This is a genomic window from Nocardioides jiangsuensis (assembly GCF_019679455.1).
GTDB classification, from domain to species: Bacteria; Actinomycetota; Actinomycetes; order Propionibacteriales; family Nocardioidaceae; genus Nocardioides_C; species Nocardioides_C jiangsuensis.
The window spans coordinates 54,468-506,075 of the sequence record NZ_JAIEZQ010000002.1 but is presented as its reverse complement, the minus strand read 5'-3'; the positions used below and the strand labels follow the sequence as shown (position 1 = coordinate 506,075).

General features: G+C 72.1%; 444 protein-coding genes, 6 tRNA genes, 2 pseudogenes and 1 riboswitch (2 of these 453 running past the window's edge). Of the genes and pseudogenes, 195 read left to right on the top strand and 257 right to left on the bottom strand.

The annotated features are described in order from the left end of the window. Nucleotides 1-626, bottom strand: the beginning of a protein-coding gene (gene cls, locus K1X13_RS10950; RefSeq protein ID WP_221025098.1) for a cardiolipin synthase. 802 nt of this gene lie to the left of the window's left edge; 626 of the gene's 1,428 nt are visible here — the first part of the coding sequence; it begins with the start codon at nt 624-626; its stop codon lies beyond the left edge, outside the window. A 235-nt stretch (nt 627-861) separates the two neighbouring features. On the opposite strand from cls, the gene K1X13_RS10945 reads away from it, so the two are divergent. Beyond that, a complete protein-coding gene (locus K1X13_RS10945) occupies nt 862-1,977 on the top strand; it encodes an AI-2E family transporter (protein WP_221025097.1) in 1,116 nt (371 codons plus the stop codon). A 19-nt stretch (nt 1,978-1,996) separates the two neighbouring features. Here the strand turns inward: K1X13_RS10945 and K1X13_RS10940 are convergent, their stop codons facing one another. After that, entirely contained in the window at nt 1,997-2,362 is a 366-nt protein-coding gene (locus K1X13_RS10940; RefSeq protein WP_221025096.1) for a hypothetical protein, read from the bottom strand. Nucleotides 2,363-2,495: 133 nt separating this feature from the next. Here K1X13_RS10940 and K1X13_RS10935 point away from each other — a divergent pair, with 133 nt between their 5' ends. From K1X13_RS10935 to K1X13_RS10910, 6 genes are all read left to right on the top strand, one after another. Beyond that, nucleotides 2,496-3,185 carry a 4a-hydroxytetrahydrobiopterin dehydratase gene (locus tag K1X13_RS10935; RefSeq protein ID WP_225914945.1) on the top strand — a complete coding sequence of 230 codons (690 nt, stop codon included), beginning with the start codon at nt 2,496-2,498 and terminating at the stop codon, nt 3,183-3,185. A 90-nt stretch (nt 3,186-3,275) separates the two neighbouring features. After that, a complete protein-coding gene (locus K1X13_RS10930; RefSeq protein ID WP_221025095.1) occupies nt 3,276-5,066 on the top strand; it encodes a DUF429 domain-containing protein in 1,791 nt (596 codons plus the stop codon). Between the two features lie 193 nt (nt 5,067-5,259). Further along, the gene (locus K1X13_RS10925) at nt 5,260-5,517 is read left to right on the top strand and encodes a hypothetical protein (protein WP_221025094.1); all 258 of its coding nucleotides are present in this window, start codon (nt 5,260-5,262) and stop codon (nt 5,515-5,517) included. Nucleotides 5,518-5,598: 81 nt separating this feature from the next. Next, nucleotides 5,599-5,940: a DUF2200 domain-containing protein gene (locus K1X13_RS10920; RefSeq protein ID WP_221025093.1), complete on the top strand. Its 342-nt coding sequence runs from the start codon at nt 5,599-5,601 to the stop codon at nt 5,938-5,940. Between the two features lie 97 nt (nt 5,941-6,037). After that, on the top strand, nt 6,038-6,535 hold the full coding sequence (locus tag K1X13_RS10915; RefSeq protein ID WP_221025092.1) for a nitroreductase/quinone reductase family protein: 498 nt from the start codon (nt 6,038-6,040) through the stop codon (nt 6,533-6,535). Nucleotides 6,536-6,652: 117 nt separating this feature from the next. After that, entirely contained in the window at nt 6,653-7,576 is a 924-nt protein-coding gene (locus tag K1X13_RS10910; RefSeq protein ID WP_308249508.1) for an FAD-dependent oxidoreductase, read from the top strand. Nucleotides 7,577-7,700: 124 nt separating this feature from the next. Here K1X13_RS10910 and K1X13_RS10905 read toward each other — a convergent pair whose 3' ends face one another. Further along, complete coding sequence (locus tag K1X13_RS10905; RefSeq protein WP_221025091.1) at nt 7,701-8,084, bottom strand: VOC family protein; 384 nt, start codon at nt 8,082-8,084, stop codon at nt 7,701-7,703. 217 nt (nt 8,085-8,301) lie between these two features. Between K1X13_RS10905 and ctlX the strand changes: the two genes are divergently transcribed. Next, entirely contained in the window at nt 8,302-9,336 is a 1,035-nt protein-coding gene (ctlX, locus tag K1X13_RS10900) for a citrulline utilization hydrolase CtlX (protein ID WP_308249507.1), read from the top strand. Between the two features lie 233 nt (nt 9,337-9,569). On the opposite strand, the gene K1X13_RS10895 is transcribed toward ctlX, so the two are convergent. Both K1X13_RS10895 and K1X13_RS10890 read right to left on the bottom strand, forming a co-directional pair. After that, on the bottom strand, nt 9,570-10,181 hold the full coding sequence (locus tag K1X13_RS10895) for a dihydrofolate reductase family protein (RefSeq protein WP_221025090.1): 612 nt from the start codon (nt 10,179-10,181) through the stop codon (nt 9,570-9,572). Nucleotides 10,182-10,430: 249 nt separating this feature from the next. After that, nucleotides 10,431-11,336 (bottom strand): GNAT family N-acetyltransferase, encoded by a 906-nt coding sequence (locus tag K1X13_RS10890; RefSeq protein ID WP_225914944.1) that lies wholly within the window; start codon nt 11,334-11,336, stop codon nt 10,431-10,433. Nucleotides 11,337-11,551: 215 nt separating this feature from the next. Here K1X13_RS10890 and K1X13_RS10885 point away from each other — a divergent pair, with 215 nt between their 5' ends. Then, complete coding sequence (locus K1X13_RS10885) at nt 11,552-12,160, top strand: NIPSNAP family protein (RefSeq protein ID WP_221025088.1); 609 nt, start codon at nt 11,552-11,554, stop codon at nt 12,158-12,160. A 152-nt stretch (nt 12,161-12,312) separates the two neighbouring features. Here K1X13_RS10885 and K1X13_RS10880 read toward each other — a convergent pair whose 3' ends face one another. After that, nucleotides 12,313-12,654, bottom strand: a complete 342-nt coding sequence (locus tag K1X13_RS10880; RefSeq protein WP_221025087.1) for a metallopeptidase family protein — start codon at nt 12,652-12,654, stop codon at nt 12,313-12,315. A 174-nt stretch (nt 12,655-12,828) separates the two neighbouring features. On the opposite strand from K1X13_RS10880, the gene K1X13_RS10875 reads away from it, so the two are divergent. Beyond that, entirely contained in the window at nt 12,829-13,107 is a 279-nt protein-coding gene (locus K1X13_RS10875) for a hypothetical protein (protein ID WP_308249506.1), read from the top strand. 155 nt (nt 13,108-13,262) lie between these two features. Here the strand turns inward: K1X13_RS10875 and K1X13_RS10870 are convergent, their stop codons facing one another. Continuing rightward, nucleotides 13,263-13,646, bottom strand: coding sequence for a VOC family protein (locus K1X13_RS10870; RefSeq protein WP_221025085.1), 384 nt, complete (start codon nt 13,644-13,646; stop codon nt 13,263-13,265). Between the two features lie 135 nt (nt 13,647-13,781). Then, nucleotides 13,782-15,020, bottom strand: a complete 1,239-nt coding sequence (locus tag K1X13_RS10865) for an MFS transporter (protein WP_221025084.1) — start codon at nt 15,018-15,020, stop codon at nt 13,782-13,784. A gap of 70 nt (nt 15,021-15,090) precedes the next feature. Here K1X13_RS10865 and K1X13_RS19835 point away from each other — a divergent pair, with 70 nt between their 5' ends. After that, nucleotides 15,091-15,516 (top strand): class I SAM-dependent methyltransferase, encoded by a 426-nt coding sequence (locus tag K1X13_RS19835; protein ID WP_225914943.1) that lies wholly within the window; start codon nt 15,091-15,093, stop codon nt 15,514-15,516. A 200-nt stretch (nt 15,517-15,716) separates the two neighbouring features. Here K1X13_RS19835 and K1X13_RS10855 read toward each other — a convergent pair whose 3' ends face one another. Continuing rightward, nucleotides 15,717-16,328 (bottom strand): DUF1294 domain-containing protein, encoded by a 612-nt coding sequence (locus K1X13_RS10855; protein WP_221025082.1) that lies wholly within the window; start codon nt 16,326-16,328, stop codon nt 15,717-15,719. A gap of 199 nt (nt 16,329-16,527) precedes the next feature. Next, a complete protein-coding gene (locus K1X13_RS10850) occupies nt 16,528-17,613 on the bottom strand; it encodes a methyltransferase (RefSeq protein ID WP_221025081.1) in 1,086 nt (361 codons plus the stop codon). Nucleotides 17,614-17,685: 72 nt separating this feature from the next. Here K1X13_RS10850 and K1X13_RS10845 point away from each other — a divergent pair, with 72 nt between their 5' ends. Continuing rightward, nucleotides 17,686-18,105, top strand: a complete 420-nt coding sequence (locus K1X13_RS10845) for a MarR family winged helix-turn-helix transcriptional regulator (RefSeq protein WP_221025080.1) — start codon at nt 17,686-17,688, stop codon at nt 18,103-18,105. An 86-nt stretch (nt 18,106-18,191) separates the two neighbouring features. Here the strand turns inward: K1X13_RS10845 and ychF are convergent, their stop codons facing one another. Continuing rightward, nucleotides 18,192-19,268 (bottom strand): redox-regulated ATPase YchF, encoded by a 1,077-nt coding sequence (gene ychF / locus K1X13_RS10840; protein ID WP_221025079.1) that lies wholly within the window; start codon nt 19,266-19,268, stop codon nt 18,192-18,194. 70 nt (nt 19,269-19,338) lie between these two features. On the opposite strand from ychF, the gene K1X13_RS10835 reads away from it, so the two are divergent. After that, entirely contained in the window at nt 19,339-20,130 is a 792-nt protein-coding gene (locus K1X13_RS10835; RefSeq protein ID WP_221025078.1) for an exodeoxyribonuclease III, read from the top strand. Here the strand turns inward: K1X13_RS10835 and K1X13_RS10830 are convergent, their stop codons facing one another. Then, nucleotides 20,131-20,736: a hypothetical protein gene (locus tag K1X13_RS10830; protein ID WP_221025077.1), complete on the bottom strand. Its 606-nt coding sequence runs from the start codon at nt 20,734-20,736 to the stop codon at nt 20,131-20,133. A 96-nt stretch (nt 20,737-20,832) separates the two neighbouring features. Here K1X13_RS10830 and K1X13_RS10825 point away from each other — a divergent pair, with 96 nt between their 5' ends. Continuing rightward, nucleotides 20,833-22,032, top strand: a complete 1,200-nt coding sequence (locus K1X13_RS10825; protein ID WP_221025076.1) for a DNA recombination protein RmuC — start codon at nt 20,833-20,835, stop codon at nt 22,030-22,032. A gap of 21 nt (nt 22,033-22,053) precedes the next feature. Continuing rightward, nucleotides 22,054-22,476 carry a DUF6542 domain-containing protein gene (locus tag K1X13_RS10820; RefSeq protein WP_221025075.1) on the top strand — a complete coding sequence of 141 codons (423 nt, stop codon included), beginning with the start codon at nt 22,054-22,056 and terminating at the stop codon, nt 22,474-22,476. 31 nt (nt 22,477-22,507) lie between these two features. Here the strand turns inward: K1X13_RS10820 and K1X13_RS10815 are convergent, their stop codons facing one another. Beyond that, nucleotides 22,508-23,524, bottom strand: coding sequence for a 4-hydroxy-3-methylbut-2-enyl diphosphate reductase (locus K1X13_RS10815; protein WP_221025074.1), 1,017 nt, complete (start codon nt 23,522-23,524; stop codon nt 22,508-22,510). 38 nt (nt 23,525-23,562) lie between these two features. Here K1X13_RS10815 and xseA point away from each other — a divergent pair, with 38 nt between their 5' ends. After that, a complete protein-coding gene (xseA, locus tag K1X13_RS10810; RefSeq protein WP_221025073.1) occupies nt 23,563-24,852 on the top strand; it encodes an exodeoxyribonuclease VII large subunit in 1,290 nt (429 codons plus the stop codon). Then, a complete protein-coding gene (locus K1X13_RS10805) occupies nt 24,849-25,094 on the top strand; it encodes an exodeoxyribonuclease VII small subunit (RefSeq protein WP_221025072.1) in 246 nt (81 codons plus the stop codon). Before xseA ends, K1X13_RS10805 begins: the two co-directional genes overlap by 4 nt. Here K1X13_RS10805 and K1X13_RS10800 read toward each other — a convergent pair. Next, nucleotides 25,061-25,597: a DUF4245 domain-containing protein gene (locus K1X13_RS10800; RefSeq protein ID WP_221025071.1), complete on the bottom strand. Its 537-nt coding sequence runs from the start codon at nt 25,595-25,597 to the stop codon at nt 25,061-25,063. The genes K1X13_RS10805 and K1X13_RS10800 overlap by 34 nt on opposite strands. A 67-nt stretch (nt 25,598-25,664) precedes the next feature. Between K1X13_RS10800 and K1X13_RS10795 the strand changes: the two genes are divergently transcribed. Further along, nucleotides 25,665-28,046, top strand: coding sequence for a phosphoketolase family protein (locus K1X13_RS10795; RefSeq protein WP_221025070.1), 2,382 nt, complete (start codon nt 25,665-25,667; stop codon nt 28,044-28,046). Between the two features lie 9 nt (nt 28,047-28,055). Here K1X13_RS10795 and K1X13_RS10790 read toward each other — a convergent pair whose 3' ends face one another. Then, a complete protein-coding gene (locus tag K1X13_RS10790) occupies nt 28,056-29,024 on the bottom strand; it encodes an LLM class F420-dependent oxidoreductase (RefSeq protein WP_221025069.1) in 969 nt (322 codons plus the stop codon). Between the two features lie 156 nt (nt 29,025-29,180). Between K1X13_RS10790 and K1X13_RS10785 the strand changes: the two genes are divergently transcribed. Genes K1X13_RS10785 through K1X13_RS10760 form a run of 6 tightly spaced genes read left to right on the top strand, consistent with a single transcriptional unit; the run spans nt 29,181 to nt 34,217 of the window. Then, nucleotides 29,181-29,588, top strand: a complete 408-nt coding sequence (locus K1X13_RS10785; protein ID WP_221025068.1) for a TOBE domain-containing protein — start codon at nt 29,181-29,183, stop codon at nt 29,586-29,588. Beyond that, a complete protein-coding gene (gene modA, locus K1X13_RS10780) occupies nt 29,585-30,355 on the top strand; it encodes a molybdate ABC transporter substrate-binding protein (RefSeq protein ID WP_221025067.1) in 771 nt (256 codons plus the stop codon). Before K1X13_RS10785 ends, modA begins: the two co-directional genes overlap by 4 nt. After that, a complete protein-coding gene (locus K1X13_RS10775; RefSeq protein ID WP_221025066.1) occupies nt 30,352-31,149 on the top strand; it encodes an ABC transporter permease in 798 nt (265 codons plus the stop codon). The genes modA and K1X13_RS10775 overlap by 4 nt, the downstream gene beginning before the upstream one ends. After that, nucleotides 31,146-32,243: a sulfate/molybdate ABC transporter ATP-binding protein gene (locus K1X13_RS10770; protein WP_221025065.1), complete on the top strand. Its 1,098-nt coding sequence runs from the start codon at nt 31,146-31,148 to the stop codon at nt 32,241-32,243. The genes K1X13_RS10775 and K1X13_RS10770 overlap by 4 nt, the downstream gene beginning before the upstream one ends. Further along, nucleotides 32,236-33,267: a class II fructose-bisphosphatase gene (glpX, locus tag K1X13_RS10765; protein ID WP_221025064.1), complete on the top strand. Its 1,032-nt coding sequence runs from the start codon at nt 32,236-32,238 to the stop codon at nt 33,265-33,267. Before K1X13_RS10770 ends, glpX begins: the two co-directional genes overlap by 8 nt. Before the next feature lie 17 nt (nt 33,268-33,284). Continuing rightward, nucleotides 33,285-34,217 (top strand): PfkB family carbohydrate kinase, encoded by a 933-nt coding sequence (locus tag K1X13_RS10760; RefSeq protein ID WP_221025063.1) that lies wholly within the window; start codon nt 33,285-33,287, stop codon nt 34,215-34,217. Here K1X13_RS10760 and K1X13_RS10755 read toward each other — a convergent pair. Beyond that, nucleotides 34,171-35,034 carry an esterase/lipase family protein gene (locus K1X13_RS10755; protein ID WP_221025062.1) on the bottom strand — a complete coding sequence of 288 codons (864 nt, stop codon included), beginning with the start codon at nt 35,032-35,034 and terminating at the stop codon, nt 34,171-34,173. The genes K1X13_RS10760 and K1X13_RS10755 overlap by 47 nt on opposite strands. A 155-nt stretch (nt 35,035-35,189) precedes the next feature. Between K1X13_RS10755 and K1X13_RS10750 the strand changes: the two genes are divergently transcribed. Further along, entirely contained in the window at nt 35,190-36,107 is a 918-nt protein-coding gene (locus tag K1X13_RS10750) for an alpha/beta fold hydrolase (RefSeq protein WP_221025061.1), read from the top strand. 145 nt (nt 36,108-36,252) lie between these two features. On the opposite strand, the gene K1X13_RS10745 is transcribed toward K1X13_RS10750, so the two are convergent. Together K1X13_RS10745 and K1X13_RS10740 are read right to left on the bottom strand one after the other, a co-directional pair. Next, entirely contained in the window at nt 36,253-38,064 is a 1,812-nt protein-coding gene (locus tag K1X13_RS10745) for a WS/DGAT/MGAT family O-acyltransferase (protein WP_221025060.1), read from the bottom strand. Between the two features lie 68 nt (nt 38,065-38,132). Beyond that, nucleotides 38,133-38,768, bottom strand: coding sequence for a DUF1707 SHOCT-like domain-containing protein (locus K1X13_RS10740; protein WP_221025059.1), 636 nt, complete (start codon nt 38,766-38,768; stop codon nt 38,133-38,135). A 48-nt stretch (nt 38,769-38,816) separates the two neighbouring features. On the opposite strand from K1X13_RS10740, the gene K1X13_RS10735 reads away from it, so the two are divergent. The 3 genes from K1X13_RS10735 (at nt 38,817) to K1X13_RS10725 (ending at nt 42,741) form a co-directional block, all read left to right on the top strand. Next, nucleotides 38,817-40,499 (top strand): fumarate hydratase, encoded by a 1,683-nt coding sequence (locus K1X13_RS10735; protein ID WP_221025058.1) that lies wholly within the window; start codon nt 38,817-38,819, stop codon nt 40,497-40,499. 138 nt (nt 40,500-40,637) lie between these two features. Continuing rightward, entirely contained in the window at nt 40,638-41,330 is a 693-nt protein-coding gene (locus K1X13_RS10730; protein ID WP_221025057.1) for a spermine/spermidine synthase domain-containing protein, read from the top strand. A gap of 28 nt (nt 41,331-41,358) precedes the next feature. Next, entirely contained in the window at nt 41,359-42,741 is a 1,383-nt protein-coding gene (locus tag K1X13_RS10725) for a class II fumarate hydratase (protein WP_221025056.1), read from the top strand. A 62-nt stretch (nt 42,742-42,803) separates the two neighbouring features. On the opposite strand, the gene K1X13_RS10720 is transcribed toward K1X13_RS10725, so the two are convergent. From K1X13_RS10720 to K1X13_RS10690, 7 genes are all read right to left on the bottom strand, one after another. Next, the gene (locus K1X13_RS10720; RefSeq protein WP_225914940.1) at nt 42,804-43,313 is read right to left on the bottom strand and encodes an aggregation-promoting factor C-terminal-like domain-containing protein; all 510 of its coding nucleotides are present in this window, start codon (nt 43,311-43,313) and stop codon (nt 42,804-42,806) included. Between the two features lie 279 nt (nt 43,314-43,592). Beyond that, nucleotides 43,593-45,737: an alpha-galactosidase gene (locus tag K1X13_RS10715; RefSeq protein ID WP_221025054.1), complete on the bottom strand. Its 2,145-nt coding sequence runs from the start codon at nt 45,735-45,737 to the stop codon at nt 43,593-43,595. Continuing rightward, nucleotides 45,734-46,597, bottom strand: a complete 864-nt coding sequence (locus K1X13_RS10710) for a carbohydrate ABC transporter permease (protein WP_221025053.1) — start codon at nt 46,595-46,597, stop codon at nt 45,734-45,736. The genes K1X13_RS10715 and K1X13_RS10710 overlap by 4 nt, the downstream gene beginning before the upstream one ends. After that, entirely contained in the window at nt 46,594-47,808 is a 1,215-nt protein-coding gene (locus K1X13_RS10705) for a carbohydrate ABC transporter permease (protein ID WP_308249505.1), read from the bottom strand. Before K1X13_RS10705 ends, K1X13_RS10710 begins: the two co-directional genes overlap by 4 nt. 93 nt (nt 47,809-47,901) lie before the next feature. Continuing rightward, nucleotides 47,902-49,245, bottom strand: coding sequence for an ABC transporter substrate-binding protein (locus K1X13_RS10700; protein ID WP_221025052.1), 1,344 nt, complete (start codon nt 49,243-49,245; stop codon nt 47,902-47,904). A gap of 160 nt (nt 49,246-49,405) precedes the next feature. Next, nucleotides 49,406-50,758: an RNA 5'-3' helicase PhoH2 gene (phoH2, locus tag K1X13_RS10695; RefSeq protein WP_372450693.1), complete on the bottom strand. Its 1,353-nt coding sequence runs from the start codon at nt 50,756-50,758 to the stop codon at nt 49,406-49,408. A 252-nt stretch (nt 50,759-51,010) separates the two neighbouring features. Beyond that, nucleotides 51,011-51,787, bottom strand: a complete 777-nt coding sequence (locus K1X13_RS10690) for an isoprenyl transferase (RefSeq protein ID WP_221025051.1) — start codon at nt 51,785-51,787, stop codon at nt 51,011-51,013. 87 nt (nt 51,788-51,874) lie between these two features. On the opposite strand from K1X13_RS10690, the gene trhA reads away from it, so the two are divergent. After that, nucleotides 51,875-52,609 (top strand): PAQR family membrane homeostasis protein TrhA, encoded by a 735-nt coding sequence (gene trhA / locus K1X13_RS10685; protein WP_221025050.1) that lies wholly within the window; start codon nt 51,875-51,877, stop codon nt 52,607-52,609. Between the two features lie 208 nt (nt 52,610-52,817). Here trhA and K1X13_RS10680 read toward each other — a convergent pair whose 3' ends face one another. Both K1X13_RS10680 and K1X13_RS10675 read right to left on the bottom strand, forming a co-directional pair. Further along, complete coding sequence (locus tag K1X13_RS10680) at nt 52,818-54,842, bottom strand: thioredoxin domain-containing protein (protein WP_308249504.1); 2,025 nt, start codon at nt 54,840-54,842, stop codon at nt 52,818-52,820. A gap of 219 nt (nt 54,843-55,061) precedes the next feature. Continuing rightward, nucleotides 55,062-55,526: a cysteine dioxygenase family protein gene (locus K1X13_RS10675; protein WP_221025048.1), complete on the bottom strand. Its 465-nt coding sequence runs from the start codon at nt 55,524-55,526 to the stop codon at nt 55,062-55,064. A gap of 294 nt (nt 55,527-55,820) precedes the next feature. Between K1X13_RS10675 and ppk2 the strand changes: the two genes are divergently transcribed. Then, nucleotides 55,821-56,657 carry a polyphosphate kinase 2 gene (ppk2, locus tag K1X13_RS10670; RefSeq protein WP_221025047.1) on the top strand — a complete coding sequence of 279 codons (837 nt, stop codon included), beginning with the start codon at nt 55,821-55,823 and terminating at the stop codon, nt 56,655-56,657. 101 nt (nt 56,658-56,758) lie between these two features. On the opposite strand, the gene K1X13_RS19895 is transcribed toward ppk2, so the two are convergent. The 5 genes from K1X13_RS19895 to K1X13_RS10650 are packed head-to-tail and all read right to left on the bottom strand — an operon-like array spanning nt 56,759 to nt 59,802. Continuing rightward, the gene (locus tag K1X13_RS19895) at nt 56,759-56,875 is read right to left on the bottom strand and encodes a DUF8730 family Cys-rich protein (RefSeq protein ID WP_504739196.1); all 117 of its coding nucleotides are present in this window, start codon (nt 56,873-56,875) and stop codon (nt 56,759-56,761) included. 39 nt (nt 56,876-56,914) lie between these two features. Continuing rightward, nucleotides 56,915-57,727: a sulfite exporter TauE/SafE family protein gene (locus K1X13_RS10665; protein ID WP_225914939.1), complete on the bottom strand. Its 813-nt coding sequence runs from the start codon at nt 57,725-57,727 to the stop codon at nt 56,915-56,917. Beyond that, nucleotides 57,727-58,089 carry a rhodanese-like domain-containing protein gene (locus tag K1X13_RS10660; RefSeq protein WP_221025046.1) on the bottom strand — a complete coding sequence of 121 codons (363 nt, stop codon included), beginning with the start codon at nt 58,087-58,089 and terminating at the stop codon, nt 57,727-57,729. The genes K1X13_RS10665 and K1X13_RS10660 overlap by 1 nt, the downstream gene beginning before the upstream one ends. Continuing rightward, complete coding sequence (locus K1X13_RS10655) at nt 58,089-59,474, bottom strand: rhodanese-like domain-containing protein (protein ID WP_221025045.1); 1,386 nt, start codon at nt 59,472-59,474, stop codon at nt 58,089-58,091. The genes K1X13_RS10660 and K1X13_RS10655 overlap by 1 nt, the downstream gene beginning before the upstream one ends. Before the next feature lies 1 nt (nt 59,475). Next, complete coding sequence (locus K1X13_RS10650) at nt 59,476-59,802, bottom strand: rhodanese-like domain-containing protein (protein ID WP_221025044.1); 327 nt, start codon at nt 59,800-59,802, stop codon at nt 59,476-59,478. Between the two features lie 199 nt (nt 59,803-60,001). On the opposite strand from K1X13_RS10650, the gene trxA reads away from it, so the two are divergent. From trxA to K1X13_RS10630, 4 genes are read left to right on the top strand one after another with little or no spacing between them, the layout of a single operon-like run. After that, the gene (trxA, locus tag K1X13_RS10645; RefSeq protein WP_221025043.1) at nt 60,002-60,376 is read left to right on the top strand and encodes a thioredoxin; all 375 of its coding nucleotides are present in this window, start codon (nt 60,002-60,004) and stop codon (nt 60,374-60,376) included. Continuing rightward, the gene (locus K1X13_RS10640) at nt 60,373-60,789 is read left to right on the top strand and encodes a DUF302 domain-containing protein (protein ID WP_221025042.1); all 417 of its coding nucleotides are present in this window, start codon (nt 60,373-60,375) and stop codon (nt 60,787-60,789) included. Before trxA ends, K1X13_RS10640 begins: the two co-directional genes overlap by 4 nt. A gap of 19 nt (nt 60,790-60,808) precedes the next feature. Next, nucleotides 60,809-61,072, top strand: a complete 264-nt coding sequence (locus K1X13_RS10635; RefSeq protein ID WP_221025041.1) for a metal-sensitive transcriptional regulator — start codon at nt 60,809-60,811, stop codon at nt 61,070-61,072. Nucleotides 61,073-61,081: 9 nt separating this feature from the next. Further along, entirely contained in the window at nt 61,082-61,732 is a 651-nt protein-coding gene (locus K1X13_RS10630; RefSeq protein WP_221025040.1) for a class I SAM-dependent methyltransferase, read from the top strand. 23 nt (nt 61,733-61,755) lie between these two features. On the opposite strand, the gene K1X13_RS10625 is transcribed toward K1X13_RS10630, so the two are convergent. Then, a complete protein-coding gene (locus K1X13_RS10625; RefSeq protein ID WP_221025039.1) occupies nt 61,756-62,013 on the bottom strand; it encodes a hypothetical protein in 258 nt (85 codons plus the stop codon). Continuing rightward, nucleotides 62,010-62,888 carry a mycothiol conjugate amidase Mca gene (gene mca / locus K1X13_RS10620; protein ID WP_221025038.1) on the bottom strand — a complete coding sequence of 293 codons (879 nt, stop codon included), beginning with the start codon at nt 62,886-62,888 and terminating at the stop codon, nt 62,010-62,012. The genes K1X13_RS10625 and mca overlap by 4 nt, the downstream gene beginning before the upstream one ends. A 23-nt stretch (nt 62,889-62,911) precedes the next feature. On the opposite strand from mca, the gene K1X13_RS10615 reads away from it, so the two are divergent. Both K1X13_RS10615 and greA read left to right on the top strand, forming a co-directional pair. Beyond that, the gene (locus K1X13_RS10615) at nt 62,912-63,316 is read left to right on the top strand and encodes a DUF4307 domain-containing protein (RefSeq protein ID WP_221025037.1); all 405 of its coding nucleotides are present in this window, start codon (nt 62,912-62,914) and stop codon (nt 63,314-63,316) included. A 122-nt stretch (nt 63,317-63,438) separates the two neighbouring features. Next, nucleotides 63,439-63,942 carry a transcription elongation factor GreA gene (gene greA / locus K1X13_RS10610; RefSeq protein WP_221025036.1) on the top strand — a complete coding sequence of 168 codons (504 nt, stop codon included), beginning with the start codon at nt 63,439-63,441 and terminating at the stop codon, nt 63,940-63,942. Between the two features lie 130 nt (nt 63,943-64,072). Here the strand turns inward: greA and ilvA are convergent, their stop codons facing one another. Next, nucleotides 64,073-65,308, bottom strand: a complete 1,236-nt coding sequence (ilvA, locus tag K1X13_RS10605; protein WP_221025035.1) for a threonine ammonia-lyase — start codon at nt 65,306-65,308, stop codon at nt 64,073-64,075. A 116-nt stretch (nt 65,309-65,424) separates the two neighbouring features. Here ilvA and K1X13_RS10600 point away from each other — a divergent pair, with 116 nt between their 5' ends. Both K1X13_RS10600 and K1X13_RS10595 read left to right on the top strand, forming a co-directional pair. Beyond that, nucleotides 65,425-65,931 carry a MarR family winged helix-turn-helix transcriptional regulator gene (locus K1X13_RS10600; RefSeq protein ID WP_221025034.1) on the top strand — a complete coding sequence of 169 codons (507 nt, stop codon included), beginning with the start codon at nt 65,425-65,427 and terminating at the stop codon, nt 65,929-65,931. Then, nucleotides 65,928-67,499: an MDR family MFS transporter gene (locus K1X13_RS10595; RefSeq protein WP_308249503.1), complete on the top strand. Its 1,572-nt coding sequence runs from the start codon at nt 65,928-65,930 to the stop codon at nt 67,497-67,499. Before K1X13_RS10600 ends, K1X13_RS10595 begins: the two co-directional genes overlap by 4 nt. A 3-nt stretch (nt 67,500-67,502) precedes the next feature. Here the strand turns inward: K1X13_RS10595 and K1X13_RS19695 are convergent, their stop codons facing one another. The 9 genes from K1X13_RS19695 to K1X13_RS10550 form a co-directional block, all read right to left on the bottom strand. Continuing rightward, on the bottom strand, nt 67,503-68,696 hold the full coding sequence (locus tag K1X13_RS19695; protein WP_221025033.1) for a vWA domain-containing protein: 1,194 nt from the start codon (nt 68,694-68,696) through the stop codon (nt 67,503-67,505). Further along, nucleotides 68,689-69,609 (bottom strand): AAA family ATPase, encoded by a 921-nt coding sequence (locus tag K1X13_RS10585; protein ID WP_308249502.1) that lies wholly within the window; start codon nt 69,607-69,609, stop codon nt 68,689-68,691. Before K1X13_RS10585 ends, K1X13_RS19695 begins: the two co-directional genes overlap by 8 nt. Continuing rightward, entirely contained in the window at nt 69,606-70,526 is a 921-nt protein-coding gene (locus K1X13_RS10580) for an XdhC family protein (protein ID WP_221025032.1), read from the bottom strand. The genes K1X13_RS10585 and K1X13_RS10580 overlap by 4 nt, the downstream gene beginning before the upstream one ends. Continuing rightward, nucleotides 70,523-72,925 carry an aerobic carbon-monoxide dehydrogenase large subunit gene (locus K1X13_RS10575; protein WP_221025031.1) on the bottom strand — a complete coding sequence of 801 codons (2,403 nt, stop codon included), beginning with the start codon at nt 72,923-72,925 and terminating at the stop codon, nt 70,523-70,525. Before K1X13_RS10575 ends, K1X13_RS10580 begins: the two co-directional genes overlap by 4 nt. After that, the gene (locus K1X13_RS10570; protein ID WP_221026011.1) at nt 72,922-73,425 is read right to left on the bottom strand and encodes a (2Fe-2S)-binding protein; all 504 of its coding nucleotides are present in this window, start codon (nt 73,423-73,425) and stop codon (nt 72,922-72,924) included. The genes K1X13_RS10575 and K1X13_RS10570 overlap by 4 nt, the downstream gene beginning before the upstream one ends. A gap of 2 nt (nt 73,426-73,427) precedes the next feature. Further along, complete coding sequence (locus K1X13_RS19690) at nt 73,428-74,300, bottom strand: FAD binding domain-containing protein (RefSeq protein ID WP_221025030.1); 873 nt, start codon at nt 74,298-74,300, stop codon at nt 73,428-73,430. A 132-nt stretch (nt 74,301-74,432) separates the two neighbouring features. After that, entirely contained in the window at nt 74,433-75,713 is a 1,281-nt protein-coding gene (locus tag K1X13_RS10560) for an AI-2E family transporter (RefSeq protein WP_221025029.1), read from the bottom strand. A gap of 23 nt (nt 75,714-75,736) precedes the next feature. Next, nucleotides 75,737-77,107, bottom strand: a complete 1,371-nt coding sequence (locus tag K1X13_RS10555) for a glutamate mutase L (RefSeq protein ID WP_221025028.1) — start codon at nt 77,105-77,107, stop codon at nt 75,737-75,739. Between the two features lie 160 nt (nt 77,108-77,267). Further along, nucleotides 77,268-78,440, bottom strand: a complete 1,173-nt coding sequence (locus K1X13_RS10550) for a cystathionine gamma-synthase (RefSeq protein ID WP_221025027.1) — start codon at nt 78,438-78,440, stop codon at nt 77,268-77,270. A 132-nt stretch (nt 78,441-78,572) separates the two neighbouring features. On the opposite strand from K1X13_RS10550, the gene msrA reads away from it, so the two are divergent. Further along, nucleotides 78,573-79,226: a peptide-methionine (S)-S-oxide reductase MsrA gene (gene msrA / locus K1X13_RS10545; protein ID WP_221025026.1), complete on the top strand. Its 654-nt coding sequence runs from the start codon at nt 78,573-78,575 to the stop codon at nt 79,224-79,226. Nucleotides 79,227-79,333: 107 nt separating this feature from the next. Next, on the top strand, nt 79,334-79,693 hold the full coding sequence (locus tag K1X13_RS10540) for a YciI family protein (RefSeq protein WP_221025025.1): 360 nt from the start codon (nt 79,334-79,336) through the stop codon (nt 79,691-79,693). Nucleotides 79,694-79,711: 18 nt separating this feature from the next. Here K1X13_RS10540 and K1X13_RS10535 read toward each other — a convergent pair whose 3' ends face one another. From K1X13_RS10535 to K1X13_RS10515, 5 genes are all read right to left on the bottom strand, one after another. Continuing rightward, the gene (locus K1X13_RS10535) at nt 79,712-80,008 is read right to left on the bottom strand and encodes a hypothetical protein (protein WP_221025024.1); all 297 of its coding nucleotides are present in this window, start codon (nt 80,006-80,008) and stop codon (nt 79,712-79,714) included. A gap of 128 nt (nt 80,009-80,136) precedes the next feature. After that, nucleotides 80,137-80,928 carry an alpha/beta fold hydrolase gene (locus tag K1X13_RS10530; protein ID WP_221026010.1) on the bottom strand — a complete coding sequence of 264 codons (792 nt, stop codon included), beginning with the start codon at nt 80,926-80,928 and terminating at the stop codon, nt 80,137-80,139. A 209-nt stretch (nt 80,929-81,137) separates the two neighbouring features. Then, nucleotides 81,138-81,773: a YigZ family protein gene (locus K1X13_RS10525; protein WP_221025023.1), complete on the bottom strand. Its 636-nt coding sequence runs from the start codon at nt 81,771-81,773 to the stop codon at nt 81,138-81,140. Between the two features lie 4 nt (nt 81,774-81,777). Beyond that, entirely contained in the window at nt 81,778-82,563 is a 786-nt protein-coding gene (locus K1X13_RS10520) for a sulfite exporter TauE/SafE family protein (RefSeq protein WP_221025022.1), read from the bottom strand. Nucleotides 82,564-82,582: 19 nt separating this feature from the next. After that, the gene (locus K1X13_RS10515) at nt 82,583-83,527 is read right to left on the bottom strand and encodes a coiled-coil domain-containing protein (protein ID WP_221025021.1); all 945 of its coding nucleotides are present in this window, start codon (nt 83,525-83,527) and stop codon (nt 82,583-82,585) included. 189 nt (nt 83,528-83,716) lie between these two features. On the opposite strand from K1X13_RS10515, the gene K1X13_RS10510 reads away from it, so the two are divergent. The 4 genes from K1X13_RS10510 to K1X13_RS10495 are packed head-to-tail and all read left to right on the top strand — an operon-like array spanning nt 83,717 to nt 87,018. Next, nucleotides 83,717-84,727 (top strand): ABC transporter ATP-binding protein, encoded by a 1,011-nt coding sequence (locus tag K1X13_RS10510; protein WP_221025020.1) that lies wholly within the window; start codon nt 83,717-83,719, stop codon nt 84,725-84,727. Continuing rightward, complete coding sequence (locus K1X13_RS10505) at nt 84,720-85,532, top strand: ABC transporter permease (protein ID WP_221025019.1); 813 nt, start codon at nt 84,720-84,722, stop codon at nt 85,530-85,532. The genes K1X13_RS10510 and K1X13_RS10505 overlap by 8 nt, the downstream gene beginning before the upstream one ends. After that, nucleotides 85,532-86,086 carry a hypothetical protein gene (locus K1X13_RS10500; RefSeq protein WP_221025018.1) on the top strand — a complete coding sequence of 185 codons (555 nt, stop codon included), beginning with the start codon at nt 85,532-85,534 and terminating at the stop codon, nt 86,084-86,086. The genes K1X13_RS10505 and K1X13_RS10500 overlap by 1 nt, the downstream gene beginning before the upstream one ends. A gap of 23 nt (nt 86,087-86,109) precedes the next feature. After that, nucleotides 86,110-87,018 carry a hypothetical protein gene (locus K1X13_RS10495; protein ID WP_221025017.1) on the top strand — a complete coding sequence of 303 codons (909 nt, stop codon included), beginning with the start codon at nt 86,110-86,112 and terminating at the stop codon, nt 87,016-87,018. Here the strand turns inward: K1X13_RS10495 and K1X13_RS10490 are convergent, their stop codons facing one another. Genes K1X13_RS10490 through K1X13_RS10470 form a run of 5 tightly spaced genes read right to left on the bottom strand, consistent with a single transcriptional unit; the run spans nt 87,019 to nt 92,165 of the window. Continuing rightward, nucleotides 87,019-88,371 carry an ATP-binding protein gene (locus K1X13_RS10490; RefSeq protein WP_221025016.1) on the bottom strand — a complete coding sequence of 451 codons (1,353 nt, stop codon included), beginning with the start codon at nt 88,369-88,371 and terminating at the stop codon, nt 87,019-87,021. Next, nucleotides 88,368-89,060, bottom strand: a complete 693-nt coding sequence (locus tag K1X13_RS10485; RefSeq protein WP_221025015.1) for a response regulator transcription factor — start codon at nt 89,058-89,060, stop codon at nt 88,368-88,370. Before K1X13_RS10485 ends, K1X13_RS10490 begins: the two co-directional genes overlap by 4 nt. Continuing rightward, nucleotides 89,057-90,310, bottom strand: coding sequence for an ABC transporter permease (locus tag K1X13_RS10480; protein ID WP_308249501.1), 1,254 nt, complete (start codon nt 90,308-90,310; stop codon nt 89,057-89,059). Before K1X13_RS10480 ends, K1X13_RS10485 begins: the two co-directional genes overlap by 4 nt. Then, complete coding sequence (locus K1X13_RS10475; RefSeq protein WP_221025014.1) at nt 90,307-90,981, bottom strand: ABC transporter ATP-binding protein; 675 nt, start codon at nt 90,979-90,981, stop codon at nt 90,307-90,309. The genes K1X13_RS10480 and K1X13_RS10475 overlap by 4 nt, the downstream gene beginning before the upstream one ends. Before the next feature lie 5 nt (nt 90,982-90,986). Then, nucleotides 90,987-92,165, bottom strand: coding sequence for a peptidoglycan-binding protein (locus K1X13_RS10470; RefSeq protein WP_221025013.1), 1,179 nt, complete (start codon nt 92,163-92,165; stop codon nt 90,987-90,989). Nucleotides 92,166-92,341: 176 nt separating this feature from the next. On the opposite strand from K1X13_RS10470, the gene K1X13_RS10465 reads away from it, so the two are divergent. The 6 genes from K1X13_RS10465 (at nt 92,342) to K1X13_RS10440 (ending at nt 102,497) form a co-directional block, all read left to right on the top strand. Further along, nucleotides 92,342-93,250: a hypothetical protein gene (locus K1X13_RS10465; protein WP_221025012.1), complete on the top strand. Its 909-nt coding sequence runs from the start codon at nt 92,342-92,344 to the stop codon at nt 93,248-93,250. A gap of 252 nt (nt 93,251-93,502) precedes the next feature. Then, the gene (locus tag K1X13_RS10460) at nt 93,503-96,694 is read left to right on the top strand and encodes an efflux RND transporter permease subunit (RefSeq protein WP_221025011.1); all 3,192 of its coding nucleotides are present in this window, start codon (nt 93,503-93,505) and stop codon (nt 96,692-96,694) included. A gap of 9 nt (nt 96,695-96,703) precedes the next feature. Further along, a complete protein-coding gene (locus K1X13_RS10455; RefSeq protein WP_221025010.1) occupies nt 96,704-97,138 on the top strand; it encodes a hypothetical protein in 435 nt (144 codons plus the stop codon). Nucleotides 97,139-97,178: 40 nt separating this feature from the next. Continuing rightward, nucleotides 97,179-100,328, top strand: a complete 3,150-nt coding sequence (locus tag K1X13_RS10450) for an efflux RND transporter permease subunit (protein WP_221025009.1) — start codon at nt 97,179-97,181, stop codon at nt 100,326-100,328. 43 nt (nt 100,329-100,371) lie between these two features. Then, a complete protein-coding gene (locus K1X13_RS10445) occupies nt 100,372-101,046 on the top strand; it encodes a response regulator transcription factor (protein WP_221025008.1) in 675 nt (224 codons plus the stop codon). Continuing rightward, nucleotides 101,043-102,497 carry a sensor histidine kinase gene (locus K1X13_RS10440; protein ID WP_308249500.1) on the top strand — a complete coding sequence of 485 codons (1,455 nt, stop codon included), beginning with the start codon at nt 101,043-101,045 and terminating at the stop codon, nt 102,495-102,497. Before K1X13_RS10445 ends, K1X13_RS10440 begins: the two co-directional genes overlap by 4 nt. Before the next feature lie 18 nt (nt 102,498-102,515). On the opposite strand, the gene K1X13_RS10435 is transcribed toward K1X13_RS10440, so the two are convergent. The 4 genes from K1X13_RS10435 to K1X13_RS10420 are packed head-to-tail and all read right to left on the bottom strand — an operon-like array spanning nt 102,516 to nt 106,216. After that, nucleotides 102,516-103,496 carry a glycine betaine ABC transporter substrate-binding protein gene (locus K1X13_RS10435; RefSeq protein WP_308249499.1) on the bottom strand — a complete coding sequence of 327 codons (981 nt, stop codon included), beginning with the start codon at nt 103,494-103,496 and terminating at the stop codon, nt 102,516-102,518. A gap of 2 nt (nt 103,497-103,498) precedes the next feature. Then, nucleotides 103,499-104,326, bottom strand: coding sequence for an ABC transporter permease (locus tag K1X13_RS10430; protein ID WP_221025007.1), 828 nt, complete (start codon nt 104,324-104,326; stop codon nt 103,499-103,501). Then, nucleotides 104,323-105,573, bottom strand: coding sequence for an ABC transporter ATP-binding protein (locus K1X13_RS10425; RefSeq protein WP_221025006.1), 1,251 nt, complete (start codon nt 105,571-105,573; stop codon nt 104,323-104,325). The genes K1X13_RS10430 and K1X13_RS10425 overlap by 4 nt, the downstream gene beginning before the upstream one ends. A gap of 1 nt (nt 105,574) precedes the next feature. Then, entirely contained in the window at nt 105,575-106,216 is a 642-nt protein-coding gene (locus tag K1X13_RS10420; protein WP_221025005.1) for an ABC transporter permease, read from the bottom strand. A 52-nt stretch (nt 106,217-106,268) separates the two neighbouring features. On the opposite strand from K1X13_RS10420, the gene K1X13_RS10415 reads away from it, so the two are divergent. Beyond that, nucleotides 106,269-107,159, top strand: a complete 891-nt coding sequence (locus K1X13_RS10415) for a cobalamin-binding protein (RefSeq protein WP_221025004.1) — start codon at nt 106,269-106,271, stop codon at nt 107,157-107,159. A 30-nt stretch (nt 107,160-107,189) separates the two neighbouring features. On the opposite strand, the gene K1X13_RS10410 is transcribed toward K1X13_RS10415, so the two are convergent. Then, the gene (locus tag K1X13_RS10410) at nt 107,190-108,563 is read right to left on the bottom strand and encodes a cystathionine beta-synthase (protein WP_221025003.1); all 1,374 of its coding nucleotides are present in this window, start codon (nt 108,561-108,563) and stop codon (nt 107,190-107,192) included. A 36-nt stretch (nt 108,564-108,599) separates the two neighbouring features. Between K1X13_RS10410 and K1X13_RS10405 the strand changes: the two genes are divergently transcribed. Beyond that, nucleotides 108,600-109,673, top strand: coding sequence for an SGNH/GDSL hydrolase family protein (locus tag K1X13_RS10405; RefSeq protein ID WP_221025002.1), 1,074 nt, complete (start codon nt 108,600-108,602; stop codon nt 109,671-109,673). A gap of 98 nt (nt 109,674-109,771) precedes the next feature. On the opposite strand, the gene K1X13_RS10400 is transcribed toward K1X13_RS10405, so the two are convergent. The 14 genes from K1X13_RS10400 to mfd all read right to left on the bottom strand — a co-directional run bounded on the left by K1X13_RS10400 (nt 109,772) and on the right by mfd (nt 123,263). Next, nucleotides 109,772-110,590 (bottom strand): Bax inhibitor-1/YccA family protein, encoded by an 819-nt coding sequence (locus K1X13_RS10400; protein ID WP_221025001.1) that lies wholly within the window; start codon nt 110,588-110,590, stop codon nt 109,772-109,774. Nucleotides 110,591-110,733: 143 nt separating this feature from the next. Beyond that, nucleotides 110,734-111,231 carry an SHOCT domain-containing protein gene (locus tag K1X13_RS10395; RefSeq protein WP_221025000.1) on the bottom strand — a complete coding sequence of 166 codons (498 nt, stop codon included), beginning with the start codon at nt 111,229-111,231 and terminating at the stop codon, nt 110,734-110,736. Nucleotides 111,232-111,291: 60 nt separating this feature from the next. Then, nucleotides 111,292-111,364: transfer RNA gene (locus K1X13_RS10390), tRNA-Leu, on the bottom strand. A 38-nt stretch (nt 111,365-111,402) separates the two neighbouring features. Beyond that, on the bottom strand, nt 111,403-111,969 hold the full coding sequence (locus K1X13_RS10385; protein WP_308249498.1) for a peptide deformylase: 567 nt from the start codon (nt 111,967-111,969) through the stop codon (nt 111,403-111,405). Then, nucleotides 111,966-112,493, bottom strand: coding sequence for a glycine cleavage system transcriptional repressor (locus K1X13_RS10380; protein WP_225914938.1), 528 nt, complete (start codon nt 112,491-112,493; stop codon nt 111,966-111,968). The genes K1X13_RS10385 and K1X13_RS10380 overlap by 4 nt, the downstream gene beginning before the upstream one ends. Before the next feature lie 26 nt (nt 112,494-112,519). After that, complete coding sequence (locus K1X13_RS10375) at nt 112,520-113,374, bottom strand: uracil-DNA glycosylase (RefSeq protein ID WP_221024998.1); 855 nt, start codon at nt 113,372-113,374, stop codon at nt 112,520-112,522. 294 nt (nt 113,375-113,668) lie between these two features. After that, the gene (locus K1X13_RS10370; RefSeq protein WP_221024997.1) at nt 113,669-114,598 is read right to left on the bottom strand and encodes a Ppx/GppA phosphatase family protein; all 930 of its coding nucleotides are present in this window, start codon (nt 114,596-114,598) and stop codon (nt 113,669-113,671) included. Continuing rightward, on the bottom strand, nt 114,595-115,110 hold the full coding sequence (locus K1X13_RS10365; protein WP_221024996.1) for a DUF501 domain-containing protein: 516 nt from the start codon (nt 115,108-115,110) through the stop codon (nt 114,595-114,597). Before K1X13_RS10365 ends, K1X13_RS10370 begins: the two co-directional genes overlap by 4 nt. After that, complete coding sequence (locus K1X13_RS10360) at nt 115,107-115,709, bottom strand: FtsB family cell division protein (protein ID WP_221024995.1); 603 nt, start codon at nt 115,707-115,709, stop codon at nt 115,107-115,109. The genes K1X13_RS10365 and K1X13_RS10360 overlap by 4 nt, the downstream gene beginning before the upstream one ends. An 11-nt stretch (nt 115,710-115,720) precedes the next feature. Further along, nucleotides 115,721-117,001: a phosphopyruvate hydratase gene (gene eno, locus K1X13_RS10355; protein ID WP_221024994.1), complete on the bottom strand. Its 1,281-nt coding sequence runs from the start codon at nt 116,999-117,001 to the stop codon at nt 115,721-115,723. 173 nt (nt 117,002-117,174) lie between these two features. Further along, entirely contained in the window at nt 117,175-117,612 is a 438-nt protein-coding gene (locus tag K1X13_RS10350) for an SsgA family sporulation/cell division regulator (RefSeq protein WP_221024993.1), read from the bottom strand. A gap of 388 nt (nt 117,613-118,000) precedes the next feature. Further along, nucleotides 118,001-118,573 (bottom strand): nucleoside triphosphate pyrophosphohydrolase, encoded by a 573-nt coding sequence (locus K1X13_RS19685; protein WP_308249587.1) that lies wholly within the window; start codon nt 118,571-118,573, stop codon nt 118,001-118,003. Between the two features lie 368 nt (nt 118,574-118,941). Continuing rightward, nucleotides 118,942-119,631, bottom strand: coding sequence for a SurA N-terminal domain-containing protein (locus tag K1X13_RS10340; RefSeq protein WP_221024992.1), 690 nt, complete (start codon nt 119,629-119,631; stop codon nt 118,942-118,944). 20 nt (nt 119,632-119,651) lie between these two features. Next, entirely contained in the window at nt 119,652-123,263 is a 3,612-nt protein-coding gene (mfd, locus tag K1X13_RS10335) for a transcription-repair coupling factor (RefSeq protein WP_221024991.1), read from the bottom strand. Nucleotides 123,264-123,498: 235 nt separating this feature from the next. Here mfd and K1X13_RS10330 point away from each other — a divergent pair, with 235 nt between their 5' ends. Both K1X13_RS10330 and ligD read left to right on the top strand, forming a co-directional pair. Then, nucleotides 123,499-125,295 (top strand): DEAD/DEAH box helicase, encoded by a 1,797-nt coding sequence (locus K1X13_RS10330; protein WP_221024990.1) that lies wholly within the window; start codon nt 123,499-123,501, stop codon nt 125,293-125,295. Nucleotides 125,296-125,356: 61 nt separating this feature from the next. Continuing rightward, nucleotides 125,357-126,337: a non-homologous end-joining DNA ligase gene (gene ligD, locus K1X13_RS10325; protein ID WP_221024989.1), complete on the top strand. Its 981-nt coding sequence runs from the start codon at nt 125,357-125,359 to the stop codon at nt 126,335-126,337. 89 nt (nt 126,338-126,426) lie between these two features. On the opposite strand, the gene K1X13_RS10320 is transcribed toward ligD, so the two are convergent. From K1X13_RS10320 to K1X13_RS10295, 6 genes are all read right to left on the bottom strand, one after another. Further along, a complete protein-coding gene (locus K1X13_RS10320) occupies nt 126,427-127,236 on the bottom strand; it encodes a 3'(2'),5'-bisphosphate nucleotidase CysQ (protein WP_221024988.1) in 810 nt (269 codons plus the stop codon). A gap of 63 nt (nt 127,237-127,299) precedes the next feature. Next, on the bottom strand, nt 127,300-127,893 hold the full coding sequence (gene pth / locus K1X13_RS10315) for an aminoacyl-tRNA hydrolase (protein ID WP_221024987.1): 594 nt from the start codon (nt 127,891-127,893) through the stop codon (nt 127,300-127,302). A gap of 86 nt (nt 127,894-127,979) precedes the next feature. Next, nucleotides 127,980-128,657 (bottom strand): 50S ribosomal protein L25/general stress protein Ctc, encoded by a 678-nt coding sequence (locus K1X13_RS10310; protein WP_221024986.1) that lies wholly within the window; start codon nt 128,655-128,657, stop codon nt 127,980-127,982. A gap of 223 nt (nt 128,658-128,880) precedes the next feature. After that, nucleotides 128,881-129,852: a ribose-phosphate diphosphokinase gene (locus K1X13_RS10305; RefSeq protein ID WP_221026004.1), complete on the bottom strand. Its 972-nt coding sequence runs from the start codon at nt 129,850-129,852 to the stop codon at nt 128,881-128,883. A gap of 53 nt (nt 129,853-129,905) precedes the next feature. Next, entirely contained in the window at nt 129,906-131,432 is a 1,527-nt protein-coding gene (glmU, locus tag K1X13_RS10300) for a bifunctional UDP-N-acetylglucosamine diphosphorylase/glucosamine-1-phosphate N-acetyltransferase GlmU (RefSeq protein WP_308249497.1), read from the bottom strand. Nucleotides 131,433-131,496: 64 nt separating this feature from the next. Continuing rightward, a tRNA-Gln gene (locus K1X13_RS10295) sits at nt 131,497-131,579 on the bottom strand. Between the two features lie 140 nt (nt 131,580-131,719). Here K1X13_RS10295 and K1X13_RS10290 point away from each other — a divergent pair. Next, a complete protein-coding gene (locus K1X13_RS10290; protein ID WP_221024985.1) occupies nt 131,720-132,709 on the top strand; it encodes an acyl-CoA desaturase in 990 nt (329 codons plus the stop codon). Between the two features lie 121 nt (nt 132,710-132,830). Next, nucleotides 132,831-133,427, top strand: a complete 597-nt coding sequence (locus tag K1X13_RS10285; RefSeq protein WP_221026002.1) for a TetR/AcrR family transcriptional regulator — start codon at nt 132,831-132,833, stop codon at nt 133,425-133,427. 15 nt (nt 133,428-133,442) lie between these two features. Here the strand turns inward: K1X13_RS10285 and K1X13_RS10280 are convergent, their stop codons facing one another. The 4 genes from K1X13_RS10280 to K1X13_RS10265 all read right to left on the bottom strand — a co-directional run bounded on the left by K1X13_RS10280 (nt 133,443) and on the right by K1X13_RS10265 (nt 136,293). Further along, complete coding sequence (locus K1X13_RS10280; protein WP_221024984.1) at nt 133,443-134,033, bottom strand: ATP-binding protein; 591 nt, start codon at nt 134,031-134,033, stop codon at nt 133,443-133,445. A 75-nt stretch (nt 134,034-134,108) separates the two neighbouring features. Beyond that, complete coding sequence (locus K1X13_RS10275) at nt 134,109-135,074, bottom strand: acyl-ACP desaturase (protein WP_225914937.1); 966 nt, start codon at nt 135,072-135,074, stop codon at nt 134,109-134,111. A gap of 77 nt (nt 135,075-135,151) precedes the next feature. After that, nucleotides 135,152-135,517 carry a VOC family protein gene (locus K1X13_RS10270; RefSeq protein ID WP_221024983.1) on the bottom strand — a complete coding sequence of 122 codons (366 nt, stop codon included), beginning with the start codon at nt 135,515-135,517 and terminating at the stop codon, nt 135,152-135,154. Then, entirely contained in the window at nt 135,514-136,293 is a 780-nt protein-coding gene (locus tag K1X13_RS10265; RefSeq protein ID WP_221024982.1) for a trans-aconitate 2-methyltransferase, read from the bottom strand. Before K1X13_RS10265 ends, K1X13_RS10270 begins: the two co-directional genes overlap by 4 nt. Before the next feature lie 85 nt (nt 136,294-136,378). On the opposite strand from K1X13_RS10265, the gene K1X13_RS10260 reads away from it, so the two are divergent. Beyond that, nucleotides 136,379-136,876, top strand: a complete 498-nt coding sequence (locus K1X13_RS10260) for a MarR family winged helix-turn-helix transcriptional regulator (RefSeq protein WP_221024981.1) — start codon at nt 136,379-136,381, stop codon at nt 136,874-136,876. Between the two features lie 264 nt (nt 136,877-137,140). Here K1X13_RS10260 and K1X13_RS10255 read toward each other — a convergent pair whose 3' ends face one another. From K1X13_RS10255 to rsmI, 6 genes are all read right to left on the bottom strand, one after another. Continuing rightward, on the bottom strand, nt 137,141-139,066 hold the full coding sequence (locus K1X13_RS10255; protein ID WP_221024980.1) for an ABC-F family ATP-binding cassette domain-containing protein: 1,926 nt from the start codon (nt 139,064-139,066) through the stop codon (nt 137,141-137,143). 7 nt (nt 139,067-139,073) lie between these two features. Further along, nucleotides 139,074-139,976: a 4-(cytidine 5'-diphospho)-2-C-methyl-D-erythritol kinase gene (locus K1X13_RS10250; RefSeq protein WP_221024979.1), complete on the bottom strand. Its 903-nt coding sequence runs from the start codon at nt 139,974-139,976 to the stop codon at nt 139,074-139,076. After that, nucleotides 139,973-140,839 carry a 16S rRNA (adenine(1518)-N(6)/adenine(1519)-N(6))-dimethyltransferase RsmA gene (rsmA, locus tag K1X13_RS10245; protein ID WP_221026000.1) on the bottom strand — a complete coding sequence of 289 codons (867 nt, stop codon included), beginning with the start codon at nt 140,837-140,839 and terminating at the stop codon, nt 139,973-139,975. The genes K1X13_RS10250 and rsmA overlap by 4 nt, the downstream gene beginning before the upstream one ends. 48 nt (nt 140,840-140,887) lie before the next feature. Continuing rightward, complete coding sequence (locus K1X13_RS19680) at nt 140,888-142,036, bottom strand: resuscitation-promoting factor (protein ID WP_308249496.1); 1,149 nt, start codon at nt 142,034-142,036, stop codon at nt 140,888-140,890. Between the two features lie 345 nt (nt 142,037-142,381). Beyond that, nucleotides 142,382-143,281 (bottom strand): TatD family hydrolase, encoded by a 900-nt coding sequence (locus tag K1X13_RS10235; RefSeq protein ID WP_221024978.1) that lies wholly within the window; start codon nt 143,279-143,281, stop codon nt 142,382-142,384. Between the two features lie 10 nt (nt 143,282-143,291). Then, the gene (gene rsmI, locus K1X13_RS10230) at nt 143,292-144,152 is read right to left on the bottom strand and encodes a 16S rRNA (cytidine(1402)-2'-O)-methyltransferase (RefSeq protein WP_308249495.1); all 861 of its coding nucleotides are present in this window, start codon (nt 144,150-144,152) and stop codon (nt 143,292-143,294) included. A gap of 38 nt (nt 144,153-144,190) precedes the next feature. Between rsmI and K1X13_RS10225 the strand changes: the two genes are divergently transcribed. Beyond that, nucleotides 144,191-145,855, top strand: coding sequence for a dolichyl-phosphate-mannose--protein mannosyltransferase (locus tag K1X13_RS10225; protein WP_308249494.1), 1,665 nt, complete (start codon nt 144,191-144,193; stop codon nt 145,853-145,855). Between the two features lie 19 nt (nt 145,856-145,874). Here the strand turns inward: K1X13_RS10225 and K1X13_RS10220 are convergent, their stop codons facing one another. The 8 genes from K1X13_RS10220 to K1X13_RS10185 all read right to left on the bottom strand — a co-directional run bounded on the left by K1X13_RS10220 (nt 145,875) and on the right by K1X13_RS10185 (nt 152,574). Further along, nucleotides 145,875-146,993, bottom strand: coding sequence for a polysaccharide pyruvyl transferase family protein (locus K1X13_RS10220; protein WP_221024976.1), 1,119 nt, complete (start codon nt 146,991-146,993; stop codon nt 145,875-145,877). Nucleotides 146,994-147,087: 94 nt separating this feature from the next. After that, nucleotides 147,088-147,160 (bottom strand) — tRNA-Ala (locus tag K1X13_RS10215). 66 nt (nt 147,161-147,226) lie between these two features. Beyond that, nucleotides 147,227-148,237, bottom strand: a complete 1,011-nt coding sequence (gene sepX / locus K1X13_RS10210) for a divisome protein SepX/GlpR (protein ID WP_221024975.1) — start codon at nt 148,235-148,237, stop codon at nt 147,227-147,229. An 84-nt stretch (nt 148,238-148,321) separates the two neighbouring features. Continuing rightward, entirely contained in the window at nt 148,322-148,930 is a 609-nt protein-coding gene (locus tag K1X13_RS10205) for a GNAT family N-acetyltransferase (protein WP_221025997.1), read from the bottom strand. Then, nucleotides 148,927-149,418 carry a MogA/MoaB family molybdenum cofactor biosynthesis protein gene (locus K1X13_RS10200; protein WP_221024974.1) on the bottom strand — a complete coding sequence of 164 codons (492 nt, stop codon included), beginning with the start codon at nt 149,416-149,418 and terminating at the stop codon, nt 148,927-148,929. Before K1X13_RS10200 ends, K1X13_RS10205 begins: the two co-directional genes overlap by 4 nt. Then, nucleotides 149,415-149,924, bottom strand: a complete 510-nt coding sequence (moaC, locus tag K1X13_RS10195; RefSeq protein WP_308249493.1) for a cyclic pyranopterin monophosphate synthase MoaC — start codon at nt 149,922-149,924, stop codon at nt 149,415-149,417. The genes K1X13_RS10200 and moaC overlap by 4 nt, the downstream gene beginning before the upstream one ends. A 1-nt stretch (nt 149,925) precedes the next feature. After that, nucleotides 149,926-151,176, bottom strand: coding sequence for a molybdotransferase-like divisome protein Glp (glp, locus tag K1X13_RS10190; protein ID WP_225914936.1), 1,251 nt, complete (start codon nt 151,174-151,176; stop codon nt 149,926-149,928). Between the two features lie 9 nt (nt 151,177-151,185). Then, nucleotides 151,186-152,574 (bottom strand): UTP--glucose-1-phosphate uridylyltransferase, encoded by a 1,389-nt coding sequence (locus tag K1X13_RS10185; protein WP_221024973.1) that lies wholly within the window; start codon nt 152,572-152,574, stop codon nt 151,186-151,188. A 38-nt stretch (nt 152,575-152,612) separates the two neighbouring features. On the opposite strand from K1X13_RS10185, the gene K1X13_RS10180 reads away from it, so the two are divergent. Then, nucleotides 152,613-153,206, top strand: a complete 594-nt coding sequence (locus K1X13_RS10180; protein WP_221024972.1) for a 5-formyltetrahydrofolate cyclo-ligase — start codon at nt 152,613-152,615, stop codon at nt 153,204-153,206. Here the strand turns inward: K1X13_RS10180 and K1X13_RS10175 are convergent. Beyond that, a complete protein-coding gene (locus K1X13_RS10175; RefSeq protein WP_308249492.1) occupies nt 153,178-155,805 on the bottom strand; it encodes a penicillin acylase family protein in 2,628 nt (875 codons plus the stop codon). The genes K1X13_RS10180 and K1X13_RS10175 overlap by 29 nt on opposite strands. A gap of 136 nt (nt 155,806-155,941) precedes the next feature. Between K1X13_RS10175 and K1X13_RS10170 the strand changes: the two genes are divergently transcribed. The 3 genes from K1X13_RS10170 (at nt 155,942) to mscL (ending at nt 157,356) form a co-directional block, all read left to right on the top strand. Then, complete coding sequence (locus K1X13_RS10170; protein WP_221024970.1) at nt 155,942-156,244, top strand: FmdB family zinc ribbon protein; 303 nt, start codon at nt 155,942-155,944, stop codon at nt 156,242-156,244. Between the two features lie 70 nt (nt 156,245-156,314). Further along, entirely contained in the window at nt 156,315-156,941 is a 627-nt protein-coding gene (locus tag K1X13_RS10165) for an SAF domain-containing protein (RefSeq protein ID WP_221024969.1), read from the top strand. A 43-nt stretch (nt 156,942-156,984) separates the two neighbouring features. Further along, nucleotides 156,985-157,356 carry a large conductance mechanosensitive channel protein MscL gene (gene mscL, locus K1X13_RS10160; protein ID WP_221024968.1) on the top strand — a complete coding sequence of 124 codons (372 nt, stop codon included), beginning with the start codon at nt 156,985-156,987 and terminating at the stop codon, nt 157,354-157,356. 48 nt (nt 157,357-157,404) lie between these two features. Here mscL and K1X13_RS10155 read toward each other — a convergent pair whose 3' ends face one another. The 3 genes from K1X13_RS10155 to glgA all read right to left on the bottom strand — a co-directional run bounded on the left by K1X13_RS10155 (nt 157,405) and on the right by glgA (nt 159,826). After that, nucleotides 157,405-157,578 carry a hypothetical protein gene (locus K1X13_RS10155; RefSeq protein ID WP_225915315.1) on the bottom strand — a complete coding sequence of 58 codons (174 nt, stop codon included), beginning with the start codon at nt 157,576-157,578 and terminating at the stop codon, nt 157,405-157,407. Beyond that, nucleotides 157,575-158,489, bottom strand: a complete 915-nt coding sequence (locus K1X13_RS10150) for an NAD-dependent epimerase/dehydratase family protein (RefSeq protein ID WP_221024966.1) — start codon at nt 158,487-158,489, stop codon at nt 157,575-157,577. The genes K1X13_RS10155 and K1X13_RS10150 overlap by 4 nt, the downstream gene beginning before the upstream one ends. 179 nt (nt 158,490-158,668) lie before the next feature. After that, nucleotides 158,669-159,826: a glycogen synthase gene (gene glgA, locus K1X13_RS10145; RefSeq protein WP_221024965.1), complete on the bottom strand. Its 1,158-nt coding sequence runs from the start codon at nt 159,824-159,826 to the stop codon at nt 158,669-158,671. Nucleotides 159,827-159,886: 60 nt separating this feature from the next. Between glgA and glgC the strand changes: the two genes are divergently transcribed. Beyond that, the gene (gene glgC / locus K1X13_RS10140) at nt 159,887-161,104 is read left to right on the top strand and encodes a glucose-1-phosphate adenylyltransferase (RefSeq protein WP_221024964.1); all 1,218 of its coding nucleotides are present in this window, start codon (nt 159,887-159,889) and stop codon (nt 161,102-161,104) included. A 55-nt stretch (nt 161,105-161,159) separates the two neighbouring features. Here glgC and K1X13_RS10135 read toward each other — a convergent pair whose 3' ends face one another. Beyond that, nucleotides 161,160-162,281, bottom strand: a complete 1,122-nt coding sequence (locus tag K1X13_RS10135; RefSeq protein WP_221024963.1) for an FUSC family protein — start codon at nt 162,279-162,281, stop codon at nt 161,160-161,162. 134 nt (nt 162,282-162,415) lie between these two features. Here K1X13_RS10135 and K1X13_RS10130 point away from each other — a divergent pair, with 134 nt between their 5' ends. Continuing rightward, nucleotides 162,416-162,964 carry a type 1 glutamine amidotransferase domain-containing protein gene (locus K1X13_RS10130; RefSeq protein WP_221024962.1) on the top strand — a complete coding sequence of 183 codons (549 nt, stop codon included), beginning with the start codon at nt 162,416-162,418 and terminating at the stop codon, nt 162,962-162,964. A 45-nt stretch (nt 162,965-163,009) separates the two neighbouring features. On the opposite strand, the gene K1X13_RS10125 is transcribed toward K1X13_RS10130, so the two are convergent. The 3 genes from K1X13_RS10125 to K1X13_RS10115 all read right to left on the bottom strand — a co-directional run bounded on the left by K1X13_RS10125 (nt 163,010) and on the right by K1X13_RS10115 (nt 165,295). After that, nucleotides 163,010-164,212, bottom strand: coding sequence for an LCP family protein (locus K1X13_RS10125; protein ID WP_221024961.1), 1,203 nt, complete (start codon nt 164,210-164,212; stop codon nt 163,010-163,012). Between the two features lie 266 nt (nt 164,213-164,478). Next, nucleotides 164,479-164,712 (bottom strand): hypothetical protein, encoded by a 234-nt coding sequence (locus K1X13_RS10120; RefSeq protein ID WP_221024960.1) that lies wholly within the window; start codon nt 164,710-164,712, stop codon nt 164,479-164,481. 433 nt (nt 164,713-165,145) lie between these two features. Then, nucleotides 165,146-165,295, bottom strand: a complete 150-nt coding sequence (locus K1X13_RS10115; protein WP_221024959.1) for a hypothetical protein — start codon at nt 165,293-165,295, stop codon at nt 165,146-165,148. Nucleotides 165,296-165,583: 288 nt separating this feature from the next. Between K1X13_RS10115 and K1X13_RS10110 the strand changes: the two genes are divergently transcribed. The 6 genes and pseudogenes from K1X13_RS10110 to K1X13_RS10085 all read left to right on the top strand — a co-directional run bounded on the left by K1X13_RS10110 (nt 165,584) and on the right by K1X13_RS10085 (nt 169,549). Next, nucleotides 165,584-165,739, top strand: coding sequence for a hypothetical protein (locus K1X13_RS10110; protein WP_221024958.1), 156 nt, complete (start codon nt 165,584-165,586; stop codon nt 165,737-165,739). A 213-nt stretch (nt 165,740-165,952) separates the two neighbouring features. Next, a pseudogene (locus K1X13_RS10105) lies at nt 165,953-166,246 on the top strand (ester cyclase); the annotation flags it as partial. A 55-nt stretch (nt 166,247-166,301) separates the two neighbouring features. Further along, nucleotides 166,302-167,396 carry an alpha/beta fold hydrolase gene (locus K1X13_RS10100; RefSeq protein WP_308249491.1) on the top strand — a complete coding sequence of 365 codons (1,095 nt, stop codon included), beginning with the start codon at nt 166,302-166,304 and terminating at the stop codon, nt 167,394-167,396. A 40-nt stretch (nt 167,397-167,436) separates the two neighbouring features. Further along, nucleotides 167,437-167,919 carry an SRPBCC family protein gene (locus K1X13_RS10095; protein ID WP_221024956.1) on the top strand — a complete coding sequence of 161 codons (483 nt, stop codon included), beginning with the start codon at nt 167,437-167,439 and terminating at the stop codon, nt 167,917-167,919. Nucleotides 167,920-168,080: 161 nt separating this feature from the next. Beyond that, on the top strand, nt 168,081-169,022 hold the full coding sequence (locus tag K1X13_RS10090; protein ID WP_221024955.1) for a S1C family serine protease: 942 nt from the start codon (nt 168,081-168,083) through the stop codon (nt 169,020-169,022). A gap of 155 nt (nt 169,023-169,177) precedes the next feature. After that, nucleotides 169,178-169,549, top strand: a complete 372-nt coding sequence (locus K1X13_RS10085; protein WP_221024954.1) for a hypothetical protein — start codon at nt 169,178-169,180, stop codon at nt 169,547-169,549. Between the two features lie 10 nt (nt 169,550-169,559). On the opposite strand, the gene K1X13_RS10080 is transcribed toward K1X13_RS10085, so the two are convergent. Together K1X13_RS10080 and K1X13_RS10075 are read right to left on the bottom strand one after the other, a co-directional pair. Continuing rightward, entirely contained in the window at nt 169,560-170,309 is a 750-nt protein-coding gene (locus K1X13_RS10080; protein WP_221024953.1) for a class I SAM-dependent DNA methyltransferase, read from the bottom strand. Between the two features lie 79 nt (nt 170,310-170,388). Beyond that, on the bottom strand, nt 170,389-170,928 hold the full coding sequence (locus tag K1X13_RS10075) for a DinB family protein (protein WP_221024952.1): 540 nt from the start codon (nt 170,926-170,928) through the stop codon (nt 170,389-170,391). Nucleotides 170,929-171,060: 132 nt separating this feature from the next. Between K1X13_RS10075 and K1X13_RS10070 the strand changes: the two genes are divergently transcribed. The 5 genes from K1X13_RS10070 to K1X13_RS10050 all read left to right on the top strand — a co-directional run bounded on the left by K1X13_RS10070 (nt 171,061) and on the right by K1X13_RS10050 (nt 173,658). Further along, nucleotides 171,061-171,432 carry a SpoIIAA family protein gene (locus K1X13_RS10070; protein WP_221024951.1) on the top strand — a complete coding sequence of 124 codons (372 nt, stop codon included), beginning with the start codon at nt 171,061-171,063 and terminating at the stop codon, nt 171,430-171,432. A 52-nt stretch (nt 171,433-171,484) separates the two neighbouring features. Further along, on the top strand, nt 171,485-171,685 hold the full coding sequence (locus K1X13_RS10065) for a hypothetical protein (RefSeq protein WP_221024950.1): 201 nt from the start codon (nt 171,485-171,487) through the stop codon (nt 171,683-171,685). Nucleotides 171,686-171,762: 77 nt separating this feature from the next. Continuing rightward, nucleotides 171,763-172,245: a GNAT family N-acetyltransferase gene (locus K1X13_RS10060; RefSeq protein ID WP_221024949.1), complete on the top strand. Its 483-nt coding sequence runs from the start codon at nt 171,763-171,765 to the stop codon at nt 172,243-172,245. Continuing rightward, nucleotides 172,242-172,955 (top strand): VOC family protein, encoded by a 714-nt coding sequence (locus tag K1X13_RS10055; protein WP_221024948.1) that lies wholly within the window; start codon nt 172,242-172,244, stop codon nt 172,953-172,955. The genes K1X13_RS10060 and K1X13_RS10055 overlap by 4 nt, the downstream gene beginning before the upstream one ends. Before the next feature lie 73 nt (nt 172,956-173,028). After that, nucleotides 173,029-173,658, top strand: coding sequence for a class I SAM-dependent methyltransferase (locus K1X13_RS10050; protein WP_221024947.1), 630 nt, complete (start codon nt 173,029-173,031; stop codon nt 173,656-173,658). Between the two features lie 147 nt (nt 173,659-173,805). On the opposite strand, the gene K1X13_RS10045 is transcribed toward K1X13_RS10050, so the two are convergent. Both K1X13_RS10045 and K1X13_RS10040 read right to left on the bottom strand, forming a co-directional pair. After that, nucleotides 173,806-174,090: a hypothetical protein gene (locus K1X13_RS10045; RefSeq protein WP_221024946.1), complete on the bottom strand. Its 285-nt coding sequence runs from the start codon at nt 174,088-174,090 to the stop codon at nt 173,806-173,808. A 279-nt stretch (nt 174,091-174,369) separates the two neighbouring features. Then, nucleotides 174,370-174,723 (bottom strand): hypothetical protein, encoded by a 354-nt coding sequence (locus tag K1X13_RS10040; protein WP_221024945.1) that lies wholly within the window; start codon nt 174,721-174,723, stop codon nt 174,370-174,372. A 180-nt stretch (nt 174,724-174,903) separates the two neighbouring features. Here K1X13_RS10040 and K1X13_RS10035 point away from each other — a divergent pair. Next, nucleotides 174,904-174,976: transfer RNA gene (locus K1X13_RS10035), tRNA-Arg, on the top strand. 17 nt (nt 174,977-174,993) lie between these two features. Here K1X13_RS10035 and K1X13_RS10030 read toward each other — a convergent pair. From K1X13_RS10030 to K1X13_RS10020, 3 genes are all read right to left on the bottom strand, one after another. Continuing rightward, a complete protein-coding gene (locus tag K1X13_RS10030; protein ID WP_221024944.1) occupies nt 174,994-175,179 on the bottom strand; it encodes a hypothetical protein in 186 nt (61 codons plus the stop codon). An 85-nt stretch (nt 175,180-175,264) separates the two neighbouring features. After that, nucleotides 175,265-177,130 carry a calcium-binding protein gene (locus tag K1X13_RS10025; protein ID WP_221024943.1) on the bottom strand — a complete coding sequence of 622 codons (1,866 nt, stop codon included), beginning with the start codon at nt 177,128-177,130 and terminating at the stop codon, nt 175,265-175,267. A gap of 79 nt (nt 177,131-177,209) precedes the next feature. Continuing rightward, nucleotides 177,210-177,983: a methyltransferase domain-containing protein gene (locus K1X13_RS10020; protein WP_221024942.1), complete on the bottom strand. Its 774-nt coding sequence runs from the start codon at nt 177,981-177,983 to the stop codon at nt 177,210-177,212. Nucleotides 177,984-178,085: 102 nt separating this feature from the next. On the opposite strand from K1X13_RS10020, the gene K1X13_RS10015 reads away from it, so the two are divergent. The 4 genes from K1X13_RS10015 (at nt 178,086) to K1X13_RS10000 (ending at nt 181,962) form a co-directional block, all read left to right on the top strand. Further along, complete coding sequence (locus K1X13_RS10015; RefSeq protein ID WP_221024941.1) at nt 178,086-178,763, top strand: ArsR/SmtB family transcription factor; 678 nt, start codon at nt 178,086-178,088, stop codon at nt 178,761-178,763. A gap of 59 nt (nt 178,764-178,822) precedes the next feature. Further along, nucleotides 178,823-180,181 carry an MBL fold metallo-hydrolase gene (locus K1X13_RS10010; protein ID WP_221024940.1) on the top strand — a complete coding sequence of 453 codons (1,359 nt, stop codon included), beginning with the start codon at nt 178,823-178,825 and terminating at the stop codon, nt 180,179-180,181. Continuing rightward, on the top strand, nt 180,178-181,494 hold the full coding sequence (locus K1X13_RS10005; RefSeq protein WP_308249490.1) for an MFS transporter: 1,317 nt from the start codon (nt 180,178-180,180) through the stop codon (nt 181,492-181,494). The genes K1X13_RS10010 and K1X13_RS10005 overlap by 4 nt, the downstream gene beginning before the upstream one ends. 114 nt (nt 181,495-181,608) lie before the next feature. Next, the gene (locus K1X13_RS10000; RefSeq protein WP_221024939.1) at nt 181,609-181,962 is read left to right on the top strand and encodes a DsrE/DsrF/TusD sulfur relay family protein; all 354 of its coding nucleotides are present in this window, start codon (nt 181,609-181,611) and stop codon (nt 181,960-181,962) included. 46 nt (nt 181,963-182,008) lie between these two features. On the opposite strand, the gene K1X13_RS09995 is transcribed toward K1X13_RS10000, so the two are convergent. After that, the gene (locus K1X13_RS09995; RefSeq protein ID WP_221024938.1) at nt 182,009-182,845 is read right to left on the bottom strand and encodes an alpha/beta hydrolase; all 837 of its coding nucleotides are present in this window, start codon (nt 182,843-182,845) and stop codon (nt 182,009-182,011) included. Between the two features lie 103 nt (nt 182,846-182,948). Then, nucleotides 182,949-183,542, bottom strand: coding sequence for a hypothetical protein (locus tag K1X13_RS09990; protein ID WP_221024937.1), 594 nt, complete (start codon nt 183,540-183,542; stop codon nt 182,949-182,951). 279 nt (nt 183,543-183,821) lie between these two features. Between K1X13_RS09990 and K1X13_RS09985 the strand changes: the two genes are divergently transcribed. The 6 genes from K1X13_RS09985 (at nt 183,822) to K1X13_RS09960 (ending at nt 188,090) form a co-directional block, all read left to right on the top strand. Next, entirely contained in the window at nt 183,822-184,250 is a 429-nt protein-coding gene (locus tag K1X13_RS09985; protein WP_443678915.1) for a helix-turn-helix transcriptional regulator, read from the top strand. 10 nt (nt 184,251-184,260) lie between these two features. Beyond that, on the top strand, nt 184,261-184,671 hold the full coding sequence (locus tag K1X13_RS09980) for a VOC family protein (RefSeq protein ID WP_221024936.1): 411 nt from the start codon (nt 184,261-184,263) through the stop codon (nt 184,669-184,671). Nucleotides 184,672-184,734: 63 nt separating this feature from the next. Then, nucleotides 184,735-185,043 carry a hypothetical protein gene (locus K1X13_RS09975; RefSeq protein WP_221024935.1) on the top strand — a complete coding sequence of 103 codons (309 nt, stop codon included), beginning with the start codon at nt 184,735-184,737 and terminating at the stop codon, nt 185,041-185,043. Nucleotides 185,044-185,177: 134 nt separating this feature from the next. Beyond that, nucleotides 185,178-185,423, top strand: a complete 246-nt coding sequence (locus K1X13_RS09970; protein WP_221024934.1) for a DUF6458 family protein — start codon at nt 185,178-185,180, stop codon at nt 185,421-185,423. A 99-nt stretch (nt 185,424-185,522) separates the two neighbouring features. Beyond that, the gene (locus K1X13_RS09965) at nt 185,523-187,172 is read left to right on the top strand and encodes a phosphodiester glycosidase family protein (RefSeq protein WP_221024933.1); all 1,650 of its coding nucleotides are present in this window, start codon (nt 185,523-185,525) and stop codon (nt 187,170-187,172) included. A 111-nt stretch (nt 187,173-187,283) separates the two neighbouring features. Next, entirely contained in the window at nt 187,284-188,090 is an 807-nt protein-coding gene (locus tag K1X13_RS09960) for a GNAT family N-acetyltransferase (RefSeq protein WP_221024932.1), read from the top strand. A 24-nt stretch (nt 188,091-188,114) separates the two neighbouring features. Here K1X13_RS09960 and K1X13_RS09955 read toward each other — a convergent pair whose 3' ends face one another. The 7 genes from K1X13_RS09955 to K1X13_RS09925 form a co-directional block, all read right to left on the bottom strand. Further along, nucleotides 188,115-188,858 (bottom strand): lipoate--protein ligase family protein, encoded by a 744-nt coding sequence (locus tag K1X13_RS09955; protein WP_221024931.1) that lies wholly within the window; start codon nt 188,856-188,858, stop codon nt 188,115-188,117. 61 nt (nt 188,859-188,919) lie between these two features. Then, entirely contained in the window at nt 188,920-189,738 is an 819-nt protein-coding gene (locus K1X13_RS09950; RefSeq protein WP_221024930.1) for a DUF72 domain-containing protein, read from the bottom strand. Nucleotides 189,739-189,747: 9 nt separating this feature from the next. Further along, nucleotides 189,748-191,259, bottom strand: coding sequence for an LVIVD repeat-containing protein (locus K1X13_RS09945; protein ID WP_221024929.1), 1,512 nt, complete (start codon nt 191,257-191,259; stop codon nt 189,748-189,750). Between the two features lie 60 nt (nt 191,260-191,319). Next, the gene (locus K1X13_RS09940; RefSeq protein ID WP_221024928.1) at nt 191,320-193,332 is read right to left on the bottom strand and encodes an acyltransferase family protein; all 2,013 of its coding nucleotides are present in this window, start codon (nt 193,330-193,332) and stop codon (nt 191,320-191,322) included. Nucleotides 193,333-193,442: 110 nt separating this feature from the next. After that, the gene (locus K1X13_RS19110; protein WP_225914932.1) at nt 193,443-194,849 is read right to left on the bottom strand and encodes a lytic murein transglycosylase; all 1,407 of its coding nucleotides are present in this window, start codon (nt 194,847-194,849) and stop codon (nt 193,443-193,445) included. Between the two features lie 249 nt (nt 194,850-195,098). After that, nucleotides 195,099-195,791: a hypothetical protein gene (locus K1X13_RS09930; protein ID WP_221024927.1), complete on the bottom strand. Its 693-nt coding sequence runs from the start codon at nt 195,789-195,791 to the stop codon at nt 195,099-195,101. Between the two features lie 135 nt (nt 195,792-195,926). Then, on the bottom strand, nt 195,927-197,111 hold the full coding sequence (locus tag K1X13_RS09925; RefSeq protein WP_221024926.1) for a saccharopine dehydrogenase family protein: 1,185 nt from the start codon (nt 197,109-197,111) through the stop codon (nt 195,927-195,929). Nucleotides 197,112-197,252: 141 nt separating this feature from the next. Between K1X13_RS09925 and K1X13_RS09920 the strand changes: the two genes are divergently transcribed. The 3 genes and pseudogenes from K1X13_RS09920 to K1X13_RS19105 all read left to right on the top strand — a co-directional run. Further along, the gene (locus tag K1X13_RS09920) at nt 197,253-199,244 is read left to right on the top strand and encodes a beta-propeller domain-containing protein (protein WP_221024925.1); all 1,992 of its coding nucleotides are present in this window, start codon (nt 197,253-197,255) and stop codon (nt 199,242-199,244) included. 41 nt (nt 199,245-199,285) lie between these two features. Then, nucleotides 199,286-199,552, top strand: a complete 267-nt coding sequence (locus K1X13_RS09915; protein ID WP_221024924.1) for a DUF2277 domain-containing protein — start codon at nt 199,286-199,288, stop codon at nt 199,550-199,552. Further along, nucleotides 199,549-200,055 (top strand): annotated as a pseudogene (locus K1X13_RS19105) (protein-L-isoaspartate O-methyltransferase family protein); the annotation flags it as partial. The gene K1X13_RS09915 and the pseudogene K1X13_RS19105, both read left to right, overlap by 4 nt. A gap of 171 nt (nt 200,056-200,226) precedes the next feature. Here the strand turns inward: K1X13_RS19105 and K1X13_RS19100 are convergent. Together K1X13_RS19100 and K1X13_RS09905 are read right to left on the bottom strand one after the other, a co-directional pair. Further along, nucleotides 200,227-200,928 (bottom strand): hypothetical protein, encoded by a 702-nt coding sequence (locus K1X13_RS19100; protein ID WP_225915314.1) that lies wholly within the window; start codon nt 200,926-200,928, stop codon nt 200,227-200,229. A 61-nt stretch (nt 200,929-200,989) separates the two neighbouring features. Next, nucleotides 200,990-201,820 carry an HAD-IIA family hydrolase gene (locus K1X13_RS09905; RefSeq protein ID WP_221024923.1) on the bottom strand — a complete coding sequence of 277 codons (831 nt, stop codon included), beginning with the start codon at nt 201,818-201,820 and terminating at the stop codon, nt 200,990-200,992. A 9-nt stretch (nt 201,821-201,829) separates the two neighbouring features. Between K1X13_RS09905 and K1X13_RS09900 the strand changes: the two genes are divergently transcribed. Continuing rightward, the gene (locus K1X13_RS09900) at nt 201,830-202,699 is read left to right on the top strand and encodes an NAD-dependent protein deacetylase (protein ID WP_308249489.1); all 870 of its coding nucleotides are present in this window, start codon (nt 201,830-201,832) and stop codon (nt 202,697-202,699) included. Between the two features lie 125 nt (nt 202,700-202,824). Here the strand turns inward: K1X13_RS09900 and K1X13_RS09895 are convergent, their stop codons facing one another. From K1X13_RS09895 to K1X13_RS09885, 3 genes are all read right to left on the bottom strand, one after another. Then, nucleotides 202,825-203,628, bottom strand: a complete 804-nt coding sequence (locus tag K1X13_RS09895; protein ID WP_221024922.1) for an ABC transporter permease — start codon at nt 203,626-203,628, stop codon at nt 202,825-202,827. Then, entirely contained in the window at nt 203,625-204,530 is a 906-nt protein-coding gene (locus K1X13_RS09890; RefSeq protein WP_221024921.1) for an ABC transporter ATP-binding protein, read from the bottom strand. Before K1X13_RS09890 ends, K1X13_RS09895 begins: the two co-directional genes overlap by 4 nt. Nucleotides 204,531-204,662: 132 nt before the next feature. Next, a complete protein-coding gene (locus tag K1X13_RS09885) occupies nt 204,663-205,361 on the bottom strand; it encodes an iron-dependent transcriptional repressor DtxR (protein ID WP_225914931.1) in 699 nt (232 codons plus the stop codon). Nucleotides 205,362-205,401: 40 nt separating this feature from the next. Here K1X13_RS09885 and K1X13_RS09880 point away from each other — a divergent pair, with 40 nt between their 5' ends. The 3 genes from K1X13_RS09880 (at nt 205,402) to K1X13_RS09870 (ending at nt 209,332) form a co-directional block, all read left to right on the top strand. After that, nucleotides 205,402-206,778 carry a cryptochrome/photolyase family protein gene (locus tag K1X13_RS09880; protein WP_221024919.1) on the top strand — a complete coding sequence of 459 codons (1,377 nt, stop codon included), beginning with the start codon at nt 205,402-205,404 and terminating at the stop codon, nt 206,776-206,778. A gap of 2 nt (nt 206,779-206,780) precedes the next feature. After that, on the top strand, nt 206,781-207,593 hold the full coding sequence (locus K1X13_RS09875; protein WP_221024918.1) for a hypothetical protein: 813 nt from the start codon (nt 206,781-206,783) through the stop codon (nt 207,591-207,593). Between the two features lie 170 nt (nt 207,594-207,763). After that, nucleotides 207,764-209,332, top strand: a complete 1,569-nt coding sequence (locus K1X13_RS09870) for a glycoside hydrolase family 13 protein (protein WP_308249488.1) — start codon at nt 207,764-207,766, stop codon at nt 209,330-209,332. A 3-nt stretch (nt 209,333-209,335) separates the two neighbouring features. Here K1X13_RS09870 and K1X13_RS19675 read toward each other — a convergent pair whose 3' ends face one another. The 4 genes from K1X13_RS19675 to pdxH form a co-directional block, all read right to left on the bottom strand. Next, nucleotides 209,336-209,815: a MarR family winged helix-turn-helix transcriptional regulator gene (locus tag K1X13_RS19675; RefSeq protein WP_221024917.1), complete on the bottom strand. Its 480-nt coding sequence runs from the start codon at nt 209,813-209,815 to the stop codon at nt 209,336-209,338. Further along, a complete protein-coding gene (locus K1X13_RS09860) occupies nt 209,812-211,422 on the bottom strand; it encodes an MDR family MFS transporter (protein ID WP_308249487.1) in 1,611 nt (536 codons plus the stop codon). The genes K1X13_RS19675 and K1X13_RS09860 overlap by 4 nt, the downstream gene beginning before the upstream one ends. A gap of 222 nt (nt 211,423-211,644) precedes the next feature. Then, complete coding sequence (locus K1X13_RS09855; protein ID WP_221024916.1) at nt 211,645-212,868, bottom strand: MFS transporter; 1,224 nt, start codon at nt 212,866-212,868, stop codon at nt 211,645-211,647. A gap of 379 nt (nt 212,869-213,247) precedes the next feature. Continuing rightward, a complete protein-coding gene (pdxH, locus tag K1X13_RS09850) occupies nt 213,248-213,892 on the bottom strand; it encodes a pyridoxamine 5'-phosphate oxidase (protein WP_221024915.1) in 645 nt (214 codons plus the stop codon). Nucleotides 213,893-213,978: 86 nt separating this feature from the next. Between pdxH and K1X13_RS09845 the strand changes: the two genes are divergently transcribed. The 3 genes from K1X13_RS09845 to K1X13_RS09835 all read left to right on the top strand — a co-directional run bounded on the left by K1X13_RS09845 (nt 213,979) and on the right by K1X13_RS09835 (nt 216,863). Further along, the gene (locus tag K1X13_RS09845; RefSeq protein ID WP_221024914.1) at nt 213,979-215,079 is read left to right on the top strand and encodes a citrate synthase 2; all 1,101 of its coding nucleotides are present in this window, start codon (nt 213,979-213,981) and stop codon (nt 215,077-215,079) included. Between the two features lie 2 nt (nt 215,080-215,081). Beyond that, nucleotides 215,082-215,678, top strand: coding sequence for a class I SAM-dependent methyltransferase (locus tag K1X13_RS09840; RefSeq protein WP_221024913.1), 597 nt, complete (start codon nt 215,082-215,084; stop codon nt 215,676-215,678). A 165-nt stretch (nt 215,679-215,843) separates the two neighbouring features. Further along, a complete protein-coding gene (locus tag K1X13_RS09835; RefSeq protein ID WP_221024912.1) occupies nt 215,844-216,863 on the top strand; it encodes a TerC/Alx family metal homeostasis membrane protein in 1,020 nt (339 codons plus the stop codon). Nucleotides 216,864-216,876: 13 nt separating this feature from the next. On the opposite strand, the gene K1X13_RS09830 is transcribed toward K1X13_RS09835, so the two are convergent. From K1X13_RS09830 to K1X13_RS09805, 6 genes are all read right to left on the bottom strand, one after another. Then, a complete protein-coding gene (locus K1X13_RS09830; protein ID WP_221024911.1) occupies nt 216,877-217,263 on the bottom strand; it encodes a VOC family protein in 387 nt (128 codons plus the stop codon). A 131-nt stretch (nt 217,264-217,394) separates the two neighbouring features. After that, entirely contained in the window at nt 217,395-218,876 is a 1,482-nt protein-coding gene (locus K1X13_RS09825; protein WP_308249486.1) for a DEAD/DEAH box helicase, read from the bottom strand. A 307-nt stretch (nt 218,877-219,183) separates the two neighbouring features. Continuing rightward, entirely contained in the window at nt 219,184-220,986 is a 1,803-nt protein-coding gene (locus tag K1X13_RS09820; protein WP_221024909.1) for a bifunctional metallophosphatase/5'-nucleotidase, read from the bottom strand. Nucleotides 220,987-221,121: 135 nt separating this feature from the next. Then, entirely contained in the window at nt 221,122-221,781 is a 660-nt protein-coding gene (locus K1X13_RS09815; RefSeq protein ID WP_221024908.1) for a hypothetical protein, read from the bottom strand. A gap of 72 nt (nt 221,782-221,853) precedes the next feature. Next, complete coding sequence (locus tag K1X13_RS09810; RefSeq protein WP_221024907.1) at nt 221,854-222,324, bottom strand: GNAT family N-acetyltransferase; 471 nt, start codon at nt 222,322-222,324, stop codon at nt 221,854-221,856. Beyond that, nucleotides 222,325-222,765 (bottom strand): zinc ribbon domain-containing protein, encoded by a 441-nt coding sequence (locus K1X13_RS09805; protein WP_221024906.1) that lies wholly within the window; start codon nt 222,763-222,765, stop codon nt 222,325-222,327. It abuts the gene before it with no gap. A 108-nt stretch (nt 222,766-222,873) separates the two neighbouring features. Here K1X13_RS09805 and serC point away from each other — a divergent pair, with 108 nt between their 5' ends. Then, nucleotides 222,874-223,995, top strand: a complete 1,122-nt coding sequence (gene serC, locus K1X13_RS09800; protein WP_221024905.1) for a phosphoserine transaminase — start codon at nt 222,874-222,876, stop codon at nt 223,993-223,995. On the opposite strand, the gene K1X13_RS09795 is transcribed toward serC, so the two are convergent. Together K1X13_RS09795 and K1X13_RS09790 are read right to left on the bottom strand one after the other, a co-directional pair. Beyond that, nucleotides 223,958-225,028 carry a hypothetical protein gene (locus tag K1X13_RS09795; protein ID WP_221024904.1) on the bottom strand — a complete coding sequence of 357 codons (1,071 nt, stop codon included), beginning with the start codon at nt 225,026-225,028 and terminating at the stop codon, nt 223,958-223,960. The two genes, serC and K1X13_RS09795, sit on opposite strands and share 38 nt — an antisense overlap. Next, nucleotides 225,012-226,241, bottom strand: a complete 1,230-nt coding sequence (locus K1X13_RS09790) for a class I SAM-dependent methyltransferase (RefSeq protein ID WP_308249485.1) — start codon at nt 226,239-226,241, stop codon at nt 225,012-225,014. The genes K1X13_RS09795 and K1X13_RS09790 overlap by 17 nt, the downstream gene beginning before the upstream one ends. 241 nt (nt 226,242-226,482) lie before the next feature. On the opposite strand from K1X13_RS09790, the gene K1X13_RS09785 reads away from it, so the two are divergent. Then, a complete protein-coding gene (locus K1X13_RS09785) occupies nt 226,483-227,094 on the top strand; it encodes a hypothetical protein (RefSeq protein WP_221024903.1) in 612 nt (203 codons plus the stop codon). Nucleotides 227,095-227,118: 24 nt separating this feature from the next. Here the strand turns inward: K1X13_RS09785 and K1X13_RS09780 are convergent, their stop codons facing one another. From K1X13_RS09780 to K1X13_RS09760, 5 genes are all read right to left on the bottom strand, one after another. Further along, entirely contained in the window at nt 227,119-228,417 is a 1,299-nt protein-coding gene (locus K1X13_RS09780) for an MFS transporter (RefSeq protein WP_221024902.1), read from the bottom strand. Continuing rightward, the gene (locus K1X13_RS09775; protein WP_225914930.1) at nt 228,414-228,863 is read right to left on the bottom strand and encodes a MarR family winged helix-turn-helix transcriptional regulator; all 450 of its coding nucleotides are present in this window, start codon (nt 228,861-228,863) and stop codon (nt 228,414-228,416) included. Before K1X13_RS09775 ends, K1X13_RS09780 begins: the two co-directional genes overlap by 4 nt. Nucleotides 228,864-228,936: 73 nt before the next feature. Beyond that, nucleotides 228,937-230,538 (bottom strand): ABC transporter permease, encoded by a 1,602-nt coding sequence (locus K1X13_RS09770; RefSeq protein ID WP_221024900.1) that lies wholly within the window; start codon nt 230,536-230,538, stop codon nt 228,937-228,939. Next, nucleotides 230,535-231,443 (bottom strand): ABC transporter ATP-binding protein, encoded by a 909-nt coding sequence (locus K1X13_RS09765; RefSeq protein WP_221024899.1) that lies wholly within the window; start codon nt 231,441-231,443, stop codon nt 230,535-230,537. The genes K1X13_RS09770 and K1X13_RS09765 overlap by 4 nt, the downstream gene beginning before the upstream one ends. 40 nt (nt 231,444-231,483) lie before the next feature. Continuing rightward, nucleotides 231,484-233,055 (bottom strand): NCS2 family permease, encoded by a 1,572-nt coding sequence (locus K1X13_RS09760; protein ID WP_221024898.1) that lies wholly within the window; start codon nt 233,053-233,055, stop codon nt 231,484-231,486. Nucleotides 233,056-233,117: 62 nt separating this feature from the next. Between K1X13_RS09760 and K1X13_RS19670 the strand changes: the two genes are divergently transcribed. After that, the gene (locus tag K1X13_RS19670; protein WP_308249483.1) at nt 233,118-233,438 is read left to right on the top strand and encodes a DUF2530 domain-containing protein; all 321 of its coding nucleotides are present in this window, start codon (nt 233,118-233,120) and stop codon (nt 233,436-233,438) included. Between the two features lie 24 nt (nt 233,439-233,462). Here the strand turns inward: K1X13_RS19670 and K1X13_RS09750 are convergent, their stop codons facing one another. After that, a complete protein-coding gene (locus K1X13_RS09750) occupies nt 233,463-234,242 on the bottom strand; it encodes a DUF3027 domain-containing protein (RefSeq protein WP_221024897.1) in 780 nt (259 codons plus the stop codon). Nucleotides 234,243-234,326: 84 nt separating this feature from the next. Here K1X13_RS09750 and K1X13_RS09745 point away from each other — a divergent pair, with 84 nt between their 5' ends. Beyond that, nucleotides 234,327-235,703, top strand: coding sequence for an MFS transporter (locus K1X13_RS09745; RefSeq protein WP_221024896.1), 1,377 nt, complete (start codon nt 234,327-234,329; stop codon nt 235,701-235,703). A 7-nt stretch (nt 235,704-235,710) separates the two neighbouring features. Here the strand turns inward: K1X13_RS09745 and K1X13_RS09740 are convergent, their stop codons facing one another. Beyond that, nucleotides 235,711-236,094, bottom strand: a complete 384-nt coding sequence (locus K1X13_RS09740; RefSeq protein WP_221024895.1) for a cold-shock protein — start codon at nt 236,092-236,094, stop codon at nt 235,711-235,713. 76 nt (nt 236,095-236,170) lie between these two features. Beyond that, nucleotides 236,171-237,616 carry an ATP-dependent sacrificial sulfur transferase LarE gene (gene larE / locus K1X13_RS19665; protein ID WP_308249482.1) on the bottom strand — a complete coding sequence of 482 codons (1,446 nt, stop codon included), beginning with the start codon at nt 237,614-237,616 and terminating at the stop codon, nt 236,171-236,173. 111 nt (nt 237,617-237,727) lie between these two features. Here larE and K1X13_RS09730 point away from each other — a divergent pair, with 111 nt between their 5' ends. Further along, a complete protein-coding gene (locus K1X13_RS09730; protein ID WP_221024894.1) occupies nt 237,728-240,676 on the top strand; it encodes a S8 family serine peptidase in 2,949 nt (982 codons plus the stop codon). Here K1X13_RS09730 and K1X13_RS09725 read toward each other — a convergent pair. The 6 genes from K1X13_RS09725 to K1X13_RS09700 all read right to left on the bottom strand — a co-directional run bounded on the left by K1X13_RS09725 (nt 240,634) and on the right by K1X13_RS09700 (nt 248,072). Next, on the bottom strand, nt 240,634-241,323 hold the full coding sequence (locus K1X13_RS09725) for a DUF2306 domain-containing protein (RefSeq protein WP_221024893.1): 690 nt from the start codon (nt 241,321-241,323) through the stop codon (nt 240,634-240,636). The genes K1X13_RS09730 and K1X13_RS09725 overlap by 43 nt on opposite strands. 113 nt (nt 241,324-241,436) lie before the next feature. Continuing rightward, the gene (locus K1X13_RS09720; protein ID WP_221024892.1) at nt 241,437-243,059 is read right to left on the bottom strand and encodes an AMP-binding protein; all 1,623 of its coding nucleotides are present in this window, start codon (nt 243,057-243,059) and stop codon (nt 241,437-241,439) included. Between the two features lie 85 nt (nt 243,060-243,144). After that, nucleotides 243,145-243,780: a histone deacetylase gene (locus tag K1X13_RS09715; protein ID WP_221024891.1), complete on the bottom strand. Its 636-nt coding sequence runs from the start codon at nt 243,778-243,780 to the stop codon at nt 243,145-243,147. Between the two features lie 125 nt (nt 243,781-243,905). Beyond that, nucleotides 243,906-245,273 carry an MFS transporter gene (locus K1X13_RS09710; protein ID WP_225914929.1) on the bottom strand — a complete coding sequence of 456 codons (1,368 nt, stop codon included), beginning with the start codon at nt 245,271-245,273 and terminating at the stop codon, nt 243,906-243,908. Nucleotides 245,274-245,287: 14 nt separating this feature from the next. Next, on the bottom strand, nt 245,288-246,061 hold the full coding sequence (locus K1X13_RS09705) for a 3-hydroxybutyrate dehydrogenase (protein ID WP_308249481.1): 774 nt from the start codon (nt 246,059-246,061) through the stop codon (nt 245,288-245,290). Between the two features lie 103 nt (nt 246,062-246,164). Further along, on the bottom strand, nt 246,165-248,072 hold the full coding sequence (locus K1X13_RS09700) for a helix-turn-helix domain-containing protein (protein WP_225914928.1): 1,908 nt from the start codon (nt 248,070-248,072) through the stop codon (nt 246,165-246,167). 83 nt (nt 248,073-248,155) lie between these two features. Here K1X13_RS09700 and K1X13_RS09695 point away from each other — a divergent pair, with 83 nt between their 5' ends. The 4 genes from K1X13_RS09695 (at nt 248,156) to K1X13_RS09680 (ending at nt 255,129) form a co-directional block, all read left to right on the top strand. Then, nucleotides 248,156-250,579 carry a helicase C-terminal domain-containing protein gene (locus K1X13_RS09695; RefSeq protein WP_221024889.1) on the top strand — a complete coding sequence of 808 codons (2,424 nt, stop codon included), beginning with the start codon at nt 248,156-248,158 and terminating at the stop codon, nt 250,577-250,579. Nucleotides 250,580-250,692: 113 nt separating this feature from the next. Beyond that, nucleotides 250,693-251,229 (top strand): CGNR zinc finger domain-containing protein, encoded by a 537-nt coding sequence (locus K1X13_RS19660; RefSeq protein WP_221024888.1) that lies wholly within the window; start codon nt 250,693-250,695, stop codon nt 251,227-251,229. After that, a complete protein-coding gene (locus K1X13_RS09685; RefSeq protein WP_221024887.1) occupies nt 251,226-252,872 on the top strand; it encodes a DNA repair helicase XPB in 1,647 nt (548 codons plus the stop codon). Before K1X13_RS19660 ends, K1X13_RS09685 begins: the two co-directional genes overlap by 4 nt. A 118-nt stretch (nt 252,873-252,990) precedes the next feature. After that, on the top strand, nt 252,991-255,129 hold the full coding sequence (locus K1X13_RS09680; RefSeq protein WP_308249480.1) for a HelD family protein: 2,139 nt from the start codon (nt 252,991-252,993) through the stop codon (nt 255,127-255,129). Here K1X13_RS09680 and K1X13_RS09675 read toward each other — a convergent pair. Continuing rightward, complete coding sequence (locus K1X13_RS09675; RefSeq protein ID WP_179803374.1) at nt 255,126-255,536, bottom strand: VOC family protein; 411 nt, start codon at nt 255,534-255,536, stop codon at nt 255,126-255,128. The two genes, K1X13_RS09680 and K1X13_RS09675, sit on opposite strands and share 4 nt — an antisense overlap. A gap of 100 nt (nt 255,537-255,636) precedes the next feature. On the opposite strand from K1X13_RS09675, the gene K1X13_RS09670 reads away from it, so the two are divergent. Further along, a complete protein-coding gene (locus K1X13_RS09670; RefSeq protein WP_221024886.1) occupies nt 255,637-256,272 on the top strand; it encodes a GNAT family N-acetyltransferase in 636 nt (211 codons plus the stop codon). A 69-nt stretch (nt 256,273-256,341) separates the two neighbouring features. On the opposite strand, the gene K1X13_RS19370 is transcribed toward K1X13_RS09670, so the two are convergent. Together K1X13_RS19370 and K1X13_RS09660 are read right to left on the bottom strand one after the other, a co-directional pair. After that, nucleotides 256,342-258,243 (bottom strand): hypothetical protein, encoded by a 1,902-nt coding sequence (locus K1X13_RS19370; RefSeq protein WP_221024885.1) that lies wholly within the window; start codon nt 258,241-258,243, stop codon nt 256,342-256,344. 131 nt (nt 258,244-258,374) lie between these two features. Further along, the gene (locus tag K1X13_RS09660) at nt 258,375-261,080 is read right to left on the bottom strand and encodes a cation-translocating P-type ATPase (protein WP_225914927.1); all 2,706 of its coding nucleotides are present in this window, start codon (nt 261,078-261,080) and stop codon (nt 258,375-258,377) included. A gap of 104 nt (nt 261,081-261,184) precedes the next feature. Between K1X13_RS09660 and K1X13_RS09655 the strand changes: the two genes are divergently transcribed. Next, entirely contained in the window at nt 261,185-261,829 is a 645-nt protein-coding gene (locus K1X13_RS09655) for an HD domain-containing protein (RefSeq protein WP_221024883.1), read from the top strand. Nucleotides 261,830-261,835: 6 nt separating this feature from the next. On the opposite strand, the gene K1X13_RS09650 is transcribed toward K1X13_RS09655, so the two are convergent. Together K1X13_RS09650 and K1X13_RS09645 are read right to left on the bottom strand one after the other, a co-directional pair. After that, a complete protein-coding gene (locus tag K1X13_RS09650; protein ID WP_225914926.1) occupies nt 261,836-263,035 on the bottom strand; it encodes a DUF4031 domain-containing protein in 1,200 nt (399 codons plus the stop codon). Further along, nucleotides 263,035-263,775 (bottom strand): copper homeostasis protein CutC, encoded by a 741-nt coding sequence (locus K1X13_RS09645; protein WP_221024882.1) that lies wholly within the window; start codon nt 263,773-263,775, stop codon nt 263,035-263,037. The genes K1X13_RS09650 and K1X13_RS09645 overlap by 1 nt, the downstream gene beginning before the upstream one ends. A gap of 31 nt (nt 263,776-263,806) precedes the next feature. Between K1X13_RS09645 and K1X13_RS09640 the strand changes: the two genes are divergently transcribed. Further along, the gene (locus K1X13_RS09640; RefSeq protein WP_308249479.1) at nt 263,807-264,157 is read left to right on the top strand and encodes a DUF8819 family protein; all 351 of its coding nucleotides are present in this window, start codon (nt 263,807-263,809) and stop codon (nt 264,155-264,157) included. Between the two features lie 160 nt (nt 264,158-264,317). On the opposite strand, the gene K1X13_RS09635 is transcribed toward K1X13_RS09640, so the two are convergent. The 9 genes from K1X13_RS09635 to K1X13_RS09595 form a co-directional block, all read right to left on the bottom strand. Next, the gene (locus tag K1X13_RS09635) at nt 264,318-265,082 is read right to left on the bottom strand and encodes an SRPBCC family protein (protein WP_221024880.1); all 765 of its coding nucleotides are present in this window, start codon (nt 265,080-265,082) and stop codon (nt 264,318-264,320) included. 49 nt (nt 265,083-265,131) lie between these two features. Further along, nucleotides 265,132-265,986, bottom strand: coding sequence for an FAD binding domain-containing protein (locus K1X13_RS09630; protein WP_221024879.1), 855 nt, complete (start codon nt 265,984-265,986; stop codon nt 265,132-265,134). After that, nucleotides 265,983-268,451 carry a xanthine dehydrogenase family protein molybdopterin-binding subunit gene (locus K1X13_RS09625; protein WP_221024878.1) on the bottom strand — a complete coding sequence of 823 codons (2,469 nt, stop codon included), beginning with the start codon at nt 268,449-268,451 and terminating at the stop codon, nt 265,983-265,985. Before K1X13_RS09625 ends, K1X13_RS09630 begins: the two co-directional genes overlap by 4 nt. Further along, nucleotides 268,448-268,924 (bottom strand): (2Fe-2S)-binding protein, encoded by a 477-nt coding sequence (locus K1X13_RS09620; RefSeq protein WP_221024877.1) that lies wholly within the window; start codon nt 268,922-268,924, stop codon nt 268,448-268,450. Before K1X13_RS09620 ends, K1X13_RS09625 begins: the two co-directional genes overlap by 4 nt. 102 nt (nt 268,925-269,026) lie before the next feature. Further along, entirely contained in the window at nt 269,027-270,166 is a 1,140-nt protein-coding gene (locus K1X13_RS09615; RefSeq protein WP_221024876.1) for an XdhC family protein, read from the bottom strand. Next, a complete protein-coding gene (locus K1X13_RS09610) occupies nt 270,159-271,328 on the bottom strand; it encodes a vWA domain-containing protein (protein WP_221024875.1) in 1,170 nt (389 codons plus the stop codon). Before K1X13_RS09610 ends, K1X13_RS09615 begins: the two co-directional genes overlap by 8 nt. A gap of 10 nt (nt 271,329-271,338) precedes the next feature. Further along, nucleotides 271,339-272,235: an AAA family ATPase gene (locus tag K1X13_RS09605; protein WP_221024874.1), complete on the bottom strand. Its 897-nt coding sequence runs from the start codon at nt 272,233-272,235 to the stop codon at nt 271,339-271,341. Between the two features lie 76 nt (nt 272,236-272,311). Then, complete coding sequence (locus K1X13_RS09600) at nt 272,312-272,902, bottom strand: nucleotidyltransferase family protein (RefSeq protein ID WP_308249478.1); 591 nt, start codon at nt 272,900-272,902, stop codon at nt 272,312-272,314. A 22-nt stretch (nt 272,903-272,924) separates the two neighbouring features. Continuing rightward, nucleotides 272,925-273,680, bottom strand: a complete 756-nt coding sequence (locus K1X13_RS09595) for a GntR family transcriptional regulator (RefSeq protein ID WP_221024873.1) — start codon at nt 273,678-273,680, stop codon at nt 272,925-272,927. A 262-nt stretch (nt 273,681-273,942) separates the two neighbouring features. Here K1X13_RS09595 and K1X13_RS09590 point away from each other — a divergent pair, with 262 nt between their 5' ends. Next, nucleotides 273,943-274,584, top strand: a complete 642-nt coding sequence (locus K1X13_RS09590; protein ID WP_221024872.1) for an alpha-ketoglutarate-dependent dioxygenase AlkB — start codon at nt 273,943-273,945, stop codon at nt 274,582-274,584. A gap of 94 nt (nt 274,585-274,678) precedes the next feature. Here K1X13_RS09590 and groL read toward each other — a convergent pair whose 3' ends face one another. The 5 genes from groL to thrC all read right to left on the bottom strand — a co-directional run bounded on the left by groL (nt 274,679) and on the right by thrC (nt 279,754). Next, nucleotides 274,679-276,307, bottom strand: a complete 1,629-nt coding sequence (groL, locus tag K1X13_RS09585) for a chaperonin GroEL (RefSeq protein WP_221024871.1) — start codon at nt 276,305-276,307, stop codon at nt 274,679-274,681. A gap of 485 nt (nt 276,308-276,792) precedes the next feature. Next, complete coding sequence (locus tag K1X13_RS09580; protein ID WP_221024870.1) at nt 276,793-277,656, bottom strand: ATP-grasp domain-containing protein; 864 nt, start codon at nt 277,654-277,656, stop codon at nt 276,793-276,795. Nucleotides 277,657-277,666: 10 nt separating this feature from the next. Then, nucleotides 277,667-278,137 carry a PPOX class F420-dependent oxidoreductase gene (locus K1X13_RS09575; RefSeq protein WP_221024869.1) on the bottom strand — a complete coding sequence of 157 codons (471 nt, stop codon included), beginning with the start codon at nt 278,135-278,137 and terminating at the stop codon, nt 277,667-277,669. A gap of 28 nt (nt 278,138-278,165) precedes the next feature. Next, complete coding sequence (locus K1X13_RS09570) at nt 278,166-278,444, bottom strand: MoaD/ThiS family protein (RefSeq protein ID WP_221024868.1); 279 nt, start codon at nt 278,442-278,444, stop codon at nt 278,166-278,168. 38 nt (nt 278,445-278,482) lie between these two features. Then, entirely contained in the window at nt 278,483-279,754 is a 1,272-nt protein-coding gene (thrC, locus tag K1X13_RS09565; RefSeq protein WP_221024867.1) for a threonine synthase, read from the bottom strand. 10 nt (nt 279,755-279,764) lie between these two features. Further along, nucleotides 279,765-279,903: riboswitch (SAM riboswitch) on the bottom strand. 81 nt (nt 279,904-279,984) lie between these two features. On the opposite strand from thrC, the gene K1X13_RS09560 reads away from it, so the two are divergent. Then, nucleotides 279,985-280,437, top strand: a complete 453-nt coding sequence (locus K1X13_RS09560) for a hypothetical protein (protein WP_221024866.1) — start codon at nt 279,985-279,987, stop codon at nt 280,435-280,437. Here K1X13_RS09560 and otsB read toward each other — a convergent pair. From otsB to napA, 3 genes are all read right to left on the bottom strand, one after another. Then, on the bottom strand, nt 280,388-281,242 hold the full coding sequence (otsB, locus tag K1X13_RS09555; RefSeq protein ID WP_221024865.1) for a trehalose-phosphatase: 855 nt from the start codon (nt 281,240-281,242) through the stop codon (nt 280,388-280,390). The genes K1X13_RS09560 and otsB overlap by 50 nt on opposite strands. A 65-nt stretch (nt 281,243-281,307) precedes the next feature. Then, nucleotides 281,308-281,862 (bottom strand): LytR C-terminal domain-containing protein, encoded by a 555-nt coding sequence (locus K1X13_RS09550; protein WP_221024864.1) that lies wholly within the window; start codon nt 281,860-281,862, stop codon nt 281,308-281,310. A gap of 1 nt (nt 281,863) precedes the next feature. After that, a complete protein-coding gene (napA, locus tag K1X13_RS09545) occupies nt 281,864-282,235 on the bottom strand; it encodes a nucleoid-associated protein NapA (protein WP_504739195.1) in 372 nt (123 codons plus the stop codon). A gap of 84 nt (nt 282,236-282,319) precedes the next feature. Here napA and K1X13_RS09540 point away from each other — a divergent pair, with 84 nt between their 5' ends. From K1X13_RS09540 to K1X13_RS09515, 6 genes are all read left to right on the top strand, one after another. After that, nucleotides 282,320-283,387: a Gfo/Idh/MocA family protein gene (locus K1X13_RS09540; RefSeq protein WP_308249477.1), complete on the top strand. Its 1,068-nt coding sequence runs from the start codon at nt 282,320-282,322 to the stop codon at nt 283,385-283,387. 10 nt (nt 283,388-283,397) lie between these two features. Further along, complete coding sequence (locus K1X13_RS09535) at nt 283,398-284,849, top strand: alpha,alpha-trehalose-phosphate synthase (UDP-forming) (protein WP_221024861.1); 1,452 nt, start codon at nt 283,398-283,400, stop codon at nt 284,847-284,849. 90 nt (nt 284,850-284,939) lie between these two features. Then, nucleotides 284,940-286,364, top strand: coding sequence for an alpha/beta fold hydrolase (locus tag K1X13_RS09530; protein WP_221024860.1), 1,425 nt, complete (start codon nt 284,940-284,942; stop codon nt 286,362-286,364). Beyond that, nucleotides 286,361-287,140 carry an ABC transporter permease gene (locus K1X13_RS09525; protein WP_308249476.1) on the top strand — a complete coding sequence of 260 codons (780 nt, stop codon included), beginning with the start codon at nt 286,361-286,363 and terminating at the stop codon, nt 287,138-287,140. The genes K1X13_RS09530 and K1X13_RS09525 overlap by 4 nt, the downstream gene beginning before the upstream one ends. Beyond that, on the top strand, nt 287,137-288,030 hold the full coding sequence (locus tag K1X13_RS09520; RefSeq protein WP_221024859.1) for an SGNH/GDSL hydrolase family protein: 894 nt from the start codon (nt 287,137-287,139) through the stop codon (nt 288,028-288,030). Before K1X13_RS09525 ends, K1X13_RS09520 begins: the two co-directional genes overlap by 4 nt. 61 nt (nt 288,031-288,091) lie before the next feature. Further along, complete coding sequence (locus K1X13_RS09515; RefSeq protein ID WP_221024858.1) at nt 288,092-288,778, top strand: uracil-DNA glycosylase; 687 nt, start codon at nt 288,092-288,094, stop codon at nt 288,776-288,778. Nucleotides 288,779-288,829: 51 nt separating this feature from the next. Here the strand turns inward: K1X13_RS09515 and K1X13_RS09510 are convergent, their stop codons facing one another. Further along, a complete protein-coding gene (locus K1X13_RS09510; protein WP_221024857.1) occupies nt 288,830-289,300 on the bottom strand; it encodes a MarR family winged helix-turn-helix transcriptional regulator in 471 nt (156 codons plus the stop codon). Nucleotides 289,301-289,380: 80 nt separating this feature from the next. Here K1X13_RS09510 and K1X13_RS09505 point away from each other — a divergent pair, with 80 nt between their 5' ends. The 4 genes from K1X13_RS09505 (at nt 289,381) to K1X13_RS09490 (ending at nt 293,253) form a co-directional block, all read left to right on the top strand. After that, the gene (locus tag K1X13_RS09505) at nt 289,381-290,181 is read left to right on the top strand and encodes a dioxygenase family protein (RefSeq protein WP_225914925.1); all 801 of its coding nucleotides are present in this window, start codon (nt 289,381-289,383) and stop codon (nt 290,179-290,181) included. Between the two features lie 45 nt (nt 290,182-290,226). After that, on the top strand, nt 290,227-290,856 hold the full coding sequence (locus K1X13_RS09500; RefSeq protein ID WP_221024856.1) for a M23 family metallopeptidase: 630 nt from the start codon (nt 290,227-290,229) through the stop codon (nt 290,854-290,856). A gap of 20 nt (nt 290,857-290,876) precedes the next feature. Beyond that, nucleotides 290,877-291,737, top strand: a complete 861-nt coding sequence (gene pdxY, locus K1X13_RS09495; RefSeq protein ID WP_221024855.1) for a pyridoxal kinase PdxY — start codon at nt 290,877-290,879, stop codon at nt 291,735-291,737. Nucleotides 291,738-291,870: 133 nt separating this feature from the next. After that, entirely contained in the window at nt 291,871-293,253 is a 1,383-nt protein-coding gene (locus K1X13_RS09490; RefSeq protein ID WP_221024854.1) for an MBL fold metallo-hydrolase RNA specificity domain-containing protein, read from the top strand. 61 nt (nt 293,254-293,314) lie between these two features. Here the strand turns inward: K1X13_RS09490 and K1X13_RS09485 are convergent, their stop codons facing one another. From K1X13_RS09485 to K1X13_RS09470, 4 genes are all read right to left on the bottom strand, one after another. Further along, nucleotides 293,315-294,082, bottom strand: a complete 768-nt coding sequence (locus tag K1X13_RS09485) for a lysyl oxidase family protein (RefSeq protein WP_221024853.1) — start codon at nt 294,080-294,082, stop codon at nt 293,315-293,317. Between the two features lie 246 nt (nt 294,083-294,328). After that, nucleotides 294,329-295,474 (bottom strand): acyltransferase family protein, encoded by a 1,146-nt coding sequence (locus tag K1X13_RS09480; protein WP_221024852.1) that lies wholly within the window; start codon nt 295,472-295,474, stop codon nt 294,329-294,331. A gap of 91 nt (nt 295,475-295,565) precedes the next feature. Then, nucleotides 295,566-295,721: a hypothetical protein gene (locus tag K1X13_RS09475; RefSeq protein ID WP_221024851.1), complete on the bottom strand. Its 156-nt coding sequence runs from the start codon at nt 295,719-295,721 to the stop codon at nt 295,566-295,568. Between the two features lie 111 nt (nt 295,722-295,832). Then, nucleotides 295,833-295,908 (bottom strand) — tRNA-Thr (locus K1X13_RS09470). Nucleotides 295,909-296,054: 146 nt separating this feature from the next. Between K1X13_RS09470 and K1X13_RS09465 the strand changes: the two genes are divergently transcribed. From K1X13_RS09465 to K1X13_RS09455, 3 genes are all read left to right on the top strand, one after another. Beyond that, nucleotides 296,055-296,225: a CsbD family protein gene (locus tag K1X13_RS09465; protein ID WP_221024850.1), complete on the top strand. Its 171-nt coding sequence runs from the start codon at nt 296,055-296,057 to the stop codon at nt 296,223-296,225. A 173-nt stretch (nt 296,226-296,398) separates the two neighbouring features. Beyond that, nucleotides 296,399-296,860, top strand: a complete 462-nt coding sequence (soxR, locus tag K1X13_RS09460) for a redox-sensitive transcriptional activator SoxR (RefSeq protein WP_221024849.1) — start codon at nt 296,399-296,401, stop codon at nt 296,858-296,860. A gap of 110 nt (nt 296,861-296,970) precedes the next feature. After that, nucleotides 296,971-298,227, top strand: a complete 1,257-nt coding sequence (locus K1X13_RS09455) for a DUF4032 domain-containing protein (protein WP_221024848.1) — start codon at nt 296,971-296,973, stop codon at nt 298,225-298,227. 129 nt (nt 298,228-298,356) lie between these two features. On the opposite strand, the gene K1X13_RS09450 is transcribed toward K1X13_RS09455, so the two are convergent. From K1X13_RS09450 to cysS, 3 genes are all read right to left on the bottom strand, one after another. Beyond that, nucleotides 298,357-299,262 (bottom strand): type IV toxin-antitoxin system AbiEi family antitoxin domain-containing protein, encoded by a 906-nt coding sequence (locus K1X13_RS09450; RefSeq protein ID WP_221024847.1) that lies wholly within the window; start codon nt 299,260-299,262, stop codon nt 298,357-298,359. Between the two features lie 196 nt (nt 299,263-299,458). Beyond that, nucleotides 299,459-300,418: a 23S rRNA (guanosine(2251)-2'-O)-methyltransferase RlmB gene (rlmB, locus tag K1X13_RS09445; protein WP_221024846.1), complete on the bottom strand. Its 960-nt coding sequence runs from the start codon at nt 300,416-300,418 to the stop codon at nt 299,459-299,461. A 104-nt stretch (nt 300,419-300,522) separates the two neighbouring features. Then, nucleotides 300,523-301,935, bottom strand: a complete 1,413-nt coding sequence (gene cysS / locus K1X13_RS09440; RefSeq protein ID WP_221024845.1) for a cysteine--tRNA ligase — start codon at nt 301,933-301,935, stop codon at nt 300,523-300,525. A gap of 94 nt (nt 301,936-302,029) precedes the next feature. Here cysS and K1X13_RS09435 point away from each other — a divergent pair, with 94 nt between their 5' ends. After that, nucleotides 302,030-303,352, top strand: coding sequence for a C39 family peptidase (locus K1X13_RS09435; protein WP_308249475.1), 1,323 nt, complete (start codon nt 302,030-302,032; stop codon nt 303,350-303,352). Then, nucleotides 303,349-304,536: a C39 family peptidase gene (locus tag K1X13_RS19655; RefSeq protein ID WP_221024844.1), complete on the top strand. Its 1,188-nt coding sequence runs from the start codon at nt 303,349-303,351 to the stop codon at nt 304,534-304,536. The genes K1X13_RS09435 and K1X13_RS19655 overlap by 4 nt, the downstream gene beginning before the upstream one ends. A 40-nt stretch (nt 304,537-304,576) precedes the next feature. On the opposite strand, the gene K1X13_RS09425 is transcribed toward K1X13_RS19655, so the two are convergent. Next, nucleotides 304,577-305,035 carry a TspO/MBR family protein gene (locus K1X13_RS09425; RefSeq protein WP_221024843.1) on the bottom strand — a complete coding sequence of 153 codons (459 nt, stop codon included), beginning with the start codon at nt 305,033-305,035 and terminating at the stop codon, nt 304,577-304,579. A gap of 36 nt (nt 305,036-305,071) precedes the next feature. After that, nucleotides 305,072-306,652 (bottom strand): molybdopterin-dependent oxidoreductase, encoded by a 1,581-nt coding sequence (locus K1X13_RS09420; RefSeq protein ID WP_308249474.1) that lies wholly within the window; start codon nt 306,650-306,652, stop codon nt 305,072-305,074. Between the two features lie 55 nt (nt 306,653-306,707). Between K1X13_RS09420 and ispF the strand changes: the two genes are divergently transcribed. Then, nucleotides 306,708-307,202, top strand: a complete 495-nt coding sequence (gene ispF, locus K1X13_RS09415) for a 2-C-methyl-D-erythritol 2,4-cyclodiphosphate synthase (protein WP_308249473.1) — start codon at nt 306,708-306,710, stop codon at nt 307,200-307,202. Between the two features lie 83 nt (nt 307,203-307,285). Here ispF and K1X13_RS09410 read toward each other — a convergent pair whose 3' ends face one another. Beyond that, nucleotides 307,286-308,026 (bottom strand): MerR family transcriptional regulator, encoded by a 741-nt coding sequence (locus K1X13_RS09410; protein WP_221024841.1) that lies wholly within the window; start codon nt 308,024-308,026, stop codon nt 307,286-307,288. A 236-nt stretch (nt 308,027-308,262) separates the two neighbouring features. On the opposite strand from K1X13_RS09410, the gene K1X13_RS09405 reads away from it, so the two are divergent. Together K1X13_RS09405 and K1X13_RS09400 are read left to right on the top strand one after the other, a co-directional pair. Then, nucleotides 308,263-310,185, top strand: a complete 1,923-nt coding sequence (locus tag K1X13_RS09405) for a hypothetical protein (RefSeq protein ID WP_221024840.1) — start codon at nt 308,263-308,265, stop codon at nt 310,183-310,185. Next, on the top strand, nt 310,182-311,123 hold the full coding sequence (locus K1X13_RS09400; protein ID WP_221024839.1) for an alpha/beta fold hydrolase: 942 nt from the start codon (nt 310,182-310,184) through the stop codon (nt 311,121-311,123). The genes K1X13_RS09405 and K1X13_RS09400 overlap by 4 nt, the downstream gene beginning before the upstream one ends. On the opposite strand, the gene K1X13_RS09395 is transcribed toward K1X13_RS09400, so the two are convergent. From K1X13_RS09395 to K1X13_RS09365, 7 genes are all read right to left on the bottom strand, one after another. Next, nucleotides 311,060-311,791 (bottom strand): sirohydrochlorin chelatase, encoded by a 732-nt coding sequence (locus tag K1X13_RS09395; RefSeq protein WP_221024838.1) that lies wholly within the window; start codon nt 311,789-311,791, stop codon nt 311,060-311,062. The genes K1X13_RS09400 and K1X13_RS09395 overlap by 64 nt on opposite strands. 13 nt (nt 311,792-311,804) lie before the next feature. Further along, a complete protein-coding gene (locus K1X13_RS09390; protein ID WP_221024837.1) occupies nt 311,805-313,004 on the bottom strand; it encodes a uroporphyrinogen-III synthase in 1,200 nt (399 codons plus the stop codon). Beyond that, the gene (nirD, locus tag K1X13_RS09385) at nt 313,001-313,345 is read right to left on the bottom strand and encodes a nitrite reductase small subunit NirD (RefSeq protein ID WP_221024836.1); all 345 of its coding nucleotides are present in this window, start codon (nt 313,343-313,345) and stop codon (nt 313,001-313,003) included. The genes K1X13_RS09390 and nirD overlap by 4 nt, the downstream gene beginning before the upstream one ends. Then, entirely contained in the window at nt 313,342-315,921 is a 2,580-nt protein-coding gene (nirB, locus tag K1X13_RS09380; RefSeq protein WP_221024835.1) for a nitrite reductase large subunit NirB, read from the bottom strand. Before nirB ends, nirD begins: the two co-directional genes overlap by 4 nt. 89 nt (nt 315,922-316,010) lie before the next feature. Then, entirely contained in the window at nt 316,011-317,408 is a 1,398-nt protein-coding gene (locus K1X13_RS09375) for an FAD-dependent oxidoreductase (RefSeq protein ID WP_221024834.1), read from the bottom strand. Further along, the gene (locus K1X13_RS09370; protein WP_221024833.1) at nt 317,401-319,686 is read right to left on the bottom strand and encodes a molybdopterin oxidoreductase family protein; all 2,286 of its coding nucleotides are present in this window, start codon (nt 319,684-319,686) and stop codon (nt 317,401-317,403) included. The genes K1X13_RS09375 and K1X13_RS09370 overlap by 8 nt, the downstream gene beginning before the upstream one ends. A 126-nt stretch (nt 319,687-319,812) precedes the next feature. Further along, on the bottom strand, nt 319,813-321,189 hold the full coding sequence (locus tag K1X13_RS09365; protein WP_221024832.1) for an MFS transporter: 1,377 nt from the start codon (nt 321,187-321,189) through the stop codon (nt 319,813-319,815). A gap of 265 nt (nt 321,190-321,454) precedes the next feature. Here K1X13_RS09365 and K1X13_RS09360 point away from each other — a divergent pair, with 265 nt between their 5' ends. After that, nucleotides 321,455-322,177 carry an IspD/TarI family cytidylyltransferase gene (locus K1X13_RS09360; RefSeq protein WP_221024831.1) on the top strand — a complete coding sequence of 241 codons (723 nt, stop codon included), beginning with the start codon at nt 321,455-321,457 and terminating at the stop codon, nt 322,175-322,177. 19 nt (nt 322,178-322,196) lie between these two features. Here K1X13_RS09360 and K1X13_RS09355 read toward each other — a convergent pair whose 3' ends face one another. Together K1X13_RS09355 and K1X13_RS09350 are read right to left on the bottom strand one after the other, a co-directional pair. Beyond that, a complete protein-coding gene (locus K1X13_RS09355; RefSeq protein ID WP_308249472.1) occupies nt 322,197-322,826 on the bottom strand; it encodes a hypothetical protein in 630 nt (209 codons plus the stop codon). Nucleotides 322,827-322,957: 131 nt separating this feature from the next. Next, nucleotides 322,958-323,443 carry a CarD family transcriptional regulator gene (locus tag K1X13_RS09350; protein WP_221024830.1) on the bottom strand — a complete coding sequence of 162 codons (486 nt, stop codon included), beginning with the start codon at nt 323,441-323,443 and terminating at the stop codon, nt 322,958-322,960. 235 nt (nt 323,444-323,678) lie between these two features. Between K1X13_RS09350 and K1X13_RS09345 the strand changes: the two genes are divergently transcribed. The 4 genes from K1X13_RS09345 (at nt 323,679) to K1X13_RS09330 (ending at nt 326,779) form a co-directional block, all read left to right on the top strand. After that, entirely contained in the window at nt 323,679-324,395 is a 717-nt protein-coding gene (locus K1X13_RS09345) for a UbiA family prenyltransferase (RefSeq protein WP_221024829.1), read from the top strand. Between the two features lie 76 nt (nt 324,396-324,471). After that, a complete protein-coding gene (locus K1X13_RS09340) occupies nt 324,472-324,999 on the top strand; it encodes a hypothetical protein (protein WP_221024828.1) in 528 nt (175 codons plus the stop codon). A gap of 222 nt (nt 325,000-325,221) precedes the next feature. After that, nucleotides 325,222-325,875 (top strand): hypothetical protein, encoded by a 654-nt coding sequence (locus K1X13_RS09335; RefSeq protein ID WP_221024827.1) that lies wholly within the window; start codon nt 325,222-325,224, stop codon nt 325,873-325,875. Between the two features lie 145 nt (nt 325,876-326,020). Further along, nucleotides 326,021-326,779, top strand: a complete 759-nt coding sequence (locus K1X13_RS09330; protein WP_221024826.1) for a phosphoglyceromutase — start codon at nt 326,021-326,023, stop codon at nt 326,777-326,779. Between the two features lie 120 nt (nt 326,780-326,899). On the opposite strand, the gene K1X13_RS09325 is transcribed toward K1X13_RS09330, so the two are convergent. The 3 genes from K1X13_RS09325 to phoU are packed head-to-tail and all read right to left on the bottom strand — an operon-like array spanning nt 326,900 to nt 329,314. Continuing rightward, nucleotides 326,900-327,835: an L-lactate dehydrogenase gene (locus K1X13_RS09325; protein ID WP_221024825.1), complete on the bottom strand. Its 936-nt coding sequence runs from the start codon at nt 327,833-327,835 to the stop codon at nt 326,900-326,902. After that, nucleotides 327,832-328,608 carry a maleylpyruvate isomerase family mycothiol-dependent enzyme gene (locus K1X13_RS09320; protein ID WP_221024824.1) on the bottom strand — a complete coding sequence of 259 codons (777 nt, stop codon included), beginning with the start codon at nt 328,606-328,608 and terminating at the stop codon, nt 327,832-327,834. Before K1X13_RS09320 ends, K1X13_RS09325 begins: the two co-directional genes overlap by 4 nt. 49 nt (nt 328,609-328,657) lie before the next feature. Beyond that, nucleotides 328,658-329,314 carry a phosphate signaling complex protein PhoU gene (gene phoU, locus K1X13_RS09315; RefSeq protein WP_221024823.1) on the bottom strand — a complete coding sequence of 219 codons (657 nt, stop codon included), beginning with the start codon at nt 329,312-329,314 and terminating at the stop codon, nt 328,658-328,660. 133 nt (nt 329,315-329,447) lie between these two features. Between phoU and K1X13_RS09310 the strand changes: the two genes are divergently transcribed. Both K1X13_RS09310 and K1X13_RS09305 read left to right on the top strand, forming a co-directional pair. Next, nucleotides 329,448-330,605: a sensor histidine kinase gene (locus K1X13_RS09310; protein ID WP_221024822.1), complete on the top strand. Its 1,158-nt coding sequence runs from the start codon at nt 329,448-329,450 to the stop codon at nt 330,603-330,605. Next, nucleotides 330,602-331,279 carry a response regulator gene (locus tag K1X13_RS09305; protein WP_221024821.1) on the top strand — a complete coding sequence of 226 codons (678 nt, stop codon included), beginning with the start codon at nt 330,602-330,604 and terminating at the stop codon, nt 331,277-331,279. The genes K1X13_RS09310 and K1X13_RS09305 overlap by 4 nt, the downstream gene beginning before the upstream one ends. A gap of 175 nt (nt 331,280-331,454) precedes the next feature. Here the strand turns inward: K1X13_RS09305 and K1X13_RS09300 are convergent, their stop codons facing one another. The 4 genes from K1X13_RS09300 to K1X13_RS09285 form a co-directional block, all read right to left on the bottom strand. Then, nucleotides 331,455-332,024 (bottom strand): type III secretion system chaperone family protein, encoded by a 570-nt coding sequence (locus tag K1X13_RS09300; RefSeq protein ID WP_221024820.1) that lies wholly within the window; start codon nt 332,022-332,024, stop codon nt 331,455-331,457. Then, a complete protein-coding gene (gene mshA, locus K1X13_RS09295) occupies nt 332,021-333,328 on the bottom strand; it encodes a D-inositol-3-phosphate glycosyltransferase (protein WP_225914923.1) in 1,308 nt (435 codons plus the stop codon). The genes K1X13_RS09300 and mshA overlap by 4 nt, the downstream gene beginning before the upstream one ends. A gap of 45 nt (nt 333,329-333,373) precedes the next feature. Further along, nucleotides 333,374-336,097, bottom strand: coding sequence for an AMP-binding protein (locus tag K1X13_RS09290; protein WP_221024819.1), 2,724 nt, complete (start codon nt 336,095-336,097; stop codon nt 333,374-333,376). A gap of 181 nt (nt 336,098-336,278) precedes the next feature. Then, nucleotides 336,279-336,704, bottom strand: coding sequence for a hypothetical protein (locus K1X13_RS09285; protein WP_221024818.1), 426 nt, complete (start codon nt 336,702-336,704; stop codon nt 336,279-336,281). 96 nt (nt 336,705-336,800) lie between these two features. On the opposite strand from K1X13_RS09285, the gene K1X13_RS09280 reads away from it, so the two are divergent. After that, complete coding sequence (locus K1X13_RS09280) at nt 336,801-337,550, top strand: SDR family oxidoreductase (protein WP_221024817.1); 750 nt, start codon at nt 336,801-336,803, stop codon at nt 337,548-337,550. Between the two features lie 11 nt (nt 337,551-337,561). Here the strand turns inward: K1X13_RS09280 and K1X13_RS09275 are convergent, their stop codons facing one another. The 3 genes from K1X13_RS09275 to K1X13_RS09265 form a co-directional block, all read right to left on the bottom strand. Beyond that, entirely contained in the window at nt 337,562-338,944 is a 1,383-nt protein-coding gene (locus tag K1X13_RS09275; protein ID WP_221024816.1) for a protealysin inhibitor emfourin, read from the bottom strand. 139 nt (nt 338,945-339,083) lie between these two features. After that, nucleotides 339,084-339,980, bottom strand: a complete 897-nt coding sequence (locus tag K1X13_RS09270) for a mechanosensitive ion channel family protein (RefSeq protein ID WP_221024815.1) — start codon at nt 339,978-339,980, stop codon at nt 339,084-339,086. A gap of 119 nt (nt 339,981-340,099) precedes the next feature. Next, a complete protein-coding gene (locus K1X13_RS09265; protein ID WP_225914922.1) occupies nt 340,100-340,948 on the bottom strand; it encodes an enoyl-CoA hydratase in 849 nt (282 codons plus the stop codon). 108 nt (nt 340,949-341,056) lie between these two features. On the opposite strand from K1X13_RS09265, the gene K1X13_RS09260 reads away from it, so the two are divergent. Beyond that, the gene (locus K1X13_RS09260; protein WP_221024814.1) at nt 341,057-341,206 is read left to right on the top strand and encodes a hypothetical protein; all 150 of its coding nucleotides are present in this window, start codon (nt 341,057-341,059) and stop codon (nt 341,204-341,206) included. Between the two features lie 6 nt (nt 341,207-341,212). On the opposite strand, the gene K1X13_RS09255 is transcribed toward K1X13_RS09260, so the two are convergent. After that, complete coding sequence (locus K1X13_RS09255) at nt 341,213-342,001, bottom strand: SIR2 family NAD-dependent protein deacylase (RefSeq protein WP_308249471.1); 789 nt, start codon at nt 341,999-342,001, stop codon at nt 341,213-341,215. Then, on the bottom strand, nt 341,998-342,975 hold the full coding sequence (locus tag K1X13_RS09250; RefSeq protein ID WP_221024813.1) for an aldo/keto reductase: 978 nt from the start codon (nt 342,973-342,975) through the stop codon (nt 341,998-342,000). Before K1X13_RS09250 ends, K1X13_RS09255 begins: the two co-directional genes overlap by 4 nt. Before the next feature lie 221 nt (nt 342,976-343,196). Here K1X13_RS09250 and typA point away from each other — a divergent pair, with 221 nt between their 5' ends. The 4 genes from typA (at nt 343,197) to K1X13_RS09230 (ending at nt 348,285) form a co-directional block, all read left to right on the top strand. Continuing rightward, on the top strand, nt 343,197-345,071 hold the full coding sequence (gene typA / locus K1X13_RS09245) for a translational GTPase TypA (RefSeq protein WP_221024812.1): 1,875 nt from the start codon (nt 343,197-343,199) through the stop codon (nt 345,069-345,071). A 182-nt stretch (nt 345,072-345,253) separates the two neighbouring features. After that, nucleotides 345,254-345,832 (top strand): DUF6318 family protein, encoded by a 579-nt coding sequence (locus tag K1X13_RS09240; protein ID WP_221024811.1) that lies wholly within the window; start codon nt 345,254-345,256, stop codon nt 345,830-345,832. Further along, nucleotides 345,832-346,710, top strand: coding sequence for a PKD domain-containing protein (locus K1X13_RS09235; RefSeq protein ID WP_221024810.1), 879 nt, complete (start codon nt 345,832-345,834; stop codon nt 346,708-346,710). Before K1X13_RS09240 ends, K1X13_RS09235 begins: the two co-directional genes overlap by 1 nt. A 12-nt stretch (nt 346,711-346,722) precedes the next feature. Further along, complete coding sequence (locus tag K1X13_RS09230; RefSeq protein WP_221024809.1) at nt 346,723-348,285, top strand: acyl--CoA ligase family protein; 1,563 nt, start codon at nt 346,723-346,725, stop codon at nt 348,283-348,285. A 4-nt stretch (nt 348,286-348,289) separates the two neighbouring features. Here K1X13_RS09230 and K1X13_RS09225 read toward each other — a convergent pair whose 3' ends face one another. Next, nucleotides 348,290-349,189: a type IV toxin-antitoxin system AbiEi family antitoxin gene (locus K1X13_RS09225; protein WP_221024808.1), complete on the bottom strand. Its 900-nt coding sequence runs from the start codon at nt 349,187-349,189 to the stop codon at nt 348,290-348,292. A 145-nt stretch (nt 349,190-349,334) separates the two neighbouring features. Continuing rightward, nucleotides 349,335-349,919: a TetR/AcrR family transcriptional regulator gene (locus tag K1X13_RS09220; RefSeq protein WP_308249470.1), complete on the bottom strand. Its 585-nt coding sequence runs from the start codon at nt 349,917-349,919 to the stop codon at nt 349,335-349,337. 64 nt (nt 349,920-349,983) lie between these two features. Between K1X13_RS09220 and K1X13_RS09215 the strand changes: the two genes are divergently transcribed. Both K1X13_RS09215 and K1X13_RS09210 read left to right on the top strand, forming a co-directional pair. Beyond that, nucleotides 349,984-351,162 (top strand): acyl-CoA dehydrogenase family protein, encoded by a 1,179-nt coding sequence (locus tag K1X13_RS09215; RefSeq protein ID WP_221024807.1) that lies wholly within the window; start codon nt 349,984-349,986, stop codon nt 351,160-351,162. After that, the gene (locus K1X13_RS09210) at nt 351,162-351,920 is read left to right on the top strand and encodes an SDR family NAD(P)-dependent oxidoreductase (protein ID WP_221024806.1); all 759 of its coding nucleotides are present in this window, start codon (nt 351,162-351,164) and stop codon (nt 351,918-351,920) included. The genes K1X13_RS09215 and K1X13_RS09210 overlap by 1 nt, the downstream gene beginning before the upstream one ends. Nucleotides 351,921-352,008: 88 nt before the next feature. Here the strand turns inward: K1X13_RS09210 and K1X13_RS09205 are convergent, their stop codons facing one another. The 7 genes from K1X13_RS09205 to K1X13_RS09175 all read right to left on the bottom strand — a co-directional run bounded on the left by K1X13_RS09205 (nt 352,009) and on the right by K1X13_RS09175 (nt 357,649). Beyond that, nucleotides 352,009-353,004, bottom strand: coding sequence for a hypothetical protein (locus K1X13_RS09205; RefSeq protein ID WP_221024805.1), 996 nt, complete (start codon nt 353,002-353,004; stop codon nt 352,009-352,011). Between the two features lie 288 nt (nt 353,005-353,292). Then, entirely contained in the window at nt 353,293-353,790 is a 498-nt protein-coding gene (locus K1X13_RS09200; RefSeq protein ID WP_221024804.1) for an O-acetyl-ADP-ribose deacetylase, read from the bottom strand. A gap of 9 nt (nt 353,791-353,799) precedes the next feature. Beyond that, nucleotides 353,800-354,837, bottom strand: a complete 1,038-nt coding sequence (locus K1X13_RS09195; RefSeq protein ID WP_221024803.1) for a DNA topoisomerase IB — start codon at nt 354,835-354,837, stop codon at nt 353,800-353,802. Between the two features lie 55 nt (nt 354,838-354,892). Next, a complete protein-coding gene (locus K1X13_RS09190; protein ID WP_221024802.1) occupies nt 354,893-355,183 on the bottom strand; it encodes a DUF2516 family protein in 291 nt (96 codons plus the stop codon). A gap of 143 nt (nt 355,184-355,326) precedes the next feature. Continuing rightward, the gene (locus K1X13_RS09185) at nt 355,327-356,046 is read right to left on the bottom strand and encodes a hypothetical protein (RefSeq protein ID WP_221024801.1); all 720 of its coding nucleotides are present in this window, start codon (nt 356,044-356,046) and stop codon (nt 355,327-355,329) included. A gap of 26 nt (nt 356,047-356,072) precedes the next feature. Then, nucleotides 356,073-356,519: a helix-turn-helix domain-containing protein gene (locus K1X13_RS09180; RefSeq protein ID WP_221024800.1), complete on the bottom strand. Its 447-nt coding sequence runs from the start codon at nt 356,517-356,519 to the stop codon at nt 356,073-356,075. 170 nt (nt 356,520-356,689) lie between these two features. Then, a complete protein-coding gene (locus K1X13_RS09175; protein WP_221024799.1) occupies nt 356,690-357,649 on the bottom strand; it encodes an asparaginase in 960 nt (319 codons plus the stop codon). Nucleotides 357,650-357,677: 28 nt separating this feature from the next. Here K1X13_RS09175 and cysC point away from each other — a divergent pair, with 28 nt between their 5' ends. The 4 genes from cysC (at nt 357,678) to K1X13_RS09155 (ending at nt 362,291) form a co-directional block, all read left to right on the top strand. Further along, the gene (cysC, locus tag K1X13_RS19650) at nt 357,678-358,991 is read left to right on the top strand and encodes an adenylyl-sulfate kinase (RefSeq protein WP_221024798.1); all 1,314 of its coding nucleotides are present in this window, start codon (nt 357,678-357,680) and stop codon (nt 358,989-358,991) included. After that, the gene (locus K1X13_RS09165) at nt 358,988-359,995 is read left to right on the top strand and encodes a sulfite exporter TauE/SafE family protein (RefSeq protein WP_221024797.1); all 1,008 of its coding nucleotides are present in this window, start codon (nt 358,988-358,990) and stop codon (nt 359,993-359,995) included. The genes cysC and K1X13_RS09165 overlap by 4 nt, the downstream gene beginning before the upstream one ends. 131 nt (nt 359,996-360,126) lie before the next feature. Continuing rightward, nucleotides 360,127-361,041 (top strand): sulfate adenylyltransferase subunit CysD, encoded by a 915-nt coding sequence (cysD, locus tag K1X13_RS09160; RefSeq protein ID WP_221024796.1) that lies wholly within the window; start codon nt 360,127-360,129, stop codon nt 361,039-361,041. Then, entirely contained in the window at nt 361,041-362,291 is a 1,251-nt protein-coding gene (locus tag K1X13_RS09155; protein WP_221024795.1) for a sulfate adenylyltransferase subunit 1, read from the top strand. Before cysD ends, K1X13_RS09155 begins: the two co-directional genes overlap by 1 nt. Before the next feature lie 182 nt (nt 362,292-362,473). On the opposite strand, the gene K1X13_RS09150 is transcribed toward K1X13_RS09155, so the two are convergent. From K1X13_RS09150 to K1X13_RS09130, 5 genes are all read right to left on the bottom strand, one after another. Next, nucleotides 362,474-363,787, bottom strand: a complete 1,314-nt coding sequence (locus K1X13_RS09150) for a UDP-glucose dehydrogenase family protein (protein WP_221024794.1) — start codon at nt 363,785-363,787, stop codon at nt 362,474-362,476. 31 nt (nt 363,788-363,818) lie between these two features. Beyond that, nucleotides 363,819-365,396 (bottom strand): hypothetical protein, encoded by a 1,578-nt coding sequence (locus K1X13_RS09145; protein WP_221024793.1) that lies wholly within the window; start codon nt 365,394-365,396, stop codon nt 363,819-363,821. Beyond that, a complete protein-coding gene (locus K1X13_RS09140; protein WP_221024792.1) occupies nt 365,393-365,638 on the bottom strand; it encodes a hypothetical protein in 246 nt (81 codons plus the stop codon). Before K1X13_RS09140 ends, K1X13_RS09145 begins: the two co-directional genes overlap by 4 nt. Before the next feature lie 66 nt (nt 365,639-365,704). Then, nucleotides 365,705-366,685 carry a CAF17-like 4Fe-4S cluster assembly/insertion protein YgfZ gene (gene ygfZ / locus K1X13_RS09135; protein ID WP_221024791.1) on the bottom strand — a complete coding sequence of 327 codons (981 nt, stop codon included), beginning with the start codon at nt 366,683-366,685 and terminating at the stop codon, nt 365,705-365,707. Between the two features lie 52 nt (nt 366,686-366,737). Continuing rightward, complete coding sequence (locus K1X13_RS09130) at nt 366,738-367,097, bottom strand: phosphomannose isomerase type II C-terminal cupin domain (protein ID WP_221024790.1); 360 nt, start codon at nt 367,095-367,097, stop codon at nt 366,738-366,740. 147 nt (nt 367,098-367,244) lie between these two features. Here K1X13_RS09130 and K1X13_RS09125 point away from each other — a divergent pair, with 147 nt between their 5' ends. Further along, complete coding sequence (locus K1X13_RS09125) at nt 367,245-367,607, top strand: DsrE family protein (protein ID WP_221024789.1); 363 nt, start codon at nt 367,245-367,247, stop codon at nt 367,605-367,607. Nucleotides 367,608-367,666: 59 nt separating this feature from the next. On the opposite strand, the gene K1X13_RS09120 is transcribed toward K1X13_RS09125, so the two are convergent. From K1X13_RS09120 to K1X13_RS09110, 3 genes are read right to left on the bottom strand one after another with little or no spacing between them, the layout of a single operon-like run. Then, entirely contained in the window at nt 367,667-368,398 is a 732-nt protein-coding gene (locus K1X13_RS09120) for a GAF and ANTAR domain-containing protein (RefSeq protein WP_221024788.1), read from the bottom strand. A 9-nt stretch (nt 368,399-368,407) separates the two neighbouring features. Then, nucleotides 368,408-368,824 (bottom strand): Fur family transcriptional regulator, encoded by a 417-nt coding sequence (locus K1X13_RS09115; protein ID WP_221024787.1) that lies wholly within the window; start codon nt 368,822-368,824, stop codon nt 368,408-368,410. A 20-nt stretch (nt 368,825-368,844) separates the two neighbouring features. Continuing rightward, a complete protein-coding gene (locus K1X13_RS09110; RefSeq protein ID WP_221024786.1) occupies nt 368,845-370,149 on the bottom strand; it encodes a YncE family protein in 1,305 nt (434 codons plus the stop codon). A 134-nt stretch (nt 370,150-370,283) separates the two neighbouring features. On the opposite strand from K1X13_RS09110, the gene K1X13_RS09105 reads away from it, so the two are divergent. The 7 genes from K1X13_RS09105 (at nt 370,284) to K1X13_RS09075 (ending at nt 378,826) form a co-directional block, all read left to right on the top strand. Next, nucleotides 370,284-371,303, top strand: coding sequence for a LacI family DNA-binding transcriptional regulator (locus K1X13_RS09105; RefSeq protein ID WP_221024785.1), 1,020 nt, complete (start codon nt 370,284-370,286; stop codon nt 371,301-371,303). Nucleotides 371,304-371,373: 70 nt separating this feature from the next. Further along, nucleotides 371,374-372,660 (top strand): extracellular solute-binding protein, encoded by a 1,287-nt coding sequence (locus K1X13_RS09100; RefSeq protein WP_221024784.1) that lies wholly within the window; start codon nt 371,374-371,376, stop codon nt 372,658-372,660. 15 nt (nt 372,661-372,675) lie between these two features. Continuing rightward, nucleotides 372,676-373,641: a carbohydrate ABC transporter permease gene (locus tag K1X13_RS09095; protein ID WP_221024783.1), complete on the top strand. Its 966-nt coding sequence runs from the start codon at nt 372,676-372,678 to the stop codon at nt 373,639-373,641. Between the two features lies 1 nt (nt 373,642). Beyond that, entirely contained in the window at nt 373,643-374,467 is an 825-nt protein-coding gene (locus tag K1X13_RS09090) for a carbohydrate ABC transporter permease (protein WP_221024782.1), read from the top strand. Further along, nucleotides 374,464-376,509, top strand: a complete 2,046-nt coding sequence (locus K1X13_RS09085) for a hypothetical protein (RefSeq protein WP_221024781.1) — start codon at nt 374,464-374,466, stop codon at nt 376,507-376,509. The genes K1X13_RS09090 and K1X13_RS09085 overlap by 4 nt, the downstream gene beginning before the upstream one ends. Before the next feature lie 101 nt (nt 376,510-376,610). Beyond that, nucleotides 376,611-377,585, top strand: a complete 975-nt coding sequence (locus K1X13_RS09080) for a glycoside hydrolase family 130 protein (protein ID WP_221024780.1) — start codon at nt 376,611-376,613, stop codon at nt 377,583-377,585. Then, nucleotides 377,585-378,826 (top strand): AGE family epimerase/isomerase, encoded by a 1,242-nt coding sequence (locus K1X13_RS09075; RefSeq protein WP_221024779.1) that lies wholly within the window; start codon nt 377,585-377,587, stop codon nt 378,824-378,826. Before K1X13_RS09080 ends, K1X13_RS09075 begins: the two co-directional genes overlap by 1 nt. Nucleotides 378,827-378,935: 109 nt before the next feature. Here the strand turns inward: K1X13_RS09075 and K1X13_RS09070 are convergent, their stop codons facing one another. Then, on the bottom strand, nt 378,936-379,430 hold the full coding sequence (locus tag K1X13_RS09070) for a heme-binding beta-barrel domain-containing protein (protein ID WP_221024778.1): 495 nt from the start codon (nt 379,428-379,430) through the stop codon (nt 378,936-378,938). A 115-nt stretch (nt 379,431-379,545) separates the two neighbouring features. After that, nucleotides 379,546-380,427 (bottom strand): beta-keto acid cleavage family enzyme, encoded by an 882-nt coding sequence (locus tag K1X13_RS09065; RefSeq protein ID WP_221024777.1) that lies wholly within the window; start codon nt 380,425-380,427, stop codon nt 379,546-379,548. 59 nt (nt 380,428-380,486) lie between these two features. Here K1X13_RS09065 and dtd point away from each other — a divergent pair, with 59 nt between their 5' ends. The 4 genes from dtd to K1X13_RS09045 all read left to right on the top strand — a co-directional run bounded on the left by dtd (nt 380,487) and on the right by K1X13_RS09045 (nt 384,398). Further along, nucleotides 380,487-380,912, top strand: a complete 426-nt coding sequence (dtd, locus tag K1X13_RS09060) for a D-aminoacyl-tRNA deacylase (protein ID WP_221024776.1) — start codon at nt 380,487-380,489, stop codon at nt 380,910-380,912. A gap of 133 nt (nt 380,913-381,045) precedes the next feature. Next, nucleotides 381,046-382,158 (top strand): LCP family protein, encoded by a 1,113-nt coding sequence (locus K1X13_RS09055; RefSeq protein WP_221024775.1) that lies wholly within the window; start codon nt 381,046-381,048, stop codon nt 382,156-382,158. Nucleotides 382,159-382,332: 174 nt separating this feature from the next. After that, on the top strand, nt 382,333-383,799 hold the full coding sequence (locus K1X13_RS09050; protein WP_221024774.1) for a sulfatase family protein: 1,467 nt from the start codon (nt 382,333-382,335) through the stop codon (nt 383,797-383,799). Then, entirely contained in the window at nt 383,796-384,398 is a 603-nt protein-coding gene (locus K1X13_RS09045) for a hypothetical protein (protein ID WP_221024773.1), read from the top strand. The genes K1X13_RS09050 and K1X13_RS09045 overlap by 4 nt, the downstream gene beginning before the upstream one ends. On the opposite strand, the gene K1X13_RS09040 is transcribed toward K1X13_RS09045, so the two are convergent. The 7 genes from K1X13_RS09040 to K1X13_RS09010 all read right to left on the bottom strand — a co-directional run bounded on the left by K1X13_RS09040 (nt 384,364) and on the right by K1X13_RS09010 (nt 389,767). After that, nucleotides 384,364-385,467, bottom strand: a complete 1,104-nt coding sequence (locus tag K1X13_RS09040; RefSeq protein WP_221024772.1) for an NADase-type glycan-binding domain-containing protein — start codon at nt 385,465-385,467, stop codon at nt 384,364-384,366. The genes K1X13_RS09045 and K1X13_RS09040 overlap by 35 nt on opposite strands. Nucleotides 385,468-385,620: 153 nt before the next feature. Continuing rightward, nucleotides 385,621-385,917: a DUF1416 domain-containing protein gene (locus K1X13_RS09035; RefSeq protein WP_221024771.1), complete on the bottom strand. Its 297-nt coding sequence runs from the start codon at nt 385,915-385,917 to the stop codon at nt 385,621-385,623. Then, nucleotides 385,917-386,765 carry a sulfurtransferase gene (locus K1X13_RS09030; RefSeq protein ID WP_221024770.1) on the bottom strand — a complete coding sequence of 283 codons (849 nt, stop codon included), beginning with the start codon at nt 386,763-386,765 and terminating at the stop codon, nt 385,917-385,919. The genes K1X13_RS09035 and K1X13_RS09030 overlap by 1 nt, the downstream gene beginning before the upstream one ends. A 5-nt stretch (nt 386,766-386,770) precedes the next feature. Further along, nucleotides 386,771-387,301 carry a DUF4395 domain-containing protein gene (locus K1X13_RS09025; protein ID WP_308249469.1) on the bottom strand — a complete coding sequence of 177 codons (531 nt, stop codon included), beginning with the start codon at nt 387,299-387,301 and terminating at the stop codon, nt 386,771-386,773. A gap of 370 nt (nt 387,302-387,671) precedes the next feature. Further along, nucleotides 387,672-388,115 carry a TlpA family protein disulfide reductase gene (locus K1X13_RS09020; protein WP_308249468.1) on the bottom strand — a complete coding sequence of 148 codons (444 nt, stop codon included), beginning with the start codon at nt 388,113-388,115 and terminating at the stop codon, nt 387,672-387,674. A gap of 156 nt (nt 388,116-388,271) precedes the next feature. Next, nucleotides 388,272-389,180, bottom strand: a complete 909-nt coding sequence (locus K1X13_RS09015) for an LPXTG cell wall anchor domain-containing protein (protein WP_221024768.1) — start codon at nt 389,178-389,180, stop codon at nt 388,272-388,274. Nucleotides 389,181-389,458: 278 nt separating this feature from the next. Then, nucleotides 389,459-389,767: a MoaD/ThiS family protein gene (locus K1X13_RS09010; RefSeq protein ID WP_221024767.1), complete on the bottom strand. Its 309-nt coding sequence runs from the start codon at nt 389,765-389,767 to the stop codon at nt 389,459-389,461. Nucleotides 389,768-389,882: 115 nt separating this feature from the next. Here K1X13_RS09010 and K1X13_RS09005 point away from each other — a divergent pair, with 115 nt between their 5' ends. Next, complete coding sequence (locus K1X13_RS09005; protein ID WP_221024766.1) at nt 389,883-390,668, top strand: winged helix-turn-helix transcriptional regulator; 786 nt, start codon at nt 389,883-389,885, stop codon at nt 390,666-390,668. Nucleotides 390,669-390,717: 49 nt separating this feature from the next. Here K1X13_RS09005 and K1X13_RS09000 read toward each other — a convergent pair whose 3' ends face one another. Next, nucleotides 390,718-390,990 carry a hypothetical protein gene (locus tag K1X13_RS09000; protein WP_221024765.1) on the bottom strand — a complete coding sequence of 91 codons (273 nt, stop codon included), beginning with the start codon at nt 390,988-390,990 and terminating at the stop codon, nt 390,718-390,720. A gap of 97 nt (nt 390,991-391,087) precedes the next feature. Between K1X13_RS09000 and mshD the strand changes: the two genes are divergently transcribed. Further along, entirely contained in the window at nt 391,088-392,059 is a 972-nt protein-coding gene (mshD, locus tag K1X13_RS08995) for a mycothiol synthase (RefSeq protein WP_308249467.1), read from the top strand. Nucleotides 392,060-392,099: 40 nt separating this feature from the next. Here mshD and K1X13_RS08990 read toward each other — a convergent pair whose 3' ends face one another. After that, nucleotides 392,100-393,209, bottom strand: a complete 1,110-nt coding sequence (locus K1X13_RS08990; RefSeq protein WP_225914919.1) for an alpha/beta hydrolase — start codon at nt 393,207-393,209, stop codon at nt 392,100-392,102. A 94-nt stretch (nt 393,210-393,303) separates the two neighbouring features. On the opposite strand from K1X13_RS08990, the gene K1X13_RS08985 reads away from it, so the two are divergent. After that, complete coding sequence (locus K1X13_RS08985) at nt 393,304-395,490, top strand: RNA degradosome polyphosphate kinase (protein WP_221024764.1); 2,187 nt, start codon at nt 393,304-393,306, stop codon at nt 395,488-395,490. 144 nt (nt 395,491-395,634) lie between these two features. On the opposite strand, the gene K1X13_RS08980 is transcribed toward K1X13_RS08985, so the two are convergent. Then, nucleotides 395,635-396,426: a hypothetical protein gene (locus K1X13_RS08980; RefSeq protein ID WP_221024763.1), complete on the bottom strand. Its 792-nt coding sequence runs from the start codon at nt 396,424-396,426 to the stop codon at nt 395,635-395,637. Nucleotides 396,427-396,663: 237 nt separating this feature from the next. Beyond that, on the bottom strand, nt 396,664-397,746 hold the full coding sequence (locus tag K1X13_RS08975) for a hypothetical protein (RefSeq protein ID WP_221024762.1): 1,083 nt from the start codon (nt 397,744-397,746) through the stop codon (nt 396,664-396,666). Between the two features lie 46 nt (nt 397,747-397,792). Between K1X13_RS08975 and K1X13_RS08970 the strand changes: the two genes are divergently transcribed. From K1X13_RS08970 to pstB, 5 genes are all read left to right on the top strand, one after another. After that, nucleotides 397,793-398,668 (top strand): NUDIX hydrolase, encoded by an 876-nt coding sequence (locus tag K1X13_RS08970; RefSeq protein WP_221024761.1) that lies wholly within the window; start codon nt 397,793-397,795, stop codon nt 398,666-398,668. A 245-nt stretch (nt 398,669-398,913) separates the two neighbouring features. Further along, nucleotides 398,914-400,029 carry a phosphate ABC transporter substrate-binding protein PstS gene (gene pstS / locus K1X13_RS08965; RefSeq protein WP_221024760.1) on the top strand — a complete coding sequence of 372 codons (1,116 nt, stop codon included), beginning with the start codon at nt 398,914-398,916 and terminating at the stop codon, nt 400,027-400,029. A 153-nt stretch (nt 400,030-400,182) separates the two neighbouring features. Then, nucleotides 400,183-401,112, top strand: coding sequence for a phosphate ABC transporter permease subunit PstC (pstC, locus tag K1X13_RS08960; protein ID WP_308249466.1), 930 nt, complete (start codon nt 400,183-400,185; stop codon nt 401,110-401,112). After that, nucleotides 401,109-402,233: a phosphate ABC transporter permease PstA gene (gene pstA, locus K1X13_RS08955; protein WP_221024758.1), complete on the top strand. Its 1,125-nt coding sequence runs from the start codon at nt 401,109-401,111 to the stop codon at nt 402,231-402,233. The genes pstC and pstA overlap by 4 nt, the downstream gene beginning before the upstream one ends. Nucleotides 402,234-402,272: 39 nt before the next feature. Next, nucleotides 402,273-403,052: a phosphate ABC transporter ATP-binding protein PstB gene (gene pstB, locus K1X13_RS08950; RefSeq protein WP_221024757.1), complete on the top strand. Its 780-nt coding sequence runs from the start codon at nt 402,273-402,275 to the stop codon at nt 403,050-403,052. A gap of 63 nt (nt 403,053-403,115) precedes the next feature. Here pstB and K1X13_RS08945 read toward each other — a convergent pair whose 3' ends face one another. Next, nucleotides 403,116-404,120, bottom strand: coding sequence for an inorganic phosphate transporter (locus tag K1X13_RS08945; protein WP_221024756.1), 1,005 nt, complete (start codon nt 404,118-404,120; stop codon nt 403,116-403,118). Between the two features lie 2 nt (nt 404,121-404,122). After that, the gene (locus tag K1X13_RS08940; RefSeq protein WP_221024755.1) at nt 404,123-404,740 is read right to left on the bottom strand and encodes a DUF47 domain-containing protein; all 618 of its coding nucleotides are present in this window, start codon (nt 404,738-404,740) and stop codon (nt 404,123-404,125) included. 145 nt (nt 404,741-404,885) lie between these two features. On the opposite strand from K1X13_RS08940, the gene K1X13_RS08935 reads away from it, so the two are divergent. Genes K1X13_RS08935 through K1X13_RS08925 form a run of 3 tightly spaced genes read left to right on the top strand, consistent with a single transcriptional unit; the run spans nt 404,886 to nt 407,645 of the window. Next, nucleotides 404,886-405,173: a metal-sensitive transcriptional regulator gene (locus K1X13_RS08935; protein ID WP_221024754.1), complete on the top strand. Its 288-nt coding sequence runs from the start codon at nt 404,886-404,888 to the stop codon at nt 405,171-405,173. 29 nt (nt 405,174-405,202) lie between these two features. Further along, nucleotides 405,203-405,403 carry a heavy-metal-associated domain-containing protein gene (locus tag K1X13_RS08930; protein WP_221024753.1) on the top strand — a complete coding sequence of 67 codons (201 nt, stop codon included), beginning with the start codon at nt 405,203-405,205 and terminating at the stop codon, nt 405,401-405,403. Nucleotides 405,404-405,410: 7 nt separating this feature from the next. Continuing rightward, a complete protein-coding gene (locus K1X13_RS08925; RefSeq protein WP_221024752.1) occupies nt 405,411-407,645 on the top strand; it encodes a heavy metal translocating P-type ATPase in 2,235 nt (744 codons plus the stop codon). An 18-nt stretch (nt 407,646-407,663) separates the two neighbouring features. On the opposite strand, the gene K1X13_RS08920 is transcribed toward K1X13_RS08925, so the two are convergent. Beyond that, the gene (locus K1X13_RS08920; RefSeq protein ID WP_221024751.1) at nt 407,664-407,858 is read right to left on the bottom strand and encodes a hypothetical protein; all 195 of its coding nucleotides are present in this window, start codon (nt 407,856-407,858) and stop codon (nt 407,664-407,666) included. A gap of 191 nt (nt 407,859-408,049) precedes the next feature. Further along, nucleotides 408,050-408,253, bottom strand: a complete 204-nt coding sequence (locus tag K1X13_RS08915) for a cold-shock protein (protein WP_045548871.1) — start codon at nt 408,251-408,253, stop codon at nt 408,050-408,052. Between the two features lie 301 nt (nt 408,254-408,554). Here K1X13_RS08915 and pta point away from each other — a divergent pair, with 301 nt between their 5' ends. Both pta and K1X13_RS08905 read left to right on the top strand, forming a co-directional pair. After that, nucleotides 408,555-410,756 carry a phosphate acetyltransferase gene (gene pta, locus K1X13_RS08910; RefSeq protein WP_221024750.1) on the top strand — a complete coding sequence of 734 codons (2,202 nt, stop codon included), beginning with the start codon at nt 408,555-408,557 and terminating at the stop codon, nt 410,754-410,756. Then, a complete protein-coding gene (locus tag K1X13_RS08905; RefSeq protein WP_221024749.1) occupies nt 410,753-411,949 on the top strand; it encodes an acetate/propionate family kinase in 1,197 nt (398 codons plus the stop codon). Before pta ends, K1X13_RS08905 begins: the two co-directional genes overlap by 4 nt. Before the next feature lie 73 nt (nt 411,950-412,022). On the opposite strand, the gene K1X13_RS08900 is transcribed toward K1X13_RS08905, so the two are convergent. From K1X13_RS08900 to K1X13_RS08890, 3 genes are all read right to left on the bottom strand, one after another. Beyond that, nucleotides 412,023-412,490: an SRPBCC family protein gene (locus K1X13_RS08900; RefSeq protein WP_221024748.1), complete on the bottom strand. Its 468-nt coding sequence runs from the start codon at nt 412,488-412,490 to the stop codon at nt 412,023-412,025. Between the two features lie 443 nt (nt 412,491-412,933). Continuing rightward, nucleotides 412,934-414,214 (bottom strand): DUF1501 domain-containing protein, encoded by a 1,281-nt coding sequence (locus tag K1X13_RS08895; protein WP_221024747.1) that lies wholly within the window; start codon nt 414,212-414,214, stop codon nt 412,934-412,936. 10 nt (nt 414,215-414,224) lie between these two features. Then, a complete protein-coding gene (locus K1X13_RS08890; protein WP_221024746.1) occupies nt 414,225-415,724 on the bottom strand; it encodes a DUF1800 domain-containing protein in 1,500 nt (499 codons plus the stop codon). A gap of 205 nt (nt 415,725-415,929) precedes the next feature. Between K1X13_RS08890 and K1X13_RS08885 the strand changes: the two genes are divergently transcribed. The 7 genes from K1X13_RS08885 to K1X13_RS08855 all read left to right on the top strand — a co-directional run bounded on the left by K1X13_RS08885 (nt 415,930) and on the right by K1X13_RS08855 (nt 422,861). Then, nucleotides 415,930-416,154, top strand: coding sequence for a hypothetical protein (locus tag K1X13_RS08885; RefSeq protein ID WP_221024745.1), 225 nt, complete (start codon nt 415,930-415,932; stop codon nt 416,152-416,154). A gap of 184 nt (nt 416,155-416,338) precedes the next feature. Then, nucleotides 416,339-417,973, top strand: a complete 1,635-nt coding sequence (locus K1X13_RS08880) for a lytic transglycosylase domain-containing protein (RefSeq protein WP_221024744.1) — start codon at nt 416,339-416,341, stop codon at nt 417,971-417,973. 107 nt (nt 417,974-418,080) lie between these two features. Then, nucleotides 418,081-418,512, top strand: coding sequence for a GNAT family N-acetyltransferase (locus K1X13_RS08875; protein ID WP_221024743.1), 432 nt, complete (start codon nt 418,081-418,083; stop codon nt 418,510-418,512). Between the two features lie 73 nt (nt 418,513-418,585). Beyond that, a complete protein-coding gene (locus K1X13_RS08870; protein WP_221024742.1) occupies nt 418,586-418,843 on the top strand; it encodes a GlsB/YeaQ/YmgE family stress response membrane protein in 258 nt (85 codons plus the stop codon). Between the two features lie 99 nt (nt 418,844-418,942). Further along, nucleotides 418,943-420,337, top strand: a complete 1,395-nt coding sequence (locus K1X13_RS08865; protein WP_221024741.1) for a hemolysin family protein — start codon at nt 418,943-418,945, stop codon at nt 420,335-420,337. Continuing rightward, nucleotides 420,330-421,367 carry a hemolysin family protein gene (locus K1X13_RS08860; protein ID WP_221024740.1) on the top strand — a complete coding sequence of 346 codons (1,038 nt, stop codon included), beginning with the start codon at nt 420,330-420,332 and terminating at the stop codon, nt 421,365-421,367. Before K1X13_RS08865 ends, K1X13_RS08860 begins: the two co-directional genes overlap by 8 nt. A gap of 117 nt (nt 421,368-421,484) precedes the next feature. Next, nucleotides 421,485-422,861 carry a pyridoxal phosphate-dependent decarboxylase family protein gene (locus K1X13_RS08855; RefSeq protein ID WP_221024739.1) on the top strand — a complete coding sequence of 459 codons (1,377 nt, stop codon included), beginning with the start codon at nt 421,485-421,487 and terminating at the stop codon, nt 422,859-422,861. A gap of 9 nt (nt 422,862-422,870) precedes the next feature. Here the strand turns inward: K1X13_RS08855 and K1X13_RS08850 are convergent, their stop codons facing one another. The 3 genes from K1X13_RS08850 to paaZ form a co-directional block, all read right to left on the bottom strand. Next, complete coding sequence (locus K1X13_RS08850; RefSeq protein ID WP_221024738.1) at nt 422,871-423,839, bottom strand: patatin-like phospholipase family protein; 969 nt, start codon at nt 423,837-423,839, stop codon at nt 422,871-422,873. Between the two features lie 87 nt (nt 423,840-423,926). Next, a complete protein-coding gene (locus tag K1X13_RS08845) occupies nt 423,927-424,298 on the bottom strand; it encodes a hypothetical protein (protein ID WP_221024737.1) in 372 nt (123 codons plus the stop codon). Between the two features lie 140 nt (nt 424,299-424,438). Continuing rightward, nucleotides 424,439-426,478: a phenylacetic acid degradation bifunctional protein PaaZ gene (paaZ, locus tag K1X13_RS08840; RefSeq protein WP_221024736.1), complete on the bottom strand. Its 2,040-nt coding sequence runs from the start codon at nt 426,476-426,478 to the stop codon at nt 424,439-424,441. A 108-nt stretch (nt 426,479-426,586) separates the two neighbouring features. Between paaZ and paaA the strand changes: the two genes are divergently transcribed. The 5 genes from paaA to paaE are packed head-to-tail and all read left to right on the top strand — an operon-like array spanning nt 426,587 to nt 430,460. Next, entirely contained in the window at nt 426,587-427,555 is a 969-nt protein-coding gene (paaA, locus tag K1X13_RS08835) for a 1,2-phenylacetyl-CoA epoxidase subunit PaaA (RefSeq protein WP_221024735.1), read from the top strand. Beyond that, on the top strand, nt 427,545-427,850 hold the full coding sequence (gene paaB / locus K1X13_RS08830) for a 1,2-phenylacetyl-CoA epoxidase subunit PaaB (RefSeq protein ID WP_221024734.1): 306 nt from the start codon (nt 427,545-427,547) through the stop codon (nt 427,848-427,850). Before paaA ends, paaB begins: the two co-directional genes overlap by 11 nt. Before the next feature lie 12 nt (nt 427,851-427,862). After that, the gene (gene paaC / locus K1X13_RS08825; RefSeq protein ID WP_221024733.1) at nt 427,863-428,819 is read left to right on the top strand and encodes a 1,2-phenylacetyl-CoA epoxidase subunit PaaC; all 957 of its coding nucleotides are present in this window, start codon (nt 427,863-427,865) and stop codon (nt 428,817-428,819) included. Nucleotides 428,820-428,824: 5 nt separating this feature from the next. Beyond that, on the top strand, nt 428,825-429,364 hold the full coding sequence (gene paaD / locus K1X13_RS08820; RefSeq protein WP_221024732.1) for a 1,2-phenylacetyl-CoA epoxidase subunit PaaD: 540 nt from the start codon (nt 428,825-428,827) through the stop codon (nt 429,362-429,364). 1 nt (nt 429,365) lies between these two features. Continuing rightward, nucleotides 429,366-430,460 carry a 1,2-phenylacetyl-CoA epoxidase subunit PaaE gene (paaE, locus tag K1X13_RS08815; RefSeq protein WP_221024731.1) on the top strand — a complete coding sequence of 365 codons (1,095 nt, stop codon included), beginning with the start codon at nt 429,366-429,368 and terminating at the stop codon, nt 430,458-430,460. Between the two features lie 24 nt (nt 430,461-430,484). Here the strand turns inward: paaE and K1X13_RS08810 are convergent, their stop codons facing one another. Together K1X13_RS08810 and K1X13_RS08805 are read right to left on the bottom strand one after the other, a co-directional pair. Beyond that, on the bottom strand, nt 430,485-431,135 hold the full coding sequence (locus tag K1X13_RS08810; protein WP_221024730.1) for a TetR/AcrR family transcriptional regulator: 651 nt from the start codon (nt 431,133-431,135) through the stop codon (nt 430,485-430,487). Nucleotides 431,136-431,194: 59 nt separating this feature from the next. Then, the gene (locus K1X13_RS08805; RefSeq protein WP_308249465.1) at nt 431,195-431,713 is read right to left on the bottom strand and encodes an Lrp/AsnC family transcriptional regulator; all 519 of its coding nucleotides are present in this window, start codon (nt 431,711-431,713) and stop codon (nt 431,195-431,197) included. A 71-nt stretch (nt 431,714-431,784) separates the two neighbouring features. On the opposite strand from K1X13_RS08805, the gene K1X13_RS08800 reads away from it, so the two are divergent. The 4 genes from K1X13_RS08800 (at nt 431,785) to K1X13_RS08785 (ending at nt 435,984) form a co-directional block, all read left to right on the top strand. Next, nucleotides 431,785-432,876: a thiamine pyrophosphate-dependent enzyme gene (locus K1X13_RS08800; protein ID WP_221024729.1), complete on the top strand. Its 1,092-nt coding sequence runs from the start codon at nt 431,785-431,787 to the stop codon at nt 432,874-432,876. A gap of 1 nt (nt 432,877) precedes the next feature. Continuing rightward, nucleotides 432,878-433,867, top strand: coding sequence for an alpha-ketoacid dehydrogenase subunit beta (locus K1X13_RS08795; protein ID WP_221024728.1), 990 nt, complete (start codon nt 432,878-432,880; stop codon nt 433,865-433,867). Beyond that, a complete protein-coding gene (locus tag K1X13_RS08790) occupies nt 433,864-435,216 on the top strand; it encodes a dihydrolipoamide acetyltransferase family protein (RefSeq protein ID WP_221024727.1) in 1,353 nt (450 codons plus the stop codon). The genes K1X13_RS08795 and K1X13_RS08790 overlap by 4 nt, the downstream gene beginning before the upstream one ends. Nucleotides 435,217-435,360: 144 nt before the next feature. After that, complete coding sequence (locus K1X13_RS08785; protein ID WP_221024726.1) at nt 435,361-435,984, top strand: hypothetical protein; 624 nt, start codon at nt 435,361-435,363, stop codon at nt 435,982-435,984. A gap of 31 nt (nt 435,985-436,015) precedes the next feature. On the opposite strand, the gene K1X13_RS08780 is transcribed toward K1X13_RS08785, so the two are convergent. After that, nucleotides 436,016-437,047 carry a nitronate monooxygenase gene (locus tag K1X13_RS08780; RefSeq protein WP_221024725.1) on the bottom strand — a complete coding sequence of 344 codons (1,032 nt, stop codon included), beginning with the start codon at nt 437,045-437,047 and terminating at the stop codon, nt 436,016-436,018. A gap of 112 nt (nt 437,048-437,159) precedes the next feature. Next, nucleotides 437,160-437,615 carry a DUF3237 family protein gene (locus K1X13_RS08775; protein WP_221024724.1) on the bottom strand — a complete coding sequence of 152 codons (456 nt, stop codon included), beginning with the start codon at nt 437,613-437,615 and terminating at the stop codon, nt 437,160-437,162. 189 nt (nt 437,616-437,804) lie between these two features. Here K1X13_RS08775 and K1X13_RS08770 point away from each other — a divergent pair, with 189 nt between their 5' ends. Next, complete coding sequence (locus tag K1X13_RS08770) at nt 437,805-440,621, top strand: ATP-binding protein (RefSeq protein ID WP_221024723.1); 2,817 nt, start codon at nt 437,805-437,807, stop codon at nt 440,619-440,621. A gap of 59 nt (nt 440,622-440,680) precedes the next feature. Here the strand turns inward: K1X13_RS08770 and K1X13_RS08765 are convergent, their stop codons facing one another. Beyond that, nucleotides 440,681-441,262 carry a peptidoglycan-binding protein gene (locus K1X13_RS08765; RefSeq protein ID WP_225915006.1) on the bottom strand — a complete coding sequence of 194 codons (582 nt, stop codon included), beginning with the start codon at nt 441,260-441,262 and terminating at the stop codon, nt 440,681-440,683. A gap of 639 nt (nt 441,263-441,901) precedes the next feature. Between K1X13_RS08765 and K1X13_RS08760 the strand changes: the two genes are divergently transcribed. The 3 genes from K1X13_RS08760 (at nt 441,902) to K1X13_RS08750 (ending at nt 443,977) form a co-directional block, all read left to right on the top strand. Continuing rightward, nucleotides 441,902-441,974 (top strand) — tRNA-Lys (locus K1X13_RS08760). Between the two features lie 663 nt (nt 441,975-442,637). After that, nucleotides 442,638-443,300 carry a hypothetical protein gene (locus K1X13_RS08755; protein WP_221024721.1) on the top strand — a complete coding sequence of 221 codons (663 nt, stop codon included), beginning with the start codon at nt 442,638-442,640 and terminating at the stop codon, nt 443,298-443,300. A gap of 263 nt (nt 443,301-443,563) precedes the next feature. Beyond that, a complete protein-coding gene (locus K1X13_RS08750) occupies nt 443,564-443,977 on the top strand; it encodes a VOC family protein (protein WP_221024720.1) in 414 nt (137 codons plus the stop codon). A 360-nt stretch (nt 443,978-444,337) separates the two neighbouring features. Here K1X13_RS08750 and K1X13_RS08745 read toward each other — a convergent pair whose 3' ends face one another. Then, entirely contained in the window at nt 444,338-445,267 is a 930-nt protein-coding gene (locus K1X13_RS08745) for an alpha/beta hydrolase (protein ID WP_225914918.1), read from the bottom strand. Nucleotides 445,268-445,584: 317 nt separating this feature from the next. On the opposite strand from K1X13_RS08745, the gene K1X13_RS08740 reads away from it, so the two are divergent. After that, nucleotides 445,585-445,872: a hypothetical protein gene (locus tag K1X13_RS08740; protein ID WP_221024718.1), complete on the top strand. Its 288-nt coding sequence runs from the start codon at nt 445,585-445,587 to the stop codon at nt 445,870-445,872. A 62-nt stretch (nt 445,873-445,934) separates the two neighbouring features. Here K1X13_RS08740 and K1X13_RS08735 read toward each other — a convergent pair whose 3' ends face one another. Then, nucleotides 445,935-446,555 (bottom strand): dihydrofolate reductase family protein, encoded by a 621-nt coding sequence (locus K1X13_RS08735; protein WP_221024717.1) that lies wholly within the window; start codon nt 446,553-446,555, stop codon nt 445,935-445,937. Between the two features lie 108 nt (nt 446,556-446,663). After that, nucleotides 446,664-448,187 (bottom strand): serine hydrolase domain-containing protein, encoded by a 1,524-nt coding sequence (locus tag K1X13_RS08730; RefSeq protein WP_221024716.1) that lies wholly within the window; start codon nt 448,185-448,187, stop codon nt 446,664-446,666. 222 nt (nt 448,188-448,409) lie between these two features. Between K1X13_RS08730 and K1X13_RS08725 the strand changes: the two genes are divergently transcribed. Continuing rightward, nucleotides 448,410-448,964 (top strand): flavodoxin domain-containing protein, encoded by a 555-nt coding sequence (locus tag K1X13_RS08725; protein ID WP_221024715.1) that lies wholly within the window; start codon nt 448,410-448,412, stop codon nt 448,962-448,964. A gap of 44 nt (nt 448,965-449,008) precedes the next feature. Here K1X13_RS08725 and K1X13_RS08720 read toward each other — a convergent pair whose 3' ends face one another. Continuing rightward, nucleotides 449,009-449,305 (bottom strand): hypothetical protein, encoded by a 297-nt coding sequence (locus K1X13_RS08720; protein ID WP_221024714.1) that lies wholly within the window; start codon nt 449,303-449,305, stop codon nt 449,009-449,011. Nucleotides 449,306-449,502: 197 nt separating this feature from the next. Further along, nucleotides 449,503-450,513, bottom strand: coding sequence for a quinolinate synthase NadA (gene nadA, locus K1X13_RS08715; RefSeq protein WP_221024713.1), 1,011 nt, complete (start codon nt 450,511-450,513; stop codon nt 449,503-449,505). A 109-nt stretch (nt 450,514-450,622) separates the two neighbouring features. Between nadA and K1X13_RS08710 the strand changes: the two genes are divergently transcribed. Further along, nucleotides 450,623-450,886, top strand: coding sequence for a hypothetical protein (locus K1X13_RS08710; protein WP_221024712.1), 264 nt, complete (start codon nt 450,623-450,625; stop codon nt 450,884-450,886). Between the two features lies 1 nt (nt 450,887). Here the strand turns inward: K1X13_RS08710 and K1X13_RS08705 are convergent, their stop codons facing one another. Beyond that, a protein-coding gene (locus K1X13_RS08705; RefSeq protein WP_221024711.1) for an RtcB family protein crosses the window boundary here: on the bottom strand, nt 450,888-451,608 show its 3' portion. Its footprint extends 704 nt past the window's final position; only the last 721 of its 1,425 coding nucleotides appear in the window; the start codon falls outside the window, past its right edge — the gene reads right to left on this strand; its stop codon occupies nt 450,888-450,890.

Genomic DNA, 451,608 nt, shown 5'->3' with positions numbered 1-451,608 from the left:
AGCTGCGGCAACCGCCGGTAGCACGGGAGCACCACCGCGCCGGCCGAGGCCAGCCGACGCAGCTCGGCCTTCTTGTAGGGCATCGAGCTGAGCCAGTCGTAGAGGATGTGCACCGACACCCCGGCGGCCAGGCGGTCCAGCAGGATCTCGGTGACCCTGGCGGTGAGCTCGTCCTGCTCCCAGATCAGGTACATCAGGTGCACGTACTGCCGGGCGTCGGCCAGATCGGACAGCAGGTCGCGGAACTTGTCGGCGCCCGCGAAGTAGAGGCGGCAGCTGTCGGCGGGCAACAGTGCGGTGCCGCCCTCGCTGGCCGCGATGGTGGCGACCCGGCCGGCCGGCGAGTCGCCCAGCTCCTTGAGCGCGGCCTCGGAGAAGGCGTGGGTGGCGGGGGTCGCCATGGCCAGGTACCGCACGGTCGCGGCGCCGTCGTGTGCGCCGCTCCGCGCCCGGCGTCGGGTGGGACCGCGGTGGTTGCGGCCGACGAAGAAGTACGCCACCAAGCCGGCCAACGGTGCGATGACGATCAGGAAGAGCCACGCCAGCACGATGCTGGGGTCCCGGTCGTCGGTGGCGAGTGTGAACACCACTCCCGCCACCGCGACGAGGGCGACCAGGGCTGCCACTGAGAGGAGTGCACCCTCGACCATGGGACGCCTTCCCGGTTGACGGCGGTCGCGACCAGAAGCCCGGCTGGACGCGCCGGTGCTGACACTCTCGGCGCTCCTCCGACGCCGCACCTCATCCCGCCCGGGTGAGCACGAACCACACCGGCTCTGCGCAGAATGCGAGGTACCGGTCCGATCGGAAGGTGGGGACGCGAGCGTGCGGGGTGACCGCGCGAGGGAGGCGGTTGGCACAGTGACCAACGCGCAGGCGGGCCGACCGGCGGCGGGTTCGTTGCCGCGGCCGGTGCTGGCGCTCGGGGGTGTGGCGGCGGCGGCAGTGGTGGTCCTGGGGCTGCACGCCATGGCCGACCTGGTGACTCCGGTGTTCCTCGCGATGGTGCTGGTGGTGCTCGTCCACCCGCTCCGCTCCCGGCTGCGGGCTCGCGGCGTGCCTGGCTGGGCGGCGGCCGTGTCGCTCCTGTTGCTGGTGTACGGCGCTCTTGCGGCTCTGGTCGTCTCGCTCGTCGTCAGCGTCTCCCGGTTCGCCGCGCTGCTGCCGTCGTACCGCGCCGAGTGGGACAGGGTGCTGGACCGGGCCGGTGAGGGGCTGACCCGGCTCGGCATGGGAGCCGCCGAGCTCGACGACCTCCGGGCGTCCCTGGAACCGGCGCGTATCGTCTCCGGGCTCGGTGACGCCCTCGGAGGGCTCCTCGGCGTCGTGTCGATGCTCTTGCTGGTGGTGAGCGTCGTCTTCTTCATGACGCTCGACGCCGCCTGGTTCACCGACCGGCTCTCGACGCTGCCGGGACGACGGCGCCTGCTGGCCGACGCACTGGGCACGTTCGCGTCCGGCACCCGGCGGTACCTGCTCGTCTCAACGGTGTTCGGACTCGTAGTGGCGCTGCTGGACACGGCTGCCCTGTGGTGGCTCGGCGTGCCCGCCGCGGTGCTGTGGGGGCTGCTGGCGTTCGTCACGAACTACATCCCCAACATCGGCTTCTTCCTCGGTCTGATTCCGCCGGCGGTTCTCGGGCTGCTGGAGGGCGGGCCGTCGATGTTGCTGGCGGTGGTCGCTGTCTACACGGTCATCAACTTCGTCATCCAGTCGCTCATCCAGCCTCGGATCGTGGGCGGCGCGGTCGGGCTCTCCGGCACCATCACCATGCTGTCGCTGATCTTCTGGGCGGCTGCGCTCGGGCCGCTGGGGGCGCTCCTGGCGGTGCCACTGTCCCTGTTCGCCAAGGCGCTGCTGGTGGATGCCGACGCGTCGGCGGCCTGGCTGAGAGGGCTGCTGGCCCCCCATCCGACGGTTCCCGGGGACACGCGCCCGACACACGACGCGCCGCTGACGGGGCGTCGCCGCCGGTGAACGGACCTTGCACCCGGTGTCAGAGCCGGTCGAGCAACCAGGACGGACGCACGACTGTTGCGTCCACGGCCTCGACCCGACCTTGCAAACCACGGTCGGCGGTGACCACGGTGACGTCCCACCCGTCGCCGGCGCGCGTTCTGGCCGCCTCGACGATCGCATCGTCGCCGGAGCCCGGTGCGTGAATCGTGAGGACGCGACCTTCCCGGCCGGCCGGGACGCCCTTCCTCGCGGCACCCTCGAGAACCACCACGACCTCCTCGTGCGGCAGGTCCGCCGCGGCCAGCCGCACCCACAACCGGCCGGCCGCGCCCGCCCGGTCACGCCACCAACCGTCGGGGCGGCTGCCCACGACGTTCGCGCCGTCCACGATGAGCGCTCGCATCCGTTCAGCCTAGGTCCCCACCTGCCGGGTTCCGCAGGTAGACGGGACGAGCGGATCGCGGCCACGGTGGCCGGCCCCCGTCTCTGGCAGGTTCCGAACGCCCGGCCTCCGGATCGGGGTTACATTCCCGTCCATGGACATGCTGACGGGCGACCAGGTCGCCGAGGCCAACCTGACCGACTGGCGCAAGCTGGGCCAGGGGCTCCATGCTCGCTACCTGGCCGGCGACTTCGGCACCGGGGCACGGTTCGTCGCCGCGGTCGGCGAGGCCGGCGACGCGCTCGGCCACCACCCGCGCGTGACGATGGGCGACGGGTACGTCGATCTCAAGCTGCTCAGCGACGATGCCGTCTATCGCGACGACGAGGGCACCGAGCACGTCGTGGAATGGGTGACCCAGCAGGACGTCGACCTCGCACGACGGGTCACCGAGATCGCCGCCGAGCACGCGCTCGACCCCGATCCGGCCTCGATCACCACGATCGAGCTCGCCCTCGACACGGCGCACGCGGCGACGATCGCCCCGGTGTGGGCTGCCCTGCTGACCGGGAGCACCGAGGCCCAAGGCCGCGGGACCATCGGCGACGACGTCCGGGACGCTACGGGACGGGTACCGATCCTGTGGTTCCAGGACACCGACGAGCACGAGACCCCGCGTCAGCGGTTCCACGTCGACGTCTGGGTGCCGTCCGAGGTGGCCGAGCAGCGGATCGACGCCGCCGTCGCGGCAGGTGGGATCGTCGTGGACGACAGCCAGGCGCCGTCGTTCACCGTGATCGCCGACCAGGACGGCAACAAAGCCTGCGTGTGCACGACGTCGTAGGGCCGATCCCTGCGACGACCACCTGAGACATCAGCGTCAGTGTCGTCGGGTCGGTAGGACTCGGCTGCCTGAGTAGGGCAGGCTGCGTCCATGCACTTCGTCGGAGTCGACCTCGCCTGGGGTGAGCGCCGGCCCACCGGGCTGGCCGTCCTCGACGACGAGGGACACCTGCTGCACGTGTCGGCCGCGGCCACCGACGACGCGATCGTGGAGGCCCTGGCGCCGTACGTCGAGGACGACTGCCTCGTCGCGATCGACGCGCCGCTGATCGTCACCAACGCCATCGGGAACCGGCCCGCCGAGGCCGCGCTGAACAAGGACTTCGCGCGCTTCGACGCCGGTGCGCACCCGTCCAACACCGGCAAGCCGGAGTTCCGGGAACAGCCGCGCGGCGCTCGGATCGCGGCCCGGCTCGGGCTGGACATGAACCCACGGTCTGGGCGTGCCCGCCGGGCCATCGAGGTCTACCCTCATCCGGCGACGGTGGCCCTGTTCCGGCTGGGGCGGACGCTGAAGTACAAGAACAAGCCCGGCCGCGACCTCGAGCAGCTCCGCTCTGAGCTGATCGTGCTGCTGGGTCTGCTCGAGGGCCTCGCCAGCGCCGACCCCCCGCTCCTGGTGAGCGGCCACCCGGCCGACCGGCGCGCGGTGCGGACCTGGCCGGCGCTGCGGAGCACCGTCGAGAAGGCGGGACGCAAGAGCGAGCTGCGGGTCGTCGAGGACCAGGTCGACGCTGTCATCTGCGCGTACGTCGCGCTGTTCGCGACCCGCCAGCAGAAGCGGACCACGACGTACGGCGACTTCGAGACCGGCTACATCGTCACCCCGACGCTGCCCGACGACCTGGTGCCGACGCCTCGGGGGCCGCGGATCGCCCCGGAGATCCGTGACCCCGGTGGCTCCGCGGTCCGCGAGTACGCCGAGATGCAGCCCGACCTGCGCCGGGCGGCCGACCAGTTCGTGCAGCTGGTGACCTCGATCCTCGACGACGCCGGCATCAACTACCTGAGCGTGACCGGCCGCGCGAAGTCCGTCGCGTCGTTCGCCGCCAAGGCCGCCCGCACCGTCGATGGCCGGCCCTCGTTCACGGACCCGCTGAAGGAGATCACCGACCAGATCGGGGTCCGCGTGATCACCTACGTGCACAGCGACGTCCAGGCCGTGGCCGACCTCCTCGATGACCAGGTCGTCGTTCACGACGACCGCGACATGGGGCGGGAGACGGCGAGCGAGGGTCGGTTCGGCTACGCCAGTCGGCACCTGCTCGTGGGCCTCGACGCTGCGCGCGAGAACCAGCCGGCGTACGAGCTGCTGCGGGGTCGCCAGGCGCAGGTCCAGATCCGGACCGTGCTGCAGCACGCGTGGGCGGAGTTCGAGCACGACATCCGCTACAAGGGCACCATCCCCGACGAGCACGTCCCCGACTTCGACCGCCGGTTCACGCTCGCGGCCGGGCTGCTCGAGCTCGCTGACCGCGAGTTCTCCACCATTCGGGACCGGCTCCGGACCGACATGACCGGTCCCAGCCCCGAGCCTCAAGACGACGACCCGCGCATCAGCCCGCGCGAGCTGGCGGCGTTCCTCGCCGGGCAGTACGCCGATGCCGGGTGGTCGCGGACCGATCACTACGCGTGGATCTCCGGACTGCTCCTCGAGCTGGGCATCACGTCCCTGGCCGAGCTCGGCGACACGTTGCGCCAGGTGGATGCGGAGTCGCTCACGCAACGGATGGACTACCGGTACCCACCGGGCGCGGTGCGGCGGCTCGACGACGCATTGCTGTGGGTGTACGGCGACACGTACGTCGAGCTGCGCGGCAATGCCGACCGGGCGCCCGCCCTGCGGGTCAGACTCGCAAAGATGGGCGGCGGCGCCGGTTGAGCCTCCGGAAAGCCGCGGGCGCGGGACTGCTCCACGGATGCGGTTGCCAGCTCTGTGGCGCGACGTCACCCACTGGAGTAACCCACCCGCCCTGTGGGCACAAGGGGGTTGGTGACCCAAAGACCGACGACCCCGAGATCGGCTTCCGGGTCAGGGCGGGCGCCAGTGAAGGACAAGTGGGAGGGAGCAGCAGATGAACGAGATCAAGAGCCGGTGGAAGGGCGTCACGGACAAAGAGAAGTGGGCGGCACGCGGTGCCTCGTTGGCGGCGAAGGCCAAGGCCACCAAGGCGGTGTGGTTCCCGCCCAAGCCCGTGGAGACCGGCAAGAAGGCTGCCTCGGCGGCCAAGAAGGCGACCAAGAGGACGACCAAGAAGGCGACCGGTGCCGCCAAGAAGACGACCACCGGCGCCAAGAAGGTGACCAACCCAGTACGCCGGAAGAAGGCATGAAGCGCCAGGCGGCGATGACATGTCCGCCGGCAGTCGTGCTCCGCTGAACGTGCGATGGGGCGAAGCACTACGCTCACGAGAATGAGCCGAATCTTCACCACCAGTGTCGCGTCGGTGTATCCCCACTACGTGACGAAGGTGGAGAAGAAGGGGCGCACGAAGGCCGAGCTGGACCAGGTGATCGAGTGGCTGACCGGTTTCGACGAGCCAGCGTTGAGTGGTCACTTGGCCGCGGGCACGACGTTCGAGGACTTCTTCGCCGATGCACGGCTCAATCCGCATGCGTCGTTGATCACCGGCGTGGTGTGTGGGGTGCGCGTCGAACTCGTCGACGATCCGTTGATGCAGAAGATTCGCTACCTGGACAAGCTGGTCGACGAGCTTGCCAAGGGCAAGTCGATGGACAGGATCTTGAGGGCGTAACGGTCAGCGGGGACGCGAGCGGCGCGGGACCGCTGCACAGGTCGCTGGGGGCACTCTGGCCCTAGCGGGGCCCGTCCCGAAGGGTCACGCTGTGGTCATGTCCGGTGATCGTGAGGCGCGAGCCGCGGTGGCGCGTCGTCGGCGTGCACGGCTTCCGCCGCGCTGGTTCATGGTGGCCTTCTGGCATGGCCATCGCGCGCTGTTGCGTGCGACTGGTGGCCGGTTCGGTTTGTGGAGGCCGAAGCCGGGCAGGTGGGGGACGCTGCGGCTCACCACGAAGGGCCGACGCAGTGGGATGCCACGACAGGTCGTCATCGGCTACTTCGAGGACGGTCGCAACCTGGTCACGATGGCGATGAACGGATGGGGTCCGGCAGAACCCGCGTGGTGGCTGAACCTGCAGGATCATCCGGACGCCATCGCCGAGACCCGCGACGGAGCACGACAGGTCCGTGCGCGCCGCGCACAGGGCGAAGAGCGCGAGCGGCTGTGGTCCCGCTGGGCCGAGATCGACAAGAACCTCGACGAGTACGCCGCCCGGCGGCCAACCGAGACCGCCGTTGTCGTCCTCGAGCCGCGCGACGCGGCGGCATGATGCGGCGTGCGTCGCCTTGTCACCGAGGCCGGCCCTCTGGCGAGGGTGAAGGTGCTGCGATCCTGGACGACGTGCGCGTCGTAGTCGTAGGGGCCGGCATCAGCGGACTGTGTTGTTGTGCCCGACTCCTCGTCCAAGGTGGCCACGAGGTCATCGTGCTCAGTGCCGACCGGCTGCAGCGGACCACCTCGTACCTGGCCGCCGTGGTTCCCGACGGCAGTCGGCCCACCGGAGGCCGTCGCGCGCTGGGGCGCCGCCACGTATGACGTACTTGCTGCCCAGGCCGCCACCGGCGTCCCGGGGGTGGTCATGCGCGACTCGCTCGTGCTCTGTCGCGACGCGCAGTCGGTGCAGCCGCCGCTGCCGGCGTGGGCGGACGCGGTCGGCGACGTGCGCCTGGCACGTCCAGACGAGCTACCGCCCGGTTATCCCTACGGCCTGCGGTTCGTCGTTCCCCTGGTGGAGATGCCCCTCTACCTGCCCTATCTCCCCCAGGCGGTCCTGGAGGCGGGAGTGCGCCACGTCGTCCGACGCGTGGCCGCACTGGACGATGTGATGGACCTCGAGCCAGATGTCGTCGTGAACGCGGCTGGTATGGCGGCCGGCGCTCTCGTCGGCGACGAGACTGTCTTCCCGGTGCGCGGCCAGATCGTTCGGGTGACGAATCCAGGTCTGCGGCTGTCGGTCCGTGACGAGGAGCATCCGGGAGGTCGGGCGTACGTCCACCCGCGGTCGGAGGACTGCATCCTCGGTGGCACTCTCGAGGTAGGCAGCTGGGACACCGAGCCCGACCCCGGGCAGACTGCCGCGATACTCGACCGCTGCATCGACATCGCGCCACAGCTGGCAAGGTCGCGTGTCCTCCAGACCGTGGTCGGGCTACGACCGGGACGCCCCGAGGTCCGAGTGGAACTCGACCGTGAGCTGCTGCCGGTTCCAGTCATCCACGACTACGGCCACGGCGGCGCCGGCATCACCATCAGCTGGGGATGTGCCCAAGACGTCACTGCACTCGCGAAGCAACTCGAGGCAACGACCTGACTTCGGCGGCAGGTCCATGAACGCAGGACGCGGCCGACATGCGGCGGTATGACGCAGGTGACCAGGGCGCGCAGCGGCTTCCCGGTGGAGGTCCGGCGGGTGGACCTATGCGGCGATCCGGAGATCAGCCGCCGCTGCCGTACGGACGGGTGATGATCTCCAGCCAGTGCCCGTCCGGGCCCTCCCAGTAGAGGCCCCGGCCACCGTCCTCGTGGTTGATCTCGTGCGGTCGGCGCTTGAAGGGGTCGGCCCACCACTGTCGGCCGTCGTCTCGCAAGCGACCGAGGATGAGGTCGAAGTCCTCCTCTCCCACGAGGAAGGCGTAGTGCTGGCCGTGGATCTCGCCCTTGCTGTCCATGAAGTCCAGGCTCGCGGCGTTGTCTAGCTTCAGCTCGGCGAACGGACCGTAGGCCCTCGCCTCCGGCAGACCGAGTACCTGGCCGACGTCGCGAGAAGCAGCCCACCGGTCCTTCACGTGCACGATTGTGTGGTTCAGCTCGACACTCATCGGCTCTCCTGGGGGCCGCTCGTCAGCTGGTGTGTGGGCATCACTCTGCACCGCAAAGCCCGTCCCGGTGAACCCTTCCGGCCCATGAACGCAGAGGCAGACGGGGTGCCCTGCCGGGTCGGGGAGACCTTCCGGGCGCGGCGTCGGACGAGCCGCGTGGACGGAGTAGTGCACGGGTGCCTCCGGGCCAGCACGACCGATGTTCTAGATTCCTTCCGTGAGTGCGCAGGCCCCGTCAACTGTCATCCTGATCCGTGCGGAACGGTTCATCCCCAATCCCGCCACGGCGGCCGACAACGCGTTCCAGCGCGATGTCCCGGAGGGGCAGTCCGGCGACGCGACGTCGACCAAGGCCCTGGCCGAGATGGACGCCGTCGCCAAGGCCCTCCGAGACGCGGGGGTGACGGTCCACGTCTTCGAGGACGAGGACCACACCCGCCCGGACAGCGTCTTCCCGAACAACTGGCTCTCTACCCACGCGGGGGGCAACATCGCGGTCTACCCGATGTATGCCTCCAACCGTCGCCACGAGCGTCGCGCCGACGTGCTGGAGCTGCTCAAGTCTCAGTACCGGGTCCAGACCATCGTGGACTACTCCGGCCTGGAACCCGACGGCATCTTCCTCGAGGGCACCGGCGCGATGGTGCTCGATCACGTCTCGCGGGTCGCCTACACGGCACGCAGCCACCGGGCCGACACCCACGTCCTCGAGCGGTTCTGCACCGATTTCGGGTACGAGCCGATGGCCTTCGACGCGGTCGACTCCGAGGGCGTGCCCGTCTACCACACCAACGTCATCGCCTGCATCGGCACGGACGTCGCGATGATCGCCCTGGAGATGATCCCTGACGAGCAGCGTCGCGCCGAGGTCCGCGAGCGCCTCTCGGTCAACGGGAGGATCGTCGTGGAGCTGACCGAGCAGCAGATCCGGGAGTTCGCCGGCAACGCCGTGGAGCTGTGCGGTCGTACGCCGGAGGGTCGGCGCCGCTACATCATGGCCATGTCGGCCCGGGCGCGTCGCAGCCTGCGTCCGGACCAGGTCGCGACGATCGAGGAGTCCTGCGAGATCGTGGCCATCGACATCCCCACGATCGAGCTGGCCGGCGGGTCAGTGCGTTGCATGATCGCCGGTGTCCACCTCGACAGGCGGCCGGCCATCGAGCCCGAGCCCACGGCTGCCGTCGAGGCGATCGACGAGAACCCGCACACGGCCGACGGCCAGGACGTCGCGATGGGCCTCGCCGCGGATTGACCGTGCACGTGGGCTGTCTGAGACGGCCTCCTTGGAGTCGCCCGTCAGCCCGAAGTCGTGGCTCAGAAGGGGCACCACCTGCCCAAGTTGCGGCGGAATAACGCGGGTTGCGGCTGGTGGCCAGGTTTGAGTCCCGGTCTTGGTCAGGTATCGGTCCCCAATCTTCGATTCCGCGCGTAGTGCGGGGGTTTGTGAGCCCTGCGTGGCGACCGGTGGCAGTGCGAACCAGTCGGCTACGGCGCGTAGGTGCCGTACTCGGGCGCTCCTGTGTACTGGTAGACGTGGACGGCGAGTCCGCCCGAGGTCGTGTCGTTTCGAATGAGACGCAGACCCGCTGGTGCGCCGCCGTCCGGGAAGAGTCGCCTGCCGCTGCCCACGACGACGGGGGCGATCACGAGGCGGAACTCGTCGATCAGACCAGCGGCGAGCAGCGACTGAGCCAGCCTGGCGCTGCCGTGGATCTGTAACTCCCAGCCGGGCCGACGCTTCAGTTCGGCGACGCGCGCGGCGATGTCGCCGGCAAGGATCGTCGTCGGCGCCCATGTGGCGCTCGCCAGCGTTTGGGAGGCGACGAACTTCGGCAGGCCGTTCATCTTGGCGGCAAAGGGATTGTCGGAATCGGTGATCTGCGGCCAGTCGCGGGCAAAGTTCTCGTAGGTGCGACGGCCGAACAGGAACGCGTCGGCGTGGTCGACCCAGCCAGCAACCACCTCTATGAAGGTCTCGTCCATGTGCGGCACGAGCCAGCCACCCCTGGTGAACCCGTCGCTGGTGTCTTCGTCGGGGGCACCCGGCCCTTGTGACACGCCGTCGAGCGTGAGGAACTCCATGAGTACGAGCCGCACCACGCCAACCTACAAGCCGTCGTGAGTCGACCCATAACATCCACACCCGGTCGACGGGCTCGAACTCGGCGGAGATCGGTCATCGTTCGGGACACGGAGTCCTTCTCGACGCTGGTGACGGGCCATCGGCTCTCTGCTCGGTTGAAATCGCCTTCGCTGACATTGTCCATGCGGTCGACGCGCCCTCCCACCACCGCGCACCCGCGGCGGATTGACGCACCTATTGAAGTTGTGGGAGTGCCGCTCGTTTCAGACGTCGATCGCCCGGTTGACCCATGCGGAGGTGACCCGCATGCCCACTTTCTCGTAGAGGCTGAGCGCGCCGGTGCGGGAATCGGTGGACACTTCGAAGCGGGTGGCGCCGTGCTGCCTGGCTTCGGCGAAAGTGTCCACGAGCAGCGCCTGCGCCAGGCCGCGGCCGCGCTGGTCGGCTCGGGTGGCCAGCCGTGCGAGGTAGCCCTGGTCGTCGTGCAGCTGCAGCAGCGCCATCGCCACCACCTCACCACCTGGATCGGTGACGACCCGCAGGTGCCACGGCTCGAAGCCGGGACGCCGCACGACTTGGGACTGCCAGATCTCGAACGTGTCCCGCTCTCGCTGCGACCACTCGAGGAAGGCGTCCTCGTTGACGGTGAAGGCGGCCTCCCAGTCGGCCTCGGTCGCGGCCCGGACGGCGAACCCCGCGGGAAGCGGGCGATCCGGGATCACCGCGCCCTCGGGCAGCTGCAGCACCCAGCTGGTCCACCGCACGCGGTAGCCCAGCGACTCCAGCAGCCGGTCACCGGGTGAGCCCTGGGGGACGGGCATGCCGATCACCGTGCAGCCCTTCTCCCTGGCCTTTTGCTGCATCCAGCCGGCCAGCCACGTACCGAGGCCGCGGCCGCGGTAGTCCGGGTGGACGGCGGCGTCACCGCGATCGCCGTACGCCACCTCGGCGTAGGCCACCAGCCGGTCGTCGTCACACACGCCGACGGTGCCGGCCGACACGTCGTATCCCGGCCGCTGCCAGTCGGCGATGATGTCCGCCTCCTCGATGACCACCTCTCCGACGTCGGCCAGCTCCTGCGCCGCCATGACGGCCGTGACGGCGGGGGCATCCGACGGGATGAGCGGACGGGCCGTGAGGCCGGCGGGCAGATCGAGTGCGACAGTCATGCGGTTCATTGCAGCAGGAACGACATCCACGCGCCCCTCATTTTCTCCTGGACTCCCCCTCTTCGGGGACGCGCCGGGGCTGTTCGTGGTGGTCACCATGCGGCGACATGACGCAGTCGGCTCCCGCTCCAAGAGACGGGTTCCCCTGACCGGCGTGGCTGGCTAGCCTCGGTTGGAGGAGGCTCGTCTTCTAGACCTTCCAGGGGAGGCTCATCATGTTCGTCCAGGTCATCACGGGCAGGACCTCGCAGCCGCAGGCTTTCGTCGATGCGTTCGACCGGTGGAAGGCGGACCTGTCGTCTGGTGCCACCGGCTGGCTCGGTTCGACCGGCGGGGTCACCGAGGACGGCAGGTTCATTGTCGTGGCGCGGTTCGAGTCCGAGGAGGCGGCCATGGCCAACAGTGCGCGGCCGGAACAGGATCGGTGGTGGGCCGAGACCGCGCGGCTGCTCGACGGTGAGGCGGTCTTCCGCAACAGCGCCGACGTCGACGTGGACGTGAATGGCGACCCAGACCAGGCCGGCTTTGTCCAGGTGATGCAGGGCCGGGGCAGCGACCCGGAGCGGGCGAAGCAGTTGATGGCTCAGGATGCCGACAAGTGGGCGGAGCTCCGTCCCGACGTGATCGGCAGCGTCACGATCGGCCATGACGAGGGTGCCTACACGATGGTCATGTACTTCACTTCCGAGGCCGAGGCACGCGAGGGTGAGCGCAAGGAGCTTCCACCGGAGCTGCAGGCCCAGATGGAGGAGATGAACAAGCTCAGCATCGGGGAGCCAGAGTTCTTCGACCTCAAGCAGCCGATCCTCGTCTCGTCGGACTGAGCTGGCGCAGCGGCCCTCGCCTACCGCCGCGACGGTGCTGGTGAAGCGCTGGACGCGACCTCGCCGCTGCTCACGCTCGTGACGACCCTGCGCGGCTCAGGCTGCCGGCGCCGTACGCGGGATGGCGGCATGATCCGGCGTGCGTCGCCTTGTCACCATCCGAGTTCGCGCAACCGCGCGTCGTCGATGCCGAAGTGGTGGCCGACCTCGTGGACCACTGTCCGGCGAACCTGCTCCACGACATCTCGGTCGCTGTGACAGACCGCGCAGATGGCACGTCGATAGATCGTGATCCGATCGGGAAGTACACCGGCGTATGCCGTCGTGCGACGGGTCAAAGGAACGCCGCGATACAGCCCCAGTAGGCCGGCTGGTCCTTCGTTGTGCTCCACGGTGACGGCCACGTTGCTCATGAGTTCCCCTAGCTCTGCGGGTAGCCCATCGAGCGCCACCCTGACCATCGCCTCGAACCGCTCGGGATCAACCTCGACCATGGGGCCAATTGTCCAACAGCGTCGCCCGCGCTCGGAGGATTCGACACCGGCTCGCGATGTCCGCTCCGATAGCGTCGTAGGCTACTTGCCGAACACGAACAGGGGTGCGACATGACGGCGAGCCGATCTGCTCGTGAGAGGAAAGCCGCATCGGAGGCCGGTCCTCTGGCGAAGGTGAAGATCGACCTCGACGCGGACAAGCGGTTCGTCTACAAGATCAGTTGCTCCGAGTGCGTCGTCAGGGGCTCCCGTAACTGGTCCGCCTATCGCCCCGGCGGTGACAACGGATTCATGGCGGCGATGGATCGGTGGATCTTCCACCTGAACGAGAAGCACCCCGGGGCTGACGCGCCTTGCATGGCCTTCCTATCGGCCGCTCAGCAGCGCTTGCAGCAGCGGCGCGAGAAGCAGGAAGCCGAGCCGACCGCTCTCTCCCGCGAGAACGACACCTGAGGATCGCGGGTCTGTCCGGCGGCTGGTGCAGGGAACATCGCGGCGAAATGCCGCGGTCGTCGGGGCCGCTCGAACGTGGATCGCTGCTCTGTCCGTTGACTGCGTCTGCGTCCACTGGTGCCGTCAGACAAGTCGGCGGCGGCTGGGCAGAGCAGTCAGCTGGCGGGAGTGAACAGTTCGATGAGGTTGCCGGCAGGGTCGGCGAGCAAGATCTGCCGTCCGCCGGGCCCTTCGACGACGTTGCTGCGGAAGGACAGCCCGGCGGCGCGAAGGCGCTCGATCTCGGCATCGAGATCGTCGACGATGAGGTGGACTGGGTTGCGGCCGGCGGTTGCGGCGTCCGAAGGTGTGGCGCGAGCGCCGGAGCTGGTCGGTCCGGATAGCAGCAACCGCAACGGCCCACGAGTGACATCGGCGAAGGCGGGCAACCGCGCGGTGCGCACGGTGAAGCCGAGGTGGTTCGTATAGAAGTCGATGGCGGCCTGCACGTCGTCGACGATGTAGCGGACGCTGGCCACGCCGTCATCCAGGTCACTCATGGCGTGTCATCCCTTCGAGGTCGCGTGATGATGTTGCCGAGAGGAACTCGACTCTCCGAACGAGTCACCCCGCGAGTAGACCCCAGCGTGACAGAACACGAGACTCTTCAGCCAGACCCGACAGGTGGCGTGAGGTCAGATCGGTGCGCGGACGGTGCGGAACGACGTGGCCGCCAGCCCGGCTGCGACGAGTCCGAAGATGATCGCAGCGACCACCAGAGTCGGCCGCATCCCCCACCCGTCCGCCAGGATCCCGGCAACCGGTGCAACGACGACCATTACTGCCCGGTTGAGAGAGCGCAGTGTGGTGTTGGTCCTGGCCTGCAGATCGTCGGGGGTAACGAGCTGTCGGTAGCTCATCTCGTGAGAATTGCTCATGCCCATCGCAAGTCCGTACAGCAGCTGTCCCGCGCCCAGGACCGCGACCGCCGCCCATCCGGACAAGCCGTGACCGGCGGCGATCATCACCAGCACCCCGGCCGTGGTGATGACGTGGCAGACGATGATCGTGCGCCCGGTGCCCAACAGGAGTCCGACACGAGTGGTGATGGCGGCTCCAAGAATTGCTCCGATGCCACCAGCGGCACCCAGGACGCCGAACTGGAACGCGGTCATACCGAGCGTGTTCAGTGCGTAAGGAGCGAGGACGACCCCGATGATCGCGTTGCCGACGAACCACCCGTGGGTAGCGAGCGCCAGGCTGGCCAACCCGGAGCTGCGGTAGACCCATCGGAGTCCGTGGACGATCTCGCGCAGGAGGCCCTTTGTCGTCGCGCCGGCCGTGGGCGGAGGCTCGGCCGCGTCGATGCGGCTCACCGTGATGGCTGAGTAGACGTAGCTGGCCGCGTCCACGAGCACCGCGACGGGGGCACCGAGCGCACTGACGAGCAGCCCGCCGAGGGCCGGGCCGGCGGTCATTGCTGCGGCGTCGGTGCCGTCGCAGCGTGCATGAGCACGCTGGAGGTGTTGCCGCGCGACCAGTCGCGGCAGGAGTGCCACTGCGGCCGCGCCATGGATCACCGATGCCGTGCCGTAGACAAGCACGATGACCAGCAGTGCTGGAAACGACAGCAGCCCAAGCCACCACATGAGCGGGATGGTCACCAGCAGCGCGGCCTGGACCCAGTCGGTTGCCACCATGATCGGCTGACGGCGCCGGTGGTCGACTATCGCGCCCACGACAAGGCCGACCACCAGGTACGGCAACCACCGCACCGCGTTCAACCAGCCCACCTGGGCCGCCGAGCCGTGCATTGTCAAGACGACCAGCGTCTGCAGCGCGAACAACGTGACGTAGGTGCCCAACCCCGACACAGCCTCGGCACGCCAGTAGAGCAAGAACGACCGCGATGGAAACTTCGCACCGCTGGACATAACGACATGATCCCACGCCCCCCATCCACCCAGCACGCCGCACAAAGCGGGTGACGCCGGCCCGTGCGCGTTGCGACCGGTACTCGGAGGTGAAGCGCGAGCCCGCCGCCCGCGGGTTCGGCGCCGTGTGCTCGATCTGGGATGTGCGGCGGGACATCTCACGCATGAACTGGTCTTGGCTGGAGCCGACGTCATCGCCTTGGACAAGTCGGAGCGGATGGTCGCGCACGCTCGGCGCCTGATGAACGGCCGAGCACACGTTGAGGTCGCTGACCTGAGCGAACCGCTGCACATGATTGACAACGACAGCATGGATCTCGTCGCTGCCTCATTGGTTCTGCACTACCTGTCCGACTGGCAGGGAATCATCAGCGAGATCCACCGCGTACATAGAAGAGAGTTGGAACGTCGATGGCGTCGAGACGACCGCGCACCTGTGGCGCCGGCCCCTTTCGGCTGTCTTCACGCCGCTCCTGGACCAAGGGCTGATCATTGACGCGGTACACGAGCCCGAGCCGAGCTTCCACGCGCGCGCTGTTCCGGACGAACGTATGCGGCACGCATTGAACACCTCACCGGTGTTCCTCTACATCCGCGCGATCCACCCGACCTGACCGGCGCGACGCAGTCCACGCGGCGCTCTCAGCTCGGCCGAGCCGGTAAACCGACGGCAGTCGCGGGCAGGACCGCACCGTGTCAGGGCAGCGTCACAGGCGCCTCGTACACGAACCATGCAAGGGCCACGCAGTTGGCGATGACCGTGCCCCAGAAGATGGTGCGGAACGGCTGCTTGATCGTCTTGTGCCGGAAGACCCGTCGCGCGACCAGCGCACCCGGCCAGCCACCCACCAGGGCGATCGTGTGGAGGGTGGACTCCGACGTGCGCCATCTGCCCTGCGTCGCCGCGGACTTGTCAGCGCCGTACATCAAGAACGCAACTCCGCTGAACAGGCCGTAGGCGGCCACCAACACGACGGGCACCTCGTCCAGCACCAGCAGTCCCACCAAGAGGGTGAAGAACAGCGCCGCGGTGGCGAGCGCCAGGGGTATCCCGCCGGCGCCTGCCCTGCTGGCCGGTACGGCGCCCACGTACCGCACCTCCGATGCGCGCGCCCGGTTGCGCTCGTCTCGAACCTCGGCGTACGTGACCTCGCAACCGGTGACAGGCCGCTGGCCACGAGGGAACGCACTCACGTGCACGAACGCACGCGAGCCCCCAGCAGCCGGCGTGATGAAGCCGAAACCCCGGTCGTCGTTCCAGTCCGCGAGAACCCCCTGCTGGCGCCCGACGCTGTCGTCTGAAGGCACGTCGTCCCGCTCCTTGGCTCGGCTGTCGCCAGGTTGGACAGCCTGGCCGCGGTACAGGTGGTTCCGCGCCATGGGCGGAACGAGTACCCGTGGTCGGCATTATGCGACACCCCATTCCACGAAGGGTCGAACCGGGCGAAGAACGGTCCGTTGCGGCCGAAAGGCGCACGAGGGATGGCCCGAGCTGCTGCGCGCTTCGCTACCTGCCTGGAACGGCTTCGATGAGCGAGATGGTCGAGATCGTGGGAATGACCCGTGTCAGGCGGAACCCCGCCCGGTCGAGCAGCGTGGCGAACTCTTGTTCGGTGCGCTCGCGACCGCCGACGAAGATCATCATGTCCAGGTCGAGGGACTTGGCGAAGTGCGGTGTGTTGCCAGGAGGAACCACACTTTCCAGCAGCAGCAGGATGGAGCCACTGGGCATGTGGCGGCGGACGTTGGCCAGGATCGCGGCGGCCTGCTCATCGTCGAAGTCGTGGATCACTCGCCGCATGACGTAGAGGTCACCGTCGGAGGGAGCGGTCTCGAAGAACGACCCGGCTTCGAGCCGGCAGCGGGGCAGAACGCCTGCCTCACGCAGGTGCTCCTCGGCTTCCCCGATGAGGACCTCGCGCTCCAGCAGCACACCCTTCGCGGAAGGTGCCGCGTCGAGCATCAGCGCGAGGAGCTGTCCGTGTCCGCCGCCGACGTCGATGATCGTCGAGAACTTCGTGAAGTCGTACGCCGCTTCGACGGCCGGCCAGTCCAAGGCCGACAGACGGCTCATCGCGTTGTTGAACGTGGCGGCGAACTCAGGATCGTGGTCGAGGTAGTCCCACATCGGCCTGCCGAAGATCACTTCAGCGCCGGGCATGCCGCTCTCCACCGTGTGGGCCAGCTGGCCCCACGTCCCCTGATAGTGCGGGTCGCCGAGCATCAGGATGACCGGCAGCATCGAGTCAGCGGTTCCGGAGCGCAGCCCGTTCGCCAAAGGAGTCAACGCGAAGCGCCCATCGGCGCCCTCGCGGAACACCCCGAGGGCCGCGCATGCCCGCAGGAGCCGGTGTGTGGTGTCGGGATTGGACCCCACTTCGGCTGCGACGTCGTCCGCGGACAGCGGGCCGCTCGCCAGTACGTCGGCGATGCCGAGCTTCGCTGCGGCGTAGATGGCGTGCGTCGCCATGAATCCGGAGGCGAGTTCGAGAAGGCCGATCTCCGGCGGCACCATCCGCCGGGTCAGGGTCTGCAGCGTGGTCCGGACGGCGGTGGCGGCCCGGACGACGCGGGCCGGGGGAAGTCTGGTCATCGGGACCCCCTATGATGGTCAGCAGTACTGACCATCATGGTCAGCAAGCCTGACTACTGTCAAGGGGATGGGATGGACCTCGCCACGCTCATGTTGATCGCTTACCGCGCGATGGACGAACGGGTGATCGCGGCGATGCGGGAAGCCGGCTTTGACGTGACCGTTGCGCAGGCCCGGATCGCCCAGCGCATTGCCGAGGACGGCTCTCGCCTCACCGACCTCGCCGAGCAGGCGCAGGTCACCAAGCAGACCGCGAGCCTGCTGGTCGCGGCGCTGGAACGGGAAGGGCTCGTGGAGCGCATCGCGGATCCGGACGACGGCAGGGCGCGGCTCATCAGGTTCACACAGAAGGGGAAGGCCGCGTCAAGGCGGGCTCGCGAGGTAGTGATGGGCGTCGAGCAGGAATGGAACGACCACCTCGGTCCCGAACTCGCTGCGTGCCTGCGCCAAGCGCTCACCAAGCTCCGCGACATCGCCGACCCGTACCGGTGACCAGGTAGCGACCGGCACGAGAAACCGCGGGTCAAGACCGGGCCATAGCACGCCGACAGGTCGCTGACCTGCGCGGTTACACCGGTTCAGACGTTGAAGCGGAACTCCACGACGTCGCCGTCCTGCATCACGTAGTCCTTGCCCTCCATGCGCACCTTGCCGACGGCCTTGGCCGCGTTCATCGAGCCCGCCTCCACGAGGTCGTCGAAGGAGACGATCTCGGCCTTGATGAAGCCGCGCTGGAAGTCGGTGTGGATGACACCGGCCGCCTCGGGAGCCGTGGCGCCCTTGGGGATCGTCCAGGCCCGGGTCTCCTTGGGGCCGGCGGTGAGGTAGGTCTGCAGGCCGAGGGTGTCGAAACCGACTCGGGCGAGCACGTCGAGACCCGGCTCCTCGATGCCCATCTCGTGCAGCATCTCCCGGGCCTCGTCCTCGTCGTCGAGCTCGACGAGCTCGGACTCGAACTTCGCGTCGAGGAAGATCGCCTCGGACGGCGCCACGAGGTCGCGCATCTTCTGCTTGAGACCCTCGTCGCCGAGCTCGTCGCTGTCGCAGTTGAAGACGTAGATGTAGGGCTTCGCGGTGAGCAGCATCAGCTCTCGCAGGAGCGCCTTGTCGATCTTGGTGGCGATGACCGGAGTACCCGACTCGAGCGCCTCCTTCGCCTCCTTCACGGCGGCGAGGACGGCGGCGGTCTCCTTCTTCAGCCGCGCCTCCTTCTCCAGCCGCGGCAGCGCCTTGTCGACCGTCTGGAGGTCGGCCAGGATCATCTCGGTCTGGATCGTCGAGATGTCGTTGGCGGGGTTCACCTCGCCGTCGACGTGGGTCACGTCCTCGTCGCGGAACACCCGGGTCACCTGGCAGATCGCCGCGGACTCGCGGATGTGCGAGAGGAACTTGTTGCCCAGTCCTTCGCCCTCGGAGGCGCCGCGGACGATGCCGGCGATGTCGACGAACTCGACGGTCGCGGGCAGGACCTTGGCCGAGCCGAAGATCTCCGCGAGCTTCGGGAGGCGGGAGTCGGGGACGCCGACCACGCCGACGTTCGGCTCGATCGTCGCGAACGGGTAGTTCGCCGCGAGCACGTCGTTCTTGGTCAGGGCGTTGAAGAGGGTCGACTTGCCCGCGTTGGGGAGACCGACGATTCCGATGGTGAGAGCCACGGGCGGCCACTTTACGGCGCGGCAGGGTTCCGCGACGAATCGACCGACCTCGCCCTCCTAGAGTGGCGGCATGCGCATCGCCACCTGGAACGTCAACTCCATCCGCTCCCGGATCGACCGGGTCGAGGCCTTCCTCACCCGCCACGAGATCGACGTCATCGCGCTCCAGGAGACCAAGGCCCGCGACGACCAGTGGCCGCTGATGGGCCTCGAGGCGATGGGCTACGAGGTGGCCACCCTCGGGCACAGCCAGTGGAACGGCGTGGCGATCGCGAGCCGGGTCGGGCTCGGCGACGTACGGCACGGGTTCGAGGGAATGCCGCAGTGGGGCGAGCCGCTGGCTTCCGAGGCACGGGCCCTCGGCGCCACCTGCGGCGGGGTGCAGGTCTGGTCGCTGTACGTGCCCAACGGCCGCGCGCTCGGTGACCCGCACCTGACCTACAAGCTCGAGTGGCTCGACCGGCTCCGCACCGCCGCGCACGGCTGGCTCAAGGACGACCCGGCGGCGCAGATCGCCCTCACCGGCGACTGGAACATCGCCCCGCACGACGACGACGTGTGGGACATGAGCGTGTTCGCGAAGAGCACGCACGTCTCCCCGGACGAGCGGGCGGCGTTCCAGGCGTTCGTCGACAGCGGGTACGTCGACGTGGTGCGGCCGCACACGCCGGGGCCGGACGTGTACACGTACTGGGACTACTACCGGCAGCGCTTCGAGCGGAACAAGGGCATGCGGATCGACTTCATCCTGGGCTCCCCCGCCCTCGCCGGGCGCGTGACGGGGGCCGAGATCGACCGCGACGAGCGGGCCGGCAAGGGCGCCAGCGACCACGCGCCGGTGGTCGTCGACCTCGCCGACTGATCAGAAGCAGCTCCTCTTGAACCTGCCGCGGGTGTGCGTGTCCCGCACGTAGCTCGTCGACGAGGTCCGGTACTCGATGGCCAGGGCCTTGAAGCCGCCGGGTGTGCGGGGACCGGGGCGTCGCATCCGGACGATCAGGTTGTACGTCGTCCCTGGGTCCAGGAACGCGCCCTCGGCCGGTTCCCGCTCGTTCCACTCCAACCCGACCTTGCCGCCGAGGTCCTGGCGCGGCAGGGGCCACTGCGTCCAGTCGCCCGAGAGCGGGACGCCCCGCACCGGCAGCACCCAGGCGTCGACGATGCGGACCCCGCTGGCCCCGACGAGCGCGAGCGACTCGATCTCGATCGGCTCCACGGTGTCGAGGATGTCGTCGCCGTAGACGAAGTCGCGGCTCGGGTGGCTGGAGCAGAACCGGCCCGACCCGTCGAAGCCGAGCGGGCCGCCCCGGACGGGCCCGACCGTGCCGGAGGGCCCGCCGCCGGGGGTGGCGCCCGAGGGACTCGCGGAGGGGCCGGCCCCCCTCTCCCCCGCGACCTCGGACCCGCCGGTGCAGGCGGTGGTCGCGAGCAGCAGCGCCACGAGCGCGGACACGGTCCGAGAGGCCATGCCGTCCTTCCTACCCGATCGGACTCCCCGGCGGCAGGGACTCCCGGCCCGCGGGTCCTGTCGGGTTCTGTCGGTGCTCCCCGGCATCCTGACGGCATGGACATCGGTACGACGCTCTCCCTCCTCGCCACCCTGCTGGTCGGGCTGCTCCTCGGCGCGCTGGTCGGGGGCCTCTGGGTCCGTGCCCGGGCCGCCGCGCCCGACGACTCGGCCCGGCTGGCGCTCGAGGCGCGTGCCGCCGACCACGCCGTGGTCAAGGAGGGCCTCGAGCGCCTGCACGACCAGATGCGCGACCTCGAGCACCACCGGGTCTCGTGGCAGAGCCAGCTCAAGCAGCAGGTCGACGAGGTACGGCACTCCACCGACTCGCTGCGCCGCGAGACCTCCTCGCTGTCGACCGCGCTGCGCAAGCCGCAGGTGCGCGGCCGCTGGGGTGAGCTGCACCTGCGCAAGGCGGTCGAGGTGGCCGGCCTGGTCTCCCGGTGCGACTTCGCCGAGCAGGTGTCGGTGCGCAACGACGACGGCCTGTTCCGCCCCGACCTGGTGGTCAAACTCGCGGGCGGCAAGAGCGTGGTGGTCGACGCCAAGGTGCCGCTCGACGCGTTCCTCGACGCGACCGGGGCCGACTCCGACGAGGAGCGCGACGCGCACCTGTCCCGGCACGCCCGCCAGCTGCGCCAGCACGTCGACACGCTGAGCGGCAAGGCGTACTGGCGCTCGCTGCCGGCGACGCCGGAGTTCGTGGTGCTCTTCGTGCCGGGCGAGTCGTTCCTCTCGGCCGCGCTGGAGGCCGAGCCCAGCCTGCTGGAGTACGCCGCGGCGCGGCAGGTCGTGCTCTCCACGCCGACCACGCTGATCGCGCTGCTCCGCACGGTGGCCTACGCGTGGACCCAGGAGGCGCTCGCCGACAAGGCCCGCGACATCCACGAGCTCGGCCGCGAGCTCTACGACCGGATCGGTGTGATGGGCACCCACCTCGACAAGCTCGGTCGCTCCCTGACCAGCGCGGTCGGCAGCTACAACAAGGCGATCGGGTCGCTGGAGACCCGGGTGCTCGTCTCGGCGCGGAAGTTCGCGGAGATGGAGGTCAGCGACCGCGAGCTGACCACGCCCGGCCCCGTCTCGGAGGCAGCACGCCCGTTGACCGCCGCCGAGCTCATCACCGCCGAGCCGGAGATCGGGCACCCGAGGGACGAGGCCGAGCTGCTGGTGGAGGTCGCCGAGCCGCGCGAGGAGCTGCCCGGCCTCCTGTCCGAGGACGGCTCCGCTCCGGCGCGTCGCACGCGGTCGGCATGAACCGGGCAATACCGTGACGGCGTGACCCAGAAGCGCACGCTGTGGGAAGAGGGGCGGAAGCCCGGCCGTCAGGTGGTGACCCTGGCCGCCGTGGTGACCTTCGGGGTCGTGGCGCTCGACCTGCTGCTGACCGACGAGCTCTCGCTGTTCTACGACCTCGCGTTCGTCGTGGTCTGCCTGGCGGCGGCGCTCAGCGTCCGTCCCCGGGACTTCTTCGCGGTCGGCGTGCTGCCGCCGCTGCTCATGCTGGCCGTGGTGCTCGTGCTCGGCGTGGTCGCGCGGGGCGCGGTCGCCGACGAGGTCGACGGGCTGGTGCAGGCGGTGGTCTCCGGGCTCGCCCACCACGCCGGTGCTCTCGTCGCGGGCTACGCGCTGGTGCTCGGCGTCCTCGCCCTGCGTCAGCTCGCCGCCCGCAACTCCGGCCGGATCCGCACCCTCGCCTGAGCCGCGGCGCCGGCGCTCGCGGCCGGCCGGGTCAGGACAGCTGGGCCTTCTCGGCCGCGCGCATGTCGCGGCGCAGCTCCGGGGGCAGCGCGAAGATCAGCGACTCCTCCGCGGTGTGCACGGCCTTGGCGTCGGGGTAGCCGCGCTCGGCGAGGAAGGCCAGCACGCCCTCGACCAGGTCCTCGGGCACCGAGGCGCCCGACGTGACGCTGACCGTGTCCACGCCCTCGAGCCAGGCCTCGTCGATCTCGCTCGCGTCGTCGACCCGGTACGACGCCTTCGCGCCGGCCTCGAGCGCGACCTCGACGAGCCGCACCGAGTTGGAGGAGTTCCCGGAGCCGACCACGATCACGAGGTCGGCGGCGCCGGAGATCTCCTTGACCGCCATCTGCCGGTTCTGCGTGGCGTAGCAGATGTCGTCCGACGGCGGGTCCAGCAGCTGCGGGAAGCGCTCGCGGATCGCCCGCACCGTGGCCATCGTCTCGTCGACGGACAGCGTGGTCTGCGACAGCCAGGCCACCTTCGCCGGGTCGCGCACCTCGATCCTGGCGACGTCCTCGGGGCTCTCCACGAGCTGGATGTGCTCGGGAGCCTCCCCCGCGGTGCCCTCGACCTCCTCGTGCCCGGCGTGGCCGATCAGCAGGATGTCGTAGTCGTCGCCGGCGAACCGACGGGCCTCGTGGTGCACCTTGGTCACCAGCGGGCAGGTGGCGTCGATGGTCTTCAGGCTCCGCTCCTCGGCCTGGCGGTGCACCTCCGGCGAGACGCCGTGGGCGGAGAAGACGACGGTGGCGCCCTCGGGCACCTCGGCCAGCTCCTCCACGAACACCGCGCCGCGCGACTCCAGGTTCGAGACCACGTGCTTGTTGTGCACGATCTGCTTGCGCACGTAGACCGGGGCGCCGTACAGGTCCAGCGCCTTCTCGACCGTGATCACGGCTCGGTCCACACCCGCGCAGTAGCCACGGGGGGCGGCCAGGAGGACGGCGCGGCCGTCCGCCTCGGCCGGGTCGAGGACAGGGGGCATCCCCAGGTCGGAAGTGCTCATGGCCCCCATCGTAGGTGGTCTGGCTTAGGGTTCCAGGCGTGGCACTTCAGACCTCGGCCGAGCACCCGGCCCCCGTCCGGCAGATCGCGATGGCGATCTCCGGCTGGATCGACCGGCTCGGCGCGGTGTGGGTCGAGGGGCAGGTGGCCCAGCTCAACCGCCGCCAGGGCATGAACACCGTCTTCATCACCCTGCGCGACACCGTCGCCGACATCTCCGTGCCGGTGACCTGCTCGCGCCAGGTGTTCGACTCGCTCAACCCGCCGGTCGTCGAGGGCGCCAGCGTCGTGGTTTTCGCCAAGCCCTCCTACTACGCCAACCGGGGCACGCTGAGCCTCTACGCCACCGACATCCGGATGGTGGGCCTCGGCGAGCTCCTCGCCCGGCTCGAGCGACGCCGCCAGCTGCTCGCGGCCGAGGGCCTCTTCGCCCGCGAGCTCAAGCGGCCGCTGCCGTTCCTGCCGCGCACGGTCGGGCTGATCACCGGTCGTGAGTCCGCCGCCGAGCGCGACGTGCTCGAGAACGCCCGCCGCCGCTGGCCCGCGGTGTCGTTCCGCGTGGTCAACACCTCGGTGCAGGGCACCAACGCCGCTCGCGAGGTGATCGACGCGCTCGGCGCGCTCGACCGGGACCCCGAGGTGGACGTGATCATCATCGCCCGCGGCGGCGGCGCGGTGGAGGACCTGCTGCCGTTCTCCGACGAGGCCCTGATCCGCGCCGTGCACCAGGCGCGTACGCCGGTGGTGTCGGCGATCGGCCACGAGCCCGACACCCCGATCCTCGACCTGGTGGCCGACGTCCGCGCGTCCACGCCCACCGACGCCGCGAAGACCGTGGTCCCCGACGTCTCCGAGGAGATCGACCGGATCCGGCACCTGCGCGACCGCGGCCGGCACGTGATGACCACCTGGCTCGGCCAGCAGATGCACCAGCTCGAAGCGGTTCGGGCCCGGCCCAGCCTGGCGAACCCGCGCAGCACCCTCGACGACCGCGCCCGCGACATCGAGGAGCTGCGCGCCCGCACCCGCCGGACCCTGCACCACCAGGTGGACCGCGCGCACAACGACCTGATGCACCAGCTCGCCCGGGTCCGCAGCCTGTCGCCGCTGGCCACCCTCGAGCGCGGCTACGCCGTGCTCCAGGACGCCGACGGGCACGTGGTGACCAGCATCGACCAGGCGCGGCCCGACCAGGAGATGCACGTGCGGGTGCGCGATGGCCGGGTGCACGTCGTGGTCCGCGACACCGAGCCCGACCCGGCCCTGCACCCCGACGGCACCGACGAGACGACCGGCGAGACCACCAGCGAGACCCAGGAGAACGCGTGACCGAGAAGAACGACGAGCTCAGCTACGAGGCCGCCCGCGAGGAGCTGGTCGAGGTCGTGCGTCGTCTCGAGAGCGGCGGCACCAACCTCGAGGACTCTCTCGCCCTGTGGGAGCGCGGCGAGAAGCTGGCGCAGATCTGCCAGGGGTGGCTCGACGGCGCGAAGGCCCGCCTCGACGCGGCGATGGCCGAGCAGGACGGGCGCGCGGATCAGCGCGCGGGCGGGGCCAGCAGCTCGACGTAGTCCACGAGCACGTCGCGGTCGACCGGGCCGACCACGAGCGTGGTCGCATCACCCGTCTCGGCGACCAGGGCGGTGTCCCCACCCTCGTCGGTCCAGGTGGCCCAGGTCGTTCCCGCGGCCTGCACGGCGCCCCGCCGTACGGCGTTCTCGTCGACGTAGGTCTCGACCATGTCGCGCGACGAGGCCCGGGACTGCTCGAGGCCGACGTACTCGTCGTCGGCGGTGAGCTGCCCGATGTGCCAGCGCGACGGCTCCGGGGTGAACGACACGCTCGTCGCACGCCAGCCCTCGGGCAACCGGGAGGGGGCGAGCAGCTCGAAGTCCACCTGCTCCGCGGCGTAGACCGCGGTCTGCCGGTACTCCACGGTGCGCACCGGCGTGGTCACGTCGTTGCGGTTCAGCTCCCGGAAGACGACGAACGCCGCGATCACCGCCAGCAGGATCAGCATCGCGCCGACCATCCCTGCCGCCGAGCGTTGGTACCGGCCAGCCTGTCCACTCACGCGCCAATCCTTGCAAGTGGCCCAAGACCCTGGCACGTCGGCCGCCGGTTGCTGTAGGCAAGGACCCATGCGCACCGTCGACGCCCGCCCGCTGTCCGCCGACGACCTGGCCCTCGCCGACGCCCACTGGCGGGCGGCGAACTACCTGGCCGTCGGGCAGATCTACCTGCTGGACAACCCGCTGCTGCGGCAGCCGCTGGCCGCGGAGCACATCAAGCCGCGCCTGCTCGGCCACTGGGGTACGACGCCGGGGCTGAACCTGGTCTACACCCACTGCGACCGGCTGATCCGCGAGCGGGACCTGGACATGATGTACGTGATCGGCCCCGGCCACGGCGGCCCGGCGATCGTCGCGCAGACCTGGCTCGAGGGGTCGTGGACCGACACGTACCCCGGCACCACGCTCGACGAGCGCGGCATGAGGCGGCTGTTCAAGCAGTTCAGCTTCCCCGGCGGCATCCCCAGCCACGTCGCTCCGGAGGTCCCCGGGTCGATCCACGAGGGCGGCGAGCTCGGCTACTCCCTCTCGCACGCGTTCGGCGCCGCGTTCGACAACCCGGACCTGATCGTGACGACCGTGGTCGGCGACGGGGAGGCGGAGACCGGGGCGCTGGCCACGTCGTGGAGCGGATGCCGGTTCGTCAACCCGGCCACCGACGGCGCCGTGCTCCCCGTGCTGCACCTCAACGGCTACAAGATCGCCAACCCCACCGTGCTCGCCCGGATCCCCGAGGACGACCTCGACATGCTGCTGCGCGGGCACGGCTGGGACCCGGTCCTGGTCGCCGGCGACGACCCCGAGGAGGTGCACCAGCAGCTCGCCGGTGCGCTCGACGACTGCGTCGCCCGGATCCGGCAGATCCAGGACGCCGCCCGCAGCGGCTCCCCGGGCGGCGCGACCCCGCCCGGGGAGGTGCACTGGCCGATGATCGTGCTGCGCACCCCGAAGGGCTGGACCGGTCCCGAGGAGGTGGACGGGGTCCCGGTCGAGGACACCTGGCGCGCCCACCAGGTCCCGCTGGCGACGGTGCGGGAGAACGACGCGCACCGCCGGCAGCTCGAGGCCTGGCTGCGGTCCTATCGCCCCGAGGAGCTCTTCGACGAGGACGGCGCCCCGGTCGCCTCGGTCCGCGCCTGGGCCCCGACGGGCGCGCGGCGGATGGGCTCGAACCCGCACGCCAACGGCGGCCTGGTCAGCCGCCCGCTCGACCTGCCCGACCCCCGCGACTACGCCGTCAAGGTGCCCGGCCCCGGCGCGGAGCTGCACGAGGGCACCCGGCCCACCGGCGCCTACCTGCGCGACGTGATCCGGGCCAACCCGCACAACATCCGGCTGTTCGGCCCCGACGAGGTGGAGTCCAACCGGCTGGGCGCGACGCTCGAGGCCACCGGGAAGGCGTGGATGCTCGAGCAGTACGACACCGACCAGCACCTGGCGCGCGACGGCCGGGTCATGGAGGTGCTCTCCGAGCACACCTGCCAGGGCTGGCTGGAGGGCTACACCCTCACCGGCCGGCACGGGCTGTTCACCTCCTACGAGGCGTTCATCCACATCGTCGACTCGATGTTCAACCAGCACGCGAAGTGGCTGAAGACCACCCGGCAGCTGGACTGGCGCCGCCCGGTGCCGTCGCTGAACTACCTGCTCAGCTCGCACGTGTGGCGCCAGGACCACAACGGGTTCAGCCACCAGGATCCCGGCTTCATCGACCACGTGGTGAACAAGAAGGCCGAGGTGATCCGGGTCTACCTGCCGCCGGACGCCAACACGCTGCTCTGGACCATGGACCACTGCCTGCAGAGCCAGAACCTGGTGAACGTGATCGTCGCCGGCAAGCAGCCGCAGCCGACCTGGCTCGACATGGAGCAGGCCGGGCTGCACGCGCGCCGGGGCCTGGGCATCTGGGACTGGGCCAGCAACGACGCCGGCGACCCGCAGGTGGTGATGGCCTGCGCCGGGGACGTGCCGACGATGGAGACGCTGGCCGCGGTCAGCATCCTGCGCGAGGAGCTGCCCGACCTGCGGGTCCGGGTGGTCAACGTGGTCGACCTGATGCGGCTGCAACCCTCGTCGGAGCACCCGCACGGGCTCGACGAGCGGGAGTTCGACGCCATCTTCGGCACCGACGTCCCGATCATCTTCGCCTACCACGGCTACCCGTGGCTGATCCACCGGCTGACCTACCGGCACACCAGCCACGAGCACCTGCACGTGCGCGGCTACAAGGAGGAGGGCACCACCACCACCCCGTTCGACATGGTGGTCCGCAACGACATGGACCGGTTCCACCTCGTGATCGACGTGCTCGACCGGGTGCCCGGCCTGGCCCGGAAGGCCGCCGTGCTCCGGCAGCGGATGCAGGACCGGCGTACGGCGCACCGCGCCTACGTCAACGAGCACGGCGCCGACCTGCCCGAGATCACGGAGTGGACCTGGCCTCAGGCCTGAGCCCGCGGGTCAGCCGGCGGCGCGGAGTGCGGGCAGCAGCTCGCGCTCCGCGACCTCGAGGAACGCCTCCTGGTTCGCGTCGCCGATCTGCACCAGCGCCACGTCGGTGAAGCCGGCCTTCCCGAACGCGGAGACGGCCTCTACGATCGCGTCGAGGTCCGGTCCGCACGGGATCGAGTCCGCGACGTCGTCGGGGGTGACGAACTGGGTGGCGCCCGCGAAGCCGGCGGGGCCGGGCAGCTCGGCGTTGACCTTCCAGCCGCCGGCGAACCAGCGGAACTGCTCGTGGGCGGTGCGGACCGCGCGGTCCCGGTCGGTGTCCCAGCAGATCGGGATCTGCCCGATCTTGCGCGACTCCCCCGGGTGCGCGGCGTCCCACTTGGCCACCAGCTCCTCCTTGGGCTCCACCGCGACCAGGTGGTCGACCATCGGCGCGAAGGTCTCGATCGACTGGTCGCCGGAGACCGCGACCGCGATCTCCAGGCGCGACTCCGGCCGGTCCCAGAGCTTGGCGGAGTCGACCCGGTAGTGGTCGCCCTTGAAGTTCACGTAGCCGCCGTCGAGCAGCGACCGGATGATCGTCACCGCCTCCGCGAGCATCTCGTGCCGCACGTTGACCCCCGGCCAGCCCTCGCCGACGACGTGCTCGTTGAGGTTCTCCCCCGCGCCGAGGCCGAGGGTGAACCGGCCGTCGCTGAGCAATCCGACCGTGGCGGCCTTCTGTGCGACCACCGCCGGGTGGTAGCGCATGATCGGGCAGGTCACGTAGGTCATCAGCTCGACCCGCTCGGTGACCTGCGAGACCGCGCCGAGCATGCTCCAGGCGTAGCCCGCGTGGCCCTGCTCGACGAGCCAGGGGAAGTAGTGGTCGCTCATCACCTCGAAGTCGAACCCGGCCCGCTCCGCGGCGCCGGCGTACCGGACCAGGGCGCGGGGGTCGGACTGCTCGGTCATCAGCGTGTAGCCGAAACGTGTCATGGCGGTGCGTCTCCTCCGTGCGGGTACGCCGCACCGATACCCGCCGGTGTCGTGGTTGATGCGGGGCGGGTCGCGGACGGGTGACATCTCCCCCGGCGTGACGCAGATGCGGCGCGAAGCCTGTGCTTTCCGCCGCACCTGCGGCAGACTTGCCGCGTGAGCGTCTACCGAGTTGCCGAAGCAGCGGACGTCCTCGGCGTCAGCACCGACACCCTCCGCCGGTGGATCGACGCGGGCCGGCTGACCGCCTCCCCGGGGGCGGACGGGCGCGCGGTCGTGCGCGGCGAGGACCTCGCGCGACTCGCCAAGGACATCGCCGACGGCGGACCGGACGGGGTGGCCCACGCCGCGCGCGCGGCCGCGGTGAGCGCCCGCAACCGGATGCGCGGCATCGTGACCGCGGTCAAGAAGGACACCGTGATGGCACAGGTCGAGCTGGTCTGCGGGCCCTACCGGATGGTGTCGCTGATGAGCGCGGAGGCCGCCGACGAGCTCGGCCTGGTCCCCGGCGTGCTGGCGATCGCGTCGGTGAAGTCGACCAACGTGGTGGTGGAGCTGCCGTGAGACCCCTCCGCGCCGGGGCCGCCGCGCTCGCGGCGGCCCTCACCCTGACCCTCGCGGGCTGCGGCGTCGGCGCGTCCGGCGACGACCGGACCCGGCTCACCGTGCTCGCCGCGGCCTCGCTGACCGAGCCGTTCGACGAGCTCGCGCAGGAGTTCGAGGCCTCGCACGACGGGGTGGACGTGGTGCTGGGCTACGACTCGAGCTCCACGCTGGCCGCCCAGGTCGTCGAGGGCGCCCCGGCCGACGTGCTCGCCACCGCCGACGCCCGCACCATGCGGATCGCGGAGGAGGCCGGCGCCACGCGAGGCGAGCCGGCCACCTTCGCCACGAACTCGCTGGTGGTCGTCGTACCCGCCGGCAACCCCGCGGACGTCGACTCCTTCGCCGACCTCCAGCGCGACGACGTCACCTACGTGGCGTGCGCCGAGTCGGCGCCCTGCGGCACGCTCGCCCGCGACCTGCTCGACCGCAACCGGGTCACCGCCCGGCCGCGCTCCCTCGAGGTCGACGTCAAGGCCGTGCTGACCAAGGTCGAGCTGGACGAGGCCGACGCCGGGCTGGTCTACGCCAGCGACGCGGTGGCCGCCGGCGACACGGTGGAGACCCTCCCGGTGCCCCACGCGTCCGAGGCGCCGAACAGCTACCTGGTGGCCCCGGTGCAGCAGAGCGCGGAGCCCGACCTGGCCGCGGAGTGGGTGGAGCTGGTCCTCTCCGACCGCGGCCGGCAGGTGCTCGACGACGCGGGCTTCGGCGGGCCGACCCCGTGAGCCGGAACCGGCTCGGCCGGCCGCCGGCGTACCTGCTGCTGCCGGCGGGGCTCGCGGTCGCGCTGCTGCTCGTCCCGCTCGCGAGCCTGGTCGCCCGCGCGCCGTTCGGGTCGCTGCTCGAGCGGCTGGCCGCCCCCGAGGTGCTCGACGCGCTGTGGCTCTCGCTGTGGACCGCGACCGCCGCGATGCTGGCCAGCCTGGTGCTCGGCCTCCCGCTGGCGTGGCTGCTGGCCCGGGTCGAGTTCCCCGGCCGGTCGCTGGTGCGGACCCTGGTGACGGTGCCGCTGGTGCTGCCGCCGGTGGTCGCCGGCGTCGCGCTGCTCACCGCCTTCGGCCGCACCGGCGTGGTCGGGGCGCCGCTGCGCGAGCTCGGCGTCACGATCCCGTTCACCAGCACCGCCGTCGTGATCGCGCACACCTTCGTCGCGCTGCCGTTCTTCGTGATCAGCGTCGAGGGCGCGCTGCGCGCGACCAGCCAGGACTACGACGAGGTGGCGGCCGTGCTCGGCGCCCGGCGCGGGGCGATCTTCCGCCGGGTCACCGTGCCGCTCGCGGCCCCGGGGATCGCCGCGGGGCTGGTGCTCGGCTGGGCCCGTTCGCTCGGCGAGTTCGGCGCCACCATCACCTTCGCCGGCAACTACCCCGGCGTGACCCAGACGATGCCGCTCGCGGTGTACACCCTGCTCCAGGAGGACCTCGAGGCGGCGGTCGCGCTGAGCCTGGTCATGCTGCTGGTCTCCGTCGTCGTGCTCGCCCTGCTCCGCGAGCGCTGGTTCGGGCAGGCCGCGCGATGAGCCTGCTGGAGGCCCGGGTCCGGGTCCGGCGCAGCCCGCAGTCCCTCGAGGTCGACCTGGACGCCGACCCGGGCGACGTGATCGCGGTGATCGGCCCGAACGGGGCGGGCAAGAGTACCCTGCTCCGCGCTCTGGCCGGGCTGGAGCCGATGCACCAGGGCACCGTCCGGTACGACGGCCGCGCGTGGGACGGCCCGGGCGCCGCCCGCCCGCTCACCCCGCAGGAACGCGGGATCGGGATGGTCTTCCAGCAGCACCTGCTCTTCCCGCACCTGACCGCGCTCGGCAACGTCGCCTTCGGCCCGCGCAGCCGCGGCGCCCGCCGGCGCGAGTCCGAGGAGCGAGCCCGGCGCTGGCTCACCCGGCTCGGCGTCGAGGACCTCGCCGACCGGCGGCCGCGTGAGCTGTCCGGCGGCCAGGCACAGCGGGTCGCGATCGCCCGGGCACTGGCCACCGACCCCGCCCTGCTTCTGCTCGACGAGCCGCTCGCCGCGCTCGACGTGGGGGTGGCGATGGCGCTGCGCCTCGAGCTCGCGCGGCACCTGGCCGACTTCGGCGGGATCGGGGTCCTGGTCACCCATGACGCGCTCGACACCCTGACCGTGGCGAACCGCGTGGTCGTGCTCGACCAGGGGCGGGTGGCCCAGGTCGGCACCCCCGACGAGGTCGCGCAACGCCCCCAGACCGAGCACGTCGCGCGGCTGATGGGGCTCAACGTGCTGCGCGGGCAGGGCAGCGGCACCGCGGTCGCCCTCGACTCGGGAGGGACCCTCGTCACCACGACGCCGTTCGAGGGGCGGGTCAACGCCTGCTTCAGCCCGGCCGCGGTGACCCTGACCCTGGCCGAGCCGACCGGCAGCGCCCGGAACCGGTGGCCCGGGACGGTGACCTCGGTGGTGCCGCACGGGGCGGCGGTGCGGGTGCACCTCGCCGGGCCGGCCCCGCTGATCGCCGACGTCACCCCGGGCGCGGCGGCCGAGCTCGGGCTGGCTCCCGGACGCAGCGTCTGGGCGGCGGTGAAAGCGACAGAAGTGGGCGTCTACGGCATCGCAGCCCCACCGGCGCAGGCTCCGTTACGATCGCGCTATGTCTGACCGTCTGCTGCCGCCCGACCTGTCCGCCGCGCACGATGCGCCCGACCGCAACCTGGCGCTGGAGCTGGTGCGCGTCACGGAGGCAGCCGCCATGGCCGCGGGCCGCTGGGTGGGCCGCGGCGACAAGAACGGCGCGGACGGCGTCGCGGTCAACGCGATGCGCGTGCTGATCTCGACCGTCGGCATGCGCGGCACCGTCGTGATCGGCGAGGGCGAGAAGGACAACGCCCCGATGCTGTTCAACGGCGAGGAGGTCGGTGACGGTACCGGCCCCGAGTGCGACGTCGCGGTCGACCCGATCGACGGCACCACGCTGACCGCCAAGGGCATGACCAACGCGGTCTCGGTGCTCGCGGTCAGCCCGCGCGGGTCGATGTACGACCCCTCCGCGGTGTTCTACATGGAGAAGCTGGTCACCGGGCCCGAGGCCGCCGACGTGGTCGACATCCGGTACCCGGTCGCGGAGAACATCCACCAGGTCGCCAAGGCCAAGGGCAGCACCCCCGAGGACGTCACCGTGGTCCTGCTCGACCGGCCCCGGCACCAGAAGCTGGTCGACGAGATCCGCGCCACCGGCGCCCGGATCAAGTTCATCACCGACGGCGACGTGGCCGGCGCGATCATGGCGGCCCGCCCGGACACCGGCATCGACCTGCTGCTCGGCGTGGGCGGCACCCCCGAGGGCATCATCGCCGCCTGCGCGATGAAGTGCATGGACGGCGTGATCCAGGGCCGGCTCTGGCCCACCGACGACGACGAGCGGCAGCGCGCGATCGACGCCGGGCACAACCTCGACGCGGACGCCATCCTCACGACCGAGGACCTGGTGACCGGCGACGACTGCTTCTTCGTGGCCACCGGCATCACCGACGGCGAGCTGATGAAGGGTGTGCGCTACCGGGCCGGCGGCGCGACCACGCACTCCCTCGTGATGCGCTCGCGCAGCGGCACGATCCGCGCGATCACCAGCGAGCACAAGCTGCAGAAGCTGCGCTCGTACTCCGCCATCGACTTCGAGCACTGAGCGGGACGGGACCTGCCGTGAGCAAGCTGCCCTTCGTCGTCGTGGGCGAGGCCCTCGTCGACATCGTGGTGCCCCAGGAGGGCGAGACGTCGCACGCGGTCGGCGGATCGCCGATGAACGTCGCGGTGGGCCTGGCCCGCCTCGACATCCCGTCGCTGCTGATCACCCGGATCGGTGACGACGAGCACGGCCGGTGGATCGCCGACCACGTCCGGTCCAGCGGCGCGGACCTGGCGCCGACGTCGGTGGTGGCGGCGTCCACCACGAGTACGGCGACCGCCCGGCTCGACGAGCACAACGCCGCGACCTACGAGTTCGACCTGGTCTGGGACCTCGAGCACCACACCCTGCCCGAGGCACGCGGCCTCCACATCGGCTCGCTGGGCGCCAGCCTGCTGCCCGGGCGGCACGCCGTGGTCGACCTGCTCCGCCAGGCCGACCAGGACGACGTGTTCGTCAGCTACGACCCCAACATCCGGACGGCGTTCGTCGAGGACCCCGACCTGGCCTGGCGCGAGGTGCTCGAGCTCGCCGCGCTGAGCCAGCTGGTGAAGATCAGCGACGAGGACCTGAACGTGATGCGCCCCGGCGTGGACGTCGACAGCCTGGCCCGCGAGCTGCTCGCCGGTGACCAGACCGAGCTGGTGATCGTCACGCACGGCCCCGGCGGCGCCGCGGCGTACGCGGAGGGCTTCTTCACCTCCGTCCCCGCCCCGAAGGTGGACGTCGTGGACACCGTCGGCGCCGGCGACTCGTTCATGGCCGCCGCGCTCGCGATCCTGTGCGACTGGGACCTGCCCGACGACAGCCCCGGCGCGCTGACCGCCCTCGACGAGGACCACGTCCGGGTCCTGCTGCACGGGTCGATGGTGGCCGCGGCGGTCACCTGCTCGCGGCGCGGGGCTAACCCGCCGACGCGGCGGGAACTGCCGACAACCTGGCCCGGGTGACCTCCCGGGCGGCCCGCCGCTCGCGGTTCGCCTGCAGGGTCGCGGCGACCACGTCGAACACCACCGGGTCGACGGCCATGCCCAGGTGGCTGGTGCGCACCTCCACGGTCCTCGCCGCCGGGTCGAGACAGCCGCGCCAGTCGATCACGCCGTCGCGGCGCGAGAAGATCGACGTGAACGCCACCGACGAGTGGACCGGGCCGCGCGCCTGCTCCCAGCTGAGCCGGGCGCAGTCGCCGGAGGTGCAGTCCTCCCCCATCATCGTGCCGAGGCCGGCGCGGCGCAGCGCGATCACCAGCGCGAGGTCGAAGGCGAGCACGGAGTGGATCGCGCCGGGCGCCAGGATCGGGCTGCCCATGGTGACGATGGCCTCCACCAGGTCGGGGCGCCGTCCGGCGATCGTCCGGGCGAGCAGTCCGCCGAGGCTGTGCCCCACGACGGTCACCTTGCGGTCGCGCTTGATCGCGATCGCCTCGATCCGCCGTTCGAGGGCATAGGACGCCGCCTGGGTGCAGCCGACGTTCGCGTGCATCGTGGAGCGGTAGGTCCGGTAGCCGAGCCTGCGCAGGTACCGCGACATCAGCAGCAGCGAGGAGTCACCGGCCATGAACCCGGGGACGAGGACCACCGGGTCCACCGAGCGCACCGGGGTCAGGGTGGCGTACGGCGTCCGCCGGCCCGCGATCCGGTCGCCGGCGGTCCGTCGTACCAGCCGGGCCGCCTCGGCCACGGCGCTGCTCTCCCGCGCGATGGCGCGCAGCCCACGTGGTCCGGAGTACCCCGGAGGGCACAGGAACCCTCCCAGCGGTGATGCCACGGCAACCTCCCGGTCGTGGGACTGGTTGTGACTTTAACCACTCGCGAACCGCCGCAAACCTCGCGTGGCGGAACCGTTACGCAACGTCCGCCTCCTCGTGACCCCGTGCAGACTGCACGTAAACTGGTGGGTAACAACGTCGTGAGAGAGGCCTCATGTCGAACGTGCACCCCGCCCCGTCCGAGGAGCAGATGGCCGCGCTGCCCACCGGCGTCGACATCTGCTACCAGACCTTCGGCGACCCCGAGGGCGACCCGCTGCTGCTCGTGATGGGCCTGGGCGGGCCGATGACCTGGTGGAGTCCCGAGCTGTGCCAGCGCCTCGCCGACAACGGCTTCTACGTGATCCGCTACGACAACCGCGACACGGGGCACTCCTCCCGGGTCTCCGGCCGGATCAACCGCCGGATGATCGTGAAGTCCTTCGCCGGGCTCAGGGCGCGGACGCCGTACTCCATGCAGGACATGGCCGACGACGCCTTCGCCCTCCTCGACCACCTCGAGCTCGACGCCGCGCACGTCGTGGGAATCTCGATGGGCGGCATGATCGTGCAGACGATGGCGCTGAGCCAGCCCAAGCGCGTGCTGTCGATGACCTCGATCATGTCCACCACCGGACGCCGTACGGTCGGCTGGCAGGACCCCCGGCTGCTGCCCCTGCTCCTCGCCCGCCGCAGCCAGTCACGGGAGCACTACGTGGCGACCTCGGCACGGCTGTGGAAGATCATCGGCTCCCCGCTCTACCCCGACACCACCGAGGCGGTCCGCGAACGGGCCGCCGAGACGTGGGACCGCGGGGTCAGCGCGCCCGGCGTCGCCCGGCAGATGGGCGCGATCCTCACCCAGCCGGACCGCTCACGGGCGCTGCGCAGCCTGCGGATCCCGTCGCTGGTGATCCACGGCACCCACGACAAGATGGTGCACGTCTCGGGCGGCCGCGCGACGTCCCAGGCGATCCCCGGCTCCGAGCTGCTGCTGATCCCGGGCATGGGGCACGACGTCCCGGTCGCCCTGCACGAGACCTTCGTCGAGGCGATCCGCCGCAACGCCGACCGCGCCAAGAGCCGCCGCTGACCTTCGGGTCGGCACCGCGGTACGCCGGTCGGGCGCTCGAGCCGCCGTGCCGGCTCCCCGTGTCTGGCCCGAGTAGTTCGTGAGCAGATGGCTGTCCTCACGCCGGAGAACAGCCATCTGCTCACGAACTACCTGGCGCGGCCCCCTACCGCTCCCTGGGCTCCGACCTCGTGGTCGTGGTCTTCCTCGGCGCACTCTTCTTGGCCGCGGAGGTGCGCGCGCCACCCCGCCCGGCCGACGACGCGCCCGCGCTCTTCCTCGCGGCGGCCTTCTCGGCCGGGGCCTTCTTGGCCGGGGCCTTCTTGGCCGGGGCCTGCTTGGCCGGCGTCTTCCTCGCGGCGGCCTTCTTGGCAGGCGTCTTCTTCGCGGCGGCCTTCTCGGCGGCCTTCTTGGTCGGGGCCTTCCTGGCGGGCGTCTTCCCCGTGGCAGCCTGCTTGGCCGGCGCCTTCCGCGCGGCGGTCTCGCGCTCCGCGGCCTCCTCGGGCTCGGCCCGCGTCCCCTCACCGGGGACCAGCGCGACCAGCTCCGCCATCGCGTCCTGGAGGTAGCCGATCAGGTTCCACACGTCGGGCACCATCTCCCGGCACGCGATCAGGCCGAAGTCCAGGTCACCGTCGTAGGAGAACAGCGTGATGTTCAGGCCGCCGGTCATGTCGGTCACCGCCGAGACCGGGTAGACGCCCTCCACCTTCGCGCCAGCGATGTACAGCGGCAGCTGCGGCCCCGGCACGTTGCTGACGAAGAGGTTGAACAGCACGCCGGGGACCATGGCGAGCTTGAACAGCGCCCGCGCGGCGAGTCCCGAGAGCGCGGTGGGGATGACGTGGGCGAGGTCCTGGAGCAGAGTCGCGGGGACGGCGTCGAAGTGGCGCTTGGCCTCCTCCATCGACTCCTTCATGGACTGCAGCCGCTCGGCCGGGTCGGCCAGGTGCGTCGGCAGCTCGGCCATCATCACCGAGACCAGGTTGCCGGGCGCGCCGGCCTGGTCCTCGGTGCGGATCGAGACCGGCACGGCGACCACCAGCGGCGTGGTCGGCAGCGCGTCGTGGTCCAGCAGCCAGCGGCGCAGGGCTGCCGCGGTCAGGGTCATCACCACGTCGTTGACGGTCAGCCCGAAGTGGTTTTTCACCCGCTTCACGTCCGACAGCGGCACCGAGCCGTAGGAGAACCGGCGGTGCGGGGTGATGTGGCCGTTGAGCGGGGTGCGCGGCGCGTGCAGCGCCCGGTGCCCGACGTCCGGCGTGGAGTGCCCCAGCGCCCGGCCCACCAGCCCGGCGGTCTCGCTGACGAGTCGCGCGCCCGGGAAGTTCGCCGCGCCCGGCAGCTCGTCGAGGTAGCCCAGGGACTTGGGCACCGTGCGCAGCACCTCCACCGGGTTCACCGCGACGGCGGCCAGGCCCCGTCGTACGAGGTTGGCCGTGGAGGGGATCTTCCGGGGCACGAACGGCTCGGGCTCCGGCTCCACCTCGCGCGGCTCGACCGTGATGTCCATGATCGTCTCGAGGATCTCGGCGCCGGAGACACCGTCGATCGCGGCGTGGTGGATCTTCGTGTAGAACGCCGACTTCCCGCCTTCGAGGCCGGTGATGACGTAGGCCTCCCACAGCGGCCGCGTGCGGTCGAGCTGCCGGGCGTGGATCCGGGCGACCTGCTCGCCGAGCTGCTCCTTCGTGCCCGGCGCGGGCAGGGCCAGCTCGCGCAGGTGGAACTCGATGTCGAAGTGCGGGTCGTCCACCCAGTACGGGCGGCCCAGTCCGAGCGGCACCGGGACGAGGCGCTGGCGCAGCGGGGCGGCGAGGTGCAGGCGTGGCTCGAACACCGCGCGCACGGTCTCGAGGGTCCACTGACCGTCCGGCGCCGTTGACGGGTCGAGCACGACCAGGCTGCCGACGTGGCCGACCGTCGTGGGGGACTCGACGTTGAGGAACTGGGCATCGAGAGAGGTCAGCTGGCGCATTCGAACAGTCTGTCGCCGCGCCCGTACCCCTGTCACCCGTCTGTGACCGGTCGGTCACGAACGGAGGGCTATGCCTTCCAGCCGATCCGTCTGCGGGACTCCCCCGGCATCGCCTTGCGCTGCACGGACACCCCGGCCATCAGCGCGAAGCCCTTCACCCGCACCACCGGCGAGTCGGGGGTGATCTCGGCCGGCACCCTGTCACGCGTCTGGCTGAAGTCGCCCATCACCCCGATCCCCTCGACGATGACCTGGGTCCGGGCGTTCACGACGATGTCGATGCCGGCCATGATCGCGACGGCGGTGATGGTGGTCTCGCGTGCCTCGAGCTGCGCCTCCCGCAGGTCGAGCGTCACCCCGCCCATCATCGAGAAGGCGGTGTGCTCCGCGGGCACCCGCCACACCCCGCGCCGGGTGCAGTCGCCCAGGAAGGAGACCGAGGTGGTGTACGTCGCCGCCGGCACGAGCGGCTGCCCCAGGGGCACGCCCTGCGGCACCGCCGGGTGGTCCGTGGGCCGCACCGGCAGGTCCGCGGTGATCGGGACCAGGTCGGCGTACGTCTTGGCGGAGTACGCCGCCTCCAGCCGCTCGTCGAGCTCGTCGAGGTCGAGACGTCCCTCCCCGGCCGCCTGCCGCAGAAGCTCGGCGACCTGGTGGCGGTCGTGGTCCGAGACCCTCAGCTGTGCCGGGTCACGTCTCTCCATCCGTCCCTCCATGAGCTCAGCGTAGTCGGCTCGCCTATCCTCACTCCCGTGAGTAACGAGGCTGACTTCCGCTATTCCGACCTTCTCCCCACCGGCCGGGACGACACCCCGTACCGGCTCCTCGGCACCGAGGGAGTGAGCACGTTCGAGGCGAACGGCCGCACCTTCCTCCAGGTCGACCCGTCGGCGCTGCGGCTGCTCACCTCGGAGGCGATGCACGACATCGCCCACTACCTGCGTCCCGCGCACCTCGCCCAGCTGCGCAAGATCATCGACGACCCCGAGGCCAGCGGCAACGACCGCTTCGTGGCGCTCGACCTGCTGAAGAACGTCAACATCTCCGCCGGCGGCGTGCTGCCGATGTGCCAGGACACCGGCACCGCGATCGTGATGGGCAAGAAGTCCGAGGGCGTCCTCACCGGCGCCGACGACGGCGAGTGGATCAGCAAGGGCGTGTACGACGCCTACACCAAGCTGAACCTGCGCTACTCCCAGCTCGCGCCGCTGACCATGTGGGAGGAGAAGAACACCGGCACCAACCTCCCCGCACAGATCGAGCTCTACTCCACGCCCGGCACCGACGGGAAGGCACCGGAGTACAAGTTCCTGTTCATGGCCAAGGGCGGCGGCTCGGCGAACAAGTCCTTCCTGTTCCAGGAGACGAAGGCCGTGCTGAACCCCAAGCGGATGCTGGAGTTCCTCGACGAGAAGATCCGCTCGCTCGGCACCGCCGCCTGCCCGCCGTACCACCTCGCGATCGTGGTCGGCGGGACGTCGGCGGAGTTCGCGCTGAAGACCGCGAAGTACGCCTCCGCGCACTACCTCGACAACCTGCCCACCTCCGGCGACATGGCCGCCCACGGGTTCCGCGACCTCGAGCTCGAGGAGGAGGTCTTCAAGCTCACCCAGTCCTTCGGGATCGGGGCGCAGTTCGGCGGGAAGTACTTCTGCCACGACGTCCGCGTGGTCCGGCTGCCCCGCCACGGCGCCTCCTGCCCGGTCGCGATCGCGGTGTCGTGCTCCGCGGACCGCCAGGCGCTCGGCAAGATCACAGCCGAGGGGATCTTCCTCGAGGAGCTCGAGCGCGACCCGGCGAAGTACCTCCCCGACACCACCGACGAGAAGCTCAGCGACGACGTGGTGAAGGTCGACCTGAACCGGCCGATGGACGAGATCCGCGCCGAGCTGTCGAAGTACCCGGTCAAGACCCGGCTCTCGCTCAGCGGCCCGCTCGTGGTGGCCCGCGACATCGCCCACGCGAAGATCAAGGAGCGCCTCGACGCCGGCGAGGGCATGCCGCAGTACCTGAAGGACCACGCGGTCTACTACGCCGGCCCGGCCAAGACCCCCGAGGGCTACGCCTCCGGCTCGTTCGGCCCGACGACCGCGGGGCGGATGGACTCCTACGTCGACCAGTTCCAGGCCGCCGGCGGCTCGATGGTGATGCTCGCCAAGGGCAACCGCTCGGTGCAGGTCACCAACGCCTGCAAGGCCCACGGCGGCTTCTACCTCGGCTCGATCGGCGGCCCGGCCGCCCGGCTCGCACAGGACTGCATCAAGCACGTCGAGGTGCTCGAGTACGCCGAGCTCGGCATGGAGGCGGTGTGGCGCATCGAGGTGGAGGACTTCCCCGCGTTCGTCGTGGTCGACGACAAGGGCAACGACTTCTTCGCCGAGACCCAGAAGCCGATCGCGCTGACCGTGCGCACCCGCTCCGCCGAGAAGGTCTGACCGCTCCTCTGTAGGACACAACCGCACCCGTGTGCCGTTGTGGCACGCCCGCGCGCTCGGAACGTGTCACAACGGCACATGTGTGCCGGGATCACGGGCACCATGCAGGCCCGAGACCGCACACGAGAGACGAGAACGATGACCGAGTACGTCGAGCTGGCCCGGGCCGAGTCCGAGCGGGGCGAGGTCGTGCTGCGCGAGCGCCGCGACCCCGACGCCGGCGTCAACGCCCCCGCGGTCCTCGAGCTGCGGGTGAACGGGGTGTTCGTGATGGACACCCAGGAGACCAGCAGCGAGCGGGGCCTCGCCCGGGCGGCGCTCGCGAAGGTGACCGACCCGCGGCGCGTCGTGATCGGTGGGCTCGGCCTCGGGTTCACGCTGCACGAGGTGCTCGCGGACCAGCGCGTCGAGCAGGTCGTGGTGGTCGAGATCGAGGACGCCCTCGTGCAGTGGATGCGCGACGGGACCGTCCCGCACGGCCCCGCCTACCTCGCCGACCAGCGCGTCTCCGTGGTCGCCGCCGACATCCGGGTCGCGATGGCCGAGGCCACCCCGGCGGCGTACGACCTGGTCCTGCTCGACGTCGACAACGGCCCCGGGTTCCTGGTCCACGACGACAACGTCGCGCTCTACCAGCGGACCTTCCTGGAGCAGGCCCGGGCCTGCCTGAGCCCGGGCGGGGCGCTGGTGATCTGGTCGGCGGCGGAGTCGCCCACGCTGCAGAAGGAGATGCGCGAGGCGTTCGGCAACGCCGTCGCGGTGCCCTTCGAGGTCACCCTGCAGAGCCGGGACGAGCAGTACTGGATCTACCTCTCCCGCGTCGAGGCATAGCCACCGCCGCCGCGGGTAGTGTCGCGGCATGGACGGATTCCGCACCGAGCACGACAGCATGGGCGAGGTCCAGGTCCCCGCCGACGCCCTATGGCGGGCGCAGACCCAGCGAGCCGTGGAGAACTTCCCGATCAGCGGCAGCACCCTCGAGCCCGCGCACGTCCGCGCACTCGCGCAGGTCAAGGCGGCCGCCGCGAAGGTCAACGCCGAGCTGGGCGTGGTGGACGAGACGATGGCCGCGGCGATCCGTGACGCCGCCGCCGAGGTCGCCGACGGTCGGCACGACGACCACTTCCCGGTCGACGTCTTCCAGACCGGCTCCGGGACGTCGTCGAACATGAACATGAACGAGGTGCTCGCCTCGCTCGCACAGCGCGCCGGGGTCGACGTACACCCCAACGACCACGTCAACGCCAGCCAGTCCAGCAACGACACCTTCCCGACCTCGATCCATGTGGCCGCGACCGCGGCGACCACCCACGACCTGGTCCCCGCCCTGGACCACCTCGCATCGGTGCTCGAGGGCAAGGCCGAGGAGTTCAAGGACGTCGTCAAGGCCGGCCGGACCCACCTGATGGACGCCACGCCGGTGATGCTCGGCCAGGAGCTCGGCGGGTACGCCGCCGCGGTCCGGCTCGGCATCGAGCGGCTCGAGTCGGTCCTGCCACGGGTTGCGGAGCTCCCCCTCGGCGGTACGGCGGTGGGAACCGGGATCAACACCCCCGAGGGGTTCGCGGCGAAGGTGATCGCGGAGCTCGCCGCGTCGACGGGGCTGCCGTTCACCGAGGCCCGGAACCACTTCGAGGCACAGGGCGCGCGCGACGCTCTGGTGGAGCTCTCGGGCCAGCTGCGCACGGTCGCGGTGAGCCTGACCAAGATCTGCAACGACCTGCGCTGGATGTCGTCGGGTCCGCGCACCGGCTTCGCCGAGATCAACCTCCCCGACCTGCAGCCGGGCTCGAGCATCATGCCGGGCAAGGTGAACCCGGTGCTGCCCGAGGCAACGCTGATGGTCTGCGCGCAGGTGATCGGCAACGACACCGCGGTCACCGTGGCCGGCGCCTCCGGCAACTTCGAGCTCAACGTGATGATGCCGGTCCTCGCCCGGAACCTGCTCGAGTCGATCCGGTTGCTGAGCACGAGCAGCCGCCTGCTCGCGGACCGCTGCGTCGCCGGGATCACCGCCAACGTCGAGCGGATGCGGACCTACGCGGAGTCCTCCCCCTCGGTGGTGACGCCGCTCAACCGCTACATCGGCTACGAGAACGCCGCCAAGGTCGCCAAGAAGGCGCTGGCGGAGGAGAAGACGATCCGCGAGGTCGTCGTGGAGATGGGCTTCGTGGAGCAGGGCGACCTGACCGAGCAGCAGCTCGACGAGGCGCTCGACGTCGCGCGCATGACGAGGCCCTGACCGGGAGCCGGTCAGGGCCTCGTCTCACGCCGGGTCGCGCGCCGCAGGGCGCGCCCAGGGGCTCAGTACCAGTTGTTGGCCTGCTTGAACTCCCAGGCGGCGCACGGGCTGCCGTAGGAGTCCCGGATGTAGCCCAGGCCCCACTCGATCTGGCTCGCCGGGTTGGTCATGTAGTCCGCCGGCAGGTTGTCGTGGGTGCCGCCGGTCAGGGCCTGCGGGATGCCGTAGGCCGTGGACGTCGGGTTGTCGGCGTTCATGTCCCAGTCGCTCTCGCTGACCCACAGGGAGTCGAGGCAGCTGAACTCGCCCTCGGAGAACCCGAACTCGGGCAGCATCTGGCGGGCGATGTCGCGCGGGTCCTGGCTGGCCAGGTCCTCGGTGCGGGTGACCTGGCCCCCCGAGGCCTGGTCGAGGGCGCGCTCCTTCTCCACGGAGGTCCGGCGGTCGGACCGGGAGACGGTGTCGGAGCCACGGTCGGACAGCCCCGCGGGGACGGGCTGGTCGGCCTGCTCGGACTGGGCCGCGGCGATGGTGGCGGCCGCGGAGTCGGCGGGGGCCTCGTCCTTGACCACGACGCCGCCGGTGACGGCGAGTCCGGTCGCGGCGACGGCGACACCGGAGTAGAGGACTGACTTGCGAAGGCTTCTCTTCAGCGCAGGTTCAGCGGGTGCGTTCCGGTGTCTCGGAACGTACGTATCGCGTTTCGGCACAGACGATCTCTCGCAAACGGTTGACTACAAGGTCGGAGCCCGGGGGGCGCTGGGCAAGTTCTCCACCATCCCGGATGTGCTCCACAGGTGCAAATCGTCCGTCAGCGTACACGTCGTGTTCTACGACACAACACGGTCAGGTCATATCACCGAAACCCGGAGGACCCGGGCGGACTCGGGCGGCAGCACGGGCAGGCGGACGCCGGCAGCACCGAGCACCGACCCGGGGAGGACCAGCGGCTCCCCGCCGAGCCACGACTGCCCCATGTCGACGAGCGGTCCGCCCTCCTCGGGACCGATCCGCTCCACGGCGTACCGGCGGTCCGGGTCGAGTCCCGGCAGCCGCACCGGCAGGGGTGTCTGCGTTGCCGAGCTGGCGACCGTCGCGAGGACGTAGACGGCCTCGGCCCGGTCCCGGGACACCACGCCCGTGACGAGCAGGGCCGGGTCGGGGTGGTCGCCGCGCACCAGCAGCCCGGACCCGACCAGCTCGCGGACCTGCTTGTACGTCGCGATCCAGCCGGCCAGCTCCTCGCGCTCCTGCGCCGGGACCACGGAGATGTCCCACTCCACGCCGAAGTGGCCCAGCAGCGCGGTCGCCGCCCGGAAGCCGAGCCGGTGCCGGCGGCCGGTGGTGTGCGCCTCCGGCCCTCCGACGTGGGTGCCGACCAGCTCCGGCGGCACCAGCAGCGTCGTCCACCGCTGGATGTGCTGGCGCTCGAGCGCGTCGATGGTGTCGCTGGGCCACACCCGGTCGGTGCGCAGCAGGATGCCGGCGTCGACACGGCCGCCGCCGGAGGCGCAGGTCTCGATCTCCAGGTGCGGGTGCTCCCCCTTGAGGTCGTCGATCAGCGCGTAGAGCGCGCGGGTCTGCCCGTGCACGGCGGGGCGCCCGGCGTGGGAGGTGTCGACGAGGTCACGGTTGTGGTCCCACTTCAGGTAGCTGATGTCGTACTCGTGCAGGAGGGCGCCCAGCGCGTCCCGGATGTGGCTGAACGCGGCGGGGTTCTGCAGGTCGAGCACCTGCTGGTGGCGCCACTCCGGGGGCAGCGCGGAACGACCTCGCAGCACCCAGTCGGGGTGCTCGCGGACCAGGTCGGAGTCGAGGTTCACCATCTCCGGCTCCACCCAGAGCCCGAACTCCATCCCGAGCCCGCGGACGTGGTCGACCAGCGGGTGCAGCCCCTGCGGCCAGACCTCCGGGTCGACGGTCCAGTCGCCGAGGCCGGCGTAGTCGTTCCGGCGGCCCTTGAACCACGCGTCGTCGAGCACGAACCGCTCGACGCCCACGGCCGCACCGGCGTCGGCCAGCCGGCTGAGCTTCTCGAGGTCGTGGTCGAAGTACGCCGCCTCCCAGGTGTTGAGCATGACCGGACGGGTCGCCGGACGGCGCCGGGCGCTGCGGCGCACCCACGCGTGCAGCCGGTGGCTCATCGGGTCCAGGCCCTCGCCGGACCAGGAGCCGAGCAGCCACGGCGTGGTGTACGCCTCTCCCGGCGCGAGCACCAGCTCGCCGGGCCCGAGCAGCTCGTGCGCGCCGAGCAGGGACTCCCCCTCGGGGGTGCGCTCCGCGTAGTGCACGTGGTCGCCGCTCCAGGCCAGGTGCACGCCCCAGACGCTGCCGGTCCGGAAGCCGAAGGAGGGCGTGCCCGCCACCATCACCAGGGTCGCGTCGTGCCCGGTGCGCCCGTGCCGTCCCGAGCGCTGCCAGGTTCCCTGGGCGAACGGGCGCCGCTGCGGGGAGCGCTCGCGGGTCCAGCGGCCGGTCAGGTCGAGCACCTCCGTGGCCTCGGGTCCGACCGGCAGCACGCAGCGCAGCGCGCTCACCGTGTAGTCACCGGGACCGGTGTTGGTCAGCGAGGAGCGCGTCATCACCACGCCGTCCTCGTCCATCCCGACGGTGAGGGCCACGGTCAGGCCGCTCTCCTCGTCGGCCGCCCGGAGGTTGGCGGTGTGGCCGTCATGGGTCAGGCTCCAGGCGTCGAACCGCGGCGCCCAGGGCCCGGTCGCGCCGGCCCGGACCCCCTCGACGGCCGGGGTCCCGGTGAAGCCGGTGACCGTCTCGGGCAGCGCCGCGAGCCAGCGCGGCTGGTCCAGCGCGCTGTGCGGCACGGTCGGGGTGCGCGCCCGGACGATCGCGGCGACGTCGTCCTCGCCCAGGTCCCCGAGGTCCGCGCCCCAGTGCAGCAGCACCGGCACCGTGGCCCCCTGGCCGTCGTCACACACGGCGAGCAGCAGGCTGCTGCCTGCTGCTCGCCGGTAGAACGAGTCGTGCGTGAGGCTCACCCCTTGACCGCTCCTGCCGTGAGGCCGCGGACGAAGTAGCGCTGGAGGCCGAAGAACACCAGCAGCGGGACGAGCATCGAGATGAACGCGCCCGCCGTGAGCAGCTCCGCGCCCTGGCCCTGGGTGCCCAGCAGGCTGGCCAGGTTCACGATCACGGTGGACTTGTCGCCCGACCCCAGGAAGAGCAGCGCGATCAGGAGGTCGTTCCAGACCCACAGGAACTGCAGGATCGCGAACGCCGCGAGCACCGGCACCGACATCGGCACGATCAGCCGCCAGAACGTCTGGAAGTGGGTCGCCCCGTCGATCTTGGCCGACTCGATCACCGTGCGTGGCAGCGTGCTCATGTAGTTGCGGATCGTGTAGATCGCCAGCGGCATGCCGAACCCGGTGTGCAGGATCCACACCGCGAGGTACTCGCCGTTGATGTCCAGCCCGTCCGGCCCCAGCAGGGTCAGCAGCGGGACGAACGCCGCCTGGATCGGCACCACCATCAGCGCCACGATCAGGACGAACAGCACGTCCTTGCCCCGGAAGCTCATGAACGTGAAGGCGTACGCCGCGAAGGCGGCGAACATGATCGGCAGGATCGTCGCCGGCACCGCGACCACGATGCTGTTCACGAACGAGCCGGCCATGTCCTTCTGGGTCAGCACGTTGCTGTAATTGCTGGTGGTCCACGTGGTGTCGAAGAAGTTGAACAGCGCGGTCCACCAGCCGTTGCGCTCGATGTCGATCCGCGGACGGAACGAGCTGACCAGCAGCCCCAGCGTCGGCACGGTCCACAGCAGGCAGAGGAAGGTCATGGTCAGGATGGAGAACCAGCTGCGCTTGCGTCCACCCTCCGTGTTGGCGCTCATCGCTCTGTCTCCTCTCGGCGGAAGTGCCTGACCTGGTAGATGAGCACCGGCATCACGGCGATCAGCAGGATCACCACGATGGCCGACGCGATCCCGTTGTCCCCGGTGCGGAAGATCTCCTGGAAGAACAGGTTCGCGATCACGTTGGTCCCGTCGCGACCGTTGGTGGTGACGTAGACGATGTCGAAGATCTTCAGCACCATGATCAGCACGGTGATGAAGACGGTGATCATCGTGCCCCGGATCTGCGGGATCACCACCTGCCGGAAGATCTGGAACTCGTTGGCGCCGTCGATCCGCGCCGCCTCGATCGTCTCCTCGGGCACGCCCTTGATCGCCGAGGACAGCAGGATCATCGAGAAGCCCGCCTGCAGCCAGATCACGATCACCATGAGCAGGATGTCGTTGAGGCTGAACGTCGAGACGCTCAGCCAGGCCACCGGCTCCACGCTCGCGCCGACCAGGTTGCCGAGGCCGACCCAGATCGCGTTGAGCAGGCCGGTCTGGGTGTCGCCCGGCGGGTCGTACTGGTAGATCAGGCTCCAGATCGCCGCGGCACCGACGAACGAGATCGCCATCGGCACGAAGATGAAGCTCTTGGAGATCTTCTCGCCGTTGGTCGAGAGGTTGTCGGCGAGCACCGCGACCACGACCCCGATGACCACCGTGACGGCGGGGACGATGATCAGCCACAGGATGTTGTTGAAGATCGACTCCTGGAAGTCGGGATCCTGGAAGACGTCGATGTAGTTCTGGAGGCCGACGTACACCTCGCTGTCGGCGTCGGCGAAGCTGAAGTTGATCGTCTGCACCGTCGGGTAGATCAGCATGACGCCGATCAGCAGCATCGCGGGCAGGAGGAAGGCGTAGGGGATGACGCCCTCGGAGAAGCGCCGGGGGAAGCCCTCGACCACCATGTTGATGAAGTAGAACAGGAGCGCCGCCCCGCCGACACCGGCGATGACCGCGATCACTCCCTGGAGCAGACGGGGGATGTCGTCGGCGAACAGGGCCAGCGCCTGGAACACCGTGACGACCACGTACAGGGAGACCACCAGGCCGACGGTGCCCACCGCCAGCTTGACCTTGCGTTGCTTGCTGTTGACGGCCTCGATCTCCTCGTAGGTCCGCCCGCCTCGCCGAGGGGCGGGCGGGGGAGGCGGCTCCGCCACGCTCGCGCTGTCTTCAGACTTCGTGGACACCTGCTTCACGACCCTTCCTTAGCCGGTCGCCTCCTCGGCGACGGCAGTGCGGGAGCTCACTGGGGAGGGTGGCGGGGCCGCGGACGGCCCCGCCACCTCAGATCACGAGGACGGCCAGGACTGCTCGATCTCCTGAGTGACCTCTTCGGTCGTCTTGTCGCCGGTCGTCCACTCGACCATCCCGGTCCAGAAGCTTCCGCCGCCGACCTCGGTCGGCATCAGGTCGGAGGCGTCGAACCGGAACACGTCGGCGTTGGCTGCGATCTCGCCGACCTTGCGCGTCGTCTCGTCGGGGTAGAGCGAGGTGTCGAAGGTGCTGTGCGGCGACAGCCAGCCGCCGTCCCCGGCCCACGACTTCCCGAAGTCCTCACCGCTGAGGTACTCCATCACCTTGGTGGTCTCCTCGTCGTCGGCGTTGAACGACGCGGCGAGGTCACCGCCTCCGAGCACCGGGTTCCCGTCGTACCCGCCCTCGTAGGCCGGGAAGTAGAAGACGTCGACCGACTCGTCGAGGTTCGCCTGGATGTCCTCGGGGAAGAAGCCCGTGATGAAGTTGCCCTGGCGCTGCATCATGCAGCCCGGCGGGGTCTCGAAGGCGGGGGTCCCGGCCTCCGCGAAGGGCGTGTTGATCACGGCCTCGGCGCCGCCGCGCACGTTGCCCTCCGTCTTGACGATCTCGCCGTAGGCGTCGAACGCCTCCTGCACCTTCGGGTCGTCGAAGGGGATCTCGTGGGAGACCCACTGGTCGTACACCTCGGGACCGTGCAGCCGGAGCATGTACTCCTCGATCCAGTCGGTGCCCACCCAGCCGGTGGCGGCGTCGGAGCCGTAGCCGATGCACCACGGCGCGACGCCGTCCGCCTTGATCTGGTCGCCGATCTGGATGAGCTCCTGGATCGAGGCGGGCTCGGTGGAGTAGCCACCCTCGGAGTAGGCCTTCTTGGGCACGAACACGAGGCTCTTGACCGCGACCCGCATCGGCGCGCCGTAGGTCGTGCCGTCCTCCCCCGCCCCGGCGTCGAGGAGGCCCGGGATCAGGGTCTTCTCGAGCGCTGCGGTGTCGAGGTAGTCGTCGATCGGCGCGACCTCGCCGTCCTCGCCGAGCTGCGTCAGCGTGCCCGGCTGCGGGAAGATGCCGATGTCGGGGGTGTCGCCGGCGCGGACCTTGCTGGTGATGATGGTCTGGAAGTCCTGGGTGCCGGTGTACTGGATGTCGATGCCGCTCTCGTCCTCGAAGGACTTGATCTCCTTCTCGAAGGAGTCGGCCTCGACACCGCCGAAGGCGCCGATGATCTCGACGACGCCGTCACCGTCGTCGGTGCCTCCCCCGCCGCCACCGCCGCTGCTGCCGCCGTCACCGCCGCCGGACAGGCACCCTGCCGTCAGCATGGCCACGGTCGTGCACATCACTCCGAGTGAGAGCACCCGGTTGTTCCTGCGTCTCATGTCGTCTCCTCGCTGGGCCTGACCTGCTGGCTCGGACGCGGTGTGATCTGAACCACACCGCGTCACTCGTCTTTCTACCGTGTGCCGGTAGACGTGTCCATGACCGGGTAGCCAGTCCCGGACGTTTCGACCCAGCGAGGCGACAACTGTTATTGGATCGTCACAACACCACGTGTTCGAGCATCTCCGTCACAAGGGCCGCGATCGGCGAACGCTCCGACCGGGTGAGGGTGACGTGCGCGAACAGCGGGTGCCCCTTGAGCTTCTCCACGACCGCGACGACACCGTCGTGGCGCCCCACCCGCAGGTTGTCCCGCTGCGCGACGTCGTGCGTGAGGACCACCTTGGAGTTCGCGCCGATCCGGGAGAGCACGGTGAGCAGGACGTTGCGCTCGAGGGACTGCGCCTCGTCCACGATCACGTAGGCGTCGTGCAGCGAGCGGCCGCGGATGTGCGTCAGCGGCAGCACCTCGAGCATGCCCCGGTCCATGACCTCCTCGATCACGTCGGGCGAGGTGAGCGCGCCGAGCGTGTCGAAGACCGCCTGGGCCCACGGCGACATCTTCTCGGACTCGCTGCCGGGCAGGTAGCCGAGCTCCTGGCCGCCGACGGCGTACAGCGGGCGGAAGATCACGACCTTCTTGTGCTGGCGGCGCTCCATCACCGCCTCCAGGCCCGCGCACAGCGCCATCGCCGACTTGCCGGTGCCGGCGCGGCCGCCGAGGGAGACGATGCCGACCTCGGGGTCGAGCAGCATCTCGAGGGCGATCCGCTGCTCCGCGGAGCGGCCGTGGACGCCGAACGCCTCCCGGTCGCCGCGGACCAGGTGCACCCGCTTGTCGGCCTTGACCCGGCCGAGGGCGCTCCCGCGGTCGGAGAGCAGCACCAGCCCGGTGTGGCAGGGCAGGTCACGGGCCTCCGCGAGGTCGAGCACCCCGTCGTCGTACAGCTCGTCGATCTCCGCGGCGGCGACCTCGAGCTCGGCCATCCCGGTCCAGCCGGACTCGGCGGCGAGCTCGGCGCGGTACTCCTGGGCGTCCAGGCCGACCGACGACGCCTTGATCCGCATCGGCAGGTCCTTGGAGACGAGGGTGACCGAGCGGCCCTCGTTGGCGAGGTTGCGGGCGACCGCGAGGATCCGGGAGTCGTTGTCGCCGAGCCGGAAGCCCGAGGGCAGCGACGCCGGGTCGGTGTGGTTCAGCTCCACGCGGATCGTCCCGCCGGACTCCCCCACCGGCACCGGCTCGTCGAGCCGGCCGTGCAGCACCCGCAGCTCGTCGAGCATGCGCAGCGCGGCCCGGGCGAAGTAGCCGAGCTCGGGGTGGTGTCGCTTGCCCTCCAGCTCGGTGATCACGACGACGGGCAGGACCACCTCGTGCTCGTCGAACCTCCCCAGCGCACCGGGGTCGGCGAGCAGCACGCTGGTGTCGAGGACGTAGGTGCGGATCGAGGGATCCGCCACCGCCTCGGGCGCTGCGCTGTTCCGTCGAGTGGTGCTCTTGCTTGCAGCCACGGTTCGTCCCCTCGCGGACCGACGCACGCACTCAGCGCCCCGGTCCTCAGCTGTCAGATGTGGACCGGGAGCAGGCCCGAAAGTCCGAGTGCGGACCTCCGGATGGTGCTGGGTCGTGACGACTCACGAACGGGCCTCCCGAACGGCGAGCTTCCCCACTCGCCATTGATGCGAAGGTACGACGGTCTCACCGTGTTCGGAAGCGACACGCCCGAACGCGAGGGAGGCTTTGCCAACCCGCGGACGGGCCGCTCAGACCCCGAAGCGGCGCTCCCTGGCGGCGTAGGCGCGCAGCGCGCGGAGGAAGTCGACCTTGCGGAAGTCGGGCCAGTAGGCCTCACAGAAGTAGAACTCGCTGTGCGCGCTCTGCCAGAGCAGGAAGCCGCCGAGCCGCTGCTCCCCCGACGTGCGGATCACCAGGTCCGGGTCGGGCTGCCCCTTGGTGTAGAGGTGCTCGGAGATGTGCTCCACGTCGAGGATCCCGGCGAGCTCGTCGAGCGTGGTGCCCTTGGAGGCGTGCTCCTGGAGCAGGGAGCGTACGGCGTCCGCGATCTCGCGCCGGCCGCCGTACCCGACGGCGACGTTGACGATGATCCCGTCCACGTCGCGCGTGCGGTCCGCGGCCTCCTTGAGGCGGCGGGCGGTCTCCGCGGGGAGCAGGTCGAGGGCGCCGACCGGGTTGAGCCGCCAGCGTCCCTCCGAGGCGAGGTCGTCCACCGCCTCCTCGATGATCGTGAGCAGCTCGGCCAGCTCGGCCGCGGGGCGGTTCAGGTTGTCGGTGGAGAGCAGCCACAGCGTGACCACCTCGACGCCGACCTCCTCGCACCACTCGAGCAGCGGGGAGATGTTCGCCGCGCCCGCCCGGTGCCCGTGCGCCGCGTCGGCGCCGACGGCCTTGGCCCAGCGCCGGTTCCCGTCGAGCATGACGCCGACGTGCTTGGGCAGGCGGTCCGTGGGGAGGCGACGCGCGAGCCGCGCCTCGTACGCGGGGTAGAGGATCCGGCGGAGCCCGCTCTTCCAGTCAGCCACGGCACACCACACTACCGGTGCGGGGGCCCGCTCTGTACCGATTGGATCCCGTCCGGGGGCACCGTGTCCGCCGGTATTCTGGGCCGCATGACCTCTCCCGCCCAGCAGCACCAGGACGGCGAGTCGTCGCGGCACGGCTCCGAGACCGGCGAGCACCTGCGCGCCCACGTGCGCGAGGTGCTCGAGGAGGTCAAGCCGAGGATGCGCGGCTGGCTGCACGCCGCCTCCGCACCCCTGACCCTGGCCGCCGGCGTCGTGCTGATCATCCTCTCCCCCAACGCGGCCACCCGGGTCGGCTCGTCGATCTTCGCCGCCTCGGCGCTGGTGCTGTTCACCGTCTCCGCCATCTACCACCGCGGCACCTGGTCGCCGCGCACGTGGAGGTTCCTGCGCCGCTTCGACCACGCCAACATCTTCCTGCTGATCGCGGGCAGCTACACCCCCTTCACCCTGCTGCTGCTCGAGGGTCGCGACCGCACGGTGCTGCTCACCGTCGTGTGGGTCGGCGCCGGGCTCGGCGTGCTCTTCCGGATCTTCTGGAGCGACGCTCCGCGCTGGCTCTACACGCCGATCTACATCGCGCTCGGCTGGGCGGCGGTGTTCTTCTTCGGCGACTTCGTGGAGAACGCCGAGGCCACCGTGCTCACCCTGATGGTGCTCGGCGGGCTCCTCTACACGGCCGGCGCCCTGGTCTACGGCCTCAAGCGGCCGAACCCGTCGCCGACCTGGTTCGGCTTCCACGAGGTCTTCCACACCCTCACCATCGCGGCCTTCGTCAGCCACTACGTGGGCGTCTCGATCGCGACGTACTCGGTGCGCTAGATAGCCGCGGCGCATCCTCCGCGGGGTATGGACTTCCGGCCCGGGGCGGGTTTACCTTCATAGGACAAATCCACTCGATCGAGATGGAGGTGCCCACCGATGACAAGCCCCTCACGATCGCGCCACGAGCCCGAAGGGCCGTGAGCCCACAGACCGAACACCGTTCTCGAAGGGGAAGGCCGATGGCCTTCCCCTTCGCACGTCCGGGCTAGCGCGCCAGCAGCTCCCGCAGCTCCTCCACGGTCCCCACCGGCCGGTCGCAGACCATGCCCCGGCACACGTACGCCGCCGCGTGGCCGTCCAGCAGGTCGCGGTGCTCCAGCAGCGGTACGGCGTCCGCGCCGCCGGCGCCCTCCCCGGCCGCAGAGGCCGGAGGACCGACGACGACCACCGCCCCGGGCGAGACCGCCCGCCGCGCCGCCGCCTCCAGCTCGTCCCGCAACGGGTCGTCCGCGCGGCCCACGACCGCGACCTCGAGCGGCCCCGCCAGGGCGGCCTCGGCGGCGGCCAGCGACCAGCCCGCGAACCGGGGCACCCGCTCGGCGAGGGCCCTCACGGTCCGCAGCGCCCCCTCCGCCGCCTCCCGGTGCCGGCCGGACCCGGTCAGGGCCGCGTAGCCGAGCAGGGCGTGCACCAGCGCGGACTGCCCGGACGGGCTGGCGTTGTCGCTGGGGTCCCGGGGCCGCGCCACGAGGGTCTCGGCGTCCTCCGCGGTGTCGTGGAAGCCGCCGTCCCCGGCGGGGAACCTGTCCAGCGCCGCGTCGAGCAGGACACCGGCGTGCCGGAGCCAGCGCCCGTCCCCCGTGGCCGAGACGAGGGCGAGGAACCCGTGCGCGACGCAGGCGTAGTCCTCGAGCACCCCGGCGTGACGGCCGGCCACCCCGTCGCGGGAGACCCGCCGCAACCGGCCGTCGTGCAGGTGGACGTCGAGCAGGAGCTCGGCGGTCTCCACGGCGGCGTCGACGTACCGCGGCTCGTCGAGCAGCCGACCGGCCTCGGCGAGGGAGACGACGGCCAGGCCGTTCCACGCGGCGACCACCTTGTCGTCGCGGGCCGGCCGGACCCGTCCCGCCCGTGCCTGCGCGAGGCGCGAGCGCACCGACGCCCAGCGCTCCGGGTCGTCGGGGTCCTGGCGCAGCTGGAGGGTCGACGTACCGTGCTCGAACGTGCCGCGCGGGGTGACGTCGAGCAGCGCCGCGGCCCAGGCCCCGTCGTCGGGACCGAGCACCTCCACCAGCTGGTCGGGGGTCCAGGCGTAGAACCGACCCTCGACGCCCTCGCTGTCCGCGTCGAGCGCGGAGGCGAGACCGCCCTCGGGGGTGCGCAGCTCGGCGAGCAGGAAGTCCGCGGTCTCCCGGGCGACGCGGGCGCCCAGCGGGTCGCCGCCCTGGCGCCACCAGCGCGCGTAGAGGCCGAGCAGCTGCGCGTTGTCGTACAGCATCTTCTCGAAGTGCGGCACCACCCAGTCGCGGTCCACGCTGTAGCGGGCGAAGCCGCCGCCGACCTGGTCGTACATGCCGCCGCGGGCCATCGCGTGGCAGGTGGCGTCGACCATCTCCCCGGCGAGCACGGAGCCCGTCCGGGCCTGGTGGCGCAACAGGAACTCCAGCGTCATCGAGGGCGGGAACTTGGGCGCGGCCCCGAAGCCCGCGGACCTGCGGTCGAAGTCGCCGGAGAGGGTGTCCACCGCGCCGGCCAGCACCTCCTCGCCCAGGTCGCCCTCGCCGGTCAGGCCGGCCGTCCCGGCCAGGTGTGCGCGCACGTCTGCGGCCACTGTGGACACCTCGTCGCGACGGTCCCGCCACGCGTCGGCGAGCGCCTGCAGCACCTGGGTGAAGGCAGGCTGGCCGTGTCGCGGCCGGTCGGGGAAGTAGGTGCCCGCGAAGAACGGCTCCCCGTCGGGGTTCAGCACCACGGTCATCGGCCAGCCGCCCTGGCCGGTCATCGCCGTGGTCGCCTGCATGTAGACCGCGTCGACGTCGGGCCGCTCCTCGCGGTCGACCTTGACGTTGACGAAGTGGTCGTTCATGAACGCCGCCGTGGCCGCGTCCTCGAAGGACTCGTGGGCCATCACATGACACCAGTGGCAGGCGGCGTACCCGACGCTGAGGAGCACCGGGACATCGCGCCGGCGCGCCTCCTCGAACGCGTCGGGACCCCACTCCCACCAGTGCACCGGGTTGTCCTTGTGCTGGAGCAGGTACGGCGACGTCGCGTCCGCCAGCCGGTTCACCACGAGTCTCGTCTCCCATCACAGGTCTCCGGGAAGGGGCATGCCCGAACCGGGCGCCGAGCAGGCCGTACGGCTCTCCCGGCACGACCTACTACAACACAACCCCGCAGCACCCGTGCCTGCCGTCCGCGCCACCTGCGGCCCGGTGCCGACGGGTGGCGCGACTCCCTCTCGACCTCCGCACCATCAGCCGGTTCAGCGACCCGGGACGCGCCCCCTTCAGCCGGCCTCCTGATAAGTGCGGCGGATGCTGCTGCCGAGGACGCCGACGTCCGCGCCGTACACGTGCAGCGAGATCGCCGTCGACGTACCGCAGTTGAGCACCCGGTGGACGTCGCCCGGAGGCGCGAGCGCCGAGACGGTCCCCGCCGGGCTGACACCGCTGCCGGTCTCCACGGCCCGTTGACGCCCGGGCGGGCCGGTGATCCGGTACCTGACCTCCGACTCGCAGCCCTGGTACACGCCCACCGTGCACCAGGACACGTGGTCGTGGACGGCCGTGGCCTGACCGGGCAGCCAGACCAGGGCGACCACCGAGAAGGAGCCTCCCGGCTCCACGTGGAGCAGGTGCTGCGTGTAGCCGTCGGCGCTGCCTCGCCGCTGCTCGGCTCCCAGCAGGTCGGGTACGGCGAGCACCGGCCTCAGCTCGCGACCGACCGCGTCCGCGGTCTGCTGGTCGGACAACCCTCGTCCGACGACCTCGCGAATCCGGCTGACGAGGTCCACCATCGGCGGCCGCAGTGCCGCGAGCTCCGACGCTGTCGTCCCCTCAGGTCCCTCTCGACCGGCGTCCAGCACGACCGACCCCTTCCAAAGAAACCTTAGTTTATTGATTTAGTAGTGATAATACCCATCTGCCCGCCCATGTCGAGCGGCGCGCCGCCGGACAGGCCGGACGAGACGCGTCGGCGACCCTCGCCGCGCCACCCCTTCCCCCGGTTCGGTCCGCCGGTGGCCACCGGGCGCTAGCCTCGGAGAATGGGGAGCGTGGCGGAGCCGGCGAGCGGCGCGCACAAGGAGCCGCCTCTGGACGTTGCGGTCTACGAGGCCGAGCTGTTCCGGCTGCAGGCCGAGCTGGTCAAGATGCAGGAGTGGGTCAAGGCCGAGGGCCAGCGGCTGGTCGTGGTCTTCGAGGGGCGCGACGCGGCCGGCAAGGGCGGCACGATCACCCGGATCGCCCAGTACCTGAGCCCGCGCGTCGCCCGGATCGCCGCGCTGCCTGCCCCCACGGAGCGCGAGCGCACCCAGTGGTACTTCCAGCGCTACATCGAGCACCTGCCCAGCGCCGGGGAGATCGTGCTGTTCGACCGCTCCTGGTACAACCGGGCGGGGGTCGAGAAGGTGATGGGCTTCTGCACCCTCGCGGAGTACCGCCGCTTCCTGCACCAGTGCCCGCTCTTCGAGCGGCTGCTCGTGGAGGACGGCGTCCTGCTGCGCAAGTACTGGTTCTCGGTCAGCGACCAGGAGCAGCAGCGCCGGTTCAAGGCACGGCTCAAGGACCCGATGCGGCAGTGGAAGCTCTCCGAGATCGACCTCGAGTCGATCACCCGCTGGGAGGACTACTCCCGGGCCAAGGACGAGATGATGGTGCACACCGACATCCCCGAGGCGCCCTGGTACGTGGTGGAGAGCGACTCGAAGAAGCGGGCGCGGCTGAACATGATGGCCCACCTGCTCTCCACGATCCCGTACACCGAGGTGCCCCCGCCGTCGCTGACGCTGCCGCCGCGGCCGCCGTCGACCGGCTACGTGCGCACCCCGCGCGAGCACGCGACGTACGTCCCGGACCACTGCGCGACGCTGCCGTCCGCGTAGACGACGAGAGCCCGGGCCCGCAGAGCACACCGGGGGCCCGAGCAGACGTGCTGCTCGGGCCCCCGGTTCTGCGCGAGGCCCGCCGTCGGGACGGGGACGCCTCAGTGGCAGGTGCAGCGGGCGTCCGCGGGCACGGTGGCCATGACGTCGTCGACGTGCATGCCGCAGCCGTCCCACGTGGTCTTCTTGCAGCGGGGGCAGGTCACCGGGAAGCACATGGTCGTCTCCTTTCTCGTCTCGAGGTGGTCGGTCGGGGATCAGATGAGGGCCGGCAGGCTCTGCCAGGCGGTGTAGCCCGCCACGACCAGCAGCAGGATGCTGAACGCCAGGCTCAGTGCCCGCGGCTGCACGCGGGACGCGAGCCGGGCGCCGAGGAGGCTCCCGGCGACCGCCGCGACGGTGAGCGCGCCCACCACGAGCCAGTCGACGGCGACGCCGTGCGAGATCCGCACGACGAACGCGGCGGCGCTGTTGACCGAGATCACCAGAAGGGAGGTGCCGACCGCGATGGGCATCGGAAGGCTGAGCGCCAGCACCAGCGCCGGGACGACGAGGAACCCGCCGCCGACCCCGAAGAAGCCGGTGGTCACGCCCACGACGAGCGCGGTCACCACCACCTTCAGCGCCCGCGGGCAGTTGCACGCGAAGGTCGGGCTGACCGTGATGATCGGGTCGTCGACGTGGGCCACCGGTCGGTCCGGGTCGGAGCGGCCGCGCAGCTGCTTGGCCAGCATCACGCCCGCCACCACGAGCATCAGCCCGGCGAACGCCGCCAGCAGCACGTCGGGGTCGACCGCCACGGACCAGGTGGCGCCGAGCGCGGCGCCGGCGACCCCGACCAGGCCGAAGACCAGCCCGCGGGCGACGTACACGTTCTGCTGGCGCCAGGCGGCGTACGCGCCGGTCAGCGACGAGATCCCGACGATGAGCAGGGAGCCCGTCGTCGCGGCGACCGGGGTCTGTCCCAGCAGGTAGACCAGGACCGGGACGGCGATGATCGACCCACCGCCGCCGAGCGCGCCCAGGCTGAGCCCGATGAGCACACCGGCGACGACGGCGACGAACAGCATCAGGCGACGCGCCCGGGGCGGCCACCCTTGGCCACCACCGGCAGGCCAGCGGAGGCCCAGGCGTTCATGCCTCCCTTGACGTTCGCGACGTCGCCGCGTCCGCCGGCGAGCATCGCGGCGCCGCGCGCCGAACGTGCACCCGAGCGGCAGACGAGGATGACCTCGCGGTTGCGCGGCAGGTCACCGGCGCGGGCGGACAGCTCGCCGAGCGGGATGTGCCGAGCCTTGGGCGCGTGCCCGTTCTGCCACTCGTGCGGCTCGCGTACGTCGACCAGCACGGCGCCACGCTCCATGGCTGCCTGCGCCTCGGCCGGGGTCACGTCGCGGTAGGCCTTCTTGAACAGCTTGTCGAGCAGTCCCATCAGCGCTCGCCCTTCGTCTCGTGGGTGACCAGGTGCAGCCCGGCCGACTCGGCGTTGTCGAAGGAGTCGTCGATCGCGACGAGCTCCCGTCGTGCGGCGGCCAGGAAGGAGGCGGCGACCGACGCGCGGTAGCCCCCGGCACAGTGCACCCAGACCTCGCCCTCGGGGACCTCGGCCACCCGGCGGGGCAGCTCGTGGATCGGGATGTTCACCGCGCCCTCGATCCGGGCCTCCTCGAACTCCTGCTTGCGGCGGACGTCGAGGACCACCACCGGGCGGTGGTGGCGGACCTTCGACAGCTCCGCGAACGTCGCCACCGGGAAGGTGCCCAGCGGCTCGGTGCTCCAGTCCTGCGGGGAGCCGGTCGCCGACGCCTCCGGGCGGTCGATACCGATGCGGACCAGCTCGCGCTGCGCCTCGGCGACCTGCTCCTCGGTCTCCCCGAGCAGGGTCAGCGGCGTGCCCCACTCGATGAGCCAGCCGAGATAGGTGCTGAACTGCCCGTCGATCCCGAAGTTGAGGGTGCCCGGGGCGTGGCCGGCCGCGAACGCGGTCCGGTTGCGCAGGTCCACGACCCACTCCCCGGCCTCGATCCGGCGGCGCAGCTCCCCGGCGTCGGCGCGGTGGGGCGGCGACAGGTCCGGCGCGGTCGGCCCGGCGGCGTTCGCCGGCCCCATGTGCGCGTAGTAGGCCGGGAAGGCGTCGAGCCCGGCGAGCAGCTCGCGGACGTAGTCCTCCTCGCTCTCGGTCAGGACGGGGTTGCTCTTCCGTTCCTGCCCGATCGTCGACGCGGTCGCTTCCGACTGGCTCGCGGAGCAGAAGCTGCCGAAACCGTGGGTCGGGAAGACGTCGGCCGAGTCGGGGAGCTCGTCGGCGAGGCGGTGCGCCGAGGCGTACTGCAGCCGGACGAGCTCGTCGGTGCGGTCGGGCCCGAGCAGGTCGGGACGGCCGGTGGCGCCGAACAGCAGCGACCCGCCGGTGAAGACGCCGACCGGCTCGCCGTCGTGCGCGAGCGCGTAGGACAGGTGCGTGAACGTGTGCCCGGGCGTCGCGATGGCCCGGACGACCATCCCGTCGCCGACGGACAGCTCGGCGCCGGCCCTGATCGGCGTGCGGTCGAAGGAGACGTCGTCCTCGGCGTTCACGAGGTACCGGGCCCCGGTGCGCTCGGCGAGCGCGAGCCCGCCGGTGACGTAGTCGTTGTGGATGTGGGTCTCGAAGACGTGGGTGATCCGGACGCCCGCGGACTCGGCCAGGCCGAGCACCCGGTCGATGTCACGCTGGGGGTCGACCACGAAGGCGACCTCGCCGTCGTGCACGAGGTAGCTGCGGTCGCCCAGCGTCGGGGTCTCGATCGTGAGGATCTCGAGCTCGTGGTGGGTCATGTCAGCGCTCGCCTCCCGGCTGGGTTCCCTCCACGACCGGGCGTCCGGAACGTGCCCATCCGCCCGTCCCGCCGGCGACCGACCATGCGTCGTACCCAGCCTGCACCAGCAGGCTGGTCATCGCGAGACTCCGGTTTCCGGAGGCGCAGATGACGTAGACGGGCTGGTCCTTGTCGAGCTCGCCCAGACGGCTGGGCAGCTGGCCCATCGGCACCGGGCGCGCACCGGGGACGTGTCCGGCGACGTACTCGCCGGGCTCGCGCACGTCGATGACGGCGGCACCTCCGGCGTGGGCCTCTTCGAAGCTGTCGAGCGTGACCTCGCGCATGCATCCATCCTTTCGTCAGAGATACCCCAGGGGGTATTACCCGACCTAACGCTAGCATCATCCGGAAACATTCCCGAGGCGCCGAGGGCATGCCGCCACGGCGGTGGGGCACGGCTTCCACGAGCGCGGAATGATCCGGAGTGCGCTCGGGTTATACCCCTGCAGGTATACGATCAACCCCACTGGAGGGACACAGCAGATGGCCACCACCAAACTCGGCGCGACGGACTTCGAAGAGACCGTCGCCAGCAACGACATCGTGTTCGTGGACTTCTGGGCGTCCTGGTGCGGCCCGTGCCGTCAGTTCGCCCCCACCTACGAGAAGGCGTCGGAGGCCAACCCGGACATCGTCTTCGGCAAGGTCGACACCGAGGCCGAGCAGGCGCTGGCGAGCGCGGCGAACATCACCTCGATCCCGACGCTGATGGCCTTCCGCGAGGGCGTGCTCGTCTTCGCGCAGCCCGGCGCGCTGCCGCCGCAGGCCCTCGACCAGGTGATCACCGCGGTCAAGGACCTCGACATGGCCGAGGTCCACGCCGCCGTCGCCGCCCAGGAGAACGGGAGCGCCCAGTGAGCGAGGCGGTCGCGCGCACCGCGTCGTACGCCCTGGGCACCACCGTCCCCCGCCCCTACGGCGAGACCGTGGAGGCGGTGCGGGCGGCGCTCGGCGAGCAGGGCTTCGGCGTGCTCACCGAGATCGACATCGCGGCCACGCTCAAGGCGAAGCTCGACGTCGACGTGCCCGCCCAGGTGATCCTCGGCGCGTGCCGTCCCCCGCTCGCCCACGCGGCCCTGCAGGCCGAGCCGTCCATCGGGTTGCTCCTGCCCTGCAACGTCGTGGTCCGCGCCCTCGACGACGACACCACCGTCGTCGAGGCCGTCGACCCGCAGACCATGGTCGCGATGACCCACAACGACGACCTCCAGGGCGTCGCCGACGACGCGACGACCCGGCTCCGCGCGGCACTCGCCGCGCTCACCGCCTGACACGGAAGAAGGAACAGCCATGGAACTGCCCCCCGAGGAGATGGGACCGGTCGTCAACCGGCTCAAGCGCGCCCAGGGCCAGCTGACCGGGGTCATCCGGATGCTCGAGGAGGGGCGCGAGTGCGAGGACGTCGTCACGCAGCTCGCCGCCGTGAGCCGGGCGCTGGACCGGGCCGGCTTCGCGATCGTCGCCTCCGGCCTGCGGCAGTGCATGGTGCAGGAGGGTGACGCCGCCGCGCTGGACACCAAGAAGATGGAGAAGCTGTTCCTCTCCCTGGCGTGAGGTGACCCGATGGACGCACACGAGTGGGACCGCCGGTACGCCGATAGCGAGCTGGTCTGGTCCGCGACCCCGAACCAGTTCGTCGCCGAGGACCTGGCCGGCCTGAAGCCCGGCCGCGCCCTCGACGTCGCGACCGGCGAGGGCCGCAACGCGCTGTGGCTCGCCGAGCAGGGCTGGGACGTCGCCGCCGTCGACTTCTCGATGGCCGGGCTCGACAAGGCCCGCACCCTCCAGGCACGGCACGAGCGCGGCCGCGACCTGCACGTGGACTGGGTGCACGCCGACGTGCTCGAGTACGACCCGGGCGAGCGTCGTTTCGACCTGGTCGTGCTCGCCTACCTGCAGCTGCCCGCGGAGCAGCGGCGCACCGCCGTACGACGGGCGTTCTCGGCGCTCGACGACGACGGCACGTTCTTCCTCGTCGCCCACGACAGCAGCAACCTGACCGAGGGCACCGGAGGCCCGCAGGACGCCACGGTGCTGTTCACCGCCGAGGAGGTCCTCGGCGACCTCGACGGGGAGCGGTTCGAGGTCGAGCGCGCGGAGCGGGTCACCCGCAGCGTCGTACCGGCGGCCGACCCCAACCACGAGCACGAGGGCGAGCCCGCCCGGACCGCGTACGACTGCCTGGTCCGGCTGCGGAAGCCCCCCGCCCTCTGACCCTCACCGGGCGCTCGGGGCGCTCAGCGGGGGGTGTCGCCGTTCTCGGTCGGCCGGGTCTCCTCGTCGTTCTCCTCGGCGGGGCCGGCCTCCTCGGCCTCGAAGTGCTGCTTCGCCTTGCGCAGCTGCTTGCGGAAGCTGAACGCCAGCACCACGACCGCGGCGGCGAGTGCGAGGAAGACCCCGAAGCCGAGCCAGCCCGGCTTGACGTCCTCGGGGTCCGGGCCCTGCTGGACGAGGGGCAGGACGACGGCCCACAGCGTGGTGCTCAGCGTGCTCATACCCCCATCCTCTCAAGTGCCTCGCGGACGCCGGCGAAGAGATCCGTCTCCGGCGTCTCCACGTCGACCAGCGAGCGCGCGAGCTCGTAGTCCTCGGTGGGCCAGGCGTGCTGGTGGACCTCGAGCGGGCAGGCGAACCAGGCACCGTCGGGGTCGATCTGGGTGGCGTGCGCGAGCAGGGCCCGGTCACGCACCGGGAAGTACTCCGCGCACGGCACCCGGGTGGTGATCCGGGCGGCGTGCACCGGGTCGGGCTTCCAGTCCGAGAGCCGCTCCTCGTAGGGGGAGGTCAGCCCGCGCACGATCATCTCGTCGTGCAGCGCCTGCGTGCGGTCCCGGTGGAACGAGTGGTGGTAGTAGAGCTTCAGCGGCTGCCACGGCTCGCCCGCGTCGGGGTACATCGTGGGGTCGCCGGCGGCCTCGAACGCCGCCACGCTCACCGTGTGGCACATGATGTGGTCGGGGTGCGGGTAGCCGCCGTTCTCGTCGTACGTGGTCATCACGTGCGGACGGAACTCGCGGATCAGCCGCACCAGCGGCTCGGCCGCCTCCTCGACCGGGACCAGCGCGAAGCAGCCCTCCGGCAGCGGCGGCTTGGGGTCGCCCTCGGGCCAGCCGGAGTCGACGAAGCCGAGCCAGTCCTGGCGCACGCCGAGGATCTCGCGGGCCGCCTCCATCTCCTGGCGCCGGATCTCGGAGATGTTCTCGAGCACGTCGGGGCGGTCCATCTTCGGGTTCAGGATCGACCCGCGCTCCCCGCCGGTGCAGGTGACCACGTGGACGTCGACGCCCTCCGCGACGTACTTCGCGGTGCTGGCGGCACCCTTGCTTGACTCGTCGTCGGGGTGGGCGTGGACGTGCATGAGGCGCAACATGCGGTCAATCCTAGAATGGGGTGGTGACCGACCTCGCGACCCGATACGGAACCGGACGCCGGTCACGCCGACCCCTCCTCGTCGCCGCGAGCGCGGTGCTCGCCGCGGTCTTCCTGGGGTGGCTGGTCTGGGTGATCCTCTACCACGGCCGCCCGCTCGTGCAGTCCGAGCTGGTGACGTACGACGTCCGCGGGCAGCACGCGGCGGAGGCCCGGGTGACCGTGGTCCGCCGCAGCGCCGACGTGGAGGCGTCCTGCCTGCTGCGCGCGTCGGCCTCCGACCACTCGGTCGTGGGCGAGCTGAGCTTCCCCGTGGGCCCGTCCGTCCCGGAGACGGCCACGCTGACCCGGGTGGTCCGCACCGAGCGCGAGGCCACCAGCGTCGAGCTCCTCGGCTGCGTGGCCGAGGGACAGGCCCAGCGCCGCTGACCCCCGCCCGGCCCGCGGAGATTGGGCCTTCACGGGGGCGGCTTGGTAAACTGATCTACTTGCCTCAACGACCCCGGTGGCACCATCACGGGGTCTCCCAACAAGCAGTAGGAGCACGACAAGTGACGCAGTCCAGCGAGCAGAACGTGATCTGGCTGACCCAGGAGGCGTTCGACAAGCTCCAGGAGGAGCTCGAGCACCTGCGCGGCCCCGTGCGCAGCGAGGTCGTTGCGAGGATCAGCGCTGCCCGCGACGAGGGCGACCTCAAGGAGAACGGCGGCTACCACGCCGCCCGCGAGGAGCAGGGCAAGACCGAGGCCCGCATCCGCCAGCTCGAGGACATGCTCCGCCGCGCCGAGGTCGGCGAGACCCCGGCCGACGACGGCGTCGTCGAGCCCGGGATGAAGGTGACCACCCGCTTCGTCGGCGACGACGACACCGAGACCTTCCTGCTCGGTGCGCGCGAGATGGCCGACACCACCGACGACCTCGAGGTCTTCTCCCCGCAGTCGCCGCTCGGCGCGGCCATCATCGGCTTCAAGAAGGGTGACACCGTCACCTACGAGGCGCCGAACGGCAAGGAGCTCAAGGTCGAGATCGTCGAGGCGGTGCCGTACACCGGCTGACCCCTCACCTCTCCAGACACGGTCGCCCGTGTCGGCGGACGCCCAGCGTCCTGCCGGCACGGGCGACCTGTCTGTTCCGGGACGTACGGCGGCCCGGACCTCCCCGACGACTTACCCGGCCCGCGGGGCCCTACTCGGAGACGCGGTAGCCGCGCTCGCGGAGCCGGGCGAGCACCCGGTCGGCGTGCGCGGTGCTCCGGGTCTCCACCTGCATCGCCACCTCCACCTCGTCGAGGTTGAGGTTGGGTGCCGTCCGCTCGTGCACCACGTCGAGCACGTTGGCCTCGACGTCGGCGAGCTCCTGGAGCAGCTTCGCGAGGCCGCCGGGCAGGTCCGGGATCCGGACCCGGAAGAACAGGTAGCGGCCGGCGGCGGCCATGCCGTGCCGGATCACGCGCATCAGCAGCAGCGGGTCGACGTTGCCGCCGGACAGCACCGCGACCGCGGGGGTCTCGAACCTGTCCGGGTGGTCGAGCATCGCGGCCACCGCGGCGGCGCCGGCGGGCTCCACGACCAGCTTGGCGCGCTCGAGCAGCATCAGCAGCGCGCGCGAGAGGGACTCCTCGCTCACGGTGACGATCTCGTCGACGTACTCCTGGATCGCGTGGAAGGGCACCTCTCCGGGGCAGCCGACCGCGATCCCGTCCGCCATCGTCGACATCGACCTCAGCGGCACCGGGTGACCCTCCGCGAGCGAGCGGACGTAGGCCGCCGCGCCCTCCGCCTGGATCCCGACGATGCGCACGTCGGGCCGCATCGCCTTCACCGCGGTGGCGATCCCGGCGACCAGCCCGCCGCCACCGGTCGGCACCAGCACGGTCTTCACGTCCGGGCACTGCTCGAGGATCTCGAGGCCGCAGGTGCCCTGCCCCGTGACGATGTCGACGTGGTCGAAGGGGTGGATCAGCACGGCGCCGGTGTCCGCGGCGAACGCCTTCGCCTGCACGAGCGCCTCGTCGACGCTGCTGCCGTGGAAGCGGACGTCCGCGCCGTACCCGCGGGTGGCCTTCTCCTTGGGGATCGGCGCCCCCTCGGGCATGAACACGGTGGCCTTGATCCCGAGCAGCTGCGCGGCCAGTGCCACGCCCTGGGCGTGGTTGCCGGCGCTCGCCGCGACGACGCCCCCGGCGCGCTCCTCCTCCGACAGCCGGCACATCCGCAGGTACGCGCCGCGGATCTTGAACGAGCCGGTGCGCTGGAGGTTCTCGCACTTGAGGAACACCGGGCCCCCGACGATCGCCGAGAGCCAGCGGGACTCCTCCATCGGGGTCTCGATCGCCACGCCCCGGAGGACGTCGCGGGCCTCCTCGATGTCGGCGAGGGTGGGCTGCGGGACGCCCGTCTTCGCGGCGCTGTCGGTGCTCATGGCGCACACCCTAGTGCCGGGGGTCCGCGGCGCTCCCGCGGGCACGTCGGCAAGATCACACCCGCGATGGCCGAAACAACTTGCGTGACACATGCAATCTGAAGGATGCTTGGCGCATGCAACCTGACCCCGGCTCGCCGTACTCCGAGCCCGCCACCGCCGAGGAGGCGGTGATCCTCACCCTGATGAGTCTCGGCCGGCGGCTGCGGCAGCGCCAGCCCGGCGACCAGCTCGACCTGCCGGCCCTGATCCTGCTCAAGACCCTGCTCCACCAGGGTCCGCTGCGGCTCTCGACGCTGGCCTGCCACATCGAGCTCGACGCCTCCACGGTCAGCCGGCAGGTCCGCCAGCTCGAGGACCGCGGCCTCGTCGAGCGCACCGGCGACCCCGACGACGGGCGCGCCAGCCGCGTCGCCGTCTCCGACCTCGGCCGGACGCTGCTCGAGGAGGGCGCCGCACGCAGCCGCGCCACCGTGTCGGGCCTGCTGGCGAGCTGGGACGACGCGGAGCGCGAGCAGCTGCGGGTGCTCCTCGCCCGCCTCTACGCCGACCTCAGCACCTCCCCCGCGCCCGGCACAGCCCCGGCGCCCACCACCCCCGTGAACACCTTGGAGACCTCGTGACCCCCGACAAAGACGGCTACCTGAGCCACCGGCAGATCCTGGTCGTGATGGGCGGCCTGATGGTCGGCATGTTCCTGTCCGCGCTGGACCAGAGCATCGTCGGCACCGCGCTGCCCCGGATCACCAGCGAGCTCGGCGGCCTCGACAAGCTGTCCTGGGTGGTCACGGCGTACCTGCTCACCGCCACCGCCTCCACCCCGCTGTGGGGCAAGATCTCCGACCTGTACGGGCGGCGGCTGCTGTTCCAGATCGCGATCCTCACCTTCGTGGTCGGCTCGCTGCTGGCCGGGTTCTCCCAGAACATCGAGCAGCTGATCGCCTTCCGCGCCGTCCAGGGCCTCGGCGGCGGTGGCCTGATGGCGCTCGCGATGGCCACGATCGGCGACATCATCCCGCCGCGGGAGCGCGGCCGGTACCAGGGCTACTTCGCGGCCGTGTTCGGCACCTCGTCGGTGCTCGGCCCGGTCCTCGGCGGCTGGTTCGCCGACGGCCCCGGCTGGGAGTGGATCTTCTTCATCAACGTGCCGATCGGCATCGTCGCCCTGGTCGTCACCTCCGCCGCCCTGAAGATCCCGCACGTGCGACGGGACCACACCATCGACTACCTCGGCGCGGCCACCGTGGTCGCGGCGGTCTCCTCCTTCCTGCTCTACACCGCCTGGGCCGGGCCGGACCTCGGCTGGACGTCGGGGACCGCGGTCGGGCTGCTCGTCGCCGGCGCCGTGCTGACCGCGCTGTTCGTGCTGGTCGAGACCCGGGCGAGCGAGCCGATCATCCCGATGCGGCTGTTCGGCAACTCGATCTTCACCATCGCCAACGTGTTCGGCTTCCTGATCGGCGTCGCGATGTTCGGGGCGATGATCTTCATCCCGGTCTACCTGCAGGTCGTCGACGGGATGAGCCCCACCGAGTCGGGGCTCGCGATGATCCCGATGGTGGTCGGCATCTTCACCACCTCGATCACCGCCGGTCGGCTGATGAGCCGCAACGGCCGCTACAAGATCTACCCGATCCTCGGCGCGAGCGTGGTGATCGTGGCGCTGCTCCTGCTCGCGACGCTCGACAGCACGACGCCGTACTGGTTCGCCGGGCTGGCGATGTTCGTCATGGGCCTGGGCCTCGGCCTCACCATGCAGGTGCTGATCGTGGTCGTGCAGAACTCCGTGGACCGCTCCGACATGGGCGTGGCCACCTCCTCGGTGGCGTTCTTCCGCCAGATGGGCGGCTCGTTCGGCACCGCGCTGTTCGGCGCGATCCTGTCGAGCCGGCTCGCGGTGCACATGGCGGACGCGCTGGCCGGGCTGCCCGCGGGGCAGACACCGCCGGCGGGGAGCACGGACGACATCGCGAACAACGTGCAGGCGATCCAGGCCCTGCCCGAGCCGCTGCACGGGCTCGTGACGGGCGCCTTCAGCGACGCGCTGCGGGACATGTTCCTCACCGCCGTACCTCTGGTGGCCGTGGCGCTCGCCGTCGCGTTCTTCCTCAAGGAGGTCCCGCTCGGCACGCGTCAGGCGCCCGCGGACGACGGCGCGCCCGCTCCCGCGGAGCCGGCCGTCACGCACTGACGGCTACCTCGCCGCGGTCGGCCCGGTGCCGATCGCGGCGAGGACGTCCTCGAGCGCGTGCAGCGAGTGGCCGGAGACGAGTACGTCGACGTACGGCAGTGCGGCGGCCATGCCGCCGACCAGCGGCTCGTAGCGCTCGGCGGCCGAGCGCGGGTTGACCCAGACCACCCGGTGGGCGAGCCGGGACAGCCGGGCCATCTGCTCCCCGAGCAGCGCCGGGTCGGCCCGCTCCCAGCCGTCGGAGACGATCACCACCACCGCGCCGCGCGCCATGCCCCGGCGGCCGTGGACGTCGACGAAGGTCTTCAGCGCCTCGCCGATCCGGGTGCCGCCGGACCAGTCCGGGGCCGCCTCGGTGGCCCGGGCCAGGGCCACGTCGGGGTGCCCGGTGGCCAGCGCCCGGGAGAGCCGGGTCAGCCGTGTCGCCATCACGAACGCCTCGGCCCCCGCGCCGCGCACCGCCCCCTGGAGCAGCTGCAGGTAGACCCGGGAGTACGCCTCCATCGACCCCGAGACGTCGGCGATCAGCACGACCCGGCGGCGCTGCGTGCGCCGCCGGCGGTACTCACGGCGCACCGGGTCGCCGCCGGTCCGGTGCGAGTGGCGCAGGGTCCGGCGCAGGTCCAGCCGGCGGCCGCTCGCCGCGCGCACCGTCCGCCGGGCCCGCCGCCGCGGGGCCACCACGCGGAGCTCCTCGACCAGCCGGCGCAGGGTGGCGAGCTCCTCGGCGGTGTACTCGGCGAAGTCCTTGTGCCGCAGCCGCTCCTCGACGCTCGCCGTCACCAGCACCCGCGCCTCGTCGTCCTCCCCCTCCCGCGGCTCACCGGCCGCGGACGTGGGGGTCGGTACGTCGGACCCGCCCTCCGGCGCCCCCTCGCGCGGGCGGACCCGGGGCCCCGCGCGGCGGCGCTGCGGGAGCGTGGGCGCGGCGGTGTCCCCACGGTCCGCGGCGACGTCCGCCAGGCCACCGAAGACCTGCCGGAACACCACGTCGAAGGCATCGAGCTGGTCATGCTGGTCGACCAGCGTCACGCGTGCCAGCCAGTAGAGCTCGTGCACGGCGCCGGGCCGGGCGATCCCCACGGCGGCGGCGAACCGGGCCGACCGCTCCGGGCTGGCCGGCACCCCGGCCTCCCGCAGCAGGGCGCCGAACCCGGCCGCGAGGCCGGCCAGGTCCGGGGCGAGCCGCTCAGTCACCGCCGGCCACCCAGGCCACGCCGCGGTCCACCGCCACGTCGAGGTCCTCGCGGTACTTCAGGGCGGACCCGAGCGTGCCGCCCAGGACGGCGGGGTCGAGCCGGGACACCCCGAGCAGGGACAGCGCCCCCACCCAGTCGATCGCCTCGGCGACCCCGGGCGGCTTCTGCAGGTCGAGGCTGCGCAGCCGCTGCACGGCCCCGGCCACCCCGACGGTGAGCTCCTCGGCTGCGGACGGCACGTGCAGGCGGATGATCTCCGCGGCCCGCGCGACCCCGGGGTAGTCGATCCAGTGGTAGAGGCACCGACGCTTCAGCGCGTCGTGCAGGTCGCGCGTGCGGTTCGAGGTGAGCACCGCCAGCGGCGGCACCGCGGCCTTGACCGTCCCGATCTCGGGGATCGTGATCGCGCCCTCCGCGAGCAGCTCGAACAGGAACGCCTCGAACTCCTCGTCGGCCCGGTCGACCTCGTCGATCAGGAGCACCACCGGCAGCGGTCCCGGGTGCCGCACCGCCTGGAGCAGCGGCCGCTCCACCAGGTAGTCCGGCCCGAACAGGTCGGACTCGCGCAGGTGCGTCCCCTCGGCCTCCGCGAGCCGGATCGCCAGCAGCTGCCGGGGGTAGTTCCACTCGTACAGCGCCTCCGCGGCCTCGATCCCGTCGTAGCACTGGAGCCGGACCAGCGGCGTGCCCAGCATCCGGGCCAGCGACTTGGCGGCCTGGGTCTTGCCGACCCCCGCCTCCCCCTCGAGCAGGATCGGCTGGGGCAGCCGGACGGCGCAGAACAGCGCGGTCGCGAGCCCCTCGTCGGTCAGGTAGCCGGTGCTCTCCAGCCCCGCGCGGAGGGTGGCGATGTCCGGGACCAGGCGCGTGAGGTCGCTCCCCCCACCGCCCACGGGAAGGTGCCGGGTCACGAGGCGAGGTACCCGCCCGGGTCGGCCGCGAACGCCCGCAGGCAGCCGGTCCCGCAGAACCAGTACCGCACGCCGTCGTGGTCCAGGTGCAGCGACGTCTCCACGGTCGCCACCGTCATCCCGCACACCGGGTCGGTCGCCGTACCGGTCTGCTCGGCCGCCTCCGGCGTCTCGGCGGTGCGCCCCTCGACCGGGCGGCCCGAGGTACGGCGGCGCTCCGCGACGATCTCGGCCAGGATCGACAGCGCCACCTCCTCGGCGGTGCGCGCGCCGATGTCGAGCCCGGCCGGGGTGTGCACCCGTGCCCGCGCGACCTCGTCCACGTCGAGGGAACCGACCACGGCCTCACCGCGCTTGCGGCTGGCGACCAGGCCCACGTAGGCCACCCCGCTCCGCAGCGCCTTCTCGAGGGCCTCCTCCTCGTCCCGGCCGTGCGAGGCGCAGACGACGGCGGCCGCCTCGGCGGGGTCCGCGCCGGCACCCGCCCGCACCTGGTAGCCGAGCCGCTCGCCCAGGGAGGCGAGGGCGGCCGCGATCGGGCTCTCCCCGTGCACCACCAGCAGCGGTGCCGGCACGACCGGCTCCAGGAAGATCTCGAGCGTCCCGCCCGACAGGCAGGGGTTGTGCACGGTCAGCCGGTCCGCGCGGGGCGCCTCCTGCTCCGGCTCCGGCGTCGGGCTGATCCGCAGCAGCAGCGGCTCCCCGGAGTCGAGCAGCGCGATGCCCTGCGCGCGCACCGTCGACTCCGCGCAGGTCCCTCCGACGAAGCCCTCGATGGTGCCGTCGGCGAACACGATCGCCTCGTCGCCGGGCTTGGCCGACGTGGGCCGCTCCGCGAGCACCACGGTGGCGTGCACGTAGGGCACCCGCTCGGCCCGCAGGTCGGCGGCGCGACGCTCGACGTCGGGTCTGCTCACTGCACCGCCAGATCCGTGCGCATCGGCCGGCCCTGCATCGCCATCCACACGTTGGCCGGGGTCAGCGGCATGTCCGCGTGCCGCACGCCGTACGGCTCGAGCGCGTCGATCACCGCGTTCACGACCGCCGGCGGCGAGCCGACGGTGGCGGACTCGCCGATCCCCTTCAGTCCGAGGGGGTGGTGCGGCGACGGGGTCACCGTCTCCCCCGTCTCCCAGCTCGGGCACTCCATCGAGGTCGGCAGGAGGTAGTCCATGAAGGAACCGCCGACGCAGTTGCCGTCCTCGTCGAACGCGATCACCTGCATCAGCGCCATGCCCACGCCGTCGGCGAGGCCGCCGTGGACCTGCCCCTCGACGATCATCGGGTTGACCCGCGGGCCGCAGTCGTCGACCGCGATGAACCGGCGCACCGTCACCTGCCCGGTGCCCGAGTCGACGTCGACCACGCAGATGTAGGCGCCGAACGGGTAGGTCAGGTTAGGCGGGTCGTAGACCACCGACGCGTCGAGGTGGCCCTCGACGCCCTCGGGCAGCTCGAGCGTCCCGTGCGCCAGCATCGAGACCTCCGCGATCGTCTTGCCCTGGCTCGGGTCGCCCTTGACGTACCAGCGGCCCTGCTCCCACTCGAGGTCGTCGGTGCTGCACTCCAGCGCGGCCGCGGTGATCACCCGGGCCTTGTCCCGGACCCGCTGGGCGGCCACCGCCGCAGCCGCGCCGGACACCGGGGTCGAGCGCGAGCCGTAGGTGCCGAGCCCGAACGGCGTGTTGCTGGTGTCGCCGTGGATCACGTCGATGTCCTCGGGCGGGATGCCGAGCTCGTGGGAGACGATCTGCGCGAAGGTGGTCTCGTGGCCCTGGCCCTGGGTCTGCACGGAGAGCCGCAGCTGCGCCTTGCCGGTCGGGTGCAGCCGGAGCTCGCAGCCGTCGGCCATCCCGAGGCCGAGGATGTCCATGTGCTTGCGGGGTCCCGCGCCCACGCCCTCGGTGAAGAAGCTGATCCCGATCCCCATCAGCTCGCCGCGCTCCCGCTTCTCGCGCTGCTCGCGCCGCAGCTCGTCGTACCCGGCGATCTCCATCGCCTTCTTCAGGGCCCGCGGGTAGTCGCCGGAGTCGTACTCCCAGCCGGTCTTGCTGACGTAGGGGAACTGCTCGGGCCTGAGCAGGTTCTTCAGCCGGAGCTCGGCGGGGTCGGCTCCGAGCTCGTCGGCGAGCAGGTCGACCATCCGCTCGACGAGGTAGACGGCCTCGGTGATCCGGAACGAGCAGGCGTAGGCCACCCCGCCGGGCGCCTTGTTGGTGTAGACGCCGGTCACCTTGCAGTAGGCGGCCTCGAGGTCGTAGCTGCCGGTGAAGATGTGGAAGAAGCCGGCCGGGAACTTGGTGGGCTGCGCGGTGCCGTTGAAGGCCCCGTGGTCGGCGAGTACGTCGACCCGGACCCCGAGGATCCTGCCGTCCCGGGTCGCGGCGATCTCGCCCTTCATGTGGTAGTCGCGGGCGAACGAGGTGGACATCAGGTTCTCGCCCCGGTCCTCGACCCACTTGACCGGCTTCCCGGTGAGGATCGAGCCGACCACCGCGAGCACGTAGCCGGGGTAGATGCCGACCTTGTTGCCGAAGCCGCCGCCGATGTCCGGGGAGATGATCTGGATGTTGTGCTCGGGGATCCCGGCGACCAGCGCGTAGATCGTGCGGTGCGCGTGCGGCGCCTGGTTGGTCGACCAGACCGTGAGCCGGCCGGTCACCCGGTCCATGCTGGCGATGGTGCCGCAGGTCTCCATCGGCGCCGGGTGCACGCGCGGGTAGAGCATCTCCTGGGTGACCACCACGTCGGCGGCGGCGAACACCTCGTCCGCGCGCGCCTTGTCGCCGGCCTCCCAGTCGAAGATGTGGTTGTCGGTGCGCCCCTCGACGTCGTCGCGGATCACCGGCGCGTCCGGGTCGAGCGCCTTGCGGGCGTCCACGACGGGCGGCAGGTCGTCGTACTCGACGTCGATCAGCTCGAGCGCGTCCCGGGCGGAGTACTTGTCCTCGGCGACGACCATCGCCACCTCCTGGCCCTGGAAGCGCACCTTGTCGGTGGCGAGGACGGCCTGCACGTCGGCGCTCAGCGTCGGCATCCAGGCGAGGTTGAGCGACTCGAGGGTGGCCCCGGTGATGACCGCCCGCACCTTCGGGTGCGCCTCCGCCTGGCTGGTGTCGATCGACACGATCCGGGCGTGCGCGACGGGGCTGCGCAGGATCGCGGCGTGCAGCATGCCGGGGACGACGAGGTCGTCGAGGTAGTGCCCCTGGCCACGCAGGAAGCGGGCGTCCTCCTTGCGGAGCATCCGGCCGAAGCCGATCGGGTTGCCCGCCGGGCTGGTGGTGGACGGGGCGGTGTGCTGGGTGCTGGTCATGCCTGGACCTCCTGGGAGGCGTCCTGCGCCGTGGTCGGCTCCCCGGGGTGCCGGGCTGCCCACCGCACCGCGCGCACGATGTTCTCGTAGCCGGTGCACCGGCACAGCTGGCCGGAGATCGCCTCGCGGATCGTGGCCTCGTCGGGGTCCGGCTGGTGGTCGAGCAACCACCGCGCGGTCATCATCATCCCCGGCGTGCAGAAGCCGCACTGGAGGCCGTGCTCCTCCATGAACCCCTGCTGCACGGGGTCGAGCCTGCCGTCGACCTCGAGCCCCTCGACCGTGCGCACCTCGTGCCCGTCGGCCATCACCGCCAGGACCGTGCAGCTCTTCACCGGCCGGCCGTCGAGCCACAGCACGCACGTCCCGCACTGGGAGGTGTCGCAGCCCCAGTGCGTGCCGGTCAGCCCGAGGTGGTCGCGGACGAAGTGCACGAGGAGGAGCCGCGGCTCGACGTCCGCGGTCACCTCGTTGCCGTTGACGGTCATCGTCACATGCATGGTCACGCCCTTCCTTCCGCACGGGCCACGGACTGCCGCAGGACGCGCTGCGTGAGCTCGCCGGCGAGGTGGAGCTTGTACTCGACCGGGCCGCGCTGGTCGGCGCGCGGGTTGCACGCCTGCGCCGCGAGCCGGCCCGTCTCCGCGAGGTGCTCCTCGGTCGGCTCCTTCCCGACGAGGTAGGCCTCGGCCTCCTCGGCGCAGAAGTGGGGCGCGCCGAGCGCGGTCAGGCCGATGCCCACGTCGGCGACGACGCCGTCCCGGAGGACGACGTACGCCCCGGCCGCGGCGGTCGCCCAGTCCCCCGACTTGCGCTTGACCTTGGTGTAGGCGCTGGTCGCCCCGGGCCGGATCGGCACCCGCAGCTCGGTGAGCATCTCCGCGTCGCCGAGCACGGTCTCGTAGGGGCCGGCGTGGAACTCCCGGGCCGGCACGGTGCGGGTGCCCTGCGAGGAGCGGAGCACGACGCTCGCCTTGAGCGCGGAGCCGACGGCCGCGAGGTCCTCGGCCGGGTCGGCCTGGCAGAACGAGCCGCCCACCGTGCCCCGGTTGCGCACCGGCGGGTCGGCGATCAGCCGCTCGGCGTCGTGGAAGATCGTGTAGTGCTCCCCGACCACGGGAGAGTCGAGCACCCCGGCGTGACGGGTCATCGCGCCGATGCACAGCTCGCCGCCCTCGACCTTGACGTAGTCGAGGTCGGTCAGGTCGTTGATGTCGATGACGCACTCCGGCTGGGCGAGCCGGATCCGCATCATCGGCAGGAGGCTGTGTCCTCCCGCGATCAGTCGGGACTCGGGGCCGAGGCGCTCGAGCAGCTCGAGGGCGTGCTCGACGCTCGTGGCCCTGGCGTAGTCGACGGGTGCGGGTGTCTGCACGCGGTACTCCCCTCGGAGCGGCACAGTGCCGGGTCGTTCCCCCGGGACCCGAGACGAGGCCGTGTGCCTGCCAGTGTGCCCCGCGGCACCACCCCTGACAACCGTCCGGCGTCCCCTCGCCGGACCTGGCCGTCACGCCGTGTCCGGGGGTCCGCTCACCTCGGTGGGGGCGGGCTCCGCGTCGACCGCGGAGTAGCTCGCCAGGTACTGCGCGACCGCGTTCAGCGCGGCCACCAGCGGTACGGCGACCAGGGCGCCGGCGATCCCGGCGACGAGCACGCCCATGCCGATCGCGACGATGACGCCGAGCGGGTGCACGGACACGAACCGGCCGAGCAGGAACGGCTGGAGCACGTGCGCCTCGATCTGCTGCACCACGATCACGCCGGCCAGCATCAGCAGCGCGACGATCGGCCCCTGCGCGACCAGCGCGACCAGCACCGCGACGGAGCCGGACAGGGTCGCGCCGATCATCGGGATGAACGCGCCGAGGAAGACGAGCACGCCGATCGCCGTCGCGAAGGGCACCTTGAGCACGATCGCGACCAGCATGATGCCGACCGCGTCGACGAACGCGACGAGCACCGTGGCCCTCACGAACTGGGTCAGCGAGCGCCAGGCCACCCGGCCGGAGGCGTCGGTGCGGACCCGGGCCGCGCGCGGGAACAGGCGGACCACCCAGGCCCAGATCCGGGTCCCGTCCGCGAGGAAGAAGTAGGAGGCGAAGAGCACGATGAAGATGCCCGCGATGATGTGGCCGATCGTCGTACCGACCTCGGTCACGCGGGAGACGATCTCGTCGTTGGAGTTGGTGACCAGGTCCTGGGCGGCCTTGATATAGCCGTCGATCTGCGAGTCGCTGGCCTGCAGCGGGCCGTTCTTCAGCCACCAGCGGATCTCCTCGAGACCGGTGACCACCTGCTTGGCGAGGTCCTCGGCGCCCTTGGAGACCTGGGTCCCGACGAAGGTCAGGGCCAGCACCACCGCCGCCAGGCCGCCGACGACCACCAGCCCGGAGACCAGCTTGCGGTGCAGGCCGGCGCGCACCGCGAGCTCGACCAGCGGGCTCGCGAGCGCGGTGATCAGCATCGCGACCACCAGCGGCAGGAAGATCACCGAGAACCGGTCCACGAGCCACAGCAGCACCCAGCCCGCGGCCGCGATCACCAGGAAGCGCCAGGCCCAGGCCGCGGTCAGGTCGACGGCCCACGGCACCTGCGCCCGGCTGAAGTTCGAGGGGCCGGCATCGATCCGCGGCTCGGCCTGCGCCTCCTGCTGCCGCTCGGCGCGCACCTGCGACCACTGCTGCGCGAACTGGGTCGCGAACCGCTCGGCGAACCGGTCCTCGGAACGGCGCCGCCGGACCTCGCGCAGCTTGTCCATGCCACCGGACATGCGCTTCCCCACTCCCATGGGCGACAGCGTATGTGACCGCCCTAGCGGAGCAGGGCGAGAAGCCGGTACGCCGCCTCGGGGTGTCGCTCGGCGAGCAGTCCGGCCGGCGCGAGCACGTACTCCCGGTCCACCACGACCCGGGGCGCGACCGGCAGCTGCCAGCCCCCGGGCACCTCCCCGACCACCGAGCCGAGCAGCCGGTCGGTGACCTCGGCCGGGTTGTTGCGCAGCACGCCTCCGGAGCCGACGAGCAGGTCCACCTCGCGCAGGTCCTTGCCCGATCGCTCGACGACCCGGCCGTCCGGTCCGAACACGACCTGCTGCCGCCCGGCGTGCCGCCGCAGCGCGACCGCCACGGCCGCGGCGGCGAGCGCCTCGTCGACGGCGGTCTCCTCGGGGGTGTCCGGCAGGTACGACGGGTCGGCGTGGCGTACCTCGGCGGCACGCTCGAGCATGTCCGCGTGCTCGGCCGGGAGCACGTCCGCGGCCAGCCCCTCCTGGACCGTGGACACCGCGCTCCAGCGCATGCCGAGGTCGCCCTCGACGGTGCGGGTGACCGGGACGGTGGCGACCACCTGCCGCGAGAGGCCGGCGTCCTCGGGGTCCAGCTCGACCACGGAGTGCACGTCGGTCGTCGCGCCGCCGATGTCGACCACCACCACGTCACCGGCGCCGGGGTGCTCCTCGTCGAGGCCGTGCGCGAGCAGCTCGACCGCGGTGAGCACCACGTCGGGGGTGGCGCCGCGGACCATCGCGGTGAAGTCGGCCCGCTGCGACAGGTGCTTGCCGCCGATCACGTGGCGCAGGAACATCTCGCGGATCGCGGCGCGTGCGGAGTCCGGGGCGAGCACCCCGATCTGCGGCACCACGTTGGCCGCGAGCACGTACGGCGTCCCCGCCCCGTCGAGCAGCGCGGCCACCTCGGGCTGGGCCTCGACGTTCCCGGCCACCACGACCGGGCCCGGCCAGGGCGCCTCGGCCAGGGTCCGGGCACAGGACAGCAGCACCTCGGCGTTGCCGCCGTCGGTCCCGCCGACCAGCAGGACCACGTCGGGGCGGCTGCGGGTGAGCTCCTCCAGCGACGCCGGGCTGAGTCCGCCACTGGCGACGTGCACCACCCGGCCGCCGCTCGACAGCGCGACCCGGCGCCCCGCCTCCGCGGTGACCAGCTCCTCGTTGCCCACCACGCCGATCCGCAGACCCCCGCCCGCGGACGAGCAGGCGAGCACCCGCGCCCTCCGCGCCTTCGGCTCCACCGCGCACAGCTGCTCGAGACAGGCGTCCCAGCCGTCGAGCACGTCGGTGTCGATCGTCGTCCGGTGGCTCGCGGTCGCGACCAGCTCCCCGGTCCGCACCTCCACCAGCGCCGCCTTCGTGAACGTCGACCCGAAGTCGACGCAGGCGATCAGCACGGCGACGCGTCGGCCGGCGGGTCGACCGGCGGAGCGCCGGCGGGCGGCGCAGCCGTGGTCGGGCCTGGCGGGAGGCCGAGCGCAGCGAGGCCGGATGGTAGGCAAGCCGCTCGCCGGTGAGCAGCCGGTCGGCCGACCGACGCCGCCGCCACCCGCGCGGTCACGCCAGGGCCTGGTCCAGGTCGGCGATCAGGTCCTCGACCGTCTCGATGCCGACGCTGAGCCGGATCAGGTCCGCGGGCACCTCGAGGTCGGTCCCGGCCACCGAGGCGTGCGTCATCCGGCCCGGGTGCTCGATCAGCGACTCGACGCCGCCGAGGGACTCGCCCAGGGTGAACACCGTGGCCCTGGCGCAGGTGTCAAGGGCCTTCTGCTCGCCGGCGTGGAGGCGGAAGGAGACGATGCCGCCGTACCGCTTCATCTGCCGGCTCGCGACCTCGTGGCCGGGGTGCTCCTCGAGGCCGGGGTAGATCACCTGCGACACGGCCGGGTGGTCCTTCAGGAACGCGACGACCCGCTCGGCGTTGTCGCAGTGCCGGTCCATCCGGATGCCGAGGGTCTTGAGCCCGCGCAGCACGAGCCAGGCGTCGAACGGCCCGGCGACCGCGCCGATCGAGTTCTGGTGGAAGCCGACCTTCTCCGCGACCTCGAGGTCCTTGACGACGAGCGCGCCGCCGACCACGTCGGAGTGCCCGCCGCAGTACTTCGTGGTCGAGTGCACGACGACGTCGGCACCGAGGCTCAGCGGCTGCTGGAGGTACGGCGACGCGAACGTGTTGTCCACCACGAGCAGGGCACCGGCCTCGTGCGCGACGGCGGCGATCGCCTCGATGTCGGCGACGTTGAGCAGCGGGTTGGTCGGCGTCTCGACCCACACGATCCTGGTCCGGCCGGGCTGGATCGCCGCCCGCACGGCGTCGACGTCAGCGACCTGGGCGGGCGTGTACTCGAGGCCCCAGGGCTGCTCCACCTTCGCGAACAGCCGGTAGGTGCCGCCGTACGCGTCGTCGGGGATGACCACGTGGTCGCCGGGCTTGCACAGCGCCCGCAGCAGGGTGTCCTCGGCCGCGAGGCCGCTGGCGAAGGCGAAGGCGCGTTCCCCCTGCTCCAGCGCGGCGAGGCAGCCCTCGAGCGCGGTGCGGGTCGGGTTCGCGGAGCGGGAGTACTCGTAGCCCCCGCGCATGCCGCCGACGCCGTCCTGCTTGTAGGTGCTGGTCGCGTAGATCGGCGGGATCACCGCACCGGTCATCGGGTCCGGATCGTAGCCCGCGTGGATCGCGCGGGTCTCGAAGCCCGCCGCCTTCTCGGTGTCTGCCTGGGTCTGTTCGCTCACCCGGCTGAGCCTAGACCGCGACGGCGGGCCGGGCGACGTGCCCCGTGGCGGCACCGCCGGGAAGGTTCCGCGAGCCGGCGGCGTTGGAGCGGGTGACAGACTCGAGAACGTCCCGTCGCGAAGGAGCCGCAGGTGCTGTTCAACCGTCACAAGCAGGAGATCCCGACCGCTGACGAGGCCCTGCCCGGCCGTCCCGAACGTCCCTTCGCGCTGGCGCCCCGGCACCTCGTGCTGGACGCCCCGCTGGTCACCGACGAGAGCAACATCCCCGACGGCCACCAGGTCGCGCTGTTCGGGCTCGGCTGCTTCTGGGGCGCCGAGGAGGTCTTCTGGCAGATGCCGGGCGTGTGGTCCACCTCCGTCGGGTACGCCGGCGGCACCACGCCGAACCCGTCGTACGAGGAGGTCTGCAGCGGCCGCACCGGGCACACCGAGGCGGTCCGCGTGGTCTTCGACCCGGCCACGGTGTCGTACGGCGACCTCGTCAAGGCGTTCTACGAGTTCCACGACCCGACCCAGGGCATGCGCCAGGGCAACGACGTCGGCACGCAGTACCGCTCGGCGATCTACACCTTCAGCCCCGAGCAGGAGCGGGTGGCCCGCGAGCTGACCACGGCGTACGAGCCGGTGCTCGCGCAGCGCGGCTACGGCCCCATCACCACCGAGATCAAGCCGGCGCCGACGTACTACTACGCCGAGGACCACCACCAGCAGTACCTGGTGAAGGTCCCGAACGGCTACCGCTGCCACTCGGCGACCGGGGTCCCGTTCCCGGCCGGGGTCTGACCGCCGGGTCGGAGAAACCTGCTGCCCGCTGTCGGATCCGGCTGCCGCCGTTCGTGGAGTAGAAGTAGAGGCGGACACCGGGTCCGCGACTGACACGAGGAGCAGACATGACCGAGTACCTCATCTACTTCAACCAGCAGTGGGTGGGCGACCACAGCGAGGAGTGGTTTCGCGCCCGCGGGCCGCTCGGGATGGCGGTCGTGAACGAGATGAAGGCTGCTGGCGTGTACGTGTTCGCCGGGGGACTGGAGGAGGAGGACGGCCCGGTCTTCAGCGCTGACGCGACCACCGGCACGTTGACGTTCACCGACGGGCCCTACGTCGAGACCAAGGAGTTCCTGGGCGGGCTCACCGTGGTGGACGTGGCCGACGAGGAGGCCGCCAAGATGTGGGCCGGCAAGGTCGCGGAAGCGTGCGGCTGGCCACAGGAGGTTCGCCGGTTCAAGCCGCTGCCCGACACCCGGTAATGAGGCACGCGTAGCGCGCTACGTGCCCTCGGTGCGCACCACGTCGAGGTTCCGGAAGACCGGTGGCGCATCCGTCAGCTCGGCCATCTTCTCGGCGAACTCGGTGGTGCGGGGGTCCTCGGAGTTCTTCATCGCGGCGTCGAACGAGTCGAAGCTCACCATGGTGACGTAGGCACCCGGCTTGTCCCTGTCCGCGGTCATGACCAACCAGTTGTAGCCCCGCTCGGGGTAGCGCTCACGCCACTCGTCGTTGAACTTCTCCATCTCGTCGAACTTGGACGTGGTGAACTCGATGAGCTGGACGAATGCGGACATCGGTGATCCCTCCCTGGGGTCCACGGAGTCGACGGACCCGGAGTCCCGGGGCTCCCTGGGCTGCGACGCTACGCCGCCCCCGCGAGAGCGGCCATAGTCCGCCCGGGCGAGCCCGGAGGCGCGTCGAGTCAGGCGTGGGCGGTCGTCGCGGCCCGCCGTACCGGCATCACGGTGGGTGACGCGTCGCGCCGCAGGAAGTCGAGCAGGATCGTGTTCACCAGGTCCGGCTTCTCCATCGCCGCGACGTGCGAGGCGCCGGGAATGACCGCGAGCTCGGCGTCCGGGATGGCGCGGTAGACCGCGACCGTGTGCTCGAGGCTGATCACGTCGTCGTCCCCGACCATCACCAGCGTGCGCGCCCGCACCGCGCCCAGGTCGGCGAGCGGGAGCTGCGGCTCGGCCCGCCACATGCTCGTCACCTTCTCGAACACCACCGGCCAGTGCTCCGGCCCGTCCGGCGACACCGCCTCGTAGACCGCGCGGAACGGGTGGAACTCCGGACTGTCGGCCGGCAGCCGCGCGACCTCCGCGAACTGCGGGACGTACGCCGCCACGTCGACGTTCACGCCGATCAGCACGAGCTTGCGCACCAGGTCGGGCCGCGCGAGGGCGAGCATGACCCCCACGATCGCGCCGTCGCTCCACCCCACCACGTGCACCGGCGCCCCGATCGCCTTGTCGACGAACCGCGCGAGGTCGTCCGTCATCGTCCGGTACGACAGCGGTCCCTCGACGTCGGGCGTGTGCCCGTGCCCGCGGCGCTCGGGCGCGACCACCCGGAAGTGCGCGGCGAGCGGGTCGAGCTGCGCTCCCCAGGACGCGTTGGTGTCCAGGCCGCCGTGCAGCAGGACCAGCGGCTCGCCGGTCCCCCGCGTCTCGTACCACATGTGCACAGGACCGATGTCGACGTAGTCGCCCATGTGCGGCACCCGCCTCTCGTCTCAGGGGCGCCCGGAACCGAGCGCGCCCGGTCATCTCCACCGTCGCACCCGCGACGGGGGCGGCACAGGGGCAGAGGTCCCGTGCCGCACGACCGCAGCGACGTGCACTTCCGCCGCGCAGATGCGACCAATCGGGCCATACCGGACAGCTGCGGGCCCGACTGCACGTCCGAACGGCGGGGCCTGAGTCAGCCGGCGTCGACCCACGCGGTGCCGGCGGGCCGGGCCGTCGCGGTCCCGCCGGTGAGCTCGGCGAGCACCGCGGGGAGCAGGTCTGCGGCGTCGGCCGGTACGGCGGTGCGCAGGGTGGCCGCGGCGCCGTACTCCACGCCGAGCACCACGACGTCGCGGCCGCGCAGCGCGTTCTCCAGCCTCCCCGCGTCCGCGTGGTCCACCACCACGTTGTACAGCTCCAGCAGCCGGCGCTCGAGCACCCCGGCCTCGTCGAGGCCGGCCCGAACAGCGTCGGAGTACGCGCGGACCAGCCCGCCGGCCCCGAGCAGGACGCCGCCGAAGTAGCGCGTGACCACCGCGACCACGTCGCTGAGCTCCCGGCCGCGCAGCACCTCGAGCATCGGGGCGCCGGCGGTGCCGGACGGCTCCCCGTCATCGCTGGAGCGCTGCACCTGCGCATCCGGGCCGAGCACGAAGGCCGAGCAGTGGTGCCGGGCGTCCCAGTGCTCCTTGCGCGCCCGCTCGACCACGGCGCGGGCCTCGTCCTCGGTGGTCACCGGCTCGACCCGGCACAGGAACCGGGAGCGCTTCACCTCGGTCTCGGCGACCGCGGGGCGGGCCACGGTGCGGTACGACGTGACGGGCTCCACCGGATCAGCCGAGCCAGGCCCGGACGACGTCGTAGCCGATCTTGAGCGTGAACGCGCCGACCACCCCGATGAACACGACGCGGACGAAGCGGGCGCCGCGCGCCACCGCCGTGCGGGCGCCGAGGTAGCCGCCGACCAGGTTCGCGCCCCCGACGACGAGCCCGATCTTCCACAGCACCGCGCCCTGCGGGATGAATACGCACAGCGCCGCCACGTTCGTGGCCCAGTTCGCGATCCGGGCCTTCGCGGAGGCCTCGAGGAAGCTGTAGCCGAGCAGCCCGACCAGGGCGAAGACGAAGAACGAGCCTGTCCCCGGGCCGAGCGCGCCGTCGTAGAAGCCGATCACCGCCCCGGCCACCATCGCCGCGAGCGTGTGGTGGTGCCCGGCGAAGCGCAGCTCGGTGACGTGGCCGATGGACGGGCGCAGCAGCGTGTAGGCGCCGACCAGGACGAGCACCACGAGGATGATCGGGTAGAACGCCTGCTTCGGGATGCTCGAAGCGACGACGGCACCCGCGGCCGACCCGCAGAACGCCAGCACCATCAGTGGAACGAAGGTCCGCGGGTCCGGCCGGACCCTCCGGTAGTAGGTCATCGAGCTGACCGTCGTACCGCAGACCGACCCGAGCTTGTTCGTGGCCAGGATCTGCACCGGCGAGGCTCCGGGGAGCCCGATCACCAGCGCGGGCAGCTGGACGAGACCGCCGCCGCCGACGACCGCGTCGACCCACCCGGCGAGGAGGCCGGCGAGCCCGAGCAGCACCAGGGTCCACAGTGACGGGTCGTCCACCCGGTGAACCCTAACCGGCTCAGGTGAGCAGCAGCTCCTCGCGCCGTACGTCGAGGGCGGCGCGCTCGCGGGCGAGGTCGCGGATCTTTCGGTCCAGCGCACCCAGGGCCTGCTCCACCTGGCCCAGCGCCTGCCCGACCCGGGCCGCGGCGTCCTGGATCCGGGACCGGACCGCCATGTCGCTGAAGATGTTGTCGAACCAGACGTCGAAGGTGCGCATCATCTGGTCGACCTGGACGCCGCGCACCTCGGGCAGGTGTACGTCGGCCAGCTCGCGGGAGAACGCGGCCAGCGCGAGGTCCGCGCGGCGGAGCAGCTCGGTGGCGCGGTCGACCTTCTCGTACTTCATCATGTCGGTCAGCAGCCCTCCCCCGCCGAACGCGTCCCACGTGGACCACGAGCCGGCGCTGCCGAGCATCGCCGACGCCTGCGACAGGAGCTCGTGGGCGACCCGGCCGGCGTCGTGCGCCTCGCGCGCCTCCCGGTCCAGCGCCTCCAGCTCACCGCGGCGCTCGGCGATCTCGGCCAGCGGCGCGGCCCGCTCGGCGTCGTGCTCGGCGAGCCAGGCCTCCTTGGCCGCGACGGCCTGCTGGTACTGCGTCTCGACGTCGCCGAGCTCCGCCAGCCGGCTCTGCAGCGCGGCGCGGTCTCTCGTGATCGAGTCGCGGCGGGCCTCCGCCTCGGCCACCGCGTAGCGGGCGGCCTCCCGCTCCGCGCTCTCCCGGTCGAGGTCGGCGGCGTGCGAGCCCTTCAGCACCGCCCACGCCTTGGTGGGCGAGAACGACTCCAGCTTCTCGACGTCGGCGGTCTCCACCTGGAGCCGCTGCCGGAGCTCGGCCACCCGGTTCTCGAGGTCGTGCAGGTGCGGCACGGAGCCCTCGAGCCGCTGCCTGAGCTGGGCGTGCTCGAGCCGTGCGGCCGCGGCCCGCTCGAGCTGTTCCTGTACCTGGTGCGCGTCGGTCACGCGCTCACCCTAGGTGGTGGCGCCCCCTGACGAGGCCCTCTTACGGCATCCCGCGGCGGTGGCCGGCCGGCCGGTCCAGGCGCGGGGGCGTGGCCCGTGTTCAGCGAACGTTCAGCCGCGGCTGCCTACCCTCGAAGATCCGAGCACATGCGGAGCCCGACGAGGTCCGGCACCCCGAGCGGAGGGTCGATGGACGTGATCACGGGAGGGACGGGCCAGGTGGCCGGAGGGACCCGCCCGCAGACCGGCCCGGCGCTCGAGACGCACGGCCTGACCCGTTCCTACGGTGCTCGCGTGGCGGTGGACTCCGTCGAACTGCTCGTGGAGCGCGGCGTCGTCCTCGGCCTGCTCGGGCCGAACGGCGCCGGCAAGACCACGCTGATCCGGATGCTGTCGACCGTGCTGCGCTGCGACGCCGGGAGCTTCCGGGTCGCCGGCGTCGCGCACACCGACCCTGTGCGGATCCGGCGCGCCGTGGGGGTGCTGCCGGAGAGCGCGGGCTACCCGCGCGGCCAGACCTGCGAGGAGTGGCTGACGCTGCACGCCCGGCTCTTCGGCGTCCGGCGACGCGACGCCCGCGCGCTCGCCGCCCGGCTGCTCGGCGAGGTCGGTCTGGAGGACCGGCGTCGGTCCCTGATCGCCGGGCTGAGCCGCGGCATGCGGCAGCGGCTGGGCATCGCCCGGGCCCTGGTGAACGACCCCGAGGTCGTGTTCCTGGACGAGCCCACCCTGGGGCTCGACCCGTTCGGCCAGCGGCAGGTGCTGGACCTCGTCACCCGCATCGCCCGCGAGCACGGCGTCACCGTCGTGCTCAGCACACACGTCCTCGACGAGGTCGAGCAGATCTGCGACCGGGTGGTCATCTTGAACCGTGGCCGGGTCGTCGCGGACGGGACGATGGCCGAGGTGGTACGCCGGGCAGCCGCCCCCCGCGAGGGTCGGCTGGAGGTCCCCGCGGACCACCGGGCCCGGGCGCTGGACACCCTGGCCGCGCACCACGTCCCGGCCGAGCCCGGCGCCAACGGCCACCTCGGCATGGTCCGGCTGGAGCTGCCCGGCGACGTCGCCCCCGAGGACTCCTCCGCGGCCGCGCTGCGCTGCCTGCTCGACGCCGGCGTCCCGGTGCTCGGGTTCTCGGTCGAGGGCGGCCGGCTCAGCGACGCCTTCCTGCGGGTCACGCGGGGCGACGGCGATGAGTGAGGCCACGCGCACCCGCCCCGCGACGACGGCGGCGGCCGAGTCCCCCTGGCTGGTGATGGCGGAGCAGGAGCTGCGCGACCTGTGGCTCTCCGGGCGCGGCCTCGCGGTGATGCTGGCCCACACGACGTTGCTGAGCATCACGACGTACCTCATCGCGACCAACCAGGAGCTGAACTTCCTCGAGCAGCGCGAGGCGGTCGCCCTGACCGTCCAGGTGACCGTCGCGGTCGGCGGCCTCCTGGTGGTGCTGGTGGCGGCCGACGCCGTGAGCGGGGAGCGGGAACGCGGCACCCTCGAGACGCTCCTGCTCACCCCGGTCCCCCGCCGCTCGCTGCTCATCGGCAAGGGCGTCGCCGCGATGTCGCTGTGGTTCGGCGCCTTCCTGCTGGCGCTGCCCTACCTGTGGTGGATCGGCCGCGACGTCGGCACGTTCGGCAGCGCGGCCGCCGGCACCTTCCTCGCCGGCACCCTGCTGGCTCTGTTCCTGACCGGCGTCGGGCTGCTGGTCACGACCTTCTCGCAGTCCAACGGGCTCAGCCTGGCGCTCAGCTTCTTCCTGCTCCTCGGGCTCTACGCGCCCCACCAGCTGCCGGCCGAGGCCTCGCGAGGCTGGGCCGGGGAGACGCTGCTGAAGCTGGACCCGTTCACGTCCGCCCTGCTGTACCTGGAGCGGCTCGTCATCAACGCCCACACGCTGACGCAGGACCTGCCGCTGCTCGTCGTACCGGCGCTGGCCGCGGCCGGGATCCTGACCCTCGCCCTGGCCCTCGCCGGGCGACTCTCTCTCCTCCCGAGGAGTGGCTGATGCGGACCCTGCCGGCCCGCCTCGGGCTCCTCGCGGCCACCCTCGCCGCCCTGCTCCCGCTGGGGTTCGCCGGCGGCGCGGCGGCGCAGTCCGAGCCGGCGGCACCGGCGGTCGAGGTGCGGCTGGACCAGGACGCCGCCACGGCCGGCCCCGGCGAGAGGATCTCCTTCGAGTCGACGGTCACCAACGCCTCGGAGCTGGCGCGGACCGGGCTGGTCGCCCACCTGAGCATCCTCACGACCGATCCGGACGTGTACGTCGACCCCGAGGACTGGTCCGCCCAGCGCACCCAGTACGTCGACGAGCTCGCACCGGGTGCGTCCACCACCCTGACCTGGGACGTGCAGGCGGTGACCAGCGGCCCGCTCGTCCTGTTCGTGTCGGTCACCGGCGAGGCCGCCGGCCCGGTGGCCTCGAGCGGCCCCCTGGACCTCACGGTCGGCGGGCAGCGCGAGGTCGACTCGGGGCAGGTCCTCGGCCTGGTCCTGTGGACGCCGGCCGGCGTCCTCGCCCTTCTCGGCGCGACGCTCGTGCGTCGACGCCGTCACCGGTAGCGTCCTACGAAAGGGGGTAGGCGGTGCGACGATCATTCGGATGGCCGGTAGCGGCCGCCTTGTTGGTCCTCGGAGCGAGTGCCTGCGGAGGTACGTCCGCCGAGGGACAGAGGGGCACGGACGAGGAGACGCCGACGAGCGACGCCGACGCCTGGGTCTCTGCCGAGGACTACCACCCGGACCGGTTCGCCGAGTCCGCGCAGGTCGACCACCGCTGGTACCCGCTGGAGCCCGGCACGCGGGCCGACTACCGGGGGTCCTCGATCGAGGAGGGCGAGCGCCTGCACCACGGCGTGACCATCATCGTGACGGACCTGGTCAAGGTGATCGACGGCGTGCCGAACGTGGTCGTGTGGGAGCGCGACTACACCGACGGCGAGCTGGTCGAGACCGAGCTGGCGCTGTTCGCCCAGGACGAGGACGGCAACATCTGGCACATGGGCGAGTACCCCGAGGAGTGGGAGGACGGCGAGTTCGACAAGGCCCCCGCCTGGGTCCACGGGATCGCCGGCGCCACCGCTGGCATCACCATCCCCGCCGATCCCCGGACCGGGACCCCCGACTACGCGCAGGGGTTCGCGCCGAAGCCGATCAACTGGGTCGATCGCGGTCGCGTCTACAAGACGGGTGAGCGGACCTGTGTCCCCGAAGCGTGCTACTCGGACGTGGTGGTCGTCGAGGAGTTCGAGCGCACGATCCCCGACGCCTTCCAGGACAAGTACTACGCACCCGGCGTGGGCGTGGTCCGGGTGGGCTGGCGCGGCGAGAACGACGAGTCGAAGGAGGTGCTCGAGCTGGTCGACTTCCGCAGGCTCTCGCCGGAGGAGCTGGCCGAGGTGCGCGAGGACGCACGTGCGCTCGAGGACCGCGCCTACCGGATCAGCGCCGACGTGTTCGGCCAGACGCCCCGCTCCGAGGTCGCGTCCCCCTGATCACTCGACACTCGGAAGGTCCACCACGAACCGGGAACCGTGCGGCTCGACTCCGAGGATGCGCACCGTCCCGTGGTGCGCCGTGACGATGTCGTGCACGATCGCGAGGCCGAGGCCCGCTCCTCCTCCGTCGCGGGAGCGGGCCTCGTCGAGCCTGGTGAACCGCTTGAACACCACCATCCGGTCCTCGGGGGCGATCCCGGGACCGTCGTCGCTGACGACCACCTCGCACCGACCGTCGGACTCGCGCAGCCCGAAGGCCACACACCCCGTGGCGTGCCGCTCCGCGTTGCTCGCCAGGTTGCGGACCGCACGAGCCAGATCGTCCCCGCTCCCCCGCGTCCGCGCGGCGGTGACCGCGCTGGTGTCCACCCGCACGCACCCCCGCTCCCGCAGCCGACGCGCCTCCTCGAGGACGACGTCGTCGAGGTCGACGACGTCGTGGGGCCGGGCGAAGACGCCTGACTCGGCCCGAGCGAGGAACAGCAGGTCGTCGACCAGCTTCTGCAGGTCCACGGTGTCCGCCAGCAGGTCGCGACAGAGGTCGTCGGTGTTCATGACGCCGGGATGCTCGATCGCGACCTCGAGGCTCGAGCGGATGCGGGTCAGCGGTCCGCGCAGCTCGTGCGAGGCGTCGGCGACGAACCTGCGCTGCCGGTCCGTCGCCTGCTCGACCCGGTCGAGCATCGCGTTCATGGTCCGGGCCAGCCGCGAGATCTCGTCGTCGGAGCGCGACGTCGGCACCCGCCGGTCCAGCTCGTCGCCCTTGATGCTCGCGACCTCGGTCCGGATCGCCTCGACCGGGCGGAGCACCCGCCCGGTCAGCCACCACAGCAGCAGGGCCAGCAGCGCGACCACCAGCGGGACGGCGACCGCCAGCGACGTGGTCAGGGTGCCCACGCTCTCGTTCACGTCGTCGAGGTTCTTGGCGACGACCAGGGTGTCCGGCCGGCCCTCGCCGAGGGGGCGGGCGAGGACCCGGAACTCGCCGTTGCTCAGGGGGACGTCGGAGACGGTCACCGTGACCTGTCCCTGGCCCGCCCGGAGCGCGGGGACCGCGGGCGGCAGCTCGGCTGCGTTCTCGCTCGCCGCCAGCACGGTGCCGTCGGGCGCGACCACCTGCAGGAAGGTGTCCTCGGGGTCGCCCTCACTCGGCAGCCTCGCACCGAACGAGCCGGCCACCACGTCGGCCTCGATGTTGTCGGCGCGCTGGATCAGCGCCTCGTCGATGCCGTGGCTGAGCACCCGCTGCTGGGTCAGCACGATCCCGACCGCGCTGACGGAGAGCATGACCGCCACCAGCAGCGTGGCCAGGAGGGTGACCTTCGACCGGACGGTGCTCGGGCGCCTCATCTCAGGCTCTCGACGGTCCCGCTGCCGCCGAGCCGGTATCCCGCGCCCCGCACGGTCTCCAGGTCGTGGCGGCCGAACGGCTCGTCGATCTTGCGTCGCAGCCGTCTGATGTAGACCTCGACGATGTTCGGGTCGCCCTCGAAGTCGTAGTCCCAGACGCCGTCGAGGATCTCGAACTTCGGGTTGACCAGGTCGGCCCTGCGCATCAGGTACTCGAGCACCGCGAACTCGCGCGGGGTGAGCGTGATCTCGACCTCGCCGCGCCAGCAGCGGTGCCGCGACGAGTCCAGCCGGAGGTCGCCGACCTCGATCGGCACCGGCACGCCGCCCGACGTCCGACGGAGCAGGGCCCGCACGTGCGAGACGAGGACGGGGAACGAGAACGGCTTCGTCAGGTAGTCGTCGGCGCCGGTGTCGAGCGCCTCGGTCTGGTCCGATACCCCGTCCTTCGCCGTGAGCACGAGGATCGGCGTCCAGATCCCGCGGGACCGGAGCTCGCGGCAGACCTCGAACCCGCTCATCCGGGGCAGCATCAGGTCCAGGACGACGAGGTCGTAGCGGTACTCCGTGGCGTGCCACAGACCTTCCGCACCGTCGAGCGCGACCTCCACGGCGAAGCCCTCCGCGTCCAGACCGCGCTTGACCGCGGCCGCGATCCTCTTGTCGTCCTCGACGAGCAGCACCTTCATGTCCCCGCCCGCAACGCCTCGACCGGTTCGAGCCGCGCCGCCCGGAGAGCCGGGTAGAGCCCGGCGACCAGCCCGGTGAGCCCACCCACCACGGGCGCGAGGAGCGGGACCGACGGGTCCACCACCGGGGTCCAGGACTGGTACGTCGCCACCCCGACGACGACCAGCATCCCGGCGCTCGCGCCCAGCACCCCGCCCACGGCACCCATCGTGGCACTCTCCAGGAGGAACTGGGTAGCAATGTGACGCCGCGAGGCGCCCAGCGCACGGCGCAGCCCGATCTCACCGACCCGTTCCATCACGGAGACGAGCGTGACGTTGGCGATGCCGATCGCCCCCACCAGCAGCGAGACGCCCCCGAGCATGAGGAAGAGCAGGTCGAGGTCGCTGCGGATCCCCGCCCGCATCCGCTGCGGCTGCTCGGGCGAGGCCACCTGGAGACCGAGCGGGTGGTCCGGGCGGAGCGCCAGCGGGGCCTGCTCCGCGAGCAGGCTCGCCGCGCCCACTCGCGTCTCCACCACGACCGACTCCGGTGACGCGAGGTGGTATCCCCGCCGCGCCGTCCCCTCGGGGATGATCACCGAGCTCAGGAGGTCGTGCTTGCGCTCCACGCTCTCGAGCACGGCGACCACCAGGAAGACTTCGTCGCCGATGCTGATCGCGGGCAGCCCGTCCACCCGCTGGACGCCGAGCAGCCGGGCCGCGTTCGGTCCGAGCACCGCGACCTTGTCGGCCCGCTGCGAGTGCCCGACGTCGGGCAGGCGTCCCTCGCGCAGCCGGGCGCGCACCGCGGTGAACAGGTCCGGCGAAGCGGCCTCCACCGGCACCTTGAAGGCGGCCCGTCGCCCCGGCGCGTCGACCGGGGTGCCCCGGACCAGGTCACCGCCGACGTCGACGTTGCTCAGGGTGCCGGCCGCCACCACACCGTTCAGCCGTTGCATCCGGGCGGCCGCGTCCCACGGGAGGTCGTTGGCGGGCCTTCCCTCCTCGGCCGGTAGCGCCGAGACGGTGATCTCGGTCGCGGCCAGCTCGTCGAACCGGCCGATGATCTGGTTGCCCGCCGTACGCGAGAGGCCCAGCGTCGCCACCAGTGCGGCGAGCCCGATGCTCGTGCCGAGGATGGTCAGCATCATGCGCCCGGGGCGCGCGAACATTCCGGCGAACGACTCGAGGACGAGGTCGCGCGGCCACATCCGCGACGGGGCGGGCTCCGCCCCGGTCCAGGTCCGGTCGACCTCGCCGCGGGTCACCGGTCGCTCCCGATCCGGCCGTCGACCAGGCGCACTTGCCGCTGGGACCACTCGGCGACACCGGGGTCATGGGTGATCACGATGACGGTGAGGCCCGCCTCGTACAGTCCGCCCAGCAGCTCGAGGATCCCGGCCGCGGTGACCGAGTCGAGGTTCCCGGTCGGCTCGTCGCACAGGAGCATCCGCGGCTGGTTGACGATGGCTCGGGCGATCGCCACCCGCTGCCGCTGCCCGCCGGAGAGCCGGGTGGGGACGGTGTCGGCACGGTCCTCGATGCCCACCGCCGCCAAGGCGTTCCGGGCCCGCTCGGCCCGGCCCGCCCACTCCCGGCGTCCGTAGACCTCGGCGAGCATCACGTTCTCGAGGACCGTGCGGTAGCTGAGCAGGTGGAACGACTGGAACACGAAGCCGAGCAGCCGGCTGCGCAGGCCGGCCCGGCGGCTGTCGCTGAGGCTGTCGGCGTCGACGCCGTCGAGCCGGTACGACCCCGTGGTCGGTCTGTCGAGGCAGCCGATGATGTTGAGCAGGGTGGTCTTGCCGGACCCCGAGGCGCCGACGACCGAGACCAGCTCACCGGAGTCCACCTCGAGGTCCACGCCGCGGAGCGCCCTGACCGGCGCGACGCTGCCGTAGCTTCTGCTGACGTCGACGAGCTGCACCAGCGGCGGCATCCGGATCACCCTCCGGCTTTCCGGTCCGCCTTGTAACCGACGACCACGAGGTCGCCGGCCGCCAGAGAACCCTGGGACGGTGTCACGCTGACGTAGCCGTCGGCCGAGAACCCCGTCTTCACGGGCACGAAGCTCAGCTCGCCCCGCACGGACTTCTGCACGCGCGCCCCCCCGTCCGCGCCCATCGACACGGCACTCACCGGGACGGTCAGCTGGGAGGAGCGCGTGGTGCGGATCGGGATGGTGAGCCGCACGGACGCGCCGACCAGGGCCAACGGCGGTCGCTCCACCGCCACCTCGAAGAACACGTGGAACCCGTCGGCGCCCTCGGTTCCCGGCCGTGAGGCGACCCGGCGGACCCGACCGACCGTGTCGATGCCGAGCGCGGGCTCCTCGACGAGCACCTTCGCCCCGGTGCGGACACGCCCCGCCTGCTCGACCGGGACCAGCCCGTCGACGACCACGTCGGAGTCGGTCACCGTCAGCAGGGGCCCGTGCGGGGCGTCACCGAGGTCGACGCGCCGCTCCGTGATCCGCAGCGGGACCGTCGGCACGAACACGACCTCGTCCGCCGGCAGCTGAACCCCGTCGCCGGACTGGGACCCCGGGAGCAGGTCTGCCTCGGCCGGCCGGGTCCGCGCCACCTCCGCGGCGGTGGCGACCATGGGTTCGAAGCCGTGCTGCCGGTAGAGCGCGCTGACCGCACGCCCCGTGGCGGCGTCGTACACGCCGTCGACGGCGCCCGGGGAGAGGCGCGCCCGGCGCAGCGCGCGTTCGAGCTGTCCGACGTCCTGGCCCGTCATGCCGGGCCCGAGGTCGCGGTACGCGGGCTGCCGCCCCTCCAGCACGAACACCGGTCGCCCGGAGACGGTCGCCAACACGTCACCGGCGGTCACCACCGTCCCCGTGGAAGGCAGCCGGGTGACCACCTGGACGCCGACCTTCAGGTACGACGGAGTGACCCGCAGCTGCCTCGGGGAGCCGAAGTGGGCGGTGCCGCGGGTCACGACCCGCGTGGAGAGCACCTGGTCGACCACGGGGACGAGGATCGGCGACGCCACCGGCGGCGCGGTGCGCGCGGCCGCCTCCGCCGGCGACCGCACTTGGTCCGCGGCGACCCAGGTGGCAGCGGACGACACGGCGACTGCGGCGACCACCAGGACCACCAGGCTTCGACGCCTCATCCCGACCACCTCGCCTCTCCGCGACTCCGAGGACACTCCGGGAGGTCTCCCTGACCGTCAGGTTGGCACCGTGGTGCTGACGGGACCCTGAACGCTGCGCACGGCATGGTCAGGTGACGTTCAGCCGGGGCGTGCTGTCATCGACTCAGTCCGCGGACGCATCGAGGAGGCCAGTCGTGTCCAGACACTCACAACCCGGGACCCGGTGCCCCCGTCCGGCCGGTCGGCCGGCGGCGCTCGTCGCGGCCGGAGCGCTGCTGGCCGTCTCCGGCTGTGGGGGCGGCGCCTCTCCAGGGCAGGAGGCACAGGGCGGTGACCGTCTCCCGGGCGTCAAGGAGTTCGGGCTGACCGAGGTGGAGTTCGTCGACCACGTGGAGGAGACCCAGGCGCGCATCGCCGACTGCATGACCGAGGCCGGGTTCGAGTACATCCCGGTCGACGTGAAGACGATCGAGCTGGCCCAGTCCCGGGTCCGGATGGACCCCGGCTACACCCGCCGCTCCTACAAGGAGAAGTGGGGCCTCGGGGTCACCACACGCTACGACAACCCCGTCCGGGACACCGGCCTCGGACCCAACCTCGCGATCTGGAGGGCGTTGCCGCCGAGCGACCGCGAGGCCTACAGCCGGACCCTGTGGGGCGACGACCCGAACGCGGACTTCGTGTTCACCTTCGACGAGGAGGACTTCTCCTCCACCGGTGGCTGCACGCGCAAGGCCGTCGCGCAGGTCTTCACCCCTGCCCAGCTGAAGGGCACCTACGTGAACCCCAAGGACGTCCTGGTCGAGAACGACCCGCGGATCATCCAGGCCCAGGACGCCTGGACCGAGTGCATGCGCGACCGGGGCTACGAGTACGAGGACGACCAGGACGCCATCATCGAGGAGTACCAGGAGCGGCTCGACGAGCTCCTCGAGGGCGACGACCCGAGGACGTTGACCGGCCCCCGCGCGGCCGCCCTCGAGAAGCTCCAGCAGGAAGAGATCGCCGTGTCCCTCGCCGACCTCGAGTGCCAGCTCGAGCACACCGACGAGGTGTTCCGCGAGGTGGAGATCGAGGTGTTCGGCCGACCTGTGAGCGGCTGAGGTTCGTCTTGGAATCGCGGAACGTGGGCGGGTCGGTACGGATAGTCGCGTACGACGGCATATGACCGTTGCTGCGCCGTTTCGATGGCCCGAGGGCACCTGAAAGGACCACCCCAGGTTCCCCCTGTGTAGGGGTGTTGCGACGAGCAGGCTGAGCGGACGCTGAGAAAGCCGAGCCGTTCTCTCAGACTCCCACCCGGGGGAGCCTTCCGCACCGAGATCCATGGGCTCTGGCGGGGGAGGTCCAGGCCCATGATGCGTTGGCTCGTCGGTACCAGCCTCAAGCTGCGACGGCTCCTGCTGGCCCTGGCCGCAGGCATCGTCGTGCTCGGTGTCGTGCAGGTCGGGAAGACCTCCGTCGACGCGCTGCCTGAGTTCCAGCCGCCGACCGTGGAGGTCCAGACGGAGGCGCTCGGGCTGTCCGCCGCCGAGGTGGAGCAGCTGATCACGGTGCCGCTGGAGCAGGACCTCCTGGTCGGCGTCCCGTTCCTCGACGAGATCGAGTCGGTGTCCCTGCCGGGGCTCTCCTCGGTGGTGATGACCTTCGAACCCGGCACCGACCCGCTGGACGCCCGCCAGGTGGTGCAGGAGCGGCTGACCCAGGCCGTCGGCGCAGCCGGTCTTCCCGCGGTGGCGAAGCCGCCCCAGATGATCCAGCCGCTGTCGTCGAGCAGCCGGGTCTCGATGGTCAAGCTGACCTCGAACGAGCTGAACCCGATCGAGATGTCGGTCCTCGCCCGCTGGGTGGTCGTCCCCCGGCTGATGGGCGTGCCCGGTGTCGCGAACGTCGCGATCTGGGGCAACCGGGAGCGCCAGCTGCAGGTCCTCGTCGACCCCGAGCGGCTCCGCGAGAACGGGCTCACCCTGCCCGCGGTCATCCGTACCGCCGGCAACGCCCTCGAGGTCTCGCCGCTGTCCTACCTCGAGGCGTCGAAGCCGGGCACGGGCGGGTTCATCGACACCCCCAACCAGCGCCTGAACATCTTCCACGAGCAGGCCATCACCACCGCCCCCGAGCTCGCCCAGGTCCCCGTGGAGGGCCCCGACGGCGGCATGCTGCGGAGCCAGGGCGGCCCCATGGAGCTGGGTGACGTCACCGACGTCGTCGAGGACCACCAGCCGCTGATCGGCGACACCGCGTGCGCGGACGGCGCCAAGTGCCTGATCCTCGTGGTCGAGAAGTTCCCGGGCGCCAACACCACCGAGGTGTCCGAAGAGGTCGAGGGCGCCCTCACCGCTCTCCGCCCGGGTCTGGCGGACATGGAGGTCGACTCCTCGCTCTACCGCCCGGCCTCGTACCTCGAGTCCTCCTGGACCAGCCTCGGCCGGGTGCTGGCGGTCGGTGGCGTGCTGATGCTGGTCGTCCTCCTCGCCCTGCTCTGGGACTGGCGGCGGACCCTGATGGTCGCGGCCGGGGTGGCCGTGTCCCTGACCGCCGCGATCCTGGTGCTCGCGGCGACGGACACCAGCGTCAACCTGCTCGTCGTGACCGGCCTCATCGTCGGGTTGACCGTGATGGTCGACGACGCGGTCGGCGACGGCGGCGCCCTGGCCCGCGGGATCCGCGCACAGCGTGAGACCGGCACCAGCGCCCCCGTCCTGTCGGCGATCGTCGAGTCCACGGTCGGCATGCGCCGGTTCGCCATCTACGGCGCCTTCATGGTGGCGGCCGCGACGCTGCCGCTGTTCTTCCTGAGCGGCGAGGGACAGGCCTTCCTGCCGCCCATCGCACTCGCCTACCTGCTGGCCGTGGCCACGTCCATGCTGGTGACCCTGACCCTGACGCCGGTGCTCGCGATGATGCTGCTCTCCCGCGCTCCGCTCGAGCGCAGGCAGTCCCCGCTCGTGACCTGGCTGCACCGCCGGTACGACCGGTCCGGGTCCCGACTGGTCACCCGGGCGGGCGCCGCCGTGGTGGTGCTCGCGGGCACGACCGTGCTCGCGCTCGCCGCGCTGCCCTTCCTGGACACGTCGATGCGGCCCGCGTTGGCGGAGCGGCACGTGCTGGTGCACGTGGCGACGGCTCCGGGCACCTCGCTGCCGCGGATGACGGAGATCACCAGCCAGGCGGTCGACGAGCTGGGCGCGCTGCCCGGCGTCAGCGGCGTCAACGCCCAGATCGGCAGGGCCGTGATGTCGGACCGCCAGGTCGACGTCAACGAAGGAGAGATCTGGATGCAGATCGACCCCGGTGCCGACTACGACGAGACCCTGGCCGCGGTCGAGGGTGCCGTCTCCGGCGCGCCGGGCGTCACCGCCGAGGTGATGACCTACACGGACCAGCAGGTGCGCGACCTCGTGGTCGAGAACGAGCACGACGTCGCCGTCCACGTGTACGGCGAGAACGCCGACGTGCTCGCCGACAAGGCCGCGGAGCTGCGCGACGCCATCGCCGAGGTCGACGGGGTGGACCGGGTCGCGATCACGCCCACGCCCCAGGAGACCACGGTCGAGGTGCAGGTCGACCTCCAGCGGGCGCAGGCCCTGGGCGTGAAGCCTGGCGACGTCCGCCGCGCGGCCGCGATCCTGCTCGGCGGCATCACCGTCGGCAACCTCTTCGAGGAGCAGAAGGTCTTCGACGTCGTGGTCTGGGGCGCGCCGCAGATCCGGGGCGACCTCGCGGACATCGAGCGGCTGCTCATCGACACCCCGGACGGGCGCTCGATCCGGCTCAGCGACGTGGCCGACGTCAGGGAGGTGCCGAACGCCGCGGTGATCCGGCACGAGTCCGTGGCCCCGTACGTCGAGCTGACCGCCGACGTCTCCGGCCGTGACCTCGGCGACGTCAACGCCGAGGTGAAGGCGCTCGTGGCCGCGACGCAGTTCCCGCTCGACCACCACGCCGAGGTGCTCGGGGGCTACGCGGTGCAGCAGGCCGATCGCGCCCGCGTCGCCGCGCTCGCCGGCATCGCGCTGCTCGCGATCTTCCTGCTCTTCCAGGCCGCGTTCCGGAGCTGGCGGCTCGCCGCCCTGGCCGTCGCGATGCTTCCGGCCGCCTCGGCCGGAGTGCTGCTGGGCACGCTGTTCACCGGCGGCACCATCACCCTCGGCGTCGTCGCGGGGGCGCTGGCCGTGCTGGGGACGTCCTGCCGCGCGCTGCTGGTGTCGCTGGGGCAGATGCTGCGCCTCGAACGGCGCGAACGGGTCGAGTTCGGGCCCGACCTGGTGACCCGCGCGACCCGGGACCGGCTCGCCCCGGTGCTCACCGTGCTGCTCGCGACGGCCGCCCTGCTGGCACCGCTCGTCGTGGCCGGCGGGTCCACCGGGCTCGAGCTCATGCGTCCAGCCGCCGCTGCCTTCCTCGGCGGCATGGTCACCACCGCGCTGGTCACCCTGTTCGCCGCGCCGGCGCTCTTCCTCAAGCTCGGCCCGACGCCCGACCAGGACAGCTGGGCCGACGAGCTGTACGAGCCGCTCGCCGAACCCGACCCGATCAAGATCTAGGGGGATGTCATGCAGCGGAAGCGTGCAGCCGTGCCGGCGATCCTGCTGGCCACCGCCGGTCTGCTCTCGGGGTGCGCGGGAGCTGTGTCCGATGCCTACGTCATCGAGAACGAACCCGGGAGCACCCACCACATCGCCGGCACCGAGCTGAGCCGGGTGACCCTGACCGAGGACGCCGTGGAGCGGCTCGGCATCGACACGACGCCTGTGACGGCGACCGGACGGCACCTGGTGGTCCCGACATCCGCGGTCTTCGTCGACACGGAAGGCGCCTGGTGGGTGTACACGAACCCGCGCCCCGCGGTGTACGTCCGGCACGAGGTCGAGGTGGGCCGGGAGCAGAGCGGCCGGGCGATCCTGGCGCACGGCCCCGCGGAAGGCACCGAGGTCGTCACCGTCGGGGTCGCCGAGCTGTACGGCGTCGAGTTCGCCGTCGGCCACTGACCGGTAGTCCTGGCCCGAGCACACAGAGAGGTCGATCTCCATGCGATGGATCGTCGGATCGAGCCTGAAGTTCCGCTTCATCATCGTCGCGCTGGCGTCGGCCCTGGTGTTCATCGGCGTGCACCGGGTCAACGACGCGCCGGTCGACGTGTTCCCCGAGTTCGCGCCGCCGAAGGTCGAGATCCACACCGTCGCGATCGGGCTGGCCCCCACCGAGGTCGAGTCGCTGATCACCGTGCCCCTCGAGCAGTCGCTCAACGGGGTGCCCGGGGTCGCGGAGATCCGCTCGAAGTCTGTCGAGCAGCTCTCCCAGATCGTGATGCTGTTCGAGCAGGGCACCGACCTGCTGGAGGCGCGCCAGCTCGTCCAGGAGCGCATCGCCACGATCAGCCCGACCCTGCCGACCTGGGCGGCGCCGCCGGTGCTGCTGCAGCCCATGTCGGCCACCAGCCGGGTCCTCAAGATCGGCCTGTCGAGCAGCGACCCGGACCTGGACATGATGGACCTGTCCATGACCGCCTACTGGAAGATCCGGGCGCGCCTGCTCCGGGTCCCGGGCGTGGCCAACGTCCCGATCTGGGGCGAGCGGCTGGACATGGTCCAGGTGCAGGCCGACCAGAAGCGCATGGCGCGGGAGAACGTCACCCTCGAGCAGGTGATGACCGCGACCTCGGACGCCCTGGACGCCGGGCTGCTGACGTACTCCCAGGGTCACTTCATCGGCCGCGGCGGGTGGCTCGACGGCACGGAACAGCGGGCGAGCGTCCGGCACGTGCAGCCGATCGTGACCTCCGAGGACATGAAGACGATCCCGATCCGCACCCAGGACGGCCGCCAGGTCCAGCTCCAGGACGTGGCGGACCTCGTCCGGGGCCACCAGCCGCTGATCGGCGACGCGGTGATCAACCAGGGCGACGGGCTGATGCTTATCGTCGAGAAGCTGCCGTGGGCGAACACCATGGACGTCACCCGGGGCGTGGAGCAGGCGCTCGCCGAGATGCGCCCGGGTCTACCCGGGATCGAGGTCGACTCCTCCATCTTCCGGCCCGCCACCTTCATCGAGGACTCGATCGACAACCTGACGCGCGCGCTGATCATCGGCGCCCTGCTGATGATCTTCATGCTCGGGGCGTTCCTCTACTCCTGGCGCACCGCGGTGATCAGCGTGGTGGCCATCCCGCTGTCCCTGCTCACCGCCGTGCTGGTGCTCAGCGCCCAGGACACGACCATCAACACGATGATCCTCGCCGGCTTCGTGATAGCCCTCGGCGACATCGTCGACGATGCCATCATCGACATCGAGAACGTGGTGAGGCGCCTGCGGCAGCACCGTGCCGAGGGCGGGAAGCGGTCCACCGCGCGGGTGATCCTGGATGCCTCGATGGAGGTGCGGGGGGCGATCGTCTACGCCACCCTGATCGAGATCGTGGCGGTGCTGCCGATCTTCCTGCTCGCCGGTCTCTCCGGCTCCTTCTTCCGGCCGCTCGCGCTGGCCTACGCACTGGCCCTGCTGGCCTCGATGGTCGTCGCGCTCACCGTGACGCCGGCGCTGAGCCTGATCTTCTTCCGCAGCCCCAAGTCGCTCGAGCACCGGGAGTCGCCACTGGTCCCGTCGATGAAGCGGGGCTACACCTGGCTGCTGACCCGGGTCGTGCGGCGCCCCCAGCGCGCCTACGCCGTGGTCGGGCTCACCACCATCGCCGGGCTGCTGACGCTTCCGCTGCTGGGGCAGTCGCTGCTGCCGAACTTCAAGGAGCGCGACTTCCTCATGCACTGGCTGGCCAAGCCCGACACCTCCCTGCAGGAGGAGGTGCGGACCACGAAGCTGGTCAACGCGGAGCTGCTGGAGATCCCGGGCGTGCGCAACGCGGGGTCGCACATCGGCAACGCGCTCCTCGGTGACGAGCCGTACGGCGTCTACTTCGGCGAGAACTGGATCAGCGTGGACCGCCGGGTCGACTACGACAAGACCCGCGAGAGCGTCGAGGACGTCGTCAACAGCTACCCGGGCGTCTACCGGGACGTGCTGACCTACCTCAAGGAGCGGATCCGGGAGGTCCTCACCGGCACCAGCGACGCGATCACGATCCGGATCTCCGGGCAGGACCTCGACGTCCTGCAGCAGAAGGCCACCGAGGTCAACGAGCTCCTCGGCGCCATCCCGGGTGTCATCGAGAACCACGTGGAGTTCCAGGACATGATCCCGCAGCTCCAGGTCAGGGTGGACCTCGAGAAGGCCAAGCAGTACGGCGTCAAGCCCGGCGACGTACGGCGGGCGGCGTCGTGGATCATGGCCGGCGAGGAGGCCGGCGACATCTACCGCGGCGGTCGCGCCTACGACGTCCAGGTGTGGAGCCCGCCCGAGGCGCGGGAGAGCGTGACCGACCTGCACAACCTGATGATCGACACGCCGGACGGCGGGCGGGTGCGGCTGGCCGAGATCGCCGATATCACGATCCTCCCGGTGCCCAACGTGATCCACCACAACGGCCTGTCCCGCAGCATCGACGTCGGCGCGAACATCGACGACTCGCGTGACCTGGGGTCGATCGTCGACGAGGTGGAGGACACCCTGGCGACGGTCGACTGGCCGCTGGAGTTCCACGCCGAGCTCCTCGGCGAGTACACCGAGCGCGAGGCCGCCTCTCAGCGGCTGCTGTGGTCCGCTGGCGCGGCCGCGCTCGTGATCCTCCTGCTGCTGCAGACCTCCTTCGGGAGCTGGCGGCTGGCCACCCTGGAGTTCCTGACCCTGCCGATCGCGCTGGTCGGCGGCGTGCTGACCGCGTACCTGTTCGGCGGCGGCGTGATCTCGCTGGGCTCCCTGGTCGGGTTCCTCACGGTCTTCGGCATCGTGGCCCGGAACGGGATCATGCTGATCAGCCATGCCCAGCACCTGGAACGGGTGGAGGGGATGCGCTTCGGGCCCGACCTGGTGATCCGGGCGGCCCAGGAGCGGCTGGTCCCGATCATGATGACCGTGCTGACGACGGGGCTCGCCCTGATCCCGCTGGTGGCGTCCGGGTCGATCCCCGGCCAGGAGATCGAGCACCCGATGGCGCTGGTCATCCTCGGTGGTCTCGTTACCGCTACGCTGTTGAACCTCTTCGTGGTGCCGCCGCTGTACCTCCGGTTCGCGAAGAGCCGGACGGCTCCGCTGGTCCCGGCCCAGCGCGTGGAGCCGGGCCGATGACCCGCCTGCCGACCCAGAGCCTTCCGACGAGGGGGCACACACGATGCAGGTCCTGGTGGTGGAGGACGAGCAGCGGCTGGCCGCTGCGATCGCGCGCGGCTTCCGGGACCGTGGCTTCGACGTCGCCCTCGCCCCTGACGGGTACACCGGCTACCGGATGGCGAAGGACGTCTCGTTCGACGTCATCGTGCTGGACCTCATGCTCCCGCGGCTCTCCGGCCTGGAGGTGTGCCGACGGCTCCGCAACGAGGGGTTCTGGACCCCGATCCTGGTGCTCACCGCGAAGGACCGGGTGTCCGACGAGACCGACTGCCTGAACGCCGGGGCCGACGACTACCTCCGCAAGCCGTTCGCCTTCCCGGTGCTGGTGGCGCGCTGTCGGGCGCTGACCCGGCGGGGCCCGGCCGCGGTCCCCCCTGAGCTGCACGTCGGCGACCTCGCCCTCGACCCCCGTCGCAGGACCGCGCGGTGGGGCGAGCACCCGATCCCGCTCTCGCCGCGGGAATTCGCGCTGCTGGAGTTCCTGATGCGGCACGCCGACCGGGTGTGCTCGAAGGAGGAGATCTTCGAGGGTGTGTGGGGTGACACCGGCAAGCGTGACCTCAACGTGGTGGAGGTGTACGTCGGCTACCTCCGCCGCAAGATCGACCAGACCTTCGGGACCAGCCTCATCTGCACCGTCCGCGGGCGCGGGTACACCGTGGCGGGGCGTCCGTGAACGGCTCCGAGCCCACGACCGGCCGGACCGGCGGGCGGCGCGGCATCTCCCTCCGCCTCCGGGTCGTCCTCATCACCGTCGCCGCGGTCACGGTGATGGTCGCCACCGGGGGTGTGCTGATCATCCAGGCCGTCCACGAGGAGTACGTCGACGCGGCCGACTGGGTCGCCCTGTCCCGAGCGGACGAGGTCGCCGAGCGCGCTCGGCTGGGCACCCTGCCGCCCCGTCTGCCCGTCGTCGACGAGGGCGAGACCGTGGTGCAGGTCGTGCGCGACGGGACCGTGGTCACCAGCTCGAAGAACCTGCCGGTCACGACCCGCCTGCCGCTGCCCGACCAGCCGTCCGGTGACCGGACGGTGGCGGAGGTGGCAGACATCGCGGGGCTCGGCGGGGGCCCCTACCGGACCACGGTCGTCGACATCCGCACGCCGGACGGTCCGGCCACCGTCTTGGTGGCGGTCTCCACGGAGGACGGCGAGGACATCGTCGAGTCCGCGGTGCGCATCGGATCCATCGGGCTCGTGTTCCTCATGCTGCCGATGAGCCTCCTCCTGTGGGTTGCGGTCGGCCGCACGCTGGCCCCGGTGGAGGCGATCCGGGAACGGGCGGCGGTGATCAGCGCCGACCACCTCTCCGAGCGGGTGCCCGAACCGCCGGTCAACGACGAGATCGGGCGGTTGGCGCGCACCATCAACGCGATGCTGGCCCGGCTCGACGCCGCCGCCGACCAGCAGCGACGCTTCCTGGCCGACGCCGCGCACGAGCTGCGCAGCCCGGTGGCCAGTCTGCGTGCGCAGCTCGAGACCGCTCTGCCCCCGGGCCGCGGCCCGGCCGCCCTGAACCCCGACGACCTGCTGGCCGACACCCTGCGCCTGCAGGCGATCGTCGACCAGCTGCTCCAGCTGGCCCGCATCGAGGACGGAAGCGGCCGCGCCGTGCGGGTCCCGGTGGACCTCGACGACACGGTGGCGACGGTGGTGACCGCGCGCGACCTGGAGGCGCAGGGCCGCGGCGTCACCGTCGACACCACCGAGGTGGTGCCGGTGCAGGTGGTCGGTGACCCGGCGCTGCTGGAGCAGGTGGTGCGCAACCTGGTGGACAACGCGGTCCGGCATGCGGAGCGGGAGGTGCGGGTGTCACTGGACGCGCGCGAGGGGATGGCGGTGCTGACGGTCGACGACGACGGACCGGGGATCCCGGTCGAGCACCGCACCGACGTGTTCCGCCGCTTCACCCGGTTGGACGACGCCCGCGACCGCGACGGAGGTGGCGTCGGGCTGGGCCTGGCGATCGTCGCGGACATCGTGGCGGCCCACGGCGGGAGCGTCGTCGCGCTGTCGTCCCCCGCGGGAGGGGCCCGGTTGCAGGTGACCCTGCCGGCGAGCGCCGTGACCACCGGGCCGGCCCCGGACGCTCCCGGCTCGATGGACCGCGGCCAGGACGTGCGGTAAGCGGCGGCCGGGGTGGCGCTACCTGACGAAGCCCTCCTTCTTCAACCAGTCGAAGGCGACGTCGGCCGGCTCGCGGCCGTCCACGTCGATCTGCGCGTTGAGCTCGATCAGGGTCTCGTCGGTCAGCTTCTCGGTGACCGGGGCGAACAGCTTCTCGATCTGCGGGTTCTCGTCGAGCTTCTCCTCGCGCACCACGACCGAGACGTTGTACGCCGGGAAGAACCGCTTGTCGTCCTCGAGCACCGCGAGGTCGAGCGCCTTGATCCGGCCGTCGGTCGTGAAGATCTCGCCGAAGTTGCAGTCGCCGTCGGCCGTGGCCGCGTAGATCGCACCGGTGTCGAGGGTCTTGAGGTTGGCCCGCGGCACCTCCTTCTCGATCGGCATGCCGTAGGTCTCCAGCATCGGCTCGAGGCCGTCGTTGCGGTTGGCGAACTCCGACTCCACGCAGAAGGTCCGCTCCGCCACGGGCAGCTTCGCGATGTCCGAGAGCGTGCTCACCCCGAGCTTCTTCGCGGTCTCCTGGGTGGTGGCGAAGCCGTAGGTGTTGTTCATCGGCGCCGGCGGCAGCCAGACCAGGTCGTTGCGCTTGCGGTCCTCGTCGCGCACGGCCTGGTACTGCTTGTCCTCGTCGGGGATGCCCTGCGGGTGCCCGAGGTAGGAGATCCAGGCGGTGCCGGTGTATTCCCACTCCAGGTCGACCTGGCCCTCGAGCTGGGCCTGCCGGGCGCTGGCGCTGCCGGGGATGTTGGTCAGGTCGGTGACGTCGGCCCCGGCGGAGCGGAGCAGGATCACCGCGATCTTGCCGAGCAGCAGCTGCTCGGAGAAGTTCTTCGACCCCACCGCGACCTCGGCCCCGTCGAGCCGCTCGGTGTCGGCGATCGGGCCGGCGAGCTCGCCGGTCGGGACGAAGCCGCCCGCGGTGCCGAGGCCACAGCCCGCGAGCAGCAGCACCGAGCCGAGCGTCGCGAGGAGGGCGGTCAGGTGGCGCAGTCCTGTCACGTTCAGATTCCCTTCGGCCGCGCGACGCGCTCGAGCACGCGTCCGGCCCAGTCGACGAGCAGGGCGAGCAGCGCGACGAGCAGCGCACCGCTGACGAGCACGGGGTACCGGAAGAGGGTGATGCCGGTGACGATCAGCGTGCCGAGTCCGCCCGCGTTCACGAACGTCGCCAGGGTCGCCGTACCGACCAGCAGCACCAGTGCGGTGCGCACGCCGGTCATGATCACCGGTACGGCGAGCGGCAGCTCGACCCGGAACAGCACCCCGGCCCCCGACATGCCGATCCCGCGGCCGGCCTCGACCAGTGTCGGGTCGATGCCCTGCAGGCCGGTGATCGTGTTCCGCAGCACCGGCAGCACGGCGTAGAGGGTCAGCGCGAGCACCGCGGTCCCGAACGTGAACCCGAGCAGCATCGCGAGCAGCACGATCAGCCCGATCGCGGGGGCCGCCTGCCCGGCGTTGGCGATGCCGACGGCGAGCGGTGCAGCGCGCTTGAAGCGCGGCCGAGTGAGCGCGATCCCCAACGGGATCGCGACCAGCAGCACGAAGAACGTGGCGACCAGGGTCAGCTTCACGTGCTGCCAGATCAGGTCGAGGATCAGGCCCCAGGCGAGCTGGCGGGCCTCGATCGAGTCGAGGTCCGCGGTCGCGCGCCACCAGGCCCAGGCGCCGAAGACGAGCGCGACGACGACCGGGAGCACGAGCAGCAGGATCCGGGACTCCCCGGACACCGCCCACCGGCTGCGACGCGGCGCGGTCTCGGTGTCCGCGGAGCGCGGTGCGTCGCCGGCGGGTACGGCGACGGGGCGCGTCGTGTCGGTCCGGCTCATGCTCCGCCGCCCTCCCACGCGTCGTCACGCCCCGCGGTGGCGTCGGCGGCGCGGCCCTCGGCGAGCTGCTGCTCCGTGGCCTGGATGTGACCCGTGACCGCGGTGAAGTTCACGACCCCGAGGTACTCGTCGCGGCGGCCGGTGACGATCGCGGCGCCGTGCGTCGAGGTGAGCATCATGTCCAGCGCGTCGTTGAGGGTGGCCCGCCGATCGAGGGTCAGCACGTCGTCGCGGACCGGCCGGACCGTGTCGGCCGCGGCCAGCTCGCGCAGCCACATCCAGTCGACGGGACGCCTGCGCTCGTCGAGGACCACGACGGCCTGGTCGCCGTTCGCCTCGGCGCGGGCGCGGACCTCGGCGACCCGCTCCCCCACGGTCGCGGTGGTCGGGTGCACCAGCTCGACGTCGGAGACCCGGCTCAGCGACAGCTGCTTGAGCGTGGAGCCGGCGCCGACGAAGTCCTCGACGAAGGCGTTCGCGGGCGCGGCCAGGATCGCCTCGGGGGTGTCGTACTGGGCGATCTGCGCGCCCTCCTGCAGGATCAGGATCCGGTCCCCGAGCTTGACCGCCTCGTCGATGTCGTGGGTGACGCAGACGATGGTCTTGCGGAGCTCCTCCTGGATGCTCAGCAGCTCGTCCTGCAGACGCTGGCGGGTGATCGGGTCCACTGCGCCGAACGGCTCGTCCATCAGGATCACCGGCGGGTCCGCGGCCAGGCCCCGGGCCACGCCGACCCGCTGCTGCTGGCCTCCGGAGAGCTCGCGCGGGTACCGGTCGCGGTACTTCGCCGGGTCCAGGCTGACCAGCTCCAGCAGTTCGTCCACCCGCTCCGACGTCCGGCGGGAGTCCCACTTGAGCAGGCGCGGGACCACCGAGATGTTCTGCGCGACGGTCAGGTGCGGGAAGAGGCTGCCGCCCTGGATCACGTAGCCGACGTGGCGGCGCAGCTGGTCGACGTTCCTGCCGCGGACGTCCTCGCCACCGATGGAGATGGTGCCCGAGGTGGGCTCGATCAGCCGGTTGATCATCTTCAGCGAGGTGGTCTTGCCGCAGCCGGAGGGGCCGACGAACATCACGATCTCGCCGGCCGGGATGTGCAGGCTCAGGCCGTCGACCGCCGGCTTCTTCTGGCCCGGGTAGCGCTTGAGCACGTCGACGAGCTCGAGGTCGACACCGCTGACGTCGGGGTTGCCCGGGGCGTCGGTGCCACCGGCGCGGGTGTTCGAGGGCGGAGTGGTGGTGGACATGTCAGGCACGGATCCCCTTCGAGATGGTGAGTCGGCCGAGCAGGAGCAGGAGGGCGTCGATGGCGAGGGCGAGGATGACCACCCCGAGCGTCCCGACGAGGGCGGAGTTGAGGGCGTTCGCGCCACCGATCTGCGCGAGGCCGGTGTAGATCAGCTGGCCGAGCCCCGGGCCGAGCACGTAGGCGGCGATGGCCGCGATCCCCATCGACATCTGGGTGGAGACCCGGATGCCCGCGAGGATCACCGGCCACGCCAGCGGCAGCCGCACCCGGGTCAGCGTGGCGAGGGTGTTCATGCCCATGCCGTGCGCCGACTCCACCAGCCGCGCGTCGACCCCCTGGAGCCCGACGACCGCGTTCCGCAGGATCGGCAGGGTCGCGTAGAAGGTGACGGCCACGAAGGCGGAGGCCACGCCGATCCCGACCAGCGGGACCAGCAGGCCGAGCAGTGCGAACGACGGGATGGTGAGCCCCATCGCGCTGACCGCGTTGGCGACCGGCTCGAGGGGACGGAAGCGAGTCACGACCACGGCCAGCACCACCGCGATCACGGTCGCGACCAGGACGGCCTGCAGGACGAGACTCACATGCTGGTAGGCGCTGAAGGCGATCTGGGCCTTGCGCTCGTCTATGAACTCCCACACGGGCCTAGTCCTACCCACTTGCCCGAGTTGCAAAGGTGACACGATGTCACGCATGCGCATCGTCTCGCTGCTGCCGTCCACGACCGAGATCCTCTTCGACCTCGGCGCGGGCGACCACGTGGTCGGGGTCACCTTCGAGTGCGACCACCCCGCGGAGGCCCGCAGCCGGACGATCGTGTCCACCAGCGCGATGCCGGAGGGGCTCGCCCCGGCCGAGGTGGACGCCTTCGTGACGCGCGCGATGCACGCCGGCGAGGACCTCTACCACCTCGACGAGGGCGCGCTCTCGGGCCTCGACGCCGACCTGGTGGTCACCCAGGACCTGTGCGCGGTCTGCGCCGTGGACGTGTCCGTGGTCGACGACGCGCTCGCCCACCTCGGGTGCACCGCGGAGGTGCTCACCATCGACCCGCACACGCTCGACGAGGTGCTCGGCTCGGTGGAGACGCTGGGCCGGGCCACCGGCCGCGAGGCGGACGCGGCCGCCCTGGTGGCGTCGCTGCGCGGGCGCCTGGACGACGTCGTACGACGGACCTCGGGGCTCTCGCGGCCCCGGACCCTGGTCCTGGAGTGGACCGACCCGCCGTTCGCCCCGGGGCACTGGGTGCCGGAGATGGTCACGCTCGCGGGCGGCGACCCGGTCCTCGGCACGGCCGGCGAGAAGTCGTTCCGGGTGGACTGGGAGCGGGTGCGCGCCTCCGCCCCCGAGGTGGTCGTGTGCGCGCCCTGCGGCTACGGCCTCGCCGGGTCCACCGCGCTCGCCGAGCAGGTCGTCGCCGCCGGCGTGCTGGACGGCGACGTGCCGGTCTGGGCGGTGGACGCGAACGCGTCCTTCGCGCGACCGGGCCCCCGGCTGGTGGACGGGGTGCAGGCGCTCGCCGGCATCCTGCACCCGGGCGCGGTCACGGAGCCGACGGCGCCGATGGCCCGCCGCGTGCGCTGACGCCGCGGGCCGTCCGGCCGGCCGGAGGTGTCAGCCGCGGGTCAGGTGGGACAGCAGGTCCTGCCGGGTGACCACGCCGACGGGCATGCCGTCCTCCTGCACGAGCAGCGCGTCGGCCTTCTCCAGCGCGGTGACCGCGGCCGAGACGGGCTCGTTGGAGCCGATCGAGGGCAGCGGCGCGCTCATGTGGTCCTCGACCGGGTCGGCCATGTGCGCCTGCCCGGCGTAGAGCGCGTCGAGGAGCTCCCGCTCGGACACCGAACCGGCCACCTCCGCGGCCATCACCGGCGGCTCCGCGCGGACCACGGGCATCTGCGAGACGCCGTACTCCTGGAGGATGTGCACCGCCTCGGCGATGGTCTCGGTCGGGTGGGTGTGCACGAGGTCGGGCAGCTTCCCGCTCTTGCCGCGCAGCACCTCACCGACGGTCTGCTCGTCCTCGGCGGCGGGCAGGAAGCCGTACTGGCCGAGCCACTCGTCGTTGAACACCTTGGTCAGGTAGCCGCGGCCGGAGTCGGGCAGCAGGACCACGATCACGGCCTCGGGGTCGTCGAGCTCGTGCGCGAGCTGGACCGCGGCGAACGCCGCCATGCCCGAGGAGCCGCCGACCAGCAGCGCCTCCTCGCGGGCCAGCCGGCGGGTCATCGCGAACGAGTCGCGGTCGGAGACCTCGATGATCCGGTCGGCGATGTCCCGGTCGTAGGTGGTGGGCCAGAAGTCCTCGCCGACGCCCTCCACCAGGTAGGGGCGGCCGGTCCCCCCGGAGTACACGGAGCCGTGCGGGTCGGCGCCGATGACCTGCACCGCGCCGCCGCTCTTCTCCTTCAGGTAGCGGCCGATCCCGGAGATCGTGCCGCCGGTGCCGACGCCGCACACGAAGTGCGTGATCCTGCCGTCGGTCTGCTCCCAGATCTCCGGACCGGTGGTCTCGTAGTGCGAGCGCGGGTTGTTCGGGTTGGAGTACTGGTCCGGCTTCCAGGCGCCCTCGATCTCGCGCACCAGGCGGTCCGAGACGTTGTAGTAGGAGTCGGGGTGCTCCGGCGCGACGGCGGTCGGGCAGACCACCACCTCGGCGCCGTACGCCTTGAGCACGTTGCGCTTGTCCTCGCTGACCTTGTCGGGGCAGACGAAGACGCACTTGTAGCCCTTGGCCTGCGCGACCATCGCCAGGCCGACGCCGGTGTTGCCGGAGGTCGGCTCGACGATCGTGCCGCCGGGCTTGAGCGAGCCGTCGGCCTCGGCGGCCTCGACCATCCGCAACGCGATCCGGTCCTTCACCGACCCGCCGGGGTTCATGTACTCGACCTTGGCCAGCACGAGCGGCCTCGCGCCGTCGGTGGTCTTGGACAGGCGGAGCAGGGGCGTGTTGCCGACGAGGTCGAGCATCGAGTTCGCGTATCGCACGCGGTCAGTCTAGGGCCGTTCCGTAGCATGGAAAGCGTGGGGAAGGCTGCTGCTGCTCGAAGGTTGGCGGCCGCTGCCGCATACGGCGGCGGCGGCCTCTCCGTGCTGGGCGCCTCCGCCTACGGTCTGCTCGCCGCGGAGGCCAGGCTCGCCCGGAAGACCATCGGCGGGCCCAGCGACGAGCCCGGCCCCGACGCCACCGGCTGGTACGGCCAGGGCCGCCCCGGACCCGCGCTGAAGCTGGCCCTGCTCGGCGACTCGAGCGCGGTCGGCTACGGCGTGGAGACGGTCGAGGAGACCCCGGGCGCCCACCTCGCCTCGGGCCTCGTCGAGGCCGCGGGCCGCCGGGTCTACCTGCGCTCGCTGGCCGTCGTCGGCGCGCAGACCAAGGACCTCTCCGCCCAGATCGACGACGCGCTGCCGATGGAGCCGCACGTGGCGGTGATCCTGATCGGCGCCAACGACGTGACCCACACGGTGCGGCCCTCGGAGTCGGTGCGGCTGCTGGAGCAGGGCGTACGCAGGCTCCGCGAGGCCGGCGTCGAGGTCGTCGTGGGGACCTGCCCGGACCTGGGCACCATCGAGCCGATCGCCCCGCCGCTGCGCCAGGTCGCGCGCACCTGGAGCCGGCGGATCGCCGCCGGCCAGACGATCGCCGTGGTCGAGGCGGGCGGCCGGACCGTGTCGCTCGGGTCGATCCTGGGCCCGGAGTTCAGCGCCTCGCCGGGTCTGTTCTTCGGCCCCGACCAGTTCCACCCGTCCGCGGCCGGCTACGCCAGCCTCGCCTCCGTGCTGCTGCCGTCGGTGCTCGCCGCGGCGGGCCTGCTGCCCTTCGAGGACCTGCTGCCCGAGGCGTTCCGGGGCGAGGGCGTCATGCCCATCTCCTACGCCGCGGTCGAGGCCGCCAAGACACCGGGCACCGAGATCGACGGCACCGAGGTCGGCGGCTCCAAGCGCGGCGCCCGCGGCCGCTGGGTGCTGCTGCGCCACCGCCGCCGCCAGCCGCAGGCCGAGGCCGAGGCACCGGTGGAGGGCGCCGAGCCCGGGCGGGGCCTCGCCGCGGTCGGCGACGAGGACGCCGACCCCGACAGCGAGCCCGCTCCGGCCTGAGCCGGTCGGCTCCCGCGGGGTCGAGGACAGCACGAGGGCCCCTGGTCTGACCAGGGGCCCTCGTCGTCGCTCTGCGTCGCCGTCGTACGGCGGCGGAATCAGTCGTTGCCGCGGAGGATCGCAAGGATCCGCAGGATCTCGATGTAGATCCAGATGATCGTCACGGTCAGGCCGAACGCCGCGCGCCAGGACTCGATCTCCGGCAGCCGGGCGGCGATGCCGCGCTCGACGAAGTCGAAGTCGAGGATCAGCATCAGCACGCCGAGCCCGAGGCCGACGACGCTCATGACCAGGCCGAGCCCACCGAAGCCGTTGAGGCCGATGGCGTTGCCGAAGAGGCCGAGCACGAAGTCCATCAGCACCAGCGCGACGAAGCCGAACATGGCGGCCACGACGAACTTGCGGAACTTGGGGCTGACGGAGATGTTGAAGAACTTGTACGCCGCCAGCGTCCCCGCGACCGCGGCGACCGTGCCGACGACCGCGCCGACCACGACGCCGTCCCACATCGACTCGAAGGTCTTGCTCATCGCACCGATGAACAGGCCCTCCGCGACGGCGTAGGCCAGCACCAGCGCGGGGCTGACCACCCGCTTGAAGGACAGGACGAGCCCGAGGCCGAGACCTGCGAAGGCGCCGCCCATCCAGGCCATGCCGAGCATCGCCGGGGGCACGAAGACCCAGGTGAGCGCGGCGGTCAGGACGACCAGCCCCAGGGTGATGCCGGTCTTCTGCACCACCGAGTCGATCGTCATCGGGGCCGTGGGACGCACCGGCGCGTAGGTCTCGGGTGCCTGCGACGAACCGGTGCCCCACGCGGACGAGTCGGTGTATCCGGGGTAGGTCACCCCGCTCTGGCTGGTGCGGCGGCCGTTGAAGCCCTCGGACCGCGCGAATACCGGGTTGCTGCTCTGCATCTGTTGGTCTCCTCCTTGGAGGCCTCGGCGACCCCCGCCCTGGGGGCCGTCACGTCGGACCGGGTCCATCCTACGGGCCGGTTGTCTGGTTCAACGGACGTGCGACGTCTGCTGTTCCCGGCGTGTGCGCGCGGGTGGCCGGGTCAGACCGAGTCGAGAACCGCCGTACGGCGGGCGTCGTACTCCTCCGGGGTCAGCAACCCCTCGTCGCGCAGCTCCTGCAGCTCGCGCAGCCGGGCCTCCGCGGTGCGGGGCACCGGGGCGGTGGCGGCCGTCGCGCCGGGCGCCGGGGTCGGCTCGGCCGTGGGCCGGATGCGGAGGTTCCCGGCGAGGTAGGTGGCCTCGAGGCCGTTGTCGCCGAGGAGCGTGACGGCGGTGGCCTGGTTCTCGCTCATGCCCGACTGGCGTGCCACCTGGCGGGCCAGCATCACGCGCCACACGGTGAGACCCAGCCCGACCAGCAGTCCGAGCACGAGCAGGGCGACGAACCCGGACGGCGGTCCCGCCGCCGCGCCGCCGCCGAAGTCACCGAACCCGTCGTAGGAGGCCGACCAGCGCTGCCCGTCCCAGGTGCAGGTGGGCAGCTCGCCCTCGGCGTTCATGCGGAAGCACTTCCCCGGGGGCGGCGGTTCGCTCATCATGGCGGCAGCGTAGGGCCGGTCGCCGGGTCCGGGCAGCGGAATGCCGCGCTTGCCCCGGAGTGCCCCCGGTCGGACTCGAACCGACACTGAAAGGTTTTTAAGACCTCTTCCTCTGCCATTGGGATACGAGGGCGGGCGCCGCGGATCAGCACGGCGCGACGTGGCGCAGGCTCAAAGATAGGTCTTGCGCGGGTAGATCGCGTGCGCCCCGGCGACGCGGTCGAGGAACAGCAGCCCCTCGCAGTGGTCGATCTCGTGCTGCAGCGCGCGGGCCTCGAACGCCTCTGCGCTCACCTCGACCTGCTCCCCCGTGCCCGGCAGCTGGCCGTGGACGACGATCCGCGAGGCCCGCTTCACGTCGCCGGTGAGGTCGGGGACGCTCATGCAGCCCTCGCGGGCCTTCTCGTTCCGGGAGGACTCCACCACCACCGCGTTGCACAGCACGAAGGTGCCGTGGTGCCCTCGGGTCTTGGGGTGCTCGGTCACGTCGACGCAGAACACCTTCGCGCCCACGCCGACCTGCGGTGCGGCGAGACCGACGCAGCCCGGGGAGACCCGCATGGTGGCGACCAGGTCGGCCGCGAGCTGCACCGTCTCCGGCGCGGTCGGGTCCACCGCGTCCCCCACGCTCGACAGCACGGTGGCGGGGGCGCGGACCACCTCGAGGACACGCCCCTCCACCGGGAGGTCGTGCTCGGTCCAGCGGCCGACGGCATCGTCGACGTACGCAGAGGTCACAGCTCGTCGCTCTCCACCTCGCGCAGGGTCACCCCGACGCCGAGCTCGGCGCCGACGCGGGTGAGGGACTGCTCGAGCGTGCCGACGTCGGCGGTGGCGGGGAGGTCGACCTCGGCGACGAGGAGGTACAGGTCGCCCGCGAGCCGGGTGGTGAGGTCGGTGATGTTGCCGCCGACCCGGGCCACCTCGCCGACGACCCGGGAGACGATGCCGGGGCGGTCCCCGCCGTGGACGGTGAGCACGTAGGAGACGCCGACCGCACCCTGCTTGGGCTCCTCGGGGATCTCGCGGGCGGTGACGATGAGCGACCCGTCGGCGGTGAGGCCGGCGAGGGCGTCCTCGGTCTCGGCCGACCCGGCCGGACCCTCGCAGATCAGCATCATCGCGAAGTGACCGCGCAGCAGGGTCATCGTGGAGTCCTCGAGGTTCAGCCCGAGGTCGGCGAGGACGCGGGTGGTCTCGGCGATGATGCCGGGACGGTCGTGTCCGATGACGGTGATGGCTTGCAGGGTCACGCGGAGCATCCTTCCATGCGCCGCGTGGGCGTTCGTCAGGGGCGGGCGGCGGATCCGAGCGACGCGGCCCGACCGAGCACGGCGTCGAGCATCGGCTCGGTGAGCTTGCCGGTGAAGGTGTTCTGCTGCGACGGGTGGTAGCTGCCGAGCAGGGTGAGCTCCCGCCCCTCGGGGGAGGTCAGCGTCGCCTCCGCGGCGTGCCCGAAGCGGGGGCGCGGCCGCGGGACGTCGTACCCCAGGGCGCGGAAGGTGCGCAGGGCGGCGTCCCAGCCGTACGAACCGAGGCAGACGACCACGCGCACCGACGGGGCGACGAGCTCGACCTCGCGCACGAGCCAGGGTGCGCAGGCGTCGCGCTCGGTGGTGGTCGGCCGGTTGTCCGGGGGTGCGCAGCGGACCGTGGCGACCATCCGGGCGCCGACCAGCCGTTGCCCGTCCCCGGCGTGGACCGAGGTCTCCCGGGTGACGAGGCCGACCCGGTGCAGCGAGGCGAAGAGCCAGTCGCCGGAACGGTCGCCGGTGAAGATGCGGCCGGTGCGGTTGCCGCCGTTGGCTGCCGGGGCCAGACCGACGATGAGCACGCCGGGCTCGTCGTCGCCCCAGCCGGCGACCGGGCGGCCCCAGTACGGCTCGGCCGCGAAGCTCGCGCGCTTGACGGTGGCGACGTCCTCCCGCCAGGACACCAGCCGCTCGCAGGCCCGGCACACGGACACGGCCGCGTCGAGGGTGCCGAGGTCGTCACAGGAGCCGGCGACCTTGCGCACGTCGTCCGCGTCGTGCGCCACGGGGGTGGCGGCGTCGGCGGGGTCGTCGGGCCATCCGGTACCGGGCGGGACCGGGCTCGGGAACAGCGCCCCGGTCACCGGGTGCGGCAGGAGGTCCTCGGACATGCCGCCCATCCTCCCACCGGCGTCGAGAGGTCACTCGTTCGGCGTTGAGAGGTCACTCGTTCGGCGTTGAGGCGTCAGTCGTTCGGGCTTGAGGCGTCAGTCGTTCGGCGTTGAGGCGTCGGTCGTTCCGGACGGCCGCTGTACGGCGTCGTCACACCAGCTCGCAGGCGCCCGGCGCGAGCCGCGGGTCGTGCCGACGTCGAGCCCGTCCCGCGTGGCGGCGCCGACCGGTTCCCGCACGACTGACCTCTCAACGCCCCACGACTGACCTCTCAACGCCGCACGAGTGACGCCTCAACGAGTGGTGAGGGACCAGGCGATGCCGTCGAGGATGTCGGCCTCCGACACGAGCAGGGTGCGGGCCGTCGTACGGCGGAGCACCTCGTCGAGGATCAGCGCGCCCGCGCCGATCACGTCCGCGCGGCCGGGGTGCATGTACCCCTGCGCCCTGCGCTCCGCGACGGTCATCGCGAGCAGCGACGCCGTGGTCGCGTGCACGTCCTCGAGCGCGAGCACGGCCTGGTCGATCGCGGCCCGGTCGTACTCCGGCAGGCAGAGCACCCCCGCGGCGACGGTCGTGATCGTCCCCGCCACGCCGACCACGGTGCGCGCCTCGGCGAGGGGTACGACGGTGCGGTCCAGCGACGACGCGACGTCCCCGACGGCCTCGGCGATCTCCGCACGCGTCGGCGGGTCGGAGCGCAGGTGGCGCTCGGTCATCCGCACCGAGCCGATGTCGAGCGACTGCGAGGTGCGCACGTGCCCGTGACCGTCGCCGAGGATCAGCTCCGTGGACCCGCCGCCGATGTCGACCACGAGCACCGGGCCGGGCAGGCCGCGGTCCACGAGCCCCCGGGTCGCGCCGTCGTACGACAGCTGCGCCTCCTCGGCGCCGGTGACCACCTCGGGTACGACGCCGAGCCGGGACTCGACCCCGGCCGCGAACTCGGCCGCGTTCTCCGCGTCGCGGGCGGCGGAGGTCGCGCAGAACCGGAGCGCCTCCACGTCGTGGGCGGCGATGATCTCGGCGTACTCGTCGATCGCCGCGAACACCCGGGCCAGCGCCTCGTCGGCGAGCCGGCCGGTGCGGTCGACGTCCTGCCCGAGCCGGACCATCCGCATCTCGCGGACCAGCTCGTGCTCCTCGCCGGTCGCCGCGTCGAGGTCCGCGACGAGCAGCTTGATCGTGTTGGTGCCGCAGTCGACGGCGGCGACCCGCGTCATGCGGGGTCGGTCGGGGTCTCGGCCGGCGCGACGCACGGCCCGTCGGCCCAGAACTGGCCGAGCAGGTCGAGCACCTCGTCACCGAGCGGATTCACACCCCTGCCCTGCGCCAGGGACTGTCCGGCGAGCACGTGCAGGCACTTCACCCGGGTCGGCATCCCGCCCGCGGAGACCCCCGCGATCTCGGGGACCTCCCCGATCGAGGTGCGGAAGGCCAGGTAGGCCTCGTGCGCCGTCCGGTACGCCGCGGCGAGGTCGGGGTCGCTCTCGAGCCGCTCGGACATCTCCTTCATCAGCCCGGAGGCCTCGAGCGTGCCGATCATCGACGCCGCCCGCGGGCAGGTCAGGTAGAAGGTCGTGGGGAACGGGGTCCCGTCGTCGAGCCGGGGCTCGGTGGCGACCACGTCGGGGTTGCCGCACGGGCAGCGGTGGCCGATCCCGTGGATGTTGCGGGGCGGGCGCCCGAGCTGGGCCTCGATGACTGCCTCGTCCCGGGGTTCGACCGGGCTCAACGTTCCTTCTTCTTCTTGGGGGCCTCGATCTCCTCGACGGGGTCGGGCACGTCCTGCGGGTTCCCGGCGGTCTCGACGGTCTGCCAGGCGGTCTCCCACCACGCGGGAGCGTTGGAGACCTCGATCGCGGCCGGGTCGGAGAGTGTGTCCTCGTGGCCGAGCGGCTCGCCGTCCTCGCCGATCACCTGGAAGCCGATCTCACCGGGCATCACCCAGCCGAACCGCTGCGTGGCCTGCGCCTGCACGAACGCGGGGTCGTGCCAGCGACGCTTCTCACGCTCGAGCGCGGCGATGTTCTCGCGCGAGTCGGCGATGCTGCCGCGCAGCGACTCGAGGTGCGCCTTCTGCTCGAGGTACGCCCGCATGCTGGAGGCGTAGGAGACCATCAGCACCGCGAGCACGAGCACGAGGATCGCGGCACGACCGGTCAGCCGCGGGCGCGGAGGGCGCTGCGGCGCGGCCGCCGTACGAGGGCGGCCGGAACCCGCCCGCTGCCCGGGGCGCGGCGCAGGACGCGACGCACCGCGGGCGCGGGTGGGACGGCTCGTCGCGCCGCGGGGACCGGAGCCCCGCGACGACGACGGACGGCTGGAGGGCACGTGGGTCGACCTCAGCCCCGCCCGAACCGCGGGAAGGCGCCGCGACCGGCATACCGGGCCGCGTCGTCGAGCTCCTCCTCGATCCGGAGCAGCTGGTTGTACTTCGCGACCCGCTCGGAGCGGGCCGGGGCGCCGGTCTTGATCTGGCCGCAGTTCGTGGCGACCGCGAGGTCGGCGATCGTGGTGTCCTCGGTCTCGCCGGAGCGGTGGCTCATCATGCAGCGGAAGCCGTTGCGGTGCGCGAGGTCGACGGAGTCGAGGGTCTCGGTGAGCGAGCCGATCTGGTTGACCTTGACCAGCAGCGCGTTCGCGGACTGCTCGGTGATGCCGCGCTGGAGCCGCTCGACGTTGGTGACGAACAGGTCGTCGCCGACGATCTGCACCTTGTCCCCGAGGGCGGCGGTCATCGCGGCCCAGCCTGCCCAGTCCTCCTCGTTCATCGGGTCCTCGATCGAGACGATCGGGTACGACGCGACCAGGTCGCTGTAGTAGGCGAGCATCTGCTCGGCCGACTTCGCGGATCCCTCGAACTGGTAGCCGCCGTCGGAGTAGAACTCGGTGGCCGCGACGTCGAGGGCGAACACGACGTCCTCGCCGACCTTCTGGCCGGTGGACTCGACGGCGGCGACGATCAGGTCGAGCGCCTCGCGGTTCGACGGGAGGTCCGGCGCGAAGCCGCCCTCGTCACCCAGGCCGGTGGCGAGGCCGCGCTGCTTGAGCACCGACTTGAGCGCGTGGTAGACCTCCGCGCCCTGGCGCAGCGCCTCGCGGAAGGTGGGGGCGCCGACCGGGGCGATCATGAACTCCTGGACGTCCACGCCGGTGTCGGCGTGCGCGCCGCCGTTGAGGATGTTCATCATCGGCACCGGCAGCACGTGGGCGTTGGGCCCGCCGACGTACCGGAACAGCGGGAGCCCGGCGGAGTCGGCCGCGGCACGGGCCACGGCCAGCGAGACGCCGAGGATCGCGTTCGCGCCGAACTTGGCCTTGTTGTCGCTGCCGTCGAGCTCGAGCAGGCGCTGGTCGACGAGCCGCTGCTCCGACGCCTCGAAACCGACGAGCTCGGGGCCGATCTTGTCGAGCACCGCGGCGACGGCCTTCTCGACTCCCTTGCCGCCGTAGCGGGAGCCGCCGTCGCGCAGCTCGACCGCCTCGAACGCGCCCGTGGAGGCACCGGACGGCACCGCCGCGCGGCTGACGGTTCCGTCGTCGAGTGCCACCTCGACCTCAACAGTGGGGTTGCCACGCGAGTCGAGAATCTCACGTGCGCCGACAGCCTCGATGGACGCCACGGTGTGCTCCTAGCTGGGGATCGAAATGGACGGCACCAGCCTAACGGCGCGAGAGGGCCTCCCCGGGGAGGGCTCGCCCCCCGGTCCCCCGCGCTGCCGTGCCGGCCCCCGAAACACCTCGGGCCGGGCCCGCGAGAAGTCGCGGGCCCGGCCCGAGGTCGGGTCGAGCAGGCTCAGTCGGCCTGGGCACCCACCAGCACGGCGGCGATCGTGGCGTCGAGGTCCATGAAGGAGCTCTCGGTGCCCGGGCGGACCGAGATCGCCGTGCGGTCGACGAACTCGTTCACGTCACGGGCGGGAGCATGGAGAAGCGCGGCGCCGTACGGCGAGTGCAGCTCGACGACCAGGATCGCGTTGCCGTCCCGGTCGAGCTCCGGGCGGACGTGCACGTCGCCCTCGCCGACAGGCTGGAAGCGTCCGAGCCGGAGCAGGTCGCGGGCGAACGTCCAGCTCACGGGGGCGTTGCCGCCGGCGAACCGGACGGTGACGGCGTAGGGGCAGGTCGGGTCGTACTCGAGCTCGGCCTCGACGGGCGAGACGCCATAGGCGTCGACGAGGTCGAGGGTGAGGGCCTGGGTGACGGCCTCGGGAGCGTTCCCTGGGTGGGACACGGTCAGCTGCCTTTCTGCGGAGCCTTGGTCGGGCTCACCGGTAGGGGTGACCTCGTGGGTCGCTTTCGGGTGGTGGCCGATGTCCGGGGCGGTGGTGTGCGGCAGATGGTCCCCTCACCCGCAGCACGGCCCCGCGCCTCGGCGCACAGGCGGAGGCCACAGCAGACCATGACCTCCGCGAACGATGGTGACAAAGCCCGGCCCACTTTGGCTACTCACCAGTACCCAATACGTCCGTTTCGCGGCGAAAAGTCGTGTCGACTGTGACTAGTACGACGGTCGAACCGTGGGTTCGATCACGATTCCGTTGCGCAGGGTCCATCCGCCCACATGGTCCGGACGGACCCCGGACACTCCCCGGACGGACCCCGGACGGCAGAGCGACGGGTCAGCGGGTCTCGGTGGTGCGGACGGCGTCGGCGAGGCGTCGTACGGCGTCCCGCAGCTCCTGCTCGGCGTCCAGGCCCGCCGCGCGCGCCTCCACGACGAGCGCGAGCAGCCGGTCGCCGAGCGACGTCCCGGCCTGCGGGGCGACGCCGAGCTTGCCGGCCCGCCCGGCCACCTTGTCGGCGAGCGCGAGCGCGGGCAGTGCGGCCGGGATCCCGTCGAGCACCGAGCCGCGGCCCTTCTCGGCGGCCTTCAGCCGGTCCCAGTTGGCCTCCACCTCGTCGGCGTCGGCCACGTCGAGCCCGGCGAACACGTGCGGGTGCCGGTGCACGAGCTTGTCCACGATCCCGCCGGCGACGTCGTCGACGGTGAACGGGTCGTCCGGGTCCTCCTCGGCGATCCGGGCGTGGAAGACCACCTGGAGCAGCAGGTCGCCGAGCTCCTCGCGCAGGTGCGCGTAGTCCTCGGTGTCGATCGCCTCGAGCGTCTCGTAAGTCTCCTCGAGCAGGTACTTCGCCAGCGACCGGTGGGTCTGCTCACGGTCCCAGGGGCACGAGGTACGCAGCCGGTCCATCACGGCGACCAGGTCCAGCACGCGGGCGCCGGGGACGTCGTACGACGCGTGCAGCACCTCGACCTGCGGCACGGGCCGGCCGGACTCCCCCGCGGTGACGATCTCGGTGGCGAGCGCCGACGGCAGCGTGGTCGACTCCTCGTCGTCGGCGAGCCAGACCACCGCGCCGGACGCCGATGCGGCGGCGTCGAGCAGGTCGGCCGCGGACGGCTCCGGCAGCACGTCGACGCGGTGCCCGGCGGCGGTGACCGCGCGGAACAGCGGCGAGGTGTCGTCGGAGGCGAGCACCCGCTCGGCGGAGGAGACCGCCTGCCACGCGGGCCACGACATCAGCCCCGGGGCGACCCGGGGGCTGGTGACGAGGAAGGTCAGCTGCACTGCTGGGAGACGGGCAGCGTGGAGACGTAGCCGGCCGGCGGGTTGGCGCGCTCGCCCGCCCGTGCCTGGCTGGAGGCGGCGACCGAGAGGGCCGTGCCGCCGCGCTTGAAGGCGCCGTCCTCGAACGTGCCGTAGCGGGGGTCGACCTCGACGTCGAGCGAGTCCACGAAGGGTCCGCGCAGACGGGTGCCCTCGGCGATCGCCTCGTCGTCGGTGGCGTCCGCGCCGAGCGCCTCGCGGCCGACCTCGATCAGCATCAGCTGGCCCTCGGCGTAGCCGGCCAGCGCGGTGCGGAAGTCCTCCTGCTGGTCCGCGGGCAGCAGCGCGATGCCCTGCGCGTTCTGCTGGACCGCCTGCGAGACCTGCTGCTTGTTCGCCGCGACGCCCTCGGCCTCGCCGAACTGCTGGTTCAGCTCGGTCTCGAGGAGGATCTGCAGCGCGCCCTCGCGGACCCCCCGGGTCGGCAGCGCCTGGGCGGCCTGGCCCTGCGCCTTCGCGCTCTCGAGGTTGGCCGAGCACAGCGCGGCGGCGACGTCGTCGACCTCGGCGTGGGAGATGCTCTGCGAGCCCACCACGGCCGCGGAACCGGGGTGCACCGACCCGCACCCGGACACGACCATGACCGCGGCGGCCAGCGCCGACAGCCGGGCCGGCCTCCACCTGCGACGTGCAACGCTCACGATCTCTCCCTCGTCTGTTGTCAGCCGGCCTGCGGTCGGTCGATGACCGCGTCGATCACCTCGCGCGCCCACGCCAGCAGCTCTTCGTCCCGGATGGGCGGTCCGCCCACGGTGCGCGGTGTGGGCAGAGTCACGAGAATCGTACGCACGGCCGGCTTGACGATGCTGCGGGGGTAGAGCCGGTCGAGCCGCACCTTCGCCGAGTCGGCGAGCTCCACGGGGCCGAAGCGGACGTACTTGCCCTGGAGGGTGACGTCGGTCAGGCCCGCCGTGCGGGCGCGTGCACGCAGACGCGCGACCTCGAGCAGGCTCGAGACCGGGGCCGGCGGCTCGCCGTACCGGTCGAGCAGCTCCTCACGGATCGCGGCCACGTCCTCGTCGGAGCGGACCTCCGCGAGCCGCTTGTACATCTCCAGGCGGAGCCGCTCCGACGGCACGTAGTCGTGCGGCAGGTGCGCGTCGATGGGCAGCTCGATCTTGACCTCGGCCTCCTCGGCGTGGCTGTCGCCGCGGTACTCCGCGACCGCCTCGCCGACGAGCCGGACGTAGAGGTCGAAGCCGACGTCGGCGATGTGGCCGGACTGCTCGCCGCCGAGCATGTTGCCGGCGCCGCGGATCTCGAGGTCCTTCATCGCGATCGCCATGCCGCCACCGAGGTCGGAGTGCTGGGCCAGGGTGGCCAGCCGCTCGTGCGCGGTCTCGGTCAGCGGCTTGTCGGCGGGGTACAGGAAGTAGGCGTAGGCGCGCTCGCGGCCACGGCCGACCCGGCCGCGCAGCTGGTGCAGCTGGGACAGGCCGAGGGTGTCGGCGCGCTCGATGACCATGGTGTTCGCGTTGGAGACGTCGAGGCCCGACTCCACGATCGTGGTGCACACGAGCACGTCGAAGCGCTTCTCCCAGAAGTCGACCATGACCTCCTCGAGCTGGTGCTCGCCCATCTGCCCGTGCGCGGTGGCGACCCGGGCCTCGGGCACCAGCTCGCGGAGGTGTGCGGCGGCCTTCTCGATCGACTGCACCCGGTTGTGGATGTAGAAGACCTGGCCCTCGCGGAGCAGCTCGCGGCGGATCGCGGCGGTGACCTGCCGGTCCTCGTAGGCGCCGACGTAGGTCAGCACCGGGTGCCGCTCCTCCGGCGGGGTGGTGATCGTGGACATCTCCCGGATGCCCGTGATCGCCATCTCCAGGGTGCGCGGGATCGGCGTCGCGGACATCGCCAGGACGTCGACCGAGGTGCGCAGCCGCTTCATCTGCTCCTTGTGCTCGACCCCGAAGCGCTGCTCCTCGTCGACGATGATCAGGCCGAGGTTCTTCATCTTGATGTCGGGGTTGAGCAGCCGGTGGGTGCCGATCACGATGTCGACCGTGCCCTCGGCGAGGCCCTGGACCACCTCGGCCGCCTCCTTGTCGGTCTGGAAGCGGCTGAGCCCCTTGAGGATGACCGGGAAGCCCGACATCCGCTCCGCGAACGTCGAGAAGTGCTGCTGCACGAGCAGCGTGGTCGGCACGAGCACGGCGACCTGCTTGCCGTCCTGCACCGCCTTGAACGCCGCGCGCACGGCGATCTCGGTCTTGCCGTAGCCGACGTCGCCGCAGACCAGGCGGTCCATCGGGACCTGCTGCTCCATGTCGCGCTTGACCTCGTCGACCGTGGAGAGCTGGTCGGGGGTCTCGACGAACGGGAAGGCGTCCTCGAGCTCGCGCTGCCACGGGGAGTCGGGCCCGAACGCGTGCCCCTTCGTGGCCTGGCGGGCGGCGTACAGCTTGATCAGCTCGCCGGCGATCTGCCGGACCGCCTTGCGCGCGCGGTTCTTCCGCTTCGTCCAGTCGGCGCCGCCGAGCCGGTCCAGGGACGGCTGCTCGCCGCCGACGTACCGGGTCACCTGGTCGAGCTGGTCGGCGGGGACGTAGAGCCGGTCCGGCGGGTGGCCGCGCTTGGAGGAGCCGTACTCCAGGACCAGGTACTCGCGGGTCGCGCCTTGCACGGTGCGCTGGGCCATCTCCACGTAGCGGCCGACGCCGTGCTGCTCGTGCACGACGTAGTCGCCGGGCTTGAGCTCGAGCGGGTCGATCTGCCGCTTGCGCCGCGCGGGCATCCGGCGCATGTCCTTGGTGGAGGCGCGCTGGCCGGAGAGGTCGTCGCCGGTGAGCACCGCGAGGCCCTGGCGCTCGTCGACGAAGCCGTGGTCGAGGCAGGCGGTGGTGACGTGCACGAGGCCCGGCTCGGGCTCGGTCTCGAGCGACTCGACGAGGCGGACCGGGACGTCGTGCTCCTTGAGCACCTCGGCCATGCGCTGGGCGGGGCCGTGGCCCTCGTTGACCAGGACGACCCGGGAGCCGTCGCCGAGCCAGCCGCGGATGTCCTTGATCGCGTGCTCGATGTCGCCGCGGTAGGCGTCGACCGCGCGCAGCGGCACGGTGCGCGACTCGACCGCGCCGGACTCGACGAGGTCCGCCACCGACGGGTCCACGGCGACGACCTCGCCGAGCTCGTCGCGCAGCGGCTCGCGGGACTGCAGCGCGGGGGCGTCGGGGTCGAGGCCGAACGGAGAGACGCTCCACCACGGCTTGTCCTGCTCGAGGCTGATCCGGCGCACCTCCGCGAGCGACTTGTACGACGCCGCGCCGAGGTCGATCGGGGCCTGGCCTCCCCCGGCCGCGGCGGCCCAGGAGGCGTGCAGGAACTCGTCGCTCGTGGCGACGAGGTCGTGGGCGCGGCTCCGGGCGCGCTCCGGGTCGAGCACGAGGACGTGGGAGTCCTCGGGCATCAGGTCGATGAGCATCTCCATGTCGTCGACCAGCACCGGCGCCAGCGACTCCATGCCCTCGACGGCGTGGCCCTCGGACAGCTTCTCGGCCAGCTCCGCGAGCTCGGGATGCTCCTCCCCCAGCACCCGGGCGCGCTCGCGGACCTCGTCGGTCAGCAGCAGCTCGCGGCACGGCGGCGCCCACAGGCGGGTGGCGGGCTCGAGCGAGCGCTGGTCGGCGACGGAGAACGAGCGGATCTCCTCGACCTCGTCCCCCCAGAACTCCACGCGGAGCGGGTGCTCCTCGGTCGGCGGGAAAACGTCGACGATGCCGCCGCGCACGGCGAACTCGCCGCGCTTCTCCACGAGGTCCACCCGGGAGTACGCCGCGCCGGCGAGACGCCGTACGACGTCCTCGAGGTCCGCCTCGTCACCGACCTCGAGCTCGACGGGCTCGAGGTCCGCGAGGCCCTTCACCTGGGGCTGGAGGATCGAGCGGACCGGCGCGACGACGACGCGCAGCGGGCCGTTCGTGGGGTCGGTGCCGGGGTGCTTGAGTCGGCGGAGGACGGCGAGCCGCTTGCCGACCGTGTCCGAGCGTGGTGAGAGCCGCTCGTGCGGGAGGGTCTCCCAGGCCGGGTAGTAGGCGACGGTGGCCGGGTCGACGAGGTCCGCGAGGTAGGTGACGAGGTCCTCGGCCTCGCGCGCGGTGGCGGCGACGGCGAGGACCGTGCGGCCGGCGTCGACGAGCCCCTTGACCACGAAGGGCCGCAGGGCACTGGGGGCGGTGAGGTCGAGGGCCCGGACCTTGCCGTCGCGGGCGTCCTCGACGGCGGAGGCGAGGACCTGGTCGCGCAGGACGACGTCGGCGAGGCCGTGGAGGCTCAAGTCATGCTCTTTCGGGTTGCCGGACGACACGGCCCACCCCAGGCGGGCGGACGGGCGTGGTTGCGCACCGAGTCTACGGGGTGCCAGAAGGCGGCAGGAGCGCGGCAGCGGGCGCCGGAACGGCGGTCGCGGGCGGCGTCAGGGGTGCAGCGACGCCGCCTCGGCGGCGCCGTCGGAGCCTGCGCCGCCCCACGGCGACGGCGGGGAGATCGGCGTCACGCACTACCCTGGGACGATGCCCCCCACGGACGTCAGCACGACGGACACCGAGCCCGACCAGCCTGCGACCTTCGCTGACCTGGGTATCGACAAGCGGGTGCTGCGCGCCCTGAACGACGTCGGCTACGAGTCGCCGTCCCCGATCCAGGCCGCCACTATCCCCGCCCTGCTCGAGGGCCGCCACGTCGTCGGGCTCGCGCAGACCGGCACCGGCAAGACCGCGGCGTTCGCGGTCCCGATCCTGTCCCAGCTGGACCTCAAGCGGAAGAAGCCGCAGGCGCTGGTGCTCGCGCCGACCCGCGAGCTCGCGCTGCAGGTCTCCGAGGCGTTCGAGCGGTACGCCGCCCACCTGCACGGCGTCCACGTGCTCCCCGTGTACGGCGGCCAGGCGTACGGCGTGCAGCTGTCCGCCCTGCGTCGCGGCGTCCACGTCGTGGTCGGCACCCCGGGCCGGATCATGGACCACCTGGAGAAGGGCACCCTCGACCTGTCCGAGCTGCGCTTCCTCGTCCTCGACGAGGCCGACGAGATGCTCAAGATGGGCTTCCAGGAGGACGTCGAGACGATCCTGGCCGACACTCCCGAGGACAAGCACGTCGCGCTGTTCTCCGCGACGATGCCGCCGCAGATCCGCCGGATCTCCAAGAAGTACCTCACCGACGCCGCCGAGATCACGGTCAAGAACAAGACCGTCACCGCGGCGAACACCACGCAGCGCTACCTCCAGGTCGCCCACCAGCAGAAGCTGGACGCCCTGACCCGGATCCTCGAGGTGGAGAACTTCGAGGGGATGATCATCTTCGTCCGCACCAAGCAGGCCACCGAGGTGCTCGCCGAGCGGCTCCGGGCGCGGGGCTTCTCGGCCGCGGCGATCAACGGCGACGTCGCCCAGGCACAGCGCGAGCGCACCATCAACCAGCTCCGCGACGCGCGGCTCGACATCCTCGTCGCCACCGACGTCGCGGCCCGCGGCCTCGACGTCGAGCGGATCAGCCACGTCGTCAACTACGACATCCCCACCGACACCGAGTCCTACGTGCACCGCATCGGCCGCACCGGCCGCGCGGGGCGAACCGGTGACGCCCTGTCCTTCGTGACCCCGCGCGAGCGGCACCTGCTCAAGGCCATCGAGCGGGCCACCCGGCAGCCGCTGACCCAGATGCAGCTGCCCAGCATCGAGGACGTCAACGTCACCCGGGTCGCGAAGTTCACCGAGTCGATCACCGGCGCCCTGGGCTCGGACCAGATCGCGTTCTTCCGCGACATCATCGACCGCTACGAGCTCGACCACGACGTGCCGGCCGCCGACACCGCCGCGGCCCTGGCCGTGCTGGTGCAGGACGACCAGCCGCTGCTGCTCGAGCCGGAGAAGGTCGAGCCGGCCCGCGTCTTCGACGGCAAGCGCGACCGCGACAAGGGCGGTGCCTGGGACTTCGAGAAGGGCCGCCGCCGCGACCGCGACGACGAGCGTCCCCGGCGCCGTGAGCCCGGGGGCAAGCGCACCCGCTCGGACGTCCCGATGGCGACGTACACGATCGCCGTCGGCAAGCGGCACCGCGTCGAGCCGCGCCAGATCGTCGGTGCGCTCGCCAACGAGGGCGGCCTGAACCGCAACGACTTCGGGCACATCGACATCCGTGGCGACCACTCGCTCGTCGAGCTGCCGGCCGACCTGCCGCCGGAGACGTGGACGGCGCTCGAGCGCACCCGCATCTCCGGCAAGCTGATCGAGCTGAGCGAGGGCGGCGCGTCCGCCCCCGCGCGGTCGTCCGTCCCGACGAAGAAGCCGCGCGCCAAGAAGCCCCGCGACTAGCCCGACCATCGAGGCGCCGTGGTGACCTGAGCCCGTCGGCCCCGGCCGCTAGGTTGGGGCCATGGCAGCCTCGCGGAGCAAGAGCCCCGCCGTCGAGCTCGAGGTCGGCGACCGCACGGTCCGGATCTCCAACCCCGACCGGGTCTACTTCCCCGCCCGCGGGGAGACCAAGCTCGACCTCGTGCGGTACTACCTGGGCGTCGGCGACGGCATCGTCCGGGCGCTGCGGGAGCGGCCGTGCATGCTGCACCGCTTCCCCGAGGGGATCAGCGGCGAGAAGGTCCACCAGAAGCGGGTCCCGGCCGGGGCGCCGCCGTGGCTGGAGACGGTGCGGGTGGAGTTCCCGCGCTACCAGCGGCACGCGTACGAGCTGTGCGTCACCGAGCTGGCGAGCGTGATCTGGGCGGTGCAGATGTCCACCGTCGAGTTCCACCCCTGGAACTCCCGCCGCGCCGACACCGAGAAGCCCGACGAGTGGCGGATCGACCTCGACCCGATGCCCGAGTGCGACTTCGACACCGTCCGCCGGGTCGCGCACGTCGCCCACGAGGTGCTCGACGAGCTCGGCGCGACGGGCTGGCCCAAGACGTCGGGCGGCCACGGCATGCACGTCTACGTCCGGATCGAGCCGCGCTGGGGCTTCGCCGACGTACGACGGGCGGCGCTGGCGTTCGCGCGGGAGGTGGAGCGCCGTACCCCCGACCACGTCACCACGACCTGGTGGCGCAAGGACCGGGACCCCACCAAGCTCTTCGTCGACTACAACCAGAACGCCCGCGACCACACGATCGCGAGCGCCTACTCCGTGCGCGGCAACCCCGAGGGCACCGTGTCCACGCCGATCCGCTGGGACGAGGTCGACGACGTGCGGCCGCAGGACTGCACGATCGCCACCGTACCGGCCCGGTTCGCCGAGCTCGGCGACCTGCACGCGGGGATCGACGACACGGCGTTCTCGATCGAGCCGCTGCTGGAGTGGGCCGAGCGCGACGAGCGCGAGGGCGCCGCCGACCCGGGCAGCCCCGACGACGACACCGCCTGAGGGCACCGGACACCCCCGCCAGACGCACGACGGCGGCGACACCGGGTCACCCCCGGCCCCGCCGCCGTCGTCGAGAGGCGTGGCTGTGCTCAGGCGGGCGGGTGCTCCGCCCAGTAGGCCTTCACGAACTCCGTGATGGTCTCCGCGAGCTCCGGCCGGCACACGAGGAGGTCGGGCAGCAGCACGTCGTCCTGGTTGTACTCCAGCGGGGCGCCGTCGGCGCGGCTGGTGTGCAGCCCCGAGGCACGGGCGACGACCACCGGCGCGGCGGAGTCCCACTCGTACTGGCCGCCGGCGTGCACGTAGGCGTCGGTCACGTCGCGCACCACCGAGATCACCTTCGCCCCGGCCGACCCCATCGGGACCAGCTCGGCGTCGATCTGCTCCGCGAGCGCCTTCACGAACTCCGGCGGCCGGGTGCGGCTGACCGCGATCCGCGGGCGCGCGCTGGTGCGCGGGGGCACCACCGGCGGCTGGCCGGTGTCGAACGTGGTGTCCAGCCCCGGCTGCGCGACGGCGCCGGCGACCAGGTCGCCGTCCTGCCACAGGGCGACGTGCACGGCCCAGTCGTCGCGGGGCGGCTCGGAGAACTCCCGGGTGCCGTCGAGCGGGTCCACGATCCACACCCGGCGGGAGGTGAGGCGGGACTTGTCGGCGATGCTCGCCGCGCTCTCCTCGCTGAGGACGGCGTCGTCGGGTCGGTGCTCGCGGAGCAGGCGCATCAGGAGGTCGTGCGCGGCCTTGTCGCCGGCGTCCTTGAGCTCCCTGCCCTCCAGGCCCTGGCCACGCACCTCGGTGAGGAGCCGGCCGGCCACCGTCGCGGTCCAGGTCGCGAGGACGTGGTCGTCGTGGGCGGCCTCGGCCGGCGGGGTTCCGGGGTCGAAATCTGTGTCAGTCACGCGGACTACCTTCTCACGCACGCGCCGCCCGCCCGGCAGGCCCTGCAGCGCGCGGCGGACGGCTCAGCTGTTGAACCTGCTCTGGGTCTTCTCGAGGCCCTCGGTGACCAGGCACTCGACCGCGTCCGCGGCCTTGTCGACCTGGAACGGGAGCACCTTGCGCTCGGCCGAGGAGTAGTCGGAGAGCACGAAGTCGGCCGGGGACTGCCGGCCCGGGGGACGCCCGATCCCCACGCGCACCCGGTAGAACTCGCCGGAGTCCAGCGAGCGGCGCATCGAGCGCAGGCCGTTGTGGCCGTTGTCGCCGCCACCGAGCTTCACCCGCAGGGTGTCGAAGGGGATGTCGAGCTCGTCGTGGATCGCGACCACGTTCTCGACCGGCACCTTGTAGAACTTCGCGAGCGCGGACACCGGCCCGCCGGACTCGTTCATGTAGCAGCGGCCGCGGGCCAGCACCACCCGCTGGCCGCCGACGCCGCCCAGTCCGCCGAGCCGTCCCTCGACGACATCGGCCCGGCCGGTCTTGTGCGGGCGGAAGGTCGAGCCGGTCCGGCCGGCGAGCTCGTCGAGCACCATGTACCCGATGTTGTGCCGGTTCCCGGCGTACGAAGGGCCGGGGTTCCCCAGCCCGACGACCAGCCACACGGTCTCTGTCATCGAACTCTCACGGGAACGCCCGGCCCTCCTACGCAGAAGCGCGGCCCTGACCCGCCGCCACGGGGACAGCGGGTCGGGGACGGATGTCACTCGCTCTGGGTCTCGCCCTCGGCGGACTCGCCCTCGGCGGCCACACCCTCGGCGGCCTCCTCCTCGGGCTCCTCACGCTCGATGCCGACCTCGGCCTCGGCCTCGGCGAGCTCCTCCTCGACCTCTTCGGTCGTCGGGGCGTGGGTGACGTTCACGATGAGGGTGTCCTCGTCGAGCTGGACGGTCGAGCCCTGGGGGAGCTCGAGGTCCTTGGCCAGCACCTGGTGGCCGACCTCGGCACCCTCGATGGAGACCTCGATGTACTCGGGGATGTGCGTGGCCTCGGCCTCGACCAGGACGGTCGCGTGCTCGGTGACGACCAGCGAGTCGGGGCCGGGCTCGCCGACGACGTGGACGGGGATGTCCACGCTGACCTTCTCGCCCTTGGAGACCACGATCAGGTCGACGTGCTCGAGGAAGCCCTTCAGCACGTCGCGCTGCACCTGCTTGGGCAGCGCGAGCTGCGACTTGCCCTCGAGCTCGATGGAGAGCAGCGCGTTGGCGCCACCGTGCTTGAGCGCCAGCATGGTCTCGTGGCCGGGCAGGGTGATGTGGACCGGGTCGGTGCCGTGACCGTAGAGAACGGCGGGGACCTTGTCGGCGCGACGGATGCGACGGGCCGCACCCTTGCCGAACTCGGTGCGGGACTCAGCCTGGATCTTGGTCTCAGACATCGGGGGGGAACTCCTCAATCAGCGATCTACAACCGTGCAACGAAAAGGTGGCTGCTCGAGGAGGGCGTCCGCATGTGAGGCGCGGCCGCAGCCGGACAGAGCTGTCGGGCCGAACCGCCGCGTCGATCACGGAGCGAACCGTCTCCCTCGCCGAGGCAACTTGCCAATCCTAGCGATGCGTTACCGCCTTGGCGAATCGGCCGCGGACGGCGCGGAGGCGGCGTCAGGCGTGGCCGTCGAAGAGGCTCGTGACCGAGCCGTCCTCGAAGACCTCGCGGATCGCCCGGCTGATCAGCGGGGCGATCGACAGGATGGTGAGCTTGTCGAAGTGCCGCTCCTGCGGGATCGGCAGCGTGTTGGTGACCACGACCTCGGTCGCGGGGCAGTTCTTCAGCCGGTCCACCGCGGGGTCGGAGAGGATCGCGTGGGTCGCGGCGATGATCACGCCCGCGGCACCGTCGGCCATGAGCGCGTCGGCGGCCTTCACGATCGTGCCGCCGGTGTCGATCATGTCGTCGACCAGGACGCAGATCCGGTCCTTGACGTCACCGACGACGCGGTTGGCGACCGACTCGTTGGGCCGGTTGATGTCGCGGGTCTTGTGGATGAACGCCAGCGGGGCGCCGCCGAGCTGGTTCGACCACTGCTCGGCGACCTTGATCCGTCCGGCGTCCGGCGAGACGACCGCCAGCTTCTCGTGGCCGTACTTCTCCTTGACGTAGCTGGACAGGATCGGCAGCGCCATCAGGTGGTCCACCGGGCCGTCGAAGAAGCCCTGGATCTGCGCGGTGTGCAGGTCCACCGCGATCAGCCGGTCGGCGCCGGCGGTCTTGAACAGGTCGGCCATCAGCCGTGCGGAGATCGGCTCACGGCCGCGGTGCTTCTTGTCCTGGCGGGCGTAGCCGTAGAACGGCATCACCACGGTGATCCGCTTCGCCGACGCCCGCTTGAGCGCGTCGACCATGATCAGGTGCTCCATGATCCACTCGTTGATCGGAGCCGTGTGGCTCTGGATCACGAAGGCGTCGCAGCCGCGCACCGACTCCTCGAACCGCACGTAGATCTCGCTGTTCGCGAACTCGTACGCGGACGTGGGCACCAGCCCGGTGCCGAGCTGCTGGGCGACCTCCTCGGCCAGCCCGGGGTGTGCACGGCCGCTGAAGACCATCAGGTTCTTCTCGGTGGTCCGCTTCATTCCGCTCACGCCTGAGGCTCCTCGTTCGCTGTGCGCCGGCTGACGTTCGATTGTCACTCAGGGGTGGTGTCGGGCGCGACTCGGGAGCCGTCGTTGTGAGACGACGCACGCTCCTCCAGTGCCGATTGTGCCGCCTCCGCCGCGGCGGTCCCGGGCCGCCGGCGGATCACCCACTCCTCGATGTTGCGCTGCGGGCCCGCGGAGACCGCGAGCGCGCCGGGCGGGACGTCACGACGTACGACGGTGCCGCCGCCGGTCACCGCACCGTCGCCGATCTCCACCGGCGCCACGAACGTGTTGTTCGAGCCCGTTCGGGCGTCCCGGCCGACCGTCGTACGGTGCTTGGCGACCCCGTCGTAGTTGGCGAAGATCGTGCCCGCGCCGATGTTGGTGCCCCCGCCGATCTCGGCGTCGCCGACGTAGGAGAGGTGCGGCACCTTCGCGCCGTCGCCGATCAGGGCGTTCTTGGTCTCCACGAAGCCGCCGATCTTGCCCCGGTCGCCGAGCACCGTGCCCGGCCGCAGGTAGGAGAACGGGCCCACGGTCGCGCCCGCGCCGATGACCGCCTCCGAGCCGTGGGTGCGTACGACGCTCGCCCCGGCGCCGACGACCACGTCGGTCAGCGTCGTGTCGGGGCCGACCACGGCGTCCTCGCCGACCCGGGTGACCCCGTGCAGCTGCACGCCGGGCCTGAGCGTCACGTCGCGGGAGAGCTCGACCGTCGCGTCGACCCAGGTGGTCGCCGGGTCCACCACGGTCACGCCTTCGCGCATCCAGCGGGTGAGGATCCGGCGGTTGAGCTCGGCGCCCAGGCCGGCGAGCTGTGCCCGGTCGTTGGCGCCCTCGGTCTGCATGACGTCGTCGATCGAGTAGGCGCCGACGCTGCGGCCCTGGTCGCGGGCGATCGTCACCACGTCGGTGAGGTAGTACTCGCCCTTGGCGTTGTCGTTGGTGATCCGGGTGACCGCGTCGGCGAGGAAGGCCCCGTCGAAGGCGAAGATGCCGCTGTTGATCTCGGTGATCGCCGCCTGCTCGGGGGTGGCGTCCTTCTGCTCCACGATCGCCGCCACGTCGCCCGAGGCGTCACGGACGATCCGGCCGTAGCCGAACGGGCTCTCCACCTCGGCGGTGAGGATGGTCAGCGCCCGGCCGGAGCCGGCGTGGTCGGCGACCAGGCCCGCGACCGTCTCGCCCTCGAGCAGCGGGGTGTCGCCGAACATGACGACCACGGTCCCGCGCGTGGCACCCGCCTTCGCCTGCAGCGCCTCGACGGCGACCCGCACCGCGTGGCCGGTGCCGTCCTGGGTCTCCTGCACGGCGATCACCGCGTCGGGGACCTGCTCGAGGATGTGCGGCGTGACCTGCTCGCGCTGGTTGCCGACGACCGCGACGAGGTGCTCGGGGTCGAGGGCACGGGAGGCGGCGATGACGTGGCCGATCATGCTGCGCCCGCAGATCGGGTGCAGCACCTTCATCAGCTTCGACTTCATCCGGGTGCCGCTGCCGGCGGCGAGGAGGACGACGGCGGCCGGGGCCTCGCCGCGGGTCTCGTGAACGGCTGCGTTCTCCGGGTCGGTCACCGTGCAAGCTCCTGGTGGTCGCGAGGTCTTCTGCGTCTTCTGCGTCGTCTGCTGGTCGACGTACTGGCTCCCCGGGTAGGAGTCGAACCTACGTCGCTTTGTCCGCATTCAAAGTGCGGCGGGCCCTGCCGACAGACCAACCGGGGATGGCTGGGCCACACCTTACGCAATCCGGCCACCCACCCCCGAGCGCGGCCGGCCGAACACTGGCAACTTACGGTCCCGTAGGTTACGTTGGCGTAGGTCAGGCGAACGAGCCGTCACGAGCACTTTGCGAGGAACCACCCATGACCTCATCCCTCACTGCCACCGCCCCGCGCCCCGCCGACAGCGACGCGGAGCCGGGACCGGAGCGCGCGACCTGGGGCGCCGACGTGCAGTCCCGCAAGGAGCAGGTCGCCCTGGCGGTCTTCATCGTGGCGCCGTTCCTGGCGATCGCCGCGGCGGTCCCGGTCGCCTGGGGCGGCTGGCTCGGCTGGACCGACGTCCTCCTCATGGTGGTCATGTACTGGCTCACCGGCCACGGGATCACCGTCGGCTTCCACCGCCTCTTCACGCACAAGTCGTTCAAGCCCAACCGGGCGGTCAAGGTCACCCTCGCGATCGCCGGCTCGATGGCGATCCAGGGCCCGGTCATCCGATGGGTGGCCGACCACCGCAAGCACCACAAGTTCTCCGACCGCGACGGCGACCCGCACTCCCCGTGGCGGTACGGCACCGACCTCAGGGCCCTGGCCAAGGGCTTCTGGTTCGCGCACATGATGTGGCTGTTCGACCCCGAGCAGACCCCGCAGCGCAAGTACGCTCCCGACCTGATGAAGGACCGCGACCTGGTCCGGATCTCGCGGCAGTTCCCGGTGTGGGTCCTGGTCTCGCTGTTCGCCCCGGCCGTGGCCGGCGGCCTGCTCACCTGGTCCTGGCAGGGCGCGGTCACCGCGTTCTTCTGGGCCTCCCTGGTCCGGGTGGGTCTGCTCCACCACGTCACCTGGTCGATCAACTCCATCTGCCACACGATCGGCGAGCGGCCGTTCGTCTCCCGCGACAAGTCCGCGAACGTCTGGTGGCTGGCGATCCCCTCCATGGGCGAGTCCTGGCACAACCTGCACCACGCCGACCCGACCTGCGCCCGCCACGGCGTGCTCAGGGGCCAGGTCGACACCTCCGCCCGGGTGATCTGGGCGCTGGAGAAGGCCGGCTGGGTCGAGGACGTCCGCTGGCCGGTCAGGGAGCGCGTCGAGCGCAAGCTGGTCGCGAACCAGCTCGCCGAGGCGGCCTGACCGGCCCGCCGGTCGGGCTGGTCCGGACCGGGCTGACATCATGGGCGCTGTGACCACGGCACCGCGAGACCCCGACGACGCACCCGTCGTCCCCGCGCGGGCCAAGAGGTCCTCCCGGCGGATGACCGCGGCCGAGCGTCGTGAGCAGTTGATCGACATCGCGCGGGGGCTGTTCGCCGAGCGGGGCTTCGACGGTACGTCGATCGAGGAGATCGCCTCGCGCGCCGCGGTCTCCAAGCCCGTGGTCTACGAGCACTTCGGCGGCAAGGAGGGCCTCTACGCCGTCGTGGTCGACCGCGAGGTGCTCCGGCTGCTGGACATGATGCAGACCGCGCTCACCGCCGGGCACCCGCGGACCCTGCTCGAGCAGGCGGCCCTCGCGCTGCTCGACTACATCGAGCTGGCCCCGGACGGGTTCCGGATCCTGGTCCGCGACTCCCCGATCGGCTCGGCGTCCGGCTCCTTCGTGTCGATCATCGGCGACGTCGCCTCCCGGGTGGAGTACATCCTCGCCGCGGAGTTCACCGGCCGCGGCTTCGACGCCAAGTCCGCCCCGATGTACGCGCAGATGCTCGTCGGCATGGTGGGCACCACCGGCCAGTGGTGGCTCGACGCCCGCCACCCCGCAAAGGACGTTGTCGCGGCGCACCTGGTGAACCTCGCCTGGAACGGCCTCTCCGGCATGGAGCAGAAGCCGACCCTGCACACCCGCCCCTGACGGGCACCCGCCCGGTCAGGACGCGGCGGGTCGCGGGAGACCGAAGGCGGCGACGATCTTCTCGGCCACCTCGTCCGGGGCCAGCCCGGCGTTCTCGATCCGCAGGTGCGGCCGGTCGCCGACGAGCGCCGCGAGCTCGTGGTCGCCGCCGCTGTTCAGCGTGTGCGCCTCGGCCTGCACCAGCCAGCCGTTCGACGCCTCGACGTCACGCTTGGAGCGCTTGTGGTCGAGCCGCAGCGGCGTCGCGTTCCGCTCCAGGCGCACGTCGAGCGGCGCGGCGAGCTCCACCACGTACGTCGTACCGCCCCGCGCCTCGACGATCCCGAGGTACTCCTCGACCAGCGCCCGGTCACCCGGGTCGTCGAGCGCCCACACGAAGGTGAACACCAGGCCGGGCAGGTCGGAAGCGGCCGCCTCCTCGAGGATCCGCCGGCGGAACTCGTCGACCAGCCGCGTGAACGGCGGCGACCCGAACTCGAACAGGTCGAGGACCGGCTCCACGGTCATGTGGTTGTGGAAGAGCCGGAAGCCGGTGAGCCGCGCGAGCTCGCGGCCGACCGTCATCTTGCCCACGGCCGGGGGTCCGAACATCACGACGAGCTGCATGCCCGCCATGGTCGGGCGTCGCGCACGCCGTTGTCGACCGGTTTGTCGGTCGCTCCGACCGGTCCCGCCGGGGCGTCAGCCTGCCCGGGCGGCGAGCCGCGCCTGCAGCTTGTCGCGCTTCTCCTCGAACCGCTGCGCCTGCCGGTCGAGCTCGTCCATGAAGTCGGAGAGCTCGGTGCGGGCCTGCTCGCCCTCGGCGTCGAGCCCCTCGATCTCGAAGACGTTCCAGAAGCGCAGCACGGGGGCGACCACCTCGTCGCGGTGCTGGCGCAGGTCGTACACGCCGGCGATCGCCATCTCCACGGCCTTGCGCTGGAACCCGGCGATGTCGGTGCCGGGCATCTGGAACGTGGTGACCACGTCGGTGATCGCCCGCATGGTCGCGTTCGGGGACAGCTCGAGGGCGCCCTTGAGCAGGTTGCGGTAGAAGATCATGTGCAGGTTCTCGTCCGCGGCCACCCGGGCGAGGAGCTGGTCGGCGACCGGGTCGTCGGTGATCTTGCCGGTGTTGCGGTGCGAGACCCGGGTGGCGAGCTCCTGGAAGGACACGTAGGCCAGCGAGCGGACCAGGTCCTCGCTGTGCGCGGACTCGTAGCCGGTGGACATGTGCTGCATCCGCAGCTGCTCGAGCTGCACCGGGTCGACCGCACGGCTGGTCAGCAGGTAGTCGCGGATCGCGATGCCGTGCCGGCCCTCCTCCGCGGTCCAGCGGTGCACCCAGTCGCCCCACGCCGCGTCGCGGCCGAACAGGATCGCGATCTCGTGGTGGTAGCTGGGCAGGTTGTCCTCGGTGAGGAGGTTGACGATCAGCGCGGACCGCGCCACGTCGGACATCTTCGAGTCCTCGGGGGACCACGGGTCACCGTTGAGCGGCCCGTCGAAGTTCCGCCCGTCGCTCCACGGCACGTACTCGTGCGGGAACCAATCCTTGGCGACCGTGAGGTGCCGGTTCAGGTTCTCCTCGACCACCTGCTCGAGCTCGAGCAGCATCTGGGTCTGTGTCATCGGCTTGGCCGCCATGTCGACTCCCTCCGAGTCCATCAACTTCCCCCGTCAACCTAACCTACGCTCCCGTAGGTTAGCCAGCCCCGTCTCACCGGGCCGGACGGCCGGCGACCTCACGAGGACTCCCCGCGCACGGCGAGCACCTCCACCCGGTTCCCGTTCCCGTCGGCGACGTAGAAGCGCCGGTACCCGGGGAAGTCGGCGTCCCAGGTGACCGGGAAGCCGTGCCGCTCCAGGCGTACGGCGGTCGCGTCGATGTCGTCGACGAGGAACGCCGGGTGCGCCTTGCGGGCCGGCGTGAACGTGTCCTCGACCCCGACGTGGACCTCCACCTCCTCGCTGCGGAACCAGCAGCCGCCGCGGGTCGCGAGCACCGGCGGCTTCGCGACCTCCGGGATGCCGAGCCCGTCGGCGTAGAAGCGGCGGGCGGCGTCCTCCCCGCCGACCGGGCAGGAGACCTGGACGTGGTGGAGCCTCATGCGCCCACCTGCGCAACCGCGAAGACCCGGCGGAAGGGGAGCAGCGTGCCGTGCTCGCGGGGCGGGTAGGCCCGCGCGAGCAGCTGCTTGTACTCCGCGACGAACTCCTCGCGCAGCCCGTCCGGCAGCGCCTGGAGCGTCGGGCGGGCGCCGGTCCCGCTGATCCAGGTGAACACCGGGTCCTCGCCGCGGAGCAGGTGCAGGTACGTCGTCTCCCAGGCGTCCACGGTGCAGCCGAGAGCGGTCAGCGCCTCGAGGTAGGCCTCCGGCCCGTGGGCGTCGGGCCGCGCCACCCCGTCGACGTACGCCGCGAACCGCTCGTCGGCGGCGAGCTCGTGGAGCAGGACGTGGCTCGGCTCCGCGAAGTTGCCGGGCACCTGGAACGCGAACCAGCCGCCAGGCGCGACCTGCGCGACCAGGCGCGGCAGCAGCTCGAGGTGCCCGGGAACCCACTGCAGGGTGGCGTTCGAGACGAGTACGTCGACCGGCTCGTCGGCCCGCCACTCCCGGAGGTCGGCCACCTCGAAGGCGACCCCGGCGGCGGCCGCTGCCCCCTCGCGGGCCCGGGCGACCATCTCCGGTGAGGAGTCCAGGCCGCGGACGTCGGCGGCGGGCCAGCGCTCCTTCAGCAGCGCGGTGAGGTTGCCCGGCCCGCAGCCGAGGTCGACGACGCGCTGCGCGTCGGAGGCGCCGACCCGCGCGACGAGGTCGACGAACGGCCGCCCGCGCTCGTCGGCGTAGGCGAGGTAGCGCTCCGGATCCCAGCGGTGGGCCATCTTCCCTCCAAGTATCTTGATGTCAAGATAAATGCTGCTCCGCATTTCTCTCGATGTCAAGAATCTCGACGGGTACGATGGCGTCATGCGCGATGAGGTGGACCGGCTCGTCGAGGCCTGGCAGCGGGAACGCTCCGACCTCGACCTGCGTCCGATGGAGGTGCTCAGCCGGGTCAGCAGGCTGGGCCATCACCTCGACCGCGCGCGCCGCCAGTCGTTCACCGAGCACGGCATCGAGTCGTGGGAGTTCGACGTCCTGGCCGCGCTCCGCCGCGCCGGGGCGCCGTACGAGCTCTCCCCCGGCCGGCTGATCCGGGAGACCCTGGTGACCAGCGGGACGATGACCAACCGCGTCGACCGGCTCGTGGCCCGCGGGTTCGTCGAGCGGCTGCCCGACCCGCGCGACCGCCGCGGGGTCCTGGTCCGGCTCACCGACGCCGGCCGCCGCTCCGTCGACGGCGCCCTCGAGAGCCTGCTCGACCGGGAGCGCGACCTCCTCGCCGGCCTCGACCACGCCGACCAGGAGACCCTCGCCTCGCTGCTGCGCAGCCTCGTCGCCCCCTTCGAGCCGGAACAACCGTGACCTGCCCCGACCGCACGACCGTCCTGGCCTCCTGACGTCCTGCCGGCCGGGTGCGCTCCGCTCGTCGCTACCGGTACCCATGGCGCACCGGCATCATCCGGAACGGCCATGGGTGCGCTGTGCTCGTCGTCTGCGCCGCGCCGCACTGCGCGCTGGCGGCCCGACGCTGTCCTCCGGTGACAACGGCACACGTGTGCGGTTGTGACACCGTTCGGTCGCAGATCGGTGTCACAACGGCACACGTGAGCGGGAACGTCGCGGGACCTACTCCAGCAGCGAGGCGGCCTCGAGCCACTCCTCCTCGAGCGACTCCTTCTCGGCCGCGAGCTCGCGCAGCCGCGCGTCGAGCTCAGCCAGCTTCTCGTAGTCCGCGGCATGCTCCGCCAGCTGCGCGTGCAGATCCGCCTCGCGGTTCGCGAGCTTGGTCAGCTGCCGGTCGATCCGCGCCATCGCCTTCTTCGCCTCCCGCATCTCCCCCGCCGAGGCAGCCGGACCCGCGGAGGCCGGCGGGGCGGCACCGGAGCCGGACGCGGAGGCGGACGAGGCGGGCCCGTCCGTGGATACGCCGGGCTGGCTCGCGACGGAGGAGGAAGGCGGGTTGGACGGCCCCGTGGCCTCACCCGCCCCGGCAACACCTCCGCCGTTCCCAACGGCGGCCGCGACGCCGGTCCCACCGGCGCCGGAGCGAAGAGCAGCCTCCCGCCGCTCCAGGTACTCGTCGACCCCCCGCGGCAGCATCCGGATCGTTCCGTCGCCGAGCAGCGCCCAGACCGTGTCACAGACCCGCTCCAGGAAGTACCGGTCGTGCGACACCACGACCAGCGTCCCCGGCCATCCGTCGAGGAAGTCCTCGAGCACGTTCAACGTCTCGATGTCGAGGTCGTTCGTGGGCTCGTCGAGCAGCAGCACGTTGGGCTCGTCGAGCAGCAGCCGCAGCATCTGGAAGCGCCGCCGCTCCCCGCCGGACAGGTCACCGATCCGCGCGGTGAGCCGGTCGCCGGTGAAGCCGAAGCGCTCGAGCATCGACGAGGCGGTGATCTCGCCGGCGGCGGTCTTGGTGACGCGTTTGATCCGCTCCACGGCGTGCAGCACGCGCTCGTCGGGGTCGAGGTCGTCGAGCGCCTGGGTGAGGTGCTCGAGCGCCACGGTCCGCCCGGTCTTGACCCGCCCCGCCGCCGGTGCGAGCTCCCCGGAGAGCAGCCTCAGCACCGAGGTCTTGCCGGCGCCGTTCACGCCGACCAGACCGACCCGGTCGCCGGGGCCCAGCCGCCAGGTGGCGTGGTCGAGCAGCATCTTGTCGCCGCGGACCAGCGTGACGTCCTCCAGGTCGAGCACGTCCTTGCCGAGCCGCTGGCTGGCGAAGCGCTGGAGCTCGAGCCGGTCGCGCGGCGGGGGCTCGTCCTCGATCAGGGCGTTCGCGGCGTCGATGCGGAACTTCGGCTTCGAGGTGCGCGCGGGGGCGCCGCGCCGGAGCCAGGCGAGCTCCTTGCGCATGAGGTTCTGTCGTCGCGCCTCGGAGGCCGCGGCCTGACGCTGCCGCTCGGCCTTGGCCAGGACGAACGCCGCGTAGCCGCCGTCGTACACGTCGACGACGCCGTCGTGGACCTCCCAGGTGGTGTCGCAGACCGCGTCGAGGAACCAGCGGTCGTGGGTGACCACGACGAGGGCGGAGGTACGACGGGCGAGGTGCTCGGCGAGCCAGGAGACCGCCTCGACGTCGAGGTGGTTGGTCGGCTCGTCGAGCACGATCAGGTCGTGGTCCTCGAGCAGGAGCCGGGCCAACGAGCAGCGCCGCCGCTCACCGCCGGAGAGCCCCGAGACGACCCGGTCGAGCGACAGCCCGACCAGCAGCACCTCGACCACCTCACGGGTGGAGGAGTCCGCGGCCCACTCGTGGTCGGCCTTGCCACGGAGCACGGCCTCGCGGACGGTGGCCGACGGGTCGAGGTCGTCGCCCTGCGTGAGGTAGCCCAGGTGCAGGCCGCGGGAGCGGGAGACCCGGCCCTGGTCGGGCTCCTCGAGATCGCCGATGATCTTCAGCAGGGTGGTCTTGCCGTCCCCGTTGCGGCCCACGACGCCCACGCGCTGCCCGGCGGCGACCCCGAGGCTGACGCCGTCGAGGAGGGGGCGGACGCCGTAGGACTTGTGGACCCGTTCGAGGTTGACCACGTTCGGTCGGGGAGCGCTCATCAGGGTGCTATCGGATCACACGCGCGCCGGGCACCGGACCCGGGGCGAGCAGCAGCGTGGGCGCGGACCCGACGAGCAGCTCGCGGAGCGTGGCGGCGTGGGTCTCGTCCTCGGCGAGGAACAGGCAGGTCGGCCCCGACCCGGAGACCAGCGCGCCGTGCGCCGAGCCCTGGAGGCCGAGCGCGACGAGGTCCTCGAGCTCGGGCCGCAGGCTGAACGCGGCCGGCTGGAGGTCGTTGGACAGGGCGGTGCCGAGCTGCTCCACGTCGCCGGTGCGCAGCGCGGCCATCAGGCCATCGGGGATCTCGGGCTCCGGCACGGACGAGCCGGCGTGCAGCCGGTCGAACTCGGCGAACACGTCCGGGGTGGAGAGCCCCTCGGCGGCCAGCGCGAGCACCCACCAGTAGGAGCCGCGCGACATCGCCGGCATCACCACCTCGCCGCGGCCGGTGCCGACGGCGGTGCCGCCGACCAGGCAGAACGGGACGTCGCTGCCGAGCTCGGCGGCGAGCGCCATCAGCTCGTGCTGGGGCGTCCCGGTCTCCCACAGCGCGTCGCAGGCCACGAGCGCGCCGGCCGCGTCGCTGCTGCCCCCGGCCATGCCGCCCGCGACGGGGATCCGCTTGAGCACGGTCATGTCGACCGCCTCGTCGACGCCGTGGTGGGCGGCGAGCCGCGCGGCGGCACGGAGCGCGAGGTTGGTGGCGTCGGTGGGTACGTCGCACACGTCGACGCCGTCGCCGTGGACGGTGAGGCTGTTCTCGCGGGCGGGCCGGACCGTGACCTCGTCGTACAGCCCGACCGCCTGGTAGACGGTGGCCAGCGGGTGGAAGCCGTCGTCGCGGGCGGGCCCGACGCCGAGGGACAGGTTGATCTTCGCCGGGGCGGCGACGGTGACCCTGCCCCTCACGAGCGGGTCCCCGCGAGACCCTCGGCGATCCGGGCGAACTCCTCGATGCCGAGCGACTCACCGCGCGCCATCGGGCTGATCCCGGCGTGCGCGAGGGCCACCTCCGCGGCCTCGGCGGAGCCGGCGTACCCCTTGAGCGTGGAGCGCAGGGTCTTGCGGCGCTGGGCGAACGCGGCGTCGACCACCGCGAACACCTCCTCGCGGCTGACGTCGACCGGCGGCGGGTCCCGGTGCTCCCAGGCGACGAGGCCGGAGTCGACGTTGGGCGCGGGCCAGAAGACGTTGCGTCCGATGGATCCGGCGCGGCGGACCGAGGCGTACCAGGCCGCCTTGACCGACGGGACGCCGTAGGTGCGCGAGCCGGGCCGGGCAGCGAGCCGGTCGGCGACCTCGGCCTGCACCATCACCAGGCCGTGGCGCAGCGACGGGAGGATCTCCATGAGGTGCAGCAGCACCGGCACCGAGACGTTGTAGGGCAGGTTCGCCACCAGTGCGGTCGGCGGCGGGCCGGGCAGCGAGGTCACCCGCAGGGCATCGGCCTCGACCACCTCGAACCGGTCCACGTGGTCGGGGGCGTACGTCGCCACGGTCGACGGCAGCGCGCCGGCGAGCAGCGGGTCGATCTCGACCGCGACCACCCGCTCGGCCGCGCCCAGGAGGGCCAGGGTCAGCGAGCCGAGCCCGGGCCCGACCTCGACCACGACGTCCGAGGGGGTCAGCCCCGCGGCGCGGACGATGCGGCGCACGGTGTTGGCGTCGATGACGAAGTTCTGGCCACGCTGCTTGGTGGGCCGGATGCCCAGCGACGCGGCCAGGGAACGCACATCCGCCGGACCGAGAAGCCTCGGTCCGGCGGATGTCATGTCGTCGCTCACCACGCGGGTGAGCCTAGACGGTACGTGTCGATGCGGTTACTGCGGCAGACCGAGCTCGGCGGAGCAGGCCGGCCAGGAGCCGTAGCCACCGGTCGCGTCGCGCACCTTCTCGGCGATCGCGATCTGGGTCTCACGGCTGTTCTCGTGCGGGTAGCCCGAGCCGCCGTACGACTGCCAGGTCTCCAGGTTGAACTGGAGGCCGCCGTAGTAGCCGTTGCCGGTGTTGATCGCCCAGTTGCCGCCGGACTCGCACGCGGCGAGCTGGTCCCAGACGGTGCTGCCGCTGGAGTAGTCGGCCGTGGGCTCGGGCGGCGCGACCGGCTCCGGCTCCTTGGTGCCGACCCGGACGATCGTGTCGGTGGGCTTGTCGACCACCGTGGACTTCAGGACCTTGCTCGAGACGACCTCGCCGTTCTCGAAGACGAGCCGGTACAGCACGCTGCGGCTGCCGGGCTCACCCGAGCGGACGGTGGCGGTCTTGCCCTCGAGCATGCCCGCGTCGGTCTTCTCGATCGTGCCGAAGTCGATGGACTCGGTGACCCGCTTGTTCACGGTGCGGACCTTGGTGACGACCAAGCGGTCGCCGTCATCGAGCGTGGCGCCGCGGCCGGGGGCCACGCGGTCGTCCTCGTCGACCTTCAGGTCGAGCTCGTTGAGCGCCTCGTTGACCGTCAGCACCGGGACGGCGACCTTGCGGGCGTCCTCGGCGGCGTACTTGAGGGTGATGGTCTTGGGGGTGACGACCTCGAGGTCGAGCCCTTCACGGCTGATGTCCGCGCCACGGCTGGCGGAGAGCTCCGCACCGGCGAAACGGAGGCCGAGCTGGTCGAGGGCGCCGTCCACGTCGGTCGCGGTGACCCAGTAGGTCTTGTCCTTGCCGTCGACGCTGACGTCCAGCGGACGGGCGTAGCGGACCGCGATCCGGGTGCCGTCGTTGACCTTGGCGTCCAGCCCGGGGGCGACGACGTCGCGCTCGCCCACCGTGATGCCTTCGTCCGCCAGGATCTCCTCGACGGTCCCGCCGAGGGTGCTGACCTGGGTTGCCTGGCCGTCGACCGACAGGGTCACTGTCTTGCTCATGGCCGCGTAGCCGACGGTGGTGGCGACCAGCGCCATCACGACTGCACTGACCAGGACGGCAAGGGCGGCCTTGCTCTTGGTAAGTAGTGCGATAGTGCTCCGCACGATGCTCCAATGGTGGTGCTCCCCGGGCCGCAGGATCCGGCGGCGTCGGCGGCACGTGACCCCCGAGGGCCGCGAGCAGCACGGCGGCCCGCACGTGCGTCACCGCCGGAGATCGTCCGGCCGCATGCTGTGGGGCCCCCATGACGCCGCCCGAAAGCTTCCCCACTCCCGGCCGACAGTCACAAGACGATAACGGCGATCACTGCAGGGGCCAAAGATTGGCGGGTGATTTGTCCGGTTCGTCCCGCTTTATGGTGGCAAAACTCACGTCATATAGTCCGAACGGACTAGTCATTTTCGGCCCCCTGCGCCTCGGGCGAGGCGCAGCCGGGCCAGGGCGTGTGGTTACCAGGCGCCACCGAACGCCGCCTCCGTGTTGGCGTCCACCGCCACGCACAGCCGCTCCAGGTCCTCGCCCAGCGTCTCGGCCATCGCGCGCATCGTCACCGGCACCAGGTACGACGCGTTCGGCCGCCCCCGGTACGGCGTCGGGGTGAGGTACGGCGCGTCGGTCTCGACGAGCACCCGGTCGCGCGGGGTGACCCGGAGCGCCTCGCGCAGCGGCTCGGCGTTCTTGAAGGTGACGGTGCCGGCGAAGGACAGCCACGCCCCGCGGTCGAGGCAGGCGCGCGCGAACCCCGCGTCGCCGGAGAAGCAGTGCATGACCAGCCGGTCGGGCACTCCTTCCTCGTCGAGGATCGCCAGCACGTCGTCGTGCGCGTCGCGGTCGTGGATGACCAGGGTCTTGCCGAGCCGCTTGGCGAGGTCGATGTGCCGTCGGAACGACGCGTGCTGCGCGGCGCGGCCCTCCTCCCCGGTGCGGAAGTAGTCGAGGCCGGTCTCCCCCACGGCGCGGACCCGGTCGCTCGAGGCGGCCAGCCGCTCGATCTGGTCCAGCGCGTCGTCGAGCACGCCGTCCGCGGCGAGCCGGGGCGCCTCGTTGGGGTGCAGCGCGACCCCGGCGACCACGGCGTCGTACCGGCCGGCTGCCTCCACCGCCCACCGCGCACCCGGCAGGTCGCAGCCGATCTGCACGATCCTGGGGACGCCGACCGCGGCGGCCGCGGCCAGCGCCTCGTCGGTGGAGAGCCAGGACCCGTCGGGGCCGTCGGCGATGTCGAGGTGGCAGTGGTTGTCCACGACCGGGTGCGGCAGCGGTTCGGGGGCCGGTGGGCGGCGGGTGTCCCGGCTGCCGCTCCCTCCGGTCTCGGCGGAGCGGCGACGGGTGGGTACGTCGGGTGCCATGCGGCGCAGTCTATTTCTTGTGCACGGCGTCGTAGACGACCCGCTTCGGGAGCCCGGCACGCCGGGCCACCTCGAGGATCGCGTCCTTGCGGGTCGTGCCGTCCTCCTCCACCTCCGCGACCAGGGCCGCCAGCGACGCCGGGTCGGTGGGTACGTCGGAGGTGGCCGAGGCGCCCTCCACGACGATCGTGACCTCGCCGCGCACGCCCTCCTCCGCCCAGGTGACGAGGGAGCCGAGCCCGCCGCGGCGGACCTCCTCGTGGGTCTTGGTCAGCTCCCGGCAGACCGCGGCACGGCGGTCGGCGTCGAACGCCTCCGCCATCGCGCCCAGGGCGGCGGCGGTCCGGTGCGGCGCCTCGAAGAACACCATGGTCCGCTGCTCGTCCGCGAGACCGGCCAGCCGTCGCGCCCGCTCGCCGGCCTTGCGCGGCAGGAAGCCCTCGAAGCAGAACCGGTCGACGGGCAGGCCGGAGACGGCGAGGGCCGTGAGGACCGCGGAGGGGCCGGGTACTGCGGTGATCGCGATGTCGCGCTCCACGGCGGCGGCGACCAACCGGTAGCCGGGGTCCGACACACTCGGCATGCCCGCGTCGGTGACCACGAGCACGCGGTCCCCCGCCTCGAGCGCCTCGACCAGCGCCGGGGTCCGGGCGGACTCGTTGCCCTCGAAGTAGGACACCACCCGGCCGGTCACCTCGACGCCGAGGTCGGAGGTGAGCCGCCTGAGCCGGCGGGTGTCCTCGGCGGCCACGACGTCGGCGGTGGCGAGCTCGGCCGCCAGCCGCGGAGGCGCGTCCTCGACCCGGCCGATCGGGGTCGCCGCGAGGACGAGGACCCCGGTCCCTGCAGTGCTGCGCGCCGTGTTCGTCACGGGGCGAATCATCCTCGGCGTCCGTACCATTGCCAAACGTGACCACCACCCAGCAGCGTCCGCGACGCACCGCGGGCCTGTCCTGGACGGCCGACGGCCGGGTGGTGCCGAGCGCGCGGCGCCGGATGGTCCCGGCGATCCGGCACCGGGACCCGTTCGCGGGCTGGGCGGCGACCCTGGCGGTGACGCTGCTCGCCGGGTTCCTGCGGCTGTGGCGGCTGCGCACGCCGGAGGAGTTCCTCTTCGACGAGACCTACTACGCCAAGGACGCGTGGTCGCTGCTCCGGCACGGCTACACGACCGGGTACGTCGAGGCGGCGAACGAGAAGATCCTGTCCGGGCGGCTGAGCGGGATCTTCACCGACGGCCCGAGCATGGTGGTGCACCCCGAGGCTGGGAAGTGGCTGATCGCCCTGGGCGAGGCCCTGTTCGGGATGGACCCGTTCGGCTGGCGGATCGCGAGCGTGGTCGTCGGGACGCTGATGGTCATGGTGATGGTCCGGCTCGTGCGCCGCCTCACCGGCTCGACGCTGCTGGGCTGCACCGCGGGCCTGCTGCTGTGCTTCGAAGGCCTGCACTTCGTGATGTCGCGGCTGGCGCTGCTCGACGTCTTCCTGGCCTTCTTCCTGCTCGCCGCCGTGTCCTGCCTGGTCGCCGACCGCGACTGGGGCCGGCTCAGGATGGCGCGGCTCGTGCCGCCGGACCACCGCATGGCGGCCTCGGACTGGGGGCCGGTGCGCGGGCTGCGCTTCCGCCCGTGGCGGCTCGCGGCCGGGGTGCTGCTCGGCCTCGCGGTGGCCACCAAGTGGAACGCGCTGGTGCCGATCGCGGCGTTCGGGCTGCTGGTGTGGGCCTGGGACGCCGGCGCGCGGCGCTCCCTGGGCGTGCGCCGGCCGTGGCTGCGCTCGGCGGTGGTCGACGCGGTCCCGGCGTTCTTCTACCTCGTGGTCGTCGCGCTCGTGGTCTACGTGCTCACCTGGACCGGCTGGCTGCTGCACGCCGCGGAGTACGAGCGGGCGCTCTCGGACACGCAGTACGGCCCCTACTGGGGGTCCTACCTCGAGCGGGACGCCACCGGCTTCGTCCCCGAGCTGCTCCAGTCGCTGCGCTCGCTGTGGAACTACCACCAGGACGTCTACACGTTCCACACCCGGGGCCTGAACGACGCCACCCACGTCTACCAGTCGAACCCGGCCGGGTGGCTGCTGCTGAACCGACCGGTGGGCGTGGACGCCGACCTCGACATCGCGCCGGGCACCGGGGGCTGCGACGCCCCGCGGGACAGCACGTGCCTGCGGCAGGTGCTGCTGCTCGGCACCCCGGTGCTGTGGTGGGGCGGGGTGCTCGCGCTCGTCTACGCGGTCTTCGCGTGGGTCGCCCGCCGGGACTGGCGCTTCGCGATCCCGGTGGTGGGCGTCGCGGCCACGTGGCTGCCGTGGCTGCGGTACGACGACCGGCCGATCTTCTCGTACTACGCGGTGGCGACCGTGCCCTTCACGGTCATCGCGGTCACGCTGCTGCTCGGCCACCTGGTCGGCGGGGAGCGGGCGTCGTACCGCCGGCGGTTCTGGGGCACGCTCGCTGCCGGCACCTTCGTGGTCCTGGTGCTGGTGAACTTCGCGTGGTTCTGGCCGATCTACACCGACGAGCTGATCACCACCCCGGAGTGGCTCGAGCGGGTGTGGTTCCGGGCCTGGATCTGACCCGGACCTCCGGAGCCGGTCAGCCGTAGACGCGCGTGGCCAGCTCCTGCTTGCCCGCGAGCAGCGGGGGCAGGGCGCTGCCGAACCCGGCCTCCCCGTGCGTCGCGGGCGCGACCTCACCGGGGGTGCCGAGCGCCCAGCGGGAGCCTGCCGTCACCAGCGACTCGTGCTTGACGTCGTAGTAACCGGCCCTGACCGGGAACGCGACACCCCACGCGCCCGCCGCCGCGGCGACGAGGTGCACGTGGAAGCGGGTGGTGAGCCAGCGCTGGCCGCGGCGAGCGGGGAACCCCTCGCGCCAGATCTCGGTGAACGGGTAGAAGCGCATGCCGGGAAGCTCGCCGGAGATCAGGTCGAACACGACCCGGTCCTGGCCGGGGATGGCCTCGACGTAGCCGATCTTGTCGCCACGCAGGTCCCAGGCCCTGGCGGTCTCGAGGGCGCTGGTGGCGAGCGCCTCGACGCCGGCGTCCACGAGGTCGGACTGGAAGCACATCATCACCGAGGGCGACTCGCGCTTGTCGTAGACCGCGTCGTCGCCGAGGCCGAGGAACGCGTCGGCGCCGGTGTCGGTGACGTTGCCGCCGGACAGGAGCGCACGCGACCCCTCGTCGCGGACGTCCATGACCGCGTAGTCGGCGGTGAGCCGGTCGAGCAGCTCGGGCGACGCGGCGGAGGGCAGCAGGCCCAGCCCGGTCGCGGCGACCCGGACCCCGTGGTCGGCGGCGAGCACGGCACCGGCCGCGAGCACCGCGACGTGGCGGGGCCACAGCGCGTTGATGTAGCCGCCGCCGAGGACGTGGAACACGTCGACGGAGCGCAGCAGATCGATGCCCGCGGCACGGTGCGGGATCCCGTGGCCGGGGCGGCGGACCGCCTCGGCGGCGAACTCGGCCACCTCGTCGGTGTCGTCGGAGGGTGCCGCCCAGGCGAGGCGGAAGAGGGTGTCGGTGACCCGCAGGTGGGGGTGCAGGTGGCCGAGCAGCAGCTCGACACCGCCGGGGTTGGGGCTGTCCAGCCAGACCTCGGCGTCGGGCTCGGTGGCCGCGAGGTGCCGCAGCCACGAGGCGGCGGTCAGCTCGTCGCCGTAGTTGGGGTATCCCGAGGACGCGACGAGGTAGATACGCCGACCTGACATGTGCTCTCCCTGAGGGGTGAGGATGAGGAGGCCCGTCGAGACGGCAGAGGTGCCCCGGGCGAGAGCCGGGTGTCGACGGTGGAGATGGAACCGGTGGAGCTGAGGGGATTCGAACCCCTGACCTTCTCATTGCGAACGAGACGCGCTACCAACTGCGCCACAGCCCCGGTGCGCCGTGAACTTCCCGGCGCGAGCAGAAAACATATCACCTTCGTTTGGTGCTCACGAATCGGTCAGGAACCGACCGCGCGTCGCCCGTCCTGCTCGACCTGCGCGTCCTCCTGCGCGGCGACGCCGGCCTCCTCCACGAGCCGGGAGTCGGCCTCGTTGCGGCCCGAGCTCCAGGTGCCCGGCTCGCTCAGGTCGATGGTGCGCACGGTGCGGGAGGCACGCGGCTTGGTGACGTACGTCGGCAGGGTGACCGGCAGCGGGTCCCACAGCGAGCCGCCGTCGACGGTGGGAACCGCGACCGCGACGGTCTCGACCTCCACGGCGCGGGCGGCGGCGACCGCCGCGGCGGAGACGTCCGGGGCGGCCAGCGCCGCGTCGAGCGCGGCCACGGAGATCGCGACGGTGTCCTCGTCCTCGGAGAACTCCTCGAAGCCGGCCCCGGCCTCGTCGCGGACCGCCACCCGGGGGGCCTGGACGGTGCCGTACGGCGCCTCGACGCGGATCGCGCGGCGGGGCGCGACCGGGGCCTCGGCCGCCTGCTGCGGGGCCGCGAACTCCTCGGGTGCCCAGGACGCGTCGTTCTCACGGCGGACCTGACGGCGGCACAGGTACACGTAGACCCCGGTGAGCGCGGCCGGGACCGCGACCGTCCACCACGGCGCCACGGCGAACGCGGCCAGGGCGACGACCACGAGGTCGAGGGCGACCAGGACCCCGAGCACGCGCCGGCGACGCCTGGCCGCGGCGCGGGCGGCGGCCCGGCGGGAGGCCGGCGAGGCCGTGCGAGCAGCGGGCCGGGTGGCCGGCTCGGGGGCTGCCTGCGGAGCCGTCTGCGGGGCCGGTCTGGTCGGCACGACCATCCGGGTGGACTCGGCGGGTCGCGCCGGCGTGACCACGAGCCGCGCGTCGCGTCGGTTCACCGGCTCGCGGCGCGCGAGGACACGCATCGCGGTCGAGAACCGGTCGATGGAACGGGTGCGGGCGATTTCGTCGTGGTGCTTCAGCGCCTTGGGAATCAGATAGACAGCCCACGCGAGGGCGAGCACCACGAAAATGATTCCTGACAAGTCCACGGGACGACTTTAAAAGTCACGGGGGAAAAGCGACCGCAGGCGTGGCGGTGTGTCGCAAGCAAACTCATGTGACTGGTGTGAAGGTCACTGCCGGCCGTGGTCGCCGTCGGTCCTCCAGCGCCGGAGCAGACCCCCGGGACATTCCTCCACGGTGATCGCGAACAACCGGTGGTCGCGCCATTCTCCGTCGATGTGGAGATATCGCGGGGCATAACCGATCTCGGTGAACCCGAGCTTTTCCACGACGCGCAGGCTGGCCCGGTTCTCGGGACGGATCGCCACCTCCATCCGGTGCAGCCCCATCTCGAACAGGCAGTAGTCGGTGGCCATCGCCACCGCGGTCGGCATCACGCCCCGGCCGGCGTACCTCTGGTCCACCCAGTAGCCGAGCTGCGCGAAGCGGGCGGACCCGCCGACGATGTTGGTGACCGTGAGCTGGCCGGCGAACGTGTCGTCCACGGTGACCGCGAACGGCAGCGCCCGGCCCTCGCGAGCCTGCCGGCGCAGGTCGCGGACCAGCCCCCGGAACGTCCGCGGTGCGGTGGTGTCCCCGGGCGGCACGGTGGCCTCCCACGGCGCGAGCCACGCCGCGTTCCGGGCCCGCACCTCCTTCCAGGCCCGGGCGTCGCGCAGCGACAGGGGGCGGAGCCCGACGCGGCCGGACCTGAGCTCGACCGGCCAGAACCGGCTCAGTGGTCGCTCCCGGTGATCTGCTGCACCGCGTGCACGAGCAGGGGCACGACGACGGCCAGGCCGTCCTTCACCCCGCCCCGCGAGCCGGGGAGGTTCACCACCAGGGCGTCCCCGGCGATGCCGGCCAGGCCACGCGAGAGGGCTGCCGTGGGCACACCCTTCGCGGCGCCGTACGCGCGGATCGCCTCCGCGATGCCGGGCACCTCCCGGTCGAGCAGGGGCCGGGTCATCTCCGGCGTGAGGTCGGTGGGGGTGAGCCCGGTGCCGCCGGTGGTGAGCACGGCCCGGGCGCCGCCGGCCAGCGCCGTGCGGATCGCCTCGGCGACCGGCTCGCCGTCGGGGACCACGACCGGTCCGGTCACGTCGAAGCCGAGCTCGGTGAGCGCCTCCACGATCAGCGGCCCGGTGGTGTCCTCGTAGACCCCGGCCGCCGCACGGTTGGACGCCGCCACCACGGTGGCGCGGAGCCCGTCGGCGCGCCCGGTCATGGCCGGCGGGTCCAGTCGCCGCTCTTGCCGCCAGTCTTGGACTCGACCCGGATGTCGCCGATGACCGCGCCCTTGTCGACCGCCTTGACCATGTCCACCACGGTGAGCGCGGCCACGGAGACCGCCGTGAGCGCCTCCATCTCCACGCCGGTGCGGTCGGTGGTGCGGACCGTGGCGCTGATCGCGACCGCGTCGTCGAGCACGTCGAGGTCGACCGTGACGCCGGAGATCGCGAGCGGGTGGCACAGCGGCACCAGGTCGGGGGTGCGCTTGGCGGCCATGATCCCGGCGACCCGAGCCACGCCGAGTGCGTCGCCCTTGGGCACGCCCTCCCCGCGCAGCAGGGCGACCACCTCGGGGGTGACGGTCACGCGCCCGGTGGCCGTGGCGGTGCGGGCGGTGACGTCCTTGGCGGAGACGTCGACCATCCGGGCGGCGCCGGACTCGTCGACGTGCGTCAGCCGGGCCCGTTCGGAGCCCTGCGGGGGGTTCCCGGTTCCGTCCACGTCAGAAGTCCCGGTCCAGCACGAGCACCTGCACCTGCGACCCGGGGTCGATCCGGGTGACGTCCTCGGGGACGACGATCAGCGCGTTGGCCTCGGCCAGGTCGCCGACGAGGTGCGAGCCGTGCCCGCCGACCGGCGCGACGTGGGCGCCGCGGCCGTCGATCTCGAACAGCCCGCGCACGAACTGCCGCTTCCCGGGCGCCGAGGAGAAGCCCTGGGAGGTGATCGCGCGGACCAGCGGCCGCCGGTACGGCAGCCGGCCCATCATCCGGCGGATCGCCGGGACCACGAAGACCTCGAAGGAGACGTACGACGACACCGGGTTGCCCGGCAGCGTGAAGATCGGGGTGGCGTCCTCGCCCACGACACCGAAGCCCTGCGGCTTGCCGGGCTGCATGGCGACCTCCCCGAACTCGACCGTGCCGAGCTCCACGAGGGCCTCCTTCACGACGTCGTACTGGCCCTTGCTGACCCCGCCGCTGGTGACCACCAGGTCGGCGCGGACCAGCTGGTCGCTGAGCGCGTGGCTGAACTCCTCCGGGTCGTCGGAGACGATCCCGACCCGGTAGGCGATCGCCCCGGCCGCGCGGGCCGCCGCCGCGAGCATGTAGGAGTTGGCGTCGTAGACCGAGTCGTGGCCCAGCGCCGTACCGGGCTCGCGCAGCTCGGAGCCGGTGGAGATGATCACGACCCGCGGGCGGGGGCGGGAGCGGACCTGCGAGCGGCCGACCGAGGCGAGCAGGCCGAGCTGGCGGGGGCCGAGCAGGGCACCGTCCTCGAGCAGCACGTCACCGGTCTGCACGTCCTCGCCGCGGCGCCGGATGTGCTGCCCGTGGGTGGGCGCGCGGGTGATCCGCACCGCCGCCACACCTCCGTCGGTCCACTCCACGGGGACCACGGCGTCGGCGCCCTGGGGGATCGGCGCGCCGGTCATGATCCGTACCGTCGTACCGGGCGAGAGCGCGAAGAGCTTGGTCTGGCCGGCGGCCATCTCCCCCACCACCGGCAGGTGCACCGGGTGGTCCTCGGTGGCGGTCACGACGTCGTCGAAGGTGACCGCGTAGCCGTCCATCGCGGAGTTGTCGAAGGCCGGCAGGTCCATCGGCGCGGAGATGTCCTCGCACACGGGCAGGCCCAGCGCCTCCAGCAGCGGCTGGTCGTAGGGCTGGAGCGGGGTCAGCGCCCCCAGGATCCGCTCGACGTGCTCGTCGACCGTGCTCGGACGGTCCTCTGGCATCGGCTCGACAGACATGGCTGAACCCTAACGGTCACCTAGCGTGCTTCCCGCGTCGATCCGACCCGGCGCGCCCCCCTCGGGAGCCTCCACGACCGCGTCCCCGACGACGGTGACCCCCGCCCCGAAGGTCCAGTCACCGTGCACGGTCAGCGACCGCGCCTGCCGCAGGCTCGGGACGCCCTCGGGGAACCGCCGGTCGAAGTCGGCGACGAGCTTGTAGTAGGAGCTGTCGAGGTCCACGAACGGCACCGACTCCCGGGCCTGCCGCAGCCGGGCGTCGTCCTCGAGCTCGTAGCAGTCCGACCGGAGCACGAGCAGGTCGTTGGTGGTCTTCACCGGGACGAACCGGTCCCGCTGGACCTCGATCAGGGCGGCACCCTCGAACACCTCGATCGCCGCGCCCATCGCGGTCTCGATCTGGATCACCTCGGGGCTGGTGGGGTCGGCGGGGTCCACGGTCTTGGTGTTCTTGATCATCGCCAGGCCGAGGATGCCGTCGCGCCGGTCGAGCTCGTCCCGCAGCGCGACCAGGTCGAACCACAGGTTGTTGGTGGAGCAGAACCGGTGCCGCGACAGGTCGGCCAGCGCGTCCTTGTCCTCGTCCCGGGTCTGCGCGGTCTCCCGCAGCACGAGCCGCCCGTCGCTGCGGCGCCGGGCGAAGTGGCCGCCCTTGCGGTCCGAGGGGGTACGGCGGACCGCCTCGATCGCGAACGGCGCCCCCGAGCGCGCGAACCACTCGGCCACCCGGGCGTCCGGGACGGCGCCGAGGTTGTCGGAGTTCGACACGAACGCCCGGGTGTAGCCGGCCTCGAGCAGCCGGTCGAGCAGCCCGCTGCCCCGCAGCGCGGTGTAGATGTCGCCGTGCCCCGGCGGGCACCACTCCAGCGACGGGTCCTTCTCCCACTCGACCGGGGTCAGGTCGTCGGCGCGGAGCTTGGGCTCCTTGTTCTGCAGGAAGTCCAGCGGCAGGTCGTCCACGGCCAGGTCGGGGTAGCGCTCGAGCACGGCGAGGGTGTCCTCGCGGGTGCGGAAGCTGTTCATGAACAGCAGCGGCAGCGCGACGCCGTGCTCCTTCCGCGCGCCGAGCACCTGCTGGACGATGATGTCGAGGAAGCTCAGCCCGTCGCGCACCTCGAGCAGCGACTTGGCGCGGTCCAGCCCCATCGACGTACCGAGGCCGCCGTTCAGCTTGACCACCACGGTGCCGGCCAGGCCGTCGCGCGGGGCCGGGGAGGGCACGTCGACGTCCGCGAGGGACGGCATGTCCACCGGCTCGATGGTCGACTCCGGGACCATCCCGCTCTCGCCGCTCTCGACGAGCGCGTAGTAGTGGGCGAACACGTCCGCGGCCACCGGGTCCACCCCGGCCGCGGCCATCTTGTCGCGCGCCTGCCTCAGTCCCTGCTCACTCATGCCCCTGATCGTAGGACGGGGCCGCTAACGTCGCGCCCATGGACCCGATCGCCGCGCAGAAGACCGCCCTGCGGGACCGGCTGGTCACCGCACGCCGCCGGCACCCGCTGACCGACGCCCGGCCGGACGCGGAGGCGGTCGCCGCGCACCTGCTGGCCACCGACGAGGTACGACGGGCGGCGACCGTCGCGGCGTACATCTCGGTCGGCAACGAGCCCGGAACCGGCCCCCTCGTCGAGGAGCTGCACGCCCTGGGCCGCCGGGTCGTGCTGCCGGTGCTGCTGCCCGACGACGACCTGGACTGGGCGGTCTACACGGGCCCCGACGCGCTCCTGCCCGCGGGCCGGGGGCTGCTCGAGCCGGCCGGGCCGCGGCTCGGCCGGGAGGCGATCGCGACCGCGGACGTGGTGCTCTGCCCCGGCCTCGCCGTGGACCGGGGCGGGATGCGCCTGGGCCGCGGCGGGGGCTCGTACGACCGGGCGCTCGCCCGGGTCCCGGTCGGCACGTTCGTGTGCACGCTGCTCTACGACGACGAGCTGCTCGACCGGGTGCCGGCCGACGCGCACGACCGCCCGGTGACGGCGGTGGCCACGCCGGGCGGGGTCACCCGCCTGCCGCGGGCACGAGCGTGAGGGTGTCCTCGCCGTTCTCCTCGAGCCGGTCGCGGGAGAAGTACCAGGGCAGGGTCTCCCCCGCGACCCACAGGTCGGTCTGGTCGGAGTAGTGCCGGCTGAAGGCGTGCCCCGAGACGCCGCTGAGGCTGACCCAGCGCGAGTCGTCGAGGTCCGCGAGCGAGACCACCATCCGCATCGAGGGCGCCGCGGTCACGTCGTAGTCCTCGGCGGCGGCGTCCCACTTGGTGGCGTTGACCAGGTCGCCGCCACCGGGCACCTCGTAGCCGCCGCGGTTGAACAGCCACCGGACCACGGCGAGGTCTGACTGGCCGAGGGTCTGGCTCTCCAGGTCCATCTGGTGCTGATGCCCCCAGGTCCAGTCGACCGCCCGCCGGGCCTGCCGCCGGACCAGCTCGTCACGGGCCGAGGTCATCGCCTGGTAGAGGATGTCGTCGCGGGTCTCCACGACGGTCTCGGTGTCCGCGTTGTCCCACCACGGGCTGTACGGCTCCTCGAGCAGCCGGCGCATCACCTCGAACCAGCGGTCGTTGCCGGTGGGCCACACCGACTGCTGCATCTGGTCGTGGAAGGTCAGCTCGAGGGTGCGGTCCCAGACCGCGTTGTAGTAGGCGGCCGCCGCGGAGTCGGTGGGCTGCGTGTGGTCCCACCCCTTGAGCAGCCGCTGGCCGGCCGCGAGGTACGGCGAGGGCAGCAGGATGTCGAGCAGGTAGGGCACGAAGGTCGGCGCGAACTCGTTGCTCGTGTCGAGCTGGAGCCGGGTCATGTCCTCGACGCCGAGCCTGCCCTTCTCCTCCAGGACGTCGCGGATCCGCTGGCTGCGGTAGCCGTAGGACCAGGAGTCGCCGAGGTAGTAGGGGTAGTCGCCGTCGATGACCGCCTGGTTCGCGGTCGCGACGAGGCCGTCCTCCGGGTCGAGCACGGACGGCAGCGCGTCGAACGGCACGTAGTTCCCGGTCCAGTCGTTGGCCGCGACCCAGCCCTCGGCCGGGTAGGCGCCGGCGTTGCCGGACTTGCGGATCGGGATCAGGCCGGGCGCCTGGTACCCGATGTGGCCGGCCCGGTCGGCGTAGACCATGTTCTGCGACGGGGCGGCGAAGTCCCGGGTGGCGGCGCGGAACTCGTCCCAGTTCGTGGCCTTGTCGATCTCGAAGATCGCGTCCGCGGTCCGGTTGGGGGTGAGCGCGGTCCACGACAGGGCGACCGCGTAGCCGTTGCCGCGCTCGGGGGCCGGTCCCTGGACGTGGGCGTTCGCGCCGACCGTGCTCAGCTGCGCCGAGACGTCGGAGAGCAGGGGGCCGTGCTTGGTGGAGCGCACCGTGAACGTGAACGGCTCGTCCTCGCCGAGGACCTCGATGATCTCCTCCCGGGTGGCGAGCGGACGCTTCCCACCGTCGTACTCGTAGAGCTTGCCGTCGAGCTTCTCCAGGTACAGGTCGACCACGTCGGGACCGAGGTTGGAGAAGCCCCACGCGATCTGCTGGTTGTGGCCGATGACCACGCCCGGGACCCCGGCGAAGGTGAACCCGGTGGTGTCGAACGGGCAGGCCTCGCTGAGCTCGGTGCAGTGCAGGCCCATCTGGTACCAGATGCCCGGCATCGAGGTGCCCAGGTGCGGGTCGTTGGCCAGGATCGGCTTGCCGGTCGTGGAGTGCTCCCCGTCCACGGCCCAGGCGTTGCTGCCGATGCCCTTGCCGTGCCCGAGCATCTCCGGCATCCGCTCCAGGCCGGCGCCGAGCCGCTCGAGGGAGTCGGTGACCGCCGTGGGCAGCGCGGGCCGGGCCGGCTTGCGGGTGTCGCTGCCGCTGGCGTCCTGCTCGAACACGCCGTCGACCACCGCCCCCTGCGTGACGATCGGCTGGTGCCGCTCGAAGGGGTACGCCGGGTACAGGGAGGCGATCTCCTCGGCGGAGTGGTTCACCGTCATCAGCGCGCGCTGGATCTCCTCCTCCATGTTGCCGCGCAGGTCCCACGCCATCGCCTTGAGCCAGGCGACGGAGTCCGCGGGGGTCCACTCCTCAGGGGCGTAGTCGAGCCCGTTGAGCGCGAGCAGGGAGTACTCCAGCGACATCTGGGACGGGGTGTGGCTGTCCATGTAGGCGTTCACGCCGGCGCTGAACGCCTCGAGGTAGCTCAGCGTCTCGGGGCTCAGCAGGGACAGCTCCTGCTCCGCGACCCGGCGCCAGCCCATGGTCCGGATGTACATGTCGGCCTCGAGCGCGTCCTTGCCCAGCAGCTCGGAGAGCCGGCCGGAGGTCACGTGCCGGCGGAAGTCCATCTCGAAGAACCGGTCCTGCGCCTGCACGTAGCCCTGCGCGTAGAACAGGTCGTCGGAGGAGGACGCGTAGACCTGCGGGATGCCGTGGTCGTCGCGGACCACCTCCACCTTCGCGCCCAGCCCCGGGACCTCCACCTCGCCGTCGGTCTGCGGGAGCGACCGCCGCACCGTCACCACCGCGGTCACGAGCCCCGCGACCAGGACCAGGACGAGCACCGCGGCGACGTACGTCGACCAGCGGGCGGCGCGCGGCCAGGAGCGGAAGGGCCGGCGGGTCGCGGGGGCTGCGGGCGTGGCTGTGTCGGCAGGGGTGTCGGGCACGGCGGTCATTGTGCCTCACCGCGGAACGTCGCGAGCTCCGGGAAGTTTGCGAAACTCCCCCGCGTTGCGATAATTGGCAGTCGCACCCTGGGAGTGCCAGGGAGCGAGCATCACACCGAGCCTCCGGAGGACGAGCGTGCCGACCTACCAGTACGCCTGCACTGACTGCGACCACGCTTTCGAGCAGGTCCAGAGCTTCAGCGACGACTCGCTGACCACGTGCCCGCAGTGCGAGGGCCGGCTCCGCAAGATCTTCAACGCCGTCGGCGTCGTGTTCAAGGGCTCGGGCTTCTACCGCACCGACAACCGGGCGGACTCCAAGTCCTCCTCGGCAACGACCTCCTCGTCGAGCGACTCCTCGGCCAAGAGCGACGCGGGCAAGGCCTCGGACTCCTCGTCCTCCGTCACCCCGGCCAAGAGCGAGGCCGGCGCCGCCTGACGGCCGCCCTCCGCGCGGCCTGTGGACGACGGGTCGCACGGGCATCTCCCGGTTCCTAGCCTCGTCAGGCATGAACCGCCTCGCGCTGCTGCGCCGCCGCGTCCGCCGTACCGTCCTCGCCCGCCGGCGGCTGCTCGCCGCGCTGGCCGCGGGCACCGCCGTCGCCGCCGGCCTCCAGGCCGCTGCGGCCCCTCCTCCCCCGACCACGACCGTGCTCACCGCCGCGCACGACCTGCCCGGCGGCACCGTGGTCCGCGCGTCCGACCTGGTGCGCACCGAGTTCACCCCGGCCAGCGTGCCGGCCGGGGCGGTCACCGCTGCCGCGGCGCTGGGGCGGACGACGGCGGCCCCGGTGCGCGCGGGCGAGCCGCTCACCGACGTCCGCCTGGTCAGCGGCTCGCTGCTCGACGGCTACCCCGGGCGGGTGGCCGCCCCGGTCCGGATCGGCGACGCCGGCGCGGTCGATCTGCTGCGGATCGGGGACCGGGTGGACGTGGTCGCCGCCGACCCGCAGGGACGGGCGCCCGCGACCGTGGTGGCCTACGACGCACCCGTGGTTGCGCTGCCCCGCGGCGGGGACGACGGTGCGGCGCTCACGACCGGCGGGCTGCTGGTGCTCGCGGTGTCGGAGGAGACCGCCGCCGACCTCGCGGGCGCGGGGGTCTCGCGCTACCTGTCGGTGCTGATCAGGCACTAGCGTGGGGCGGCGTCAGCACCCGGACACGAGGAGCCCCGAACACATGCTCAACGGATTCAAGCAGTTCATCATGCGCGGCAACCTGGTCGAGCTCGCCGTCGCCTTCATCATGGCGGCCGCGTTCGCCACCGTGGTCACCGAGCTCGTCGAGGTGATCATGGGGTTCATCGGCAAGCTCGGCGGCGAGCCGAGGTTCGACAAGGTCGAGGTCGGCGGCGTGGTCGTCGGAGGCTTCATCAACGCCGTCCTGTCGTTCCTGCTGATCGCCGCGGTGGTCTACTTCTTCATCGTCACGCCGTACAACAAGCTGCAGGCCCGCCGCGCGAAGGGAGAGGAGCCGGCGCCGCCGTCGAACGAGGTCACCCTGCTCACCGAGATCCGCGACACCCTCCGCGCCCAGGCCCCCACGCGTTGAGGCGTCACCCGTGAGGCGTTGAGGCGTCAGTCGTACGGCGTCGAGAGGTCAGCCGTGGTGCGGCGGGACCTGCGCGCGGAGCCAGTCGTCCGTGGAACCCTCGGACCGCTCCTGCGGGTCGGGGCGGTCGTCGCGCGTGGTCTCGGGCAGCGCCTCGCCGAACACCTCGGCCAGCCTGCGCCGGCGCGCGGCCTCCTGCTCCTCCGGGGAGGGCTCCCTCACGGGCATGCGTGTGCCTCCAGACCGGCGACGTCGAACCACGACGGGTCGAAGTGGGCCCGTCGTGGGGTCCAACCGGTCTGTGCCGTGAAATGTTCCGAGTTCACGCGCAGCGACCGGGTGAGCGGCTCGAGCCGGGAGCCGGCCAGCCGCTGCAGGGCGGGACGCATGAACGTCGTACGGCGTCCGGCCACCTCGGCGTACCCCGCGACCAGGTCCTCCCGCCGCGTCGGCTCCGCGCCCACGTTGTAGGTGCCGCTCGGGGCGCACAGCGCCGCCGCGACCGCGGAGCCGAGGTCGTCGGTGTGCACGAGATGGGCCCAGCCGGCGGGCGTCCCGACGCCGACCGGCAGCCCGCTGCGCGCCGTGCGCAGCTGCCAGCGGGTGAGGCCGTCGTCGCCGACGATCGTGCCGAAGCGGAGCACCACGCTGTGCCGCACCTCGGACCGGAACCCCTGCGCGTGCGACTCCCCCACCGACGCCGGCTCGGTGGCGGGGTTGATGTCGAGTGGGCTGTCCTCGGCGATCCAGCCGTCGCCGCCGTCGGCGTAGAGGAACGACACGCTCTCCTGCACCAGCCGGCGCACGCGCGCCTCCTGGGCCGCGTCGACCACGCGGCGCACCCCCTCGGTCCGCAGCCGGTCGTTCTCGCGCCAGGCCCGGGAGCGCAGCGCGGCGAGGCCGACCGGGATGTGCGTGGCGAGGTTGCACACGGCGTCGCAGCCGTCGAACATCGCGAGCAGCGACTCGTGGTCGAAGAGGTCCCCCCGGTACGGCGTCGCGCCGAGCGCCGCGAGGCGGTCGGCCCGCTCCGGGGTGCGCGCGAGCCCCACCACGTCGTGCCCGGCGCCGGTGAGCGCCCGGACCGCAGCGGTGCCGAGCACCCCGGTGGCGCCCGTGACAGCGACCTTCACGCAGGCATCCCCTCTGTGTCCATCCCCCCGTCCGGACCACGAAGCCCCACACGTCGTCCGGCTACCCCCCGACAGTGTGAGGTAACGGATGCATAACGGCAAGCAGATGCGCCCGATTCGTCCGCAGATTCTTCAGCCGGCCGCCCGGAGAGCGGACATTCCTCCCGCCGGGTGTCGTCTCAGCGGAGCGACTCGTAGAGCCGCACCGTCTGCTGGGCGATGGCGTCCCAGGCGAACGCGTCGACCGCCCGGGCGCGTCCCGCCTCCCCGAGCCGGCGGGCCAGCCCGGGGTCCGCGGCGAGCTTGTTGACCTGCTCCGCGAGCCCGGTCTCCAGCCCGGCCGGGTCGGCCTCGTCGTAGTCGACGAGCAGGCCGGTCTCCCCGTCGAGGACCACCTCGGGGATCCCGCCGACCCGGCTGGCCACGACCGCGGTCTCGCACGCCATCGCCTCGAGGTTCACGATCCCGAGCGGCTCGTAGACCGAGGGGCACAGGAACGCGAGCGCGTGGGTGAGCACCTGCCGCACCTGCTCGCGCGGCAGCATCTCCGACACCACGAACACCCCGTCGCGGCTCGCCCGGAGCTCGGCGATGGCCGCGTCGGTCTCGGCCTTCAGCTCGGGGGTGTCGGCGGCGCCGGCGAGCAGGACCACCTGCAGCGACGGGTCGAACGCCAGGCCCGCGCGCAGCAGGTGTGGGACGCCCTTCTGCCGGGTGATCCGACCGACGAACGCGACGTAGGGGCGCGAGGGGTCCACGCCGATCCGCTCCAGCACGTCGGTGCCGGGGTCGGGGCGGTAGAAGTCGGTGTCGATGCCGTTGTAGACCACGTGCACCCGGTCGGGGTCCAGGCTCGGGTACGACGTCAGCACGTCGGCCCGCATGCCCTGGCTGACCGCGACGACCGCGTCCGCCGACTCGTAGGCGGTGCGCTCGGCCCACGACGAGATCCGGTAGCCGCCCCCGAGCTGCTCGGCCTTCCACGGCCGCTGCGGCTCGAGCGAGTGCGCGGTCACGACGTGCGGGACGTCGTACAGCAGCTTCGACCAGTGCCCGGCCATGTTGGCGTACCAGGTGTGCGAGTGCACGACGTCGACGCCTACGCCGACACCGGCGGTGATGGAGAGGTCGGTCGAGAGGATGCGTAGCGCGGCGTTCGCGTCGGCCAGCCGCGGGTCGTTCTCGCTGTGCGCGGTCGCTCCCTCCCGGGGCTCCCCCATGCAGTGCACGTCGACGTCGATCAGCCGACGCAGCTCGCGGACCAGGAAGTCGACATGGACCCCCGCACCGCCGTACACGTCGGGAGGAAACTCACGGGTCAGGATTGCAGCGCGCATGGGGGGAATCTAGGGCTAGTGTCGGGGACTAGCAACGGCCGCGTCGGGTAGGGAGTGTCCATGCCAAAGGTTCTGGGGATCGTCCTTGCAGGCGGCGAGGGGAAGCGACTCATGCCGCTCACGCTCGACCGCGCCAAGCCGGCCGTGCCCTTCGGGGGCAGCTACCGGCTGATCGACTTCGCACTGTCGAACCTGGTGAACGCCGGGTACCTGAAGACGTGCGTGCTCACGCAGTACAAGTCGCACTCCCTGGACCGGCACATCTCGCTGACCTGGCGGATGTCGACGCTGCTCGGCAACTACGTGACCCCGGTGCCCGCGCAGCAGCGCCGCGGGCCGCAGTGGTACCTCGGCAGCGCCGACGCGATCTACCAGTCGATGAACCTGATCAACGACGAGCGGCCCGACATCATCGTGGTCTTCGGCGCCGACCACGTGTACCGGATGGACGCCTCGCAGATGGTGCAGGCGCACATCGAGAACGGCGCCGGCGCGACCGTCGCGGGCATCCGCGTGCCCCGCAAGGAGGCCTGGCAGTTCGGCGTGATCAAGACCGCCGCCGACGGCCGCCGCATCGAGGAGTTCCTCGAAAAGCCGGCCGACCCGCCGGGGCTCCCCGACGCCCCCGACGAGACGTTCGCCTCGATGGGCAACTACGTCTTCACCGCCGACGCGCTGGTGGAGGCGCTGGAGAAGGACGCGGCGAACCCCAACTCCCGCCACGACATGGGCGGCGACATCATCCCGATGATGGTCGAGCAGCAGGACGCCTGCGTGTACGACTTCCGCGACAACGTGGTGCCCGGCTCGACCGACCGCGACCGCGACTACTGGCGCGACGTGGGGACGCTCGACTCCTACCACGAGGCCCACCTCGACCTGGTGTCGGTGAACCCGATCTTCAACCTCTACAACACCGACTGGCCGATCTTCACCTCGCACCCGCAGCTGCCGGGGGCGAAGTTCGTCGAGGACGCCTCGGCGCGCGACTCCATCGTCTGCGCCGGGTCGATCGTCTCCGGTGCGAGCGTGGACAGCTCCGTGCTCGGCACGCACACCTACGTCTCGGCCGGGGCCAGCGTCGAGCGCTCGGTGCTGCTCGACAACGTGACCATCGGCAAGGGCGCGGTGGTCCGCAACGCGATCATCGACAAGAACGTGATCGTGCCCGACGGGTTCTCGATCGGGGTCGACCCCGTCGCCGACCGCGAGCGCGGCTTCACCGTCAGCGAGGGCGGGGTCACCGTGCTCGGGAAGGGCCAGCTGGTCATCCCCTGACACCCGGGGGGCGCGCCCGAGCCCGGCAAGGACCCGTCGCGGCGGGTCGGCGGGGTCAGCCGCCGAGCAGCGGGGACTTGTCGTGCCGGCCCCGCGGGGTCACCGGCTGGGACGCCGCGACGCGGTCCATCGAGGTCACCACGTTGCGCAGGTTCAGGATGAGCCCGCCGTACTCGGTCCAGTAGAGGCCGGGCAGGTTCTCGGTCGAGAAGTCGTTCGCGAGCGCGCTCAGCTCCCGTCGTACGGCGGCCACCCGCTCGGAGTCGGGGTTCGCGATGGCCTCACCGGCCTCGCCGACCAGCGCGAGCCACCTGCCGCGGAACTCGTCGTCCCATTCGTTGGTCAGCGAGATGCTCTGCCCGAGGGTCCGCGCCATGCTGCGGATCTCGGCCACCGCCTGCTCCATCCGGTCGAGCAGATCGGGGAAGTCGCGCGAGTCGCCGGGGTTCCGGGACGTGTGCCGGCGGGGGTTGTACCAGCCGCTCTCGTGCGCCTGGCGCACCAGCGCCCACGCCTCGTCGATGGCCACGTCGATCTCCTGCGAGCGCTCGATCCACGCCTCGACCTGGTCAGCGGTGCACGACTCGTCACCCTCGCGGCCGATCTGCTGGAGGAGGTTGCCGATGCGGTCGTCGATCGCGTCGATGGCCCGCGCCGCGGTCACGTCCCGCAGCGGCGGCCACACGAGCACGTTGACCACCAGGCCGACCGCGACGCCGATCGAGGTGTCGAGGAGACGGCCGACGAGGATGTGGTCCTGGTCGCTGAAACCGGTGGTGAGCACCACGAGCGCGGTGGCGCCGACGGTGGTGGACTCCTCGCGCAGCCAGCGCAGGTTGCCGATGACCAGCCCGGCCAGCAGCATCACCGCGAGCGCGGCCGCGTCGAGCCCGAGCAGGTCCCCGGTGGCCCATGCGAGGAGGACGCCGACCACCGTCGCGCCGACCTGCTTGGCCCCGCGCGAGAACGAGCGGTAGACGGTGGCGTGCACGACGAGCAGCGCCGACCACGGCGCCAGGAACGGTTGCGGCAGGTCGAAGACCTGGACGGCGAGCATCCAGGCCACGACGGCGGCGACCACCGTCTTGACGATCTGGATCCACTCGGTCCACGTGACCGGGTCGCGCAGCAGCCGTCGCGCTCGGCCGCCGGCGCGGCGCATGCTTGATGTGTCCACTCGGGCTCCCTCCGGCCCGGAGAGTGCCCCTGGTCACCGGGGGGCAAACGATGTTTAGGGACGGGTGAGTCGGTTAACACCGGAGGACACCCCCGGCTGACGCCGGAGGGCCCGATTCCGTGAAAGGAGATCTCATGTCTGACGAGCTGAGCGGCAAGCAGGTCGCATTCCTGGTCGCGAGCGAAGGCATCGAGCAGGTCGAGCTGACCGAGCCGTGGAAGGCAGTCGAAGCGGCAGGCGGCACGCCGAAGCTCCTCTCGCCCGAGTCCGGCACGGTCCAGGCGTTCCACCACCTCGACAAGGCCGACACGTTCGACGTCGACCAGACGGTCGCAACGGCGGACCCGGCCGACTACGCAGCACTCGTGCTGCCCGGCGGGGTCGCGAACCCCGACGCGCTGCGGATGGACAAGGACGCGGTCGCGTTCGTGCGGTCCTTCTTCGAGTCCGGCAGGCCGGTGGCGGCGATCTGCCACGCGGCGTGGACGCTGGCCGAGGCCGACGTGGTCCGCGGCCGCACGGTCACGTCGTGGCCGAGCCTGCAGACCGACCTGCGCAACGCGGGGGGCAACTGGGTGGACGAGGAGGTCGTCGTCGACGGCAACCTGATCACCAGCCGCAACCCCGGCGACCTGCCGGCGTTCAACGCCAAGCTGGTGGAGTTCATCGAGCGCGAGGAGTAACCACCCGCGTCCCGTCGAGCCGGCCCGGCTCCGCGGGTCAGGGCCTCAGGCGCAGAGACCGTTCTCGCGTGCCTGCTCGGCCTTGGCCTCGGAGGCCGGGCTCTGCTCTGTCGTGGAGCCGTCCGATGGGTCCTCCGAGGGCGACGACGAGGGCTCCTCGGTCGGCGCCGTGGGGGTGGCCGACTCGTCGGCGGCCGTGGTCACCGAGCGGCTCTGCTTGCGCGAGAGGTCCTCGTCGGTGCGGATCCGGTCCCACAGCCGTTCTGCCTCCGGCGCCCACACGAGCCGGTTCGGGTCGGGCTCGTAGGTCTCGAAGGGGACCGTGAGGAACGCGATGTCCTCGACGCCGATGTCCCGGACCTGGCCGGCGAGGTCGGAGAGCTCCTTCAGGCTGGCCAGCCCGGGGTCGGTGGTCAGCGACTTGGTGGCCGCGTCGAGGAACGAGTAGAGCCGCACCGGGTTGGTCAGCGTCCCCGCCGAGATCGCCTTGTTCGCCATGGCGGCGAGGAACGCCTGCTGGCGCTTCATCCGGCCGATGTCGCCGTTCTCCGACAGCTCGTGGCGCAGCCGCACGTAGTCGAGCGCCTGCTCCCCGGACATCTCGTAGGACCCGGCCGGGAGGTGGATGTTGCCGATCGTGTCGTTGACCTCGGTCGGCACGCACACCGGGACACCGCCCAGGGCGTCGACCATGTTCGTGAAGCCCGCGAAGTCGATGACCACGAAGTGGTCGATCCGGATCCCGGTCAGCTGCTCGACGGTGCGCTGGGTGCAGGCCGGCCCACCGACGGCGTAGGCGCTGTTGAACATGCTCAGCCCGCCGGGGTCGGTGCTGCCGTCCTCCTTCACGCACGACGGCCGCTCGACCATCGCGTCACGCGGCAGGCTGACGCCGTACGCCCGCTCCCGGTCCGCGGAGAGGTGCAGGAGGATCGTGGTGTCCGACAGACCGGGGGTTTCCCCGCCGATCCTCATGCCCTGCCCCTCACGGGTGTCGGAGCCGAGCAGCAGGATGTTCAGCGGCCGGTGCGGGACGTTCTCGGTCGGGACGTACGCCTCCGGCCGGTCGGTGCCGAGCAAGTCCGAGGTGTCGAGCTCGGTGATGTTGCCGTCGAGGTGGCGGTAGACGAGGAACCCGCCGACCGTGACGGTGAGCAGCAGGACGGCGACGGAGGCGGCGACCCAGGTGACGACGCGTCGCCTGCGCGGAGGGGTCGCGCGGCGGCGGGGTGTGACGGACTCGGACACTGACTCTCTCGTCGAGACCAGGCGACGGGAGTCGCGGGCTGACATTGCTCCGGAAACGGTACGCCACTCGTGGGGCTGCGGCGACCAATGTGACGCTTTCGGTCACCCGGCTGACAGGCACACACGTGTGCCGTTGTGACACGGTCCCGGCGCGAGCGCGTGTCACAACCGCACACGTGTGCGATTCGGTTCGTCCGTACGGCCGAGCGCGAGGTGGCACCTCCCAGAGACACCTCGGCCGAAGGCCGCGCGGGGACGACCTGCCGTCAGGCCGAGATGGGACGGCGATGATGCGCCGGCTCGTCGGCCACCTTGATCATGCCGAGGCCGAAGTGGTTCTTGGCGTACTGGATGGCCTGCTCGACGGTGGGGAACGAGATGCTCCCCGGCGACGGGGCGGGCGGGGGCGTGTGGGACAGGTGCAGCTCGGGTGTCCAGCCACTGATGGGGTGCGGCCGCACCGTGCACATCGGTACGGACGACGCTTCGGAGTCGAACATGAACGATCCTCCTTGACCGAGAAGTTCGCAGATGGTTCTCGCTGTCTCGGCGTCCTGAGACCCGCTGAACTTTCCCCCGAAGGTCGCTCCCCCGTGACGGAGCCACCACGCAGCATTCCCCCACGTTCGAAGGTATTAACCTTCCGATCGCGGATTTCGCGATTCGTTTCGTGGAGCCCGTGCGGTTCCCCCACTCGATCCGCAGCGGCGACGTGGACCGGTCTATGCCGCCCGGTTCGCGTCGCGCCAGGACACCGGGGCCGGCCGCCTGCGCCTGCGGAGGCGTTCCAGCAACATCAGCGCGGGGGCACGAGCACGGCCCGTCCATCGACCACACCACACGCAGGGCGAGGGCGCTTTGGGTGGAAGCCGAGCCGAGAAACCCGGCCTTATGTCGCCGGCCGGGCTCGTCAGAGGGTCGGGGTGGGACTGCTCAGCCGGCGGCGGCCGGCCTGCGCTTGAGCTCGCTCTCGACGGCCTTGGCGAGGTCCGACACCAGGCGGGAGTGCCACCGCTCGTGCGCCTCCAGGTCGGCGACCAGAGCGTGACAGTCGGGGCAGGTCGAACGGTCTGCCTGTTCCATGCTGCACCTCCTCGTGAGGGGTCGTGTCCACCGTGGCACGGGAAGTCGCGGGAGTCCACGGTTCGGGAACGACCGCCGGACGTGGCCCCGGGGTCTCGTCCGTGCCCTATCGCCGGGTACGCGAACCTCGGGACCATCGGTGTCCGGCCGAGGGTCTTGTGGCTCTGCCTCCCCCTCCTGCCCTGGCTCAGCCTGAGGTAAAGAACTGTCAGGAGGTGGGTCATGCGCAGGCACCCGAAGCCATCCGCTGAGCCCGCGAGCAACCACCGTCGGCCGCATCTTTTCGATTTGACGTACGGGCTGATCGACGCCCATGTCAACCAGGTCGACTTCTTCGACACCGTCGGAGGACGCGAGGTCGTCAGGCTGGTCCAGCAGCGGCGCCACCCGCGTCGCGACGAGGCCGCCCCGCCGTCGATCCCCGCACAGCGCGACGGCTCCTGACGGCCGGGCCAACCCGGTCGCCCCCGCGCGGCGCACGCCGGCGGCGGTCCGGGTGGTCTGCCCCGTCCGTCTTCCACCCGCCGGGATCGCTCCGGCCGGGACCTTCGCCTCAGTCGCCCACCCCTTTCTCGCGATGCACTGGAGAGACGGGCTCGGCTCCCTTGCCGCGCCCTGCCGTCCGGCAGGTAGCCGCGACGGGTCACCAAGGAGGTCCGCGGCAGGGAGGCCGTGCGCGACCTGATCGTCTCCCTGCACAGGGAGACGTTCCACGCGTCTCCCGAGCTCAAGCACCTGGTCTGCGGTGACGGGCTCGCGGCGGTCGAGGCCGTGTTCGTGGCGACGCACGTCTCCGACTTCGCGGGCATCCCGGCCACAGGGGCGGAGGTCCGTGTCCCCTACACGGTCTTCTACGACGTGGCCGGCGCTCAGATCACCGCGCTGCGCGCCTACCTGTCGATGCTCGCGCTCACCAGCCAGCTGCCGGCGGCCGCAGAGGTCACCGCCTAGCGTCCCCCGGACGCCGAACCTCGGGATCCCTCCGCGGTCTGGGCACAATCGAGGTGTGCCCGGGCTCGCACGTCTCCTGTCCGAGGGTGCGGCGGTCGCCGTGCTCCTGGCCGCGACGGCCTGCACCTCCGACGTACCGCGGGCCCAGCCCGGCGCACCGCGGTCGTCGGAGGCCGCACCGCCACCCGCCCCCGACGAGTCCGGCCCTCCCCCGGCCATGCCGTCGGGTACGTCGCCGGGTACGTCGCCGCAGCCGGGGTTCGCAACCACCTCGGAGGTTCCCCGTGTCCCGAGACCCCTGTCGCTGCAGGCCGTGATGGCGAACGAGCTGCGCAGCGGTCCCGTGCGCGTCGTACGCGAGGTCGGGGACTACGGCTTCTACACGCGCAGCGAGGTGCGGTACGAGAGCGACGGGCTCACCGTGACCGGAATCCTGAACGTCCCGAACGGGCGCGGGCCGTTCCCGGCGCTCGTTCTCGCTCACGGGTACATCGAGCCCAGCATCTACACCACCGGGCAGGGCCTGATGCGCGAGCAGGACTACCTCGCCCGCGCCGGGTACGTCGTCCTGCACACGGACTACCGCGGCCACGCCGGATCCGACCCGACCGGCACCCTCGACCGGGAGACGCGCATCGGCTACACCGAGGACGTGATCACCGCCGTGCTGGCGCTGAGGAAGACGCCGTACGTCGACCCCGACCGGGTCGGGCTGCTCGGGAGGTCGATGGGCGGCGGGATCGTCTACAACGCGCTGGTCACCAAGCCCGGACTGGTGGACGCCGCGGTCGTGTACGCGCCGGTGAGCTCGCTGTTCGTGGACAACCTCGACCGGTGGACGCGTCCCGAGCGACCCGACGTGGCGGCGCAGGTGTTCGACCGGCTGGGCCGGCCGACCCGGAACCCGGACGCCTACCGCGACCTCTCCTCCCGGACGTTCTTCGACCGGATCAGCGAGCCGCTGCTGATCCACCACGGCACCGCGGACGAGTCGTGTCCGATCCGCTGGTCGCGGGCGACGCTGCGTGCACTGCACCGGTCCGACCGGGACGCCCGGCTGGTCGTCTACCCCGGCGAGCCGCACGCCTTCGAAGCCGCCTGGGAGCGGTCGATGCAGCGGACGGTCCGGTTCTTCGATCGGAACCTGTGAAGCCGCTCCTCTCGCCCGGGTCCGGTGGGAGAGTCGGACCATGAGCGCGCAACCGGCGGATCTGGTCCTGGAGCTGCGGTGGGAGCTCAACGCACCCCGCCAGCGGGTCTTCAGGGCGCTGACGGAGCCGGCCGAGCTCGCGAGGTGGTGGGGGCCGCACGGCTTCACCACGCCCGAGCTCGAGGTCGACCTCAGGCCCGGCGGCCGGTACCGCTTCTCCATGCAGCCACCCGACGGCGACGTGTTCCACCTCGCGGGCACGTTCCTCGAGATCGACCCGCCGAGCCGCCTCGTCTACACCTTCGCGTGGGAGGAGCCCGATCCAGACGACCGGGAGACCGTCGCCACGCTCGCTCTCGACGCCGTCGGCGAGGCCACGGAGGTGACGCTCTCGCAGGGCGAGTTCGCCACCGAGGCCCGACTCGCGCTGCACCGGGATGGCTGGTCGGACTCCTTCGAGCGACTGCGCGCGCTCCTCGAGCCGGGCGGCCCGGCGGTCGCACCGGAAGCGCGCGGCTCCTGATGGACCTGAGGACGGCACTGGAGCGGCTCTTCCCGTCCGCCCGGGGTGTGGAGGTCACCGTCCCCGTCGAGGATGGGTGCGCTGTTCTCTCAGGGCGAACGGCCCGCGGGAAGCACGGGGCCGCGGTCGACGTTCCATCCTCGCGGGGGTGAGGGGTCACGATGGAACCGACAGAGCACGACGCGCTCGACGCGTACTCCCAGGTCGTCTCAGGCGTCGCCGAGATGCTGCTGCCGCGGGTGGCGGCGATCAAGGTGCGCCGCCGCGGCCGTCCCGGAGAGGCCTCCGGCTCGGCCGTCGTACTCACCAGCGAAGGGCACCTGCTCACCAACGCGCACGTGGTGGGCGAGGCCGACGCCGGTGAGGCCACGTTCGCCGACGGCAGCGTCGCGCCCCTGGAGATCGTCGGCCGGGATCCGCTCGCGGACCTCGCGATCGTCCGGGCCGACCGGCCGACCACGGAGCCGCCGGTCTACCGCGACGTCGACGACCTCCGGATCGGGACCCTGGTCGTGGCCGTGGGCAACCCGCTGGGCATGGCCGGCAGCGTCACCGCCGGGGTGGTCAGCGGCCGCGGGCGCGCGCTCCCCGTCCGCACCCGCAACGCCACCCGCATCGTCGAGGACGTCATCCAGACCGACGCAGCGCTGAACCCGGGCAACTCGGGCGGAGCCCTCGCCGACTCCCGGGGCCGCGTCATCGGCATCAACACCGCGGTGGCCGGCGTCGGGCTCGGGCTCGCCGTGCCGATCAACGCCACCTCCCGGCGGATCATCTTCGCGCTCATGCACGACGGCCGGGTACGACGCGGCTACCTCGGACTGGTGACCTCGCCGGCTCCCCTGCCTCCGGACTGGGCGGCCCGGGGAGGACAGCGCCAGGCCCTGCGCGTCGTCGAGGTCATCGCGGGCAGTCCGGCGTCGTCCAGCGGCCTCCGCCCCGGCGACCTCATCCTCGCGGTTTCGGGGACGCCGCTCGGCGACGCGCAGTCGCTGCAGCGCCTGCTGTTCGAGGAGTCGATCGGGGCTCGGATGGAGATCACCGTGCTGCGCAACGGCGCCCTGGTGGACGCGGTCGCGTTCCCCGCCGAGCTCTCCGACTGACGCGCCCGGCCGGGGATTCTGCACGATGGACCCGATGCGGGCCATAGCCCGTTCGTGCGTGCCGGGCTGCCTCGCTGTACCGATGTCGCCGACCCCGGGTCAAGTGGTGTGCTTGGACCGAGGAGAGGGGGTCGTCCATGACGGGTAGTCGCCCAGTGAACGAACATGACGCGCTGCTCGAGGCGTTCCGAGCCGGTTGGCAGGCGGGCCTCGGGGTCACGGTCAAGAGCCCGGGGGCGCTGGCGGTGATCGAGGGCTGCTTCGAGATGTGGCTCAAGGAGGCGGCCGACGAGGTGGAGCTCTTCGGGATGGTCTTCCGCGGCCGCCAGGACCTGCCGAGTCCCACCCGGTTGCCGGCGCGTCCCGGAGAACGGCTGCCCCCTCCACCCCCGAAGCGGGCCCCGGTCGTCGTGCGCATCAAGAACGGCGGACAGATCCCGCGGCTGTTGCGCGGCACGGGTCCTCGAGCCGGACGCCGGCGTCCCCGCCACGCCTTGAACCAGAAGGAGCTCTCGTACGGCGAGTGACGGCGGGTCGTCAGAGTCCGCTCTGAACCGGGATCCGGTAGACCGACACGTGCGACCGGGACTCCGCCGTGAACTCGGCCCCCGCCCAGTCCGCATGCCTGCTCTCCAGCTCGAACCCGGCGAGCTGCGCCATCAGGTCGAGCTCGGCCGGCCAGACGTAGCGGTGCGGGCTCCGGAAGAGCTGCGCCTGCTTCCCGCCGTCGAAGTGGAAATGATGCGAGACGACGTGTTGGTGCAGGACGTCGTAGGTGTCCAACAGGATGTAGCCCGGCTCTGACCGGCCGACTGTGGCCTGCTGTCCGGGCGGGAGCCTGCGCAGCTCAGGGACCCACAGCTCGATGACGAAGCGGCCACCGGGCGTGAGGTGACGCGCCGCGTTCCGAAAGCATGCGACCTGCTCGGCCTGGGTCAGCAGGTTGGAGATCGTGTTGAAGACGAGGTAGGCCAGCGTGTACTCGCCCGGCGCTCGGGCGGTGGCCATGTCGCCCACGACCACTGGGATCGTGTCCTCGGCGGCCTTGGTGCGGAGCCGGTCGATCATCGGACCGGACAGCTCGATGCCGGTGACGGGTACGCCGCGCTCGGTCAGAGGGACGGCCACGCGACCGGTCCCGATCGCGAGCTCGAGCGCTCGGCCGTCGCCTGCCAGCTCGGCGAGGCGGTCGACCGTCGGCCCCACCACCTCGGGGGCGAACATGCCGGTGCCCGGGGTGTCGTACCGCTGGGCGGCATCGACGTCCCAGATCTCGTCCTGGCGCATGGCGACGGTCCTTTCTACGGAGTCGCGACGACGTCGTACGGCTGCGAGGCAACGCGAGGGCTCCGCATGCCGCGCCGGTTCACTGACCGGTGCGGCCGTCGATGCACTCTCGCAGCAGGTCGGCGTGGCCGGCGTGCCGGGCGTACTCCTCGATCACATGGACGAGGACGTCGCGGACGCTGACCGTGTCCTCGTCGAACGGCACCTCACGGCCGAGGTCGCCCTCGTCGAGCGCGTCCAGCCACTCGTCGGCCGCGGCGATCTCCGCCTTCCACGCCACGAACGCTTCCTCGACGACGGCCGGGTCCGCGATCGCTCCGTTGAGGTCCGCGTCCCTGTCGTCGTCGCGCTTGAACAGGCGGGGCCGGTCGACTCTCCCCTGCAGCACCCTCTGGAACCAGTGGTTCTCCACCTGGGCCAGGTGCCGGACCAGGCCGAGCAGGCTCAGGGTGCTCGGCGGGACAGAGCGACGGGCGAGCTGCTCGGCGTCGAGACCGCCGCACTTCATCTCGAGGGTCAGCCGGTAGTTGCCGAGGTACTCCCGCAGTGTCGCCTTCTCGCCCTTCGGGTTGCCGAAGGTGCGCGGATCGTCGGCGGGGTCCACCCACATGTCGCTCATGGCTCACGACCTTTGCGACAAACCGTGCCGGCCGCAACCGGGTTTCCGGGCGTGGGCAGGCCCGCGTGCTAGATCGCAGTGGCTCGTCGGGGGGATTTACAGCACCCACGGAGCCCGACGAGACTGCTGGACATGATCCGCCTTCTTCGTGACATGCCGGCCGGCGTCCTCGGACTCGAGGCGGTCGATGACGTGGAGAAAGAGGATTACGAGAACGTCATCGTGCCCGCGGTCGACGCGGCCCTCGCCGAGCACGGAAAGGTCCGCGTCGTCTACGTGCTGGGTCCGGAGTTCGACGAGTACGAGGGGGAGGCGGTCTGGGCGGACCTGAAGCTCGGCGCACGTCACCCGGCGTCGTTCGAGCGGGTCGCGGTCGTGACCAACGCGCGTTGGGCGGGTCCGGCGGTCAAGATCTTCAGTGTCCTGTGGCCCGGACAAGCACGTGCGTTTCCACTCGCTGACCTCGAGTCCGCGAAGCGCTGGGCGGCTGAGGACGCCGGCTGACACGTCGTCTCGCCGGACGGTAGCGCGCCAGCGTCGCTCAATCACCGGCTGCGTGAAGACGTACCTCATGCAGTTCTCCGAGGCAGAGGGGTTCTCCCACCTGCACCTCCACCTGGTCCCAAGACTGCCGGACCATCCCGACGACGCCCGCGGACCCAGGGTGTTTGCCTACATGACTGACGACCAGGCTCAGTGGCTCCCCGCGACGGAACGCGACACCATCGCACTCGCCGTCCGTGCAGCGCTCGCGTAGAGCCGGCGTCCGGCTTCTCCGCGATGAGCTGGAGGTGCCGTCCCTTCTTGTCGCGACTCCGCTGACATGGTGGTGCCATGGAGAAGTCACCGGAGGGTTACGCGCTGCACGCCGGAGTGCCGACCCCGACCGATTACGTGCGGCTACGCCAGGACTCAGGCCTGACCCCCCGCACTCTGGAGCAAGCGAATCGTGCCCTGCCCGGCAGTTGGGTCGCCTGCCACGTCATTGACGTCGAGGACGGCGCGACGGTGGGGATGGGGCGACTGATCGGCGATGGCGGTTGGTACTTCCACGTGGTTGACATGGCGGTGCTGCCTCCTCACCAGCGGCGTGGCATCGGGAATCAGGTCCTCACATGGTTGCTCGACCGGGTTCGCGAAGCAGCTCCGCCAGGTGCCTGTGTATCGCTCATGGCAGATCCGCCGGGGCGACGCTTGTATGCGCGCCACGGCTTCGCTGAGAACCGAGACCTGTCGATCGGCATGGCGATGTGGTTGGGACGCGAGAATGGCGTGCCAGAGAACGCGGTCCGTCAGCAGATCGGAGATGCCCGATGACGTCTCACCTTGTCGCGCTCTGCGTCGATGCGCACGACCCCGACCGTCTCGCGCGCTTCTGGGCTGGCCTGCTGGACCGGGAGGTCGCCGACGACGGCCTGACATTGCTGCCGAGTGATGACACCGGGTTCAGCATCCGGTTCCAGCCGACCCAGGAGCAGAGGGCCGGCCAGAACCAGATGCACCTCCATCTGACGAGCACCTCCCTCGACGACCAGCAGTCGACGGTGGCTCGGGCGCTCGGGCTCGGCGGCCGGCACCTCGACATCGGCAAGGGCGCAGAGGATGAGCACGTGGTGCTCGCCGACCCCGAGGGCAATGAGTTCTGCGTGATCGAGCCGGGCAACAACTTCCTTGCCGACTGCGGGTTCCTCGGAGAGCTGACCTGTGACGGTTCGCGGCAGGTCGGGTACTTCTGGAGCGAGGCGCTGGGCTGGCCGTTGGTCTGGGACCAGGACCAGGAGACCGCGATCCAGTCGCCGGGCGGCGGTACGAAGATCGCCTGGGGAGGCCCGCCGGTGGCGCCGAAGACCGGGAAGAACCGGCTCCACTTCGACCTCGCTCCACCGGTCGGCGGCGACCAGCAGGCTGAGGTCGACCGTCTCGTCTCCCTGGGGGCGACCCGAGTCGACATCGGCCAGGGCAACGTCAGCTGGGTGGTGCTGGCCGATCCAGACGGCAACGAGTTCTGCGTGCTGTCCTCTCGATGACACTCGCGAGCCCGCCTCGCTCAGGCTGAGGCGTCGGGGTCCCGTACGGTCACACTTGATCGAGGAGGAGTCCATGACCAACGAATCCCTCGACCGGGACTCTTGGGAACGGCGCTGGGAACAGGCACTACGTGAGCACCCGGACGCGGTAGCGAGCCGCCCGCCGAATGCGCATCTGCTCGCGGAGTTCGGAGACCTCCGACCAGGCCGGGCGCTCGACGCCGGATGCGGGCACGGGTCGGAAGCGATCTGGCTCGCTGCGTCCGGGTGGCAGGTCACCGCGGTCGACTTCGCCGTGACCGCGCTCGAACACGGTCGGTCGCGGGCCCAGACGGTTGGTCCGGATGTGGCTGACCGAATCACGTGGGTCGAAGGAGACCTCGGGAGCTGGGCCCCCACGACCGAGAGCTTCGACCTCGTCAGTTGTCTGTACGTCCACGTAGCTGGGGAGGTGGGCGAGATGGTCAGGCGGCTCGGCGCAGGCGTCGCTCCCGGCGGAGCGCTGTTTCTGGTTGGTCACCGCCCTGTCGACCCTGCGACCGGCACACCCACGCCCGCCGCGGGTCAGGTGCAGGTGTCCGTCGATGCCGCCGTCGACGCTCTCGATCCGCGTGAGTGGGAGATCCTCGTCGCAGAGGATCGGCCGCGACCCGTGGTCGGCACCGGTGTCGATGCGGTGGTGCACGCGGTCCGGCGCACCTGACGCGCCTGTGACGGCGTTCGAGTCAACCGCTCATGGCGCAGACAGCGCGGTCGTGCCGATGAGCGGCTGCACGGGGGGTGAGCCCACCCATGGCTGCTCGAGGTTTCGGTGAGCGGGACCGGAACCGACGCTGTCACCGGCGCGGAATCAGTAACTCGCGAGGAAGTAGAGCACCCCGCCGAGGCTGCTGAGGACACCGAGCATCACGGCGGCACCGCCCAGCACCCGCGCCCACGCGGCCTCCGCTGCCTTCGCCGCCTGGAACGCCACCGCGGTCGCCGCGAAGGGCATCAGCGCGATGCCGAGGCCGGCGAGCTCCGACTCGGCCAGCAGCCTGGTGATCAGGTTGTCGAGCGCGCCCCAGGCGCCGAGAAGCAGCGCAACGATGAACGTGAAGGAGGCGACGACGCGGGCCTCGGCACTGGTGTCCATGCGCGGAGGATATGGGGGTGGCGTCGGGCCGACCCGGTGCCACGCCCTACGGCGGATCACCAGTGCCCGGGCCCGAGCCGGGCCCAAAACCATCGCAACACCGCAGGGGGGCTGACGGCTCGCCAGGATCCGGGGCGGTGTTTGCGGGGTCGCCTTCACGCAGGCCACCACCCGAGCCGGTCCGAGGCAGGTCCAGAGACCGTTCACGTGACCGACGCAGCCGGCCAACGAGTCCTCCGCAGAACGTCCATCTATGCCGCGATCCGCCTGGTCCCGCGCCTAGTGCGGCGGCTTTACGGCACGTCGCCACCACGCGGCAAGGAGACAGACGGCAGTCACGCCGAAGATCGCGACCAGCGCCAGCAACATGCGGGCATCTCTGGCGTCGTCCTGGAAGTCGTTGGTGATCACAGCCAGCCACAGGAAGGCTGAGCCGAACGCCAACACCGCGCAGAGGAAGCCCGCCTTCGTCAGGCCGCGGTGGCGTCTTCGGCGCATGGCCAGCGAGGGCCGCCGAAACGCCGCCTCCTTCGCCTCGTCAGCCGCAACCTCTCCCAGCGCCTGGAGCAGGAAATAGCCGAGGCCAGCGAGGACTGCGGCTCCCGCTGCAGCGAGTGACACCTCGGCTTCCATGGGTTCACTCTAGGCAGCGTGCGGACGGCACCGCCGGACGTCGACACATGCCGCACTCCGCGCGCCGGTCAGCCACGACTGACCAGCGAAGCACCCACGGGACGGTGTCGACTACGCTGTCCGGTGCATGGCCCGCCTGGGTTGCATCGAGTTTTGCAGCGAGGGTTTCAGCCATGCTCCGCCCTCGTAGCTCAGGGGATAGAGCGTCGGTTTCCTAAACCGTGCGTCGCAGGTTCGAATCCTGCCGGGGGCACCCAGCAAAAGCGCAGGTCAGACGGCCTTTTCACGATCCGGCACCTCCTCGTCGAACAGCATCGGATCCACCTCGGTACACATCCTGTACACACCCGCCTGGCGGGCCGCCTCGTCCAGTCGCGCAGCCACCGCGTCGAGCTCGTCCGGGAACAGGTGGCCGTAGCGGCCCAGCGTGATGGTGGCCGAGACGTGGCCCAGCATCCGCTGAACCGCTTGACCGAGGCTGCGGTGTGCCGCAACTGGTCGTCCGACCGTGCTGACGTGTCCCCCTGTGAACAGCCTGTGTCTACGGGGTGGATTCGACCACGGTGACGGTCGGGTCGCCCGGGAGCAAGTCGAAGGAGCCAGCGTCGGGATGTCCCGAGGAGACGTACGTCTGCTGGTTGTCGATCTGGTCCCAGGTGATGACCTCGAGGTAGTAGGTACCCGGTGGTGTGCCCTGCGGCAGCACGATGGAGTCGGTCCAGGTGCCGTCAAGGGCGTCGCCGCTCGTCATCGTGAGCGACTCGTAGAGGTCCCGGGGGCCGTTCGGGTCCGCGGACACCAGACGTACCCCGACCCCGCTGACGCCTGAGCCGGAGGTGTCCGTGGCCCGGACCGCGAAGTCCACCCTGGCAGGGCCGGCCAGCGTGTCCACCTCAGTCGGTGAGGGGACAGCGGACACGATCTCCGGCGGGGTGCTGTCATTCATCCGCGGTCGGCCGATGACGGTGAACCTGCCCCTGTCGTCGGGGAGAGGCTGTTTGGTCGCCGGGTCCGCGCCCCCGGCCCACATCCACAGGTCGGGGCCGAGCCATGAGATGGACGTCCACGTCTCCGCGTGGGCACGGTCCGTCGTGGAGATCTCGACGTTCCAGTCGCCCGAGACAGCTCCCCTGTCGACCCCGAGGTCGGCGCTCCAGACCCCGTCGTGGACGTCACCGCTGAGCCGACGCATCGTGGCGCAGTACATTGCGATCTCTCGCCCGTCGACCAGCGGCTCGTGGATGCACGCTTGAGCGTCCGACACCCCCGACAGCACGTCGGTCAGCCGAGCCTTCACCAGCACGCTCGAGTACTGGGTCCGCACGTCGACTGTCGTGTCCGGGGTGGGGCTCAAGAGCACTGTGACACGGGGAAGCTCGGTGTCCGGAGTGGCGTCACGCACCTCGATGACAGGGTCCTCGAACTGAGCGGACGACGCGCGTCCGATCCTGTCTCTGACGTAGATGCTGAAGCGGTAGGTACCTGGCAGGCTCCAACGACGGAACACCAGGGTGGTCTCCCACCAGCCGTCGCGGACGGTGCCGGAATCAAGCATCGCGGGCGCCATGGGGAAGTCGTCGGCCTGCTCGAACGAACCGACCCGGACGGATCCGACTCCGGTGTCGTCGGTGACATGGACGCGCACGGTGACCTCCCGGTCAGCGTCGGTGACATCCACCTGGGTGGCCGACGTGGTCACCTGGAGCGCTTGCGGTGGCGCGAGGTCGTAGACACAGCGGTGCTGGACGTCGTCTGCGCCCACTGTGCACCAGTTCGTGCCGGCCCCGCCGTCGAGCGTGTCGGGCTGGGGACCCCCGTCGAGGTCGTCGTTGCCGTCACCGCCCAGGAGTGTGTCCGCTCCTCCGGCGCCCCTCAGCACGTCCGCGCCCGCCTGGCCGACCACACGGTCCCCGCCCAGGCCGCCCGAGAGCCGGTCGGCTCCGAGGTCGCCGTACAACAAGTCGGCGCCGTCACCTCCGTCGAGCATGTCTGCCATCGCCCCACCGCGAACCCGGTCGGTTCCGTCGCCGCCATAGACCCTGTCGGCTCCTCCTCCGGAGAGAAGAACGTCGGCCCCGGTGCCGCCCACGAGTCGGTCAGGCCCGGCGCCGCCCTTGAGGAGGTCGTCGCCGCCGCGTCCACGCACGACGTCTGCACCACCGAGGCCGCAGATCACGTCGCGACGCGAGGTCCCGACCAGCACCTCGGCTTTCGCAGTCCCGCGGATCGTGCATGACGTGGACGTCGCTGCACTGGCAGCCACCGGGGCTACCACCGACAGTGCCGTGCCGCACAACAAGAAGACCGAGCAGAGGACGTGGAGCGGCCGAGGGCGCACGGCGGTTCGGACCTTTCGCGAGATATGTGGGATCAGGCTAGGGCCTCCGGGTCGTGTCGACCAGGACAAGCGGGGAGTTTTCACCTGCGCCACAGCGGCCAGCGCCCGGGCGCCGCGCCCGGATCGGCGGATCCCGGGCCAGGGCTCGTCAGGATCCCTTTGCGGCGAGCACCGAGATGCTCTTGACCCCGTAGCTGAGGCTGGCGCTGCGCGCTTGGGCGGAGAGGAACGCGTACGGGTTGGCGCGCACCCGTTCGACGGTGAAGCCCGCAGCCTCGATCAACCCGAGATACGTGTCCTTCTGGGGAGCGCCGCCGATGCAGGAGGCCCACAGGTCCGCGTTGCAGACGATGGCCTCGGTGAGCGGCCGCTCGGTAACGATGTCCGCGATGGCGAGCATGCCGCCGGGTCGGAGCACCCGCGCCGCCTCCGCGAACACGGTGGCCTTGTCCGGGCAGAGGTTGATGACGCCGTTGGAGATCACGTAGTCGGCAACGGCATCCGCGACCGGAAGTGCCTCGATGCGCCCTTCGCGGAACTCGATCTGGGCCACACCGGTCTCCGTGGCGAGCCGTCGAGCCTTCGCGAGCTGCTCGGTCGTGAAGTCGACACCCACCACGTGCCCGGTCGGACCGACCAGGCCGGCTGCATAGAAGGCGTCCATGCCCGCGCCGCTCCCCAGGTCCACGACGGTCTCGCCGGGTCCCGGGGAGGCCAGGTCGAAGAAGTGACCCACACCCGCGAACGAGTCCACGGCACCCGGCGGGACCGCGGCAAGCCGTTCTGGGTCGTACCCGAGGCGCACGGCGAGCTCCCGGCCAAGCTCGAAGTGGAATCTGCCCTGGGGCTCCTGTGCCACGAGGCGGTACATGTCCTTGACCTTCGCCTCGAGCTGATCGACATCCACTGTGGTCGTGGTCATCGGGCGCCTCCTCCATCAGTTCAAGTGAATACTTGAATAAACTCCTCGCCTTCAGATAATGTCAAGAGAGTTCTTGAATAGGTCTGGACAGAGGAGGCAGCAGTGTCGGACCACCGAGCGAAGGTCGCGCTGTTCGATGCGCTGACCGAGTCGGCCAAGGCGCTGGCCAACGGACGACGGGCCGAGCTCGTCGACGTACTCCTCCAGGGCGAGCGGTCCGTGGAGGACCTGGCGACCGAGATCCACCAGAGCGTCGCCAACACGTCCCAGCACCTGCAGCGACTTCTCCGAGCAGGCCTCGTGCGAACCCGCCGCGACGGCAACCGCATCCACTACTCGCTGGCCAGCCCCCTCGTCGGCACGCTGTGGCAGACCATGCGGCAGGTGGCCGAGCAGCACGTGGTCGACCTCGGGCGGCTCGCCGAGGACTACGTCGGTGACCGCGGCGCGCTGGCCACGATGACGCGGGACCAGCTTCGAGCGCGGCTCCGGGAAGGCGACGTCGTCGTGCTCGATGTGAGGCCCGAGCCGGAGTACTCGGCTGGTCACATCCCGGGCGCGATCTCCGTACCGATCGGCGCACTAGAGGCACGTCTGGGGCAGATACCTACCGGTGCGGACGTGGTCGCCTACTGCCGGGGGCCCTACTGCGTGTACGCCGACGAGGCGGTGCGTGCGCTGTCGGCGGCGGGCCGCTCGGCGGCTCGGCTCGAGGACGGTTTTCCCGAATGGGCGGCATTGCGCCTGCCCGTGGAGCGTGAGGCCGCGGTGCCGTCGTGAGCAACGGACGCGAACCTGCAAAGCCGACCGCGGTGCGGTTCGACGAGGAAGGAGATCCAGTGAGTGAGCTCGACGTGATTCCTCTGGTCGACGAGGGACTGGGCAACTCCGCATACCTGCTGGACCTCGGGGACGGGCGCGCGCTGGCGGTGGACGCGAGCCGTGACCTGCGTGCGCTGCGTGAGGCTGCGGGACGCCGCCGGCTGACTGTCGCGTATGCCGCAGACACCCATCTGCACGCCGACTTCCTGACCGGCGCGTTGCAGCTCGCGGCGTCCGACGGCGCCCAGGTCCTGGCGTCCGCGGCCGGGAACCGGGAGTACCCGCACACCGGTCTGAGTGACGGGGACGAGGTAGACCTCGGCGGCCTGACGCTGCGGACGCTGGCCACCCCCGGTCATACCCACGAACACATCGCCTTCCAGGTTCTCGACGGTTCCCGGACGGTCGGGGTGTTCACCGGCGGCTCGTTGATCGTCGGGTCCGCAGCCCGCACCGACCTCGTCTCCCCGGAGCAGACCGAGGCCCTGGCCCGCGCCCAGTACCGGTCGCTTCAGCGCCTGGCGAGGCTCGACGACGAGGTCGCGGTGTGGCCGACCCATGGTGCGGGCTCGTTCTGCTCCGCACCGCCCGGTGCGGAGCGCACGTCGACGATCGGGACCGAACGAGCCACGAACACCCTGCTCCGGGCGCCGAGCGAGGACGCCTTCCTCCAGCAGTTGCTGGCGTCCCTCGGCGCGTTCCCGCCGTACTTCCTCCGTCTCGGCGAGATCAACCGTCGTGGCCCCGCCCTCGTCGAGGGTGACCGCCTCCGTCCCGTCGCACCCACACAGGTGGCTCGCCTGCGGGCGTCCGGCGCCGAGGTGGTCGACGTACGGCCGATAGCCGACTTCGGCGCCCGCCACGTCCCGGGCTCGGTCTCCATCCCGCTCCGGGCAGCGTTCGCCACCTGGCTCGGCTGGCTCGTCGATGCCACCCGGCCGATCGTCATCGTCCGCAACGCCGACCAGGACCCCGCTGAGATCGTCTGGCAGGCCCGCAAGGTTGGCTACGACCGGATCGCCGGCGAGGTCGACGGCGGCATCGCCGGATGGGTCGCAGCCGGTGAGCCCACCACGACGATCCCCTTGGTCGCAGCGGCCAGCCTGGCCGGCGAGAGAGTGCTCGACATCCGTCAGGACAGCGAGTTCGCCACCGGGCACGTGCCCGGCGCTGACCATGTCGAGCTCGGAGAGCTGGCCTTCCGCGCTGGCGACGTGCCCGCCGACCCGACGGTGGTGATGTGCGGTCACGGCGAACGCGCCATGGGCGCAGCGAGCCTGTTGGCGCGCGCCGGCCACCGCGACGTCTCGGTAATGGCCGGAGGGCCCCAGGACTGGGCGGAAGCCACGGGCACGCCGCTCGAGGTCCGCGCGTGAGGCCGGCGACCAAGCCCGGCACTGCCGGCGTCCGTCCGATCGAGCTCGGGCTGCGGCAGAACGCCGCCCAGTTCACCCTGCTCGTGGCGGTCAACGCTCTCGTGGGCGGCATGCTCGGCCAGGAGCGCACCGTCCTGCCGCTGTTGGGTGAGCAGGAGTTCGGGATCACGGCGTACACCGCTGGGCTGGGCTACATCCTGGTCTTCGGGCTGGCCAAAGCCGCCACCAACTACTTCGCCGGCACCTGGTCGGACCGCTTCGGCCGCAAGCCGGTGTTGGTCGCCGGCTGGCTGGTCGCGGTGCCGGTACCGCTGATGTTGATCTGGGCGCCGTCGTGGGAGTGGGTCCTGGTCGCGAACCTGTTCCTCGGCATCAGCCAAGGTCTGACCTGGTCCACCACCGTCGTGATGAAGATCGACCTGGTCGGGCCCGCACGTCGAGGTCTCGCGATGGGGTTGAACGAGGCCGCCGGGTACACCGCCGTCGCCGCAACGGCGCTGGCCACCGGCTACCTGGCAGAGTCCTACGGCCTGCGTCCGGCACCCTTCTTCCTCGGCATCGCGTTCGTGGCCCTCGGGCTGGGTCTGTCCACCCTGGCGGTCAAGGAGACCCGCGAACACGCCCGGCTCGACGCCGCCAGCCACGTCGCGCGCGCCGACGGCAGGCACGACCACCTCCACCGCGAGCTGAGCAACGGCCAGGTGTTCATCCAGACCAGCTTCAAGGAACCCGCCCTGTCCGCGGCCAGCCAGGCCGGGCTGGTGAACAACCTCAACGACGGACTGGCCTGGGGCCTCTTCCCGATCCTGTTCGCCGGCGCCGGCTTGTCCGTCGGGAAGATCGGGGTCCTCGCCGCGCTCTACCCGGCCGTGTGGGGTCTCGGCCAGCTGTTCACCGGCGCCCTGTCGGACCGGTGGGGACGCAAGTGGATGATCGCGTCAGGCATGTGGCTGCAAGCCATCGCCCTCGCACTGATCGGACTCGCCGACGTGTTCACCGTCTGGGCCCTCGCCGCCACCCTCCTCGGCGCCGGGACCGCGATGGTCTACCCCACCCTTCTCGCGGCTATCGGCGACGTGGCCCACCCGGCCTGGCGCGCCCGCTCTGTCGGGGTCTACCGACTCTGGCGGGACGGCGGCTTCGCCGTCGGCGCCCTGCTCGCCGGTCTTCTCGCCGACGCCCTCGGCATCCACACCGCCATCTGGGCCATTGCCGGACTGACGGCACTGTCCGGTCTCGTGGTCGCTGTCCGCATGTACGAAACGCATCACCGACCCACCCCAGCCGAGCAGGACGTGACGAACGAGACCTGACCTGGCCGCGGGGCGTCGGGGAGCCGGACCCGGGCTCGGAAACCGCCCTCCGCCACGCCTTCGAGAGCCTTTCGTCCCTGGTTGGCCACCTCACCGGCAGGCAACTGTGGACTTGTGAGGAAGATCCTGATCATCGTCAACGGTCCGGCGTACGGCGCGGACGAGACCTTCAACGCGCTTCGTCTCGCGCTCGCACTCGCCCGACGGGACGACGCCGAGGTGTCGCTGTTCCTGATGGGCGACGCCGTGACCTGCGCCATTGCCGGACAGAAGACGCCGAACGGCTACTACACGCTCGACCGGATGCTGACCACGCTCGCTCGCCACGGCGGCCACATCGCCTGTTGCGGCACGTGCATGGACGCCCGCGGGCTCACCGAGGCCCACCTGATCCCGGAGGCCCCCCGCTCGACCATGGACGAGCTCGCAGCCTGGACCGTCGAGTCCGACCCCGTGATGACGTTCTGATCCGGGGCTCCACGGTCGGCGCTCGTCGGCGTACCCGACCGCGCCGTCACCCGACCGCCTTCGCGAGACGGGCGACCGCGTCCGCCACGCGCGGCCCGAACATGACCTCGTCGTTGTGGTCCGCCCCGCGGATCACCACTCTTTCGGCAAGCGACGTGGCCTCGTCGGCCACCCGGGCACTCAGCCCGGGCGGCACGACCGAGTCCCGGTCCCCGTAGATCACGGTCACCGGCACCTCGCTGTCGGACAGGAGCTCGGTGACCCGGAACTTGTCCTGCAGCAACAGCCGCACGGGTAGCCACGGATAGTGGTGCGCTCCCACGTCGGCCAGCTCGGGGAACGGTGACCGCAGCACCACACCCGCCGGCGCACGTCGCGCCTGCAGCGCCGTCACCACACCCGCGCCCAACGACTCACCGAAGTAGATCGTCCGCTCCGCCGGGTAGCCCAGCTCGTCGAGTGCCAGTGCCGCAGCCATGGCGTCCCTGGCGAGCCCGTCCTCGCTCGGGCTGCCCGGGTTCCCGCCGTACCCGCGATAGTCCATCAGGACCACGGCGAGCCCCCGCCGGCTCAGCTCGGTCGCCAGACCCACCCGACCCGACCGGTTGCCACCGTTGCCAGGCGCGACGAGCACGGCCAGGTGCGTGTCCGAAGACGGGCTCGCGGGCACGAACCACGCACCCAGCGCCACTCCGTCCGACGTGCGCAGGGTGACGTCGCGGGCCCCCTCGATCACCTCCCCGGCCGACGGGACCGTCGTCGAGTCCGGGAAGTAGATCAGCTGCCGCTGCAGCGCCGTCAACATGCCGACCGCCAACCCCACGAGGAGCACGGTCACGAGGCCCAGCACGATCCCCCGCCGGGACCCCGCTCGCGTGACCATTCCTCATGGTGTTCCTGGGAGGCCGCCCCCGCAAAGCTGGCCAGACGCCCGGATCTGGCTCCGCTCTGTCATTGCATCCAGCCTTACGAGCGGAACATTCCAATTAAATCCGCAGTAGGGCCAAGATCCGATTCAGGGCATTGGCGAGCCGCAGCTCGTTGAGCAGTCCGGTGCCATCAAGGAGGCCGGCGACCGCACACAGCAGGTTGCCGAGCAGGTTGCCCGCTCCCGGGCGAGCCACGATGTCGAGCACGACGCGCTTGAGGTGGACCTCGAGGCCCAGCAGGTTCAGATCCAGTGGCCCGAGGACCAGGTTCAAGATGTCGCAGACCTCGCCCTGGGCCGCCGTCAGACCGGCGTCACGGCTCGCGCTCGCGGTTCCGCTCTTGACCGGAATGGTCACGCGCCTGGTCACACTGCCCACGACGTCGCCGTTGCCGCGGCGAAGCGTCGCCGTCAGCACCCCGTTCGCGTACGCCTGCCCACGCTGGACGAGGAACCGGTCCGGGGCGAAGGTCCCCCTGACCGTCCCAGCCTTCCCGAACGTGCCCCGCACCCGCGAGGTGATCGTGCCGGGCGCGCTGACTGCTCGCTCCATGACCGTGGTCGGCATGCCGCCGGCGCCGGCCGAGGCCGACCCGCCAGGTGCCGCCGACGCCCCGGGAAGGACCAGTGCGCCGAGCGCGCACGCGGTCACGCTCGCGGTGATGACCCGAGCCCTTCCTGTTGCTCCCGAGAAATTCATGATGGCTCCCCTCGAAATCCGATCGCTTATCTGCAGCCTGTTCCCCTCCACTACTGAAAGCAATCGCCGATATTCCTGTTTTATCTTTAACGAAAAGCCAGGCAAATAGGAATTAGATGGACAATTCTCGTTCGAATCACATCCCCTTCGTGCGCAGCCGACCGCTCGCCCGCCGTAGGTGGACAGCTCGTGTGCACCACGCCCGACCCGTGCGCGGAATACGCTGGTCGGGTGACCCCCGAGGAGCTGGCGAACCTCGCCCATCTGCGCCGCGCGCGCGACCTGATGGACCGCGAGTACGCCCGGCCGCTCGACGTACCGGCCCTCGCGCAGGCCGCGCTCATGTCACCGGCGCACTTCTCCCGGCAGTTCCGCTCGGCGTACGGCGAGACGCCGTACGCCTATCTGATGACCCGCCGCATCGAGCGCGCCAAGGCCCTCCTCCGCCGCGGCGACCTGACGGTGACCGAGGTGTGCATGGCGGTCGGCTGTACGTCGCTCGGCTCGTTCAGCTCACGCTTCACCGAGCTGGTCGGCGAGAGCCCCACCGCCTACCGCGCCCGTGACCACGACCCGGGCGCGGTCGTGCCGGCCTGTGTCGCGAAGGACCGGACGCGACCGAGCAGGAACGGAGAAGCGGTTCCGGCCGCGGCGCCCTAGCGTTGCGGGCATGGACCTTTCGCTCTCCCACTGCTTCGTGACCGTGCACGACCCCGACCTGGCGTTGGCGTTCTACCGCGACGTCCTCGGGCTCGAGCTGCGCAACGACGTCTCCTCCGACGGCTTCCGCTGGCTGACCCTCACGACGCCGTCGCAGCCGGACGTCGAGATCGTGCTCACCGAGCCGCATGCCGGCCGCCCGCCCGTCGACGGCGACGCCCTGATGGCGCTGCTGACCAAGGGCTCGCTGAACGGCCTGATCTTCCGTACGACGGACCTTGACGCGACCTTCGAGAAGGTACGCGCGTCCGGGGCGGACGTGCTCCAGGAACCGTCCGACCAGCCCTGGGGTGCCCGCGACTGCGCCGTCCGCGACCCGTCGGGCAACATGATCCGGATCGCCCAGGCACCCCAGGCGTGAGGCATTTCGCCCTCCCGCGCCGCCGGCTTCGTGGATGATCGGTCTCGACTCGAGGAGAGGCCGATGTCCGCACAGATCCTGACCACCGTCACCGCGACCGTCGACGCCGCGCGCGAGCCCGAGCTCACGGACGGCTTCCGTGAGCTCACCGGCCGCCCGATGCCCGACGGGATCGTGCGCACCGAGCTGTTGCGCGGCCAGGACGGCCGCTGGCAGATCCAGACGCTGTGGCGTGACCGCGCGGCGCTGGAGGGGGTGCGGGACAGCTCCGAGCCGCCGGCCGCCCTGGAGCTGTTCCGCCGCGTCGGAGCCGACCACTCGCACGCGGTCTTCCTCGTCGAGCAGGCGCACCAGCCTGGCGCCGGAGGCTGAGCCCTCCGCTGGAAACCCGGCCAGGACGCGACGGGTCGCCGCCGCTCCGTTTCGTCGCGGGTCCGGTTGGGCACGTTAAGACCTCACAGCGGACAGCGGACCTCCGGATGCTGTCCCGACGGAAGGGAGTCGACGTGGGACCGGGAATCAGCCTCGTGGTGCTCGGCGCGATACTCACCTTCGCCGTGCGCGCCGAGTCCTCGGTCGTCGACCTGCAGGTGGTGGGCCTGATCTTCATGGTGGCCGGCGGCGCGGTCATCGCGCACGCCCGGCGCGGCACGAAGCGGGAGCACGTCGTCACGCGGGTGGACGAGTCCATGGACCCGAACCAGCCGACCCACACCGTGCAGGAGCACGTGACCGACCGGCGCGTCGACTAGCCGCCCGGATCCTCCGGCCGCCACCGGTAGGGGCCGCGTTCAGGCCCCGGCCACCTCCAGGCCGCTGCGGCGTCGCCTGCCCTCCGTACGTTCGCGGCCATGACGACGACCCGTAACCGCCGTGGCGCCGCCCTGCTGCTCGCGGCCTGCACGCTCGCCACCCAGGCACCGTTCACCGCCTCCGCGGAGGAGCCCAGCCGTACGGCGCCCGCAGCGCTCGCGAGCCCACGACCCACCCCGACGCCCCTCGACCTGGGCCCGGCCGACCTCCCCGAGACCCGGTCGACCCGGGTGCTGCAGCCCGGGGTCTCCCTCACCCAGATCACCCGCGGGCGGACCGACCCGTCCCACGTGTGGACCCTCGAGGCGCTGATCCCCGCCACCTCGACCTCCCCGGACCCCGATGCGCCGCCGCAGAGCCTCAGTGACGCGGACAGCGCGCAGGCGCTCGCGGACCGGCTCCGCGCCGACGGGTACCCGGCCCGGGTCGAGGAGGTCACGCATCCCCGGACCGCGGACGTGCCGGCGGGCACGCTCGGCTACCGGGTCCGCGTCGGCTCCTACCCGTCGAAGGCCGAGGCCGACGCGGCCCGGGCCGAGCTCGCCGCGGCCGGTCACGCGGCGAGCAGCGTGTTCACCGGGTGGGACGGGGAGGCCGACGACCTCGGGCCCTGGCACGTGAACGTGGTCCGGGTCGACCCCCGGCGGCTCCAGGGCAGCCTCGAGGCGTCGTACGGCCCCGACCTCTACGGCCGAGAGACCACCTCCGCGCTGGCCCGCGCGGCCGGGGCGACGGTCGGCGTCAACGGCGGTTTCTTCGTCCTCGACCCGAACGCCGGCGCACCCGGTGACCCGGCGGGCACCGGCGTGTACGACGGGCAGCTGCTGTCCGAGCCCGTCGGCGACCGGCCGGCCCTCGTCCTGCGGCCCGACGGGCGCGGAACCGCCGTGGAGCGGCTCACCTGGGCCTCGCGCGCCGAGATCGACGACCGGCGGTTGCCCCTGGACGGCGTGAACCGCGTGCCGGGCCTGGTCCGCAACTGTGGCGGCGAGCCGAGCGACGCGCCCACCGCCCTGCCGCTGCACGACGTCACCTGCACCGACGCGAGCGAGCTGGTCGCCTTCACCCCGGCGTACGGCCCGACGACGCCGGCGGGCCCGGGCGTCGAGGTGGTCCTCGGCCCCGACCGCGTGGTCCGTGCGGTTGCGCAGAGCCGGGGCACGACGCTCGCCGCCGGCCAGACCTCCCTGCAGGCCACAGGGGAGACGGCCGAACGGCTGGGCACGGTCGAGGTCGGCGACCACCTCGACGTACGCGACCGCCTCGTGGACGGCGCCGGCGAGACCCTCCCCACCCCGGGCGGGACCATGGTCGTCAACGGCGGGCCGCAGCTGGTGCGCGACGGTCGGGTCGAGATCACCCAGCGGCGGGACGGCATGGTGCATCCGGGCGAGCCGAGCTTCGCCTACGGCTGGTTCCTCAAGCGCAACCCGCGCACCTTCGCCGGCGTCGACGACCGGGGCCGGACCGTGCTGGTCACCGTCGACGGCCGTTCGACCGACGACCTCGGGCTCAGCATCCCCGAAGCCGCCGACGTGGCCCGATCCCTCGGCCTGGTCGACGCGCTCAACCTCGACGGCGGGGGCTCCACCACGCTCGCCGTGGACGGGCAGCTGGCCTCCCACCCCTCCGACACGACCGGCGAGCGCCCCGTGGGTGACGCGCTGCTGGTGCTCCCCGGCCGCTGACCGCGACCGCCACTCGAGCGGCCGGAGGGAGTGTACCCACGACGCGTGCGCGGCACCTCTTGTCCTCCACACCGGTGACGGACCCGGCGCCGCGGGAGCATGATCGGAACCATGACCTCCTCGATCATCCCCGACGAGAACGAGCACCTCATCACGGGCTGGGAGCCCGACGTGCCCGCCGACGACACGCTGGTGCGGCAGGCGGTGCTGGCGCACGCGTCCTGGCCGGTCGAGGTGGCCCGGGCGCTGGGCCGGCCCTGGCGGCACACCGACCGCTGGGCCGGAGGCTGGGTCGGCGACCGCGGCCCGCTCACCAACCTGGTGATGCTGCTCCAGCCGCTCGACGACCCGGCCGCGGTCACGGCCGAGATCGGCGAGATGATCCCGGCGCACGTGCCCTACTGCCTGGTCAGCCCCTGGCCCACGCCGGACCTCCGTCCGCAGGGGCTCGTTCTCCTCGGCCACCCTCCGCTGATGGTCCGCTTCCCGGCGCACCACGAGATGCCGGCGCCGCACGGCGTCGAGGTGCGCGAGGTCGGGACCGCCGAGGAGCTCGCGGTCGCCGAGCAGGTCCTGGTCCGTGGCTACCCGATGCCCGAGCTCGAGCCGCTCACGCCCGGGTCGCTGCTCGCGCCGGCGATCCTCGACGGGCTCACCCGGGTGTGGCTCGGACACGTCGACGGCCAGCCGGCCTCGGTCGCGGCCGCGTTCCGGCACACCGACGTGACGCTCGTGGAGTACGTCGCCGCGCTGCCCAACGCGCGCGGACGCGGCGCCGGCGCCGCGGTCACGTGGGCCGCGACGCTCGCGGAGCCGGACAGCCCGGTGGTGCTGATGTCGAGCGACGAGGGCCGGCCGGTCTACGAGGGCATGGGGTTCATCCCTGTCGAGCGTTGGACCGCCTGGCTGCGCCCCTGACCGTGCACCCCGCACGGCCGCCCGTCACAGCGCGTGGGCGTCGCGCAGCCCCGCCGCCTCGGCGAGCACGGCCGCGGGCATCGTCGCGTCGGTGAGACCGACCCGGTCGTCGTACGCCGCCAGCACCGCCTCCTCGACCCGGTCCAGCGACAGGCCGGGAACCTCCTCGACGACCGACCCGAGCGACCCGTCGTCGAAGGGCAGGCCCAGCGTGCCGTACACCTTGCCGACCAGCGGCCTGAGCAGCGCGGCGTCGTCGTGCACCAGCACCGCGCTGAACAGCCACGCGCCTCGCACCATCCGCTGCGCGGTGCCGACGACCTTCACCCGGCCCCGCGCGTTCACGCTGTGCGAGCCGGGGCAGTACTCCCCCGGCACCTCGCCGACCCGGGCGTCCACCCCGAGCCCGCGCAGCACGGCGGCCCAGAGCGCTCCCTCGGAGCGGAACCGGTCCTCCATCCGCGACGGCCAGTCCGGGTCGGGCCCGACGTGGTCGACGACCAGTGCTTCCCGGGTGTAGGCCACCGCCCGGCCGCCCGGAGCCCGGACGACGGGCGCGAACCCGGCGTCGCGCACCAGCGAGACCGCCTCGTCGAACCGGGGCAGCCGCACGTCCCGGCGCCCGAACGCGACCGCCGGCGAGCGGGGCCGGTAGACGCGCAGCACCGGCCCGGACTCCCCGCGGCTCACCCGCCGCAGGAGCGCCTGGGCGGTCGCCATCTCCAGCGCCGGGTCGTCACCGGGCAGGGCACCACGCAGCAGGTCCACGCGCAGACTGTACGGCGCCCGCCCCGAGGTCGCCCGGAGGCCGCCCGCCCGGCGACGTCGCTCAGCCGGAGAGCCGCTCGAGCAGGGCCATCGCGTCGTGCGGGGCGTACCCCTTCACGTCGTTGTCGAAGTACACGAACACGTCCTCGCCGGCGTCGGCCCAGTCCCGCACCTTCGCCGCCCACCTGTCCAACGCCTGCGCGCTGTAGCCGCTCGCGTAGAGCTCGGCGTCGCCGTGCAGCCGCACGTAGCGGAAGTCGCTCGTGCGCTCCTCCACGAACGGCCACCTGCCCGCGGTGTCCGCGACCACGAACCCGACGTCGTGGGCCCGCAGCAGCTCCGCCGCGGCCGGCTCCGCGAAGCTGGCGTGCCGGACCTCCAGCGCATGGCGCATCGGCCGGTCGTCCTCGGCGACGGTGAGCGCCCGGTCCTCGGGCACCTTGGCGTCGTGGTGCTTGGCGAGCTCGGCCGCCTCTCCCGTCGTCCGCGGCAGCTGGGCGAAGAACCCGGCGAGCCGCTCCTCGTCGTACCCGAGGTTCGGCGGCAGCTGCCACAGCACCGGTCCGAGCTTGGGGCCCAGCGCGAGCAGGCCGGAGGCGAAGAAGTTGGCCAACGGCGCCTCGACGTCGGCCAGCTTCTTCATGTGCGTGATGAACCGGCCGCCCTTGACCGCGAACACGAAGTCGTCGGGCGTCTGCTCCCGCCAGGACGTGTAGCTCGACGGCCGCTGCAGGGAGTAGAACGAGCCGTTGATCTCGATCGAGGTCAGCCGGGACGCGGCGTACGCCAGCTCCTCGCGCTGCACGAGGCCGCGCGGGTAGAAGTCGCCACGCCAGCCGGCGTAGTTCCACCCGGAGATCCCGACGCGGACACGGCCCATCCGCCCAGACTAGGACGCGCGGCGGCGACGTCGTACGGCCGCGGCCGCCAGCAGCGCCGGCGCCACGATCGCGACCCCGGCCAGGTTACGGCCGCCGCGCCGGGCGGGACCGGGAGCCAGGTCGGTCGGCTCCAGCGGCGGGACGCTGAGCCCGGCGCCGTCGAACCGGTAGACGTCGAAGCCGCGCACCAGGTCGTTGCCGTAGCCGTAGAAGGAGCCGTCGGCCGCGATCCGGTTGGTCTTGAAGGACCAGGTGTCGGAGTCGGGCAGCACGTAGCTGCCGACCTCGCGCATGCCGACTCCGTCACCGATCCCGACGCTCGCCGGCGACCCCTCCACGTCGGCGAGGCCGGAGATGTCCAGCACGCGCACGCCCTGCGCGTACCAGGCGATCGTGAGCATCTCCTGCTCCGGGTAGACCCTCAGCACGTGTGAGGTGCAGGTAGCCCCGTCCTGCGGCTGGACGGCGGGGATGAACCAGGTGCCGATCTTCTCCGGAGACCGTTCCTTCTGCCCGGTGATGTCGTAGAGATGCAGGCCGCCGCCTGGACACTCCGCGCTGGCTGCCGCGCCGGCTCGCTCGTCGGTGACCACGAGAACCTCGCGCTCGCTGCCGTCTTCACGGGTCAGCGTGACGGGGTCGGCCTGGTGCGCCACGTTGATCGCCGGGTCGAGGATCTGTGCCACCTGCTCGGGCTTCTCCGGGTCCGTGGTGTCGAGCACCAGGGTCTGCGAGAGCGCCGCGGAGTAGGCGCGGGTGCCGTCGGCGTTGAAGGTGATGTCGTGGGACTCGGAGCCGAGGGAGAGCGGCACGAACGGGATCGGGTAGTCCTGCACCTTGCGCGGCATCTCCGGCTGGGAGATGTCGTAGATGGTGATCGCCGGGGCGGTGCTCGTGACCAGGTCGGAGTTGGAGTTGTACAGGTAGTCGCCACTGGGGTGGACGGTCATGTTGTGCGAGCCGCGCGGCACGTGCAGGTAGCTGACCGTCTGCGGCTGGGTCGGGGTGGTGAGGTCCACGATCACCGTGCCCGACGCGGTGGGGTCGAGCTCGAGGTCCCGTCCGCACCGCGACGCGGCGCCGGCCTCGCCGAAGGTGCCGTCGGCGGTGTAGCTGGCCAGGACCCGGTCGCCATGCCGCCACACCTGGATGTCGCCCTGGCTGATGTCGCAGTCATAGACCGCGGCCACCGAGGGGCTGTCCGGATGGGTGATGTCGATGATCTGGAGGCCCTCACGCAGGGTGCCCGCCAGCGCGTACTCCGACCGGCCGATCTTGAGGAACTCGACGTCGGAGCCGTTCTGGGCGGTGCCGGACGGGGTGTACTGCAGGTTCGCGACGTGGGACATGGCCACCCCCTCGCCGGACTCCGCCACGGAGGCTTCCCGGGTGTTCGTGGGGAGGTCGCCGACCTCGTCCCCGCCGTCACCACCGTGCGCGGACGCGGGGGCCGCCGGGAGCAGGGTCAGCGCGAGCGCCGCCGTACCGAGGATGCCGCCGAGAACAGGCCGTCGGGTCATGTCGCCGCCTTCGCCGTGGGGAACCGGTCCTGTCCCTCCAACGACGCAGGCGGCCGGCGGTTACCCCGCGGCGCCGAAGACGCCGGTCTTCTCCAGCAGCTTCCAGACCTGGTCGCGGCGGGAGACGGCGTACTGCGCGGTGACGTGGTGGTCGTCGCGCCAGACGATCTCGCCGCCGACGACCGGCTGGCAGACCGGGGCGCCGGGGCAGAACGCCGGGTTCAGGTCGACGGTGTGCAGCGCCGGGTCCTCGGCGGCCGCGGCGATGTACAACGCGTCGGTGGGGCTGGTGCCGAGCGGCACCGGGACCGCGCACGCGGACGGTTCGGACGCCGAGGTCAGGCACTCGTCGGGGTCGAAGGTCTCCGGCATGATCATCCGCTCGACCAGCACCGTGTCGTCGGCGACCTTCTCCACCTTGGCCAGGGTCTCGCGCGACGTCTCCGCGGTCATCTGCTCGAGCGGCTGCTCCCGGCCGTCACGACGGACGATGGTGCGCGCCCACTGCGGCTCGTCGCGCGGCCGGCTGACCAGGACCACGACGTCGGGGTCGAGCTCGGGCAGCACCTCGTCGTACCAGCCGACCCGGCCGTCCTCGCACTTCTGGGCCTCCTTCTCGGAGGACTTCTTGTTCGCCAGGCCCTCCTGCCACGGGCAGCCTGCCTGCACGTTCAGCGACAGCCGCAGGTCGTGCTTCTCGGCGATCGACTCGAACATCGGCACCAGCATCTGGGCCTGGCTGTCCCCGACGAGCAGCACGTGGGGGCCCGACCCGTCCACGACCGTGCACCGGGCGACGTCCGCGGCGGAGCAGGAGCCCTCGTCGCCGATGTCGTCCTCCACCTTCGCCCAGTCGACGTCCGCGGGCAGCCGGGTCGGCTTGCCCGTCGCCACCCCGGCCACGCCGGAGGCGGAGTCGAGCGCGGCAAGGGCGGGCTTGCGGTCCAGCTGCAGCGCCCAGGGCACGAGGGTCACCGCGACGAGCGCGCTCACCGCGACGCCGGTGACGGCGGTGTTCCACTGGAACCGGTCGAGGAAGCCGTTCTTCCGGATCGGCATCTCCAGCACCTCGTACGACGCCGCGGCCAGACCGGTCGCGACGCCCACGGCGAGCACCGCGACGATCTTCGGGCTCACCACCAGGACCTCCTCCAGGACGAGGATGACCGGCCAGTGCCACAGGTAGGTGCCGTAGGAGATCCGACCCAGGAAGACCGGGACCGGGCGGGCGAGCCCACGGGCCAGGACGCCGTCGTCGCGCAGGCTGAGGCCGGCGATCAGCAGCACCGAGGCCACCATCGCGCCGATCCCGCGCCACGACGGGGAGAGCGGCGGCAGGCCGCTGCCGAGCACGAGCAGCAGCACGAGCCCCCCGACCGCGAGCAGCTCGGCGGTGCGGCGCCGTACCTGCACGTGCCAGGTGCGCAGCGCGACGGTCAGCAGCACACCGGCCAGCAGCTGGTAGAGCCGGGCGTCGGTGCCGTAGTAGGCGTGGTTGGTGTCGACCTGGGCCCAGTAGAGCTGCGAGCCCAGCGACAGCGCGAAGAGCGCGCCCAGCGCTGCCAGCAGCGCCCACCCCCACCGGCGGGTGGCCTTGGTGAGCAGCAGGAGCAGGATCGGGAAGACGAAGTAGAACTGCTCCTCGATCGCCAGCGACCAGAAGTGCAGGAACGGGCTCTCCTCGACGTCGGTGGCGAAGTAGTCGCTCGACTGCGCCAGGAACCGCCAGTTGGCCACGTAGAGCAGGGCAGCCTGGGCGTCACCGATCAGCGGCAGCCGCCGGGTGACCGAGGAGATCAGCACGAAGACCGCGCAGGTGGCCACCACCACCGCCACCGCGGCGGGCAGCAGCCGGCGCACCCGGCGGGAGTAGAACTTCCCGATCCGCAGGGTGCCGGTCCGGTCGATCTCGCTCAGGATGACGTTCGAGACCAGGAAGCCGGACAGCACGAAGAAGAGGTCCACGCCCACGAATCCGCCACCGGCCACGGGGAGGCCGGTGTGGAAGAGCAGCACGAGGTACACCGCGATGGTGCGGAGGCCGTCGAGCGCGGGGCGGTAGGACCAGGACATGCCGACTGAGTATAGGAAGGGACCGGGGCCTTCCACGCAGTTGGGACGCGGTGTCCGTGACCAGGTTCACCCGGATTTTTTCGGTCAGACCGCCCCTGGGGCGTGCCGGACTAGCCCAGCGCGACCCCGTTGATGCTGTGCACCACCGCCGGGCCGGACGCCTGCTTCTCCACCACCATGGTCACCGACGTGCCGAGCAGCGGGGTCAGCTCCTCGCCGTTCGTCCCGGTCGCGCCGTCGCCGTTGTAGTCGCCGGACGCCGGGGCGTCGAGGTCGGCCGCCGCGCCCAGGGCGACCGCGAGGTTGCCGAGGCAGTAGCCGCCCGAGCACGCCTGGAACACGCCCTTGACCTCCTCCGGGCCCGCGGGTTCCGGCTCCGGCTCGGGGCTCGGCGCCGGGGTCGGGCTCGGCTTGGGCGTCGGCTTCGGGCTCGGGGCGGGCTCGTCCGGCTCCGGGGCCGGTGCGGGGCCGGTGCCGCCGGTCGACGTACCACCGCCGTCACCGCCACCGTCCTGGCCGGACTTCTGGCCGGACTTCGAGCCCGCCTGACCCGTCGTGGCCCCGCCGCCGGACTTCGTGGCCTTCGAGGCCGCGGCGGCGACCTGCTTCCGGTCGCGGTCCCTGCCTCGCTTCCCGTCGGCGCGGACGGGCTCCTCCTCGACCGGCGGGGGCGGCATCACGAAGACGCCGGTGCGGTAGCCGCGCTCGAAGGCCATCACCAGCGCGACGTAGTAGTCGTCCTGGTTGTAGCGGTAGATCGCGGCGGCCATCGCGGTCTCGCCGAGCACGCTGCCGGACCCCGAGCAGAGGTAGCCGGCGGCGGCGAGCGCGGCGTCGTCGAGGTCGTTCGGCGAACGGCGGCCGTCGCCGTCCCCGTCGCGGGCCGCGCCGTCCCACGTGGACGGGATGAACTGCATCGGGCCGACCGCGCGGTCCCAGACCCTGTCGCCGTCGTAGCGGCCGTCGTCGGTGTCGCGGATCGCGGCCACCGGCCCCGCCCCGTTGAGCTGCACCCCGATGATCAGCGGACGCGAGACGCCGTCGGCGCCGAGCCGCGATCCGCCGTACCGCCCGTGGTCGGACTCCACCCGGCCGATGCCCGCGAGCAGCGTCCACGGCAGCTGGCAGGCGGGGTCCGTGACCGCCGTCTGCCGGGCCGCGGAGCGGTAGGCCCGGGCCGCGGCGAGCGGCAGGCCGTGGTCGGCCATCGCGCTCGCGGTCCACACCCGGGTGCCCTTGGGCCCGCTGACCCGGACGTCGCCGGCGGTCACTCCGGCACCGCCGGTACGGGCCCGCACCGGCCTCGCGGCGGGCGCGGTCTCGGCGGTGCGCGCGCCGGAGCGGCTGGCCAGCGACCAGTCGAGGTCGGCCTCGGCCACGGCAGCCGCGGCCCTCGCCCGGGGCACCACCGGGTCGAGGGTCGCGGTGCCCCCTGCCGTCGTCGCGACGGCCGGCAGCAGCATCAGGGTGAACCCGGCGCACGCTGCCGCGCTCCGGTGTGTGGAACGGTGCCGCATGGTCGAGAACCCCCTGCATGTCAGTCTTTGTCCCTCCACCGTAAGCACGGTTTCCGGGCATCGCAGCGGTTCCGGGCAAACCCCTCCAACATGGCCCGGAGGCACCGGGCAGCATGGCCCGACCGGGCATGCGGGACGGGCCGACCGGCCCTCGGCATGGCTCCGGAGCGAGGCGAGGGCGGTTCCGTGTGTGCGGACAGGGAACGGCCACGCCCGGCCCGGAGGTCGTGGCGTGGCCGCGGGAGAGGGTCACTGGGTCCGCATCTGTCCCATCGGCACCGCGCTCGGCAGGTGCTCGCGCGCCATGTAGCCGCTCGCGGAGAGCACGAAGATGCCTCCGGCGACCAGCGTGACGATCGGCAGGTAGGACCCACCGGGCACGAACGACCCGCTGGTGGCGAAGATCGTCAGCGCCGTGATGCCCGAGATGACGGCCGCGGCGAGGGCGACGTACCCCAGCCAGTCGGGCAGCATCCGGGTGCGCAGCACCCCCATCCCGGCGGCCGTCAGCGGTACGGCGGCCGCGAGACCGATCATCGCGTTGAGGACCATCGTGGCCTGGAAGACACCCACCGTCAGCGCGACGTCACGCCCGGTGAGGCCGTTGGCCACCACGGCCAGGGCGACGCCGTACATGAAGATCGCGGTGCCGAGCAGCACGGCGCCTGCCATCAGCGCGATGTGCACGTCGCTGCGCTCCTCGCGCTCACGCAGAGCCTCGGCGAACGCCGCGGCGAACCAGATCACCAGGGCGGCAGAGACCGCCCACAACAGGGCGGCGACCATGAGCCGCCCCTGACCGTCGGCGACGTAGCTCGAGATCTCGTCCGCCGAGGCCGTGACGCGGGGCGGGAGCCCGGGCATCAGTGCCGCGACTACAGCGAGTACGACGAACGCGAAGCCGGCGAAACCACCCCATCGAAGCTCGTGGCGCTCCGTCATGACAACTCCTTTACTCCGGAGGGACGCACCACGGGGAAAGCCCCGCTCACTCCTGATCATCCGCGCATCCGGACCCCCGTCAAGGGGACGAACCGGGGCATCCGGAGCGGGGCTCCGGGCCGACCGCAAAGGGGGTCAGACCGGGGCGTCCTCGAGCACCTCGAAGCCGATCCCGGCCTTCACCAGGCGGCCGATGAGCCGGTCGCCCATGGCCACCGCGGTGGTCACGCAGCCCGCGCTGGGCGGGTTGTCGTCGAAGGCCAGGCAGAGCGCGGACTCGGCGAGCATCTTCGCCGTCTCTCCGTAGCCCGGGTCGCCCCCGGACACCTCGGTCCGGACCCGGCGGCCGCCGCCTTCGCCCACGAACCGCACGGAGAACCAGGACCGGGCGCGGCGCTCCTCGCTCGGCCCCTCCCCCTGCGGCACCCGGCTCAGGATCAGCCGGCGCAGCGGCGGCACCTGCGCGGCGGCGACCAGGGCGCCCATCCCGGCGATGCCGCCGACCACGGTCGGCAGCCGCTTCACCGCGGCGTAGTGGGCGTACTCGAAGTCGGGGCCGTAGCGCTCGAGGGCCGCCGCGGAGCGCTTCACCACGAGCGGGTCGATGGTCGGCAGCGGCACGAGCCACCAGCCGGTCGCGGCGTCGCGGTGCGGGGGCCGCGCGCCGGCCCGGACGCGACGGTCCGCGGGACGGGGCTCGGCCTTCCGGCGGGCCGCAGACGCCTGCTTCGTCTGCCGGCCGCGGGAGAACGCGGTGACCGCGGAGTGGAAGGTCCCGCCGGAGAACGTGCCACCGGCCCGCAGCATGCCGCGCACCCGCAGCGGCACGCCCTCGGGCAGCTGCTGCACGGTGAACAGCACCCCGAGGTCGTGCGGGACGGAGTCGAAGCCGCAGGCGTGCACGATGCGGGCTCCGGTCTGGGTCGCGCGCGTGTGGTGCCGCACGTACATGAGGTCGGCGAACTCCGGCTCGCCGGTCAGGTCGACGTAGTCGGTGCCCGCCTCGGCGCACGCGGCGACCAGCGGCTCGCCGTACTCGATGTAGGGGCCGACCGTCGTGACCACCACCCGCGCGGCGCCCGCGACCGCGGCGAGGGAGGCCGGGTCGGTGGCGTCGGCGTGCAGCAGCGGGAGGTCCTCCAGGCCGGGGGTGATCGCGGCCAGCCGCCGGCGGACGTCCTCGAGCTTCGCCGGGTTGCGCCCGGCCAGCGCCCAGCGGCAGCCGGCGGGGACGTGACGGGCGAGGTACTCCGCGGTCAGGCCCCCGGTGAACCCGGTCGCGCCGAAGAGGACGAGGTCGTACTCACGCTGGTCTGCCACGGTGTGCTGCCTCCCGGTCCGCCGGCGCCAGGCGGCACCGGTCTGGTCGCACACTCTGGCGGGTGGAACCGCCCGGCGACAACGTGCGTCCCACCACAGGGACCGGCGGACGGACGCCGGCGGGGGTGAGAGGGACTCCTGATGCGACGCACCACGGCAGTACTCGGCGCCGGCCTGTCGGTGGGCGCGCTGGGCGTCGCGCTGGTCACCACCGGCGTGGTCGGCGCCTCACTCGCCGTGCTCGTCGCCCCGGTGCTCGTGGCCCCGCCGCTCGGCACCCCTCCGGCCGCGGCGGCGGGGCTCCGACCGTTCGAGGGCTGCGAGGAGCTGCGGCGGTGGTACGTCGACGAGGCCATGCCGCACGTCGGCCCGTGGGGCCTCGGCGGACCGCCGGTCGTGTACGGGATGCGGACCGCGGCGGGAGCCGTCGAGGCCGACTCCGCGGCCGGTGTGTCCGACGCGGTCGGCTCCGGCGCCACCGGCACGAACGTGCAGGAGGCCGGGGTCGACGAGCCCGACCTGGCCAAGACCGACGGGTCGCTCGTCGTCCACGTCGACGGCCCGTTCCTGGTCGTCACCGACGTCTCCGGGGAGAAGCCCCGGGAGCTCTCCCGGCTGCCGCTCCCCCGCGCCCTGGGCGCCCCCGAGCTGCTGCTCGTCGGCGACCGGGCCGTGGTGCTCGGCCAGCCGTCCGGGTACCTGGCCGGCCCCGGCGGTGACGGCGGGCTGATGCTCGACCGGTCGATCCTGCCGGAGCCCTCGTCGACCCGGGCCCTGGTGGTCGACCTCGGCGACCCCACGGCGCCGGCCGTCGTGCACGACGCGACCTACGGCGGCGGCCTGGTCTCCGCGCGGCAGTACGGTGACGTCGTACGCCTGGTCGTCTCCAGGACCACGCCCGCCATCGACTTCGTCTACCCCGACCGGGTGCGCACCGAGCGGGAGGCGACCCGCGAGAACCGCCGCCTGCTCCGCGAGAGCACGGTCGACGACTGGCTCCCGCGGGTGAGCACCGGCGATCCGGGGGCGGTCACGGGGCAGCCGGTGGGCCGGTCGACGGAGCAGCGCCCGGACCGTCCGGCGGCCGGGGAGCGGCTGATGGGCTGCGACGCCGTGGAGCACCCCGAGGCCGGTGCCGGCTTCGGGACGGTCAGCGTGGTCTCCTTCCGCGCGGACGACCCGGCAGCCCGTCGTACCACCGGGGTCACCGCGTCCGGCGAGACCGTCTACTCCTCCGCGGACCGGCTCTACCTGGCCACCACCGACCAGGGCTGGGGATGGTGGGGCGTCCGCGACTCGCTGGTCGCCGGTGAGCCCGCGCGGGTACGGCGGCCGCCGCCGCTGTCCACGCGGGTGCACGCGTTCGAGCTCGACGGGCTCTCCACCCGCTACGTCGCCTCCGGCCGGGTCCGCGGCCTGGTCGTGGACCGCTGGTCGATGAGCGAGCACGACGGGAACCTGCGCGTGGCCACCGCGCTCGGCCGGGACTCCTGGACCCCGCGCGAGAACGCGGTCACCGTGCTCGCCGAGCGCGGGGACCGGCTGACCGAGGTCGGCCGGGTCGACGGGCTCGGCGTCGACGAGCAGATCCAGTCCGTCCGCTGGTTCGGCGACCTCGCGGTCGTGGTCACCTTCCGGAGGACCGACCCGCTGTATGCCGTGGACCTCGCCGACCCCGAGGCGCCCCGGGTGCTCGGCGCGCTCAAGATCCCCGGCTTCTCGTCGTACCTGCACCCGGTCGGCGACGGCCTCCTGCTCGGCCTCGGGCAGCACGCGGACCGGCAGGGTGTCAGCCGCTTCGCGCAGGCCGCGGTGTTCGACCTGCGCGACCTGGCCCGGCCGGACCGGGTCGACACGGAGGCGTTCGGCGAGGGCGCCGAGTTCACCGCGGCCTGGGACCCGCGCGGGTTCACCTACCTGCCCGAGCGGCGCACGGTGCTGGCCACGCTGCAGGACTACCGGCACGGGCGCAGCCGGCTCGTGGTGATGGGGCTCGGCGAGGACGGCACGCTGGCGCCGCGCTCCAGCACGGTGGTGGCCGGCTGGGACGCTCTGTCGGTGCGGACGCTGCCGCTCGACGACGGTCGGGTGGCGGTCGTGGCCCGCGGCGAGGTCGACCTGCTGACGCTGTGAGGTTGCTGCCGGACGGCGCCGGGCGGTCGTAGGCTCGGCCTATGTGCAGGAACATCCGGACGCTCCACAACTTCGAGCCGCCCGCCACCCGTGAGGAGGTGCGCGCCGCCGCGGTGCAGTACGTCCGCAAGATCAGCGGCAGCACCCGGCCCTCGCAGGCCAACCAGGACGCCTTCGACCGCGCCGTGGACGACGTCGCCGCGGTCACCGCGCGGCTGCTCGAGGAGCTCACCACCACGGCGCCGCCCAAGGACCGCGAGGTCGAGGCGGCCAAGGCCCGGGCCCGGGCGGCGACCCGCTACGCGTGAACGGTGCGGACGTGCCGGGCTCGGGGACGACCGGGGAGGCGCGGCTGCGGGCGGCGTTCGACCATGTCGACCGGGCCGACTTCCTGCCGTGGGGGCAGCGGCGGTTCGCCGCGACCGACGCCGCGATCCGGATCGGGCACGGCCAGACCAACAGCCAGCCCAGCACCGTGCGCGACATGCTCCGGCTGCTCGACGTCGGACCGGGGATGCGGGTGCTCGACGTCGGCTGCGGGTCGGGCTGGACGACCGCGCTGCTCGGTGACCTGGTCGGCCCCGCGGGTTCGGTGGTCGGGGTCGAGATCGTCCCCGCCCTGGTGACGTGGGGGCGGCAGAACCTGGCCGGCTACGCGATGACCTGGGCGCGGATCGAGCCCGCGCTGCCCGACACGCTCGGCCTCCCCGCGGAGGCGCCGTTCGACCGGGTGCTGGTGTCCGCGGAGGCCTCGGTGCTGCCGGACCAGCTCGTGGAGCAGCTGCGCGTCGGCGGCGTGATGGTGGTCCCGGTCGCGGGCCGGATGACCGTCGTCCGTCGTACGGCGGACCGGCCGTCCGTGCGGCGCGAGGGGTACTACTCGTTCGGGCCGCTGATCGAGCCGGGCCGCTGCTCGAGCCGGGCCGCTGCTCGAGCCGGGCCGCTGAGGTCGGGACGGCGACGGGTCGGCGTGGTCCCGGGGTCAGGACGCGACGGGGCGGCGCAGCGTGCCGACGACCCGGACCCGACGCTCCGGCGCGGTGGCCGCCATCGCCACCCCGGTGAACCCGGCCGCGAGCAGCATCAGCCCGAGCGAGGCGACGACCTTCTCCGCGCTGTCGGCGTGGACCACGGGCAGCACGACCTGCTCGGCCAGGAACAGCAGGATCAGCCCCGGCACCCAGGCGGCGGTCGCCTTGCTGCGGAGCAGCCCCAGCGCGATGAGCAGCACCCCGGCCAGGAACCCCCAGCCCCACAGGGTGAGCATCACCTTGAGACCGGTGTTCTCGAGCGATGCGCTGACGAGCAGGAGCTCCGTGCCCTCGACCCGGTCGCTGCTGAGCGCCTCCAGGGCAAGTGCCCGGAACATCAGCATCAGGGCCGCCATGGCCGCGACCCCGACGCAGCCGACGGTGAAGACCACGACGCCGACCAGCCCGAGGCCACGGCCACGGGCGGAGTCGAAGAGTGTGAGGACGGCCGGCATCCCGAGGATCAGGCTCACCGCGCCGCCGAAGAACAGCACGCTCATCGCCAGCCAGCGGCCCGGGTTGGCGGAGGCGACGATCAGCTGGTCCGCCGGGGAGGCGTTGGGTCCCGAGGGGTTGAGCATCTGCGCGAGGACCAGGGCCATCACTCCGGCCACGAGGGCAGCAGCCGATACCGGGACCCAGTCAGAACGCATACGAGAGAGGGTATGCGGAGATCGTCGTCCACGGCGATCCTCGCTACGAATCCGGCAAGATTCAGCGAGCGAAGTCGACGACTTCCTCGCTGTCCGGATCGTCCCACTCGTCCACGAATGGGATGAGATCCGCCACTGAGTCCAGCACCATCGTGGGCCGGTAGGGGAACCGGTCGACCTGCTCCGCCCGGGTGGAGCCGGTCAAGACCAGTACTGTCCGCAGACCGGCCTCGAGACCCGAGATCATGTCGGTGTCCATCCGGTCGCCGACCATCACCGTGGTCTCGGAGTGCGCGTCGATCCGGTTCAGCGCCGAGCGCATCATCAGCGGGTTCGGCTTGCCCACGAAGTACGGGTCCACGCCGGTCGCCCGGGTGATCAGCGCCGCCACCGACCCGGTCGCCGGGATCGGTCCCTGCGGCGAGGGGCCGCTCGGGTCCGGGTTCGTCGCGATGAACCGGGCGCCCTTCTCGATCAGCCGGATCGCGGTCGTGATCGCCTCGAACGAGTAGGTGCGGGTCTCCCCCAGCACGACGTACTCCGGCTCGCGCTCGGACAGCACGTAGCCGATCTCGTGCATCGCGGTGGTGAGGCCGGCCTCGCCGATCACGTACGCCGACCCGCCGGGGCGCTGGTCGTCGAGGAACTGCGCGGTGGCGAGCGCGGAGGTCCAGATCGAGCTCTCCGGGACGTCGATCCCGCCGCGGGCGAGCCGGGCCTTGAGGTCGCGCGGGGTGAAGATCGAGTTGTTCGTCAGCAGCAGGAAGGGGCGTCCCCGCTCACTCAGACGCTTCACGAAGTCGGCCGCGCCGGGGATCGCCTCCTCCTCGTGCACGAGGACGCCGTCCATGTCCGAGAGCCAGGTCCTGACCGGTTTCGCGGGCGATGTCATGGGTTCATCGTGGCACGTACGCTGGACGGCGTGGACCTGAAGGACGCGGTGCCCCGCGCGTCGTACGACGTCGCCGCCGCCCTGCACGTGCTCACCACGCACCGCTTCGTGGCGCTGACGGGGGCCGGGCTGAGCACCGACTCGGGGATCCCGGACTACCGCGGGCCGAACGCGCCGGCGCGGAGGCCGATGAGCTACCAGGAGTTCGTGTCGGGCCGGACGGCGCAGCAGCGGTACTGGGCGCGCTCGCACCTCGGCTGGTCGCGGATGCGTCGGGCCGTCCCGAACGCGGGGCACCACGCGGTGGCGCGGCTCGAGCACCTCGGGGTGCTCTCCACGCTGATCACGCAGAACGTGGACGGGCTCCACGAGCAGGCCGGGTCGCGGCGGATGCACGCGCTGCACGGGCGGATCTCGGACGTGGTCTGCCTGTCCTGTCGCGAGCGCACGACGCGCCGGTCGCTGCACGACCGGCTCACCGCGCTCAACCCGGGCTTCGAGAGCCGGCACGGGGACGTCGCGGTGCGTCCCGACGGCGACGTGGAGCTCGCGGACACCCGGGACTTCCGGGTGCCGTCGTGCGACGCGTGCGGCGGGGTGCTCAAGCCCGACGTGGTGTTCTTCGGGGAGAACGTGCCGAAGGACCGGGTGCTGCGCTGCTACGAGGCGGTCGAGGAGGCGGACGCCCTGCTCGTGGCCGGGTCGTCGCTGACGGTGATGTCGGGCCTGAGGTTCGTGCGGCACGCGCATAAGCTCGGGAAGCCGGTGGTGATCGTGAACCGTGGCGCCACCCGCGGCGACCCGCTGGCGTCGTACCGCCTGGACCTCGGCACCTCCGACTTCCTCCCCCTCGTCGAGGCGTCACTCGTGCGGCGTTGAGAGGTCAGTCGTTCGGCGTTGAGGCGTCAGTCGTACGGCGACCGCGCCCTCGCCGTACGGCAAAGCCGGAACGACTGACCTCTCGACCCGGAACGACTGACCTCTCAACGAGAGAGCGCGCCGGGTCAGGACACGTCGCGGCGCACCGAGAGAGCGATCCCGAGTCCCGCGAGGAGCAGGCCGTACCCGAGGAGCACGAGCCCGCCGACCCACCAGTCGAGGTAGTCGAGCAGCGTGTTCCCTGGAGCCATCAGCGCCGAGGAGGCGTTCGTCGGGAGCCACTTCACGAGCCAGTCCAGGTCGATCGCGGCCAGCGCGAACGTGAGGATCGGCTCGATCAGGAAGGTCACGAAGACCGCAAGCAGGATGGCCACGATCTGGTTGCGGATCAGCGTCCCGATGCCGATCCCGACCAGGGTCCAGATCGCCACCGCGAGCACCGCGAGGCCCATCGTCGGCCACAGCCGCTCCGCCCCGAACCCGAGATCGGCGCCCCGGACCCCGATCACGACCGCGCCGGCGAGCACCGTGCCGGCGAGCGCGACGACGCCGAAGAACGCCCCCATCACCAGGTGCGCAAGCATCTTCGCGACGACCACCCGGCTCCGCCGCGGGGAGACCAGGAAGGTGGAGGTGATCGTCTGGTAGCGGTACTCGCCGGTCATCCCGGTGATCCCGAGGATCAGCGCGAAGATGTAGGTACCGCTGAACATCGACATCGCGTAGACCGACCGGATCGCCTCGGGCGTGTCGAGCCCGGGGGTCGCGGGCTGCCCCGCGCCCGGATCCATCCCGGCGAAGGCCGCGTTGACGGCGGCCTGGATCATGCTGAACACCACGGCGCCGACGAGCAGGCCCCACCACAGCCGGGTGGAGCTGATCTTCTTGAACTCCGCGCGCACGAGCGGTGCGGCCGACGTGGTGCTCACGGCGTCCGGTCTCCTTCGGTCAGCTCGAGGAACGTCCGCTCGAGGTGGCTGGCCTCCGCGACCAGCTCGTGCAGCTCGACGCCGGCGACGTACGCCGCGTGGCCGACCCGCTCCGTCGTACCGCCGCCCACCCGCAGCCGGCCCGACCCGTCCTCGGTGACGGTGAGGGACGCGGCGGCCAGCGCGTCGCGCAGCTTGGCGGGCTCGGGGGTGCGCACGAGTACGTCGCGGGGGCCGCTGTCGAGGTCGGCCAGACGACCCTGCCGCACGAGCCTGCCCCGGGCGAGCACGACCACCTCGTCGACGGTCCGCTGCACCTCGCTGAGCACGTGGCTGGAGATGAGCACGGTGCGGCCCTCGCGGGCGAGCGCCCGGAGGAACTCCCGCAGCCAGGCGATCCCGGCGGGGTCGAGGCCGTTCGCCGGCTCGTCGAGGATCAGCACCGGCGGGTCCCCGAGCAGGGCCGCAGCCAGGCCGAGCCGCTGTCGCATGCCGAGGGAGTAGCCGCCGACACGCTTGTCCGCGACCTCGGTCAGCCCCACCTGCGCGAGCATCTCGCCGGCTCGGCGCGGGTCGATCCCCGCGCCGAGCGCCATCACCTCGAGATGGGCGCGCGCCGTACGACCGGGGTGGAAGCTCGACGCCTCGAGCGCCGCGCCGACGGTGCCGATCGGGTCGGGCAGGTCACGGTAGCGGTGACCGCCGATGGTGGCCGAGCCCGCGGTCGGCGCGAGCAGGCCGAGGAGGCAGCGCAGGGTGGTGGTCTTGCCGGCGCCGTTCGGGCCGAGGAAGCCGGTGACCACGCCCGGCTGCACCGAGAACGACAGGTCGTCGACGGCCTTGAAGGCACCGAACATCTTGGTCAGACCGACCACGTCGATCCGGAGCCCCTCCCGTGTCATGCGCTCATCCAAGCAGAGCGGCGGGTCGATCCGGCACGCACGGGTCTCGCAGGGCGTGGCGCCGGAACGACTGACGCCTCAAGCCCGCACGACTGACGCCTCAACGCCGCACGAGTGACCCCTCAACGAGGGTCAGAGGCGGCGGACGAACATGTGGGAGGCGGCCTCGTGGTCGATCTCGGCGGTCTCGCCGCCCGACCCGAGCAGCACGCCCTCGGGCGCCGCCACGGCGGTCACCACCTTGTCCGGCAGCGCCCCCACCCGGCGCAGCGCGGCCATCAGCGCCTCGTCGGTCTGGATCGGCTCGCTGATCCGGCGGACCATCACCCGCACCTCCTCCGCGGAGGTGACCACCTTGTCGAGAGGCTCCACGCCGTCCATGAAGTCCTCCTCGCCGCTGCTCTCGCCGAGCTCGTGCAGACCGGGGATCGGGTTGCCGTACGGCGACTCGGTCGGGTGCCCGAGCAGCTCGATCAGCCGGCGCTCGACGGTCTCGGACATCACGTGCTCCCAGCGGCAGGCCTCGGCGTGCACGAGCTCCCAGTCCAGGCCGATCACGTCGGTCAGCAGCCGCTCGGCGAGCCGGTGCTTGCGCATCACCCGGGTGGCCAGCCGGTGGCCGTCGTCGGTCAGCTGCAGGTGGCGGTCCCCCTCGACGGTGAGCAGCCCGTCGCGCTCCATCCGGGCCACCGTCTGGCTCACGGTCGGCCCGCTCTGGTGGAGCCGCTCGGCGATCCGCGCACGCAGCGGCACGATCCCCTCCTCCACGAGCTCGTAGATCGTGCGGAGGTACATCTCGGTGGTGTCGATCAGGTCGCTCACGCGACACATTGTGACGCATCGGTTGAGGGGCGCTGGCACAGTGAGTGACATGGCCGACGAATCCGGGGGGCCGGCCCCCGCTGTCATGTGGTTCCGCCGTGACCTTCGTCTCGGAGACAACCCGGCGCTGCGGGCGGCCTGCGACGCCGCCGACGGCGCGGGCGTGCTGCCGCTGTTCGTCCTCGACCCGAAGCTGTGGGGCCCGGCCGGTCCGACCCGGCGCGCCTACCTCGCCGCCTCCCTGCACGCCCTCGACGAATCGCTCGGCGGCCACCTCACCGTGCTCCGCGGCGACCCGGTCCGCCAGGTTGTCCGGGCCGCCAAGGAGGTCGGCGCCACCACCGTGCACGTCGCCGCCGACTACGGCCCGTACGGCGTCCGCCGGGACGAGGCCGTCGAGGAGGCGCTCGCCGCCGAGGGGATCGAGCTGCACCGCCTCGGGTCGCCGTACGCCGTCGCGCCCGGACGGGTCCGCAACGGCAGCGGCGAGGGGTACAAGGTCTACACACCGTTCGCGCGGGCCTGGGCCGAGCACGGCTGGCGCGCCCCCGTGGAGCGCCCCGGCACCCGGCAGACCTGGCTCGGCGTCGACGGCCGGGACATCCCCGACGCCACGCCGCCCGCCGGGCTCAGCCTGCCGAAGGCCGGCGAGAAGGCCGCGCTCGAGCGGTGGCGGGCGTTCCTCGAGGAGGACGTCGACCGGTACGGCGAGGACCGTGACCGCCCCGACCTGGACACCACCTCGCACATGTCCGTGCACCTGAAGTGGGGCGAGATCCACCCGCGCACGATGCTGGCCGACCTCGCGCAGCGGCGCGGCCAGGGCGCGTCGACGTACCGCTCGGAGCTGGCCTGGCGCGAGTTCTACGCCGACGTGCTGCACCGGTTCCCCGAGACCGCCCGGGAGTACTACAAGGCGGAGTTCGCCGGCATGGAGTACGACGGGCCGGGCGGCGACCTCGCGGCGTGGCGGGAGGGCCGCACCGGCTACCCGATCGTGGATGCCGGGATGCGTCAGCTGCGCGCCACCGGCTGGATCCACAACCGGGTCCGGATGATCGTGGCCAGCTTCCTGGTCAAGGACCTGCACCTGGAGTGGCAGCACGGCGCGCGGCACTTCATGCACTGGCTCGTCGACGGCGACCTCGCCTCCAACCAGCACGGCTGGCAGTGGGTGGCTGGCTGCGGCACCGACGCGGCGCCGTACTTCCGGGTGTTCAACCCGACCACGCAGGGCCAGAAGTTCGACCCGAAGGGCGAGTACGTCCGCCGGTGGGTCGAGGAGCTGCGCGAGGTCGAGGACCAGTACATTCACGAGCCTGCGGCGCGCCCCGACGGGCTCCCCGAGGGGTACCCCGAGCCCCTGGTCGACCACGCGGAGGAGCGTCGCGAGGCCCTGGCCCGACTCGACCGGTTGAAGAAGTGAGCATGAGCAGTCCCACGTACGACACCGACCTGACCGTCCCGCGCCGCTTCTGCGGCCCGCCGGGCTCCGGCAACGGCGGGTACACCGCGGGGCTGCTCGCCGAGCGGGTCCAGGGCGGTACGGCGCACGCCGTGTCCCACGCGCCGGGCTGCCCCGCGGTGGAGGTGACCCTGCGCCAGCCGCCGCCGCTCGACGTCGCGATGCGCGTGCAGCACGTGCCCGCCGACGACCCCGGCAACGTGACCGGCACGACCGCCACCCGGCTGCTCATGGGCGGGGCGAAGATCGCCGAGGCGGTCTGCGTCGACGCCGACCTCGACACCGTCGAGGCGGTGAGCCGGGCGGAGGCCAGCGAGGCGATGGAGCGCTTCGCCGGCTTCACCTCGCACCCCTTCCCGACCTGCTTCTCCTGCGGCCCGGACCGTGCGGAGGGCGAGGGCCTGCGGATCTTCCCGGGGCCGGTCCCCGGCGGCCGGGTCGCCGCCGCGTGGGTGCCGCACGCCCGCCTCGCGGAGTCCTCGGACCTGCTCGACGACGACGTGCAGAAGGTCGGCCTGCCCACGCTCTGGGCGGCGCTGGACTGCGTCGGCGGCTGGGGCGGCGGCATCGAGGAGCGCAGGATGGTGCTCGGCCGGATGACCGCGCAGGTGGACACGCTCCCCGTCGTGGGCGAGCCGCACGTCGTGGTCGGCGCGTCCCGGGGCACCGAGGGGCGCAAGACGTTCACCGCGAGCACGCTCTACGACAGCGACGGCCGGATCGTGGCCCGGGCCCAGCACGTGTGGATCGCGGTCGACCCCGCCGCCTTCGGCTAGACCCTGCCCCCTCCGCGGGCAGAACCGCACACACGTGTGCCGGTGTGACACCCCGGCGCGCGCACGACGTGTCACAACCGCACACGTGTGCCCCTGCCCGCGCCGCCCGCCCGTCCGCCGTACGAGCCCCTCGTTTGACACGGAACCCCTGCCGGCCTTGGGATTGGAACGTGCAAATCAACTCCAGCAGCAGCCCGTGGTGGAAGCACTCCGTCTGCTACCAGATCTATGTCCGCAGCTTCGCCGACGGGGACGGCGACGGCGTGGGCGACATGGCCGGCATCGAGCAGCGGCTGCCCTACCTCCACGACCTCGGCGTCGACTCGGTGTGGATCACGCCGTTCTACACCTCGCCGCAGAACGACCACGGCTACGACGTCGCCGACTACCGCGACGTGGACCCGCTGTTCGGCTCGCTCGCCGACTTCGACTCCATGCTGGCGAAGGCGCACGACCTCGGCCTGCGCGTCATCGTGGACCTGGTCCCCAACCACACCTCCAGCGAGCACCCGTGGTTCCGCGAGGCCCTGGCCGCCGAGCCGGGCTCCCCCGCCCGGGACCGCTACGTCTTCCGCGACGGCGCCGGGCGCGGCGGCAACCGCCCGCCGAACAACTGGCAGTCGATCTTCGGCGGCCCCGCGTGGACCCGCGTCCCGGGCCCCGACGGCGAGCCCGGCCAGTGGTACCTGCATATGTTCGACCCGACCCAGCCGGACCTGAACTGGTGGAACGCCGAGGTCGGCGACGAGCTGGAGTCCGTGCTCCGCTTCTGGCTCGACCGCGGCGTGGACGGCTTCCGGATCGACGTCGCGCACGGCCTCTACAACCCCCTCGACCTGCCCGACAAGAAGCGCGGTCAGTGGATGCCGATGTGGGACCAGCCCGAGGTGCACGAGGTGTACCGCCGCTGGCGCAAGATCCTCGAGGAGTACGACGGGGAGCGGATGGCCGTCGCGGAGGCGTGGACGAACACGCCCGAGTCGATGGCCCGCTACGTCCGCGCCGACGAGCTGCACCAGACCTTCAACTTCCACTGGCTCGGGGCGACCTGGGGCGCGGCGTCGTTCCGCCGGGTGATCACCGAGAGCCTCGCCGCGGTCGGCCTCGTCGGCGCGAGCGCCACCTGGGTGCTGTCCAACCACGACGTGGTCCGGCACGTGACCCGGTACGGCGGCGGGGAGCGGGGGCTCGCCCGCGGCCGGGCCGCGCTGCTGGCCATGCTCGCCCTCCCGGGCGGCTCCTACATCTACCAGGGCGAGGAGCTCGGCCTGGAGCAGGTCGAGGTGCCGCACGAGCACAAGCAGGACCCGTCGTACCACCGCGGCGCCGACGAGGGCCGCGACGGCTGCCGGGTGCCGATGCCGTGGTCGGGCGCCGAGGCGCCCTTCGGGTTCGGCCCCGGCCAGGGCCAGCCGTGGCTCCCGCAGCCGGCGTCCTGGAAGGACCTCACCGTCGAGGCCCAGGAGCAGGCCCCCGACTCCACGCTGAGCTTCTACCGCAAGGCGCTGCGGGCCCGGCGCCGGCTGACCGCCGGGGTCGGCGACGAGGTCACCTGGCTCACCACCGCCCCCGGCACGCTGGCCTTCCGCCGCGGCGACGGCTTCGTCTGCATGGTCAACTGCGGGTCGCGCGCGGCCCGGCTCCCGGCCGAGGCCGGCGAGCTGGTGCTCTCCAGCGGCCCGGTGGGCGCGGCGGGCACCCTGCCGCCGGACACCGCGGCCTGGTTCCTCCCGGCCTGAGCCTCAGCCGCCGAGCGCGGCGTTGTAGCGGGCGAGCCGGCCGGCCAGGTCGGCGAGCTCCTCCTCGCTCCAGTCCGAGAGCCGGTCGGCGAACACCCGGCGGCGCTCGGCCTGCAGCGACCGGACCCGCTCCTGGCCGGTGGCGGTGGCGACCAGCACCTGCGCCCGACGGTCGTCGGGGTCGCACGAGCGGGTGACCAGACCGAGCGCCTCGAGGTGGCCGACGTGCCGGCTCACCGCCCCCTTGTCGATGCCGAAGTGCTCGACGATGGCGGCGGCGCGGACCCCCTCGTGCTCGACGACGTACAGCAGCACCGGGTAGGCCGCGGGCTGCAGCCCGGGGTCGACCGCCTGCGCGTTCTCCGCGGTACGGCGCCGTACCCGGTGCAGCAGGACGCCGAGCTCGCGCTCGATGTCCCTCAGCGCCTGCGTGGTGCCCGCGCGCGTGGCGTCCGTCGCCGCAGCGACCTCCCCCGCCGTCACGCGGTGGCCGGCTCGCGCGGGAGCTCCTCGAGCTCGTCCTGGCGCTCGATGGTGGTGCGCAGCGGCACCTCGCGGATGAACAGCACCGCGACCAGCGCGAGCAGCGCGAACGGCGCCGCGACCAGGAAGATGTGCCCGGTGGCCGCGCCGAACGCGTCCTCGAAGACCGCGCGCACCGGGGCCGGCAGCGCCGCCATGTCCGGGATCGCACGGCTGGCCCCCTCGGACGTGGCCGGGACGCCGAGCCGGGCGAGGCCCGTCAGCACGCTGTCGCTGACCCGGTGGCCGAGGATCGCGCCGAGCACGGACACCCCGATCGAGCCGCCCATGGTGCGGAAGAAGGCCACCAGCGAGCTGGCGGCGCCGATGTCGGACTGGGCGGCGTTGTTCTGCACCGCGAGCACCAGGTTCTGCATGGTGGCGCCCATGCCGAGACCGAGCACGGCCATGAAGGCGCCGACCACCCACAGGCTGGTGTGCGCGTCGATCGTGCCGAGCAGGAGCAGGCCGACGACCATCATCGACGTGCCGCCGACGAGGTAGCGCTTCCACAGGCCGGAGGCGCTGATGATCCGCCCGGTCGCGATGCTGGAGACCAGCAGGCCCCCGACGAGCGCGAGCGACATCAGGCCAGCCCGGGTCGGCGACATGCCGCGGGCGATCTGGAAGTACTGCGACAGGAAGACCGTCGACCCGAACATCGCCAGGCCCACCATGACGCTGGCGAAGACCGAGAGGCTCGTGGTGCGGTCGCGGAAGAGCCGCAGCGGGATGATCGGCTCGCGGACCCGGGACTCGGTGTGGACCGCGGCGGCGAGCAGGACCACGCCGAGCCCCACCATCCAGGCGGTGGTGAGCGAGAGCCAGTCGAACTCGTGACCCGCGAGCGACACCCAGATCAGCAGCACCGAGACGCCGCCGGTGATCAGGCCGGCGCCCCAGAAGTCGATGGAGACGTCGCGCCTGACCACGAGCAGGTGCAGGGTCTTCTGGAGCACGACGAAGGCGAGCGCGGCGAACGGGATGCCGACGTAGAAGCACCAGCGCCAGCCGAGCCAGGGGGTGTCGACGATCAGGCCGCCGATGAGCGGGCCGCTGACCGTGGCCAGCGCGAACACGGCGCCGAGGTAGCCGGAGTAGCGGCCACGTTCACGCGGGGACACGATCGTGGCGATCACGACCTGCACCAGCGCGGTCATCGCGCCGACGCCGACGCCCTGGACGGCGCGGGCGCCGATGAGGAAGCCCATGCTCGGCGCCAGCCCGGCCAGGATCGAGCCCACCACGAAGATCACCAGCGCGAGCTGGACGAGCACCTTCTTGCTGAACAGGTCGGCGAGCTTGCCCCAGATCGGGGTCGAGGCGGTGGTCGTGAGCAGGGTGGCCACGACCACCCAGGTGTAGCCGGACTCGCTGCCCCCGAGGTCGGCGACGATCCGCGGCAGCGCGTTCGACACGACCGTGGAGGAGAGCATCGCCACGAAGAGGCCGAGCAGCAGGCCGGACAGGGCCTCGAGCACCTCGCGGTGCGCCATCGGCTCGGCCGGGGCGCCCGGCGGGGTGCCGGGAGTGGCGCCGGGAGTGGTGCCGGTGGGGGTGGTGGTCATACGGAGTGGTCCTCGCGTGGTGCGTCGGGGGTGCGGGTGGTCGGGTCGGAGCGGTGAGCAGCGCCCGGGAGGCGGGCTTCCGCGACCCGCTGCGCCGCCCGCGGCCCACTTGGTTGCCGTGGACAACCTTATCGAGAGTAGTTGCGTACGGCAACCAAACGTGAGGTGAGGGTCGCCACGGCTCCGCGCCGCCGGTCGGCCGGGCGCGCGGGAGGTACGGCGTCAGGGCGTCGGGTGCCGCGCGTCGTACCGGAGGAACCCACGCTGGACGGTGACCGCGACCAGCACGCCGACCACGCAGGCCAGCCCGCCGAGCACGAGCGCCAGCCGCTCCGACGTGGCCTCGCCGACGCTGCCGACCAGGAAGTCCCCCGCACGGGGCCCGCCGGAGACCACCACGATGAACACGCCCTGCAGCCGGCCACGGAGCTGGTCGGGCGCGGCGACCTGGAGGATCGTCGACCGGTACGCCGCGCTCACCACGTCGGCCGCCCCGGCGAGGGCCAGGAACAGCACGCCCACCCAGAGCGCGGAGGCGAGACCCACGGACCCGATCGCGAGCCCGTAGACGAGGATCGACACGACGATCGCGAGCCCCTGGAGCCGGACCCGGCTCACCCAGCCGGAGAGCGCGAAGGCGACCAGCCCGCCGAACGCGGGGGCCGCCTGGAGCACGCCCACGGTGGCCGCTCCCCCGCCGTACACCTTGTAGGCCAGCGCCGGGAAGACCGCGCGCGGGTGCGCGAAGACCATCGCGCACAGGTCGAGGACGAAGGTCATCCGCAGGTTCGGCGAGCGCCGCAGGAAGCGCAGCCCGTCCAGCACCGACCGGAGCCCGGCGCGGGGGCTGCCCTCCTCCGGCGGCATGGACGGCAGCCGCCACAGCGCGTAGAGGGTGGCGGTGAACGTGACCGCGTCCACCGTGTACGCCGCCTCGAAGCCGCCCCACTTGATCAGCAGGGCCCCGAGCAGCGGGCCCACGGTGAAGCCGAGGTTGAACGACGCCATGTTCAGCGCGCTCGCCGCCGGCAGCAGCTCGGCCGGGAGCAGCCGGGCGACCATCGCGTTGCGCGCCGGGCTGTTCGCGGCGAAGCAGGCGGCCTGCACCGCGACGCACGCGTAGAGCAGCCCGACCGCGGTGTTGCCCAGGAACGCCTGCGCCGCGAGCACCAGCGAGACCGCCCAGGCCCCGCCCGAGGCGGCGAGGGCCAGGGTGCGCCGGTCCATGGCGTCCGCGATCGCCCCGCCGTACAGCCCGAACGTCACCAGCGGCACCAGCGCGAACACCCCGACCAGGCCGACCGCGAAGGACGAGCCGGTGAGCGCGTACACCTGCACCGCGATCGTCACGTTGGCCATCTGCTGGCCGAGCTGGGCCACCGCGTTGCCGAGGAAGAGCCGCCGGTAGGCCGGGGAGACCCTCAGCGGGCGGACGTCCGTGAGCACCGTCGCGAGGACGGAACGGGCCCCTCGACGCGGTCTCACCGGTGCACTCACGAGGCTCACCCTCTCAAATGCCGCGAAATCTCCTTGTCGGCCGCGGGCGGGCCGACGTACCGTGGACGGACACGAGGAAGGAGGTGGTCCAGAAGTGAATTCTTTACGGACTCGTGAGGTGGCTGCTCGCTAGCAGCGCACCGGCCAGCACGACTGAGCCCCCGTCAACCGGGATGTGGGCAGCTGGCAATTCCAAGCAGTCACCCGACCCGCAGGCGCTCCGGACACGTCCGACCGGAGAGTGGGCCCCGCTCCTCGAGCGGGAGGACCCACAACGCCTGCGGGTCGTCTGCTTTCCCACCGACCGCCGTGTCCTGGCCGGCGGGGGTCAGGGCGCGAGCCGCTCCACCGCCCAGCCCGACGGCGTACGGCGGTAGCGCAGCCGGTCGTGCAGCCGGCCGAGCCGACCCTGCCAGAACTCGACCCGCTCCGGCACCACGCAGAAACCGCCCCAGTTCTCCGGCCGCGGCACGTCCCCCTCGCCGAACCGCTCCGCGGCCTCCTCGTAGCGCGCCTCGAGCACGGACCGGTCCGGGATCACCTCCGACTGCGGTGACGCCCACGCCCCGAGCTGTGACGCGCGGGGGCGGCTGCCGAAGTACACGTCGTTCTCGTGCTCGCTGAGCCGGGTGGCGGTGCCCTCGACCCGCACCTGCCGCTCGAGCGGGTGCCACGGGAACAGCAGCGCGCACCGCGGCCGGGCGTCGAGGTCGTCGGCCTTGCGGGACTCGTAGTTGGTGAAGAACACGAAGCCGCGCTCGTCGATCCCCTTGAGCAGCACGATCCGCGACGCCGGGGCCCCCTCGGCCGACACCGTCGAGAGCACCATCGCGTTCGGCTCGTGCAGCCCGGCGGCCACCGCGTCGTGCATCCAGCGCCGGAACATCGCCACCGGCTCGGTCTCGAGGTCGGACTCGTCGAGCCCGCCGGCGGCGTACTCCCGGCGCAGGTCACTCAGCTCACGTGGTTTCACGCCCCGAATGTAGCGGCCCCGCGTGGCGCCGGGGGTGCACGCGGTGCACAATGCAACGCGGACTGCACAGAGACGAAGGAGTCATGATGAGCGAGGTTCAGCACGGCCTTGAAGGCGTGGTCGCGTTCGAGACCGAGATTGCCGAGCCCGACAAGGAAGGCTCCGCACTGCGCTACCGCGGTGTCGACATCGAGGAGATCGTCGGCCGGATCCCCTTCGAGAAGGTCTGGGGCCTGCTGATCGACGGCGCCTACGACCCGGGCCTGCCGCCCGCCGAGCCGTACAACATCCCGGTGCACACCGGCGACATCCGCGTCGACGTCCAGGCCGCGGTCGCCATGCTCGCCCCCGCGTTCGGGATGCGGCAGACCTACGACATCAGCGACGAGCAGGCCCGCGAGGACCTCAGCCGGGTCGCCGTGATGGTGCTGTCGTACGCCGCGCAGGCCGCCCGTGGTCTCGACAAGCCCGTCGTCTCGCAGCGCGAGGTGGACAAGGGCGGGACGCTCGCCGAGCGGTTTATGATCCGCTGGAAGGGCGAGGCCGACCCCAAGCACGTCAAGGCGATCGACGCGTACTGGAGCTCGGCCGCCGAGCACGGCATGAACGCCTCCACCTTCACCGCGCGGGTGATCACCTCGACCGGCGCCGATGTGGCCGCCGCGTTCTCCGGCGCGATCGGTGCGATGAGCGGCCCGCTGCACGGCGGCGCGCCGTCCCGCGTGCTCGGCATGATCGAGGAGGTCGAGCGGCGCGGCGACGCCCGCTCCTACGTCAAGGAGCTGCTCGACAACAAGGAGCGGCTGATGGGCTTCGGACACCGGGTGTACCGGGCCGAGGACCCCCGCGCCCGGGTGCTCCGACGCACGGCACAGGAGCTCAGCGCTCCGCGCTACGAGGTCGCCGAGGCGCTCGAGAAGGCGGCGCTGGCCGAGCTCCGCGAGCGCCGCCCCGACCGGGTGCTCGAGACCAACGTCGAGTTCTGGGCGGCGATCGTCCTGGACTTCGCCGAGGTCCCGCCGCACATGTTCACCTCCATGTTCACCTGCGCCCGCACCGGCGGCTGGTCGGCGCACATCCTGGAGCAGAAGCGCACCGGCCGCCTGATCCGGCCCTCGGCGAAGTACGTCGGCCCTGCCCCGCGCAAGGCGGAGGACGTCGACGGCTGGAGCCAGGACTGGGCCTGAGCATGGACCTGCAGCGGACGCGGGCGATGTGGGACCGCGAGGCCGCGGTCTTCGACCAGGAACCCGACCACGGCCTGCGTGACCCGGCGACCCGGGCCGCGTGGCGCGAGCTGCTGCTGCCGCACCTGCCGGCGGCGCCCGCCCGCGTCGCGGACCTCGGCTGCGGCACCGGCACCCTGTCGGTGCTGCTCGCCGAGGCGGGCCACACCGTGGACGGCGTGGACCTCTCCGGCGAGATGGTCGACGCCGCCCGCCGGAAGGCCGCGACGGCGGACGTCCCGGTGACGTTCCGCGAGGGCGACGCCTCCGACCCGGAGCTCGAGCGGGCGGCGTACGACGTCGTGCTGTCCCGGCACGTGCTCTGGGCACTGCCCGACCCGTCCGCGTCGCTGGCCCGCTGGGTGCGGCTGCTGCGCCCCGGCGGCCGGCTGGTCCTGGTCGAGGGGAGCTGGAGCACCGGGGCGGGGCTGACCGCCGAGCAGACCGAGCGGCTCGTGCGCGAGCACCGCTCGGACGCGACCGTGCAGCGGCTCACCGACCCGGTGCTGTGGGGCCGGCAGATCGAGGACGAGCGCTACCTGCTGGTCAGCCTGGTCTGAGGCGGGCGACCGCGGGCCGTTGGCGATACCCATCCCGTTCGCTAGACTTTCCGGCGAGGGGAGTACTTCCCTGGCCCGCTCCGGTCACTCCGGCCTCCCACGAGGCCTCGGACGGGCGCCTGCTCCGCAGGTGAAGGAGACCTCAGACACCGTCTGAGGAGACCCATGCTCTCGACCGTTGCCGCAGGCGCGGCCCCTACCGCGCTCGACTCCGTCGGCACGCCCCTGCTCTGGGCGACGACGCTCGGTCTGGTCGTCGCGCTGCTCGCGCTCGACTTCGTCCTGACCCGCCGGCCGCACGAGGTCGCGATGCGCGAGGCGCTCGCCTGGTCGGCCTTCTACGTCGCGCTCCCCCTCGCCTTCGGCGGGTTCGTCTGGTGGCGCTTCGGCACCGACCGGGGGCTGGAGTACCTCACCGGCTACCTCGTGGAGAAGTCGCTGAGCGTCGACAACCTCTTCGTGTTCATGCTGCTGCTGGGCGCCTTCGCGGTACCGAAGGCCCTGCAGCAGCGGGTGCTGCTCTACGGCATCGTCGGCGCACTCGTCCTCCGCGGCGTGTTCATCGCCCTGGGCGCGGCCGCGCTGAGCCGCTTCGACGCGATGTTCCTGGTCTTCGGGGTCATCCTGCTCGTCACCGCGGCGAAGGTGCTGCGCGACGCGATCCGCGGAACCGACCACGACGTCGACGTCGCCCGCCTGCGCAGTGTCCGCCTGGTGCGCAGGCTCGTGCCGGTCACCGAGGACTACCAGGGCACCCGGGTCCTGAGCCGGGTCGACGGCCGACGCGCGGTGACGCCGTTCGCGCTGGTGGTGGTGGCCGTCCTCGCCACGGACGTCGTCTTCGCTGTGGACTCGGTCCCCGCCGTCTACGGCATCACGGGCGACCCGTTCCTGGTCTTCGCCACCAACGCGTTCGCCCTGCTCGGCCTGCGGGCGCTGTACTTCGTGCTCGAGGGCGCGCTGAGCCGGCTCGTCCACCTCGGCTACGGGCTGGCCGCCGTCCTCGGCTTCATCGGCACCAAGCTGGCCCTGCACTGGGCCCACGAACGGTGGAGCGCGGTGCCGGAGGTGCCGACCCTGCTCTCCCTCGGCGTGATCGTGGGCGTGCTGGCCCTGACCACGGTGACCAGCCTCCTGGCGACCCGCACCGGCGCCCGGAACGAGGACGAGCGGGTCCCGGTCTGACCGTGGTACGGCGTCAGGCCTGCCCGGCGATCTGGATCAGGTTGCCGCAGGTGTCGTCGAGGACCGCCGTGGTCACCGGCCCGAGGCTCTGCGGCTCCTGGGTGAAGCGGACGCCGAGCGCGCGCAGCCGCTCGAACTCCGCGGTCACGCCGTCGACCGCGAAGGAGGTGAAGGGGATCCCGTCGGCCACCAGCGCGTCCTTGAACGTCCGGGCCGCCGGGTGCTGGTCGGGCTCGAGGAGCAGCTCGATGCCGTCCGGGTCGTCCGCCGAGGCCACGGTGAGCCACCGGAACTCCCCCAGCGGCAGGTCGGTCCTGGGCACGAACCCGAGCACCTCGGTGTAGAAGCGCAGGGCCTTCTCCTGGTCGTCGACGTACACGCTCGTCAGGTTGATCCTCATCGGCGGCTCCCTCTCCTCGTCCCGTGCTGCCCAGCCTCGCACGAGACGCCGACACCCCGGCAGGACGACGTCGCCCCTCCCCCGCGAGCAGCGGAGGAGGGGCGACGTACGAGCGTGAGGGCTGCCGAGGGTCAGCGGCCGCGGCCGCCCGAGGAGAACGACGCGGCGCTGTGCGACGAGGAGCCGCCCGAGCGACCGCCCGACGTACGACGGGGGGCCGAGGTGCCGCCGGCACCGCCCGAGCCACCACCGGAGCGACGACGCGAGCCACCCGAGCGGGAGCCCGATCCGGCGCCGTTGCCGGAACCCGACGGGGCGCCGTTGCCGGAGCCGCCGCCCGAGCGGGACCGGGAGCGGCCGCCGGAGCGACCACCGGAGCGGCCGCCACCCGAGCGGGCCTGGCCGCCGGAGCGGGTCTCGGCGCTCACCGCGGGCAGCGCGCTCGCTTCGACGAAGGTGCGCTCGCCCGGGGCGATCTGGGTCAGCACGGGGTCGCCGAGCCGGACGCGCGTGATGGTGGGCTTGATCCCGGCCTTGCGGGTCAGGTCGCGGACGTCGGGGACCTGCGCGTCGAGCATCATCGTGACGACGGTGCCCTCGGCGCCGGCCCGCGCGGTGCGGCCGGAGCGGTGCAGGTACGCCTTGTGCTCGACCGGCGGGTCCGCGTGCACGACGAGGCTGACGTCGTCCACGTGGATGCCGCGCGCCGCGATGTCGGTGGCGACCAAGGTGGTGGCGTTGCCCTCCGAGAAGGCGGTGAGGTTCCGGGTCCGCGCGTTCTGCGACAGGTTGCCGTGCAGCTCGACCGCGGGCACGCCCTTGGCGTTGAGCTGCCGGGCGAGCGCCTTGGCGCCGTGCTTGGTCCGGGTGAACACGACGGTCCGGCCCGGGGCCGCGGCGAGGTCGGCGATCACGGGGAGCCGCGTCTCCTTCTCGACGTGCAGCACGTGGTGGGTCATCTTGGTGACCGGCGACTGGGCCGAGTCGACGCTGTGCACGACCGGGTCGTGCAGGTAGCGCTTGACCAGGACGTCGACGCCGGCGTCGAGCGTGGCGGAGAACAGCAGGCGCTGCCCGTCGCCGGGGGTCTTGTCGAGCAGGCGACGGACGACCGGCAGGAAGCCGAGGTCGGCCATGTGGTCGGCCTCGTCGAGGACGGTGATCTCCACCGAGCCGAGGTCGACGTGACCGGACTGCATGTGGTCGGCGAGCCGGCCGGGGCAGGCGATGAGCACGTCGACGCCGGCGCGCAGGCCCTGGATCTGCGGGTTGGGGCGCACGCCACCGAAGACGGTCAGCGTCTTGAGCGACATCTCCTTCGCGAGCGGCGCGAGCGCGGCCTCGATCTGGCTGGCGAGCTCGCGGGTCGGGGCGAGGATCAGCGCGCGCGGCCGGTTAGGGCGGCGCTTGGAGGTGCTCGACGCGAGGCGGGTCAGGACCGGCAGCAGGAACGCGTAGGTCTTGCCGGAGCCGGTCCGGCCGCGGCCCAGGACGTCGCGGCCCTTGAGCGAGTCCGGGAGCGTCGCGGCCTGGATCGGGAACGGCGCGTCGATGCCGGCGGCGGCCAGTGTCTCCACGAGGACCGGCGGCAGGCCGAGGCCGGCGAAGGTCACGTCGGTGGGTTCAGTACGGGAAGAGGACAGGGTGCTGGGGCGGTTGTCCGCCATAGGGGAAGCTCCGAAAAGTAGAAGGGTCGTCCTGCCCGGCGCGGGAAACGGTGCCCGCGGCGCTTGGTGGATGACACAAGAAAGCCGGCCCGAGGCAGAACTGATGGGGCCGGTGAGTCGAGTGTACGCAGGTGCGCCCGTGATGTGCGAACCGAACCGGTGTGACCCGGAACGCGTTCCCCGGCCCCTTCCCCGGAGACGACGACAGGGCCGCGGCTCCCCGAGGGGTGCCGCGGCCCTGCCTGGTCGAGCGTCAGCTCGTGGTCTGGATCCGGTCGAGCGCCGGGGCGTAGACCGGCGAGCTCGCACCGAGGTAGTCGGTGAACGCGTCGAGGTCGATCGGCCCCGTCACCTGGTTCGTGCCACCGGTGAGCACCGAGAACCCGTCGCCGCCACCGGCGAGGAAGTTGTTCACGGTGACGCGGTAGGTCTCGGTCGGCAGCACCGCGGTGCCGTCGAACTCCAGGCTGCCCGGGACCACCCGGGTGCCGGTGCACGGGTCGGCACCGGTCGGGGCCGTGGTGCCCGCGGTGTTGACCGTGTACGACACCGTGTCGGACGGGTAGAGCGTCTTGGCGACCTGGAACTGCTGCTCGAGCATGCAGTACAGCTGCGCCCCGGTCAGGTCGAGGGTGACCAGGTTGTTCGCGAACGGCTGGACGGTGAACGCCTCCTCGTAGGTGACGTCACCCGCGTTCAGGTCGGCCCGGACGCCGCCCGGGTTCATGAACGCCGCGACCGCTCCGGTCTCGTCGTCGGTGGCGGCGAGCTGCGCGTCGGCGATGACGTTGCCCAGCGCGGACTCGCCGAGGGCGTAGATCGGCTCGCCGTTGCTGTTCGTGCCCGACTGGAAGAGCCGCTCCTGGGTCTTCGTCAGGGGCTCCGCGGTCTTGCCCACGACCTCGCTCGCGATCGGGCCGAGCGCCGCGCGGTAGTGCGCGATCAGGTCGGTCTGGGCGGGGTCCTTGGCCACGTCGCGGGTGACGATGACGTTGTTGGCACCGGCGCTGAGCACGTCGCCGGTGGTGCGGTCGATCGACAGGTCGATGTCGGTGACGAGACGGCCGGCGGAGCTGGCGCTGGTGACGAGCTTGCCGTCGATCTCGCAGTTGTAGGCCTGGTGCGTGTGGCCGCTGACCACCACGTCGATCGCGTCGCTCATGCCCCGGGCGATGTCGACGACCGGGCCGGCGAAGCCGTTGCAGCCGTTGACGTCCCAGGCGTTGGCGCCGGTCTGCGCGCCACCCTCGTGCAGCAGCACGACGATGCTCTCGACCCCGCGGTCCTGCAGCTCGGCGGCGTAGCGGTTGGCGGTCTCCACCTCGTCGGCGAACTCGAGCCCGGCGACGCCCTCCTGGCTGACGATCTCCTTCGTGCCCTCGAGGGTCATCCCGATGAAGCCGACCTTGACGCCCTGCACCTTGTGGATCGCGTAGGGCGCCATCAGCGGCGCGCCGGTCTCGGTGCGGAAGGCGTTGGCGGAGAGGTACCGGAAGCCCGCCCCGGCGTACGGCGTCCCGTCCGCGCAGCCGTCCACGGGGTGGCAGCCGCCGTTCTGGATCCGGAGCAGCTCGTCGGCGCCCTCGTCGAACTCGTGGTTGCCGACGCTCGCGTAGTCGAGCCCGGCCGCGGTCAACGCCTCGATGGCCGGCTCGTCGTGGAAGGCCGCGGAGAGCAGCGGCGAGGCGCCGATCAAGTCGCCGGCGGCGACGGTGATCGTGTTCTCCTCCTCCTCCAGCTGGGCGGTGAGCTGCCGCAGCTGCGTGGCGAGGTACTCCACGCCGCCCGCGTCCACGGTCACCGGCGACCCGGTCGCCGAGACGCCGGTCTGGATCCGGCCGCCCGAGCCGCTCGGGGCCTCCAGGTTGCCGTGGAAGTCGTTGATGGCGAGCAGCTGGACGTCGACGGGCTTGGGCCCTTGGGTGCGCGGGCCGGCGGCCTCGGGTCGCGCCGGGGCGGCGCCCGCCGTCTGCGGGACGATGCCCACGGTGACGGTGAGCAGCGCCGCCGTCGTGGCACCGGCCACGGCGAGCCGGCGCAAGGGGGACCTGGTCATGGGTTCTCCGAAAGGATCGATGAGCGGTTCGTGGGGCAAAGCCTGCCGCCGCCGGAGCGGATGACCCGGTGGACGGCCCAGGTCAGACTACGAGAAATCTTCAGGACATACAGGGATCACACGGATCATTTACGGTCAGGCGCGACGGGTCCGGCGGGCGGTCCGGTAGCTCGGCTCCCGCAGCCGGTGGACCAGGTCGTAGGTGGCCAGCCCGGGAACGGTGTTCCGCACCGGGTCGAAGGAGATCTCCGGGTCCGGGCCGGAGGTGCCCGACAGGTCGAGGTGGGCGACGTGCCGCCACGGCCCCGACGGGGAGGCGCAGGCGATCTCGAAGCTCCCCTCCCCCGTCCCGACGGCGGCCAGCAGCAGCGGCCCGTGCGCCGTCCGGTACGGGAGCAGCGTGGTGAGCGGCCGCCCGTAGGGCGTCCCGCTCGCCGTGAGCACGAACCGGGTGAGCCGGCCCAGCCCGGTGGTGGCGAACAGCAGGTCGCCGTGACCGCCGTCGTCCCGCGGCACCCGCAGCGCCAGCCCGTGGATGTCCGGCAGCGGGGAGGGCAGGCCCACCGCCCGCGACCAGCGCACCAGCACCTCGTCGTCGCCGGGCTCGTCCAGCCAGGCCACGCCGGTGGGCGGCTCGGCTCCGGTGCGGCGCAGCCTGCCCACGACCACGCGGCCCCGCGGGTGCAGCGGCTTGCCCGCCGTGCGCACCGCCGCGACCGCGCGGGTGGCTCCGGCCAGCGCGATCCCTCCGGCGGACGAGGCGACCCTTCGGACCGGTGCGGCGACATTCCCCATGCCGGGTACTACCCGCGGGCGCCCCCTCGTGAACCCGGGTGAGGCCGGCCGGACGATCCACCGGCCCTGAGGTCAGAGCGGCCTTCCGTAGTAGCGCGACTTCGGGGACCACGCGTAGTGACCGAAGCCCGGCACCGGGGCGTAGCCCGAGGACTCGTAGAGCGCGATCGCCTCGGGCTGCTCGATCCCGGTCTCGAGCACCATCAGGTCCGCCCCGGCGTTCCGGGCGGTCGCCTCCAGGTGGTCGAGCATCCGCCGGGCCAGCCCGGCACGACGTGCGGGCGGGGCGACGTACATCCGCTTGATCTCCGCGGCGACCGTGCGGCCGAACGCGGTCACGTCGGGGCGCATCCGCCACCCGCCCATCGCGACCGGGAGCCCGGCGAGGTACCCCACGAAGAAGGCGCCGGCCGGGGCGTCGAACATCGTCGGGTCCAGCGGGGTCTCGTCCGGGCCGCCGTAGCGGAGGGTGTACTCCGCCTGCACCTCGGCGACCAGCTTCTGCGCGTCCTGGTGGGTGAACGCGACGCGGCGGACCTCCAACTAGGCGCCCGTCGCCGTGCCGCAGCCGTCGCAGAACCGCGCGTCGGCCTCGTTGCGCCGCCCGCAGGAGCGGCAGTAGGGCCCGGTCCGCCCATGGTCCGGCGCCCACCCGGTGGTCGGCCCGCCGAGGCCCAGGCTCTGCGCGGCCGTCCGCATCGCCGGGGAGTACTCCTCGGCGATGTACGACGCCGCGGCGCCGGCGAACCCGAGCTGGAGCAGCACCCCGCCCACGAAGAACAGCGGGACCCCCACGAAGAAGAGCCAGAACTTCGTCGGCTCCGCGGTCATGTCGCCGGTGGCGAACAGGTCGGCGACCGCGACCCCGATGCACGCGAGCGCAGCGAGCACGAACAGGGCGCCCAGCACCCGGAAAGCCATCCGCCGCGAGCGGCGTCCACCCGTCGTGTCCTGCCCGCTGCCGGGCGTCAGGCCGCTGCTCATGATGTGTCCCCGTTCGTGGTCGTGTTGTGGCTGGTGACACAATATGGCCGCAGACAGCTCTGACAACGAAGTCAGGTCACCACCACTCGATTCTGACGAGGTTCACACGTGACCGACGCGATCACCATCCCCGACGCGCTCAAGCCTGCCGACGGCCGCTTCGGCGCCGGCCCCTCCAAGGTCCGCACCGAAGCCGTCGACGCCCTCGCAGCGACCGGCACCTCCCTGATCGGCACCTCGCACCGCCAGGCCCCGGTGAAGGACCTGGTCGGCCGGGTCCGCGACGGCGTCAGCCGGCTCTTCGACCTGCCCGAGGGCTACGAGGTGGTGCTCGGCAACGGCGGGGCCACCGCCTTCTGGGACATCGCCACCTTCGGCCTGATCCGCGAGAAGAGCCAGCACCTGTCGTTCGGCGAGTTCTCCTCCAAGTTCGCCAAGGCCGCGAAGCAGGCGCCGTTCCTGGCCGACCCGACGGTGATCGAGTCCCCGACCGGCAGCCGCCCCGAGCCGCGCGCCGAGGCCGGCGTCGACGTCTACGCGTGGGCGCACAACGAGACCTCCACCGCCGTGATGGCCCCGGTCAGGCGGGTCGAGGGCGCCGACGAGGGCTCCCTCGTCGTCGTCGACGCCACCTCCGGCGCCGGCGGCCTGCCCGTCGACATCAACGAGGTCGACGCCTACTACTTCGCGCCGCAGAAGTGCTTCGCCTCTGACGGCGGCCTCTGGGTGGCGGTCATGTCGCCCGCGGCCCTCGAGCGTGCGGCCGAGATCGCCGCGACGGACCGCTGGGTCCCGGCGTTCTTCGACCTGCCGACCGCGATCGACAACTCGCTGAAGAACCAGACCTACAACACGCCGTCGATCGCGACGCTGTTCCTGATGGCCGAGCAGCTCGACTGGTTCAACACCCAGGGCGGCCTCGACTTCGCGGTGTCGCGCACCACGGACAGCTCCAACCGGCTCTACGGCTGGGCGGAGAAGACCTCCTACACGACGCCGTACGTGACCGACCCCGCGCACCGCTCGCTGGTGATCGGCACGGTCGACTTCGACGAGTCGATCGACGCCGCCACGGTCGCGAAGACCCTGCGCGCCAACGGCATCGTGGACGTCGAGCCCTACCGCAAGCTCGGCCGCAACCAGCTGCGCGTGGCGATGTACCCCGCGATCGACCCGGACGACGTCGAGGCGCTCACCGCCTGCGTCGACCACGTCGTCGAGCGGCTCTGACCAGCGCGCCCACCACGAGGGCACCGAGCACCGCCGCCACCGCGTAGCCGCGCGGCCGGCCGAGCCCGACCCCGTCTCCCGCACCGGTTCCCCGGTCGTCGGAGGCGGGGTCGCTCGCTTCCGGGGCCGGCGCCGCCGAGACGGCCGGCGACGGTGAGGCCGACGCGGGCGCCCCGGACGGCGTCGCGGCCACGGCGCTGCGGACGCTCGCGGGCAGCGTGACCCGCAGGACCTCGGACCGCGCACCCTCGGAGCTCAGGAACACCTCGCCGCCGCGGCTGACCGCCACCGCCTCGCCCTGGTCCTGGTCGGGCAGCTCGAGGTCGGCGACCTGCTCGAAGCCGGGGTACGTGTAGACCGCGGCCGAGCCGTAGGTGCGCAACACGACGTGCCGGCCGTCGGGGAGGAAGGCGCCGTCGGTGACGGTTCCGCGGACCCGGGAGACCGCGGCCATCCGGTGCACGCTGCCCTGCTCCAGCCGCCGCGGCGCGGCGTAGACCGTCCCGCCGAGCAGCGGCACCTTCGACACCACGAGGACCCGGCCGGTGCGCGGGTGCACCAGGAGCGCCTCCGCGTCGTGGGGACCGTCGGGGTAGGCGAGCTCGAACCGCGCGGTGGAGCCGTCCGCCCCCACCCGGTGCACCGCGACCGTGGACCGGTCCCGGTTGTTGTCCCCGATGTCGCCCACCCACAGCGTCGCGCCGGGCCCGGGGGCGAGGGCCTCGACGTCGTCGGGCTCCGCGGCGGCGTACGACGTGGTGCCGGTGGTGTCCCCGGTCCGCCCGTCGACGGCGTACACCACCGCCTCGTCGCCGGAGTCGTTCACGGTCCAGAAGGTGCGGCCGCGCGCCACGAGGCCGCTCGACTCGTCGATCCGCTCGTCGGTGAAGGAGAACGCCACCTCGGACCGGACCAGCCCGTCGTCGCCTCCGGTGTCGATCCAGGCCGGCAGCGGCGCGAGCCCGGCGCCACCGCCGAGACCGAGCACGGCGGCCGCCCCGCCGAGGGCGAGCCGGCTAGTGGAGCCGCGCATCCAGGAGCTCCGCGAGCTTGGGCTGCACGCCCCAGGTGCGGGTCAGGTCCTCGAGCTCGCGGCGGGCGCTGTCCGACGGCTTGGCGCCGGTCCGGGTCGCGCGCAGCAGGGTGTTGCGCGGGGTGTGCTGGCTCTCCACGAACTCGATCACGTCGACGCGGTAGCCGACCAGCCGCAGCACCCCGGCGCGCAGCGCGTCGGTGAGGGTGTCGGCGAACCGCTCGCGGAGGATGCCGTGGCGGGTGACGAGGGCGTACGGCGGCGGGGTCGGGGCCCGGCGCAGCTGCGCGGCGACGTCGTGGTGGCAGCAGGGCGCTGCCAGCACCAGCGAGGCGTCCCAGTCCACCGCCCGGGCCAGGGCGTCGTCGGTGGCGGTGTCGCAGGCGTGCAGCGCGAGCACCACGTCGGGCGCCTCGTCGAGCTCCGCGGTGGAGATGTCGCCCTGCACGAACGTCATCGAGCCCGCGATCCCCAGCCGGTCGGCCACCGCGCTGTTGTGGGTGAAGGACTGCTCCTTCACGTCCACGCCGACGACGTGCACGGGCAGTCCGCGGACCGCACTGAGGTACCGGTGCGCGGCGAAGGTCAGGTAGGCGTTGCCGCAGCCGAGGTCGACCACGCGGAGCGGGTCCGCCTCGGTGGGCGTGCGGAGCCGGCCCGACGACATCGCGTCGTCGACGGCCGCGGCCAGGCTGCGCAGGAACTCCTCGACCTGGCGGTACTTCGCCTGCCGGCTGGGCTTGACCCGACCCTTCTCGTCGGAGATCCCGACCGCGACCAGCACCGGGTCGTCCTCGGGCAGCAGCCGCGGCTTGGCCCGGTCGTGCTGGCGGCTCACCGCGTCCGGCTCCGCGGCCTCCGCGGCCCGCGGGCCGGTGTGCACCATCGCCTCGAGCTTCTTGGTGACCCTCACCTGGTGCGACTCGGTGACGGTGTCCACGTGCCAGTTGCCGAACGGCTCGTCGAGCAGGTCGTCGACGGCGTCCCGCGCGGCGTCGCCGGCGGGGTGGTTCGACGTGTGGGCCTGGGTGTCGTCGTACGCCGTGACCTGGAGGTGGCGGCCTGCCTTGAGGTCGACGTACCGCATCTCGACCCGGCGCCAGCGCGGCGTCTGCCCCTTCTGGCGGCCGGAGGCGACGGCGCGGACGAGCACCTGGTCGTCGAGGATCAGGGCGCGCATCCGGGAGAGCACGCGCAGCAACGGTTCGGCCACGTCAGCCCCGGAACAGGGCCGAGGCGGCGACGAGGAGGATGAGGGCCACGAGCGCACCGGGGATCACCAGGCGTCGGTAGCGGGGGTTCATGAAGGCGAGTCTAACGAGCCGCGGACCCGGCGATCCGCGTGGCCCGATCGCGCTATGGACGCGCTCAGGGGCCGGGCATAGCGTCGCTGACGAGCACGAGACCACTTCACCGGGAAGCGGCCTGCAAGACACACTTTCGGGAGGCCACCAGTGTTCATCCAGATCATCCAGGGCAAGTGCAGCCGCCAGGACGAGCTCCGCGCCGCGGCGGACCGCTGGCGGACCGAGATCGGGGACAGCGCAGAGGGCTGGCTCGGAGGCACCTACGGCTTCACCGACGACGACATGTTCATGGGCGTGGTCCGGTTCGCCTCACGCGAGGCGGCGATGGCCAACTCGAACCGACCGGAGCAGACCCAGTGGTGGTCGGAGGTGGAGCAGCTCTTCGACGGCCCGGTCGAGTTCCACGACTGCGACAAGGTCATGCTGATGATGGAGGGCGGCTCCGACACCGCCGGGTTCGTCCAGATCATCCGGGGCAAGCTCGACGACCCTGCCCGCCTCGAGGCGGACCTGGACCAGATGACCTCGCTGATCCACGAGGCCCGTCCGGAGATCCTCGGCGCGACGTTCGCGATCGAGGAGGACGGCACGTTCACCGAGACCGTGGCCTTCACCGACGAGGCGGCCGCCCGGGAGGGCGAGGCCAAGGAGATGCCGCTCAACGAGGACGTACGCCACGTCTGGCAGGACTGGGAGCAGATCACCCACGACGTGACCTACATGGACCTGCACCACCCGTGGTTCGCCAGCCGGCCCTGAGCCGGCGACGTGACCTGACCGAGCTCAGTGCGCGGTGGCGCGCTGCAGCATGCTGCGCCCGGCGAGGGTGACGCGCTCGCGCGCCTCCCGCCGGGTCTCGGGGGTGTTCAGCCCCTGGCGACGGCTGAACAGCGCCACCGCGAGCAGGGTGCCGAGGATCGTCATGGCGCCGCCGCCGATGAGCGTCCAGCGAGCACCGAACGCCTCACCGACCCAGCCGACGATCGGCGACCCGAGCGGGGTGCCGCCCATGAAGATCATCATGTAGAGCGCCATCACCCGGCCGCGCAGCTCGGGGGCCACGCTGAGCTGGATGGTGGCGTTGGCGGCGGTGATCATGGTCAGCGCGGCGAGCCCGAGCGCCGGCAGCCAGATCGCGAAGGCGACGTACGTCGGCATCAGCCCCGCCACGATCTCGGCCAGGCCGAACCCGACCGCGGCCAGGATCACCAGCCGGTGCCGAGGACGGCCGCGCCGGGCGGCGAGCAGCGCGCCGGAGAGCGAGCCGACCGCCATCGCGGAGCCGAGGATGCCGTACTCCGAGGCGCCCTTCTCGAACACCTCGGTGGCCATCAGCGCCGAGGTCATCTGGAAGTTCAGCCCGAACGTGCCCGCGAAGAACACGATGGTCAGGATCATCACCAGGTCGGGGCGGCTGCGGATGTAGCGCATGCCGTCGCGGATCATGCCCTTCTGCCGCTGCTGCGGCTCGGGGGTGTCGAGCAGGTCGGCGCGCATCCGCTGGAGGACGAACACCACGGCGCCGTACGAGAGGCCGTTGATCGCGATCACCCAGCCGGTGGCCTCGGCCCCGCCGCCGAGCGCGGCGATCATGAACCCGGCAATGGCCGGACCGACGATCCGGGCGGCGTTGAACGAGGCGGAGTTGAGGCCGACCGCGTTGGTGAGGTCGTCGGCGTGGACCATCTCGCTGACGAACGACTGCCGCGCCGGGGCGTCGAAGGCGGTGCCGATGCCGAACACGAACGCGAGCACGTAGACCATCCAGGTCTCCACGACGCCGGTCACCGCGAGCGTGCCGAGAAGCAGCGCGGGCACCGCCATCATCAGCTGGGTGACCTGGAGCAGCCGGCGCTTGGGGAAGCGGTCGGCGATGAGGCCGGCGTACGGCGAGAGCAGCAGGATCGGCAGGAACTGGAGACCGGTGGTGATGCCGAGCGCGGTGCCGCTGTTGTTCGTCAGCTGGAGGACCAGCCAGTCCTGCGCCACCCGCTGCATCCACGTCCCGGTGTTGGAGACGACACCGCCGGCCGCGTACAGCCGGTAGTTGGGGTTGGAGAGGGCGCGGAACGTCGGACTCAAGCGTGAGCCAGCCTTTCGATGATGGGAGCTGCCTGGCGCAGCACGGAGCGTTCTTCGGGGGTGAGCTCGCGCAGCCTCTTGGCCAGCCACGCGTCACGGCGGCGGCGGTCGGCGGCGAGGATCGCCGAGCCCCTCTCGGACAGCGCGATCACCACCTGGCGACGGTCGGTCTCGTGCGGGTGCCGCTCGACGTAGCCGGACTCCTCGAGGCAGTTCACGGTGCGGGTCATCGACGGCGGCTGCACCCGCTCGAGCGCGGCGAGCTCGCCGATCGAGCACTCGCCGCTGCGGTAGAGGACCCCGAGGACGGACAGCTGGCCGATGCTCAGCTCGTCCCGGGAGTCCCGCTCGTTGCGCAGGCGGCGGCTCAGCCGGGCCACCGAGACCCGGAGGGCGGAGGCCAGCCCGGCGTCCGTGCGCGCGACGTGCTCGATCGAGGGTGCCATGTACTTAGCGTAACTCATTACCCTTGCTAAGCATTCCCCTTTGTCCCCTCGACTCGGGGACCGAGCAGGAGGTTCAGCCGATGTCGCGGCGGCGGAAGCCGACCCACCCCGCGGCGAGCGCGGCCACGGCCAGCGCGAGCATGGTGAGCACCGGACCCAGCGCCAGGTCGTCCGCGGGGACCGCGGGCACCGCCGGGACGTGGGTGAACGGCGAGAGGTCGGCCGCCCACTGGGGCAGCTCGAGGAGGCTGCCGAGCCAGCCGACGACGAAGCACAGCGCGACGGCCACCCAGACCGCGCCGGACGCGCGCGGCAGCCAGCCGACGAGCAGGACCACGAGCGCGGCGAGGAGGAGCACCGCCGGTAGGTACACCAGGGCGTAGCCGGTCATCCGCCACATCTCCGAGGACCGCCCGGTCGTCAAGGCGTAGGACATGCCGACTCCCAGCCCGCCCGACGCGACGACCAGCGTCGTACCGCCGAGCGTGACCAGGAGGGTCCCGAACAGCCAGCGGGCTCGCGAGACGCCGGTGGCCAGGAGCGGCTCGACCCGGCCGGCGGACTCCTCGGACCGGGTGCGCAGCGCCGAGGCGACCGCGAAGCCCGAGGCCCCGATCCCCAGCAGGAGCAGCGAGGTCGCGAAGAACGAGTCGACGATGTTCGTCACCCCGGCGCGCTGGAGGTACTCCGCGAGCGTCGGGTTGTCCTCGATCATGTTCTGGATCGACTCGCTGAACGAGCCGAGCAGCAGCCCCATCGACCAGATCCCGACGACCCAGCCGACCACCGCGCCGCGCTGCAGCCGCCAGGCCAGGCCGACCACGCCCGCCAGGGTCCTGCCCGCCGACGGGGGCCCGGGCCGGGAGGGAACGATCCCCGCCCCGAGGTCGCGCCGGCCCTCGAACAGCACCGTGCCCACGAGCAGCGCCGCGGTCAGGACCAGCGACAGCGCCAGCGGCCACCAGCGGTTGTCGTCGTAGACCCGCACCTGCTGCGACCAGCCCATCGGCGAGAGCCACGACCAGGCGTTCTCGCCGACGTCGCCGATCGCGCGCAGCCCGAAGGCCACCCCGAGGAAGGCGAGCGAGAGACCGACCGCGCCGCGGCCGTGGCTCATCACCTGGGCGGCACAGGCCCCCACCCCGGTGAACACGATCCCCATGGCGGCCACCGCCGCGCCGAACAGCACCGACTCCCGGACGGGCTGCTGCTCGACCAGGAACGACCAGGTGACCCCCGCCCCCACCAGCACCGAGGCACCCGCGGCGACCAGCACCGCGGCCGTGATCACCGCGTGCGGCGACACCACGGTCGAGCCGAGCAGCTCGACGCGACCGGCGTCCTCCTCCTTGCGCGTGTGCCGGACGACGGTGAACACCGCCATCAGCGCCACGCCGAGGAGCACGGTCAGGCTGGTCTCGTAGATCAGGATCCCGCCGATCTCGCGCAGCGCCACCGGCGGCCCGCCCATCGCGATCGAGGCGGGCGAGGTGCCCATGTTGACGGCGTACGACGCGATCTCGACCGGGGTGTCGTAGGTGCGGCGTACGGCGGCCGCCGACACGTAGGTGAGGACCACCAGCGAGAGGACCCACACCGGCAGGTAGACCCGGTCGCGCCGCAGCACGAACCGGACGAGGGGGCCGACGCCCGTGAACGCGCTCATCGCGTTCATCCCACGGTCTCCTCCGTGGGCACCTGCTCGCCGAACTGGCGCAGGAAGAGCTCCTCCAGGGTCGGCGGGTGACTGACCAGGGAGGTGATCTTCAGCGGCGCGAGGTAGTCCATCGCGTCGTCGAGGTGGTCGGTGTCGACGTCGAAGGAGACCCGCCCGTCCTCGTGCACCACGTGCGCCACCCCGGGAACCCGGCCGATCAGGTCCGGGGGCCGCTCGGTCGAGACCACCACCGTGGTCCGGGTGAGGTGACGCAGCTCGGACAGCGTGCCGCTCTGCACGACCCGTCCGGCGCGGATGATGCTCACCCGGTCCGAGAGCGCCTCCGCCTCCGCCAGGATGTGGCTGGAGAGCAGGACGGTGCGGCCCCGGGAGCGCTCCTCGCCGATGCAGCCCTGGAAGGCCGCCTCCATGATCGGGTCGAGCCCGGAGGTCGGCTCGTCCAGCAGGAGCAGCTCCACGTCGGAGGCCAGGGCGGCGACCAGGGCCACCTTCTGCCGGTTCCCCTTGGAGTAGCTGCGGGTCCGCTTGGTCGGGTCGAGGTCGAAGCGCTCGAGCAGGTCGTCGCGTCGCCTGTGGTCGATCCCGCCGCGGAGCCGGGCGAGGAGGTCGATCACCTCCCCGCCCGTCAGGTTCGGCCACAGCGCGACCTCGCCGGGCACGTAGGCCAGCCGCCGGTGCAGCGCCGCCGCCTCGCGCCAGGGGTCCCCCCCGAGCAGGGTGACCTGGCCCCGGTCGGCCCGGAGCAGGCCGAGCAGGATCCGGATCGTCGTGGACTTGCCCGACCCGTTCGGGCCGAGGAAGCCGTGCACCTCCCCGGTCCGGACCTCGAGGTCCAGGCCGTCGAGGGCGACCGTCGTACCGAAGGTCTTGACCAGTCCCGAGATCGAGATCGCGGTGCTCATGCCTCCACTGTCGCACCAGCGGAGGCCGAGCGTCAGGGACTTACGCCCCGAGCAGCTGCTTCACCGGGTCGATCGCGAAGTACAGGACGAACAGCCCCGCGACGACCCACATCAGCCCGTGGACCTCGGCGATCTTGCCGCGCACGACCTTGATCAGGACATAGGCGACGAAGCCGGCGCCGATGCCCACCGAGATCGAGTAGGTGAACGGCATCAGCGCGATGGTGAGGAACGCCGGGATCGCGATCTCCACGTCGTCCCAGTCGATGTGCCGGACCTGCTGCATCATCAGGAACCCGACCAGGACCAGCGCCGGGACGGCGGCCTCGTTGGGGATGATCTCCACGAGTGGGGCGAAGACCGTCGAGAGCAGGAAGAGCAGGCCGGTGACCACGCTGGCCAGGCCGGTACGGGCACCCTCCCCCACGCCGGACGCGGACTCGATGTAGGAGGTGTTGCTCGAGACGGACGCCGCGCCACCGGCGGCCGCCGCGACGGAGTCGACGATCAGGATCCGCTTGGAGTTCGGCGGCGTCCCCTCCTCGTCGAGCAGCCCGGCCTCGGCGCCGATCGCGGTCATCGTGCCCATCGTGTCGAAGAAGTCGGCGAGCAGCAGCGTGAAGATGAACAGCAGCGCGGTCACCACGCCGACCCGCTCGAAGGAGCCGAACAGGGAGAACTCACCGAGCAGAGAGAAGTCGGGGAGGTCGACGATCTGGTCGGGCCAGGCGGGCACGTTGAGGTTCCACCCGGTCGGGTTGACCGACCCGTCCTCCCGCACCGTCGGGCCGATGTGCGCGATGGACTCCACGATCACCGCGATCACGGTGGTGGCCATGATCGAGATCAGGATGGCGCCCTTGACCTGCCGGACGTAGAGCGTGACGACCAGGACCAGGCCGATCGCGAAGACCAGGACCGGCCAGCCCTGGAGCGTGCCGTCGAGGCCGAACCCGACCGGGACCGTGGTGCCCATGGAGTCGGGGTTGCGGCGGACCCAGCCGGCGTCCACCAGGCCGATCAGCGCGATGAACAGGCCGATCCCGACGCTGATCGCGACCTTGAGCTGCGCCGGGACGGCGTGGAACACCGCGGTCCGGAAGTTGGTGAGCACGAGCACGAGGATGACCAGCCCCTCGAGCACGACCAGGCCCATCGCGTCGGCCCAGCTCATCCCGGAGGCGATGGAGAAGGCGACGAACGCGTTCAGGCCGAGCCCGGTCGCCAGCGCCAGCGGGTAGTTGGCGACCACGCCCATGAGGATGGTCAGCAGCCCGGCGGCCAGCGAGGTGGCCGCGGCGATCGGCGCGAGGTCCGGTGCGCTCCCGCCGCCGAGGAACTGCTGGTCGCCGTCCTGCGCGAAGCCGAGGATGAGCGGGTTGAGCACGATGATGTAGGCCATCGTGAAGAACGTGACGACACCGCCGCGCACCTCCTGGCCGACGGTCGACCCGCGCTCGGTGACCTTGAAGAACCTGTCCAGATGGGTCGCTCGGGCAGAGCTGCGCTCGGTGGTCTGGGTGATCTTGTCCACGGGTGTCCCTTGAGGTGTGTCGTGACGGGAGGCGGGGGAGGCGCCGGACGGGCCCACCGGGGCCACGCCACCCGACATCCTCCCAGAGCGATGGCCGTCACGGTGCACGCGGTCTCCAGGCGTGGACTAGATTCGGGGCCGTGGAGCCCAACGACGAGACCCCTGCCGACCAGGTCAAGACCCACGAGATCGGCAAGCGCACCTACATCGTCGCCGACGTCGACCCGCTCGACGTGGACGGCGTGCGCACCGTCGCGGTCGGCACCGGGCTGTGGCTCCTCGCGTTCGTCCTGCTGCTCCCCTTCTACGGCCGGCTCGAGGAGAGCGACCGCGTCTGGTGGCTGTGGACCTGCCTGGCCGGCTTCGGCCTGGGCATCATCGGCTGGGACTACTGCCGGCGGCGGCGCAGGGCCAAGCTCGCCGGCCGCGCCGTGCCCGGGCCACCGGTCGACCAGAACTGAGCCGGCGACCAGGACCGAGCCGGGTCAGAACTGCTCGAGGTCGTCCCAGGTGAGGGTGTCGAGCACCGGCTCGGGAAGCGGCGCCGGAAGGTTCCGCTTGTGCAGCTGCGCCTCGCTGTGCGCGCCGCAGCCGTGGTCGAAGGACACGACCCGGCCGTCGTCGTTGGCGTAGGCGTTGGCGCACACGCCGAACAGGGTCGAGAGCGGCCCGGCCAGGCGGACCATGAAGCCGCAGCCCACGCACGTGCCGGGGGCCGACTGCGCGATGGCGGCCTCGGGGCCGTGGCTGCCGTCGTACCACCGCTGCGCCGCGAGCTCGCGCCCCTCGAGCGACAGCACGCGCGGCCGGCCGAGGCCGAGCTCGTCGGTGACCGCCGCGATGGTGTCGCCCTCCTCGTCGTCGGGGAGGTCGTCCTCGCCCGCGAGGTACGCCGGGACCAGCCGCGGGTCGTCCTCCTCGGTCGGGAGCAGGTCACCGGGACCGAGGTCGCCGGGCTGGATGCGCTCGCGCCACGGCACCCACGCAGGCGCCACGATGGCGTCGTCGCCGGGCAGCAGCACGACCTCGTCGAGGGTGACCGTCTTCTGCCGGGACGCCCGGACCAGCGTCACCGACCAGCGCCAGCCGCGGTAGCCGGCGCGGGTGCACGCGAAGAAGTGGGTGGTGACCCGCTCGCCCTCGCTGGCGTGACCGAGGTGCTCGCCGACGTCGCCGGCGTCCACGAGGTCGGTCAGGGCCGTGCGGGCAGCGTCGATCGCACCCACACCCACGGCGTCGGGCTTGGCGGTACGCGCTGCGGCCATCACGCTCGCGATTCTCCCTCATGACCGCGGGAGTTGTCTCGCCGGGTGCCACATCCGCCGCCGTCGGTGGGCAAGGATGGGGGCATGGCGTACGACGAGGGGCCCCGCACCACCTCCGGGCCGCGCCGTGCCGCCGACGCCACCCGCCGGGCGGCCGGTGCCTCGGCCCGCGGGGCTCGCCGGGTCGGGCACGCGACGGGCCGTGCCGCGGGCTACGCGTTCCGGCAGACCCGGCGCGCCACGCACGCGGAGGGCGCCGGGGAGAGCGGCCTGTCCCGGCTGATCGAGCTGCACGCCTTCAACGCCGCCGGCGACGCCGCGGTGGCGATCTCGCTGGCGGGCACGCTCTTCTTCCAGGTCCCCACCGGCGAGGCACGGTTGCAGGTGGCGCAGTTCCTCGGCCTGACCATGCTGCCGTTCGCGATCGTGGCACCGCTGGTAGGCCCGTTCCTCGACCGGTTCAGCCACGGCCGGCGGTGGGCGATCGGCGCGACGATGGCGCTGCGCGCGTTCCTGTGCTGGGTGCTCGCCGACGCCGTCGTCACCGGGTCGGTGGCGCTCTTCCCGGCGGCGCTGGGCTGCCTGGTCGCCTCCAAGGCGTACGGCGTCACCCGGGCCGCCGCCGTGCCGCGGCTGTTGCCGCGCCGGCTGACCCTGGTCAAGGCCAACTCCCGGATCTCGCTGGCCGGCGTCGCGGGCGCGGCCCTCTCGGCGCCGCTGGCCGTGCTCGCGTCGACCTTCGGGCCGGCGTGGTCCCTGCGCTACGCGTTCGCGGTGTTCGTCGGGGCCACCGTGCTGGCGATCCTGCTGCCGCCGCGGGTCGACTCCGCGGCCGGCGAGGAGCAGCTCGCGCTGGGCTCGGTGGCCGGCGGAGCCCGGCGCCGGCGCGCACCCGTGCCGGCACCGGTGGTGTTCGCGCTGCGCTGCAACATGGGGCTGCGGCTGCTGTCGGGCTTCCTCACCATGTTCATGGCGTTCCTGCTCCGCGAGGAGCCGTTCCCCGGCTGGGAGGACCGCCCCGAGCTGCTGCTCGGCCTCGTGATCGGCGCCGCCGGGTTCGGGAGCACCGTCGGCATCGCGCTCGGCTCGCTGCTGAGGACGGTCAAGCCCGAGGTCACCGTGGTGGTCACGCTGCTCGCCGACGCCGTGATGGCCGTGGTGGTCGCGGCGTTCTACGGGCTGCCGACCGCCGTACTGCTCGGCGTCACCGCGGGGCTGTCGCAGTCGCTGGGCAAGCTCTCCCTCGACGCGCTGATCCAGCGTGAGGTGCCCGAGCGGATCCGGACCAGCGCGTTCGCCCGCGCGGAGACCGTGCTGCAGCTGGCCTGGGTGGTCGGCGGGTTCATCGGCATCGTGATGCCGCTCGAGCCGCGGCTCGGGCTCGGCGTCGCCGCCGCGATCCTGGTCGCCTGGAGCGGCTGGGTGCTGGCGACGGCCCGCGCGGCCTCCCGGGCCGTCTGACCCCGGGCTACAGCTCGAGCTCGTCGGCGAGCGCCCGGAGCAGCATCGCCGTGGGCTTCGCGGTCTTCGGGTCGGGGTGACGGCCGTTGCGGTAGCCGTTCTCGATGTTCTCGAGCAGCCGGTAGAGGTCCTCGATGATGTTGACCATGTCGGCGGGCTTCTTGCGCAGCGCCTTGGACACCGACTGGGCGGGCTCGAGCATGCGCACCTGGAGCGCCTGGTCGCCCTTGCGCCCCTGGACGATGCCGAACTCGACCCGGGTGCCCGGCTTCAGGCTGGCCACCCCGGCGGGCAGGGCAGCCGCCCGGACGTAGACGTCGCCGCCGTCGTCCTTGGACAGGAAGCCGAAGCCCTTCTCGGCGTCGTACCACTTGACCTTGCCAGTAGGCACCGGTGTGACCTCTTCTTGGTTCGTCGTTGCTCGAGCGGGTCAAGGATAGGGCGCGCGGGGCGCGCCTTCGAACGGGTTATCGAAATCGCTCGGGATCGGGCAGCCGCTCGTTCATCGAGCCGGACCGGAAGCCCTTCGGGTCGACCCGCGCCTCGGGGAACCCGGCGGCCAGCGCCGCCTCGGTGACGGCGGGCAGCGCGGGCGCCGCGGCGAGCGCCTCGCCGTCGAGCTCGATGCTCGCGACGTCCCCCAGGTCACGCACCCGCAGGTCCCGCACCCGGACGCCCGCGGACTCGAGCGCGCCGCGCACCGCAACCTCCGCCCGCTCGACCCGGGCCAACCGGAACGGGCTGACCTCGATCCCGTAGGCCACCCGCGAGGACAGGCAGGCCGCGGCCGGCTTGTCCCAGGTCGGCAGGCCCCAGGCGGCGGACGCGGCCCGGATCTGCTCCTTGGTCAGCCCGGCGTCCCGCAGCGGGGTCACCGCGCCGCGCTCGTGGGCGGCGCGGATGCCTGGCCGGAAGCCGGCGACCGCGTCGTCGGCGTTGGTGCCGGTGGCGACGTGGGCGTAGCCGTGCCGCTCGGCGAGCGGGCCGAGGGTGTCGAGCAGCTCCGCCTTGCAGAAGTAGCAGCGGTCCCCCGCATTGGCGCGGTAGCCGTCGCGGTCCATCTCGTGCGTCTCCGGGGTGAACACCTTCACGCCGAGTGACTCGGCGAAGTCGCGGGCCGGGGAGCGCTCGGCCTGCGGCAGGGAGTCGGAGTAGGCGGTCGCGGCGGCCACCCGCTCCGGGCCGAGCGCGCGTACGGCGGCCGCGAGCAGGAACGCGCTGTCGGCGCCGCCGCTGAACGCCACCATCACCGACCCGCACTCGGCGAGGTCGTGCTCCAGGTTCGCGAGCCGGAGGTCGAGCACGTGCCCGTCGAGCCAGGCCGGGAAGTCGTCGAGGGTCTCCAGCACCACGTGGGTGCCGGCCGCGCGCAGCTCGTCCTCGGTGCAGCCGCCGGTGAGCACGGAGACGCTCAGCGCCCCCGCCGCCAGCGCACCCTCCACGTCGTGCACGTGGTCGCCGACGTAGACCGTCGCACCGTGCTCCTCGAGCACCGCGGCCTTGCCGACGCCCCAGACCTCGCCCACGAGGTGGTCGACGTCGAAGGTGAGCGCCTCCACGTGGAGCGCGGCGTTCGGCGTGAACTTGCCGGTGACCACCACGGTGCGGCCGCCGTGGCGCCGTACCGCGGCCAGCGCGTCGTGGGCGCCGGCGAACGCCAGCGTCGGGGCGATCGCGTGGTCGGGGTAGACCGCGCGGAACCGGTCGACGAGCCCGGTGATCCGGTCGGCCGGGTAGTACGGCGCGAGCATGTGGGACAGCGGCGGTCCCAGCCGCTCGGACATCGCCTCGACGTCCATCTCCACACCGGTCTCGAGGCCGAGCTGGACCAGGGTCGCGGCGAAACCGGGCCTGGTGTCGATCAGCGTCATGTCGAGGTCGAAGCCCACGACGAGCGGGTGCGGAGAAGTCACCCGGTCAGCCTATGTGGCCGAATCGATTGAATCGAACGGGTCACCCTGGGAGCATGGTGGGCTCCCCGGTTCGTCACCGGGCCCGCCGGTCTGCGCGAGAGAGGTTGCCCGTTGAGCCCGTACCCGCGCCTGCGCCGCTCCGCCGCCGCGCTGCTGACCGCAGCGCTCGCCGGAGTCGCCGTGCCCGGCCCCGCCGCGGTCGCGGAGGAGGCGGCACCGGGGGCGGTCGTCACGGGTACGCCGGCCACCCAGGTGCCCGGCGACGGGGTGTACGTGGTGACGCTGGTCGGCCGTCCCGCCGCGTCCTACTCCGGGAGCGTCCCCGGCCTCGCGGCCACCCGGCCCGCGGCCGGTGAGCGGTTCGACAGGACCCGCCCCGAGGTGGCCGCCTACCGGCAGCGGTTGCTCGGCCAGCAGGACCGGGTCCTCGACGCGATCGGCAGGGCCGAGGTGCTCTACCGCTACACCACCGCCGTCAACGGCTTCGCCGCCAGGCTCGACGCCGGCCAGGTCAAGCAGCTGCGGGTGACCCCCGGCGTGGCCCTCGTCGAGCGGAGCGTGACCCGGCCGGTGGACATGACCGACACCGCCGACGCGCTCGGCGTCGACGCGATGTGGAAGGTGGCCGGAGGGCCCGACAAGGCCGGCCGCGGCCAGGTGATCGGCGTCGTCGACACCGGGATCTGGCCGGAGAACCCCAGCTTCGCCGGACTTCCCCAGGACATCCCCGGCACCGCCGCGCGGGTGCCCGGCTTCCACGGCGCCTGCAGCAGGGGCGAGTCCTGGGACCCCGGCGTCTGCAGCTCCAAGCTGGTCTCGGCGCGCTACTTCGTGAAGGGCTTCGGCGCCGGCAACCTGTCCCGGGCGGAGTACCTCTCCCCCCGTGACGGCACCGGGCACGGCTCGCACACCGCCGCGGTCGCCGCGGGCAACGACGACGTCCGGGTCCGCATCGAGGGGCAGGACTTCGGTGAGACCACCGGCATCGCCCCGGGCGCCCGGATCGCGACCTACAAGGCCTGCTGGGCCGCCCCCGACCCCGACGACGACGGCTGCACCACCGCGGACACCGTCGCCGCGGTCGACGCCGCGGTCGCCGACGGCGTCGACGTGCTCAACTACTCCGTCTCCGGTCCCGGCGACACGGTCACCGACTCGGTCGAGCTGGCGTTCCTCCACGCCACCGCCGCCGGCGTGTTCGTCGCCGCCTCCGCCGGCAACCGCGGCCCCGGCGCCTCGACCGTCGGCCACGCCAGCCCGTGGGTGACCACCGTCGGCGCGAGCACCCACCAGCGGCTCCAGGGTGCGGTCGCGCTCGGCGACGGGGACGCCCTCGTCGGCGCGATGGCGGCCGACCGTCGCGTGCCCGAGACCGGGATCGTGCTCGGCTCCGAGGCCGCCGCCCCCGGCGCGAGCACCGACGAGGCCCGACTGTGCGAGCTCGGCGCGCTCGACGCCCGCGAGGTGCAGGACAACATCGTGGTCTGCGACCGGGGCACCACCGCCCGCGTGGACAAGTCCGTCGCGGTGGCGCGGGCCGGTGGCGTCGGCATGGTCCTGGCCAACGTCGTACCCGACACGGTCGACGCCGACGTCCACTCCGTGCCCACCGTCCACCTCGACGTGGCCGACGCGGACGCGGTCCGCGCCTACGTCCGCGACACCGAGGACCCCACCGCCTCGATCGACCCGTCGGCCACCGACGGCACCCCGGTGCCGCAGATCGCCGACTTCTCCTCCCGCGGCCCGTCGGCCGCCGGCGGGGGCGACCTGCTCAAGCCCGACCTGACCGCCCCCGGGGTCAGCGTGCTCGCCGCGGTGGCGCCGCCGTCGAGCTCGGGCCACCTGTGGGACCTCACCTCGGGCACGTCGATGAGCGCCCCGCACGTCGCCGGTCTCGCCGCCCTGGTCGCGGCCGAGCGGCCGGACTGGTCGCCCGCCGAGACCAAGTCGGCGCTGATGACCACCGCGGACGACCTCGCCGGCACCGCCAGCCCGTTCGCCGAGGGTGCGGGCCAGGTCGACCCCGGCGACCTGCTCGACCCCGGCCTGGTCCTCGACGCGGGGCACCGCGACTACCTGCGCTTCCTCAGCGGCCAGGGCTTCACCTACAGCGACGGCTCGCCGGTGGCACCCCGCGGAGTCGACGCCGGCCGGCTCAACCTGCCCTCGATCGCCGTCGGCGCTCTCGTCGGCACCACCCGGGTCGTGCGCACCGTGACCAACGTGTCCGGCGCACCCGAGACGTTCAGCCCGCGGGTCTCCGGGCTCGGCGGCGTCGAGGCCACGGTCCGGCCGCGGACGCTGGCGCTGCGGCCCGGGGAGACCGGTCGCTTCGCGGTCACCTTCGGGGTCGAGGACGGCGCCCAGCTCGGCAGCTTCGCCAAGGGCCGGCTGACCTGGACCGGGCTCACCCACCAGGTGCGGCTCCCGGTCGTGGTGCGCCCCGAGGCGGTCGAGGTGCCGGCCGAGGTGACCGGCTCCCTCGCCGACGGCGCGGTCGAGGTGGACGGCGTCGCGGGCAGCTCCGCGGCCGTCCCGGTCGAGGTCAGCGGCCTGGTGGGCGCGGCCCCCTCCGGGGTCTCGCTGCAGCCGGGCAGGTTCGACCCGCAGGCGCCGAGGACCGACGCCGACACCGCCGCCGTGCCGCTCACGGTGCCCGGCGGCACCGAGGCGCTCCGCGTGCAGCTCGAGGGCCACCGCGCCGCCGACGACATGGACGTCTACCTGTACCGCGACGGCGTCCTCACCGCGCTCGCCACCGGGAAGTCCTCCGACGAGACGCTCACCCTGGTCGAGCCGCCGGCCGGCGACTACACGGCGTACGTCGTCTCCGCGTCCGCGGCGAACGGGACCACCACCACCGGGCAGCTCTACACCTGGGTGCTGCCGCCGGCGGACGCCGGCAACCTCACGGGTCCCGGGGCGGTCGCCGCGGCGCCCGGCCAGTCCTTCGGGTTCCGGCTGACCTGGACCGACGAGCTGTCGCCCACGTCGCGCTGGTTCGGCGTGGTCCGCTACGGCGACAGCGACCGGCGCACCCTGGTCAGCCTGCGCTGAGGCCGCCGAGTCGGCGCGCGTCTCGGTCTCCGGCCGCTGGTCCGGGCACTGGTCAACCACCACACGAGCAGCAGCTGCGGTAGCCAGGACAGCCAGGCGATGGCCTGGTAGGCCGTGTCGAACCGCACGACCGGGACACCTGCCGCCTCGAGCCCCGAGTGCAGCCCCAGGAGCAGCCGCAGGGTGACGGCCGCGAACGCGAGGGAGTAGCTGCGCAGCATCCAGCGGCGGTGATCCGCGTACCGCCCGGTGAGCGCCATTCGGAGGCCCACGCCCGTCGTCGCCAGCCAGCCCACGGCCAGGGCGCCGAACCCGAGGGACGACACGGCGCCGCCGTGGGCGGTCGGGGCGAGCAGCAGCCCCGCGCACCCACCGGCGGCCGCACCGGCCACGTACAGCGCGCCGGTCAGCCCGTGCAAGCGGAGGAGACGACGGCGGAGCCGGGTCGCGAGCTGCCACGGACCCGTCAGCAGCGCGGTCATCCCGCCCACGACGTGGACGAGCAGGATGCCCTCGCGCTGCAGGTACACCTGACGCTGCTGCGGGAAGTAGGCGGCCGGGTCCAGGCGCAGGTACCGGGACGCCACCAGGGCCACCAGCACGGCCAGCACAGCCGCGGTGGCCCACCCGACCCGTCGTGCTCCCATCCTCCCAGCGTCGGCGCAGCGCACCGTGAGACACATCGGTGCCGACCCTGGTCCCACCCTGAGCAGACCCGGCTCCATCCCGGACGGCCGTTCGGTCCGGGAGGTGGCCGCACTCAGCCTGCGCTGAGGCCGAGCCGGCGCGCGGACTCCTCGCGCATCTCGACCTTGCGGATCTTGCCGGTGACGGTCATCGGGAACTCGTCGACCACCAGCACGTAGCGCGGGATCTTGTAGTGCGCGAGCTTCCCGGTGGCGAAGGCGCGCACCCCGTCGGCGTCGAGCGGCCCGGCCCCGTCGCGCATCCGCACCCAGGCGCACAGCTCCTCGCCGTACCGCTCGTCGGGGACGCCGACCACCTGCACGTCCTCGACGTCGGGGTGGGTGTAGAGGAACTCCTCGATCTCGCGCGGGTAGATGTTCTCCCCGCCCCGGATCACCATGTCCTTGATCCGCCCGACGATGTTGCAGTAGCCGTCCTCCCGCATCACCGCGAGGTCGCCGGTGTGCATCCAGCCGTCGGCGTCGATCGCCTCCGCGGTCTTCTCCGGGTCGTCCCAGTAGCCGAGCATCACCGAGTAGCCGCGGGTGCACAGCTCCCCGGCCCGCCCCCGCTCGACGGTCCCCCCGGTCGCCGGGTCGACGACCTTCACCTCGACGTGCGGGTGCACCCGGCCGATGGTGGCGGTACGGCGGTCGAGGTCGTCGTCGCTGCGGGTCTGGCACGACACCGGGGAGGTCTCGGTCATGCCGTAGGCGATCGACACGCCCTCCATGTGCATGTCGCTGATGCAGCGCTTCATCACCTCGACCGGGCAGATCGAGCCCGCCATCACGCCGGTGCGCAGGGTGGAGAGGTCGTAGGAGCCGAAGTCGGGGAGGTTCTGCATCGCGATGAACATGGTCGGGACGCCGTACAGCCCGGTGCAGCGCTCGTCGGCGACCGCCTGCAGGGTCGTCGCGGGGTCGAACCCGGGCGCGGGGATCACCATCGTGGCGCCGTGCGTGGTGCAGCCGAGGTTGCCCATCACCATGCCGAAGCAGTGGTAGAAGGGGACCGGGATGCAGAGCCGGTCCTCGTGGGTGAAGCCGATCGTCTCGGTGGTGAAGAACCCGTTGTTGAGGATGTTGCGGTGCGACAGGGTCGCGCCCTTGGGGTACCCGGTGGTTCCCGAGGTGTACTGGATGTTGATCGCGTCGCCGTTGTCCAGGGTCGACATCCGCTCCGCCACGGCACCCGCGGGCACGGCGTCGCCCCCGGCGAGGAGGTCGTCCCAGTCCGGGGTGCCGAGGAAGACCACCCGCTCCAGCGCCCGGCAGTCGTGACGGACCTCGTCCACCATCGCGCGGTAGTCGCTGGACTTGAACTCGGTCGCGGAGACGAGCAGCCGCAGGCCGGACTGGTTCAGCGCGTAGGCGAGCTCGTGGGTGCGGTAGGCAGGGTTGACGTTGACCAGGATCGCCCCGATCTTCGCAGTGGCGTACTGCACGATCGTCCACTCGGCGCAGTTCGGGGACCAGATGCCCACCCGGTCGCCCTTCGCGACGCCGGCGCCGAGCAGGCCGCGGGCGAGCGCGTCCACGTCGCGGTCGAGCTCGGCGTAGGTCCAGCGGCGGCCGGTGGCGACCTCCACCAGCGCCTCGCGTCCGGCGTGCTCGCGCGCGATCCGCGCGAAGTTGGCGCCGATCGTCTCCTCGATGAGGGCCGGCGTGGTCTCCCCTGCTGCGTACGACTCCATGACCGGCAGGTTAGTGGTCCGGGACACATCGCAGTACCCCGCACGAGACGTACAGGCCGGATTCGTCGACCAACGGTCGGTCGGGTCAGGCGGCGTCGGGGACGAGCGCGTCGAGGTAGGCCTCGACCTGGCGGGGGTCCCAGCCGTGCGCCTCGCGCAGCCCGGCGCGCAGCATCGCGAGGTAGCTCTCGCTCGGCCGGGTGTGCTCGACGTGGTCGATGCCGTGCGGCGCGGTGAAGGTGAGCATCGGGGCGCCGTCGTACCTGCCGACCTCGACCAGCGTCTCGTAGTGCCCGGGGCCGACGTGGTGCCGCCCGTCGAGCTCGGGGTCGAGCCCGCCGAGGACGACCTCCTCGAGCGGGTCGTCGGGGTCCGGGACCCGGTACATCTCCTGGGCCGCGATGTCCGCGAACTGCGCCGCGGTCACCAGATAGGCGCGGGCCGCCGAAGGGCCCGGCGTCTCGTGGTCGTAGAAGGCGACGCCGCCGCCCCACTGCGACGAGTCGCCGGCGAAGTACACGGCGCCGGGGAGGTCCACGCCGACACTGCGGCGGGGTGGGCGAGGGTCGCGGGCGCCGGGGTTGGCCCGGGAGCCGCCGGGCGGGCGGCCGCCGGCCAGGTAGCAGGTGAGGCGGTCCGCGGCCATGTTCGACCCGTAGCTGACGTACCAGACCTCACCGGTGGACGGGATGGGCGTTTCGTGTGTTTCTGCGTCAGGCATACCGGGTGCGAGCGTACCCACCGGGGCCGGGGCCGACACATCGCGCGGACCGTCGATGACGCCACACGGACGCACGGAGGGCCCCGCCGGGTCACGGCGAGGCCCTCCATGTGTCCACGGGGTCGTTACACGTGCGCGTCCCGCACCACGCGGTCGTGGCGCAGCGAGGAGGCGCGGGTCTCCTTGGCGAACAGCACCGCCACGATGGTCAGCGCCGAGGCGACGCAGACGTAGATCGCGACCGCGGTCGTGTTCTTCTCCTCGGTCGAGCCGAGCAGCTCCAGCGCGATGATCGGGGCCAGCGCACCGGCGAAGATCGACGCGAGCTGGTAGCCCACCGAGGCGCCGGTGTAGCGCACCGAGGTGCCGAAGAGCTCGGAGAAGAACGCCGCCTGCGGGGCGTACATCAGCGCGTGCAGCATCAGGCCGACGACGACCGCGAGGATCAGGTTGCCCTGGCCGCCCTTGTCGACGAGGTCGAAGAAGATGAAGGACCAGACCGCCACGCCGATCGCACCGGCGAGGTAGAGCGGCCGGCGGCCGACCTTGTCCGAGATCGCGCCGACGATCGGGATCCACACGAAGTGCACGATGGAGCCGATCAGCAGGGCCTGGAGGATCGGGCCCTTGTCCGCGCCGTTGTACTCGGTGATGTAGGTGATCACCACGATCGTGAAGATGTAGTAGGAGATGTTCTCCGCCATCCGCATGCCCATCGCGATGAAGACCTCGCGCGGGTAGTTCTTGATGACCTCGAGCAGCGGCATGTGCGAGGCGGTGGTCTGCTTCTCCGCGATCTCGGCCTTCGCCTCGGCGAACACCGGGGACTCCTCGATGCTCAGGCGCACCCAGAGGCCGACCAGGACGAGCACCGCGCTGAGGATGAACGGGATCCGCCAGCCCCACGCGTTGAAGGCGTCCTCGGACTGCACTGCCGCGAGCATCCAGAGCACACCGGTCGCGAGCAGGTTGCCCATCGCGACGCCGGCCTGCGGCCACGAGGACCAGAAGCCGCGCTTCTCGTCGCTACCGTGCTCGGCGGCCATCAGCACCGCGCCGCCCCACTCGCCGCCGACCGCGAAGCCCTGCAGCAGGCGCATCGCGAGCAGCAGGATCGGCGCGGCGACGCCGATGGTCTCGTACGTCGGCAGCAGGCCGATCGCGATCGTGGCGCCACCCATGAGCATCAGCGAGGTGACGAGCATCTTCTTGCGCCCGACCTTGTCGCCGAAGTGGCCGAAGACGATGCCGCCCAGGGGACGGGCGACGAAGCCCAGCGCGTAGGTGCCGAACGCCAGCAGGGTGCCGGTCAGCGGGTCGGACGAGGGGAAGAACAGGGCGCCGAAGACGAGCGCCGCGGCCGAGCCGTAGAGGAAGAAGTCGTACCACTCGACGGCGGTGCCGATGAGGCTGGCGAACACGACCTTGACGATCGAGGCGCCGGACCGCTGGGGATCGCCCGCTGAGGTCTCCGCCTGGGTGTGCATGGACATGGGAGTGTTTCCTTTCATGCGGCGGTCCAGCCGCCATCCATCATGAACGAGCTACCGGTGACCGAGTCGGTGCCGGGTCCGCAGAGGAACGCCACGAGACGGGCGACCTCCTCGGGCTCGGCCAGACGCTTGACGGGGGTCCTCGCGAGCAGGACGTCGTCGAGCACCTCCGCCTCGTCGATGCCGTGGGTGCGGGCCTGGTCGGCGATCTGCCCCTCGACCAGCGGGGTGCGGACGTAACCGGGGCACACCGTGTTGCTGGTGACGCCCTTGCCCGCCGCCTCCAGGGCGATGACCTTGGAGAGTCCTTCGAGTCCGTGCTTGGCGCTGACGTAGGCAGCCTTGTACGGCGAGGCGCGGTGGCCGTGCACGGAGGACACGTTCACGATCCTTCCCCAGCCGCGGGCATACATGCCTGGAAGGAGCGCACGGGCGAACCGGAACGGCGCCTCGAGCAGCACGCGCTGGATCAGCGAGAACCTCTCGGGTTCGAACTCCTCGATCGGCGCCACGTGCTGGATCCCGGCGTTGTTGACCAGGATGTCGGCGTCGAGGTCGAGGGTGTCGATCACGGAGGGGTCGGAGAGGTCGGCGACCAGGAAGTCGCCGTCGATGTCGGAGGCGAGCTGTTTGGCGCCGGCCTCGTCACGGTCGAGGACGACGACGGACGCGCCGCCGGCGGCCAGACGCACCGCGACCGCGCGGCCGATCCCGCTCGCGGCTCCGGTGACCAGGGCCGTCTTCCCCTCGAGGTCGAGGGTGACGTGGGTCTCTTTCGAATCTGTCACGGGGCGAGACGCTACGCGGCGTTCGAGTCCGGTTGGTATGTGGGCGACGCCCATAATCCAACCGGATCCGTGTGGTCCCGCCCGCGGGGCGTTCAGGAAGCGCTCAGCGGGTGGGCCCCGTGAGGCGCCGGAGACGGTAGAGGCGCAACGCCATCTGCAGGTCCAGGGACCGCGCCGGGTCGCGCCAGCCCGCCCCGAGCAGCCGACCGATCCGGTCCAGCCGCTGGGCCACCGTGTTCGGATGGATGTGCAACGCCTTCGCGGTCTCCGCCGGGCGCGACCCGGAGGTGAACCAGGCCTCGAGGGTCTCCACGAGGCCGGTGCCGCGCCGCTCGTCGTAGTCGAGGACCGGGCCGATCGCGTCGGCGATGAAGGCGTCGAGCTCGTGCGGCCCGGCGTCGCCGAGCACCAGCCGGGCCAGACCGAGGCCGGCCGGGTCGCTGACCTCGCCGGAGCGGCCCAGCGTGAGCAGCGTGCTCAGGCAGCCGAGCGCCTCGGGGTAGGCGGCGGCGACCGCCTTCGGGCCGGGGCCGCTGGTCACCACCCCGACGGTGCAGCTGCCGCCCGCACCGCGGATCCGGGCCTGGAGCGCCTCACCCACGGCGGTGGCGTCGGTCCCGGGGACCACGACGACCACCTGACCCTCGTGGTCGCCGCCCAGACCGCGCAGCTCCCCCGCGTGCCGGGCGGCGACCTGCGCGGCCCGGTGCCGGTCGAGCCCGCGGACCGAGGCCACCGCGACCACGCACGGGCTGTCGAGGTCCGCGCCCTGCCGGCGGGCCCGGTCGACCAGCCGGGCCGGGTCGGTGTCCCGCCCGGAGAGCAGGTCGGCGAGCAGCTCGCCGCGGACCCGGTCCTCGGCCTCGGCGACCGAGCGGCTGAACAGCAGCACCAGCGCGGTGACCAGGGCCCCGCGCTCGACGGTCCGCCGGTCCGCGAGGCCAAGCGGCTCCCGGGGCCGGTGCAGCACGAGCGTGCCGAGGTGCTCCGCGCCGGCCAGGGCGGCCGCGACGTAGACGTGCCCGCAGCCGGGGATCTCGAGCTCGACGCTGCGTCCGGAGCCGCGTGCCTCCCGGATCGCGTCGGCCAGGTCGACCGGGACGTCGACCGCGTCCCCGGCCGTGGCGAGCTCGCGCCGCTCGGCGTCGTACACGACCAGCGCCCCCTCGAGCACGTCGGCGAGGACGGAGGCCACGTCGGCGACCCCACCCCCGCGCAGCAGGACGTCGGTGAGCTGGTCGTGCGCACTGGCCGCGACCTCGACCGCCTGGCTGTGCGCGCGGATCTGCCGGTTCGCCTCGTCCACGTCGGCGAGCGCCGCCTGGGTCTTCTCGAACAGGCGGGCGTTCTGCAGCGCGACCGCGGCGTGCGCGGCGAACGACGTGAGCAGGCTGATCTCGGCGGGCGGGAACGTGCGGACGGTGCGGTGCACGGCGAGCAGCGCGCCGATGACGGTGCCGTCGACGACGAGCGGGACGCCGAGGATGGCGCGGATCTGCTCGCCGGCGACCGCGGTGTCGATGTAGTCGCGGTGCAGGAAGCGCTCGTCGGCCTGGTAGTCGTCGGTGTGGTACGGCGCGCCGGTCTGCGCGACCAGCCCGAGGAGGCCGGTGCCGAGGGGCAGCCGGAGCTTGCGGAACTCAGCGGTGAGCGCGCCGTCGGTGACGCGCATGTAGGAGGCACCCTCCGTCTCGTCGTTGAGCGACAGGTAGGTCATGTCGGCGTGCAGCAGCTGACGGGCCCGGCGGACGATCGCGCTGAGGATCGCGTCGACGTCGCGGATGGCGGTGAGGTCGCTGGCGGTCTCGTAGAGGGCGGACAGCTCCGCCTCGCGCTGGCGCTGCCGGACGAACTGCTCGCGCAGCCGGAGCGCGACCCGGCGCTGCGCGCGGAGCTCCTCGACCTCGGCCTCCGGCAGCCGGTCCCGCTCGGCCCGGGCCACCACCTCGTCGAACGACTCCCGCGACGCCTCCGCATAGAGCAGGTCGAGGAACGAGGGCGGTCCGATCATGGGTTGAAGATAACCCGCCGCCCGGCCAGGGACCGTCGGTCGTCCGGGCCCCGCGGCGCGGGCGACCGAGTACCGTGGTGCGGATGGCCACCCGCAGCTCGCCGGGCACTCCGGCACGCACCCTGGCCGACCAGCTCCGCTCCTGGTCGGACGGCGAGCTGGTGCGCCTGCTCGAGGCCCGGCCGGACCTGGCCACGCCGACCCCGCAGGACTCCGCCCAGCTCGCCTCACGCGCCGGGACGCGCTCCAGCGCGCTCCGGGCGGTCGACCAGCTCACCGTGCTGGAGCTGACGGTGGTCGACGCGGTGATCGCGCTCGGCGGGTCGACCACGCTGAAGTCCCTCCAGGAGCACGTCAACGCATCCCGCGAGAGCGTCGCGGCCGCGGTCGACCGGCTCACCGCGATGGCGCTGCTCTGGGGGTCGCCCGAGCTGCGCGCCGTCAGCATCCTCGGGGAACTGGTCGGCACGACCGTCAGCGGTCTCGGCCCGTCCGCGGAGACGCTGCTGTCGACGTACGGCCCGAGCCGGGTGACCGCCCTCGCCCGGGACCTCGGGCTCGAGGTGTCCGGCGACCGCCACACCGACGTCCGCACCATCACCCGGCACCTCGCGGACCGCAAGGCCGTCGACCTGCTCGTCGACGAGGTCGCCCCGCAGGCACGCACGATCCTGGACCACCTCGAGCGCGAGGGCACCGACGGCAGCGTCGAGTCCACCGAGCGCTCGGTGAGCCGGTCCTCGGCGGCCGGGCCCGTCGACCAGCTGCTCGCCCGGGGCCTGCTCGTCGCCCGGGACCGACGGCACGTGGCGGTCCCCCGCGAGGTCGCGATCTGCCTGCGCGGCGGCTTCACGACCCGCGGACGCGTGGACGAGATGCCCGCGCTGGCCACCTCGGAGCGGGAGCAGACGCTGGTGGACCGGGCCGCGGCCGGCGCCGCCTTCGAGCTGGTCCGGCACGTCGAGCTGCTGCTCGAGCACTGGGGTACGGCGCCGCCGTCCGCGCTGCGCACGGGCGGGCTGGGCGTCCGCGAGCTCAAGGCCGCCGCGGAGCTGCTGCACCTGGAGGAGCGCACCGCCGCGCTGCACATCGAGGTCGCGTCCGCCGCCGGGCTCGTCGCGGTGGGCTCCACCGACGACCACGACTCGGCGTGGCTGCCGACCGACGCGTTCGACGTCTGGAGCGGCAGCCCGGTCGCGGACCGGTGGGCCACGCTGGCCCTGGCCTGGCTCGACAGCCCCCGCCTCACCGGGCTGGTCGGCGGGCGCGACGAGAACCGCAAGCCCGTGAACGCGCTCGTCCCCGACCTCGAGCGGATGTGGCTGCCGGAGACCCGGCGCACCGCGCTCGGCATGCTCGCGGAGCTGCCCGACGGCCGGGTGCTCGCCGCGGGCACCGGCACCTCCTCCCTCGTGGAGCGGGTCCGGTGGCACCGCCCGCGCCGCCCCGCGCAGCGTGCGGAGGCGGTCGCCTGGTGCGTCGAGGAGTCCGCGGTGCTGGGCCTGACCGGGCTCGGCGGCCTGTCGGCACACGGACGGGCGCTGCTCACCACGGAGGACCCCCGGCACTCGGCGCCGGCCGCGCTCCAGCCGCTGCTCCCCCAGCCGGTGGACCACATCCTGCTGCAGGCCGACCTCACCGCGGTGGCGCCCGGGCCGCTCGAGCACGACCTGGCGCACAACCTGGCCACGATGGCCGACATCGAGTCCCGCGGCGGCGCGACCGTGTACCGGTTCACCGCGACCTCGGTGCGCCGTGCGTTCGACTCGGGCTGGTCGGTCGGCGAGGTGCACGACTTCATCGCCGCCTCGTCACGGACCGAGGTGCCGCAGCCCCTGGTCTACCTCGTCGACGACGTGTCCCGGCGCTTCGGGACGGTGCGGGTCGGCGCGGCGTCGTCGTTCCTGCGCAGCGACGACGAGTCCGCGCTCGCGGAGCTGGTGCACAACCCGAAGGCGTCGTCGCTGCGGCTGCGCCGGATCGCCCCGACCGTCGTGGTCAGCGACGTCCCCGTGGACGTGCTGCTCCCCCGGCTGCGCGAGCTCGGCACCGCGCCCGTCGTGGAGGCGCCCGACGGCACCGTGCGGCTGGCCCGCCGGGAGGCGCACCGGGCCCGCTCACACAAGCACCGCCCGCCGGTGCATGACCTCGGGCTGACCCCCGGGCCGCTCGACGCCAAGGCCGCGGCGCGGCTGACCGCGCGGATCGCCGCCACCGTCGGCGCGATCCGGGCCGGGGACCAGGCGGCGGCGAGCCGGCCTGCGAACGAGGAGACCGGCCGGCTGTCCCGGACCACCCCGATGTCGACGATGGCGACGCTGCGCGAGGCCGTGGAGGCGCGCGCGACGGTGTGGATCGGGTACGTCGACAACCACGGCTCGACCGTGGAGCGGGTCGTGGACCCGGTGCGGGTCGAGGGCGGCTGGCTCACCGCGTACGACCACCGTGCCGACGACGTCAGGTCGTTCGCGATCCACCGGATCACCGGGGTCAACCCCGTCCGTTGAGACGTCACTCGTTCGGCGTCGAGAGGTCACTCGTGCGGCGTCGAGGCGTCACTCGTTCCGGAGCGAGCCCCTTACCGGCCGCCGTACCTTGCGCCGCTCCGTAAGATCTAGAGGTGGACTTTGTTCGTTACGCCGAACGCTCGGCCGACCTCGTCAACGCTGAGCTCGACGACGCCGACGCCCTGGTACGCCTGCTCGACCGGCGGCGCTGGCTGCACGGCCAGGTCGTCGAGCGCGACGCGATGACGCTGCGCCGCTTCCAGAAGGAGCTCCGGCCGGTGTTCGAGGCGTCCAACGCGCGCGACGAGGCGTCGGTCGTGGAGCAGCTCAACGCGCTGCTCGCCAAGCACCCGGTGACGCCGTACATCGCCGGCCACGAGCCCGGGAAGTGGCACATGCACGTCGCCGACCGGTCCTCCTCGGTGGCCGAGCTGCTCGTCGCCGAGTCCCTGATGGGCCTGTCGACGCTGGTGTGCGACCTGGGCGCGACCCGCCTCGGGGTGTGCGACGCGACGCCGTGCACGAACGTCTTCGTCGACACCTCCCCCAACCAGTCCCGCCGCTACTGCTCCGACCGGTGCTCCTCGCGCGCCAACGTCGCGGCCTACCGGGCCCGCCAGCGCGCGGTGGCCCAGGGAGCGCAGGCATGAACGACGGCCCCCTGATCGTCCAGTCCGACAAGACCCTCCTCCTCGAGATCGAGCACGAGCGCGCGCAGGACTGCCGCAAGGCGATCGCGCCGTTCGCGGAGCTCGAGCGGTCCCCCGAGCACGTGCACACCTACCGGCTCACGCCGCTGGGGCTGTGGAACGCGCGCGCCGCGGGGCACGACGCCGAGCAGGTGATCGACACGCTGCTCGCCTACTCGCGCTACTCCGTGCCGCACGCCCTGCTCGTCGACATCGCCGAGACCATGGCGCGCTACGGGCGGCTGCGCCTGGAGAAGCACCCCACGCACGGGCTGGTGCTGTCGTCGACGGACCGCCCGGTGCTCGAGGAGGTGCTCCGCGCCAAGAAGATCAAGCCGATGGTCGGCGAGCGCCTCGACGACGAGACGGTGGTGGTGCACCCCTCCGAGCGCGGCAACCTCAAGCAGGCTCTCCTCAAGATCGGCTGGCCCGCCGAGGACTTCGCGGGGTACGTCGACGGGGAGGCGCACCAGATCGACCTCGCTCAGGACGGCTGGGAGCTGCGCAGCTACCAGCGCGACGCGGCCGACTCGTTCTGGCACGGCGGCTCCGGCGTCGTCGTGCTCCCCTGCGGCGCCGGGAAGACGATCGTCGGCGCCGCGGCGATGGCGCACGCGAAGGCCACCACGCTGATCCTCGTGACGAACACCGTCTCCGCCCGTCAGTGGAAGGAGGAGCTGATCCGTCGTACCTCGCTGACCGAGGACGAGATCGGCGAGTACTCCGGGACGAAGAAGGAGATCCGCCCGGTCACGATCGCCACCTACCAGGTGATGACCACGCGCCGGAAGGGCGTCTACGCGCACCTCGAGCTCTTCGACGCGCGCGACTGGGGCCTGGTCGTGTACGACGAGGTGCACCTGCTGCCCGCACCGATCTTCCGGATGACCGCGGACCTGCAGGCCCGGCGGCGGATCGGCCTGACCGCGACGCTGATCCGCGAGGACGGCCGCGAGGGCGACGTGTTCTCGCTGATCGGGCCGAAGCGGTACGACGCCCCCTGGAAGGACATCGAGGCGCAGGGCTGGATCGCGCCGGCGGACTGTGTCGAGGTGCGGGTGACCCTCCCCGAGGGCGAGCGGTTCGTCTACGCGACGGCCGAGCCGGACGAGCGGTACCGGCTGGCGTCGTGCACCGGGACGAAGACCGACATCGTCGAGCAGCTCGTCGCCAAGCATGCCGGCGAGCCGACGCTCGTGATCGGGCAGTACATCGAGCAGCTCGACGAGATAGCGGAGCGGCTCGACGCCCCCGTGATCAAGGGCGAGACCCCGGTCAAGGAGCGGGAGCGGCTGTTCAACGCGTTCCGGCACGGCGAGCTCAACCTGCTGGTCGTGTCGAAGGTCGCGAACTTCTCCGTGGACCTGCCGTCGGCCGCGGTGGCCATCCAGGTGTCGGGGTCGTTCGGGTCCCGGCAGGAGGAGGCCCAGCGGCTCGGGCGGCTGCTCCGCCCCAAGGAGGACGGCCGGTCGGCGAGGTTCTACGCGATCGTCTCGCGGGACACCGTCGACGCCGACTTCGCCCAGCACCGGCAGCGGTTCCTCGCCGAGCAGGGGTACGCCTACCGGATCATGGACGCCGACGACATCGCCGCGGAGTCCTGAGGGCTGGTCCGGCGGCGGACGTGCGGGGTCGCGGAAAACCGGGTGACGCCGTACGGCGGCCCTGGTAACGTCACACGGCTCCCACACCACTCACGACCGCGTCAGCGGAGGTCCTCGCGTGCCTGCTCACACCGACCCCGGCCGCTCCGAGTCCGGCACCCTCGACTCGACCGACACCGCCCTCGCCGCCGAGCGCGGACACCTCGCCCGCTCGCGGGCCGCGCTCGCCCGGATGCGGGCCCGCACCGCGTCGCTCGACACCTCGGCCGCCGGCGACTGGGTCAGCCAGCAGGTGCTCGAGTCCACGATCTACCTGCGGATGAAGGCGCTCGAGGACGACCCGACGGTGCCGCTGTTCTTCGGCCGGCTCGACTACCACGAGCAGCACGAGGAGGCCCGCGGCGAGCGGTTCTACATCGGGCGGCGACACGTCAGCGACGAGGTCGGCGACCCGATGGTCGTGGACTGGCGGGCGCGGATCAGCCGGGCGTTCTACCGGGCCAGCAAGGCTGACCCGATGGGGGTCGAGCTGCGCCGCCGGTTCGGCTTCCAGCACGGTGAGATGACCGCGTTCGAGGACGAGCGGCTCTCCGGTGAGCAGGTCGAGGAGGACGAGTACTCGCAGATCCTCGAGGACGAGATCGAGCGGCCGCGCGTCGGCCCGATGCGCGACATCGTGGCCACGATCCAGCCCGAGCAGGACGTCATCGTGCGGTCCGAGCTCGAGCGGTCCGTCTGCGTCCAGGGCGCCCCCGGCACCGGGAAGACCGCGGTCGGGCTGCACCGCGCGGCGTACCTGCTCTACTCGCACCGGGAGCAGCTGTCGCGCCAGGGCGTGCTCGTGGTCGGGCCGAACGCGTCGTTCCTGCGCTACATCGGCGACGTGCTGCCGGCGCTCGGTGAGATCGACGCGCAGCAGACGACCATCGAGGAGCTCGTCGCCAAGACGCTCGGCACCATCAACGCCAGGTACTCGATCCGCGGCACCGACGAGCCGGCGGTCGCGACCCTCAAGGGCGACGCCCGGATGGCCGAGGTCATCCGCCGCGCGCTGTGGTCACACCTGCGGCCGCCGACCGAGGGTCTGGTCGTGCCGCGTGGGGCGCGACGGTGGCGGGTCGCGTCGTACGAGGCCGAGGAGATGGTGGCGGCACTCCGCGAGCGTGGGGTGCGGTACGGCGCCGCGCGGGCGATGCTGCCGCAGCGGCTGGCGCACGCGATCCTCGTGAAGATGGAGCTGGCCGGCGACTCCCCCGACGACCGGGTGCAGGACGCGGTCGCCCGGAGCCGTCCGGTGAAGCAGTACGCGGACCTGCTGTGGCCCGCCGTCGACCCCGCCCGACTGGTGATGCGGCTGCTCAGCGACCCGGCGTTCCTGGCCGCGGCGGCCGACGGCGTGCTGTCGCCGGAGGAGCAGACGATGCTGCTCTGGGCCAAGCCCGCGAAGGGCCCGGCGTCGGTGCGCTGGTCGGTGGCCGACGCGGTGCTCATCGACGAGGCCGCGGACCTGGTCGCGCGGACGTCGAGCCTGGGCCACGTCGTCGCGGACGAGGCGCAGGACCTGTCCCAGATGATGCTGCGCGCGGTCGGACGCCGCTGCTCGACCGGATCGACCACGGTGCTCGGCGACCTCGCGCAGGCGACCACGCCCTGGGCGAGCCGCTCCTGGGAGGACGCGCTGACGCATCTCGGCAAGACAGACGCGCACGTCGAGCAGCTGACCAAGGGGTTCCGGGTGCCCGGCGAGGTGATCGAGTACGCCGCGCGCCTGCTGCCCACGATCGCGCCGGACCTGGAGCCGCCGACATCCGTACGACGCACCCGCGGCGACCTCGTCGTGACACGGGTGACGGACCTGGTCGCCGCGACCGTCGACGCCGCACGGGTCGAGGCGGCCAAGCTCGGCTCGGTCGGGTTGATCCTGCCGGACGCGCTCGTGCCGGCCGTGACCACGGGGCTGCGATCCGGCGGAGTGGGCTTCGCGGTGCTCGGGGAGGACCCCGGGAACGTGGAGGTTCCCGACGACGACGTGCTCGGTACGGAGTTCGACAGCAAGCTGGACGTCGTACCGGCGTCGCTGGCGAAGGGTCTGGAGTTCGACCACGTGCTGCTGCTCGAGCCCGCGGGGATCGTGACGGGTGAGGCGGACCGGGTGACGGGGCTGCGGCGGCTGTACGTGTGCCTGACCCGGGCGGTGACCTCGCTCGTCGTGCTGCACGGGGAGGAGCTGCCGCCGGAGCTGGGCGCGCCCTACTAGTCGCGCTTGGGCCAGATGAGGCCCTGATCGGTCCAAATAACACCCTTGTTGCGGCAGAGGCAGAAGGGGTGGCCAATGGGGTCGGCGTAGACGCGGAAGCCGTAGCCGTCGGGGCCGATGCAGTCCCGCTGCAGGGTCGCGCCGAGGGCCAGGACGCGGCGCTGTTCGGCCTCGATGTCGTCGACTTCGAAGTCGAGGTGGAACTGCTTGGGGTGCTCGCTGTCGGGCCACTGCGGGGCGCGGTAGTCCTCCACCTGGATGAAGGCCAGTTCGATCTCGCCGAACTGGATACCGGCCCAGTTCTCGTTACTGCCCTCCTTGACCGGGAGCCCCATCACCCCAGAGTAGAAGGCTGCCAGCTTCATCGTGTCCGGGCAATCGATGATGAAGTCGGTTAGTCGCAGCACCCCGCGATCTTGCCACAAGATCAAATGAGCCGGACTTTGAGACAGGCCCTAGGCGCGCCCTAGGCGCCCGCGCGGTCGTCGTTGGGCTGAAGACCCGGCGGTGGGCCCACTCGACCGACAGAATCGTTCGCATGACAGCCACGGAACCGGTGATCTCCTTCCGGCCCGCCGACGAGGCAGGCTGGGAAGAGCTGCAGACGGTCTTCGGCTCGCGCGGCGCGGCGTCCCGGTGCCAGTGCCAGCGGTACAAGCTACGGCCGCGGGAGTCCTTTGCCTCGTTCCCGTCGAAGAACGCAGCGACCGGCTGTGTCAGCAGACCGAAGGCGGCGTTCGAGGGCCGGGAACGACCACCGGCCTCGTCGCGTACCTCGACGGCGAGCCCGTCGGCTGGTGCGCGGTCGAGAGGCGCACCGGCTACACGGGCCTGCTGCGCAACAACCGCGTGCCCTGGGCGGGTCGCGCGGAGGACAAGTCCGACGACAGCGTCTGGGCCGTGACCTGCTTCGTCACCCGCGTGGGCTTCCGGCGACGCGGCGTCAGCCGGGCACTCGCGCGCGCCGCGGTGGACTTCGCCCGCGAGCGCGGCGCCCGCGCCCTGGAGGGCTACCCCATGACTACGAAGAACGCGCTCCTGGAGGAGCTCCACGTCGGCACCCGAGGTGTGTTCGCCGACGCCGGTTTCACCGAGGTCAGCCGTCCAACACCGAGACGTGTCGTGATGCGGGTCGACTTCTGACGTCTCCGAGCGGGTAGCGGGCTCGACACGCACCACACGCGGGCGATGTCACTGCCCGTGCCTGCCGGGTCAGGCCGCGCCTTCGGTGATGATCAGGGCGAACTGGGTCTCGAGCGGGGTGACCGCGGCAAGGCGGTGAGAGTCCCTGTCGGCTGAGTCGTGTGCCCCGTTGCCGTGGCCCATGGTCGTCGGCCAGGGGTCGGTGACCTTGCGGGTGCCGGTGTGGTCGACCAGGTAGATGCTGCCGTGGGGTGCGCGCCAGAGGTAGATACCCGGGAAGGGCTGCTCGACGGCCCAGCTGCCGTGGGTGCGGACCCGGTGGTGGAACCGGCCCAGCGGGCCGAGGTTGTCCATCCCGGTCTGCCCTACCGAGGCGCCGTGGCGGTAGGGCCGGGTGTGGTCGAGGTCCATCCGGCGGCTGGTGTTCGACGCGTACGGGAACACATCGGCCGGGGTGCGCAGGTGCACCGCCTCGCGGAGCCGGTCCGGGACCTCGTAGGCGTCCACGGCCGCCTGGCCGGCGAGGTCGATCACCGGCTTGATGGTGAACCGGCTGGTCGGGCCGAGGAAGTCCCGGACGTACTGCGCCGAGATCGGCCCCTCGCCCTCCCAGCGGGCGACCCCGTGGCCGGTGGCCAGGGTGTGGTCGGTCAGGTGCACGTACAGGGTCACCGTGGGCAGCAGCCGGGCCCAGTCCACCCCCACCACGTGCCCACGGCCCTCGGCCGGTGCGGGCAGGTCGGCCGGCCGGAACCAAGCCGGCTGCGTGAACGGCGACGGGTCCCCTGTCGGTGACGACTGTGCGCCGCTGGCCGGTGGTGACGTCGAGCCTGCCAGCGTCGGCCTTGCTCCGCAGGTGGGGCAGGACAGAGCTGTCCCCGGGCCGGGGTCGGGTGGGTCGTCGGCGTCGTTCTCGCCGGGGTGCAGGTCGTGCTCGCCGAGCCTCGGCGGCCCGGCATCCGGCCCAGACGTCGAGTCCGACCCTGAATCCGGGGTGGTGCGGGATGTCGGACCAGACGCTGGACCGTCGAACGGCAGTGGCTCGTCGTGATCATCGGGCGAACGGGCCGGCATCGGGCTGTTCGCTCCGGTGCGTTGTCCGGGAGGCGGACCACCCGCAGCGGAAGCCGCGCCTGAGCCAGGCGTGTCTGCGGCGGGGGCGGTCGTACCTCTGCTGTGGGCGTGCTTGTAGGCGGCGAGCAGCTCGACGGCCTGGAGCGGGTTGGCGAGCAGCAGCATCGCCTTCACCCGCAGTTCGTCCGCGTTCTCGGTCTCCCCGAGCGCCCGCAGGGCCTGGCACAGGTAGTCCAAGGTGGCGTCGATCCGGGTGATCACCGCCGCGGTGGACCTCACGTACAGCGTCTTCTGGCCGTGCTCGTTGGACCGGCCGACCTTCGCGAACTGCTCCGCCGCGGCCGCCGCCTCCCGCGCCGCCGCCGCCTCCGGGTCCGCCTCCACGACCCGGGCCTCCAGCACCGTCTCGAACCTCGACCATGACAGCCGGCCGTCGGCGTACTCCGCCACCCCGGCATCGACGAACAACGCCTGCTCGAGTGTCAGGTCCCGGGTCGCCACCGCGACCTTCCGCGCCACCCACGTCGCCACCTCACACGCCATCACCCGGGCCCACAGCCGGGGCAGCCGGTGCCGCACGTCGAGCACGTCGGCCAGCAGCGCCCGGGCGGCGTAGGTGGAGATCTCCAGCTCCCCGGCCACCTCGGAGGCGGCGAACTCCCGCACCAGCGGCGTCCCCACCCCACCCAGGCACACCGCCCGCTCCATCCCGGTGAACACCCGCCCCGCCCGGCCCGCCCGACCAGCGGTCCGCTGCACCGAGTCGGCGTGGCACAGGTCCGCGAAGTGCGCCACCAGCAAGAACACGTCCCGCTCCGCCTCCACCCGGACCCGACGCAACCGAGCCAGCGACGCCAGCGTCCCCGCCGCATCCTGGTCCTCGATCACCGCCTCCATCACCCCAACCTACGACCGACCACCGACACTTTCCGGCCACCCAGAACGAGGCAGATCCCCATCTGTGCAAAGAGATTCCAGACTCCGCGCGGGGCCCAGGACCGACCGACCTTCCACCCGCGGGCGTCCCCTCAGCGCTGACGCCCGACCACCACCCGCTCGACCAGGATCAGCAGACCCGGCACCAGGCTCAGCCCGAGGAGCAGCAGGAACGTCGACCACGTCACCGGCTCCGTGCCGAGCAGGTCGCGCAGCCCCGGCACCAGCACACCCGCCACCTGGAGGAGGCCCGCGCCCAGCACCGCGAACTCCAGCCCGCGCGCCTTCCAGCCGGCCCCGTTCCGCGGTGCCCGGAGCGCCATCGCCACCCCGAGCTGCGCGAGCCCGATGGTCAGGAACACCCACGTCTGCACGTGCTCCCCGCGCGACTGTGCGAGCAGCCCCGCGCCCAGCGAGACCAGTCCGATCAGGATGCCCGTGCGGACGATCCTCCGGGCGAGGCCCTCGCCGAGGACGGACTTCTCCGGCGACATGGAGGGCCGCTTCATCACCGAGGGGTCGAGCGGTTCCCCGCCGAACGCGACGCCCGGCAGCCCGTGCGTGAGCATGTTGACCCACAGGATCTGCGCGGCGTTCAGCGGCAGCGGCAGCCCGAGGAACGGGCCGACCAGGATCACGGCGACCTCCGCGAAGCCACCCGAGAGCCCGTAGCGCAGGAACGTCCTGATGTTCGAGAAGATCCGGCGTCCCTCCGCGACCGCCACCACCACGGTTCGCAGGTCGTCGTCGGCGAGCACCAGGTCGGCCGCCTGCCGCGCCACCTCGGTGCCCCGCTCGCCCATCGCGACGCCGATGTCCGCTCGGCGCAGCGCGGGCGCGTCGTTCACCCCGTCGCCGGTCATCGCGACCACGTGCCCCCGGTCCTGCCACGCCTGCACGATGTCGACCTTCTGCTCCGGCTTCGTGCGCGCGTAGACCCCGATCTCCTCGACCCGGTCCCTGTGCTCGCCGCGCGCGACCATGTCCCCGACCGCGACCTCCGGAGCCGCGGCCGTGATCCCGAGCCCCGCAGCGATCGCCCGCGCCGTCTCGGGGTGGTCCCCGGTGATCAGCACCAGCCGCACCCCCGCCGCCTGACATTCCGCCACCACCTTCGCCGCGCCCTCACGCGCGGGGTCGGAGATCGCGGCGAGCCCTACGAGCGACAGCCCTCGCTCGAGTACGTCGGATGCCGGCCGCTGGTCGTACGACGCCTGGGCGACCGCGATCACGCGGAACCCCTGCTCCGCGAGCTCGTGAGCCGCCCCCCGCGCCGACTTCACCGCGTCCACCGCCACCGCGTCCACGGCCACCGCGTCCGCGCTCACCGCGTCCGCCGCCACCGCGTCCGCCGCCACCGCGTCCAGGGTCACCGCCTTCACCGCGTCCACGGTCACCGCGTCCACCGCGCTCCCGGGCACCCCCGTCCCGCCTCCGGCCACGAGGTCCAGCACCACCTCCGGCGCCCCCTTGCAGACCACCAGCCACGGCCCGCCGCGCTTCCCGCCGAGCGGCCCGCGCCCCTCCCCGCCGCGCGGCGCCCCGACCCACCGGTCCAGCGTCGTCATCCGCTGCCGCTCACTGTCGAACGGCACCTCCTCCGCCCGCTCCCACGACGCCCGGACGGCCGCCGTACCGACCCGGCCCTTGGCGGCCGCGACCAGCAGCGCCGCCTCCATCGGGTCTCCGACGATCATCCACTCGCCCTCGACCGGGCCCGCGAGGTGCGCGTCGTTGCACAGGACCAGGTCGCGCAGCAGGTCCTCGGGCGCCGCCGTGCCTCCGGCGGACTCGATCGCGCCCGACGTGCCGTACCCCCGGCCCGTGACCTCCGCCCGACCGGTCGGTGTCCACAGGTGCTGCACGACCATCCGCCCCTCGGTGAGCGTGCCGGTCTTGTCCGACGCGATCACCGTCACCGACCCGAGCGTCTCGACCGCGGGCAACCAGCGCACCACGGCGGACCGCTTCGCCATCCGGTAGGCCCCGAGCGCGAGCGCCACCGAGACGACCGCGGGCAGCGACTCCGGGATCGCGGCCACCGACAGGCTCACCGCGAGGATCAGCATCTCCGCGACGCCCTCGCCGCGCAGCAGCCCGAGCCCGAACACCAGCGCCGCCAGCGCCAGCACGATCCCGACCAGCAGGTGGGAGAGCCGCGAGAGCCGGCGCTGCAGCGGGGTGGGACGGATCCCGGCGGTGGCGATCAGCGCGGCGATCCTGCCGAGACCGCTGTTCGCGCCGGTGCGGGTCACCTCCGCGACCGCACGCCCCCTCGTCACCACGGTGCCGGCGAGAACCTCCGATCCCGCGTCGCGTGCCACCGGCACCGACTCCCCCGTCATCGCGGACTCGTCGACCTGCATCGAGAACGCCTCGACCACGTCGGCGTCCGCCGGCACGATGTCCCCGGCCTCGAGCCGGAGCAGGTCGCCGGGGACCACCTCACCGGCCGGGACGACGACCAGCCGCCCGTCGCGGTACACGTGCGCCTGCGGTGCGGCCATCCGCCCGAGCGCGGCGATCGCCCGCTCCGCCCGCACCTCCTGGAACACCCCGATCGAGGTGTTGAGGACCACGACGATCCCGATGATCGTGGCGTCGGTGTAGTCACCGAGCGCCACCGTGACCACGAGCGCCCCGAGCAGCAGCATGATCATCGGGTCACGGAGCTGCTCCAGCACCCGCCGGAACCACCCGCGTGGCGGCGCCTCCGGCGGCTCGTTCGGTCCGTGCTCGGCCAGCCCGGCGGCCGCCTGCGCGGTGGTCAGGCCCCTGCGCTCGGCGAGTCTGTCCATCAGTCTCATCCTGCCCGCGCAGCGGTCTGCGGCACAGAGCCGTTGGACCCTGCCGCCGTTCCCCGGCCACCGGCCGGCTTCCCTCCCCTGGGAGACTCGTCGCCGTGACCGACGTACGCCGCCACTGGCCCGCCCTGCTCGCCGACCACACCGCGATCCGCGGCCGGTTGGTGCGGGCGTACGACGACCCGTCCCGGAGCTACCACGACCTGCGCCACCTCGCCGAGGTGCTCGACCGGGTGGAGCTTCTGCTCGGCGAGGACGGGATGGACGCCGTGGACCGGGACGCCGTGGTGCTGGCCGCGTGGTTCCACGACGTCGTCTACGACCGGCACGGGGACAACGAGGAGCGCTCCGCCGTCCTCGCCGAGCGCGAGCTCGCCACCGTCGACGTACCCCCGCTGCTCGTCGAGGAGGTCGCCCGCCTGGTCCGTCTGACCGCCGGCCACCGGCCCGACGACGTCGACCTCGCGGGCCACGTGCTGTGCGACGCCGACCTCGCCATCCTCGCCGCGGACCGGGAGCGGTACGACGAGTACGTGCGCGGCGTGCGTGAGGAGTACGCCCACGTCGACGACGCCCACTTCCGCAGCGGCCGCGCCGGCGTGCTGCGCGCCCTGACCGACGCTCCGTGGATCTTCGGTACGGCGCCCGCCCGCACGCGCTGGGAGGAGGCCGCCCGCGCCAACGTGGCCCGCGAACTCGCCTCCCTCGAGGAGCCGCAGCAGCCCGAGGATCCCGCGTCCTAGACGGGCCTAGAGAAGCGCCGGCTCCCGCAGCGCGAGCATGCCCCGGTCGGCGTCGAGCACCGCCGGGACGCCGGTCGGGAACGCCAGGTTCCGGTCTGCGTGACCCGTGGGTACCCCGAAGAGCGTCGGCACGCCGAGCGGCACGAGCCGGTCCCGCACGAGGCCCCGCAACGACTCCGGCGTCCCGCAGCCGGTGAGCTGGCCCACCGCGATCCCGCGCACCCCGTCGAACCACCCGGCGCGGAGCAGGTGGGTGAGCATCCGGTCGAGCCGGTACAGGTCCTCGTCGACGTCCTCGACCACCGCGATCGCCCCCTCGGCGGGGACCGAGGTCCGCGTGCCCACGTCGGCGGAGAGCAGGGCGACGTTGCCGCCGACCAGCACCCCCTCCGCCCGTCCCGGGAGGAGCACCTCGACCGGCTCCGGGGTCAGCGTCATCGCCTGCCCGGGGTCGAACAGCATCGCCCGCAGGTGCGCCCGCGACTCGTCGTCCCCCGACCCGAGGCTGGTCACGACCGGCCCGTGGATCGTGGAGGCGCCCAGCCGCGCGCCGAACGCCTGGTGCAGCGCGGTCACGTCGGAGAACCCGATGAGCACCTTCGGGCCCGCCGCCGCGAGCGCGTCCCAGTCGAGCAGGTCGACCATCCGCTGGACGCCGTACCCGCCGCGCGCGCAGAACACCGCCGCCACGTCCGGGTCGCACCAGGCGGCCATCAGGTCCGCGGCGCGCGAGGCGTCGTCGGCCGCGAGGTAGTCGAGCGGTTCGTACCGGCCGCGGGTCCCGGGCAGCTCGCGCACCTCGAGCCCCCAGGAGCGGAGCACGGCGAGCCCCGCGTCGAGGCGGTCCGCGGGCACCGGCCCGGCGGGCGCGACCACCGCCACGGTGTCCCCGGGGCTCAGCCGGCGTGCCCGCACCAGCGACTGTCCCGCTCTCCTCGGCCTCAACGCCTCCGCCTTCCGTCGTCGCAGCCCGGCGCCCAGCAGGCGCCGGATCAGCTCCCGGCTCGACACCGGCGTGGCCCCGGCCGCGACCACCATCGCGTAGCGCTCGGCGGGGATGTCGTAATGGTCGCGGTCGAACCCGCGCTGCGGGATCCCCAGCGACGCCGCGAACCGGTGCAGCTCCTCGAAGGACTCGTCGCTGGCCAGGTGCGACCACAGCCGGCCGTGCCCCGGCGAGTTGGGCGGGTCGATCAGCAGGGTCATCAGGTGTACGGCGTCGTCCGTCGGGCCAGCTCGTGGTCCACCGCGTCGTCGACCAGCATCCGCCACGAGCGGACGTGTGCCGCGTCGACGTACGCCTTGGTCCACGAGCCACCGGGCCGGACCGTCGAGCCGACGTGGAACTGCCGCACCCCCGCGCGCGCCAGCCACGGCACGTGCTCGCCGCGCAGGCCGCCGCCGGCCATCAGCAGCCGGGCGACCTCGGGGTCGGCGGCGGCACGCTCCACGAGCTCGTCGCAGCCCGCGTCGAGCCCGCGCACGGAGCCGGCGGAGAGCACCGCGTCGACGCCAGGCAGGTGGCGCACCTGGCGCCACGCGCGGTCGGTCTCCAGGGCGGAGTCGATCGCGCGGTGGAACGTCCACGGCACGCCGGGCAGCCTGTCCGCCAGGTAGCCGCACACCTCGACGTCGATCTCGAGGTCGCTGTCGAGGAAGCCGAACGCCAGCCCCTCGGCGCCCACGGACAGGTAGTCCTCGGCGAGCCCGACCAGCCGGCTCAGCTCGCCTCCGGTGGTGGTCAGGCCGTCGTTGAGGCGGAGCATCACCCGCACCGGGATCTCGGTCTCGCGGCACAGCCTCGAGACCGTGCCCGGCTCCGGGGAGAGCCCGCCGGACTCGATGTCGTTGACCAGGAAGAGGCGGTCGGCGCCGCCCTCGTCGGCGCCCGGGACGTCGCGGGGGTGCAGGACGACGACCTCGAGCAGAGCGCCCCGCTCCTGCATGTCCCCACCTCCGGTGCTCACAATAGACATCGTGACATCCGACGACGCCCTGATGACCGCGCGCGCTCTCGTGTTGCACGACCTCGAGGTGACGCGCGCCGCCAACCCGGAGTCCGTCTCCGCCCTGGAGGAGGCGGTGACGACCCGGCGGTGGTGGACGTCGCAGTGGGCGGAGGGCAAGGAGTACGTCGCCGGGCTGATCGCCCAGGACGTGCAGGACGCCCTCCTCGACCGGGTCGGCCGCTGGCCGCTGTGCCGGGCCTGCGACCACCTCGAGCCGCACGCGCTCTACATCCACCCCGAGCTCGGCGGCCCGGAGCCGACCTGGGTGTGCGAGCACTCCGGGATCGCCGTGGCCCCGCTCGGCTCCCTGCCCCACTGACCGTCGGCGCGGCGCCGCGCGCCGACGGTCACCCCGCCGTCGCCGTCCACCCCCGCCGTTGCCTGCACCGGTCAGGACGGTCGTGAGAACACGCCGAGGCCGGACCGTTCTCGTCCACCTGGACGGGATCGGTCCGGCCTCGGCTTCCCCCGGCTGGTCCCTATCGGCGACGGCGCCCGATCAGCCATCGCAGCACGACCAGGACGAGCACACCGCCGGCGAGCTGCTTCCAGTAGGCCCGCAGCAGGATCGGCAGCACGGTCGCGCCCAGGTCCAGCGCCTCCTCGCCGCCGCCGACCTCACGGCCCGCGGAGACCCCGGCGTACGTCGACGCCGGCGCCTTACGTGCCCCCGTCGGTATCCCGTCGGCGACACCGGCCAGCGGGGCGGCCCCGGCCTCCGCCGGCGCAGCGGCAGGCGCAGCCGCCTCCGCGAGCGGCGGCGCCTCGGCGCCCATCGGCTCGGCCGGCACCTCCTCGACGGGGCCGACCTTCGACTCCAGGCAGGCGATGAACTGCCCGAGCAGCTTGTCGGAGACGTCCTGGATCACGCCGCGGCCGAACTGCGCCGGCTTGCCGGTGATGGACAGGTCGGTGACCACGCTGGCCCGGGTCGAGCTCTCCCCCTCGGCCTGCAGCGACGCGGTGACCGTCGCCCCCGCCGTCCCGTTGCCGCGCTTGTCCTTGCCCTTGGCCTCGAGCACGAACCGGTGACCGTCCGCGTCCCGCTCCAGGAACGTGCCGGTGCCGGAGTACAGCAGCGAGATCGGGCCGAGCTTCACCTTGCAGGTGCCCTTGAAGTCGTCGCCCTCGACCGAGGTGAGCGCGGCGCCGGGGAAGCACCCGGTGACCATCTCGAGGTCGTTGAAAGCCTTCCAGGTGTCCTCGACCGAGGCCGGGACGGTGAAGTCGTGCTTGAGCTCCATCAGGTCCTCCCTCCAGCAGTCAGCCGGGACCGTCCCGCCCGCACGGCCCTCACGCCCCCGCCGCGGCGAGCACGGCGCGACGGGTCAGCACGGTCGCGAGGTGGCGCCGGTAGTCGGCGTCCCCGTTGAGGTCCGAGGGCGGGTTCGTGCCCTCGGCCGCCGACGCCGCGGCCGCGCGGACCGCCTCGTCGGTGGCCGGCTGCCCGGCGAGCGCCTGCTCGACCGAGCGGGCCCGCAGCGGCGTGGAGCCCATGTTGGTCAGGCCGACCCGGGCCTCGGTGATCGTGCCGCCGTCGACCTTGACCGCCGCCGCGACCGCGACGATCGGCCACTGGTGCGCGACCCGCACGAACTTCTCGTAGTGGCCGCCCCAGCCGGTGTACTTCGGGATCCGGATCTCGGTGAGCAGCTCTCCCTCCTGGACCGCGGTGGTGAACAGGTCCTCGAAGAAGTCGTCGGCCTCGACCGTGCGCGTGCCGCCCTGCCCGGCGATGGTGAACGTCGCGCCGAGCGCGAGCACCGGCGCGCCGAGATCGCCCGCGGGGTCGGCGTGCGCGAGCGCGCCCCCGAAGGTCCCGCGGTGCCGCACCTGCGGGTCGGCGAGCTGCTCGATCGCCTCGGTCAGCACCGCGGCGTGCTCCCGCACCAGCGGGTCGTGGAACACGTCGGAGTGCGTGGTCATCGCGCCGACGACGATCGCGTCGCCGTCGTCGCGCACCCCGCGCAGCGAGTCGATCCGGCCGAGGTCCACGACGACGGACGGCACGTTGAGCCGCATCCGCAGGACGGGCAGCAGGCTCTGCCCGCCGGCGAGGACCTTGGCGTCCTCACCGCCCTCGGCGAGCGCCGTGAGCGCCTCCTCGACGGTCGTCGGGGCGACGTACTCGAACTGTGCGGGGATCATGCGCTGGCTCCGTCCGTGCGGTCGGCCACGTCGGCCTCGTCGAAGTGGGGCATCGCGGCGTTCTCGGTCGGCTCGTCCCCGCCGGCACCCCGGTCGTGGATGGCCTTCCAGATCCGCTCCGGCGTGCACGGCATGCGTACGTCCTTGACCCCGAACGGCCGGAGCGCGTCGACCACCGCGTTCACGACCGCCGGTGTCGACGCGATCGCCCCCGCCTCGCCGACGCCCTTGGTGCCGAGCGAGTTGCTCGTCGCGGGCGAGGTGGTGTGGTCGGTGTCGAAGCTGATCGTGTCGGCCGCGGTGGGAACCAGGTAGTCGACGAACGACGCCGAGACGAGGGTGCCCGCGTCGTCGTACACCGCCTCCTCCCACAGCGCCTGCGCGATGCCCTGGACCAGCCCGCCGTGCACCTGCCCGGCCACGATCAGCGGGTTGACGATGTTGCCGACGTCGTCGACGGCGACGTACTTGCGCATCTTCACGCCGCCCGTCTCCGTGTCGATCTCGACCGCGCACAGGTGCGTGCCGTGCGGGAACGAGAAGGTCGACGGGTCGAAGGTGGCGTCGGAGTCCAGGCCCGGCTCCACGCCGTCGGGGAGGTTGTGCGCGGTGAAGGAGGCCAGGGCCACCTCGGCGATCCCCATCCCCTTGTCGGTGCCCTTGACGCCGAACCGGCCCTCCTTGAACTCGAGGTCGTCGACGGAGGCCTCGAGGAGGTGTGCCGCGATCGGCCTGGCCTTCTCGATCACCTTGTCCGCGGCCTTCACCACCGCCTCGCCGCCGACCACGAGCGACCGCGAGCCGTAGGTGTCCATGCCCTTGTGCGAGATCTGGGTGTCGCCGTGGAGCACCTCGACGTCCTCGAACGGCACGCCGAGCCGGTCCGCGATGATCTGCGACCACGCGGTCTCGTGCCCCTGCCCGTGCGGGGAGACGCCGGTGACCACCTCGACCTTCCCGGTCGGAAGCATCCGCACCGCGGCGTGCTCCCACCCGCCGGCGCCGTAGTTGAGCGACCCGAGCACCCGCGACGGCGCGAGGCCGCACATCTCGGTGAAGGTGGAGACGCCGATCCCGAGCTGGACCGGGTCCTTGGACTCCCGGCGCCGCCGCTGCTCGGCGAGCAGCTCGTCGTACCCGAACATCTCCTTCGCCTTGGCGGTGGCCTCCTCGTAGTTGCCGGAGTCGTACTCGAGGCCGCAGACCGAGGTGAACGGGAACTCCTCGTGCTTGATCCAGTTCTTCTCCCGGATCTCCAGCTGGTCCACGCCGAGCTCGTCGGCGAGCTCGGTCATCATCCGCTCGATCGCGAACGTCGCCTCCGGCCGGCCGGCGCCGCGGTAGGCGTCGACCCACGTCTTGTTCGTGTAGTAGTTGGTGCAGTTGAACTGGTAGGCGGGGAACTTGTAGATCGCGTTGAACATGAAGGCGCCCAGGATCGGCACGCCGCCCCCCACCACCCCCGCGTAGGCGCCGAGGTCGGCCATCAGGTCGACCTTCAGCCCGGTGACGGTGCCGTCGGACTTCGCGGCCAGCGTCAGCTTCTGCCACTGGTCGCGTCCATGGTGGCCCGACATCAGGGACTCGGAGCGGGTCTCGGTGTACTTGCACGGCTTGCCGGTACGACGGGCGGCGAGGACCGTGATGATCTCCTCCGGGGTGAACTGCAGCTTGCCGCCGAAGCCGCCGCCGACGTCGGGCGCGATCACCCGGATCTTGCTCTCGGGGATGCCGAGCACCACCGCGAGGAAGAACCGCACGATGTGCGGGATCTGCGTCGAGGACCACAGCGTCAGCTGCTCGCCGGTGGGGTCGGCCACGAAGGAGCGTGGCTCCATGAAGGCCGGGATCAGCCGCTGCTGGCGGTACTCCCGCTCGATGACGACGCCGCTCTCCCGCGCCTCGGCGATCGCCTCGTCGACCGCGGAGCCGGTCCCGGCGTTGGCCGAGTCGAACTGCCAGAACGCGGACTTGTTGGTGCCCAGGTCGGGGTGCGTGAGCGCCGAGTCGGTGGCCGCCTCCTTGAGGTCGAGCACCGCGGGCAGCTCCTCGTAGTCCACGTCGACGAGCTCGGCGGCGTCGCGCGCCTCGGCGGCCGAGCGGGCCACCACCACGGCGACGATCTCGCCGGCGAACGCGACCCGGTCCACGGCGATGGACGGGTGGACCGGGGTCTTCTGGTCGGTCGTGATCGCCCAGGCGGTGGGCAGGCCCCCCTGCTCCTCGGCGACGTCGGCGCCGGTGATCACCGTGACCACGTTGGTGGCTGCCTTCGCCTCCGAGGTGTCGATGTGGGTGATCTTCGCGTGCGCGAAGGGGCTACGCACCATCGCGAGGTGCAGCATCCCGGTCAGCTGGATGTTGTCGGTCCACTTGGTGCGACCGGTGATGAGGCGCTGGTCCTCCTTGCGCTTGCGGGCGTTGCCGATCTCGCGCCGGGCGGGGCGGTCTTCGGTGACGGTCATGCCGACGCACCCGCCCCTTCGGACGCCGCGGCCTGCACGGCCTTGACGATGTTGTGGTAGCCGGTGCAGCGGCACAGGTTGCCCTCGAGACCGAGCCGGATCTCCTCCTCGGAGGGGTTGGCGTTCTCGTTGAGCAGGTCCACGCTCTGCATGATCATCCCCGGGGTGCAGAACCCGCACTGGAGGGCGTGACAGTCGTGGAAGGCCTTCTGGACGGGGTGCAGCTCGCCGTCCTGGGCCAGCCCCTCGATGGTGGTGACCTCGTGCCCGTCGGCCTGCACGGCCAGGACGTTGCAGGACTTCACGCTCTTGCCGTCGAGGTGGACGGTGCAGGCGCCGCAGTTGCTGGTGTCGCAGCCGATGACGGTGCCGGTCTTCCCGAGTCGTTCGCGAAGGTAGTGGACGAGCAGCATGCGGGGCTCGACGTCGTCGGAACAGCTGGCGCCGTCGACCTTGAGACTGATGCGGGTCATTCGATCAACTCCCGTGGAGGGTGAGGTGCGAGGATCCGATCGTTGCCGTTTTGACGAGTTGTGACAAGGGTCACGTGGGACTGTCTCAGCAAGTTCTCATGCTCAGCGGGCGACGCCGTGGTGGATCGGGCCGGCCTCCTCGCCGAGCCGGCCGCCCTGCCCGCCCCACCGCAGCGCGATGATCTCGGCGGCGATGCTGACCGCGGTCTCCTCCGGCGTCCGGGCGCCGAGGTCGAGCCCGATCGGCGACGACAGTCGGGCGATCTCCTTCTCGTCGAGGCCGGCCTCCCGCAGCCGGGCGAGCCGGTCCTCGTGGGTACGGCGCGACCCCATCGCCCCCACGTAGGCGACGTCGGGGAGCCGCAGCGCCACCTCGAGCAGGGGCACGTCGAACTTGGGGTCGTGCGTGAGCACGCACAGCACGGTCCGGGAGTCGACCCGCCCGGCCGCCACCTCGGCCTTGAGGTAGCGGTGCGGCCAGTCCACGACGACCTCGTCGGCCGACGGGAAGCGGGAGTGGGTCGCGAACACGGGCCGGGCGTCGCACACCGTCACGTGGTAGCCGAGGAAGCTGCCGATCCGGGCGACCGCCGCGGCGAAGTCGATCGCACCGAAGACGAGCATCCGCGGCGGTGGCGCGAACGCCCACACGAACACCCGCATCCCCTCGCCCCGGCGCTCGCCGTCGGGGCCGTAGGTCAGCGTCGCGTTGTGTCCCGAGGCGAGCAGGCCGCGCACGTCGTCGGCGACCGCGTCGTCGGCGCGGGACGAGCCGAGGCTCCCCGTGCGCGGCGTCTCGTCGTCCTCGGCGCGGACCACGATCCGCCGGCCGAGCCAGGCCTCGTCGGGGTGCTCGACGACCGTGGCGACCGCCACCGGCCGCCCCCGCTCGATGTCCGCCGCGATCTCGGCGAGCTCGGGGAAGGTGGTCCGGTCGACCTTCTCGACGTACACGTCGAGGATCCCGCCGCAGGTCAGCCCCACCGAGAACGCGGTGTCGTCGCTGACGCCGTACCGCTCGAGCACCGGTACGCCGGTCTGCACGACCGTCTCCGCCAGCTCGTAGACCGCGCCCTCGACGCAGCCGCCCGAGACCGAGCCGACCGCCTCGCCCCCGGGGCCGACCAGCATCGAGGCCCCGGGCGGGCGGGGCGCGGACTGGAAGGTCGCGACGACGGTGCCGACGCCGACCGTCTCTCCCGCCTCCCACCATCGCATCAGGTCCGACAGCACCTCACGCACGGGCGACCACCTCGATCAGTTCCGCGAACGTGGTCAGCGAGTGCCCGGCCACGAAGTCGTCGACGAAGGGGAGCGCGGCGACGATCCCCTGCTGTACCGGAAGGTACCCCTCCTTGCCGCGGTGCGGGTTGACCCACACGACCCGGTGCGCCAGCCGGTGCAGCCGGCGCATCTGCTCGGCGAGCAGGTCCGGCTCGCCGCGCTCCCAGCCGTCGCTGAACACCACGACCACCGCGCCGCGGGCCATCCCCCGCTGCCCCCAGCGGTCGAGGAAGATCTTGAGGGTCTCGCCGAGCCGGGTGCCGCCGGACCAGTCGGGCACCGTGGCGCCGGCGGCGACGATCGCGCGCTCGGCGTCACGCAGCTGCATGGCCCGGGTGATGTGGGTCAGCCGGGTGCCGACGGTGAACACCTCCACCGCCGACCCGGCACCGGCACGGCCGCCCCCGGGGGGCCGGGCGCCGCGGATGCCCTGGGCGAACACGTGCGAGAGCCGGAGCAGCGCGTCGGCGTAGGCGCTCATCGAGCCCGAGACGTCGACGAGCAGCACCACGCGCCGGGGTCGTGTCGCCCGACGGCGCCACGCGATCTCGGCCGGCTCCCCCATCCGCGACAGCATCCGCCGCAGCGTCCGCCCGGCGTCGACGTCGCCGCGGTGCCACGCGGTCCGGCGGGTGGCGGCCCGGCGCGGCGCCACCGGGTGCAGCGTGGCGAACAGGGCAGCCAGCCGGGCCCTCTCACGGGCGTCCATCTCCGCGATGTCGCGGTGCCGGAGCACCTCCGTCCCGCTGGCCATCGCGCGGACCTCGTCCTCGCCCTCGACCTCGTGCCGTCCGGGGTCGCCGGAGTCGTCCAGCTCGGCCTGCGACGTCGTCTGCTCGGGCCGCTCGCGCGGGACCGAGGAGGTCTCCTGGGCGATGAACCAGGACGTGAACACCTGGTCGTAGCGCTCGGCGTCGTCCGGCCCCGAGCACAGCGTCGTACGCCCGGCCCAGTACGTCGCCCGCTGGTCGCCGAGCCCGACCAGCGAGGCGGCCTCCAGGAACGACTGCGCCCGGTCAGGAGTGACCGCGACACCGGCGGCGCGCAGCGCGCGCGCGAACCCGAGCAGCAGCTCGTCGGCGTCGTGCCGGAGCGCCGGGGCCGGGACGGTCGTGGTCATGTCGTCCCGCCTACCCGGCGAGCATCCGGTCCAGGGCCTTGCGGACCCGCTCGGCGTCCTCGCGGTACTTCACCGCGGTGCCGAGCGTGGTGGCCGCGGCCTCGACGTCGAGGTCCTCGGTGCCGAGCCGCTCGAGGGCCCGCGCCCAGTCCAGGGTCTCCGCGACCCCCGGCGGCTTGACCAGGTCGTCGCGGGCACGCAGCTGCTGGACCAGCGTGACCACCTGCCGGCCGAGCCGCTCCGACACCTCGGGGGCGCGGGAGCGGACGATGGCCACCTCGCGCTCCAGGCCGGGGTGCTCGATCCAGTGGTAGAGGCAGCGCCGCTTCAGGGCGTCGTGGATCTCGCGGGTCCGGTTGGAGGTGAGCACCACGATCGGCGGGGTCGCGGCGCGGACCGTGCCGAGCTCGGGGATGGTCACCTGGTACGTCGAGAGCACCTCGAGCAGGAACGCCTCGAACTCGTCGTCGGCGCGGTCGATCTCGTCGACGAGGAGCACGGCAGGACTCTCCCGCAGCGCGCGGAGCACCGGCCGCGCGAGCAGGAACCGCTCGTCGAACAGCGACTGCTCGACCTTCTCCAGGTCGGCGTCCACGCTCGTCGACGCGGTGCTCTCCACCGCGCGCAGGTGCAGGATCTGCCGGGGGAAGTCCCAGTCGTACAGCGCCTGGCTCGCGTCGATCCCCTCGTAGCACTGCAGCCGGATCAGCGGCAGGCCGAGCGCCTCCGCGACCGCCTCGGCCAGCGCGGTCTTGCCGGTGCCGGGCTCGCCCTCGAGCAGCAGCGGCCGCTGCATGGTGATCGCCAGGTAGCCGATCGTGGCGAGCGCCTCGTCGCACAGGTAGCCGGTCGTGCCGAGCCGCTCGGCGAGGTCGGAGGGCGACGAGACGTTCACGGCAGGCTGCATGTGACCAGCATTACCTACCAGGCAACCCGTGGTCGACGGCCCACCGACGAGAGCCCCCTCGAGACCTGGCGGCCGGCTAGAGCTGGTGTGGGGTGTCCACGTCGCGGCCGGTGGCGAGGTCGCCGCACTCCACGAGAGTCGGGGGGTTCTCGCGCAGGTAGTCGCGGGCGCCGCGGTCACCGCGCGCGGACTCGACCACCCCGCTCCAGTGGTCGCGGCCGATCAGCACCGGGTGGCCCGGCGTCCCGGCGTACGACGCCCGGCCGAGCACGTCCTTCTGCGACCCGAGGCTGTCGAGCATCCGGCGGACCACGGGGGCGCCGACGTCGGGCAGGTCGACCAGCGAGACGAGCGCACAGGTGGCATCGCCGTCCAGCGCGGCGCGGAGGCCGGCGCGGAGCGAGGCGCCCATCCCCTCGGCCCAGTCGTCCGCGCGCACCACCCGGGGGGCCGCGTCGCCGGGCCCGGTCGCCCCGTCGAGCAGGGCGGCGGCCTCGTCGGCCCGGGCGCCGAGCACCACGGAGACGGACGCGCAGCCGCCGTCCCGCAGCACGTCGACCGCCCGCAGCAGGAACGAGCCACCCTGCCCGTCGTACAGCAGGGCTTTCGGGGTGCCCATCCGGCGACCCTCCCCGGCAGCGAGCAGCAGACCGAGGACCGTGGACACCGAGCAGCTCAGAGGATCGGGATCAGTGGGCGCGGGAGACGGGGGCGTTGGGCCGGCAGAGCGGGACCCACAGGGTGTACCGGTCGGCGCGGAACGTCGAGCGGGACACCTCGACCGCGATGTTGCTGGCGAAGGCGCGGCGCGCGATCCGGAGCACCGAGGCGCCCTTCTCGATGCCGAGCATGTCGGCCTCCTCGGCGCGGGCGCGGTCGGCGTCGACCGAGTCCTCGCCCCAGGTCGGCAGCAGGTTGCGGCGGGCGAGTTCGGCGTACAGGCTCTCGGGCAGCGGGGCCTCCAGGAAGCCCGGCACGATGCTGTCGGCGAGGTAGGCGTCCTCGATGCACATCGGGACCCCGTCGGCGAGACGGATCCGCTGCCAGTGGACGACCTTGTCCCCCTCGGCGATCTCCAGCGCACGGGCGACGCCCGGGCCGGCCGACTCCATCCGCGCGAGGAGGGTGCGCGACGAGGGCTTCATGCCGCGACGGCCCATCTCCTCGGTGTAGCTGGAGAGGCGTACCTGGACGTCGATCTTCGCCCGGGCGACGAACGTCCCGCGTCCAGGGACTCGCTCGAGGAGCCCCTCGGTGACGAGTGCGTCGAGCGCCTGCCGGACGGTCATCCTCGCCACGCCGAAGTGCTGCACGAGCTCGCGCTCCGAGGGCGCGGGACTGCCCGGCTCGGCATCTTGGATCAGGCTGCGGACGTACTCGCGCACCTGCACGTGCTTGAGCACGTGTGGTTGTCCTGTCCGCTCGGGGGTGATCAGGTCACCCATGGCTACCTCCCCAGTCGCCGTGTCCCTACCTTAACCCCGTGCCGAGGAGCATGGCCCGGCCCGAGGCAATTGGCGCGGCACCGCCTCGCGGCCGCCGAGCACCTCCGTCACCGGGCCGGAAAAGGGTCGTGACGAGGGGTCCCCCGGTCCGAAACGGTACGACAAAAGCGGAGAAATATCCCCGAATCGGATGACCTGCTGAGCGGATTGACCCGGAATGTTCACTAGAACATGTGTTCGAACCCGCGGTATCGTGGCCCGCATGTCCGTGGATTTCCAGGCCTCACTTTTCGACACCGACACGACGACCGAGCCCGCTCTCGGCAGGCTGCCCGGAACCGTCGAGCGGCATCGGCTGAGCCACGGCGCCTGGGTGGACGTCCGGCGCGGCTGGGTGACCGGGGCCGACGAGCTCTTCGTGCGGCTGGTGCACGAGGTGCCGTGGTACGCCGAGCGGCGGCAGATGTACGACCGGGTGGTCGACGTCCCGCGACTGCTGAAGTTCTACGGCGCCGACGACCCGCTGCCCGATCCGCTCCTCGCCGAGGCCCGTGACGCGTTGAGCGCGTACTACCTCCCCGAGCTCGGCGAGCCGTTCACGACCGCCGGGCTCTGCTACTACCGCGACGGGCGCGACAGCGTGGCCTGGCACGGCGACACCATCGGCCGGAGCCGGACCGACGACACGATGGTGGCGATCGTGTCCTTCGGCGAAGACCGCCGCCTGCTGCTCCGCCCGCGCGAGGGCGGCGCCGGCGCGACGCTCGGCTTCTCCGTGGGCCACGGAGACCTGCTCGTCATGGGCGGCTCCTGCCAGCGCACCTGGGAGCACGCCGTGCCCAAGACCGCCAGGCCGGTCGGCCCGCGGGTCAGCGTCCAGTTCCGCCCGCACAACGTGCGGTAGCGCCGACCAGCCGCATCCTGGCGGACGCACGAAGGGCCCCGGCCGAAGCCGGGGCCCTTCTGTGTGGTTCAGGTGAAGCCGATGGTGCCTGGACTCAGAAGTCCATGCCGCCCATGCCGCCGTCGGCGCCGGGCATCGCTGCCCCGGCCTTCTCCGGCTTGTCGGCGACGACTGCCTCGGTGGTGAGGAACAGCGCCGCGATGGAGGCGGCGTTCTGCAGCGCGGAGCGCGTCACCTTGGCCGGGTCGAGGATGCCCTCGGCGACCATGTCGACGTACTCACCGGTGGCAGCGTTGAGACCGAAGCCGGCCTCGAGGTTGCGCACCTTCTCCGCGACGACTCCACCCTCGAGACCGGCGTTGATCGCGATCTGCTTGAGCGGGGCCTCGCTGGCGCTGCGGACGATCTGCGCACCCGTGGCCTCGTCGCCTGAGAGCTCGAGCTTCTCGAACGCCTTGTCGCTGGCCTGGACGAGAGCGACGCCACCACCGGCGACGATGCCCTCCTCGACGGCAGCCTTCGCGTTGCGAACGGCGTCCTCGATGCGGTGCTTGCGCTCCTTGAGCTCGACCTCGGTGGCCGCGCCGACCTTGATGACCGCGACACCGCCGGCCAGCTTGGCCAGGCGCTCCTGCAGCTTCTCGCGGTCGTAGTCGGAGTCGCTCTTCTCGATCTCGGCGCGGATCTGGTTGACGCGACCAGCGATCTGGTCGGCGTCCCCGGCACCCTCGACGATGGTGGTCTCGTCCTTGGTGACGACGACCTTGCGGGCCTGGCCGAGGAGCTCGATGCCGGTGTTCTCGAGCTTGAGACCGACCTCCTCGGAGATGACCTGGCCACCGGTCAGGATCGCGATGTCCTGCAGCATGGCCTTGCGGCGGTCACCGAAGCCCGGAGCCTTGACGGCGACGGACTTGAAGGTGCCGCGGATCTTGTTGACGACCAGCGTGGACAGGGCCTCGCCGTCGACGTCCTCGGCGAGGATGAGCAGCGGCTTGCCGGACTGCATGACCTTCTCGAGCAGCGGCAGCATGTCCTTGACGCTGGAGACCTTCTGGTTCGCGATGAGGATGTAGGGGTCCTCGAGAACCGTCTCCATGCGCTCGGCGTCGGTGACGAAGTAGGCCGAGATGTAGCCCTTGTCGAAACGCATACCCTCGGTGAGCTCGAGGTCGAGCCCGAAGGTGTTCGACTCCTCGACGGTGATGACGCCTTCCTTGCCGACCTTGTCCATCGCCTCGGCGATGATCTCGCCGACCGAGGTGTCAGCGGCGGAGATCGAGGCCGTCGAAGCGATCTGCTCCTTGGTCTCGACGTCCTTGGCCATGCCGAGGAGCTGCTCCGAGATGGCCTCGACGGCCTGCTCGATGCCGCGCTTCAGCGCCATCGGGTTCGCACCCGCGGCGACGTTGCGCAGACCCTCGCGGACCATGGCCTGGGCCAGGACGGTCGCGGTGGTCGTGCCGTCACCGGCGACGTCGTCGGTCTTCTTGGCAACTTCCTTGACGAGCTCGGCACCGATCTTCTCGTACGGGTCCTCGAGCTCGATCTCCTTGGCGATGGACACGCCATCGTTGGTGATCGTGGGGGCTCCCCACTTCTTCTCCAGGACGACGTTGCGGCCCTTGGGCCCGAGCGTCACCTTGACGGCGTCAGCGAGCGTGTTCATGCCACGCTCGAGGCCGCGACGGGCTTCCTCGTTGAAAGCAATAAGCTTCGGCATAACTCCTGCGATTCCTCACGCGTGAGTCTTGGATGACCGGGTCGGCGCCCGCGACGGACGACCCCTGCGGACCGGCAGACCCTTCCCGCCGGCGCTCGGGACCTCACCTTCTCGGTCCATTGTCAGCGTCCGGGCCGCCTCCGTGAGCCGGTCCGGACTGTCACTCTCCAGAGGAGAGTGCTAACCAATTCTTAGCACTCGCCCGGGGTGAGTGCAAGGCGAAACGGCGCCCCCGGGATCCCCCGCGGCACCGCGCGATGCCCGAGCGGCCGAGCGGGCCACGGACGCACGCGCGAGGCGAGGTCTAGACCGAAGCAGCCACCCTCCGCGAGTCATTGACCCCCCATAACGCCCGGTCCTACTCTGGATGGACCTCGTGGGTGCGACGGGGTTTTGGCCGGAGTAGCGGAGTCCTCGAGACGACGCTCTCCGGCCACTCGTCTGTTCGGGGCGCGTACGCCACGTCGCCGCCGGGCCGGTCCGGCTCAGGCGTCGAGGGCCGCGGCCAGCACGCCGGCGTACTCCTCCGCGTTGCCCGGCAGCACGTCGAGGTAGAGGCCGGGCTCGGTCACTTCCAGCTCGCTCACCGCGAGCTCGCCGTCGGCCAGGCGCATCAGGTCGACCCGGGCGTACGGCAGCCGCTCCCCGAGCACCTTCTCGGCCGCCGCGACGGTCCGCAGCGCCAGTGCCGCGGCGTCCTCGTCGACCGCGACCGGGAGGGTCCGGCCGCCGAACTCCTCGTGCACCCGGATCTCCCCGGCGCCGGGGACCTTCCGGACCTGCGAGGCGACCTCGCCGCCGAAGACGAAGACCGAGGTCTCCCCCTCGCTGCGTACCGACCCGACCAGCGGCTGCACGATCCACGGGCCGGGCTCGAGCGTGGACTCGTCCAGCCCTTCGGGCCCGCCGGGCTCGCCGTCGAAGACGACGACGCCGCGCCCGCCGGCGCCGACCCGCGGCTTCACCACGGCGGTCTCGAAGGACGCGATCGCCGGCGGCAGCTCGCCCTCGTCCTCGACCGCGATCGTGGGGACGACGGGCAGCCCGACGTCGACGAGGTCGAGCAGGTAGCGCTTGTCGGTGTTCCAGGCGAGCACGGCGGCGCTGTTCATCAGCGGCACCGTCGCCTCGACGTCCCGCGCCCAGGCCAGGAAGCGGTCGCGCTGGTGCTCGTAGTCCCAGGCGCTGCGCACCGCGACCAGCCGTGCCGAGGACCAGGCGACCCCGGGGTCGTCCCAGGCCACCCAGGTCGCACCGAGCCCGCGGGCCCGCAGCGCCTCGACGAGCAGGTGGCCGCCGTCCTCCCCGTCCGGAAGGGCGCCGCAGGTGACCAGGAGGACGTCGCTCATGCGGCCGACCCTAACCGGCGTCGACGCGGTTCGGCGGGAAGCCTCCGGTGGCGATCGGGCCCCACCGCTCGATGGTGACCCGGATCAGCGACTTGTCCTGCTTCACCATGGCGGCGCGGTACTCGTCCCAGTCCGGGTGCTCGCCGGCGATGCAGCGGTAGTAGTCGACCAGCGGCTCCACGGCCTCGGGCATGTCGATCACCTCGGCCGTGCCGTCGAGCTGGACGTAGGCGTCGTTCCAGTCGTCCGAGTGGACCAGGACCGACACCCGCGGGTCGCGGCGAAGGTTGCGGGCCTTGGCCCGCTCGGGGTACGTCGACACGACGACGCGTCCCTGGTCGTCCACCCCGCAGCTGACCGGCGACATCTGCGGGCGGCCGTCCTTGCGCAGCGTGACCAGGGTGCCCTTGTGGCGCGGCCGGACGAAGTCGAGGAGGGCGTCCCGGTCGACCCGGTCGGCAGTGGCGATGTGGGGAGACATGCCGTCGAGCCTAGCGACCGGCCGGGGCTCAGCAGCCGCCCGCGACCGCCGGGATCACGGAGACCTGGGCGCCGTCGGGCGTGGTCGTGTCGAGCGCCTCGAGGAAGCGCACGTCGTCGTTGCCGACGTACACGTTGACGAACCGGCGGATCGACCCCTGGTCGTCGAGGATCCGGCCCTTGATGCCCGGGTAGGACGCGTCGAGGTTCTCGAGCACCTCCGACAGGGTGGCGCCCTCGGCGGTGACCTCGGAGTCGCCGCCGGTGTAGGTGCGCAGGATCGTCGGGATGCGGACGCTGACGCTCATCTGTGTTCCTCCGTGGGTTCTGGGGTGACGGCGGCCGGTCAGACCAGGCCGATGGCGGTGAACGCGGTGTAGCTCGGGTCGATCGTCGCGGCCGGGCCGACCCGGTCCGCCACGGCGTCGAGCGTCTTGAGGCCGTCGCCGGTGTTGAACACGACCGTCTCGGCCTCGGGGTCGAGCTGGCCGGTCTCCACGAGCTTCTTCAGCGTCGCGATGGTGACGCCGCCGGCGGTCTCGGCGAAGATGCCCTCGGTGCGGGCGAGCAGCTGGATGCCGTCGCGCACCTCTTCGTCGGTGACGTCCTCGATCGCGCCGCCGGTGCGCCGGGCGACGTCGAGCACGTAGGGGCCGTCCGCGGGGTTGCCGATGGCCAGCGACTTGGCGATGGTGTCGGGCTTGACCGGGCGTACGACGTCGTGGCCGTCCTTGAAGGCGGCCGAGACCGGCGAGCAGCCGTGGGCCTGGGCGCCGAAGATCTTGTACGGCGTGTCCTCGACCAGGCCGAGCGAGACGAGCTCCTGGAAGCCCTTGTCGACCTTGGTGAGCTGGGAGCCGGACGCGACGGGGATGACCACCTGCTGCGGGAGGCGCCAGCCGAGCTGCTCGGCGACCTCGAAGCCGAGGGTCTTGGAGCCCTCGGCGTAGTAGGGGCGGACGTTGACGTTCACGAACGCCCAGCCGTCCTCCTCGCCCGCGATCTCGGAGGCGAGCCGGTTCACGTCGTCGTAGTTGCCGCGCACCGCGACCAGGGAGTTGGTGTAGATCGCGCTCGCCACGACCTTGGGGATCTCGAGGTCGTGCGGGATGAACACGACCGTCTTCATCCCGGCCCGGGCACCGGCGGCGGCGACGGCGTTGGCCAGGTTGCCGGTCGAGGGGCAGGCGAAGACCTTCATGTCGAGCTCGCGGGCGGCGGACAGCGCGATCGCGACGACCCGGTCCTTGAAGGAGTGGGTCGGGTTGCCGGAGTCGTCCTTGACCCAGAGGTTCTTCAGGCCGAGCTCGCGGCCGAGGTTGTGCGCCTTGAGCAGCCGGGTGAAGCCGGGCTCCATGTTCGGGCTCGAGGCGATGTCGGCGGGCACCGGCAGCAGCGGCTGGTAGCGCCAGATGTTCTTGGGGCCGGCCTCGATCTGCTCGCGGGTCACGGCCGGGAAGTCGTAGCCGATCTCGAGGGGGCCGAAGCACTCCTGGCAGGCGTAGAACGGGCCGAGGGGCTGGGTGGCGCGGCACTCGCGGCAGACCAGGCCGGTGGCGTTCCCGAAGGCGCCTTCCCGGAGTCCGGCGGCGGGTGCGGCGAGGGTGGACGTGCTCAAGGAGGCCTCCTTCTCATCTTTCCCGCGCCGACGGTCGGCACGAGACGGAATTGGCACCGTCACCACCGCAGTTCGTCAGGAGGACAAGCGTGCTGTGGCGGGTTGCCGGGGCTTCGTCGGGCCGTTCCCTCTGCCCCTCTCGATGAGCTGAGAATCAGCGTACGCAGGCGTCTCACGATGCGCACATCAGGTCCAGGATCCGAGACCGGACGTTCCGGCATGATGACGGCATGAGGACAGGCGTGCCGTGGTGGCGGGTGAAGCTGGTGCTGAACTGGCTCAACGCCTCCACGCCTCTGGGTCTCGCGGTGGCCACGGCTGGGCGGGCGCGGCTGTCCCGCGGGCCGCGAGGACTGGTGCTCGCGCACGGGTTCCGGCTCGGCGTCCCCGCGCCGGCGTTCACCGTCGGCAACGTGGTGGTCTCCCGGCACGAGCCCGGCTGGTGGGCGGAGCGGCCGCGGATGCTGCTGCACGAGGAGCGGCACAGCTGGCAGTACGTCGCCTGCCTGGGCCTGCCGATGCTCCCGCTCTACGGGCTCGCGGCCGGCTGGTCCTACCTGCGCGGGGGCGACCCGGGGGTGCACAACGCGTTCGAGAGGCTGGCCGGCCTCGAGGACGGCGGCTACGCCACGGTCAGTCGGCGGGAGCGTGCACGGCTGCGGCGTCGCGGGCGAACTGCCTGAGCAGCGCCAGCACCCCGGCCGGCCCGTCCACGACGATGTCGGAGAGCTCGACGAGCGCCTTCTGCTCCTCGGACCCGGAGCAGATCAGCAGGGCCGGGGCACCCTCGTCGCGGAGCTCCCCCACCGCCCGGAACGCCTCGATGTCGCCGAGGTCGTCGCCGGCGAAGATCACGCCGTGCGCGCCGAGCTCGTCGTGGATCGTGCGGAGTGCCTGCCCCTTGTGCATGCCGGGGGCGCGCACCTCGATCACGAGCCGGCCCGGCTCCACGCCCAACCCGAACCGCGACGCCGCGTCGGTGAGCACCGGCAGCAGCCGGTCGTAGGCCGCCCGCGGGTCCGGCAGCCGGCGGGTGTGCACCGCGACCGCGAGGCCCTTCTCCTCGACGAACGCGTCGGCCGCGTCGTGGCGGCGCAGCATCTGCGGCAGCTCCGACATGAAGCTGCCGAGCCCCCGCGGCGGGCGCGGCGAGACGACGCGGCGGGTGCCCGAGGACCAGCGCTCGTTGCCGTACTGCCCGAGCAGGAACAGCTCGTGACCGCGCTCGGCGATGGTCACGCCCACCTCGTCCAGGCTGCCGAGGGTGATCGCCTGGCGGGCGGGGCGGCCGGTGATGACGGCGATGCCGCGCACCTGGTCGGCGAGCTCGACGAGGACCTCGGGGCCGTCGGGGTGGATCGAGGCCTGGGTGGGGTCGTCGACGATCGGCGAGAGCACCCCGTCGAAGTCGAGCCCGACCACCGTCTTCGCGGCGTCGGCCACCAGCGCGTCGTACCTCTGTCGACCCTCGGCCGTGCGGAAGTCCATGGCCCTACTCAACCAGAGCCGGGAAGCGACGGGTCGACGGGTCAGCAGCGTCAGGACGCGGCGGGTCAGGCGAAGTCGGCGGTGAGGATGACCGTGAGCCGGTCGAAGCGCATCGGGGAGATCGCGGGGTTCAGCCGGGCGATGCCGAGGTCCTTGGCCAGCAGCTCGGCCTCCTCCTCGAGCCGGTCGGGGTAGTAGACCGTGCTGGCCGGGATGGTGCCGTACCAGTTGTCGGAGCCGACGACCTGCCAGCCGGCGCCGGCGATCCGGGAGGCGGTGGAGCCGGCCAGCCCGGAGATGCCGGAGTTGTTGTAGACCTCGACGTAGACCTGGCCGCGGCGGACCGCGGGCTCCTTAGGCTTCTTCGGCTTCTGCTTGTCGATGACCTGCTTCGGCGCGGTGGTGGCGGCCGCCGACGGGGAGGGCGCCGGGGCGCTCGGGGACGGCGACGACGACGCGCTGACCGGGCCGGCGGCCTTCGCCGGCTCCTCCGGGTCACCGGAGGTGGTGACGAAGGCGACCCCGGCGAGCGCGACCGCGGCCAGGCTCAGCACGGCGATCGGCGAGGGCACGGCGATGCCCCGCTCGTCGTGGCGGCGGGCGCCGCGTCGCAGGTGCATCTCAGACCTCGAAGCCGAGGCGGCGGGCCGAGCGGGCGCGCTGGCGGGCGGCGCGCAGGCGACGCAGGCGACGCACCAGCAGCGGGTCGAACGCGAGCGCCTCTGGACGGTCGATGAGCGCGTTGAGCACCTGGTAGTAGCGCGTCGAGGACATGTCGAACTTCTCGCGGACCGCCTGCTCCTTGGCCCCGGCGTACTTCCACCACTGGCGCTCGAAGTTGAGGATCTCCCGGTCGCGCTCGGAGAGCTCGTTCGGCTGCGGGGCGTCCTGTCCCTGGTTGAGGGCGTTCGCGGCGTCCATGGACGGCTCCTGCGTGTGTCGAGACTGCGATGCGTAGCGTGGTCGACGCCCATCGTAAGCGACGAACGACAACGATGTCATTTGCATGCGGCGTTTCCCGGGGAGGTTTTCGGGACGCCCCGTTTCCGCTCAGGAGCGCCGGGCACAATGACGTCCGTGACGAGCCTCGACACCCCCTTCGGCCCTCTTCCCGCCCTCGACGTGCCCCCGGGTCCCTCGGTCAACGCGCCGCTCCCCGCCGACCGCCCCGTCCGCTGGGGCATCCTCGCCACCGGCAAGATCGCCCGCGGCTTCGCCGAGAACCTGGCCCTCCTCCCCGACGCCGAGATCGCGGCGGTCGGCGCCCGGCGGCTCGAGAGCGCCCAGGAGTTCGCCGACCGGTTCGGCGCCGCCCGCGCGTACGGCTCTTACGCCGAGCTGGTCGAGGACCCGGACGTCGACGTGGTGTACGTCGCCACGCCCCACGCCCTGCACAAGGAGCACGTGCTGCTCGCCTTCGACGCCGGGAAGCCGGTGCTGTGCGAGAAGGCGCTGACCCTGAACGCCCCCGACGCCGAGGAGCTCGTCGCGGAGGCACGCGCGCGGGGACTGTTCTTCATGGAGGCCATGTGGATGCGCTGCAACCCGGTGGTCCGCCGGCTCAAGCAGCTCGCGGACAGCGGCGCGTTCGGGACGATCCAGCAGGTCCGCGCCGACCTCGGCTTCCTGGTCGACAAGCCGGAGACCGACCGGCTGCTCGCCCCCGAGCTCGGCGGCGGCGCGCTCCTCGACATGGGCGTCTACCCGCTGACCTTCGCCCACCTGTTCCTCGGCAGCCCGGACTCGGTGGCCGCGGTGGCGGCGCTGTCGCCGAGCGGGATCGACCTGAACCTCTCGCTCTCCCTCGGCTACGACAGCGGCGCGGTCGCCTCGCTTTCCTCGACGATGACCGCCTGGTCGCCGCGCACCGCCTCGGTCGCCACGGACACCGGCCGGCTCGACCTCGGCGACGCGTTCCACCACCCCCGGTCCGCGACCTGGACCAGCGACGGGGAGAGCTTCGAGATCACCGAGCAGGTCACCGGGACCGGGCTCGCCGACGAGGCGGCCGAGGTGATGCGCTGCCTGCGCAACGGCGAGCTGGAGAGCCCCCTGGTGCCGCTCGACGAGACCGTGGAGCTGATGCGCCTCATGGACCGGATCCGGGAGGAGATCGGTCTCCGTTACCACGCGGACAGGGACTAGGGTCGAACCTGTGAGTGGATCCGAGGCACCGAACCACACCGCCGACCTGGTCATCGTCGCCAACCGGCTGCCGGTCGACCGCGTCGTGAACCCCGACGGCTCCATCGAGTGGCGCCGCTCCCCCGGTGGGCTGGTCACCGCCCTCGAGCCGGTGATGCGCGCCAACGACGGCGCCTGGATCGGCTGGCCCGGCGGCACGGACGAGGACCTCGAGCCCTTCGTCGAGGACGGCCTGTCCCTGGTGCCGGTGCACCTGACCGAGGCCGAGGTCGAGGAGTTCTACGAGGGCTTCTCCAACGCCACCCTCTGGCCGCTGTACCACGACGTGGTCGCCAAGCCGGAGTTCCACCGCGAGTGGTTCGACGCGTACGTGACCGTGAACCGCCGGTTCGCCGAGCGGACCGCCGACGTCGCCGCCGAGAACGCGATGGTGTGGGTGCACGACTACCAGCTGCAGCTGGTGCCGGCGATGCTGCGCGAGCTCCGCCCGGACCTGCGGATCGGCTTCTTCCTGCACATCCCGTTCCCGCCGGCCGAGCTGTTCCAGCAGCTGCCGTGGCGGCGCCAGCTGCTCGAGGGCCTCCTCGGCGCGGACGTCGTCGGCTTCCAGCGCCCCGGTGCGGCCCAGAACTTCGTCCGCCTGGTGCGCCAGCGGGTCGGCCACAAGACGCACCGCGACATGGTCTACCTGCCCGACGGCCGCACCGTGCAGGCCGGCTCGTTCCCGATCTCGATCGACGTGAAGGGCCTCGAGGAGCTCGCGCACAGCGAGCCCGTGCAGCAGCGGGCCAAGGAGATCCGCGAGCAGCTCGGCAACCCCAAGCGGGTGCTGCTCGGCGTGGACCGGCTCGACTACACCAAGGGCATCCGCGCCCGGCTGCGCGCGTTCGGCGAGCTGCTGGAGGAGGGCGAGCTCGACGTCGAGGACGCCGTGTTCGTGCAGGTGGCCACCCCGTCGCGCGAGCGGGTCGAGCAGTACCGGGTGCTCCGCGACGACATCGACCGCCTCGTCGGCCGGATCAACGGCGACCTCGGCCGGATCGGCCGTCCGGCGATCTCCTACCTGCACACCTCCTACCCGCGCGAGGAGATGGCGGCGCTGTACCGGGCCGCGGACATCATGGTGGTCACGCCGCTGCGCGACGGCATGAACCTGGTCGCCAAGGAGTACGTCGCCTGCCGGTACGACGGCGAGGGCGCGCTCGTGCTCTCGGAGTTCGCCGGAGCGGCCGACGAGCTGCGCCAGGCGTTCCTGGTCAACCCCTACGACATCAACGGGATGAAGGCGAGCATCCTCGAGGCGATCAACGCCGACCCCAAGAGCCTGAACAAGCGCATGAAGGCGATGCGCAAGACCATCAACGAGCACGACGTGTCCGACTGGGCCTCGAGCTTCCTCGACGTGCTCTCGGAGACCAAGCCCATGCACCGCAAGCAGCTCCGCCCCGCCCGTCGTACCTGAGCAGCCCCCGCGTCAACACCCTGCGGACGCGAGGCATCTCACGCGCGCGGGCTGCAGACCGGCTCGGAGGTCGGTGGCTATCCTCACGTCATGGATCTGATCCCCAAGCCGGACCAGGTCGCCTCAGCAGCCAGCAATGTCGCGCACAAGATGTTGTACGGCGGGCTGGCCGATCTCCGACCGATGCCCCGGACCCTGATCGACGACGGGGTGCTGCGGGAGGTCTACCACTACCGTCCGAGCAAGCGGGTGAAGGAGGAGGGCGACCCGGTCCTCCTGGTCACGCCGCTCGCCGCGCCCGCGCTCTGCTTCGACCTGCGCCGCGGCTGCTCGCTGGTCGAGCACCTGGTCACCGGCGGCCGGCCCACCTACCTCGTGGAGTACGGCGAGGTCTCCTTCGCCAACCGCGCCCTCGGCATGGAGCACTGGGTCGACGAGGTGATCCCGGCCGCGGTCGAGGAGGTCAGCGCGCACGCCGGCGGCCGGCCGGTGCACGTGGTCGGCTGGAGCCTCGGCGGGATCTTCGCGATGCTCACCGCTGCGGACCGTCCGGACCTGCCGATCGCGTCGCTCACCGTGGTCGGCTCCCCGGTCGACGTCACCCAGGTGCCGCTCGTCGCGCCGATCCGCCCGCTGCTCAACATCACCGACGGCGGGGGCCTGGTCACCCAGCTCTACCGGCTGCTGGGCGGCGCCCCGAAGCCGCTGGTACGCCGGGCGTTCCAGCTGTCGAGCTTCAACAAGCTGGTCACCAAGCCGCTCGCGATCGCCGCGAAGCTCGACGACACCGACTTCCTCGCGCAGATCGAGGCCGTGGACCGGTTCACCGCGAACATGATCGCCTACCCCGGCCGGACGTTCGGGCAGCTCTACCACCGGATCCTCAAGGGCAACCAGCTCGCCACCGGCGTGGTCCGGATGGACGACCGCGACATCGACCTCGCCGACATCGCGGTGCCGATGCTGGTCTTCGCCGGCGGCAGCGACGGGATCGCGCCGGTGCGCTCGATCCGGCCCATCGAGGACCTGGCGACCGGGGCGCCCTCGGTGCGCTTCGAGGTGGTCCCCGGCGGCCACCTCGGCATGCTCACCGGGCGGGCGGCACGGCAGACCACCTGGCGGATCATCGACGAGTTCCTCGACACCCACGCCACGGCGCCCGCCGCGCCCGCTCCCAAGAAGGCCGCCGGGAGATCCGCCAAGGCGGTCAAGGCCACGAGGACCGCCACGGGCACGAAGCCGGCCAAGACCGCCAAGACCGCCAAGGCCGCGTCGGCGGCGCAGACCGCGAAGAAGACGCCGGCGAAGAAGGCGCCCGCGAAGAAGGCCGCCGCGCAGCAGCACACGAGCCGCAGCGCCGCCACCACCCCGGCGGGCCGGACCGCATCCGCGCACAAGGCGCCGGCGCGCCGGTCGGGCAAGCAGGCCACGCTGCCGAACGCCTCCGCGATCGGGTCGAACCCGACGCGCCGCTACGGCTCCGCCTCCTCGCGGTCGCTGGCCTCTCGCCCGTGACCGCTGCCGCGGCCACCGCACCGTCCCCGGACTGGCGGCTCGCGGTCGTCCTCGGTGTGCTCGTCGCCGTCGCGGTCACGGCGTCGCGCCTGGGCCGCCTCGGGGTGGAGCGCAACCACGTGACCGCGGCGTCCCGCGCGGTCGTGCAGCTGGCCGCGGTCTCGCTGGTGATCACCGCGGCCCTCGGCTCGATCGGGTGGTCGCTGGCCTTCGCGCTGCTGATGTTCTCCGTGGCCACCTGGACCTCCTCGGGCCGCATCGACGTACCCCGGGCACAGGTCCCGATGGTCGGCGCCGCGGTGGCCGCCGGGGCGGTACCGGTCCTCGCGCTGATCCTCGGCTCGGGGGTGGTGCCGTTCAACGGGGCCGGCCTGGTGCCCACCGCCGGGATCGTGATCGGCGGCGCGATGACCGCGGCCACCCTGACCGGGCGGCGCGCCTACGACGAGCTGCAGACGAGCTTCGGCACCTACGAGGCCGGCCTCGCGATCGGGCTGCCCAGCCCCGAGGCGGCTTTCGAGGTGATCCAGCCGAGCGGCAGGGAGGCGCTGACGCCGGGCCTGGACCAGACCCGGACGGTCGGGCTGGTCACCCTGCCCGGCGCGTTCGTCGGCGTGCTGCTCGGCGGCGGCACCCCGCTCGAGGCCGGCGCCGCGCAGATCATGGTGCTGATCGGGCTGATGGCCGCCCAGGCGATCACCACCGCGGTGCTGCTGCGGCTGGTCGCCCACGGCCGGGTGGTGCGCCGCAGCATGGCGGGGAGGTACCCCAGGTGACCCGGGTCCGCCGGCTCCCCCGGCTCACCGTGCTCGTCGCGGCCGCGGCGCTGCTCGCCGGCTGCACGTCGTCCGGCTCCGGCGCCGAGCCGTTGCCCGTGCCGGACGAGCCCGCGTTCACGTCGTACGTCGCCCTGGGCGACTCGTTCACCGCCGGCCCGCTGGTGCCCACCACCGCGCTCGCCGACGGCTGCCTGCGCTCCGACGGCAACTACCCGGCGCTGCTCGCGGAGCGGCTCGACATCGCCCGGGTCACCGACGTCAGCTGCAGCGGCGCGACGACCGGGGACCTGACGGGCAGGCAGAAGACCGTGGGCAGCGCGACGGTGCGCCCGCAGCTGGACGCGCTGCGGCGCGGCACGGACCTGGTCACGCTCGGCATCGGCGGCAACGACTTCGCACTGTTCTCCACGCTCGTCCAGACCTGCAGCCGGCTCCGGCCCGTGGACCCGCAGGGCTCGCCGTGCGCCGAGCAGCTGCGTGCGCAGGGCGTCGACCTGGTCGCCCGCACCGGTGACATCGCCGACCGGGTCGTCGCCGCGCTGCGCCGCATCGAGGCCCGGGCGCCGGAGGCGGAGGTGCTCGTCGTGGGCTACCCGCGGCTCACCCCCGAGACCGGCACCTGCCCGCGCCGGCTCCCGTTCGCCGAGGGCGACTACGCGTGGGGCGACCGGTTGACCCGCGCGCTCAACGACGCGCTCGCCGACGCCGCGGACCGGGCCGGCGTGGGGTTCGTGGACATGTACGCCGCCTCCGAGGGCCACGACATCTGCGCCGAGGACCCGTGGGTCAACGGCCGGCGTACCGACCGGGCGGCCGCGCTCGCCTACCACCCGTTCGCCGCGGGGATGGAGGCCGTCGCCGACGAGGTCGCCGACACCCTGTCCTGAGTGCCGCCGTCCCGCGGACCGGTGCCGGGCGGGTCCCGGCCCGCCCTCTAGGGTGACGCGCATGAGCGCTCTGGGTGGTCTCGTCGACCGCGGGCTGGTCGCCCCCGACTGGGCCGAAGCCCTTGCCCCGGTGGACACGACGGTCGCCGCGATGGGGCGGTTCCTGCGCGACGAGGTGGGCGCGGGGCGCACCTACCTGCCGGCGGGGGACGACATCCTGCGCGCGTTCCGCCGTCCGCTCGCCGACGTGCGGGTGCTGGTGGTCGGCCAGGACCCGTACCCCACCCCGGGGCACGCGGTCGGCCTGTCCTTCTCGGTCGCCTCCGACGTCCGGCCGGTGCCGCGCAGCCTGGCGAACATCTTCCGCGAGCTGCAGGCCGACCTCGGCGTGGACCTGCCGACGAGCGGGGACCTCACCCCCTGGGCCGACCAGGGCGTGCTCCTGCTGAACCGGGTGCTCACCGTGCGGCCGGGGTCGGCCGGCTCACACCGAGGGCGCGGCTGGGAGACGGTCACCGAGCGCGCGATCCACGCGCTGGTGGAGCGGGGCGGCCCGCTGGCCGCGATCCTGTGGGGCCGTGACGCGCAGACGCTCAAACCGATGCTCGACGGGGTGCCGTGGGTGGAGTCGGCGCACCCGAGCCCGCTGTCGGCGTCGCGGGGGTTCTTCGGGTCGCGGCCGTTCAGCCGCGTGAACGACCTGCTCGGCCGGCAGGGCGGTGCGCCCGTCGACTGGCGGCTGCCCTGACCGTCGTACGGCGCCGGGCCCGGCCGCCGTACGACCGGGAGCCTCGCCGGCTCAGGTGACGGTGCGCAGCCCGGCCTGCTCGATCAGCTCGACCACGTGGCCGGCGATCCGCTCGAGCGCGGCCACGTCCTCGGCGTCGAGGCCGTCGAACACCAGCGACCGGACCGTCTCCACGTGCCCCGGAGCCGCCGCCACGAGCACCCGCCAGCCCTCGGCGGTGAGGCGGACCATGGTCACCCGGCCGCTGTCGGCACACGGGAACCGCTCGACCCAGCCGCGGGCCTCGAGCTTCTTCACCACGTGCGACAGGCGGGACAGCGAGGCGTTGGTGCGGACCGCCAGCTCGCTCATCCGCAGCGTCCGGTCCGCGCTCTCGGAGAGCATCGCCAGGCACAGGTAGTCGAAGTGCGTCATGTCGGAGTCGCGCTGCAGCTGCGAGTCCAGGGTCGGGGAGAGCTTCAGCATCACGCCGGCCAGGTTGAGCCAGGCGCGGAGCTCGTCGTCGTTCAGCCAGCGCGTCATGACACCATCCTAGCAAACACTTGATGCTTCAACCTTCAATCTGCTACCTTCGAGTTGTACCTTCAACACCGGAGCCTGCCATGACCGAGAACCCCACACCGCACGCCGGGCGGATGCCCGCGCTCTACATCGGCCACGGCGCGCCGCCGCTGCTCGACGACCCGCTGTGGAGCTCGCAGCTCGCGGCCTGGTCGCGCGACCTCCCCCGGCCCACCGCGGTGCTCATCGTCTCCGCGCACTGGGAGGCCGCCCCGGTCAGCCTGAGCGCGACCTCCGCGGGCACACCGCTGGTCTACGACTTCGGCGGCTTCGCGCGCAAGTACTACGAGATGACCTACGAGACGCCGGACGCCTCGGCGCTCGCGGCGAGGGTCGCGGCGATGATGCCGGACACCGAGCCCGTCCACCAGCACCCCAGCCGCGGCCTCGACCACGGCGCCTGGGTGCCGCTCAAGATCATGTACCCCGACGCCGACATCCCCGTCCTGCAGATGTCGCTGCCGACCCAGGACCCGCACAAGCTGCTCGAGCTCGGCCGGCGGCTCCGGCCGCTGCGTGACGAGGGCGTGCTGGTCGTCGGCTCTGGGTTCCTCACCCACGGGCTGCCGTTCCTCAAGGAGTTCCGCATCGACGCGGCCGCCCCGGGCTGGTCCACCGAGTTCGACGCGTGGGCGGCCGACGCGCTCGCCCGCGGCGACGTCGAGGAGCTCGCGTCGTACCGCTCCAAGGCGCCGGGGATGCCCTACGCGCACCCGACCGTGGAGCACTACACGCCGTTGTTCGTCACGCTCGGCGCCGCCTCCGACCCCGAGGCACCGGGCGACCAGCGCATCGACGGGTACTGGATGGGCCTCTCGAAGCGGTCGCTCCAGGTCGCCTGACCTCCGGGGTTCCGCTCCGCGCCCGCGTGCGGTGGGATGGGGCGCATGTGGCAGCTCCTGCTCGGCGCCCTCCTCAGCGCGGCCCTCACCCTCGGTCCCGCGGTCGCGTCCGGTCCGGCGGGCCGGTCCCCCGAGGGCCCGGCCGGGGCGCGGGCGGAGGCACGGGCGACGGCGACCCGGGCGACCGCGGGCACGACGAAGCGGTTCTGGGTCACGGACCGGCACCGCTACACCTCGCCGTGGTACGCCGGGGAGCGGCGCAAGATGATCCCGTTCGGCTGCACCCGGGCGCCGTACTACGACCCCGACCCACGCTGCACCGGCGAGCGCGGTTTCCACCATGGGCTGGACATGGCGATGCCCTGCGGCACCCGGCTGTTCGCGGGACTCCCGGGGCGCGTCGTGCGGCCCGGTTCGGCCGGCGGGCTCGGCCCGTCGTACGGCGCCCGCGCCTTCCGGATCCGCAACGCCCAGCGCGACGTGGACGTCGTGGTCGGGCACGTGCGGCGGGTGTACGTCGACCCGGGCGACCGCGTCCGCAAGGGGCAGCTCGTCGCGCGCGCCTCGGACGCGGCCGCCCCCGACGGCTGTCACCTGCACTTCGAGGTACGGCCGTCCGGCACCGGGTACACCTCCGCGGTCCGCCCGCACGACTACCTCATGCTCGCGCGCTGACGGATGGGACAATGCCGGGCGTGAGCATTCTGTCGATCCAGTCCTCGGTGGCCTACGGACACGTGGGCAACAGCGCCGCCGTCTTCCCCCTCCAGCGCCTCGGCATCGAGGTGTGGCCGGTGGTCACCGTCCACTTCTCCAACCACACCGGCTACGGCGCGTGGCGTGGCCCGCTGCTCAGCGCGACCGACATCGGCGACGTGATCACCGGGGTCGAGGAGCGTGGCGCCCTGCCCGGCGTGGACGCGGTGCTCTCCGGCTACCAGGGCGCGGAGGACGTGGGCGCGGTCATCCTCGACGCCGTCGACCGGGTCAAGGCGGTCAGCGCGGACGCGGTGTACTGCTGCGACCCGGTGATGGGCGACGTGGGCCGCGGCTTCTTCGTGCGCCCCGGGATCCCGGAGTTCATGCGCGACCAGGTCGTGCCGAAGGCCGACATCATCACCCCCAACCACTTCGAGCTCGACTTCCTCGCCGAGACCGCGACGGCCGAGGGCGGCTCGCTCGACGACGTGCTCGCCGCGGTCGACAAGGTCCGCGGGCTCGGGCCGCGGACCGTGCTCGTGACCAGCGTGATCCACCGCGACACCGCGGCGGACAGCCTCGAGATGATCGCGGTCTCCCCCGACGGAGCCTGGTCGGTGACGACCCCGCTGCTACCGATCGCGCCGAACGGCGCGGGGGACCTCACCTCGGCCCTGTTCCTCGCGCACCTGCTCTCCACCGGCGACCCGGGGACGGCGCTCGCCCGGACGGCGTCCACGGTGTTCTCGATCCTCGAGGCCACGGCGGAGTCGGGACGTCGGGAGATCGCGCTCGTGCCGCACCAGCACGTGATCGCCGACCCGCCGATGCAGTTCGAGGTCACCCGGCTGCGCTGACCCGCCGCCCGCCGGGACCACCCGCCGAGCCGCCGCCTCCCGCCTGCCCGGGCGGGACCTTCGGCCGTGGCCGCCGCACCTCCCACCCGCGCAGAGTGGGACCAGGGGCGGCGGAGCGACGAAGGGCGGCGCGATGACCAAGCCGACACTGACCTTCCTGGGCGCGGCCGGCACGGTCACCGGCAGCAGGTTCCTGCTCCGGGTCGAGGACGCCGGCGCCCTCGTCGACTGCGGGCTGTTCCAGGGCGAGCGGGTCTGGCGGCGGCGCAACTGGGCGCCGTTCCCCGCCGACGCCTCCCGGCTGTCCACGGTGGTGCTGACCCACGCGCACCTCGACCACTGCGGCTACCTCCCGGCCCTGGTCCGGGCCGGCTTCCACGGCCAGGTCCTGTGCACGCCGGGGACCGCGGCGCTCGCGGCGATCGTGCTGCGCGACGCGGCGCACCTGCAGGAGGAGGACGCCGAGCACGCCCGGGCCGGCGGGTACTCCAAGCACGACCCGCCCCTCCCGCTGTTCGACGAGGCCGACGCCGAGAAGGCGATCGGCCTGCTGCGCCCCGTGCCGTTCGGCCGGCCCGCCGAGATCGGCGGCATCGGCAGCGTGACCCTGCACCCGGCCGGGCACATCCTGGGCTCCGCGTTCGCGGAGATCACGATCGGCGCCCGGACCCTGCTGGTCAGCGGCGACCTGGGCCGTCCGGTGCACCCGCTGCTCGCTCCCCCGCAGCCGCCGGTCGGCGCCGACGTCGTGCTGGTCGAGTCGACGTACGGCGACCGCACCCACGACCCGCTCAGCACCGACCGGCTCGCCTCCACGATCCGGCGCACCGCCCGCCGGGGCGGCACCGTGCTGATGCCGGCGTTCGCCGTCGACCGCACGCCGGTGCTGCTGCACCACCTCAAGGTGCTGATGGACGCGGACCAGATCCCGCACCTGCCGGTGTACGTCGACAGCCCGATGGCCCTGGCCGCGCTCGACGTCTACCGGCGGGCGATCCAGGAGCGCTCGCCCGAGGTGCGCGCCGGGCTCGAGCGCGACGGAGACCCGCTCGACCCGGGCGACCTGCACCTCGTGCACTCGGTCGAGCAGTCGATGCGGCTCAACCAGCCCGACCACCCGTGCATCCTGATCTCGGCGTCGGGGATGGCGACCGGGGGCCGGGTGCTGCACCACCTCGCACACCAGCTTCCGCAGTCGCGCCACACCGTCGTGCTCACCGGGTTCCAGGTCCCCGGGACCCGCGGGCGGGCGCTGCTCGACGGCGCCAAGGCGATCAAGATCCATGGCAAGTACGTCCCGGTGCGCGCCGACGTGGTGCCCGCGCCGGAGTTCTCGGCGCACGCCGACGCCGACGAGCTCGTGGCGTGGCTGCACCGGGCGCCCCGCAGGCCGGAGACCGCGTACGTCGTGCACGGGGAGCCCGACGCAGCGTGGACCCTGGCCGGACGGCTCACCGGACAGCTCGACTGGACCGCGGTGGTGCCGAGGTACCTCGAGACGGTCGTCGTCGGCTGACCGTCCCGCGCCGACGTGCACCGCGCCCACCCCAGCCCGCGCGCGTCAGGCGGACGGCGCCTCAGCTGCAGCGGCGGGCGTCGCGGTAGCCGATCGAGGTCCCCTCGAGGTAGAACGCGCGCACCGACTCGTTGTCGCCGTCGTTCGTCTCCTCGAGCATGTTCTGCGGGTCGACCTTGATCCGCAGGCAGTACAGCCCGTTCCGCGCGTCCGAGGGAAGGCGTAACGCCTGGCCCACGAGGAACGACTGGTAGACGTCGGCCCAGCCGATGGAGATGCCCTGCGGCGAGCTGCGGGAGCAGGCGCCGTACGCCTGCGGGCGGTTCAAGCTGCCGTACGACGCGGGGAGGCGGCGGCTGTCGCGCAGGCAGAAGCTCATCTTGCGCCGCGCGACGACGAGCGCCTCGGGCTCGTCCGCGCGGTGCAGCGTGTAGCGCGAGGCCGCCTCGAAGTGCCAGTGGTCATGGAAGCGGTGGAAGACCATGCACCCGGCGGAGCGGCGCGCGAGACCCGTGTCGACCTCGCGGCGGTAGCGGCCCGAGCCGTCCATGTCGCGGTACATCACCTGCGAGGCGTGCCGCTTGCCCGCCGGGCAGGGCCGGCTGTTGTTCGGCCGGACCTCGACCGGGCCACGGCCGACGTTGCCGAGCGCCGACTCGAACCGGATCTTGCGCTCTTCACCGCTGCCCTGCACGTAGATGCCGTCCGCCGGCAGCACCACGAGGTTCGGCCGGAGCGGCGGCGCCTTCGTGGCCGCCGTCACCGCGACGGTCTGCGGGTCCACCGCTGCGGCGTTGCCGGGAGCGAAGAACTGACCCAGGAGGAGCACGGACGCACCCGCCAGCAGCAGACGGAGGGACTGACCGGATGGGTGCGACATGTTCTCCCCGTTCGCATTTGCACGGTTGCGTGGGCAGCAGCCTACGACGCTTTCTTTACCGTGGGGAGAGCCCCGCCGGGGATTCCGGCACCGACCGGTACCGCCGCGCGCTCGCCGTACGGCACAGCTGGGTACCACCCCCGGCCTCCCGGTTCCGGAGTTGCCCAGGGCCGTTCCGGGCAGACCGGCCGAGGGTCACATCCTGTCGGCGCCGGCCGGGACCGTGGGCACGTCGCGCCCACCGACGCCGTGCGACGGGGCCTTCCGGGGCGTTCGGTCGAGGACGTCCGCGAGCCGGCCGAGCGAGCGGTCGAAGAGGCTGTACCAGAAGGGCCGCCCCCGCCGCTCGACCAGCACGTGCACCGCCACGGTGAGCGTCAGCACGACGGCCAGCACGACGCCGTACGACGTCCACGGGTGCGACTCCTCGCCGAAGCGGGAGAGCAGGATGTACCCGATGTGCGCGTGCAGCAGGTAGAGCGGGTAGGTGAGCCCGCCGGCCCAGGCGGAGGCGGGCAGGCGGACCGCGGCGACGGACGGCAGGCACAGGCTCAGCAGGACCGCGTAGAACGCGACGACGAGCAGCATGCACGCGACCGTGCCGGACGGGCCGGGCATGAGCCAGGACGCGATCCACGCGGCGTACGGCACGGTGACCGCCGCGGTGGCGACCAGCCCGCCCAGGCGCAGCGGGCTCACACCGGCGTACCGGATCTCCGCGATGAGCGCCCCGGCGACGAAGAACGCGAAGTGGTCACCCAGCCAGACCCGGTCGGCCAGCGCGGGCACGAGGTAGTTCACCAGCCAGATGGCCAGCGCCCAGTACGGCAGGAACGCGCCGAGCCGGTGCCCCTGCCCGAGGACCAGGAAGAGCAGGACCAGCGCGTAGAACTGCAGCTCGAGCAGCAGCGTCCAGTAGACGCCGTCGACCGGTTCCACGCCGAAGAGCGTCGGGGTCATGGTGAGGTTGCCGAGCACCTGGCCCGCCGTCACGCGCAGGCCCGAGGCTTCGCCCCAGAGCGCCATGACCACCGCGGTGAGCGCCATCGCGACCCAGAATGCCGGCAGCAGTCGCAGCGCACGGCCGACGACGAACTGGCGGGCGGACCGGCCGCGGGCCGAGCCCAGGATGACGAAGCCGCTGATCATGAAGAACAGTTCCACGCCGAACAGCCCGAAGCGGGCGGGGCCGGCGAGGGCGGACGGCTCCAGCGACGTGAGCTTGCCGTTCTCCATCCCGTTGTACAGGTAGTGGAAGGCGACGACGGAGGTGGCGGCCAGGAACCGCAGGTAGTCGAGCAGCTCGAGGCGCTGCGTGAGCCTGTCTCCCCCGCTGGTCACGGGTCCCATGGTGCGGCACGGCTGCCGGGCTTGTCCGACGAAGCGGACAGATCGCCCGGGACGCGGCGCCGACCGCGTCCGTCGTACGGCGTCAGCGCTGCGCGAGGGTCGCGCGGCCCACGAGCTGCCCCGCCAGGACCAGCGCCATCACGCCGTGCACCACGAGGACGTCGGCTATCAGCGTCATCGCGAACAGCGTCGACGCCACCACCAGCGCGACGTTGGCGACACGGACGGAGATGAACATGCATCGACGATAGGCAGCGCCTCGGACGGCGATCCAGGTCGCGAAATCCAAGGTTCGGTAAAACCCGGGACGCGGACGTGCGCTTTGTGCGCGAACAGGACGAATCGCTGGTGGAGCCGGCCAGGGGACTCGAACCCCTAACCCCCTAATTACAAGTTAGGTGCGCTACCGATTGCGCCAGGCCGGCCTGCGGAACCCCTGGGCCACAGCGGCTCCGCGACCGCCCATCGTAGTCGGCGCGGGAGGTGGCACACGCACGACCCGGACGGCGGTGCGCATGCGCTCGGGCAGCGCGGGTACCGGGCCGGCACACCTACCAAGGAGGTTGTGGCTATGAGCACGGACGACAAGATGCAGAACAAGACCGAGGGTCTGGTCGGCAAGGGCAAGGAGAAGCTGGGCGACGCCACCAACGACGAGTCCATGAAGCGCGAAGGTGAGGCCGAGCAGAGCAAGGCCGACCTGAAGCAGGCCGGCGAGAAGGTCAAGGACGCGTTCAAGTAACGAGCCGCACCACCCGAGTCAGGGCGGTCCCGGAGGCAGTTCCGGGGCCGCCCTGCCGCATGTCCGGGTGGGCGCGTGCCGCGCGAGTGACCTCTCGACACCACACGACTGACGCCTCGACGAGGATGGGGAAGCTCGAGTGGGGTTGAGGTCTCAGGACTACGCTGGGCGGCATGGCGAGACCCGCGGCCCACCTCACCATCGGTCAGCTCGCCGAGCGTTCCGGCGTGGCCACCTCCGCACTCCGCTTCTACGAGTCGCGCGGCCTGATCGCCTCCGAGCGGACCGCCGGCAACCAGCGCCGCTACCCCCAGGCCGCGCTCCGGCGGGTGGCGTTCGTCCGCTCCGCCCAGCGGGTCGGCCTCACGCTCGACGAGATCGTGGCCGCGCTCGCCACGCTTCCCGAGGGCCGTGCCCCGACGAAGGGCGACTGGTCGCGCCTCTCCCGGAGCTGGCGGCCCCGGATCGAGGAGCAGATCGAGCGCCTCGAGCGGCTCCGCGACAAGCTCGACTCCTGCATCGGCTGCGGCTGCCTGAGCCTGCGCACCTGCGCGCTGAACAACCCAGGGGACGAGGCAGCGGCGCGCGGTCCGGGCGCGGTCTACCTGGAGCCGGGGAGTGGTCCGGCGAGCTGACCGGACCGCGCATCCGTCGGGGTTCGGCTCGAGGCAGCGGACGGCGGTCCGGCGTTCACCGTCCACGCGCGGTAGACCCGGCCCCCGGGCGCCCGGATAGGCTGCACCCCATGCCCCTGCGCATCGTGGCCACCAAGCCCAACCCGGCCCTGGTCACCCTCCCCTGGAGCACGCCGCTCGAGGAGTGGGACGACACGTACGTCGTGCCGCTGCCCCGCGGCCTGTCCCGGCACGTCGTGCGCATCGTCCGCCTCGGCCACGACGTCTACGCGGTGAAGGAGACCCGCGAGGCGATGGCGTTCCGGGAGTACCGGATGCTGCGCGACCTGCGCCGGATGGACCTGCCGACCGTGGAGCCGGTCGCGGTCGTCGACGGGCGCGAGGCACCGGACGGCGAGGAGATCGAGCCCGCGCTGGTCACCCGGCATCTCACCTACTCGCTGCCGTACCGCTGGCTGTTCAGCCATGGGCTGCGCGCGGACAGCCTGCCGAAGCTGATCGACGCGCTCGCGGTGCTGCTGGTCCGGCTGCACCTGGCCGGGTTCTTCTGGGGCGACGTGTCGCTGTCGAACGTGCTGTTCCGGCGCAGCGCGGGCGAGTTCACGGCGTACTTGGTCGACGCCGAGACCGGCGAGCTGCACCCGGAGCTCAGCGAGGGGCAGCGCAATTACGACCTCGAGGTCGCCTACGGCAACCTGTTCGGCGAGCTGCTCGACCTGCAGGCGGGCGGCTTCCTCGACGAGGCCGTGGACCCGCACGAGATCATCGAGCTCGTCGAGACGCGGTACACCGCGCTGTGGCAGGAGCTGACCGGGACCGAGGAGTTCGACACCAGCGAGATGTGGCGCATCGAGCAGCGGATCGAGCGGCTCAACGACCTCGGTTTCGACGTCGACGAGCTCGACATCGTCACCGACTGGGACGGCGCGACGGTGCGGCTCCAGCCGAAGGTCGTGGAGGCGGGCCACCACTCCCGCGAGCTGCAGAGCCTCACCGGGCTCGACGTGGAGGACAACCAGGCGCGGCGGCTGCTCAACGACGTGTCCGCGTACTGCGCGCACGCCGAGCTGGGCGACGGCGACCGCACCATCGCCGCGCACCGGTGGCTGACCAACGTCTACGAGCCGGTGATGGCGATGGTCCCGCCGCACCTGCGCGGCAAGCTCGAGCCGCCGGAGCTTTTCCACGAGATCCTCGAGCACCGGTGGTACCTCTCGGAGAAGGCGCACAAGGAGGTCGACATCAAGGTCGCGGCGCGCTCCTACATCGACGAGGTGCTCATCACGCACCCGCAGGAGGTCATCACCGCGAGTGACGACCCGGAGGCGCTGATGGGCCTCCCCGAGGCCGGCTCGCCCCCGGAGTAGCCCCTCGTCGAGAGGTCACTCCGTCGGCGTCGAGACGTCAGTCGTGAGGGGTTGAGAGGTCACTCCGTCGGCGTCGAGACGTCAGTCGTGAGGGGTTGAGAGGTCACTCGTTCCGGCTGGCGTACGGCGTCAGCGGCGGACGCGCAGGGCGTCGCGGAGCTCCCCGGTCCAGGCCGCCAGCGCGTCCGGCGTGAACGACTCCTTGGTCACCACGATCACCGTCCAGCCGTGCTCGCGCAGCCACCGCCTCCGCGCCTCGTCCCGCGCCTGCGCTTCGGCGCGCTCGTGGAACTCGCGTCCGTCGTACTCCAGCGCCACCCGGCTCTTCGGGTAGGCCATGTCGAGGCGGAACACCGGCCGGCCGCCGTCGTGGACCCACCACTGCAGCTCGGGCACCGGGAGCCCGGCGTCGACGGCTGCCATCCGGGTCCACGACTCACCGGGCGACTCCGCGCGCGGGTCTGCGAGCCCGACGAGCTGCCGCGCCTGGACCACCCCGCGGCGCCGGAAGTACCGCCGGAGCTCACGCCGCAGCTCCGGGCGGGTCAGCCCGTGCACGCGCATGAAGCCGTCGAGCGCCGCGAGCGCGTCACGCCTGCTGAGCTTGCACGCGAGGTCGAGGGCGGTGCGCAGGCGGGTGGTGACCGCGACCCCGCCGACGTCGCAGACGTCCTCGGGTGCCAGGTCGCGGATGCCGCCCTCGCACCCCTCGCGGCGCGCACGCGTGTGCCCGCGCAGGGCATAGGTCTCCAGCGGCGGGAGGATCTCCAGCTCGCGATAGGCGAACGTGTCCACGCCCCAGATCCAGGCCGCCGTCCGGTCGCAGATCACGACGAACGGGCTGAGCACGAGCCTGGCCGCCTGCGCCCGGAGCAGCTGCGAGTCGGCCGCGTCGGCCCGGACGTAGACGTTGCGCAGCACCCGTCGTACGACGCCCTCGGCGACCAGCTCGTCGAGCCGGTGCCGGGACAACCCCCGGGCCTTGGCCTGGGGCCAGGTGAACGGCGTGCGCGGGATCTCGGGAGGGAGCATCATCCCGCCACGATCGGGCGGTACGGCGCCGCCGGCGCCCCTCGTCCTTCCGGCGGTGGACACGCCCCCGGCTCGCCGGAACCGGGGACGGTTCCTGGCCCGTCCGGCGACGCGGCGGCATCACGAGTGACGCCTCAACGCCGCACGACTGCCCTCTCAACGCCGAACGAGTGACGCCTCAACGAAGAAGCCGGGAGGGTCAGGAGGTGAACGTCCCGCGCTTCTCGGCCACGGAGTACAGGGTCACCGACGCGGCGACCCCGGCGTTGAGCGACTCGAGCGCGTTCACCATCGGGATCGACACCAGCTGGTCACACGTCTCGGCCACCAGGCGGGAGAGCCCGTTGCCCTCGGAGCCCACCACGACCACCAGCGGCCCGTCGGCCAGGTCGAGGTCGGGCAGCGACACGTCGCCGTCCGCGGCCAGGCCGATCACCATGCAGCCGGCCTCCTGGTACGCCTTGAGCTGGCGCGTGAGGTTCACCGTCTGCGCGACCGGGACGCGGGCCGCGGCGCCGGCCGAGGTCTTCCAGGCCGAGGCGGTCATGCCGGCCGCGCGCCGCTCCGGGATCAGCACGCCGTGCGCGCCGAAGCCGGCCGCCGAGCGCACCACGGCGCCGAGGTTGCGCGGGTCGGTCACGGAGTCGAGCGCGACGATCAGCGGCTTCTCCTTGACCTCCGCGGCGCGGTCGAGCAGGTCGTCGGGGTGGGCGTACTCGTAGGCCGGGACCTTCGCCGCGAGCCCCTGGTGCACCGCGCCCTGGGTGAGCCGGTCCATCTCGTTGCGCGGGACCTCGAGCAGGGACACACCCCGCTCGGCGGCGACCCGGAACACCTCACGCAGCCGGCCGTCCCGCTCGGCGCCCTCGGCGACGTAGATCGAGGTGATCGGCATGTGCGCGCGCAGCGCCTCGACCACGGAGTTGCGGCCGGCGATCCACTCGGAGTCCCCGGTCTTCGCGGGACGCTTCGGCCGGGCGCTCTTCGTCTTCTCGACGCGCTTGCGGGCCTTGTAGGCGGTGTGCCCCTCGCGGTCCTTCGCCTTCGGGGTCGGGCCCTTGCCCTCGAGCCCGCGGCGGACGCGGCCGCCGGATCCCGCGGTCGGGTTGCCCTTGCCGGACTTCTTGATGGCGCCGCGACGCGCCGAGTTGCCTGCCATGGAGATGTTCTGCCTTCGGTAGTGATGGGTCTCGACGAGCTCGACCGTCATACGACGGTAGCCGCTGCGCCCGAGAAGTTCGAACGACGAGGTCGTTCAGCGGGTCAGATCGACCACTTCGGTCCTTGCGGGGTGTCCTCGAGCGCGATCCCGGCGGCCTTGAGCTGGTCGCGGATCGCGTCCGCGGCCGCGAAGTCCTTGTCGGCCCGGGCCCGCGACCGCTGCTCCAGCAGCCCGGCGACCAGCACGGACACGGCGGCGGACAGCTTCTCGTCCGACCCCGAGCCGCCGCCCGCCCAGTGCGGGTCGAGCGGGTCGACGCCGAGCACCGCGAGCATCGCGCGCACCGACGCCGCGTTCCCGCGCAGCGCGGCCGAGTCGCCCTCGGCGAGCAGCTTGTTGCCCTCGTGGACCACGTCGTGGATCGCGGCCACCGCGGCGGAGGTGCCGAGGTCGTCGTCCATCGCCGCGACGAACTCCGCGCAGTGCATCCCGTCCTCACCGACCCCGCCCGTGAGCTCCGCGGCCCGGGCGAGGAACCCCTCGACCCGGCGGAAGCCGACCGAGGCCTCCTCGAGCGCCTCGTAGGAGAACTCCACGTGCGAGCGGTAGTGCGCGGCGACCATGTAGTAGCGCAGCTCGATCGGGCGGACCCGCTCGAGGACGACCGGGATCAGCAGCGAGTTGCCGAGCGACTTGCTCATCTTCTCGCCGGCGGTGGTGATCCAGGCGTTGTGCATCCAGTAGCTCGCGAAACCGAACCCGGCCGCGCGTGACTGCGCCTGCTCGTTCTCGTGGTGCGGGAAGCGCAGGTCGACGCCGCCGCCGTGGATGTCGAAGGCACCGCCGAGGTACTTCAGCGCCATCGCCGAGCACTCGATGTGCCAGCCGGGGCGGCCCGGGCCCCACGGCGAGGGCCACGCGGCGGTCGCCGGCTCTGACTCCTTCTTGTAGCCCTTCCACAGCGCGAAGTCGCGGGGGTCCCGCTTGCCGCGCGGGTCGGCGTCCTCGGCGGCCTCCATCTCGTCGACCTTCTGGCCGGAGAGCGCGCCGTACGCCGGCCAGGACTTCACGTCGAAGTACACGTCGCCGGACCCGTCCGCGGCGGCGTAGGCGTGGCCGCGGGTGATCAGCTGCGCGATCAGCTCGACCATCTCGGGGATGTGCCCGGTGGCGGCCGGCTCGTACGTCGGCGGCAGCACGTTGAGCGCGTCGTAGGCCCGGTCGAGCTCGCGCTTCATCATGTAGGCGAGGTTGTACCAGGGCCGGCCCTGCTGGGCGGACTTGATCAGGATCTTGTCGTCGATGTCGGTGATGTTGCGGATGAAGGTGACGTCGTACCCGGACGCGGTCATCCAGCGGCGCAGCACGTCGAAGTTCACCGCCGAGCGCACGTGCCCGACGTGCGGCTCCGACTGCACCGTCAGACCGCACACGTAGATGCCCGCCTTGCCGTCCTCGAGGGGGGCGAAGTCGCGGACCGCGCGCGTCGCGGAGTCGTAGAGCCGAAGAGTCACCGGGCAATCCTATCGAGGATGCCCAGCGCCCCGAACCGTGATGTTCGTGTGATTTCTGTTCACTCACGTGACAATGGGTGGTTATCGTTAACGGGTGCGCATCTCGTCTCGGTCCACCCGGGTCTCTCGACTCCCCCTCGCCCTGGCCGTGAGCACGGCCCTGGCCTCCACGCTCGTCGCGCCCGTCACGGCCCCCGCGGCCGCGGCGCCGCCGTACCAGGACACCTCCCGCCGGATCGGCTACCAGCAGTGGACGAGCACCAAGCAGCTCGACCGCGGCCTGGCGAACGGCGTCAAGGTCGTCAAGGGCTCGCTGCGGATGGCGCAGCCGATCGGGACCCGGCGGTACGACGACCCGTTCGGCCACCCGACGAAGACCTACGACTTCGGCCGTTGGACGTCGCGGTGGACCTCCCCCGGCTTCGGCTTCACCGAGCTGGTCGCGTCCTGGCAGGCCGCCACGCCGCGCGACTCGTGGATCCAGGTCGAGGCCCGCGGCCGCAGCGAGACCGGCCGGCTCAGCAGCTGGGACACCCTGGCCCGCTGGTCCGCCGGCGACGCCCGGTTCCACCGCACCAGCCTCGGCGAGCAGGGCGACGACCTGGCTCGCGTGGCCACCGACACCTGGCGCTCGAACTACAGCATGGGCTTCACCGACTGGCAGCTGCGGCTCACCCTGTTCCGCCGGTCCGGGACGACCGCCTCCCCGGTGGTGCAGACCCTCGGCGCGATGACGTCGCGGCTGCCGGAGGTGCAGCGGGTGGTCCCGTCGACGCCGGGCGTCGCGCGGGGCGTCTCGCTGACCCTGCCGCGTTACTCGCAGATGATCCACGAGGGCGACTACCCGCAGTACGACGCCGGAGGCGAGGCCTGGTGCTCCCCGACCAGCGTGTCGATGGTGCTCGGCTACTACGACCGGTTGCCCTCCGCCGCGGAGTACGCCTGGGTCAAGAGCCCGCACCCGAACCGGTTCGTCGACCACGCCGCGCGGATGACGTTCGATTACGAGTACGACGGCGCCGGCAACTGGCCGTTCAGCACCGCCTACGCGGCGACCCACGCCGACGCGGGCTTCGTGACCCGGCTCCGCTCGCTGCGTGAGGCGGAGCGGTTCATCAAGGTCGGCATCCCCGTCGTGGCCTCGGTCGCGTTCGCTCCGGGCGCGCTCGACGGCGCCCCGATCGGCTCGACGCACGGCCACCTGATGGTGATCGTCGGGTTCACCGAGTCCGGCGACGTGATCGTCAACGACCCCGCGGCCGCGCGCAACAAGGGCGTGCGACGCACCTACGACCGCGGCCAGTTCGAGAACGCCTGGCTCACCACCGCCGGCGAGTACGGCGCCGCGGGCGGCCTCGTCTACGTGATCCGCGACGCCGCACACCCGCTCCCGGCGACCCGGACGCAGAACTGGTGAACGGGCGGATCCGCTTCCACGGCTGGACGGACCCCGAGGACTTCGGCGGCGGCGCGCACGACGGGACCGCGGTCCGCGGCGGCGTGCTCGTCCTGGACCGTGCGACGACGACCCGGCAGTACGTCGACCCGCACCAGGATCGCCCGCCCGCGACGTACGACGAGGCGACCTGGACCTCCCCGGACGTGGTGCCCGGGTTCGCCGTGACCGAGGTGATCCCGTCCTGGAACGCGGTGACGCCGTCCGGGACCTGGCTCGAGGTGAGCGTCGCGGGTACGACCGGGGTCGGCGTCGAGACCCCGTGGTACGTGCTGGGCCGGTGGGCCGAGACCGACCAGGACATCAGCCCGGCCTCGCTGTCGTGCCAGAAGGACGAGCACGCCCGGGTGGCCGTGGACGTGCTCACCCCGGAGGACGGGCACCCCTTCGCGTCGTACCGGCTCCGGGTCTCCCTGCTGCGCCGCACCGGCTCCACCGCAACGCCGTCCGTCTCGCTGCTCGGGGTGATGGGCTCCGCCGTCGACCTGGGCCTGACCCCGCCCTCCTCGGCGCCCGGCGGGGCCGCGGGCACGGTCATCGACGTCCCGGCGTACTCCCAGTTCGTGCACCGCGGGCGGTACCTGGAGTGGGGCGGCGGCGGCGAGGCGTGGTGCTCCCCGACCTCGGCCACGATGCTGCTCGAGCACTGGGGCCGCGGCCCGACGCCGGACGAATACGCCTGGGTAGACCCGCGGCTGCCGGACCGGGTCGTCCCGCACGCGGCGCGGCACACCTTCGACCACGACTACCGGGGCGCGGGCAACTGGTCGTTCAGCACCGCCTACGCCGGCCGGTACGGCGTCCGCGCCTACGTCACGCGGCTGCGCTCGCTGACCGAGATGGAGCAGTTCGTCGCGGCCGGGATCCCGCTCGCGGCGTCGGTGTCGTTCACCCGTGACGAGCTCCACGGGGCCGGTTACACGACGGCGGGGCACCTGCTCACCGTGGTCGGCTTCGACGCCGACGGGAACGTGGTCTGCAACGACCCGGCGGCGCACCAGCTGCCGGACAACGCCGAGGTGCGCACCACCTTCGACCGGACCCAGTTCGCGTGCGCGTGGCAGCGGCCGACGGGCGGCATCGTGTACGTCATCGTGCCGCCCGAGGTGGACCTCCCGCCGCGACCGGCCGAGGCCAACTGGTGAGCGCCGCCGAGCGGGTGCGGCGCGGGGCCGTTCGCCGCGGCTAGCGGTTCCGCCGCCAGATCGCGGCGTTGAGCGCGGTCGCGAAGCCGGTCCACAGCAGGTACGGCGCCAGCGCGGCCGCCGCCCTCGTGTCCCGGCGGGCCGCCTCGCGGACCAGGGCGACGTTGAGCCCGTCGAGCAGCAGGATCGCGCCGAGCCCGCCGGCCGGTGAGCGGCGGTCGAAGAAAGCCCAGCACCAGCCGGCGTTGACGGCCAGGTCCGCCCCGGTCAACGCGAGCAGCGGGGCGCGGTCGTCGGGGTCCGCGCGCTCCACCATCCGGCCGGTGCCCCAGGCGATCAGCCCGTAGAGCGGGGTCCACACCAGCGGGAACGCGTAACCGGGCGGCTGCCAGGACGGCTTGTCCAGCCGCTCGTACCAGTCGCTGCCGGGGTCCGTACCGAGGCTGCCGAGGGCTGCGGCCGCGGCGGACATGGCCGAGGTGAGCACGGTGGGGCGCATGTGGACGCCGTACCCACGAACGCCGCCCGGCACGCCTCAGCCCGCCTCGAACTCGACCGTGTGCCAGCCGGTGGCGCCGTCGGGGACCACGTCCCGCTCGACCGCGGTCTGGGTGTACCCGCTGCGGTCGGTCGCGCGGACCGCCAGCGTGTGCGGCCCCGGGCCGAGGTCGACCTCGGCCGACCACTGCACCCACGTGTCCACGCCCGGGACCCGGCCCAGCTCGGTCTGCTGCCAGGCCTGCCCATCGAGCCGGACCTCCACCCGCTCGACGCCGGTGTGCTGCGCCCAGGCCACCCCACCCACGCGGCGGGTGCCGGTCGCGACGTCGGCGCCGTCGCGGGGTACGTCGATCCGCGACTGGGTCTTGACCGGGCCGCGCGGGGACCAGCCGCGCTCGGTCCAGTAGGCGGTGACGTCCGCGAACCGGGTGACCTCGAGGTCGACCAGCCACTTCGTCGCCGACACGTAGCCGTAGAGGCCGGGCACGACCATCCGCACCGGGAACCCGTGCTCGACGGGCAGCGGCTCGCCGTTCATCGCGATCGCCAGCAGCGCGTCGCGGTCGTCGGTGAGCACCTCGAGCGGGGTGCCGCAGTTCCAGCCGTCCTGCGAGGTCTGCAGCACCGCGTCGGCGCCCGGGCGCACACCGGCCTCCGCGAGCAGCCCGGCGACGCGGACCCCGCTCCACCACGCGTTGCCGATCAGGTCGCCGCCGACCTCGTTGGAGACGCAGCACAGCGTCACCCAGGCCTCGGTCACCTGCCGGTCGAGGAGGTCGCGGTAGGTCAGCACCAGCTCGTTGTCCACCATGCCGTGGATCCGCAGCGTCCACTGGGTCGGGTCGACGGTGGGGACCACGATCGCGGTGTCGATCCGGTAGAACTCCTGGTTGCTCGTGCGCCAGGGGGCGACCCCGGTGACCCCGACCTCCGCCCCGGGGGGCACGATGCCGCGCGACACCGGGAGGCGGAGCAGCCGGCGGGCGGTCTCGACGCCGCGACGCGTCCGCCCCGCGAACTGCCCGGCGAGACCGACCGCGACCGCCGCGCCAGCGACCACGCCCGCGGTCACCAGGAACCTCCGGCGCGCCTCGTCGGGCGCGTGGTCGCGACGCAGCCGGGTCAGCCGGTCCGCGAGCGCACCCAGGACGACGACCCAGGTGGCGGTGCCCGCGACGACCGGGAGGACGTCGTACACGGAGGAGCCGGGACGCGTCCACACCGCGGCGACCGCGACCGCGCCCATCGCGAGGAACACGAGCATCGAGAGGAGCCGGCTGCGCGCGGAGAGCACCCCCGCCCACGCGGACAGGGCGAGCACGCAGAGGGAGACGCCGACGATCAGCAGCGGCTTGTCGTACTGGCCGACCACCGCGATCAGCCCCTCCGCGAGCGAGCCGGGGGTGACCTCGATGATCGCCTCGGCGACCGCGAGCAGCGGGGTGGCGCGGATGGTGAGCAGCATCGTGACGGTGTGGCTCACCGCGATCCCCGCCACGCCGGCGACGAGGCCGGCCAGGGCGAGGAAACCCCGGGAACCGCGGGGCCCCCGGGCGCCGCCGGGGTCGCGGGGCTCGCCGGTGGTGCCGGTGCCGCCGGGGGAAGAACTGCTCACACCCTCATGTTCGCCCATCCGGCAAGCGCGGACGGGTGTGCGGCATGATCGGGGCGTGACCACGCCTCCTCCCCTGCCCCGCATCGGTGTCGGCACGGACGTGCACCGGCTCGTCGACGGGGCGCCGATGCACGTCGCCGGCCTCGCCTGGCCCGACGAGCCACAGGGGCTCGCGGGCCACTCCGACGCCGACGTCGTCGCCCACGCCGCGTGCGACGCGCTGTTCTCCGCGGCGGGGATCGGCGACCTGGGCAGCAACTTCGGGACGTCGGCGCCCGAGTGGGCCGGGGCGTCCGGCTGCGCGCTGCTCGAGGAGACCGCGCGACGCGTCCGCGCCGCCGGCTACGAGATCGGCAACGTCGCCGTACAGCTGGTCGGGAACCGGCCGAGGCTCGGTCCGCGCCGGGCAGAGGCGGAGGCGGTGCTGGGGGCGGCCTGCGGTGCGCCGGTGACCGTGTCCGCGACGACCACCGACGGGCTCGGGCTCACCGGGCGCGGCGAAGGTGTCGCCGCGATCGCGACCGCGCTGCTCCTCCCCACCCCTCGTTGAGAGGTCACTCGTGCGGCGTCGAGACGTCACTCGTGCGGCGTTGAGAGGTCACTCGTGCGGCAGCCGAGCGTCGACGTCGGCGGTCACGCATCGACGATGCGGTTGATCTCCTCGCCGAGCGCCTCTTGGATCACCTTGTTCAGCTCGTCACGGAAGATCGCGAGCACCGCCTGGGACGCGACCGGCAGGATCGTCTCGATGCTCTTGAGCATCTGCGGCCACTGCTCCTCCGGGAGCCCGGCCTCGACGAACGGGTTCCACAGCTGTTGGCGGAACTCGTCGACGAACCGCTGCGCGATCACCCGGGTGTGCGTCGCGATCAGCGGGAGCAGCTCCACCACCGACGTCCGGTCCAGCCCGAGCGCCATCGCCTTAGCCCCGGCGCGAACGACGAACGGCCGCAGGAGCCGTACGTTCTCCTCGTCGATCCGCTCCACCATGCCGAGCTCGATCAGCCGGTCCAGGAAGACCGACTGGTGCTCCGTACCGGCGAGGCGAGCCAGGGCCTCGACCGTCATCTCCTCCGGCTCCTCGTCCTGCCCGAGCGGGTCGGCGAGCGTGGCGAGCAGGTCGAGCGCGTGCCCAGCGGTGGACGAGGTGTGCTGCACCAGGGCCTTCTCCACCGCGGCCAGGGTGTACCCGCGGTCCACGAGGTCCCGGATCAGCTGCAGCCGGCTGAGGTGCTCGGGGCCGTAGTAGCCGGTGCGTCCCACCAGCCGCGGGGCGGGGATCAGTCCCCGGCTGGCGTAGGCGCGGACGTTGCGCACGGTCATCTGCGCCGAGGCGGCGAGCTGGTCGATGGTCATCTCGGGGTGCGCGTTCACCTCGTCATCCTCCCAGGTCACACACGGCGTCGCGGGCCACTCCGCGCGGGCGCCGTACGTCGGCATGACTGACCTCTCATCGCCGCACGACTGACGCCTCAACGCCGAACGAGTGACGCCTCGACGCCGCACGACTGACGCCTCAACGAGGGGGCGAGGGGTTGACACGCGTCACATCACATGTGTCATGGTGGATGTTACATCGTGAATGTCGCATAACCGGAGGGTTCCGAGAGATGCCCCTGTCACCCCTGCCGGCCGCCGAGCGGTCCGTCCTGGCACAGAGCGCGGCCACCCCGTCGGCGGGAGGAGCACCGGGCGACCAGATCCTCGTCGTGGCCGTGTTCACCGCCGCGGTGTACGCCGCGATCCTCTGGGTCATGGTCCGCGAGCGCACCGGCCACCGCACCCTCGTGGGCCGGGCCGCGGACGCGACGGCCCGGCTCGACGGCAGCCCCCGCTGGTTCGCGCTCCCCCTGCTGGTGAGCGTGCTCGGCGCCCTCTCCGGGGCGGTCGGCCTCTACTGGGACGTCAGCTACCACATCTCGTTCGGCCGCGACGAGGGCCCGCTGGCCAACCCGTCGCACTACCTGATCTTCCTCGGGCTGGTCGCGATCTTCGCCGGGGGCGCGCTCGCCCTCGCGCTCGCCCGGGACCGGCTCCCCCGGCGTACCCTCGCCCTCACCCCGGGCTGGCGGGTCCCGGTCGGCCCGGCGATCGGCACCGGCGTCGCGCTGTTCGCGCTGCTCGGCTTCCCCCTCGACGACCTGTGGCACCGGCTGTTCGGCCAGGACGTCACGGAGTGGGGCCCGACCCACGTGCTGATGATCGGCGGCACCCTGATGCTGCCGTACACGATGCTGCTCACCTGCGCCGAGGCCCGCCAGGCCGGGCCGTCCCGGCTCCGCCCGCTGCTCGAGTGGGTGGCCATCCTGGTCCTCGCCGCCGGACCGGTCGCGTTCCTGCTGGAGTTCGCGTACGGCGTCCCGCAGTTCCCCCTGGTCAACGACCCGGTCGTGCTCACCGTCGCCACGGTCGGCACGTTCACCCTCGCGATGTTCCGCGGCGCCCGCTGGGTGGTCTCGATCTGGGTCGCGCACGCCGCGCTCCAGGGCGGCCTGGTGGCGCTCAACGTCGCGGTGTTCGACGCGCTCACCCCGTGGCCGCCCAGCCTGCTCGGCGGCGCGCTGGTCGCGGCGGTCCTCGCCCGGCGGGCCCGGCCCACCCTGTCGTACGGCGCGGTGGCGGGCGGCGTGATGACGCTCGGCATGCTCGGCGTGGAGTACCTGTGGACCCAGGCCACCCGGCCGATGCCGTGGCCTGCGGAGCTGATGCCCTGGGCGGTGCTGTTCGCCGGCCTCACCGGCGTGGGCGTCGGCGTGGTGGCGACCTGGATGCACCAGCGGCTCACCACCGTGGCGACCGCCCCGGCCACCCCGACCGCCGCTGCCGCCACGGCTCCCACGTCGGCGCACGCCGGCCGCTGGGCGCTGCTCGCCACCGTCGCGGTACTCGCCGTGTTCGTGGTCAACGTGCCCGCCGGCGAACCCCGCCGGGGCTCGGTCGACGTCGCGGTCGGCGAGGTCCGCGACGGCCGGGCCTACCTCACGGTCACCGCCGACCCGCGCCTGGTGCACGACGCGTACTGGTTCGAGGCGCTGTCCTGGCAGGGCGGCGGCGTGGTGCACGGCGAGCTCGAGCCCACCGGTCCCGGGGTGTGGCGCACGGACGAGCCGATGCCGCTGGCCGGCGACTGGAAGACGCTGGTCCGGCTGCACACACCGCTGCACGGCCTCGCCGCCGCCCCGGTGTACCTCCCGGCAGATCCGGCCATCCCGGCCGCGGAGCACCCCGCGGTCAGCGGCCCCCGCGACCTGGTCGCCGAGCAGGTGGTGCTGCGTCGCGAGGAGAGGCAGGACGTCCCCGGCTGGCTCTGGGGTGCCGGGTACGGCGTCGTGGGCAGCCTGTTCCTCGCACTGTTCGCGACCGTCGCGGCGGGCTACTCGTTCGCCGGCCGGCGCGACGGCGTACGGCTCCCGGCGCGGCTCGTCCCCGTCGCCGAGCGGCTCGCCCCGCTCGTCCACCGCCTCGCCGCGCTGGCCCAGAAGGTCGCCGGCCTGCCGCGGCGGCTCGCCCGGACCACCGGGGTCGGCGCGTGAGGACCCACGACGGGCTTCGCCTGCACGTGCGGATCGACGGGCCCCGGGACGCCGAGGTCACCGTCGTGCTCGCGCACTGCTGGACCTCCGACCACGACGCGTGGCGCTACCAGCTGCGCGACCTGCGGACCTGGTTCGGCGACGCGGTACGGGTAATCGGCTACGACCACCGGGGCCACGGCGCCTCCGACGAGTGCCCGCAGGATGCCGCCACCATCGAGAACCTCGGCCGGGACCTGGCCGCGGTGATCGACACGCACGCGCCCGCCGGGGACCTGGTCCTCGCCGGCCACTCGATCGGCGGGATGACGGTGATGGCGCTGGCCGAGCACCGTCCCGAGCTGTTCGCCGACCGGGTCCGCGGGGTGCTGTTCGTGGCCACCTCGGGCGGCTCGCTGGGCCGGGTCCGGCTCGGTCCGCGCCGGCTCGGCGAGACCCTCGGCGAGCGGGCCAAGGAGCGGATCCCCGCCCTGCTCGCCACCCGCAGCCGGATGCTCAGCCGCCGGCAGCGCCGCCGGGCCCCGGTGCTGGAGGCGATGGTCGCGCGCCGGTTCCTCTTCGGCGACGACATGCGGCTGCGCGACCACGCGCTCGCCGTCGAGGGGATCATCAACACCCCGGCCGCGTCGATGTGCGGCTTCTTCGAGGACCTGATGCGCCACGACCGGCTCGAGGGGCTGCACGCGCTGCACGGCGTCCCGGTGCACGTGCTGGTCGGCGAGCGCGACCGGCTCACCCCGCCGTCCCACGCACGCCGGCTGGCGCGGGCGGTCCCCCGGGCCCGGCTGACGGTCGCGCCGGGCGCGGGCCACATGCTGCCGCTCGAGCGCGACGAGCTGGTCTCGACGACACTGATCGAGCTGGTCGAGCGGGCTCAGGCCACCCGTGCCCGGCGGGCGGTGCCGACGCCCACCGACGCGCGCATCGCGGTCAGGTAGCGGCGGATCACCAGCTCGGCCACCAGCGGGTGCTGCCCGAGCACGTCGGCGACCGCGGTGGCGCCGTGCAGCACGGAGATCGTACGGGCCTTGGCGGCGAAGTGGCCGGGGGCGAGCAGGTACGGCGACATGGCGATCCGCGTGTGCCCGTCGCGGCGCAGGTTCGCCATCGCGTCCGCGACGGAGAGCCCCTCCCCGCTCAGGTGCGCGACCTGGACGGGGGCCCCGCCCCAGTGCGCCTGGAGCAGCCGGCCGGCGACGTAGGTGTCCACCGCGGCGTCGGGGTCGGTCGAGCCGGCGGCGACCATCACGACCGCGTCGCCGCGCTGCGCCCCCGCGGCCCGGAGCCGCATCGCGGCTGCCGCGGCGAGCAGCGGGTGCGGCCCGAGGGGGCGCGCGGTCACCACCGGGTGCGGGCTGCGCCGCGCGGCCGCCGGCAGGTCGGTGGTGACGTGGTAGCCGGTGGACAGCAGCAGGGGTACGACGACCGACGGGGCCTCGGCCCGCTCCATCACCGACGAGAAGCTCGGCTCGGCGAGCTCGACGTAGGACTCGACCACGTCGACGTTCGGCATCCGCCGCGCCACCTGGCGCACCAGGCCGCGGATCGTGACCGGCCCCTCGGCGGCGCGCGTCCCGTGGGCGACCGTGACCAGACGTGGCTTCACTGCACTCTCCTCCTCAGGTGACCGGCAGGCGGTAGCCGCGCTTGACGACCGTCTGCACCAGACGTGGACCGACGGCGGCACGGAGCCGTCCGACGGCGACCTCCACCGCGTGCTCGCTGCCGGCGTGGCCGCTGGGCAGGTGGCCCAGCAGCTCGCGGCGAGACACGACGTGCCCGGGGCGCTCGGCCAGCGCCCGCAGCACCGCCAGCGGCGCCGGCGACAGCGCGACCTCCGCCCCGTCGACGCAGACGCTGTCGCCGTGGAGCAGCAGCCGGTGGCCACGCACGTCGAGCCCGGTCCCGCCGCGTCGGCTGGGCAGCTCGACCTCGAGGGCGCGGACCATCGCGGCGAGACGGGCGCGGCCGGGCTGGAGCACCGGGACGCCGTACAGCTCGAACGGCGCCGCGGTGACCGGGCCGACGCAGGCGGCGAGCACGCCGTCGCGGAACGCCTCGACGACCTCCCCGCGGCGCCCGGAGGCGGCCGCGACGTCGAGCAGGATGTCCACGGCCGGGGCGCTGGTGAACGTGACCGCGTCGACCCGCCGATCGGCGACCAGGTCGACCATCCGGAACATCGCGGCCTGGTCGTCGTCGGGCGCGCAGCGGTACACGGTGACCGTCTCGACCGAGGCACCCTGCCGGCGCAGCGCGTTGGCGGCCACCGACAGCGACCGGCCGTGCTCCTGGACCACGATCCGGCGCCCGGTCAGGGTGCTGCCGCGCAGGTAGGCGAGCACGTCGTCGAAGCACTCGGACGGCGGCGACCAGCGCTCGCGCAGCCCGTGGGCGCGCAGCGCGCCGACGCTCTTGGGGCCCCTTGCGATCACCTCGGCGCCGGCGAGCGCGGCGAGCAGGTCGTCGAGCATCCCCCAGGACGCGGCCGCCTCGAACCAGCGGCGCAGCCCCAGGCCGGTGGTGGCGACGAACAGGTCCGGCGGTACGTCGATGCAGGACCGGGTCGCGGCCCGCAGCGCGGCGTCGTCCGGCACCGGGTCGATCGCCATCGCCGGGGCGGACTCGACCTCCGCGCCGCGCCGCTCGAGGAGCGCGGTCAGCTCCTCGACCTTGCGGGTGGAGGTGATCCCCACCCGGAAGCCCGCCAGCGGACGGCCCGCCCCCGCGTACGGCCCGTCCGCCGTGGGGTCCCCCGCCGCCGGGCCGGTCCGCGCGGCAGCCGCGTCGACCCCCGGGCCGGTCGCCACCGCGGTCATGGCGTCCTCCGCGGGCCGACCAGCACCACGCCCTCGACCACCCGCACCTCGTAGCTGGGCACGCTCGTCCCCTCGTCGTCGAGGCAGCGCCCGGTGCGCAGGTCGAAGGCGTTCTTGTGCATCGGGGAGGCGACGAAGGGGACGTCCCCGCGGGTACCGACGATGCCGCGGGCGATCACGCTCGCCCGGCTGAACGGGTCGTGGTTGCCCAGCGCGTACACCGTGTCGTCGTGGGTGCGGAAGATCGCCACCGCCTGCCCGTGGACCAGCGCCGCGGCGCCCCGCTCGACCTCGAGCTCGACCAGCGTGCAGACCGGGGTCCAGGTCTCGGTCGCGGTCATCGCGCGCCCACCGGGATGGAGGCGCCGGCGATCAGCGTGGGACCGCCGTCCTCCCCCTCGAGGACCGGCTGGATCTGCCCGCGCTCGGTGGTGAACGCGATCGTCGGGTCGGGGGTGCCCGGGGCGTTGACGAAGGAGACGAACCGGGAGAGCTTCTCGGGGTCCTCCAGGGTGGCCCGCCACTCGTCGAAGTAGGTGTCGACGTGCCGGGCCATGTCGGCCTCGAGCTCGGCGCCGAGACCGAGCTCGTCGTCGACCACCACCGCGCGGACCCGGTCCAGGCCGCCGTCCAGCGCGCCGATCCAGGTGCTGGTGCGCTGCAGCCGGTCGGCGGTGCGGATGTAGTACATGAGGAAGCGGTCGACGTACCGGACCAGCGTCTCGGTGTCGAGGTCGGTGGCGAGCAGCTGCGCGTGCGCGGGGTTCGCGCCGCCGTTGCCGCCGACGTACAGGTTCCAGCCCTTCTCGGTGGCGATCACACCGAAGTCCTTGCCCCGGGCCTCGGCGCACTCACGGGCGCAGCCGCTGACGCCGGCCTTGATCTTGTGCGGCGAGCGGAGGCCCCGGTACCGGTTCTCCAGGTCGATCGCGAGCCGCACCGAGTCCTGCACCCCGTACCGGCACCAGGTGGAGCCGACGCAGGACTTCACGGTGCGCAGCGACTTGCCGTAGGCGTGGCCGGACTCGAACCCGGCGTCGACCAGGCGGCGCCAGATCGCGGGCAGCTGCTCGAGCCGGGCGCCGAGCAGGTCGATCCGCTGACCTCCGGTGATCTTCGTGTAGAGCGCGAAGTCGCGGGCGACCTCGCCGATCACGATCAGCCTGTCCGGGGTGATCTCGCCGCCCGGCACCCGCGGCACCACCGAGTAGGTGCCGTTGCGCTGGATGTTGGCGAGGTAGGCGTCGTTGGTGTCCTGCAGCGCCACCGTCGACTCGTCGAGCACGTGCCCGTTGAGCTGGCTGGCCAGGATCGAGGCGACCGCGGGCTTGCACACGTCGCAGCCGCGGCCACGCCCGTGGGCGGTGACCAGGTCGTCGAAGGTGCGGTAGCCGTGGACCGCCACCACGTCGAAGAGCTCCTGGCGGGACAGGTCGAAGTGCTCGCAGATCCCGGTGCGGACCAGCCGGCCCGCGGCCGCGAGCCGCTCGTCGAGGAGGTTCTTCAGCACCGGCACGCACGACCCGCAGGTCGAGCCGGCCCTGGTGCAGCTCTTGATGCAGGCGACGTCGGCGCAGCCCGGCCGGTCCGCGGACCCGTCCACGGCGCCGCAGACGGCGGCCTTGGTGATGTTGTTGCAGCTGCACACCACGGCGTCGTCGGGCATCCCCACCGGGGCCGCGCCACCCCGGGACGCCGGGAGGATCAGCTCCTCGGGGTTCGCGGGGAGGGTGATGCCCGAGGACACCAGCGGGCGCAGGGTGCCGTACGCCGACGCGTCGCCGACCAGGATCCCGCCCAGCAGCCGCGAGGCGTTGCCGTCCTGGTCGACGGAGACGACCAGCTTCTTGTAGACCCCGGCGACCGCGTCGGCGAAGATCAGCTCCAGCGAGCCGGGCGTGGTCGCGAACGCGTCGCCGAAGGACGCCACGTCGACGCCGAGCAGCTTGAGCTTGGTGGACATGTCCGCGCCGGTGAACGACCCCTCGCCGCCGAGCAGGGTGTCCACCACGACCTCGGCCATCGAGTAGCCGGGGGCGACCAGGCCGTACATCCGCCCGCCCGGGGCGGCGCACTCGCCGATCGCGAACACGTGCGGGTCCTCGGTGCGGCACTGCTCGTCGACGAGCACGCCGCCGCGCTCGGCGACGGGCAGCCCGCAGGCCCGGGCGAGCTGGTCGCGGGGCCGGATGCCCGCGGAGAACACGACGATCTCGGCGTCGACCGTGCGGTGGGCCAGCTCGAGCCCGGCGACGCGTCCGTCGACGTCGACCACCCGCTGCGTGGCGGCGCCGCAGTGCACCTCGACGCCGAGCTTCTCGATGTGCCGGACGAGGGTGCCGCCGCCGGCCTCGTCGAGCTGGACCGGCATCAGCCGCGGCGCCATCTCCACGACATGGGTCTCCAGGCCCAGCGACACCAGGGCGTTGGCGGCCTCGAGCCCGAGCAGGCCACCGCCGATGACCGCGCCGGCCTTCGCGGTCGCCGCCGCGTCACGGATCGCCTCGAGGTCCTCGATGGTGCGGTAGACGAAGCAGCCGTCCAGGTCGTGGCCCGGGACCGGCGGGACGAACGGGCCCGCCCCGGTGGCGAGCACCAGCACGTCGTACCCGAGGGTCTCGCCGCTGTCGAGGGTGACCGTCCGGGCGTCCCGGTCGACCGCCTCCACGGTGGTGCCGAGCGTGAGCCGCACCCGCGGGTCGTCGTACCTGCCCTCGGGGAGCAGGGAGAGCTCGTCGGCGCTCGCGGCGGAGAAGAAGGAGGTCAGGGCGACCCGGTCGTACGCCGGCCGCGGCTCCTGGCCCACCACCACGATGTCGAAGCGCTCGGTGAGCCCGCGCTCGACGGCGGCCTGCACGAACCTGTGCCCGACCATGCCGTGTCCGGCGACGACCAGCGTCTGTCGGAGATGCGTCATGGGTGCGTTTCCTTTCGGGTTGCGAGAAACGTAGACGGCCCAGGTTTTGGGTGCGTTTCTCAATGTTTCGGGGATGAAAACGAGTCCGCTCAGCGGGTCGGGACGAGCCCGTCCGGGTTGCCGAGCAGCTCCCGGACGGTGGTGGCGCACCCCCCGCAGCCGGTGGTGGCGCGCGTGGTGGCGACCACCGCGGCGAGGTCGGCGCAGGCCCGGACCCGGCCCGCGCTGACCCCGGCGCAGGCGCAGACCTCGGCGTCGTCGGGGAGTGCGGCGCGCACGGCGGGCGGGTCGGCCATCAGCAGCATCCCGGGCTCGGCGCGGCCCAGGACGGTACGGCGGTCGAACAGCTGGGTCAGCAGGCCGACCCGGGAGAGGTCCCCGACCATGACCGCCGCCTCGAGCACGCCGCCGCGCACGACGACCTTGCGGTAGGAGCCGGTGACCGGGTTGGCCACCTCGACCACCTCCCCCTCGGTGCGCTCGGGGTCGCCCATCACCGCGACGTCGAGGCCGGTGGCGCGCAGCCGCGCGACGACCCGCGAACCGTCGTACGTCCGGTCCTCGCCCGCGAGCACGCCCGCCAGCACCGAGGCCTGCTCCCACGCCGGTGGCACGAACCCGGTCGTGCGGCTGCGGTGCTCCGCGCAGTCGCCGAGGGCGTGCACCCGCTCGTCGGTGACCGAGCGGAGCCGGTCGTCCACGACCACCCCGCGCCGCACGTACAGCCCGGCCCGCTTGGCCAGCGCGGTCGCCGGGCGGCCGCCGGCGGTGAGCACGACCAGGTCGGTCGGCAGGGTGTAGCCGTTGTCGAGCCGGAGCCCCTCGTCGGTGAGCCGGACCGCGCGGGAGTGGGTGTGCACCTCGGTACCGAGCCGGTGCAGGCTCTGCCGCAGGACGGCGCCGGCCTGCTCACCGACCTGGGAGGACAGCAGGTGCGAGGTGCCCTCGACCAGGTCCACCTCCAGCCCGCGGACGCTGAGCGCGCGGGCCACCTGGAGACCGAGGAGGCCGCCGCCGACGACGACCGCGCGCCGGGCGTCCGGGACCGCGCCGAGCAGCCGGTGGCAGTCGGTCAGCGACCGGAAGGCGTGCACCTTCGGGTGCAGCCGCCCGTCGGGCGACACCAGGCCGCGGATCGGCGGCAGGGTCGGGATCGAGCCGGTGGCCAGCACCAGCCGGTCGTACGGCAGCCGGCGCCGGTCCTCGAGCACGACCTCGCGGGCCTCGCGGTCCACCTCGGCGACCCGGGTGCCGGTGAGCAGGGTGACCCCGTGGTCGCGGTGGAAGCCCTCGTCCTGCAGGGCGATCTCGCTCGCCGGGTGGGTGCCCTCGAGCACCGCGGAGAGCAAGATCCGGTTGTACGACGGGCCGGGCTCGTCGCCGACGACGGTGATGGCGAGGTCCGCCCCCGGCCGCGCCACGAGCTCCTCGACCAGCCGCGTGGCCGCCATCCCGTTCCCGACCACGACGACGCGTTCCCTAGCCATCGACGCCTCCGGGGGTCGCGTCAGCGTCAGCGGCGCACGGGGACGTGACGGCCGCGTCGACGGCACTTGCGGACGTGGCGAGCGGGGAGGCGGACGGCGCAGCCGTGGCGGGCCTGGCGGGAGGCCGAGCGGAGCGAGGCCGGATGGTAGGCAAGCCGTCCGCCGCACCGGTCGACGCGTCAGCGTCAGCCACGCCGCCCACCGGCCCGTCCGACGCGGCCTCGACGGCCGCCGCGCACACCTTGAACTCCGGCATTCGCGACGCCGGGTCGAGCGCGTCGTTGGTCAGCTGGTTCGCACCGACCCAGTGGAAGGGCACGAAGACCGTGTCCGGGCGGATCGTGGTGCTCACCCGGGCCGGGGCCCGCATCGTCCCGCGCCGGGTCCGCACCCGGACCTCCTCCCCGTCGCCGACCCCGACCCGTGCGGCCACCATCGGGTGCAGCTCGACGAACGCGCCCTCGTCGCCGAGCTCGCGGATCCGCCGGGTCTGCGCGCCGGACTGGTACTGCGCCAGCACCCGCCCCGTCGTGAGGTACAGCGGGTAGTCGCCGCACGGCTGCTCGGCCGGCCCGCGGTGGCTGACCGCGTGGAACCGGGCCCGGCCGTCGGGGTGGGCGAACCGGTCCAGGAACATCCGCTCGGTCCCCGGGTGGTCGTCGGCCGGGCAGGGCCAGAAGACGCCGTGCTCGTCGGTGATCCGCGCATAGCTGATCCCGGCGTAGTCGGCGGGGCCCCCGGCCGAGGCCCGGCGGAGCTCGTCGAAGACCCGCTCGGGGTCGGTGTCGAAGCCGGCCGGCGCGCCGAGCCGCCCGGCCAACCCGGCCAGGACCTCGAGGTCGCTGCGCACCCCTTGAGGAGGGGAGACGGCCCGGCGGCGCAGGATCACCCGGCCCTCGAGGTTGGTCATGGTGCCGGTCTCCTCGGCCCACTGGGTGACCGGCAGCACCACGTCGGCGCGAGCCGCGGTCTCGGACATCACGAAGTCCGCGACGACCAGCAGCTCGAGCGCGTCGAGGCGGCCCGAGACGTGGTGCGCGTTGGGCGCGGAGACGACGATGTTGGAGCCGAAGACCAAGAGCCCCTTCGGTCCGCCGTCGGCGCCGATCGCGTCGAGCAGCTCGTAGGCGGAGCGGCCCCGGCCGGGAAGGCCAGCAGGGTCGACGCCCCACACCCCGGCGACGTGCTCGCGGGCGGCGGGGTCCTCGATGCTGCGGTAGCCGGGGAGCTGGTCGGCCTTCTGGCCGTGCTCGCGGCCGCCCTGGCCGTTGCCCTGGCCGGTGAGGCAGCCGTAGCCCGACAGCAACTTCCCGCACTGGCCCAGGGCGAGCGCGACGTTGACCCAGGCCAGGACGGTGTCCGACCCCTGGGCGTGCTGCTCGGCGCCGCGGGCGGTGAGCACGATGACGTTCTCGGCCTCGCCGAGCATCCGGGCGAGCGCGCGCACGTCGTCGGCGGCGACGCCGGTGACCCGCTCGGTCAGCTCCGGCCAGGCCGTGGCCACGTCGCGCCGCACCTGCTCGAAGCCGGTGGTCCGCGCGTCGACGTACGCCTGGTCGACCCAGCCTCCGGCGACCACCGCGTGCAGCACGCCGCGGGCGAGGGCCAGGTCGGTGCCGGGGACGGGCTGCAGCACCACGTCGGCGCGGTCGGCGGTCGCCGTACGTCGCGGGTCGACCACGACGACCTTGCCGCCGTTGCGGCGCAGCGCGTCGAGGTGCCGGGCCGCCGGCGGCATGGTCTCGGCGAGGTTGGACCCGACGAGGACGAGTACGTCGGTGTGCTCGATGTCGCGGAGCGGGAACGGGAGGCCGCGGTCGAGGCCGAAGGCGCGCGTCCCCGCCGACGCGGCCGACGACATGCACCACCGGCCGTTGTAGTCGACCTGGCTGGTGCGCAGCGCGACCCGGGCGAACTTGCCGAGCGAGTAGGCCTTCTCGTTGGTCAGCCCGCCCCCGCCGAACACCGCCACCGCGTCGTGGCCGTGCCGGCGCTGGAGGTCGGCGAGCCGGGAGGCGACCAGGTCGAGCGCCTCGTCCCACTCCGCGGCCCGGAACGTCCCGGTCGCGGGGTCCCGGACCAGCGGCGTGGTGATCCGCTCGCGGTCACGCAGCAGCGCGGTCGACGTCCAGCCCTTGCGGCACATCGCGCCCTGGTTGGTGGGGAACTCCTCCCACGCGGCGACGGTCGTCTCGCGACCCCGGCGGTGCAGCTGCATGCCGCACTGGAGCGAGCAGTACGGGCAGTGCGTACGTGTCCCCTCGACCTGCTCCACCATGTCCCCTCCCCTCTCTCGTTGAGACGTCAGTCGTTCGGTGTTGAGACGTCACTCGTTCGGCGTTCAGACGTCAGTCGTGCGGTGTTGAGACGTCAGTCCGTCGGCGTCGAGACGTCAGTCGTTCGGTCAGACCCGGGCGTGCGCAAGACTCGGCACGCGCTGCGTCAGCACCCGGCTGCGCAGATAGCACCACCAGGTCACCGCGGTGCAGAGCACGTAGAACCCGATGAACCCGACCAGCGCCGCCTCGATACCTCCGGTGCGCTCCACCGAGACCCCGAAGGCGCGCGGCACCAGGAAACCGCCGTACGCACCGATCGCCGAGATCAGGCCGAGCGCCGCCGCGCCGTGACGACGGGCGGCCGCGCCGTCCGCGGTCTGGCTGCGGAAGATCGCGGGGATCATCCGGTACGTCGACCCGTTGCCGATCCCGCTCAGCGCGAAGAGCGCGAGGAACCCGACGAGGAACAGCGGGAACGACCCGGCGCGCACCGCGGCGATTACGCCGACCACGCCGAGGCCCATGCCGACGAACACCACGGCGCTGATCCGCGCGCCACCGGTCCGGTCCGCGAGCCATCCGCCGAGGGGCCGGAACGCCGACCCGACGAGCGCCCCGAGGAACGCGTAGTACACGCCGGTCACGTCCGGGAACTGCGTCTTCATGAGCAGCGGCATCGCGGCGCCGTACCCGATGAACGAGCCGAACGTCCCGACGTACAGCATCGACATCACCCACGTCTGCGGCCTGCCCGCGGCCTTGAGCTGGTCGGCCATCGGCGACTTCGCGCTGACGAGGTTGTCCATGCAGAACCACGCGCCGGCCGCGGCGAGGAGCGACAGCGGCACCCACACGAGCGCGATGTTCTCCAGGTTGACCGCGCTCGCGGCGCCGAAGACCGAGATCCCGACGATCGCGGGCACGACGAGCTGCACGGTGGAGACGCCGATGTTGCCGCCCGCGGCGTTGATGCCGAGCGCGGCGCCCTTCTTCGCGTCCGGGTAGAAGTAGGAGATGTTCGCCATGCTGCTCGCGAAGTTGCCGCCCCCGAGCCCGGCGCTCGCGGCGGCGACGAGGAAGAAGGCGTACGGCGTCACGGGGTTGCTGACGCACGCCACGAGCAGCGCCAGCGGGAGGAGCAGCAGCAGGGCACTGACCACTGTCCAGTTGCGGCCGCCGAACCTCGCGACCGCGAACGTGTAGGGGAAGCGCATCGTCGCGCCGACGAGGTTGGGCAGCGCGACCAGCCAGAACAGCTGGTTCACCGAGAAGTCGAAGCCGGCCTGCGGCAGGTACACCACGACCGCGCTCCACAGCAGCCACACCGAGAAGCCGACGTGCTCGGCGAGGATCGACCACACCAGGTTCCGCCGCGCAACGCGGCTTCCGCCTCCGGCCCAGAACTGCTCGTTCTCGGGCTCCCAGTGCTCGATCCACCGGCCCCCACGTCGTACCGGCGTGCTCGGCGCTTCCGCCACGTCCCGGGTCTCGGTCACACTCATCGGCTGGCTCCTCGGTCAGGCACGGGAGGGAGCCCGACGATGCACGCCGTTGTGCGCCCGTCGGGCCCCCGTCGTTCTGTGCAGGACGCTACGAAGCCGGTGTTTCGGAGGCCCTCGGCGTTTGTGCGCGGGAGGTCAACTTCTCCTCACTTCCTCACAGCGCCCCAACAGCGCCCGCACGAGTGACGCCTCGACGCCGCACGAGTGACCTCTCGACGCCGCACGAGTGACGCCTCAACGAGGGGGACGGGATAGCGTGACCGCCGTGGGCGGCGAGAGGACGGCAGGCGTCGAGGGCAGCGGCGCGGACGCGGGTACGCCGCGCGCGGCGGTCGTCGTCCTCGCGGCCGGGGAGGGACGCCGGGTCGGCGCCGACACCAACAAGGTCCTGCTCCCCCTCGCGGGCTCACCGGTCTTCACCTGGTCGCTGCGCGCGGCGGCCGACCTGGAGTACGTCGACGCGGTGGTCGTCGTGGTCCGTGAGGCGGACCGTGGCGTCGTGCAACGCCACCTGACCGGCCACGAGGTCGTCGTCCCCGGCGGGGACACCCGACACGGCTCGGAGTGGAACGCGCTGCAGGCCCTCGCCCCCCGGATCGACGCCGGGGAGATCGACGTGGTGGCCATCCACGACAGCGCCCGCCCGCTCGCGAGCCCGGACCTGTTCCGCGCCGTGGTGGAGGCGGCCGCGTCGTACGGCGGCGCCCTCCCGGTCCGCGAGCAGCCGGCGCTCGTGCCCCGCGACGGCGGGCCGCGCCCCGTGCACCCGGTCGCCGTGCAGACACCCCAGGCGTTCCGGGCACGGCCGCTGCTCGACGCCTACCGGCGGGCCGAGCGGGACGGCTTCGTCGGCACCGACACCGCGAGCTGCGTGGAGCGGTACACCGACCTCGCGATCCACTGCGTCCCGAGCCCGGCGACCAACCTGAAGATCACGTTCCCGGAGGACGTCGCGCTCGCCGAGCGGCTGCTCCGCGCTCCCCGCTGACCCGCCGCGTCCCGGCCGCTCAGGCGCCCTGCTCCTCCGCGAACGCCGTGAGCAGCGCGACCGCCGACTCGTCCTCCACCCGCCGCCCGAGCGCCGGCGCCTCCAGGAACATGACCGGGAAGCGCTCTCGCAGCGTGGTGACCAGCGCCGCGAAGTCGTCGAGGTCCGGCCAGTCCTCCAGCGCCGCCACCACGGCGGCCGGGAGCACGACGGGCGAGCACACGGTGTGCAGCGAGTCCCGGTCCACCGTCTCGCCGACGACGTCGCCGGCCACGGTCTTGATGGTGTCGGTGACCGGTCGTACGCCGACCACGACCGCGTCCTCAGCGCGGCAGCGGCGGACCGCCTCGCGCAGGAAGCCGACCGGGGTCAGCGGGCACAGCGGGTCGTGCAGCACCAGCGGCTGCCCGACCTCGCGCACCTGTGGCCAGGTCGCGGTGAAGTCGAGCAGGTCCACACCGGCGTCGCCGAGCGCCCACGACGCGATGGTCACCAGGGCCTCGCCGTGCAGCAGCGCGAAGGGCAGACCGCCCCGCCCCGTCGTCGGCACCTCGCCCAGGGCCCGGGGCCGGTCCAGGTCGTCCAGGTCGTCCAGGTCGTCCAGGTCGTCCTCGTCGTCGAGGCGGTCGAGGTTGTCGGGGTCGGTCACCGGCTCATCACACCAGACCCGGTCCCCGGGCAACAGCCCGACCAGGCCCCGGCTGCCTCCCGCCCGCACCCCGGAGACACGAAAGACCCCCCGGCCATCACGGCCAGGGGGTCTTTGCGAGGTTCACGAGCCTACGAGGCGAGCACCTCGTCGAGGAGGGCCTCGGCCTTGTCCTCGTTGGTGTGCTCGGCCAGCGCCAGCTCGGAGACGAGGATCTGGCGAGCCTTGGCCAGCATCCGCTTCTCGCCGGCGGAGAGACCGCGGTCGCGCTCACGGCGCCACAGGTCGCGGACGACCTCGGCCACCTTCATCACGTCACCGGAGTGGAGCTTCTCCAGGTTGGCCTTGTACCGACGCGACCAGTTGGTCGGCTCCTCGGTGTGTGCTGCGCGGAGGACGTCGAAGACTCGATCCAGACCCTCCTTGTCCACCACGTCCCGAACACCCACGAGGTCCAGGTTGCAGGCGGGGACTCGAACGACCAGGTCCTGCTGGGCGACGATGCGCAGTACGAGGTACTGCCTGTCCTCACCCTTGATCTGGCGGGTCTCGATGTCCTCGATTACTGCGGCCCCGTGATTTGGATAAACAACCGTTTCGCCGACGGTAAATGTCATGTGCCAAGTACCCCTTCCTAGGTGAGTAGTCTAACACGTCCCGCGAGCGGTCCCAGAGACGTTTGCGCAGGTCAGAGGCCAAATCGGGGCTTGACAGATGCCGGATTCATGTGCCTTGCGACGTTCCGCGGTTCCCCGCCCCCACCCTCGGGCGAGCGCTCCGGAGAGGCCGAACCGCCTGTGGAAACCGGGCAGATGTCGCCGCTCCTGCTCAACCTGACCGATACTGCGGAGCATGAAGTACAGGAAGCCTCGGGGGCAGACCATCTCGCTCGTCCTGGCCGCCCACCCGGTCTCCGCCGCCGCCATGACGGCGGTTGTCACGCTTGCGGCCGGTTTGTCCGGGCGACCGGCCCTCGAGTGCCTCCTCGTCGCGGCCACGGTCCTGTCCGGACAGGTCACCGTCGGCTGGCTCGACGACGTCCTGGACCGGCACCGCGACAAGCAGGCCGGCCGCCTCGACAGGCCCGTCGCGCTCGGCTGGGTCGACCCCGGCACGGTCACCTTCGCGATCGCGGTCGTCGTACTCCTGCTGGTGCCGCTCTCGGTGGCCAACGGCACCTACGCCGGCGTCGCGCACCTCACCGCCGTCGGGTCGGTCTGGCTCTACCACCTCTGGCTCAAGAGGACCGCGCTCTCCTGGCTGCCGTACGCCGTCTCCTTCGGCCTGCTCCCCGCCTTCCTGTCGTACGGCGGCCTCGGCGGTGGCATGCACGGGAGCCCGCCCACCATCGCGATGACCGTCCTGGCGGCCCTGCTCGGCATCGGGGTGCACTTCCTGACCGTGCTCCCCGACCTCGTGCAGGACAAGGAGACCGGCGTCCGACACCTGCCGCTACGGATCGCCCTGCGGACCGGCGCCCCCAAGCTGCTGCTGGTCAGCGTGATCTGGACGGCGCTGGTGAGTGCGGGCATCGTCACGGCCGCCCTGACCGTCGGCCTGGGTCAGTGACCGATAGACTCCTGCCTGTTTTGCAGGCCGAACCGCGCGCCACCGCACCCCGCGCGCCCCGAGAGGAACCTCAGTCGTGAACGTGACTCTTCGTCGCAGCCTCGCCGCAGCAGCCGTCGTGCTCACGGCTCCCGCCCTGGCCTCGTGTGGCTTCAACTACCCCACCGACCAGGTCTACACCCCGAGCGTCGGCGTCAACGACCGCGACGGTGACGTCGACGTGCTGCACGCGCTGGTCGTCTCCGGCGCCGAGGGCAGCGGCACCGTCGTCGCCGCGCTGGTGAACAACCAGCAGGAGGACGACGCGCTCACCGAGATCGCGGGCTCCGGCCCGGACGCGTCCGTGACGGTGAGCTCCGCGGGTTCCGTCGAGGTGCCCGGCACCGAGCTCGTGCAGCTCGCCGAGGAGGAGATCGGCGTCGAGGGCGAGAGCATCGCTCCCGGCCAGTTCGTCGAGCTGACCTTCTCGTTCCAGAACGCCGAGAGCGTGACCGTCGAGGTCCCGGTCGTCGCCCGCCGCGGCGACTACGCCGAGATCCCCGTGCCGTCCGAGGAGCCGACCGCCGGGGAGACCCCCACCGAGGAGCCGACCCCGGCCGAGTAGCCGCCGCTCCCCCAGAATCACCACGACGCCCCGGGCCGATCCGCCCGGGGCGTCGTCGCGTTCCCGGGCAGGGCGGCCGGTTTCCTCCCCGGCACGACCAGGCAACTCCGACGTACCGGAAGTATCCGACATGCTCATAGTCGACCCCGTTTGTGCGTTTGTGGGTTGGGGCACGACTCCTCAGGCTCCCCGGAACGGGTCCGGGGGCAAGGAGGGAGAACCATGTCTGATCTCGGGAGGGCGTCCCGCAAGGGGCCCTGGGCGGTAGGGGTGGCGGCGCTGCTGGCGCTCGCGATGGTGTTCGTCGCGCCGACGTCCGCCACCGCGGGACGCTCCGCGACCGCGAACAAGACCGGCTCGGCCGTCGTCGCCAAGAGCGACCAGGGCACGCTGCGCTCGGCCATCTCCGGAACGACCTCTGACGGGCGGAGGGTCAGTGGGACGTTCACGCCGATGAAGTTCGTGGAGCAGGACGGCGCGCTCGCCGTCGAGGGTGTCATCGACGGCGTGATCCGCGGCAAGGGTGCGCCGGAGACGTTCAGCGCCGTCCGCACGCTCACCGTGCAGGAGGTCAACACCCCGGACGGCGCGCTGCCGCTCGGTGGCAAGGGCATGCCCGGGGCCGCGGCCGCCGGCGCCTGCGACATCCTGAACCTGGTGCTCGGCCCCCTGGACCTCGACCTGCTCGGTCTCCAGGTGCACCTCGACCAGGTCGTGCTCGACATCGTCGCGCAGTCCGGTGCGGGCAACCTGCTCGGCAACCTGCTCTGCGCGGTGGCCGGCCTGCTCGACCCGGCCAGCCCGCTCGAGGGGCTGCTCACGCAGCTCACCGGCCTGCTGAACCAGATCCTGGGTGCGCTGAACCTGGGCCTCTGACCCCGAAGGGGGAGCCGCTGCGGCGGGTACCGGGCGACGACGTCCGGTGCCCGCCGCCGCGCTGTCCGGGCCGGGTCGCCGCGCGTCGCTTCTCGCGGGCCGAGAGGCATCGAGCCCCGGAGCCTCCCCCGATAGGGTGTCGGGCATGACTGCTGAGGCGCCGTACACCCTGGTCCTGCTCCGCCACGGCGAGAGCGACTGGAACGCCAAGAACCTCTTCACCGGCTGGGTCGACGTACCCCTCACCGAGAAGGGCCGCGACGAGGCGATCCGCGGCGGGACGCTGATGGCCGAGGCCGGGCTGCTGCCCGACGTGCTGCACACCTCGGTGCTGCGCCGCGCGATCACCACCGCGCAGCTCGCGCTCGACGAGTCCGAGCGGCACTGGATCCCGGTCAAGCGGTCGTGGCGCCTCAACGAGCGGCACTACGGCGCGCTGCAGGGCAAGGACAAGAAGGCCACGCTCGAGGAGTACGGCGAGGAGCAGTTCATGCTCTGGCGCCGCTCCTACGACACCCCGCCCCCGCGGATCGCCGACGACGACGCGTGGTCGCAGATCGGTGACCCGCGGTACGCCGACCTCCCCGACGAGATCGTCCCGCGCACCGAGTGCCTCGCCGACGTGGTCGAGCGGATGCTCCCCTACTGGTACGACGCGATCGTGCCCGACCTGCGCGCGGGCAGCACGGTCTGCGTCGCGGCGCACGGCAACTCGCTCCGCGCACTCGTGAAGCACCTCGACGGGATGTCCGAGGAGGCCGTGGTCGGGCTCAACATCCCCACCGGGATCCCGCTCGTCTACGAGCTCGACGCGCACATGCGCCCGCTGAAGCAGGGCGGCCAGTACCTCGACCCCGAGGCCGCCGCCGACGCGATCAAGGCCGTCGCCGCCCAGGGCCGCTGACCCCGGGGCGCGCCCGCCAGCCGCGTCGGGGCCGTAGCCGTTCACGTGAACGGCTACGGCCCCTTTCTGCTGGGCCCGTACGACGCACGTGAACGGTTGTGGCCCGCCGGACGCGGCAGGTCAGAGGCCGAGGGCTCGCGCGACGCCGCGCACCTGGTCCGCTGACGCGCGCAGGCCGCCGAGCTCGGCGTCGGACATCGGTACGTCGAGGATCCGCTCCACGCCGTTGCGGTTCACCACGCACGGCACGGAGAGGCACACGTCGCTGATCCCCTTGTAGTCCTCGAGGTAGGTGCTCACGGGAAGCACCCGGCTCTCGTCGTGCAGGACCGCCTCGACGATGCGCGTGACGGCGAGCCCGACGGCGTACCAGGTGGCGCCCTTGCCCTCGATGATCTCGTAGGCGGCGTTCACGACCTGGTCGAAGATCTCCCGCTTGCCGGTCTCGTCGAGCGCGACGCCGCTGGCGCCGACGTACTCGTCGATGGGGACCATGCCGATGTTCGCGCGGGACCAGATCGCGATCTCGGAGTCGCCGTGCTCCCCGAGCACGTAGCCGTGGACGTTCTGCACGGCGACCCCGGCGTGCTGCGCGAGCAGGTACCGGAACCGCGAGGAGTCCAGGACGGTCCCGGAGCCGAAAACCCGGCTCGGTGGGAGGCCGCTGGCCTTGAGCGCGGCGTAGGTGACCACGTCGCACGGGTTGGTGACGACGAGGTGCAGCGCGTCGGGCGCGACGCTCATGCACTGCTTCATCAGCGACTGCATCATCGCGACGTTGGTGGCGGCGAGGTCCATCCGGGTCTGGCCCGGCCTCTGCTTCGCGCCGGCGGTGGTGACGATGACGTCGGAGTCGCGGAGCACCTCGATGTCGTCGCTGCCGATGACCGAGGCGACCGGCGTGAACTGCAGGCCGTGGTTGAGGTCGAGCACCTCGGCCCGGGTCTTCTTCGGGTCGATGTCGTAGATCGCGATCGTCTGCGCGACGCCGCGGATCTGGCAGGCGTAGGCGATGGTCGCGCCGACCGACCCCGCTCCCACGAGTCCGATCTTCATGCGGTCAGCCTGCTCTCGAGGAAGGCGGCGATCCGGTCCCGGTTCCCGACGTAGGACACCCCGGGGTGGTCGGCGGGGGCGCGCTTCCACAGCAGCCGGAGCAGGTCGACGGCGTTCCCCTCGACGAGGTCGGCGCCGGGCTCGCTGCGCACCGCGACGAACGGCGGGCCGTCGTGGCGCGGGGTGAGCGTCCAGACGTGGTCGGTGTCGAGCGTGCGGATCGTCAGCGGGGCGGTCAGCTCGGCGACGTACCCGCGCCGGCGCATCCGCGGGAGGAACACCTCGAGCACCTCGGCGACACCGTCGGTGCACAGGTCGGGGCGCAGCAGGTCGTCGACCGCGAACCCGTTGGCCTGGGCCAGGTCGACCAGGTGGACCAGCGTCTCGTGGGTCTGCCGCCGGGCCCAGAACGCCTTGGTGGTGTGGACGCCGGCGAAGTTCCAGCAGTCCTCGGTGAGGTCGGCCGCGCGCAGCACCTCGTACAGGTCCTCCGCCTTGCCGGCGTACCACGCGCTCGCCACCCGCGGCTGGTGGAAGGCGGGCTCGTCGTTCTGGGTGGGGGCGCTGCGGCCGGTCTCCACGATGGTCGCCGCCCAGGCATGCGTGTTGCCGAGGTGGACGAGCAGGTCGTACGTCGACCAGCCGGGGCAGGCCGGGACGGACGCCGCGAGGTCGCTCGCGGCGACGTCGACGGCGAACCGCTCCGCGGCCGTGGCGAACTCCTCGACGAGGTCGAGCGACGACGTCGAGGTGAGCTGCCCGGCGGATGCCATGCGTCCACTATGGCAAAGCGCCGGGCGGCCCGTGGCCATCTCGAAAGGCTCAGGCGTCGAGCATGTGCGGGTTCTGGCCGGTGACCAGGTACACCACCCGGCGTGCGAGCGAGACCGCGTGGTCGGCGATGCGCTCGTAGTAGCGGCCGAGCAGGGCGATGTCGACGGCCGGCTCGACGCCGTGCTCCCAGTCGTCGCCGAGCATCTTCCGGAACGACGAGCTGCGCAGCGAGTCCATCTCCTCGTCGGCCTGCTCGAGCGCGTAGGCGGCGTCGACGTCGCGCTCGGCGATGATGTCGGCGACCTTGCCGACCATGTCCTGGGCCACCTCGGCCATCCGCGCGATGGTCGGCACCATCGCCTCGGGGACGGCGGTGCCGGGCACGCGCAGCCGCGCCACCTTGGCGACGTGGACGGACAGGTCGCCCATCCGCTCGAGGTCGGCGACCATCCGCAGCGCGGCGACGAGCATGCGCAGGTCCCCGGCCACGGGCTGCTGGAGCGCGAGCAGCTCGAAGCTCCTCTCCTCGATCCGTTCGCGCTCGGCGTCGATCTCGGCGTCGCGGGAGATGACGTCCTCCGCCACCTCCGCGTCGCCCTCGAGCAGGGCCTGGGACGCGCGCCGTACGGCGCTTTGGACCTGGTGGGTCATCGTCACGAGCTCGTCGATGATCCCGTCCAGCTGGTCGTAGTACACATCACGCATGCCCCCACCGTAGTAAGTACGGGTGTCCAGTTGGGGATGCGCCATGAACTAGAGGTGAACAGATGCCGAAACTGGCCGGTCGCGGCGTCCTGCGTGGACGAACGGGGGGTGAGCGTCTGCGTACGATCAGCGTGTGGACCAGACGACCCAGGCCCTCCTCTTCGCGCTGCTCGGTGCGGTGCTCGGAGGTGGCGTCGTGCTCGCGTGGCGGATCAGCGAGGACCAGCAGCGGCGGATCGCCGAGCACTCCTCCCCTGCCGTTCCGGCGGGCGTGGCGACCGTGCTCAGCGTGCTGCGCAGCAGCGCCCTGGTCGTCGACGAGAACGACGAGGTGCTCAAGGCCTCCGCGCCGGCGTACGCCCTCGGCCTGGTCCGCGACAACGCCCTCGCGGTCGAGGAGCTCGCCGAGCTGGTCCGGCAGGTACGGCGCGACGGGCAGATCCGCGAGACCGAGTTCGTGCTGTCGCGGGGCCGGATGTCGCAGCCGATCCACGTCACCGCGCGGGTCGCGCCGCTGAGCTCGCGGCTGGTCCTGGCGCTCGTCGAGGACCGCACCCGCGAGCGCCGTGTCGAGGCGATCCGGCGGGACTTCGTCGCGAACGTCTCCCACGAGCTGAAGACCCCGGTCGGCGCGATCAACCTGCTCGCCGAGGCGGTGCTGGAGGCGTCCGGCGACCCCGAGGCCGTCGAGCGGTTCGCCGGACGGATGCAGACCGAGAGCGAGCGGCTGTCCCGGCTCGTCCAGCAGATCATCGAGCTGTCCCGGCTGCAGGGCGACGACCCGCTCGAGGAGCCCGCGGCGGTCAAGGTCGACGAGATCATCGAGCGGGCGGTCGACACCTCCGCGATCGACGCGCAGGCCAAGCAGATCAAGGTCGTGCACGACGGCGAGCCCGGGCTCGAGGTGCTGGGCAGCGCCGGCCAGATCGCGGTCGCGGTCGGCAACCTGGTCGCCAACGCGATCGCCTACTCCCCCGAGCGCTCGAAAGTCGTGGTCGGCGCGAAGGAGGCCGACATGATGGTGGAGATCACCGTCACCGACCAGGGCATCGGCATCCCCGCCGGCGAGCTCGACCGGATCTTCGAACGGTTCTACCGGGTCGACCCGGCCCGCCACCGCTCCACCGGGGGCACCGGCCTCGGGCTCTCCATCGTCAAGCACGTCGCGGCGTCGCACGGCGGTGAGGTCCGGGTCTGGTCCGTCGAGGGACAGGGGTCCTCGTTCACCCTCTCCCTCCCCCGTCGTACCCACCATGAACGTCCCACCACGAGCCAGGAGGCCACCCCTTGACCCGCGTACTCGTCGTCGAGGATGAAGAGAGCTACAGCGACGCACTCGCCTACATGCTCCGCAAGGAAGGGTTCGAGGTCGGGATCGCCGCCACCGGTCCGGATGCGATCGCCGAGTTCGACCGGGCGGGTGCGGACATCGTGCTGCTCGACCTGATGCTGCCCGGGATGCCGGGGACCGAGGTGTGCCGGCAGATCCGGCAGTCGTCGAACGTCCCGGTGATCATGGTCAGCGCCAAGGACAGCGAGGTGGACAAGGTGGTCGGGCTCGAGCTCGGCGCCGACGACTACGTCACCAAGCCCTACAGCCCGCGCGAGCTCGTGGCCCGGATCCGGGCGGTGCTGCGGCGCGGCATCGAGCCGGACCTGGCGCCGCCGACGCTCGAGGCCGGGCCGGTGCGGATGGACGTCGAACGGCACGTCGTCTCGGTCGGTGGCACGGACACCAAGCTGCCGCTGAAGGAGTTCGAGCTGCTCGAGATGTTCCTGCGGAACACGGGGCGGGTGCTGACCCGCGGCCAGCTCATCGACCGGGTCTGGGGCTCGGACTACGTGGGCGACACGAAGACGCTCGACGTGCACGTGAAGCGGCTGCGGGCGAAGATCGAGCCGGACCCGGCGCAGCCGACCTACCTCGTCACGGTGCGCGGCCTCGGCTACAAGTTCGAGGTCTGACCCCCACCCCCGTTGAGAGGTCAGTCGTGCGGCGTTGAGAGGTCAGTCGTGCGCCGTTGAGAGGTCAGTCGTGCGGCCGCCGTACGGCGTCAGCGGCCGTCGCCACCGCCCGGACCGGAACGACTGACGCCTCGACGCCTCACGAGTGACGCTTGAACGCCGAACGAGTGACCTCTCAACGGGGGGTGGAGGGGGACGCGGGCGAGGGGTCCTCGTCCTTCTCGAGCCAGCCGCGGAAGGCCTCGAGGTTCTTCGTGGACTCCCCGCGCGCCTTGCGCCAGGCCCACTCCTTGCGGATCGACGTCGCGAACCCGAGCTCGAGGATCGTGTTGAACGACTCGTCGGCGTAGGACAGCACCGCGCCGAGCAGCCGGTCCATCTCCTCCGGCGTCACCGAGGACAGCGGCAGCCGACCGTCGAGGTAGATGTCGCCCATGTGGTCCACGGCGAAGGCGACGCCGTACATCTTGAGGTTCCGCTCGAGCAGCCAGCGGTAGACGCGTTCGTGGTTCTCGTCGGGTCGGCGGGCGACGAACGCGTGCACCCCGAGCGCGTGTGAGCCGACGTCGAAGCGGCACGGCGTCTGCAGCTTCTTCTCGCCGGGGAGGACGACGGTGAAGACCCCGTCCTCGATCTCCTTCCACTCCAGCTCGTGGGCGTCGAACACCTCGCGGAGGGTCTGCGCCGCCTCCGCGCGGTCGGTCCCGCGGCCTTCGGTGCCCGTGCGCCCTGCGGCCTCGGTCATGCCCGGCTCCCCTCGAGGTCTAGCCGCATCGCCGTGCTGGCCTGCCGGTACACGTCGAGCGTGCGGTCGGCGGTGCGCTCCCAGGCGAAGCTCGCGGCCTGCTCGACCGCGCCGCGGGACAGCCGCGCGCGGTAGGCCGGGGCGCCGAGCACCCGCTCGATCGACCGGGCGTAGTCGGCGGGGTCGTGCCCCTCGACGAGCAGGCCGGACACGCCGTCGCGGACCACGGTCGGCAGCCCGCCCACGGCCGCGGCCACGACCGGGGTGCCGGTGGCCTGTGCCTCCACGGCGACCAGGCCGAACGACTCGTTGTACGACGGCACCACGACCACGCTCGCCGCGGCGTACCAGTCGACCAGCGTGGACTGCGCGACCGGCGGCACGAAGCGCACCACGTCGTCGAGGCCGAGGGCGGCGGCGAGCTGCGCGAGCGACTCGGGGTGCTCGAGGCCGGTGCCGGAGGGGCCGCCGACCACGGGGACCACCAGGTTGCGGCGCAGGGACGGGTCGCGCTCGAGCAGCACCGACACCGCGTGCAGCAGCACGTCGGGAGCCTTGAGCGGCTGGATGCGCCCGGCGAACATCACCACGTGCGCGTCGGCGGGCAGCCCGAGCCGGCCCCGCGCCGCGGCCTGGCCGACCGGCCGGAACACGTCGAGGTCCACGCCCGGGTGCACCACCTCGACCCTCGTCGGGTCGGCGTCGTACAGGTTGACCAGCTGCTTGGCCTCGATGTCGGTGTTCGCGATGAGCATGTCGGAGGCCTCGACCACCTGCTCCTCGCCGATCACCCGCGCCATCGGCTCGGGGGTGTCCCCGATCGCGAGCGCGGCGTTCTTGACCTTCGCCATCGTGTGCATCGAGTGCGCGAGCGGCACGCTCCACCGGTCGCGCACGAGCGCGCCGACCTGGCCGGAGAGCCAGTAGTGGCTGTGCACGAGGTCGTACCAGCCCTGCTCGTGACCGGCCTCGGCGCGCAGCACCTCCCGCGCGAACGTGCACAGCTGACCGGGCAGCTCACTCTTGCTCAGCCCCTCGAACGGGCCGGCGTGGACGTGGTGCACGTGGACACCGGGCACGGCCTCGACGACCGGCGGCAGGTGCGAGGACGTGGCACGCGTGTAGATCTCCACCGCGACGTTGCGGGCGGCGAGGCGCTTGGCCAGCTCGATCACGTAGACGTTCATCCCGCCGGCGTCGCCCGTGCCGGGCTGGTCGAGCGGGGACGTGTGCAGGCTGATCATGGCGACCCGGCCGTGAAGCGGGCGCGGCGCGTGCATGGGTGCGGCTTCCAAGATGGGCATACCTCCGACGGTGCAACCATCGGTGAGAGGTTCTTATTTCACCGACTACCCGGTTACCCGGTTCCGGACCGGCTCAATCGGCCCCGGCGTACGGCGCCGTGCCGCCCGGCGTACGGCACCCGCCCGGCGGCGGAGCAGCCCACGGGCGCGGCCCAGGTACGGCGCCAGCCGGTCCGTCGCGCGCTCGGCCACCTGCCAGAGCACGATCCCGCCGAGCAGGGCGAGGACCGTGGCGAGCAGCGGGAACCGGTCCTCGAGGTGCGGGTAGATCTGCCAGTGCGCGAGGTAGATGTAGAGGGACGCGCTCGCCAGCACCCCCGCCGCACGGGCGGCCCAGGCCGGCACCCGCAGGGCACGGACCCACACCAGCGCGAGCAGGCCGGCCGCGACCAGGGCGTCGCGGGCGGGGTCGTCGAAGAACCCGGGGACGGTCACCAGCACGGACGCCGAGACCAGCACGCGCTGCCAGGGTGCGGTCGCCTTGACCGTGGCCCAGCCCAGCGCGAACAGCCAGAACGCCACGTTCGCGCGGTGGATGACGTCGCCGCCCATCACGGTGACGACCTCGTACCGGGTGAGCAGCCCGAGCCCGGCCAGCATCATCGGCAGCCAGAACGGCCAGCGGCGCTCGGCGCGGTCGACCAGCGGCAGCGCCATCATCAGGGTCAGGGCGAGCAGCGTGTAGACGAGCGCCTCGATGAACCAGTAGTGCCACGCGGGCTCGGTCCACGCCCGCGGGCCGAGCACCCCGTTGAGCAGCAGCGGGTTGGTCCACGAGTACCCGGGCGTGAACGCGGCGACCAGGCCGATCCAGACCGCCGACGGCACGGCCACCCGGGCGACGCTCGTGCGCAGGTGCCGCACCCGGTCGCGTCGCGGCGCCGTGGTCAGGTGGAAGCGGCCGAAGTTGAACCCGGCCACCCCGAGCAGCACGTGCGCGCCGCCGAGCAGCACGAACAGGTTGGCGTGCGAGCCCACGATCATCACGATCGCCAGGGCGCGGAGCGCGACGTTGGCCTCCAGCGAGCGGAGCCGTCCGGCGCGACCCGACAGCCGTCGGCCGACCGGGCCCAGGAGCCCGGTCCGACGGCCCGGTCCGGGACCGGCGGCCCGAGCATCCGCCGCGGCCCGCGCGTCCGCCGCGGCCCGCGCCAGCTCCCCGATCGGCGTGACGTGCCAGCCGGCGGGGAGGTGACCGAGGGCCTCCTCCAGCCGGAGCGACATCTCCACGTAGGACAGCGAGTCGCCCTCGAGGGTCACGAACGTGTCGTCGTCGGCGACCTCGGAGCGGTTCAGCACGCCGCCGTACAGCGCGCGGAGACCGGCCGCGTCGGCGCCCGCCGAGGAGCCCGGGCTCGCGGCAGTCGGCGGGCGGTGCGCCGCGAGCGCCACGATGCCGCGGTGGTCGGGCTTGCCGTTGGGCAGCCGCGGTACCTCGGGCACCGCGCACAGCTCGACGGCGCCCCGCGGCAGCCCGAAGTGCGCCTTCGCGATCGCCGCGACCCGGTCGGGGTCGACCGGGGCGGCCTGCGTGGACACGGCCAGGACCAGCCGGTCGTCGCCGTCGGCGCAGCAGGCCACGACGCCCTCGTCGGCGTACACCCGCTCCACCTCGTCGAGGTCGATCCGCAGCCCGAACACCTTCGCGAACCGGCTGCGCCGGCCGATCACCTCGTACAGGCCGTCGGCGGTACGACGGGCGACGTCGCCGGTCCGCAGCGAGGCGACCACCCGTCCGAGCGCGAGGTCGGCCGGCGTCTCGGCGTACCCGAGCATCACGTTGGGCCCGTCGTACACGAGCTCGCCGACGTCCACGGCACCGTCGCGCGCGAGCGGCATCTCCGGCAGCGGCTCGAGGCTGAACGAGCCGCCGGGAACGGGGACGCCGATCGCGGACGGCGACCGGAGTGCGAGGTCGGGCGGCAGGTAGGCCATCCGCGCGGTGGCCTCGGTCTGCCCGTACATCACGAACAGGTCCCAGCCGCGCCGCCGGCCGAGCTCGGCGTAGCGGCGCACCCGCCCCGGCGCGAGCCGGCCGCCGGCCTGGGTGACGTAGCGCAGCGAGGGCAGGTCCATGTCCGCGAAGCCGACCCGGTCGAGCATGTCGAAGGTGTACGGCACGCCGGCCAGGGTCGTGGCCCGGTGGGTGCGGAACTGCTCCCAGAAGCAGGCGTCGACCACCGACAGCGAGGTGAGCAGCAGGGAGGCGCCCGCGAGGAGGTGGCTGTTGATCACCGAGAGCCCGTAGCAGTAGTGCATGGGCAGCGTGGTCGCCGCGACGTCCTCGGGTCGGATCCCGAGGTAGCTCGCGATCGCGGCCGCGTTGGCCTCGACGTTCTCCGCGGACAGCCGGACCAGCTTCGGGGACCCGGTGGACCCGGACGTGGAGAGCAGCAGCGCCAGCGACGGGTGCAGCTCGTGGGCGGTGCCGTCACGCCGCTCGACCAGGCCGGCGGCGTCGTGGACCACGTCGGGGTCGTAGGCGTCCCGGACGGCGGCGAGGTTCCCGGGGTTGTCGCCGGGCACGAGGATCACCGGGTGGCCGGCGGAGAGGGCGGCGAGGTAGGTGACGATCGGGTCGACCTCGTTGGCGCCCGCGACCAGGACGAGCCGGCGGGTGGGGCCGAGCCGGTCGGCGACGTCGGCGACCCGCGCGGCGAGCTCGGAGTAGGTGACCGTGCCCGCGGGGGTCACGAGCGCGGCCCGGTCACCGTGGGAGGCCAGCCGGGCGACGAAGGGCACCGAGAGGTCGGCCTGCACGGGTCGCACCGGCCGAGCATATTAGGCAAGGCTTACCTATGCCAAAGTGAGCTCGGGCACGAGCGCCGAGCGGCGGGACCGGTCCAGGCCACCTGCGCACCGGACCCGGGCGCCCGCCGGCAGCGCCCTCGGCCGCTGCGACGACTCGGGCGCCCGCCGACAGCGCCCCTCCCCCCGCGCGACGCGGGTGTCAGCGGGCGGCGCGCGCTCCGCGGCTCCCGCGGTCGGCGCGGCGACCGCGCACCGGGGCGGGCTCGACCGGAGCCGCGGACCGGCCCCGACGCAGGCCGAGGGCCCCGCTCGCGAGCGCGAGGAGCGCGCCGACCAGCGCGGACAGGTACTCGGCCCCGAGAGCGTCGGCGACCAGGGTCCAGACCATCGCCACCAGCACCGGGGTCGCCACGGACACCAGCGCCCGCAGCCAGACCGGGGCGGTCGCGACGAGCGCGTACCCGGCCGCCCCCAGGGACACCACCAGCGCAGCGGCGCCGAACCAGACCAGGAGGCCGGCCGGACCGGCCTCGACGGTGGTGTCGCCCCACGCCAGCAGGGCAGCCACCGACCAGCTCACGCCGCCCACCAGGGCAGCCAGGGACGCGACTCTGCTCGGGTTCATGGGGAGCAGTGTGCCCCTTCCACCCCGTCCTCGGTCAACGAGTCCCGGTTCACACCGCTCTGGGCGACCTTGGCGCGCGGTGGGAGAATCGGCGCCATGCCATCGAACAAGGTCGCCGTCGTCACCGGAGCCAGCAGCGGGATCGGTGAGGCCACCGCCCGCCGCCTCGCCGCCGAGGGGTTCCACGTGTTCTGCGCCGCGAGGCGTGCGGACCGGGTCGAGGCGCTCGCCTCGGAGATCGGGGGTACGGCGGTGCGCTGCGACGTGACCTCGACCGAGGACGTGGCCGCGCTCGCGGAGCGGGTCGGCGAGCGGCTCGACGTGCTCGTCAACAACGCCGGCGGCGCCGTCGGGTCAGACCCCGTGGCGCAGGCCGACCCCCAGGACTGGCGGGCGATGTACGAGGTCAACGTCATCGGCGTGCTGAACGTGACCAAGGCGCTGCTCCCCGCGCTCGTCGCCAGCGGCGCCGGCACCATCGTCAACGTCGGCTCGACCGCCGGGCGGATCGCCTACGAGGGCGGCGCCGGCTACACCGCCGCGAAGCACGGCACCCAGGTGGTGACCGAGACGCTGCGCCTCGAGCTCTACGACCAGCCGGTGCGGGTCAGCGAGATCGCGCCGGGCATGGTGAAGACCGAGGAGTTCTCGCTCAAGCGTTTCGGCGGTGACCAGGAGAAGTACGACGCGGTCTACGCCGGTGTCGCCGAGCCGCTGGTCGCCGAGGACATCGCCGACGCGATCGGCTGGGTGGTCACCCGGCCGCCGCACGTGAACGTCGACGAGCTGGTGATCCGCCCGCGCGCCCAGGCCGCGCAGCACAAGGTGCACCGCGTCTTCGACTGAAACCCGGTCGCTCAGAGGTCGTCGAGCACCAGCGCGGCCAGCCGGGACAGGTCCGGGGTGAGGTCCTGCTCGGGCACCCGGACCACGGCGTGCCCGACGGCGAACGAGTAGACGTACCGGTCCGGCTGCGGCGGGCTCGGGCGCACCGCACCGAGGTCGATCCGGGAGACCAGCGCACGCACCTCCGCCGCCCGCGGGTCCTCCCCGGTCGTGGACACCGCGGCGTGCACGGTCCGCCCGGCGAACCCTCCGGAGCGGGTCACCTCGACGACCTCCTCCGCACCGGCCTCGCCACCCGCAGCGCCGACGCCACCCTCGGCCCCGGCACCAGCGGGGGCGCCGGCCGCTCCCCCGGCGGCCGCAGGCTCCAGCACACCGACCTCCACCCAGGCCCGCCCCACCACGTCGCGCAGCCCGCGGTCGTCGCCGGCGGCCGCGACGGTGGCACGGGCGAACTCCGCGAACCCGGCGTCCGGGCCGACCGCGGACGAGGTGAGCGCGTCGAACCAGAGTCGGCCGGCCCGCTCCCAGGAGTACCCGCCGAGTCGGGTCGCGACGAGGTGGAAGGCACGGTTGGGGATGCCGGAGTTGAGGTGCACCCCGCCGTTGTCCTCTGTGGTGTCGACGTACGACGCCATGTGGCCGACCTGGGGGTCACGGCCGATCACCGGGTCCTCGTAGGCGGTGCCGGGGGCGGCCATGGACCGCAGCCCGCGCGCCGCCACAACGGGCAGGAACAGCCCCTCGCCGATCAGCCAGTCGGCCTCCGCGGCGGTCTGCCCCCGCAGCCGCTGCTTGACGCAGGCGGCGAAGACGTCCGACATGGACTCGTTCAGCGCACCGGGCTCGCCCCGGTAGGCGAGCCCTGCGGTGTACTGGGTGACCGCGTGCACGAACTCGTGCGCGAGGACCTCGACCGGCTTCGTGAAGCGGTCGAAGACCCGCCCGTCGCCGTCGCCGAGCACGAGCTGGCGGCCGTCCCAGAAGGCGTTGTCGTAGTTGCGCTCGTAGTGCACGGTCGCGATGACCGGCGCGCCCCTGCCGTCGTAGGAGGTGCGGCCGAACACCTCGGCGAACAGCGCCACCGACGCCTCGACGCCGGCGTAGGCCTCGTCGACCGCGGCGTCACCGGAGACCGGCTCCCCCGCCGAGCGCACCGGGGATCCCGGCAGCTCGGAGCCGTTGGCCGCGGTGTGGACCGTCCAGGCGTCCTCCTCCGCGAGTGTCACCCTCTGCGGGACGCCCTCGACCATCGGCGGCGGGGTGAGCCTCCGCGACCGCAGCCCCTCGTCGACGGCGAGCGTGGCGTGGCCGCAGCGGGCCAGGTCGGCGTCGACGTGGGCGGACGCGATCGCGTCGAGGAGGTACGGGGGGACGAAGTGACAGCTGCTCATGCTCCACACCTATCGTTCGACACCGACAAACCGGGCGGGCCCGTCGACCGCGATCGGCCGCCCCGCAGCACAGCGGCCGCACACAACACAGACGGAGGCGCCCCGGACGAACCGGGACGCCTCCATCATGGCCGAACGCTCAGTAGCGCTGGTCGGGGTTGCCCTCCGGCGCGGACCACTGCTGGGTCCGGGCCGGGTCGTCGTACCCGGGGTCGGTCGACCCGTAGGTCGAGCTCGAGCCGTACGTCGAGCCGGAGCCGGAGGTCGAGCCCGAGCCGTAGCCCGCGTCGTACGACGAGCCGCCGGCCGACGCGCGCACGGAGTGCGCGTCCTGCTCGGCGCGGTCACGACCGGTCGCGAAGTCGTGCTTGACCTGGTCCTTGTGCTCCTGGCCCTTGCGGTAGGCGTCCTCGAGCATGCGCTGGGCGACCGGACGGCCACCGAGACCGAAGGCGAGCGCCAGGCCGAGGGCGAGGGCGCCCATGGTCGCGGCGAACGCGATGCGGACGATCTCCTCGGCGATCTTCAGCTGCTCGAGGATCATGAACATGGCGATCACCATGACCAGTGCCGGGAGGATCGAGGCGACGATCTTGCCGGTGGGGGTGTCGCCCATGACCCGGGTGACACCGGCGGCGACCGCGCCCGCGAGGACGGCGGCGACCACGAAGATCACGATCGCGGCGATGATGTTCGGCAGGTAGGCGAGGACGTCGTTCATGAAGACGGTGAGCGCCGGGATGCCGAGCGCCCCGACCGCGGTGAAGACGAAGAACGCGAGGATCAGCCAGAACACCACGCGGCCGATGCCCCGGGACGGCTTCGCACCGGCCATGACCATCTCGACGTAGCGGTTGGCGTCCGACTCGTGCAGCTTGCGGTCCAGGCCGGCCTTCTCGAGCAGCTTCTGCACTGCCTTGCCGACGATCTTGGCGACGACGTACCCGATGACGATGAGCAGGATGAAGCCGAGAAGGTTCGGGAGGAACCCGAAGAACCCTTCCCATGCCCGGTTGAAGCTTGCTCCGATGTCCATGTGTGCTCCTGACGTGCTGAGTGGCGCTCAGCCTGCCTGCTGAAGCTGAACAGCCCGGACGTACCCGGCGCCCCCCGCAGCAAACACCCTGTCCCGGTGGCCTCAGCGGGCCTCAGGAGTCACAGGCGCCCGAACCGGGGCTTCTCCTTCGCCAGGAAGGCGCGCACGCCCTCCCGGAAGTCCGCGCTGCCGTAGACCTTGTCGAGCCGGACCAGGTCGTCGGCCGGCGACGCCTCGATCGCGTCGGAGCGGCGCAGCAGCTGCTCCTTCGTCGCGGCGAGGGTGAGCGGCGCGGCGGCCTCGATCCCGTCGACGACCCGGTCCACCTCGGCGTTGAGCTCCTCGGAGGGGAGCACCGCCATCACCGCGCCGACGGCGTACGCCCGCTCGGCGGTGACCAGCCGTGAGGTCAGCAGCATCTCCCGGGTCAGCGACTCGCCGAAGACCGCGGCGCAGCGGTAGACGATGAACGCCGACAGGGCGTTGCCGAGGGTGCGCGCGATCGGGTAGCCGAACCGCGACCCCTCGGAGCAGACCCGCAGGTCGCAGTGCGTGGCCACCGCCAGTCCGCCGCCCACGCAGATCCCGTCGACCGCGGCGAGGGTCACCTGCGGCAGCTCGGCGACCGCCCGCAGCACCCGGCCGACCTTCGCCTCGTAGGCGACCCCGTCGGCGCCCTCGGTCAGCGAGACGAACTCCGAGATCTCGTTGCCGGCCGCGAAGGCGCGCCCGCCCGCGCCGCGGAAGACGACGGTGCGGACGTCAGGGCGGTCCGCGAGCCCCGCGCACACCGCAAGCAACGCCTCGTAGGTGGCGCTGGTGAAGGCGTTGTGCCGTTCCGGCCGGTTGAAGACGACCTCGAGCCTCGAGCCGGTACGGCGCAGCAGCACGGCGCCGTCCGCCAGGTGCCGCTCGCCGTGCTCCTCGAGCAGGTCCGCCTCGTCCGTGCCGTCCACGCGCTCCGTCATGGCCGAGAGGCTACGAGCGCACCGACGGGCTGGCCCGGCCGGGTCATGCCCACGCCGTCACCGCGCGCGTACCGTCGTGGGCACAGCATCTTTCGGGGAGGCGGGCACATGTGGTGGTTCCTGGTGGCCGTGGCCTTCGTCCTGGTGCTGGCGCTCCTCGAGTGGAGGTCGTGGCGTCGCCCGGTGGGCCGCCACCTGGAGGGGTACGAGAGCGGCCAGGACCACGACCGTCACCTGACCGGCGGCGTCGACCTCTGAGCGTGCTCACGCGGTGAGGGCCGCCTCGACGGCGGCCGGCAGCACGTCGCCCGCGCGCCCGCGGACCACGACGTCGGCGATGCGGTCGAGCGGCGTGGGCTCGTCGTTGACGATCGCCAGCCGGGCGCCGTGGCGCACCGCGGCCACCGGGACGTCCGCGGCGGGGTACACCTGGAGCGACGAGCCGACCGCGACCACCCGGTCGGAGCCGGCCGCGAGCGCGAGCGCCTCCTCGACGACGCCCGGGAACAGCAGCTGCCCGAACGACACCGTCGCCGACTTCACCAGGCCCCCGCACTCCGGGCACGGCGGGTCGGCGACGCCGGCGTCGACCTGCGCGAAGGCCCAGGTGTACGGCGCCGTGAAGCCGCAGCCCGCGGGGGCGCCCCGTCGCGGCGCGTGGCCGATGCACATCACGGTGCGCGCGGTGCCGTGGATCTCCACCACGTGCGTGGAGCCGGCCGCCTGGTGCAGGCCGTCGATGTTCTGGGTGACCACGGCCCCGCCGCGACCGGACTCCTCGATCCGGGCGAGGGCGCGGTGGGCCGCGTTGGGCTCCACGGCGAGCGCGAAGAACTCCCGCCGCATCGCCCACGAGCTCGCGCGGACCTCCGCCGAGTCGACGTACCGGTCGAAGGTGAAGTCGCGCGGGTCGTACCGGGTCCACACGCCGCTGGGCGAGCGGAAGTCCGGGATCCCCGACTCCGTGGAGATGCCCGCGCCGGTGAACGCGGTGACCCGGGACGACCCCGCGATGAGCGAGGCGAGCGCCTCCACCTCGGCGGCGGGGCTCACCGGAACCCGGCCACCGGCTGCGTGACGTAGGGCTCTTCGAGCCGCGCGACCTCGTCCTCGGTCAGCTCGAGGTCCAGCGCCGCCACCGCGTCGGTGAGGTGCTTCGGCGTGCGCGCCCCGACGATCGGCGCGCAGACGACCGGCTTGGACGCGACCCAGGCCAGCGCGACCTGGGCCCGGGAGACCCCGCGGGCCTCGGCGATCGTGGCCACCTGCTCGACGACCTGCTTGTCGCCGGAGGAGGCGTAGAGCCGCTTGCCGAACTCGTCGGTCTCCGAGCGGGCGGTCGACTCGTCCCAGTCGCGGGTCAGCCTTCCGCGCGCGAGCGGGCTCCACGGCAGCACCGCGACGTCCTGGTCCTCGCAGAGCGGGTGCATCTCCCGCTCCTCCTCGCGGTGCAGCAGGTTGTAGTGGTCCTGCATCGACACGAACCGGGTCCAGCCGTTGAGGTCGGCGAGGTAGAGGGCCTTGGAGAACTGCCAGGCGTACATCGACGACGCCCCGAGGTAGCGCGCCTTGCCGGCCTTCACCACGTCGTGCAGCGCCTCGAGCGTCTCCTCGATCGGCGTGGTCGGGTCCCAGCGGTGGATCTGGTACAGATCGACGTAGTCGGTGCCGAGCCGGCGCAGGCTGTTGTCGATCTCGGCCATGATCGCCTTGCGCGACAGGCCGGCGCCGTTCGGACGGCCCGCGTTCATCGCCCCGTGCACCTTGGTCGCGATCACCACCTCGTCGCGGCGCGTGTGCTGCTTCAGCGCCCGTCCGACGATCTCCTCGCTCGACCCGTCGGAGTAGACGTTGGCGGTGTCGAAGAAGTTGATGCCGAGGTCCACGGCCTGCTTGAGCAGCGGCAGGCTCTCCTCCTCGGACAGCGTCCAGGCGTGGGTGCCGCGGGCGGGGTCGCCGTAGGTCATGCAGCCAAGGCTGAGCCGGGAGACCTCGAGGCCGGTGCGGCCGAGCTTCACGTAGTCCATGCGTCCCATCCTGCAGCAGGCCCGGTCGGCCGCCGCCGTACCACGGGAGGAGCGGGCGCCGTACGACGGGCGGGCGGCCGCCGTACGACGATTCGGCCCGGACCGTCTCCGCCGATAGACTCCGGGGGTCTCTCTGCAACGTCATCCCTCTGTGGCTGCGACCGCGGCCAGAGCGCACGACCTCCGCAGACCTCAACTCGAAAGCGAACAACGGCACCCGTATGTCCGAGAAGATCTCCCGCAAGGACCTCAGGAACGTCGCCATCGTGGCGCACGTCGACCACGGCAAGACGACCCTCGTGGACGCGATGCTGCACCAGGCCGGCGCTTTCGGCGAGCACCAGCACGTCGACGAGCGCGCCATGGACTCCGGTGAGCTCGAGCGCGAGAAGGGCATCACGATCCTCGCCAAGAACACCGCCGTGCACTACAAGGGCCCGGCGGCCGAGGGCGAGGAGATGGTCATCAACATCATCGACACCCCCGGCCACGCCGACTTCGGTGGCGAGGTCGAGCGCGGCCTGTCGATGGTCGACGGCATCGTGCTGCTCGTGGACGCCTCCGAGGGCCCGCTGCCGCAGACCCGGTTCGTCCTCCGCAAGGCGCTGAACCGCAACATGCCGGTGGTCCTCGTGGTGAACAAGGTCGACCGCCCCGACTCGCGGATCACCGAGGTCGTCGACGAGACCTACGAGCTGTTCATGGACCTGCTCGACGAGTCGCACAGCCAGGACGCGCTCGACTTCCCGGTCGTCTACGCGTCGGCGAAGGCCGGCCGCGCATCGGTGGAGATGCCCGAGAACGGCGGCCTCCCCGACAAGGAGGACCTCGAGGACCTCTTCAAGACGATCATCGACACGATCCCCGCGCCGCAGTACACCGAGGGCGCCCCGCTCCAGGCCCACGTCACCAACCTCGACGCCAGCCCGTTCCTGGGCCGGCTCGCGCTGGTCCGCGTGCACGAGGGCGAGCTGAAGAAGGGCAAGACCGTCGCCTGGATGAAGCGCGACGGGTCGACCCAGAACGTGAAGATCACCGAGCTGCTCGTCACCGAGGCGCTCGAGCGCAAGCCCGGCGAGCAGGCCGGCCCCGGCGACATCGTCGCGATCGCGGGCATCCCCGAGATCATGATCGGCGAGACCCTCGCGGACGCCGAGAGCCCGGTCGCGCTGCCGCTGATCACCGTCGACGAGCCGGCCATCTCGATGACGATCGGCACCAACACCTCCCCCCTGGCCGGCCGGGTCAAGGGCTCGAAGGTCACCGCGCGCCTGGTCAAGGACCGCCTGGACCGCGAGCTCATCGGCAACGTGTCGATCAAGGTCGTCCCGACCGAGCGTCCCGACGCCTGGGAGGTCCAGGGCCGTGGCGAGCTGGCGCTGGCGATCCTCGTCGAGCAGATGCGGCGCGAGGGCTACGAGCTCACCGTCGGCAAGCCGCAGGTGGTCACCCGGGAGATCAACGGCAAGCTGCACGAGCCCGTCGAGCGGCTGACCATCGACGCGCCCGAGGAGTACCTCGGCACGATCACCCAGCTCCTCGCCGTCCGCAAGGGCCGCATGGAGCAGATGACCAACCACGGCACCGGCTGGGTCCGCATGGAGTTCCTGGTCCCCGCCCGCGGCCTGATCGGCTTCCGCACCGAGTTCCTCACCGACACCCGCGGCACCGGCATCGCGCACCACGTGTTCGAGGGCTACGAGCCGTGGGCCGGCGAGCTGCGTACCCGCGCCTCCGGCTCGCTCGTCGCGGACCGCACCGGTGCGGCCACGTCGTACGCGATGACCAGCCTCCAGGAGCGCGGCGTGCTCTTCGTGGAGCCCACCACCGAGGTGTACGAGGGCATGATCGTCGGCGAGAACTCCCGCGCCGACGACATGGACGTCAACATCACCAAGGAGAAGAAGCAGACCAACGTGCGGTCGAACGCCGACGAGTTCGAGAAGCTCGTGCCGCCGCGCAAGCTCTCCCTCGAGCAGTCGCTGGAGTTCTGCCGCGAGGACGAGTGCGTCGAGGTCACCCCCGACGCGATCCGGATCCGCAAGGTGATCCTGGACGCCAACACCCGCGGCCGCGCCGCCCGCGGCCGCAAGTAGCCGGCGCGACCCGCGGCGACCGCGCTCGCCGTACCCGCACCCCCAGCACCGCCACCGAGAGGCCGGGCCCACCACGGGCCCGGCCTCTCGGCGCGTGACCGCCCGCGTCCGGGCTCGTTATAGTGGCGGCGGCGTCGTGACAGATGCCGCGTAGCTCTCGGACCATCACAAGGGGGACCTCTGTGTCCATCAGAGGCAGTCTGGCCGCGGCCACCGTGCTGGTGAGCGCGCTCCCACTGAGCGGCTGCTCGGACGACAGCTCCGCCACCGAGTCCTCGGAGACCCCGGCGAGCCCCACGGCGTCGGCCTCCCCGGACCTCCCCGACGACGCGATGAGCACCGAGCCGGCCCGCCCGAAGGACAAGAAGACCCCCGAGAGCGCGGTCGAGTTCGGCCGGCACGTCGTGGAGTCGGTCTGGTACGCCAACCAGCAGGGCGACGCCTCGTCGCTGATGGCCCTCGACGACGACGAGAGCTGCACCAACTGCGCCTCCATCCAGGACTCGATCGAGGAGACCGCGGCCAAGGGCCACCGGCAGCTGCTCGCGAGCGACGTCGAGATCACCGGCGCCACGCTCCTGGACCGGTCCACGGACACCTGGGTCGCCGGCATCGCCTTCACCCGCCCGAAGCTCACCGAGTACGACGAGGCCGGGAAGTCGGTCGGCTCGGTGGGGCCCGAGGATCTCTTCATGGAGATCGGCATGCAGTGGCGGGGCAGCCACTGGGAGATCTTCAACCTCAGGTACGCGGAGAACTGATGAGAGTCCTGGCAGCCACCCTGCTCCTGTCCGCGACCGCCTTCTTCGGCACCGCGGCCCCCGCCCTCGCCGACGGGCACATCGACATCGGCGGGCAGAACACCGACAACGACGAGACCGTCATCGAGGGCACCTCCCCGGGCGGGCCCCAGGGCGGCAGCAACGGCGGCGGCACCCAGCCGGTGGGCAACACCGACTACACGCCGCAGCCGTGGACCCAGGAGCGGATGGTCCCCGCCTGCCAGACCAACAGCCCCTCCGAGTCCGACGACGCGCTGTGCATGGGCGCGCTGGCGGCCTGCCGGGCCGAGGGCGAGATCAACATGCGCGTCTACACGCGGCTGATGAGCGCGGAGGGCGTGCCCACCGAGCCGTGGCAGTACCAGGGCACCCGCTGTGTCGGCGGGGACACCGAGACCGGCGTCCAGGAGCCCGAGGTGACCACCGAGGACGTGGTGGAGCAGGCCAGGTCGCTCGCGCCGCCGTCGCAGATCGGGGTCGAGCCCGAGGGCGAGTCGTACGTCAACGTGCCGAACAACTTCTACGCCGACTCCGAGGCCCAGACGGTCACCGTCTCGGTCTTCGGCATCGCGATCCCGGTCAGCTACGCCCCCACCGACTTCACGTGGGACTTCGGCGACGGCGCGACCGGCAGCGGCCCCGGCGAGCAGGGGGCGAAGGTCGGCGCGCCGGGCGCGGTCGAGCACGCCTACGCGACCGGGGGCACCTACGAGGCGACCGTCACCACGACGTACTCCGTCTCGTTCACCCTCCCCGGCGGCAACCAGGTGACCGTGCCCGGCGAGGTCAGCGCGACCTCCGACCCGGTGCCGCTGCAGGTGGGCGAGATCCAGGCCGTCGTCTCCGACGTGCGCTGACCCGGGCCGGCCATGGCCGCGTACACCTTCGCCCCGCTGACCCCGACGTCGTTCCTGGCGCGCTCCGCCACCGTGTTCCGTGACCGGGTGGCCGTCGTCGACGGCGACCGCACGTTCACCTACGCCGAGCTCCACGACCGCTCGCTGCGGCTCACCGGCGTGCTGGCCGGTCTCGGCGTCGGGCCCGGGGACCGGGTCGCGGCGCTGTGCACCAACAGCCACGTGATGCTCGAGATGCACCACGGGGTGCCGCTGCGCGGCGGGGTCCTGGTGCCGCTCAACATCCGGCTCTCGGTCGACGAGCTGACCTTCATCGTCGGGCACAGCGGCGCCACGGTCCTCGTCGCCACCCACGAGCTCGCGGACACCGCGCGGCAGGTGGCGGAGCGCTGCGGCGCACGTCTGGTCGTCGCCGGGGACGAGCAGGACGAGTACGGCGCCCTCCTCGACGCCGCGGAGCCGCAGCCGGAGGACCTCGCGGACGAGCGCGACCTGCTCGCGATCAACTACACGAGCGGGACGACCGGGTCGCCGAAGGGCGTGATGTACCACCACCGCGGTGCGTTCCTCCAGGCGCTGGCGATGGCCTTCCACACCCGGCTGACCAGCGACAGCCGGTACCTGTGGACGCTGCCGATGTTCCACTGCGACGGCTGGTGCTTCCCGTGGGCGGTGACCGCGGCCGGCGGCACGCACGTGTGCCTGCGCGCGGTGGACCCGGCCGAGATCTGGCGGCTGCTGCGCGGCGAGGGGGTCACCCACTACAGCGCCGCGCCGACCGTGCTCACGATGATCGCCAACGCGCCCGAGGCGGACGGCGACCCCCTCGACCACCAGGTCGACGTGACCACCGGCGGGGCGCCGCCGAGCCCGACCCTGCTGAGCCGGATGGCCGAGCTGAGGATGCGGGTCACCCACCTCTACGGGCTCACCGAGACGTTCGGGCCGGTCGCGGTCAACGAGTGGCACTCGGAGTGGGACGCGCTGACCGGTGAGGAGAAGGCGGTGCTGCGCGCGCGGCAGGGGGTCGGCAACGTGGTGGCGCAGCCGCTGCGCGTGATCGACCTGGCCGGCGACGACGTACCCGCCGACGGCTCCACGATCGGGGAGATCGCGGCCCGCGGCAACGACGTGATGCTCGGCTACTACCGCGACGAGAAGGCGACCGCGGCCGTCGACGCGGGCGGCTGGTTCCGCACCGGGGACCTCGCGGTCATGCACCCGGACGGGTACGTCGAGATCCGCGACCGCAGCAAGGACATCATCATCTCCGGCGGGGAGAACATCGCCTCGGTCGAGGTGGAGCGGGCGATCGACAGCCACCCCGACGTCGTCGAGAGCGCCGTGGTCGGCCGGCCCGACGAGCGCTGGGGCGAGGTGCCGGTGGCGTACGTCGTCCTCCGGGAGGGTGCGACCGCCGACGCCGCGGCGATCATCGCGCACGTGCGGGAACGGCTCGCGTCGTTCAAGGCCCCGAAGGCCGTGGTGTTCGGCGACCTCCCGAAGACGTCGACCGGCAAGATCCAGAAGCACGTCCTGCGCCGGTCGGACGTGCAGTCGGGCCCCTCTGCCTGACGGCTCAGGCGGGGAGCCGGGTCGCGCGCACGTCGAGTGCACGTCCGAGCGGTCGTCCGTGAAGCAGCCCGACTGACGCCTCGAGCACGGCGGCCACGTAGCCGGGGTCGAACATCACGTGCTCCCAGGAGAAGCGGACCACCGTCCAGCCGTTGACCGCGAACGTGTTGTAGCGCTCGCAGTCGCGCTTCATCAGCCGCCGGGTGCCGTGGAACTCGAAGGACTCGGCCTCGACGACCAGACCGAGCGTGCGGTCGACGAGGTCGGGGCGGCCGATGCCGCGCACGCGCACCTGCGCCCGCACCTCCAGCCCGGGGACGTCGAGGGCGATCGCCCGTAGCACCGACTCGAACGGGTTGTCGGCGAGGCCGTCCGCATGCTCCGCCACGCGGAGGCAGCGAGCGCGGCGACGCACCGGCACCCGCTCGGCGGCCCGGAGCAGCTGCGCCCGGGACAGGTCGCCGGCGCGCAACGCCGAGTCCGCGATCGTCAGCGCCTCGTCGAAGGGCAGCCGGGCGGCGCAGTCCATCACCGTGCGCACGGGGTCGGTCGCGAGTCCGTCCACCTCGCGGGGGTCGAGGTCGAGGTAGAGCAGCCGCACCGACGTACGGCGCCCGGCCGCGACCTTCCTGTTGCGCGGCACCGCCACCGCGGGTGACACCGGCTGGTGCTTGACCTTCCAGCCGTGGTGCCGGGCCGCGCTGTCGAGGCACAGGACGCCACTGAGCCGGCTGGCCGCGCGGATCGCCTCGTCGGCGCCGGGAAGGGCGTACCGCCCTCGGGCGTCGCGGACGACCATGCCACGGGCCAGCGCCGTGCGCACCCGGGGGCGCGACGTCAGCCGCTGCAGGACACCGGCCTCGGCCACGCCACCGAGCCGCTCCAGGACCCGCTCGACCTTCACGGCCCCGACTCTGCTGCACCGGGCCGCGGCGAGCGACCGGCCGTCCACAGCCACTCGGACGGACACTCGACCCGGTCCGGCCGGCCGGTCACGCTCGACAGCCGGCCCGACCCCTGCCGAGTGCACGTCCGAGTGGCGGTCCGGTTCAGGCGAGGCCGGCCAGCACGAGGTCGGCGAGCTGCCGGTAGGCCTCGGCGTCCGCGAGCCCGGTGGCGGCCTCGATCTCACCGGTCTGGATCGCGCTCATCACCTGCGCCACGGCCGCACCCACGAAGCTCGCGTTGACCGGGCGCAGCGCCCCCGCTTCGACGCCTTCCACCACGAGCTGCTGCACCCGCTGGGCGGCGAAACCGGTGTTCGCCTGGTACACCTCGTTGGCCGGGGCGAACCCGGCGAGGTCGGTGTAGAACGCCTCGGAGGCCGGCTGCAGCTCGCTCGCGACCGCCTCGAGGTACGTCGCGAGGCGCAGGCCAGGTTCGTCGCACGCGGCCACCCGGGCCTCGACCCGCTCCGCGGCGTTCTTGAAGTAGGAGCGCACCGTCGCCACGACGATCTGCTCCTTGCTCGGGGCGACCAGGTACAACGTCGTACGCGAGCAGCGGAGCCTGGCCGCGAGCTCGCCGACGCCGAGCCCGGCGAACCCCTCGCGCAGGAACAGCTCCCGCAGCCCGGCCAGCAGCTCCTCACGGCGCAGGCGCGTCTTCTCGGGAAGCACGGGAGTACGGGGCACGGCATCGAGAGTACCAGCGGTGGTACTTTGGTACTCACTTCAGTACATCGCAGAGGACGGTTCCTTGCCAGCCACACGTGTCATGCCCACCCAGGAGGCCGCGGACCTCATCGGCCTCACCCGCGAGCTCGTCACCAAGGAGCTCGCTCCCCCGGTCGCCCGGGCCGAGGCCACCGAGACGTTCCCCCGCGACATCTTCCGCACGCTCGGGCGGGCCGGCCTGCTCAGCCTCCCCTACCCCGAGCAGTACGGCGGCGGGGGTCAGCCGTACGAGGTCTACCTGCAGGTCCTGGAGGAGATCGCCGCGGTGTGGTCCAGCGTGGGAGTGGGCGTGTCCGTGCACGCGCTGTCCTGCTTCGGCCTGTTCACCCGCGGCACCGAGGAGCAGAAACAGCGCTGGCTCCCCGACATGCTGAGCGGCGAGCTGCTCGGCGCCTACTGCCTGTCGGAGGCGCACGCGGGATCCGACCCCGCCGCGATGCGCACCACCGCGAAGCGCGACGGCGACGAGTACGTCCTCAACGGCGCCAAGGCGTGGACCACGCACGGCGGGCACGCCGACTTCTACAAGGTGATGGCCCGCACCAGCGACGACCGCAACGGCATCTCCTGCTTCCTGGTCCCGGCCGACGCACCCGGCCTGTACGCCGACCCGCCGGAGCGGAAGATGGGCCTCACCGGGTCCGCGACCGCCACCATGCGCTTCGAGGGCGTGCGCATCCCCGTCGAGCGACGTCTCGGCGCGGAGGGCGAGGGCCTGAAGATCGCGCTCGAGGGGCTCGACTCGGGTCGTCTCGGCATCGCCGCGGTCGCCACCGGCCTGGCCCAGGGCGCGCTCGACACCGCGATCGCCTACGCCAAGGAGCGCGAGACCTTCGGCAAGCCGATCATCGAGCACCAGGGGCTCGCCTTCGTGCTCGCCGACATGGAGGCCGCCGTACAGTCCGCCCGGGCCACCACGCTCGCCGCTGCCCGCCGCCGCGACCAGGGGCTGCCGTTCAGCCGCGAGGCCAGCGTCGCGAAGCTGGTCGCCACCGACAACGCGATGAAGGTGACCACCGACGCCGTCCAGGTCCTCGGCGGCTACGGTTACACGCGCGACTTCCCCGTCGAGCGCTACATGCGCGAGGCCAAGGTCATGCAGATCTTCGAGGGCACCAACCAGATCCAGCGCATGGTGATCGGCCGCGCGCTGTCGAAGGACGACCGGGGCACGGTCTCGGTCACGAAGGAGAACAGCTGATGCAGCTCGTCAACACCGCCGCCATCGTCACCGGCGGCGCCTCCGGCCTCGGTGCGGCCACCGCCGCCGCCCTGGTCAAGCAGGGCGCGAGGGTCTTCGCGTTCGACCTGCCGCAGGCCGTCGAGGCCGCACCCGCGGTCGACGGCGTGGAGTACGTCGCGACCGACGTGACCGACGAGGAGCAGGTCCGCGCGGCCGTCGCCACCGCCGCCGGCTCGGGAGCGCCGCTGCGCACGGTCGTCAACTGCGCCGGCATCGGCCCGTCGATGCGGATCCTCGGCAAGAAGGGCGTCCACGACCTCGCCTTCTACGCCAAGGTGGTCCAGGTCAACCTGGTCGGCTCGTTCAACGTGCTCGCGCTCGCCTCGGAGAAGATCGCCGAGACCGAGGCCGACGAGCAGGGCCAGCGGGGCGTCATCATCAACACCGCCTCGATCGCGGCGTACGACGGGCAGGTCGGCCAGGCCGCGTACGCCTCGTCCAAGGGCGGGATCGTCGGCCTCACCCTGCCCGCCGCGCGGGACCTCGCGCAGTACGGCATCCGGGTGTGCACGATCGCCCCCGGCATCGTCGAGACTCCGATGCTCGCCACGGTCAGCGAGGAGTTCCGTGCCGCGCTGGCGGCCGGGATCCCGTTCCCGCAGCGGCTCGGCCGCCCCGACGAGTACGCCCAGCTCGCGCTCGCGATCATCGACCACGACTACCTCAACGGCGAGGTCATCCGGATGGACGGCGCGCTGCGCATGGCGCCGCGCTGACCCACTCCCCGGACGCGCACGACGGCGGGGGCCGTGGTTGCCCACGACCCCCGCCGTCTCCCTGTCAGTCGCGCTGTCAGTCGCGCTGTCAGTCCCGCCTGAGCCTGCGCTGCATCAGCAACGTCGCGGCACCGGCGAGCACCATCAGCAGTCCACCGACTCCGGCGACACCCATCGCGTTGCTCGACCCGGCGGCCGGGAGGACACCCTGCGCAGGGAGAACCTGTGCCGGCGGCCTCGGCAGCTCGACGCCCAGGACCTCACCCGGGGGCGGAGGCTGCTCGACCTCGCCCGGAGCGGGCGGCTGCTCCTCACCCGGCGGGGGCTGCTCCTCCTCACCCGGCGGCTGCTCCTCACCCGGCGGCGGCTGCTCCTCACCCGGCGGGGGCTGCTCCTCACCCGGAGGCGGCTGCTCCTCCTCTTCCTCTTCCTCGCAGGTGGTGTGGGCCGGGTTGCCCTTGCCGACACCCTTGTTCTTGTCGCACTCGTACCCCTTGTTGTGGTCCTTGCCGTTGGGCAGCTGACCCTTGGGGTTCTTGTTGTCGGCCTTGCCGACGCAGCCGGCGCAGGGCTTGCCGACGGCCTTGCCGTCCCCGTTGCCGTTCTCCGACTCCGACCCGTCGCGGGTCGAGCAGTACGGACCGTCGGGGCACTGGCCGTTGGCGCCGCCGTCGTTCGCGTCGGCGTTGCTGATCGGCTGCGGCTCGTCCTCGTCACCGGAGGTGCCGTTGGAGCTGCCACCGCCGTTGCTGCTGTCGCTGCTGCCGCTGTCGCTGGCGCCGCTGTCGTCGCTCTTGGAGCCACCCGCCTTGCCGTCGGACTTCTCGGCCGCGGTGTCACTCCCCCCTCCGTTGGAGTCCGACCCAGCCTCGGAAGCGGTCTCCGCCTGCTTGACCGCCCCGCTGGACTCCTCGGACTTTCCTGTGTCGCTCTCTGAATTCGAGGCGTCCTCGGAGGCAGCTGCCGCTTCGTCCTGTCCCTTGCCGTTGCCGGGGTCCGCGTACGACGGACTCACAGCACCGAGCGTGAACAGGACCACCGCGAGCGAGGCTGCGACCGAAATTGGGCGCGCTCGACCAAGCATGGGTCTCACCATGACGATTCCTTCTTCCCCCGCCGGCGCCCCCAGCGCCGACTCGAATGTGACGTGTGCCGGATTGGGGATACCTGTACCGGCTCAGGTCTCGGACGCTACGCCGGTTTTGGAGGGGTGGTGAACCCCTCTACTGAGGCTTGTGGGTAAAAAATCAGGCATAACCTTGCGGATGCCGGACATGGCGGATATAGGCATCCGGCACCCCTCGCCCCAGGCTGTCCCGAAACGCGCGGTAGCGACACGCCGACGGGCGGTTTCAGCGGGTCGGAGGGGGTCTCAGCCCTGGAGTACGGCGGCGATCTCGTCGTACGCGCGTGCGCCGAAGGCGACCAGGCGGGCCTCGCGCACCTCGGTAGGGGTCGAGCGCAGGGTGTCGACGGCGACCTGGATCGCGTCGGCCCGGGGCCAGCCGTAGATCCCGGCGGAGACAAGGGGGAACGCGACGGTGGCCGCGCCGAGCTCGTCGGCGACCCGCAGCGCGTTGCTGTAGCAGGAGACGAGCAGCCCGCGGTCCCGCTCCCCCGCGCTGTAGTTGGGGCCCACCACGTGGATCACCCAGCGGGCGGGCATCCGCCCGGCGGTGGTCCATCCGGCCTGCCCGGTGGCGAGGCCGTCCGGGAAGCGGGCGCGGCAGTCCTCGAGGACGGCCGGCCCACCGGCGGCGTGGATGGCCCCGTCGACCCCGCCGCCCCCGCGCATCCGGCGGTTGGCGGCGTTCACGACCGCGTCCACGTCCTGGCGGGTGATGTCACCTTCGACGACATTCAGGTCCATGCGCCGACCCTACGACGCGCGGGCGGCGCGCTCACGGGCCGCGGGAGCCTGCGAGAGCATCCGGAGCACGGCCCGCTCCAGAGCGACCTGCCGCTCCTCGTCGGTGTCGTAGGTGCGGCCGGCCGCCGACGCGATCGTGGTCCCGTCCTCGTAGAGATCCAGCACCCGCGGGTCGACGTACGACGCGCGGGCGACCGTCGGGGTGTTGCCGAGGTAGTCGGAGACCTCCACCATCGCGCGGCGTACCGCCCGGGCCCGCGACGCCTTCGTGGTGCCGGGCTCGTCGCTGACCGCCAGCGACGCGGCGGCGAGCACCGTGGCGTGCCAGGTGCGGAAGTCCTTCGCGGTGATCTCCGCCCCGGTCGCGTCCCGCAGGTAGTCGTTGACGGTGACCGCGTCCACCGGGGTCCACAGCCGGGCGTCCTTGTAGGCCAGCAACCGGTCCCCGCCGCCGCGCCGGCGCCGCATGGTCTCCACCGCGGCCACGGCGAGCGGGTCGTCGATCTCGATGCAGTGCTCGACGCCTGACTTGCCGACGAAGCAGAACACCAGCCGGTCGCGCGAGCGCCGCACGTGCCGCTTCTCCAGCGTGATCAGCCCGAAGCTGCCGTTGCTGTCCGCGTAGGAGTCGCTGCCGATCCGGAAGTAGCCGAGGTCGAGCAGGCGTACGGCGGTCGCGGCCGCCCGTTCCACGGGCATCCCGTCGAGCGCGATGTGCTCGAGGATGCCCGCCCGCGCCTTGGGCAGCTGTCGCGCGACCTCGGCGACCCGGTCGAACTTCATCCGGTCCCGCCCGACCCGCCACTGCGGGTGGTAGAGGTACTGACGGCGCCCCGCGGCGTCGATCCCGACGGCCTGGATGTGGCCGTTGCGGTGCGGGCAGATCCAGACGTCCTCCCAGGCGGGAGGGATCACGAGGTCCTTGCAGCGGACGCTGTCCTCCTTGCCGAGCCGCTCCCCGTCGGCGTCGAGGTAGACGAACCCCCGCCCCGAGCGGCGGCGCGACCATCCCGTCGCGTTCGGGGAGACGGTGCGCAGCCTGGCCATGCGCCCAAGTTTCCGGAAACGGGTCGATCCAAACCGGCGGAGGATCCGGCGACGGCTACCTGCGGCGGGTGAGCGCGCGCAGCGCGGGGCGTACGTCGGCGAGGTACACCAGCGAGGCGATGGCCCCGGCGATGTTGAGCAGCTGGATGGGACTCGCGATCAGCATGTGCGCGCCGAGCGCGACGCCGAGGATGACCAGCCACATGGTCTTGGTCTGCTTGTCGGCGGCGACGTACGCGTCGGGCCGGTGGGTGAGCGCGTCGACGAACGCCCACCCCTCGACGGCGAAGAGGGCCAGCGACGCGGCGAGGAGGATGACGTTCTGGATGTCGAACACGGTCAGCACCCTCCCAGGGTAGCCGCGAACACGACGAGGCCCCCGCCTTCTGAAGGCGGGGGCCTCGTCGGTGTCGCTCGGTGGGGCGTCCCGCGCGGTCAGAACAGGGTCGGCTGACCGTCGTCCGGCGCCCCGGCACGGGCCGGATCTTTTCAGTCGCCGAGCTTCTCGGCGGCGTCCTTGGCGGCCTGGGTGCCGGTCGTCGCGGTCTTCTTCGCCGCCGTGGTGGTCGACTTGGTCCCGCTCTTGGCCGTGGCACCGGTCTTCTTCGCGGCCGCCTTGGTGGTCGAGGCGGACTTCTTGGCGGTGTCGGCGGTCTCCGCGGCGGACTTCTTGGCGGTGTCGGCGGTCTCCGCGGCGGACTTCTTGGCGGTGCCGGCGGTCTCCGCGGCGGACTGCTTGGCGGTGCCGGCGGCCGACTTCGCGGACTTGGTGGTCTGCGTCTTGGCGGTCTTGGCGCGGGTCGCGGTGCTCTTGACCGCGGCCTTCGCGTCCTTGGTGGCCTGCTGGCCACGGATCCGGCTCACCAGCTCCTTGCCGCGGGCGGCGAGGTCGCCGTAGGTCTCGTTCGCCTCGGCGACGGCCTCGTTGACGTAGGACTCCACCTTGGACGGCAGCGTCTTGGCGTCGGCCTGGAGCTCGGCGAGCCGGCTCTCGACCTTGGCCTGCGCGCCCTTGGCGTCCTCGGCGAGGACGTCGATGCGGGTGGAGACCACGGTGCGGGCCTGGTCGCGCAGCGCCTTGGGCTGGAGCTCGACCTTCGCGAAGCGCGAGGTCACGTCGTTGGCGGCGGTGCGGGCGAGCTCGACGGCGAGGTCGCCGGCGCCGACGACGGCGTAGAGCGGACGGGTGGCATCGATCTTGACAGCCATGAGTTACCTCCTGGGTTGTCCCGGCCTCAGCCGGGGGTGTCGGTGCTGGTGTCGGTGGTGCGGTTGCCGGGGTCCTGTTCCCCCGGACCGGCCTCCTCGCCCCCGACAGGGGCGGACGCCTGGTTCGACGCTCGGAAGGACTGGTACACGTCGAGCAGCGACTGCTTCTGCCGCTCGGTCAGAGCCGAGTCGGCGAGGATCGCCAGCTCGACGGATCGGACGCCGTCCTCGTCTGGGTCGAGGATCCCGGCCCGGACGTAGAGCGTCTCCGCCGAGACACGCAGCGCCTTCGCGAGCTGCTGGAGCACCTCCGCGGAGGGCCGGCGCAGCCCGCGCTCGATCTGGCTCAGGTACGGGTTGGACACGCCGGTCTGCTCGGCGAGCTGCCGCAGCGAGAGCTGGGCGCTGACGCGCTGCTCCCGGAGGTAGTCACCGAGGTTCTCGACGGTCTTGCCGACCTTCGACTTGGCCATACCCCCATCGTGCTAACTCTTGCAAGCAAAGGCAAGGCCTAGGGACGTGAAGCAGCCCACAATCGTAAGATTTCACAAGGGGTTTACACGCGTTTGAGTGCTTGCTGGGTTAGCCCCGGGATCACCCAGCGACCGGCCTGTCACAGGGACGCCGGCCCTGTCCGGCGTCTCTAGAATGCGGCGCGGACGAGCCCCACGGGGCGTCCCCCACCGAGCAGCTCGACCGTGCCGGTCTCGTCGAGCGCGGCCGCGTCCACGCCCGGCATCTCCCCGACGCCGAGGCGGCGCAGCGCCTCCGCCATCAGCACCGGACGCGCCCGGGGCGCGCCGTCGTCGGTCTTGAGCGCGACCGCGCGCCCGTCGGGCAGGCCGACCGCGTAGCAGGACTCGGCACCGGCCTTGCCGATCGCCCCGGGGACGGCGCGGAGCAGGCGGGCCTCGTCGCGACGGGAGCCGGAGGCGTACTCGGGGTGCGTCCGGTAGGCGTCGGCGACCCGGCGCTCGGGGCCGTCGGTCGCGACGGAGAGCGTGCGGAAGGCGCGCGCCAGCCCGACCAGCGACGTGGAGAGCAGCGGCGCCCCGCAGCCGTCGACCGCGGCCATCTTCACCGGCTCCCCGGTGAGCTCGGCGAACGTCTCGGCGATGACGACCTGGAGCGGGTGGTCGGGCTGGAGGTACGTCGCGGTGTCCCAGCCGTTGACGACGCAGGTGGCCAGCATCGCGGCGTGCTTGCCCGAGCAGTTCATGGTGATCGGCGCCTTGACCCCGCCGGCTCGGATGTAGTCGTCGCGGGCGGCGTCGTCGATCGGGTAGTCCGGAGGTGTCTGCAGCGCGGACTCGTCCAGACCGGCACCGTCCAGGATGCGGCGGACGCCCTCGAGGTGGAAGGTCTCCCCCGAGTGCGATGCGGCCGCGAGCGCGAGCAGCTCGCCGTCGAGCTCGAGCCCGGCGCGCAGCATCGCGACGGCCTGGACGGGCTTGTTGCAGGAGCGCGGGAAGATCTGCGACTCGGCGTCGCCGACGGACCACTCCACCGAGCCGTCGGCCGCGAGCGCGACCAGCGAGCCGTAGTGGTGGCCCTCCACGAATCCCGAGCGGACGATTTCGGCCACGACGACTGGTGCAGGCATGCCGCGACTGTAATGGCACGATTGGCGGGTGCCCGAATCGAACACGAACGCCCCAGCCGTACCGCAGCACGCTCCGTCGCCGCGCGAGCTCGACGACCTCGAGCTGCTCACCCACGGTGCGCTCGCCCCGCTCACCGGCTTCGAGGGCCCCGGCGGCCTGGTGACGCTGCGGGTCCCCGCCGCCGTGGCCGGGGCGGCCTCCGCTGCCGGCACCGTCGAGCTGGTCGACCCGGAGGGGGTCCCGCTCGCCACCGTGGCCGTGGCGTCGACGTACGACACGGGCGAGGACGGCCTCGTCGGCCTGGCCGGCGACGTCACCCCGATCACGCACAACGAGTTCGGCGCGTTCCGCCGCCTCTACCTCTCGCCGACCCAGGTGCACGAGCGGTACGGCGCCGACGCGGTGACCGTCCCCGTCGCGGGGCCGCTGACCGACGCCGACCTGGACCGGGTCGAGAAGGCGTCCGAGGGCCGCACCGTCGTCCTGCTCGCGCTCGTCGGCACCGGCACCCCCGAGGGCCTGTCGGCCACTGGTCTGGTCCGGGCCACGCTCGCGGCGGCCGGCCACCTGCGCGACGCGCACGTGGTCGCGGTCCCGCTCGCCTCCCGCGGCGACGCGACCCTCGACCACGCGCTCGGGCAGCGGGTCGTGGACGCCTACGCCCCCGGCGAGGTGGTCGCGGTCACCGGCGAGGGCGAGCTGCACGACGACGTGGCCGCGATCGTCGACGTCGACCAGCCCGGCCCGCTGGAGCAGGGCCTGGTCCTGTTCTTCACCGGGCTCTCCGGCAGCGGCAAGTCCACGCTGGCCCGCGCCCTGCACGACGTGATCCTCGAGGCCGGGGAGCGCACCGTGACCAGCCTCGACGGCGACGTCGTACGGCGGAACCTGTCGGAGGGCCTCACGTTCTCCAAGGAGGACCGGGAGACCAACATCCGCCGGATCGGCTGGGTGGCCGCCGAGATCAGCCGGCACGGCGGCGCCGCGATCTGCAGCCCGATCGCACCGTTCGACGCGACCCGCAAGCAGGTCCGCGCGATGGCCGAGGAGGCCGGCGGCGCGTTCGTGCTCGTGCACGTGGCCACCCCGCTCGAGGAGTGCGAGCGGCGCGACCGCAAGGGGCTCTACGCCAAGGCCCGCCGCGGCGAGATCCCCGAGTTCACCGGCATCTCCTCCCCCTACGAGGAGCCCGAGGACGCGACCGTCCGCGTCGACACGACGGGACGCACCATCGATGACGCGCTCGCCGACGTCCTGACGGTGTTGTATGAGCGGGGGTACCTGACGCCGGCCGCGAGCCCGTCCGGACCTGTCCAGACCAACCCGGGAGTGCAGCAGTGAGCGAGATCGTGACCATGGCGACCCTGTCGCTGCTGGTGGTGAGCTTCCTGGTCGGCATCGTCGTCGGCCTGACCGGCATGGGCGGCGGCGCGCTGATGACGCCGGCACTGATCTTCCTGGGGGTCTCCCCCACCGCCGCGGTCGCCAACGACCTGGTGGCGGCCTCGGTGAACAAGTCGGTCGGCGCGGGCGTGCACTGGCGCTCCGGGTCGCCCAACCTCAAGCTCGCCGGCTGGCTGATGCTCGGCTCGGTCCCCACCGCTTTCGCGGGCGCGTTCATCATCCGCGCGTTCGGCGGGGAGACCGAGCAGGACAGCTTCGTGAAGACCGCGATCGGCGTCGCGCTGCTGTTCACCGCCGCGACGTACACCGTGCGGATGTACCTCAACCTGCGCATCGTCACCGACGGCGGCACGCTCTCGCAGGAGGACCCCCCGGTCCGGCCGCTCCCCACCTTCTTCGTCGGCGCGGTCGGCGGCCTGCTGGTCGGCATCACCTCGGTGGGCTCCGGCTCGCTGATCATGGTGGCGCTGCTGCTGCTCTACCCCACGCTCTCCGCGGTGCGCCTGGTCGGCACCGACCTGGTCCAGGCCGTGCCGCTGGTGCTCTCGGCGGCGATCAGCCACGTGCTGGTCAGCGGCGTCGACTGGGCGGTACTGATCCCGCTGATCGTGGGCGGCACCCCGGGCACGTTCCTCGGGTCGAAGCTCGCGCACTGGGTCTCCCAGTCCGTCGTACGCCGCGGCATCGTGATCGTGCTGACGCTGACCGGCCTGGGCATGCTCGGCGTGCCCCCGGAGTACGTCGGCATCATCGGCGCGGGCCTGCTCATCCTCGGGCCGCTCGCCTGGGGCGTCGCGCGGCAGACCCGCGGGCTCCCGGCCTTCGACAGCCTGCCCACGCCCCTGTCCGGCTCCACGTCCACGCCCGCCCCGCCGGCGGGTCCGAACGGCTCGCCCGACCGCCCCGCGGCGGAGCGCGCACGGGACAGGGCCGACACCTAGCGGCCCGCCTGCACACCCGCCGCCCGAGGCCCGGTCCTGTGACCGGCCTGACACCCAGCGGGCGGAAGTGAGGGTCAGGCTCGAAATGGGTACGATGACGGCTGTTTCCGAAGAGAGGTCTGAATCAACCGATGACCGAAACCCATGCGGACTACCGCCTGAGCCAGCTCGACGAGCTGGAGGCGGAGTCGATCCACATCTTCCGTGAGGTCGCGGCAGAGTTCGAGAAGCCGGTGCTGATGTTCTCCGGCGGCAAGGACTCGATCGTGATGATGCGCCTTGCAGAGAAGGCGTTCTACCCGGCGAAGATCCCCTTCCCCGTGCTCCAGGTCGACACCGGCTACGACTTCCCCGAGGTCCTCGAGACCCGGGACAACTGGGTCAACCGTCTGGGCGTCCGTCTGATCGTCGCCTCGGTCGAGGACGCCATCAAGAACGGCGTCGTCGTCGACGACGGCAAGACCAGCCGCAACCGCCTGCAGATCGGCACCCTGCTGAACGCCATCGAGGAGGAGGGCTTCACCGCCGCCTTCGGTGGCGGTCGCCGCGACGAGGAGAAGGCCCGCGCCAAGGAGCGCGTCTACTCCCACCGCGACGACTTCGGCCAGTGGGACCCGAAGATGCAGCGCCCCGAGCTGTGGTCGCTCTACAACGGCCGCATCCACGGCGGCGAGCACATGCGGATCTTCCCGCTGTCGAACTGGACCGAGCTCGACATCTGGCACTACATCGGGCGTGAGGGGATCGAGATCCCCAACATCTACTTCTCGCACCGGCGTCGTGTCTTCGAGCGCGACGGGATGCTGCTCTCCGAGAGCGAGCACAACCCGACCAAGTCCGGGGAGACCGTCGAGGAGCGCACCGTGCGCTTCCGCACCGTCGGCGACCTGACCCTGACCGGTTGCGTCGAGTCCGAGGCGGCGACCATCCCTGAAATCATCGACGAGATCGCGATCGCCCGGGTCACCGAGCGTGGCGCGACCCGTGGCGACGACCGGTTCTCCGAAGCCGCCATGGAAGACCGGAAGCGTGAGGGCTACTTCTGATGGATCTTCTCCGGTTTGCAACCGCCGGCTCCGTCGACGACGGCAAGTCGACCCTCATCGGTCGCCTGCTGCTCGACTCCAAGGCGATCTTCGAGGACCAGCTCGAGGCCGTGGAGACGACGTCGAAGTCACGTGGCTACGACTACACCGACCTCGCGCTGCTGACGGACGGCCTCCGCTCCGAGCGTGAGCAGGGCATCACGATCGACGTGGCCTACCGCTACTTCGCGACGCCGACCCGCAAGTTCATCATCGCGGACACCCCCGGCCACGTGCAGTACACCCGCAACATGGTCACCGGCGCCTCCACCGCCGACCTCGGCCTGGTGCTCGTCGACGCCCGCCAGGGCCTCACCGAGCAGTCCCGCCGGCACGCGGTGATCCTCTCGCTGCTCCGGGTCCCGCACCTGGTGCTCGCGGTCAACAAGATGGACCTCGTCGACTACGACCAGGCCGTCTACGACAGGATCCACGAGGAGTTCACGGCGTTCGCGACGAAGCTGAACATCCCTGACCTCGAGATCATCCCGATCTCGGCGCTCAAGGGTGACAACGTCGTCACGCGCTCCGAGCACATGCCCTGGTACGACGGCTCGTCGCTCATGCACCACCTCGAGCACGTGCACGTCGCCTCCGACCGCGACCTCGTCGACGCCCGGTTCCCGGTGCAGTACGTCGTCCGGCCGAAGTCCGACGAGTTCCACGACTACCGCGGCTACGCCGGCCAGGTGGCCGGTGGCGTGCTCAAGCCCGGTGACGACGTGCTCGTCCTGCCGAGCGGCATGACCTCGAAGATCGCCGGGATCGACCTGTTCGACAAGGAGATCACCGAGGCCTACCCGCCCATGTCGGTGACGGTGCGCCTCGAGGACGACGTGGACGTCTCGCGCGGCGACATGATCTGCCGCCCGCAGAACGCCCCGAAACCCAGCCAGGACATCGACGCGATGATCTGCTGGATGACCAACGAGCCGCTCAAGCCCCGGCAGAAGCTCGCGATCAAGCACACGACCCGCACGGGCCGGGCGCTGATCAAGGACATCCAGTACCGCTTGGACGTCAACTCGCTGCACCGCGACCAGGACACCAAGGAGCTCGCGCTCAACGAGATCGGCCGTGTGCAGCTGCGCACGACGGTCCCGCTCCTGTGCGACCCGTACAGCAAGAACCGCACGACGGGCTCGTTCATCCTGATCGACGAGGCGACCGGCGTGACCGTCGGCGCCGGCATGATCAACAACGCCAGCTAGTACCAGGCGCAGGCTCCGGACCCGGCTCCCCGAATGGGGGGGCCGGGTCTTGTGCATGTGCGAAGAGACGAGGACATCACATACCCGGTCCCGAGGGGCGAAACTCGATGAGAGCAGGCGCCTGCCCTTACTCAGCCTCCAGCACCCGGTAGAACACGGTCGCGGTACCCCGACCTGCAGCCCTACGGCCGGCCGAGGGCGCGGTAGGTCCAGCCGGCCGCACGCCAGGCTGCCGGGTCCAGCGCGTTCCGACCGTCCAGCATCCGCCGCCCGCTGACCAGCGTCGAGAGTGCGGCGGGGTCGAGGCCGACGTACTCCGGCCACTCGGTGAGCAGCAGCACCAGCTCGGCGCCCTCGACCGCCTTCTCGGCGCTGTCGGCGAACTTCAGGTCCGGCCACTTCCGGCGGGCGTTCGGGATCGCCTGCGGGTCGGTGACCACGACGTCGGCGCCCTGCAGCTGCATCTGCGCCGCGACGCTCAGCGCCGGGGAGTCCCGGACGTCGTCGCTGTTCGGCTTGAACGCCGCCCCCAGGATCGCGATCCGACGCCCCACGATCGACCCGCCGCACACCTCGCGCGCGAGGTCGACCATCCGGACCCGGCGGCGCAGGTTGATCGAGTCGACCTCGCGCAGGAACGTCAACGCCTGGTCGACGCCCAGCTCGCCGGCGCGCGCCATGAACGCGCGGATGTCCTTGGGCAGGCACCCGCCGCCGAAGCCGAGCCCCGCGTTCAGGAACCGGCGCCCGATGCGCTCGTCGTGCCCGATCGCGTCGGCCAGGCGCACCACGTCCGCGCCGGTGGACTCACACAGCTCGGCCATGGCGTTGATGAAGGAGATCTTCGTGGCCAGGAAGGAGTTCGCGGCCACCTTGACCAGCTGGGCTGTCGCGTAGTCCGTCTCGACCAGCGGGGTGCCCTCCGCCAGCGGCGCGGCGTAGACGGTGTTCAGCAGCTCCTTGGCGGACTCACCGGCCGCGCCCTCGGGGAGCCCGTAGACGAGCCGGTCCGGGTGCAGCGTGTCCTTGACCGCGAAGCCCTCGCGGAGGAACTCCGGGTTCCACACCAGGGTGGCCTCCGGCACCTCCGCGGCCAGCTGCGCCGCGAGACGCTCGGCCGTGCCCACCGGGACGGTGGACTTCCCGGCCACGACCTGGCCCGGCTCGACCACCTTGAGCAGGTCGGCCATCGCGGTGTCGACGTACGTCATGTCGGCCGCGTTCTCGCCCGCCTTCTGCGGCGTGCCGACGCAGACGAAGTGCACGTCGGCGCCCTGAACGTCGGCGACGGAGTCGGTGAAGGTGAGCCGGTTGGTGGGCGCGAGCTCCTGCAGCAGCTCCGGCAGGCCGGGTTCGAAGAAGGGAGCCTCACCCCGTGAGAGCGCCGCGACCTTGTGGGTGTCGACGTCGTAGCCGATCACCTCGTGGCCGAGCGTCGCCATGCAGGCCGCATGGACAGTCCCCAAATAACCGCAACCGATGACTGAAATGCGCACTATCGCACGCTATCAAGCGATAACGGGCGGTTCAGGCCCGGATCGCGGGGCCGCCCGCGAGCCACCAGCGAGCGGCGGAACGCTGCCACTCCGGGGTGGTCGACGACTTCAGCAGCACCGGCAGGCACGGCGAGCCGCTCATCCCCAGCGCGTACGTCTTCGCCCGCTCCCGCAGCGACCACTCCGACCCCAGCGACGAGCGCAGCGCCTGGTCGGAGAAGTCGGTGAACGTCAGGTGCCCGATCCCCTGCGTGATCGGCACCGCGACGGCGGGGTCGGGGTCGTCGATGAACGCGAGCATCCGCATCCGGTGCACCTCGTTGCTGAGGTAGCGGGTGGCGGTCGCGGCCCGGGCCCGCACCCACGGCGGCACCACCGGGTTGGTCAGCAGCCCGAGCAGCTCGTCGGTCAGCGCGTCCCCGAACGGTGAGGCGGAGATCAGCAGCGAGGCCAGGTGCCGGCGCTCGGAGTCCCGGTGGAACAGGCACTCCCGGATCAGCCGCTGGAGCATCCGGTCCTCGTCGTACGACGGGTCCTGCGGGACCCGGGCCCGGGCGGCCTCCGCGAGCTCCGCGGCCATCGCCCTCGCCTTGCTGGCCACCATCACCTCGCCGTGCTCGACGACGTACCCGAGCTTGCGGCGCCCGGCCTTCGTCGCGGCCGTGGTGAGGGTGGAGCGCAGCCCCTCCGGCAGCGAGGCGATCAGCTCCGCGAGGTCGTCGCCGGCCTTGACCGGGTTGGCCCGCCACATCCGCAGCACCGTCATGTCCAGCCGGTTGCGCTCGTCCTCGGAGAAGTCGCCGCGCGCGACCTTCTGGGTGGCCAGCCAGATCGCCAGCGCCCGCGCGGTCTCGGTCGGCGGGTTCTCGACCATGTCCAGCACCAGCTGCGCCGACTTCCGGGTCGGCAGCCGGTCGAGCAGCCCGAACGGGTTCATGATCACCTGGACGTCGGGGTTCGCGAGGTACTCCGCGATCGCGTCCACCAGGAAGTCCTGGGCCCGGACCAGCGAGGCGATGTTCATCGCGGCGGTGTTGTACTGCCGGTAGGGCACCTTGATCGCCCGCGGCTGCGTCGCGATGCAGCGCCGTGCGATCGTCTCCCAGGTGCTCGCCCGCAGGTGCACCAGCGGCGCCGCGGCCAGGTGCCAGCCGAGGTCCTGCCAGTCCACGGCCAGGGCCTGCCCGTCCTCGGCGAGGTCGAGCAGCTCGTCGAGGCGCAGCGCGAACTCCCGGCTGGTCGGGTCCAGCTGCGGCCGGATCACCTTGGTCTTCACACCGGGGATCGCCGAGCGGATGTACCCGGTCAGCGACGAGATCCGGCCCGGCTCCAGGCCGAGCGCCCGCTCGTAGGCCGACATCCCCTCGTAGGACACCGGGATCTCGCCGGACTCCCAGCGGCTGACCAGGCTGCGGCTGGTGACGAATCCGGCGTCGGCGAGGGCGGTGAGGAACTTCCGGCCGTCGCCGTACGACGGGTCGGGGTGGTGCAGCCGGGACATCGCCAGCAGCCAGCCGATCCGGGCGTCGATGTCGGGCCGGGTGGAGTTGAGCGGGGTGTCGTCGTACGCGATGCGCTGCACGCGACCGGGACGACGTGCGCCGCTCATGTGTCTCCACCTCCCGTCGACCCGGATGTGCGAAGCATAAGTCGCGAGGCGGCCAGTGCGAGACCCGCCAGTCCGGTTAGGTCGGCGGCGGTGAGCCCGCGGGTGTCGGTGACGGAGAAGAGGATGGCCCCCTCCATCGGCTCGTTCACGACCATCCAGAGCACCGAGAGCGCGGCCAGCGGCACCGGACGGCGCCACCAGGCCGCGAGCACCAGGGCGACCAGGACGAGTCCGACGAGCATCAGGCCAGGCTAGGGAAGGCTATGTCCGGGTGTGGGCGCTTCGCGCAAGTCCGCACGAGACGTCGGTCACCGCAGTGAGGGACGCACGTGCAGGCCGATCTCCGGGTCGACCAGCACCTCCTGCGCCGCGGCCAGCCCGTCGACCTCCAGCTGGGCGCCGAGGTCGACGTTGCGCTTGACCATGCCCAGGGCGATCGGGCCGAGCTCGTGGTGCCGCGCGGAGGTGCCGACGAAGCCGACCGCCTTGCCGCCCAGCAGCAGGTCGCTGCCCTGCGCCGGCAGCCGGTTGTCGGACCCGTCGAGGTGCAGCAGGGTCAGCCGGCGGGGCGGGCGGCCGAGCGTGTGCACGCGGGCCACCGTCTCCTGCCCGCGGTAGCAGCCCTTGTCCAGGTGCACCGCGGTGCCGATCCAGCCGGCCTCGTTGGGGATCGTGCGGTGGTCGGTGTCGAGGCCGAGGCGCGGTTCGCCCCGGGCGATGCGCAGGGCCTCGAAGGCCCACGTCCCGCAGGCCGGACCGGCCGCCGCGGCGTACCGCTCGAGGTCCACGCGCGGGACGAAGGTGTAGCCGGAGTACGGCGCCCCCTCGATCCGGGCCGCCGGGCGCCAGGTGACCGCGAGCTCCTCGGTGACGTCGCTGACCTCGACGCGCATCATGAACCGCATCCGGTCCAGCCACTCCACCAGCGCGGTGGCCTGGCCGGGCTCGACGTGCGCGGTGAACGACTCCCCGTCGTCGACGCCGTACATCGCGTGCTCGACGTGCCCCTGTGGGCTGAGCACGAGCGCCGCGGTCGGGGTGTTCGGCGCCAGGCCCTCCAGGTACTGCGTGGTCAGTGAGTGCAGCCAGGTCAGCCGGTCGGGACCGGTGACGCGGACGACGCCGCGGTGCGAGAGGTCCACGAAGCCGTCCCCGGCCTCGAGCGTGCGCTGCTCCCCGTTGAACGACCCGTAGTGCGCGGGCACGGGCGCATCGATGCCGTTGCCGGACACCGCCCCGGGCAGGTGCAGGAGCGGGCTGGGCGTCGAGGAGAAGTCTGCTGCGGCCACCCGGCCAGCGTACCCGCGCGCAGGTGGGGTCCCCGGCGCCCGGTGGCGAGGATCAGGTCGTGGCCTTGGTGCGACCGTAGTCGTCCTCGAGCCGGACGATGTCGTCCTCGCCGGTGTAGACCCCGCGCTGGACCTCGATGATCACGAGCTCCTCGCTGCCGTCGTTGGCGAGCCGGTGCTTGGCACCCTGGTCGACGTCGACGGACTCCCCCGGACCGACGACGAGGACCACGTCGTCGATCGTGCACGTGGCCTTCCCGGACACCACCACCCAGTGCTCGGAGCGGTACTCGTGGGTCTGGTACGACAGGCGGCATCCCGGGTTCACGTGGATGCGCTTGATCTTGTAGCCCTCGGCCACGTCGATCACGTGCCAGGATCCCCAGGGCCTCTGCTCGGACTCGAGTGTCACGCGGGCCATCCCCCTCGTCAGATCTCGTCGGTGGACGTGGACCAAGCCTACGAGAGGAGGTCCGGCGTCTCTCCAACACGGTGATCTCTTTACTTTGTGGGCGGTCTGGTACGTCGGTGCCGCTCCCGCGCCCGTAGGCTGGCGCCCGTGACGAGGCGACTGCTGATCAAGGTCACTGCCGGGGCGGACGAGCCCGAGCGGTGCAACCAGGCCTTCACCGTGGCCTCCACCGCGGTCGCGACCGGGGCGCAGGTCAGCCTGTGGCTCACCGGTGAGGCGGCGTGGTTCGCGGTCCCGGGCCGGGCCGAGGAGTTCGAGCTTCCGCTGGCCGCGCCGCTGGCGGACCTGCTCGCCGCGGTGCTGGCCGGCGGCACGGTGACCCTGTGCACGCAGTGCGCGGCCCGCCGCGACATCGGGGAGGCCGACGTGCTCGAGGGGGTCCGGATCGCGGGGGCGCCCAGCTTCGTCGAGGAGGCGCTCGCGGACGACGTCCAGGCGCTCGTCTACTGAGCCGTCCGCCGGCCTCCGGGGGCTGGACCGGTCCAGCCCGGTCGGCCCGTGCGGGTGGGCTACCCGGCGGCGTCCTGGGGGGCCGACGGCTCCTCGTCGTCCCGCTCCTCGTTGCCGCGCTCGTCGCTGGCCGCGATCAGCTCCTGCGCCACCAGGCGGAGCTTGACGTTGCGCTGCTGGGAGAGCCGGGTGAGGAACGCGAAGGCCCGGTCGTCGGTGAGTTGGTAGCGCTCCATCACGATCCCCATCGCCTGGCCGATCGTCTTGCGGGTCTCCAGCGCCTCCTTGAGGTTGGTGACCTCGCGCGCGTAGGAGATCGCCACCGCCGCCTGGTGCTTGAACAGCGCCGCCGTACCGCCGAGGTCCTCGAACGCCCCGACCTCGGTCGCGTACAGGTTCAGCGCCCCCTGGGACTCCCGGGAGTCGAACAGCCGGAACGCCGCCTGCGCGCGGATCCCGGCCTCGACCGCGACCGGGCCGTACTTCATGAAGCGCGGGTCCTCGGACAGGTTCGTGCTGACCACGTGCGTCTCGTCGGTCGCGGCGTCGTAGCAGGGGCCCTCGTGGAAGGTGTACTGCGCCTTGTCGAGCTCGATCAGCGCCGGGTGGGTCGGACCCACGGTCTCCAGCCGGTCGTCCCCGTGACGGACGGTGATGCTGGCATAGACCACCTCGGGGATCAGGTCGACCGCGGCGGCGGTCAGCTGGGTCAGCGTGGCGTCGAGGTCACCCGGGGCGAGGGCCTCGGACAGGCGCCGCGCCGACTCGAGCAGTGACTGGTCGTCGATCATGCGCCGAATCTACCTTGCACAGTTTTGGCAGGCTCCGAAGATCGTCAGGTGTCCGACATCCGTCACGAAGCCATAGGTGTCGAGGAGCTTCGCGGTCATCGGCTCGATGATCTCCGGGGCCACCTCGGTGACCTCGCCGCAGCTGCGGCAGACCAGGTGCACGTGGTCCGGGGTCGCGGTCGAGTGGTACGTCGGCGCCCGGTCGGTGATGTGCGCGTGCCGGACCAGGCCGAGCTCCTCCAGCAGCTCCAGGGTCCGGTAGACCGTGGAGATGTTGACCGCGGCGGACTCCTCGTGGACCGCGCCGAGCACCTCGTCGGGGGTCGCATGGCCGAGCCGCTCGACCGCGCGCAGCACCAGCTCGCGCTGCGGGGTCAGCCGGTACCCCTTCGCGCGCAGCGTGGTCTGCCAGTCCTGCGAGGCCATGGGTCCGAGTCTAGGTGCGGCTACGACCTCCAGGCGCGGACGATGTCGCGGTCGACGTACCCGGCCCGGACCCGCTGCGGGTGGTCGCCGACCCGGAGCGTGCGGAGGCGCTCGGCGGTGCGGTAGTCGAGCACCACCACGGTGTCGTTGCCGCTGACCGAGACCCAGCACTCGTCGCCGTCGGGGCCGTTGGTCGACCAGTACGGCTTCGGGCCGACCGCGACGACCCGGCGGCGGAACGTCTCGCGGCTCACGATCGCGGCGTAGTCCGACATCGTCCCGGCCGCGCAGAGCTTCGTGCCGGCCGCGTTCATCGCCAGCCCGTGGTGCGCGGAGTCGAGCACGTACTGCTCGCGCGGCAGCCCGCCGGTCCGGTCGGGCAGGTAGGCGACGCGGCGCACCTTCCCGCGCAGCGGCTCGCCGGGGTAGGTGCGCCGGCGGTCGCGGGCGCGGGTGTCGAACTCGACGAAGCCGTGGTGGAAGGAGACCTGGAGGTAGACGAACCGCTCGTCGGGCGCGACGGCCATCGGGCGGACCGCCGAGCTCATGTCCGGGTAGCCGGCCTCGGCGAGCTCCTTGCCCATGTCCCAGCGCCGGAGGATCTCGAAGTCGTCGTTGCGGACGATCTGCAGGTAGCGCCTGCCCTTGCTGGTGTCGCCCTCGAGGCCGCCCCGGTCGGTCGGCGTGTAGACCCGGCCGATGCTGGCGTGGAAGATCCGCTCGCCGTCGGCGGTGTAGGTGTTCTCGTGCGGGGTGTCACCGCTCGGAAACTCCCGCAGCTTCCGGCCGGTGGCCAGGTCGAGCTCGTGCACCTTGTTGGCCGTCGAGTCGCTGACCAGGAGCCGGCGGCCGTCCGGCGAGACGCCCATGTGGTCGGCGCGGTAGCCCTCCATCGGGAAGCGCCAGCGGATCCGGTTCGTGGCGAGGTCGATGCCCACCACGTCGGCGAAGCTGGGCCGGCTCACCGCGACCAGCCGGCCGTCGTGCGTGGTGAACATGTCGTCGGTGTACTGGTTGTGGCCCTCGCCGATCGCCTGCTGGATCGCCAGGAAGAACCCGAGCCGGGCCGGGTCCGCGACGATCTCGCGCATCCGCGCGTCCGCGTCGGGGATCGTGTCGATCGTCTTGATCTTCCGGTGCGTGTGCGCGTCGACGACCGTGGCGGTGCCGTCCCAGTTGTTGCCCACGAACATGACGTCCCGGACCGCCGCGGTGGCCGAGGTGGTCTGGACCGTTCGACGCGACGTCTCCGCCTCGACAGCAGGTACGGCGGACGCGGCCGCCGCCATGGCGAGGACGGCGACGAGAACGGCTCTACCACGCATGAAAGCTCCCTGATCGGCGGAAAGGACCCGCCCCTTCAACGCCGGGATGTGACCCCGGTTACGCCGAGGTGCTGTGGCCCCGGTTACACCCCGACCCTTGACAGGTGGTCACTAAACCGGTTTAGGTGGCTTTTGTGACCCCCCGACCCACGATCAACGACGTCGCCCGTGCCGCGGGCGTGTCGAAGGGCGCCGTCTCCTTCGCGCTCAACAACCGCCCCGGCCTCGCCACCGAGACCCGCGAGCGGATCCTGGCCGTGGCCCGCGAGCTGGGCTGGACCCCGAACTCCCGGGCCCGGGCACTGTCGGTGTCCCGCTCGTTCGCGGTCGGTCTGGTCATGGCACGTCCGCCGGAGACGCTGCGCGCGGACCCGTTCTTCCCCTCGTTCATCGCCGGCCTGGAGAGCGTGCTGTCCGAGAGCGGCTACGCCCTGCTGCTCCAGGTGGTCCCCGAGCACGACCACGAGCTCCGCAGCTACCGTCGCCTCGCCGAGGAGGGCCGCGTCGACGGGGTCTTCGTCACCGACCTGCACGTCGACGACACCCGCCCGGCGCTGCTGGCCGAGCTCGGCCTGCCCGCCGTGATCATCGGCCCGGCCCTCGGCGAGCCGTTCTGGCCCGCGGTCGGCGTCGACGACGGCCCCGGGGTCGCCGCGGCCGTGGAGCACCTGGTCGGGCTCGGACACACCCGGATCGCGCACGTCTCCGGACCGACCGCGATGGTCCACGGCCAGTCCCGCCGGGACGCCTGGTCGCGTGCGATGCGCGAGGCCGGGCTGCCGGAGGGGCCGTTCGCGGAGGCGGACTTCTCCGCCGAGGAGGGGGCCTCCGCCACCCGCCGCCTGCTCGACCTGCCCGAGCCGCCGACCGCGATCGTCTACGCCAACGACCTCATGGCGATGGCCGGCCTGTCCGTCGCCACCGGCCGCGGCGTCGACGTGCCCGGCCGGCTCTCGATCACGGGCTTCGACGACACCGAGCTCGCCGCTCACGTCCAGCCCGGCCTGACCACGGTCAGCACCAACGTCCTCGACTGGGGCCGCGCCGCCGCGGAGAGGCTGCTCGCGCTCGTCGACGGCCGCGACCCCGCCCCCACCGAGCTCGACCCGCCCCGGCTGGTCGTGCGCGGCTCGACCGGGCCCGCCCCGTCCTGACCCCGCCTCACCCCCCGACCACCCCGTGCACCCACCCCATCCCCGGCACCACACGAAACGGAGCACCACCATGAGACCCAAGGCCGTGACCGCGACGCTCACCATGCTCGCGCTCGGGATGACCGCCGCCTGCGGCGGCGGATCCGGCGACGCAGCGGAAGCCCAGGGCTCCCGTGGCCCGATCAAGGTGTGGCTGTCGAACAACCCCGAGGAGATCTCCTGGGGCCAGGCGATGGTCAAGGCGTGGAACTCCGAGCACCCCGACGAGAAGGTCACCGCCCAGGAGATCCCGGCGGGCAAGACGTCCGAGGAGGTCATCGGCGCCGCGATCACCGCGGGCAACGCTCCGTGCCTCGTGTTCAACACCTCGCCGGCCGCCGTACCGCAGTTCCAGAAGCAGGGCGGCCTGGTCGCCCTGGACGCCTTCGACGGCGCCACCGACTACATCGAGGAGCGGAGCGGCGACGTCGCCGAGCAGTACCAGTCGCCGGACGGGCAGTACTACCAGATCCCGTGGAAGTCGAACCCGGTGATGATCTTCTACAACAAGAAGCTCTTCGCGAAGGCCGGCCTCGACCCGGAGAACCCGCCGCTGGGCTCGCACGAGGAGTTCCTCGAGACCAGCCGCAAGCTGGTCGACAGCGGGGCCGCGCAGGCCGCGATCTGGCCCGCGCCCACCAGCGAGTTCTTCCAGTCCTGGTTCGACTTCTACCCGCTGTTCGCGGCCGAGACCGGGGGTCAGCAGCTCGTCGAGGACGGCAAGGCCACCTTCGACTCCGCGGAGGGCCAGAAGGTCGCCGACCTCTGGTCCACGATGTACTCCGAGGGCCTGTCGCCGAAGGAGGCCTACAACGGCGACTCGTTCGCCGACCAGAAGGCCGCGATGGCCATCGTCGGCCCGTGGGCGATCTCGGTCTACGGCGAGTCGATCGAGTGGGGTGCGGTCCCGGTGCCCACCTCGGCCGGCACCGCGCCGGAGGAGACCTACACCTTCTCCGACGCCAAGAACATCGGCCTCTACTCCGCCTGCGACAACCAGAAGACCGCCTGGGACGTGCTCGAGTTCGCCACCAGCGAGGAGCAGGACGGCAAGCTGCTGGAGGCGACCGGCCAGATGCCCCTGCGTCAGGACCTGCAGGGCACCTACCCGGAGTACTTCGAGCAGAACCCCGAGTACGAGACCTTCGCCGACCAGGCCGCCCGCACCGTCGAGGTGCCGAACGTGCCGAACTCGATCGCGATCTGGCAGGCCTTCCGCGACCAGTACTCCTCGTCGGTGATCTTCGGGGAGACCCCGGTCGACGAGGCGCTGACCAAGGCCGCCGACGAGGCGACCGACCTCGCCGGCCAGTCCTGACCCGGGTGACCTGAGATGAGCATCGACACGAGCACGGCCCCGCGCCCAGGCTCGCGTCCCGGCGAGGGCGCGGAGCCGACACCTCCGCCGTCCGCACGCCCCCGGCTGGCGGTCCTCCTGGGCCGCCAGCCCCTCGGGATCGTCTTCGCGGCGCCGTACGCGCTGTTCCTGGCAGCGGTCTTCGCCTACCCGCTCGGGCTCGCGGTGTGGATCAGCTTCCACGACTACTTCTTCGCCGCCCCGGGTGCGACCGTCGAGCGGCCGTTCGTCGGGCTCGACAACTACACGGCCGTGCTCGGCGACCCGGCGGTGCGCGAGTCGTTCGTCAACGTCGCTGAGTTCCTCGTCATCAACGTGCCGCTGACCGTCGTCCTGTCCCTGCTGCTGGCCACCGCGCTCAACGGCGCGGTCCGCGGGCGGGCGTTGCTGCGGGTCGCCTACTACGTGCCCTACGTGACGGCGAGCGTCGCGCTGGTCGCGGTGTGGCTGTTCCTGTTCGCCCAGGACGGCATGGTCAACGAGGCGCTCGGCCCGCTGGCACCGGACCCGTCGTGGCTGGTCAACAGCGCGCTGGCGATGCCGGTGATCGCGGTCTTCGTCACCTGGAAGCAGCTCGGGTTCTTCGTGCTGCTCTACCTGGCCGCGCTGCAGAACGTGCCGAAGGAGCTCTACGAGTCCGCCGCCACCGACGGCGCCTCGCGGTTCCGCTCGTTCTGGCACGTGACCGTGCCCGGGGTCCGGCCGGCCACCGCGCTCGTGGTGATCCTGTCCACCATCACCGGCGCGAACCTGTTCACCGAGCCCTACCTGCTCACCAACGGCGGCGGCCCGAACGGCGCCTCCACCTCCCCGGTGCTGGTGATGTACCAGAAGGGCATCGAGCAGGGCAGCCCCGACACGGCCGCCGCGATCGGCGTGCTGCTGGTGCTCGGCGTGCTCGCGATCTCACTGGTGAACAAGAAGCTCTTGGAGAAGGACTGACATGGCACGCAGCTGGCTGAGGTACCTGACCCTGTTCGCGGGGGCACTGTTCTTCGTCTTCCCCTTCTACTACATGGTGGTCGGCTCGCTGCAGGAGTCGCCGGACACCTCGCTGCGCGGCGCCGTCCCCAGCGGCGGGCTCACCCTGGACAACTACGCGGCGATCAACGACCGGGTGAACCTGGTGCAGTCGCTGGTCAACTCCGGCATCTTCACCGGCGGGGTCATCCTCGGCACGATCGTGTTCGGCGTGCTCGCCGGCTACGCGCTGGCCCGGCTGCACTTCCGCGGCCGGGGCACCCTGTTCGCGGTGATGCTGCTGGTGCAGATCATCCCGTTCCAGCTGCTGATCATCCCGATCTACGTGATGATCGTGCGCAGCTACGGCCTCGCCGACTCCTACCTCGGGATGATCCTGCCGTTCGCGATCAACTCCACCGCGGTGTTCGTGTTCCGGCAGTTCTTCCTGCAGCTGCCCGAGGAGCTGTTCTCCGCGGCCCGGCTCGACGGCGCCGGCGAGCTCCGGGTCCTGTGGTCGGTGGCCCTGCCCCTGGTCAAGCCCGCCCTGCTCACCGCCACCCTGCTGACCTTCATCGGACCGTGGAACGAGTTCCTCTGGCCGTTCCTGGTCACCAAGGAGGCCGACATGCAACCCCTGGCGGTGTCCCTGGCCAACTTCATCGACAACATGGCCGGCCGCGCCGCGAACCCCTACGGCGCGATCCTGGCCGGGGCGGTCGTGCTCGCCGCACCCGCGGTCGCACTCTTCGTCGCCTTCCAGAAGCACTTCACCGCCTCCGACCTCGGATCAGGAGTCAAAGGATGAGACCCACCCGCTTCGCGCGCCGGGCCGGTGTCGCGTTCGCCGCCCTCGTCACCTCACTCGCGGTGACTCCCGGGCTGGTGACCGGCGCCCCCGCCTCGGCCGAACCGGCTGCCGCCTCGGCCGCGCTGACCAACCTGGACCACCTGGACTGGCTCAGCGTCTCCGTCGCGCCTCCGGCGCAGGAGGGGCACACGACGTACCGCCTCGAGGAGGAGCCCGAGGTCGGGGTCCTGTGGACCTACGCCGAGCCGAACGGCGACGGCTCCTACCGCCCCGTGGGCGGCGGCAGCTACGACGAGGCCACCGACACGTGGGGCCAGGGCGCGTTCAACGCCGACGACATCACCCGCGCCGCCGTGGTCTACCTGCGGCACTGGCAGCAGACCGGTGACCCCGCGAGCCGGGAGGCGGCCTACGACCTGCTGCGTGGGGTGACCTACCTGCAGACCGCCAGCGGGCCGAACGCCGGCAACGTGGTGCTGTGGATGCAGCCCGACGGGACGCTCAACCCGAGCGCCGAGCCGGTCGAGTACCCCGACCCCTCCGACAGCGACGCCTCCTACTGGCTGGCCCGCACCATCTGGGCGCTGGGCGAGGGATACGCCGCGTTCGCCGAGGAGGACCCCGCGTTCGCCGGGTTCCTCCGCGACCGGCTGGAGCTGGCCGTCGACGCCGTGGACCGGCAGGTGCTGGACCGGTACGGCGAGCACCTGACCATCGACGGCGAGCGGACCCCCGCCTGGCTGATCGCCGACGGTGCCGACGCCTCCGCCGAGGCAGTGCTGGGCCTGGCCGCCTACCAGTCCGCCGGGGGCTCCGCCCGGGCGCGGCAGGTGCTCGGCCGGCTCGCCGAGGGGATCGCCGCTCTCGGTGGCGGCGACGCACGGTCCTGGCCGTTCGGCGCCGTCCGGCCCTGGGCCCTGTCCCGGTCGCTGTGGCACGGCTGGGGCTCGCAGATGCCCGCCGCGCTGGCCCGCGCCTCGGTCGCGCTCGACGACCGCGCGCTCGCCTCGCCCGCCGCGACCGACTCGTTCACGTTCGACCCGTGGCTGCTGACCTCGGGCGGTCCCGACAACGGCCGGATGCCGACCCGCGGGGACCGCTCGCAGATCGCCTACGGCGCCGACTCCCGGCTCCAGTCGCTGCTGGCCACCGCCGACGCCTCGCCCGGGACCGTCGACGCCGCCACCGGGCTCGCCGGGATCGTCGCCGCCTGGTACTTCGGGGCGAACCCGGCCGGGGTCGCGATGTACGACCCCGAGACCGGACGCACCTTCGACGGGATCAGCGGCGACGGCACGGTCAACCCGAACTCCGGCGCCGAGTCCACCATCCACGGACTGCTGTCGATGCTCGCCCTCGACGCCCACCCGGCGGTCGCCGAGCGCGCCCGGACCGCGACGATCACCGACCGGGTCGGCACCACCACGCTGCAGGCCGAGGATGCCGCGCTGTCCGGCGACGCGTCCGCGGTGGCACCCGGGTCGCTGTGGACCGGGGAGTCGCTGTTCGGCGGCACCGGCTACGCCGGCCTCGGGCCCGGCTCGTCGGCCCGCCTCGACCTGGCGGGGCTGCCGCGGTCGCTGGTGCTGCCGGTGCTCGACCTGACCCCCGGCAGCGAGGCGGTCACGACGTTCCGTGCCGGGGACCGGGTCCTCGGTCGGGCGGCCTCGGGTGACGTCGGCGCGCAGGGCGACTCGCCCGCTCCCGGTGCGCTGCTGCCGGTCACCCTGCCGGGCGCGCTCCCCGACGACGCCACGCAGCTGACCGCGGCCACCTCCGGCGGCTCGGCCCGGTTGGACGCGGTGATGCTCGAGCCGCTGGTCTCGCACCTGGTCCTGGGCGGCGACGACCACGGCACCGCGCTGCTGTCGAGCGCGTCGGAGAAGGCCGAGCGCGCTCACGTGCGGGTCCCCGGCTCCGGCCCCGCGCGCATCGAGGCGTACGACGGGCAGGGCAACCGCGTCGACGTACACCTCTCCCCCGCCCGGACCGTCCCGGTCACCGTCCCCGCCGGAGGCTTCGCCATCGTCCGACGCTGACCACACCCCCTGAACGCACGACCCCCTGAACGCACGACCCCCTGAACGCACGACCCCCTGAACGCACGACCCCCTGAACGCACGACAACGAACGAGGAGACATGTCCGCACACGCCACCCCCCACGCAGAGTTCCCGCTCGGCCCCTTCACGCCCTACCCGCAGAACCCGATCCTGCGCCCGCAGGGAGACACCTGGGAGTCCGCGAGCGTCTACAACCCGGCCGCCGTGGTCAAGGACGACAAGGTCGTGCTGCTCTACCGCGCGCACGCCGACGACATCGTGTCGCACGTCGGGCTGGCCACCAGCGAGGACGGCATCCACTTCGACCGGCACCCGGACCCGGTGCTCTCCCCCAGCGAGGACTACGACGAGTTCGGCTGCGAGGACCCGCGGGTCACCGAGGTCGACGGCACCTACTACATGACCTACTCCGGCTGGGACCGGAAGTCCGCGCTGCTGTGCCTGGCCACCTCGACCGACCTGTACACCTGGACCAAGCACGGCCCGATGTTCCCCGACTTCAACACCTTCCTGCCGCAGGGCAACGGCCAGGACGCCCCGTGGAGCAAGGCCGGCGGGATCCTGCCGGAGCCGATCGACGGCCGGTACCTGATGTACTTCGGCGAGGGCTCGATCTGGTACGCCTGGTCCGACGACCTGATCCACTGGACGCCCTGCTCCAACGACGAGCCGGTGATGGTGCCGACCCCGCCGGGGACGTTCGGCGAGTTCCTGGTCGAGGTCGGGCCGCAGCCGATCCTCACCAACAACGGCCTGGTCCTGCTGGTGCACAACGCGGCGGTGAAGAACGACGACGGCACGGTCCGCTACACCTGCGGCCAGCTGCTGTTCGACCCCGCCGACCCGGCCACGATCCTGGCGCAGATGAACCGGCCCTGGCTCGAGCCCACCACCCACGAGGACACCCACGGCCTGGTCTCCAACGTCACCTTCGTCGAGGGCCTCGTGTACTTCCGGGACACCTGGTTCGCCTACTACGGGCAGAGCGACTCGACGCTCGGTGTGGCCACCTACAAGGTCGGTGACCGCTACTCCAAGCTGGGCGCGTCCTGATGGCCTGGCTGACCTCACCCGCGCACGGCCGCTGGCTCGAGGCCGAGGGGGACCGGCTGCTCTCCTTCTCGGCGGCGGCCCGGCACCCGGCCGGTGGCTTCGCCTGGCTCGACGTAGCCGGCCGGCCGATGCTGGACCGGCCGGTGGAGCTGTGGATCAGCTGCCGGATGACCCATGTGTTCGCGCTCGGCCACCTGCTCGGCCGGCCGGGCTGCGGACCGTTGGTCGACCACGGGCTCGCCGCCCTCGCCGGCAGGTTCCGCGACGCCGAGCACGGCGGGTGGTACGGCGCGGTCGACGCCTCCGGTCCGGCGAAGCGGGACAAGGAGGCCTACCAGCACGCGTTCGTGGTGCTCGCCGCGGCGAGCGCCACCTCCGCCGGCCGGCCGGGTGCCCCGGCGCTCCTCGACGAGGCGCTCGGGGTCCTGCTCGGCCGGTTCTGGGACGACGAGCACGGGATGGTCGTCGACGTCTGGGACGAGGCCTTCTCGGACCTCGACCCCTACCGCGGCGTGAACGCGAACATGCACACCGTCGAGGCGCTGCTCGCGGCCTACGACGCGCTCGGTGACCGCGACCTCGTCGGCCCCGACCTGCTCGAGCGGGCCCTGCGGATCATGACCCGGGTCGTGCACGACCTCGGGCCGGCGCACCGGTGGCGGCTGCCCGAGCACTTCGACACCTCGTGGCAGCCGCTCCTGGACTACAACCGGGACACCCCGGCCGACCCGTTCCGTCCCTACGGCGCGACCGTCGGGCACTGGCTGGAGTGGGCCCGGCTGGCGCTGTACCTGCGCGCAGCGCTGGGCTCGTCCGCGCCCGAGTGGCTGCTCTCGCACGCGGAGTCGCTGTTCGAGGCGTCGGTGCGCGAGGGCTGGGCGGTCGACGGGGCGGACGGGTTCGTCTACACCGTGGACTGGGAGGGACGGCCCGTCGTACGCGAGCGGATGCACTGGGTGGCCGCCGAGGCGACCGCGACGGCGGCCGCGCTGCACACCGCGACCGGGTCACCGGAGTACGCGCGCTGGTACGAGACGTTCTGGGACCACATCGGCGAGGTGTTCCTCGACCACGACCTCGGGTCCTGGCGGCACGAGCTCGACCCCTCGAACCGGCCGAGCGGGGTCACGTGGAACGGGAAGCCGGACACCTACCACGCGCTCCAGGCCACGCTCGTCCCGCGGCTCCCCCTGGCGCCGACGTTCGCCGCGGCCCTGCGTGACGGCCTGCTGGACACGTGACACCACCGTCGACGCCGTACGACTGACGTCTCAACGCCGTACGACTGACGTCTCGACGCCTCACGGGTGACGCCTCAACGCCGAACGGGTGACGCCTCAACGAGGGGGGTTACTGGCGGACGAGGCGTCCCCAGAGGTGGGGCTGGAGGTCCTGGCCCATGGCGGCCATGTCGTAGGCCCACAGCAGGTCGCCCTCGACGAGCCCGTAGAGCCGGTGGCCGCCGACGTACTCCTTGGCGGTCTGCGTGCGCGCGACGGCGTCGGTGGCGATCTCGACCTTGGCGCCCTCGGCCTGGCCGTACCAGATCTCCACGAAGCCGGTGTTGTGCGTCATCACGACCTCGAGCGTGCCGTCGGCCTTGGGCCGGAAGAAGCCGGTCTCGATCGCGGCGTCGCGGACCTTGTTGCCCTCGGCGTCGACGATCCACGCCCGGCTCATGTAGTGGAAGAACGGCCGGCCGTCGTGGGTGAAGATGACCTCCTGACCGAACTGGAACGGCTCGATCGTCGGGTAGTCACCGTGGCCGTTGCCGCGCCAGGTGCCGAGCAGCCACGCGACGGGGGCGCACTCGGGGTGCAGGTTGTCCGGGAGTTCGAAGGCCATGACCTAGGAGTTGTCTGCCTTGAACATCTTGTAGAGGACCAGCACCGACACGTAGCCACTGAGCAGCACGACCGCCGCCATGAGCGCGATGAACACAGCTTCCATGCCGCGGAGTCTATCGGCGTTTGATCTGGAGCAGGTCGCGGGCTTCGTCACACGACATCGGCGTGCGCTGCGCGAGTGCCCCGAGCCGGACGGCGCGCTCCACGAGCTGGGCGTTGTGCTCGACGGGGACGCCCTTCGCCAGGGTCAGCACGTCCTCCATCCCCACGCGCAGGTGACCGCCCTTGGACAGCGAGGCGAGCGCCACCGGCAGCGTGGAGCGGCCGATCCCGGTCGCGGACCAGGAGGTGACCGCGTCGGGCAGGGCCGCCACCGCGGCGACCAGCGCGTCCGCCGTCCCGGGCATCCCGCCGGGCACGCCCATCACCAGGTCCACGTGCACCCGGCCGCCGAAGGGCAGCCCGTGCTTGTCGAGCAGCCGGTGCAGCGCGTGCACGTGGCCGAGGTCGAACAGCTCGAACTCCGGGACCACCTCGCGCTCCTGGGAGAGCCGGTAGAGGTCGGTGACGAACGGCCACGGGTTCAAGAAGACGTCGTCGCCGAAGTTGGTGGTGCCCATGGTCAGCGAGCACGAGTCGGGCTGCGCGTCGAGCACCTTGAGCCGGTTCTCGAGCGGGTCGTGCACGGAGCCGCCGGTGGACAGCTGCACCACCAGGTCGGTCTCGGCGTGCAGCGCGTCGACGGTCTCGGTGAGCCGGACCAGGTCGAGCGTGGGCCGGTGCTCCCCGTCCCGGATGTGCACGTGCACCATCGCCGCGCCCGCGGCCTCGCAGCGCTGCGCGGTCTCGACGAGCTCCTCGAGCGTGGTGGGCAGCGCCGGGCAGTCGTCCTTGCTCGTCTCCGCGCCGGTGGGGGCGACGGTGACCAGCAGGTTGCCGGGGGTCCTGGGGGTGCCGGCGGTCGGCGCGGCGGGGCGGTCGGAGGTCACGCTCATGCGCGTCATCGTGTCAGACTTCCCACCGCCCGTCGATCTCGACACAGGAAGATTTCCCGATGCGAGCCGTTGTTCAGCGTGTTCTTGAGGCATCTGTCTCCGTTGACGGGAAGGTCGTCGGCTCGCTCCCCGGTCCGGGGCTCGTCGTACTCCTCGGCGTCACCCACGACGACGGTCCCGACCAGGTGTCCTGGATGGCCCGGAAGATCTGGGGGCTGCGGATCCTGCGCGAGGAGCGCTCCGCCTCCGAGGTCGACGCGCCGATCCTGGTCGTCAGCCAGTTCACCCTGTACGGCGACGCCCGGAAGGGCCGCCGCCCGACCTGGAACGCCGCCGCGCCCGGACCGGTCTCCGAGCCGGTCTACGAGGACGTCTGCGCTGAGCTCGAGCGGCTCGGCGCGACCGTGGCCCGCGGCGTCTTCGGGGCGGACATGCTGCTCTCCCTGCAGAACGACGGCCCGGTCACGGTGATCCTGGAGACGTGAGTGACGCATGTGACTCGGAATTCGAGCCATGGGCCCGATTTCCGTAGCATGCGTGAGATGCCGTCTTTCCCGCGCTGTGCGGGACGCGTGCACCGCGCACGGCGACTCGACGCGACAGCGACCTGGGAGACCGATGAGCAGGACCGACAACGAGAGCTCACCGGGGTTCAGCACCGTGGCCGACGGCCGCGGTCACGGACGCCGGATGGCCGACCAGACCTGGTTCGGCCGCCACCTCGTGGCGGTGTGCCTCGTCGCGGCCGGCGCGCTGCTGGTGGGCGCGCTCGGCTCCTGGGTGCTGTACCTCAACAACCAGATCGGCAACGTCGAGCGGGTCGCCCTCGACCTCGACGAGGACCGCCGGCCGGCGCGCGCCGGCGCGGCCACCGACGGCGCGATGAACATCCTGCTCGCCGGCGCGGACGCCGGGGAGGGCCCCTCGATCGCCCAGGCGGTCGCCGACGGCGCCTGGGACTCCGGCTCGCACCGCAGCGACACCATCATGGTCCTGCACATCACCGCCGACCGGGAGAAGGCCTACCTGGTCTCGGTCCCCCGCGACACCTACGTCGACATCGACGGCGTCGGCCGGTCGAAGATCAACGCGGCGTTCTCCGAGGGCGGCCCCTCCCTCTACGTGCAGACCATGGAGGACTTCACCGGCCTGCGGATGGACCACCTCGCGATCATCGACTGGGAGGGCTTCCGCGAGCTCACCACCGCGATCGGCGGGGTCCCCGTCTACATCCCCGAGGACATCTACGACCCGTCCCAGGACGTGCAGTGGAACGCCGGGACCGAGGAGCTCGAGGGCCGGCGCGCGCTCCAGTACGTGCGGATGCGCTACGGCCTCGAGGAGGGCGACTTCGACCGGATCAAGCGCCAGCAGAACTTCCTGCGCTCGTTCATGAAGAAGATGCTGTCCAACGGCACCACGAGCAACCCGCTCAAGGTGACCAACTCCGTCGAGGCGATCGTGAAGTACCTGACCGTCGACTCCGACTTCGACAACAGCGAGATCCAGAGCCTCGCGCTCTCGCTCCGGTCCCTGGACGAGAAGGACGTCACCTTCGTGACCGTGCCCAAGGCCGGCTACGGGACCACCCCCGACGGGCAGAGCGTGGTGCTGCACGACGAGCAGCAGACCAAGGCCCTGTTCCGGGCGGTCGAGAACGACAAGATCCGCGCCTACATCCGCAAGTTCGGCTCCGACGACGTGCTCGGCAAGGCCACCGAGGTCCAGTAGGTGCCGTGCGGGTGGGAGGCTCCGGGGCGGCGACGCCGGGAGCGTTCGCCGCATTCTGCGACAAAACCGGTCCGCTTCTCTTTACCATGAGGTGACGCCCGTACTCGGACGGTGCCGCCGGCCCGGGGACACGTGCGCCATCACGCACCCACGTCACCCTGCGAGGACCTCAACATGCTCACGATCATTCGGGGGATGGTCGCGGCCGTACTCATCCTGGCCGGCACCGCCGCCGTCACGGCGGCCCCGTCGACGACCGCACAGGCGGCGCCCGCGCCGCAGCCCAACATCCTGCTGATCACCACCGACGACCAGTCGCTGAGCGACCTGCGCTGGATGCCGCGGACCAGGCGGCTCCTCGGCGAGGGCGGGGTGACCTTCCCGCGCTCGATCTCGCCGCACCCCCTGTGCTGCCCGGCGCGAGCGGAGATCCTCACCGGCCAGTTCGCGCAGAACAGCGGCGTCCGGCACAACCGGGGCCCGTACGGCGGCTACAAGGTGCTGAAGGAGCGCAACACCCTCGCCACCTGGCTCGACGGCGCCGGCTACCGGACCGCGTACGTCGGCAAGTTCCTCAACGGCTACCGGGCCGCCGACGGCCGGGTCCCCGGGTTCGACATCTGGAACCCGACGATCAAGAACGTGTACGGCTACTTCGACTACACGATGTTCAACAACGGCCGGTTCAAGCACTACTCCACGCTGCACAACGCCGACCTCGTCGGCCAGAAGACCGTGGAGTACATCCGCCAGCTCAGCGGCCGCCGCCCGTTCTTCATCTGGGCCTCCCAGGTCGCCCCGCACACCTCCTGCGCGACCAAGGAGACCTGCTGGCAGCCGCCGCTCCCGGCCCGCCGGCACCGCAACGTGCTGGCGGACGCCGTCTCCCCCTCGGTGACCTCCCCGTCGTTCAACGAGGCCGACGTCAGCGACAAGCCCGGCTACATCCAGGACCTGCCGCTCCGCGACGCCGACGACATCACCTACCAGTTCCGGCAGCGGATCCGGTCGCTGCAGGCCGTCGACGCGTCCGTCGCCGACGCCGTCCGCGCCCTGAACGAGGCCGGCGAGCTCGCGAACACCGTCATCCTGTTCACCTCCGACAACGGCTTCCTGCTCGGCGAGCACCGCTTCTACGGCAAGGACGTCCCCTACGAGGAGGCGCTCCAGGTGCCGATGCTGATGCGCGGCCCCGGCATCCCCCGGGGCGTCAGCCGGCCGCAGACGGTCACCACGGTCGACATCGCGCCCACGATCGCCGACCTCGCCAACGTGCGGCCCGGGCTCACCGTCGACGGCCGGAGCATGCTGCCGATGGCCAAGAGCCGCTCCGCCCCGTCGTACGACACCGTGCTCATCCAGGCCGGCACGTCCCGCCAGGCCGAGCTCGAGAACGACGGCTGGCGCTACCGCGGGGTCCGCACCGCGCGGTACACCTACGTGTACTTCGCCACCGCCGGAACCACCGAGCTCTACGACCGCAGGCGGGACCCGAACCAGCTCCGGAACGTCTCGGGCGACCCGCGGTACGCCGCGATCGAGGCCGAGCTGACCCAGCGCGCGCTGCTGCTCGGCGAGTGCGCGGGCTCGTTCTGCCGCCAGCGCTTCGGCCCGCTGCCCAAGCCGCTGGCCGGCCGGTGAGCCGGCGCCGGGCTCTCGTGGTCCTGCTCGCTGCGGCCGTCCTGGCGCCTGCCGGGCCCGCCGCGGCGGCGTCGCTCGACGTCGTCGACGGCCGCGGGGACGTGTGGACCTACGACGTCGACCCGCAGAGCCCGAAGACCTACCGGCGCGCGCCGGAGGTGACGCGGGCCGACGTCACCCGCGCGACGTACACCCTCACCGACCGCCGGGTCACGGTCACCGTCCGCCTCGCCGAGCTCGGCCCGGGCGGCGGCCCGCTGCACGTGCGCACCCGGATGCGTGCCGGCGACGGCGTGCGGCACGTGGTCGGCGTCAGCGTGACCCGCCGTCACCCGGACGGGGTGGCCCGGCTCACCGACTACCACTTCACGCCGGTCGACTGCGCGGTGCGGCACCGGGTCGACCCGCGGCGCGACCTGCTTCGGGTCGGCTTCCCCGCCCGCTGCGTCGGCGGCCCGGCCTCGCTGGAGTTCACGAGCGCGGTGGCCCGCCGGGTCGGCGGTCTCTACCACTTCGACAACCCGCACACGAGCGGCCCGAACCCCAAGGGCTGGACGGCGCCGGTCAGGCGCGAGCGGCCCCGATCCACACCTCGCTGATCGCGACGGTGTTCCGCGCCCCGCGCTCGGAGCCGAGGATCTCGAGGGTGACCTGGTCCGATGTGGTCCGGGGGATCCGGACCCGGCGCATGTCCCGGTCGGTGGCCGAGCCGCTCATCGTCTGCACGAAGGACGTGCCGTCGGCGAAGGTCCACCGCACCTTGGTGAGCCGGTTGTTCTCGGCGTAGCGGTCGACGCCGCTGGCCGGGTCGGTCTTCGCGTAGCCCGGGACCAGCCCGACCTCGCCGACCGTGACCTCCTCGGGCAGCGCGAGGCTGACCTGCTCCCCTGCGCCGGAGCCGTCGCAGCGCCACGCGGTGGAGAGGTCGCCGTCGTAGACCTTGGCCGGCTCGTAGGTGACCGCCCTGCCGGCCGAGTCCACGGAGTCGTCGGACTGGCACGAGGCCGTCGCGGACCCGACGGCCACCGCGTCGACCGGCCCGCGGTACGTCGACGGGGCGGGCTTCTTCGCCGGCCCGCCCTCGGCGCTCTGGCTCGGGGTGGCCGCGCCGTCCTCGGACAGGGTGACGCCGTCGGGCTCCTCCACGGTCGCGTCGGCCTCACCGACCCCGCTGGAGAAGACCCGGCCGAGCCCGTAGGCGGTGACCACGAGCAGCAGCGCGAGCCCCACGAGCAGGAGCGGGGGCAGCAGCTTCCGCCTGCGCTCGTCCGGGTCGTCCTGCCGGTCGGCGTCCCTCGACGGGTCGTCGGTGCCGGGGAGGAACGGCCGGTCGTCCCGCTCGACGTACCCGGCGTAGACCGGCAGGTCGTCCGGCGCGGGACGCTCGACGGCCCGGGTCGGCTCGCTCGCGGAGGCGCGGTGCAGTCCGTGGTACTGCTCCACGGACCACGCCTGCGTCGGCTCGGCGGACTCCGGTGCCTGCTGCACCGGCGGCTCCGGTCGGCGCTCGGCCGGCTGTCCCGCTGCGGTGGGCGGCGCGGCGCCGGCGGCCCCGGGTCCCTCGCGCAGTGCGCGCTCGTACCCGCGCCGGTAGGCCTCGGCGTACTCCGGGGGCAGGTCGGACGGCAGGTCCGACTGGCTGTCACTGGGCGGGTTATCTCCGGACATGGGTATTCACGATACGAAACGCGCCACCCAGGAGCCAACCGGCGATAGACCGGTGGACCGGCGCCGGGAGGTCCGCCCTGGGCGGCCCCGGACGTGCGAGCGCCCCCGCGCCGGCTGCGTGAGCCGGCCCGGGGGCCTCGTCGTGGGACTGCGTCAGATCGCGACCGTGACCTCGGCGACCGAGCCCTGCTGGGCGACCACGGTGCGGTCGACCGGGTCGGCCTTCGGGGCCAGCGTGCGCAGCGTCCACTCGCCCGGGGAGGCGAAGAACCGGAAGTGGCCGGTCACGGAGGTGGGCACCTCGGCGGTGAACTCGCCGGTGCGGTCGAGCAGGCGCACGTAGGCGTTGCCGACCGGCTCGTCATCGCGGGTGACGATGCCCTGGATCACGGACTCCTTGGCGACGTTGACGCCCTCGAGCGAGACGCCGCCGGTGGTGGCGCCGCACATCAGGCCTCACCCCGCTCGTCGCCCAGGGCGACCGGGACGCCGACGAGGGAGCCGTACTCGGTCCACGAGCCGTCGTAGTTCTTCACGTTCTGCTGGCCGAGGAGCTCCTTGAGCACGAACCACGTGTGCGAGGAGCGCTCTCCGATCCGGCAGTAGGCGATGGTGTCCTTGTTCCAGTCCACGCCGGCCTCGCTGTAGATCTTCTGCAGCTCGTCGTCGGACTTGAACGTGCCGTCGTCGTTGGCCGCCTTGCTCCACGGGACGCTGGCCGCGGTCGGGATGTGCCCGGCGCGCTGGGCCTGCTCCTGCGGGAGGTGGGCCGGGGCCATCAGCCGGCCGGCGTACTCGTCGGGGCTCCGGACGTCGACCAGGTTCTGGACGCCGATCGCGGCGACGACCTCGTCGCGGAAGGCGCGGATCGAGTGGTCCTGCTCCTTCGCGGTGTACGTGGTGGCCTCACGGGTGGTCGCGTCCTCGGTGAGCTCGCGGCTGTCGAGCTCCCACTTCTTGCGACCGCCGTCGAGGAGCTTGACGTCCTCGTGGCCGTAGAGCTTGAAGTACCAGTAGGCGTAGGCGGCGAACCAGTTGTTGTTGCCGCCGTACAGCACGACCGTGTCGTCGTTGCTGACGCCGCGCTCGGAGAGCAGCGCGGAGAACTGGTCCTTGTTCACGAAGTCACGACGGACCTGGTCCTGCAGGTCGGTGGTCCAGTCGAGCTTGATGGCGCCCTTGATGTGGCCCTTGTCGTAGGCACTGGTGTCCTCGTCGACCTCGACCAGGACCACCTTCGGGTCGTCGAGGTGCTCGGCTACCCAGTCGGCGTCGACGAGTGCGGATTCGCGGCTCATTGCTTCTAACCTTTCGTTGCGACCGGGATCGGACCGGCGCTGGTGTCTTCGGTGGTGGCGGTGCGTGCAGTCGTGGTGGTGCGTGGGGCCGTGGGGCGCGCGGAGTCGGGGAACGCCCGGCGGACGAGCAGGTAGAGCTCGCAGCCCAGGCAGAACCCGAAGGCCGCGTTGAGGAACGCCGCGGCCAGGGCGAACCCGGTGGCCACGACGCCGACGGTGGTGGCGCCGGACAGGAAGCCGACCACCGCCACGACCGCGAAGCCGAGCCCCACGGCCTGGGCGAAACGCGGCGGGCCGGCATCCTCGATCTCGGTCGGCGGCGCCAGCCGCGGCCGGACCACGGTCTTGAAGAGCCAGGCGTACGGCGTGTGCTGGATGCCGGCCGCCGCGCCGATGCCGAACAGGACGGTCTGCACCGCGAGCAGCGTGGTCGCCGTCCCCGAGGGGGCGGTGAGCAGCACGGCCGCGAGCAGCACGGTGGTGAGGGTCGCTGCGAACCGCGGGCCTCGCGGGTCGATGCGGGTGGTGGCTGGCAAGGGGTTCTCCTGCGTCGGGAGCACGTCCGGGGCGGTCCGGGACTCCGACCGGAGCGGTCGGGTCGGGCCGGGGGCGTGCGGGTGGGCGGCCTCGGGAGGCACGGGTACGTCGGCGCGCGGGCCGACCCGGGCGGGTCGGGGATCCGGGGCAGAACCGGCTCCTCGAGCGGGAGACCCTGTCTCCTGGCTCAGCGGCGGCTGCGACGTCCCGTCAGGACATTCGACACAGCGACGAGCGCACGCGGCAGTGGTCCACCGCGCGGCGCTTGGTCAGCATGGTCGAGATCATGGACCTGAGACTAGAGGTCGGGGCCGATGCTCCGGAAATGGCCGTCTTGAAATATGGACAGCCGTCCCAGGATGCGGAACATCAGGCGAGCTCGCGGGCGAGGGTGGCGAGCACCTCGTCCTTCTTCGGGGCACCGCTGGCCCGGGTCACCTCGCGGCCGTGCCGGTCGAGGACCAGCGTCGTGGGCGTGCGCGCGACGCCCAGGCGCCGGACCAGCTCGAGGTGGTGCTCGGCGTCGACCTCGACGTGGACGACGCCGGGCACGACGTCCGCGACGTCGGCCAGGATGCGCCGGGTCGCCCGGCACGGAGCGCAGAACGCCGACGAGAACTGGAGCAGGGTGGCCCGCTCCCCGAGCTCGTGGTCGATGTCGCTGCCGGCCAGCACGCTCTCCACGACCTCCTCCTCGACCGCGCCCTTCACCCGGTGCGTGCCGCGGAAGCGACCGTCGCGGGCGGCACGGTAGACGCCGAACGCCGTCGCGAGGACGAGCGCGACGACGAGTACCCAGGCTCCTTGGCTCACGTCCGCACTCAACCACGCCGGCCCGCCGGGCATTCCCGGCATCCGCGGCACGGTCGGCGCCGGCGCTCCTCGTCGCCCCCGGGAACGAGTCGGCCCCCGCCGGACCACGGAGGTCCGGCGGGGGCCTGTGCGCCTCGGATCAGCAACTGTGGGAGGTCAGCGGCTGCTCTGGGGACGCTTGCGGGCGACCATCACGCCGCCGGCGGCGAGGAGACCGAGGCCACCGAGCGCCACCAGGGCCAGGTCGTCGGCGCCGGTCGCGGGCAGGACGCCTTCGGCCGGCGCCACAGCGGCGGCGGGAGCCACGGCAGCGGGAGCGACCGTGACCGGGGCGCGGTTCGCGGTGGCGGCCATCTCGCCCTCTACGCCGAGCACCTCGGGCCCGCCGATCTCCTCCTCGACGAAGCCGGGGACCGCGGGGCCACCCGGCACGGCCGGCTGCTCCGGGGTCATCGGAACGGTGGGCTCCTCGGGGGTGCCGGGGTTGCTCGGCTCCTCAGGGGTCGTCGGCTGCTCCGGCGTGGTCGGGGTCTCGGGCGTGGTCGGGGTCTCCGGGGTGCCGCAGTTGCCGTCCTCGGACATCGGGGTGCCGTCGGGGCAGGTCTTCTCCGGCTCCTCCTCCACCGGCGGGGTGGAGTCGGTGCAGCCGGTGTGGGCGGGGTTGCCCTGGGCGATGCCCTGGTTGCCGTCGCACTCGTAGCCGTTGTTCCGGTCGCTCGGACCGGGCTCCTGGCCCTGCGGGTTCTTGTTGTCGGCCTTGCCGACGCTGCCGGCGGCGGGACGGCCGGTGGCCTCACCGTCGCCCTTGCCGTTCTCCGACGGGGACCCGTCGCGGGTCGAGCAGTACGGACCCTCGGGCCCGTTCTCACAGTCGTAGGAGTTGGCGCCGCCGTCGTTCTTGTCGGCCTTGCTCTCGGGCTGCGGCTCGGTCGGGTCCCCCTGCGTGGCGGCGGTGCCGCTCGCGTGGCTGGAGGCCTGCTCCGCATGGACGGGGCCGACGACCCCGACGGTGGCGAAGACGGTGACGAAGGTGGCCGTGGCCACCCGGAAAAGGGCGTGCTGCATCGCGTGCTCCCTACCTGTAAAGATTTCCCCCCCGGCTCAGCTTCGGAGCCAGGAACCGCGAACGCAGTTCGTTGTACGTTCGTGCGATCTTCAACGACGAGTGGTTCCCGTGGTCACGCCGATATGGCCCATTCGGGCCAGGTTTTACTTTATGAGGGCGGAACTCCCGAAACTTGCACGCGAAAATCCCCCGAACCACCGCATAACTTCCACGTTGAGAGGTCACTCGTGCGGCGTTGAGAGGTCACTCGTTCGGCGGGAGGCCGGGTCAGGCCGGGTCAGCCTCCGGCGAACGGCGGGAGCAGCTCCACGGTGTCCCCGTCCTGGAGCACGACGTCCGCCGGGTCCGTCGTACCGACCGGCCGGTCACCCACGAGCACCGAGCAGACCGAGAGCACGTCGGCCAGCCGGGGACGGTCCGCGTGCCGCCGCCGTACCGTCTCGAGCAGGTCGGCCACCGTCTTCGCCTCGTCCAGGGGCACCCGCTCCTGGCCGGTCCCGGCGGCCGCTCGGGCCGCTGCCCAGAAGTGCACGACAACGGACTGTGCCGTCTCGCCCTCGCGGATTGCCGAAGCCTCGTCACCCATGTTCGGTATCCTGCCTTATCGCGTCTCCCGGGCAAGACCGCCTTCCGCGGCCGACCGGACCACGCCCAGCGGCTCAACGGCGAGTCGGAGGATGACCTCTTCCCGAGGAGGTGCCATGAGCACCCTGCTCCTGCTGACGAGCGCCCTGCAGCCGTCGGCCGAGGTGCTGCCCGCACTCGCCCTGCTCCCCCACCAGGTCAAGATCCTTCCCGCCGAGGGAAGCGCGCTGCTCGAGGCGCCGGAGACCGACGTGGCGCTCGTGGACGGCCGCCAGGACCTCGCGCAGGCTCGTGACCTGTGCCGGCTGATCCGCACGACCGGGTCCGACGCGCCGCTGCTGCTCATCGTCACCGAGGGCGGCCTCTCGGTCGTCGCCGCCGACTGGGGCATGGACGACGTCCTCCTCGCCACCGCCGGACCCGCCGAGGTCGAGGCGCGGCTCCGGCTCTCGATCGGGCGGCTCGCCGCGAAGCGCGACCCGGAGGATCCGGAGGCGCACGTGATCCGCTCCGGCGAGGTCACCGTGGACGACGCGACGTACACCGCAAAGCTGGGCGGACGCCCGCTCGACCTGACGTTCAAGGAGTTCGAGCTCCTCAAGTTCCTCGCCCAGCACCCGGGCCGCGTGTTCACCCGCCAGCAGCTGCTGCAGGAGGTGTGGGGCTACGACTACTTCGGCGGCACCCGCACCGTCGACGTGCACGTACGCCGGCTCCGCGCGAAGCTCGGCCCGGAGAACGAGGTGCTCATCGGCACGGTCCGCAACGTCGGCTACCGGTTCGTGCTGCCGCCGAGCGACCGGGGCGCCTCCGGGGCGGCCGCCGGTACGACGGACATGGCGGACGTCGCGGAGCCGGTGGACGAGCCCGACGCCGTACGGGCGCGGGGTCCACGCGACTGACGCGAGCACCGCGGGCGGTCTCGCTGCGGCAGGGCGCGGCGGGTCGGCGTCAGGCGACCGGGGCGAGAGCCGGGGCCGCGGTCTCCACCGGAGTGCTGCTCTTCGCGGCGGGGACCGGCGCGACCGCAGGCTGCTCCGTCCGCGGGGCGGGGCTGGTGTCCACCGGGGTCGCGATCGCGAGGACCGGCTTCGGTGTGCGGCGCTTCTGAGCGGCTGCGACGTCGTCGGCCAGCGTCTCCTCCAGCCAGGACAGCCACAGCAGCATGCCCAGGCACAGGAGCGGGACCAGCGCGGCGAAGGCGAGTGACCACGCAGGGTTCATGACGAGATCTCCATGTTGTCGAGAATGCGACTGGGTGTGAGGTGCCCAGGCCCGGCGCAGGCATGCGTCGCTTCCGGGTCCTCTTAGGCTGGTCCGCGTGACTACGTCCCCCCTCCGCGTGACCCGCGCCGACCCGGCCGCCTTCGACCTCGCCGCATCCGACGGCCCGGGGGCAGGGCTGCGCGGCGTCGTCGACCGGTCCGCGGCCGCCGACCCCCGCAGCCCGCTGAACGAGGCCGCGCTGCTGGCGCTCCGGCACGACGGGCTCGCCGCCGCCACCCTGTGGACTGCGGAGGATCCCGCCGGTGAGGTCGTCGGGTTCGCGCTCGCCGACCGCCCCGCCGACGTTCAGGGCGAAACGGTCGAGGTGAACCTCGTCGTCGCCCCGGAGGCCCGCGGCGCCGGCGTGGGACGACGGCTCGCCGAGACCGTGCTGGAGGCGTTCCCCGCGAGCGCGCTGTCCGCGTGGTCGCACACCAACCACCCCGCCGCGGCGCGCCTGGCCGGCTCGCTCGGGTTCGCCCGGGTGCGCGACCTGTGGGTGATGCGGCGGTCGCTGTCCGACGACGCGGCCCCGCTGCCCGCGGTCGTGACACCGGCCGGAGTCGTCGTACGCACCTTCGAGCCCGGCCGCGACGAGGACGCCTTCATCGCGCTCAACGCCACCGCGTTCGCCGACCATCCCGAGCAGGGGCAGATGACCCGCGCGGACCTCGAGCAGCGGGAGGCGGAGGCGTGGTTCGACCCGGCCGGGTTCTTCCTCGCCGAGGCCGAGGGCACCGGCGAGCTCCTCGGCTACCACTGGACCAAGACCCATGCCGCCGAGGACGGCGCCGCGGCGTACGGCGAGGTCTACGTGGTCGGCGTCTCGCCCGCGGCGCAGGGTCTGGGGCTCGGCTCGCTGCTCACGCTGACCGGCCTCCACCACCTGCGCGGGCGCGGGCTCGGCGAGGTGATCCTGTACGTCGAGGCCGACAACGCGCCCGCGGTGAAGGTCTACTCGCGACTCGGGTTCACCCACGCCGAGGAGGACACCGACGTGATGTACCGGCGGTCCGCCCCCGCCTGAGCGCGGCGCTCTCCCCGACACCGACGGCCCGCGGCGAGCGTCAGACCGCCGCCTTGAGCTTCGCCGCGATCTCCGCGACCGCCGCCCGCGTCGCACGGCCCACGCCGACCATGTTCGCGAACCCGTGCACGAACGACGGGTACCGCTTGAGGTCCACCTCGACCCCGGCGTCGGCGAGCAGCCGGGCGTAGGCCTCCCCCTCGTCGCGCAGCGGGTCGAACCCGGCGGTCACCACGGAGGCCGGGGCGAGGTTCTCGGGGATCTTCTCGGTGAAGTGCACCGACACCCGGGGGTCGCGGCGGTCCTGGTCGGGCAGCAGGTAGGAGGTCTCAGCGAGGTCCATGAAGTCGGCGGTGAGGAAGAACCCCTCGCCGAACGTGTGCCGGCTCTCGCTCTTGTCCGCCATGTTCGTCACCGGGTAGATCAGCATCTGGTGCTTCACCGGCACCCCCGCCTCCGCCGCTAGGATCGCGGTCACCGCGCTGAGGTACCCGCCGGCCGAGTCGCCGCCGACCGCGATCCGCTCCGGGTCCACGCCGAGGGTCTCCGCGTTCTCGCTGACCCACTGGTACGACGCCCAGCAGTCCTCGACCGCGGCCGGGAACGGATGCTCCGGCGCGAGCCGGTAGTCCACGGACAGGACGCGCAGGTCGGCCCGCTCGGCGAGGAACCGACACAGCGCGTCGTGGCTGTCGAGGCCGCCGTACATCATCCCGCCGCCGTGGATGAAGAACAGCAGCGGCGAGCCCGCGGCCACCGCGCCGTCCCCCGCGGCCGCCCCGGCCGCGGCGGCGTCGACCTGCGAGCGCGGCGCGTAGAGCCGCGCCGCGATCGGTCCGTCGGCACCGGGCAGGGTCAGCTCGCGGACCTCGCCGACCGGCTGCCGGCCGCCCACGAGCATCGACTGCCGGCGCAGACCCTCGCGCGCCTTCTCCATCGGCAGCGTCTCGACGGCAGGCTCCCGGACCCACTGCTGGAGGCGCAGCATCCACTGCGTCTGCGCGTCGAGCACCTGCCCGTCGACCACGACCGGCCTGCCGGCCAACCGGCGCTGCACCGGCCCGGGCAGACCCATCAGACCGCGGAACACCACGGCCTGGGCCTTCTCTGCGAGGACGGGCAGGGAGAACGTGGGGGTTCGAGACGTCATGGTCCGGAAACTACCCGGCCCCCGGCGCCGTACGCCTGCGGGGGATCGCCGAGATCGTTACCGCTCGTTCATGCCGTGGTGTCACGATGGGCACATGCCTACAGACCCCGCCCGGACCGCCTTCACCGCGACCGTCGGCGGCGCGGTCGAGGAGGGCCCCTCGGAGAGCACGCCGCGCTCCGACTCGTTCGACATCGAGCCGCCGTACGTCCCCGACCTCGACGACCTCCCCGCCGACCGGTTCCTCGACCGGGAGCTGTCCTGGCTGCGCTTCAACACCCGCGTGCTCGAGCTCGCCGAGGACCCGAACCAGCCGCTGCTCGAGCGGGTCCGGTTCCTGGCGATCTTCGCCTCCAACCTCGACGAGTTCTTCATGGTCCGGGTGGCCGGCCTGAAGCGCCGGATCGCCGCCGGGGTGGCCGTCCGCGCCGCGTCCGGCCTGCTGCCGCGCGAGGTGCTCGAGCAGATCTGGAGTACGACGGACGAGCTGATGCACCGCAAGGCCGCGCTGTTCCGCGACGACCTCGTCCCGGCGCTGGCCAAGGAGGACATCGAGCTGCTCCGCTGGCCCGAGCTGTCGCGCGAGGAGCAGAAGCAGATGAAGAAGCTGTTCAAGGAGCGGCTCTTCCCCGTGCTCACCCCGCTCGCCGTGGACCCGGCGCACCCGTTCCCCTACATCTCCGGCCTTTCCCTCAACCTCGCCGTGCTGGTGCGGAACCCGCAGACCCAGAAGGAGCACTTCGCCCGGGTCAAGGTGCCGCCGATCTTCTCGCGGTTCGTGCCGCTCGGCGGGCAGCGGTTCGTCCCGCTCGAGGACGTGATCGCCGAGCACCTCAAGTCGCTGTTCCCCGGCATGACCGTGGTCGCGGTGCACACGTTCCGAGTCACCCGCAACGAGGACCTCGAGGTCGAGGAGGACGACGCGGAGAACCTGCTCGCGGCGCTCGAGAAGGAGCTGCTGCGTCGCCGCTTCGGCCCGCCGGTGCGCCTCGAGGTCGAGGAGTCGATCGACGACCACGTCCTCGAGCTGCTCGTCTCCGAGCTCGACGTGTCGGGGGCGGAGGTGTTCCGGCTGCCCGGCCCGCTGGACCTGCGCGGCCTCAACGGGATCGCGGACCTCGACCGGGCCGACCTCAAGTTCCCGGCCTTCGTCCCCTCGGCGCACACCGCGCTGGCCGAGGTCGAGTCGGCGTCCCCGGTGGACGTCTTCAGCGCGCTCCAGCGCCGCGACGTACTCCTGCACCACCCCTACGACTCGTTCTCCACCTCGGTGCAGCGGTTCATCGAGCAGGCCGCGGCCGACCCGCACGTGCTCGCGATCAAGCAGACGCTGTACCGCACCTCCGGCGACTCGCCGATCATCGACGCCCTGATCGACGCCGCCGAGTCGGGCAAGCAGGTGCTGGTGCTCGTGGAGATCAAGGCCCGCTTCGACGAGCAGGCCAACATCCGCTGGGCGCGCAAGCTCGAGCACGCCGGGTGTCACGTGGTCTACGGGCTGGTCGGGCTCAAGACGCACTGCAAGCTCGCGATGGTGGTGCGCGACGAGCCCGAGGGGATCCGCCGCTACACCCACATCGGCACCGGCAACTACAACCCGAAGACGGCGCGGCTCTACGAGGACTTCGGGCTGCTGACCAGCAACGCCGAGATCGGCGAGGACGTCGCGAACCTGTTCAACAACCTGTCCGGGTTCTCCCGGCACACCGAGTACCAGCGGCTGCTCGTCGCCCCCGACACGGTCCGCGACGGGCTCATCGCCCGGATCCGCAACGAGGTCGCGCACCACCGTGACGGCTCGCCCGCGCGGATCCGGATCAAGGCGAACTCCATCGTCGACGAGCGGACCATCGACGAGCTCTACCGCGCCTCCCAGGCGGGTGTGCCGGTAGACCTCCTCACCCGCGGCATCTGTGCGGTGCGGCCCGGCATGGCCGGGCTGTCGGAGAACATCCGCGTGCGCTCGGTGCTCGGGCGCTTCCTGGAGCACTCCCGGATCTTCTGGTTCGAGAACGCCGGCGACCCCGAGGTCTGGATCGGCTCCGCGGACCTCATGCACCGCAACCTCGACCGCCGCGTGGAGGCGCTGGTGCGGCTGCCCGGCGAGCTCCAGGTGGAGGAGATCGGCCGTCTGCTCGACCTCGCGTTCGACGACGGTACGGCGTCGTGGTGGCTGCAGGAGTCGGGCCTGTGGGAGCGGCATGCGGAGGACGCCGAGGGCGTGGCGCTGCGCGACATGCAGGAGCTGCTGATCACGACCAAGCGCCGCCGCCGTCCCTGAGGCGACCCGCCCCGGCGCCGTACGGGCGCTGACCCGCCGCGTGCGGTCCGTCGTACGGCGGGCGGCCCTGCGGCGCGCCCCTGTCAGGTAGTTCGTGGAGGAACGCTCGCGAGGTGGCGGTTCTCCCCTCAGGGCGGCCGCATGTCACGGCACCGGTGGGATCCCGTCTGCTCGCCGCCGCGCGGCCTCGTCCACCCCGTCCCCGTCGACCCGCGCGGCCTCGCGGGCCCCACGCGTGGGCGCGCTCGTGGGCCGGGGTGGCGGCAGTCGTCGCACGGCCTCTACGTGCCGTCGTACGTCGACCCGACCGTGCCCGAACAGCGGATCCTCGAGCAGGCCGCCCGGCTGCCACGCGACGGCGCGGTCACCGGCTGGGCGGCCTGCCGGCTGCACCGCGCTTCGTTCTTCGACGGGCTCGCCACCGACGGCGCCACGCGGCTCCCGGTCCCCCTCGTCCTCGGGGCCCGCGGTCAGCTCGCACCGGCTCCGGGATGCACGGTCTCCCGCGAGCGCCTGCTCGGGACAGAGGTCGTCACGCGGCTCGGCGTCCGGTGCACAGCCGCACGCCGGGCGCTGTTCGACGAGATGCGCCGGGTCGGCGACGTGCGCGAGGCGGTCGTCGCGATGGACATGATGGCCGCGGCCGAGCTGGTGTCTGTCGCGCAGATGCGGGCGTACGTCGCGCAGCGGCCCGCCTGGGCAGGCGTGGGGCAGGTACGCCGGGCGCTCCCCCTGGCGAGCGAGCACAGCCGGTCGCCGAACGAGACCCGGCTGCGACTGCTCTGGGTGCTCGACGCCGGCCTGCCCACACCGCTGGTCAACCAGGAGGTCTACGACCGGGACGGCCGGCTGCTCGGGATCGCCGACCTGCTCGACCCGGTCGCCGGAGTGGTCGGCGAGTACGACGGCGCGGAGCATCGCAGCGCGCTCCGGCACAGCCGGGACGTGGCGCGACAGGACGCGCTCCGTCGCGTCGGGCTGGAGTACCTCACCGTGGTCGGGCCGGACCTGCGGTCGCCGGGCCGGGTCCTCGACCGGATCCTGGCCACTCGGGCGCGCGCACGATGGCTACCCGAGGACCGGCGTGCCTGGACGACCCGGCCGCCCGCGTGGCGCACCCCGACCTGCCATCTGCTCACGAACTACCTGACCCAGCCAGCCACCGTCGGGGTCTCAGCAGGTGGCGAAGAGGACCGGGCCCTGGGACAGGTCGCTGAGCAGGGACTGCGTCTGGTCCACGGGGACCAGGTCCAGCACGACCTCCTGGCCGTCCGAGCGCCCCTCCCGTACCCGGAAGCGGTCCGCGAACGTCCCGCCCTGCCCGACCGCCTCGCCGGAGGCCAGGCGCACGCGCGGCTCGACGTTGTCGGAGGCCTGCTCGTCGCTCTCGAAGTGCATGCCGACGGTGAGCCCGCGGTCGCGCTGCATCGCGAGCACGAGGCCGGACAGGGGGCTGACCCCGCCGACCCGGTTCACGAGGTCCTCGGCGACGGCCCGGTCCTCCTCGTCCGCGGAGCCCATGCTCAGCGCCTCGCAGGCGAAGTCGGAGGCGTACAGCATCGCCGACACCGGCTCGCCGGCCAGCTCCGCCAGCGCCGCGGTGCCCTCCGTGGCGTCCTCGAGGCTCTCCGCTGAGCCGGTCACCACGGACGCCGCCGACGAGACGTAGGAGGTGTTGTCGGAGAGGAGCACCACGTGCTCGTCGGGCAGCACCACCACGTTCTGCAGCACCGGCGTGAGCGAGGGGTCGATCGTGGCGACGAGGTCGGCCGACCCCGCCCAGGTGCCGCCCGTTCCGGCGCCCTCGGCCGGGGCCCGGTAGCCGAGGCTCCGGAGGTTGCGCTCCACCCCGTCCAGGTCGACCTCGTCGGTCATCGCCATCACGACCACCGCGCCCTCGCGCGACTGGCCGTACATCTCCCACGCCGCGTCGACGGGCGAGAGCCCGTACTGCTCGTTCATCGCGTAGGTCGAGTCGGCCACCGCGGACGCGGACACCAGGTCCTGGTCGTAGGCGCGATCCAGGAAGCTGCCCACGTCGCGGGTCGACGACGCCGCGCCGAGGTCCGTGCCGTCGGCCAGCCCCCGCACCGCGGCCCAGTCGGTGTACGTCGCACGCAGCGTCTCCGCCGGCATCCAGGCGACCGCCTGCTCGTACGGCGTCCGGCTCGCCGTCCGCCACGCGAGCAGACCGCCCCCGGCGAGCACGACGACCACGGCGATCACCACGCCCACGACGACGACACGTCTCTGCACGGTGGGTTGGCCCTTTCCACGGCGGTACTGATGTGAGACTAACGGCATGCCAGGCTCAGCCGAGATCGTCGCCGCCGGCGCGGTCGTCGCACGCAGGGGTGGGCAGGTCCTGCTCGTCCACCGTCCGAAGTACGACGACTGGTCCTTCCCGAAGGGCAAGCTCGACCCGGGCGAGCACGTGCTCGCCGCCGCGGTGCGCGAGGTCGCCGAGGAGACCGGGCTCGACATCCGGCTCGGCCCGCCGCTGAGCACCCAGCGGTACATGGCGGGCAACGGCACGCCGAAGACCAAGGACGTGCACTACTGGGTGGGCCGGGTCGTCGGCGACCACGACGTGTCGACGTACCGGCCGAACGACGAGATCGACGAGGTGCTCTGGCTCCCGCTCGAGGAGGCCCGCGCGAAGCTGACCTACGACTACGACCGGGCCACGCTCGAGGAGTTCGAGCAGCGCCGGGCGAAGTCGTACCCGGTGGTCGTCCTCCGCCACGGCCGGGCCCGCTCCCGGAAGTCCTGGCGCGGCGACGACCGCCAGCGCATCCTCACCAAGGCCGGCGAGTTCCAGGCCGAGCAGGTGGTCCCGCTGCTGGCCGCGTACGGCGTCCAGCGGGTGGTGAGCTCGAGCAGCCGCCGTTGCTGGACCACGGTGGCGCCGTACGCCGAGGTGGCCGACCTCGAGGTGGAGATGACCGACGACCTGTCCGAGGAGGACGCCACGCAGGACCTGGTCACCGCGCAGGTCCGGACGCTCCTGGGCCGCAAGGAGGCCGCCGTGCTGTGCACGCACCGACCTGTGCTTCCCTGGGTGTTCGAGGCGCTCGGCGTGGATCCGCACCCGATCGAGCCCGGCACGCTGTTCATCGCCCACCACCGCAACGGCAAGGTGGTCGCCACCGAGGAGCACGACGTCAGCTTCCGCTAGCGTGGCCATCCCCGAACAGCGCCGACAACGGGGCCAGGCGCCCCCCCCCTTTTACCGTCGCTCTTTACTTTCCGCCAGCCTCGCGCGGCGCTGTTCACGTGACCGCCGTCTCAACGCCGGCCCCCGGTGGCCGAAAAGGGCGCCACCGTTCACCCGTCGTTCACCTACGCCGCCGGATCGCTTCACCTGGGCTCCCTACGTTCGATCGTGACAAGAGTCTGAATCCCCAGCACAGGAGATCCGAAGTGACACGCACTTCCTTCCGCCGAGCGGCCGCCCCCGGCATCGCGGTGCTCACCCTCGGCCTCGGCCTCACCGGCTGCGCCGCCGGCAACGAGGAGGCCTCGACCAACTCCGCCGCGACCGTCGAGGGCGCGAGCGGCACGCTCAACGGTGCCGGCGCCAGCTCGCAGGAGGCCGCCATGGCCGCCTGGCAGGCCGGCTTCCAGACCGCGAACCCCGAGGTCACCGTGAACTACGACCCGGTCGGCTCGGGCGGCGGCCGCGAGCAGTTCATCGCAGGCGGCGTCGAGTTCGCCGGCTCCGACTCCTACCTCGACGACGAGGAGGGCGAGCTCAGCGGCGCCAAGAAGCGCTGCCTCAACGAGGACCCGATCGAGGTCCCGAACTACGTCAGCCCGATCGCGGTCGTCTACAACCTCGAGGGCGTCGACAACCTTCAGCTCTCCGCTCCCGTGATCGCCGAGATCTTCGACGGCAAGATCACCAAGTGGAACGACCCGAAGATCGCCGCGGAGAACCCCGACGCGGACCTTCCGGCCGAGACGATCACCCCCGTCCACCGCGCCGACGACTCGGGTACGACGGACAACTTCACCGACTACCTGAGCCAGGCCGGCGAGGGCGCGTGGCCGCACGAGCCCGAGGGCCTGTGGCCGACGAAGGGTGGCGAGGCCGCGTCCGGCACCTCCGGCCTCGTGGCCGCGGTCAAGAACGGCACCGGCACCATCGGCTACGCCGACGCCAGCCAGGCCGGTGACCTCGGCGTCGCCTCGGTGAAGGTCGGCGAGGAGTACGTCCAGCCGACCCCCGAGGCCGCGGCCAAGGTCCTCGAGGTCTCGCCCCCCGTCGAGGGTCGCGCCGAGGTCGACATGGCCTTCGAGCTCGACCGCAAGACGACGGAGGCCGGCGCCTACCCGGTCGTGCTCACGTCGTACCTGATCGCCTGCCAGACCTACGAGAGCAAGGACGAGGCCGACCTGGTCAAGGGTTTCCTGACCTACGTCGTGGGCGACGAGGGCCAGCAGGCCGCCGCCGAGACCGCAGGCTCCGCGCCGCTCCCGGCCTCGCTGCAGGAGAAGGCTCTCGGTATCGTCGAGAAGATCTCGGCTAAGAGCTAAGAGGTCGAAACGTCAGGCCTGACGAACACCGGTAGGGTCCGTGCGCCAGCCTCGAGCTGACGCACGGACCCTCAGCCGTGTCAGATGCAGGGAACAGCGGCGCCTCCCCGGCTCGACCAGCCAAGGGGCGCCGACCATGGGAAGAGGGAACAGGTGACCACCACAGCCACCACGGGCAAGACCAGGCAGCGCAAGGGCGACCTGATCTTCTCCGGGGCGACCCGCATCGCAGGGCTCACGATCCTGCTCGCACTCGCCGGGGTCGCCATCTTCCTGACGCTGGAGGGGCTCCCTGCCCTGGAGGCCGGCCCCGAGAAGCTCCAGGGCGCCGACAGCATCGTCGCCTACATCGGGCCGCTGCTCTTCGGCACGCTGCTCGCCTCGGCGATCGCGCTCCTCATCGCCACCCCGCTGGCGGTGGGCGTGGCCCTGGTGATCTCGCACTACGCCCCGCGCCGGGTCAGCAAGAGCCTCGGCTACGCGATCGACCTGCTCGCCGCCGTCCCCAGCGTGGTCTACGGCCTCTGGGGCATCGGCTTCCTCGGCCCGCAGCTGGTCCCCGTCTACGAGTGGCTCGAGCAGAACGTCGGCTGGCTGCCGTTCTTCGCCGGCCCCGCCTCCTCGACCGGCAAGACGATCCTCACCGCGGGCATCGTGCTCGCGATCATGGCCCTGCCGATCATCACCGCGATCAGCCGCGAGATCTTCGCGCAGACCCCCACCCTCCACCAGGAGGCGGCACTCGCGCTCGGCGCGACGCGCTGGGAGATGGTCCGGCTGGCGGTCTTCCCGTACGCCAGGTCCGGCATCGTCTCCGCGGTGATGCTCGGCCTCGGCCGCGCGCTCGGTGAGACGATGGCGGTCGCGATGGTCCTGTCGGCCAGCGGCATCGTCACGTTCAACCTGATCAGCAGCGACAACCCCTCGACCATCGCCGCGAACATCGCGCTGATGTTCCCGGAGGCGACCGGCCTCGGCGTCAACGCGCTGATCGCGACCGGCCTGGTCCTGTTCGTCGTCACCTTCGCCGTCAACTTCACCGCCCGCGCGATCGTCGCCCGCACCGAGAAGGGGAACCGATGACCGAGGTCAGGCCACCGAAGATCACCCCCCGCGCCCCCGAGGACCGTCCCGGCCGCGCGGCCGGGACCGACGAGGACCTCCGCAGGCACATCCCGCTCACCCATGCCCGGCTTCCCCGGTGGGCCCCCGCGCTGGTCGCGGTCCTTGCCGGCGCGGCATCAGGGCTCCTCGCGCTGAGCCTCGGCTGGGGTCTCGTCGCCTGGGCGGTCGTCGGCATCGTCCTGTTCGCCGTGGCGCTGCCCGCGTGGTCCCGGGTCGTGGAGAACTCCCGCGCCGCGAAGGACCGGCTGGTCACCGTGCTGGTGTGGGCCGCCTTCGGGCTCGCGCTCGTCCCGCTGGTCTCGCTGGTCTGGCAGGTCGTCTCGCAGGGCCTGCCGGCGATCAACGCGGAGTTCCTCACCTACTCAATGCGCAACGTGGTCGGCGAGGGCGGCGGCATCTACCACGCCATCATGGGCACGCTGCTGATCACGCTGATGGCGGCGGTCATCTCCGTGCCGGTGGGCCTGCTCACCGCGATCTACCTCGTGGAGTACGGCCAGCGGTCCACGATGGCGCGCACGATCACCTTCCTCGTGGACGTGATGACCGGCATCCCCTCGATCGTCGCGGGGCTCTTCGCCTACGCGCTGTTCGTGCTGTTCTTCGGCGAGGGCGTCCGGATGGGCCTCGGCGGCGCGGTCGCGCTGTCGCTGCTGATGATCCCGGTCGTGGTCCGCTCCTGCGAGGAGATGTTCAAGCTCGTCCCGCACGAGCTCCGCGAGGCGGCGTACGCCCTCGGTGTCCCGAAGTGGCGCACCATCGTCAAGATCGTGCTGCCCACGGCCATGGCCGGGATCATCACCGGTGTCACGCTGGCCGTCGCCCGCGTCATCGGCGAGACCGCGCCGCTGCTGATCATCGCCGGCTTCACCGACTCGCTGAACTTCAACCTGTTCGCCGAGCGGATGACCACCCTGCCGGTCTTCATCTACTACTCCTACACCCAGCCGGGCGTCCCGCCGGAGTACGGGATCGAGCGCGCCTGGGGCGCGGCCCTCGTGCTGATCGTCATCGTCATGGCGCTGAACCTGCTGGCCCGCGTGCTGGGCAAGGTCTTCGCCCCCAAGTCCGGTCGCTGACCGATCGACAACGACCGAATCGACAAGGAAACCATCGCAATGGCCAAGAGCATCGACGTCTCCGACCTGAACATCTACTACGGCGACTTCCTCGCCGTGGAGGGCGTCTCGATGACGATCCCCGCCCGCTCCGTCACGGCCCTGATCGGGCCCTCGGGGTGCGGCAAGTCGACCTTCCTCCGGTCCCTGAACCGGATGCACGAGGTGATCCCCGGCGCCAGGGTCGACGGCAAGGTCGTCATCGACGGGCAGGAGCTGTACGCCCCCGAGGTGGACCCGGTGGAGGTACGCCGGCAGATCGGCATGGTCTTCCAGCGCCCCAACCCGTTCCCCACGATGTCGATCTACGAGAACGTCCTCGCCGGGTCGCGGCTGAACGCCAAGAAGCTGAAGAAGCACGCCGCGGACGAGATCGTCGAGAAGTCGCTGCGCGGCGCGAACCTGTGGGAGGAGGTCAAGGACCGGCTCGACAAGCCGGGCGCCGGCCTCTCCGGCGGGCAGCAGCAGCGGCTGTGCATCGCCCGGGCGATCGCTGTCGAGCCGCAGGTGCTGCTCATGGACGAGCCCTGCTCGGCGCTCGACCCGATCTCCACGAGCGCGATCGAGGACCTGATCCACGACCTCAAGAGCGACTACACGATCGTGATCGTCACCCACAACATGCAGCAGGCCGCCCGCGTCTCGGAGGACACCGCGTTCTTCAACCTCGCCGGTGCCGGCAAGCCGGGCCGCCTGGTGGAGATGAACGCGACCCGCAAGATCTTCTCCAACCCCGACGAGCCGTCCACCGAGGCCTACATCTCGGGCCGCTTCGGCTGACCGGCCGCCGCCGGCCGTGGACCGGGCGCAGGCGACCCGCCCGGCCCAGTGGCCGGGAGTGGGCTACGGGATGACCTCGAGCAGCAGGTGGCTGACCCAGTACGCCGCGGCGGCGACGAGGCCGGCCATCGGGAAGGTGAGCACCCAGGCCATCACGATCGAGCGGGCCACGCCCCAGCGCACCGCCGAGAAGCGCTTGGTGGCGCCGGCGCCCATCACCGCGGAGGTGATCGTGTGCGTGGTGGAGATCGGCGCCTCGAACACGAACGCGGTGGTGTAGAGCACGCCCGCCGCGATGGTCTCGGAGGCGAAGCCCCGGGCCGGGTCGAGGTGGATGATCCGGCGGCCGAGCGTCCGCATGATGCGCCACCCGCCGGAGTAGGTGCCCAGCGAGATCGCGGTGGCCGCGGCCAGGATCACCCAGGTCGGAAGGTCCTCGTCGGCGCTGACGAGCCCACCGGTGACCAGGGCCAGGAAGATCACGCCCATCGTCTTCTGCGCGTCCTGGAGCCCGTGGCCGAGCGCCATCGCTGCGGCAGAGACGGTCTGCGCCAGGCGGAAGCCGCGGAAGGTGCGGGAGGGGTTACGCCGGCGGAAGATCCACATGATCGCGAGCATCAGCGCGAACGCCGCCGCGAACCCGAACAGCGGCGAGGCCACCATCGGGATCACGATCTTGTCCACGATCACGTCCCACTTCACCAGCGTCCCGGAGGCGACGGCGGAGCCGACCAGGCCGCCGATGAGGGCGTGCGAGGACGAGGAGGGGAGGCCGAAGTACCAGGTGATCAGGTTCCAGACGATGGCGCCGATGAGACCGGACATCACGATCACCAGGCCGTGCGTGCCCGACGGTGGCGCGATCACGCTGCCCACCGTGTTGGCGACCTCCTGGCCGAGGAACGCGCCGACGAAGTTCATGATCGCCGCCATGACCAGGGCCACGCGGGGCGTCAGCGCCCGGGTGGAGACCGACGTGGCGATCGCGTTGGCGGCATCGTGGAAGCCGTTGGTGTAGTCGAAGACGAGGGCGACGACGACGACCGCGATGACAATCGCGAGCTCCACCCTCAGGACTCCTTGACGGAGATCTGCTCGACGGTGTTCGCGACGGTCTCGAATGCGTCGATGGCGGCCTCGAGCGAGTCGACGACGTCCTTGAGCTTGAGCACCTCGAGGGCTTCGTACTGGCCGCTGAACAGCTTGGCGAGGATCCGCCGGTAGCTCTTGTCGCCGGAGTTCTCCAGGCGGTTGATCTCGATCCAGTACTCGTCGAGGTTCTTCATCGTCTCCAGCCGCGGCATCGCCTCCGCGGTGAGCTCGGCGGCGCGCTGGAGCACCTCGACCTGGTGGGCGAGCTCGCTCGGCAGCTCGTGGACGCCGTACAGCAGGACGAGGTCGACGGCCTCCTCCATGTGGTCCATCACGTCGTCCAGCCCGGAGGCGAGCGCGTAGATGTCCTCCCGGTCGAACGGGGTGACGAAGGTGCTGTTCACGCGGCGGACGATCTCGTGCGTGGTCTCGTCGGCGTGGTGCTCGGCGTCGCGCATGCGCTGCGCCACGCCCTCCCGGTCGCCCCCGTTGGAGAGCATCTCGGCGAGGAGCTCGGCGCCTCCCACGAGGTGGTTGGCCAGCTGGGCGAAGAGGTCGTAGAACGTGGTGTCCACGGGACGGAAGCGGAACGGCACAGCGAACTCCTGACGAACCGGAAGATAACCTGCGCAATGGTAGGTCCTGGGCGGACCATGGAACACATCGGCGGCCCGCCACGCCGTCGCTCCCTCGTCGCCGCCGCCCCTGGCCCGATACCCCCCGTGGGTATAGACTGCGGCCATGACGCAGCACGGGTACTACCAGGGCAAGGATGCCTACCTGGCCAGGCTCCGCCGGATCGAGGGCCAGGTCAGGGGTCTCCAGCGCCTGGTCGACGAGGACACCTACTGCATCGATATCCTCACCCAGGTGTCCGCGGTGACCAAGTCGCTCCAGGGCGTCGCCGTGGGCCTGGTCGAGGACCATCTCAACCACTGCGTCCGCGACGCCCTCGCCGACGGCGGCACCGAGGCCGACGCGAAGGTGGCCGAGGCCACCGCGGCGATCGCCCGCCTGCTCCGCACCTGAACCGCACCCCCAGCGAGGAGAAGAACCCCATGAGCTCGACCACCTACACCGTGACCGGGATGACCTGCGGGCACTGCGCCGACGCGGTCACCCGCGAGGTCTCCGAGGTCGCCGGCGTGACGTCGGTCGACGTCAGCGTCGAGAGCGGCACCGTCGTCGTGCACGGCGAGGACGTGAGCGACGACGCGGTCCGTGAGGCCGTCGACGAGGCCGGCTACGCGGTCGCCTGAGGACCCCATGAGTACGACGGCCCGGCCGACGAAGCACGACCCCCACCCGACCGGCCACGTCGACCTGCTGGTGGGCGGGATGACCTGTGCCTCGTGCGTGGGCCGGGTCGAGAAGAAGCTGAACCGGATCGAGGGGGTCACCGCGACGGTGAACCTCGCTACCGCGTCGGCCTCGGTGGACTTCGACCCGGACCTGGCCGACCCCGACACGCTGATCCGCACCGTCGAGCGCACCGGCTACACCGCCTCCCTGGCCGCGGAGCACGCGGAGGAGACCGACGCGGACGCCGCCGGGGCCTACCTGCGCCGCCGGCTGCTGGTCAGCGCGCCGCTGACCGTGCTGGTCCTGGTGCTGATGATGGCGCCCGGGATCCCCGACACCCCACTCGTGCGCTGGATCGCCCTGCTGCTCGCCACGCCGGTGGTGGTGTACGGCGGCTGGCCGTTCCACCGGGCCGCGCTCGTCAACGCCCGGCACGGCGCGTCGACGATGGACACCCTGGTCTCGCTCGGCACGCTCGTGGCCTACTCCTGGTCGCTGTACCAGGCGGTCACCGGCGGCATGGAGAGCTACGTCGAGGTGGCCGCGACGGTCACCACGTTCCTGCTGCTCGGCCGGTGGAGCGAGGCGCGCGCGAAGCGGCAGGCCGGCTCGGCGCTGCGCGAGCTGCTCCAGATGGGCGCCAAGCGCGCCACGGTGGTCGAGGACGACGGGTCCGAGCGCGAGGTCGACGTCGAGGCGCTGCGCCCAGGGATGCGCTTCGCGGTGCGTCCCGGCGAGCAGATCGCCACCGACGGCCGCGTCCTCGAGGGTCGCTCGGGCGTCGACGAGTCGATGCTCACCGGCGAGAGCCTGCCGGTCGACAAGTCCGCCGGCGACGAGGTCATCGGCGCCACCCTGAACACCAGCGGCCGGCTGGTGGTCGAGGTGACCCGGATCGGCCGGGACACCGCGCTGTCCCGGATCGCCGCACTGGTCACCGCCGCGCAGTCCAGCAAGGCGCCCGTGCAGCGCCTCGCCGACCGGATCTCCAGCGTCTTCGTGCCGGCCGTGCTCGCGGTGGCCGTGCTGACCTACGGCGTCTGGGCCCTCGCCGGGCGGCCCGAGCACGGGTTCACCGCCGCCGTCGCGGTGCTGGTGATCGCCTGCCCCTGCGCCCTCGGCCTGGCCACCCCCACCGCGCTCCTGGTCGGCACCGGCCGCGCAGCGCAGCTCGGCATCGTGATCCGCAGCGCGGAGGTGCTCGAGTCCACCCGGCGCATCGACACCGTGGTGCTCGACAAGACCGGCACCGTGACCACCGGGACGATGAGCGTCCACGACGTCTCGAGCCACTACGCGGACGCCGTACCCCTGGCCGGGGCACTGGAGCAGGCCTCCGAGCACCCGATCGGCCGGGCCATCGCCGACCACGTGGCACGCACCGGCCCGCGCCCCTGGCAGGCCGCCCCCGCCGCCGCGCTCGAGGACTTCGCCAACCACGAGGGCATCGGGGTCTCCGGCCGGGTCAACGGCCGCAAGGTCAGCGTGGGCCGGGCCCCCTCCGATGTCGGTACGCCCGACCGGGCCCACGACCAGTACCGCAGCACCAGCCTGCCGTTCGCGCTGGCGCAGGCCGTGCACCGCGGCCGGGAGGCCGGCCGGACCGCCGTCCTCGTCGAGCTCGACGGGCGACCGGCGGCGGTGTTCAGCGTCGGCGACACGGTCAAGCCGTCGAGCGCGGAGGCCGTGGCCCGACTGAAGGAGCTCGGCCTCGAGACCTACCTGCTCACCGGTGACCACGCCTCCGCGGCCGGGCACGTCGCGGCCGAGGTCGGCATCGACCACGTGATCGCCGAGGTGCTGCCCGCGGACAAGGCGGCCACCATCGAGCGGCTCCGCGCCGAGGGGCGCATCGTCGCCATGGTCGGCGACGGGGTCAACGACGCCGCCGCGCTCGTGCAGGCCGACCTCGGGGTGGCGATGGGCACGGGTACGGCGGTCGCGATCGAGGCCAGCGACATCACGCTGATGAGCGGGGACCTGCGCGCGGCCGGCGACGCGATCGAGCTCTCCCGGCGCACCCTGCGCACGATCCGGCAGAACCTCTTCTGGGCCTTCGCCTACAACGTGGTGGGGATCCCGGTGGCCGCGCTCGGCCTGCTGAACCCGATGATCGCGGGGGCCGCGATGGCGGCGTCGAGCGTGTGCGTGGTGGCGAACTCACTGCGGCTGCGGGGCTTCAAGCCCTCCCGCGGCTGAGCCCGCCGCCCGAGCAGGCTAGGGACGGCGTGGCTGTGCGGGGATACCGCCGGGCCCGCCCTCGGCGACCTGCTCGAGACCGAGCAGCATGTCCACCTGGGCCTGGGTCAGCTCCGCGTCCGACTCGCTCGCGGCGATGATCAGGTTGGTCGTCAGCTCGACCTCGGCGAGCAGCTCGGCGTCCTCGAGCGGGACGTTCAGCTTGTCGTCCACGAAAGCGTCCCTCCCCTCCATGATCATCTGTGTGTTCCGTCCTCGTGTCCGCCGGCCGATCCGCTTGGTGGACTCATTGTCGGGGACACCGGTCCTCATACCCATAGTCATTTGGGACAAACCGAAGAGGCCCCGACGGGATCCGTCGGGGCCTCTCGAATGTCTAGCGTGCTAGACGTTTCCTCTGCTGATCAGAGCGGGCGAACGTTCTCCGCCTGGGGACCCTTGGGGCCCTGCGTGACGTCGAACTCGACCTTCTGGTTCTCGTCCAGCGACTTGTAGCCGTTGGTCTGGATCGCCGAGTAGTGCACGAAGACGTCGTCGCCGCCGTCCTCCTGCGCAATGAAGCCGAAACCCTTTTCAGCGTTGAACCACTTGACAGTGCCCTGAGCCATGCTCTGTTACTCCTCATACGGGGCGTGGAACCGTCACTTCGACGGCCCCGCATCAGATGCGGTGAAACGCCGTGCCCCCTCGAAAAGCCAAGAGCAAATCTGAGAAGAAACGCCGTCGGATCACAAACTCCGCGGGCGTCTACCTGCTGGAACTTGCATCTGCTGCGGTGACGACCCTACCAACTATTCGGCCAGATGCCGAGAGCGGGACGAGAACAGCGGTAGACATCTCGGCCAACGGGACGTCGCGCGCCCGCGATGCACGCCCGGAACGGCCCCCGGGCACTACTAGCCTGGGCCCATGGGCAGCAGTGTGTACGTCGCGTCGGTGGAGGGGTTCACGGGGAAGTCGACCGTGGCCCTGGGGGTGCTCGAGCAGCTGTCGCGGCGGGTCGAGCGGGTGGGTGTGTTCCGCCCGATCGTGCGGGCCGACCGTGACGTGTACGGCGGACGTGACTACGTGCTGGACCTGCTCACCGCGCACGACGCGGTCACCCTGTCGTACGACGACTGCGTGGGCGTCACCTACGAGGAGGTGCACGAGGACCCGGTCGCGGCGCTGGACCGGATCGTCGAGCGGTACCACCAGGTGGCCGACCGCTGCGACGTCGTGGTGGTCGTCGGCAGCGACTACACCGACGTGGGCACGCCGACCGAGTTCTCCTACAACGCCCGGATCGCGGCCAACCTCGGTGCCCCCGTGCTGCTGGTCCTCAACGGCGCCGGCCGCACTCCCGAGGAGCTGCACACCGTGACCGACATGGCGGTCGCCGAGCTCCACGCCAACCACGGCACCCTGTTCGCGATCATCGCCAACCGGGTCGACGCCGCCGAGGTCGCCGCCGACGTGTCCGCGCTCGGCAGCGACGACGTGCCGGCGTTCGCGATCCCCGAGGAGCCGCTGCTCAGCGCCCCCTCGGTGGCCGACCTGATGCACGCCGTCGACGGACAGCTGGTCAGCGGCGACGAGTCGCTGCTGCACCGCGAGGCAACCGGCCTGGTGGTGGCCGCGATGACGATGCCCAACGTGCTCGACCGGCTGATCGAGGGCGGCGTGGTGATCACCCCCGGCGACCGGCCCGAGGTGGTGCTCGGCGTGCTGATGGCGCACGCCTCCCCCAACTTCCCGCAGGTAGCCGCGGTCGTGCTCAACGGCGGCTTCGAGATGCCCGAGCCGGTGACCCGGCTGATCGAGGGTCTCGGCGTGACCATGCCGCTCATCGCGACCGCGCTCGGCACCCACGCCACCTCCGCCGCGCTCACCGCGGTCCGCGGCCGGCTCACCAAGGACGCGCCGCGCAAGGTGGCGACCGCGCTCGCGCTGTTCTCCACCCACGTGGACGGCGACGTGCTGCTCGACCGGCTGGAGGTGGCCCGCAGCGCCGCGGTGACCCCGCTGATGTTCGAGCACCAGCTCATCGACGACGCGGTCGCCGACCGGCGCCACATCGTGCTGCCCGAGGGCGAGGAGGAGCGGGTGCTCCGCGCCGCGGACATCCTGCTCCGGCGCGGCGTGGCGGACCTGACCCTGCTCGGCGACCCGATCGCGATCAGCGCGAAGGCCGCGAGCATCGGCGCGGACGTGTCGAGGGCCACCCTGCTCAGCCCGTTCGACGAGGAGCTCCGCGAGCGGTTCGCCCGGGACTACACCGAGCGCCGCAAGCACAGGGGCGTGGACCTCCACGACGCCCGCGACATCGTCACCGACGTCTCCTACTTCGGCACGATGATGGTGCTGCTCGGCCTCGCGGACGGCATGGTGTCGGGCGCCGTACACACCACGGCCCACACGATCCGGCCGGCCCTGGAAGTGGTCAAGACCAGGCCCGGGGTCTCGGTGGTGTCCTCGGTGTTCTTCATGTGCCTGGAGAACCAGGTGCTGGTGTACGGCGACTGCGCGGTCAACCCGGACCCGACCGCGGAGCAGCTGGCCGACATCGCGATCTCCTCCGCGGCGACCGCGGCCGCCTTCGGGGTCGAGCCGCGGGTGGCGATGCTGTCTTACTCCACCGGGTCGTCCGGCGCGGGCACCGACGTGGAGAAGGTGTCCAAGGCGACCGCGCTGGTCCGCGAGCGGGCGCCGGAGCTGCTCGTGGAGGGGCCGATCCAGTACGACGCCGCGATCGACGCCGCCGTCGCGCACACCAAGCTGCCCGACTCGAAGGTCGCCGGGCGGGCCACGGTCTTCGTCTTCCCGGACCTGAACACCGGCAACAACACCTACAAGGCGGTACAGCGCTCGGCCGGCGCCGTCGCGGTCGGACCGGTGCTCCAGGGGCTGCGGCGGCCGGTCAACGACCTGTCCCGGGGCGCGACGGTGCGCGACATCGTGAACACCGTCGCGATCACCGCGATCCAGGCCCAGCAGGCCGGCACCCAGCAGGCCGGCACCCAGCAGGCGGGCTCCCCGCCGACCGACAGCCCGCCGGCCGACGGCCGGCAGGACGTAGCCCAGCAGGCGGCTGCCCGGCCGGCCGGCGCCGAGCGGAAGGCAGACGCGTGAGCGACCGCGTGCTGGTGATCAACGCCGGCTCCTCCTCCCTGAAGTACAGCCTGGTCGACGCCTCCTCCGGCGACGCGGTCGCGGGCGGCACCGTGGAGCGGATCGGTGAGGCGAACGGGATCCTCACCCACCGCAGCGCGGACGGCGAGGAGCGCAGCGAGCGGCGCGTCGACTCGCACGAGGACGCCCTGGGCGCGGTCGCGGAGGCGTTCGCCAAGCACGGGCCGTCGCTGGAGGAGGCCGAGCTCGCCGCGATCGGGCACCGCGTGGTGCACGGCGGCGACCGGTTCGCCGACCCGGTGCTGATCGACGACGACCTGGTCGCCGCGGTGCGGGACCTGGTCCCGCTGGCGCCGCTGCACAACCCGGCGAACCTCGAGGGGATCGAGGTCGCGCGCCGGCTGTTCCCCGACCTGCCGCAGGTGGCGGTCTTCGACACCGCCTTCCACCAGACCCTCCCCGAGCACGCCTACACCTACGCCGTGCCCCGGTCGTGGCGCGAGGAGCACCGGGTGCGCCGCTACGGCTTCCACGGCACCTCGCACGCGTTCGTGTCCCGGGAGGCCGCGCGGGTGCTCGGCCGGGAGCCCCAGGACGTCAACGTGATCGTCCTGCACCTCGGCAACGGCTGCTCCGCGGCCGCGGTCGCGGGCGGCCGGTCGGTCGACACGTCGATGGGGATGACCCCGCTCGAGGGCCTGGTGATGGGCACCCGCTCCGGTGACCTCGACCCGGCGCTGCACGCGCACCTGCACCGGCAGGTCGGCTGGTCGCTCGAGGAGATCGACCGGGTGCTCAACCGGGAGTCGGGCCTCAAGGGCATGGCCGGGGAGAACGACTTCCGGGAGCTGACCCGGCTGGTCGACGCCGGGGACGAGGCGGCCCGGCTCGCCTTCGACGTGTACTGCTACCGGGTCCGCAAGTACGTCGGCGCCTACTACGCCGTGCTCGGCCGGGTGGACGCCGTGGTGTTCACCGCCGGGGTCGGGCAGCACGCCGCGCCGGCCCGCGAGGCGTCGCTGCGGGGTCTCGAGGGGCTCGGCATCCACCTCGACGCCGGACGCAACGCCGCGACCTCCGGGCGCGAGCCGGTCGTGGTCTCGGCCGACGACAGCCCGGTCGCGGTGCTGGTGGTGCCGACGAACGAGGAGTGGGAGATCGCGCGGCAGGCGCTCACCGTCGTACGGCGGTAGGCGACCCGCCGTACGACGTCAGACGGGTGCGGCACCCCCTGAGGTGCCACACCCGTCGTCCCTGCGAACCGCCTCAGCCGTGCTGCGGCGGCGCCTCCACGTCCCCGCGCCAGGAGCCTTCCTCGACGCCGCGCTTCTCGATGAAGGTCTTGAACCGCTCCATGTCGGCCTTGACCCGGCGCTCGATCAGCCCGAACTTGTCGGCCGCGGTCTCCGCGAAGCCCTCGGGGTCGATGTCCATCTGGGCGGTCACCCGGGACTCGGTGTCGCTGAGCCGGTGGAAGGTGACCACGCCGGCGTGCTGGGGCCCGTTCTCGGAGGCCCAGGCGACCCGCTCGTCGGGGTGCTGCTCGGTGATCGTGGCGTGGAACTGCCGCGTCTGGCCGCCGATCTTGGTGGTCCACAGCGTGCGCTTGTCGTCGAGCTGCTCGACCTTCTCCACACCCTCCATGAACTGCGGGAAGGACTCGAACTGGGTCCACTGGTTGTAGGCGGTGCTGACGGGGACCTTGACGTCCACGGACTCGGTCATGGTGCTCATGAGCTGTCGTACCTCCTGGGTTCGGGTGCGCCTTCGAGGTACCCGGGGCTGCTCGCCGTACACGGGCGACATCACGGTTTGGTCAAGACCATCCGTCACAACAGTCGCTCTGGTTACTCTCTCCACAGGTGCTCCACGAAACGGGTCCTCCCCCCTCGGACCCGCCTGCCGGGCGGCCTTCGCGCCGCCGGTCGTGAGCATGCACCGCCGCGTGACCGCCCCCTCGGTCCGCCGGCGTCGCCCCCAGGCGCGGTCCCCCGATGCGCCTGGGGGCGATGCCTTCACGCGTTGAGAGGGCAGTCGTGCCGCGTTGAGAGGGCAGTCGTGCGGCGTTGAGGAGTCACTCGTTCCGCCGCGGACGTCCCGCTCCCGAACGACTGACGTCTCGTCACCGCACGAGTGACGTCTCAACGCCGAACGAGTGACGCCTCAACGCGGGAGCTTCAGGACATCACGCCGAGCGGGCGGTAGGTCAGGCCCGGGAAGACCTTCGTCACCGACCGGTCCGGGAAGCGCTTCCCGACGACCTCGCCGAGCACGTTGCGGTAGTCGGTGGTCACCTTGAGGTCGCCGTCCAGGAGGCTCCCGGAGCCCAGCCCCGGCCACTGGGCGTAGTACCGGCCGCCGCGGACACCGCCGCCGGCGACGAGCATCATGTTGCCCCAGCCGTGGTCGAGCCCCTTGTTGCCGTTCTCCTCGACCCTCCTGCCGAACTCGCTGATCGTCACGACCGTGACCCGCGACCGGAGGCTGCCCAGGTCGCGCATGAACGCGTTCAGCGCCAGCGCGAAGCCCGTCACCATCGAGTACATCTCGCCGTACGCCGTGGTGCCGTACTCGCTGTGCATGTCCCACGAGCCGTAGTCGATGGAGATGATCTCGGTGCCGAGGTCGGCCCGGATCAGCTGCGCGGTGTCCGCGAGCGCGGCGGCGAGGTCGCCGGCCGGCCACTCCTTGGGGTACACCACGCCGTTCGACGGCTGGTAGGTCTGGGCGGCGACCGGACCGAGCCGGTCGACCACCTGGAGCGCGGACCGTCCGGCGGCACCGAGCACGCCCGACGCGCCACCCCAGACCGTGTTGAGGTGCTGGCGGCGCCGCGCCCCCCACGTGTCGGAGGTGCCCGGCAGCGAGAACTCGCCGAGGTGAGTGGCCGACAGCGTCGGCGACGGTCCGGTGAGCAGGGTCGGCACGATCGAGGTGGTCAGGTGCACCGCCTCGATCGGGCTGCTGCCGGCGTCGAGGCCGACCATCCGGTTCACCCAGCCGCGGCGGACGCTCGAGGTCGGGTCGGCGTCCTCGATCTCCTCCATCGCCAGGAAGTGCGAGCGGTTCGGCTGGTCCATGCCGACCGCGTGGACGGCGGCGAGCTCGCCGCCGTTGTAGAGCCACTCCAGCGGCTTCATCGCCGGGTGCAGGCCGAACATGCCGTCCTTCGCGACCAGCGTCGACGCCGGGACCGCGATCGTCGGGCGGGCGGCGTAGTAGGCCGGGTCGCCGTGCGGGACGACCATGCCGAGCCCGTCGATGCCGCCGCGGAGGCTGATCACCACGAGCACGTTGCCGCCGGTCGTCGCCGCGAAGGACGCCTGGCGCAGCGCGTCGCCGAACATCGTGGTCGCCACCGCGCCGGCCCCGGTGGCGGCGACGCCCTGGAGGAAGCGGCGGCGGCTCAGGCCGGAGGCGCGCGCGAAGTCGGCGCAGCAGCTCTGGGGGTCGTTCATCGTCGGCACCTCAGCGGGTCATGTGCTCGGGAGAGTCCAGCAGGACGCAGACCAGCCGGTTGAACCGCCAGGTGGCGACGGCGTGGTCCTTGGTGACGATCTCGCCGGGGCGGACGTCGACGGCCTGTACGGCGGCCTTCAGCAGCAGCGACGTGGACCCCTTGCCGTGGATCATCCGGCACAGGTGGTCGACGTACTGGTCGAACCGGATCCGGCGCTGCGGCAGCCACGACGTCGTACGGCGGTAGGTGACGTCGACGTCGGGCCAGTAGCCGCCCGCGAGGTGCCAGTGCATCCGGAACGAGCCGAGCATCCGGCTGGCCGAGGCCCACGAGGCGTTCAGGTCGGGCGGCCCGTCCGGGCGCGGCCAGCTGTAGAGCAGGTCGCCCTGGTGCAGCCACGAGATGGCGTCGGCGAACGAGCCCTCCCGGCCGCTGGGCTTCTGCGCGGAGACGCCGAGCACCCGGACCGTGTGCACCATGTCGTCGATGGGCGTGCGCACCTTGCGGCCGCGCGAGGCCTTGAACTCCCTGTGCGCGACCAGCGCGGCCAGGGTCTTCTTGATGTCGGTGCCGGAGCGGCGGAAGACGCCGGCGAGCTCGTCGACCAGCGCGTCGGAGGGGGCGTCGGAGACGAACCGCACCGCGAGCTTGCGGGCGATCGTGCGCGCGGTGGCCGGGTGGTGCGCGAGGTAGTGCAGGTAGTCACGGGCCAGCGCGCTGCCGTCGGCGGAGCCGTTCGCGGCGGAGAACCCGAGCACCTGCACCGGGCCGGTGGTGTGCTTCCGGCTGTCGTAGTAGCCGTTCCACGACGCGTAGACGTCGACGGTGTAGCCCGACAGGATCTTGGCCGAGTCCTTGACCATCTCCTCGGTGTAGCCCGAGGTCCGGCCCACGGTGTGCAGCTCGAGCAGCTCGCGGCCGTGGTTCTCGTTCGGCGCGTCCTTGACCGAGCGCCAGTTGTCGAGGAACAGCAGCATCGCCGGGTGCAGGGTGGCGGCCACCAGCATGTCGTCGAAGCGACCCAGGGCGTGCTTGCGGATCACCGCGTCGTACCCGGTGCGCTGCACCCAGGCGAGGTCGGCGTTGACCTTCACGTGCAGGTGGTTGGACCAGAAGTCGACCATCGTCTCGAGCAGCACCCGGTTGCTGTACATCCGGCGCATCATCGTGTGGTTGCCGACGATCCGGGCGTGCTCCCAGGCGGGCCGGGTCTTCGAGATGTGCTTCTCCCACTTGCGGGCCGGGCTGTCCCTCAGGTCGGGGAACCAGTCCGCGAGAGCCTTGGCCTTGTCGCTCTCCGCGACCGTTCCCGGCCGCATCTGCTGCCGGAGCCAGGCCTCGGCGCCACCCGCGCGTCGCAGCTGCAGGAACGTGGCACGCGAGTAGCCGACGCCCAGCCGGTTCATCAGGTGCAGCTCGGCGCGGGTGGGGATCGCGGTCCCCCGGTAGGGGTTGACCTGGTACGACGGGGCGCGCAGCGCCACGCGCGCCACAGGAGACGTCGCCATACGGCCTCCCAACCGTTGCGGCCGCACGCGGACGCGACCCTCGCCGGACATGTTCCTTTACCTTCGACCGGGTTCGCATCGAAATGAGTGGTTTGGCTGACCTCGTCCCGCCTGTCGGGGGCGACCCGCCGGACCCGGGCATACCGCGCGCGGGAACCGGGTAGGTGACCGGGGCACGTCAAGACCATCCTGGGAGGGGACGCAGGTGCAGGTGGAGAAGAACGAGGTCGTCGAGCTGCTGCGCGCACGCGGTGAGCACGACAAGGCGGCCAACGTGGAGTGCGCACTCCCCCAGCAGGTCGACACCGAGCGTGACGCCGGTCTGCTGCACGCCTTCGACGTGAGCACCCGGGAGGTGGCCGAGGCCGACGCCGCCGCACCGACCGGCGGCGCGACCGACCCCGCGGCGGGGTCCGGCGCCGAGGGCTAGCTCGGTCCCCACCGCCGCCGGGTTCGGACATTCCCCTCGTCTCGTGGCGGAGGTCCCCCCGTTGGGGGGTGCCAACCATGGTCGGCTGAGTCAGGCCCCCGGGTTGCTCGCGCCATTTTCGTCCGGTCGGGTTCCCGCACCGCGCCTCGCGACATAGCGTCGAGGCACGGATCGAGGGGGCCCTGTGCGACAGACGTGGACGAAGGTGTTCAGCCACGGGCGGGGTCACGTCCTCGCGGCGCTGGTCGTCCTGCCGCTGGCCCTGACCACGGCGTCCCCGGCCACGACCGTGGACGGCACGCTCCGTCTCCCCCAGCCCGGGGAGGTCGCCGGCGCCGAGGCCTCGCCCCGGACCCTGCCCGAAACCCCCGAGACCGTGGTCGACGTACCCGGCTCCCCCGGCCAGCCCACGAGCGTCTCGCTCGTCTCCCCCAAGGGCACCCGGCTCGTCGCCGAGAGCGACGGAGGCCCGCACGACATCCCCGCCACCGCCCTCGACGCCTACCAGCGCGCGGCCACGGTCCTCCGTGCGGTCGACCCGGCCTGCAGGATCTCGTGGACGCTGCTCGCCGCGGTCGGTCGGGTGGAGTCCGACCACGGCCGGTACGGCGGTGCGGTGCTCGGCACCGACGGGGTCTCCCGGCCCGCCGTCATCGGCCTCCCGCTGGACGGGTCCCCCGGCATCGCGACGATCCGCGACACCGACGCCGGCGAGCTCGACCGGGACCCGATCTGGGACCGCGCGGTCGGCCCGATGCAGTTCATCCCGAGCACCTGGGCCGCCGCGGGCGTGGACGGCGACAGCGACGGCATCCGCTCCCCGCACGACATCGACGACGCCGCGATGGCGGCCGCGGTGTACCTCTGCGCCGGCACGGCCGCCCTCGACGCGCCCGCGGCGATGCGCGAGGCGCTGCTGCGCTACAACAACTCCGGGGCGTACGCCGCGCTGGTGATGGCCTACGAGCGCAGCTACCGGACCGGGGACTACACGGTGCTCTCGCGACCGACCGTGCCGACCGCCGCGAACGTCCTGCCGATGCTGAAGGCGGGCGTCGGGGCGGCCGCCGACCCGTCGATCCGCGAGGAGGTCGTCCGCCGCCAGGCCACGGTGGCCCGCAGGATCGACTCCCTCGTCGTCAAGCGGCCGGCCGGCGACCGTACGGCGGGCGACACCCGCGTCTCGGTGGTGCCGGAGCAGCGCGACGGGCCGACCGTCGAGCCGATCCCGCTGTTCCCCGCCGCGCCGCCCGGTGTCCCGGCCCGGCCGCCGCGCTCGCCGGACCCCGCGCCCGCACCGGACCCGATGCCCGCGCCGGAGGGACCGGCCGATCCCGCGCCCCGGCCCGACCCCGCGCCCGCACCGGACCCCGCGCCGGCCCCGGATCCGGCACCCGCTCCCGAGCCCGACCCACAGCCCGCGCCGGCCCCGGATCCGGCACCCGCTCCCGAGCCCGCCCCACAGCCCGCGCCGGCCCCGGAGCCTGCCCCGGACCCGCAGCCCGCACCGGAGCCGTCGCCCGACCCGGACCCGACCCAGGACCCATCCAAGGAGCCGACCAAGGACCCGTCGGGAGAGCCGTCGCCCGACGACCCGACGGTCCGGGAGACGGGACTGTGGGAGGCCTGCGCGGACGGCTACTGCCTCGACGGTCGCCCGCTGGTCCTCGACGCCCTCGACGCCGGCACCGACCTCGACGGGGACGGCAGGATCGAGGCGCGGACCGGGGAGCTTGCCGGCCTGGTCGGCCTGCCCGTGGTCCTCGACGTCGACAAGACCTCGGGCGCCTGGGTGGTCCGCTCGGTCCGCCTCGTCTGACCGTGCGCGGTCCGGCCGCCTTCACCACGCCGGACCCCGGCGGGGGCGCCGTACGGACGTCGGCGAATCCCGGACGGCGACCCGCTGCGCTCACTACGCTGCCGCGCGTGAGCTACGAGTTCCTCCACCGTCCGCCCACGCCGGCCGAGCACCGGCTGCTCGCCGAGTCCGTCGGGTGGGGCCACGGGTTCGCCTGGGACGCCATGCCCGCCTCCCTCGCCGCGTCCTTCGCCGGCGTGGTCGTGCTGCGCGAGGGCGGGCCGGTCGCCATGGGCCGCGTGGTCGGCGACGGCGCGTACTACTTCTACGTCCAGGACGTCGCGGTGATGCCCGGGCACCAGCACGCCGGCCTGGGACGGCGGATCGTCGAGCATCTCGTGGCCGAGGTGGAACGGGTCGCGCCGCCGAAGGCGTTCATCGGGCTGTTCGCCACCGACCAGGCGGTCGGCCTGTACGAGAGCCACGGGTTCGCCCAGCACCCCGGCATGACCGGCATGTTCCGGGTCGTACCCGCAGCCGAGCCGGCGGTCTCCTCCTGACCGGGGCCCGACTCCGCGGTTGGCTAGGCTGGCAGGAGAGGGCGACGACGCCCTCACGACTGGGAGGAACCGCATGATCGGCTTCATCGTCGCCGGACTGGTCATCGGGGCGCTCGCCCGCCTGATCAAGCCGGGCAAGCAGAACCTCAGCATCCTGTGGACGCTGCTGCTGGGCCTCGCCGGATCCGTGATCGGCGGCGTCATCGCGAACCTGCTCGGCACGGGCGGCATCTTCGAGCTGAACTTCCTCGGCTTCGTGGTCGCCGTGATCGCGTCGGTGCTGCTCATCGGCACGGCCGAGGGTCTCGCCGGCAAGAAGTCCCACGTCTGATCCGCCGCCCGGCCGCGCAGACGCTGAGGAGCGACACGCCTCGATGAACCCCCGGAGTCCCCTGCGTCACCGGACGACCTCAGCGGGCGGTGACGCGCCATGACCGAGTGGGTCCTGCTCGCGGTCTCCGTGGCCCTGATCGCGGCCTGTGGCGCGTTCGTCGCCGCGGAGTTCGCCTTCGTCACCGTCGACCGCGCGGCCGTCGACCGGGCCGCCGACGGCGGCGACCGCGCGGCCCAGGGCGTCCGGTCCGCGCTGCGCTCCCTGTCCACCCAGCTGTCCGGGGCCCAGGTCGGCATCACCGTCACCAACCTCGCCATCGGCTTCCTCGCCGAGCCGGCGATCGCCTCGCTCATCGACGGACCGCTGGAGGCGGCCGGGGTGCCCGCGGGTGCGGTGCCGGGCGTGGCCGTCGGCACCGGGCTGGTCCTCGCCACCCTCGCCACGATGGTGTTCGGCGAGCTCGTGCCCAAGAACCTCGCGATCGCCAAGCCCCTCGGCACGGCCCGGGCGACCCAGGCGTTCCAGCGCGGCTTCACCACCGCGATGGCCCTGCCGATCCGGGCGCTGAACGGCTCCGCGAACGCGCTGGTCCGCCGGCTCGGGATCGAGCCCCAGGAGGAGCTCCGCTCCGCACGGACCTCCCAGGAGCTGGCCTCCCTGATCAACCGGTCCGCGTCGGAGGGAGCCCTGGACGCCGGCACCGCGGGGCTGATGCAGCGGTCGGTGGCCTTCGGCGAGCGCACGGCCGGCGAGATCATGACCCCGCGCGTGCGGATGGCCAGCGTCCAGGCGTCGCGTCCGGCGTCGACGGTCATCGAGCTCGCCCGGACCACCGGCCACTCCCGGTTCCCCGTCGTCGCCGGCGAGGCGGACGACGTAGTGGGCGCGATCCACGTCAAGCACGCCCTCGCCGTTCCCCGCGCCGAGCGCCGGTCGACCCGGGCCCGCGAGCTGATGGTGGAGGCGACCGTCGTCCCCGAGAGCCTCAAGCTCGACCCGCTCCTGACCCTGCTGCGCCAGGCGGGCTTCCAGGTCGCGGTCGTCGTCGACGAGTACGGCGGCACGGCCGGCGTCGTCACCCTCGAGGACGTCGTGGAGGAGATCGTCGGGGAGATCACCGACGAGCACGACCCGGTGGACGCGAACGCCCGCAAGCGGGCCGACGGCTCCTGGTCCCTCTCCGGGCTGCTCCGCCCCGACGAGGTGTCCTCCCTCACCGGCGTCCCGCTCCCGGAGCACGAGGACTACGACACCATCGCCGGCCTGCTCCTGCGGCACCTCGGCCGGATGCCCGAGGCCGGCGACCGCGTCGAGATCCCGCTCCCCGCGGTCCTGGACCCCGACGGCGAGCCCGAGCCAGCGCAGGTGGCCGTACTGACGGTCGAGCGGATGTCCGGGCTGCGCATCGACCGGCTCCGGCTCAGCACCTACACCCCGGACGAGCGACCGGCCACCGACCGGTCCCGGACCCGGAGCACCCGCGATGAGTGACACGACCGCCGTACTCGTCGCCGTCGCGCTGCTGGCCGCGAACGCGTTCTTCGTGGGCGCGGAGTTCGCGCTGATCTCCGCACGCCGCACCCAGATCGAGCCCCGTGTCGCCGCCGGGTCGCGGGCCGCGCGCACCACTCTCAAGGCGATGGAGAACGTGTCGCTGGTGATGGCCGGCGCGCAGCTGGGCATCACCGCCTGCTCGCTGGGCCTCGGCGCGATCGGCGAGCCGGCGGTGGCCCACCTCATCGAGCCTGGCTTCCACGCCCTCGGCGTGCCGGACCACCTGCTCCACCCGGTCGCGTTCGTGATCGCGCTGAGCGTGGTGGTCTACCTGCACGTGGTGCTCGGCGAGATGGTGCCGAAGAACATCGCCCTCGCCGGCCCCGAGCGTGCGGCGCTCCTGCTCGGCCCGCCGATGATGGTCGTGGTCGTCGTCCTCAAGCCGGTGGTGGTCGCGCTCAACGCCGTCGCCAACACCCTGCTGCGGCTCGTGCGCGTGCAGCCGCGCGAGGAGGTCGCCTCCATCTTCACCCGTGACGAGGTCGCCGCGATGGTCGACGAGTCGCGTGCCGAGGGGCTGCTCGAGACCGACGAGTACGACCGGCTCGCGGGAGCCCTCGGCTTCACCGAGCGCACCATCAGCCCGGTCCTGCTGCGTCCGGACACACTGGTCACGGTCCCGCGCGGTGCCCTCGTCTCCGAGGTCGAGGAGCTCTGCGCGACCACCGGTTTCTCACGGTTCCCGGTCGCGGCGCCAGAGGGCGACCTGCTCGGCTACCTGCACATCAAGGACGTGCTCGAACCCGACCCGGCCGCCGAGGACCACCCGATCTCGGACAAGTGGCTGCGTCCCTTCGCGACGATCCGTCCCGACGCCCGGCTGCACGACGCGCTCGCCGCCTTCCAGCGGCGCGGCGCGCACATGGCCCGCGTGGTCGAGGACGACGGGACCGTCCAGGGCCTCGTCGCGCTCGAGGACGTGCTCGAGGAGCTGGTCGGCGAGATCCGCGACGCCGCCCACACCTGACGGGGAGGCGCGGGGCACTGTCGGCGCGACGCTGCGGCGGGACATGGCCCCGGACGCCGGGTGTGGCCGTCTCGAACCGGTGACGGTGCCGCCGCGACCGGCGTAGCGTGACGTGCCGTGGACGACTCGAGCACGTTGTTTCACCGGGCCGCGCAGCACGCGGCCGACTTCCGCGCGAGCCTGGCGCAGCGGTCCGTCGTACCGCCGGGCGACGTCGGCGCCCTGACCAAGGCCCTCGGCGGCCCGCTGCCGCAGACCCCGTCCCCTCCCGAGGAGGTCCTCGAGCAGCTGGTCGAGGCGGCCGAGCCGGGCCTGATGGCCAGCGCCGGGCCGCGGTTCTTCGGGTTCGTGATCGGCGGCGCCCTGCCGGCCGCCACCGCCGCGGACATGGTCGCGGCGGGCTGGGACCAGTGCGCGTTCAACGCGGCGCTGTCCCCCGCGGCGGCCGCGGCGGAGGAGGTCGCGGGCGGCTGGCTCAAGGACCTGCTGGGCATCCCGGAGGGCGCCTCGGTCGGCTTCGTCACCGGCGCCCAGGAGGCGAACACGGTCGGCCTGGCCACCGGGCGGCACCAGGTGCTGGCCGGGGCGGGCTGGGACGTGGAGCGGGACGGCCTGTTGGGCGCCCCCGCCGTCCGCGTGGTGGCCGGCGAGGAGCGGCACGCCACGATCGACCGCTCCCTGCGGCTCCTCGGCCTCGGCACCGCCTGCGTGGAGCCGGTCCGGGCGGACGCGAACGGCGGGCTCGACGTCGCCGACCTCGAGCGTGTGCTGGCCTCCGGCCCCGCCGGGCCGACGATCGTGTGCCTGCAGGCCGGCAACGTGAACACCGGTGCGTGCGACGACCTGGCGGCCGGCTGCGAGGTCGCCCGCCGGTACGGCGCCTGGGTGCACGTGGACGGTGCGTTCGGGCTGTGGGCCGCGGCGAGCCCGACCACCCGCCACCTCGTCCGTGGGCTGGAGCAGGCCGACTCCTGGGGCTGCGACGGGCACAAGTGGCTCAACCTGCCCTACGACAGCGGCTTCGCGTTCTGCGCCCACCCGCAGGTGCACGCCGCGGCGGTCTCCTACACCGCGGCGTACCTCGTGGGCTCGGACGGCCCGGCCGTGGGGCCGTCCGACCTGACCCTGGAGTCCTCGCGCCGGGCCCGCGGGTTCGCGGCCTGGGCCGGCCTCCGGCAGCTCGGACGGGAGGGGGTCGCCGACCTCGTCGAGCGGCCGTGCCGGCTGGCCCGTCGCTTCGCGGAGGCGCTGGCCGCCGGTGGGGTCGAGGTGGCCAACGACGTCGTGCTCAACCAGGTGCTCGTGGGCTTCGGCGACGACGCCCGCACCGACCGGGTGATCGCGGGCGTCCAGCGGGAGGGGACCTGCTGGCTGGGTGGCACCACCTGGCGGGGGCGGCGGCTGATGCGCATCTCGGTGTCGAACTGGACTACGACGGAGGCCGACGTCGACCGTTCCGTCGAGGCGATCCTCCGGGTGGCGGCCGCAGTCTGAGCCGCGGGGTCAGTCCCGGAGCGGCGCCAGGAGCTCGCGGACCTCCGGCTGCGCGGCGTACGCCCCGGCCTCGAAGAACGCCGCCTGCACGATCTCCTCCACCCGTTCACCCGACATGAAGTCGTTGCCCATGGCGCGCTGTGCGACCTCGCCGGGCCGGAGCGCCACCACCGTCGTACCTTCCGCGCGCAGCGCCCGGACCTCGCGGCGGGCCAGCCGGCCCGCATGCCAGCGGGAGGTCCCGTACGGGTCCCGCGGCAGCCCGCTCGGCCCGGACATCGGGGAGACCACCACCACCAGGTCCAGCTCGCGGCCGCGGAGCGTTGCGGCGTTCGTGGGCGAGTGCGCGCCGCCGTCGACATAGCTGTCGTGCCCGATGTGGACCGGCGCGAAGTAGCCGGGCACCGCACAGGACGACGCCACGGCCAGGTGCAGCGGCACCTGCGGCGTGCCCTCCCTGCCGAAGACGACCCGACGGCCGTCCCGGCGGCGTACGGCGCAGATCCACAGGTCCTGCTCGGGCCAGTCCCGCCCCTCGACCTCCCGCAGCGCGGTGAGCTGCTCGGTGATGTCGGACCTGCCCGGCGCGAGGAGGGCCAGGGCCGCGGTCATCGGCCGGAAGTGCCACGGCCTCACCAGCGCACGCTGCACCATGTGACGACCCGGCAGGGCGGGTGGACGCCGGACCACGTCCCACAACCGGAACGGCTCGAACACGGGCGACTCCTCCCCGAACCACTCCGCCAGCAGGTGACCCTCCGCCGCGAGCGGGGCGCGCACCGCCCAGGCGGCGAGCTCGCTGGCCGGGACCCCACTGCGCAGGAGCGTGCCGGTGATCGAGCCGGCGGAGGTCCCGACGACCACGTCGACGCCGCGAGGGTCCCAGCCGACGTCGTGCTCGAGCGCGGCGAGGACGCCGGCGTGGTAGGCCTGGCCCACCACACCGCCTGCCCCCAGCACCAGTCCCACGCGGGCCACGCCAACAACCCTAAGCCGCGGCGGCGGAGCGCGGCACCGGACCCGTGCGCGGTCGGACCAGCGGGGCCGGGCGGGACGAGCCGCGGGTCAGCGCTTGGCGCGCCGGCTGTCCACCAGGAGCGCGAGCGCGTTGAGCGACGCCCAGCCGAGGGTCACCGCGAGCACCTTCTGGCGGACTGCGGGGTCCGAGGTCTCCCGGGACAGGATCGCGGCGTCGGAGAGGTCTCCGGCGATGCGCAGCAGCATCGCGGCGCGCACGGTCCGCTCGGACCGGCCGAGGACGCCGAGGGCGCTCGTGGCGAGGTCGCGGGCGCCGTAGGTCCGGGCGAGGACGTCGTACCGGGCCTGCTCCTTGCGGCTCTCGGCCAGCGCCGAGCCCAGGTGCCGGGGCTGGGCGAGGGCGTAGACGCCGTACGAGGCGGTGGCGGTGGACATCAGGCGGCTCAGGCGGTAGGTCATGCCTCCCAAACTAGGCAGGCGGCCCAACGGCGCTCGGGGCACAACCGGGTCGATCCCCCGCACCGGGTGCGGGCGATCGACCCCGCCAGGAGCCGGGTCGCTCAGGCCGTACGTCGCGACGCCCGTGGGGCCGGCGACGGTCAGGCGGGCGGCCAGGTCTTGGCGACCAGCGTCAGCACGTCGTACGTCGCCACCGGCTCGCCGGCCGCGTTGGTGACGACCGCGTCCCAGCGGACCTCGCCGTAGTCGGCGCTGGTGCGCGGGGTGATCTGCTTGACCGTCAGGGTCACCGCGATCTCATCACCGGCCTTCACCGGGGTCAGGAAGCGCAGGTTGTCGACGCCGAAGTTCGCCAGCACCGGGCCCGGGTTGGGCTCGACGAACAGCCCGGCCGCCAGCGACACCACCAGGTAGCCGTGCGCGACGATGCCGCCGAACAGCGGGTTGGCCCGCGCCGCCTCCTCGTCGGTGTGTGCGTAGAACGTGTCGCCGGTGAACTCCGCGAAGTGGGCGATGTCCTCCAGGGTCACCGTGCGCGACGCCGAGGAGATCGTGTCGCCGACCCGGAGCTCGGCGAGGCTCTTGCGGAACGGGTGCACGTCGTCCACCCGCCGCTGCGACCCGGTGGTCCAGCGCCCGGTGATCGCGGTGACCATGTCGGGCGACCCCTGTACGGCGGTGCGCTGCATGTGGTGCAGGACGCCGCGGACGCCACCGAGCTCCTCGCCGCCCCCGGCGCGGCCCGGGCCGCCGTGCACCAGCATCGGCAGCGGCGAGCCGTGGCCGGTGGACTCACCGGCGTCGTCGCGGTCCAGCACGAGCAGCCGGCCGTGCCACGGGGCGAGCCCGAGGGTGACCGTCCGCGCGACGTCGGGGTCGTGGGTGACCAGCGAGCCGACCAGGCTGCCCTTGCCGCGGGCGGCCAGGGCGACGGCCTCGTCGAGCGTGGAGTAGGTCAGCACGGTGCTCACCGGGCCGAACGGCTCCACGTCGTGCGGCTCGACGGCGCCGGGGTTCGCCCGCAGCAGCACCGGGGAGAGGAACGCGCCGCGCTCGGCGTCGGCGTCCACCAGCTCGACGTGGTCCGGGTCGCCGTACACGATCTCGGCCGACCCGCGCAGCGCCTGGACCGCCTTGCGCACCTCGTCGCGCTGGCCCAGGCTCGCGAGCGCCCCCATCCGCACCTCGGGGTCGGCCGGGTTGCCGACGGCGACCTTCGCCAGGCGGGCGCGGGTGGCCTCCACGACCTGGTCGGCGATCGCCTCGGGGACGATCGCCCGGCGGATCGCCGTGCACTTCTGACCCGCCTTCACGGTCATCTCGCTCACCAGGGACTTCACGAACAGGTCGAACTCCGGGTCCTCGGCGGTGACGTCGGGGCCGAGCACGGAGCAGTTCAGGGAGTCCGCCTCGACGCCGAGCTGGACCCCGCCGTGCAGGACGTTGACGTGGTTGCGGAGCATCCCGGCGGTGTGCGCCGAGCCGGTGAACGCCACCGTGTCCTGCACCCGCAGCTCGTCGAGGAGGCCACCGGCGCTGCCGGAGAGCAGCTGGAGCGCGCCCTCGGGGAGGATCCCCGACTCGACGATCCGGCGGACCGCGAGCTCGGTCAGGTAGGCGGTCTGGCTGGCCGGCTTCACGATCGTCGGCATCCCGGCGAGGAACGCGGGCGCGAGCTTCTCGAGCATCCCCCAGACCGGGAAGTTGAAGGCGTTGATCTGCACCGCGACGCCGGGCCGCGAGGTGTACAGGTGCTGGCCGACGAAGGTGCCGCCGCGGCCGAGCTGCTCGAGCCCGCCGTCGAGCACGATGGTGTCGTTGGGCAGCTCGCGGGTGCCCTTGCTCGCGTAGCTGAACAGGGTGCCGATCCCGCCGTCGATGTCGACCATCGAGTCGCGCCGCGTCGCGCCGGTGCGCGTGGAGAGCGCGTAGAGCTCGTCCTTGCAGGTCGACAGGTGCTTGGCGAGCGCCTTGAGCAGCCCCGCGCGCTCGTGGAAGGTCAGCCGCCGTACGGCCGGCCCGCCCACCTGGCGCGCGTGCCCGGTCATCGCGGCCAGGTCCAGCCCGGTGCTGGAGATCCGGGCGACCTCCTCGCCCGTGGCGGCGTCGAGCAGCGGGGCGCCCTCGTCGCTCGCGCGGAACCACTTGCCGGCGGCGTAGCTCTCAAGCAGTGCAGTCACGTCGATCTTCCTCACGTCAGGTCGTTGCGCGGATCGGCCACGTCAGGCAGACTCTATTCCAGACCGATCGGTCAGTAAATATCTTCACCGAACCCAGCTGGAAGTGCCATGACGGTTTCGCCGCAGCCGGACGAACGGGAGCTGCTCGAGGCTTTCGAGTCCACGATCGACCGGAACGACCGCATCGAGCCCCGGGACTGGATGCCGGAGGGCTACCGCAAGACCCTGGTCCGGCAGATCGCGCAGCACGCGCACTCGGAGATCATCGGCATGCAGCCGGAGGGCAACTGGATCACCCGGGCACCGTCGCTGCGCCGCAAGGCGATCCTGCTCGCCAAGGTGCAGGACGAGGCCGGCCACGGGCTGTACCTCTACTCCGCCTGCGAGACCCTGGGCACCTCGCGCACCGAGCTGACCGAGAAGCTGATCGCCGGCGCCCAGAAGTACTCCTCGATCTTCAACTACCCGACGCTGTCGTACGCCGACGTCGGCACCATCGGCTGGCTGGTCGACGGCGCCGCGATCTGCAACCAGGTGCCGCTGTGCCGCACTTCCTTCGGCCCCTACGGCCGGGCGATGATCCGGGTCTGCAAGGAGGAGTCCTTCCACCAGCGGCAGGGCTACGAGCTGCTGATGACGATGATGCGCGGCACCGACGAGCAGCGGGCGATGGTCCAGGAGTCGGTCGACCGGTTCTGGTGGCCCTCGCTGATGATGTTCGGCCCGCCGGACGACGACTCCCCCAACACCGCCCAGTCCATGGCCTGGGGGATCAAGCGGAACACCAACGACGACCTGCGCCAGCGTTTCGTCGACATGACCGTCCCGCAGGCGAAGGCGCTCGGCGTCACCCTGCCGGACCCCGACCTGGTGTGGAACGAGGAGCGCCGGGCGCACGACTTCGGCACCCCCGACTGGGCGGAGTTCCAGCAGGTCATCAAGGGCAACGGCCCCTGCAACGCGCAGCGCATCGCGCACCGGCGCAAGGCCCACGAGGACGGCGCCTGGGTGCGCGAGGCCGCGATGGCGTTCGCCGCCCGAACCCATGAGCCCGAGGAGACGACCCATGACCGATGAGCAGCCGAGCGTGCGCGCCGAGTGGCCGCTCTACGAGGTGTTCGTGCGCGGCAAGCGCGGGCTCAACCACGTGCACGTCGGGTCCCTGCACGCCGCCGACGACCAGATGGCGGTGCGGCACGCCCGCGACGTGTACACCCGCCGGAACGAGGGCGTCAGCATCTGGGTGGTCCGCGCGGACCTGATCACCGCGTCGAGCCCGGACGAGAAGGACCCGCTGTTCGCCCCGAGCGGCGACAAGGTGTACCGGCACCCGACCTTCTACGCCATCCCCGCCGACGTCCCCCACATGTGAGGACCCCTCCCCATGCCTGACACCACCCACGGGTCGCACCCCGCCCCGGACCCGAACGCCGAGCACGGCAGCATCTTCGACGGGCTGCTCGGGAGCGATGCGTCTCAGTGGGCCTTCGGCACCGACTTCGAGGACCCGCTGGCCGGCGTCGACACCACCATCCCGGACGGCGTCGCGCCGGCCGACCTCGCCGCCTACTGCCTGATGCTCGCCGACGATGCCCTGGTCGCCTCCCACCGGCTCTCGGAGTGGTGCAGCCGCGCGCCGGACCTGGAGGAGGACATCGCGCTGGCGAACATCGCGCTGGACCTGCTCGGCCAGGCCCGGCTGCTGCTCGCCCGGGCGGCCGCCGCCGACCCGGCCGTGACCCCGGCCCTGCCCGCGGGCTCCCCGGTGCCGCCCGAGGACGCGCTCGCGTTCTTCCGGGAGCAGGAGGCCTTCCGCAACGTGCGGCTGGTGGAGGTCCCCAACGGGGACTTCGCCCACACCGTGGTCCGGCTGCTGCTCTTCGCCACCGCCCGGCTGGCCCTGCTCGAGCGCCTCGCGCACAGCCGGGACCACGTGCTCGCGGCGGTGGCGGCCAAGGGCGTCAAGGAGGTCACCTACCACCGCGACTACGCCGGCCGCTGGTTCCTCACCCTCGCTCGGGGGACCGAGGAGTCCCGCCGCCGGCTGCTCGCGGCGCTGCAGGAGCTCTGGCCGCTGTACCCCGAGATGACCGCCACCCACGACGTCGAGGCACGGGTCGCCGCCGCGGGCGTCGGGGTGGACCCGGCCACCGCCGCCGACGAGGTCGACGTGGTGCTGGAGCAGGTCTTCGCGATGAGCGGCGTCGAGCGGCCCGAGGGCGCTCCGCTGGCCGGCGTCCGCGGCCGGACCGGGCGCGACGGCCTGCACACCGAGGCGCTGAGCCGGATGCTCGCCGAGATGCAGGTGGTCGCCCGGGCACACCCCCTCGGCCGGTGGTGACCCCGATGGCCGGCCAGACCCTGGCCCCGGTGGGCACGACCCGCGAGGAGCGGCGCCGTACGGCGGTCGCCGTCGCCCGCACGGTCACCGACCCGGAGATGCCGATGCTCACGCTGGAGGACCTCGGCGTGCTGCGTGACGTCGAGGTCGCCGAGGACGGCGCGGTCGTCGTCTCGATCACCCCGACCTACTCCGGCTGCCCGGCGATGGCCACCATGCGCGACGACCTGGTCCACCGGCTCACCGACGCGGGCTTCGACGACGTGCGGGTCAGGGTCGCGCTGCACCCGGCCTGGAGCAGCGACTGGATCACCGACCGCGGCCGGCGAGCGCTCGCCGAGCACGGCATCTCCCCGCCGGGTACGGCGCCCCGCCACGACGGACCCGTCGCGCTGTCGCTCCTGCCCACCCGTCGCGCGGTGCAGTGCCCGCGCTGCGGCTCCCCCGCCGTGGAGCTCACCTCGGAGTTCGGCCCGACCGCCTGCAAGGCGCTGTACCGCTGCTCGGACTGCCTCGAGCCGTTCGAGCACGTGAAGGAGATCTGAGATGACCGTGACCGCACCCGTCACCGGGCCCGGCGCGCGTACCGCCCCCGCGTTCCACGCGCTCACCGTGGCGTCGGTGGAGCGGCTGTGCGACGACGCGGCCGCGATCACCTTCGACGTGCCGCCCGAGCTGGCCGACGCCTACGCCTTCGCCGCCGGCCAGTCGCTCACCCTGCGGAAGTGGGTCGACGGCCGGGAGGAGCGCCGGTCGTACTCGATCTGCTCGGCGGTCGGCGAGCGGCCCCGGATCGGTGTCCGCGAGATCCCCGACGGGATGTTCTCCTCGTGGCTGGTGCGGGAGGTGACCCCCGGCACCGAGATCGAGGTGCAGACCCCGACCGGCAGCTTCCGCGCCGACCCGGCCGTGGGAGGGCGGCACCTGTGCATCGCCGCGGGCTCGGGGATCACCCCGATGCTCTCGATCGCGAGCAGCGTCCTCGCGCACCCCACCGCCGAGGTCACCCTGCTGTACGGCAACCGGGCCACCGGCACGGTGATGTTCGCCGAGGAGATCGCGGACCTGAAGAACCGCTACGGCCCGCGGCTCCAGGTGGTGCACGTCCTCTCCCGCGAGCCCCGCGACGTCGAGCTGTTCTCGGGCCGCCTCGACGCCGACCGGCTCCGCCGGCTGCTCACCGCGTTCGTGCCGCTGGACGGGCTCGACCACGCGTGGCTGTGCGGCCCGTTCCAGATGATCAACGACGCCCGTGACGTGCTCGGCGAGCTCGGGGTCGCCGGCGACCGGGTGCACTTCGAGCTGTTCTACGTCGACGAGCCGCCGCCGGAGATCCAACGGGCGGACCCGGCCGTCACCGGCGAGACCAGCGACGTCACCGTGGTCCTCGAGGGCCGCGCCGCCACCGCGCCGATGCCCCGGGACCGGCCCATCCTCGACTCCGCGCAGGCGACCCGGACCGACCTCCCCTTCGCCTGCAAGGGCGGCGTGTGCGGCACCTGCCGCGCCCTGGTCCGCGAGGGCGAGGTCGACATGCGCCGCAACTACGCGCTGGAGAAGGCCGAGGTCGAGCAGGGCTTCGTGCTGACCTGCCAGAGCTACCCGGTCAGCGACTGCGTGACCGTCGACTTCGACGCCTGAGGCCGCCGCGCCCGCCGGGGCGGGTCAGGCCGGCGGGGTGCCCGTGTCGCCGGGCCCGGTCTCGTGCAGCGCCAGCCCGTCGAAGGCCATCGTGGTGATCGCCTTCGACAGCATCGCGGCGTCGACGGCGCCCCCGGGCCGGTACCACTCGACGAGGGAGTTGACCATGCCGAAGAGCAGCCGGCTGACCAGGTCCGGCGGCAGGTCGCCGCGCAGCGAGCCCTCCGCGACGGCCTCCGCGACCAGCGCGGCGAGCCGGTCGTCGATCGCCCGGCGGCGCCGGAGCGCGTTGAGCTCGATGTCGCTGTTCCCGCGCACCCGGAGCAGCAGGGTGACCGCCGGCAGGTGCGCGACGAGCACCTCCACGCTCTGCCGGACCGCCAGCCGGAGCCGGGCGTAGGCGCTCTGCTCGGACGTCGCCGACGCGGCCTCCTCGATCACGGCGGTCAGCGCGTCGAGCGCCTCGTCGAGCGCCTGCTCCAGGAGGTGGGACTTGCTCGGCACGTGGTGGTAGATCGCGGACTTCGTGAACCCGAGCTCGCGGGCCAGGTCGCCCATGCTGGTGCCGTCGTACCCCTGCTCGTTGAACAGGTCGATCGCGCGCCGCAGGACCGTCTCCTGGTCGTGTCCCGGCCGTCCCCGACGCGGGGCGCGCGGGGCCACGGGCTCACTCATGCGGTCAGGCTCTCACACGGGCTCACGAGCCGTCGGGTACGACGCCGGGGACCCCTGGCTCAGTCCGAGAGGAGGGCGTGCCGCGGGGAGTGCTCCTCGAAGACGAGCAGGGTGCGGGTGTTCACCACGCCGGGCAGCCCCTGGATCTCGTCGAGCACGAGCCGACCCAGGTCGGCGTTGTCGCGGGCACGGACCAGGAGGACCACGTCGAACTCACCGCCCACCAGGGCGATGTGCACGACCCCGGGCAGGGAGAGCAGGTGCTCCCTGATCTCACGCCAGTCGGCCTGCCGGACGTTCAACGTGACGTAAGCCGACGTACCCAGCCCGGTGGCGACCGGGTCGAGGTCCGCGCGGAAGCCGCGGATCACGCCCGACTCGCGCAGCCGCTCCACCCGGGCGTAGGCGTTGGCGCGGGAGATGTGCAGCGTCTCGGCCAGGGTCCGCATCGACATCCGGCCGTCCTCGGTCAGCTGGTCGACGATGCGGCGGTCGACGGCGTCGAGCGGCTGGGCCAGGTGTCTCGCGCTCGTCGCTTCGGACCCGCCTCGGCTGGACGGATGGCTCTGATCGGGCACGTCTGGGTCGACCTTTTCTCGGCTTCGGGCAGGTAGTGGAAAGCATATGGCCACTTCGCGAGGATCTGCGCATGACACGTGACCCGGATCACCTGCTCCCCTCGGACCGGCCGGTGACGCTCATGGACCACCGGGGCGTCGCCGTGGAGGGGGCCGCGCACGCCATGCCCGCGCCGGAGGCGCTGCTCACCGCGTTCGCCGCGCTCGTCACCGGCCGCCGGATCAACGACCAGGCCTACGCGCTGGTGCGTCAGGGCCGGCTCGCGGTCTACCCCTCCTCGCACGGGCAGGAGGCCTGCCAGGTGGCAGCGGCGCAGGTGCTGGCCGACGGCGACTGGCTCTTCCCGACCTACCGCGACACGGTGGCGGCCGTCGCGCGCGGCGTCGACCCGGTCGAGGTGCTGGTGCTGCTCAAGGGCGACTGGCACTCGGGCTACGACCCCTCCGAGCACCACGTCGCGCCGCAGGCCACACCGCTGGCCACCCAGCTGCTGCACGCGGTCGGCGTCGCCCACGCGGCCCGGCTCCGCGGCGAGCCGACCGTGGTCATGGCGATGTGCGGGGACGGCGCGACCAGCGAGGGCGACTTCCACGAGGCGCTCAACTTCGCGGCGGTGTTCCGGGCCCCGGTCGTGTTCTTCGTGCAGAACAACGAGTACGCGATCTCGGTGCCGCTGGCCCGCCAGTCCGTCGCGCCCTCGCTGGCGCACAAGGGCATCGGGTACGGCGTGCCGGGCGAGCGGGTCGACGGGAACGACACGGCCGCGCTGCTGGCCGTCCTGGGTACGGCGGTCGACCGCGCCCGCGCCGGCGAGGGCCCGCAGCTCGTGGAGGCGCACACCTACCGGATGCAGGCCCACACCAACGCCGACGACGCCACCCGCTACCGGCAGGACGACGAGGTCGCCGCCTGGGTCGAGCGGGACCCGGTCACCCGGCTCGAGGCCTACCTGTGCGAGCACGACCTGCTGGACGACGAGCGGCTCGCGGCGTTCGCGGCCGACGCCGAGGAGGTCGCTGCGGCGATGCGCGTGGGGCTCTCGGAGGACGTCACACCGGACCCCGCGGACCTGTTCGCGCACGTGTACGCCGTACCGACCCCACAGCTGGTCGAGCAGGCCGCGCTGGTCGCCGACGAGGTCGCCCGAGAGGGAGGGCACTGACATGCCGCAGTTCGAGAAGCTGACCATGGCCCAGGCGCTGAACCGGGCGCTGCGCGACGCGATGGCCGACGACCCCTCGGTGGTGATGTTCGGCGAGGACGTCGGGCCGCTCGGCGGGGTCTTCCGGATCACCGACGGACTGACCGCGGAGCTCGGCGAGGACCGTTGCTTCGACACCCCCCTCGCGGAGTCCGGGATCGTCGGCATGGCGGTCGGGATGGCCATGAACGGGATGCGCCCGGTGGTCGAGATGCAGTTCGACGCGTTCGCGTACCCCGCCTTCGAGCAGATCGTCAGCCACGTCGCGAAGATGCGGAACCGCACGCGCGGCAGGGTCACCCTCCCGATGGTGATCCGGGTGCCGTACGCCGGCGGGATCGGCGGCGTCGAGCACCACTGCGACTCCTCGGAGTCCTACTACGCGCACACCCCCGGCCTGCACGTCGTCGCCCCCTCCACCGCCGCGGACGCGTACACGCTGCTGCGCGCGGCCATCGCCTCCCCGGACCCAGTCGTGTTCCTCGAGCCCAAGAAGCTCTACTGGAGCAAGGAGGAGGTCGAGCTCGACGCCGACCGGCCCGGGATCGGCACGGCGGCCGTCCGCCGCGAGGGCACCGACGCCACCCTGATCGCCTACGGCCCCTCGGTGCCGGTCGCGCTCGAGGCCGCCGAGGTCGCCGCCCAGGAAGGCCGCAGCCTTCAGGTGGTCGACCTGCGCTCGATCGTGCCCTTCGACGACGCCACCGTCTGCGACGCGGTGCGCTCCACCGGGCGCGCCGTGGTGGTCGCCGAGGCGACCGGGTTCGCCAGCGTCTCCTCGGAGATCGTGGCCCGGGTGACCGAGCGCTGCTTCCACTCGCTGGCCGCACCGATCCGTCGCGTCGTCGGCTTCGACATCCCGTTCCCGCCTCCGAAGCTGGAGCACTTCCAGCTGCCCGGGGTGGACCGGGTCCTCGACGCCGTCGACGACCTCCAGTGGGAGGACTCATGAGCGAGCAGGTCTTCCTCCTGCCCGACCTCGGCGAGGGTCTGACCGAGGCCGAGATCGTCCGCTGGCTCGTCGCCGAGGGGGACGTCGTCGCGGTCGACCAGGCCGTCGTCGAGGTCGAGACGGCCAAGTCGGTCGTGGAGGTGCCCACGCCGTACGCCGGCCGGGTGGCCGTCCTCCACGGCACCGAGGGGGCGACCCTCGACGTCGGGAGACCGCTGGTCACGGTCGCCGCCCTGGAGCCTCGTGCCGCGAGCACGCCGAGCACGTCGTCTCGGACCGCACCGTCCGCGGAGGCCGAGGCCTACCGCGAGGAGGAGCAGGCGGGCTCGGGGAACGTGCTGATCGGCTACGGCACCGCGGCGACCCCTCACGCCGGCCGCCGCCGACGTCCTCGGTCGTCCGGGCGACCCGCGCCGGCCGGTACGCCGGCGGCGTCCTCACCCGTCGCCACGCCCACCGCTCCGGACGCCTCGCGTCGTCGGGTGCCGCTGGTGGTCTCCCCGCTGGTCCGCCGCCTGGCCCGTGACCACGGGATGGACCTCGCGACCGTCGAGGGCAGCGGACGCGGCGGCGTGATCACGCGGCAGGACGTCGAGCGGCGCATCGCGTCCGTCCCGCACGCGGACGGTCTCGACGGGCCGCACGACGTGGTGACGGCCGGCGAGCGCCGTACCCCCCTGAACGGCTTCCGCAAGGCGGTCTCGGCGGCACTGTCCCGCAGCCGCTCGGAGATCCCCGAGGCGACGGTGTGGGTCGACGTCGACGCCACCGCGCTGGTCGCGCTGCGCGAGAGCCTGCGGACACCGGCCGACCCGGGTCCGGGACTGCTCGCCTACCTCGCCCGGTTCACCGTCGCCGCGCTGAAGGAGTACCCCGTGCTGAACGCGCGGCTGGACACCGAGCGGCAGGAGATCGTGGAGTACGACCGGGTCGACCTCGCCCTTGCGGTCCAGGGCGACCGCGGGCTCGTCACCCCGGCCGTGCTGGGCGCGGACGGCCTGACGACCCGCCGGCTCGACGAGGAGATCCGCCGCGTCACCGACCGCGCCCGCCAGGGCAGGTCCACCGCCGCGGAGCTGGCGGCGGGGACGTTCACGCTGAACAACTACGGCAGCTTCCGGGTGGACGGCAGCGCGGCGATCATCAACCACCCGCAGGTGGCGATCCTCGGGTTCGGCCGGATCCTGGACCGGGCCTGGGTGGTGGACGGCGAGATCTGCGTCCGCAAGATCACCCAGATGTCGCTGGTCTTCGACCACCGGGTCTGCGACGGGGGTACGGCGGCCGGCTTCATGCGCAGCGTCGCCGACGCCGTGGAGAACCCCGCCTCGGTCATCGCACGGCTGTGACCGCTGCGTCGTCCGCCGGGATCTCACGCCCACAGGCGGGGACGGGCGAGCCCGAGATGACTATTGCCGCCACCCGGCCGGGCGAGCAGCGTGGAACGGGACGGCAGCGCCGTCGGGGCGCCGCCCCGAGCAGAGGAGCTCGTCGTGTACGCACGAACCACCATCATCCAGGCGGACCCGACGAAGATCGATGACGGGATCGCGTACGTCCGCGACCGGATCATCCCCGCGGTCATGGAGCTGGACGGCTGCGTCGGGATGTCGCTGCTCGTGGACCGTGAGTCCGCACGCTGCATCGCGGCGACCGCGTGGGAGTCCGCGGATGCGCTGCGTGCCAGTGCCGAGAAGGTACGCCCGCTGCGCGACAGCGCGGAGCAGATCCTGGGAACCAGCACGAGCACCGTGGACGCGTGGGAGGTCGCAGTGGTCCACCGCGACCACGCCAGCCCGGACGGCGCCTGCGCCCGGGTGACCTGGCTGAGTGGCGACCCGGCCATGGCGGAGCGCGCCGTGGACGTCTTCAAGATGGCCGTGCTCCCCAAGGTCGAGGAGCTCGACGGCTTCTGCAGCGGCAGCCTGTTCATCAACCGCGAGACCGGTCGCGCCGTGGGCGCCATCACCTTCGACAGCCGGACCCAGCTCGAGGGCAGTCGCGATGCTGCCGCCCGCATCCGGGCCACGGCCAGCGGCGAGCTCGGAGCGACGGTCGACCGGGTCGAGGAGATGGAGCTGGCGCTGGCGCACCTGCACGTGCCGGAGCTCGTCTGACCTCCTGGCGTCCGGCGGAGGGCCACCGCTGCTACAGGCCCGAGGCGAGCCGTCGCAGGATGTCGCCCGCGGGCTCACGCGTCGCCTGCCGGAACCCGGTCCCGGCCCAGAGGTGGACGAGCTCGGGGTCGCCGGCAGCGGTGGCCGCCTTCCGCAGCGGGCCGGTCAGGTGGTGCACCGCGGGATAGCCGGCGGGGGCGATCGCGTCGTACTCCTCCACGAACCTGTTGCGCAGCGCTCGCGCGGGCCTCCCCGTGAAGGCGCGGGTGAGGACGGTCTCGCGGCGGGCCGGGTCGGCCAGCGCGGCCCGGTGCGGAGGCGAGGCGCCGCTCTCCTCAGAGCGCAGCAGGACCGTGCCGACCACCGCCGCGACGGCGCCGGCCGCGAACACGTCTCGGACGGCGTCCGGGGTCGCGATCCCGCCCGCAGCCAGGAGCGGCAGGGCACTGGCGGAGCGGACGCTGGCGAGGAGCTCGGGCAGGGCGAAATCGGCCGGCAGCCGGTCCGGCGTCAGCGTGCCCGAGTGCCCGCCCGCGCTCGCCGCCTGGACGACCAGCGCGTCGACCCCCGCCTCGGTGGCCGCCCGGGCCTCGGCCGCGTCGGTCACGGTCTGGACGGTGAGGCTCCCGGCACGCCGGAACCGCTGCACCGTCGCGGAGTCGGGGATCCCGAAGGTGAAGCTGACCAGGGGCACCGGGTCCCCGGTCAGCAGCTCGACCTTCCGGTCCCAGTCGTCGTCGTCCTCGGTCACCGGCACCGCGGTCAGGTCCAGCCCGTACGGCGTCCCCTCGCCTTGGATCGCCGCGGCGTAGGCGGCGAGCTCGTCGGTGTCCACGGGCACCGGGTTCGGCGCGAACAGGTTGACGCCGAACCTGCTGGTGGTCGCCCGGACCTCCCGGATCTGTGCGGCCAGGGCCTCGGCGGTCTTGTAGCCGGCGGCCAGGAACCCCAGGCCCCCGGCCTGCGCGGCCGCCCGCACCAGCTCCGGGCCGCCGGCGCCGCCGGCCATCGGCGCGGCCAGCACCGGAAGTCCCGCACCGAGCCCGTCGAGCACACCCGTCATGTCTCCGCCTCTCGTCGTCCGGCACGTGAGGCAACACGGTACGGGCACCTGTCCCGCGGGCTCCGGCACGGGGACCGAGCAGGCGGCTGCGACGTCGTACGGAGCGGTGACCTCAGGCCGCGTAGCCCGCGAGCCTGATCTCGCCCTTCGCGAGGTCGACGGTTCCCCGCGCCCAGACCTGGATCGGGTTCACCCAGGAGTACTCCGGGTGGCAGGTCGTCAGCGTCACGTTCTCCCGGATCTGGAGCACCGGCGCATCACCCATCGCGACGCCGTCGGCGGCCACCGCGATCCTCTGGCCGTCATCGGTGGTGATCTCGGCGTGCACGTGCAGCTCGAGACGCCCGTCGGCGCGGAGGTAGAGGTAGTCCACGCCGGTGAGGGACCCGCTGATCTTCGTCCCGGTGACCGGGCCCTCGAAGTAGACGTCGAAACGTGCCCCCTCCGCCGGCGGGGCCGCCTGCCCCGAGGTCAGCGCCTCCAGTGACGCGCCGTACTCCACCACCCGCGTGACCTGCAGCGTGAGCTCGTAGAGCTGGTCGACCGGGAGCTGTGCCTGGTCGCTCATGATGGGCCTCCTTCCTGAAAGAGCGGACCTACGCCTCCACCGTCGTCCGCAGCGGCGTAGCGATCAATGGCCCGGGCGCCCCTGCCCACCTGGGTCCACGGCCCGCCCGGCCCGCACGGACCCCTCTCGGGTCATGCCGTCGCAGCGGGGCCGGTGTTAGATTCGTGGATCGGTTTCCTGGGGGTGGAGATGCGCGTCCACATCCGTCTGCTCGGCGGGTTCGACGTGACCGTGGACGACCGGACGATCCCCGCGCGGAGCTGGCGCCGACGGTCCGCGGCCGGTCTGGTCAAGCTGCTGGCGCTGCAGCCCGGACACCGCCTCCTGCGCGAGCAGGTGGTCGACGCGCTGTGGCCGGACCTGCTGCTCGACGAGGCCGCGCCCCGGCTGCACGTGGCCGCGCACTACGCCCGCAGCGCCCTGGGCTGCCGGGACGCGGTCGTCCTCGCCGGCGGCACCGTGTCGCTCCTCCCCTCCACGGACGTCACAGTCGACGTCGCCGAGTTCGAGCGCTCCGCCGACGCGGCCCGGGCCGACGGGCGGCCGGAGACGGCTGCCGACGCCGCGGCGCGCTACCCCGGGCCCCTGCTGCCCGAGGACCTCTACGAGCCCTGGACGGAGGAGCCCCGCGAGCGCCTGCGGGTCCGTCACCTGGAGCTGCTGAGAGCGGCGGGTCGGTACGAGGAGCTCGTGGCCGCCGACCCGCTCGACGAGGACGCGCAGCTCGCGCTGGTGAGGGACCACCTGCGACAGGGCCGGCGCCAGAGCGCACTCCGGGCGCTGGACGGGATGGCGGACCTCTTCCGCCGGGAGCTCGGGGTCGAGCCTGGGCCGGCCGCCGTGGCGCTCCGCCGCAAGGCCGAGTCGCTCCCGGTCGAGGAGGCAGCGCCGGAGCAGGGGTCCGCGCCCGTTCCGAGTGCGCCCGGCCGCCGCCGTACTCCCCTGCCGGCGGAGAGGACGCGGTTGATCGGCCGGGGCGCCGACCTGGAGGCGGTCGCCGCGCTGCTCGACCCGCACCGGATCGTGACGATCACCGGGCCGGGCGGGGCGGGCAAGTCGACGCTGGCCCTGGCCGTGGCCCGCCGCCTCCGGTCCGAGTCGGCGGACACCGACGTGATCCTGGCCGAGCTGGCGCCGGTGCGCGAGGAGGGGGACGTCGTCCGAGCGGTCGCCGAGGCCGCCGGCGTCCAGGGTGAGGGCGCCGTACTCCCGGCCACGCTGGCGGTCAACCTGGGTCCCCGCCGGGTGCTGCTGGTGCTGGACAACTGCGAGCATCTCCTCGACGCCAGTGCCGCGCTGGTCGACGCCATCCTCGACGCCGGCCCCCGTGCCCGGATCCTCGTGACCAGCCGCGAGCCGCTGCGGGTCGACGGTGAGGCGGTGCATCGGATCGGGTCGCTGGGGCCGGAGTCCTCGGAGCTCTTCGCCGAGCGGGCCGTCGCCGCTGCGGGGCCGGGCGCCGCGACCGCGGACGACCCGCGCGTCGTCCACCTGTGCGAGCGGCTGGACGGGCTCCCCCTGGCGATCGAGCTGGCCGCGGCCCAGCTCCGGCACCTGAGCCTGCAGGAGCTGATCGACCGGTTGGACGACCGGCTCACGCTGCTCGTCGGAGGGCGGCCGAAGGCGGGACAGCGGCACTCCGCGCTCACCGCCACGATCGAGTGGAGCCACCGGCTGCTGTCCGGCGACGCGCGGAGCCTCTTCGACCGTCTCGGCGTGTTCCCGGCGAGCTTCGATCTCGACGCGGTCCAAGCCGTCGCCGGCGAGCTCGACCCCGGGCAGGTGACCAACCTGCTCGGCGACCTCGTCACCAAGAGCCTGGTCGTGCACGACCCCGCGCAGCACCGCTACCGGCTGCTGGAGACCCTGCGGCTCTTCGCGGCGCGGCGCCTCGTCGACTCCGGGAGAACGCGCGAGGTCACCGAGCTGCTTCGCCGGGACGTGGTCGCGCGTTGCCGGACGATGCCCCGGGTAAGGATCTGGCTGTCCGCCTCCATGGCCGCCCGGAGCCGGGACGACCTGGAGAACGTCCGCCTGGCTTTCGAGGCGAGCCTCGAGCGCGGGGACCTCACCGCGGCCGTCGACGTCGCACTCGGTATCAGCACGCTGTGGCGCAACGCCGTGTCGTACACCGAGGGCCGGCGGTGGGTGGCCGCGCTACGAGCCCGGGACCTCTCCCCTCCGGACCGGTTGTGGACGCTGATCCTCGCGGCCGACGTCGGACTGGGCTCGGGCGACCCGCGCATGATGCGCGACGCCACCGCGGAGGCCACCGCGCTCTCCGCGCAGCTCGACGACCCCGGCGCGGCGGTGATCACGGCCATCTACGACGGGTTGGTCCAGTTCTCGACGCCGGCTCGTGCGGTCCTGCGCCTGGAGGATGCGTGCGCCCGGGCGCGCGCAGCGGGCGAGCCGGGGCTCGAACGGCTCGCCCGGGCCTTCCGCGTGGTCCTCCTGCGGCTGCTCGGCCGTACCGACGGACTGGGAGAGGAGATCGACGCCCTGGTCGAGGCCGACTCCGGGAGCGACTACGACCGCTACATCTGCATCTGGTCCGCCAGCCTGGTCGCGCTGGTCGACCGCGACGGGCCCCGCCAGCGTCAGCTCATGGACGCGCAGCTGGCGGACCTGATGGCCAGCGGACTGCGCGAGAACTGGCTCACCATGTACTGGGAGGCGCTGGCCATGATCGGCGGCGGCGAGGACTACCTGCCGCAGCTGCGGCGCGCGCGACAACGGGCCGAAGCCGAGGGCCGGCATGCCGAGGCCGACTGGGTGCTGGCACTCGGGTACGCCGCTGCCTGCCGCGACGAGTGGGAACAGGCCGCGGAACTGTTGGGCGCCGCCGGAGGAGCACTCCAGCGCGACACAGCCAGCTTCATCCACCACGCCCTGCTCCGCGAGCAGCTGGTCCGGCCCCGGCTCGAGCCGGACGCCTTCGCGGCGGTCACCGCGCGCGGGAGGGGGCAGTCCCTCAGCGTGCTCCTCGACGAACACGGGCTGTGACGCGGCGTCGCTGGCGGACCTCGGCTGGGAGCTGCGCGATCGCCGAAGCCTAGACGGACCTAGGGGTTCGGCCCCCACTCGCATGCGAGGCTGTCTCCGTCCCGGTCGAGCGCATCCGGGTCGCCGATCTGACCCTCGTAGTAGTCCTGAGCCTCCTCATGGGATGCGAAGTCGGAACAATCCATGTCTGTGTACGCATTCTCGGACAGCGAGCCTTCGCCGTCAGGAGCTTGCTCGGCCAGCGGCTCCTCCCAGGTTCCGTCCGCGCCGGGGAGGGCGCCCTCGGAGGCGAAACCTGGACTTGCCTGTGCAAGAGCTCGCCACGTTTGTGGGCCGACGACTGCGTCGACCTCCAGCCCCTGATCCCCTTGGAACCAACTCACCGCACTCGCGGTGGCGGGACCGTAATAGCCGTCGGACTCGAGGGTCCCGTACCCCAGGTGGTTGAGGCGCTGCTGCACCCACACCACATCTTGGCGGTACCACGACCGAAGTCGCTGGCTGAGGGCTGTGCCGGGCCAATTTGGTCGCGCGTTCGGGCGCAGGCGGTTCGTTCGTTCGGGCGTGTGAGGATCCGCTCGGCCGCTCCGCTCAGCCCATGTCGTCGTGGATGCGGCTTCGTCCTGCCAGGTCGGTGTCATGTCCGTCGATGCGCATCCGGTCGCCGTCAGCACGAATGTGGTCGTCACGATGAGGCGGACAGCCGACCTTCTAGGCGAGAGCGCAGTTCGCCCGATCGACCAGGACACGGGCATCTCCATTGGGCTTATTTGGCCTGCCGACGATTGCGGCACTTCGGATATTTTAGGTACGGAGCAGAAGCCGCGTCTGGATAACCAGCAAGGCCGTCAAGGCCCATCACTTCACCCGAAATTCCCGGCCCTGCGGAGCCGCAGCGAGAAACGGTCTCTTCGCATCCACGTCGGGGCGTCAAAGAGAGCCCGATGGACAGGTGTAGCCGTGGGTGCCCGGCATCCAGGCGATGACGTCAAGGACCACAGCGGGGACAGTTGATCCGGCAGCTGGGTCCGCTGCGGGAGTCGTTGCAGACGCGGGCGGAGGTCGGGGTTGGCCTTCCTCCGATCACACTCGGTGAAGTCTGCCGCGGTTCGGCGACGGAGCTCCGTGAGGCTGACCTGGTCTCCGGCGCGAGGATCTCCCGATCCGGCAGGACGAGCAACTGCACGGTCACGGCAGGTGGTCCCCCGCCTACCTGACATACTGCACCCGCGACGCGGGCACGACTCCTGGGATCATTCCGATGGAGGTCCCGATGTCGCGGGCCTCTAGCTCAACTGGCAGAGCAGCGGACTTTTAATCCGCGGGTTGTGGGTTCGAGTCCCACGGGGCCTACAAATCTGCGTATGAGTCCGGGTCATTCTTGACAGTCTGGCTCCGGCTGATGCTTGACGGTGGCGCCGGCTGAGTGTCAACGATCAACCGAAGCCACTCCGTCCAGGATCAACCGAAGCCGAACAGGCCTACAAATCTGCTGTGTTACTTCAGCTCCCCGACATCGGGGTTTCGGCTGAGGCCGGACAATGTTCCGGCTGATGGGTGACACCTACCTCGGCTGATCCCGGACACTCCCGATCATGCGGGAGTTGAGTGTGGTGCAGCAGCGATATCAGGCCGTGCTTGCGGTGATAAGTGACGGCGTGACGGTCACCGATGTGGGGGCCTACAAACGTGCCTCAAGCGAGCTGACCGTGCCGCACTGGACCGCTCGCAAGCCATCCCCACTCGACGGGCGTGCGTGGCAGCGTGATCGAAAACGCCCCAGCGTGCCAGGCAGCAGCGGGGCTTGTCCTCGCGTCTGCGCGCGTCACCATTCGAGCGGATAGCCCAATGGGGCTACATTCCGATGGTCAGGGTGGCTCTCTGTCCATGGCCCCTCTGAGTCAATTCCCATTGTGTTTCCGAGTTTCGACAATGGAGCCTCTGTCCCATCTGCACCATATGAGGCGTTGTTGACCCCGACAGTGAGTCGGAATCTCTCTCCCAAGGAGCACACGCATGACGAACACCCCTGTCCAGCCCCATACCGGCCAGCCGGTCTACGTCAAGGCGCCCAGCAACGGCCTGGCGACCGCCGCCCTGGTCCTGGGCATCATCGGCATGGTCCTCGCTTTCATCCCGCTGATCGGTGCCTTTGGTGCCTTCCTCGGTGGCGTGGGGTGCGCGCTGGCCATCGCCGGTTTCCTGGTGGCCCGCAAGCGCGGAGTCGGAAAGGGCAAGTCCATCGCCGGGTTCGTTCTCGGGGTGGCCTCAATCCTCACCTTCTTCTTGGTCACCGCCGCCACGGTGGCCGCTGTTGACACCGCAGTCAACGAGATCGACAAATCCATCAAGGCCGAAGAGGCCAACGACAAGCCCACCACCGTGACCGAGGGCGCCGCGTTCACCCACGACGGCTTCGCGGCCGAGGAGGGGTGGCGCGTGGGCAAGGGCGCGCTCGGCGACGCCGAGATCAAGAGTCTTACGGTGACCAACAACGCTGACGAGGCCCGCATCGCGCAGCTCACCTTCACGTTCGTAAAGGGCAACTCCAACCTGGGCGAGGTCGAATGCAGCAGCAACGAGCTGCAAGCCGGCCAGTCCTCCAAGATGGACTGCGTCTCCTTCGACTCTGGGTTCCCCAAGGGATACACCCAGATCCAGGTCGCCGACATGTGGTGACCAGCGAGGCCCGTGGCGCCGAATCGAGGTAACACTCGAAGCGCCACCCAACCTCGGGACCGAGCGGCCCTCCCTCTCCGGGCGGCTCTTGTCTGACATGGACCCTGGGAGAGGGGCGAAGAGGCACCGCCGGGACTCGGCGGTGCCTCATTCGCGTCTACGAACACGGAAGGTGACCGGGCGCGAGAGGAGACTCCCCTTTGCGCCCAACCGATCCAGCGCCGATCGAACACGTGGTTGCGGCTCAACGAAGCGGGGCAGTGATGACTGATTACCCACAGCTGCTGCACACTGTCATCGACACCACCGACGCCCGGGCACTTGCCGAGTTCTACCGACAACTCCTGGGACTGCAGTACCGGCGGGGCGATGAGCCCCCTGCGGAGGGTGAGGCCGACGATGCGGACTGGCTCGTCCTCGTAGATACCAACGGTGCCCGCAAGTTGGCGTTCCAGCAGGTTGAGCGCCTGGAGCGGACGACGTGGCCCAGGCATGACGTGCCGATGCAGATGCACCTGGACTTCACGGTTTCAAGTCTCGAGGAACTGCGGCGACAGCGTGACCGGGCTGAGTCATTCGGAGCGGAGCTGCTGCTCGACCGAACGGACGACGCGAACGAGCCGCTCTACGTCCTTGCCGACCTCTCAGGGCATCCGTTCTGCATCTTTGTCGCCTGAAGCAGTCGACCTCGGGCTCCTCCGCCTTCATCTCCCGATATGCGGACGCATGAGTGCACCCCATGCGATATTGGGCCATGCCTCAACCGCCCAAGCGCATCCCCGGCGAACGCAACCCAGTGTCTGACGCGGATGCGCCGATGCATGTCGCCCGACAGAGCTGGATGGGTGGAGAGGACTATGGGATCGCCCGCGCCATCGCCGCCCTCCTCGCCTGGCGTAAGCGCCGGAAGGCACTGAAGGGTCGGAGACCCAAGAAGTAGGCGGCGGGAACATCTGCGAGGCCGCACGGTATCGGCTGGCAACCCGGCGCGACCTGACTCGGCGATTTCACGGTTGCTGCCTCGCCGGACTGACCTCCTAGCTGGTGCCATGGAGGGGCGGCGTGCACAGGTGCTCCCGCAGGAAGTCGGCCTGGGTCGTGCTGATCTCATCGAACAGTGGATCCAGGTACACGTCGAAATGGCCGACCGGGTAGTGACGGATCTGCACGTTGGGCATCCCTGAGGCGATGCGCGCGGCGTACCGGCTGGATGCCTGAAGGTCTTGGTCGCCCAGGCACATGAGCACAGGCATGGTGAGTCGCTCTGCCGTCCCCTTGCGGTATCGAGGCAGAGCAAAGAGGAACCGCGGCGCGAGTTCGTTACGCCATCCCACCGGCTCACCGCCGAGCGCTTCGAAGGCTGTGCTCGCCTCGGGCTCGGTGAACACCGCGACTTTCCCACGCTTGGCGATGACCGGCACAAGGTACGGCGGACGGCCGCGGCGCGCATTGAGCATGTCGCGGACTGCGGCCACGATGAACGCCAGCGTGCGCGCGGCCACGTCGCCGTTCAGACGCTGCCTCAAGTTTCGGCCGCGGTGCCACCCGTCAATGAGAGGGACCTGGGACACGACCGCCTTCAGGCGTGGGTCGGCGGCGGCTACAGCGAGGACGTGACCGCCGCTGAGCGAGGTCCCCCACAGCGCCACCCTCTCCGGGTCGACTCCCGGGTATCCCCGGACGAACCGTACGGCTGCGCGATAGTCCTCGTGCTGCGCCGCCACATCGATCACCTGTCGCGGTTCGCCTTCGCTCTCACCGAAACGGCGATAGTCGAAGGCCAGGGCGGCCATCCCCTGCGCAGCGAACCTCTCCGCGTACTTCGGCAGGCCCAGCCGCTTCGTCCCGCTTCCCCCGTGCCCCATGACCACGCACGGGACATCCTTCTCGTGCCCGGACGGCCAGTACAGGTCGGCGGCACAACGAAGCCCACCGGAATCGAAGTGCACTTCCCGCGTTGACTCCATCCCGCCCCCTCCACGGCGCGCACTCCCGACGTACCGGAACGAGCACCGCGACACCCTCATCCATCCCACACATGCTTGGGCCCAGCGTCATGCGCATGGGTTTCGAACGGGAGTGCCGAACGTCCCGCTGACCCGGACGAGCCTCTGTCACGAGCTATCCCCTGCAATTCGGTCGCGGCGTACCGGCGGGGCGCAGCGCCACGGTGAGCGGGGTGATCGCAAGACCGCCCGCCGGCGTCATTCCGGCTCGACGCGCACCGGTCTAGCGTCCACAGAAGGCGATGATGCGTCGGACACTCACCCGATTGGAGACGGCCATGGCGTACGGAATCGTGCATCACTTCCGCGGCGGCACAAGGGAGCAGTACGAGGCGGCGCTCGCCGCCGTACACCCTGCACCGGACCGCCTCCCCGACGGACAGATCTTCCACGCCGCCGGCCCGTCGGCCGGCGGGTGGACGATCATGGCCGTCCACGAGTCGCAGGAGAGCTGGGAGCGCTTCCGCGACGACATCCTCATGCCCCGCATGCGGGAGGGCATCGAGGGCGGGTTCGAGTCGGAGCCTCAGGAAACCACGATCGACGTCTACAAGCTCCTGCCGTAGACCGCACGACATCCGGGCTGCCCGGATACCTGCCGTGCATCAAGCTGCCCGGCGGCGGGAGCTCAGCTGTCCTCGTTCTGAGGCAGGTGCGCCTTCGCGTCGTCGTACGAGCCCTCGGGGGTCGACTCGGCGCCGGCGTAGACGAGGTGCACCACGCCGGTCGTGAACGTCTGGGAGGAGACCAGCCGCAACGGGAGCGGCGCATCGTCCTCCTCGAACAGGCGCGTGCCCTTGCGGACGGCGATCGGGTGGACCAGGAGGTGCAGCTCGTCGAGGAGCCCGGCGGCCAGCAGCTGCCGTACGACGGACACGGAGCCGCTCATCGCGATGTCGGTCGCGCCCGGCTCGTTCTTCAGCTCGCCGACGGCCTCGACCAGGTCGCCCTTCAACTGCTCGGAGTTGCGCCAGGTGAGCTGCAGATCCTGGGTCGACACGACGACCTTGCGCGCGTCGCCGAGCTTCTTGGCGAAGTCGGCGTCCTCACCTCCGGCGGCCTCGCGGTCCGGCCAGGCACCGGCGAAGCTGTCGTAGGTGCTGCGACCGAGCAGCAGCGTGTCGGCGGCGCCGAGCTGGCTGTCGACGGCCGCGCCCATCTCGTCGTTGAAGTACGGGAAGTGCCAGTCCTGGGGGTCCTCGACGACACCGTCGAGGGAGATGAACAGGCCAGCGGTGATCTTCCGCATCGGACGTCTCCTTGATCTTCGTGAAGAGGTGGTGTTCATCGAGTCTGACCGCGGTCGCCGCGGAAACTCATCGCGAGGTCACGTGGTCGCGTCGGCGGCGACGCCCGCTCAGGACCTGCCGCGGTGCCGTGCCCTGCCAAGTCTGCGGCCGAGGATCGACGCACCGACGACGGCGCCCGCACCCTCGGCCCACCGCCGCGGGTTCGTGGCCTCGGGTCGCTTCCGGGCCGACACGGGCATCGCGTCGAAGTGGACCGCTGTCGTTCCCCGATCACGGCTGAACACGACCGGGAAGGTGTCGAGCCCGAAGTCGGAGAAGTCGATCTGGAACGCGTAGGGGTCCTCGGCGTCGCGCGGATGCAGCACGAAGCCACGGTAGAGGAGGGGTACCGGCGTCAGGAACCGGAGGACGAGCTCCCCCCGGCGGCGGACCAGGACCTCGACCCCGGCGCCCACCATCGCCCTCAGCCGCAGGTCCGTGAGCGGGCCGGGCAGCTGGTACCAGCCGCAGAGGTCACCCCAGACCTCGGGCCGTTGCGGGACGTCCATGCGCACCACCTCGTCCGGGACGCCGAGCAGGGAGCGGAGCAGCCGCCCCAGCTCGGCCGGCAGCCACAACGCCCCGCTCCTCGTGCCGTTGGTGAAGGCCATGACACCGACCCCGTCGTCGGGTGCCACGAGGATCTGCGAGTCGAAGCCGGGCAGGAGCCCCTGGTGCTCGACGACCGGATGCCCCCCGGCGTTGCGGCGCCAGAACGCCAGGCCCATGCCCGGGATCCGGGGATCGGGCTGGTACTGCGCCGCGAACATGCCGGCCAGCGTCGCGGGTGCGAGCACCGCCCCGTGCTCGTTGGCGCCGCCGCCGAGCAGAGCGGCGACGTAACGGGCCATGTCCCGGGGTGTGGAGTAGGCGTTGGCGGCGCCTGCCGTCACCCAGTCACGGTCCGGGACCGGCCTGAGGCCATGAGAGCGCAACAGGTAGCCGGTCGCGAGCCGCGACCGGTCGACCTCGGACCGGACCAGGGTGGTGTCGGCCATGCCGAGCGGCCCGAAGACGCGCTCGCGCAGGTAGCGCTCCAACGACGTCCCGCTCACGTCCTCGACGATCTGCCCCAGCGTCGCGGGCCCGTGGTCCGTGTAGCGGAACCTGGTGCCCGGCTCCGCGTCGAGACGCAGGCTCCCCCGGTAGTACTCGGTGAGGGAAGGCACCCGCCGGCCCGCCTTCACGCTCTCGCCGTAGTCCCGCCGCAGCACGCCGGAGCGGGGCACCTGCTCGCCGATCCCGGCGGTGTGGGTCAGCAGGTGCCGCACCGTCGCCGGCCGCCATCCGGACTTCGCGGGGACGAGCCGGTAGGCGCGGAGATAGTCGTCGGCGGGCGCGTCGAGGTCGACCAGCCCCTCCTCGCACAGCTGCATCACGGCGATCGCCGTGAAGGTCTTGGTGATGGAGGCGACCCGGAAGACCGTGTCCTCGGTGACCGGCGCCCTCGACTCCACGTCCGCGACGCCGTGCCCGTGGAAGAGCTCCAGCGACCCGTTACGGACCACGCCCAGGGCGAGACCGACGGCCGGCCGACGGTTGAGGATCTCCTCGGCCCTGGCCTTCAGCTCGCGCTCACCGATCTCGGGCATGGGTGGACCTCCGGCAAACGCTCCAGCTCCGCGACGACCCCCGTCCAGGAGGACCTGACACCGATGGTTCTCCACCACGGCGAGGGAGTGAAGAGCACACGCCTGCTCCGTGGTCCGCCGTCCCCTATCCGCCCTCCGAAGGGTGACGCCTGCGGAGTCGGCGCGACTCCCGGGGACCTTGGGCCCTACGTCGTCCGCGACCCGGCTGGCAGATTGGCTGACGTGAGCAGGATCTGCATTCCCTACGGCACGACCGAGGGTCAGACGGCCAAGATCGCGGAGTACGTCGCCGACGTGGTCCGGGAGCACGGTCACGAGGCCCGGGCGGTGGACCTCAAGGACGCCGGCGAGGACGTGTTGGCCGGTTGTGACGCGGTGATCCTCGGCTCCTCCATCCACATGGGCAAGCACGACAAGCACGTCGGGGACCTCGTCCGGAAGAACCGCGCCGCGCTCGAGCGGCTACCCTCCGCGCTCTTCTCGGTGAGCCTCGCCGCGCACGGTGACACGCACGAGGCGGAGACCTACGTCGAGGAGTTCGAGGAGGAGACCGGCTGGCGCCCGTCCATGGTCGCGCTCTTCAGCGGTGCCCTGCTCTACACCCAGTACGGGTTCCTCAAACGACACATGATGAAGAGGATCGCCCGCGGCAAGCCGGGCGACCTGGGCACCGACACCTCACGCGACTACGTGTACACCGAGTGGGACGGCGTGAGGCGGTTCGCCGAGGACTTCCTGGACGGACTGGCTCCCGACACTGGTGGGACGCAGCAGTAGAGGGACCGCTGCTCGGCAGGAGCAGCGGGCCCTCCGCCGCGGGCCTACGGGAAGTACGGGGTGTCCGAGCAGTTCACCTGCACGAACTTGGCGAACTCCCCGGCGGTCACGGTCTCCCCGAACAGCTCCAGGGCCAGCGGGTCGCCCGCGTCGACGAACTCCTGCAGCGCCTCGGCACGCTCCTTCGGCGTGAGCCCGTGGTCGCTCGAGCCGTGGCTGACACGTTCCCCGAAGCAGCTCGGCGTGCCCGGCTCGCCCACCGGGTGCGCCTGCGCCGGAGTCGCGCCGGCGAGGATCGCGGTCGTGGCGATCGGGACGAGAAGAAGCGCCTTCTTGCGCATGTCCAACTCCTTCTTCGGCGCCACCCTCACGGCGACGCGTGGTTGGGGGCGAAGGTAGCGAGCAGGCCCATCGCCGAGCGGTCGATCCGGCGTCTCTTCACCGCGAACCGGGCATAACCACCCGATGCGCTCATGCCACCGATAGCCCCCATTCGTCATGGACGGCTGACGAGACTGAGCACAGCGGGTCCCCCGAACTAGCCGATCTCGACCATCCGCTCGATCGGGGTCCGCGCGCGCTCGGCGACCGCCGGCGGCACCCGGACCTCGAACCTCCCCTCCCGCAGCGAGTCGCGCAGCTTCGGCAGGGTGATCATCTTCATGTACTTGCAGACTGCCCTCTCGTTCGCCGCCACCAACCTCGCCCGCGGCGCAGCCCGGGTCAGGGGGTCGAGCATGCCCGTCTCGGTGGCGACGACGTACTCCCTGTCGGGGTGCTCACGGACGCGGTTCAGCATCCCGCCGGTGGAGAGGACGTGGATCCCGTGGGAGACCGGCTCTCCCCCACCGGCGCTCTCGACGACGGCATCGAGGCTCGCGCACTCCGGGTGGATCAGCAGCTCGGCGTCGGGGTGCGCAGTGCGCGCCCGTACGACGTCCGCGGCCGTGATCCCCGCGTGGACGTGGCACTCGCCGGGCCAGACGTGCATGCGCCGGCCGGTCACCCGTTCGACGTACGAGCCGAGCCAGACGTCGGGGCCGAAGAGGATCTCGGTGTCCGGGCCGTGCTCGCGGTAGACGTGCTCGACGACCTGCACGGCGTTCGAGGACGTGCAGCAGTAGTCGGTCTCGGCCTTCACCTCGGCCGAGGTGTTGACGTACATCACCACCACCGCGCCCGGGTGCCGCGACTTCCAGTTGCGCAGCTCGTTCGCGGTGACCGAGTCCGACAGCGAGCAGCCGGCCTCGAGGTCGGGGATCAGCACGGTCTTGTCCGGGGAGAGCACCGAGGCGGTCTCGGCCATGAAGTGCACGCCGCAGAAGGCGATCACGTCCGCCCGGGCCGCCGCAGCCTGCCGGGAGAGCGCGAGCGAGTCGCCGACGAAGTCGGCCACGGCCTGGACCTCGGGCACCTGGTAGTTGTGGGCCAGGATCACCGCGTCCCGCTCGGCCGCGAGGGCGCGCACCTCGCGCGAGAGCTCCGCCGTCTCCTCCTCGGACAGGTGGAGGACCGGGACGGGCTCGTCGATGGTCGGCACCTCACGCATCACGTCGAGGCTACGCCGCTGCCGCGCGCGAGGGGCCGAAGTTCCCTTGGTTTCGTGGGCCGGGCGGGCGCAGCATGAAGGGGTCGACGCACATCCGGGAGGCGAGCGCATGTCCGAGCCGTACGACCCCGCCAGCACGCCCAGCATCGAGGTCCGCGTCTTCCGCCATGGCGAGCTGATCGAACGCCACCTGTGCGAGTCGGACGAGGAAGCGGCCGTCCTCGTCGAGCAGTGGTCGGAGGTCGACGACGTGAACTGCTTCGTCGACGACCTGTCCTTCCACCACCGGGTGGGCGACGTGCTCGAGCCGGAGCCGGCCGAGCCGGCCGACGAGGACTACCCGCACGAGCCCGCGGCCGAGCCGGAGGCGTAGCTCAGCCCTTCACCACGCCGAGCGGGACCAGGCGAGCGACCTTCCGGGCAAGTCCGGCCCGCTGGCTGATGTCGGCGACGGCGTCGATGTCCTTGTACGCCTCGGGCTTCTCCTCGGCGAGCCCGCGCCACGACACGCCGCGCACCAGGATGCCCTGGGTCTCCAGCTGGCTCCGGAGCGCTCTGCCGCTGGTGCCGCGCGCGGCCTGGTGCCGGCTCTGGACCCGCCCGGCGCCGTGGGCGGTCGAGCAGAACGCGGGGTTGTCGGCCACGCCCGCCAGCACGTACGACGCGGTGCCCATCGTGCCCGGGATCAGCACCGGCTGACCGACCTCCGCCAGGTCCCCCGGCAGGTCGGGGTGGTGCGGGGGCAGCGACCGGGTCGCACCCTTGCGGTGCACGCACAGGGAGCGCCGCCGGCCGTCGACGTCGTGCACCTCGAGCTTGGCCAGGTTGTGCGAGATGTCGTAGACCAGGTCGAGCGACGTCCCCACCTCCGCCGTCAGGACCCGGCGCACCGCCTCGGTGAGCAGTTGGCGGTTGGCGCGGCCGTAGTTCGCCGCAGCGGTCATCGCCGCGAGGTAGGCCTCCCCCTCGGGAGAGCGGACCGGGGTGCAGGCCAGCTGGCGGTCGGGGACGACGATGCCGTACCGGCCCATCGCCTTGTCCATCTGCCGCACGTGGTCGGTGCAGACCTGGTGGCCCAGGCCCCGCGAGCCGCAG

Coding starts and splice junctions, on each gene's coding strand:
- K1X13_RS10095 (WP_221024956.1), top strand. CDS start 167,437: ATGAGCGCGCAACCGGCGGATCTGGTCCTGGAGCTGCGGTGGGAGCTC.
- K1X13_RS08860 (WP_221024740.1), top strand. CDS start 420,330: ATGAGTGACACGACCGCCGTACTCGTCGCCGTCGCGCTGCTGGCCGCG.
- K1X13_RS10415 (WP_221025004.1), top strand. CDS start 106,269: ATGCGCATCGTCTCGCTGCTGCCGTCCACGACCGAGATCCTCTTCGAC.
- K1X13_RS10890 (WP_225914944.1), bottom strand. CDS start 11,336: ATGACTGTCGCACTCGATCTGCCCGCCGGCCTCACGGCCCGTCCGCTC.
- K1X13_RS09280 (WP_221024817.1), top strand. CDS start 336,801: ATGCCATCGAACAAGGTCGCCGTCGTCACCGGAGCCAGCAGCGGGATC.
- K1X13_RS09335 (WP_221024827.1), top strand. CDS start 325,222: ATGTCTGATCTCGGGAGGGCGTCCCGCAAGGGGCCCTGGGCGGTAGGG.
- K1X13_RS09765 (WP_221024899.1), bottom strand. CDS start 231,443: ATGAGCACCGCGATCTCGATCTCGGGACTGGTCAAGACCTTCGGTACG.
- K1X13_RS10075 (WP_221024952.1), bottom strand. CDS start 170,928: ATGAGCGACATGTGGGTGGACCCCGCCGACGATCCGCGCACCTTCGGC.
- K1X13_RS09095 (WP_221024783.1), top strand. CDS start 372,676: ATGAGCATCGACACGAGCACGGCCCCGCGCCCAGGCTCGCGTCCCGGC.
- K1X13_RS10445 (WP_221025008.1), top strand. CDS start 100,372: ATGCAGGTCCTGGTGGTGGAGGACGAGCAGCGGCTGGCCGCTGCGATC.
- K1X13_RS08770 (WP_221024723.1), top strand. CDS start 437,805: ATGCGCGTCCACATCCGTCTGCTCGGCGGGTTCGACGTGACCGTGGAC.
- K1X13_RS08990 (WP_225914919.1), bottom strand. CDS start 393,209: ATGACGTCTCGAACCCCCACGTTCTCCCTGCCCGTCCTCGCAGAGAAG.
- rsmA (WP_221026000.1), bottom strand. CDS start 140,839: ATGACATCCGCCGGACCGAGGCTTCTCGGTCCGGCGGATGTGCGTTCC.
- K1X13_RS10510 (WP_221025020.1), top strand. CDS start 83,717: ATGGACGTGATCACGGGAGGGACGGGCCAGGTGGCCGGAGGGACCCGC.
- K1X13_RS09055 (WP_221024775.1), top strand. CDS start 381,046: ATGAGCAGGACCGACAACGAGAGCTCACCGGGGTTCAGCACCGTGGCC.
- K1X13_RS10375 (WP_221024998.1), bottom strand. CDS start 113,374: ATGTCCGAGGACCTCCTGCCGCACCCGGTGACCGGGGCGCTGTTCCCG.
- K1X13_RS09275 (WP_221024816.1), bottom strand. CDS start 338,944: ATGAGCAGCTGTCACTTCGTCCCCCCGTACCTCCTCGACGCGATCGCG.
- K1X13_RS09350 (WP_221024830.1), bottom strand. CDS start 323,443: ATGACATTTACCGTCGGCGAAACGGTTGTTTATCCAAATCACGGGGCC.
- soxR (WP_221024849.1), top strand. CDS start 296,399: ATGGCGAGACCCGCGGCCCACCTCACCATCGGTCAGCTCGCCGAGCGT.
- K1X13_RS08895 (WP_221024747.1), bottom strand. CDS start 414,214: ATGAACGACCCCCAGAGCTGCTGCGCCGACTTCGCGCGCGCCTCCGGC.
- K1X13_RS09050 (WP_221024774.1), top strand. CDS start 382,333: ATGCTCACGATCATTCGGGGGATGGTCGCGGCCGTACTCATCCTGGCC.
- K1X13_RS09580 (WP_221024870.1), bottom strand. CDS start 277,656: ATGAGCGACGTCCTCCTGGTCACCTGCGGCGCCCTTCCGGACGGGGAG.
- K1X13_RS10625 (WP_221025039.1), bottom strand. CDS start 62,013: ATGAGCACGCTGAGCACCACGCTGTGGGCCGTCGTCCTGCCCCTCGTC.
- K1X13_RS08845 (WP_221024737.1), bottom strand. CDS start 424,298: ATGACCTACCGCCTGAGCCGCCTGATGTCCACCGCCACCGCCTCGTAC.
- K1X13_RS09650 (WP_225914926.1), bottom strand. CDS start 263,035: ATGACCCTGCTGATCGACCCGCCCAACTCGCCGGGGCACGGCCGGCTG.
- K1X13_RS19110 (WP_225914932.1), bottom strand. CDS start 194,849: ATGCGGCACCGTTCCACACACCGGAGCGCGGCAGCGTGCGCCGGGTTC.
- K1X13_RS10060 (WP_221024949.1), top strand. CDS start 171,763: ATGGAGAAGTCACCGGAGGGTTACGCGCTGCACGCCGGAGTGCCGACC.
- K1X13_RS09835 (WP_221024912.1), top strand. CDS start 215,844: ATGCTCTCGACCGTTGCCGCAGGCGCGGCCCCTACCGCGCTCGACTCC.
- K1X13_RS10880 (WP_221025087.1), bottom strand. CDS start 12,654: ATGGTCGAGGTTGATCCCGAGCGGTTCGAGGCGATGGTCAGGGTGGCG.
- K1X13_RS08775 (WP_221024724.1), bottom strand. CDS start 437,615: ATGAGCGACCAGGCACAGCTCCCGGTCGACCAGCTCTACGAGCTCACG.
- ilvA (WP_221025035.1), bottom strand. CDS start 65,308: ATGAGCACCGACAGCGCCGCGAAGACGGGCGTCCCGCAGCCCACCCTC.
- ppk2 (WP_221025047.1), top strand. CDS start 55,821: ATGGGGAGCGTGGCGGAGCCGGCGAGCGGCGCGCACAAGGAGCCGCCT.
- K1X13_RS10260 (WP_221024981.1), top strand. CDS start 136,379: ATGCGCGATGAGGTGGACCGGCTCGTCGAGGCCTGGCAGCGGGAACGC.
- K1X13_RS10200 (WP_221024974.1), bottom strand. CDS start 149,418: ATGACCGGGCGCGCCGACGGGCTCCGCGCCACCGTGGTGGCGGCGTCC.
- K1X13_RS10530 (WP_221026010.1), bottom strand. CDS start 80,928: ATGGGCGACTACGTCGACATCGGTCCTGTGCACATGTGGTACGAGACG.
- K1X13_RS10650 (WP_221025044.1), bottom strand. CDS start 59,802: ATGCGCGAGGTCACGCTCGACAGCTTCGAAGAGGCCCACGCCGGAGGT.
- K1X13_RS09980 (WP_221024936.1), top strand. CDS start 184,261: ATGGACCTTTCGCTCTCCCACTGCTTCGTGACCGTGCACGACCCCGAC.
- mca (WP_221025038.1), bottom strand. CDS start 62,888: ATGTTGCGCCTCATGCACGTCCACGCCCACCCCGACGACGAGTCAAGC.
- K1X13_RS09695 (WP_221024889.1), top strand. CDS start 248,156: ATGGCCACCCGCAGCTCGCCGGGCACTCCGGCACGCACCCTGGCCGAC.
- K1X13_RS10460 (WP_221025011.1), top strand. CDS start 93,503: ATGATGCGTTGGCTCGTCGGTACCAGCCTCAAGCTGCGACGGCTCCTG.
- K1X13_RS09370 (WP_221024833.1), bottom strand. CDS start 319,686: ATGGTGGAGCAGGTCGAGGGGACACGTACGCACTGCCCGTACTGCTCG.
- K1X13_RS09840 (WP_221024913.1), top strand. CDS start 215,082: ATGGACCTGCAGCGGACGCGGGCGATGTGGGACCGCGAGGCCGCGGTC.
- K1X13_RS10430 (WP_221025007.1), bottom strand. CDS start 104,326: ATGAGCCGGACCGACACGACGCGCCCCGTCGCCGTACCCGCCGGCGAC.
- K1X13_RS09155 (WP_221024795.1), top strand. CDS start 361,041: ATGGATCTTCTCCGGTTTGCAACCGCCGGCTCCGTCGACGACGGCAAG.
- K1X13_RS10310 (WP_221024986.1), bottom strand. CDS start 128,657: ATGTCTGAGACCAAGATCCAGGCTGAGTCCCGCACCGAGTTCGGCAAG.
- K1X13_RS10485 (WP_221025015.1), bottom strand. CDS start 89,060: ATGAAGGTGCTGCTCGTCGAGGACGACAAGAGGATCGCGGCCGCGGTC.
- K1X13_RS09040 (WP_221024772.1), bottom strand. CDS start 385,467: ATGTCCGGAGATAACCCGCCCAGTGACAGCCAGTCGGACCTGCCGTCC.
- K1X13_RS09950 (WP_221024930.1), bottom strand. CDS start 189,738: ATGGGCCGTGTCCGCGTCGGGATCTCCGGGTGGAACTACGCCGGCTGG.
- K1X13_RS10490 (WP_221025016.1), bottom strand. CDS start 88,371: ATGAGGCGCCCGAGCACCGTCCGGTCGAAGGTCACCCTCCTGGCCACG.
- K1X13_RS10425 (WP_221025006.1), bottom strand. CDS start 105,573: ATGTCCACCACCACTCCGCCCTCGAACACCCGCGCCGGTGGCACCGAC.
- K1X13_RS19895 (WP_504739196.1), bottom strand. CDS start 56,875: ATGTGCTTCCCGGTGACCTGCCCCCGCTGCAAGAAGACCACGTGGGAC.
- K1X13_RS09940 (WP_221024928.1), bottom strand. CDS start 193,332: ATGTCCTGGTCCTACCGCCCCGCGCTCGACGGCCTCCGCACCATCGCG.
- K1X13_RS10255 (WP_221024980.1), bottom strand. CDS start 139,066: ATGAGCGCTCCCCGACCGAACGTGGTCAACCTCGAACGGGTCCACAAG.
- K1X13_RS08730 (WP_221024716.1), bottom strand. CDS start 448,187: ATGCCCGAGATCGGTGAGCGCGAGCTGAAGGCCAGGGCCGAGGAGATC.
- K1X13_RS08800 (WP_221024729.1), top strand. CDS start 431,785: ATGACACGTGACCCGGATCACCTGCTCCCCTCGGACCGGCCGGTGACG.
- K1X13_RS09700 (WP_225914928.1), bottom strand. CDS start 248,072: ATGATCGGACCGCCCTCGTTCCTCGACCTGCTCTATGCGGAGGCGTCG.
- K1X13_RS10920 (WP_221025093.1), top strand. CDS start 5,599: ATGAGCCGAATCTTCACCACCAGTGTCGCGTCGGTGTATCCCCACTAC.
- K1X13_RS09455 (WP_221024848.1), top strand. CDS start 296,971: ATGCCCCTGCGCATCGTGGCCACCAAGCCCAACCCGGCCCTGGTCACC.
- K1X13_RS09195 (WP_221024803.1), bottom strand. CDS start 354,837: ATGGCCAGGCTGCGCACCGTCTCCCCGAACGCGACGGGATGGTCGCGC.
- K1X13_RS08985 (WP_221024764.1), top strand. CDS start 393,304: ATGCCTACAGACCCCGCCCGGACCGCCTTCACCGCGACCGTCGGCGGC.
- K1X13_RS08915 (WP_045548871.1), bottom strand. CDS start 408,253: ATGGCTCAGGGCACTGTCAAGTGGTTCAACGCTGAAAAGGGTTTCGGC.
- K1X13_RS08740 (WP_221024718.1), top strand. CDS start 445,585: ATGGCGTACGGAATCGTGCATCACTTCCGCGGCGGCACAAGGGAGCAG.
- paaB (WP_221024734.1), top strand. CDS start 427,545: ATGACCGATGAGCAGCCGAGCGTGCGCGCCGAGTGGCCGCTCTACGAG.
- K1X13_RS10835 (WP_221025078.1), top strand. CDS start 19,339: ATGCGCATCGCCACCTGGAACGTCAACTCCATCCGCTCCCGGATCGAC.
- K1X13_RS10930 (WP_221025095.1), top strand. CDS start 3,276: ATGCACTTCGTCGGAGTCGACCTCGCCTGGGGTGAGCGCCGGCCCACC.
- K1X13_RS09760 (WP_221024898.1), bottom strand. CDS start 233,055: ATGTCGGGTGGCGTGGCCCCGGTGGGCCCGTCCGGCGCCTCCCCCGCC.
- K1X13_RS09185 (WP_221024801.1), bottom strand. CDS start 356,046: ATGGCTGTCAAGATCGATGCCACCCGTCCGCTCTACGCCGTCGTCGGC.
- K1X13_RS08710 (WP_221024712.1), top strand. CDS start 450,623: ATGTCCGAGCCGTACGACCCCGCCAGCACGCCCAGCATCGAGGTCCGC.
- mscL (WP_221024968.1), top strand. CDS start 156,985: ATGCTCAACGGATTCAAGCAGTTCATCATGCGCGGCAACCTGGTCGAG.
- K1X13_RS09515 (WP_221024858.1), top strand. CDS start 288,092: ATGAGCGCTCTGGGTGGTCTCGTCGACCGCGGGCTGGTCGCCCCCGAC.
- pta (WP_221024750.1), top strand. CDS start 408,555: ATGGGCAGCAGTGTGTACGTCGCGTCGGTGGAGGGGTTCACGGGGAAG.
- phoU (WP_221024823.1), bottom strand. CDS start 329,314: ATGCGTGATGTGTACTACGACCAGCTGGACGGGATCATCGACGAGCTC.
- trhA (WP_221025050.1), top strand. CDS start 51,875: ATGACCTCTCCCGCCCAGCAGCACCAGGACGGCGAGTCGTCGCGGCAC.
- mshA (WP_225914923.1), bottom strand. CDS start 333,328: ATGCCCATCTTGGAAGCCGCACCCATGCACGCGCCGCGCCCGCTTCAC.
- K1X13_RS10730 (WP_221025057.1), top strand. CDS start 40,638: ATGACCGAGTACGTCGAGCTGGCCCGGGCCGAGTCCGAGCGGGGCGAG.
- glp (WP_225914936.1), bottom strand. CDS start 151,176: ATGTCTGTCGAGCCGATGCCAGAGGACCGTCCGAGCACGGTCGACGAG.
- K1X13_RS09645 (WP_221024882.1), bottom strand. CDS start 263,775: ATGCAGGAGCGGGGCGCTCTGCTCGAGGTCGTCGTCCTGCACCCCCGC.
- K1X13_RS10535 (WP_221025024.1), bottom strand. CDS start 80,008: ATGTCCGCATTCGTCCAGCTCATCGAGTTCACCACGTCCAAGTTCGAC.
- K1X13_RS09930 (WP_221024927.1), bottom strand. CDS start 195,791: ATGACGGAGCGCCACGAGCTTCGATGGGGTGGTTTCGCCGGCTTCGCG.
- K1X13_RS10600 (WP_221025034.1), top strand. CDS start 65,425: ATGCAACCTGACCCCGGCTCGCCGTACTCCGAGCCCGCCACCGCCGAG.
- K1X13_RS09300 (WP_221024820.1), bottom strand. CDS start 332,024: ATGACCGAGGCCGCAGGGCGCACGGGCACCGAAGGCCGCGGGACCGAC.
- K1X13_RS09625 (WP_221024878.1), bottom strand. CDS start 268,451: ATGACCGTCACCGAAGACCGCCCCGCCCGGCGCGAGATCGGCAACGCC.
- K1X13_RS09890 (WP_221024921.1), bottom strand. CDS start 204,530: ATGACACGGGAGGGGCTCCGGATCGACGTGGTCGGTCTGACCAAGATG.
- K1X13_RS10710 (WP_221025053.1), bottom strand. CDS start 46,597: ATGAGCGCCAACACGGAGGGTGGACGCAAGCGCAGCTGGTTCTCCATC.
- K1X13_RS09750 (WP_221024897.1), bottom strand. CDS start 234,242: ATGGCCGCAGCGCGTACCGCCAAGCCCGACGCCGTGGGTGTGGGTGCG.
- K1X13_RS09715 (WP_221024891.1), bottom strand. CDS start 243,780: ATGCCTGACGCAGAAACACACGAAACGCCCATCCCGTCCACCGGTGAG.
- K1X13_RS10665 (WP_225914939.1), bottom strand. CDS start 57,727: ATGCTGTTCGTCGCCGTCGTCGCCGGTGTGCTCATCGGGCTCAGCCTG.
- K1X13_RS09795 (WP_221024904.1), bottom strand. CDS start 225,028: ATGCGCGGCTCCACTAGCCGGCTCGCCCTCGGCGGGGCGGCCGCCGTG.
- K1X13_RS10130 (WP_221024962.1), top strand. CDS start 162,416: ATGTCTGACGAGCTGAGCGGCAAGCAGGTCGCATTCCTGGTCGCGAGC.
- pstA (WP_221024758.1), top strand. CDS start 401,109: ATGACCGAGGTCAGGCCACCGAAGATCACCCCCCGCGCCCCCGAGGAC.
- pstB (WP_221024757.1), top strand. CDS start 402,273: ATGGCCAAGAGCATCGACGTCTCCGACCTGAACATCTACTACGGCGAC.
- K1X13_RS10185 (WP_221024973.1), bottom strand. CDS start 152,574: ATGAGTGAGCAGGGACTGAGGCAGGCGCGCGACAAGATGGCCGCGGCC.
- K1X13_RS10870 (WP_221025085.1), bottom strand. CDS start 13,646: ATGAGTGACCTGGATGACGGCGTGGCCAGCGTCCGCTACATCGTCGAC.
- K1X13_RS08765 (WP_225915006.1), bottom strand. CDS start 441,262: ATGACACCGACCTGGCAGGACGAAGCCGCATCCACGACGACATGGGCT.
- K1X13_RS09035 (WP_221024771.1), bottom strand. CDS start 385,917: ATGTGCGGCGCCACCACCGGCGGCGTCTCGCTCGAGGGCGTCAACGTC.
- K1X13_RS09005 (WP_221024766.1), top strand. CDS start 389,883: ATGAGCACCCTGCTCCTGCTGACGAGCGCCCTGCAGCCGTCGGCCGAG.
- K1X13_RS08780 (WP_221024725.1), bottom strand. CDS start 437,047: ATGACGGGTGTGCTCGACGGGCTCGGTGCGGGACTTCCGGTGCTGGCC.
- K1X13_RS09620 (WP_221024877.1), bottom strand. CDS start 268,924: ATGACCCGCATCAGTCTCAAGGTCGACGGCGCCAGCTGTTCCGACGAC.
- K1X13_RS09210 (WP_221024806.1), top strand. CDS start 351,162: ATGCAGCTCGTCAACACCGCCGCCATCGTCACCGGCGGCGCCTCCGGC.
- K1X13_RS10020 (WP_221024942.1), bottom strand. CDS start 177,983: ATGACCACGACCACAGTGGATGTCGATCAGCTCGAGGCGAAGGTCAAG.
- paaA (WP_221024735.1), top strand. CDS start 426,587: ATGACGGTTTCGCCGCAGCCGGACGAACGGGAGCTGCTCGAGGCTTTC.
- K1X13_RS19685 (WP_308249587.1), bottom strand. CDS start 118,573: ATGGACCGGCTGCGTACCTCGTGCCCCTGGGACCGTGAGCAGACCCAC.
- K1X13_RS09875 (WP_221024918.1), top strand. CDS start 206,781: ATGAGCAGTCCCACGTACGACACCGACCTGACCGTCCCGCGCCGCTTC.
- K1X13_RS09075 (WP_221024779.1), top strand. CDS start 377,585: ATGGCCTGGCTGACCTCACCCGCGCACGGCCGCTGGCTCGAGGCCGAG.
- K1X13_RS10935 (WP_225914945.1), top strand. CDS start 2,496: ATGGACATGCTGACGGGCGACCAGGTCGCCGAGGCCAACCTGACCGAC.
- K1X13_RS10470 (WP_221025013.1), bottom strand. CDS start 92,165: ATGAGGCGTCGAAGCCTGGTGGTCCTGGTGGTCGCCGCAGTCGCCGTG.
- K1X13_RS09775 (WP_225914930.1), bottom strand. CDS start 228,863: ATGGCACCCTCGATCGAGCACGTCGCGCGCACGGACGCCGGGCTGGCC.
- K1X13_RS09090 (WP_221024782.1), top strand. CDS start 373,643: ATGGCACGCAGCTGGCTGAGGTACCTGACCCTGTTCGCGGGGGCACTG.
- K1X13_RS09000 (WP_221024765.1), bottom strand. CDS start 390,990: ATGAACCCTGCGTGGTCACTCGCCTTCGCCGCGCTGGTCCCGCTCCTG.
- K1X13_RS09120 (WP_221024788.1), bottom strand. CDS start 368,398: ATGATCGACGACCAGTCACTGCTCGAGTCGGCGCGGCGCCTGTCCGAG.
- ligD (WP_221024989.1), top strand. CDS start 125,357: ATGGCAGCCTCGCGGAGCAAGAGCCCCGCCGTCGAGCTCGAGGTCGGC.
- K1X13_RS09830 (WP_221024911.1), bottom strand. CDS start 217,263: ATGAGGATCAACCTGACGAGCGTGTACGTCGACGACCAGGAGAAGGCC.
- K1X13_RS09175 (WP_221024799.1), bottom strand. CDS start 357,649: ATGCCTGCACCAGTCGTCGTGGCCGAAATCGTCCGCTCGGGATTCGTG.
- K1X13_RS09575 (WP_221024869.1), bottom strand. CDS start 278,137: ATGTCTCCCCACATCGCCACTGCCGACCGGGTCGACCGGGACGCCCTC.
- K1X13_RS09845 (WP_221024914.1), top strand. CDS start 213,979: ATGAGCGAGGTTCAGCACGGCCTTGAAGGCGTGGTCGCGTTCGAGACC.
- K1X13_RS10290 (WP_221024985.1), top strand. CDS start 131,720: ATGACCTCATCCCTCACTGCCACCGCCCCGCGCCCCGCCGACAGCGAC.
- K1X13_RS09960 (WP_221024932.1), top strand. CDS start 187,284: ATGACCTCCTCGATCATCCCCGACGAGAACGAGCACCTCATCACGGGC.
- K1X13_RS10370 (WP_221024997.1), bottom strand. CDS start 114,598: ATGACGCGGGTCGCCGCCGTCGACTGCGGCACCAACACGATCAAGCTG.
- K1X13_RS10280 (WP_221024984.1), bottom strand. CDS start 134,033: ATGCAGCTCGTCGTGATGTTCGGACCCCCGGCCGTGGGCAAGATGACG.
- K1X13_RS08750 (WP_221024720.1), top strand. CDS start 443,564: ATGACTGATTACCCACAGCTGCTGCACACTGTCATCGACACCACCGAC.
- K1X13_RS09265 (WP_225914922.1), bottom strand. CDS start 340,948: ATGACGGAGCGCGTGGACGGCACGGACGAGGCGGACCTGCTCGAGGAG.
- K1X13_RS09685 (WP_221024887.1), top strand. CDS start 251,226: ATGAACGACGGCCCCCTGATCGTCCAGTCCGACAAGACCCTCCTCCTC.
- K1X13_RS09390 (WP_221024837.1), bottom strand. CDS start 313,004: ATGACCGCGGTGGCGACCGGCCCGGGGGTCGACGCGGCTGCCGCGCGG.
- K1X13_RS09570 (WP_221024868.1), bottom strand. CDS start 278,444: ATGAGCGTCAGCGTCCGCATCCCGACGATCCTGCGCACCTACACCGGC.
- K1X13_RS10660 (WP_221025046.1), bottom strand. CDS start 58,089: ATGGGACTGCTCGACAAGCTGTTCAAGAAGGCCTACCGCGACGTGACC.
- K1X13_RS09330 (WP_221024826.1), top strand. CDS start 326,021: ATGACTGCTGAGGCGCCGTACACCCTGGTCCTGCTCCGCCACGGCGAG.
- K1X13_RS09710 (WP_225914929.1), bottom strand. CDS start 245,273: ATGTCCATGCACACCCAGGCGGAGACCTCAGCGGGCGATCCCCAGCGG.
- K1X13_RS09365 (WP_221024832.1), bottom strand. CDS start 321,189: ATGAGTGTGACCGAGACCCGGGACGTGGCGGAAGCGCCGAGCACGCCG.
- K1X13_RS10030 (WP_221024944.1), bottom strand. CDS start 175,179: ATGCTGGGCCACGTCTCGGCCACCATCACGCTGGGCCGCTACGGCCAC.
- K1X13_RS10885 (WP_221025088.1), top strand. CDS start 11,552: ATGTTCGTCCAGGTCATCACGGGCAGGACCTCGCAGCCGCAGGCTTTC.
- K1X13_RS09250 (WP_221024813.1), bottom strand. CDS start 342,975: ATGGACTACGTGAAGCTCGGCCGCACCGGCCTCGAGGTCTCCCGGCTC.
- K1X13_RS10500 (WP_221025018.1), top strand. CDS start 85,532: ATGCGGACCCTGCCGGCCCGCCTCGGGCTCCTCGCGGCCACCCTCGCC.
- glgC (WP_221024964.1), top strand. CDS start 159,887: ATGCCAAAGGTTCTGGGGATCGTCCTTGCAGGCGGCGAGGGGAAGCGA.
- K1X13_RS09880 (WP_221024919.1), top strand. CDS start 205,402: ATGGCCGACGAATCCGGGGGGCCGGCCCCCGCTGTCATGTGGTTCCGC.
- K1X13_RS09995 (WP_221024938.1), bottom strand. CDS start 182,845: ATGGTCACGCGAGCGGGGTCCCGGCGGGGGATCGTGCTGGGCCTCGTG.
- K1X13_RS10115 (WP_221024959.1), bottom strand. CDS start 165,295: ATGGAACAGGCAGACCGTTCGACCTGCCCCGACTGTCACGCTCTGGTC.
- K1X13_RS19370 (WP_221024885.1), bottom strand. CDS start 258,243: ATGGAGGCGGTGATCGAGGACCAGGATGCGGCGGGGACGCTGGCGTCG.
- K1X13_RS10740 (WP_221025059.1), bottom strand. CDS start 38,768: ATGGAGAGACGTGACCCGGCACAGCTGAGGGTCTCGGACCACGACCGC.
- K1X13_RS10630 (WP_221025040.1), top strand. CDS start 61,082: ATGGACGCACACGAGTGGGACCGCCGGTACGCCGATAGCGAGCTGGTC.
- K1X13_RS09595 (WP_221024873.1), bottom strand. CDS start 273,680: ATGGGTGACCTGATCACCCCCGAGCGGACAGGACAACCACACGTGCTC.
- otsB (WP_221024865.1), bottom strand. CDS start 281,242: ATGGACTTCCGCACGGCCGAGGGTCGACAGAGGTACGACGCGCTGGTG.
- K1X13_RS08790 (WP_221024727.1), top strand. CDS start 433,864: ATGAGCGAGCAGGTCTTCCTCCTGCCCGACCTCGGCGAGGGTCTGACC.
- K1X13_RS09920 (WP_221024925.1), top strand. CDS start 197,253: ATGCGACGCACCACGGCAGTACTCGGCGCCGGCCTGTCGGTGGGCGCG.
- K1X13_RS09885 (WP_225914931.1), bottom strand. CDS start 205,361: ATGTGTCGCGTGAGCGACCTGATCGACACCACCGAGATGTACCTCCGC.
- K1X13_RS10180 (WP_221024972.1), top strand. CDS start 152,613: ATGGACCCGATCGCCGCGCAGAAGACCGCCCTGCGGGACCGGCTGGTC.
- K1X13_RS10540 (WP_221025025.1), top strand. CDS start 79,334: ATGACCGAGTACCTCATCTACTTCAACCAGCAGTGGGTGGGCGACCAC.
- K1X13_RS09425 (WP_221024843.1), bottom strand. CDS start 305,035: ATGCGCCCCACCGTGCTCACCTCGGCCATGTCCGCCGCGGCCGCAGCC.
- K1X13_RS09610 (WP_221024875.1), bottom strand. CDS start 271,328: ATGACCACGACCGTCCCGGCCCCGGCGCTCCGGCACGACGCCGACGAG.
- K1X13_RS08735 (WP_221024717.1), bottom strand. CDS start 446,555: ATGCGGAAGATCACCGCTGGCCTGTTCATCTCCCTCGACGGTGTCGTC.
- dtd (WP_221024776.1), top strand. CDS start 380,487: ATGCGAGCCGTTGTTCAGCGTGTTCTTGAGGCATCTGTCTCCGTTGAC.
- K1X13_RS10815 (WP_221025074.1), bottom strand. CDS start 23,524: ATGAGCACTTCCGACCTGGGGATGCCCCCTGTCCTCGACCCGGCCGAG.
- K1X13_RS10750 (WP_221025061.1), top strand. CDS start 35,190: ATGTCGAACGTGCACCCCGCCCCGTCCGAGGAGCAGATGGCCGCGCTG.
- K1X13_RS09345 (WP_221024829.1), top strand. CDS start 323,679: ATGAAGTACAGGAAGCCTCGGGGGCAGACCATCTCGCTCGTCCTGGCC.
- K1X13_RS10270 (WP_221024983.1), bottom strand. CDS start 135,517: ATGAGGCTCCACCACGTCCAGGTCTCCTGCCCGGTCGGCGGGGAGGAC.
- glgA (WP_221024965.1), bottom strand. CDS start 159,826: ATGCGCGCTGCAATCCTGACCCGTGAGTTTCCTCCCGACGTGTACGGC.
- K1X13_RS09590 (WP_221024872.1), top strand. CDS start 273,943: ATGTCCGTGGATTTCCAGGCCTCACTTTTCGACACCGACACGACGACC.
- K1X13_RS09630 (WP_221024879.1), bottom strand. CDS start 265,986: ATGATCCCCGCACAGTTCGAGTACGTCGCCCCGACGACCGTCGAGGAG.
- paaD (WP_221024732.1), top strand. CDS start 428,825: ATGGCCGGCCAGACCCTGGCCCCGGTGGGCACGACCCGCGAGGAGCGG.
- K1X13_RS08870 (WP_221024742.1), top strand. CDS start 418,586: ATGATCGGCTTCATCGTCGCCGGACTGGTCATCGGGGCGCTCGCCCGC.
- K1X13_RS10505 (WP_221025019.1), top strand. CDS start 84,720: ATGAGTGAGGCCACGCGCACCCGCCCCGCGACGACGGCGGCGGCCGAG.
- K1X13_RS09285 (WP_221024818.1), bottom strand. CDS start 336,704: ATGAACCCGAGCAGAGTCGCGTCCCTGGCTGCCCTGGTGGGCGGCGTG.
- K1X13_RS09015 (WP_221024768.1), bottom strand. CDS start 389,180: ATGCAGCACGCCCTTTTCCGGGTGGCCACGGCCACCTTCGTCACCGTC.
- K1X13_RS09270 (WP_221024815.1), bottom strand. CDS start 339,980: ATGGACATCGGAGCAAGCTTCAACCGGGCATGGGAAGGGTTCTTCGGG.
- K1X13_RS09965 (WP_221024933.1), top strand. CDS start 185,523: ATGACGACGACCCGTAACCGCCGTGGCGCCGCCCTGCTGCTCGCGGCC.
- K1X13_RS09465 (WP_221024850.1), top strand. CDS start 296,055: ATGAGCACGGACGACAAGATGCAGAACAAGACCGAGGGTCTGGTCGGC.
- K1X13_RS09450 (WP_221024847.1), bottom strand. CDS start 299,262: ATGATGCTCCCTCCCGAGATCCCGCGCACGCCGTTCACCTGGCCCCAG.
- K1X13_RS10285 (WP_221026002.1), top strand. CDS start 132,831: ATGACCGCGGCCGAGCGTCGTGAGCAGTTGATCGACATCGCGCGGGGG.
- K1X13_RS09115 (WP_221024787.1), bottom strand. CDS start 368,824: ATGGCCTCGCAGGACTGGCAGACCACGCTGCGCGCGAAGGGGTACCGG.
- K1X13_RS10745 (WP_221025060.1), bottom strand. CDS start 38,064: ATGCGCCAGCTGACCTCTCTCGATGCCCAGTTCCTCAACGTCGAGTCC.
- K1X13_RS10275 (WP_225914937.1), bottom strand. CDS start 135,074: ATGGACTCGGAGGGAGTCGACATGGCGGCCAAGCCGATGACACAGACC.
- K1X13_RS09510 (WP_221024857.1), bottom strand. CDS start 289,300: ATGACGCGCTGGCTGAACGACGACGAGCTCCGCGCCTGGCTCAACCTG.
- K1X13_RS09475 (WP_221024851.1), bottom strand. CDS start 295,721: ATGTTCATCTCCGTCCGTGTCGCCAACGTCGCGCTGGTGGTGGCGTCG.
- K1X13_RS10655 (WP_221025045.1), bottom strand. CDS start 59,474: ATGACCCACCACGAGCTCGAGATCCTCACGATCGAGACCCCGACGCTG.
- glpX (WP_221025064.1), top strand. CDS start 32,236: ATGTCTGACCGTCTGCTGCCGCCCGACCTGTCCGCCGCGCACGATGCG.
- K1X13_RS09100 (WP_221024784.1), top strand. CDS start 371,374: ATGAGACCCAAGGCCGTGACCGCGACGCTCACCATGCTCGCGCTCGGG.
- K1X13_RS10790 (WP_221025069.1), bottom strand. CDS start 29,024: ATGACACGTTTCGGCTACACGCTGATGACCGAGCAGTCCGACCCCCGC.
- paaE (WP_221024731.1), top strand. CDS start 429,366: ATGACCGTGACCGCACCCGTCACCGGGCCCGGCGCGCGTACCGCCCCC.
- K1X13_RS09530 (WP_221024860.1), top strand. CDS start 284,940: ATGGATCTGATCCCCAAGCCGGACCAGGTCGCCTCAGCAGCCAGCAAT.
- K1X13_RS10475 (WP_221025014.1), bottom strand. CDS start 90,981: ATGCCGCCGCTGGTGCAGCTCGTCGACGTCAGCAGAAGCTACGGCAGC.
- K1X13_RS09915 (WP_221024924.1), top strand. CDS start 199,286: ATGTGCAGGAACATCCGGACGCTCCACAACTTCGAGCCGCCCGCCACC.
- groL (WP_221024871.1), bottom strand. CDS start 276,307: ATGCCGAAGCTTATTGCTTTCAACGAGGAAGCCCGTCGCGGCCTCGAG.
- pth (WP_221024987.1), bottom strand. CDS start 127,893: ATGACAGAGACCGTGTGGCTGGTCGTCGGGCTGGGGAACCCCGGCCCT.
- K1X13_RS10380 (WP_225914938.1), bottom strand. CDS start 112,493: ATGCTCCGCGTGACCCTGCAAGCCATCACCGTCATCGGACACGACCGT.
- K1X13_RS10045 (WP_221024946.1), bottom strand. CDS start 174,090: ATGGACACCAGTGCCGAGGCCCGCGTCGTCGCCTCCTTCACGTTCATC.
- K1X13_RS08865 (WP_221024741.1), top strand. CDS start 418,943: ATGACCGAGTGGGTCCTGCTCGCGGTCTCCGTGGCCCTGATCGCGGCC.
- K1X13_RS10915 (WP_221025092.1), top strand. CDS start 6,038: ATGTCCGGTGATCGTGAGGCGCGAGCCGCGGTGGCGCGTCGTCGGCGT.
- K1X13_RS10090 (WP_221024955.1), top strand. CDS start 168,081: ATGGAACCGACAGAGCACGACGCGCTCGACGCGTACTCCCAGGTCGTC.
- K1X13_RS09070 (WP_221024778.1), bottom strand. CDS start 379,430: ATGGCCTTCGAACTCCCGGACAACCTGCACCCCGAGTGCGCCCCCGTC.
- K1X13_RS09805 (WP_221024906.1), bottom strand. CDS start 222,765: ATGAGCAGCGGCCTGACGCCCGGCAGCGGGCAGGACACGACGGGTGGA.
- K1X13_RS08795 (WP_221024728.1), top strand. CDS start 432,878: ATGCCGCAGTTCGAGAAGCTGACCATGGCCCAGGCGCTGAACCGGGCG.
- K1X13_RS09080 (WP_221024780.1), top strand. CDS start 376,611: ATGTCCGCACACGCCACCCCCCACGCAGAGTTCCCGCTCGGCCCCTTC.
- K1X13_RS10575 (WP_221025031.1), bottom strand. CDS start 72,925: ATGACCAGCACCCAGCACACCGCCCCGTCCACCACCAGCCCGGCGGGC.
- K1X13_RS09660 (WP_225914927.1), bottom strand. CDS start 261,080: ATGGACAGACTCGCCGAGCGCAGGGGCCTGACCACCGCGCAGGCGGCC.
- K1X13_RS10865 (WP_221025084.1), bottom strand. CDS start 15,020: ATGTCCAGCGGTGCGAAGTTTCCATCGCGGTCGTTCTTGCTCTACTGG.
- K1X13_RS10830 (WP_221025077.1), bottom strand. CDS start 20,736: ATGGCCTCTCGGACCGTGTCCGCGCTCGTGGCGCTGCTGCTCGCGACC.
- K1X13_RS10560 (WP_221025029.1), bottom strand. CDS start 75,713: ATGGGAGTGGGGAAGCGCATGTCCGGTGGCATGGACAAGCTGCGCGAG.
- K1X13_RS09945 (WP_221024929.1), bottom strand. CDS start 191,259: ATGACCCGACGGCCTGTTCTCGGCGGCATCCTCGGTACGGCGGCGCTC.
- K1X13_RS09550 (WP_221024864.1), bottom strand. CDS start 281,862: ATGCACCTGCGACGCGGCGCCCGCCGCCACGACGAGCGGGGCATCGCC.
- K1X13_RS10050 (WP_221024947.1), top strand. CDS start 173,029: ATGACCAACGAATCCCTCGACCGGGACTCTTGGGAACGGCGCTGGGAA.
- paaC (WP_221024733.1), top strand. CDS start 427,863: ATGCCTGACACCACCCACGGGTCGCACCCCGCCCCGGACCCGAACGCC.
- K1X13_RS09720 (WP_221024892.1), bottom strand. CDS start 243,059: ATGGAGTCGTACGCAGCAGGGGAGACCACGCCGGCCCTCATCGAGGAG.
- K1X13_RS10400 (WP_221025001.1), bottom strand. CDS start 110,590: ATGCAGAGCAGCAACCCGGTATTCGCGCGGTCCGAGGGCTTCAACGGC.
- K1X13_RS10725 (WP_221025056.1), top strand. CDS start 41,359: ATGGACGGATTCCGCACCGAGCACGACAGCATGGGCGAGGTCCAGGTC.
- K1X13_RS09975 (WP_221024935.1), top strand. CDS start 184,735: ATGTCCGCACAGATCCTGACCACCGTCACCGCGACCGTCGACGCCGCG.
- K1X13_RS09145 (WP_221024793.1), bottom strand. CDS start 365,396: ATGAGCGGCGCACGTCGTCCCGGTCGCGTGCAGCGCATCGCGTACGAC.
- K1X13_RS10120 (WP_221024960.1), bottom strand. CDS start 164,712: ATGTTCGACTCCGAAGCGTCGTCCGTACCGATGTGCACGGTGCGGCCG.
- K1X13_RS10940 (WP_221025096.1), bottom strand. CDS start 2,362: ATGCGAGCGCTCATCGTGGACGGCGCGAACGTCGTGGGCAGCCGCCCC.
- K1X13_RS09030 (WP_221024770.1), bottom strand. CDS start 386,765: ATGAGCCGCGAATCCGCACTCGTCGACGCCGACTGGGTAGCCGAGCAC.
- K1X13_RS09635 (WP_221024880.1), bottom strand. CDS start 265,082: ATGGAGCTCAAGCACGACTTCACCGTCCCGGCCTCGGTCGAGGACACC.
- K1X13_RS10925 (WP_221025094.1), top strand. CDS start 5,260: ATGAACGAGATCAAGAGCCGGTGGAAGGGCGTCACGGACAAAGAGAAG.
- K1X13_RS09860 (WP_308249487.1), bottom strand. CDS start 211,422: ATGACCACCACCCCCACCGGCACCACTCCCGGCGCCACTCCCGGCACC.
- K1X13_RS10070 (WP_221024951.1), top strand. CDS start 171,061: ATGATCCGCCTTCTTCGTGACATGCCGGCCGGCGTCCTCGGACTCGAG.
- K1X13_RS09010 (WP_221024767.1), bottom strand. CDS start 389,767: ATGGGTGACGAGGCTTCGGCAATCCGCGAGGGCGAGACGGCACAGTCC.
- K1X13_RS08935 (WP_221024754.1), top strand. CDS start 404,886: ATGACGCAGCACGGGTACTACCAGGGCAAGGATGCCTACCTGGCCAGG.
- K1X13_RS10055 (WP_221024948.1), top strand. CDS start 172,242: ATGACGTCTCACCTTGTCGCGCTCTGCGTCGATGCGCACGACCCCGAC.
- K1X13_RS09905 (WP_221024923.1), bottom strand. CDS start 201,820: ATGACATCGCCCGCGAAACCGGTCAGGACCTGGCTCTCGGACATGGAC.
- K1X13_RS10220 (WP_221024976.1), bottom strand. CDS start 146,993: ATGTCAGGTCGGCGTATCTACCTCGTCGCGTCCTCGGGATACCCCAAC.
- trxA (WP_221025043.1), top strand. CDS start 60,002: ATGGCCACCACCAAACTCGGCGCGACGGACTTCGAAGAGACCGTCGCC.
- K1X13_RS09325 (WP_221024825.1), bottom strand. CDS start 327,835: ATGAAGATCGGACTCGTGGGAGCGGGGTCGGTCGGCGCGACCATCGCC.
- rlmB (WP_221024846.1), bottom strand. CDS start 300,418: ATGGCAGGCAACTCGGCGCGTCGCGGCGCCATCAAGAAGTCCGGCAAG.
- K1X13_RS08720 (WP_221024714.1), bottom strand. CDS start 449,305: ATGCGCAAGAAGGCGCTTCTTCTCGTCCCGATCGCCACGACCGCGATC.
- K1X13_RS09375 (WP_221024834.1), bottom strand. CDS start 317,408: ATGGCTAGGGAACGCGTCGTCGTGGTCGGGAACGGGATGGCGGCCACG.
- typA (WP_221024812.1), top strand. CDS start 343,197: ATGTCCGAGAAGATCTCCCGCAAGGACCTCAGGAACGTCGCCATCGTG.
- K1X13_RS10455 (WP_221025010.1), top strand. CDS start 96,704: ATGCAGCGGAAGCGTGCAGCCGTGCCGGCGATCCTGCTGGCCACCGCC.
- K1X13_RS10635 (WP_221025041.1), top strand. CDS start 60,809: ATGGAACTGCCCCCCGAGGAGATGGGACCGGTCGTCAACCGGCTCAAG.
- K1X13_RS09205 (WP_221024805.1), bottom strand. CDS start 353,004: ATGCTTGGTCGAGCGCGCCCAATTTCGGTCGCAGCCTCGCTCGCGGTG.
- K1X13_RS10235 (WP_221024978.1), bottom strand. CDS start 143,281: ATGGCACCCGACGTACCCACCCGTCGCCGCTCCGCCGAGACCGGAGGG.
- K1X13_RS09405 (WP_221024840.1), top strand. CDS start 308,263: ATGCCCCTGTCACCCCTGCCGGCCGCCGAGCGGTCCGTCCTGGCACAG.
- K1X13_RS10080 (WP_221024953.1), bottom strand. CDS start 170,309: ATGCGCCAGGACGAGATCTGGGACGTCGATGCCGCCCAGCGGTACGAC.
- K1X13_RS09500 (WP_221024856.1), top strand. CDS start 290,227: ATGTGGCAGCTCCTGCTCGGCGCCCTCCTCAGCGCGGCCCTCACCCTC.
- K1X13_RS10570 (WP_221026011.1), bottom strand. CDS start 73,425: ATGCATGTGACGATGACCGTCAACGGCAACGAGGTGACCGCGGACGTC.
- K1X13_RS09200 (WP_221024804.1), bottom strand. CDS start 353,790: ATGGACCTGAATGTCGTCGAAGGTGACATCACCCGCCAGGACGTGGAC.
- K1X13_RS09770 (WP_221024900.1), bottom strand. CDS start 230,538: ATGAACGCGATGAGCGCGTTCACGGGCGTCGGCCCCCTCGTCCGGTTC.
- K1X13_RS10795 (WP_221025070.1), top strand. CDS start 25,665: ATGCGCACCGTCGACGCCCGCCCGCTGTCCGCCGACGACCTGGCCCTC.
- cysD (WP_221024796.1), top strand. CDS start 360,127: ATGACCGAAACCCATGCGGACTACCGCCTGAGCCAGCTCGACGAGCTG.
- K1X13_RS09320 (WP_221024824.1), bottom strand. CDS start 328,608: ATGGCATCCGCCGGGCAGCTCACCTCGACGTCGTCGCTCGACCTCGTC.
- K1X13_RS09065 (WP_221024777.1), bottom strand. CDS start 380,427: ATGAGCGTGACCTCCGACCGCCCCGCCGCGCCGACCGCCGGCACCCCC.
- K1X13_RS09605 (WP_221024874.1), bottom strand. CDS start 272,235: ATGCAGCCTGCCGTGAACGTCTCGTCGCCCTCCGACCTCGCCGAGCGG.
- K1X13_RS09230 (WP_221024809.1), top strand. CDS start 346,723: ATGGCCGCGTACACCTTCGCCCCGCTGACCCCGACGTCGTTCCTGGCG.
- K1X13_RS10770 (WP_221025065.1), top strand. CDS start 31,146: ATGAGCCTGCTGGAGGCCCGGGTCCGGGTCCGGCGCAGCCCGCAGTCC.
- K1X13_RS10905 (WP_221025091.1), bottom strand. CDS start 8,084: ATGAGTGTCGAGCTGAACCACACAATCGTGCACGTGAAGGACCGGTGG.
- K1X13_RS08970 (WP_221024761.1), top strand. CDS start 397,793: ATGCCAGGCTCAGCCGAGATCGTCGCCGCCGGCGCGGTCGTCGCACGC.
- K1X13_RS10395 (WP_221025000.1), bottom strand. CDS start 111,231: ATGATGAGCGAACCGCCGCCCCCGGGGAAGTGCTTCCGCATGAACGCC.
- K1X13_RS10450 (WP_221025009.1), top strand. CDS start 97,179: ATGCGATGGATCGTCGGATCGAGCCTGAAGTTCCGCTTCATCATCGTC.
- K1X13_RS10700 (WP_221025052.1), bottom strand. CDS start 49,245: ATGAGACGCAGGAACAACCGGGTGCTCTCACTCGGAGTGATGTGCACG.
- nadA (WP_221024713.1), bottom strand. CDS start 450,513: ATGCGTGAGGTGCCGACCATCGACGAGCCCGTCCCGGTCCTCCACCTG.
- K1X13_RS08745 (WP_225914918.1), bottom strand. CDS start 445,267: ATGGAGTCAACGCGGGAAGTGCACTTCGATTCCGGTGGGCTTCGTTGT.
- K1X13_RS09140 (WP_221024792.1), bottom strand. CDS start 365,638: ATGCTCGTCGGACTCGTCCTGGTCGCCCTGGTGCTCGCGGCCTGGTGG.
- K1X13_RS09235 (WP_221024810.1), top strand. CDS start 345,832: ATGAGAGTCCTGGCAGCCACCCTGCTCCTGTCCGCGACCGCCTTCTTC.
- K1X13_RS10850 (WP_221025081.1), bottom strand. CDS start 17,613: ATGACCAGACTTCCCCCGGCCCGCGTCGTCCGGGCCGCCACCGCCGTC.
- K1X13_RS10165 (WP_221024969.1), top strand. CDS start 156,315: ATGAACCGCCTCGCGCTGCTGCGCCGCCGCGTCCGCCGTACCGTCCTC.
- K1X13_RS09260 (WP_221024814.1), top strand. CDS start 341,057: ATGTGGTGGTTCCTGGTGGCCGTGGCCTTCGTCCTGGTGCTGGCGCTC.
- nirB (WP_221024835.1), bottom strand. CDS start 315,921: ATGACGCATCTCCGACAGACGCTGGTCGTCGCCGGACACGGCATGGTC.
- K1X13_RS09820 (WP_221024909.1), bottom strand. CDS start 220,986: ATGACCAGGTCCCCCTTGCGCCGGCTCGCCGTGGCCGGTGCCACGACG.
- K1X13_RS10845 (WP_221025080.1), top strand. CDS start 17,686: ATGGACCTCGCCACGCTCATGTTGATCGCTTACCGCGCGATGGACGAA.
- K1X13_RS19100 (WP_225915314.1), bottom strand. CDS start 200,928: ATGCGTTCTGACTGGGTCCCGGTATCGGCTGCTGCCCTCGTGGCCGGA.
- K1X13_RS09110 (WP_221024786.1), bottom strand. CDS start 370,149: ATGCGTGGTAGAGCCGTTCTCGTCGCCGTCCTCGCCATGGCGGCGGCC.
- K1X13_RS08925 (WP_221024752.1), top strand. CDS start 405,411: ATGAGTACGACGGCCCGGCCGACGAAGCACGACCCCCACCCGACCGGC.
- K1X13_RS10040 (WP_221024945.1), bottom strand. CDS start 174,723: ATGGAAGCCGAGGTGTCACTCGCTGCAGCGGGAGCCGCAGTCCTCGCT.
- K1X13_RS10265 (WP_221024982.1), bottom strand. CDS start 136,293: ATGGCCCACCGCTGGGATCCGGAGCGCTACCTCGCCTACGCCGACGAG.
- K1X13_RS09085 (WP_221024781.1), top strand. CDS start 374,464: ATGAGACCCACCCGCTTCGCGCGCCGGGCCGGTGTCGCGTTCGCCGCC.
- K1X13_RS09505 (WP_225914925.1), top strand. CDS start 289,381: ATGACCGAGAACCCCACACCGCACGCCGGGCGGATGCCCGCGCTCTAC.
- K1X13_RS08810 (WP_221024730.1), bottom strand. CDS start 431,135: ATGAGTGAGCCCGTGGCCCCGCGCGCCCCGCGTCGGGGACGGCCGGGA.
- K1X13_RS09745 (WP_221024896.1), top strand. CDS start 234,327: ATGGCGTACGACGAGGGGCCCCGCACCACCTCCGGGCCGCGCCGTGCC.
- K1X13_RS09490 (WP_221024854.1), top strand. CDS start 291,871: ATGACCAAGCCGACACTGACCTTCCTGGGCGCGGCCGGCACGGTCACC.
- K1X13_RS08930 (WP_221024753.1), top strand. CDS start 405,203: ATGAGCTCGACCACCTACACCGTGACCGGGATGACCTGCGGGCACTGC.
- K1X13_RS09180 (WP_221024800.1), bottom strand. CDS start 356,519: ATGGCCAAGTCGAAGGTCGGCAAGACCGTCGAGAACCTCGGTGACTAC.
- K1X13_RS10305 (WP_221026004.1), bottom strand. CDS start 129,852: ATGAAGCGGACCACCGAGAAGAACCTGATGGTCTTCAGCGGCCGTGCA.
- K1X13_RS08900 (WP_221024748.1), bottom strand. CDS start 412,490: ATGAGCACCATGACCGAGTCCGTGGACGTCAAGGTCCCCGTCAGCACC.
- K1X13_RS09725 (WP_221024893.1), bottom strand. CDS start 241,323: ATGGGAGCACGACGGGTCGGGTGGGCCACCGCGGCTGTGCTGGCCGTG.
- K1X13_RS09560 (WP_221024866.1), top strand. CDS start 279,985: ATGAGGACAGGCGTGCCGTGGTGGCGGGTGAAGCTGGTGCTGAACTGG.
- K1X13_RS08890 (WP_221024746.1), bottom strand. CDS start 415,724: ATGGCGACGTCTCCTGTGGCGCGCGTGGCGCTGCGCGCCCCGTCGTAC.
- K1X13_RS09815 (WP_221024908.1), bottom strand. CDS start 221,781: ATGGGGAATGTCGCCGCACCGGTCCGAAGGGTCGCCTCGTCCGCCGGA.
- K1X13_RS10330 (WP_221024990.1), top strand. CDS start 123,499: ATGCCCCCCACGGACGTCAGCACGACGGACACCGAGCCCGACCAGCCT.
- K1X13_RS10825 (WP_221025076.1), top strand. CDS start 20,833: ATGGACATCGGTACGACGCTCTCCCTCCTCGCCACCCTGCTGGTCGGG.
- K1X13_RS08755 (WP_221024721.1), top strand. CDS start 442,638: ATGACGAACACCCCTGTCCAGCCCCATACCGGCCAGCCGGTCTACGTC.
- nirD (WP_221024836.1), bottom strand. CDS start 313,345: ATGACCGCGACCGAGACCTGGACCCCGGTCTGCACGCTGGTCGAGCTC.